Raw genomic sequence first — 461,373 nt, 5'->3', positions numbered from 1 at the left:
CATTTGAACCGCCGACAAGCATAAAGATGACGAGCACCGGATAAATCCAGCCGAAATCAAATGACAGCTCTGTTCCCGGAATGCGGATGTCAGTCGGCAGCCCTTGGAAGTGGTAGACGGCATAGAATACCAGAGCAATCACGATTTGGCCGATCAGTTTTTGTTTGGATGTGAGTCCAAGGTTGCGCTTCATCACGACTTTAATATAATCATCCAAAAAGCCGAGCAAGCCGTATCCAACCGTAACAAACAAGAGGAGGATCATGTTCATGCTGACTTCGGAAAATTTCATTGTCATGACAATGGTCGTCGCGATAATCGACAATATGATCATGACGCCGCCCATCGTCGGCGTTCCCGATTTTTTCTGATGGGATTTCGGACCTTCCTCACGGATGCTCTGCCCGAATTTCAGCCTTCTTAAAAACGGAATGAAAATCGGAGATAAAAGAACGCTGATTAAAAAGCCCATGATAATGGTAAATAAAATTACTTGTTCGAGCATCGTTCTTCTCTCCTTTCCGCGTGATATAAGTAGCAGCATACGCATTTATCATATTCACTGTTTTTTTTCATATGTTGATTTATTTCATCCATCATTTCAACAACTCTTTCCTGTAGTTCTTTTTCGGTTATTTCAGCTCAAGAATGGCTCTTTTGGCCACCTCAGCATCATCAAAATCAAAGGTTTGACCGCCGATCTGCTGATAGGTTTCATGGCCTTTGCCTGCGATCAGGACGACATCGCCTTTTTTGGCGTTTGCAATGGCAAAAAAGATCGCCTGCTCACGGTTGACGATGCTGTGATAGTAAGCCCCTTTTACGCCTTCCTCCATATCGTTTAAAATGGCGAGCGGGTCTTCGCTTCTCGGATTATCGGCTGTAAAGACCGGTTCATCGGCAAGGTCAACGGCAATTTTTGCCATTTTCGGACGCTTCGTCTTATCGCGGTCCCCTCCGCAGCCGACGACGACAAACAGCTTTCCTTCAGTTAAGCCTCTGCACGTGTTCAAGACATTTTCGAGGCTGTCAGGAGTATGGGCATAGTCGACGATTACCGGAAAGTCCTGGCCGGCGTCCACAAGCTCAAATCTTCCTCTGACGCCTTTCAGCCCTTCAATTCCTTCTGTGATCGTGGCAAACGGGATATCCGCTGCTAGTGCGATCCCCGCGGCCGTTAAAACATTGTAGACGTTAAAGAGGCCGACAAGCGGAATCGTTACTTGTGCAGTACCTTTGGGCGTCACCAGATCAAAGGTTGTCCCTTTCGGAGCCATTTTGATATTTTCAGCCATGACATCGGCATCGTTTTGAATTCCGTATGTCAAAAGGTGTGCTGACGTCACTTGGGCGAAATACGCTGAAGCAGGGTCATCCGCATTCAGCACGGCCCACTTCGGTGTATCGTGGTTAAAAGATCCGCCGAGCTGAGAGAAAAGCAGACTTTTCGCATGTTTATATTCTTCCATTGTCCGGTGGTAGTCAAGGTGGTCCTGAGTCAGGTTCGTAAATGCGGCGATATCGTAATCACACCCGTGGACCCGGCCCATGTGGAGAGCGTGTGAAGACACTTCCATGACGGCTGTATCCACATCCTGATCAACCATTTTTCTAAACGTTTTTTGAAGTGTGACGCTTTCCGGCGTCGTATTTTTTGCATCGAACGTTTCGTCATGGATTTTCGTGTACATCGTGCCGATCAGTCCTGTGCGGCTTCCGGCTTTTCTAAAGATCTCCTCCACCATGTGAGAAGTCGATGTCTTGCCGTTTGTGCCTGTAATGCCGATCAGCTTCAGCTGCTTCGTCGGCTGTCCGTAAAAGGCGTCCGACAGCACGGCTAGCGCTCTCTTCGTATGGCGGACGATGATCACCGGCACATCGGCGTCCACTTCCCTTTCCGCCACGATAGCGGCAGCCCCTTTTTCAGCGGCTTGCCGGGCATAGTCATGCCCGTCGACTGTATAGCCTTTTATACAAACAAAAAGACTCCCTGTCTTGACTTCCCTGGAGTCCATCTCAATTGAAGTTATATCAGGGTCTTCTTGGCCGGCATAGGAAGGTGCATTTTTTAAATATGTAAGAAGCTTTGTTAATTTCATCGTATCAAACCTCTCAAGTCTAATCATTCTTCATTCGTTGTCATATGTTCCTGCGTTGATTAACCGCACGAGCTGCATGCAGACATACAGTTCATATTTTAGCGTAAAAAAGAGGATACATCCAGCTAATCCTTTAAAATCTATATATTTTTTAGGAGGAACGGCCCCCGGTCATCAGCCGGTTGCCGCTCCTTATCATGATCCGAATTAATCAGAGGCTCCGTCTTTATTGTCAAGGTAAATGCGAATGGTCGATCCTTCTTTTACTTTTTCGCCCGGCTTAGGGGACTGCTGAACGACGACATCGCCTTTTCCGGAAGCTTTCAGCCTGAGGTTGATCAGCAATGGTTCAAGCTCTGTCACGGAAAGCCCTATAAGGTTCGGGACCTCGATCAGCTTTTTGTCCAGCCATTGATATTTGCGTTCAATCTGATCTTTCCGCTTCTTAACGCCGAGCTGCGGAAGGCTGTCTCTCATGATGTTTCCGACGATCGGCGCTGCAACTGTACCCCCGAATTGAATCGTGCCTTTCGGATTGTCGACGGCGACGTAAACGACGATGCTCGGATCATCTGAAGGAGCCGTTCCGATAAACGAGACGATGTGATTGTTTTTTAAATATTTCCCGTCCTTGACTTTTTGCGCCGTACCGGTTTTGCCGCCCACCCGGTAGCCGTCGACAAAAGCGTTCCGCCCCGTCCCCTGGGCGACAACGCTCTCCAGCGCGTAACGGATCTGTTTCGATGCCTCTTCAGAAATCACTTTTCTTTTGGCGATCGGCGTCTGTTTTTTCACTGTTTGTTTTGTTACGGGATCAATCCACTCTTTGGCAATATACGGCGTATACAGCGTTCCGCCGTTGACAGCTGCAGAAACAGCTGCGACCTGCTGGATCGGTGTCACCGATACCCCCTGGCCGAAAGCGGTTGTCGCCTGCTCTACAGGCCCGACGCGGTCAAGCGGGAATAAGATGCCCGTTCCTTCGCCTTGTAGATCGATCCCGGTTTTTTGTCCGAAGCCGAAATTTTTAATGTAGCTGAACAGTTTTTCTTTGCCGAGCCGCTGACCAAGCTCAACAAATCCCGGGTTGCACGAATTTTGGACGACTTCAAGAAACGATTGTGCGCCGTGTCCGCCGCGCTTCCAGCATTTCAGCCTTGCGCCGTCCACTTCAACGGAACCCTTATCATAGAAGTGATCTTTTTGGAGGTTGACTTTGTTCTCTTCCAAAGCTGCGGCAAGCGTGATGATTTTAAAAGTCGAACCGGGCTCATATGTGCTCCATACAGGCAAGTTCCGATTATAGACTTTAGGATCGATTGATTTGTAGTTTGCGGGGTCAAAGTCCGGCCGGCTGACCATCGCCAATATCTCCCCGTTTTTCGGGTTCATCGCAACACCGACCATTCCGTCCGGGTTATACTTCGCTTCTGCGATATCAAACTCCCGCTCCATAATCGTCTGCACCTTTGAATCGATCGTCAGCTTCATATCAAGCCCGTCTTTCGGCGGTGTATAGTCATCCGCCTCCCCCGGCATCCTCTTGCCTTTTGCATCAGAATAAAATTTCACATAGCCCTTTTCACCTTTCAACTCTTTGTCATAAAAAGCTTCGAGGCCAAGCAGACCCTGGTTGTCAATGCCCGCGAATCCGAGCACATGGGACAGATAGCTGCCGAACGGGTAATGGCGGATCGAATCTTCTGCAATGTATACGCCTTTCAAGTTGAGATCTCTGACTTCTTTTGCTTTCTCATGGGAAATTTTCCGGCCCTCGGGATTGATCCTTTCAATTGACGTTTTTTTCGTGACATGTTTGTACGCTTTTTCTTCCGACATATTCAACACGCTGGCCAGCAGTTTGCTCGTTTTGATCGGATTTTCAACCTGCTTCGGAACAACCAAAACCGATGGCGCGCTTTGGTTTGTCGCCAGCTTGACGCCGTTCCTGTCCAATATTTCGCCCCTTTCCGGCTCAAAAGGAAGGTTCCGGCTCCACGAATCTTTAGCTAATGTCGTCAGTTTATCCCCCAGAACGAACTGAACGTATCCGAGCCTTGTATCAATAATCAAAAAGATGATCACACCAAAAAGCAGAACGAATATTAAACGTTTTCTGACCGTTACATTGGAAACGCGCAAGAGACCGTTCACTCCTTATTTAGGCTTGTTTCATTTTATGCCTTGGAGCGTTTTGATAGAACGGCCCTTATTTTTATATGCTCAGGAGGCGGCCGCGCCCAAACGGAAGGCTATCGACTCTGAGCCGATAGCCTTTTAGACGGGATCTATTCGTTTTTCAATCTGACTTTTACGACCGAGTTGGCTTTTAATTCTTTGCCTGCTTTTACATTTTGGCTTTTCACATAACCCTGGCCGCTCGTTTCGATATGAATGCCTGCCATGGCGCCGAAGCGGAGAGCGTCACGCTTTGACCAGCCCGTCATATCAGGCAGTGTGATTTTCCCGTCGGCCTTCAGGAAGACCCTCTGATTCGGCAGGACGGCTTCTCCCGCTTTCGGGTACTGTTCTTTCACAGCCAAGCCATCGCCGATCGTAACCGGAACAAGGCTGCTGTTTTGCGCCTCTTTTTCGGCGGATTTGGCTCGTTTGCCGGTGAAATCAGGCATTTCCAGCTGTTTTTCTTCCTGCTTTTCTTCTTTTTTGGTCTCTGTCGGTGTGATATTTAAATAGTGAAGACTGTTTTTCATCACCGGATTGAAAATTTTTGATACCGGAGCAGAGCCTGTTTCCGTAGCCTTTAATTGCGGCTGCTGTACGGCTACATAAACGAGAAGCTGCGGATCGTCCTTCGGCGCCATGCCCATGAAGGAGAACACGTAGTTTTCGCGGCCGGTCAAATATCTGCCGTCTTCTCCGGCAATTTGCGCCGTACCGGTTTTTCCAGCGACATCAAATCCTTCGATCTTGTACGGCTTCCCCGTCCCTTTATCAGATGTGACGACTTTTCCCAACAGGTCGCGCACTTCTTTTGCCGTTTTGGCAGAGATCGGCTGTCCGACTTTTTCCGGTTTATTTTGGTAAATCGTTTTGTTTTTGTCAGAATCAACGACATGATCGATGACATAAGGCTTCATCATTTTTCCGTTATTCGCGATCGCTGTCGCGGCCTGAAGCTGCTGGATCGGCGTGACCGCTGAACTTTGTCCAAAGGCAGTTGATACTTTATCACGCAAATATTCAAAATTGATTTTGCTGTTCGCTTCTCCAGGCAGGTCGATGCCCGTTTTGTCGTAAAAATGGAATTTCCGCAAATATTGATTGAAGCGGTCTGTGCCGAGTTTATCATTGGCAAGGATCGCAAACGCAACGTTTGAGGAGCGTTCAACACCTTCATTAAATGTGATCGTTCCCCAGCCGTTTCCATCGTTATGGTCTTTGATCGGCTTATCTTTTTTAGAAACCGAATATGATCCAGACTTATATGGTTCTCCTCCATTATATACGCCTTCTTGGATGGCTGCCGCCAATGTGAAAATCTTCATCGTCGAGCCTGGCTCAAAGCTGTAGGAGACAAGGTCGTTGTAATAGTTCGTGACATCGCGCACGTTCGGGTTGAAGCTCGGCCTTTGCCCCATCGCGAGCACTTTGCCCGTTTTCGGATCAACGACCGCCGCCATAATCTTCTTCGGCTTGTATTCTTTTTGGACGGTCGTCATGCTGTCTTCCAAAAACGCCTGGATTTTTTGATCGATCGTCAAATACACGTTGTCTCCGTTGTTTGGCGCTTTAATATTTTCGTTGCTGTTCGGCAGGCGCCAGCCCGTTCTGTCGGTGTCGTACGTCATGTATCCGTCCGTTTCTTTCAAATAATTGTTGAGCGTTTTTTCAAGGCCCATCATGCCTTGCATTTCACCTGTTTTTGCGTTGATCTGCGAATAGCCGATGAGATTGGAAGCGAAGATTCCGTTTGGATAGTAGCGCTTCGTATCGCGGGTGAACACGATGCCAGGCAGCTTCAGCTTTTCGATTTTTTCTTTTTGGGCATATGTCAAATCCCGCCCCGCCGATCCGAATTCAACCTGAAACGCTCCTTTTTTATTGAGAATATCGAGCACTTTCCCCTCATCCATACCGAGAATCGGCGCAAGCTTCTCAGCCGTCAGCTGCTTGTTTTTCACGTATTGAGGTTCCATCTTTTTGCTCATAATCGCGACGAGCTTGTATGTCGAAGTGTCTTCGGCAAGCACTTTTCCGTTCCGGTCAAGGATCGATCCCCGGTGGGCTTCGATCGTCCGCTTTTTCTCATACTGTTCGTTCGCCTTCTGTGCAAGCACTTCGCCGTTCACTTTTCCCGTCGCTTGAATAAACGCAAATCGTCCTACGATAACAAAGAAAAAGAGGGCAAAACAAATACTGAGTATTGCCGCTCCTCTGTTCATGAATTTATTTTTTTTCGGCATTGTGCATCATTCCTGTATGTCTTTCACTTTTTTATCACCTAATTTAAGGCCTTTTTTCCGGGCGATGTCCATGATACGGTCCGGCTCTTTCAGCATATCGGCTTCTTTTTCGAGGTCACCAACTCTGCTGCTTTCCGTTTCAACCTTCTTTTCGAGCTTTTGAATTTCAATATTGGTCTGATACGCGGCAAAAGCCTTTGAAATCATAAAAAGTGAAGCGCTGAGTACAGCCAGGGCAAAAAGCACAATCAGTACCTTTTCCCCAAGCGTGATCGATGCTCTTCTCCGGATGATAACGGATTGTTCTGCACTGTTTGTCTGTCGTTGCTGTTTTTCTACTTTATAAGCCAAATTGCTCATAGACTGATGACCTCCTTTTAATTCGTACAGCTCACTCTCGTGCTTTTTCCGCGATGCGCAGCTTCGCTGAGCGCGCACGGTTATTGTGTTCAAGCTCCTCTTCAGAAGCTGTGATCGGCTTTCTGTTGACTAACTTTAATTTCGGTTCAAACTCCTTGGGGATCACGGGCAGTCCGTGAGGCAGTTCAGGAGGCGATGACATCTCTTTAAATGTCGATTTGCAGATCCGGTCTTCCAGCGAGTGGAACGTGATGACCGATACCCTTCCGCCCGGCTTCAGTACCTCAATCGCCTGTAAAAGCGCTTCTTCAAACACTCTCAATTCATCGTTTACGGCAATTCGAATCGCCTGGAAGATCCGTTTAGCCGGATGCCCGCCGCTTCTTCTTGCCGGTGCGGGAATCGCCTCTTTGATGATATCGACAAGCTGGCCTGTTGTTTCAATAGCCGATTGTTCTCTTGCTTTTTCGATTTTCCTGGCGATTTGCTTGCTGAACTTCTCTTCTCCGTATTTAAAGAAGATTTTCACGAGATCCTCATAAGGCCATTCATTGATGACTTCCTTTGCCGAAAGGCCCGCCGACAGGTCCATTCGCATATCAAGAGGTGCATCATGATGATAGCTGAAGCCCCTTTCAGGTGTATCCAGCTGAGGAGATGAGACGCCTAAATCAAATAAAACACCGTCCACTTTCGTGATGCCGATTTCGTTTAGACGGTCTTTTAAATACCGAAAATTGCTTTTTATGAAAACGACTTGTCCTTCATGATCCGCCAGTTTTTCCTTCGCGTGGCGGAGTGCGGTTTCATCCTGGTCAAAAGCGACCAGCTTTCCTTTTTCAGACAGCTGTGAAAGCAAGTATTCGCTGTGACCGGCACCGCCTAATGTACAGTCTACATATGTACCGTCTTCTTTTACATTTAAACCGTCAACTGTTTCTTTTAATAATACTGTTGTATGCTCAAACATTTCTTTACTAGTCCCACCTTTATTCAAATGAACTGATTGCAGAAGCGCCGCATGCGCAAAGATTCATTATATATCAAATCCGATCATGTTTTCAGCTATTTCGGCAAATGAATCTTCCTGCTCTTCTACGTATTGTTCCCAAATCTCTTTGCTCCACAATTCAATTCGATTTGAAACTCCGATGACCACGCATTCCTTCTCAAGCTTTGCATAATTTAAAAGCGGTGATGCAATGTTGATCCGGCCCTGCTTGTCCAATTCGCATTCGGTGGCTCCGGAGAAAAAAAAGCGGGTAAAAGCGCGTGCATCTTTCTTCGTAAGAGGAAGAGCCTTCAGTTTTTCTTCGATGAGTTTCCATTCGGACATCGGGTAGCCAAACAGGCACTGATCAAGCCCGCGCGTCAGAACGAACTGCTCGCCGAGGCCTTCTCTGAATTTCGCCGGAACGATCATGCGGCCTTTTGAATCAATCGTATGCTGGTATTCACCCATAAACATGATCTCGGCCCCCACTTTCGTTCCTCAACTCACCACTATCCACCACTTCTCTCCACAAATTTATTTTACACTGTTTTAGAACAAAAAAAAACCCTGAACTACTCAGGGTTTTTTAAAAAATTATTTCAAAGTTTGACAACTTGATGCATGTTTTGAAATGAATATGGCAAATCCTTGTATTTTTCCAAGAAATTCGGACCGTATTTGTTCAAATAATACACGATGTTCCAAATTCTCTCCTGCGGAGCGTCTAAAGGCTTGATGCTCGTTTGAATTTTGTCAAAATCACGCAAAATGTAGTTTTCTCTTTCTTCAATCCTTTTGATAACCGTTTTCTCCAAAAATTCGAGCTGGTCTTGAATGAAGCCTGAGTTTTTTTCTAAAAGGGGGCCGAGGCTCCCGTCGATTTCGAGGGCTTCAGCGCGAACAGCGGAATGGATGTTTTCGATTTTTTCTTTCGCCTGTTTGACCGAATCGGTAAAACCGCTCGGAACCTTATCTTCAAAATACTGCTCTTTTTTGGCGCGCGCTCCCTTTTCAATCGATTCACGGAGTTCGATTCCCCGCTCGCCCAGCTTTTTTTCGATGTGCCGCTCAAGGAATGTAACCTGAAGCCTCGGTATGACAGGCGGCATTTTATAGCCCATAACCTGAAAAGCGCCTTTCAGCTCGCCCCAATAATTGATCTCTCCGGGACCGGCGATGAACGCCAATGTCGGAAGAAGGTATTCCTGCATGAGCGGCCTTGTTACGACATTATTGCTGAACGCTTCCGGCTTTTGGCAGATCAAATCGCAAAGCTCTGCTTCAGACCACTGAAGGTGAAGCTCTTTTATAAAAAACGCCCCGTTTTCTTTTTCGATTAAAAAGCGCTCGCCGTCGTGCTCATAAAAAAGGTTCGCATGCTGTGCGGCTCCTTCAATAATCGGTGTGTAGCCTAGTTGTTGCATGAATTCCTGCTGCCGTTTGACAGAATCGGTCAGCTCGTCGTTTCTGTTCAGTAGCTGCCGGAAAAAACGCGCTTCAAGGGCTCTGATGCCCGGGTCGCCGGAATTCAGAAGGATCAGTCCGTCTTGTTCAAACATGCCGGCAACAAGATATTCGAAAAAATCGGTGAAGGAAAGAGACTGCCTTAAACATCGGCGCAAATGGCCGAGAAGATCATTCGTATACTCCGTTTCTTCAAATGAGGCAAAAATCCCGTCCAGCCACTTTTCAGCTTTTTCGGCATCGAGCGCCGTTTTTGACGCCTGGCTTTTTTTCCAGTGAGACTGCGGGAGCTTGTGCTTTTTCACCTTGCCCCCGTCAGAAATGTAGACGTGATTGATTTCTTCCAGATCGTGGTCTTCCCCCGCAACCCAGAATACCGAAATGACCGGAACGTTCAGCTCTTGTTCTTTTTGCTTTGCAAATACAAGGATCGATACGATTTTATGTATAGTGTAAAGAGGACCCGTTAAAAGGCCGGCCTGCTGCCCTCCGACAACGACGACGCTTTTCGGATCGCGAAGCCGCTCGATTGTTTCATTCATGCTTGCCGATTGAAATTTGCTGTGATAGTCGAGCAAATAGTCAGCTAAAGCATCGCGGTCATACGTCCGGGAGGAAAGGTCATCCAAACGGACACTCCAACTTTCATTGCTCAGGCCGTAATCGAAAAACGGCTCTATCTCCTTTTTTCCATTTATATAGTCTCGAACAAAAGGGTTTTGACTTTGTATGGAAAGTTCAGTAAGCTGCATCTTTAGAACTTCCTTTCTCCAGTAAATAGTTAGCTTTCCGAAACGAGTATAGCACGTTCCGCGATTCGGTCAAAAGATTTAGCTCCATTCGTTTTCAAGCGCCTTGATACTGTGATATAAAAAGGTAAGATGCGGAGCAGACTCCTCTGACTCTTTTGCCCGCTTCAGCAGATAGCCCATAATCGCATCGGCTTCCGTTTTTCTTCCGGCCAGCACATCGGCAAGCATCGAAGACGTGTTGCTTTTTGTCCGGCGGCAGACGGAAAGAACATGGTCCCATGCTGCTTGGCGTTCTTCAAGTTCCAAAATCCGGCTCGCTTCTTCAAAGACGAGCTTCATATAGGCCTCATACATCGGCTCTTCAAGCAGTGCGCCGTTTTCCACCCGCAAAAGAGCCGTCAGCGGATTGATGCACGCATTGACAATCAATTTTCCGGCGAGTGTCTTATACCAGTCTTCGCACCAAATAAAAGGGAACGCTTCATGAACTGAAGCGAGCTCTTTTTTCAGCCGGGAGGCGGATGGGCTTCGGAACGCGCTCCATTTTACGGCCCCTTTTCCCGTGTGCCGGAATGTGCGGTCATCCACCCTGACTGCGCCGTGTTCCACAGATCCCGTATAAATGCGGTGGCCCGTCTGCCATTTATCAAGCACGGGAATATGGGCCATTCCATTTTGCAGGAACATGATATCACGAGGCGCGGCCTGTTCCAGTTCCGGCAGAACGCCTCCGAGCTGATGCTCCTTTACGGCAACAAAAAGAAGATCGCAGTCAGGATCAAGTTCAGTCCTGCCTCTGACGTTCCTGATCATCTCTTGTTCGTCTTCAAGAAGGCGGATTCCCTTTTCTTCAATCGCTTCAGCCTGTTCCTTTCTCCGAGCGATCACCGTCACTTCATGGCCGAATGAAAAATAGTATGCAAAAAGGAGGCCGACCGAGCCTCCTCCGATGACTCCGATTTTCACATGCTCACACCCTGATTTTTTCATATACTGTATATCATAGCAGAAATTTTCGCCGTTGACTTGTAAGTTGTTTCAAATATTCAGAACCATTTCGCTTCATTATATTAGAAAATTTTTATCATTTGGATTTTTTGAAAAAAGCGTTTACAATAGAAGTAGACCACAAACAAGGGGGTAACATAATGGTCAAAGTCGAACGTTTGCTGATCAATTACAAAACGCTTGAAGAATTTAAAAAGTTCAGGGAGTACGGGATTCAAGAGCTTTCCATGCTGGAGGACCTTGAAAGCAACATGATTGAAAACGACAGCAATTCACCTTTTTACGGCATCTATTACGGGGATCGGCTCGTCGCAAGAATGAGCCTGTATAAAGCGGATGGAAAAACCAACCAATACTTTGAAGAAGGCCAGGATTACCTCGAACTCTGGAAGCTTGAAGTTTTGCCGGGGTATCAGCGCAACGGCTACGGTACGATGCTGGTGGAGTTCGCCAAATCATTCGGACTCCCGATTCGCACAAGCCCGCGTGTCAAATCATCCGATTTTTGGAGCAAGATGGGCTTTACACCGGTTAAATACGATATGGCCCGGGATAAAGGGGAAAATCCGCTCGTTTGGCATCCTGCGAGCGAACCAAATCAAAGTTCTGAATCAGCCTAAATGAAAAAAGCCGGCCGAAAGCGGATGGCCGGTTTTCTATTTTTCAAGTGGCTCGAGATTTTCATTCGACTCCGGCTGGAGCTTCACCTTTTTGTTTCGTTCGCCTTCCTGAAGAACGACCATTTTTCGGGCTCTCTCCATGATTTCAATCAAGGCTTTATAGTCCTCTTCCGTCAATTCAAGCCGTTTTTTCAGCGATTGATTTTCGCTTCGCAGCTTTTCAACTTCTTGTTTCAGCTCATTGATTTCTTCAGCGAGCTTTTTCTTCTCATCTATAAAGTCTTTTTGAACAGGGGCTTCTTTCAGCTTTTCAAGGTATTGAATAACATCATCGAGCGTCAGATTTTCCGCATTGCTCCCGGAAACCGTTTTGACAGATCCAGGAAGATTTGCAGAATGGACGCCTATTTTTTTGCGCAGCTCTTTACGCTGCTTTTTTGCCAGTTCAATACCTGATTGGTATTGCTTTCTGACAAAGGAATTCCAGCGGAATCCGCAGGCAGCGGCCGTTCTGCTTAAAGCCTTGCCCACTTCTTCAAAGGCTGAAAGCTGTGTGCCGCCTTCCCGAATGTGCCTTAAAACAACCTCAGCCAGCAATATATCTTCATCCTGTGTCCATGCATCCTGCCTTGTAATCGTCAAATGTTATCCCCCTCCATGACTTTATGAATTTACCTCATACATATGCGGCTGATAGAGTAGATAGACTATTTTCTTTACAGGAAATAAAAGGATGAAGGGAATAAAAAAACACAAGACCTGAAGTCTTGTGTTTTTCATTGTTGACGATTAGTTGCTTTTTACGTCTTTTCCTTTGTATGATCCACATGCTTTGCAGACGCGGTGTGAAAGTTTCATCTCACCACAGTTTGGGCATTCTACCATACCAGGCACTTGCAATTTAAAGTGTGTACGACGAAGTCTTTTTTTCGTTTTAGAAGTTCTTCTAAAAGGTACAGCCATTATTCCCACCTCCTTAAAGAGCGTTAAGATTCATCATCTTGTTTTAAGAGCTTCTCGAGTCCGGCAAGTCTCGGATCGATCCGGTCTTTCCGGTCATCTTCTGTAATGACCTGCCAATCCTTGCCCTCCTGCGGAGCACCTTCTTCTTTTTGAACAGACTCACAAAAGATTTGCATAGGGATCTCAAGAAGGATTTCTTCTTTCACGACCGGAGTCAAGTCGATGAGGTCATCCTCAACAATATGGACGTCTTCATCTTCCAATTCCTCGGTCTTATGAAATATAAACAGTTCTTTTGTAGAAATACTGAATGGATAACGAACATCAACAAGCGTTCTTGAGCAAGGCAAGATCATCTCGCCTGAAATGGTAAAATCAAATGCAGCCTGCTTTGAGCGGAATTCCGCGCGCCCTTTCACCCGCACCGGTGAAATGCTGCGTATTTCCGAGCTTTGAGAGAGTTCGCTTAAATCAACTGTTTCATCAAATTCAAAGTCTTTCTTCGGCATTTGATTCAACTGATGTATCGTCCATTTCATTGTATCACCTCTAAGTGAGCAACAAACATGATTATAGCTTTCATCATGTTTTTTGTCAATATTTTTTCTTTACAGATATGCGCCTGCGCTTTTCATTCGTTGACATTGTGAACAACAATTCATAAACTTAGAAAAAATGCTGTTTTTCGCTAGGCGTCTGGACATTCCATGTGTAAATGTATCATAACTATTTCAAGAGATGCAAGAGAGGTGAAAAAATGAAAGCGGTCGGCCTTGTTGTGGAATACAACCCTTTTCATAACGGACATTTATATCATATAAAGGAAGCAAAATCGGAAACCCGGAGCGAGGTGGCGGTTGCCGTTATGAGCGGCTCCTTTTTGCAGCGCGGCGAACCCGCCATCGTCTCAAAGTGGGCGCGAACGAAGATGGCGCTCGCATCTTTTGCCGATGTCGTCGTTGAACTTCCTTACATATTCGCTGTTCAAAAAGCGGAAACGTTTGCTGAAGGCGCCGTCGCGATTTTAAATGAGTTAGGGTGTGCTTCTTTGTTTTTCGGAAGCGAGCACGGCGATATTGAGGCGTTTCTCAATACAGCCGCACATACGATAGAGCACGAAGACGGGCTCAACGAAGAAGCAAAAAAACAAATAGCGTTTGGGCTGAGCTACCCGCAAGCGATGGCAAAGGCGTTCCGGGCTGTAACCGGAGACGGCAGAAACATTGTTGACCTTTCAAAGCCGAACAACATACTCGGATTCCATTATGTGAAAGCCATCGTTCAAAAGCAATTGAGCATGAAGCCTGAAACCGTCAAGCGCCGATCCTCGGGCTATCACGATTCAGCCTTCCCGGAAGCGGACCGAATCGCAAGCGCCACAAGCATACGCAAATCGATCTTTGAAACGGGAAGCCTCGCGAACAGCCGCTTCTACCTTCCAAAGCCATCGATCGACGAGCTTGATGAATACGCCCGGACTTTCGGCATGTGGCACTCGCCCGAAGATTATTTCCCCTTTTTGAAATACAGCCTCCATACAATGGATACAGAAGAGCTGAAAGGGATTTATGAAGTGGAAGAAGGACTTGAGCACCGCGCCAAAAAAGCGATCCGAAAAGCAGGCTCATTTAAGGAATACATGGAGCTTTTGAAAACGAAGCGCTATACGTGGACAAGGCTGCAGCGCATGAACACCCATATCCTCACAAAAACGAAGAAAGCCGACGTCAAGCGCATGTTAAGCGAACCGTATCCGGCATACATCAGACTTCTCGGCATGACAAAAAAAGGACAGGCCTATTTAGCGGAAAAGAAAAAAAGCTTGAGCGTACCCCTTATTACAAAGACGGGATCTTTTTCCCACCCTTCCCTTCAGCTCGACATAAAAGCGGGTCAAGTATACAGCGCCCCGCTCAAAGAGCCGGGGCGGACGATGCTGACTGAACAGGAATATTCCCTTTCGCCGATCAGGTATGACGAAGACAGCCGGATATTTTTGCGCAAATAAAACCGCCTGATGTTGCTCATCAGGCGGTTTTCACTTTATCTTCCAAATAATGAATCGCATCATCCATCGTGTCGACAGGGACGATTTTCATATCGGTTTTAATATCTTTTGCCGTTTTGACCGCTTCTTCGTAGTTAGATCCTTTTTTTCCGCCTTCGTTCGGAGCAAAAAAGATGTCGGCTCCCGCCTTATCTGCGGCAACGACTTTCTGGCTGATGCCGCCGATCGGACCGACTTTGCCTTCGTCATCGATCGTTCCGGTTCCCGCAATATGGTGTCCTTTCGTCTCGTCTTCTTTTGTCAGCTGATTATAGATCTCCATTGACATCATCAGCCCCGCCGAAGGACCGCCGATGTTTTCAATGTCCATATCGACCTCCGGCTTCACCTTGACATTGCGGTCTGTGATGAGGGATACGCCAAGCCCGGCTCTCTTCGGATCTTCTTTAAATGTTTTCAGCTTCATCTCATATGTTTTTTCTTCTTTATCCCGTTCAACTACGATTTTCACGGGGTCTCCGGCTTTTTTTGATTCGATGTAGCGGACGAAGCTCTCCGCTGAACGGAACGTTTTTCCGTCAGCTTTTTTAATTTTGTCTCCGACTTGTATTTTTCCTTCTGCAGGCATGCCGCTGACGACCGTCATGGCATATACGCCGTTAAACGTGTAGCTGACTTCTTTTCCGGCCCGCTTATAAGCGGCGATCATCGCATTTTCCTGGGAATCTCTCATCATTTGCAGCTGGCGCTTCATATATTCCTGATCAGATTCGCCTTCTTGTTTGAAATTTTCTTCCGGAAGAATTTCGTGATAAGGGCGCACTTTTGCCCACATGTATGTAAGCGGATTTGCAGGGCCGACTTTCACTGTCATTAAAGAAAAGCTCCCTTTTTCAGGATAGCCGTTATCAACTTTAATTAAAGGTTTCAGCTCAGTCGCTTCGCCGGGTTCTGTAATGTAATAAGGCAGCTTCACAAATGACAGCGCGGCCGTGATGATAACGATCAGTAATGCGATGCGTATAATTCTTTTTTTCAGCATGTATATGTAACCCTCCATCTTTATTTTCACCGGCTCACATCTTCGGTCCGGTTCCAAATTTTCAGCCTGCATGAATTCACAGATGTATGCCATACCTTCTATTGATGCTTATTAAGGAGAAGGGCTTCAGCAAGTCTCAAGCAGCTTCCGGTTCATTTGTATCGCCGATCTGCAATCTGGTGGTCTAAAATGAGGACCAGCCTTCGTATAATGATAAAGAAGTTTCACGGAGAAGGCTTCCGCACAAATCGGGCAAGCTTTTCGTTTATTTTATCATGATCCTGTTTCCAATGTGTATTCACAGCCGCAAAGGGGGTTAGAAATGGACATGTCAAAGGTAAAGACACTTATGATTGCCGTTTTGCTGCTTTCGTTTACAGCCGCCGTCATCACCCATCCGCAAGAATCATTTGACGCTTCTAAAAGTGGACTTGCCATGTGGTGGGAGGTCGTATTCCCTTCCCTTTTGCCTTTTTTTATTTTATCAGAGCTCTTGATCGGATTTGGTGTCGTCAGGTTTGTCGGGCTGCTGCTCGAGCCTTTCATGAGACCGGTGTTCCGCGTTCCCGGCGTCGGAGGGTTCGTGCTTGCGATGGGAATGGCATCAGGAAATCCGGCCGGTGCAAAACTGACTTCAAGGCTGAGACAAGAGCGGCAGATTTCACGGGTCGAAGCAGAGCGGCTCGCTTCGTTCACCAACTCATCTAACCCGCTGTTTATTTTCGGAGCCGTTGCGGTCGGCTTTTTCCATAATCCTTCTCTCGGCGTCGTGCTTGCGGCAGCCCATTATTTGGGCAATTTCGCAGTCGGGTTGACGATGCGTACTTACGGAAGAAAAGAAGAGAACCGCACCGCTGTGCGAAAGAAGCTTCCTTTGCCTTCTATTAAAGAAGCCTTAAAAGCGCTCCATCAGGCAAGACTTGAAGAAAAGCGGCCGCTCGGCAAACTTTTGAGCGATGCTGTCATCTCTTCTGTCCAAACGCTGTTAATGGTGGGCGGCTTCATCATTCTTTTTTCGGTTTTTAATAACATTCTTTCTGTGATGCACATCACCGACATTCTTTCGCACGCCACACGAATGATTTTGACTGCTCTTCAATTCCCCGGTGATTTTGATAAACCGTTATTATCGGGATTGTTTGAAATTACGCTCGGCAGCAAACTGGTCAGTGCCACGGATGCGGCGCTTCTCCAGCAAGCGGTGATTGTCAGCTTTATTTTGGGTTTCAGCGGCTTCTGCGTTCAGGCGCAGGTTGCAGGCATTCTTGCTGAAACCGATATTCGCTTTAAGCCGTTTTTTATCGCCCGCATCCTTCAGGGAATTTATGCAGCGATCTTTGTTCTTATTCTTTGGAAGCCTCTTTATACATCGTTCTATTCTCCGACGGAGCCGGCCTTCTCCTTTCTGACGGCCGGGAAAACGGAATCTTTCTTTCTGCAGATGTGGAACGCGTTGGCAGAGATTGGTCCGCTCCTTACGATCGGCACCCTTCTCATTTACAGCATTCTTTATGCCAAGTCTTTCACCCCTGCTAAAAAATGAGCAGCCGGTTACGGCCGCTCATTTTTTGCAAACTTTTTTTCAAGTGCAGCCTCGACCGCTTCCGGCACGAGTTCTGCGACTGAACCTTTATATTTTGCCACTTCTTTGACAATGCTTGAACTAAGGAATGAGTATTGGTTATTCGTCATCATAAAAAACGTTTCAATATTTTCATCAAGCACTTTGTTCATCGAGGTTCCCTGCATCTCGTATTCAAAGTCAGATACCGCTCTAAGCCCTCGCAGGATGACGTTCGCCTGCTTGCTCTTTGCATAATCAATCAATAGCCCCTGGAAAGATTCCACTTGCACATTCGGGATATCCTTCGTCACTTCGCGAAGCAGCCCACAGCGTTCTTCCACCGTAAACAGCGGCTTTTTCGAAGAATTGTTCAAGACGCATACATACACTTTGTCAAACACTTTCGCCCCGCGCCTGATGATATCCAAATGTCCAAAAGTCACCGGATCAAAACTTCCGGGACAAACGGCAATGCTAGCCATCCCCATTCCCTCTCTTTCTGTATATGGTCACGCCTGTTAAGCCGTATATTTCCTGACGGGCAAGCTGAAGTCCGCCCGCCTCGGTCGGAAGGATAACTTCCTTCCCATGCTCAGCTACAATAAAACCTCTGTCAGTCAGCATATCCGCTTCATCAATCTTCGATAAAAGCGCTTCCAGCTTTTGTTCTCGATATGGCGGGTCCAAAAAGACGGCGTCAAAGCTTGCGCCCCTTTTCACCAGCGCATGGAGAGCCCGTTCAGCGTCATTCCTGTATACCTCGGCCCGTTTTTCCAAGCCCAGTGTTTTCAAATTGCCTTTTACGGTTTGAATCGCTTTAAAATCACGGTCGACAAAAATGAAGCGGTCAAACCCCCGCGACAGCGCTTCAATCCCCAATCCGCCGCTTCCCGCGTACAGATCAAGACCCGTGCCGCCTTCAAAATACGGGCCGATCATATTAAAGATGGATTCCTTTACTTTATCAGTCGTCGGCCTTGTCGACGTGCCGGGAACCGCTTTTAAGGCACGTCCCTTATACGTCCCAGAAATCACTCTCATACTTCCACCACTTTTTCTTAAAACTCGAAAAAAATCATTCCTATCTTATCATAAAGTGTTTTCTGGCACAAACACCCAAAGTACAAATTCATATGTATAGCAAAAAGGCTCAGTGGTGATAATAATAGCAACAGCATCGATTGATGTTGTTGCCAACCGCGGAGAAGACTTACGTTTCCCCATAAGTTCTTCCTCCGGTTTCTCCTCTCCCTTTGCCTTCTCCTTGATTTTTAAGGAATAGAAGGACCCCGCAGAGGTATTTCTGCGGGGATTTTTTTAAAATAAAGCAAGTTAGAGCCCGGCTTTATAGTCGTATTCTTTCGCTTTATCCTGCTTGGATTCAAACTCCATTTTCAAGAACGGTTTGTATGAAAGATCCACCTGTTTGACAAAAGAGTACGAACGTATTTTAGCGATGATTCTTTCGGCATCTTCCATATTGCAATAAACCACTACATATTTCAGCCGCTTTGAAACGTAATGAACATTTCCGAATTTCCTGAGCATTTTCGCCTGCTTCAAGGAGTGCAGCCAAACGATTAAGCCTTGACGCCTGATTTCCAAATTGTTCACCTGCCTGTCGCTCTGTGCATGAAGTTCTAAAAAAAACGAGACTCGGGGCGACCGAGCCTCATCAGGAAACTTTACAGCCGCAGCTTCCGCCTGACCCGCAGCCGCCGCCGCAAGATGAAAGATTATCAAAATAAGGGTTTCCAGTCGGTACTTTGATATGTTTTGATACAGCCTGACCGATTTCCACGCTGACTTCATCTAGGATAGATTGCAGCTCGGTTTCCGCCTTTTTAAATTCGGCTACTGTATTGTGAAGGTCAAGCTCCCGTTTGATTTCCCTCATTTTCTTGGATATCTCTTTATAATCAGGATGATACTTGCCAAAGCGCTGCACATCCTCATACTGTTCTTTTATTTTCGTAAACGAAGCGATAATACGTCCGGCCTCTTCATCTTCGCGGAGACGCTTGTAGCATTTTCTGTAATGTTCAGCCGCCTCTGATTGAAGAATCATGTTGGCCAAATCATATGCTTCATTTTGAAGCCGCAACGATTCCATTGTGGCAAACATAGACATGCACCTCCAGCTATAGTGTATCACAAAACAGCCGTTTTCAAAAATGTCTGTGCCGCCTCCAAACTATTATTTTCCAAAAACTTCGCTTGCACAAGCTGCATCGCGCCATTCTGAAACGCCCTTGGGTTTTGGTTTATGGGTGGCGCAGCCGGCCAGCAAGAGGCACAACATGATTACAAGCCAGCACTTTTTCATCACAGATCAACTCCTTTACACCTAGCTTTGCCAGAATGACGCGATTTATCATCATAAAAAAAAGACTCAGGCTTTAAATTAATCCTGAGTGCGCATCGCATGAAACATTTGAAGCATCATCTGGGCCATCTGAATGCCGCCCGATAGCTGGTTGACCCTGTGAGGAATCGTTTTTTCATAAAAGTTCATCATATCGAGATGAAAGGCTGACAAGTCATTCGGATTCCGCGAAAGCTTGCGGTACCAGACCGGCTGCTCACGGATGAACCGGCGGCGCTCTTCATCAGCGAACACATACTCCTGCACTTCTTTACGCATGTCTGACTCCTTCCCTAATCTTTTCGGAAAGAAAACGGATGCTCGCCGCCGCTTTGATTCTGCTGTTTTTGGCTTCCGCCCGAAAACTGGCTGAGCAAGCTTTGCAGCGAAGAAATAGACTGGCTCATTTTATTGATCTGCTCATTCATTTGATTGGCATCCATCTTTCGGACGGCCGTCACCATTTTTGAAATGAAATCGTTTTTGCCGCCAGCAGAAGGCTCCTTTTCTGTCGAAGCTTCTTTTTCCTTGTACGGATCCCAAATCGAATCGTCTTCCCCGAGCAAAACCCAGTTTTCATATACTTCCTGCCAGCTTTTTTCTTGTTTCCGGACTTCGGAAATCAACTTAGGATGCCGTTTAATAAATTGCTTAAATTCATCAATGGATGATTGCGCGTTTTGATTTGCCAACGTCTACACCCCCTCCGAAAACATATGCCTGCTATAGTGTAATCCGCCCCGGCAAAATGTGTTCGCCTAAAAATTCCTCTTTTTATAGGAGTCCGTGCGGAAGAGTGAGCAGCAGACCAAACATTAAAAGTTTCATGGTTTTCTCTAAAAACTAAAAACCCGGGTATGATCCCGGGCTCTAGTGCCATTCTTTAATAAAGTTCTGCGTATAATATTTCTCGTCCACCCCGACTCCGAGATGAGTATAGTCGGCATTTAACAGCGCTTTTCTATGTCCTTCGCTGTTTAACCAGCCTTCAACCGCCGCAGGCCCGTCGACATAGTTGAGCGCGATATTTTCCCCCGCCTGCTCAAAGTTCACTTTCCCTTTTTCCAGCCTGTCTTTGAGCGTGCCTTCCGTTTCTGACACATGGGAGAAATAATGGTGCTCTTTCATGTCGCTGCTGTGGCCGTATGCCACTTTTGATACGCCTTCATCCCAAGAGAGCTGGGAAAGACCGTGTCTCGCGCGGATGACATTCGTCAAATCAAAGATCTGCTTCTCATTTGCTTTCTCGATTTTTTTCCAATCCGATTCTGTCAATGCTTGAGGTTCGATCAGGGTGCCTCTGTAGACAACTTCATACGGCCTTTGCTTGATGAAAGTCGGCGCATCAAATGCCCTGATGCTTGACAGCGTTCCCTCGAATTTATCCATATACAGCTGAACATAAATGTCTCCGACTTTCACCGTCGGCCTTGTATTCATGTCTTCCTCAGAAAATTCGAAACGGTATGAACTGCCTTTATATTGAACATTGACATAAGGGGCGATCTGGGCGGTTTTGAAGACTTCCCTTGACGGCCGTCCAATTTTAAACGGAGCGGTGTTCAACCCGTCGCCTGTCGCAAACAATGTCACGGCCTTGCCGCCAAGCAAGCCGATTTGAACGTACTGTTTTGCCCCTTGGCTATAGACCCACCATTCATAATCATATGCTGAAGGATCGACCCTGTCCGGTTTCCCCAGTTTCTTTTCGATCGTCTCAGCCGACTCTCCGATAAAAGAAAGCAAGCCGGAATCGGGAATGTTCAAGGATTTCTCTTTTTTCGCATCCTCGTTTGAGACTTGCGGCTTGTCTTCCTTCACAATTTTCTCAGGTGTTGAACCGTATTGAATAAACAGCGTGTATGAAGCCGCAACGATGAGAAGGATCACAATCGCTCTTAATATATTTTTCAAACTTTCACCTCCGACTGACGGATCAATCTATCCATAAAACGGCGCACCGCATCAAAAACTTGCCTTTAGTGTCATTTAAACAGAACTGACATGAATTTTCAATGATAATACAGCCTATTAAGATGTGCGACAAAATATGTTTTAATGAAGAAAATCTCCAGGCCTCTCTTCGTTTTCCGATATAAATGTCAGCGCGTCGCCAGCCTGCCGGTTTGATTTTTTGTGGGTTGAAACATCGCCTAGCGTAATGATGCCCGCAAGCGTCTTTCCCCGTGTAACCGGGACCCTCCTGATCTGATAATCTCCCATGAGATCAACCGCTTTTTCAATTGAATCGTCTTCACTTACCGTAATGAGATCCGTCGTCATGACATTTGTAATTTTTTGCGAATTTGGTTTTTTAACGGCGATCCCCCGCAGCACCAAATCCCGGTCAGTAACGATCCCAACCAGTTCCAAACCGTCATCAAGCACAACCGGAATCGCTCCGACATTTCCGTCTTTCATTTTCACGGCAGCCTCGTACACATTATCAAGAACTGTACAATATAATATTTCCTTTGTCATAATATCTTTCACACGTGTCAATCAGAAGACCTCCTCTTGTCTTTCGTTTGTTCATATTGTCGTCAAGCCGCCCGCGATTCATACTGTTCACAAAAATATTTATATATCGGCTAAAGCCAGGATTGAAAGTTTAACGCTTTCATACTATGATTGTCAGTAAAGGTAATTTTTTAAAGGGGGTTTTACGGGATGAAATTTGAAGAATCCGGTATCGAAGGCTTGACTGCTGACCTTAACCGGTTAGACGACATCATGGAAAACGAAGGGTTCGTAAGAGCTGGCCAATGGGATTATGAACGCGTCACATATGACCGCAAATTCGATATGGTGGAAGGCAGGTACTACCTCCGCGTGTTCGGATATGCCGTCGAAGGCGATGTGGGCGCCCGGCGCGCGGTCATCAAACTGATGACACCGCTTCTGGGCAAATATTATTATCCGCATGGAGTGGAATACGGGGAAAACGAACATTTCCCGCCGCAGCTCCTCAAAACAAGCAAGACGGTGCTGAATTCAATCAAAGAAAAAGTTTCAGCGCTTGAAGTGTAGCAGACGTACATAAAAAGGGTACAGCCCCTCTGATGAGGCTGTACCCTTTTTTCATCTTAATGAACCGTAGACGGCGAGTATCGTTCTTCTTCCAGTTCCTTTTCGTCTTTGGCTCTTTCCTTCCTCGCCCATCCGAAAAAGATAATCGCCAAAAATGTCCCGTACACGATTTCCTGTAAGATTTTCATGACGATCGCGCCAAGCTGCTGATCTTCCAGAACAGGCATGCTGCTGAACATTTCCGGACCTGTAAGCGTCATTCCGCTCAGCGTATCGAGAGGAACGCACAGTTTCATTGCCTCCGCCCATGCGGAAGGATCTGAATATGTCGAATACAGGGTCGTATCGCTGAACATGATCAGCGCGCACGCCGGTGTCAGCAAAATGCCGTCAGCCATAATGTAGCCGAGTTTCAAAAGTCCGTTCATTTGCGGAAGCTCCTCGACCTTGTGAACGAGCGGCCACCACATGAAAAACGCCGCAATGAAGATCAGCACCGTAATGACGGCATGATAAACGGCATCTGTCTTAATAAAATCAAACACCAAAGGAATGTGATACATCGAAAATAAACCGTTAAACACGATAATCGCGATCAATGGTTTTGAAAAAAACCGGAACAGCGGCTTGACGACCGGCAGAAAAATGACCTTTTTCCAAAACCAAGGCGGTATGCCAAGGATGATCAAAGGCGGTACGATCAAATACAAAACCGCCATTTGCGCCATATGCGCGCTGAACATAATATGTCCCAGCAAATCAATCGGACTGCCTTTAGACGCGTATAAAAGAAACATCGCCGTCACGAATAAACCGATTTCTTTCCTGGATGCCCGCTCTTCTTCTGATCCAAATCGTTTCATCAGAAAAAAGTAAAGGACGGTTATGAAAACGACAGCCCCTAGGAAATAGGGGCTCCACAGGGCGCGAAAACCGAATATTTCAAGGCTGCCCAACATGAGGCATCCTCCTTTCTGTATGTCGGTTCGATTACCACCAGATAAGCGTCACAAAAGCCAAAACGGTAACAAAAGCGACCAAAACGCCCGAATAAAGGAACAAAGTCGGCGCTTCATGCCCCCGCTGACTCATATGCATGAAGTAGTACAGCTGAAATGCAACCTGAATGACGGCCAGCAGCAGAATGAACGGCACCGTAAACCATACGCCTGCATCTGAGGCGACCGTTAAAAAAGCGACAAGGGTCAAGCCGATCATCAAACCGAATGAAATAACCTGATATCTCATGTCCTCCGCGTTTTTCTTTTTGCGGTAGGCAAGATCTGTTTTGGGATTCCCTCTGTTTTCGTTATTCACCATTTTTATCCCACCATCCCCATCAAGTATACAACGGTAAAGATAAACACCCAGACAACGTCGATAAAATGCCAATAGAGGCTTGCGACAAAAAACTTCGGCGCGTTGTAAAGGCTTAATCCGCGGCGCGCATTTCTGATCATCAAAGAAAGAATCCAGAGCAGCCCGAACGTAACGTGCGCACCGTGCGTGCCGACTAGCGTATAAAAAGCGGAGCCGAGAGCCGAGCTTTGAATGGTGAACCCATATTCGTGAATATAATGGGTGAATTCATATATTTCAAGCGCCAGGAAGCCTGCACCGAGCAGAACAGTGATTCCGAGCCAAACCTGCATCTTTTTAAAAGCAAAGTTCTTCATATGATACATGGCATATACGCTCGTTAAACTGCTCGTTAAAAGGAGCATTGTCGCCAGAAAGACCAGCCCCATGTCAAACATCTCAGTCGTTTTCGGCCCTCCTGCATTTGAATTCTTCAGCGCAAGGTATGTTGCGAAGAGAGACGCGAAAAGAACCGTCTCTCCTCCGAGAAATAGCCAAAAGCCGATAAACTTATTTTTTCCTTCTAATGTAGCTTTTTCAGGAGAAGCCGGGAAGGTTTCAGCCGTTAATTTCTCTTCTGTATGCATTATGCCTTCACCCCTTTGTCGTCATCATCCATCAGTTCTTCTTTATGAATATGATACCCGTGGTCATCAATTACAGACCGGAGAAGCATCATAAATAATGTGATTCCTAATCCAATCAGAATGACAGGCAGCCCCCAGGCAAATTCCGTCCGGTACATGAAGCCGAAAGCGGATATAAACAGCCCGAGTGACATGATGAACGGGAGAATCGATCCGTTTGGCATATGGACGTCCTGAAGCGGCTCCGCGGCGGTCATTGACTGCTTGCCGGCTCTTTTTTCGATCCATAAAGCATCAAGGCCTCTGACCAGAGGCAGCTGTTTAAAGTTGTATTCAGGAGGCGGTGAAGAAACGGCCCACTCAAGCGTTCTTCCGTCATGCCAAGGATCGCTGCCGACTTTTTCCCCTTTGGCAGTCGTCACGATAATATTGATCACGAGTATGATGACAGCAGCCGCCATAAACACAGCTCCGATTGAACTGATTAAGTTCGCCATGTCAAATCCCTGATTCGGCAAGTATGTGAACACGCGTCTCGGCATTCCCCACAACCCGAGCCAATGCTGGATGAAGAAAGTCAGATGGAACCCGATGAAAAAGAGCACAAATGTTATTTTGCCCAACGCTTCGCTCAGCATTTTCCCGAACATTTTCGGCCACCAGTAATGAGCGCCGGCGAGGATGGCAAACACCACTCCGCCGATGATGACGTAATGGAAGTGAGCCACGACAAAGTACGTGTCGTGGAACTGATAGTCAGCCGGTGCAGCAGCAAGCATGACACCTGTCACCCCGCCCATGACAAACGACGGGATAAAAGAAATCGCATAAAGCATCGGCGTTGTAAACTTAATGCTCCCGCCCCAAGCCGTGAGCAGCCAGTTGAAGATTTTAATTCCGGTCGGGACGGCAATGGCCATCGTCGCCACCGCAAAAATGGCGTTCGCCACAGGCCCGAGTCCCGTTGTAAACATATGGTGGGCCCAAACCATGAAGCCTAAAAAGCCGATCAATACGGTCGCAAATACCATTGAAGAATAACCGAACAGCCTTTTTCTCGCAAAAACCGGAATGATTTCCGAAAAGATTCCGAACGCCGGGAGTACGAGAATATAAACTTCAGGGTGTCCGAAGATCCAGAACAGATGCTCCCAAATGATCGTATTACCGCCTAATTCCGGATTGAAAAAGCTCGTTCCGAACAACCGGTCCAGCATCAAGAGCGCGATGCCTACGGTCAGCGGCGGGAACGCGAATAAAATCAAAGCCGAAGCGACGAATGTCGTCCATGTGAAAAGCGGCAGCCTCATGTATGTCATGCCCGGCGCCCTCATATTGATAATCGTCGCGAGAAAGTTAATTCCAGCAATCAGCGTACCGATCCCGGCAATTTGCAGACCGAGAACATAGAAATCGATCCCGTGCCCTTCGGAATGAAGGGAAAGCGACGCGTAAGACGTCCAGCCGGCATCGGGTGCCCCTCCCAAAAACCAGCTTAAATTCAGAAAGATGCCGCCGAAAAGGAACAGCCAGAAGCCGAGCGAGTTCAAAAATGGAAACGCAACATCCCTCGCGCCTATCTGCAGCGGAACGACGGCGTTCATCAGTGCGAACAAAAGCGGCATCGCTGCCAGGAAAATCATCGTTGTACCGTGCATCGTCATGATCTCATTGTAGACTCCGCCGCTCATGATGTCATTGTTCGGTATCATCAGCTGAACCCTGATCAGCATCGCTTCGATTCCGCCGAGCACAAAGAAGAACCCGCCGCCCAGCAAATAAAGGATGGCAATCTTTTTATGATCGACAGTCGTTAAATAGTCCCATAATACAGCCCCAAAACCTTGCTTTTTCTTAAGCGTACTCACAATGTAACCTCCCTCATTCTCCCTTTGAAGCGTTAGTCTTCCGTTTTTAACCCCTTTAAATATTCAGTCAGTGCATCAAGTTCCTTGTCGCTCAAATCAGGGTATGTGCCGGTCATTTTGTTGCCCGGTTTTATGCTTTCAGGATCCTTGAGCCACGCTCTCAAGTTTTCATTGCTGAATTCCTTCACGCCGGCGATCGTCGACCGGTCTCCAAAAGTCGCGAGGTTCGGAGCCGTTCTGGCCGCTTCCGCCCTTTGGTCTTTTGAATCGGTCGCATGACAGCTCAGGCAGTTTTTCTCTTTGAACACTTTTTCTCCTTCAACAGCGAGATCGGTTTTCGCCCCCGCTTTATAGTTTTCCATATCGCTCATCCATTCCTTGAACTCATCCTTCGAAACCGCTTTAACTTTAAAGTCCATTAAAGCATGGGAAGGTCCGCAGAGCTCGGCGCATTTCCCGTAGAAATAGTCTCCGGCTTTTTCAGCGCGTTTTGAATCGAACGTTAAGAAGAATTTGTTTTCATTGTCTGTGTTCGTATCAATCTTACCCCCGACTGAAGGAACCCAGAATGAATGTTTGACATCGGAAGCTTTCAGCTTAAAGTAAACGCGTTCATCGGTCGGCACGACCAGCTCCTGGCTCGTCACCACGCCGTAGTCAGGATATTCGAATTCCCACCAGTAAAGGTTCGCCCGGACATTGACGACCAGCGCCTTCTCCGGATCCCTGTTTTTCTTATCCATCGGTTTTGTATCAGCAAGATCAAAGGTCTGTGCGACAACAGGAACAACCAGGATAAGAAGGAGAAGAATTGGAATAACAGTCCATAAAATTTCTAAATTGCGGTTTCCTTCAACCTGTTTCGGGATGTGGTCATCACCGAGCTTAGATCTTCTGTACTTGACGATGACAAATACGAAAATGAAACTTACCACCACTACAACAACAACCATGATCAGCGTGCTGAGAATCATTAGGAAATACTGCTGATCAGCCACCTCGCCCGCCGGCTGCAGCGTTGATATGAACGGTTCTCCGCACCCTGCTAAAACGAGCGCCAAAATAGTGAACAGCGACATCAGACGCCATTTCTTTAACATTTCTTCCCAACCCCTTTTCAATCAATCCTTTTGAAACTTTCACTGTTCAAACGTTTATAGGACACCTATTCATTCATCTGACTCCCCACTTAAATTAAAGCACTTACATTTCCTCATTTCTTAAATAATGAGGTTTTTTACTCAAAATACCATCTATGTATGAACGTAAAGCCGCCTTGTTAAACATAATCGAAAAAAATCGATAAGGCGGCTTTTACATGATTGTTGTCTGTTTGAAGTGTTAAGTGACAGCCTTCAATGTGATGAATTATAGAGTTCTATCCAATTTTAAAAAGTGTGAATACGACCATGGCAACGAAGAATATGGTCAAGTAATTTAATGAATATACAAACATGAGCGTTGCCCACTTCATGATATTTTTGCTTCTGTAACCGACCAGACCGCAAACGAGCCAGCCGATATTGAGTACCGTTCCCAAAATGACGATCGGCAGTCCGAGTCCGCCCAGGAAAAACGGCAGCGGCATTAAGCAGGCAATCCAAATGATGATTTGCCTTTTCGTCACTTCAAAACCGTGTACAACAGGCAGCATCGGTATATTTGCAGCTCTGTATTCCTCCGTTTTCTTAATCGCAAGCGCCAGAAAGTGGGGAATCTGCCAAATAAACATGATTAAAAACAGCACCCATGCCTCAACTCCGATGGAGCCTTGGACAGCGGTCCATCCGATCAAAGGAGGAACAGCCCCTGACACACTTCCGATAATCGTATTAACGGTATAGCGGCGCTTTGACCACATCGTGTATAGAAACACGTACGTAAAGACGCCGACAAAGCCTACTGCGGCAGTTGTCAGATTGGTCATCAGCAGCATGATAAAACCGAGCGCAGTCAGCAGAATGCCGAACCACAATGCCTGTGAAGGCTGGATTTTACCAGTCACCGTCGGCCTTGTTCTCGTCCGCTGCATAAGCTGGTCAATATCACGGTCATAATAGTTGTTGATGACGCATGATCCTGCGATAATAAGCGAGGATCCCGCTAAAGTGAACAGCACGATATCAAGGTTTCCTAGAAAGCTCAGATTTGAAAAGTAAAAAGCGAGCCACAAGCCCGTAAAAGTTGTTATCAGGTTCGAGTAAACAATCCCGACTTTGATAAGGGCGAGGAAATCTTTCCATGCTGTCGTCTCTTCTATTTGTCCATTCATTGCTGTATCAGCTGTAATTCTTGTTTCAGCCATAATACTAACCCCCCTTACTCAAACCTTCATCACGTCAAGAGAAGCGGTATATTCATAAAAAACCTACAACTCTATCATACAAGATTACCGGTTGGAAAAAAACAGCCTATTAAATATTAATCGACAAACCGGTTTATATTTGTGAACTTTTTATGACTTTCTTTACAGATGAAGGAAAAGTTGTGAACAAGAGCGGAAAACCACTGTCATTCTAATATAGTTCTATCAAACGAAGCCACAATTATCAAGTCTTCAAAACCAATAAAAATGTGAACGCCTTCTATTGCATTTTTGTGAACAATAATCATTATGAATTGCAGCAGAACATCAATTCGCTTACACTTGAAGGTGGTAAATATCTTTTTATTAGTCAGTTTGCATTAAAAAAGGAGAATTGAATTTATGAATAAAGCATTAAAAGGCTTGGGAATTATCACAACTATCGCCATGCTTTTCGTGCTGATCGGCGGCGCCCTCGTCACAAAGACGGGTTCGGGAATGGGCTGCGGCAGATCTTGGCCGCTTTGCAACGGAAGCATATTCCCGGCTCTAACCCTTGAATCGATTATCGAATGGAGCCACAGGTTTGTCAGCGGCACATCCGGCGTCCTTGTGCTGGCTCTCGCCATTTGGACATGGAAAAAAATCGGCCATATCAGAGAAACGAAATTTCTTGCGGTGATGTCGGTCGTCTTCCTCATTCTTCAGGCGCTCCTGGGCGCTGCGGCGGTCGTCTTCGGGTCTTCGGCCCTGATCATGGCTTTGCACTTCGGAATCTCGCTTATTTCCTTTGCATCTGTTCTGCTGTTGACGCTCCTCGTGTTTGAAGCTGACAGCAAGCAGAAAGCCGAATCGTTTTATATAGGAAAAACCATGCAGTTTCATATGATAGGAATCATTATATACACATATGTCGTCGTTTATACAGGCGCATATGTCCGGCATACGAAGTCAAGCCTTGCGTGCCTTGACTTTCCGATGTGCAGCACACAAAACGGCTGGCTCCCAGGGAAGTTTCACGAATGGGTGCAGATGGGACACAGGGCTGCGGCGCTTCTTCTGTTCGCTTGGATCATTGCGGCAGCGATACATGCGGCCAAACAGTATAAAAATCAAAAACGCATTTATTGGGGCTGGATGATTTCCCTGATCCTGATTATCCTTCAGGCTGCCTCAGGAATTGCGGTTGTCTACAGCAGGCTGGATTTGGGATTTGCACTCGCCCACGCTTTCTTCATTTCCTGCCTGTTCGGAATCCTTTGCTACTTCCTGCTGCTTGTTGCGCGCTATCGCAGACAGGCGCAAAAATAACAATAAACGGTTGATCCCCCGCCTGTTGCGGGGGATTTTTTCATAAAAAAAGGCCGCCGACAAAAGTCAGCGGCCGCACTTTTATTTTTTCAGCTCAATGAGGAGGTCGCCGGTTTGAATGGCTTCTCCGTTTGTCACATGAATGTTTTCAACAGTTCCTGAAAACGGAGCCTGAACGGTCGTTTCCATTTTCATTGCTTCATTGATCATTAAATGATCGCCCTTCTTCACTTGGTCCCCTTTGCTTACAAGAAGCTTAATCACCGTTCCCGGCATGGACGCCGCGATATGATTCGGGTTTGAACGGTCGGCTTTCACCTTTTGATGAACGGACGATTTAATGCTTTCGTCTTTAATGACCACTTCGCGAGGCTGGCCGTTCAGTTCAAAGTAGACGACTCTCGTCGCATCAGGACGCGGTTCGCCGATAGAGACAAGTTTGACGATCAGCGTTTTCCCTCTTTCGATCTCGACTTCGATTTCTTCGCCAAGCGTCATGCCGTAGAAGAAGGTCGGTGTATCAAGCACTGAGATGTCCCCGTACAGTTCCGCTGTCTTAACATACTCGGTAAACACTTTCGGATAAAGCGCATATGCAACAGCATCCTGATCGGAAAGCTCCAGATCATGCGTTTCCTTAAACTCCGCTTTTATATCGTCAAACGAAACGGGTTCGAGAAGTTCTCCAGGGCGCACTGTAATCGGCTCCTGCCCTTTCAAAATCAGCTTTTGCAATTTCTCAGGGAATCCGCCGTGAGGCTGGCCGATATACCCTTTAAAAAGCTCGACTACTGAGTCAGGAAAATCGAGTGATTCTCCTCTTTCGTAAATATCATCTTCCGTCAGGTTATTTTGCACCATGTAAAGTGCCATATCCCCGACGACTTTAGATGACGGCGTAACCTTTACGATGTCCCCGAACAGGTGGTTGACCCGGCTGTACATTTCTTTCACTTCATTCCAGCGATCACCGAGGCCGACTCCCTTAGCCTGCTGCTGAAGGTTGCTGTATTGGCCGCCAGGCATTTCATGCTTGTAAATTTCGGTATGAGGCGCGTTCATGCCGCTCTCAAACTCGCTGTAGTATTTTCTGACAGACTCCCAATATTGAGACAGCGACTCTACCGCATCGACATTCAGCTGCGGACGGCGTTTATCGCCTTCAAGCGCATGATAAAGCGAGCTTGCGCTTGGCTGTGATGTCAGGCCCGCCATAGAGCTGACCGCTACGTCGACGATGTCGACGCCTGCTTCTATCGCCTTCGCGTACATAAAAATACCGTTGCCGCTCGTGTCGTGTGTATGCAAGTGGATCGGAATATCGATCGTCTCTTTCAAAGCTGACACCAGTTCGTATGCTGCTTGAGGTCTCAGCAGGCCGGCCATATCTTTAATGCCGAGAATATGCGCCCCCGCTGATTCAAGCTCTTTTGCCATTGACGTATAATATTCAAGGTTATATTTTGTTCTGTTCGGATCGAGAATGTCTCCGGTATAGCAGATCGCGGCTTCGGCAAGTTTGCCCGACTCGCGCACTGCATCAATGGCGAGCGTCATCCCTTTAACCCAGTTCAAGCTGTCAAAAATGCGGAATACATCGATTCCGGCCGCAGCGGATTCGCTGACAAACTTTTTAATCAGGTTGTCAGGGTAGTTTGTATACCCGACGGCATTCGAAGATCTCAACAGCATTTGAAACATCGTATTCGGAATTTCCTTCCGCAGCTTCTCAAGCCTTTTCCACGGGTCTTCTTTCAAGAAACGGTAAGCGACATCAAAAGTGGCGCCGCCCCACATTTCAAGGCTGAAAAGCTCAGGCCAGAGCGCAGCTGTCGGATTGGCGATTTTCTCCAAATCATGCGTTCTGAATCTTGTCGCAAGCAGTGACTGATGGGCATCGCGGAACGTCGTATCAGTGAGAAGCACTTCCTCTTGATCTTTCACCCATTTGACGAGCCCTTCAGCTCCGCGTTCATCAAGAATCTGTTTTGTTCCGCTCGCGATCGGCTGATCGACATCCGTTTTGACGATCTGGGGTTTGTCGAACTCCGGCTTCTTCTTTTTATCAATGCCCGGGAAGCCGTTGACCGTTACGTTCCCGATATACGTCAGCATTTTTGTTCCGCGGTCTCTCTGCTTAGGAAAGACAAAGAGTTCCGGCGTTGTATCAATAAAAGACGTGTCGTATTGCCCTGTGAGAAATTTTTCGTGTTTCGCCACGTTTTCAAGGAAAGGAATATTCGTTTTGATTCCCCTGATCCTGAATTCCTGTAGGTTGCGGACCATTTTGGCCGCCGCCTGTTCAAACGTCAGAGCCCAGGTTGAAAGCTTAACAAGCAGCGAGTCATAATAAGGCGTAATGACAGCGCCCTGAAAACTGTTTCCGGTATCAAGCCTCACCCCGAAACCGCCGCCTGAGCGATATGCCATGATTTTGCCTGTGTCAGGCATGAAATTGTTTGACGGGTCTTCAGTCGTAACCCTTGACTGGATCGCATATCCGTGCAGCGTGATGGCATCCTGGTTCGGAATGCTGATTTCGCTGCTGCCCAGACTGAGTCCGGCAGCAATCAGGATTTGTGTCTGAACGATATCGACACCCGTCACCATTTCCGTAATGGTGTGCTCCACCTGAACACGCGGGTTGACTTCAATAAAGAAAAACTCATCGTTCGCAACTAAAAATTCGACCGTACCGGCATTGACATAATCAACATTCTTCGCAAGCTTAACGGCAGCATCGCAAATCTTTTCCCGGAGGGACTCAGAAAGCGAAACGCTCGGCGCTATTTCGATAACCTTTTGATGACGCCTTTGCACAGAGCAGTCACGGTCGTAAAGGTGAACCACGTTACCTTCTTTGTCTCCGATGACTTGAACTTCAATGTGCTTCGGCTTTTCGATCAGCTTTTCGACATACACTTCATCATTACCAAAAGCGGCTTTCGCCTCTGATTTTGCCCTGTTATAGGATTCCTCCAGCTCCGATTCGTCTCTGACGATCCGCATGCCGCGGCCGCCGCCGCCAAGCGACGCTTTGATGATAAACGGATATCCGAACTCCTCCGCAAATTGTTTGACCTCCGCGATATCAGCCACTGGGCCGTCGCTCCCCGGTATGACGGGAATTCCTGCTTTTTCAGCTTGTTCACGGGCTTTTACTTTGTCTCCAAACATATCGAGGTGCTTGGAGGTCGGTCCGATAAAGATGATGCCTTCCTCTTCACACCGCTTGGCAAACTGAATGTTTTCAGACAGGAAGCCGTAGCCCGGATGGATGGCATCCACATGGTTGCGTTTCGCAATCTCGATGATCCCTTCAATATCAAGATAAGCATCAATCGGCTTTTTCCCTTCGCCGACCAAGTATGCTTCATCGGCTTTGTATCTGTGGTATGATCCGCTGTCTTCTTTAGAATAGATCGCTACCGTACGGATATTCAGTTCTGTGCAGGCGCGAAATACGCGGATAGCGATTTCCCCTCTGTTTGCAACAAGAACTTTTTGAATAGACTGTTGTGACATGTCGTTCCCCCTCATCCGCTGTTTTAAGTATGTATCTATTCTAAATGAATCGGATGGACATTGTACACGCTTAGTTTTTTAAAAATTTATACTTTTTTTATATTGATTTTCTTTGGTTTTTGTAGTATCGACAGGCTGTTTTCGTTTGAACCGGTCAAAGTATTCATTAAACATGCTGATGTTCACCAATATCCCCGCGCTTGCCATCAGCAGAATGAGCGATGACCCTCCATAGCTGATAAACGGAAGCGTCACCCCTGTCAAAGGAATCAAGCCGGATATGCCGCCCAGGTTCACGAAAGACTGGATGGCGATCATGCTTGATATCCCGATCGCAAGCAGGCTTCCAAACGGGTCGTCGCATTTTCTCGCAATATAAAACCCTTTTAAAACGATGAAAGCGAGCAGCAGCACGACAAAAAGGACGCCGAAAATGCCGAGCTCCTCGGCGATGACCGCCATAATGAAATCGGTGTGCGTTTCAGGCAGATATCCATACTTCTGCACGCTTTCGCCGAGACCCAGGCCGAACAGCCCTCCCGAACCGATCGCCAAGTAGGAGTTGACGACTTGAAAACCAGATTTCTGTGCGTCTTTAAACGGGTTTTGGTAGCTTTCAAACCGATTCATCCGTCCTTCTGTTAAAATGCTGTCCCAGTTGAAATAAATGAGCGGGCTGACGAGCACAAGGACAGCCCCGGCCAAAAGTACGAGCTTTAACAGCGTTTTGCCGCTGAATCCCGAGCACAAAATAATGCACAAAGCGATTAAAGCGATGATAAAGGCCGTTCCCACATCCGGCTGAGCAGCGACCAGGGCGCAAATGAAAAGCGTGATGATTGCGGGAGGGGCGATTCCGGCTCCCAAGTTGTCAATATAGCTTTGCTTTTTGGCATAGACGGAAGAAAGATACAAGATGACGGTCAGCTTGACAAACTCCCCCGGCTGGATGCCGTAATTCGAAACCCTGAACCAGCTTTGGGCATTCCCGGCCACGTGTCCGACAACGAACAGCCCGAACAAAGCGACAACGGAAATGAGCAGCAAAAACTTTTGGAATTTTTGATTGGCAAAAGCCTTATACGGAAAAAGCGCCGCGCATAAAAATATGACGGTTCCGAGCACCAAAAACATCAGCTGCCTGTCAAAAAAGTAGCTGCTGTCTTGTCCGTACCTTGTCACGGCTGTGATCATGCTTGAGCTGTACACCATGACGAGCCCGAACCCGCACAGCAGGAATACAGCGAAGATTAATGAATAATCATAGGATTTGAGCATTCTTTTTATCATATTATTATCCTCTTCCTTACTTGCCTTCAAAATGTGTTTGTGGTAACTCCTTCGTTATTTTACTACACTTTCTTAAAAAGCACGAAAGATACCCTTTTCATAAGACTTCGAATCTCGTCTGAAAGAAAAGTCCGTCTGTTCCAAGACAGCCGTTCTATTTTTTTATCGGCATACCATGCGTCTTCGTTTATTCGGCACGAACAGCATTCATTCCTTCATCAGCGGACGTTTTCTTTCTCATTCCATAACAAAAAAAGCCTGCCGGCAGTTTGTTTCTATCGAAACGTCGTCGACAAGCTGACTCAGACAGAAAGATTCTTCTGAGGTGTTCATTTATTTTTTTGTAAATGCATCATGTAATGCAGACAATTCACGTTCCAGCCTGTAAAGCAGTTCTTTACCCTCTTCTTCATCCACTAATCCAAGGCGGACAGCAAAATCAATTTCCCTAGAGAGTCCGAACATTTGTGTATCTAAAACCTCTTCATAAAGAGGACATTGAGGCATCGTTAAGTTGTCCATTTGCACTTGAATCAGCTTTAAGATTTTATCAGCATCACGTTTTAACAGGGCAAGTGCTTTTTCACGATGGTCGACTACAATCTCAGACGCCAAAAGTATCCCTCCGTTCCCCAGGCGAGTACCTAATTCTTCTATTTATGATAAAGCCTCAGCCGAAAAAAAGCAAGCTATTTCTGTCCTTTCGCCGTTTTTCAAAGACTCGCATTTTAAGCTTCCGCTCACGTTTTAAAAAATGCTTAAACTGTAGTTCGCCGATAACAGCTCTAAAAGCCGGATTCCGGCGATGCTGTTTCCCTTTTCATCAAGCGAGGGCCCGAAGATGCCGATGCCGAAACGGTATGGGGATAGACCCATGATTCCCCCTGAAACCCCGCTTTTGGCGGGTATGCCGATTTTGATTGCGAATTCGCCGCTGGCATTATACATTCCGCATGTCACCATAAATGTTTTGCAAATTCTCGCGATATCCTTCGGTATGATTTGTTCTCCCGTTTCGGGATGCTTGCCGTTCAAAGCAAAAACAGAACCGATTTTCGCCAAGTCTAAGCTGTTCATTTCAATGGCGCACTGCTTTGTATACACATCCATGACATCCTCAACCTCAGCCTGAAAAATACCGTGCTCTTTCATGTAGTAGCACATCGCCCTGTTGACCATCGAGGTTTCAAATTCAGATTCGGCGACCTTCTCACAAAAGGTAATATTCCGGTTATTTGCCAGTTTTTTAATAAAATCAAGAAGCCTGCCGATCTTATCGGCATTCGTCTCTCCTTTAATCATGCTTGTCACCACCAATGCTCCGGCATTTATCATCGGATTCAGCGGCTTCCCCGGGTTGACGGTTTCAAGTTTGATGATGGAGTTAAACGGATCACCAGTCGGCTCTTGTCCTACATAATGAAACACTGTTTCCGGGCCGTGATCGAGCAGGACGAGAGCAAGCGACAATACTTTTGAGATGCTTTGCAGAGTGAAGGCTTTTTCCACGTCTCCCGCTGATATACACGTCCCGTCCGTAAAGTAGACCGCCGCCGATAAATCGTCCTCCGATAATTCAGCCAAAGCCGGTATGTAAGATGCAACCTTTCCTTTGTCGGTCATTTTTTTCGCTTCCGTGACAAAATATTCAAGCTCCTCATTATCCCGGCAATTCAAGTTTTTCCCCTCCATCCGAGCGTCGTTGCTGTTATCTTTCCCGGAGAGGGCTTTTGTTATGAGAAGTGACAATTTGAAAGAAAGCGCTTATAATTTTTGTGAGGGAGTGGTAGAGACATGAGCATTGTAACGATCACAGGAAATGTAAAGTATCAGATTACGCTCGATCCGAGCGTTTGGATTTTTGATGACCGAAAATTCGATCTCGATCAGTTCTTTTCAGATTTCAGAGAGGTAAAAGATGACGACCTTGTGATTGACCGGGAACGGCAAATCAGGGAAGGTGCTGTATCGCCGCCGACACTGAAATCAGAGAAAAAATATGAAAAGGAGAAATTGCTTGACGGCACTTTCGGGATCAAGCTTGAACCTTTTTTGAAAAATGCGGAGGTGACAGGCTCCGCCGTCAAATGTCTCTTCAAAACAGAAGGTGAAGACGTTTCCGTTCCGATCGAAGAAGCGGGCGGCATGATTCTCTGCTTCAGCAACAATGGCAAGCCGCTTGGCGAAGACGGGCCTGTACACGTTTATTTTCCCGACGGTTCAAACAGGATGACTCCTGTGAAACGAGTAAAAGAAATTCACATTGTTTAAAGCTACAACACTGCAACGGGTGCGCCGGAGGCGATGAAAAACTCCGCCTCCTCTTTCCCGGCCGGGCTATCGGCTCTTGCCGGCAACCCGGCCCGCGGGCCATACAAGTTGCAACCCGGGTTAAACGCCCGGTTTTTTTTATTTACAGCAGATCGGCTGCAAGCCTGGCCAGCCGGGAGCGCTCTCCTTTTAAAAGCTTCACGTTTCCGGAAATTTTTTGATCCTTAAAGCGCTCGACAACATAGGCCAGGCCGTTGTTCATCGCATCTAAATAAGGATGGTCGATCTGTTCGGTGTCTCCCATCAATACGATTTTACTGCCTTCCCCGACGCGGGTCAGAAGCGTTTTGACTTCATGCTTGGTCAGATTTTGAGCCTCATCAATGATGATGAATTGGTCAGGAATGCTTCTGCCCCTTATATATGTGAGGGCTTCGACTTGAATGGAGCCCATCCCCGCTAAAATATCATCAAGCTCCCCCGGCTTTTTTGCATTGAACAAGTATTCCAGGTTATCAAAAATAGGCTGGACCCACGGACGAAGTTTTTCTTCTTTTTCACCCGGAAGATAGCCGAGATCTTTTCCGACAGGAACGATCGGCCTTGTGACAACAAGTTTTTTAAAATTCCCCAGGTCTTCTGTCTGCAGCAGCCCTGCTGCCAACGCAAGCAGGGTTTTTCCTGTGCCGGCTTTTCCAATCAGGGTGACAAGCGGAATATCTTGTCTTAAAAGAAGTTCCAAAGCCATCGTCTGCTGTACATTTCGCGAACGTATGCCCCAAACCTGTTCCTGATCGAAAACAAGCTTTTTAACGGCTTTTCCGCTTTGATCTACGATCCCTACGGCAGAGGATGATCCGCCGAGCGCGTCCTTCATAACGACAAACTGGTTCGGACGCAGCATCTCACTGCTGATTTCGTGAAGCGGCAAATCGTGATGTTCAAAAAAGGAATTCATCTGATCCGGGCGAATGTACACGTCCGTATAACCGCTGTATATATCATCATTGTCGACAACCCTGTCGTGCAAAAAATCCTCTGACATCAAGCCGATGGCATCGGCTTTGACACGGATCAGCATATCTTTGCTGACAAGGATAACCGGCCTGCCGTCTTCTTTCGTTTCCTCTTCCAGGCTGAGATTTTTCGCTACGGCTAAAATACGGTTGTCGCTTGTTTTTTCGATAAAAATTTCTTGAAGCTGCTGAAAAGAGCGATGGTTCAGCTCGATTCTCAAGCTTCCTCCGTTTGGTAGGGGAACATTTTCATACAGCCTTCCTTTTAAACGCAAATCATCTATCAATTTAGATACGCGCCTTGCATTCCTCCCAATTTCATCCATGTAGCGTTTCTTTGAGTCGACTTCCTCCAATACGACAGCCGGGATGACAACCTCGTTATCTTCAAAAGAAAAGATTGAATTCGGATCCTGCAATAACACATTCGTATCCAGCACATAAATTTTACTCAATCTTCCGCCTCCTGATCAGGATTTTTAGCCTTTTCTTTTCAATTGGGTTAAAAGCTGATGGAGCGCCCGCTAAAATATATGTTTTTGTGAATAAAGATAGAAGGTTAATTCAACAATAAAAATTAATGAAAGCATTTTTAAGGAGGCAACCTCAAGTGCGAATCTTTTTTTTGATCCTAATTCAAACCGTTATGCTGCTTTCAGCCTGCGGCATTCAAAATAATGCCCGAAATGAAGCGAACGAGCTTCCCGGCAACAAACCGATTCAAGTAAAAAACAGCTCCCAAGAGCCGGTGAACCGTAAAGACGGGCAAGCCATCTCGCGGCGCCTTGTGAAGATCACTGAAAGCGTTCCGGGTGTCAATGATGCGACCGCCGTCGTGCTCGGCAGGCTAGCCGTCGTCGGAATTGATGTGAAAGACAATTTGGAGCGCAGCAAAGTCGAATCTATTAAGTATTCCGTGGCTGAAGCGCTGCAGAATGACCCTTACGGAGCAAACGCCGCCGTTGTCGCAGATCCCGACACCGTCAACCGCCTGCGGGCAATGGGCAGGGAAATTCAAGCGGGACGTCCTGTCAAAGGGATTCTCGACGAGCTGGCAGCCATCGTCGGGCGCGTCCTTCCTGAAGTGCCGAACGACGCAACAGACAATCAGCAAACAAATCCTACAAAATCCAACAACGACCAGCTGAATGACAGAAACCAGAAACAGCTTGAAAAGGAGCAAAATAAGCAATCGAACAAGCATATGAAAAATCGGCAGCCATAACTTTTAAAAGCCTGTGCCACTGTTTTCTTGACGGCACAGGCTTTTTCCTTTTTTCTAAAGGAGAAAATTTATTTGTCCGATTGATTAAGGTATAATGAATCGTAAGCGAGGTGAATCAAGTGAGGGTAAAGTGTTCATTGTGTGACAAAATCGAAAAAATCGATGATGACACACTCATTGCCAAACGTCTCCGAAACCGGCCGATACATACTTATATGTGCCATGAATGCAGCGAACGAATTAAAATCAAAACCGAAAACCGGATGAAAACCGGCCGTTTTAAGTTATATCCGCACAGAAAAGATAAAGAGCAGATCAAGTCGTAAAGCATGGACAAGCTCCATGCTTTTTTATCGCCTTTTTTGTTACATCAGTAACAAAATTAAAGATTATAGTTGATAAACATTTTCATTTGTAGTATTTTAAAATTGTTTCATGAGTAACAAAAAAGGAGTGATTCATCATGGATTTTGATGTACTGATCGCAGGCGGCGGCCCCGTCGGTCTGCTGACGGCTTCCGAGCTGGCTTTGGCCGGTGTCCAGACCTGTATTGTCGAACGGCTGAAAGAGCCTTCTCCATTCTCAAAAGCGCTCACACTGCATCCGCGCTCAATCGAGATACTTGAAATGAGGGGGCTTGGAGAACAGTTTAAGGAAATTGGCAAACCGATTCCTTCGGGGCATTTTGCCGGTCTGAAGACTGGATTGGACTTTTCTGCGCTTGACACGCAAGCCAATTTTACATTGTTCATCCCCCAATACGAAACTGAGAAGCTGCTTGAGGAACATGCGCGAAATCTCGGTGTCTGCATCCTTCGCGGTCATGAAGTTCTCGCTGTCCGCGAGCATGAGGAAACCGCCGAGCTCGTCGTCCAGGGACCCGACGGCCTGTCCTTTCTAACCGCTTCCTATATCGTCGGTGCTGACGGAGCCGGAAGTATCATTCGCAAACAGGCGCGCATCGCTTTTTCCGGAACTGATGCAAATATCACGGCAATGCTTGGTGATGTGTCGCTTGAAAATCCGCCGGAATCTCATTTTTATACTTGCGAGAACCGTGAAGGTGCCGTTGTGATCGTGCCTTTAGACGGCGGCATTTTCCGCGTCCTCATAACGGCGCCGCACATGCCTCAAGCTTTGCTTCACGAGCCCGTCACACTGGAAGAATTAAAAACAGAACTCAAGCGCATCTGCGGCACGGACCTTGGAATGGACAGCCCGGTTTGGATGTCCCGCTTCGGAAATGCCAGCAAGTTGGCGGAGCATTACCGTTCCGGCAGAATTTTCTTGGCTGGAGATGCCGCGCATATTCATTTTCCCGCGGGAGGGCAAGGTTTAAATGTCGGGCTTCAGGACGCGATGAACCTTGGCTGGAAACTCGCGGCAAAGATCAACGGACGGTGCCCCGACTGGCTGCTTGACAGTTACCATAATGAAAGACACCCTGTCGGGGAAGCGCTGCTCGTCAATACACAAATCCAAACAAAGCTGTTTGATTTTACACGTGAAGGCCTGTACCTCCGCGAATTATTATCCGGCATTCTCGGATTTTCAGACGTCAATCGCTATCTGGCAGAACAAATTACGGCGCTCAGCGTGCAATACGAAGCAGATGAAAAGATGCCTGAACATGAGCTGAACGGAAAACGTCTCCCAGATATCGATCTGACCCTTTCAGATGGTACTGTCAAACGGCTCTACACTTTTCTCCGTGATGGACGCTTTTTATTAGCAACATTCGGGATAGAAACGAAGGAATTTTCCATCCTTCCTCACGTCCGGCGTATACAAGTGAAAGCAATTGACGGCAGGCCTGAATGGAATGGGGTAAAAGCAGCGCTGATCCGTCCCGACGGTCACGTGGCCTGGGCTGTCGACGAATCCATGGAAAACGCGGAGCAATTGATTGCCGATGGTATCCACCGCTGGTGCGGGAACTCTCACATTCAGTCTGTTTAATCATTTTGTTTCATGCGCAACAAAATGATATAATCAAAGCAGAAACATCGATTAAAGGAGCCGATTTTCTGCATGGAGCATTTAACACACGCAAAACAAGAAATATTCGATCTGTACATCAGGCTCATTCATCAGCAAGAGCAGCAAGAAACCGTCATGAAAGAGCGCATCTCCGCTGAAATGAAAAAGATGGAACGCGAATTCGGAGCTGAACTGAAACTCAACATGTCTGACATCCATACGATCAGCTGCATTGGCGACCACGAACCGATCAACGTCACCTCGATTTCCGAGAAGATGGGATTTTCAAAAGCGACGGTCTCAAGGATCACCGCAAAGCTGACCGAAAAAGGCCTCGTCAGCAAGACACAGCTCAGCGACAATAAAAAAGAAATCTACTTCCGCTTAAGCCATAAAGGGAGAAGTATTCATCACCTTCACCAGCGTGAGCACGAAAAAATCGAACAAAGGTTTAAACGATTTTTAAGCCGGTATTCAGCAGATGAGATTCTTTTTGCCAGGGCTTTGTTTCGGGACTTATTAACAGCGGATTTTCTGGCGGATACAGAAAAGACATAGCCTTCTTTGGCTATGTCTTTTCTACGTATTCGCCCCCGTCTGCTCTTTTTTCGAACGGTGCAGACGGATTTTGTAAATCGAAAGGATTAAAACGGCTACGATCAGCCCTTCTCCAACCGGCAGAAAAACGCCGAAAAAAGTTAAAAACGTACAGCCTAGCGCCAGAAAAAAGTAAATGATCGCCGTTTTCAACAGCGGCAGCCGTTTGGCGAACCCCAGTTTAAAGACGACCGCAGACAGGACGAAGATGGTGGCATAAAGCCACCACATTCCCGCCTCAGGATTCTGGTCCACTTTATAAAGAGCGGCAAAAAACGACAGCCGTTCACTTACATCAGTCAAAAAGATTCCCCTCCCCTTTGCTTAGTTGGGTTGCTCTTTTTTTAGGTTCTGCAAATGTTACGACAATCCTGCCAGCTTTTTCTTTTTCGCTGCTTTTTCGCGTTCGTTTTTGTCGAGAATTTTCTTTCTCAATCTGATGGATTCAGGCGTGACTTCGCAGTACTCATCCTCGTTCAAGTATTCAAGCGATTCTTCAAGCGACATGATACGCGGTTTTTTCATGCTGACCGTCTGATCTTTCGTCGCTGAGCGCACGTTTGTCTGCTGCTTCATTTTATTGATGTTGACGACAAGGTCGTTTTCACGGTTGTGCTCGCCGACGATCATACCTTCATATACTTCTGTGCCCGGCTCGACAAAAATCACGCCGCGTTCTTCAACGCCTTGAATGCCGTAAGCTGAAGCTTTCCCGGTATCCATTGAAACAAGCACACCTTGGCGGCGTCCGCCGACTTGCCCAGGCTCAACAGGCTGATAGCTGTCAAACGTATGGTTTAAAATCCCGAAACCGCGTGTAAGGGAAAGGAATTCGGTTGAGTAGCCGATTAATCCGCGTGAAGGAACGTTGAAAATCAGGCGGACCTGCCCGTTTCCGTTATTGATCATGTCGATCATTTCACCTTTGCGCGCGCCCATTGATTCCATTACAGATCCGGTATGCTCTTCAGGCACATCGATTTGCACACGTTCAACAGGCTCACAGCGAACGCCGTCGATTTCTTTAATGATGACTTCCGGCTTCGATACTTGCAGTTCAAAGCCTTCACGGCGCATGTTTTCGATTAAAATCGACAAATGCAGCTCACCGCGACCGGATACGACCCAGGCGTCAGGAGATGGCGTCGGATCGACTCGAAGGCTGACATCTGTCTGAAGTTGCTGTTCAAGGCGCTCTTCAATCTTCCTGGCCGTGACATATTTTCCTTCGCGACCGGCAAAAGGACTGTTGTTAACCGCGAACGTCATTTGAAGCGTCGGCTCGTCAATGCGCAGAACCGGAAGCGCCTCTTGATGCTCAATCGGGCAGACGGTCTCTCCGACATTGATGTCTTCCATTCCTGATACCGCGACAAGGTCGCCGGCTTTCGCTTCTTCAATTTCGACCCTTTTCAAGCCCTGGAAACCGAAGATTTTCGTTACGCGGAACGGCTTGATAGAACCGTCAAGCTTCATTAAAGCAACTTGCTGTCCGACCTTCATCGTTCCTCTGAACACGCGTCCGATTCCGATACGGCCGACATAATCATTGTAGTCAAGCAGAGCGACCTGGAACTGCAAAGGCTCCTCATGGTTATCGACAGGACAAGGAATATGGTTGACAATCGCTTCGAATAAAGCTTCCATATTTTCATCCTGCTGCTTCGGATCAGCTGAAGCGGTGCCGTTGATCGCAGAAGCGTAAACAACCGGGAATTCAAGCTGTTCTTCATTGGCATCAAGCTCGATAAACAAATCGAGCACTTCGTCAACGACCTCTTCAGGCCGGGCAAAATCGCGGTCGATCTTATTGACAACAACGATTGGCGTCAAGTTTTGCTCAAGTGCTTTTTTCAGCACAAAGCGGGTTTGCGGCATGCAGCCTTCATAAGCGTCAACAACAAGCAGAACGCCGTCGACCATTTTCATGATCCGCTCAACTTCCCCGCCGAAATCTGCGTGTCCCGGAGTATCCAAAATATTAATGCGTGTATCTTTATAGTTAATCGCTGTATTTTTCGCTAAAATCGTAATGCCGCGCTCTCTTTCCAAGTCATTGGAATCCATGGCGCGCTCCGCCACGTTTTCATTTGCACGGAATGTGCCAGCCTGATGGAGGAGCTGATCCACAAGCGTCGTTTTTCCATGGTCAACGTGGGCGATAATAGCGATATTGCGAAGATCTTCTCGAAGTTTCACATTTTCATCTCCTAAAAAATTTAGATAATCTTTCATATTATAACTGACGAACGAAGTTATTTCAATTTCTTTCAAATATCCAGCTTCGGTTGACCCTTTCTATTCAGCGCGATTTTCTGTAAACTAAGAGTAGACTTCATACTAAGGGGATGGGAAAACAGTGAAACAAATCAAATGGATATTCTTATTATTCGCACTTGCTGCAGTGATCAGCATCATGATGATCGGCGTTGCAGTCGCCGAAAAAAGCGCTGCCGGCGTCGCAATTGCCGTCGCAATTCTGATCGTCATTATGGGGAGCGGTTTTACTCTCAAAAAAAGAATGCGCGAAAAAGGCCTGCTTGAATAAAAAAGAGCCCCTTCCGGCTGAAGGGGCTTTTGATTATTAAATTCCAAAAAAACTGGCGGCAGGTTACCCGCCAGTTCTTATAAAAAGAATAAATAAATCAAAAGCATCAGCAAGTAGCCTCCGCCAAAAAGCGCTGCCCCTTTGAGAATCAGCCTTTGATAGTATTCTTTCCTGAATTTTTGTTCTTCCGCTTCTCCTGCTTCCGTTGGCAATCTGTCGTCATCATGAAAATTGACAGGTTCCCTCATCATGTCATACATTTCCCGGCAATCTGCACACGTTTTGATGTGCGCCATAACCAAATGTTCCGTTTTGCGGCTGCAATCGCCTTCTATGTATAGAGGCAGTAAATCTCTCACAAGATGACATTTCATATTGTTAAACCTCCCTGCCTTCCAAGCTTTTTTTCAGCTCAAGGCGAGCCCGGTGAAGATTGGTTTTTACCTTTGACAGTTTCCAATCGAGCACTTCCGCTATTTCCTCATAGGAAAGCTCCTGAAACTCTCTTAAAATAAGTACGGTCTGGTAATGTTCTTTCAGCCGGTCAATGTGATGTTTCAGCTCCTCCTGCCTTATGGCGTTTGCCAAATGGCGCTCAGGCATTTCAAACGTGTGCTGTTCCATGTCGCCGCAGGCCGTCACATCGGAAAACCGGATTTTTTTATCTTTTCTGTACCAGTTGATAAACGTATGATGCGCGATCGTATACAGCCATGTTTTGATCGAGGAATGGCCTCTGAAAGACTCCAGGCCCGCAAAAGCTTTCAGAAACGTATCCTGTGCCAGGTCTTTCGCCGTCTCAAGCTGATGGGTTCGCCTGTACAAATAGTACATAATGTCATGATAATATTCCCTGTACAGTTCTTCAATCGTCTGTTTTTTATTGGAAGCCATTTAGAAAAAAACCACACCGTCATCCAAATCGAAAGGAGCAGGAAAGCACCATACAACGAGTAAACAAAAACCATGATATGACGGAGCTGCTGACGATCATCTGCCTTTTGTATGCCGGGAAGCGTTCTATTCTCGACTGCTGCCTCTTCAGCCTGGCCTTGAAAAAGCTGCTCATGCTCTTTCATCCAGATCACGGTTTCCTCTTCCAGTTCACCTTCTTGATAGAGCTCATACAAATCAAGAAACACCGCTTTTTTTTCTTCACTTGTCATCAAATTGTTTCACCTCATTTGTTACGGCATCAACCAAGTATGCATCATGTTCGTTTGAGCCGAACGGCTGGATGATGACAAGCCACGCATACCGGCTCTTTTGATCCCCGTCTGAAACAATCACAAGCTTCGTCCGTTTATAATAAACCAACCCTTTTTGATAGTGTTCAGACACTTTCCGAAAAGCCTTTTCCCCGTCTGCATATGTGTAGGGGGGCTTTTCATCCGCTTTGCGAAAATATTTTCTCACAGTCAGATAAGCTCCCTCTTCATGCTTCGTCATGGTCCAGCTCGTATTTAATACAGCATCGCTTTCTTTTTTCTGAAATTCTATCAGATCCTTTTCTAACTCCACCCTTTTCAGCTGAGAAAGGTCTTGATCAAATAATGAAAGCAAGCGTTTTTCGAGCTCTTGTCCGCGATAAGGCAAGGCGCTTTCAGATTTGAACGTAATAGCCGTTAATGCACCTGTTACAGGATGGAACGCCATCTCCGTTCCGTCGCTTGTCTTCACGTTTATGGATGCCGAGTTGAGGCTGGATGGAAATAATAAATCAATATCTGTCAGCTGATAAGCTGAGACGGGTATACCCAGCTTACGATAGACCGCTTCAACACCCCGCTCGATATCCTGACCAGAAACGCGGGCTTGTTTCACGCTTTCTAAGTTGTAAACAGACGTGTCCTCGGAAAAACCTATCAGTGTTTCCTTCCTCCAAGTAAACCCCATTGTGCTTAATTCAGGATCCTGGCCTTCACGGTAAAATTCAACAGTAGCTTCGTCGTCATCACGGCTTACTTTTGCCTTGATTTGTTTGTCAAGTTCGCGGCCGTGTTCCCGCAGAAATTGCTTCGACCGCTTGATATACGCCTGATCGGACAGGATATTCCCGCTAGGCTCTTTTTGATTGTAATAATTGGTGATCACCCCCGTCCAACCGTCAACGTACGCCTCGTAATCCTTCGTTTTAAAATGATAAACGTTGTGAAAATCCTGGTTGGTGGCTGACAAATAGATCAAGCTGTCCGTCGGAAAAAACGAGCTGACAGTCTGCTTCGCTTCTTTAACCGAAACAGGTTGAAAATTGGCATCAACCACGTCTGAAACCTCAGGGTGTGAGATTGTAAAAGCGGCATCTGCCAAATTGTAAAAAGGGTTAAGAAGTAGTGTGAAAAATACGGCGGTGCCCGCGGCTAAAACACGCTTCACCATCAAAAAAGGCTTTCTCGAGCCATTCAGCAAGTGATATGTCATAAGAAAACCGAGCATGGTCAGAAATACGTTCAGCGGAAAAAATTCGTAGCCGAGCTTTTTGATGAAGAAACCGCCGATCGTCACAATGTAAAAAATCAAAAGGAGAACGTAACGGTTTCTTTTCCAATAAAGCTGAAAAAACAAGCAGATCATCAGCCCCGGAACCCCGATGAGCAGCACCAATACAAGCAGCAATTGTTCGAGATCAGCCCCGTTTTCCTTTAAATAGACAGCAGAGCCGAACAGCGATTGGAAAAACGGCATCGTCATCACCGCAATGTCAAATGCAAAAAACAGCCCCTTGCCCCCTTTTTCTGCGAGTGTCATCATATAATGAAATGAGACAAGCAAAATATAGCCGAACAGCAAAAACTGCATAAAAGGCAGGAGCGCATCTTGTTCTTCTATGTACAGGTTTGAAAACTCAGCGGCTTTCATTTGGTGAGCCAATTCAAACGAAAGGGCGCCTACCAAAATCAGCCTGAGCGCGATGCCTGCGTAAAAAAAGAGGCGCCGCCTGCTCACTTTCGGATGAAATGACACGACATACAGAAGGGCAAGGCCTGTCAAACACCACTGAATGACAAGCATGCTCTGCCTGCTTAAAATAAAATAACGTTCAAAATGGAGCACATAATCACTAAATAGTTCAATCAATTTCCACCACAATTCCTTTACATCAAATTAAGGCCTCATCATCATAAACAAACGAAGTAGCATTATGTTTCAAAAAATCATAAAAAAATGAGACCTGTTGTCAAACAAGTCTCATTGAAGCATCAAGCAAGGGGCAACACCATAATCAAATATCGTTTTCCCTCTTTATCTTTTTCCGTTTTCAGCTGTTCAAATCCCGAACGGGCGAGCATGTTCAGCCACGCGTCCTTTTCATATGGCACCGCCGCAAACAACGCTTTATGTCCCTTTTCTTTCAAACGTTTGCCGATCGTTTCAATCACTTCTTTTGCCCGGCCTTTTTGGCGGAAATCGGGATGGACAAGAAGCGTTCCGAGCCAAGGCTTGCCGTTAGAAGGCGCCCATTCGAGATGAAAGCTCAGAGCCGCCGGCAGGCCCCTGTCTTCCCACACGAGCCATTCACCGTTATACATCGCATAAGCACTCATATAGCGTTCCAGGCTGTTTCCGTCAAGCTCTTCCTTCGTCCACCCGGGGCTTGCTTCGGCCAGCTCCTCAAAAAAGGCGAAATCGGAAGAAGAGAAAGACCTGCTATTCATGCGGCAAATATTCGTTGAAAATCGCTCGATGAGCTGCCGGATTGCCGGCTACGATGCTGTGGTTTTCAAGAAAATTGAGCGGCTTCCCGTCAATTGTCGTATATGTTCCGCCGACTTCATCAAGCAGGATGCAGCCGGCGGCGTAATCCCAAGGGGCAAGTCTCATCGTCACATACACATCCATTCTGCCGGCTGCAACATAAGCAAGTTCCAAAGCCGCTGAACCGTATGACCGGGTCCCTCTGACGCGCTTGACAAGCGGAGATAATACGCTTGGATCGATCCGTCTGTTCTCGGTGATCCATGTCGCATTGATGGCCAGAATCGATTCTTCAAGCGGCACTTCTTTCATCTTGCCGAGCTTTGTATCATTCATGTAAGCACCTTCGCCTTGAAAAGCATGATAAAGCTCGTCGTGAGTCACATCATAAATCAAACCGATTTTGCCTTTTCCGTTTTCAAAAATGCCGATTGAAATCGCAAAATTGCGTTTTTGATGAATAAAGTTCATCGTGCCATCGATCGGATCGATGATCCAAACGATGCCATCCAAAGATGTAAGCTTGTCCCCCTGGCCTTCTTCGCCAAGAATATGATGATCCGGAAAAACCGATTGGATTTTTTCAATGAAAAAACGCTCTGTTTCCTTGTCAATGTTTGTGACAAGGTCATTTGGATTCGATTTCGTTTCGATTGTCATCTTTTCTTTCATTGACTGCTGAATTCTCTGACCAGCTTCTTTCACCCAGCTTTTCGCCAGGCGGTCGATTTCCTTCCAGTTTGTCATCACACTACCTCTTTTCTATGTATACCTGTTGATTTATTCATAGCATACTGATATTAGCCGGGAAAAATCAAGAAAAATGACAAATGATCAGGCGGCCCAGATAAAAACGAACCTCTCAAACGGTTCGTTTTTATTATGGTTTCAACCATATAATCTAATCCATTCTTTTCTGAGTCGTTCCAGTTTGCGCTTGCTCAACTCGATTTGGGTTTCATCCTTTTTTTCCATGGCTTCAAAAAGCGTTGCAAGTTCATAATCGACCTCAAGCCTCCAAACAGCGGCCCGATTGTCTTTTTCCTCTTTCAATCCTTGTTTCACAATTGGTTTCATGTGCCCTACGCCCCCTCCAGAGAAAATTGATGTCAAAGAGAATCCTTCTGGTTTTAGTCCTAAGCGTGATTTATATTAATTTCTTATTCATATCGTATGAAGTGCTCAAACATTCGCAACGTTATTCTAAAAATTGTGTGTTTACCTAACGATTCCCCAAAATCCGCGAAGCGAAACGTAATTTTTTGTTTGAAAAGCCGACTGTGATACAATATCTTTACTGATTGGACAAGGAGGAACACAATGAGCAGTCTGCGTTTTACTGAAGAGGATTTTCGTACATTTACAATAGAAGGTTTAGATGCGCGGATGAGCGTTCTGAAAGAAACCGTGCGCCCGAAACTTGAAGGGCTCGGCGATCATTTTGCGCCTGTACTGTCCGCATTGACAGGAGATGAAATGTTTGTCCACGTCGCAAAGCACGCGCGCCGCTCGGTCAATCCGCCGGACGACAGCTGGGTTGCTTTTGCAAACAATAAGCGCGGCTATAAAAAGCTGCCTCATTTCCAAATTGGTTTATGGGAAACCCACGTGTTCGTATGGTTTGCATTGATCTATGAGTCTCCTCTCAAGCAGGAATACGGCCAGCTGTTTAAAAAGCATCTGCCGGACATTGAAAGCAACATTCCAAGCCGTTTTGTCTGGTCGGCCGATCATACGAAACCGGGCGTCATAAGACAGTCTGAGATGGACGATAAAGAGCTGGAGAACCTGTTTGAACGTCTCGTCAACGTGAAGAAAGCAGAAGCACTTTGCGGTATTCAGCTTGCAAAAGACGAAGTGCTGCAAATGAGCGAAGAGGCGTTTCTATCCGAAATCGAAGCGGCTTTTGAAAAGCTCGCCTTCCTTTACCGCCTGACGCAGAAAGTATCGGTTTAAACAAAAAGGGATGGCCTGTTGTGCCCATCCCTTTTTGTTTTGGATTTTCTCATTACATTTTAATTTTCGTATTTTCCGTTTGTTCCTTTGCTTTTTTGACTGCCTGATACGGAGAGTAATCGCTCGCTTCTTCAAACTGGCTGCAGAGCTTTTTTTCCTCCGCTTTTCCCGGAACGATTTCTTTAAAGCGGCGGTAAGCACTCATTAGTACATCGCGCTCAACGCCTTTTTCATAAGCGAGCTCAACCGTCTGAAAAAACGATATAACGTCTATCGCTTCCTCTGTGCTCCAGTCTTCATTCATCGGATATTGGTATCCTTCTTCCATTTGGTTCATCTCCTTGTGCAGTTCGGCCTGACGGCTTGTTTGGCTTTAGTATTGGTTTTCTTTTTTGCGACTATCCAAAGGGACAGAGAAGCCTTAAAGATGATAAAATGTTCTTTACATTCTTTCAAGAACATAATATAATTCATTTGTTTTATGCCATCAAGCAAAAACGCAAAATAACTCAACGATTTTTGATAAAGAATAGTCTTTAAGGAAATAGCAGGTTTATCATGAAGGTGGGAAAACAATTGTTGCAGCACGAAACACCCCTATATACCGGATTAAAAAAACACGCCGGCAAAAACCCGATCCAGTTCCATATACCCGGGCACAAAAAAGGCTCCGGGATGGACCCTGAATTCAGGGCGTTTATCGGAGAAAACGCATTAAGCATAGATTTAATCAATATCGAGCCTCTCGACGATCTGCACGCACCGAAAGGAATCATCAAACAGGCGCAGGATCTGGCGGCTGAAGCATTCGGAGCCGACTACACGTTTTTTTTCCGTCCAGGGAACGAGCGGCGCCATCATGACGATGGTCATGGCCGTATGCGGCCCCGGAGACAAAATCATCGTGCCAAGAAATGTTCATAAATCGGTCATGTCAGCGATCGTCTTCTCAGGCGCAGTACCGATCTTCATCCATCCGGAAATTGACGATGAGTTGGGAATTTCACACGGAATCACCCCTGAATCAGCGAAAAAAGCGCTGCTTGAGCATCCTGACGCAAAGGGGCTTCTAGTCATCAACCCGACTTATTTCGGCATAGCTGCAGACTTAAGAAGCATCGTGGAGCTGGCTCATTCATTTCATATCCCTGTGCTTGTTGACGAAGCACACGGCGTTCACATCCATTTCCACGAAGATCTGCCTCTTTCTGCCATGCAGGCCGGAGCGGATATGGCGGCGACGAGCGTTCATAAGCTCGGAGGATCCCTTACACAGAGCTCGATTCTCAATATGAAAGAAGGTCTTGTTTCAAAAGAAAGAGTTCAATCGATTTTAAGCATGCTGACGACGACATCGACCTCCTATTTATTGCTCGCTTCACTTGATGTCGCAAGAAAACGCTTAGCCACAGAAGGACACGAACTGATCGAACAAACGATTAAGCTCGCTGATGAAACAAGGGATCGCATCAATGAAATCAACGGTATTTCATGCGTCGGGAGGGAAATCCTCGGCTCCAAAGCGGCTTTTAACTATGATCCGACCAAATTGATCATATCTGTGAAAGACCTCGGGCTGACCGGGCATGATGTGGAAAAATGGCTGCGCGAGTCATGTCAAATCGAAGTGGAGCTTTCTGACTTATACAACATCCTGTGCATTTTTACACCGGGAGACCGGAAAGAGGATGCGGATGCGCTGATCAAAGGCTTAGCCGACATCGCTCAGCAGGCCGCCTCTGCTGCGGAAAACAGACGCAAGCCTGAAGTGCTTCTGCCAAACATTCCAGCGCTTGCAATGACACCGCGTGACGCTTTTTATGCAAATACGGAAATCATTCCGTTTAAAAAAGCCGCCGGCAGAATCATTGCCGAATTTGTGATGGTTTATCCGCCAGGGATACCGATCTTCATTCCAGGCGAGATCATTACCGAGGATAATATCAACTACATCGAAAAGAACCTCGAAGCAGGGCTGCCTGTTCAGGGACCGGAAGATGACACCCTCCATATGATCCGCGTCATTAAAGAACAGCAAGCAATCCTGTAAAAAACAGAAAAGCATGCGGCACTGTAAATGGCCGCATGCTTTTTTCTATTCTTCCTCTCTAAGATGGCAGTTGCACTGTCCGCACGTTCCGTAAAGAATCGTCACTTTCTCATCTTCAAAATGCTGAATGGTTTCATTGCAGTCTTGACAAACGATCGTGCCCATCTTTCATTCCCCTTTTCTTTTCAAAATGGAAGCGTTTAAATTTGTTACCTTTATAATATTATGTCACATTAATATTGTCAATGGTTAATTGTATAACACATTTAAATCATTTTTGCTCTTTTTTCAAAAAAAAGGCCATTCATGTTATATATGTATTCCTGCTTAAAGCTTATGCAGAACGCTTCCCTGCTGATTCCGACTATGTACCCATCAAATCCGTTCAATCTGCAACGTCTCATAAATAAAACAGCAGTTATCAATTGTGTAACAAATGGGTAACAACGAAAGATTATTTCAATTATCATGATAAAATAGGAATTGTTTACTAATCGAACAGGAAAATCGGCTTGCATTATATAGAGAGGTGAGGAGACGTCATGTGGTTTCGAGCGATATTCACCGCCGCAATTTGTTTCCTTTTTTTGACGAGTGGATGTTCTTTATCTCACATCATGCCTGACCATGAGCAGCAGCAAAGCGCCAACCAACGCCACCTCAAGCTCATCTTTTTTTCCGATGACGAGCATATGGGGCAGGAAGTGGCTTACTATGATGCGCTTTTGGATTTAAAAAAAGAATTTCCCGAACAGGTTTCAAATATGGAAATTTCACATGAAAAAGGCCAGTGGAAAAAAGAGGTTAAAATCTTTCCAAGCTTGCTGCTTGTTCATGATAAAAAAGTACTGGTTAAAATTGAAGGAAAAATAAAAGATAAAGATAAAATTGTAAAGCTTCTTCAAAAAGAATTGAAGCATTAAAAATCCCCTGTGTATGTGCAAGGGGATTTTCTATCTTGAGCGATTAAAATACATAAAAAAAACCCCCTGCTGGGGGTTTTTCATTTAATTATTTTACAACGTGAATCGGCATGCCAATGGCAACTTCTGCAGCTTCCATTGTAATTTCTCCCAATGTAGGGTGAGCATGGATTGTCATGGCGATATCTTCAGCAGTCATGCCTGCTTCGATTGCCAAGCTCAGCTCAGAAATCATGTCAGAAGCACTTGCTCCGGCAATTTGTGCACCGATGACTAAACCGTCTTCTTTGCGTGTTACAAGTTTAAGGAAACCGTCAGTTTCGTTTAATGACAGCGCACGTCCGTTTGCAGCAAACGGGAATTTGGCTGCAGTCACTGCAAGACCTTCTTCTTTAGCCTGTGCTTCAGTGTAACCCACAGATGCAAGTTCAGGCTCAGAGAAGACGACCGCAGGAATTCCGAGATAGTCGATTTCCGCTGCTTCTCCGGCAATCGCTTCAGCAGCGATTTTACCTTCATAAGAAGCTTTATGTGCAAGCGGAGGACCTTCGATGATGTCACCGATCGCATAGATGTTCGGAATGTTTGTACGGCATTGTTTGTCCGTTTTGATGATGCCGCGGTCCGTCATTTCAACGCCTACTTGTTCAAGTCCAAGCTCGTCCGTGTTTGCAACGCGGCCGACAGTGACAAGTACGTAGTCCGCATCGATCGTTTGCTCTTCGCCTTTCACTTCGAACGTAACGGTTACGCCGTCAGCTTTTTCTTCTACGCCTTTAGCCATAGCTTTTGTATGGATTTCAACGTTGCCTTTTTTCTTCAGGTTACGTTTAACAAGAGAGCTCATTTGCTTCTCAAAGCCTGGAAGGATTTCTTCTCCGCCTTCAAGAATGACAACTTCAGTGCCGAAGTTTGCATATGCAGTACCGAGCTCAGTTCCGATGTAGCCGCCGCCGATGACAACGAGCTTCTTAGGAATTTCTTTCAGTGCAAGCGCGCCTGTTGAATTCAGTACGCGGTCGCTATATTTGAAGTTTGGCAATTCGATAGGGCGAGAACCCGTTGCAATGATCGCATTTTTGAACGTGTATGTCTGAGCTGAATTCTCATCCATCACGCGTACAGAATTGCTGTCTACAAAGTACGCTTCGCCTTTTACGATGTCGACTTTGTTGCCTTTCAGAAGGCCTTCAACACCGCCGGTAAGCTTATTAACGACAGAGGCTTTCCATTCTTGAACTTTTGTAAAGTCAACTTTTACGTTTTCAGCAGTGATCCCCATCTCTTCAGAATGCTTTGCATTCTCATAGCGGTGGCCTGCATTGATCAGCGCTTTTGAAGGGATACATCCGACATTCAGACATACGCCTCCAAGATTGCCTTTTTCAACGATTGTTACTTTTTGTCCAAGCTGAGCAGCGCGGATGGCAGCTACATAGCCGCCAGGTCCCGCACCAATGACAAGAGTATCTGTTTCAATAGGGAAATCTCCTACTACCATTACATTACGCCTCCATTAAAATTAATTGTGGATCGTTCAGCAAACGCTTGATGTGATTTAATGCGTTTTGTGCAGTTGCGCCGTCGATCATACGGTGGTCGAAGCTTAGAGAAAGAGCCAGAACAGGTGCAGCGACGATTTCGCCGTCACGAACGACAGCTTTCTCAGCGATGCGGCCGATTCCAAGGATCGCAACTTCCGGATGGTTGATAACCGGTGTGAACCATTGACCGCCGGCAGAGCCGATATTCGTAATTGTGCAAGAAGCGCCTTTCATTTCAGCAGGAGCAAGTTTGCCGTCGCGTGCTTTTGTCGCAAGTTCGTTGATTTCATTTGAAATCTCAAAAACAGCTTTGCGGTCCGCATTTTTAACGACCGGCACAAGCAGGCCTTTGTCAGTGTCTGCCGCAATACCGATGTTGTAGTAGTGCTTCTGAATCACTTCATCTGTATTGTCGTCAATTGATGTATTCAGGACTGGATATTTTTTCAGAGCTGATGTTAAAGCTTTTACCACGTAAGGCAGGTAAGTCAGCTTAATTCCTTGATCAGCCGCAACTTGTTTAAACTGCTTGCGGTGAGCGACAAGGTTTGTCACATCGACTTCGTCCATTAGTGTAACGTGTGGAGCGGTATGTTTTGAGTTGACCATAGCTTTTGCGATGGCTTTGCGGATTCCGCTCATTTTCTCGCGTGTTTCAGGGAATTCGCCTTCAGGCACTTGAACCGCCGCTGCAGGTTTTTGTGCAGCAGGCTCTGCTTTTTCTTCAGCTTGAGCAGCCTGAGCGTTTCCGGCAGTTCCTCCGTTTAAGAAGCTGTCGATATCTTCTTTCAGAACGCGGCCGTTTTTGCCCGAACCTGAAACATTCACGATATCAACGCCTTTTTCACGGGCATACTTGCGTACAGATGGCATTGCAATGACGCGCTTATTCGGATCTGCATCCGCTTGCTCGTTTGCTTCCGCTGCTTCTGCTGGTGCATCAGTTTCTTGTTTGTCAGCTTCTTCCGCTTTCACTTCGCCTGATTCGTCGCCTTTGAATTGAAGATCTTCGTAACCTGGTGCATCAAATGTGATGATTGTCTGCCCAACGGTTGCGACTGTTCCCTCTTCAACTTTTAATTCTAATACTTTTCCTTTAACAGGTGAAGGAATTTCTACAACTGCTTTATCGTTTTGGACCTCTGCCAAAACGTCATCTTCGTTTACCTCGTCGTTTGGCTTGACGAACCATTTTACGATTTCGCCTTCGTGGATTCCTTCCCCGATATCCGGAAGTTTAAATTCAAATGCCACAGTTTTCGACCTCCTAAGATTATTACGTAGTTGATATAATGGTCAGCCTGCTTATTTAGGCTGACTGTCAGTAGACGGCTACAGTTTCTCCGACTGACTGTGGAAATGCATGAAGGGAAAAAGGCTGGTATCAGCTTTTCCCTTATTGTTCAGATCTTATTAGAATTCCAATACTTTTTTCGCAGTTTCAAGCACGTCTTTATGGTTTGGAAGCCATACGCTTTCAGCTTGAGAGAATGCGAATACCGTATCAGGAGCAGTGACGCGAAGCACCGGAGCTTCGAGGCTCAAAATCGCGCGGTCGTTGATTTCGGCAACAACGTTTGCAGCCACTCCAGCCTGTTTTTGCGCCTCTTGAACGACGATCGCGCGGCCTGTTTTTTCCACAGATGCGATGATCGTGTCGATGTCAAGCGGGCTGACTGTGCGAAGGTCGACAACCTCAGCAGATACGCCTTCTTTTTCAAGCTCTTCCGCAGCTTTTAATGACTCGTGAACCATCGCTCCGTATGTGATGATGGAAAGGTCTGTTCCTTCGCGTTTCACATCGGCTTTGCCGATTTCAATTGTGTATTCCTCTTCAGGAACTTCCTGACGGAATGAACGGTAAAGTTTCATATGCTCAAGGAAGACAACCGGATCGTTATCGCGGATCGCGGAGATTAAAAGTCCTTTAGCATCGTACGGAGTTGAAGGAATGACGACTTTAAGTCCAGGCTGCTGTGCAACGAGTCCTTCCAAGCTGTCCGCGTGAAGTTCAGGCGTATGAACACCGCCGCCGAACGGAGAGCGGATTGTCACTGGTGAAGTCCAGCGGCCGCCGGAACGGTAGCGCATCCGTGCCATTTGTCCGGAAACTGAGTCCATCACTTCGTACACAAAGCCGAAAAATTGAATTTCCATTACAGGACGGAAGCCTTGTAAGCCTAAGCCGAGTGCAAGGCCGCCGATACCAGATTCAGCAAGAGGAGTGTCAAATACGCGATCCTCACCAAACTCTTTTTGCAATCCTTCAGTCGCACGGAACACGCCGCCGTTAACACCGACGTCTTCTCCGAAAACTAAGACATTTTCGTCATTTTTCAGTTCTGTGCGTAACGCATCAGTGATTGCTTGAATCATTGTCATTTGCGCCATGGCTTACTTCGACTCCTTCTCTTTATAAATTTCCTTTTGTTCTGCAAGGTTGTAAGGAAGCTCTTCATACATGATGTCGATCAGGTCGGTCACTTTTTGCTTCGGCTCTTCGTCAGCTTTTTTGATCGCCTGCTTGATTTCTTCTTTCGCTTCTTCAATTACCTTGCTTTCTTCTTCTTCAGACCAAAGGCCTTTGTTTTCCAAGAATTTGCGGAAACGGACAAGCGGATCTTTCTGCTCCCACTCATTCTCGATTTCTTTCGTACGGTATTTCGTCGGGTCGTCACCGGCCATAGTATGAGGACCGTAACGGAAGCAAAGCGTTTCGATCAGGGTAGGGCCTTCGCCGTTTACAGCGCGCTCGCGTGCTTCGCGTGTCGCAGCGTATACAGCAAGGGCATCCATGCCGTCTACTTGAACGCCGACGATACCTGCAGCCGCAGCTTTTTGTGCGATTGTTTGAGCTGCTGATTGCTTCTCAACAGGTGTAGAAATCGCATAGCGGTTGTTTTGAACAACGAAAATAGCTGGAGCTTTATACGCACCGGCAAAGTTGATGCCTTCGTAGAAGTCACCTTGGGAAGCACCGCCGTCTCCAGTATAAGTGATCGCCACAGCCTGTTTGCCGCGTTTTTTCAAGCCGAGTGCAACGCCAGCCGTCTGGATATATTGCGCACCGATAATAATTTGCGGTGACAGCGCATTGACATCATCCGGCATTTGGTTGCCGCGGAAATGTCCGCGAGAGAACAAGAATGCTTGATAAAGCGGAAGTCCGTGCCAGATCAGCTGCGGAACATCACGGTAGCCCGGAAGAACAAAGTCTTCTTTTTCAAGCGCGAAATGCGTAGCAATTTGAGACGCTTCCTGACCGGCAGTCGGCGCGTAGAAGCCAAGGCGGCCTTGTCTGTTCAAAGAAATAGAACGCTGATCCAAAATGCGTGTATACACCATGCGGCGCATTAATTCTTTTAATTGATCATCAGATAGATCGGGCATTGCCGCTTCATTAACGACTTCGCCTTCTTCATTCAAAATTTGAAACGTTTCGAACTGCTTTTTAATGGCATCGAATTGCTTTTTGCTATCAACGATTGCTTTTTTCGTTTTTGCAGCCATATAAAGTCACCTCTTCCTTTCTTTTGACAGTCATAGACGTGTATCCCTTATACATACAGAATTAGGGTGTCCTAAATTGACGGGCGCAACTCATATTTATTTCTTATTAGCCGCTTTGATGGTTGTCGAAACTTTTATGTAAGGACAGCACAACGCGTTCTAAAACTGTATCATTTATAGTTTATGACAAACTAATACAACAAGTTCCACCAAGGCTAAGTTTACACCAGTCGATCATACTCGTCAATCGATTTCATTCCTGAAATTCAATAAATGTATTCGCTTTACTGAATTTCTGTTTCAGCGCTGTTCAGACTGTTTCAAACTGTTCTAGTATAGACAGCATTCTGTATTACAATAGCAATACAGATTTTGTCGAAAAAAGAGGGCTGAATATTCAGCCCTCTTTCATCTCAAACCCCGCAGCCTTGTAAAAATCTTTTCTGGCTTTGTTGTAATCCTTTGTATACTCATTGAAATGTTTGCTTTCTTTCAGCACTTTGTCATACGATTGATTGATTTTTTTCAGCTGTGCCTCAAGGTCATCCAGTTTAAGACCTTTGTTTTTGATCAGCTTGTACAGCTCTTTGTCAAGGCCGATTGCTTTCTGATAAGCGTCATAAAGCGAGTCGTAGGCTTTGTAGCGCTTTTCCATAAAAGAAGCAGCGTTCTCAGCTTTTTTCCTGACCTTCTGATCTGCGATTTTTTCCGCCGACGCTTTATTCGCTTCAAACTCCTGCTTTGCTTCGTCTATGCTTTCTTTCTCAGAATTCAAGTGCTTCTCGCGGTTTCCGGCTTTCTTGAGCGCTTTGTCGGAGAGCGCAGCGATCCGGTCAAAATCATCCATATTGAGCCTGATCATTTCCTCGTAAAGCTTAGATTCAGCTTTTTCCAGACTTTTAAGGGAACCCTGCTCTTGTTTAAAAGGCTCTTCCAATTCCACGATCTTCTCCAGCGAGCCGTGAAAAGACTCGACAGGATCTTTCCAGAGACAGCCTGATAGTACAAATGCTGCCGTGAAAAGAACAACGATGCCTGCTGGCACCCGCATGTTTGAAAATTTCACTTCGAACTTCCCCCAATCTCGACAAATTCCACTATAAAATGAATTCGTTTGTTTGACAACAGAAGTCTAAAGCGTATGGACAAGCCGATATCAGATCGGTATGCCGCCGCCTTCGCTTTTAGACCAAAACATTCAGGGAAAATTCCTTGAAGTTGGGCATTCGACTATACAACCGTTGGACTTTTACATAATTTATATTAGACGCCCTGCCTACCAAAAAGAAAAGGCTGGCGTAAAATAACGGAGGAGGTCTTCATATGTACGGTTATTGCTGCCCTGGATACGGGTACGGCGGCGGTTATGGATACGGCTACGGCCGCACATTCGCTTTGATCGTCGTTCTCTTTATTTTGCTGATTATTGTAGGGGCCGCTTATTTAGGCTGCTAGCCCCTGATGAATCCGTCATGACCAGCCTCCTTCGGCTGGTCATTTTATCATGCACAGAGATTGCGCGAAAAGAGCAAGATCCGCTATACTTTACATAATGAATCGTTGGGAGTGAAGATGTTGATCACAATGGAAAACATTGTCCGCGACGGGCACCCCGCTTTAAGAACCGTCGCCGAAGAAGTTCAATTGCCAGCTAGCGAAGAAGAAATCAAACAGCTGAGCGACATGATCGAGTTTGTCAAAAACAGCCAGGACCCTGAAATCGCTCAAAAGTACAACCTTCGTCCTGGTGTCGGCCTAGCCGCTCCGCAAATTAATATCAATAAACGAATGATCGCAGTTCATGCCGAAAATGAAGACGGGACACTTTACAGCTATGCGCTTTTCAACCCGAAGATCGTCAGCCACTCTGTTCAAAAATGCTATTTGACAAGCGGCGAGGGCTGCCTGTCCGTCGACGAACCGATTCCCGGATATGTTCCGCGCTATGAACGGATCCGGGTCAAAGGAACGACACTTGATGGCGAAAACGTCGACATCCGCTTAAAAGGATTTCCGGCAATCGTATTCCAGCATGAAATCGATCATTTAAACGGCATTATGTTTTACGACCATATCGACAAAGAAAACCCGCTGAAACAACCCGAAAACGCAACGCCTGTCGGCAGATAATGCACATAAAAAAACGGATCAGACAAGATCCGTTTTTTTATGGTTTCAAAAGCCCGAGGGCTTCTACCGCGTATTGAATGCCGTCTTCATCGACGGGCTTTGTGACAAAGTCGGCTATTTTTTTCAGCTCAGGCACAGCGTTGCCCATCGCCACTCCGGTTCCCGCAAACTCGATCATCTGCAGGTCGTTCAGACCGTCTCCAAACGCGTAAGTATCCTCTCTGTCGAACGGAAGCTTTTCAATGACTTTTTTGATTCCTTCCGCTTTCGAACCGCCAGAAGGCAGCACATCTGTGGAGCGCTCGTGCCAGCGGACGAGATCAAACTCCTGAAACCGGCTGTACTGCTCTTCCTCGTCTTGCTTACAGAACAAGAGGACCTGAAAAATGTCCCTACCTTTAAAATAGGCGCGGTCCTCTTCCGGCGGATTGACTTTTAAGCTGCCGATTCCTTCGTGGACGAACGGATGGCCGGCAGATGTAGTGCGCATCCCCTCTTCTCCCATGAAGACGAGGGGATGGCCGCAGCTGTCCGAATGCGCAAGCAGCGCTTCCAGTGACTGTTCGGCAATGGGGTTTTTATAAATGACCTCTCCTTCAAAAACGACATATTGTCCGTTATAAGAGACAAAAGAATCGATGCCCAATTCTTCAAGCACAGGCCTGACCATAAACGGCGCCCGGCCTGATGCGATGAAAACATGATGGCCGTGCGCTTTTAAATCGGAGACAGCCTGTTTCGCGGTGTCGGGAATCCGTTTATCATGATCATAAATCGTTCCGTCGATATCAAAGAAAATCAGCTTTTTATCCATGGCAGTGAATCCTTCTCCCTTAGCTAGTATGATTGATGGTTCTCCTGTACCATCATACAAAAACTGCGTACGCGAGAAAACCTTTTCACTCCAAAATCAAAACAAAATCAACATGCCAATAATATCCATGTAACAATAGACGGATTCATCATATAATAGAACTAAAGAGATACGGTAGTGACCGGACAAGTCAGAGAAAGGAGGAATCCGTATGCTACGCCGACTGCGGAAAAAATTAAAAAAACAGCTGAATGGCATGATGCGCAGAAAGTCGATTGCCTAAAAGGACCTTCACTCATGTGGAAGAGTCCTTTTTTTCTCAAGCGCTTTTCTTATGAGGCAATTTCGAATATAATAGAAAGATGAGTCTAACAATCGGCAGTTAAGGAGAGATTTGGATGATCTATAAGGTATTTTATCAAGCAAGCAATGACGAAGTACCTGTTCGTGAAAAAACAGATTCAATTTTTGTGGAAGCTCAATCTGAACGTGAAGTCAGATCTAAATTAAAACAATACAACTACAATATTGAGTTTATACAGCAAGTTGAAGACGCTTTTTTAGAATATGAAAAGCAAAGCGAAAATTTTAAAGTATTGGAGTTATGAATGAATGAAATTTGTAAAAAATGATCAAACGGCTGTATTTGCCCTTGGAGGACTTGGGGAAATCGGCAAAAACACGTACGGGGTCCAGTTTCAGGACGAGATCGTGCTCATCGATGCGGGGATTAAGTTTCCGGAAGACGAGCTCCTCGGAATCGACTATGTCATCCCCGACTACACTTATTTAGTCAAAAACGAAGAAAAAATCAAAGGTCTTTTTATTACGCACGGCCACGAAGACCATATCGGCGGAATTCCGTACCTGCTCAAACAGGTGAACATTCCCGTTTACGGCGGACAGCTCGCCATCGGCCTTCTCAGAAAGAAGCTTGAAGAGCACGGTCTGCTGCGTCAAACAAAGCTTCATATCATTGAAGAAGACGATATCGTCAAATTCAGAAAAACGTCGGTTTCTTTTTTCAGGACGACCCACAGCATTCCGGACTCATACGGGATTGTCGTAAAAACACCGCAAGGAAACATCGTACATACCGGTGACTTTAAATTCGATTTTACACCGGTAGGCGAACCTGCCAACTTGACCAAGATGGCCGAAATCGGAAAAGAAGGCGTGCTTTGTCTGCTTTCTGACAGCACCAACAGTGAAATCCCTGATTTCACGATGTCAGAGCGCAAAGTCGGAGAAAGCATTGATGATATTTTCCGAAAAGTTGAAGGGCGGATCATCTTCGCAACCTTCGCGTCAAACATCCACCGCCTGCAGCAGGTGATCGAAGCAGCTGTTGCAAACGGACGGAAGGTTGCCGTATTTGGACGAAGCATGGAATCGGCGATTGAAATCGGCCAAACGCTCGGGTATATTAAGTGTCCGAAAAATACGTTTGTTGAAGCGAATGAAATCAACAGGCTTCCTGCCGGCAAAGTGACGATTCTTTGTACCGGAAGCCAAGGTGAACCGATGGCTGCGCTATCCCGAATTGCTAACGGCACACACCGGCAAATTTCCATCATTCCCGGGGATACGGTCGTATTTTCATCATCTCCGATCCCGGGCAATACAATCAGCGTCAGTCGCACAATTAACCAGCTTTACCGGGCGGGTGCTGATGTCATCCACGGAGCTGTGACTAACATTCATACATCAGGACATGGCGGACAGGAAGAGCAAAAGCTGATGCTCCGCCTCATCAAGCCAAAGTTTTTCATGCCGATTCACGGTGAATACAGAATGCAGAAAATGCACGTCAAACTTGCGACAGACTGCGGAATTCCTGAGGAAAACTGCTTTATTATGGACAACGGCGAAGTGCTTGCTTTGACAAGCGAAGAAGCCTCAGTCGCAGGTAAAATCCCGTCAGGCAATGTCTATATTGACGGAAGCGGCATCGGCGACATCGGGAACATCGTGCTTCGCGACCGCCGGATTCTTTCTGAAGAAGGGCTTGTCATTGTCGTTGTCAGCATCAACATGAAAGAGTTCAAAGTGTCCGCAGGACCTGACTTAATTTCCAGAGGATTTGTCTACATGAGAGAATCCGGTGATTTAATCAACGATGCCCAGGACCTGATTGCAGGACACCTTAAAAAAGTGATGGAACGCAAAACGACGCAGTGGTCTGAAATTAAGAACGAGATCACAGACACGCTCGCTCCGTTCCTCTACGAAAAAACAAAACGCCGCCCGATGATCCTTCCGATTATTATGGAAGTCTAATCGCGGCTTGAGCAAAAAAAACGGATGCACCGGTGTGCATCCGTTTTTTTATGGTTGAATCGGGATATGCCTGAACGCTTTAACATCAAACAAGCCTTCTGTCGTCATTTTAATGTCGGGGATAACAGGAAGCGCTAAAAAAGAAAGCGTCAGAAAAGGATTAAACGCTCCTGAAAATCCTGTCTCCGTTAATGCTGCATGAAGAGATTTTAAGCTTTCGTTTACCGTCTCAAGCGGTTTGTCCGACAAGAGGCCGGCAATCGGCAGAGCGACGGATTGAAGCTCCTTCCCTCCTTTTGCAATGGTGAGGCCTCCCCCGATTTCTCCGAGACGTTCAACCGCTTTTAAGATGTCTTGATCATTTGTACCGACAGCGATTAAATTGTGGGAATCATGAGAAATCGTTGTCGCGATGGCGCCTTCTTTTAGACCGAAGCCCCTGACAACGCCGAGTCCGATTCCTTTAACGCCGCGATGGCGCTCAATCACTGCAATTTTCAACAGATCGCTTTCCAGATCCGGCTGAAAAAAAGCGCCGCTTTTCGGCTTGGTCAGGGACAGCTTTGTTTCAAGCTGATTGGGGATAATGTCAATGATCCTGATTTCACTCCCTTGAACGATCGGAATTTCCAGATCATCCTCATGTAAATCAGGGAGATGGACAGATTTGAGCAGAGCAGGTGCCGCTTTGCCGTCCGTCCATTCGCTTTGTTCTGCCCCGCTCCAGATCACGCCGTTGATCATCGTCTTTGAAATGCTGACGTTCTCAAAATCGCTGATGAAAAGGAGGTCTGCGTCATAACCCGGGGCAACCGCTCCCTTCGTCTTTAACCCGAAGCATTCCGCTGCATTGAGGCTGCCCATTTGATATGCGAGAAACGGGTCAAGTCCCTCTTGAATTGCAAGCTTGACCTGATGGTTAATGCTTCCTTCATCGACCAGTTCATCCAAATGCTTATCATCCGTACAGAAAAAGAAGCGTCTCGCATTTTTCTCATTAACCGCAGGCAAAACATGACGTGTATTCTTTGCCGCAGAGCCTTCTCTCAGCATGACGTACATTCCTCTTCTGACCCGTTCAAGCGCCTCTTCAGGTGTCGTGACCTCATGGTCTGTCAGCACGCCCGCCGCTCTGTAGACATTGACGAACCCAGCTGACAAGCCGGCCAGATGTCCGTCGATCCGCTTGTCCGCTTTATGGGCATCCATGAGTTTTTGCACCATATCCGGCTCTCCCGCTTCAACGGCCACATAGTCCATCACTTCCGCAAGCCCGAGCACCTCTTCGCGGCTGTAAAAAGGATGTAAATCCGCAGCGTTCAAAACCGCACCCGATTTTTCAAATGGTGCCGCAGGCACACAAGAAGGGAGCATAAAACGAATGTTCAGCCTTGTCATCTTAGCCTGCTCCAACATGAACTCAAGACCCCTCACTCCTGAGACATTCGCGATTTCATGGGGATCGGTGACAACGGTTGTTACACCGTGGGGAATCACCGCTTTGGCAAATTCGGGCGGCGTCACCATTGAAGACTCAATGTGGACATGACCGTCGATAAAGCCGGGAACGATCATTTGTCCTTCTGCGTCAATGGTATTCTCCCCCTCATAATCGCCCAAACCGACGATGGCCCCGTCTGTGATAGCTATGTCTGTCTTCAACCATTCCTGATTAAAAACATCCATGATCTTTCCGTTTTTAATTACAGTATCCGCTTTTTTGCGATGACTGGCGGCGCCAAGCCGGTGAATGAACATCTCATTGTCCAAAGATATATGTCCCCTCTCATTTTTATATGGATATGGTTCAATATCGTAGCCGAATCGTTTGAAACAGTCAATGAAAAGATCAAAAAAACCGCGGGCTGTGGGGTTCCCGCGGCTGATCGATGGCATTTTAATGTTGAAAGACTTTTTTTTCAAATCTCTCAATGTCAGGATTTGAGCCGATGACGATTAAAATATCGTCTTTTTGAATCTCTTCGGTGGCAAGCGGAGATACGATGACTTCTTTCCCCCGCTTGATCGCGACAATATTAATTCCGTATCTGGCCCGGATATCAAGGTCAAGCAGCGTATTTCCGGCCAGTTTGCCGTTCGCTGCGATTTCGACAAGGCTATGTTCATCAGAAAGTTCAAGATAATCAAGCACATTGTTGGAGACGATGTTGTGGGCGATTCTTTTTCCCATTTCACGCTCCGGATGAACGATCCGGTCCGCTCCGATTTTGGATAATACTTTTTCGTGATAATCGTTTTGAGCTTTGACGGTAATCATTTTCACACCAAGCTCTTTCAAAATCAGCGTTGTCAAAATGCTCGCTTGAATGTTCTCCCCGATCGCTACAATGACGTGGTCAAAATTGCGCAGTCCAAGGTTTTTCAGCACTGATTCGTCTGTAGTGTCTCCTATCACAGCATGTGAGGCAATTTTGGCGTATTCGTTTACGCGATCTTCATCTCTGTCGATCGCCATTACCTCAAGCCCTTCTTCACTCAATGCTTTACAAATGCTGCCGCCGAACCGGCCGAGTCCAATTACTGCAAATTCTTTTTTCATCGGTAATTCCTCCATGGGTCAATCTGAACAAATTCTATCATATGAAGTGGAATTTTTCCTCTTTTATTTTATCGTTGCGCGGCTGCAGCATCCTTGCTGAATATCGTTCTCTTCGGATGCCGCCCCTTTGTCGATCGGAAGCAGGATGTGGAATGTGCTTCCCTCGCCCAATTCGCTGTCGATTTTCATTTCTCCGTTGTGAGCGCCGATAATATTCAGGCAAATCGTCAGCCCAAGACCCGTCCCTTCTTCTTTCGTTGAGAAGAAAGGCTCCCCGAGCTTTGCCAAATCGGCTTGGGAAATGCCGCCCCCTTCGTCTTTGATGCTGATTTTCACATAGTCACCTTCAACCTCCGAGGAGATCGTGATTTTTCCACCGTCAGGCATCGCTTCTATCCCGTTTTTTATTAAATTGATGAATACCTGTTTGATTTGATTTTCATCGCCGTTTATTTCCCACTCCTCCCCGTGCTGAAACGCTTTTTCGATCTTAATGTGGGAAAGCACGGCGTTGGTCTCAAGAAGCGTTGCCACCTGCTGAAGAACCGAATTGATGTTGATCTTTTTAAATTGAACCTGGTGCGGTTTGGCCAGTACAAGCAGTTCGCCGAGCACGGAATCGATTCGTTTAATCTCAGAGAAAATAATGTCAAAGTAATCTTTCCGGTCGGGATATTCCGCTTTCATCAGCTGCAAAAATCCGTTTACCGATGTCAGCGGGTTCCTGACTTCGTGAGCGATTCCCGCGGCGAGCTGCCCGGCCATCGCCAGCTTCTGAGACTGCATAGCCAGCCGCTGATTCGACTTGAACAATTCCATCTCCGCTTTTTTCCGTTCCGTCACATCAGTCAGCGTCCCCAAGCTGCTCGTAAATTGACCGTTTTTATAATAAAGTTTATAGTGAACTTCGCCCCAGAACTTGCTTCCGTCTTTGCGATGGTAGAGCACCTCGATCCTGCCTTCAGGCTCCTTGTTCTTCAGCTGGGCGATCAGGTGATTCGAGATCCGTTCTTCATGGTCAAAGTAATCGTTGTACATCGTTCCAAGACTCTCTTCAACACTGTATCCGGTCAACGTTGTCCACGCCTGATTCAAAAATGTAATGTATCCTATCCGGTCCGTCTGAAAGACGATTTCCTGAAGGTTATCCATGATGCGGTTGGTTTCTGAAGAAAGCTCTTTATATTTCTTTTCGCTCTCCTTCAGTTTATAGACAAGCTGATTGGACTCATCGATATAAAGCGTGAGCCACCAAACGCTGATTAATGTCACCAGTGTAAACAGCAGATCAACCGTCCAATTGATTTTATTTCCCAACACCCCATAGAATAAAAAATTCCAAAACATGATAAAAGTCATTGCCAGCACGGTTGCAATGATTCGTCCTTGATATCTTTTCATACCCCCACCTGCCACTTGTATTTCTCAGTCAATTGTAACATTCTTTACACCACATTTGAGAGGATTGTTCGAAGTATTTATCGTCTCTATGGCTGAATTTTTCAGTGACGGCGGTTTTATCTTCTGCCGACGCAAGAAAAAGCCCTTCTGATGAAGGGCTTCAAATCTTATGCTTTCACTTCGTTTAAGGCAGCTTTTATTTCTTCCAAAAGCAATTCGGCCCCCTCAGGACTCAGCGTAATTTTCCCGTTTCCGTACTCGCGGTTTTCAGAAGTGATTTCACCGGTCATCAGGCACACACCGTGCGGTTTATATTTTTTCAGGACAATTTTATCTTGGTCGACAAAGAATTCGATGCTGTCCTTGATCGAAATATCCAAAGCTCTTCTCAATTCAATCGGCATCACGATCCGGCCGAGTTCGTCTACTTTTCTCACAACTCCAATTGCTTTCAAAACTTTCGCCTACTTCCTCTTTTGTTTCTATTTTTCTAAGATATTGTCTTAGCATAACGATAGACGAACGAAGACTGAAAAAGGTTTCCCTTATTGAACGTTTCTTTGACAAAAATTCGGTCATAAAAATGAATATTTTTCTCATCATGTCAATATGAGGACAGCATTTTACAGATTGGTTTCAAACTCGTCACAAACCCCCAAAAATCGCCGATCATTTGAGAAAATTTAAATGAAATTCATTTTTTCAGCACGAAGAAAATTTCGTTTTTCGGAAAAATTTTAAATAGAGATTGGGTGAAAACATGTTTCAAACAACCGAGATCGGAATTGATCTAGGCACAGCTAACATATTGGTTTACAGCAAAAACAAAGGAATCATTTTAAATGAGCCTTCCGTTGTCGCCGTGGATACGGAAACAAAGAGCGTATTGGCGGTCGGAACAGAAGCCAAAAACATGATCGGAAAGACACCGGGAAAAATCGTCGCGGTCAGACCGATGAAAGACGGAGTCATCGCCGATTATGACATGACGACAGACCTCTTGAAGCAGATTATGAAAAAAGCCGGAAAGAACATCGGCTTTACTTTCAGAAAGCCGAGCGTCGTCGTCTGCACGCCATCCGGTTCAACCGCGGTTGAACGGCGTGCGATCAGCGATGCTGTCAAAAACTGCGGAGCCAAGCAAGTCCATTTGATTGAGGAGCCTGTCGCTGCCGCCATCGGCGCAGACCTGCCTGTCGATGAACCTGTCGCAAACGTTGTCGTCGATATCGGCGGCGGCACGACAGAAGTGGCGATCATTTCATTCGGAGGCGTAGTCTCATGCCACTCGATCCGGATCGGCGGCGACCAGCTTGATGAAGACATCGTGTCATTCGTCAGAAAAAAATACAACCTGCTGATCGGTGAACGGACGGCCGAAGAAGTCAAGATTGAGATCGGCTACGCATTGATTGACCATGAGACGAAAACGATGGAAGTCAGAGGGCGCGACCTTGTCACAGGCCTGCCGAAAACGATTACCCTGGAATCAATAGAGATTCAGAAGGCGATGCGCGAATCGCTCCTTCATATTATCGAAGCCATCAGAGCGACGCTTGAAGACTGTCCTCCCGAGCTGAGCGGAGACATTGTCGACCGGGGCGTGATTTTAACCGGAGGAGGCGCGCTATTGAACGGCATCAAAGAATGGCTATCACAGGAAATCGTTGTGCCCGTGCATGTTGCTGCAAATCCGCTCGAGTCTGTCGCCATCGGAACGGGCCGCTCTCTTGAAGTGATCGATAAATTGCAAAAAGCGGCTAAATAATTTTTGTTTTCGCGTCTTTTTTCCCTGCTTCTTTCATATCGTGAGGAATGGAGAAACGATAAGGAGGAAGAACATGCTTAGAGATATGGGAAGACGCCTGGCCATCACCGTTATTTTAAGCGGTATTATTCTCGGGGGGATGAGCATCTCCCTTGCAAACATGCCAAGCTCGCCCCCCGGCCAAACGGCCAAAATCAACCGTTAAAAAAGATGCAGCCTTACCGGGCTGCGTCTTTTTTTCTTTTCAATCAAATATTTGATATGATGTTATGGACAATAAAGGAGGTTTTGCCAATGAATTCGTTTACTGATAAACTGAGCAAATATGCGAAGCTTGTAGCCGAAGTCGGTGTAAACGTTCAAAAAGGACAGAAAGTCGTTATCAACGCGTCAACAGAAGTACGCGATTTTGCACGGCTCCTCGTCAAAAGCGCCTATCAAATAGGGGCAAAAAATGTAACGGTCCGCTGGCAGGATGATGAGGTGACAAGGCTGAAATATGAGCTGGCCCCAGCGGAAGCCTTTGAAGAATTCCCTGAGTGGGAAGCGAAAGGTCTGGAGACGCTCGCTAAGGAAGGCGCCGCTTTTATTTCCATTGTCTCTTCAAGCCCTGATCTTTTGAAAGGCATCGATTCCAAAAAAATCGCGACCCAGCAAAAAGCCGCCGGAAAGGCGATGCATACATACAGGCAAATGATTCAATCGGATAAAGTCAGCTGGACTGTCGTCGCAGCACCTTCACCGGCCTGGGCCAAAAAAGTATTCCCTGACGCAGATGAAAAGACAGCGATGCAAAAGCTGTGGAATGAGATCTTCAAAACGACCCGCGTCGACCGTGAAGATCCTGTCCAAGCGTGGAAAGACCACGATCAAACTTTGCGCGATAAAGTAAGCGTCTTAAACGACAAGCATTACCAAGCCCTTCATTACCAAGCAAAAGGAACAGATTTGACGATCGAGCTTCCTGAGAAGCACCTGTGGGTCGGCGCCGGAAGCACTAACGAAAACGGCATCGAGTTCATGGCCAATATGCCGACAGAAGAAGTATTCACCGCTCCGAAAAAAGACGGAGTGAACGGCACTGTTTCAAGCACAAAGCCGTTAAGCTACGGCGGCAATCTGATCGACGGCTTTCAGCTGACATTTGAAAACGGACGGATCACCGATGTCAAAGCTGAACAAGGTGAAGAGATTTTAAAAGAGCTGATCGAAACGGATGAGGGTTCACACTACTTAGGCGAAATTGCGCTCGTTGCCCACGATTCGCCGATTTCCAAGTCCAATATTCTGTTTTACAACACGCTGTTTGACGAAAACGCCTCAAACCACCTCGCAATCGGCAGTGCGTACGCATTCAACATCGAAGGCGGAAAGCAGATGTCGCGCGAAGAGCTGGCGAAAGAAGGATTAAACGAAAGCATTACACATGTTGACTTCATGATCGGTTCAGGAGAAATGAATATAGACGGAATCACAGCAGACGGAAAAAGAGAGCCGATTTTCAGAAACGGCAACTGGGCGATCTAAAGCCTTCCGCACAAAAGGACCTCAGAAGTTTTCTGAGGTCCTTTTATATCATTTCCGCATGCTGCCAGCCTTTCTAACTTCCGTACATAGATGGAGCTATAAAGCCGTCCAATGCCCCGCCTCCTCATGATTTGGGCAAACTGCTTAAATGTTCATGCTTCAGCTTCCAGCTTCCTGACTCGTCCTTTACAAATACGTTTGTCGCACGGCCTGCCCCTTGAACCGGTTCACCCCTAAAAAACCCTTTCCATTCGTATGTATAAAGACAGACGGCCTGTTCGTCCGTTTCCGTGATCCAACTGATATGACTGGCGCTGTATACTTCGTTTTCGATTTGCTTCCAGGCGTTTTCAAAATAACGCTGAATTTCCTTAACGCCCGAGCACGTTTCATCCGAGAACCAGTACACAGCGTCGGGATGAAGGAGCTTTTTGACATTCTCAAACTCATGTGTGTTTGTTGCTTGAATATATTTCTCAAGAGCCTTGCGGCATGACACGGCAACCATCTCCCTTTTTATAAAAAAACCCGCTTTTTAAGGCGGGTTTTCTATCATTACGCGTAAAGTTCAGCAAGCTTGTCCTGAACCGCTTTGTCTTCCAAAAATTCATCATAGCTCATCTGTTTATCGACGATTCCGTTTGGCGTGATTTCGATGATCCGGTTGGCAATTGTTTGGACAAACTGATGGTCATGAGATGTAAACAGCATAGCGCCTTTAAAGCTGATTAAACCGTTATTCAGCGCTGTAATGGATTCGAGATCCAAATGGTTGGTCGGCTCATCAAGCATCAGCACATTGGCGCCGGACAGCATCATTTTGGACAGCATGCAGCGGACTTTCTCTCCCCCTGACAAAACGCTTGCTTTTTTCAGCACTTCTTCCCCGGAGAACAGCATCCGGCCCAAAAATCCGCGCAGGAAGCTTTCGCTTTGGTCATGCGGCGAAAATTGGCGGAGCCAGTCGACAAGGTTTAAATCGCTGTTTTCAAAATACTCGCTGTTGTCTTTCGGGAAAAACGCCTGGGATGTTGTGACGCCCCATTTAAACGATCCGCTGTCAGGCTCCATTTCCCCGGCAAGGATTTTAAAGAGCACAGTAGCGGCAAGCTCATTCCGGCCTGTAAAGGCGATTTTATCTTCTTTATTCATCATAAAGCTGACCGAGTCAAGCACCTTGACACCGTCAATCGTTTTCGACAGGTCTGTGACAACAAGCACATCGTTTCCAATTTCGCGTTCAGGTGTGAAATGTACGTACGGATACTTGCGCGATGACGGCTTAATATCGTCAAGCGTAATTTTTTCAAGCAGTTTTTTTCTTGATGTCGCCTGCTTCGATTTTGAGGCGTTGGCGCTGAATCTGGCAACGAACTCCTGGAGCTGTTTGATCTGCTCTTCTTTTTTCTTATTGGCTTCCTGATTCATTTTAAGCGCAAGCTGGCTTGATTCATACCAGAAATCATAGTTTCCGACATAAATTTGAATTTTGTTAAAATCCAGGTCGGCGATATGCGTACATACTTTATTCAAAAAGTGGCGGTCATGCGATACGACGATAACCGTATTCTCAAAATTGATTAAAAACTCTTCAAGCCACTGGATCGCCTGAATATCCAAGTGGTTGGTCGGCTCATCGAGAAGAAGGACGTCAGGCTTTCCGAACAGGGCCTGTGCAAGGAGGACCTTCACCTTTTCGGAACCGCCCAAATCCGCCATTTTCTTCGTATGCAGTTCTTCAGCAATGCCGAGGCCTTTTAACAAAATCGCAGCTTCCCCTTCGGCTTCCCAGCCGTTCAGCTCGGCGAATTCGCCCTCAAGCTCTGCGGCGCGGATTCCGTCTTCATCTGAAAAATCGGGTTTCATGTAAATCGCGTCTTTTTCCTGCATGACTTCATAAAGGCGTTTATGCCCCATGATCACGACTTTCAGCACTTCATGCTCTTCATACTCAAAGTGGTTCTGCTTCAGGACGGCAAGGCGTTCGCCCGGGCTCATATGAACCTCGCCCGTCTGAGGCTCGATTTCACCTGATAATATTTTCAAAAAAGTGGACTTTCCGGCGCCGTTTGCTCCGATCAATCCGTAGCAGTTACCCGGCGTAAACTTAATATTTACATCTTCAAACAGCTTCCGGTCCGCAAACCGCAAGCTGACATTTTGAACAGCTATCATTTAAAATCCTCCATCTATACTTCATTAAAAAGAGTATAACACGAAAATTCCGCAAGAGAAATGCTTTGCTTTTTTACGATAAAGTTTTAAAGAAAAATATATCAAAAAAACACTTGTTCACACTTTCTTTGTGACAATATGTTACAATTATTGAAGAATGGGGGAAGGAATAATGAAATTAAAAGATGATCCTGATATCATCAGGTGGATCAATTCAAGGCCGCGCCAAGCGCTTTTCGTGTCAGTGGCCATGGTGATTTCTACGATGTCTATCGGGCTTTTCAAAGGGTTTGATATGTGGACCTCGGACTTTTTGATATTTTCCTGTCTGCTGATCGGCTTCGGCCTCCTTGTGGGATGGCTGCAAAAGATATATTATAAAAAGGTGATATTTGAAGAAAACTCGGATCGTTAGACGGAGGAAGACATGAAGCTTATCACTTTGACGGAATACTGCATGTTTATTTTTTTCGCAGGGGTTTATCTTGCCGTAACAGGCTTTACAGCACGGGATGTGGGCCTTTACATCGGGATTGCCATGATTTACGTGTTCGTTCATATCGCGGCGAAACGAATGCTGTCAAAAAGGGGAAAAGAAGCCGCGGAAATCAGAATCTTATACAGCGTTCTTCTGATTATGGCCTCTGTGTTCGTTACCGTACTGTTTATCGCAGTACTGGCATCATTATCCGCATAAATCAAGCAAAAATGCCTGATTGTCCAAATGGACATCAGGCATTTTTCAGTCTGTTTTTCGGATTTCGTTGAACGGGAAAAACACAAATTGTGAAGTCCCGGCCACTCGTTTTTTATCGATCAGTCCGAGTCCGTTCCGGCTGTCCATCGATCTCTGGCGATTGTCTCCCATCACGAAATACTTGCCTTCCGGAACCTTCACAGGGCCGAAATCGCCCGTCAGTTTGACGCCGACTGCTTCCGCCTCTTTTCTGTTTTCCGAAAGATACGGCTCAGACACCTTTTTCCCGTTTATGTACAGCGTGTCGTCTTTCATTTGCACGGTATCTCCCGGCAGGCCGATCAAGCGCTTCACATAATGGACATTTTTTTCATCGCCGTCGATAATGACGATATCTCCCCGCTTAAATTCGCCTACGTATTTAACCGTTTTATAGACGAACAGCCGCTCTCCGTCGTGCAGCGTCGGATCCATTGATGTACCTTCGACTAAATACGGTTCGAATAAAAATGCCCTGATCAATAACGCCAGAACGACTGCGATAATAATGGCTTTTACCCATTCAAAGAGAGAGTTTTTATTTTGGGTGGATTTTTCTTCAGTCAAAACGCTTCCTCCTAAAAACAGTCTGTCACAGCATACATGCAAAATAAAGCTTTCCTATACTTTATCACAAGTTCCTGCCGAATACATAATTCCCGCGTTCACTTCCGGCAAAAACGGTAAAAAAGAAAGTGCCACACAGGGATTACTGTGGCACTTTCAGCACTTATTTTTCAGTTGGAACCGGCTTTTTCAAGATGCCGAGAATGAGAGCCGTCACAACCGCACCAATCAAGATACTGAGGAGATACAGCAGCGCATGGTTCGTCGTAAAGAAGAGAACGAATATTCCGCCATGCGGCGCTTGCAGTGTGACATGGAAAAATTGAGACAAACCTCCGGCAACTGCTGATCCGATGATAGAAGCAGGAATGACGCGCGCCGGATCGGCTGCCGCAAAAGGAATCGCACCTTCAGTAATAAATGACAAGCCCATCACGTAGTTGGTAATTCCGGCTTCGCGATCCCGTTTTGAAAATTTATTTTTAAAGAAAGTCGTTGCAAGGGCAATTCCAAGCGGAGGCACCATACCGCCCGCCATGATCGCTGCGTGAGGTCCAAAGTTTCCAGCTTCAATCATCGCGATACCGAATGTGAAGGCCGCTTTGTTGATCGGACCGCCCATATCAATCGCCATCATACCGCCTAAAACAATACCCATTACAACAAGGTTTCCTGTTCCAAGACCTTCAAGCCAATGTGTCATGCCATCCATAATATACTTGACAGGCGTATTGACAACATAATGCATGATGATTCCGGTCAAGAATATTCCAAACAACGGATAAAGAAGGACAGGTTTTAATCCGTCAAGCACTTGCGGCAGACCAGCGAACACTTTTTTCAATAGGACAACAATATAACCAGCCAAGAAACCGGCAATCAGTCCGCCTAAGAAACCGGCGCCGGCTTGCGTCGCCATGAAACCTCCGACCATACCAGGCGCAAACCCCGGACGATCCGCGATGCTCATCGCGATAAATCCTGCCAATACAGCGACAATTAATCCAAGTGCTTGAGTTCCGCCTATAGTATTTAATACAGCTGCAAACTCATTATAAGTGGGATCTCCCGGTTTGGTCGCGTTAATTCCCCAGAAGAATGAAACCGCAACTAAGATCCCGCCCCCGACGACGAATGGCAGCATGTTGCTGACACCGCTCATCAAGTGTTTGTAGAAACCGCCGCCTTTTCCTTTGGCAGCTCCGTCTTCAGAAGCAGATGCACCGCCGCCTTTACCCTGATAGATAGGCGCGTCTTGTTTCAGCGCCTGCTCAATCAGCTCTTTCGGACGTCTGATTCCTGCTGTTACAGGTACTTCAATGACATGTTTGCCTTGAAAGCGATCCATTTCAACCTGCTTATCGGCGGCGACGATGATCGCAACCGCATCTTCGATTTCCTGCGCTGTCAGACCATTTTTAATACCGCTTGAACCGTTCGTTTCAACTTTGATATCAACGCCGAGCTCTTTCGCTTTTTCTTTCAAAGCATCGGCGGCCATGAACGTGTGGGCGATCCCTGTCGGACATGCTGTAACCGCAAGGATTTTTCCTTTTGCTGATGGTGCAGATGCTTCTTCGGCCTGCTCTTCTTCTTCATCATCTTTATCATGCTGATTGATGATGTCGATGATTTCGTCTTCGGATGAAGCTTCAAGCAGCTGTTTGCGAATCTCTTCCCTCATAAGCAAAGTCGACAGTCTTGACAATGCTTCCAAGTGAGTGTTATTCGCGCCGTCTGTAGCAGCGATCATGAAAACAAGATGGCTTGGCTGGCCGTCAAGGGATTCATAATCGACGCCGTCTTTTGAACGGCCGAACGCGATCGCAGGCTCTTTAACGCTTGCCGTTTTCGCATGAGGGATGGCGATGCCTTCGCCGATACCGGTGGAACTTTGTTTCTCACGGTTGATCACGGCTTCTTTGTAGCCTTCTTTATCATTCAACTTGCCCGCCTGATCCAAAACGCTGACGAGTTCTTCGATAACGTTTTCTTTCTGGCTGCTCTCAAGGTTTAACTTGATCGTATGCTTCGTTAGTAGCTCTGTTATTTTCATAACCTTTCCTCCTTTAAATCGCTTTGACTTGAACTTCCGGAAGCAGCTTGTGAACGAGCTCTTCCGTTCCCAGCTCCTCTGAAAAGGCGGTTGCGCTTCCTGACGCGACACCTAAGCGAAAAGCTTCTTTGATGTCGAGCTGTTTTTCAATGCCTGCGAGAAAGCCTGCAACCACTGAATCTCCGGCGCCGACTGAGTTCACGAGCTTTCCTTTAGGTACGTTGGCATGGTAGACGCCGTCTTTTGTAAATAAAAGTGCGCCTTCCCCAGCCATGGAAACGATCGCGTTTTCGGCCCCGCGTTCAACGAGTTTCTTACCGTAAGGCACCGCTTCTTCCGCTGAAGTGATGGTTGTTCCAAACATTTCACCGAGCTCGTGATGGTTCGGTTTCATTAAAAGCGGCTTCATTTCTGCTGCTTTTAGGAGTGCCTCACCCGAAATATCAACGACAACCCGGACATTTTGCTCTTCACACTTTTCTGCAATCTTTTCATAGGTGTCCTGCGGCAATGAAGAAGGAATGCTGCCAGCCAATACGACAATGTCCCCTTCTTTCATCGCTGAAAACTGGTCTAAAAAGGCCGCGAAATCTTCTTGGCTGATGACGGGCCCCTGCCCGTTGATTTCCGTCTCATCCCCGGTCTTCAATTTGACATTGATGCGCGTGTCTCCATTCACCTCATGAAAAGCCGTTTCAAGCTTTTCTTCTTCGAGAAATGATTTGATGTACCCCCCGGTAAAACCGCCGATAAAACCGAGAACTTTAGAAGGTACATGGTGTCTGTTCAGTACGCGTGAGACATTGATTCCTTTGCCTCCGGGATATTTCGTGTCATAGACTGAACGATTCAGCCCGCCTACGGAAAATTCTTCAACGTGAACAATATAGTCGACCGATGGGTTGAGAGTTACAGTGTATATCATGTTTTCACTACCTTTACGACAGTTTTTTCTTGATAGTTATCAAATGAATGTTTTGCAGATCCTGCTGTAATGATAGTTGCTTCGTCTAAACCGGCAAAGGCAGAAAATGAAATTTCCCCAAACTTGGAAACGTCAGCTAAAATAAATGCTTTTTTCGCCTGGTTGACAGCTTTTGTTTTCAAAAGCGCTTCTTCAGGATCCGGAGTCGTAAATCCCGCTTCTTTATGAATGCCATTGACGCCGATGAAGCTTTTGTCAAACCGGTATTGGCTGATGGCTGATAAAGCCGAACCGCCCACGATTGCTCCGGTTTTATACTTCACATACCCGCCTAATAAATAAAAAGTAATGCCTTTTTTACCTAATGCCTCAATGTGCATGACTCCATTTGTGACCACGATAATATCCATCTCCGGATCGATAAAATCGATCATTTGCAATGTGGTCGTTCCGGCATCAAGGTAGATACAATCGCCTTCTTCAAGAAGTGAGGCCGCTTCTTGAGCGATTTTTCTCTTTTCATGAAGGTTTTTGGATGATTTCTCTAGCATGTCAGGCTCTGTACGAATATCGGAAAGCCTCGATGCCCCTCCATGAACACGCTTTAAATATCCGCGGGCTTCCAGCGTCGACAAATCTCTTCTGATCGTTGACTCAGATGCGTTCGTTAAATTCATTAAGTACTGGATTTTCACGACATCATGCTTTTCAATCTCGTCAATAATCAGCTGATGCCGTTCGGGAGTCAACACATTATCACCCCTTTTGGAAACGCCTTCATTTAGCTTACAATTACATTGTAAACGCTTTTTCGACATAACTCAACAAAAATCTTTCAAATTCATTCAATAACCATCAAAATCTTTCACATTTTAACATATTATCGTGATATGTACCGTTTGTAAACTGTATAAACTATAAAAATCCGCAAAAATATGTGACATTATTATTATCTATTCCTTCAAACACCATTCAGAAAAACCTCATGCTCGCCGCATGAGGTTTTACAATAATGCATCAGCCTAATGAACGTTCTAAAAATACTTGCCATAAGCCTAATAAATAAGACAACATCAGCATCATAATAAATATGACGAAAACGCCGATCCAAGCCGCCCGCTTTGAAGCGCCCGCTGCTTTTTGCAGTCCTACCGCCACCAGCACATACGCCCAGATTGTAAAAACATCAAACATCTCCAGGACGCTCAGAAGAGGCTCTTCGGCCGGAATATATCCATCAAGAGATGAGAACGAAAACGCGATCTCAGAATTCGAAGCATAATACACCAAACCGATGATGACGTCTCTGATAACAGGTACAAATGTGGCAAAGACAGACAGAGACACCATGCAGGCAAAATTGGTGTTTCCGCCGCCTATTTTAGCAATCAGCCACAATACTAAAGCGCTGAGCACGAAGAATATGACAGACTGAAAAACATTACGGGCGGCTTCTAGTCCAGGATCTATATCCAAACCAAGAAACTCACTTAGTTCCCAACAAACAAGATAAACGGAAAAGGCGGATAACGCCAGCACGATGATCATCGGCAGCCAAATTGCGGGCCTTTCTCTCATTCTTTCAAACTGACGGACAGGGCTCGTGATGATACCGAACAGTGACGGTTTTTTTACTTGAGTTGCTGTTTCTATATTGGCTTCCACTCTAAAATTCCTCCTGTAATACCTCTTTCATAACATAATGATCAATTTTTCAGCACTTTTAAGTCTATCATTAATGTAAGAAAAGTATTTTTAAATTTAGTTTAATTTTCGCATACAAAAAAACCGCCTCTAAAGGCGGTTTCAGCGTGTCGACAAACTCTCGCATTCGTTGTCAGGCCTGCTAAGTCGATGCTCATGAGTAGGAGCGGGTGTTTCAAAGTGACGCTTATCGGCTGACGGCTATATGCCGCTTTACTCATACCTCAATGCATCAATCGGATGAAGGCGGGCCGCTTTATTGGCCGGGATGAGGCCAAAGATAACCCCGATCGCCATGCTGAACAGGACGCCTCCGAGGACCACCTGCCAGGAAACGAGCGGCGGCCAACCGGCAAAAAACGAAACTAGGGCGGCTCCGCCGTATCCGAGGCCGATGCCAAACACCCCGCCAATCAGCGTGATCAAAGACGATTCTATTAAAAATTGCATCAAAATCTGGCCTCTTGTTGCACCAAGCGATTTTCGAATCCCGATTTCCCTCGTCCGTTCCGTGACCGACACCAGCATAATATTCATGACGCCGATCCCGCCAACGAGTAAAGATATGCCTGCAATTGAGCCGATGAACATCGTCATAATTGTTGTAATCTGGCTGATTCCGGCCGCTATGGCCTCCATGTTCATCACTTCGTACGAGTCCGTGGTGCCGTGATTGTTGTTGACGGCCGCGGCAGCCTGCTTTCCGACGGCTTGCAGATGGTCGGCAGATTCAGCTTGAACGGAGACAGAGTCATAGTCGCTGATGCCGAAGGACGATTTTAACATTGAAAACGGAACATACATCTCATTCATCCCCAACGCAAGCAGCCCGGTTTCTTCTTTTAATACGCCGATGATTTCAACGGGCTGGCCATTGATCCATACGACGCGGCCGAGAGGCGACTGCTGAGAAAAAAGTTCCTCCGCAAGTTTCGGCGAAACGACGGCGACCCTGCTTCCGGCATTGTAATCCTCTTCTGAAAACTCTCTTCCCTTTTCGACTTCCATCGAGTTGATGCTGATATATCCGTCATTAATGCCGTTTACAGCGGCATCCGTTTTTTTCATCCCGGAAACGGACATTCATAGACTCGGTAGTTTTCGCAACGACATGCTTCACGCCTTCGAGTGACTTTAAACTTCTGATGTCTTCTTCGGTGAAGCCGGCGTCTAAATAGGCGTTGGGATTGGACGTCAATTCTTCATTGCTGGGCTGATAATAGATTTCGACCGTGTTGCCGGGCCCGCTGATCGTCTGCTTGAGCATTTGCTCTCCTCCTTGCCCCGCTGCAACAACGACAATAACAGAGCCTACACCGATAATGATTCCGAGCATTGTTAAAATCGAGCGCAGTTTATGGGAAAGGATGGAACTTAACGCCATTCTCAAGTTTTCGATGAGATTCATTGCACCGTCCCCCTCCGCTCTGTTTCCGGCGAGACGATCACACCGTCCCTCACCATGATGATCCGGCTTGTATAATCTGCAATCTCCGGTTCGTGGGTGACGAGCACCACCGTCGTTCCTTCCTCATTCAATTCGGTGAATTGCTCCATGATGTCCCGGCTTGTTTTCGTATCGAGCGCTCCGGTCGGTTCATCGGCCAATATCAGCTTCGGTTCATTGACGATCGCTCTTGCGATGGCTACACGCTGTTTTTGGCCGCCGGAAAGCTCGTTCGGCAAATGGCGCATTCTGTCCTTGAGCCCGACTTTTTCAAGCGCCCGTTCGGCCCGCTCCCGCCGCTCTTTTCTTGGAATGCCGGAGTAGATCATCGGAAGCTCCACATTCTTTATGGCATTCAGTCTCGGCAGAAGCTGAAACTGCTGAAAAACAAAACCGATTAAACGGTTTCTGACGCCGGCAAGCTCCCTTTCACCATATGATGAAATATCCTCGCCGTCCAGCCTGTAAATACCCGATGTCGGGCGGTCAAGACAGCCGATAATGTTCATGATTGTCGATTTTCCAGAACCGGAAGGCCCCATGATGGACAGATATTCACCCGGCTCAATTTTCATATTGATCTCCCTGAGAACATCAATGGTTTCCCCTCCGATTTGGTAGCTTTTTTTCACGCGGGAAAGCTCAATCATTGAAGCTTCACTTCCGTTCCGCTTTTCATGTCCTCGGCCGGGTTTGCGATAACCCGGTCCTTGTTCGTCAGACCGCCGGTAATTTCAACGACGCCATCTGCTTTCTCGCCGGTTTTGACATTGATCCGTTTCGCCTTTCCGTCTCTGACGGCATACACGTATGATTGATCATCATCCTGCTTGACGGCATCTTCAGGAAGAGCCTGAATGGTTCTTTTGTCCGTCTGGATTTTGAGAATCATATTGAAGCCGGGCTTTGCTTTAGGACGCTCCCCTTTTATTTTGACTTCAAACGGATATTGAACAGCTTGTTCCTTTCCTCCCGCAGCACCTGCAGACGCCTCTTCTTCGGGAACCAATCCGACTTGAGAGATTCTGCCCCGCCACTCTTTATTTTGGATGACATCCGACGTGATGGTCACGTTCTGTCCCTTTTTCACTTTCAATGTGTCATACTCTGACAACACGCCTTTAACGACAAGCTTGTCCTCGTTACCTATATGTATAACCGGCTTTTGAATATCCGATTGCTTTAAGGCGGCTTGTTTATCAGCGGTGATCACTGTCCCGTCAATGCCGCTTTTTACTTGCAGCGCTGCAGATTTTTTCGCGAGCGTTTCCTTTTGCAGGTCGGCTTGTTTCAGCTCAAGCTGAAGCGATTTTTCTTCCATTTCAAGCTGGGACCGTTCGTCATCCATTTGCCTTTTGGCTTTTTCCGCTCCCAGCTCAGCCTTCAGCTCGTCTTCCTTGCTTTTTAGACTGCTGATTTTTCGCTTTACCTGTTCAAGCTGGAGTTCCTTCGATTGAATGGATAAAGCATTCTGTTCTTTTTCCAGGCGAATTTCTTCGTTCGTATAGGTGAAAAGCACATCTCCTTTTTTCACCTTGTCGCCTTCTTTTACTTTGATGTCGGCAATTTTCCCTTTTTCGGGTTCAAAATATTCGTATTGTTCGTTGGCAAACTTTAGGGCGCCCGGAACCATGACTTCAGAAGAAATCTCTTTCTCTTCCAATTTGACGGTTTGGACCGCTGTTTCAGCCCCTCCGCCCGTTTGCACCGAGCGGTAGAGGTTGAGTCCGATAAAAAGCGCAGCAGCCCCAACAATGATAATGCCGATCCATATTTTTTTCATTTACATTGCTCCTTCAAATGTATCGAAGAAATTCCTCGCGATTCCGCCTGTTAAAGCGAGCAAAATGGAGATCACAAATAAAATGATCACACCGGTCCAAGCCGCTTTTTTGGAGATGCCCCCAACCTTTTGGAGACCCAGTGCAACCAGTGCGAGCGACCAGATGGTGAAAATATCAAATACACCCAATACCGATTTGAGCGGCTCGTCTGCCGGGATGATGCTGCTTAAAGACGTGATGGCGATCGTGGGATCAATATTTGAATAATAGATCACAAGCCCGCCTATGAATTGCCCGATAGCCGCAATAAAATATGTAAAAACAGACAGCGAAAACATGTGAACAAAATTGGTTGTTCCTCTTCCGATTTTGACAATCAGCCAATAGATTAAAGCGCTGATCAGCAAGGCAATCACAAAGCCGATGATCCCGCCGATGATCCCGCCGATGATCCCGATTCTCTTCATAGTGGCTTCAAATGTTTCATCATCTCCCGGCATTTCCGACAAATCGGTAGATAACACCGTTTTTTCGCTGAGCATATACGCGCCGGTAACCGACAATAATAAAACAATAACAAGCGGAAACCAGACAGCCGGCTTTTCTCTCATTCTCTCAAACTGTTCTCCGGGATGGGTAATCAATCCGAACAATGACGGATTTTTTACTTTTTCAGTTTCTAAATGCGTTTCCATATGTATCCCCCTTAAAAAATGAATTACCAGTTTATACGCAGAATCATCTAAAATGTTTCACCTCTGTTTTCTCAAAAAAACGCCCCGGCCGCATTTCAGAATATGCGGCCGCGGACGGTTTCAGTTTAGTTTCGCTGAAACATTTGATACTGCGCTTTCACCAGCTCATAATACATTCCACGTTTTTCGATTAATTCCTGGTGATTTCCTTCCTCTATTTTCCGGCCGTGGTCAAGAACCAGGATTTTATCCGCATCCCTTATCGTTGAAAGCCTGTGAGCGATCATAATAGCCGTTCTGCCATGGAGCAGGGTTTTCAATGCAGCCTGAATCTTGACTTCCGTTTCTGTGTCAATACTTGCGGTTGCTTCATCAAGGATCAGAATGCGAGGGTCTGCCAGGAGCGCCCTCGCGAATGAAATGAGCTGCCGCTCACCTGCCGATAATACATTGCCGCGTTCTTCCACTTCTGTGGCGTATCCATTCGGAAGCGCTGAAATAAACGAATCGGCCCCGACAGCTTTTGCTGCTTCGATCACTTCTTCATCGGCGGCATTCGGACGGCCAAAACGAATATTTTCCATAATCGTTCCGGAAAAAATAAACGTATCCTGCAGCACGATGCTGATTTGCGAACGAAGATCGGAAAGCGAGATATCGGTAATCGGTATTCCGTCCACTTTGACAGTCCCGCCTGTTGCATCGTAAAACCTGCTGATCAGATTCGCGATCGTCGTCTTCCCTGATCCTGTATGTCCGACAAGCGCGAGCGATGTTCCCGCCGGCACCTCAAATGAAATGCTGTGCAGCGCCTTGCGATTCCCGTCATAAGAAAATTCCACCTGTTCAAATTCGATCCGGCCTTTTAATTCTTTAATTTTGACCGCATCTTCCTTGTCTGCGACACTCGGTTTTTCATCCAGAAATTCAAATATCCTCTCTGACGAAGCCATCCCCATCAACAGCTGGTTGTAGACTTGGCCGAGCCTTGAAATCGGCTCCCAGAACATTCCGAGATAGAAGGCGAATGAGACAAATACACCGATCGTAATCGTTTCATTGATGATTAAGCTTGTGCCGTACCAGATTAAAATGGCCGTCCCGACGGCGTTTGTCATTTCTACAAGCGGGCGGAATGTCGCATTTTTTTTCGTCGCTTCCCGCCAGGCTTCAAAGTTCTCGCTGTTGACGCCTTCAAAATACATCATATTCTCTTTTTCCTGCGTAAATGCCTGAGTGACCCGGATGCCTTGAATGCTTTCATTCAAATGGGAATTCAGTTTGGACTGCTTTAAGCGCACCTTTTGCCAGGATCGTCGGATTTTCCTTCTGAGATTGGTTGAAATGAAGAACATAACAGGCAGCGTCACCATGATGGCGATGGTCAGCTCAGGACTGAGCGAAAACAGAATGACGATAATACCGAAGAGGAGCAGGATATCCATCAATAAATTGATGACTCCGCTCGTAAATAATTCCTGCAGAGAATTGATGTCATTCATGATCCGGACAAGGATAGAACCTGCCGAACGCTCATCGAAAAAGCGATGCGACAGCCGCTGAACATGCGTAAATAAATGCTGTCTGAGATCATAAATGACATGCTGGCCAAGCTTGTTCATCCAGCGGATTCTCAACACATTGCTAACATAATTGACAAGATATAATCCACTGATGACGGAGATCAGAATCGCAAGAAGATTCATATCCCGGCCTGCGATTGCTTTGTCGAGCGCATAGACGCCGATCAAAATCGGCACCGTCAGCCGGATCGCCGCCGAGATCATGACCGTTAAAAAGGAGAGCGGCAGCAGATTTTTTCGGTAAGGCTTTAAATATTTGAGCAGCCTCCACATCTGCGCCCAGTTAAAAGGCTTTTCAATGATTTGGTCTGAAGTATAAAAAAAACCGGTTCATCAATGTTTGTTTTTTCGCCTGATTTTCCATAGCAAGAGCCTCCTATCCTGCAAAATGCGGCTCATTCAACACATTTTGATCTTTATACTGCAAATCAAAAATCCGTTTGTATAAACCGTTTTCTTCCAATAATTGTTCGTGTGTTCCCCTTTCCTTAACAACACCTTTATCGAGCACAAGAATTTCGTCGGCATGCTTTAAGGATGAGATTCTGTGAGCGATGATGAACGTCGTCCGATCCCGCATCACTTCCCGCAATGCAAGCTGAATACGGTGCTCCGTTTCCATGTCAACGGCACTCGTCGAATCATCGAGGATGAGAATGCCCGGGTTCAGACAAATCGCCCTCGCAATCGCGATTCGCTGTTTTTGGCCACCGGACAGTCCGAGCCCCCTCTCGCCGAGCATCGTATCGTATTGGTTCGGAAGCTCCATGATAAAATCGTGCGCCTGAGCTCTTTTCGCGCTTTCGATGATCTCTTCCATTGATGCATCAGGATTTCCATAAGATATGTTTGATCTGATCGTTGATGAAAATAAAAACGATTCCTGCGGGACGACGCCGATATTGGAGCGCAGCATTTTTAATGAGTAGTGTTCAAGCGGCTTGCCGTCGATCATGATCCGGCCGGATGTCGGCTCATAAAAGCGGCTCAGCAGTTGAATGATACTGCTCTTTCCTGACCCCGTCGCACCGATTAACCCAATCGTTTTGCCGCGCTCGGCTTGAAAAGACACTCCATGCAGTGCTTCAGCGTTTTCTTTTGTATATTGAAGGGAAACATCGCTGAATACGACATCGCCGTTCAGTCTGCCGTTTTTCACCGCATGTCCGCTGTCGGTGATTTCCTCTTTGACATCAAGAATTTCCAGCAGCCGCTCTCCTGATGCTTTCGCTTGTGAAAACAGGTTGATGACATAACCGAGGTTCATGATCGGCCACATCAAGTAATTGACAAGACTGAAAAAAGCGACAAGCTCCCCCGGTTTTAAGCTGTTTTGCATCACGAGCCAGCCGCCGAACGACAACAGGGCAACGAGGCAAATATTGCCGATAAACTCCATCAGCGGAAAGAATTTAGACATGATAAACGAAGCGTTTAAGTTTTTATTTCGAAAATGGTCATTTGAATGAGTAAAGTTTTGAATCTCAAAATCTTCTTTTGATAAAGATTTAACGGTATTCATGCCGCTGATATTTTCCTGAACTTTCGTATTTAAACGGGCGAAAGATTTTCTTATGTTCCGAAAAGCCGGATGCACTTTTTTATCAAACCTGTAGACAACCGCTCCTAAAAACGGCAGAGAAGCAATCGTTACCAGAGTCAGCGGCACAGAATAAGAAAACATGACAGACAGACTGAAGGTGACAAGCAGGATAAAGCGAATCGCCTCAGCAAAACCGAAAGATAAAAAGAATCTGATGCCTTCGACGTCAGCCGTAAGCCTCGACATTAAATCTCCCGTTTTAGCGCTGTCATAATACTTGAACGGCAGACGCTGCAACTTCGCATACAGCTCTTTTCTTAACCGGTAGACCGAGCGGATTCCGAACATATCTCCAAGATACTGATGAAAAAAAGTAGCTGCGCCCTTCGCCGCCATGACAGCGATGAACCCGAGGCTGATCCATATGACCAAACCGTACCTTCCGCCGAGAATCACTTCATCAATTGTCATTTGCAGAATAATCGGGTAAACAACAGTGATCGCCGTCATCAGAAGCATCGACACAAGCGACCACAAGAACATTCTTTTATAAGGCCAATAAAAATCTTTTAGTTTTTTAAGGGACTCCATTTGCACCAGCACCTTTCCAATTCATGTAAAACAAGGACACATCATCTAATATATCGGTTTGCGAAATAAAATTCCACCGATTTTACAAAATTCAGACTTATTATGGAGTTTTCCTCCTTCTTCCGCTTGAAATAAATCCTTTTTAAAATGTGACAGTCAATAAAAAATAGTTTCTTGTTGGCAAAGGAAATTTTTTGATGAATGAAGGAAGATGATGTAAAATAATAGAAAATGTTATCAAATTATGAATGACGGAGTTGATTGCAATGGCGAAAAGAGAGGCTTTAAAAAAACAGCTTCTCCTCTTAGGTGAATTGGAACAAAAAATCTGGAAGGACTTCCGGAAAGAACGCGAAGGGATTTACGCAAGGTTAGGAGAACTTGACAGACAAATCCAGCGACATAGACGTTCCACTAAAGAGTATTATGCAGCACATTGCGTAGACATTATTAAACAGCAAAAAGGAAAAATTGTAACGACAAAAGAACTGAAAATGAAACTGAAAGAAAGAACCAATTTTAACGTTCACCGTATTAGTGAGCTTTATGACTTGATTCAAAAATTAGAACCAAACATTTCGAAAGAACGGCGCGGCTGTTTTATTTATCTGGAAAACGGTTCGAAAAAAAACGTCGGTCGGTAACAGGCTCTATGCCTGAACCGACCGACGTTCTCAACCTCCGCTGACCGGGGGAATAAGAGCAACCGTATCTCCAGACTTAACCTCACTGTTTCCTCTTCTGTACACTTCGTTGACAGCGATCATCGCTCGGTCCGTCCCCTGAAGATTGTAAGTTTCTTTTAAAAACTGTCTGATGTCGTCTGTTGTCGTTTTTTCTTCATCTATATCAACGCTCTGCGCACCCGCTTGTTCGGCAAGCTGGGCAAACAGTAAAATTTTAATCAAAGGTCAGCACCTCTTTTTCTGTCGGAAGCCGCTGCTTCCAAATCTGGTTTCCCTTCCGGGTATTCAGTTGTCTCAAGCTGGTCGCCGATCCAAGTCTCGCCGTCCTCCCAATGTTCTTTTTTCCAAATCGGCACGATTTGCTTTATCCTTTCGATCGCATATTCGTTCGCTTCATATGCCGCTTTCCGGTGAGGTGACGACACCGCGATCACCACGGCCGCGTCGGAGATGTCCAGCCTGCCGATGCGATGGGTAATCGCTGCAGCTGTGCCAGGCCATTTTTCATTGATTTCTTTCCCGATCTGAGCAAGCATGCTGACCGCCATTGGAACATATGCTTCATATTCGAGATAGAGTGTCTTTTTTCCATTTGTCCATTCTCTCACTGTTCCAATAAACGTCGTGATGGCACCGGCTTCCCTTTTTTCAACTTTTTTGACGATATCTTCGATGACAATCGGCTCTTTTGTTATAACAAATCGTTCAGACAAACGCCTTCCTCCTTTAGATGATTCAGAATAAAAGCCACGGCGCTCGGGTCTTCAATATGAAAGGATGGAACATCCGTTTTCGGCTCGCTCTTTTGATAAATGACGGCGATGATGCCGTCCAATTCCTCCAAGAGCTGACAGTCCGCTTCGTTTCTGACCATGACAACTTTTTGATATGGCGCATGTTTAAATCCCTCGATGAGAAGACACTGAACCGCTAAAACGCTATAAGCGGCAATCAGTTGATCAAGCGTCCACTCGCCGCGCGCCCTCAGCTGAAAAACGCCTGCTCCTTCGACGCCGGACGCAGCCGCTCCAGCCCGAAAAAAGCGGTCGGAATCCTTTCCCTCGGCGAAAACATCCGGTTCTCCTCCATGTCCGTGGTGTTTCAGGCAGCCAATCTTGACTCCGAGCTGACCGAGCTTTTCCGCCAGTTTTTCAACGAACGTCGTTTTGCCGCTGTTTTGGTACCCTACGATCTGGAGGATTGGAAAATGTGCGGCCACAGCTCTTCACTTCCGTTCTCATCCCGGTATAACAGAACATGCACTCTTGCCCCGGCCTCATAGCCTCTCGTTCCGCCCGGCAAAACCATCAGCGCATTGGCATCTGCCAGCGACGTGACGGCGCTCGATTTATCTAGGCCGACAGGCTCCGCATGAAGCGCCCCGTCTTTAATGGATACAAACGAGCGGACAAATCTTGTAAACGGATTAGGCTTTGGAAAATCCTTGCTTAAAACCGCTTCTGCACATAAAGAATACGGCTTTTGATGATGCAGCCAGGTGTGGAGGGACGGCTTGACAAACAGCTCAAATCCAACGAAGCAGGCTGACGGGTTCCCGGAGAGCCCAAACAGCAATTTGCCGTTTAATTGAGCAACAGTCGTTACACTTCCCGGACGCATGGCCACTTTATTAAACAGGACCTCGGCCCCGAGCTTTTCGTAAATTGCCGGCAGAAAATCAAAGTCCCCTACGGACACCCCTCCGGTCGTAATCAGAAAATCCACCTTGTCCAAAGCTTTTTCCACCGCTGCAAAGCTTTCGTCAAATCGATCAGAAATCTTCCCTAAATAAAGGGGGGTTCCGCCTGCTTCTTCAACCTGGGCGGCCACCATGCCTGCATTGCTGTTGCGGATTTTTCCGGGAACGAGGGGATCGCTGACATTCAGGAGCTCCGTTCCGGTGGCAATGATGCCTACCACAGGCTTTTTGACTGCAGGTACCACTGCATATCCGAATGTTGCAAGCAAAGCGACAACACCCGGCGTGATCCGGGTTCCTTTCTTCACAAGCACTGATCCTTTTCTCGCATCTTCTCCGGTTTTTGAAATATTTTCTCCCGGCTCCAATGAGCGTTTTAACACCATATAGTTTTTACCGTCTTCTGAGTAGGTTTTCGTCAGCTCAAGCATGACTACCGCATCAGCGCCCTCCGGAATCTGCGCTCCGGTCATAATTCTGACAGCTTGAAAAGGACCGAGCGTTTTACCTGACACGGCTCCGGCTCCAATGTGATCAACCACCTCGAATTGCAGCGGATTTTCCCGTGAAGCACCGGCGGTATCGCAAGCTCGGACAGCAAAGCCGTCGTACGGCGAACGGTCAAAAGCGGGTACGTCGTGATCAGCCTTTACATCTTCGGCTAAAAATCTATGGAGACTCTCCTCAAGATGGATCCACTCTGTATCTCCCTGCTTCCAGTGCCGAGAGACACGCGCAGCGGCTTCAAAAACTGGAATGGGCGTTCTTTTTTCAATCATTAAAAAAACCTCCTGTTGTTACATTCCGATGACTCTCGCCAATATGGAGTTGGCTTCTTTTATATCATTTGTGCCGTGAACAAGGGCTCTTCCATCGTTAAATATGACGATTCTGAATGTCTCGTATTGTACATGCAGCAAATAATCATTCGCATCCACTTTTCCGATGCCCGAAAGTTTTTTCATGAGTTCCTCTTTAGGCAGCCGTTTTAACATATCGCTGCGAATTTGGACGGTCTCTCTTCCGCACAGAACGTCGGCTTTTTTTTGGCTCATGTTGCTGAGGAAAGGAAAAACCGGCGTTTCTCCGCACGAAGGACATGTCTCATTGCGGCCGATCTCCATTCGAAAGTGGGTGTTCGCCCATAAATCAAACGTGACAAAAGCGGTTTCAAGCGCATCTTGGTTGTCCGTTAAGATTTTTAGAATTTCAGCTTGCTGATAAGCCGACACCATTTGAACGGCCGGCGAAATAATCCCCGACGTGTCGCATGTAGCCCCGCCAATCGGAACATCTTCAAACAGGCAGGCAAGGCACGGCGTTTTTTTAGGAATAATCGTCATATACATGCCCTGACTGCTGACACAAGCGCCGTAAACCCACGGAGTGCCCGTCTCTTGGGCAAGGTCATTGATGATCATGCGGGTCTCAAAGTTATCCGTTGCATCGATGACAGCATCCGCTTCTTTGATCAGCGGTCTGAGTGTTTCCACGGTGCCGTCGGCAACATATGTACGAAGCTCAACATCGCGATTGATCTGGGAAAGACGTTCTTTTGCGGCTGCCGCTTTCGGAAGCCTTTCCTCCGCGTCTTTCTCTGTATAGAGCTGCTGCCTTTGCAGGTTGCTCCATTCCACATAATCGCGGTCTATAATAGACAGTGTACCGATGCCTGCGCGTACAAGCCCCTCGGCAGCCGACGTGCCGAGCGCCCCGGCTCCGACGATCAAAACATGGCTCTGCCTGATTCTGTCCTGACCCGCCTGTCCGATGTTTTGATATCTGATTTGTCTTGAATACCGTTCATGCATCAGGATGATCCCCTTTACTTCCTTTTCTATATCATATCATTTTTCCGTCCGCTGTTTTTTGAAAAACACTTTCCGAAAAACCCTTGCAATCTATAATAAAATATTTCATCCCGGAAAGAACGGTTCTATTTTATCTAAATCCGACTTTTTATTGACATTTATAAATTCCCACGGCTCTGCCCCGACCCTATCAGCTTCAATATACTTGACGCGGATGCGGTCGAGGAAACTGCTGATCTTCAGCTCGTTCTGCTGAAGCTGTTCGAGGAGGACGGATTTCACCCTTCTGCTGTAGACAGCAACAAGCGGCTGCGCCCTTCCGTCTGCGACCGGCACGACGGCGTCATCCGCCGGGGTCATCTGCCGTTTTAAAGCCGATATGGTCTCCTGCCGGACAAGCGGGGTATCACAGGCCGAAAAAATATAGCATTCCCCTTCCGCCCGAACCATGGCTGTGTACATACCTGCAAGCGGCCCTCTCCCACTGAACGGTTCGATATCTTCCAGCACCGCTTTTTCCCCGAGTTCTTTAAACCGCTCCGTCAGCCCCGGACGGCTCAATATCAGGACATCGCCTCCCAGCGCATGTTTGCACCATTGATAAAGCGGCTTGCCTTGCCAGCGGGCAAACGCTTTCGGTTCCCCAAAACGGCGTGAAAGGCCCCCCGATAATATGACATGTATTTCTTTCATGCAGCTCAACCTTCCTTCGCGTGTTTCTGCCTGCGAACATCATAGCAAAATTTTAGAAATCCGAACAAGTCTGTAAAATCTCTTTTTCAAAAGGCATGCCGTGTTTCATTTATGCATATTGTAGTTGTAACATTAATAGGGGGCTGGTCACCATGAAAAAAACAACGGGTTCGCTGCCTTATTTTCATGATTTATCACAGGAAAACCTTTTTTTAAAAGCGGAGCTGGCAAGGTCACATCAATTGATCCACGAGCTTGAAGCAAGCTATTTTCATCAAAAAAATCATAAGCTCAGCCAGGAAAACGCAGCGCTGAAGCAGCAGCTTCAGCAGCTGTCAATCGAACTGGAGCGGATTTCGGCAAACAAGGAAGACGAGTCGGCCGAAACGCTCAACCGGATAAAAAGCGAACTGCTGGGTAAAATCGTTGTTCTTCAGGAGCTCCTTCAAAAAGAAACCTATGCAAGAAAACAAGAGATAGAAGAAAAGCACCGCCTTCATTTAACAAATGTAAAAGCCGAAGAAGAGAAAAAAAGCTTACATAGCCAAATAGAATATGAAAAGCTTCATGCGGAAAAAGAAAAAACGCTGAGGGAAAAAAAGGAGCATGAGCTCGAAAACGCTGCACACGAAAATGCCCGCCTGAAAGACGAACTTCATGCTAAAGGTCTTCAGCTCAAACAAATCGAAACAGATGTTGCGGTATTAAAAGAGCGGGTGACAGAAACGAAAAACCGCCTTTTGGAGGCTGAAAAAACAAAAGAAGCGCTGTTTTACGAAACGATTTTATCCTATAAAAGGCAGCTCGATGAAAGTGATAAGTGGATCGCTTCTCATTTTGCCGATATTGATACATCTCAGCAGACGGAGAAGGCGCTTGAACAAAACGAAGAGCTTTTTGAACGGTCAGAGCAGATCGAGGCGGTACTTCAAACAGTTACGGAGCAAGTCGATCAGCTCCAACAGCAATTGAGCGTCATCAAACAAAATGACACGAAAATGGATCAGAAAATAACTGAATGGAAAAAGCAGACGAAAGAAGAAACAACCCCGCAAAAATGGGTCTATCAAATTAAACGCAAAGACAAAGAAACAAAACCTTTAAATTGAATACCACTTTAAGGAATAATTTGGATTTTATAAAAAAACCGCTTGAGTCGATTGTCTCAAGCAGTTGATTAGGGCGGCGGCGTATATAGCGGCCGCCTTGGTGTTCCTCAAAATGGAAACGCTATCTGGAAAAGCAAGGGTTTGACTATTGCTGCTCTGTCTCGGTAGAAATCTCACCCTCTAATATATATTGACCGCGGTATGGTTTTTTGACTTCCGGGTACATTTTAATCAGGCTTTGCATAAAGGTTGTCATATTAGGGATCTCAAGTCCGCTCTCTTTTTCGATTTCTTTTTGAAGTTCGGAGCTTTTGATGGCCGCATTATGGCGTTTTAATGTTTTAATCGCCGCTTCACGCAGTTTTGCAGCTTTTGAGCCTGGACGTGCTGTACCCCTTCTGCGCCTTGTCGTTCCATCTGGAATTCCGGCAGGCAGTGAGGAGGTTTGCGGAGAAGTCTGCTGCTGGTTCTTTTGAGATGCTTGCGGCTGCTGCTGTTGTTGCTGATAGCTCTTCATCTCCTGCGCAGCTAATTCAGCTAAAACAGGGAGAGATTCCGTTTTACGCTCCGGGCGAAAATCTTTTTTTGTATCATTAAAGCTGGATGGACGATCCAATTCACGCAGCTTTGCATATATATTATCCCGCTCAATTTGATACTCCCTAATCACCTTAACCTCAGCCTCATTCAGCTGCTCCAATCTTAAACGCAATGCTTCCCTCTCGTTAAACATACCGTTTATACCCTCCTATCAGAATAAATAAACCTTCCAATAAAAATATTAGATTACCAAACTAATTTTATCAACTATTTTTTCGCTTTTCTACTGTTGCTTTCCGTTAAGAAAATAGAACTAAATTTCCGGAAAACTTGAAGCCTGAGGAGTTTTCGAAGCATTTCGGCCTACTCTAAACCCATTGTCGAAAAATGGTAAATAATGAAGGAACATAGAAAATTACTTTTCAACGAAACATAATTTAGGAATAGACTCTACTGTTTAATCGTGATGGAAAGTGTGAAATATCAATGATTAATCCGGCTTATAAATCCAGAATATTCAAAATTGCCAGATTTCACTTGTCGAATTCGCAGTTTGTTGTGTACAGGGAAAGTCAGAAATACTCCTGAAACAAAAACAGGACATAAGACTCATCAAGTAAAATAAACAGTGTCTAATGATCCATTTGTCGAAAGGGGCGGATAGAGGAAATTTTTTTGCTTTTTTTGCAATGAGGAGCCGAATAAACAAAAAACCCCATGAAAACGGGGCTTTTCATCTTTATTCAGCAGACTGTTCTGTTTCGGCAAGAACACGGTTTACACGTTTTTCGAGCATTTTCATCCCGCTTCCTCCAGCTTGAAAATGGCGAAGCTGGCCTGTTTTATCAAAAACGTAATAAGCCGGAACATATTCATTTTCGAAAGCGTCAGTCAGCTTATGGTCGCTGTCAACAAAAACAGGCTGAGTAATATCATGTTCAGCGGCAACCTCTTTGATTTTATTCAAGTCTAAATCGTCTTCTGAACGCGGCATATGCACGGCCACCACGTTTAGTTTATCGCTGTAGCGGTCGCGGAACTCATTGACTTGCGGCATCGCCTCTTTGCACAAGTGGCAGCTGATCGACCAAAAATGAATTAATGTCGGCTTTTCTCCGATAAGCTGCTCTTTTGTCACTTCTCCGTTTAACCACTCTTTTGCGCCGGTCAGTTCCGGCATCGGCTGGCGTAATTTCATGATTTTTCCTCCATTGTCATTTTTGTCGATTAAAAAGGTCTAACAAATGTTAGACCTTTCCAATCTGATTTCTAATTTGAGAATAAAAATTAAAGAGTTGCTTGACCCGGTTTCCAGTTTGCAGGGCAAAGACCGCCTGTTTGCAGCGCTTGAAGCACGCGCAATGTTTCGTCTACATCACGGCCGATGTTGTTATGGAACACTGTTTGATATTGAAGTTCGCCTTCCGGATTAATGATGAACAATCCGCGAAGCGCCACACCTTCTTCTTCAATCAGTACGCCGTATTCACGGGATACTTCATGGTTTGTGTCGGCAGCAAGCGGGTATTTCAGCTGGCCGAGACCATTTTCTTTGCGGTCTGTGTTAATCCATGCCAAGTGAGTGTGGATGGTGTCAGTTGAAACGCCGATTACTTCTGCATCAAGGTCTTCAAACTCGTCATAGCGGTCAGACATTGCTGTAATTTCTGTCGGGCACACGAAAGTAAAGTCCATAGGATAGAAGAATAGAACCGTCCACTTATCATTCTTCATGTTTTCTTCAAGGCTTACTTTTCCAAATTCTTTGTTTGCAAGAACCGCTTCCATTTCAAAGCGCGGCGCTTGTTTACCTACCATGCGTTCTGCCATTTTATGTATCCCTCCAATTGTGATTTTTGGGTTCTGCTACCCATATCAAAATGAGAATTTAAATATTAAATTCTCATTTAGTTAATAACATCACATACATAATTCATTATAATACTTACCATATTTTTAGTCAATATTAATTGATAATAAATTTAAATTAGCGGTTGTTCTTTTTTTAAGCCTTTAAAAAAAGTGTAACATGCCTCCGGATGATGAAACAACCATTTAACAACCGACAGCCGTTTTTTGGAAAAACAAGTTAAAACCGAAGCTGGAACTTCGGTTTTATGTTTATTACTGAAGTTTTTGCTCAACCTGCTGACAGATTTCATCGGCAGTTAAACCAGTCGCCTGAATGACAGATGCTCCGGTCATCGTATCTGAAATCCCGAGCATGTCAGTGTCCAGACCAGTGACAACACAGCAGTCGCAGCCTTTTGCATCGTCTTCGGTTTTCATCGTTACAACCTCATACCCTTTTTCCTTCAAAGCAGCCTCGACATCAGAAAGAGATTGTTCGATTCCGATTTTTTTCGACATGAAGAAACACCTCCACCAATTAAGATGCCACGTTTGCTGATTTTTTATACCAGCCGCTTGTTCTAATTGGCTTTGGAAGAGAAATAAGCCGTCATAACGCGGACTGCCGTCTCAAGCGCTTCCTCTTTCGGCTGCAGTTTGGCATGGTGGAGTCCGTAAGGTGAATCGACGCCGAGCCAAAACATGAAGCCCGGATACTTTTTCAGCATATAGCCGAAGTCCTCTCCTGTCATCGCTTCTTTTGAACGGATGACCTCTGCAAGGCCGCTTTCAGAAACGAACTGCATAAAGTCTTCAACTAAACCGCTTGAATTATAGACCTGATAATATGCTGCCGGATAGCTGACTTTACCGTTGCATTGATAAGCCGTTTCCAGGCCGCTCACCATCGCCTCGATCCTTTTCTTCACCTGTTCCATTGACGCTGGGGACAGCGTCCTGATCGTCCCTTCAAGCCTTGCTTGCTGAGCGATAATGTTTTGTGCCGATCCGCCTGTAATCGTCCCTATGGTAATGACAGCACTGTCCAGCGGATCGACATTCCTGGCTACGATCGACTGCATTTGCGTAACGAGCGAACTGGCGGCGACCACCATATCTTCTGCAAGGTGGGGATATGCGGCATGCCCGCCCTTTCCTTCAAGTTCGATTACAAGCTCTGACGTATTGGCAAAGAGCAGCCCGCTTTTCGTTCCGATCGTTCCGACCGGGAGCTCAGGCGCGATGTGCAGCGCTGTGATCATGCTCGGCTCCCACTTTTTAAACAAATCGCTTTCAAGCATCGGTTCAGCGCCGCCCGGCCCTTCTTCAGCAGGCTGGAACAAAAACAACAGATCTTGTTTAACCGGGTTGCGGACGAAATGATCGATGATGCCGAGGGCAATCGTCATATGGAAATCATGCCCGCACGCATGCATCCTGTTCTGATGTACGGAAGAAAAAGAATATCCGGTATCTTCCCGAATCGAGAGCCCGTCCATATCCGCCCTGTAAGCCAAAATCTGTTCAGGGGCTGTCCCTTTAACCTTTACAAACAGTCCGGTTCTCCACTTTTCGATTTCAATCCGGTCTTCCGGATGCTTTAGTAAGTGGTTCAAAAGATAAGCCTGTGTCTTATATTCCTGAAAACCGAGTTCAGGAATTTGGTGCAGATCTCTGCGAATCGCTGCTAATTCGTCCAATTTCATCTTTCTAACCTCCCCGGCGATACGAAAATGCGTGGATTGTCACATCCACGCACTTTTCGCCGCCGCTTCTTAAAGCTGACGCAATTCCTGTTTGATTTCTGTTTTGCCTTTTGTTTTTTCATCGATGTCTTTGATTTTTTTCGCAGGCGTTCCGGCAACTACTGTGTAAGGTGCCACATCTTCCACAACGATTGCGCCGGCAGCAACGACGGCTCCTTTTCCGACAGTCACGCCTTCAAGTACGACGGCGTTTGCACCGATGACGACATCGTCTTCAATAACGACAGGTTTTGCTGAAGGGGGCTCAATGACACCGGCAAGCACGGAACCCGCTCCAATGTGGCAGTTTTTGCCGACGGTAGCTCGTCCGCCCAGCACGACATTCATATCGATCATCGTTCCTTCGCCGATTACAGAGCCGATGTTGATGGAAGCTCCCATCATGATGACGGCGTTGTCGCCGATTTCCACTTGATCGCGGATGATCGCACCCGGCTCAATTCGCGCTTTAATATTTTTCAAATCGAGCGTTGGGATCGCCGAATTGCGGCGGTCGTTTTCGACAACATAGTCTTCAATTTTACCTTTGTTTGCTTCGAGCGCAGCTTGAATCTCCGCCCATTCACCGAATACTACCCCAGTATGCCCTGTAATAAAAGGCTTGGCTGAAGCGCCGAAGTCAATTCCTTCAAGGTCGCCTTTCACATACACTTTAACAGGTGTTGATTTCTTACTATTTTGAATAAATGAGATAATCTCATTTGCATCCATCATTTTCATTATGTAAGTCCTCCTTCTCTTTTTCTCCTCATTACTGTATCAAAGGAAAGATTTAAAAACAAGAAAAAAAGGAAAGGGGGCGTCCCGTTTCCTTTTTTAGCAAATGTCATGCCGGCACTTCACATTTCTTTGCAAAATCCCTGCCGAATTGAAGCAGCATGTCTTCTTCTTCATCTTCCGGATTCATTTCGATTTTGACGGACGGAAGCACCGTGTCTCCGCCAAGCTCTTTGATTTTGTCCTCAAGTATGTCGACGGCACCGCAAAAATGCTCGTAAGAAGTATCTCCGGACCCGAAAACGGCAAACATCTTATCTGTGAAATCCATCCCTTCCATATCATCGTAAATATCCAAAAACTCATCCGGGAGATCCCCGTCGCCCCATGTATAAGCGCCAAATATCATATACTGATAATCGTTAAAGAGCGCCGCATCTACATCCATCGCTTCATGGCGGTCAACTTCGGCCCCGCCCTCAAGAAGGCCTTTCTCGATTAAATCGGCCATTGCTTCTGTATTTCCAGACATGCTTGCATAAACCAGCAAAACTTTCCCCATCGTTATTCCTCCTATAAAACGCTATAAAATCAGTGGGCTGCAGCAGGCTGTTCATAAGGCCTGACAAATTTGCATTCATAAAGACCCGCGCAAAAGAAGTTCTCCTTTTGATTGGCGACTCTGAATCCATGCCCTTTAATCGTGTCAAACCATTTCAGCTCTCTTTCAAAGAAATCAAGCCGGTAGATTCTTGAAAATCCGTCTCGGTCTTGAGCCGATGTGACATAGATGATTCCGTTGTCTTCGGACACATCCAGGAATGATTCTTCATTTTCAACAAGGCCCTGCCTGATTTGTATTTCATCATTCGTGTGGATGTTGACCAAATTGACGGCACCGTGATTTCCTTTTTTGGATCCCATCGCACAAACCAGCCATTCGCCTTCAAATGCGATCATCGAGGCGGTCATGCGGCCGGTTTCTTTTTTGATCAAAAAAGCCGATTCTGCTGCCAAATCGTATGCCCAAACACCACCGTGCACTTCATGAATCTGCGTTCCGATGTAAAGGCGCTCCTCATGGAGGCACAGAGAGCGGATAACGGGCGGATGACTCAAACCGGAAAACGGCTTGACGATTTTCCATGAGACGCCGAAATCCTCTGATATGTAAATGCAATGCTTCCCATGGGCACAAACAAAGCCGTCCGTTCTCCCTGTGATCGACCAAATCGTAGCGTTTGTCGGAAAGCTTGAGATTGACCAGGTTGCTCCTTGGTCAGACGATCTGATAATCGTTCCCCTCTCCCCTGCGCCGAATAAATAATCGCCGATATAGGTGATGGAACATATTTTGCTTTTTAATTGAAAGAGCTTTGTCCAGCCTTGCTCAAGTGAGTAGTGAAAAATCCCTTCCCGCTTGATGGCGACAAAGTAACCGGAATGCTTTGCCGAAGCGACGGCCGTCGCACCTTTATGAAACATGGGTCTCAGCCTGCCGCTTTTCGTGTTCTGCCCATCTTATAAAACCTTCGGCAAATTCCTTGCAGCACTCGGCATCTTCATCCGTTTCGGGGGCAAGTTCTATTTTCAAGGTCTCTCGATAAAGGTCGGCGCCGGTTCGTTCTAGCATGCTGTAAAACGTGTTGACCGCTTCGCAAAAGCGGGGGTATGCATAGTCGCCGGATCCGAAGCATGCCGCTTTCTTTCCTTTAAGGTCAAGCGAAGAGACCTCGTCGTAAAACGATTCCGCTTCATAAGGAAGATCCCCGTCTCCCCATGTGTAGGTGCCGATTAAAAGAAGATCGTATTCAGCCAATGAATCGGCATCGACATCATCCATTTCCTGAATTGCGACATCAAAACCGTTCTCCTTCAATGTATCTTTGATGATCATCGCGATATCCTCCGTGTTGCCGGACATGCTGGCATATGCAATTAATGCTTTAGACAACAGAATCACCTCTGAAATTGATAATGATTTTCATTATTATATAGATACACTTTAAATGATAATGATTATCAATGTCAATAAATCGCACAAAAAAAGCAGCCCTCTTTTTTGAGTCCTGCCTTTCTGATGTTTATTCAGTTGCCGTACATTCTTTCACAACCTCTACAAACGCCTGTACTTGCTTCAGTTGGAAAGCCGGCTCATAACCGAGCAGCCACGTATCTCTGCCGATTGCTTTTCCTTTAGCGTCAAGCAGCGGGATTTGATGAACATGGCTCCCGCTTCCGTGAAGCGTCACAGATGGAAGGATCGCATAGCCGATTCCGTGGAAAGCCATCTGTTTGCATGTTTCAATTTGGTCGACAATAATGGTCTGCTTTGGCGACGTTTTAAACTTTTGATGCCACCAGTGCTGAATTTCCTGATAGTACGTGCTGTCGCTTTTGAACTGGATGAACGGCCGTTCCGTTTTGGCAATGTCCTCAATGTTACGGATCTCTGTATCGACAAGGTACAATTCGTCCCGCATCAAGTAATGCTTCGGTCCTTTCCATTCCGGGTTTCCTCTGATAATGCCGACATGAACATGGTCTTCGTAGAGGCTTTTCAGCATTTCGCTGCTCCATCCGGTCACGAGCGAAATTTTCACGTTTGGATATTGTTTGACATAGGTTTTCAGAACGTTGGGAAGCCAATGCTGCCCAATGATCGAAGCGGCCGCCAATTTGAGCGTACCGTGAATCTCGCCCTCCAACTCATCGATATTCTCTCTCACTTTTTCCTGTTCCAATGTCACATCTTTTGCGAACTGGATGATTTTTTCTCCGGCAGACGTAACCGTCAGCCCTTTTTGCGATCTCAAAAAAATTTTCGTTCCCCATGATTTCTCAATGGTCTGCAGGCGTTGGGACAAAGCCGGCTGGGAAACAAACAGGCGTTCAGCCGCTTTCCGCATATTTAATTCTTCCGCCAGAACGACAAGCATGTGGAGCTCTTGAAGCTGCATGGACATTCCTCATTCCAATAAGTTTTTCTTATCATACATTTAATCAAACGGCTGTTTTTTAATCAAGCGGAAAGTCAGGCTTCGGAGAATGTGCGGAGGGTTTGGTGGAGCGCTGCAAATAAAAAATAGGCCGCTGCCGCGCCTATTTATTCAACGTTCTCAAATGCTTATTCAGCTGTTTTAACACGACACGCCTTGTAAAAATGCCTTCGAAAACCTGCTCTTCATTTTCGACACATACAAACGCGTTGTTGATGACCAGTCCGAATCCTTTTAAGATCGGGTCGTCAATTTTCAAGCGTGGGATGTCTGTCAGCATGACTTCTTCAACATGAATCTTGTCAAGCTTCTCAAATTCGATTCGTTCCAAGCCGAAGATTTTATCCATGATCATATTCGTTCCGATTAATCCGTGCAAACGGAAAGAAGCATCAAGTACAGGGATCGCGGTATATCCGGTTTTCGTCAACACGAGAAGGGCATGTTCCAGATTATTTCCGACTTGAACATGGGCTACTTTATCAGCATCGATCATAAACTGACCTACTGTCGTTTCAAGAAGTTCATCTGATTGCATACTAATCATGATTTTTCGACTCCTTTTCAGCTTTAATCCATCAACGCATATTTTCCCTATACTACAATAATATAAACGATATCAATATTTGTCGAAAACTTTCCTTTCTTCCAAGGTCAGTTTATCATTCCATATCCTTTTAGGAAACAAAAAAGATACTCTAATGAGTATCAATTGATATAATCTGACCTAATTTTCAGACCGGACACGGTCGTATAAGGTAACCAGTTTTTTATATGTCAGGCTATCCACATTTTTTGTACCCGTTTCTATATCATTGATCTCACTGCTTAGTAGCTCTACGGCATACTCATGGTCCAAAAGTACGTTCAGCAACAGTTTTCTCTCTTCTTCTGAAAAGCGTTCCATTCTTAACCAGCCCCCTAATTGATTTAGCTAGAGTCAGAAACAATATGTTCTCTCTAGTTTCTATAGGGCTAGAATATGAAATTGCAATTCAAACGTCAACCGCACATTTCGACATCTGTTCGATTTTCTTTCAAACAATTATTTTGTGTACCGGTTTGCATAGCTTGAAGCTGTATAGGAGTCAGGTTTAATTTTGGCACAGATTCCCATGGAGGTGATCCGGCCCGTCATTTCCTGGATTAAATCCTTTGTCATTCCTTTTTTTCCGATATCCAAATGAACTTCAAGGGTTAAATCTGCTCCCTCGTCTGTAAACGGAAGAAGCAGATCCATAATTTCATTAAAGTAATCATTTAAAAGATATGCGGCAATCTCTTGGCTGTAAGCTGTTTCAAGCGATATTTTCTCCCTGAGGCTATGTATCGGTCTGTTGACAACCGTGTTTTTCAGACAGCCCCACGCTCCTTTGCCCTTGCGGTGCAAATGGATAGCCGTGATAAACTTTGTGCAGTTCTGATGGATTTGCGAGTCTGTTCCGACGGACAGCAGATAGCTTGCCCGCGGATCTTGGCGTATGAACGCCTTCAGTCTCCCGATCACTTCAGGAAATGTCATTTGATCTTCAGAAAGATTATAAAAAAGAAAAGAATCAGCCATTGGAATGCCCCTTTTCATTTTTGATCTGCACCGAAGATGGAACGATTCGTCTGTCTGCTATCCTTTTTTGGTCGGTATATTTTTCAAGCTGAACCCGCAGCTGTCACATCTGTAAATTACATTCTGATTGGACTGGGCTGTCAGCACTTGATCCATATGCTCGGTTGTTTTGCAATTCGGACAAATAACGCTTGGAAAAGCTTTCATGCCATATCCTCCTATTGCTGAAGCAGTTCAAAGATTTCGATTGAAATCATATCGATGTTGTCAAACGGAAATGTGGTAGGCTTATCGCCTTTTTGATAAACTGTCAGCTCAAATGTTTGGTTTTTTTCAAAATATTTTACGCTGCAAATTTTTTCTCCGTTTACTTCAAAATTGCGCTGCGTCGGTTCTCCGGCAGCCTCCGCAGTCTCCTGCAGGCTCTGCAGTCTCGTGATGATACCCATTAATTGTGACATTCTAAAAAAGACTCCTTTCAAAAAAACAACTTCAGGATCAACAAGTATTAATTATAATACAAGTTCTACACGCATCATACCACAAAGTATCAGCCGATGACATTTTTCGTTTCTGATCATGAAAAAGAAAAACCGCTTTTCATAGTTTGAGTTTTCTTTTTTCATGTCATACATGAAAAATATTTTTTTGACTGCAGAGGAGCCTATTTTAACCACCAATTTAGATTTATGGGGCAACAGGATTGTCTTATTCCTGTCCCACACCTAAAGCCCAAAAATCCCGCAGCCATTTGCAATGCGGAATTCCACGCAAATAAAAAACTTGGCGGGGGCAGCGCCAAGTTTTTTAAAACCTTGATCTGATAGAGGGGTTGGGGAACAGAGAGGTTCATCTCTCTATAATTAAATGATAATGATTATCAGTATCATTGTCAATGAATTTTTTAAAAATTCTTTTTCTAGCTGAATAGTTCGGCCAATGTCCAGTTAACATCGATGACAAACAGCGGGAATACAGCGTGATCTTCTTCCTTGTTATCCGCAAAATTCGAGTTTGTTTCTTTCTCGTCCGGTTGTTCGGCCATCATGTCTTCTCCAGCCGGTTTTGTATCAGATTGGCCGATAGCCGTTACTTTGAAGCTGCCGCCGATATTCTTTAGCGTCACCGTCTGATAATTTTTTTGATATGAAACAGGACCGCGGTCTTGATCTCCAACACATTCGTATACGATATAGCTTCCGTCTTTCACCGCCACTTTTGTGTTTTCATCATAGCTGAAGAAAGGGATTGCCACTTCAGGCGCGTCTGTCCCGTAAAAAATCCACCCCGCTTGTTCGGGAAAGGCGTTCGCCTCCACGTACTTCGCTGCCATGGCGTGTTCCATATAAGGTTCCAAGAGGGATATCATGTCTTTTTTCGTTCTTTCCTTTTCGGTCAGCTGAAAATGGACGTCGGATACGGATTGAAGGGTCTCAAATAACGACGCTCTTGTCGGTTTTTCTCCGGCTTCGGCAAAATCCGCACAGAGGAATACAAAAGCCGCAGTCAATAGTCCGCACAGTAAGGATGACCAAACGTTCTTCATATGATCCGCCCCTTTTTTAGCATATATATTCACATTTTCCTTTATATACGCAAAACAAACCTCTCGGGATTCATTTTTTCGAAAAGAAAAAGCGGCGAAAGGCCGCCGCTTAAATTAATCCGTCTTGTTCGTATAAATATGAGTAGGACAGGTCAATGAACAGATACAATTCTTCATCCATCGGATAGGAAAATGTTCTGATCATTTCCCCCGTTTCGATATCGCTGTACAAATCGCTGAAAAACCCTTTTCTCATCGTTCTCATCCTCATGATATTCTCGAGAAAATAAGGGCGCCAGCTCCAGTTTTTGCCGATGTACTCAGGCTGAAATATCCATGCTCCGTCATGTTTAAACACGTTTTTCGTCAGCTGAATCCCGTCTTCATCGCACATGTAAATTCTAAAGCTGCAATCGGTCAGTTCTTTTCCGAGATTGAAGAGAAACTCATCGTCTGACTGAGCTGTTTTCTTTAGCGATGTGACAAGCTGATGAATCCGTTTGTAAAACTGCTCAGAGTGGTCGTACAAAATGGTTAGCTTCTTCTTCTCATGTGTGATAAATTGGTGAAACTCGGCATGCAGCCGGTCCTTTAATACATTCCGTTCGATAAATTCATCCTTCGGCACTTCAAGATACTGCCCCTGAAAATACCGGCCTCCGTTTCTCCATGCGTATTGCAGCTGAAAGCTCGCCTCAATATCCTCGTAAAGCAATGCGGCGCCGATTTTTCTGGCAAGGAGTGATATGCTGTAAAGCACATATTCATAGGATGGCGAAGGAGAAGACAGCTTGAGCGGCTGAAGGTCGATCTTTAACAGATCAGGGGAAAGAAGAGCGATTCTGTCGAGGTTGCTGCTTTCCTTTCCGATATTATCAACAGCGACTTTAATTCCGTATGTACGGTAATAGGTCAGCAAATGATGCAGCTGTTCAATATCCCCTTCAAACTTTTGCTCCGTGATTTCGATAACGAAACGGTTGAGCTCGAGCCCTTTATCCTGATATTCCATCAACAGGTCGAGGAACGATTCACCGTGATCCATCATCAGCATATTTGCATCTTGATTGACGAAGATGAGCAGGTCGCGCCCGCTCTCCAAAAAATGATCAAGCGCCTGGCGAATCACCTTGAGATCAACCTCTTTCTTGTATTCTTCAGGAATTGTCGGATCAGAAAAAAACGGCCCGAGACTCTTCACTTCAGATTCTACCTTGATACGCCCCAGCACTTCATAGCCGATCACCTTTTGTTCTTCAGCACTGAAGATCGGCTGATAGTATGGAATAACATCTTCAATGTTCGTTAAAATATCGAGTGGATCCAACATGGCATATCACCTGCTTCTAATCTTTGTCTGATTATACCATACTGGCCCGCACCTTTGAATTTGAAATCTTAAAACGGACGGGGATTCAGCCATTGGCCGCCGTCCATCGTCACACACTCCCCGTTGACATATCCCGCCTGTTCAGAAAGCAAAAATGCGGCGAGTCCCGCGATTTCTTCAGGGGTTCCCAGCCTGTTGAGCGGAACGCTTTTGATTGTCGCGTGCGCGGCTTCTTCCGATTCAAACAATTTTTCGGCACCGCCCGTCCTCTCGATCGGACCGGGCGCGATGGCATTGCACCTGATCCCGTATGCACTTCCCCACTCGACTGCAAGCGTCCTCGTCAGCGACAGGACACCTGCTTTTGCCGCCGCGGAATGAACGACACCGGCACCCGCGCCCCATGCATATGTCGCGACCATATTTAAAATCTGGCCGCGTTTTTTTTCCTTGATCCAATAGCGGCCGGCTGCCTGGCTGCAATAAAATGTGCCGTTCAGCACGATATCGATGACCGCCTTCCAGCCGTTGACCGACAGTTTTTCAGCAGGGCAGATAAAGTTCCCTGCGGCATTGTTAACCAAAGCGTCGATCGTACCAAAGCGTCCTGCCGTCTCTGTGATCATCTGTTCCACATCTTCAACAGACCTGACATCCATCCGGCATATAGCCACCTGCCCCGCAAATGTTTCAATTTCTTCTTTGGCCGCTTCAAGCGTTTCTTGCGTTCTGCCTGTAATCATCACATTCCAGCCTTCTTCGGCTTGCTTTTTGGCGATCGCTTTTCCCATTCCGCTCGACCCGCCGGTCACGATTACAACTTTTCTGTCCATATCCATCCCCCTTGTTATGAATGAGTATTCATTCATAGTTTATCATATAAGTTAAAAAAAATTAACAAAACACGCGGACTGTCCTAAAATGGCTTTTCTGGATGATATAATGTAGAGATTCTATTAAAGGTTGGTTGCTTATGAAAAATCCGTCCAGAAGACAATTTTTAAAAGGCTTCTTAGGCCTTGCTGCAGCAGGGCTCTTTACCGCTGCCGGCGGCTTGGGCTATGCGCGCTATCTCGAGCCGCACATGCTTGAAACAAACTTGATTCCCATTCGGCATCGTCTCATTCCTAAAGGGTTTGACCAGTTTCGGATCGTTCAGTTCAGCGACACCCACTTAAGCGAATACTTTACAGCAGACGAGCTTTCAAATGTTGTCAGCCAAGTGAACGCCCTTTCCCCGGACCTTATCGTATTCAGCGGGGATTTAATAGATAAACCGCATCGCTACCGGGAACACGAGCATGCTGTCAACGCCTTAAAAAAGCTTTCAGCCCCCTATGGAAAGCTTGCCATATTCGGAAACCATGATCACGGCGGCTATGGAACAAAAGTCTATCAGACGCTCATGGCATCAGCCGGTTTTCAGGTGCTGCGAAACGACTTCATGAAGCTTGAATTGATAGACGGAAGCGTAATAGAGATCGCGTCACTCGATGATTTGATGCTCGGCAGCCCCGACTATGAAGGCATCCTGTCAAAACTGAGTAAAAAAGCCTTCTCGATTTTGCTCGTCCATGAGCCAGACGCTGCTTTAACGGCAAAACAATACCCCGTCAATTTGCAAATATCCGGACACACCCACGGCGGACAAATTCAGATTCCCGTATTTGGTCCTTTAATCACGCCTCCGTACGGAGAAATTTATACGGAAGGGATGTATGAAACAGCTGGAATGAAAATCTATGTCAATCGAGGAATCGGCACGACCAGGCTGCCGCTCCGCTTTTTATCAAAGCCTGAAATCACCGTGTTTCAGCTTGAATCCACTTAATCCTTAACCGGCCTTTTGGCTCAAAATGAAAGGCATCTGCATACATTAAGTAAAAGCATTCCCGCTCATTTTATCCAATCCTCATTAAAAAAACGAAACTTCCCTAGCCTCTTTCCGTCTATATATTAGCAGCGGAAAAGGCTCTCTTTTCGTTTTGAAAAGGAGATGTGCAGATTATTGCTGATGTACCAAGTAAAACCTGGAGAAACTCTGGAAAGCATTGCCGCCGATTTCAGAATGACCCGGCAGTCATTGCTGCAGGCGAATCCGGGCTTAAACGGCGGCCAAGTGTCCGCAGGCCAATCGATTATCATTCCCGGCATTAGAAACCCGGACACAATCCCTTACCGGATTGTCGTGTCTCTCAGCGGGAGAACGCTCAGATTATATGAGCAAAACAGACTTGTAAAAACATATCCGATTGCCGTCGGAAAAATCCTCACACAGACGCCGAGAGGCGAATTTGTCATTGTCAACCGGCAGCCAAATCCGGGCGGCCCGTTCGGCGCCTACTGGCTGAGCCTCTCAAAACAGCACTACGGCATCCATGGCACGAATAACCCGGCGTCAATTGGCAAAGCTGTTTCAAGGGGATGTATCCGCATGCACAATCAGGATGTTCTGGAACTTGCTTCAATCGTACCCAACGGAACCCGAGTGTCCATTACACCTTAGACCAGTACATTTCCAGACAAATGCAATTTGAACAATACAACATCTTGTATTAAGATATAATGGGACCTTTAGGGTAAGGAGCGTATATATGGATCTTTTTAAAAATCGTAATTTCGTCCGACTTTTTTTCGCAGCTTTCGCTTCTCAAATGGGAACGACAGTCGGAAACATGGCTTTCGCTTTTTTCTTGCTCGACCGGTTCAGCAGCCAGCCGGCCTACACGACAATCGCCGAGCTGATGTATTCCTTGCCGACGGTTTTTGTATTCTTTATCGTCGGGGTGGTCGCTGACCGTTTTGACCGCAAGAAAGTCGCGGAAAACTGTGATTGGATCAGAGCGGGATTGACTGTCGTTCTTTTCTTTGTACTGTATCTTCAGATCATACCGCTTGTGTTTTTAGTTCTATTTATCAGAAGCGCGGTTACAAAATTTTTCTACCCGGCCGAAGCAAGTTTGGTCCAGGCCATTTTAAGAAAGGATCAGTATGCAAAGGCAGCCGGACTGAACCAGATGCTTTTCAGCCTGTTTCTATTGTTCGGCGTAGGAATTGGAGCTTTTATGTACAAGACGATCGGCCTGCATGGTGCTATCGCTCTTGATTTAGTGAGCTTTATCGTATCCGGCTTTTTAATCCGTTCCTGCGATATTCCGCTTGAAGCGCGGCAGCCGAACGGGCAAAAAGGCTGGAAAAACATGACCGTCAAAGATTCGATGCACGATTTTAAGGAAGGCATCGTTTATATATTAAAAAATAAATTGCTTGCCTCTCTCGTATTCGGATATTTTATCTTCGGACTTGTCAGCGGGGGACTTTCGGTTCTGCCGATGTTTAAAATGAAGTATGAGCTGTCCCCTGACAGTTATGAGTGGCACACATCCCTCTTTACAATCGTACTAGGTATCGGACTTTTGACAGGGATTGCCGTCGCCGCTCTGCTTGAAAAAAAAGTGAAGCCGGCATACATGATGTCAGTCCCGATTTTTATTGCGGGTGCCTTTATCATTCTGCTTGGCTTTACAGATCAATTGCCCGTATATTACTCGGCTGCGTTTCTTGCCGGGATATGCATCGGACCGATCAACACAGCGCTTGGCGGCTGGATTCCCAAAATCGTCCACCCAAGGCTGATGGGAAGAGTCAGCGGATGGACCGATCCGCTGACAATGATGGCGCAATCCTCAGCGCTTGGCGTGATCGCTGTTCTATTCCCGGGAATCATCGCCGATGTGGATTATATATATTACGGTTTGGCGGGAATTATTCTGCTGGCGGCGATGTACTATTTTATCGTCCTGCCTAAATTAAGCGCCGAGAACGCGGAAATCGACGTTCAAGCGGCGCTGAAGAGACAAAAAAATACAAAAGCGAAAATGAACTCTGTTTTATAAAGATGAAAACGCGCGATTCCTTAAAAAATCGCGCGTTTTTTCTATGAGATATTTGCATTTTCTGTTCTATTTCGTATAATTTAGACATAAGCCTTGCAACTTTAGGAGGTGATCTAGAAACGAATGGATAGGAGAGAAAAAATGGACGACCATAATCATACGAAAGAATTAAAACCGACAGTTGAAAACCTTTCAAAAGCGATTTATACAGTTAATCGCCATGCAAAAACCGCGACTAATCCCAAATACCTGTATCTTCTGAAAAAGAAAGCTTTGCAAAAGCTGCTTAATGAAGGAAAGGGTAAAAAGGTAGGCCTTCACTTTTCGAAAAATCCAAGATTCAGCCAGCAGCAGTCAGATGTGCTGATTTCTCTCGGAGACTACTTTTTTCACATGCCTCCAACAAAAGAAGACTTCGCAAGCCTTCCACACTTAGGTACATTAAATCATTCGTATCGGAACCCTAAAGCTCATATGTCCTTGAATATAGCGAAACAGCTTCTTCAAAACTACACGGGAATTAAGGAAAAACCGCTCGTCACAAACCGGAAGCGCCCTGCCTCAAAGCCCGTCTTCAAGAAGCTTGGCGAAAGCTATTTTTAATAAAAAAAGCCTCAAAAAGAGGCTTTTTTTAGTTCTTGAAAATATATTTATCAAGCTTTTCGATCAGTTCGTTGAGCTCTGGCTTGCTGATTTGTTCGTCAGCTCCGACTTGTTCCCCTTTATGGCGAAGATCGTCTGTAATCAAAGAAGAGAAAATCAAGATCGGCAGCTCCGAACTCAGCGGGTTATCTTTTAACAGCTTTGTGAGCCGGTGTCCATCCATCTGCGGCATTTCAATATCCGTGATCATGAGATCGACTTTTTCGTGAAGGGCTGTGCCGTCTTCCATCAATTGAAGCACATGTTCGTAAGCCTCTTTTCCGTTTTCAAAAGACACGATGTTGTTATACCCTGCTTCATTCAGCTTTTCCACCAAAAGCCGCAAGAGGAGCGGAGAGTCTTCGACAATCATCAGCTTTTTGTCAGTCCGTCTCTGATCAAATTTTTCATCTTTCATTTGATAAGGGTCCGTACCTGACTCAGACTCAAGATCAAAAATGATTTTTTCGTAATCAGGCAGGAAAATCATTGTGCCGTCGAGCTTAATGATGCCGGTAAGGTGACGGTCCATTCCTTGATTTAAAGCGGTCGGCTTCTCGATTTCTTCCCACGACACCCGGTGAATCTGCGAAACCGATCCAGTGTGAAAGACGATTTTCCGCTTGTTGAATTCCGTCACAATGTATTTTTCTTGATGCTCGTCCTCACCGTGTTCGACGCCGAAGAAAGAGAATAAATCAATGACGGGAAGAATTTCCCCGCGCAATGTGATCATGCCCTCCATATGCTTGTGCGAATGAGGCACTTTCGTAATGTCAACCGGCTGAATGATTTCTCTGACTTTCATGACATTTATGCCGAAAATGTTGAGACCAACTTCGAACTTCACGATTTCTAATTCATTGGTTCCCGAACTTAATAAAATTTCCTGTTGGTTTGAAGACACTGATATCCCTCTCTATCCTACTTTGTGTTTACTTTTTATATCGGCGTCTTTTGTTAAAAGTTGATGCTCTGGGTTAAGCTTTTGCCTTAACATTTTGATGAATGATCAGGCCGATCGCTGCCAATAACACTAAAGATCCGAAAGCCATTCTGCTGGCCATGTTCCCTAAATCCCTGAACAGCAAAGTAATCGATCCGTACAGGACCGGACCGAAAATGGAAGAGATTTTCCCCGACAAAGCAAACAATCCGAAAAATTCGCCTCTTTTATGCTCGGGCGTCAGTTCGATAATCAGTGTCCTTGATGCGACCCATGTGCCTCCAAGCGAGATACCGAAAAGGCTTCCCGCAATCCAAAACAAGACTGTTGACGTCGTGCATGCTCCAATCGTCAAAGCGGTGATCATAATGGCGGCGACAAGACTGACTGCGTGTTTAGCGCCGATCTTTTTTGTTACAAAGCCGAGCAAAAATGAACCGATGATGCTTGAGACCGTTGAAACAAGGTAAAGTAATACAAATTGACCGGTCGTAAAACCGATGACCGTTTTTGAATAAACCGCCATCATGGCTATTGCTGTAGCAAGCGCATCATTCAGGAAAAAGTAGGCGATCATGAACAAGAAGACCGGTTTGTACAGGCGAATGTCCTTGAACGTCTGCACGATTTCCCTGTATCCGCTGAAAAACGATTTTTTTTCTTTCGGTTCCGGTTTTCTTTTCTCTTTCGTGAAGAGCAAATACGGAAGTGAAAAAAGTAAAAACAAGAGAGCCGACGGGATGAAAGCACGGTGAAAATCCTGGTTCCCGACCAGAAGGTAAACCGTTAAGCCGGCCAAAGTACCGATATATCCGATCGCAATCCCGAATCCTGATAAGAGAGGAATTTCTTCTTTTGTACCCAAATCAGCCAAAATCGTATCATAAAACACCAAGCTTGAATGATAGAAAAACTTTGCGGTCACAAACATGACAACAACAAGGATCAAAGATAACGGAAGCCCGTATATGTCCTTCTGAAACGAAGCGCCCGCAAAAACCCCCATTAAGATGGTGCACAAAACACAAATCATCGTAAACAGACCGATGTATTTTTTCTTTCTGCCCGTCCGGTCAATCAACACCCCGAATAAAGGCGTGAAAATGACGAGCAGGAAGCTTGCGGCTGCGTTCGAATAGGAGATAAAAGTGCTTGCCACCTGATTCATGCTGGCGTTTTCGCCGACTGCCTCCTGCAAATAAAAAGGAAAAAAGATCGTCACAATGTTTGATGAAAAAATCGTGTTTGCAAAATCGTATAACGCCCAAGATAGAATCGGCAACGTCAAAAAGAGCTTGATTCCCGTTCTTTGCGCCCGCTTTACAGCTTGTTCACGTTCCGGCTGAGTATCCATCTGGATTGATGCCTCCTTATTTTTATTCCTGCCGTGAAACATTTTCCTGAACAAGACAGCACGCATTCATGCTGAAAGCGTGCTGTCTTTTACCCGTTATTTTTTTACGACAATGGTTCCTGCCAACATATCATGAAGCGCCTGGCGCCTTTCTGTGAAAAAGGCCATAATGTAGCCGACCAACAAAATCGGAGAAAGAAAGCTTTTGGCCAGAAACCTTCCGGCCGCACGGCCGAAAGAGATTCTTCCGCCTTCTGCTTTCGCCACCTGAACGTTCATGATTTTCTTGCCGAGCGTCCCTTGCCATTTGGATGATTCCATCAGCGTGTAATAAAGAAAATAAACAATAAAAGTAATACTTCCAACGATCGCTATGGTTTTGAACATGCTGATGATAAACGTAAAGATTTCCTGATCGCTCAAATACTCGGGATCAGTCTCCATCATGAGCATGATATCCGAATTTCCCAACATCAACGCCGCTGTTAAAACGTACGTGAAAATATATGCGGGAATCCCGAGAATCAATCCGTCGAGCAGGGAAGCTACAAAACGCGCGCCGATTCCGGCATACTCGCTCCTTTCAGGAGCAGTTTCGTGTTTGTCTAATTCCAATTCCAATGTGCTTTTCCTCCTAACATCTTGACTTCTATATACTACTAAGATTCGCTGAATATTATCAATACGTATCACGTTTTTTTAAAGTTAAATTAATGTACGGCTCACAAGTTTTTCATTGACTTTGACATTTATCGTGTTACAATGGTCAAGGATTTTTCAGGAAAGGTGTTTATGATGGGAACAATTGTAACGATTAAAAATCATGAAATGACCATTTTAGAAGGGGTCAGCCGTGCCGTTTACACAGAAATGCTCAAGGATGCTTCAGACAGTGAAGAACAAATATATATTTCGTGGAAAGAAGATGTTGACTTCGATTACGGCTACTAAACGAAATATAACGTAAGACAATCGTTTGATTGTCTTATTTTTCTATCTGCTGCCATCCGCATGTCCGCATACCTTGCATTGTTTTGCATATACTTGTTACGAGTTTTTATAAAATTGATTGATTAAAAGATGACAATTGGTCTGATGATGGTAAAATAAGATAAACCATAACATTTTTAAGGTGATGCTAAATGGAACATTTGCTTAATCCAAATGTAAAAGAAATCGAAATCTCAGGGATCCGCAAGTTCTCAAACCTTGTATCCCAGTACGAAAACGTAATCTCTTTAACAATCGGCCAGCCTGATTTCTTCACCCCCCACCATGTCAAACAGGCCGCCAAAAAAGCGATAGATGAGAATCAAACATCTTACACTCACAACGCCGGATATCCCGAACTGAGGCAGGCTGTACAGCTTTATATGAAGAAAAAAGCCGATTTAAATTATGAAGCGGAAAGCGAGATCATTGTGACGACCGGAGCCAGCCAGGCCATCGATTCGGCATTCCGCACGATTTTATCACCTGGCGATGAAGTCATTCTTCCGGGGCCGGTATACCCCGGATACGAGCCGATCATCAAAATGTGCGGAGCGTCTCCATTGATCATTGACACCACGTCTCACGGCTTTAAGCTGACAGCAAAATTGATCGAGGAAGCGCTGACGCCGAAGACAAAATGTGTTGTTCTTCCTTATCCGTCAAATCCGACGGGAATGACGCTGTCTGAAGAAGAGCTGAAGGACATCGCCTCCCTTTTAAAAGGTCGAAACGTCTTTGTGCTTTCGGATGAAATATACAGCGAACTCACTTTTGACAGACCGCACCACTCCATCGCGTCTGTGTTAAGGGACCAGACGATCGTCATCGGCGGACTTTCCAAATCCCACAGCATGACAGGCTGGAGAATCGGATTTTTGTTCGCGCCGAAGGAAATCGCCAAACATATTTTAAAAGTCCATCAATACAACGTATCATGCGCTTCATCGATCTCTCAAAAAGCAGCTCTGGAAGCCGTCACCAACGGGTTTGATGATGCGCTGATCATGCGCGAGCAATATAAAAAACGGCTTGACTACGTGTACGACAGACTTGTGACAATGGGCCTCGATGTGATTAAACCGTCGGGAGCATTCTACATTTTCCCGTCCATCAAATCGTTTGGAATGTCTTCCTTTGATTTCTGCATGTCGCTTCTTGAGGAAGAGGGGCTTGCGATCGTGCCGGGCAGCTCGTTTTCTGAATACGGGGAAGGCTATGTGAGGATCTCTTACGCATATTCTCCTGATACGCTAAGGGAAGGTCTTGACCGGCTGGAGTCCTTTGTTTTCAATAAGAGGCAGTCGATACAGACTACGTAAACAACGGCTTTTACGCCGTTGTTTTTTATTTTGGAAATGAAATCTTAAATGTCGTGCCTTTTTCTGCTTTGCTGTCGACTTCGATTGTTCCGTTGTGATTTTCGATGATATTGAAGGTGACCATCAAACCGAGGCCTGTTCCTTTTTCCTTCGTCGTCAAAAACGGCTCGCCGATTCGCTTCATGACATGTTCAGGTATTCCTTCTCCTTCGTCCTCCACCTCGACGATGACCGAATCTTCGGTTTCTCTGACGGTCAAATGGACCGTACCGCCGTTCGGCATGGATTCGACGGCGTTTTTGATCAGGTTGATAAACACTTGCTTTAATTGATTTTGATCCCCTTTAATATAGATATTGTCCGGGAGGATCGTATTGATCAAAATGCCGTTTAAGTTGGCCTGCGTTTCTAAAAGGGCCGTCACTTCGCGGATCAGCCTGATCAGATCTAGCTTTTCTTTCAATGCGTTTTGCTGCGGCTTTGCCAGCATGAGAAGCTCGCTCAAGATCAGTTCGATTCTGCTTAATTCGGAAAAGATAATATTAAAATAATGTTCATTTTCTTCCATCGTGGGCTTCATCAGCTGTAAAAACCCTTTAATCGCGGTGAGCGGATTGCGGATTTCGTGGGCGATCCCTGCTGCAAGCTGTCCGGCGATCGACAGTTTTTCCGAACGGACCATCAGCTCTTCGGTCTGCTTGCGTTCAGAAATATCCCTTAAAATCACCTGAACGGCCGTTTCCCCGAAAAATGTCGTAGGGATGCAAACCATTTCTGTATAGATGAGCCTTTTTTCAAATGTATACCACGTCTGCTTTATGATTTCAGATTCGGATTTTCGGTCTGTAATCCGTTTCAGCCTCGCTTTGACATCTTCGTGGTCGCACGGGTGCAGATGTTCATAAATATCTTTGCCGATTAAATCCTCATACGTTTTTGCTTCAAACAGACGAATGCCTGATTCATTCATAAAGACCCATCTACCTTTATGAATAACGGCTATCGTATCGATTGAGTTTTGAATCAAGAGCTGATAGCGCTCCCTGCTTTTTTGCAAAATGGTCTGGAATTTCTTCCTCGATGAAATGTCAATGAGCAGGAGCAGCTCCGCTTTCTGGTTTTGATAAATGGTCGGCGCCGCCTTGACTTCGAGGTGAATCTGCGTGCCGTCGAGCTTATGCCAAGTTTGCTCGATCATTCCGACATCAAGTCCCTGCTGCATCCGCTTGATACGGTTTTTGACGATGTCATGGTACTCTTTCTCGATAAAATCGTAGGAATACTTTCCGATAATTTGCCGTTTGTGCTCGGCTCCGAGCAGGTTGACCATGGCGTCATTGACGTAGACTATTTCCCCTTGAACGCTGATGCACAGAGGGTTTGGCAAGCCTTCCACCATGGCTTCGAATTCCTCTTTTGCCGGCAGCCTGGCAGCTTCTTCCGGTGTGTCTTCCTCTTTTATGGAGCTGCTTTTCTTAGAGGGACGGTCTTCAAACACTTTCATTTTGAGTACAATCTCGCGTTCTTTTTCTCCAACATGGGTCGTCACGAAATCGATCGATGCTTCGATCCAGATCATCGTGTAGTCTTTTTTCACAAATCTGAAGGTGCAAGGCAGCAAATGATGCTCATTGTAAAAATAGCTTTCTACCAGAAAAAGATCGTCTTCGTGTAAATAGTCCTTCAAATACGTACCGATCAGTTCATTCTGCTGGTAGCTTAAGAGTTCTTTGCAATTTGCAGATATGTATATAAAACGGCCGTTAGCTGACAGGACTGCCTGTAAATTCATATGGGGCTTATATTGCTCAAAACGTTTTGTTTTTTGTTCCATCATATCCCTCCTTTATACCCTATTCATGACCAGCATTCATTAAAACTATTTTGCTTAAAAGGATTCGCTAAAATACGAGAAATCTCCTTCAAAACTTCTAGCATTCGTCAAATTTTGATAACAAAAAAAGAACCCGGAAAAAATCCGTGTTCTTTTTTGTCTAATCCTTGCTGTATTTTTTTTGCAGATCGACATAGGCTTTGACGATTTTGGCGGCGATGTTTTTGTTCATCTTCGTTTTGTCGTCAACAGACGGGACGACAACGCTGAAGGCGACCTGCGGATTTTCTGACGGATAATAGCCGGCAAAGGTGATATTATAAGTACCTCTCCCCCACCAGTTTCGGTTTGTGCCGTAGTAGTGCGTCTGTGCCGTTCCGGTTTTGCCTGATACGTCAAGCGAACCGAATGCGCCGGCTGCAGTTCCCGTCTGGGTTACTCTTTTAAATCCTTGCTTGACGATAGCGATGTCGCTTTGGGAATTGTTGATACGATTCAAAACGTTGGCAGAGCGCTCTTCAACGACTGAACCGAGTTTTTCACTTTCAGGCTGGTGAATGCTTTTCACGACTCTCGGCTGTAACCTGTATCCGCCGTTGGCAATCGTTGAAACATATTGGGCGAGCTGCAAAGGCGTATACGTGTCAAACTGGCCGATCGCTTCATCAAGAAGAAGACCCCCGACTATTTTTGGGTTTGTCTGCATCCCGGCCGACTCTTGCGGCAAGTCGATGCCTGTTTTTACCCCAAGGCCAAATTGATTGAAATAATACCTCATTTTATTTAAGTCTTCGAGGTTTGCCGGAAGGGAGCCGCCAGGTTTATACGTGATCCCTGCCATTCTCATTGCCACATAAAACATATAAACGTTTGAACTTTTTTCCAACGCTCTAACCTCATCAGCCCAGCCGATGGTGTTTCCTCTGTAGGAGCCTTTTTTAACAGGCCCCGCGAAGCTCAGCTCATGATCTAAATATCTCTGCCCATGTGGCATGCCGTCCTGATAGCCGGCCAGCACGGTCGCGCCTTTGACGGCTGATCCCATTTCATACTGGGTCGTAAACGCGCCGATTGAATAGTCGGTGATTTTGCCGTCGATGATTCGCTTTCCGGCCATGGACAGGATGTCTCCGTTATTCGGATCCATCATGACGACGAACGCTCTGTCCAGCATGTAGTTTGAGCCGCGGAATTTATTAAGCTCCTCTTCGATAGCTTCTTCGACTTTCTTTTGGAGCTCCATGTCGAATGTCAGCTGCAGATCGTAGCCGCGTCTTCCTTCATCAACCGTTTCCTGGCTGATGACCTTGCCTGAGCGGTTTTCTGTATATTGCACTTTCGCTTTTTTCGGATTTAAATATTCTTCATATTGATACTCGAGATAGCTTTTTCCCACTCTGTCATTCCGGGCATATCCCCTTGTCAGGTAGAAGTCTTCCCGGTCCTTGATAAGCCCTTGCTCAGGCGTTGTGACGCCTCCGAAAATGGAGTAGAGCGTTTTTTCATAAGGATATTTCCTGGTCCAGTCCATGATGACGTCAACGCCGGGAAGCTCTTCAAGATGCTCGGAAACGCGTGAGACTTCCTCATACGTTAAATCGTTGGCCGGCATCTGTTTTGAAGCCTTCTCATCAAGGAGCTGCGCATCGTTTTTCCCCTCGGTTTTCGGGCTCATCGCTTTGACGATCTGCGGCTCATACGCATAGCCGCCTGAAAACCTTCTGAAAATCGCGGCGATTTTAAGCTCGTCTTTGTCCTTTTCCAGCGCTTTGATCTCTTCCGCCGGAACGCGGTCCACCTGCAGCTTGTATGTTTGATCAGACTTGAGGGTTTTCTCGCCGTCTTTCAGAAGTGCAGCAGCTTTTTTCGGATGTCTGGCAAGCCAGTAATCTTTCAAATCTCTTTCTTTCAGAAACGAAGTATCGATATCGATCAATTCTGCGAGTTTTTTGGCTGTGCTGATTTTTTCCTCCGTTTTTGTGCTTGTCATCATCGTATATGTGATCGCGGGAACGCTTTGGTTGTCGACAACCACCCGCCCGTATCTGTCATACATTTTACCCCGCGGCGCCGGGTATGACGCAATTTTCGCCTCGGTTTTCGAAGCTTCCTGCTCATACGCTTCTCCATTGACGATTTGCACGAGGCCCAGCTTGACAATCAGCGCAGCGAACAAAGTGAACACCGCAAAGAAGTACAGGTTGATCCGCCATAAACGCGAACGCCTGCTCTTTTTGATTTCAGCCGGATCATGTTGAGATTCTGTCACTGAAACTCTCTCTCCTCTCACAATATTCAATTTTTACATTAATTAACTGAGATATATTGTAACACTTTTGTAATGGTTGTTACAATCTAAAGTTTTTAAAAAAGCTGTCAATCTCTTTTTATATTAAAATTTAGCTAACACATTTAAATTTTACCACGTTTATGACAAGACGTGTAAAAGAGCGATCTGGTTGCATATTGGCAGCAAAGGGTTTTTCTTTTTTTATGTCAAAATTAACAATAATACCTTGTCAAAGGGAATATATGGATCTATTATTTCAAAAAAGCCGTGTTATGATTCTAGTGTACGAAACAACAACAACTACAACATTTAGGAGGATTACTGTTTATGAAAAAAGCTTTTCTTTTATCAGCAGCAGCTGCAGCAACGCTCTTCACATTCAGCGGCGTTCAACACGCTGACGCTAAAGAGCAGCAGCAAGTACAAGTCAAAACCGTTCATTCCATAAATGTAACTGATCTCAAAGGCAAACTGAATATCCAAAACATGAACCAGCTTTCTAAAGCTGACCAGGAAAAAATTCAGTCCCTGCTTCATTCTTATAAGAAACAAGCCACTCAACAGCCTAAAGCTTCTGCACCGAAGTCTTCTGCGCCTAAAGCTTCAAAGCCTGAAAGCACGCAGACTCAAAAACAGGAAGCTTCAAAGCCTGCGGCTTCAAAAGAGCAGACTTCACAGCAAAAGCAAAATACAGCGCCTTCATCTTCTTCTGTAAGCGCGTATGAAAAAGAAGTTGTTGAGCTGACGAATGCGGAAAGAAAGAAACAAGGGCTAAAACCTCTTACTTTGGATGAAAAACTGAGCAAGGTTGCCCGCACGAAATCTCAAGATATGAAAGATAACAATTACTTTGATCACAACAGCCCGACTTACGGTTCTCCATTTGACATGATGAAGAAATTCGGCATCACATACCGCACTGCCGGAGAAAACATCGCGAAAGGCCAAAAAACGCCTCAGGAAGTTGTCAAAGCTTGGATGAACAGTGAAGGTCACAGAAAAAACATTATGAACCCTAACTTCACGCATATCGGTGTTGGATATGTGAAAGACGGCAACTACTGGACTCAGCAGTTCATCGGAAAATAAGAACCAGCAAAAAACCACTTGCATTGAGCAAGTGGTTTTTTTTTCGTTATTTATATTCTGTCCAAAGCTTGTACACACTTTGGGTGCCGCTGTTTTCTTCGCCTTTTTCCACAAGGGTGTCGTAAAGGCTTTTCGCAAGCTCGAGCCCCGGCATTTTCTCGCCCATCAACTCCGCTTCTTCTAGCGCGATGCCCATGTCTTTAACAAAGTGTTTGACGTAAAAGCCCGGTTCAAAGTCGCCTTTCAGCATTCTAGGCGCGAGATTTGAGAGGGACCAGCTTCCCGCAGCGCCGGTCGTAATGCTTTTTAACACATTGTCGGGATCGAGTCCGGATTTTTTGGCGTAGGCCATCGCTTCTGCGACACCGATCATACCTGCAGCAATCGCAATCTGGTTGCACATTTTCGTATGCTGGCCGCTTCCGGCCGGCCCCTGATATTGGATGTTTTCACCCATGATCGAAAAGATCGGGTAGCATTCATCAAAGGCTTTCCGTTCTCCTCCGACCATAATGGCGAGCGTGCCGTTTCTCGCGCCGACGTCCCCGCCTGAAACCGGAGCATCTAAAGCGTAAAGTCCTCTCTCTTTTGCAGCATCCTCGATTTGTTTGGCGAGAGAAGGCTTGGAAGTCGTCATATCGATGAGGTAAGAACCTGTTTTGGCATTTTCAATAATGCCTTCGCTTCCAAAGTAAACTTCTTTAACGTCTTTTGGGTAGCCGACCATTGTGATGATCACATCAGACGACTGCGCCAGTGCTTTGACGGATGATTTCCATTCCGCCCCTTTTTCCACGAGGCTGTCCGCTTTCTGTTTTGTTCTCGTATATGCGCTGACGGGATAGCCTGCAGCTAAAATATGCGAAGCCATGCTGTTTCCCATTACTCCGAGTCCGATAAATCCGATCGTTTTTTTCATGATGTCATCCCCCTTAAATTGCTTTTACCATTCCGCCGTCTATCAGCAGAGTCTGTCCAGTCATATATGTATTGCATTCTGATAAAAGAAAGCTTGCATATTGTGCAAAGTCGTCAGGTTTTCCGTAGGAGCCGAGCGGAATCTCTTTCTCATAGCTTTCCTTCACCTGCTGCTCGGAAAGGCCTGTTTTCTCGGCTTTGAGCCGGTCAAGCTCTGCCACGCGATCTGTCGCGATTCTCCCAGGTGCGAGCGTGTTGATCAAAATGCGGTGTTCGGCCAACTCTTCCGCAATGGATTTTGTCAGACCGACGATTCCCATTCGAAACGTGTTGGAAAGCAGCAACCCCGGAATCGGTTGCTTAACTGATGAAGAAGCGATATTAACAATGCGGCCTCCATCCTTTTTTAGATATGGAAAAGCTTCGCGGATTAAACGGACATAGCTGAGCAGATGCAATTCAAATGACGAAGTCCAGTCAGCGTCTGTCAGATCCAACAGGCTGCCGCCCTTCGGTCCTCCGACATTGTTGACGAGCATATCGATCGTTCCAAATGTGTCAGCGGTCTTTTGAACGAGCGCTTTGATCCCGTCAGCATCTGCAAGATCGCATACTTGATATGAGATGGATCCGCCGCCGAGTCCATTCAGCTCTTCCGCAGCTTTTTTCAAGTCCGCTTCGTGTCTCCCGGACAACATGACATTTGCCCCTTCTTTCGCAAGGGCTTTTGCAATCGCATTGCCTAGTCCTTTGCTGCTTGCTGCCACAAGCGCCGTTTTGCCATTCATCTTTAAGTCCACAATCATCACTCCCTTCATATTTATAGTGTAACATGTATATTCTGAAAATTGGGATTGTGAGCGTTGAAAAAGTCCCTCTTTCAAAAAGAGGGACTTCTTTATTACACGTTAAACTTATTGATCGCATTTAATAATTCTTGATTGGCCTCACTCAGCGCTTCAGCCGATTTGGCGATGCTTTCCAGCGCTGTCAGCTGCTCGTTTGTCGAAGCGCTGACCTCTTCCGCAGCCGCTGCTGACTGCTGGGAAATAGCTGAAATGCTTTGGATCGAATCAGACATTTTTTGCTGTTCTCCGCTCATACCAGAGATTTCAGAGTAAATGTGGTCAATTGAATTGACGAGCGCCTGCATTTCTGCAGTAATTTTGCTGAGCGCTTCTCCTGTCTCATGAATCATTCCATTTTGCTCTTCATTCATCTTGCTTGCTTCCGTCATCGCTGAAACGGCTTCTTTCGTTTCCAGCTGAATCTGCTTGACCGTTTCGCTGATATGCTGTGAAGAGACCGCCGATTGTTCGGCAAGCTTTCTCACCTCATCTGCAACTACCGCAAAACCGCGTCCGCTTTCGCCGGCACGGGCTGCTTCAATGCTGGCGTTCAGAGCAAGCAGGTTTGTTTGATCAGAGATCGCCGAGATGGCTGTAACAACCTCTTCAATGTTTTTTGTTTTTTCTTCAAGCTGCAAAAGCATATGTTCCACTTTCTTCGTCTCCGAGTTGGCTTCATTTGATTTTGCAAGCAGCTGCCCGAGGGCATCGATTCCTGTATAGCTTGCATCTTCTGATGTTCTCGAAAGCTTCTTGATGCTGTCGGCATGATGTTCAATTTCTTTAATTTTGACAGATAGCCGTTCGGATTGTTCATTTACATTTTCGATCTCTGCCGCTTGTTCTGTCGCACCTGTCGCCACTTCTTCGATTGCTTTGGCAATCTCATCGCTCGCAGAAACCGTTTCTTTTGAAACAGCGCTTAATTGATCGGTCGTTTTCGATACTTTTCCGGACGAGGTTCCGACTTGCACAATCATTTCTTTCATGTTTTCGACCATCTTGTTGAAGTCTTTTGTTAACATACCGATTTCGTCTTTTGAGGCAGCTGCTGTCTGGACCGTCAAATCACCGCCCGCGACAGCCTTTGTTTTGGCAATCAGCTGCTTAATCGGGCCTGTGATCGTTTTGGCAAGGAAATAGCTTAAAATGATCGCCGCTGCCAAAGCAATGATTGAAACGATCATGACCATTTTGTTCATTTCCTGTGCGACCCACATCAGCTTCGCCGTGTCGAATTGCGTACCGACTTTCCAGCCCGTACCACCGACGGTCTGATAAGCGATCACAGTATCTTTGCCTACTTTGATTCCGTCTTTGGATGACGGGATGTCCCGATATGTTTTGTCTTTCGATATATCGTCACCTTGTTTTGACGGGTGGGCAAGCATTGTCCCGTTTTGGTCCAAAATAAATGCGTAGCCGTCATATGGCATCTTTTGATTTTCGATAATTTTGTTTAATGAATTCAGTGAAATATCTAAGCTGATGACGCCTAATACTTTATTGTCGACAACGACTGCTTTAGCCGCTGCGACCATCATCTCTCCAGACACGACATCTTGATACGGCTCTGTCCAGATCACTTGATCAGGCGTTTTGGCAGCCGATGTGTACCAGGGCCGGGTCGTCGGGTCAAAATCTTTATCAAATTCGGCTTTCGGGTATATCCATATATCTTTTTTTGAAGTCGCTATATACGCATTGGTGACAAATTCGTTTTTATCCTTGATTTGCTTTAATTCGTCGTTGATCAGTCTGCCCAATAATTTATTTTGATCATCTTCTAAAAATGACTGCGCCATTCGACTGTCGCTCATACGATTTAAAGCGATTTCATAGTTTTCTAATTGAAGCTCGATATTACCTTTGATCGAGTTAAGCAGACTTGAAGTCGATTCTTTTGCTTGATCTTCAAGCATTGATTTCAACAAATGTGTTGTGGAAAACTGTAGGACGATAACCGTCAAAATCAGCAGGATGGCAACAAATCCGGCAATTTTGACATGCAGTTTTTTAAACAAATGAAACCCTCCTTTACATGCACCTTCATATTCTTTTTATCGGCCAAAATTTCGCAAAATTAAGATAGCCTGCTAAAATAACGGTATAATGAAGGAAATATCAAAAGGAGTGATGGGCGATCTATAAACAGTTTTACGTCGATAACGGCATTTCTTATCAGCAGGTGGACATCCGCAATTACAACAACAAAGATATTCCCGATTTGATTGCACTCCAAAGAGAATGCTTTCCGCCTCCGTTTCCGGAAGACCTTTTGTGGAATGAAAAGCAGCTCCATTCCCATATTGAACGATTTCCCGATGGTGCACTTTGCGCGGTTTCCGAAGGCCGAATCATCGGTTCGATGACGGCGCTCATGACTGATTTTGATCCGCATCATCCTCACCACAGCTGGGACGAAGTGACAGACAACGGGTATATCGGCACACATCAAAACGATGGAAACTCCCTTTATGTCGTCGATATTTCCGTGTCCCCTCACTATCGAAAACTCGGCATCGGAAAGCGGCTGATGCAGTCCATGTATGAACTGACGGTCTTTAAAGGGCTCAAGCGGCTCATTGGCGGCGGACGGATTCCCCATTATCACAAGTCGGCTGAAGAAATGACGCCCGAACAGTATGTTCAAGCTGTATTGGACGGGGAAAAGCGCGATCCCGTGCTCTCATTCCTGCTCCAGTGCGGACGATCGCCGGTTTGCGTGATTCCCGGCTACATTGAAGATGAGGAATCGCTTCATTATGCGGTCTTAATGGAGTGGAAAAACCCTTTTTTAACATCTCAAAACAAAAAACAGAGCTTTTCCGGCTAAAGCTCTGTTATGTGAAATATTCGATTTTTGCTTCGGGAAAATAGTTATCAATATACGTTTCAAGGGCGCTGCGAAGCTCTGCTTCTTCATCCTTCTGGTATATATATTTGCCAATCCCGTATCTGCCCCATTTATAGCGCCGTTTTTCTTCATCCAGTTCGAGCTTTGTCTTTGGATAGTTTTTTTCAATGACTCTTTTTGCCGGCTTCGTGAATCTGTGCTGGATCATTTCAAAGGTAATGTCGCGCCTTGCATGCTGCGGCAGCGCACGATCGAGCTTTTCGAGTAGCACTCTGTAGCCTTCCTGCCAGCCGTCATGAATATAAATCGGAGCGATGATAAAACCAAGCGGATAGCCTGCTTCCGCTACTTTCACGGCGGCTTCGATCCGTTTATCCAAAGGGGATGTGCCGGGTTCAAAACTTTTGATGACATAATCGGCATTTACGCTGAAGCGGAAACGCGTTTTTCCGTTGTGCTTGGCATCAAGCAAATGGTCGACATGATGGAATTTTGTCACGAAACGCAATTTACCGTGGTCGGATTGACCGAAATGCTCAATTGCACGCTTTAATGTGTGTGTCAAATGGTCAATCCCGACAATATCAGATGTGCAAGAAGCTTCAAACCGCGTATCCTCGGGAGCGCGTTCTTTCATATACTGGTCCGCCTGATCAAGTATTTCCTCCACATTGACGTACGTTCTGATATACGGCTTGCTGCCCATTGTCGTCTGCAGATAGCAGTAATGGCAGTGACCCATACACCCTGTTGCAAACGGAATCGCGTATTCTGCGGACGGTTTTGATGAATCGAATTTCAATGTTTTTCTGACGCCGATGACCAAAGTGGATTTCGCATTTCTGTATTTTTGCAGGTGGCCTTCCCCCGGGATATTCCTCACCTGATTGTGTGAAGTCGTTTCCCTGATCTCAAGCCCCATGTTTGAAAATTTATCCCTCAGCTCTTTTCCCAGCGGGTATTCCAGCGCTCTCGGTTCAATATAGACGAGCTGGGGAACAAACGGTTTTACCATTGGAAACAGACACATCCTTTGCTTATTTCCGTTACTTTTTGCATTTAGAGGATGTGATATACCGGTAATATTTTCATACCCCGTCAAATAACTCACGGTAAAGCCGTTCCGCCTCTTCATATGAAGAAAAAACTGCATCATCTTCGGCAAAGGCGTGATATGTATCATACATAAACAATGCCAGTTCACCTTCGTGAAGCGGGTGATCAACGACTTCAGCTTCCTTTATATGCGCGACATTGGCGGCATGCGGGTTCCGGTAAATGACATAGACCTCATCACCCGGTTTGAATGGCTGCCTGGGCATATCAAAATCCCCCTTTCTAACTATTGGTCACATGTATTATTTCCGCCGCAGCCGAGATCATTCAGATCAACAAAAAAACCCGGACGGGCATTGGTTATGCCTGTCCGGATTTTCAATCGCTTATGCCATATTGAAGGTTTCTTTTACGAATTGTACAACCTCTTCTGTTGTGCTCATGGACAGAATTTGCTCTTTGAACGATTCCGTCTCTTTTTTAGAAAGCTTGCTGATTTGCGTTCTTGCCGGCAGGATTGACGTCGCGCTCATTGAGAACTCGTCCAGTCCAAGACCGAGCAGGATTGGGATCGCAATTTCATCTCCCGCCATTTCGCCGCACATGCCGACCCATTTTCCTTCTTTATGGGCCGCTTCAATGACAAGCGTGATCAGGCGGAGAATCGCAGGATTGTACGGCTGGTAAAGGTAAGATACCCGCTCATTCATCCGGTCAGCAGCCATCGTATATTGAATCAGGTCATTCGTTCCGATGCTGAAGAAATCCACTTCTTTAGCGAATTGATCAGCGATCACAGCTGTTGAAGGGATTTCAACCATCATACCGACTTCAATGTCTTCGGAAACTTGTTGACCTTCAGCTTTCAGCTTTTCTTTTTCTTCTAAAAGAATTGCTTTCGCTTCTTTAAATTCGTTTACAGTCGCGATCATAGGGAACATAATTTTTAAGTTTCCATATGTACTTGCCCGAAGCAGCGCACGAAGCTGCGTTCTGAAAATCTCTTGCTCATCAAGGCAAAGACGGATCGCTCTGTATCCCAAGAAAGGGTTCATTTCTTTTGGCAGTTCTAAATATGGAAGCTCTTTGTCTCCGCCGATATCAAGAGTACGAACGACAACTGATTTGCCTTCCATACGCTCAAGAACGGTTTTATAGGCATCAAATTGCTCCTCTTCAGTCGGAAGCTGGTCTCTGCCCATGTAAAGGAATTCAGTCCGGTAAAGGCCGACTGCTTCTCCTCCATTTTCCAGAACGCCTTTTACATCATCAGGTGTACCGATATTAGCGGCAAGTTCCACATGATGTCCATCATTCGTTACAGTCGGTTCATTGACAAGCTTCGCCCATTCGGCTTTTTGCGCCAGGAAGGCTTGATGCTTTTCTTCGTATTCGCTGATTGTTTCCTGGGCAGGATCAACGATGACATCGCCATTGATACCGTCAACGATCACAGTTACGCCGTTTTGAATGCCTTTTGTTGCCGCTTTTGTGCCGACAACGGCCGGAATTTCAAGCGAGCGCGCCATGATGGCTGAGTGGGACGTCCGTCCGCCGATATCTGTTGTAAACCCTTTAACAAAGTTGCGGTTTAGTTGCGCTGTATCAGACGGTGTCAAGTCTTCGGCTACGATGATGACCTCTTCGGAAATCAGACTCGGGTTCGGAATTTCAACGCCGAGAAGATGCCCTGTGACACGCTTGGTGACATCGCGGATGTCTGCGGCGCGTTCTTTCATATATTCGTTATCCATCGACTCGAACATTGTGACGAACATGTCGGCCGTTTCTTTTAAAGCGAATTCCGCGTTGACGGAGTCCGATTTGATTTTGTCTTTAATCGGGTTTAACAGTTCCGGATCGCTTAATACTAACAAATGTGCAGAAAAGATTTCCGCTTTATCTTCTCCAAGCTCTTTCAATGCATGGTTTTTAATGATTTCAAGCTCTTTTTTAGAACGCTCGATGGCGTCTTCAAAACGATTTACTTCCGCATCAGAATCAGAGATGTTTTTCTTTTCAACCGTTAGATCAGGCTCCTCAAGCCGATATGCTTTTGCGATCGCAATACCGGCTGAAGCGCCTATTCCTTTTAGTTCAAGCATTATTCGCCTAAACCTTCGCTTTTCATTGTTTCTTCAAGTGCGGAAAGAGCATCATTTTCATCAGCGCCGGAAGCAGAAATCGTAATTTCAGCACCTTTAGCAATACCTAGTGACATAACACCCATAATTGATTTAAGGTTGACGGTTTTTCCGTTATATTCCAAATTGATATCTGCATCATATTTGCTTGCTGTTTGTACAAGAACAGTCGCTGGACGAGCGTGGATTCCAGAATCTGCAGTTACTTTAAACGTTTTTTGTGCCATTTTTTATCAATCTCCTTTTAATTTAAAGCTTTTAGTACATTCACAATATTATATCATACAGCCGTACATGTCATCTGACAAGTACGGCCATTTTGTGAATTTATTTTTCAACGCGGACGATATCGTCCTGTGTCAGGCTGACATTGCCTTCTGCCTTTAAGCTCACGCTTTCGCCTTCTTGAAGGTTCGTGAACACGATCGGCGTCATCAGGGAAGGTACGCTGTCCTTCACTTTTTCAATGTCGACTTCAAGCAGTTTCTGGCCCGGCTCAACCCGGTCACCTTCAGAAACAAATGCAGTGAAGCCTTCACCTTTCAGGCTGACCGTATCGATTCCAAAGTGGATCAGAATTTCTCTGCCGCCGTCAGACTGCAGACCGATCGCATGCTTTGTCGGGAACACGTTCAGCACTTTCCCTCTTACAGGTGACACAACTGTGCCTTCTGCAGGAAGAATCGCGAATCCGTCGCCCATCATTTTTCCGGAGAATACTTGATCCGGAACATCTGTAATCGGATGAAGCTCACCAGCAAGCGGTGAAACGAATACTTCTTCACCTGATTCATTTTGAAGAGGCTCGACCATGACTTCTTCGATTTGCTGCTCTACTTCCTCGGCAGCGTTTGGTGCTTTTTCAGGACGCGGCGTGCGGCCTGACATAATGTCTTGCATTTGCGATTTTAAATTGTCGGATCTTGGTCCGAAAATCGCTTGGATGTTATTGCCGACTTCCAGCACGCCAGATGCGCCGAGTTTTTTCAAGCGCTCTTTGTCAACTTTCTTCTGATCGTTGACTGTGACGCGAAGTCTTGTGATACAAGCGTCAAGGTGTTTGATGTTTTCTTGGTCACCCATCGCCTCTAGAATTTGATAAGGAAGATCTCCTGCTGCTTCTTTGCCTTCATCAGCGGATTCTGCAGCTGCATCTTCGCGTCCAGGCGTTTTCAAGTTGAACTTGCGGATGGCAAATCTGAATCCGAAGTAGTAGACGACAGCCAGGACTAAACCGACAGGAATGACAAGCCACCAAGCTGTGCGGTTCGGCAGAATTCCGAACAGGAAGTAGTCGATCAAACCGCCGGAGAATGTCATCCCGATCTTAACATTTAAAATGTCCATCATCATGAATGACAGGCCGGCAAACACACAGTGAATCGCAAACAGAATCGGAGCGACGAACAAGAATGAGAATTCGATCGGCTCAGTGATCCCTGTTAAGAATGATGTCAATGCTGCTGAACCCATAATACCGGCAACAAGCTTTTTGTTCTGCGGTTTTGCCTCATGATAAATAGCGAGCGCTGCCGCAGGAAGACCGAACATCATGAACGGATACTTACCGGTCATAAATGTACCCGCTGTCAAATCGACGCCGTCTTTGATTTGCGCCATGAAAATTCTTTGGTCACCGCGGACAATTTCTCCCGCCTGATTCGTATAGCTGAAGAACTCGTACCAGAACGGCGAGTAGAAAATATGGTGCAGACCGAACGGGATCAGGGCCCGCTCAATCATTCCGAAAATGAGAGCTGCGACCGCTTCATTTGCTGCAAGCAAGTTTGTCGAAAAGCTGTTCAGCGCGCCTTGGATCGGCGGCCAGATAAACAGCATGACGAGTCCCAGCAGCAATGCACAAATCGATGTAATGATCGGAACAAAGCGCTTTCCGGCAAAGAATCCTAAATACTGCGGAAGCTCGATTGTGTAGAATCGGTTGTACATGGCAGCGGCCAGGACACCGACAATAATACCCCCGAATACCCCCGTTGCCAATGTCGGTATGCCGAGCATTGTCGTGTATTCCGGATGGTTTTGAGTAAAGAACTGTGCTCTTTCAACTGCGTCGCTTGGAATCGAACCGTTTTGAAGAAGCACTGCACTCATCGTGACATTCATAACAAGATATCCGATAATAGCGGCGATTCCGGCAACACCGTCGCCGTTAGCCAAACCGATGGCAACCCCGACTGCGAAAAGGAGCGCCAAGTTGGTGAACACGACGTCACCTGAACTTTCCATCACTTTCGCAACAAGCTGAACGGTGCTGTTCGTTAAGAATGGTGCGACTTTTGTCATCTGCGGATTTTGCATGGCATTACCAAGCGCGAGCAGAATCCCTGCAGCCGGCAGGATCGCAACAGGAAGCATCAGCGCCCGTCCAATTTTTTGCAGAACGCCAAATAGCGATTTAAACATGTTTTAACCCCCTCTAAGGATAGTTTGACCTTACAGCAAAAATTCATGACAACTTCGTTCAAAAGACTGCTTTTTCATCCAAATAAACCGTTTACATTTCGCCTTTAGAACGACAAAAAAGGCATGGGTGAAAGCGGGTACACTAAGAAACAAAAGACAGCGTCTTCATTTCTTCCCTTTTTTCACTCATGCCTGATCGAATCAGTAACACGTTATAAAGGCGTTATGAAATTTTATTAGTTAAACGGTACAAATGCAATGTCAAATAAACGGCTTCTGCCTCATGAACCGGTTTCTTGAGCGCTTGCTGCAAGATCTTGATCATCTTCCAAGCAGTATTGTAACACAGCGGATATTCCGTTTTCAACAATAACATTAATTTTTCCGGCTCCTGAATCGGCTCGTCCCGTTTAATCCTGTCGATCGTAAAGCGCAAGTGCCTGATCAGCCGCAAATAGTTCACACTTTCCCTGTTGACCTGCATCTGGAACGAATCCTCGATGACCTGGACAAGCCTGGAGATCAGTTGGGAATGCTGATTGACTTCAGAAAGCGGGCGGTTCGTCATCGCACTGTGGATATGAAGTGCGATAAACCCGATTTCGCCTTCAGGCAGCTGAATGTCTGATTTTTCATTTATCATATCGACGGCTTCTTTGGCGACTTCGTATTCCTTCGGATAAAGCGATTCCGTCTCAAGCAAAAACGGATTCTTCATATCAAATCCCTTTTCTAAGCGCTTAACCGCAAATGCGATATGGTCCGTCAACGCGACATGAATGTGTTCGTTCAGCGGCTGGCCGATTTTTTGCGCGATATGGTAGATAACATCATTGGCGATATCAACCATTTTTTCATCGACATAAGTGAGGAGCTTCTTATACTGCGATTGTTCCTTATCATTTTCCAAGATAAACATTTTTTCATAGTTCTCATGTTCGATAAGATCTCCGCGCTTTTTGCCAAAACCGATTCCTTTGCCAATCAAGACAACTTCTCTGTAATCATCATGGAGAGCGATTAAAACGTTGTTGTTGAGTACCTTTTCAACGGTAAAGGATCTGTTCACGATCCTCAGCTCCTTTTTGTCATCAATCTCTCATATCGTACAAAACTCATGAAAGCGCGTCAATTTATTTTGACCTTTTTGATGAAAAATGTCGAAATTTGATCACTGTCTGGAAAATGATTGATGTTTTGATTACATTACACAGTCGCCCTTTTGATCAGCTTGTATGGAACGGTCTGTTTTTCCGGGCCGGCACCGCCGATTCTTTTTCGCAAAAGGCGAAACGCATGCTTCCCCATTTCCTTTATATTAATTTTGATCGTTGAAATGCCCAGCACTTCACTGATTGGCTGGTTGTCACAGCTTAAAATGGCGAGGCTTCCGGGAATATCCACCTGATGACGTTGCGCTTCAAGAAACATACCGGCTGTTACTTGGTCGTTGGCGATAAAAACAGCTGTCGGCTTCTCCTCCATCTCTCTCCATTCAGAGAACAGCTTTTGCCCGTCGGTTATCGTCAGCGACCGCTCGAATACCCATTCTTCCCGGTAAGGCTCCCCGATCGCGGCCAAAGCTTCCTTGTATGCCTCAAGGCGAAAATGGCTGTTCATGCCATTTTTCCTTGCCAAACCAATGGCGATTTTTGTGTGCCCCTTTTCAATCAAAAAATCCAGTCCTAACCGGAAAGCATCTTTGTGCGGAATGCTGACCGTTGAAAAATACCGTTCGCTTGAGTCCTGGCACAGAATGAACGGACCGGTCTCATGCCAGTCCAAAAGCGCTTCATCAGACATCGCTTTTGAACAGAAAATCAGGCCGTCCACCTGTCTTTGTTTCAGCTGCTCCAATGCAAAAATTTCTTTTTCCAATTGATAATTTGTTTGATAAAGCGAAAAGTGAACGCCTTCCTTTGCAGCTTCTTCAGCGATTCCTTCCAGCAGCTCGCCGAAATAAGGGAGGCCGATGGTCGGCAGCACAACACCTATCATATTTGAAAAGCCTTTGGATAAATGAACGGCATGCATATTCCTTGCATATTCGAGCCGTTCAATCGTCTCAAGAACTTTTTGACGTTTTTCTTCTTTGACATACGGGTGGCCGTTGAGAACCCTTGAAACAGTCGTGATGGAAACCCCTGCGGCTTCAGCTATTTCCCTGATATTTGCCATTCGTTTCCCTTCTTTCTTTCAAATCTTTTCATACATGCCGGATCATTTCGCGTCATAAAGAAATTATATCGCTTGGAGACGTGGATTTTGATCGTTTTCGGAATTTTTTTCGGGGTTCTATAAATATGAAGAAAACAGTGAAGAAGATGTACGGAGAAAAAAACCGGCTGATATAAAAATATTTCACAATCAGCCGATACACGAAATATTTTTATCTAAACCATGCTTTTCCAAGGTTATTCATGAAATTGTGATCATTGAAAGGAACGTTTGCGCTTCCGAAATCCGTCGTGTTCAATGCGTTTCTTGCGGCAGGCGTCAAATCTTCCCATCCGATGAGAGGCTGGGTTCCGCCCTTTGCGTTGTCCACATATAAACTGTGGTTAATCGGTGCTTGAGGAGCATCATAGCGGATTTTCGGATGATCACCTTCCATGATCTTGTTGTTTGGAGCTGTTTTTTGAAATTTACCGTGCTGAGAATAAGCGATGGAAAACACTTTTGGATTTTGATTTGCCGGGTTATCGATCCATACGACGATTCCTTCCCAGTCATGTCGATGGCCGAATGCTTTAAAAGGCAGAGGTGAATCTTTAGGAAAATACCATGCGTACATAATCGCCCATACTCCATTGTACCATGCAGAGCGGGAGTACACTTGTCCCACGCTTTTGCTGCAGTGTCCTTCGGGCGCTCCGGTAGGCTCCAGGCCTCCGCTTGTATTGCCTTGTGCGTCAACTGCGGGAAAAGGCACGCAGCCGCTTCCGACCTTTAAATAAGGCTGAAAACGTTTGGCCGCTTTTTGAGAAACCGTCACAGGGGTTACTTCACTGAAGCCTTGCACTTTGTCATGATCAATCACTTTCGCGTCAGCTGCCGGTACGATACTGACAAAAGCAAATATCGACAAAAACAGTACATATCCTAATGTTTTCACTCTTTGCTAGCTTCCTTTCATAAATAATGGACTTCAAATCATTAGAGAAGTTTTTTAACGCTTATTTGTGTGGGGGTGAATCCGCAATCATTGCGGGGACTGAAATATCTGGATGAGAGATGAAATTGTCTGCGGCAGATTTAATTTGTCAGCGTTTGTCCCATTTAATCCCTCCCTTCTTTTGAGCTTAGTATACAAATTTTTAACATGAGAATAATGATGCAATCCGATTATCTTTTGATCAATCTAAATCCCCATAATAAAAACAAAAAGGCGCTGTAGATTCATTCTTCAAACGATCATCACAAGACTTTTTCAACGTCAATCATATTAAGCGGCTCGGCAAAATTCCTGAAAACCCTGACATCAGGGTTTTTTATTAATTTAGGGCTTGATATGGAAAGCGTTTCATAATTTAGAATGAAGTCAGCACCGGTGCTGAACACGTTTTCATTCCAGAAAGGGGAAGAAAAATGGGTATCTTCATTCTGATTCTATTATGTATCGTTATCGTACTGTCTTCAAAAGCAGCGATGAAACCGCTTAAAGAAAAACACGAGATCAAACCATTCCGTTCCTTTGACGATTTTTTCATTTCAAAGGATTGACGCGGGTAATAAGACAAACGATTCACGTCAGCATAAAAAAGAACCCGCGCGCGGGCGCGGGTTCCGTTTTTTAAGAAATGACAGTCAGCTCTTTTGGATACTTTGTCAGCGCTTCTGCTCCATCGGCAGTGACAAGTACATCATCCTCGATGCGCACCCCTCCGATTTCCGGCACATAGATGCCGGGTTCAATCGTGTATACCATACCTTGTTTTAAAAGCTCATCATTGTTATGGCTCATGGACGGATATTCATGAGGCGAAATCCCGAGCCCGTGCCCGAGACGGTGAGGAAAGTAATCGCCATAGCCCGCTTTTTCGATGATGCCGCGCGCTTTTAAATCAAGATCACCGATTCTGACACCGGGTTTGCTCATCTTAAGCGCCTCCGTTTCGGCCTGAAGCACCGTATCATATATTTCTTTTTGTTTTTCACTCACATTTTGATACACGAGCGTTCTTGTAATATCAGAGCAGTAACCGTCAATGATCACGCCTAAATCAAAGAGGACGAAATCGCCCGGCTTAAGCGTGCGGCTACCCGGGTTTCCGTGCGGCTGTCCTGACTTTTCTCCGAAAAGGACCATTGTGGAAAACGACATCCCCTGGACTCCTTTTTTCTTCAGCTCATACTCGATTTTAGCGACGACATCAATTTCCGCTATCCCCTCTTTTAATGCGGCGGCTCCTGCTTCGACTCCGTAATCGGCAAGCTTGGCCGCTTCACGGAGGATGCTGATTTCTTTTTCGTCTTTGATGACGCGGATTTGGTTCAGCCTTTCTTCTGCAGAGACAAGCTCCGCACCGTTTGTGACCGCCTGCAGCATTTCGGCGCGCGACAGAGCAAGCGTTTCTTTTTCAACCGCCACTTTTGAACATTGGCTGTTTCGCTTTTGAAGCGCTGAGGATATGAGTTCCCAAGGGTTTTGATGATCCCCGTATCCGATGATCTCATACGCCCAGCCGGCTGCTCTCGCCTGACCAGCCTCCATTTGCGGACAAACAAAAAACGGCTCTTCATCTTGAAAAATAAAAACGCCCATCAGCCGTTCGTGCGGTTCTGTATAAAAGCCGGTAAGATAAAATACGTTTTCTTTTGAATGAATAAAAGCCGAAGATATGTTTTTTTCTTTCAGCCAGGAAGAGATTTGTTCAATTCTTTCCATGCTCCTTTTCACTCCTTGAGACAGTTTCCGTACCATACATTTAACATGTAAAAGCATCACATCCATTGTATCAGTTTTTCCCGTCTCTTGCTCACCGCTTATGTATTGTGAGGATGCCGCCCGCTTCTATTATTGCCGCCTCTTCCTCAAACAGCCCTCTGATGTGAAAAAACGGCTGCCGTTAGCATGCAGCCGTTTCTTTATTTAGGATTTCAGCAGCCTGAGACCGTTTAAAATAACAAGCAGCGTGCTGCCTTCATGTCCGATGACACCGAGTGGCAGATCAAGAATTTGAAGAAAGTTGCTGCAGATTAAAAGACAGATCACACCAAGAGAGAAAATCACGTTTTGTTTAATGATCGTATTCATTTTCCGGGAGAGCCGAATCATTTTGGTCAGTCCTGTCAATTCGTTTTTCATTAAAACAACATCCGCTGTTTCCAGTGCGACATCTGTGCCTCCCCCCATTGCGATCCCCACATCAGCGGCGGCAAGGGCCGGTGCATCATTGATTCCGTCTCCCACCATAACGATTGTTCCGTATGTTTTTTTCAGTTTTTGCGCTTCCTCTACTTTTCTGTCAGGAAGGCATTCTGAAACGACGATTTTCAAGCCCGCTTCTCGTGCGATGGCCGCTGCGGTTTCAGGCTGGTCCCCGGTCAGCATCGCCGTCTGAACACCAAGCGCATTCAGCTCTTCGATCACCGCTTTAGCTTCCGGTCTGATTTGGTCTTTTAATGCAAAACACCCCGCGATTTTTTCGCCTTTTTTCACGAACACAATTGTTTTTCCCTGCTTGGCAAGCTCCTGAACAGCCGCCGTGAGAAATTGCCCGGCTGCCTCTTCCCCGACAAATCCAGCTTTGCCGATCAGCCATGTCTCTCCATTGTATCGAGCCTGAACGCCAAACCCTGACGTCTCCTCGATTGACACATTCGCGGGAGGCTCGATGCCTTTTGCTTCTGCATACTCGACAATCGCTTTGGCAAGCGGATGGCCTGACTGCTTCTCAATCGCAGCAGCAGCCTCCAAGCATTCGCGCTCCTCGATATCAGCAGCTAAAAGCATATCCTCCACGCCGGGCTTTCCGTTCGTAATCGTTCCCGTTTTATCCAATGCAACGATTTTGCTGTTGCCAAGTTTTTCAAGAAAAACACTGCCTTTGACAAGCAGGCCGTTTCTTGCGCCATTCGAGATTAAAGACAGCGCGGCAGGCATGATTGAAGCGACAAGGGCACACGGCGAAGCGACGACCATGAACACCATCGCTCTGTAAAATGTCTCGCTCCAGCTCCAGCCAAGCAGAAAATGTGGCAGAAAGAGCAGCAGTCCGACAGCAAGCAAAACCCCTTTAACGTAAATATTTTCAAACCGCTCAATAAACGCCTGTGACGGCGAAACACTGTTTTGTGCAGACTCAACGAGCCGAATGATCTTTTTGAACAACGAATCTTCATTTGTCTTTGTGACACGGACGGTGAGCGATCCGCTCAAATTGACTGTACCCGCAAAAACCGCGTCTCCGAGGGTTTTTTCCGCGGGGATTGATTCACCCGTTAGTGCCGATTCGTCGATACTCGTTCTTCCCGATTCGATCTCCCCGTCTGCCGCAATGCGTTCCCCGGGTTTAATAAGAATGAGGTCGCCCGCTTGAAGATCGGCCGCCGCCACGGTTCTTGTTCTTTCTTCTTCGAGCAAAACGGCTTCCTCCGGCTCCAATTTCATCAGCGATGTCAAATCGCGTTTGCTTTTATTTAATGTATACGTTTCAAGCGCCCCGCTGAGAGAAAAGATAAAAATTAACACTGCCCCTTCAGCCCAGTAGCCGATCAGCGCTGACCCGACCGCCGCAAAAATCATCAGAAGTTCAACATTCAGCGTTTTTTCCGCCAGCGTTTCTTGTATACCTTCTTTCGCTTTGGCAAAGCCGCCGATACAAAAAGCTAAAATAAACAGAACAACGGACAATGTTTTATTGCCGGACAACAGCCAGCCTGCAAGAATCAACAAACCCGACAAAAGCGCAGCAATCAATTCCCCGTGCTGCCTCCAATTTTCAAAATGAAACGTGTGACGGTTCTGCTGCGATTGTTTCCCGATCTTTAATTGCATCTCCAATATCCTCCCTAATTGAGAATGTAATTCATCGTCAATTTCCTTCTTAAAAAACAAATTGCCGCCTCATCGGCAGCATAAACATGGAGTATTTTATTTATATAAAGGGTATGACTGCTTCTTGTCCATTGAACACACCCTTTTCTATTTCCCATTATAGCACGGCTTTCTACGTTTTCAAATAATAATTATTATAATTTCTTCATGATATTAATTATCATTTAGATTTCAAAAAAAAAGCTGAACCCCCGGCTCAGCTTTTCCCGGCTCAGCTTTTCCCTGCCCATTCTTTCATTTGTTCCACAGTAATGGGTCCGACAACCGATTTCTCCAGCTCTCCTTTTTCGTTAAAGAAAAATGTTGTTGGAATCGTCATGACATTGTAGGCTTTCATCATTTCGCCCTTTTTGTCAAAAACGATCGGAAATGTCAGCTTGTTTGCTTTAATAAACTGTTTCACCTTCTGTTCGTCTTTTTCGGCATTCAGCAGATTCACGGTCACGAGCTTTACTCCGGATTGCTTGCTTTCATAGTAGGATTGGAATCGCGGAAGCTCTTCACGGCACGGCGGACACCAGGTCGTCCAAAAATGAACGATGGTCTTTTGGCCTTCGGCGGGAATGACGACGCGCTGCCCCTCCACCGTGTTCATCTGCATGACTGCCGGAGAAGCATATTTTGCAGAGGCCTGCGGCTGAAATACGAAGGCTCCGAAAAAAAGCAACAGGATGAGCGGATAAATAAGACTGATTCTTCGCATATGAACTCCCCTTCTTTTTAGTATTAGCTTCCCCGCAAAAACCAAAACTATGAAGAGGGTCAATCAGCGGCTTTCAATTCTCGGAGATCGGGATTTGTTTGTCAAAAAAAGCGTGACGCCCAGCTCTTTGCAAATCGTCACATAATGCAGCGCCGTCAGCAAAATCATTCCGGTATTCATCGCTAGGATGATCCCCGTCATCTGCAATGTCTGCATGGATCCGAGAACATACATCATCAAAAACGACAAAACACTGGCCCATACATTATGATAAAAGGCATCTTTGGCCAACCCCATTCCGATTAAACAGGCCTGAAACGGCATGGCAAAAAAGTGAAATAAAAAATACGGCCACAGCATTTTCAGGTAAAACGACGCCTTAACCGAATCGAAAAATAAGTGGGTCAGCGGATCTGCAAAGTGATACATCACCATAACGGACGGTATGCCGTAAAACAGCGTGATGAAGATCGCTTGTTTAATCCGTTTGATCACTCTTTCGTATTGTCCGTAAGCGTAGCTTTCGGAAATGCTCGGGATCATGACGACCATCAGTGAATGGGCGATGAAAGCCGGAAAAAAGCCGATTGTCATCGCCACCCCCGAAAGCATGCCGAACTGGTCGATGGCCGATGTTCTCGATACGCCAGCGGCAAGCAGCGTCCCCTTCACCAAAAAAGGTTCAACTGCGTTTGTCACAGCGTGAAAAACGCGCAGCCCCGTCGTCGGGATCGAAACAGTGAGCAGGCGCTTTAAAACATCGTTTCTCCGCAGGTGGATCTGCTGCCCTTTTTGAGCGGCGCGCCTGACCAAAACAAACTGAGAAAACAGATAAACAAACACGACCACTTCACTTGCAACAAGGACAAACAACGAGATCAGAAGAGAAGTATCCAATTCAAAGGAATACCATTGAAAAAATAAAAACAAGCCGATGAGCTGAAAGATTTTTTTCAGGGCATTCGCCGTTGCGATTTTACCCATTTGCTGAACGCCCATGAAGTAGCCTCTCGCGATCGACGTAAAGGCAACCGTAGGGATCATCCCGATCACAAGCCCTCTGATCAGAGGGTGGTAAGAATCAAAAACCGGAATAAATGGAAGAATGATCACTGCAGCTGCCGTGGAAAAAACCGTGCAGACCGCAGTCATCCGCAATGCATGTTTCAGCATGCTTTCGTGCAGCTTCGGGGTGGACTCGGCGATAAACTTCGATATCGATACAGGCAGCTCAAGGCTCGCAATCACCACAACTAAAAAAATGGAAGGCAAAACACTCATGTAGAGCCCCATGCCATGCTCGCCAAGCTCCCGTGCAAGAATCATGTTGATGACAAATTCAAGACATTCTGCAAAAAAAGCAGCTAGCGAAAGAAGAACGATTCCTTTTACAAAACGGTTCATGAGGTCTCTCCTTGTCTCACGGGTTTATCCCATCATATGAGACAAGTCTAAAAATTATTTTCTTTTTCATTGAAAATTGATTTTCATAAAGTATCAAAAACAAATTTTTTCTTGGGGGGTGAAAAGTGAGAAAGAATTGCATATAAAAAGCAGTCAAGGCGGATGGCCCTGACTGCTTTTTAGATCGCAAAGACATGATTGCCGATGCGCTTCACGACTTTTCTTGTTTTAATCCAGTCATCAGAAGCGATGTCGGGATTATAGAAAAATAAAGCGTCTGTTTCTTTTTTATTTTGATCTACCGCTTCTTCCACAGCTTCAACTGATTCGCGGTCTGCTTTTTTCTCGATGCTGCCGTTTAGAACGGGCTCAAAAGCGTTTCTTTGATAGATCACGCTTTTTACGCTGTCAGGAAATCGGCCGTCTTCCACCCGGTTCAGGACGACATTGGCAACAGCCACTTTTCCTTCAAATGACTCGCCTTTCGCTTCGGCATGTACAAGCCTTGATAAAAGATCTTTTTCTTTATGTGAAAGATCCGTCGTCTCTTCATCAGCTTCTTCTTTTTCCTGCTCCTCTTCAGCCGGCAGATGCGCGGCTTCAATGAAGCTTTTTTCATCTGTTAATTGAAAAGCAGGATTTTCTTCCTGTTTAAGGCTTTCCATCAGCCGTTCCATTTCCTGTTTATCTTTTTTCGAGAACAACATGACAGCTTGAGCATGTTCGATTCTTGCTGCCGGCAGCATGCAGATTAAAAACGCAGCTAGCGCAGCAAATTTCGATTTCATTTCCTTCCTCCTTGTCAAATCTTCATCGAAAAAAACATATGTTTTACACTAACAAGACGAATCGCTGATTTCATTGCCAAAATGTTGGCATGCCTTCCATCAAACTGTCCGGTTGTCACATTATTGCAGACGGCCGGACGATTTCATGCAGAAAACACCAAAATCTCCAGAAACATATGGCTTCACACAAATAAAAAAGCTTTCTCAGCCGGTCTGAGAAAGCCTTTTTCAGCTTCTTGCCTCTTTCATATATTGAAATATAATATCTCCGCCATGCTGGGCAATGCCGCGAAAATGCTTAAAATCTTCCTGCTTTGTTAAGATGGCTCTGAAAGAAAGAAAATCTTCTTTTTTTACGTGGAGTTCATGAATGCTCCCTGACCTTAATTGCTCGATCTGATCGATGGCATTTTGCTCTGTCACCTGTTCTCTCCCCTTTTCTCTCATCATCTTTAACTAATTAACTATAACATTAAGTCACACCGGGTACAACAATAGTGATGCCGCTTCCCAAATTGCTTTACTTCTCCAAGAAAATATTGCAAAATACTTTCAATAGGTTAATTTACTTTAAAGGAGAGGAAGTCACTTGAAAATTGCAAAAGTCGGGAACGTCATCGAATTTAAAAACGGACTCACCGGAATCGTAGAGAAAGTAAACGAAAACTCTGTGATCGTCGATGTTACGATTATGGAAAACTACAGAGACTTGGAACTGGACTCCTTAACCGTCGTCAATCATAAAAACTATAAAATTATTAAAGATTCCCTGCATTAATCAGCCGCCCTTTACAGCACATATTCACGATTTCCACGCAGCTTTATTTCCACAAGTTTTTCTGCAAAAGAAAAAACCGCCTGCCACCCGGGTCCGGCGGTTTTTTTCCTCTGTTCCCTGCATCGTCCCGAAGAAGTTTGCTATTTGAAGCATCGCGCCGCGCCGTAATCGATGCCGCTTTTTGATTGAACAGCTGAAAAAACCGGCGACCGTGCGGAATGAAATGAAATACCTGACCGCTTTCCGGCTCCTTAAAACATTATTTTAAAATAGATCTCCGTATCAGTACATTTTCAATTTCATGATCCGTTTAGGAAGACATTATCGTCCAAGCGTGCTTTTTCTTGGATTAAATCCTAAGTTTTTATCGATTCTATTGTCATTCAAGTAAATGCTGTAAGTCCCTGGTGCCAGCTCTTCCATGTCTTCAATATCCTGCACCACTTGATTATAAATGCGTTCACTTGGCCTTGTATGTGCTTTTTTCATATATAAATTTATATTGATATCACATGATTTTGGGGTGATTTCTTCATCTTCTAATTTTTCCTGCCAGTCTTGTTTGTTTCTTTTCGGGTTTTCTAAATATGCTGAATAAAGGTCATCCTTCCAATCAGCAGTTAAAGAAACAGCATAATAAGGCGTCTGATATCCCTTACCGCTTGTGTTATCAACGGCTGCCTGCGTTTTGCCTACAATCGGCTCTTCTTCTGTTAGCTTCTCTAAATAGTAATCTAGCGCGGCAAATTCGTCTTCAAAAGCCAATGCGTATATCGCGCTTGTAATTGAGTCTTTCACGTCCAACTCCGATGAACGGATCGCGTCAGTCTGCACCTCTTTCTTGTCCAAATCAATTTTAATTTTTGCGCTTGTGTAGAAATGCAATTTTCCGACCGATTCAGCATACACAGTAACAAATCCATGCCCTCCGACAATGTTATGGACTTTTACCTTTGTTCTATATTGATCCAAGAAATAATCTTTTACGGTTTTTTCAACCTCATCTCGATGCGCTTCTGCGATCTCAGCGGTTTCTTTCTGATAACCCCTGCTCTGAATATGAAAATCTTGTCCTGTGTAATCTTGGACGCTAATGTCAGACTCCTCTCTGTTCTGACATCCGCCTATAAATAAAAGTAAACCAATTCCAAGCGCTGCTGCTTTTTTATATTTCAAAACTGTATCCTCCAGTTCATACTGCAATAACCTTATACGTTTTTATTGAATCACGTTCCATGTTTGCTAATTATTAGGCACGCTTCATTATAAATCATTTGAAGTGTATTTTTGGTATTATGTATAAAAAATAAGACAATAGAACTAATAAAATTTGTGTCATTCTCGCTTTTTGAGTTCTTTAGTTCTAGGTAAAAGTTCTTTCCAAAAAGAATAGACATGCAATGATGCACGCCTAATCAACATGAATATCTTTTTATTATTGTGAACTTGTGCGTTTTTGAAAGTGGTTTCCCGATAACCAACTATGCATATTAAAGCTTTAATCCCTATAATCTTAAAATGAATTCACCTTTCGTTTATTACACTTCACACCAAACTCCGTAACAAATTATAATAAAGTGTTTTACAGCTTATCCTATTTCATCATGCTCGTTGTCTTCCCATCTTAAAAATGCCCAAAACTGTAATTTATCCATTTTTAAAGGAAACTTATGATTGATATACTCTTCTTCACAGTCCTTAATATGTGGAAAGTCAGCAAGTACCTCTGTACAAGCTACGCTCAGCATTTCTATTTCATCGTCTGTCGGTTCCCCGTTAAAATAGCCTTTCCAGTATAACGTTTCATTTTCTAACTTGACTGCGAGTCCCCTTAATTTGTATGGAATTGCCCCCAATAAAGCGTAATGGCAACTGATGATTAAATTATTCAATGCCGAATCCATATTTTCAATATTCACCTCAGTATAATAAGCTTTTTCTAAAGTATACCCTTCCTCACAAGATTGAGCTGAGCTAAATCGTTCCGGCTATTCATGGGAACGTTGTAGAAGTAAGGAAAAAGGTTCACTCATTTTAAAAGGGTTTTTTAATATCCGCAATCTTTTCTTTTATGGCGTACCCAAAACATTTATGACGGACTAATATCGACATCCTCATTAGGGAAATATCACGACAGGTTCATCAAAAATTAATATAGATTTCTCAGGGATCTGAGTTTAACGGGCACCGTTTATTTGGCTCCTCAGTCATTCGCTAACTTTCTCGTAATTCTCTTCGAAAATCTCTTTTTCCACCGGGTAAAGCTCACCCTTCATGCGTGTAACGATGTAATGCTTTACGGTAGGTTTAAAACAAATACTAGAAATGATATCACAACATTATTTATTATCAGGGGTAATAAAACTGATTAGTTAAACAAACGTGAGATAAAAATAGAAAAAAGCCCGCTCAATCGAGTCGGACCTTTTATTAATAATCGCAAATTTTATCTTTACATTCGGGCTTTCTTTCAGCATCGACTGTGAAGGACCCTACTTCGTCATTTGACTTATCATAAATACCCCATATTTTCTTTTGCTTATCACCATTTAGATACCCTTTAATATCAATTCCGCCCATTGGGTTCACTTCGTAGTCATCAGAATAATCAATTGACTTAATGTCCTCATAAGCGATATTCCTAATTTAACAGATAAGGATTATTATTTTCTTAGCCAAAACACATATAGTAGCAATAAAATGAAAGAAGCTTTCAAGGATAGAACACCTATAGAGAGTAAATCAAATAAGGCTTATTACGTTGATAAAATTAAAAGGGACTCTGACACCGGACTCGACGCGTATGTATTTGTTCAAGCGAAGAAAAAGGACGGTAAATGGGTTAAACCTGACACACCAAAAAACGTCGTCGTAGCCTTCGCGGGAACAGATCCTAAGAACCAATTCTTCCAAGATGTTATTGACGCTGACGGCGGGAACGTTGTAATGGGAATTGACCCGAAAAAGAAGGAACACTACATAGTCGAAAAAGATGCGAAAGATACTTCTAAAACACTCGGAAAATATAACGGAACTCCGACACAAGACTCGATGCTTAGCACCGGTAACTACAAGTTAATTACGAAAACGTCCCAAATCGGGCAAGCTGACAATCTGGTGCGGGAAGTTAAACAAAAGTATAAAGGCACCTCGACGGTCATTTCAACAACCGGACATTCTCTCGGCGGCGCAGAGGCTGAATACAGTGCGGTCAACAATAATGTCTATGCCGTAGCGTTTAACAGCCCTTCAATCGTCCACCTACACTCTGCGGAGCAGCAAAAAAAAATTAATAACGGTGAATATGACCGATCCATAAAATCGATTATCAACCCGGATGATATGGTCGGGGCCGGCTGGTGGAACGAGTATGACCGGCACAACGGTACGACAATTTATACAAAGGACCCTGAATTATCAAATGCGGTGCGCGAGGCGAGAATGCAGGGCGATGTATTCCAACAAATCGGGCAAAACGCTGGGTATTTCTTTCAGACCGCAATCTTAGGAATGCCTGATACGCATTGGGTCGGAAGTAATAACTTCACCTTCGACGAAAACGGCAACGTTCAAAATATAGAGGGCGATGAGCTCGTTTATGACAAAAATTTAAAAGCGATGCTCCCACCGGAAGTTGCATCCGGAAGTGGCGCAATTAAAGTAACACCCGCAGTTGCCAAACAGCTCGCGCAAAAAGTAAATGTGATGATCAACGATCTGCGGACGATGAAACGCGAAGCCGAAAACGCTTATCAGGAAGACGACGCTGCGATCAACGACCTGAAACACGATACCTACCGTCAAGTCGGCCACGGTCTATACGACAAGCTGACACTCGAAGATGTAAACAATACGCTGAAAAACCTGGCGCAGTCGTTTGACAAAAAAGGCAATCCGCTCTTTTACGATGTTCATGCCGAAAAAGCGTACATCGCCTCATTACAAAATACGATTTCAGATTTAGAAGACATCAGCAGGTACCTTGCTCAGATCGCAAAAGATTTTAAATCAAAAGATAAAATGCTGGCAAACTGGCTTAAGCTTTAGGAGATGACATAATGGAAAATTTCAATAAACTAGCCTCACTCAACAACTTAAACGGTGATCAAGAAGATACGCTCCTCATACGGCGCAATCAGCTTCAAATGCTGAAAACGGGCATGAGGGTATCAGCCGCAACGAAGCTTGAAGGCATTAAAACGACACTAAGACCGAAGCTTAAGATAGACGATATACAAAAAGAAATGAACAGCGTCTATTCATCGCTTCTCTACAGCTTTGAAGGAAAAGCGCAAGAGGCGCTTGCTCAACGAATCAGCCAAAGCGCCCAGCAGCTTATTAACACGGAGCAGGACGGAGAAAGTTTTGTGAATGGATTTAAGACGAGATGAAGGCGCCTTAATTGGCGTCTTATTTTTATTTAAATCTAACAACATTCTCTTTTCTGTTTTCACCACACTAATCGTCTTCGGTCTTCACCTCAAATAACTCCTCGACTTCAACCCGAGTCTTCACGTTATGGGCAAAGACATGCCAATCGGAAGCTGTTTTATTGTCTCCTTGTTGACACATATTCCTTTATGGTACGTTTGAGCTTTTTCACCCTAGGATTTATTTGACGATATGGTTCTGCTGAGTTCCGGTTAACTATCGCATAACCAGCGTTTTTCAATCCATTGACTGTCTCGAACCTGCGTTCATATAAGCTATCGTTCGAAAGACGCTTTAAGCTTGATCTTTTCGTTTGGCGGAAGCCGCAAAGGTCCAAAAGAGGTGATGTATACTCCGCTGACGTATTTCTTTGCATAGCTTTATAAACGCTTGTCTAAAATCAAAAAGATATCATACCATAACAACAATAAAATCACCTTTATCAATAATTTTTTATTGTAAAACAATAAATAATGTGTTAAATTCAAATCGACAAAATAAGTGAGGTGCTCTTTATGAAACGTGGATCAACACTCTTTTTAAAGATAGCTGTTATTCTTATTGGAATCCCAGTTCTTGCTTTGTGCATATTTTTCGTGCCGAAGATAGCGAATTTTGCAGCTGATTTGTATCCAGATATTTCTTATCTGAAATATCTCGTTTATATCGATTTGTATGCAGCGGCGATACCTTTTTACTTTGCTCTGTATCAAGCCTTTAAACTTTTAAGCTATATTGACCACAATAAAGCTTTCTCGAAATTGTCTGTACGGGCTTTAAAGAATATAAAATACTGTGCAATCACCATCAGTATTTTATTAGCGGCAGGCATGCCGCTCTTCTATCTCATCGCGGAAATGGACGACGCTCCTGGTATCATACTAATCGGACTGGTCCTTATTTTTGCTTCAATGGTTATCGCCGTCTTTGCTGCTGTTCTCCAAAGGCTATTGCAAGAAGCGATTGATATAAAATCAGAAAATGATTTAACAGTCTGAGGTGAAAACAATGGCAATTATTATCAATATTGACGTGATGCTTGCTAAAAGAAAAATGAGCGTAACGGAACTTTCTGAGAGGGTTGGAATCACAATGGCGAATCTTTCTATATTAAAAAACGGAAAGGCAAAGGCTATTCGATTATCAACTTTAGAGGCGATTTGCAAGGCTTTAGAATGTCAACCCGGAGATATTTTGGAATACCGAAGTGATGAAGACACTCATGATTAAAAATTTAGCCTATTCGGCGGTGATCTTATGCGCATACCCGTAAATCTGTTTAGCTGCAATACTAAGCTGGCCTCGCATATATTCAGAAAAAAACTTTGGAGGCACACATGATGAGAGCACTAAATCAACTCGTTCGTTTTGGTTGGGAGCAGTCCTTGTCATGTTTATTTCCTGTCGTTATTTTTGCCTCTTTGGCAATTACACAAATCATTCCTCTTCCCTTCCTGCCGCGGTATGACTGGCTGCTCATCATCTGCCTTCTCATGCAGTGGTGGATGGTGTATTCCGGGCTTGAAACACGGGATGAACTAAAGGTGATCACATTGTTCCACCTTATTGGACTAGCTCTTGAACTTTTCAAGGTGCAAATGGGCTCCTGGTCTTATCCAGAGGAAGGTTATTCCAAAATCTTTGGAGTGCCTTTATATAGCGGCTTTATGTATGCAAGTGTCGCCAGTTATCTTTGCCAGGCGTGGAGGAGGCTTAAGGTTGAACTGGTTAAGTGGCCGCCGTTTTTCGTCGTTGTACCTCTTGCCGCTGCGATTTATTTGAATTTTTTCCTCCATCATTATTGGATTGACGTCCGCTTTTGGTTATCTGGACTTGTAGTAATTGTCTTTTGGAAATCATGGGTCATATACGAGGTTAATGGAATTCGTTACCGTATGCCGCTCGCACTTTCTTTTGTGCTCATCGGATTTTTTATATGGATAGCCGAAAATATCGCAACGTTTTTTGGAGCCTGGACATATCCAAACCAAACCAGCGCGTGGAGTCTCGTTCATCTAGGAAAAGTGAGTTCATGGCTCTTACTAGTGATTGTCAGCTTTCTAATCGTGGCCACGTTAAAACTGGTTAAGGAGAAAGATTCCACTAGAGTTGATGCCGGTCAATTTTTATAACTCTTTATTTTAAAGGGTATCAAGGAGCTTATGACGCCATAGTTGGCGTCTATTTTTAGTATTCGCAATCTTGGTCTCTGCATTCTTTTTGCATAACTGCAACAAGCTCATTATCTTATTATTTGTCGGGATGTATATACCGTCATGTTTTCTTCAATGATTTTCCATATGTATTTTCGCAGTTTTAAACTCTTCAATTTCTTCATTTTATCGGTCGCACTTGGCTATGTATCATTATTATGTATCTTTTCCCCCTCAAAATAGAGCGCCTTGATTTGCCTGCATTAAAGTTCGATTAAATCAAGCATTTAATGATGGTACACCTCTGTGTATAATTAGAAGAATATTTTGATATTTATTGTTTTTAAGGGGTGGGATAGTGATGGAAAAACACGAATATGATTGGGTGAAACAAACAAGACAGATTTTACTAGACCAGTGTAAAGTATTGAATAAAAATGATTTTACAAAAGAGTTTGGATTTGGTTTTCAAAGTATAAGAGATTCTTTAGTTCATGTGGCTGGTTGTTATCATGCTTGGCTGGGTTCTTTTGTGCTTTCAAAAACAACTTCACCACTCATAACAAAGGAAGCACTCCATAATATGCAGATAGAAGATATTCAACGTTATTTTCAACAGGCTGATATATATGTGGATACTGTGTTTGAACAATTCACTGAGAAATTTGATGATTTTATCGAAAAAGAGCCTTCTTGGAAAGCGGGCAGTGGAATCGTAAAAAAAACACCACACCAATTACTAGTCCATTCTATTACGCATGAGTTTCATCATAAGGGGCAAATTGTAGCAATGTTACGGTTGCTTGGTTATATTCCTAATAATACAGATATTTTGGGACTGCCTGAAAAAGAATTTTCTATAGATCAATAATAGATAACAACTGCGTATCTGTTACGTTCAGGCCACTGTGTGGACTAAAAGATATGCTGGACGGCCTGAAAATAGATCACGCCTTATCTCAATTTGTCAAACAACAAGAGGAATTCAATAAAATGATGCTGGAACGCATTGAACTTTTTGAGAAACGGCAGAAGGAAAGAGACGAAATGCTGATGAAATCCCTTCGTGCATCCCAGGAAACACAAAAAATGCTGGCCGCCGTCCGCAAGAAAAAGTGGTGGCAATTCTGGAAATGATCTTCCTTGTTTATTGAATGAACTAGTGAAAATATGGGGTGAAACTTTAAAACAAAAAAGTGATAATAAGAGAAAAACTCTCATAATGGAAGGATAACTATCTGAATGAAATTAAAGAAGTTAACAAATTTACCTCGGATATCTATAATAATTCCTTTCACACTCGTGATAACAGCGTCTTTAATTTTTTCTAAAAGCTTTTTCAATAATAAAGAAATACAAACTCTCTCTCAAAATTGCTTTAATTCAGGAGGGAATCCCACTGTAGAATTAGGGACTCTTAATTTAGATTATTCATTCGAATGTATAAAATAAAAGTTAAAACACGCGACAAGGGATTGCGCAAGGAAGACAATGCGCTGCTTCTTTCGTACATGGACGGCCAGTATGCCGGCGTTATGGAATTTATGCCTTAGGATGCGCGGCGGAAGCTACACGCTGAGAGAAAAGACGTCGAAGAAACGGAGAAGTACGTTTATATTGAGCCGATTGGGTGCCGCGTCAAACACCGGGTCAAGACTGAAAACGGATTACTGCGGATTCCTTCGTTCCATGAATGGCGTTGAATTGAACGCACTATTGCCGCATTCTAATAGTAGGAGGTTGAGGCCGAATTTACGAAACAAGAGGCTATGATACGACGATTGTTTACGATTATAAAGAGTATTCTGACGTCCATTACGGGGGCTGCGATAACTGCGACTATACGATGTTTAAATTTCGGTGAAGGACGGCGTTTTCCTACGCGAGTGCCGTCAGTTCGGTATGAAAAAAAGCATATAAAATCTCTAAGACACTGGTTTTCCGGTGTCTTTTTTATTTACAAGACATCATCCCATTCACATCACACTAACTTTTCCCTATTTTATAACATTATGTAAGCCTCATGAAAGTCTTTTCCTTATATTGGTACAATTAATCTATCAACTACATATTCAAACAAATGAAAGGGAGATGCGAAGATGAAAAAACTCGTCATAACAACGACCGTTGCTTGTATGTTCGGCACATGTTTAGCGCCTTTTTCTTCCGAAGCGCAAGCTAAGACAGACTCACAAATTCAACTAGACACGTTGACAATTGAGGAAGAAATGGAAACGCAACAAATAGCCGAGGACTTAAAGTTCATTTTTGGGGAAGCCTCCTCAGAAGTTGACGGAAAGTTCGTCATTAATAAGGATATGGTCGCGGAAAAATTCGGTCAATCGTCCGTTGCTACAGTGGAAGCATTTGTTAAACTTGTTAATGGAGAGGGGCTAACTGCGGAGGATTTAAAAGGCGTTCCCGATCCCCAAGCTAATTCTAGTCAATTTCAAACGGCTTCATGGTGGGGATGTCTTAAAGAAAAAATCATTGATTTTACCGGCTTAGGATTTATTGGCGGCGGCCTGGAAAAGATGCTTAAAAAGAAACTTTGGAAAAAAGCCGCGACTGAGATAATCAAGATTGTCGGGAAAAATGCAATCCGCGGTGGCGTCCTTGGATTAGCCGGAAGTCTTGCATGGTTTAGTGTGCGGTGCATCGGAAAATAAAGAGAACAAAGGGGATGTTATCACATGAATATGGCTAAATACGGGTCATTCTTTATAATTACTTTGGTGCTGCAATTGATTTTGTTTTTTGTTATAAAAAAAGACACAGGCGTGACTATTATCGATATGGTGGTAATGTCCTTACTGTTAGCGCTCTTCTCATTTATCTTAGACAAAGTCCTTAGAAAAGAAAAATCAGCATGAAAATAAAAGACAGGCGCCAATTACGGCGCCCTTTTTCGTTTATACGAACGATAAAGGTTGCGTAGTTAGAGGCGAACTAGCGAACGAAGACGTTAACGAGGCGAGCCGAGATTACATCTTTTTCACAATATGAATTGCGTGTCATATTATGCCCACGCCGTTAAAAGTGATAAATCAACTTCTAAAAAAATAACCCCGTCTATAAAGACGAGGTCACTCCAGTCACACATCGATCACAAACCCTCACTTCTCCTGCACCTCTTACCGATTATCAATCGTCTCCGGATACAGATCATGATTCATCATCCGATACTCGGCCATTTTTTCATACTTTGTACCGGGCTTGCCGTAGTTTGTGTACGGGTCGATCGAGATTCCGCCTCTCGGGGTGAATTTGCCCCAGACTTCGATGTAGCGCGGGTCCATCAGCTCAATTAAATCGTTCATGATGATGTTCATGCAGTCTTCGTGAAAATCGCCGTGATTTCGGAAACTGAAGAGATACAGTTTCAAAGACTTGCTTTCTACCATTTTTTTATCAGGGATGTAGCTGATATAGATCGTGGCAAAATCGGGCTGTCCGGTTTTCGGGCACAGGGATGTGAATTCAGGGCAGTTGAATTTCACGAAATAGTCCCTGTTTTCGTGTTTATTCGGGAAAGACTCAAGCACTTCCGGAGAATAGTCAAACAAATAATTGGTGCCTTGATTTCCAAGAAGGGTTACGCCTTCGAGTTCTGAATCTTTTCTTGTGGTCATCATTCATCTTCCTTTCTTCAATCAAACGCCTCGTTTGTTACCCCAGATCAGGGTGTGGAGCTGCGGGAGAACGCGGACGCGGTTCAATTCAGGGTCGCGCGTGACCGCTTCTACCAGCTGTTCATACTTTTGAAGCAGCCGTTCGACGAGCCGCTCTTGGTCTTCTGTATGAACGTCGTCATTTCCGACTTGGAGAAAGAACGGGACATCAGGATAACGCTGGTGAACTTGCTTTGCAAATTGAAGGTCTTCCGCCGTGAATATGACGACCTTCAAACTTGCCGCTTCCGCCCGGCCGTGCTCTTTCAGTTTTTCAACAATATGATCAAGCTTGTTAAAATCGGTTTTCATATTGGAGCTCGGCGGCTTTGGCGAAATTGTTAAATCATCGATTCCGGCAAACCAGTCTTGATAAAACGTCCCTTGCGTCTCAAGCGCTGTCCGTATACCGTTTTCTTTTAAAAGGGAAATCAGTCCGTCCAGCTGTTTTAAAAGCGCCGGGTTGCCTCCTGAAATCGTAACGTGCGAGAAGGCGTTTCCGCCGATGTCTTTAAGAGATTCGTATACTTCTTCAGCGGTCATCCATTTGATGTCTTTTTTCGCCGAACCGTCCCAGGTAAAAGCTGAATCGCACCAGCTGCACGAATAGTCGCAGCCGGCTGTTCTGACAAACATCGTTTTTTGCCCGATGACCATCCCCTCTCCCTGAACCGTCGGACCGAAAATTTCAAGTACGGGAATCGGCTTAGCCATTGTGAACACCCGGTTTCGGACGGTAGACGACATAGCTTGTCGGCGTTTCCCTGACAAACACCTGAACGCAATGCGGACGGTTTTTGAGATCTTTCAAATAAGCCTCTGTTTTATCGTAAATCGTTTTCGCCACCACTTCTGTCGAAGGGATCCGATCCGCGCTTTCACCCGAAAATTCCTGATGGTCATTTAAAAGCGTATGATCGTATTCCCCGTGGATCAATTTTTTAATGGTGCTGAAGTTGACAAGGAATCCTGATTCATTCAATTCATCCCCGGCAATCGTGATATTGATTGTATACGTATGGCCGTGGACTCTGCTGCATGCGCCCGCATCCTCTCTCGGAATAAAATGCGCGGCTGACATCTGCATATCTTTATTTAGTTCAAAAGAGTAAGGATGGCTTGGTTGCGGGTAAATTTGTGTAAGCACTGTTAAGCTCGCTCCTTTTTCATTTTCATATATTCATTGTAGCCATTCGCCCGAAGCTTGCAGGCCGGGCATTCGCCGCAGCCGTCGGCAATGATTCCGTTGTAGCACGTCAGCGTCTCGTTTTTCACGAAATCAAGCGCATCAAGCTCATCGGCGAGCTCCCACGTTTCCGCCTTGTTCAGCCACATCAGCGGCGTGTGGATGACAAACGGGCGCTCCATCGCCAAGTTGACAGTGACATTGCAGGATTTGACGAACTCATCCCGGCAATCCGGATAGCCGCTGAAATCCGTCTCGCATACACCTGTTATGATGTGCCGCGCGCCGACCTGGTAGGCGAGGATCGAAGCGAACGATAAAAACACGAGGTTGCGTCCCGGAACAAAAGTGGACGGAAGTTCGCCTTCTTTCGCCTCAATCTCGATATCATCCCTTGTCAAAGCATTCGGCGCGAGCTGATTTAACAGTTCCATATCAAGAAGGTGATGCTTGACGCCAAGCTTTTCAGCGATCTTTTTCGCGACTTCGATTTCCTCTCGGTGCCGCTGATTATATTGGAAGGTGACCGCTTCCACCTCCTGAAATTGCCGAAGCGCCCACAAAAGGCAAGTCGTACTGTCCTGACCGCCGCTGAATACGACGATCGCTTTTTCCTGTTTCATAATTCCTCCTTCTCCGCTTTCCGTCAGTATTTCATAAAAGAAGAGATTCACTGATATCTAAACGAAAAAACACCTTTCTCTGTGAGAAAAGTGTTCTAGCAAAAAAACAATAAAAAAGGCCATACCCCAAGGATACAGCTTTCCTTAGTTTTTTATAGAGGGTTTTGCTAGAACCTCTCCCGCAGTTTCAAGCGGATTTTGTTTCAATTTTCCTTCGCCATCTTATCACAAATCGCATGTTTCGCCAAGTGCAATGCCTGCCATTCAACGCTCAGGCACCCTTTTGACGATCAAAAAGAATATAAAGACGAGGCTCAGCTGGCCGAACAAAGGATAAATGGTCGATATCAGTTTTCCGTAGCCGATTTGTCCCGTCAAGTAGATTGTCAGCAGGATGAACATAAATACATACAGGCTTTTCATATGAAGATATTCATTAATCTGCTTTTCAAGACCATATAAATTGCCGATGACCGATGTGAAGACTTCCCCGAAAATGATAAACAGATAGATGATATGGACAGAATGTTGGACAATGAATACAACCTGTGCCATCGGAACTTCGTATAACAGGACATCAGGCAATGTTGAAAGAGACAGAAAGCTCGCGATCAACACAAGGGTAAGCAGACACCCTCCGATTAATGCTCCTTTTATAATGAGCCGTTCAGATTTCAGTTCAGAAGCGATCGGCACGAGAACCGCCTGTGCGAGCGACAAATTAAAAGCGCCGTACGAAACAGCGGATAAAATCCAATCGGGTTTTGCCGCCGAGAATGCCGCCAAATTGTGGATCTCCGGCCCTCTGAAAATAAACGAATCGAACAGGACGATGACTGTGAACAGAAGCAGCAGCGGAACGACAATGACATTGACGCCGAATATCCCTTTAACGCCCTTCATCATGACAAACAGACTCAAGGCAATCGTCGCAATCATCCCCGCTTGGTTTGAAAAGCCGAGCTGTTCCTCAAATATCGCCCCCGCTCCGGACAGCATAACAGACGTCACGCCGAGCAAAATCACGAGCATGAAGACATTGACAAATTTCCCGAGCGTATGGCCGAATAAATATTGATTCAGCTCCTGATAAGATTTGGCATTGATTCTGACCGCAATCAGCATCATTTTTGCGCCGAGAAATGTAAACATCAGTCCGCTGATCAAAATTCCGGCTAACCCCGGCCAGCCGAATCTTAAAAAAAACTCGACGATTTCTCTTCCAGTTGCAAATCCGGCTCCGACGACCGTTCCTACATAAACAAATGCCAGCTGAAAGGCTGATCCATGTGATTGACTCATACGACTCCTCCGTAAACGAATTCCCTTTCTACACCATATGAGCCATGTCCTTTAAAAAGAAGGACAACTTCTCATTCAGGAACAAAAAGAAAAAAGCATAGAACTTGAAAGTCAAAGAAGGTCAATGTATACTAATAGTCAGAAATGGTCAAACTACAGACCATTTTTTCAAAGTCAATTGGTCAAAAAAAGGTCAAATTCAATAAAGGGGGTTTTGGCAAATGCGTTGTCAACATTGTCAAAAAAATGAGGCGACGATTCGCCTGAACATGCAAATCAACTTTACAAAAAAGCAAATGGATTTATGTGAAGACTGCTATAAAGAGCTGACTCAGCCTTCTATGTTTTCAGGAAATCATTTTTTTGGCGGAGGAGGTTCTTTCTTCAGCCAGCCATCACAAGCGCAGACGCAAACCGCTGCCAAAAAAGGCTTGCTCGATGAACTTGCCGTCAACTTAACGAATGCCGCAAAGACAGGCTTGCTCGATCCGGTGATCGGCCGCGATGATGAAGTGGCCCGTGTAATCGAGATCTTAAACCGCAGAAATAAAAACAACCCTGTCTTAATCGGTGAACCGGGCGTTGGTAAAACAGCCGTTGCTGAAGGACTTGCTCTCAAAATCGCCGAAGGCGATGTTCCAAATAAATTGAAAAACAAAGAACTCTACCTGCTTGATGTCGCTTCCCTCGTAGCAAACACCGGCATCAGAGGACAATTTGAAGAAAGAATGAAACAGCTGATGAAAGAGCTGAAAGAACGCAAAAACGCGGTCTTGTTTATTGACGAAATTCACCTTCTTGTCGGAGCAGGCTCTGCCGAAGGCTCCATGGACGCCGGCAACATTTTAAAACCTGCGCTTGCCAGAGGCGAACTGCAAGTCATCGGCGCGACGACGTTGAAAGAATATCGCCAAATCGAAAAAGATGCAGCATTAGAGCGGCGCTTCCAGCCGATCATGGTGCATGAACCGACAATTGAGCAGACCGCGGCGATTTTAAACGGGCTGAAAGAAAAATACGAAGCGTATCATGATGTAACTTACACGGATGAAGCGATCAAAGCCTGCGTCGTTCTGTCTAGCCGCTATATTCAGGACCGTCATCTTCCCGATAAGGCGATCGACCTTTTGGATGAAGCCGGTTCAAAAGCGAACTTGAAAATCGACACGGTCAGCGGTGAACAAGCTTCCCAACGCCTGAAAGAAATCGAAGCGGAAAAAGCTAAAGCGCTGCAGGAAGAAAACTATGAGCTTGCAGCAAAGCTCCGCGATGAAGAAGAAGCACTGCACAAAAAAATGGAAAACCATGCGGAAGAAAAACGGGCAACCGTTAAAGCTGAAGACATTCAAGCGATCATCGAACAAAAAACCGGCATTCCGGTCGGCAAGCTTCAGCACGACGATCAGAAGAAAATGAAAGAGCTTGAAGCAAACCTTTCAAGCCGCGTGATCGGTCAAAAAGAAGCGGTAAAAAAAGTGGCAAAAGCCGTCAAAAGAAGCCGCGCCGGCCTGAAATCAAAAAACAGGCCAGTCGGTTCATTCCTGTTCGTCGGCCCGACAGGTGTCGGTAAAACAGAACTTTCTAAAAGGCTTGCGGAAGAACTGTTCGGCTCGAAGGATGCCGTCATCCGCCTCGATATGAGCGAATACATGGAAAAACACGCCGTATCGAAGCTGATCGGTTCACCTCCTGGATATGTCGGCCACGAAGAAGCCGGACAGCTCACCGAAAAAGTCCGGAGGAACCCGTACAGCATCGTTTTGCTTGATGAAATCGAAAAAGCCCATCCCGATGTTCAGCACATGTTCCTGCAAATCATGGAAGACGGACGTCTGACAGACAGCCAGGGACGGACGGTCAGCTTTAAAGATACCGTCATCATTATGACAAGCAATGCCGGAGTATCTGAAAAGCGGACAACCGTCGGTTTTAACCGGGAAGAACAAGTAATGGGCGAACAATCAATGATCGATTCCCTAAGCAGCTACTTTAAGCCGGAATTCCTGAACAGATTTGACAGCATCATCGAGTTCCAGCCGCTCGAAAAAGAAGATCTGGTCAAGATCGTCACTCTCTTGCTGGAAGAGCTTGAAGAAACGTTAAAAGAGCAAAACATGACGCTTGAAGTTTCAGATGAAGCAAAAGAAAAAATTGCTGAAATCGGATACCATCCGGCCTTCGGCGCCCGCCCATTAAGACGAACCATTCAAACAGCAGTCGAAGATCAAATGACCGATCTGCTGCTTGAAGAAGAACATATCAACGGTTTTGCGGTTATCGTTGAAAACGATGAAATCTTGGTGAAACCAACCGCATAACACACATAACGGCCTCCAATTGCGGAGGCCGCTTTACATACAACGTAAGAATCACAAAAATTCTATTTTTTAACATTAAATAACCCTAAAGTCCCTTTTCACCATGATTTTGAAACAATTTAAGAAACACCCTAAAGTTCCTATCACGCAACACCGATATTAACGATAGAAAAGTTAGTTAAAGGAATTGGTGAAAAAATGGACAAAACATCGTTAATTGGAATCATCTTAGCTATCATCGGAGTAGGTGTCGGCATGGTCATGAAAGGTGTCAGCCCTTCCGTTCTCGTCAATCCCGCGGCATGGCTGATCATCCTTGTCGGTACAATCGCAGCAGTTGTGATCGCTTTTCCAATCCGCGAGATCAAAAAGGTTCCCAAACTCTTCGGCATCTTGTTCAAAGAGAAGAAGATGATCGAAATCAACGAATTGATCCCGATGTTTTCCGAGTGGGCACAAATCGCAAGACGTGAAGGACTTCTCGCTTTGGAAGCAAATTTGAATGAGATCGATGATGAATTTTTGAAAAACGGCATGAGCATGGCAGTAGACGGCCAAAGTGCCGAATTTATCAGGGACGTTTTAACTGAAGAAGTTGAAGCAATGGAAGAAAGACATCAAGTCGGAGCGGGCATTTTTACCCAGGCGGGCACATACGCGCCGACACTCGGCGTTTTGGGCGCTGTTGTCGGACTGATCGCAGCGCTTGCGGATATGAGCGACACTGAAGCGCTTGGACATGCGATCAGCGCCGCTTTTGTCGCGACCCTTCTCGGGATCTTCACCGGATATGTACTATGGCATCCTTTTGCCAATAAATTAAAGCGGAAATCCAAACAGGAAGTCAAAGTCCGCGAAGTCATGATTGAAGGCATCCTTTCGATCTTGGAAGGCCAAGCGCCAAAAGTCATTGAACAAAAGCTTTTGATGTATGTCTCTCCAAGCGAACGCTCCAGCATCGTCATCCCAGAAGGAGACAAAGGAGACAGCAACAATGGCTAGAAAAAAGAAGCACAAAAAAGACCATGAAGAACACGTGGATGAGTCTTGGCTCATCCCATATGCCGACCTGCTGACACTGCTTTTGGCCTTGTTCATCGTACTGTTTGCCATGAGCTCGATCGACGCCAAGAAGTTCGATATGCTGTCTAAATCATTCAATGCCGTATTTACCGGCGGAACAGGAATGATGGATTATTCCAGCTTCACCGAGCCGAAAACGAGCACAACCGAAGATGGAAAAAGCCCTGACCAAGCAAAAGATCTCTCTCAAGATCAAAAAGAAAAAGACAAGCAGTCGCTGAAAAAAATTCAGGAGCAGGTCAACCGGTTTATTAAAGAGAAAAGTCTTGAAAAACAGGTCAATACGAAGCTGACAGACGAAGGCCTCCTCCTTTCCATCGAGGATAATATCTTTTTTGATTCCGGAAAAGCGGAGATCCGCCAGCAGGACATTCCGCTGGCCAAGGAAGTATCCGACCTTCTCGTCTTGAATCCGCCCCGCAATATCGTAATCAGCGGACATACGGACAATGTGCCGATTCGAAATTCTCAATTTAAATCAAATTGGCATTTAAGCGTGATGCGGGCAGTCAATTTCATGGGGCTTTTAATCGAAAATCCCAAGCTTGACGCCAAGATATTCAGCGCGAAAGGCTACGGAGAATTTAAACCGATCGCTTCAAATGACACCGAAGAAGGAAGAAGGAAAAACAGACGCGTTGAAATCCTCATCCTGCCGATCGGCCAGGAAAACTTGAATAAAAAAGAATAGGAAGCTGCCTTTTGGCAGCTTCCTTATTCTTTGCCCTTATAAATATTTCTTGCGTTCAGTCCGACTTTTTTCAGCATTTCGATGCAGGCTTCTTTCTCCTCATCGCTTAACACGCTGATCATGTGGTGAAGCTCTTCTGCATGACCCGGAAAAATCTTCTCCAGGAGCTTGGTGCCTTTATCTGTAATTTGCGCATAGGTCACCCTGCGGTCGGTCGCACAGGCTCTTCTCGCAATCAGCTCCTTTTGCTCAAGCTTGTCAACCACATATGTAATACTCCCGCTCGCCAGTAGAATCTTATCCCCTATTTGCTGAAGGGGCTGATCCCCTTTATGATAGAGGAGTTCTAAAACGGCAAACTCGGTTGGATTCAGACCATGATGATGAATATGTTTATTCATATGATCATTAATGGATCTGTACGCTCGAGATAATACAATAAATAATTTCAAGGACTGTTCCTGTTCTCTATTACTCATATCTCTCATCTCCAAAGAAACAACTACAGGAAAACATTAATAAACTATGAGGAAAATGTCAACTGTTAACATTCAAACCATGTTATGATGAGTAGGAATCGAACATCAAATAGATATATCCGGAAATTCCCCGGTATTGTGTCCTATTTTCACGGTATTGGTTATCTTTTCTATAAATCGGCTCTCACTAGTGATATAATACCCCTATTCCTGTATCGATTGGGAGAGAGTAAAAATATGCGCAATTTGAAAAATCTATGGAAGAAAGTCAGGCTTTATTTGATCTTGGTAATGATCCCCGCCTTCATTATAAGCTTTTTTGTATACGAACAAGAACGAGAAAATATCACTGAAAAGCACCGTCAGACTGCGACTCTCATGCTCAATATTCACCGCAACCAAATCAACTACCTGATCGGCGAAACAGAAGCAAGGCTCAGCTCCCTTGCCACGGCCCTCAACCACCCTGTTAATGAGCAGCATATCAAACGAATCCTGACGGAAACGTATAAAAAAGAACCGCGTTTTTCGGCTTTATACCTTTTAAATAAAGACGGCGATGTCATGGTGAGCACGTCTCCCGTCAAAGAAAAAAAGAAGGTTTCATACAAGAACATTCTGCAAAAAGCGGAAAAATCAAAGAAATCCGTGATCACAGACGATATACATACAGTGTCGGACAGGCTGGAGCTGAATATTTTTACTCCTGTCTATGACAGCGAAGGCAGAACGACAAATTTTCTGCTGGCTTCGATCCGCGTCGATTATCTGAAAAATATCATGAACGTCCTGAGCCCTGAGCTTTATATCAAAATTCTCAACCAGAAGAATCAGATTGTCTTTACAGCAGGCCATTCTCCTCCTGAGAAGCCGGACGGCGGCACCGTCGATGCTTTTTTGGATCAGATCGACTGGAAGCTTGAAGTTTATCCGGAACCGGTCCAGCTTGATGAAATCGTTCACAGTCTTCTGCTGTCATTTTTAAGTATTTTCATTCTGCTGAATATTATGTTCCTCATGCTCCAGTATGTGCTGCTGAAGCGGCGGACCAAGCAGGAGCGCGCCCAAAATGAAGCCCAGAAGCTCGAATTAATCGGCACCCTGGCAGCGAGCACCGCTCATGAAATCAGAAACCCGCTGACAGGTATCAGCGGCTTTATCCAGCTCCTGCAAAAAAAATATCAATCAAAAGAAGATCAAATGTATTTCTCAATCATCGACCAGGAAATCCGGAGGATCAACCAGATTGTCAGCGAGTTTCTCGTGCTCGGAAAGCCGACGGCAGAGCAGTGGCAGCTTAACGCCATGAATGAAATGATTGACGAAATCATGCCGATTATTCATTCTGAGGCAAATTTATATAATGTGGAAGTGGAATTTCAAGACTATGGAGAAGACCCGGCTTATGTGTATTGTAAAAAAGATCATATTAAGCAGGTTGTCTTGAACGTCGCCAAAAATGCTCTTGAATCGATGAAAAACGGCGGAAAGCTGCTCATTCAAATCGAACATCATCAAGAGAAGGCGCAAATTATTGTGAAGGATATCGGAGAAGGCATTCCAAAAGAAATGATGGAGAGTATTTTCCAGCCTTTTGTCACGTCAAAGGAAAAGGGAACCGGACTCGGCCTTGTCGTGTGCAAGCGCATCATTTCCATGTACGGGGGAACCATTCAGATCGAAAGCGAACAGCATAAAGGAACGACTGTAACGATTACGCTGCCGACTTCAAAGGAACAGGTTGACTGAGGCTTCCCCGTTCCTGCAAAGAGCCTGCCTTTCACGGCAGCTCTTTTTCGTTCAGTCACTATGCCGTATATTTTTCAACGGTCAGACAGTCGATGCAGCCTAAAAAATCCTGCAGCAGATGGTCCGACGCATTTTCATTCATAGACAGTTTTTGATATTCATAAATTAATTGATCCAGCTCCTGGCTCCGCCTGATCGTTTCATCCCCTGTAAATCCATAGATTTCAGCGGCTTCAACCATCATTTGCCGCTTCTTGCTGATGGAAACGAGCAATGCTTCTTTTTCAACATAATTTTGCATACGCTTCACCCCTTACCGACATATCGTTTCTTAGAACCATCCAGATTTTGCGTACTTGAGCATTATTACAGATTATACTTATTTTGTAAACCTATTTCTCAAAAAATTATTTTGAAATCGAGTATAATAGAATTGTGGAATTAAAGGTGTAATACCCATCGATGAAATACGGCAAACACCTTTAAAAGAGTTCATGAGGATAGAAGGAGGTCTAAATGATGAAAAAACCAGTGTCAAGGCTCCGAACCATCTTTGCCGTGAAAGAAGCGTATTCAGGCCTCTTATTGTTTTTTAAGGCATTTAGAGCCTGGAGAAAGGGAGACTTCCCCTTATTCCCGAAAAAAACGATTTTACTGGCCGCGCTGGCATTGATTTATGTGCTGTCTCCGATCGATTTGATTCCCGATGTTCTCGCAGGTGTCGGCTGGCTTGATGACGCGGCTGTGCTCGCTTTTCTATTCAGGCAAATCACCAAAGAGCTGGACGGATTTGAAATACATCTAACGGGAGGAATAAACGGCAATGGCAAACAATAATATTCTCGGTATCAATCATCTCTTGTTTTCAGTCTCTGACCTGTCCGTCTCTATTTCATTCTATGAAAAGGTGTTTGATGCCAAGTGGCTCGTAAAGGCCGAGAAAACCGCTTATTTTGACCTGAACGGCATCTGGCTCGCATTAAACGAAGAGAAAGACATTAAGAGACAGGAAATCCATGACTCTTACACCCATATCGCCTTTTCGATTCAACAGGAAAATTTGCCGTTCTGGGAAAAGAAATTACGCGATTTAGGTGTAAACGTGCTAAAGGGCAGAAAACGGCATGAAGGCGACAAAGATTCAATTTATTTCTCAGATCCGGACGGCCATAAGTTCGAGCTTCACACCGGCTCTGTATTTGACCGTCTTCAATACTATCAAAATGAAAAACAGCATCTCTCCTTTCATGAAGGCCACATCAAGGCCCTTTATGACAGAAACAAATAAAAAAGCGTCCACACGGACGCTTTTTCATTATTGGCTCACACTCTCTTTCTCATAAATCGGCACCCAGCCCTCTGCCGTCACAAAGATTCTGACAGCCACGACTTTTCGGTCTTCCTGAAGCGTGAAATAATGGCGGGTGTTTTCAGGAACGGAGATCAAATCTCCCGGATTTAAGAGGACATCAAAAAATGTGCCGTCTTTTCCTTCTATCGCAAAGATGCCGTGGCCGCTGACGATAAATCTGACTTCATCGTCTGTATGATGATGTTCCTGTTTGAAATTTTTCAAGAGCTCATCGAGTTTCGGATTTTGGTCGGAAAGCGAGATGACATCGCTCGCTTTATAGCCGCGGCGTTCTGAAATGTCTTTGATTTCAGCGGCAAAGACGTCTAAAATCTCCTGTTTCTCTTCATCGGTCAAATCGTATTTTTCTTTTAAGCCGGCCGGCAGCTTTGTGATATCCCATTTTTCATAAATGACCTCCTGCCCCTTTAGAAATTGTTCTACTTCTTCCTGCTTTTCAATGGTCGTGTTTTGTTCATCATGGATTCGAATTGTTGCCATGCTTTCTCCCCCTTTTTAATTAACGTGGTAAGCCTGCAAAGCTTTCAGTTTTAAATGCCAGCTGAACAGGAATTCATACGCTTCAAGCATCCGCTTTGTCTCAAATGCCGTTTTTCCCCAGACGGTAATGCCGTGGCTGCGAATCAGCACTGCCCCTGAATCGCCTGAAAGGTGTCCGGCAAAATCCGCCGCCAAATCCGGAATATGAGCGCTGTTTTCGATAATCGGGATCGCAACCTCCGCATTTTCCTCCCAAAGACCGAGCGCCTTTATGATTTCCTGGCCTCTGAATGTCGCTTGCTTTTCTTTTGCGTAAAGCTCTGAGATGACATTGTTGTCAATCGTATGGACGTGAAGACAGCAGCCCGCGTTTGTATTTTGATAGACACGGGTGTGCAGCAGCGTCTCCGCCGACGGTTTCAGCGTATGTCCGGTCTCAGCCGGTCTCCCCTCTTCGTCCGCCAGCAGAAAATCCTCCGCGGATGCTTTTCGCTTATCTTTTCCGCTTGCTGTGATGAGAAATCGCAGCGGGTCTTCTGATACTTTGATTGACAGATTGCCGCTTGTCGCAGGGAACCAATCCCTTTCCGCAAGCTCTTTTTTTACCTCGGCAAGTTCGTGCCATTTTTGCTCAGGGTCCATTCTTTCACCTCCGCGGTCTCTTCAAGTATTCGCTTTACATCACGGAAATCACCGAATCCCGCATGCTTCAGGCCGAGCCCCTCACATTCCCGCAGCAAATAATCGCGCGCGATGCACAAGTCGGAACATTTGGCAGCTTCAACATCTGTAACAGAGTCCCCGATCATGACAACAAAATCGTCCCGGCCTTTCAGCCGGCGGATGATAGAAGGCTTGCAGCAGCCGCATTCATTTCCGCAGCTGCCGTCACACGGATACGGCCAGCGGATCTCGATATTGCGTCCTGAAAAGCCGGCCTCATTGCAGTAAATGCGTTCCTTTTCGACAATGCCTTCAAGCAGAGGATAGACGAAAAAGTCCATCCCTCCGCTCACGACGTAAAACGGAAGACCCTGCTCATCCAGGAAAGAGACAAACTCTGTAAACCCGGGGCGGATCTCGGCTTGTTTCATTACATATTCCATAATGTCTTCTTTCAGGCTTGACGGCAGCAATTGAAACATTCTGCCGACCCCGTCCTTAATCGATATGTCCCTGGACAGAACCCCGTCTTTTAAAGCGAGCCACTCTTCTGGAGCAAATTGTTTCATAATGCTGATGATGTTGTCGTTCGTTGTAATGGTTCCGTCAAAATCGCAAATGATAAGCGACTGCCTCATACGGAAACCTCAACCCTTCCCCATTTTTCAAGGGCGAGCTTTAAATCGGGAGAACGCTTTGCTTTTTCTTCGACTGGCTCCGCTTCCAGGACGGCATCAATGATCGCCCGAAACGCCCTTCCTCCGCCTGCCGCTCCGTTTGGATGACCGTGAATCCCCCCGCCTGCGTTGATGATATGGTCAATGCCGAAGTCTTTCATCAAGAGCGGCACCATGCCGGGGTGAATACCGGCCGACGGGACGGCGAATGTCGGTTTAAAAACGTCTTCCTTCGTGCATTCATCATATATGGCAAGCGCATCCCGCTTCGGCAGAGCAACGCTTCCGTACGGTGAAGGGAACAGGCTGAAATCAGCACCCGCATACCGGTTGAGCTTGCCGAGCAAGAGCGAATGGGAAAAACCGTAATGCGGCGACGAAGTGAGTGCGCCGCTTACTGCCGGGTGCGCCATGATCGGCAGCGGGATGTCGTCGTCTTCCGCAAGGCTTTGCAAAACATCGAGCCCGTAGGCAAACACATTCAGCAGCAACACATCGGCTCCGAGCTCGGCTGCTTTTCTCGCCTTCGATTTCAGCTCCATTGTCCTGCCCGTCAGGTTGACGGCATACAGCGTTTTGCGCCCTGTTTCTTCAAAAGCTGCCTCAAGCACTTTTTTTCCTTCCGTGATTCGTTTTTCAAAGGGGGCACTGCCTGTTTCGAATAAGATTTCATCGTCCTTGATCAAATCCACTCCGCCGAGCGCCTGCTGTCTGAGCTGTTCCTTCAAGTCTTCCATATCGCGGCCGATGACGCCTTTAAAAATGCTCATCAACAGAGGCCTTTCAAATTCGCCGATTTTTTTCCGGATCCCGTATACGCCGAATTTCGGGCCCGGCAATGATCGTTTAAAAGACTGCGAAAACTCCAAATCCGCCAATTTGATTTTTCCGTCGAGAGACAGCTTTCCAAAAACGGTCGTCAGCACAGCGGGAACGTCGCTTGTAAAATTGGCTTCCGGATAAGCGATGGTGACCGTTGCCTGTTTTTCCCCCAGCGCGCTTTCTGTTTCTTCGACCTTGACGACGCGTCCTTTATGCTTTTTCAGCTGTTCCTGCTTTAAGAGCGGCAGATCTGTCCACGACCCGACCGTCAGTCCGATCGCGATTTGCTCGGCCCGCTTTTCTGCGTCACATCCTTGATCTGTCAAAACATATGTTGCCAAAAGTTCACTCATTCTGTAGCTCCTTCCTGCTTCATGCATATAAAAAACCTCTTTTGCTGCTTTAGCTAAAAGAGGTTTCGCATTTCAGGTTCGAATCCTTATCTCTCAGCGTCAGCTGCAAGAATTAGCACCGTGCTTAAAAAGTCGGTTGCCGGGCTTCATCGGGCTTGTCCCTCTGCCTGCTCTTGATAAGAATATTGATTTTATAAATTATTTTGAATTATCCCATCGTTTTTCCCGGTTGTCAATGACTGTGGCCGGTCTTTTTGAATATATTCAGCTTGGCAATGCGCGAAGCCGCTTCCCGGAGCCGCTCTTCGCTTGTCAAGAGGCCGACTCTCACATAGCCTTCTCCGTATTTGCCGAAGCCGATGCCGGGCGCTGTGACGACATTCGCTTTTTCGAGAAGCAGATCGGAAAAAGCCTCAGATGTATACCCGTCAGGGACAGGCATCCAGGCGAAAAAAGAACCTTGCGGAGCATCCGCGTGCCAACCGATTTCGCGGACCGCACGAATCCATACATCCCGCCTTTTTTCGTAGCGCTCATTTTGCTCCTTGACACACGCTTGGTCTGATAGAAGCGCGGCTGCCGCGGCGTCTTGGACCGCTTTAAAAAGGCTGACATACATATGGTCCTGATAAAGGTTCAGCGCTTCGATCACAGATGCGTTGCCAACTGCAAACCCGACCCGCCATCCAGCCATATTATACGTTTTGGAAAGCGTGTAAATTTCGATTCCTGTGTCTTTTGCCCCCTCCGTTTCGAGAAAGCTGACAGGCCTCTTGCCGTCGTAGCCGATCGCACCGTAGGCAAAATCGTGGACGACGCAAATTCCGTTCGACTTGGCAAACCGGACAGTCTCTTCGAAAAAAACAGGCGTGGCTTGGGCACCGGTTGGATTGTTTGGATAATTTAAATACATGAGCTTCGCATTTTCTTTCACTTCCTTCGGAATCCGGCTGTAGTCAGGCAGAAACTGATTGCCCGCTGTAAGCGGCATCGTTTCCATGTTCGCTCTTGCCAGCTCAACGCCCGACCAGTAGTCGGGATAGCCGGGATCGGGAACGAGCACGGCATCCCCCGGATTTAACAAACATTGCGGAAGCTCGACAAGACCGGCTTTTCCGCCGAACAATACAGCGACTTCGCGTTCGGGATCGAGCTCTACGCCGTATTCCCTTCGATAGAACGCGGCTGCCGCCTCCTTGAGTGAACGGCTGCCGCGAAAGGAGGAATACTGATGGTTTTTAGGGTTGCGAACGGCTTGCGCCATTGTATCAACGATGTGATCAGGTGTCGGCTGATCGGGATTCCCCTGGCCGAGATTAATCACATCATGGCCGGCGGCGATTTTTTCATTCACCTTTTTCACCAAGGAAGCGAAAAACTGCTCAGGCAGCTGTTTCAGCACATCTGAAAGCTCAAATTTCATATGATTCACCCGCTTTTGAAAAATTCTTGAAATGATAGTCCATCATCATATATTGTTAAATGTAAAATGTAAAGAAAAAAATGAGGTGATCCAGATTGAAGCTGACAATTTCATGTCTGCAATTCGATATCGCATACGGCAATCCTTCTGAAAATTTTAAAAAAGCGGAGCAGCTGATCGAACAGGAAAGCCGGAAAGCGGATGTTCTTCTCCTTCCCGAGCTGTGGACGACGGGTTATGATTTAAAAAATCTCGGCTCCATCGCAGATGAAGAAGGCAGGCAAACGAAGAGATGGCTGCAGGAAACGGCAAAAGCAAACCGTGTCCATATCATATGCGGCTCTGTCGCCGTTAAGAAAAAAAGCGGTGTGTACAATATCATGTACATCGCAGACAAAAACGGACATTTGATCAAAGAATACAGCAAAGCTCACCTTTTCCAGCTGATGGACGAACACCTTTATTTGTCAGCGGGCTCAGGCGACGGGAGCTTCGAGCTTGAAGGGATCCCGGCTGCGGGGTTTATCTGCTACGACATCCGTTTCCCGGAATGGATCAGAAAACATACGAAGGAAGGTGCGGGCATCATCTTTGTATCGGCGGAATGGCCGCTCGCCCGCCTCGATCACTGGCAAAGCCTTTTAAAAGCCAGAGCGATTGAAAATCAGTGCTTTGTCGCAGCCTGCAACCGAGCGGGAAGTGACCCGGCAAACGAATTTGCGGGCCACAGCATCATCATTGATCCGCTCGGCCGCACCCTCGCTGAAGCAGGGAGCGGTGAAGCCGTCATCAGGACCGAAATCAACCTCGGGGACATTGAAAAAGCGCGGGGGCAAATTCCGGTTTTTGAGGACATTCGCAGAGATTTATATTAAAAAAGTGTTGACAAGAAAACTGAGATGCTGGTAACATTTTCAGCAACTGACCGAACTGAAATTTCAAAATTTTATATTGATTTCTCTTATCGAGAGTTGGGTGAAGGACTGGCCTAATGACCCCAACAGCAACCGACCGTAATACCATTGTGAAATGGGGCGCGAAATTCTGCGCCGCTAGGGCACGGTGCTAATTCCATCAGACTTTGAATTCTGAGAGATAAGAGAGGCGAACGCGACAAATCAGCCTCTTTCTCTCGATGAGAAAGAGGCTTTTTTATTGTTAACGACATTTAGGGGGAATCACACATGACCGTAACGAAAACCGCAGCATACGAAACTTTGACCGAAAGCTCCGCGGCCGCGCTGGCCGTCCGCCTCGGGCTTTTTCCAAGCAAAAGCACCCTGACATGCCGGGAGATCGGGGACGGAAACTTGAATTTGGTCTTCCGCGTGTATGACAAAGAGCAGCAAAAAGGGCTGATCATCAAACAGGCGGTGCCTTATGCGAAAGTCGTCGGCGAAAGCTGGCCGCTGTCGCTTGACAGGGCGAGAATCGAAAGCAGTGCGCTGATCCGCCAAGCCGAGCATGTCCCGCACCTTGTCCCGAACGTGTACTATTCTGACACCGAGCTTGCCGTTACCGTATTGGAAGACCTTTCTCACTTGGAAATCGCCAGAAAAGGACTGATTGACGGGAAGGATTATCCCCACCTGTCGGAAGACATCGGAGAATTCCTTGGAAAAACACATTTTTACTCGTCTGAATATGCACTTGACCCAACAGTTAAAGGGCGGCTTGTGAAGCAGTTTACGAATCCGGATCTGTGCGATATTACAGAAAGCCTTGTGTTCACAGACCCTTTCTTTGATCATGAGACAAACGATTTCGAAGAAGAGCTTCGCGATGAAGCGGAAGATCTTTGGCGCAATGAAGCATTAAAAATTGAAGCGGCAAAACTGAAACAGCGCTTTTTGTCTGCAGAGGAAACGCTGATCCACGGCGACCTTCATACAGGCAGCATTTTCGCAAGTGAAGAAGCCGAAACGAAAATCATCGACCCTGAATTTGCGTTTTTCGGCCCGATCGGGTTTGACATTGGACAGTTTATCGCCAACCTGCTGCTGCACGCGCTTTCCCGCGAAGAAAACAGGCGGGCTCCTTTATACCGCCATGTCGAGACCGTCTGGCATACGTTCAGCCGGACATTCAGCGAAGCATGGGAAAACGATGCTCTTGACGCTTGCAAAAATGAGAAAGGACGCCTTGAATCAGTTCTGAAGCAGGCGTTTGAAGACGCAGCAGGCTTTGCCGGCTGCGAAATGATCCGCCGGACGATCGGCCTTGCCCATGTGGCGGACCTTGAAACAATCGTTCCGTTTTCCCGGAGAATCAGCCAAAAAAAGCTCGCCCTTAAAATAGGCGCAGCATTCATAGAAAAACGCAGTGGTTTCCGGACGCCAAAAGACTTGATTGAAGCGTTTCGGAACGCACTTAAGGAGTGAATGACATGCCTGAACAATTTGCGGTGCCCCGCTCTGTCGAATGGGAAGAAGCATCGGTAAAAATTCTGAACCAGCAAAAGCTTCCCGAAAAGACGGAATACCTGCACCTCACAACAAAAGAAGACGTCTATGATGCGATTCAAACGCTGAAAGTGAGGGGTGCACCTGCCATCGGCATTACAGCCGCCTTCGGACTCGCCCTTTGCGCACAAAGCATCAATACATCTGAGGTTTCCGCGTTTCTGGTGGAACTCGGAAAAATCAAAGATGAACTCAATCAGGCAAGGCCGACAGCCGTCAATTTATCCTGGGCTCTCAATCGGCTGGTAATAAGTGCGGAGGACGCAAAATCGGTCAATGAAGCAAAAACAAATCTGATCCATGAAGCCATTCAGATCCAGGTTGAAGACGAAGAAACGTGCCGGCAAATCGGACAGAATGCACTGCATTTGTTCAAATCGGGTGACAGCATCATGACCATCTGCAACGCCGGCTCGATTGCGACAAGCAGGTACGGTACGGCCCTTTCCCCGTTTTATCTTGCCAAAACAAAGGACCTCGACCTTCATATTTATGCCTGTGAAACGAGGCCTGTCCTGCAAGGGGCGCGCCTGACGGCGTGGGAGCTTATGCAGGGGGGAATTGACGTGACGCTGATTACAGACAGCATGGCTGCCCATACGATGAAAGAAAAAAACATTTCAGCCGTCATTGTCGGAGCGGACAGGATCGCGAGAAACGGAGATACAGCCAATAAAATCGGAACATACGGCTTGGCAATCCTCGCCAAAGCCTTTCAAATCCCGTTTTTTATCGCCGCTCCCCTGTCAACTTTTGATGTTTCGATTTCATGTGGCGACAACATTCCGATTGAAGAACGCGATCCGGATGAAGTCAGGCTGATAAACGGAACGCAAATAGCTCCGCAAGAGGTGCCAGTGTTCAACCCTGCTTTTGATATCACGCCGCACGATTTAATCTCTGGCATCATTACGGAAAAAGGGATTATCACAGACAGGTTTGAAGAAGAAATTGAAGCGCTGTTTTCCGCTGAAGCCCTTACTTAGGCCGCTTTAGCGGATTTTAATCGATTTGATGATGTCTTTCTTCTGCTCTTCGGTCAACACGTGCAGCTTGACGAACAATTCCGCGTATCCTGCTATTTTGTTCGGGCGGTTCGTTTTCACTTATTCGTCCTCCTTTTTTACCAAGACCAACATTTTTAACTTAATAAAATTATATGTCGCTGACGAAAAAAAGAAACGGCGTGCTCGTATATTATTTTCCCTTATACGCAATATTTTCGATGTCGAGCAGCACCGCTTTTTTATCCGTTTCATTTCCGGAGTACCCCGTTAAAGAACGATTTTTGCCGATGACACGGTGGCACGGGATCAAAATCGGCAGCGCATTTCTTTTATTGGCCTGGCCGATTGCGCGAACCGCTTTCGGATTCCCGACGGCGCACGCGATATCTAAATAGCTCCGTGATTCACCGTACGGGATCAACTGCAGCGCCTCCCACACTTTTTTCTGAAACGGGGTTCCATCCTGGCGGAGAGGAAGGGTGAACGTCTTCCGCTCCCCCCTGAAATATTCTTCGAGCTGGCGCTTTGCCTCCTTCAACAATTCCGTTTCGGTCCGGCGAAGCTCCAAGCCGTCTTGCTGGAGCTGTTTTAGTTCATCTTTTTCAAATAGCAAATGCGTAATGTGGTGATTTTCCTCGACAATGTAAGCTTGTCCAAAAGGCGAGGTCATTTCAATATAAAAGCCCACGATGCGATTAAGCCTCCTCCTCATGATGCTGTCTGATCGGGAGAGTCAGATGGAATGTCGTGCCTCTCCCTTCTTCACTTTCAACTTCGATTTTTCCATTATGCTCTTCAATAATTTTATAACTGACCATGAGCCCGAGTCCAGTGCCCCGTTCTTTTGTCGTGTAAAAAGGTTCGCCGAGCCTCTTCAATTTGTCTTCTGTCATGCCGATTCCTTCGTCAGCAAGCGAGATAATGATATGGTCGTCTCCTTTCGGTTTGATCGACACATATACGTTGCCTCCGTCAGGCATCACTTCAATCGCATTTTTCAAAATGTTGATAAATACCTGTTTCAGCTGATTCGGCTCGCAATAAATCAGCGGAATGCCGCCTTCGCACTTCAGATGCATCTGAACGTTGTCAAGGTTTGCCTGTGCGTGCAGCAAATCCATTGTGTCCTGCATGATTTTGACGATATTTTTTTCTTCATACATAATCGCCTGCGGTTTTGCAAGGATGAGAAACTCCGTAATAATCGATTCAATCCTTTTGAGTTCTGATGTGATGACATTAAAGTAAAGCGCGTGATCCTCATTTTGGATGCTGCCTTTCAGCAGTTGGATAAATCCTTTTAGCGCCGTCATCGGGTTGCGGATTTCATGGGCAATTCCGGCTGCGAGTTCGCCGACGACGTGAAGGGTATCAGACTTGCGGAGCCGCTCTTCAAGCTCTTTTCGTTCTGTCACGTCTCTGAGCATCGCCAAGTTCATATTTTGAATGATATTTCTTTTAAATGAAAATTCAAGAATCCGTTTTTGGTCGCTCAGCAGGAATGGGATGTCATTGTCCATTTCTTCTAAGGAAATCGTTTTAGCGGGAGAAGCTGCGTTTTCTATATGATAGCCGGAGATGACATCAAGTAGATTGGACGTTTTCAGCTGTTCAAGAGGGGTGCTGAGAATTTTTCCGGCAAGGGGGTTCGCATCGATAATGTCGTACTGGTTGTTGAAAAGAACGATTCCGTCCATTGATCCGTTGAATACTTTTCTGAACTTCAATTCGCTTTCCCGCAATTCTTGTTCCATTCGTTTTCTGTCGCTGACATTTCTTAAAATGGTTAGGTCCTGGCTGTCGAACATGATCCGTTTTGACGTGAACTCAAGCTCTTTATATTGTCCGTTTGCCATACGAAACAGCAGTTCCGCCCGGATTTCCCCTTTTTGATCATACTGCTTTTGAATGGCATGGTACCTCTGATCGGTTTGATCAATAAAATCGGTCATCTTCTTGTTGAGAAGCTGTTCCATCGGCAGTTCGAAGATTTTGCAGGCCGACTGGTTCGCTTTGACGATGCGGCCGTCGTTATTCATCAGTATAATGGCATCCATCGCATTTTCAAAGACTTCTCTAAAGCGTTCTTCGCTTTTAAACAGCTGTTTTTCCATCGAGCGCTTCTCGGTAATATCCCTCATAATCGACATGTAAAAGCCGTTTAAAATGTTCGAGGTTATCGTAAGCTCAAACAGCCGGTCTTCTCCTGATCTGAGCCGGACAGGAAGCTCCCCTTTTGCTTTCCCTCTTCTGAAAAGAGCATTCCAGATTTTATCGAGCCGCCCCTTGTTTTCAGGGGATACGAATTGAGACAGCTTCAGTTTTGAAAGCTCTGTTTTTTCAATTTCGAAGCTCTGGCAAAACGAATGGTTCGCATCGATGAAACAGCCTTGTTTATCAAAGATGACGATTCCTTCAACCGCGCGGTGAAACAAATCTTTAAACAGCTTTTCATTAATGGTGCGCTCCCGCTCCAATATTTTTTTCGATGAAATGTCCCTCATGACGACAAAATAGCAGTCTTCACCGATTCCTTTGCTTGCAGTAAACTCGATATATTTGACAGATCCGTTGTCAAGCCTGATGGCCACTTCTTTTTTCGCATATCCCCGCTCCAAAAAGCGTTGAATGCTCTGGTTCAGTTCATCCGGCGGGACGGCGTGCAGGAAGTCGAGCGCCGACCGGTCCAGCAAATTCTTTTTTTGGCTTTGCAGAATTTTGCAGGCGGCATCATTCGCCTGGATGATGTTCATCTGTTTATCCAATATAAAAATAGCGTCCAGCGTCCCGTTAAACAGCAGCTCATACTGATACAAATCCGCTTTCAGCTTGGCGTTCTCTTTCTTCAGTCTGTTCAGCTGGTTTTGCAGATTTAAGGATTCATTCAAATCAAGAGTTTCCTCCATTTATTACACTCCTTCTTGAAAACCTGTCCTCCAATTATTCTACAAACCGGAAAATCTTCCTTCATTTGTTTCGAACTTTTACAACCTTTCCGCCTATTTTACAGGAAGATGACGATATAAAAGTTCCTTACTGTTCAATTACATCGACCTAACAATAAGACTTAATGCATAGGAAAACACATGCTTTCTATTTTAAAATTTTAAAATGAGGCCAGACTGGTGGAAGACGTCATTCCGGAAAGAATGTTCCGGGGTTCAGACGCTTCCCGCACCGGCGTCTCCTGAAAATGTTTGTGAAAGGGTGATGTTATGGCGACTTCGCGCGACAGCTATTTCGACAATGCAAAATTCCTATTAATTTTTCTCGTCGTATTCGGACATATAATCAGGTCCTATATTCATGATAATGATGCTCTGCTTCATATTTATAAATTTATTTACACGTTTCATATGCCTGCTTTTATTCTCATATCAGGCTATTTTGCAAAAGGGTTCAACCGCCCCGGCTATGTCAAAAAAATCGCCTGGAAGCTGATTGTTCCTTATTTGATTTTCCAGGGAATCTATACGCTGTTTTATTCCTTTATCGATGATCAAAGCTTAACGGCCGCAAATCCGATTGAACCGCAATGGTCGCTTTGGTTTTTGCTGAGCCTGTTCTTTTGGAATATCCTGTTGTTTCCATTCACAAAACTGCCGGCGAAATGGGCGTTTGCCGCAAGCTTTGCGATCGCCGTTCTTGTCGGATATATCGACTTGATCAGCAACACGCTCAGCCTGTCCCGCACGTTTGTTTTCTTCCCGGTCTTTTTGGCGGGCTATTATTTGCAAAAAGACCATTTTAAAATACTGAGAGGCTGGAAAGGCAAGCAGGCCGCTCTAGCCGTTTTAGCAGCAACGTTCGTTTTCTACTTTTTTGTAGACTTCGATTACTCCTGGCTGTTCGGGTCCAAACCCTATTCGGAATTCGGCGATGTCGGGATAAAAAGCGGGTTAAACCGAGTGGCGCTCCTCGTCATCACGTTCGCTTCAACCTTCGCGTTCATGGCGCTTGTGCCTGAAAGGCGGTATTTCTTTACCCTGTGGGGAACGCGCACATTTTATGTCTATCTGCTGCACGGCTTTATCATCAAGTCGTTCAGAAAAACGGGAGCGGAAGAATGGCTTGCCGATTATCAAAGTCTGACACTATTAATCATCGCCACGGCGATTTTAACTTTCTGCTTATCAAGCGGATTTGTGAAAACGGTCGCCCAGCCATTCATCGAATTGAAAATGACGAATTTAATGAGGATGTTGAAAAAAGACAACGGATATAACCCTTATTTAAAATAAATGAAGGTCCAAATCGTTTCCGATTTGGACCTTTCTCGTTTGATCCGCAGTTTTAATCTTTATCCCGCTGCTGTCCGTCCGCCTTTTTGTTCTTCTTTTTATTGTTCTCGATCACATCAATCAATTTAAAGGCGTTGACATCGCCCAGTTCGTTTGAAAATTCCTCTTGAAGCACATCTGGATTCATCGGTTTTTTATGGTTTTGCATATCCTTGCTTTTTTGATGTTTTTTCATTGGCGTGATTCTCCCTGCTTCCCTTGTTTCGAGTTGCGGTTGGCGCCCCTGTCTCCGTTTTCGGCATCATATTGGGTCATGTATTGATGATCATGCATGCTTTCAGCAGGCGTTTTATTGTTAAGAGCCGCTTCATTTCTGGCAACTTTTCTTTTCATGATGACATTCCTTTCTTTTGTCGTTTCATCCATATCCTTTCCGTTTCCGTACATTCCACACATCCAGTTTTCGGCAAAAAAATAAGCACCCTTCAGGGTGCTTATTTAAACACTTTTTTCACTTTATTGACGACATATGAGCTGCCGCCGCGATCTGACACATCCTCGATCATCATCGTGATTAAAAGGTTTTTGTTTTTGTAATCATAAGCGGTGAACCAGCCGTTTTCTTTACCTTTTTCGTCTTTCTTCGTTTTCAGCTCGGCCGTTCCCGTTTTCCCTGCGATCGTGAGCCCTTTGACAACCGGCTTGTAAGCCGAGCCGCGAGGGTCTTCTACAACGCCTTTCAATCCTTTTGTAATCGCTTCTGCTCCGCCTGTGGGCAGTACGTTTTTATGCCATATTTCTTTCTCTTCGCCGTCCTTTTTGATCAGGTGCGGCTTGATCAGATTACCATCGTTCAAGAAAGGCGTATAGCTTGCCGCGAGGTGTATCGGCGACATCAGCATTTGCCCCTGTCCGTATCCTGAATCGGCAAGGAGAATATCCGAGTCGATTCCTTCGTTTGATATGGAGGAAGACTTCGTCGGGAATTCATAATCAAGTTTTTCCTCGAAGCCGAATGATTTCAGGCCTTCGACAAATTGATCCTTCCCTGTGTCAAGGGCGGTCTGCGCGAAATAAATGTTGTCGGAAGTGATCAGCGCGTTTTCCAGGTTGACATCGCTTAATCGATCGGAAACCCGTGTGACTTTATATCCGCCCCATGACGAATCTTTCTGCCATTCCTTCCCTTCGATCTTCTTAGGTTCATCCGCTTTGATCGCGTCATTTTTCAGACCGATTGAAGCCGTGATCGGTTTGATCGTTGAACCCGGAGCATAGGTTTTATTAAATTTAGAGGTGAATGGCGCAGACGCATCTTTGTTGAGTTTTTCCCATTCTCCTTTTTTCCAGCCAAACAAAAACCCGTTCGGATCGTATGAAGGCGCGCTGACAAGCGCCAACGTTTCTCCAGTCTGCGGCTCTAACGCAACGGCAGCACCGGAGTCATCTTTTAACTGGTTGTACAGTTCTTCCTGTTTGTTGATATCGATCGTGGTATGGATGTCTTTTCCGTCTTTTGCATCCTTTGAGGCAACCGTCGCGTTTGATTCAGGAATCGAAATCGTCCAGCCGATTTCTCCTCTGAGTTCTTTTTCATAAATGTGTTCGAGACCGACGATTCCGAGCAGTGAATGCTCGCTGTAGCCTTCTTTATTCTGCTTTAATTCCTCTTCGGTAATCGGCCGTATGTAACCGGTAAGATGTGCGGCTTTTTCACCGTAAGGATAGTATCTTGATTGCGTGTCTTGTTTCAAAACCCCGGGAAGAGAGGTCGCTTTTTTAAGAAGCTCTGTGCTACCAGGCTTCACTTTTTTCAAGGGAACGAATGATTCGTCCGTCACCCAGCTTGCGGACAGCTGTTTTTCGATGTCTTCTTTTTCCATGTCAAGCATGTTCGCGAGCTTTTTGATGACACCATCTTTATCATCTCCGAGCTGCCCCGGAACGACGCCGATTTCAGGCACTGTCGCATTCGTAGCGAGTTTCTTTCCGTTTCTGTCATAAATGATGCCTCTCGCTGGTTCCTTGGCGGTAATCCGGATGGTCTCCCCTTCCTTCAGCTGTGAAAAAATAAAGGATGGGTTCCAGTTGACTTTCCATGACGTGTCACCGTCTTTTTTTTCTTTGACAAGCTTTGCCTTCCCTTCAAAAGAAACGGGGCCGGCCAATGTATTCATGCTGACTTTATACGGTATTGTCACTGCATCTTTTTTCTCTTTATTTTTTTCATCTTCATCGTTATCGACGGCTGAAACCTTCAAATCGGAAACTCCGATCTGTTCATAAATGGATTGATTGCGCTTGATGAAATCGTCTTTTGAAATCGATTTTTGCGCTTCAGCCGACAGCTGTTCATACATTTCTTCAAATTTTTGATCGTTCCATTTGTTTACATATTGATCCATGCTTTCTTTTGCTGTCGGCTCGTTAGAACAGGCTCCGGCGAGCAATAGAAATCCGGCGGCTATAAACAAATGGATGACTCTCATTTTCATCGTTGCTTCCCCCTTTTTTTCAATCCGCCATTTAAGCATTATATCATACAAATAAATACAGCGACCGACTTTATGATCATAAAAAAAGACAGTTTAACTAAACTGTCTTTCTTATCCGATAATTATTCTTTCCTTTGGATAATGGTAGTTCGCTTCGATTTCTTTTCTGCCGAATAAATAAAGCAGCGTGACAATGCCGATTCGGCCGATGAACATCAGAAGGATGATGACACTTTTGCCGATCGTGCTCAAATCTGAAGTAATGCCCATCGACAAGCCGGTCGTACCGAAGGCGGAACACACTTCAAACAGCAGTTCAAGCAAAGAATGTTTTTCCGTCATTGTCAAAATGAGTGTCGAGCCGAAAACGAGAATAACCGCCATCAGCGTCACAATCAATGACTTCATTAAGTCCGCCTGGTGCAGTTCACGTTTGAAAATCTTCACCGATTTATTTCCCCGCGCGAAGTGATACAGCGCCAACAGGTTTAAGGCAAAGGTCGTTGTCCGGATGCCCCCGCCGACAGAGCTTGGCGAAGCGCCGATGAACATGAGCATGCACATAAACAAAATGGTCGTATGCGTGAATTGGCTGATGTCGATCGTCGCGAGTCCGCCGCTCCTGGTCGTCGTCGACTGGAACAGCGAATAGAATATGACTTCGTGCCACGATTTTCCTGAAAAGGCAAAGCGCGCTTCCGTGGCGAATATGCCGATCGCACCTCCAATCACTAAAAGGAAAAAAGTGACTGATGTCAGTTTGGTAAACAGGCTGAAAGTGAATTTGCGCTCTTTGCTGAGCAGAAAATCCTTTACCTCAATCAGCACCGGGAAGCCGATCGCACCCAAAATCAACAGCATGATGACGATAAACTGGACAAAATAATCGTGCTGAAACGGAATCAGCGAGTTGCCGGTAATATCAAAACCGGCATTGGTCGTTGCGCTGATACTCGTAAAAAATCCGTGTATAAAGGCTTCCCCAGGTGTATCAAAATACTTTAAAAAGTAAGTGCCGAGAATCAGCCCGCCAAACAGCTCGATCAGCAGGATCAAGCCGAGCACGTGCTTCATCAGCTTGACAAGGCCCGATAAGTTGGATTGATTTTGATCGGTCATAATCAGCCGGCGCTCTTTCAAACCGATCCGCTTGCCAAAAATCAGCCAGACGAATGTTCCGAGCGCCATCACACCGATCCCGCCAAACTGCAGAACAAACGCCAAAATCCATATTCCGGCCGTGCTGAATGTATCAGCTGTATCAACAACCGTCAAACCGGTTACGCTCACTGCGCTCACCGCAGTAAAAAGGGCATCGATAAATGACCATTCCACATCATTCTTGTGTGCAACGGGCAGACTTAATAATATAACGGAAACCGTCACCGCCAAAAAATAATAGAGCGCGATCAGCTGTACAGGAGACAGCACGCGCAGTAGTTTTTTCAATAAAACCTTCATAATCGTTCCTTCTTTTCAATATTCAAAAGTTGCGCTTCTTGTGTATAACGTGTTCCATTTTAAAGGAAACATGCTCTTATGTACAGCCGATTTTCGATTTTTAAATTTAAAAAGCAAACCCCCTTGAAAAAGGGGGTTTGCATATTGATTATTTTGCTTCCAGACGGCGGATTCTGTCGCTTAAATCAGGGTGTGTTGAGAAAAGCGATGTGTGCTTTTTCCCGTTGATTTTCAAAGTGGCAACAGATGCCTGCTCTTCTTTGACTCTTGAAGTGTACTGCTCAAGCGAGCGGAGCGCGTGAATCATCTTATCCTTGCCTGCAAGGTCTGCTCCTCCTCTATCCGCATGATATTCGCGGTGGCGGGAGTACGCAAACACGACAAGGCTTCCGAGAATGGAAAACACGATTTGGAATACGATGACCGCGATAAAGTGAACGATCGGCGCCAGCTCTTCACGGACAACGCGTGAAACAGCCCATGCCGCAATCCGGGCGAAGAAAACAACAAACGTGTTGACGATTCCCTGAAGGAGCGTCATCGTCACCATATCGCCGTTTGCAATATGCGCGACTTCGTGAGCAAGAACGCCTTCCACTGCGTCGTCATCCATTTCCTGAAGAAGACCCGTCGATACAGCGACAAGCGAGCGGTTTTTGGACGGCCCGGTCGCAAAGGCATTCACTTCGCGTGAATTGTAGATGCCGACTTCAGGCATCTTTGTCAGTCCGGCAGCGCGGGACAGCTTATATACCCGGTCAACGAGCTGCTGCTCTTCGTAGCTGAGCGTTTGCTTATCAGGATTCAGCACCTGAACGCCCATCGCCATTTTCGCCATCCATCTTGACATCAAAAGCGACATAAAGGAGCCGACAAAGCCGACAACCGCACTGAATACGAGAAGCGCAACAATATTGATGCCGCCGCCAGCCGTGAAATACGTGCCTACGCCTGTCAGCGAACCGATAATGGACAGCACGATACCGATCGTCGTAATAACTAAAATGTTCGATAAAAGAAAGAGAAAGATTCTTTTTCCCATGATTACCTCCATGTTATAATAAGATCAAATGAACTCGTATAATAAAATTATACGGCATAGAATTGAAAATGCAAGTGATAAGACGTAAGATAATGTTTATATTGTTTGCTATTTCATTTTAATACATAATGAGGTGGAATGATGAAACCTTTTAAACTGACTCGCCTGGAAATGGCCAAACTGATGTACGCTTTAAAAGGGCAGCTGGATGTCAGTCCGCTTGCGATTCTTTTGAGATCGGCCGATTTGGCGCCCGATGAGCCGGAAGACAATTTGGACATCCCCGAATTCATTGTCCGGTACGAACGAAAAAAACCAAAAACGGAACACGGGCTTTCCACAAATGAAATTGTTGAACTTGGAAATTTGTGCGAACTGACATCCTTAAAATCGACAGCCATCCAAAACTGGATCAAACGCGATATAAAAGATTTGATGGGACATCCGGAACTGGGCAAAAAATATTCCATCGACCAAGCCGTCATCCTTCTCATTGTACGAGACTTAAAATCGGTTTATGACTTCGAAACGATCCGTCCAATCTTAACAACGGTTTTTAATACGATTACAGACCGCTCAGATGATGTGGTGAGTCCGCTGCGCTTTTATGAAGGGTATGCGCGGGTTCTCGATTATGTGTACCGGATCAAAGACTATACGCTGAATGAATCGGCGCTCGAAAAAATCGTCATCGAGCAGACTGGACAGCTCCGCGGTTTTTATCAAGATCTGGCCGATCCCGAATGGAACAAAGCGAGAGATATCACCGCTGTCACTGTGCTATCCGTTATCGCTTCGCACATACAGGCGACCGCCCATTCCATGATTGACAGCGTCTTCTTAAAATATGGTATGAAGTAATCGCCGCTGACCGGTGCGCCTGGCTATTGAGCCAGGCGTTTTTTTACACCTTCAACAATTGCCAGCATAAAAAGCCTCAGTCCATTTCAAACTAAACAAGCAGTACCAATTGAAAAAGGAGTTGAGAATCATGGCAAGAACGAATAAACTCGTCGTTCCCGGGGCGGAGCAGGTTTTAGACCAGTTCAAATATGAAATCGCCCAGGAGTTCGGCGTCCAGCTCGGCTCGGACTCGGTCGCTCGCTCAAACGGGTCTGTAGGCGGGGAAATGACAAAACGACTTGTACAGCAGGCACAAGCTCAAATGAATGGGCATACTGACAAATAAATACCCTATGGTTTATTCGCCGGGCCCGCTCGGCGGATATTCTTGTTGATTTGTTTGGTCAGAAGGTTTTTTCTCCTTTTGATAAGGAGTTTTAGGGCTCTCTTGATTTGTGCCGGAACCGCTTCTCTGCGTTCCTTCCTCCGACTGCTGACCGTCTTTGTCATTATGGTTATGTTCTTGAGGGTTTTCGGTATTAGGGGATTTTGACTCCTTTTCTTTTTCCATTTCTTGATCAGATTGAGAGTGATCTTGATCTGAAGGTTTTTCGCCGTCCGGATGATCTTCCGTGTCTGATTCTTCATCATCCATATGTTGTTCCGGCTGATCTTCTTCTTTCACAGCTTTCTCTTTTTCTCCTGTATCTTCTCCCTGATTTTGATCATCTTTGTTATCTTCATTGTCATCATCTTTGTTTTTGTCTTCTAATTCATCTTTGTGGGAACGGATATAACGGCCTGTTGAGATGCCTTCTTTTTGTGCTTTTGCACGCGTATCCAGGTCTGATTCCACCGCTTCCATCTTATAGTTCTGCTGCTCGTATTTTTTCGCTACATGATCGATTTCGCTTTTTACCGTCGCCTTATATGTGTCATCTTTATTGTTTTCATATACGGTGGCGATAAGCACTTCTTTTGATTCGGTGACATAACCGCTCTTATCGCTGTCTTCGACAATTTCACTGATCACTTCTTTAAAGTCAGACTTTTCCCAATTTTCTATACTGCTCATTAAGTCCTTCCCATCCTCGTTCAGCGGCACCAAATCGATAACTTCACAGTTTTTGTTGAGTGTCAATTCAAAGCTTGGATTGATATCGATCGTCATATAGGCGTATGCTTTATTGTTTAAAACATCAGGGATGATCATGAAAGCGAGCAGCATGATCGCCGCGATTGAAAAAACGCCTGCTTTCAGCGGACGGAGCGAAAGCAGATCAAAAAAGCCCGCACGCTTCCTCGACATTCTCGTCTCCGCGGGAAAAGCAATTTCCTGACCGATTTCATAATCTTCCTCTGTGCTCTTTGCTTTTAAAAATTGTCCGTCAGGGGTTAGCAATGTGACGAATTTTTTATTTTTTTCTACAATAATTCCTCTTCTCATGAATTGAGCACCCCTTTTAGATAATCTTTAAGGTAAACATAATCGCCCGTTATAATGATCGCCATAGCAATGATATATTTGCGGTTTCTCTCTACGGTTTTTCTGCTGACAGCCACCAGCTTTTCAAGCTGTTTGACGGGAAGCTGCTTTTTTTCAAACAAGATCTTTTTTAACTCTTCATGTTCGACTAGCGTATATGCCACTTTGATGGCGTTTTGCCTTGCATCCGTATGTTTCGGGGAATGCTCCAGCAAATCGGAAAAAGACAGGCCAAAACTTTTAAGCCTTTCTTTAAAATGGAAAATCTCCTCCCGCCTCTGCTCCTGTTCGAGCATGCGGTTGAATTCATAAATGGAAAGCTCCGCTTCAATCATGCTTTGAGAGGATTCCTGTTCTTCTCCTTCTTGCATGTCCATATTGATATTCTGGGCATTTCTCGCTTCTTTTCTGATATAATCAATGACTTTGCGCTTAATGATCAGCTCTGCAAATGCCAGCAGAGAATTTCCTTTATCTGAAGAATATTTTTCAATGGCTTCATTGAATGCAATCAAGCCGATGCTGAATTCATCATCTTTTTCATCTATATATCGTTTGCACACGGATGAAACCGTTTTAGCCACAAAAGGCTTATACTGATGGATAAGCTCGTTTTGCAACTGCTGATTTCCTTTTTGTATGCTTATTACAGACTCTTCTAATGATTGTTGTTTCTTTTTTCCTGTCTTAAACAAAAGGCTAAGCACTGGTTTCACCTCAGTTCCTCCCTATACTACTCATTAATGATAGCTAATTTGATAGGGATTCGCAAAGGAGAAAACGCGGTATTCATTTCTAATTTTTCAATTGTGACAATGATTTGTTTGATCTCCTAGAACAATTCGTGATCTGTTTGACGATTAAGGGGGTTTTCCCGCCGTTTTTGTAACACGCCTGTTAATAAAATGAAATCTTATTTCGGTTGGACTAGGGCAATCATCCCTGGTGCTTCCCAGTGCGGGCAAACAAAAAAGACCGCCGGTGAAAGACCGGCAGTCTGGCGAAAGCTGTTTACTCCTCTGCAGCTTTATTCTCGTGTTTGTTCGGATTTGTCATAAACCATCCCCCGAGCGCAATAGCGATCAGCACCGCCCAGAAGATGAACTTCCAAGTACCTGAATGAATAAAATGTTCAGAGACGATGTTGATTTGCGGGTGTGCGAGCGTATAGAGCGTCAGTTTCACACCAACCCAGCCGACAATCAGAAAAGCAGCCGTTTCCAGGCTCGGACGTTTCTTTAACAAGTTCACAAATTGACTTGCAGCAAAACGCATAATAATCAGTCCGATAATCCCGCCGGCTAAAATCACCATGAACTGTCCGCCGTCAAGTCCGCCGATTTGCGGCAGGTTCGTTGCCGGAAGTGTGACAGCCAGCGCAACCGCCGCCAAAATCGAGTCGACGGCAAACGCGATGTCCGCCAGCTCAACTTTGATAACCGTCGGCCAAAAACCGCTTTGCTTCGACTCTTTCACCTTTTCGTCCTTTTTGAAAACATGGGTTTTCAAAATATGGTGAATGGAGATGTAAAGCAGATAGACGGCGCCGATCGCCTGCACCTGCCAGACGTTGACAAGAAAAGAGATCGCAAACAAAGCGCCGAACCTCATCACAAACGCGCCGGCCAACCCGTAGAAGAGCGCTTTTTTTCTGTCTTTTTCAGGCAAGTGTTTAACCATGACCGCCATGACGAGGGCATTGTCCGCGGCCAAAATACCTTCCAGCCCGACTAGGATGAGAAGAACCCAACCATATTCAAGTAATAATGCTGCATCCATTTTATAATTCCTCCTAAGTGATTGTCTCTTTCTCTTATTCCCGCTAATGCAGCAGGGTATTTTCAGAAAACAAAAAAGACCTCTGCCAACATTAGGCAAAGGTCTTGCTAGACATGGTTATCATTGATTAAATCATGCCAACAAAGCCGATGGATGAACATCCATGAACTGACGACTTTGTTTCCGGTTTTAACATCCGGACGCTACTCCCCTTTGGGATAAAAGAAAATATTGAATTATAAGATAATATTAACCTCATATGCGCCCGGCTGTCAATCCTTATTTTTATTTAAAAAAGTTGAAACGCTTTGCGATTTGACTTTCTTCCGCCTGCCTTTCACCCAAAGGTAAAGAACGAACAAAACGATGAATCCGATGCCGACCGGAAGAAGGTATCCGTCCAATAGGCTGCCGACTTTGCTCCAGTTTTCGCCGAGGTAAAAGCCTAAATAGACATAGACGAACGTAATCGGCGTGATCGCAAGGAATGTATAAATACAAAACACCCACACGTTCATTCTAGCGAGTCCGCACGGAATGGAAATCAGCGTTCTGATGCCCGGTATAAACCGGCCGCTGAATGCGACAAACCCCCCGTGCTTTTCAAAAAACCTGTCCGATTTTTCGAGCGCTTCAGGCTTAATGAAGAAGTATTTGCCGTAGCGCTCCAAAAACGGCCGCCCCCCGTACCTCCCGAGCCAGTAAAGCGTCAGCGGACCTGCGACACCTCCCAGTGAACCTGCGGCAACGACCCCGATCAGCAACATATCGCCTTGATACACCCAGTAGCCGGCAAGCGGCAGAACGATTTCAGCCGGCACGAATTCGATGCACAGCGCCAGAAAAATCCCTAAATACGAGAGGCTCTTAAACGCCTCAGCCAATGATAAAATAAACTCCTCGATATCGACCACAACCTTTGACGATTGATAATTTCAAGTTCCAAAGAACGTACAAAAACGATTTTAACACAATTCAGGAAAATTGAAGAGCAAAATGGGAAGTCCTCCTTAGAAAGAGCAGAAGGATATCATTTTTTATTGGCGAATTTCATTATATATAGTATAATTCACGAATTATACCGGATGTAGCGCTATTGCCGCTTTTTTTATGTCAACGGTTAAGAGTACGGCAGTCTGGCCTTTCATAATACAGTATAGAAATTCAGATTTTTCATCATAGTACAAAAAGGCGGAGAAGAAAGTGACAGAAGTTTTTGGTGAATATAATGGATGGTTCGTTCTTTTATCCTATATCACTGCGGTTTTGGCAGCATACACAGCCCTTGATTTATCGGAACGGGTCGTCCATACAAAGGGCAGGAAAAATATCGGATGGCTTTTGGCCGGATCCCTCACGATGGGGCTTGGTATCTGGTCTATGCACTTTATCGGGATGCTGTCATTTCAGACAGCCGAAGAAATGAAATACGATTTGAGATTCGTCTTGCTTTCGATTGTTGCCGCTTTCGCAGGCTCGCTCATTTCATTTTATGTTGTGAATGGAAAAGAACCGACGAATGCAAGACTGGCGGCGGGCTCCCTTGCAATGGGAAGCGCGATCGCCTCCATGCATTTTCTCGGGATGGAGGCGATGGAGAATATGACAATCGTCTATCATCCCGTTCTTTATGCCGCCTCTTTTGCAATCGCCATTTTCGCCTCCTTCGCTGCCTTAAAACTGTCAGTGGTATTCGCCAAAAAAACCGGCTCCTTTCGGATCTTGTTCATTAAAATCGGAAGCGCGCTTTTAATGGGCGGCGCCATTTCCGGCATGCACTATACAGGAATGGCAGCAGCTACGCTTTTCATGACTGACGGCCGTGATACAGGCCGCGAAGGAATCGATACAATTGAACTGGGCATTATGATCGTACTTGTCAGCCTGATGCTTCAATGCTTCTTGATTTTCGGCGCCTTCACTGACAAGCGTCTGCTGTTTCATATCGAGAAAATCAAAGATAATGAGGAACGGTTCCAGTCCTTAATTAACCACAACATTGATCCGATCTACGTGTTTTCGCTTGAAGGCAAGATGCTTTCCGCCAATTCATCGGGATACAGCCTTCTTGAAAAAATGGGAGTTGAGCCTGAGCGTCTGTCTTCGTTTTTTCGAGGGGAGGATCATGACAGACTGCTCAACTGGTTTCTTCAAGTCCAAAATGAAAAACAGGCCCTTAACCGCGATACGGAAATCGAAATAGCTGAAAAGCGTTTTGATGTAAATGTGACGCTGATACCGGTGTACGTCAGAAAGCAGCTTGACAGCATTTATGTCATTTGTAAAGATATGACAAACCAGCGTGAAGCAGAACGCAAAATCCATAGAATGGCTCACTATGACGCGTTGACAGATTTGCCAAACAGACGGTATGCAGTCGACCATCTCGCAAATGCTCTGGAGCGGCAGAAGACGGGGACGGCCGTATTGTTTTTGGATTTAAACCGTTTCAAAGTGTTTAATGACGCCCTTGGCCACGACGTCGGAGATCTGCTGCTGGTGGCAGCAGCACAGCGTTTGGCGCATTGTGTGTCTGATGAAGGCTTCATCGCCCGGTTAGGCGGTGACGAATTTATCATTGTCGCCCCTTTACATGGAACCGATCAGCTGACCAGGCAATTGATCAGTCAGTTTGAAACGCCTTTTCACATTAAAGAGCACCGTCTCAAAACATCCGTCAGCATCGGAATCGCCGTTTCCCCGGCCGATGGAACAGACGGTGATGAGCTGATGAGAAAAGCCGACATGGCCATGTACGCCGCGAAGCACAAAAGCAAAAGCAGATATCAATATTTTTCTTCTTCTCTCGCCAGAAAGAACAGACCGTCTTTGCAGGAGGAAACCGAGCCGAACTAAGCGCTTTCCCCAAGCAAATCACTGTATCGCCGCAAGCATCCGGGCCGAAGCCTGGATGCTTTTTTTTCGCGCTGTTATCCATAAGTTGCTATTCATGAAACAATCTGCAGAGAGGCATCAATAAAAGAAAAGGAGTTGAACCGAACCGATGCATACGATGTGGAAAGGCTCAATCAGCTTCGGCCTTGTCAATATCCCCATTAAACTGTTCGCAGCGACAGAGGATAAGGATATTAAATTAAGGTCGCTTCATAAAGAATGCCGCGCCCCGATTCAGTATGAGAAAAAGTGCACAAACTGCCACCAGGAAATCGCGCCCGACGACATCGTCAAAGGCTACGAATATGTTAAAGGCAAATACGTCGTCTTATCGGACGATGAGCTGAAACAGCTCAAAGAAGAGCAGGAAGACAAAGCTGTCGAAATTGTTGATTTTGTCCAGCTAAAGGAAATCGACCCCATCTATTTCAACCGTTCATATTTCGTCGGACCGGGAGATAACGGTGTAAAAGCGTACTCACTTTTGCGCGAAGCGCTCAGAAAAACAGAAAAGATCGGAATCGCCCATATGACCATCCGCTCCAAAAAACAGCTCGCCATTCTTCGCGTCTACGAGAACTGCATTTTAATGGAGTCTATCCACTACCCTGATGAAGTCCGAAACGCGGCCCACGTACCCGGTGTTCCGGAGGAAACCGCGGTCAACGAAAAAGAGCTGCAAACCGCGATTTCACTAATAGACGAGCTGACGACGACATTTGCGCCTGAACAATATGAAGATACGTACAGACTTGCGCTGATGGATAAAATCAAAGAGAAAATCGATCATAATGAGGGTGTCACACCAAATGCCGGAGCCGCCGCTCCGCGCGAGGATGTCATCGATCTCGTGAGCGCTCTCCAAGCCAGCATCGAACGGACAAAAGCGCCTGACCGGGAAGCGGCAAAAACGCCTGTTGCAAAAGGAACCGGGGAAAAAAAGAAAAAAACGTCGCGCAAAAAAGCATCAGAGGCAAAATAAAAAATGGGAATTACGATGCAGCCCGTGTTGACCACATCCGCTCCTTCAGGCGGCAATTGGCGGTATGAAGCCAAGTATGACGGGTATCGGGGGCTTTTAAAAATTTCTGCGGCCGGCGACGTTTCGCTCATCAGCAGAAACGCGCAGCCGCTCGAAAACACATTTCCGGAAATTACGGAATTTGCAAAAAGCATGATCGAAAATCTCAAAGAACACTTGCCGATCACGATTGACGGGGAAATTGTGTCGTTGACAAACCGTTTTCGTTCCCGATTTGAATACGTCCAAAAAAGAGGGTTAAGCAAAAAGGCCGAGTTGATTGAACAAGCTGCCGCGAAGAAACCGTGTCAGTACCTCGCTTTTGATTTACTGGTCTTTAAAGGAGAAAGTTTAACCTCACTCCCCTATACCGAACGAAAACGCGCGCTTTCCGACCTGATGAAAGAACTCGGCTTGCCGATGGCTCCCGATCCGATGGCTCACGCACGAATTCAATACATCCCTGACACTTCAGATTTCCATGCTCTATGGAATGCTGTTAAAAGGTTTGACGGCGAGGGAATTGTTGCGAAGAAAAAAGACAGCCGCTGGGCTGAAAATAAAAAAACAGCCGAATGGCTCAAGCTCAAAAACTACAAAAAAGCAGCTGTATTTATGACAGGCTACAACATGGCAAACCGTTATTTGACAATCGCCGTCTATGACCGCGGTCAAATCAAAGAAGTCGGTTCGGTTTCCCACGGACTCGGAGAACAGGAAAGAAACGCCATTCTTTCAATCGTCAAGCAGTACGGAACCGAAACAAAGCCCGGCGAATATACCATAGATCCGTCGATTTGCATGACGGTCCATTATTTAACGATTCATTACGGGACATTGCGCGAGGTGTCGTTTGTTTCTTTTGAATTTGACATGGCTTGGGAAGATTGTACTTACAAGCGCCTGCTGCTTCATTCAAGAAACGTCCACCCCGATTTGCAGCTGACAAGCCTTGATAAAGTCATCTTTCCTAAAAGCAATAAAACAAAAGCGGATTACATCGGATATCTGAATGAAATCGGCGATTTTCTGCTTCCGTTTCTCGACAATCGGGCGCTTACCGTTATCCGTTATCCGCACGGTTCCGGCGGAGAATCTTTTTTTCAAAAAAACAAGCCCGACTACGCACCCGAATTTATCACGACCATTCGGGTTGACGAGCACGAGCATATCATCTGCAGTGATTATTCAGTTCTGCTGTGGCTTGCCAATCAGCTTGCGCTGGAGTTCCATATCCCTTTTCAAACAGCGGATACGACCCGTCCGACCGAAATCGTTTTCGATCTCGATCCGCCTTCAAGGTCGGAGTTTCCACAGGCCGTCAGAGCCGCGAATGAATTGCACCGTTTATTTGAACAGCTTGGCCTCTTGTCTTTTCCAAAGCTGTCGGGAAATAAAGGGATACAAATCTATATTCCGATTTCAAAAAACGCCTTTACTTATGAAGAAACCCGCCTTTTCACAAGCTTTGCGGCTTCTTATTGCGTCTCACTTTTTCCCGATCTGTTCACAACCGAACGCCTGATTAAAAACAGGGGCGGAAAACTCTATATTGATTATGTGCAGCACGCTCCGGGAAAAACGATCATCTGCCCGTATTCCACAAGAGGCAATGAGATTGGCACAGTGGCCGCACCACTGTTTTGGGATGAAGTCCATTCAGACTTGGCACCCTCAAATTTTACGATGGAGGCTGTCATCAAACGCACAAAGGAGCTCGGATGCCCTTTCGAAAGCTTCTTCAGACAGCCCCAAGACAAACAGATCAAAGCTATTCTCGATCACTTAAAAGAAATTGACCGTTCGGAAAATTGACTTTTTCAGCGAAACAATAGGTGCTGGCTGTGGATTCCGGCTTTTTTTAAAAGGGCCATCAGCTGCTCCTGTTCCTCTTTTGTCAAGCCTGAAAAAGCCCGCGCAATTCTCAGGGAGTGGATCGGATAAATCTCATCGAGATATGCCTTTCCCTTCTCTGTCAAATTCGCATAGACAGACCGTTTATCTTTCGGGTCCTGCTCTCGTTTGATGAAACCGTTTTTTTCCAATTTGTCGATCACATAGGTTACGTTTCCGCTTACAAGGAGCAGCCTCGAGCCGATTTGCTGCAGCTTTTGGGCTCCCCTCGTATACAAAAGCTCCAATACAGCAAATTCTGTAGGATTAAAGCCGTGTTCCTTGCTGTCCCGAATACTATGTTCTGAAACGCTTTTAAAAGCCCTGGCAAAAACCTTGTACAGCGACATAGCACGGTGAACTTCTTCCTCATTAAACGAAAGTCTCATATCATCTACCTCTTATACTATTTTCTTAAAATGAACCCGGGAAATGAAAACCCTTACAAATGTAGAAAAAGAAAGGGTCATGCTTTTCCCATATTCTATAAGTATATATTTTCGTTATTCGAAAGAAAACTCCTGCTTATTTTTTTTAAGATATTAAAAAGAAGCCCGTTTTTTCAAAATGGCCGATTTTGAACACGGGCTTTATTTTTCCGGAAAAAATAAAAATATTCTTTTCTGAGCTCCGTAATCGTCATCCTCTGCAAAACATCCTGATTATACTCACCGAGTGAGCTCAGTTTTTTTGAGTAATGGTTTCTTTCCTTTTCCAAAGCGTTTTTTAACAACCTGCTCATGATCTTCTCCTTTCATTTTCGTGTGTTGTAATATAAGAATAGACCTTATTTATTAACCAGGCTTTAAGGCCGTGTAAAGTTTGCTTTCACTCCCACTTCCGGATTTAAGAGGACTTTTGATAAAAGCCGTTCTGCACTGCCCTCAGCAGCGGAAACGCATCCTTTCCGGCAAGATTCATTAATGTCTCGAGCAATTCGTCTCTTTTAATGTCTAAAGCAACGATTTCTTTGGCGAGTGAGACCGCTTTGTGTTCCTTCATCCAATGATTCCCCCTCATCAGTCTGTATCTACAGCATACAAAACACTTTTACCCCTTGCATGGTTCCTGTAAACTTTTCTTCCGCGATTTTTTTAAAAGTTTTTCAACAATGTTAGATTTTCTAACAAACGTCAGGTTTTTTCGCGCGTTTTCTTATATAATACAAAAAAAGTCATCTTAGGGGTGGGAAAATGACAGTCGAAGATCTTTCTTATAAAGATAAAAAAGTGATTTCTATTGGCATTGTCAGCGAGCTGACGGGTTTGTCGGTCAGGCAGATCCGCTATTACGAAGAACGCAAGCTGATCTATCCGCAGCGCTCTTCAAGAGGCACGCGCAAGTATTCCTTTGCTGACGTCGAACGGCTGATGGAAATCGCAAACAAGCGGGAAGACGGTGTTCAGACGGCAGAAATCCTCAAAGATATGCGCAAAAAAGAACAGAGACTGAAAAACGACCAGCAGCTCAGAAAGAAAATGCTCGAAGGACAGCTTAACGCTCATTTTAAATACAAAAACCGCTAAAAAAACGAATCATACCCTCCGGATGATTCGTCACCTGTTTTCCTGCTGTTTCGTTTCCTTTATGTATCCGATGAAATCAATCATAACGCCTTTATCTGGATCATTGCGTATCCGAAACGCGATCGTTCCGGGCTGACCGGTATTTTCCATCTTGTAAGCGGCATGAAACACATGGATGCTCGCTTCAGAAATTTGAAAATCATCAGCACGAAGCCCGGAAATTCCCCATTTCTGTTTGTTTTCCAGGATTGTTTCCGGAGAGGGGGTTGCGCCCTCCACGTACAACCGCTTCATCTTTGACACATCATCGTTCAATATCGCCTCAAGCATACCCTCGACTGCGACGAGCCGCCTGTCTTTTCCTTCATCTTCATTCTGACAGCCGGCAGCAACCATTGCAACGGCTAAACAAATCAGCACAGCTGCAAATCTTCTCATACCAATCCCCCCTGATCTCTGCCTAAAATATATAGGCTTTTACGGATTCTGGCAAGCAAAAAACCCTCCCTAAAAAAGGAGGGCTGCTGTCTTACAGTGAATGAATGAATGCAGTTGCAATACCGAAGTAGATCAGCAGTGACAAAATGTCATTTAAAGTTGTGATAAGCGGACCCGATGCAATCGCAGGGTCGACGTTGCACTTGTGAAGGATGATCGGGACGATCGTTCCCGCCATCGTTCCGATGATCAGTGTGGCAAAGAGCGAAGTCCCTACCACAAATCCGAGCAGCAGATTCCCCTGCCATACAATCGCGATTCCTGTAATCACGACCGCACAAACAACGCCGATAATAATGCCGGCCTTGAGCTCCCGGAAAATCAAGCGGAAAATCGTTTTTTTATTGAGTTCTTCTTTTGACAGCCCTCTGATGACGACAGCGAGAGACTGCGTCCCGGTGTTACCCGTCATTCCTGCGATCATCGGCATAAAAAAGGCCAATGCGACAACCTGCTGCAGTGTGTCTTCAAAATAGCTCATGATGCTGCCTGAGATCAAACCGATGAACAGAAGCAAGATCAGCCACGGCAGACGTCGATATGCAGCGACATACGATTTTGTATCAAACGTGATTGCTTTACCTGATGCAGCAAATTTTTCGTAGTCTTCATTCGCTTCTTGGATGACGATGTCAATAATGTCATCGACCGTTACGATCCCGACAAGCTCATGGTTTTTTTCTACAACGGGAATCGCCAGAAAGTCGTACCGCTCAATGAGCCTTGCGACTTCTTCCTGATCTTGAAGAGCGTCCGCTGAGATGACCCTTGTAAACATTAATTCCTGAACCTTCTCATCGGGTTCTGCCAAAATGAGATCCCGGTATGAGATAACCCCGACAAGCTGCTTTTGTTCATTGATAACGTATAAATAGTTGATCGACTCCGCGATTTCCGCAAAGCTTTTCAGCTTGACAACCGCTTCTTTTACCGTGTAATGCTGCGGAATCCAGACATAGCGGTTTGTCATGATTCTTCCCGCTGTTTCAGGCGGGTAGTTCATCAGAACGCGGACCGCTTCAGATTCTTCCGCTTCCATACTGGAAAGAAGCTGGTCTTTCAGCTCTGAGTCCATTTCCTCGAAGAGCGCGGCAAGGTCGTCGTTGTCCATTTTATTCATCACATGGATCGCCTTTTCCTTGCCGACCTTGTTCAGAACGACAAGCTGCTCTTCTCTGTCCAGTTCGCCCATGAGATCGGTAATGTCTTCAACCGTTAAAAAAGACAGATACCGGCCGCGGTGCTTTTCGGGCATTTCCTTAAACAGAATCGCCATATCATAAGGCTGCAGTTCCTCTAAAACGTTTTGAAACTCTTTTCGTTTTCCGTCTCTCAGTAAAATAATAATGCGTAAAATCAGTTCATCATATGTCATGTTTTTTACCATGGCAATCTGTACCTCCCTTTTCAGGAGATCCTTATATCACCATAGCAAAAGGGGTGAAGTATAAGGATCTCCTCATCAATCAATGTGTGATGCTGTAAAATATTTCTCGTATGATTAAACCGCCTCGAATGGGGAGAATCCATACTTCCACCTCCTTGTTTAATACGGAAAGTTCACTTTCCTCAAAAAATAAAAAAACACCTATTTCATTGAAATGAAGGTGTTAAAAGCCATACAAAATAAAACCCTAACGCCTTCCATCGTAGAGCTTTAGCACTGTATGGCATAGGCAGCATGCCAGCTGCATTAAAAATCACCTTAGATCGATGATTTCTGTTGACCCATTGGCGTCTTTGGACATTTTTGGGCAGCAGCGTATCTCCATACAGGAGCCTCACCTAACGAAGAGCTGTATTTACCGGACACAATGAGATTACAGAAAAAAAGGATAACTGTCAATAAGAAAAGCAAACTTAATGCTCTCTATTATGGTTGATTCCCTTTTTCGTCAAAATTAAACCAGCTCTTTCGCCGAGATGCCGAGCTCCGTTCTTACTTTTCGCTATCCTGTTCAAGGTCGTCCTTTGACAGCAGGTGATAGTTTTCGTGCAGCAAAAGCGCGTATTCTCCTTCATATTTTGGATGCGGCACAAACTCCGCCTGCTCGATTGACAATTCGTCTCTTTTTTCGTTTTCTTGTTCTTTCACCCTGTATCAACTCCTTTTTTTAATAGGATATCCTTTTGCCGGGATAATATGATGAAGCGAAATCTCATATATATAGTGATTCTCTCGCCCTTTCGTCGATTTCACAGGTCTTTTCGCTTACAATTCCAGCATTGTTCGCAGTTATTCGACTTTTCTCCTCTATTATCTATATTTTTTAACTTTTCATAAAATTCATACAAATGAACCTTTTTTTAACAAAGTGAATGTTTTACAATAAAATCACGCACCTTGTAACCCATCTAAAGCAGCATATAACAGGGAGGGCTTTGAAATGCAAATGCGATTAATTCCTTATGTCACTGACACAAAGCTGATGGACGTGAACGAATTGCCGGAAGGAATCGATGCGATTAAGGCACCGGAGCTGTGGTCACAAGGTTTTAAAGGAAAAGATATCACTGTCGCAGTGCTTGATACAGGCTGTGACGCAACCCATCCCGATTTGGCAGACCGAATCATCGGAGGCAGAAACTTTACTGATGATGACAATGGAAAAGAAGATCAATTTCATGATTATAATGGACATGGCACCCATGTGGCGGGTACGATTGCCGCAAACGATCAAAACGGCGGCATCTCCGGCGTGGCACCTGAAGCGAACCTATTAATCGTCAAGGTGCTCGGCGGTGAAGACGGCAGCGGCGATTATGAATGGATCATCAACGGGATCAACTACGCCGTCGAACAAAAAGCCGATATCATTTCAATGTCGCTCGGCGGACCTGCCGACGTTCCGGAATTGAAAGAAGCGGTGACAAACGCCGTGAAAAACGGAGTGCTCGTCGTCTGCGCCGCCGGAAACGAAGGCGACGGCAATGACCGTACAGAGGAGTACTCATACCCTGCTGCATACAACGAAGTCATCGCTGTCGGGTCTGTGTCATTGACGCGGGAGTCTTCCGAATTCTCAAATGCGAACAAAGAAATTGACCTCGTTGCACCAGGAGAAGAAATCCTCTCTACATTGCCCGATCATCAATATGGAAAGCTGACGGGAACATCGATGGCCACACCGCACGTCAGCGGCGCGCTCGCTCTCATCAAGTCAGCTGAAGAAGAGGCGTTTAAACGGAAGCTGACAGAACCGGAACTGTATGCTCAGTTAATCCGCCGCACGCTTCCTCTTGATTACTCAAAAGCGCTGATCGGCAACGGATTCTTATATTTGTCGGCGCCGGAGGTACTGGCGGAAAAAGCCGGCGAAGCAAAACTTCTTTCCCTTTAACAGCCTAAGGAGGCTGCCGACAATGTCGGCGGCCTTTTTCATGGCTATTGATAAGGCTGAATCTTTTTAATTGCAAGAATTCAAAAATTATTTTGACTAAAAGATCGTGACGGTATATAATCTACTAAACAATTTCATCGCCGGGAACATGGTAATCTAACGAGGTTAGATTTTAAAAGGGAAGTTTGGTGAAAATCCGACGCGGTCCCGCCACTGTGAATGAGGAGGTTATTTCATAAAACCCACTGTTTCTATACGGGAAGGGGGAAATAACCGTCGATTCATGAGCCAGGAGACCTGCCTGTTCTGACGCACCATCAACCTACGGTCGATAGGAGGTGTTCGAGTTGACGTAACAATCGCTACGTTTATTTCTCGTTCGCAAAATGCTGTTTTCAGGCATTCACCTTCTCATTGTCCGAAGTGTGAGTGTCTTTTTTTATTGAACACTAAAAGGAGGAGACCAGAATGACAAATGTAAAAACGAGTAGCTTGGGATTTCCAAGAATCGGCTTGAACAGAGAATGGAAAAAATCGCTTGAGGCTTATTGGAAAGGAAACACAGACCGTGAGACCTTTTTAAAAGAAATGGACGAACAATTTTTAGCAGCCCTCCAGACCCAGCTTGATCAGCAAATCGATATCATACCGGTTTCCGACTTTACCCTGTACGACCACGTTCTTGACACGGCGGTGATGTTCAACTGGATTCCAAAAAGATTCAAGGATGTACATGATCCGTTAGATACTTATTTCGCAATGGCGAGAGGCACGAAAGATGCTGTATCGTGTGAAATGACAAAATGGTTTAACACAAACTACCATTATATTGTGCCTGAATTTGAAAAAGGCGCACAATACCGCGTGACGAGAAACAAACCGCTTGAAGATTATAAAAGAGCAAAAGCAGCATTGGGAACAGAAACGAAGCCCGTCATACTCGGCCTTTACACTTTCGTAGCCCTTGCAAAAGGCTATGAACAACAAGATATCAAAGATATTTATAGCCAAATGACGCCTCTTTACATCCAAGTTCTGAAAGAGCTTGAGCAGGAAGGCGGCAAATGGGTGCAAATCGACGAGCCTGCTCTAGTGACGGCTTCACATGAAGAAGCGGCTGCAGTCAAAGAAATCTATCAGACGATTACAGAGGAAGTCCCTGGAGTGAATATCCTTCTGCAAACCTACTTTGATTCGGTTGACGCTTATGAAGAGCTGATATCGTTTCCTGTCGCCGGGATTGGTCTTGATTTTGTTCATGATAAAGGGAAAAACTTCGAGCATTTAAAAGCGCACGGTTTTCCTAAAGACAAAGTCCTTGCCGCCGGTATTTTAGACGGGCGCAACATTTGGAAAGCCAATCTCGAAGAACGCCTGGACCTGACGCTTGAGCTGATCCAGAGTGCGGGTGTTGACGAAGTCTGGATTCAGCCTGCAAACAGCCTGCTTCACGTCCCTGTCGCAAAACACCCGGACGAGCAGCTTGCCGATGATCTCTTGAACGGTTTATCTTTTGCAAAAGAAAAGCTTCTGGAGCTTACACTGCTGAAGAACGGACTTGTTTCCGGAAAAGCGGCCATCCAAACGGAAATCGATGAAGCGCACGGGCACCTTCAAGCTCTCAAACAATACGGTGCAGCGACAAATTCGGCCTTTGCCGAAGAAATAGACAAGCTGACCGAGGAAGACTTTAAACGCCCGACAGCTTTTGAAGAAAGACTGCGGATCCAAAATGAATCTCTCGGACTTCCTCTATTGCCGACAACGACGATCGGCAGCTTCCCGCAGACAGCGGAAGTGCGGAGCGCGCGGCAAAAATGGCGGAAAAAAGAATGGTCTGACGAGCAGTATGAAGTATTTATTCAGAAAGAAACAAAGAAATGGATTGACATTCAGGAAGACCTCGGACTTGACGTTCTCGTTCACGGAGAATTCGAACGGACAGACATGGTTGAATATTTCGGTGAAAAGCTCGGAGGATTCGCCTTTACCAAATACGCCTGGGTTCAGTCATACGGTTCCCGCTGCGTCCGTCCGCCGGTCATCTACGGAGATGTCGAGTTTAAAGAGCCGATGACGGTAAAAGAAACAGTTTACGCCCAATCCTTGACCTCGAAGAAAGTCAAGGGCATGCTGACAGGTCCTGTTACGATTTTAAACTGGTCCTTTGCCCGCTATGATCTGCCGAGAAAAGAGATTGCCTTCCAAATCGCCCAAGCTCTCCGCAAAGAGGTTGAAGCGCTCGAAAAAGCAGGCATTCAAATCATCCAGGTCGATGAACCCGCCTTGAGAGAAGGCCTGCCGCTTAAAGAACGGGATTGGGACGAGTACCTTAAATGGGCTGCCGAAGCGTTCAGACTGTCCACTTCATCAGTAGAAGATACGACGCAAATCCATACGCATATGTGCTACAGCAACTTTGAAGATATTGTAGACACGATCGAAGATCTTGACGCAGACGTCATTACGATCGAGCACAGCAGAAGCCACGGCGGATTCCTTGATTATCTGGAACAGCATCCTTACCTGAAAGGACTCGGGCTTGGCGTCTATGATATTCACAGTCCCCGCGTCCCTTCCAGCGATGAAATGCTCACGATTATAGAAGATGCGCTGAAAGTCTGCCCGGCTGACCGCTTCTGGGTAAACCCTGACTGCGGTTTAAAAACGAGACAGCCTGAAGAAACGATCGCAGCGCTTAAACATATGGTTGAAGCAGCCAAACAAGCAAGAGGCAAACTCGCTCAGACTGTTTAATTCCACAAAAAATCCAACACAAACGCCGCCTGTTCACACGGGCGGCTCTTTTCATGTCCTCAGCCCTTTTTAGGCCGAAAGAACCGTTATATAAGGTACGTCCGCCCAAAAATCATTAAGACTTTTGATTCATTCGTACGATTTCCTTCCGTATCCTTTTCTTTTAACATATTTGTAGTAGATGATGGAAGGGAAGGAAAATATGTAGTGATTGACGATGGAATAGCGTTAGAACGAAAAATCAAACGAAAAATATATCAGGAAGACATTCACTCTCTTCAGCTATACGTAAAAGAAGTGACTGCCGCCATTGACGAGCTGAGGCAGGAAAGTTCTTCTATTTTAAAAGCACACCAAATGTATATCAACGGATGGCGCGGACAGGCGCGCGAAATGTATGACGCACTTTTGGACGATCTTGACCGGGCGGAATCGCGCGTGTATGACAGGCTGAGGGCCATTAAGGAGCAGGCGTCCGAAGAAATTGAGCGGCTTCAGCTGAAAGCCGAGGAGCTGACATGACGATCCGGCTGAACATCAATGATCTGCACGCGCTCGCCCGCCAATTTCGCTATTCCCACCAGCGAATCAGCGATTTAATAAACCTTTTGAACCGCCATTTTCATGTTCTTTTCTCCAGCGTGAAAGCAGCAAGGACATACGGGATCGATCAGGCGCAATCCGAAATGGAACATGAACTCAATGGATTTTTACACACGCTCGATGATTTGCAGCATCTTCTGCACTTTACAGAAATCCGCATGAAAAAGACCGATCAAATGCTTGCAGAGAAGCTCTTCCAGAGCGGCGGGCGTCTGGCAGGCTACCTGCCGATCATGTCTTTTTTGGCTGCGGCAAAATGTTCCCCTGACAGCTACAGACTGACCGCGCCGCCGCTGTCTGAACCGCTCGCTCTCATGAAGCAGATCAAACAAAACGGCCTGTCAGGACTCTTTACGAAAAAACGAGCCGCAGCATATATTCAGTTAGATGAAGAAGGACAGCAGCAGCTGTGGTCAGCACGCCGCATGATCAGCCGCACAATCGCCGACAACCTTTGCCTTCTGGCGTATCAGCAAATCGCAAAAGGCCCGCTTTCTCTTACGGTCTTCCTTTTCGGAAAAAAAGCGGAAGCAGATGCGGCAGATGTCAAAACCGTTTGTCTTTCAAAAAACAAAACGATTTCCGCTGCCACGCTCCACAGCTTCAGTGCCAAAATGTATTCCGGCTAAGAGGCTCGGAGCGGACTTTCACAGGATATGATGACAGCGGCGTTCAGGCAGGACGCCTGGATGGTTTGCCGCCGATCCTGTGAGCACCGCCTTTGCAGGCCTGCAAGGGTTTGTCGACACGCTAAAAGCCTGATTGTTGAAATCAGGCTTTTTGGCATGCCTACCAGGTGGCATTCTTTGCTTCTACTCTATGTTCCCCGTCTCCTTCTCTTTCGATTGTGACCTTTCCATCATCAGAAACTGTTACAACTGCAAGAGCTGTGTCATGAACATAGCTCGAGTTCCATAGTTCACTGACCGGCCTCTTTTTTAACAGATTCAAAAGCACCAAAATAAACACGGAATGGCTGACAATGAGGACATTGCCTTCCCGATGGCGGTGGAGAATGAATTCATACACCCGGCTGACCCGTCTTTCAAAATCGTAAAAGCTCTCCCCTTCATCAGGCATGTATGTTTCAGGCGCATTAAAATACGCTTCCAGCAAGTCAGGATCGCTTTGTTTGATCTCATCATACGTTTTTCCTTCCCAGCGGCCGATCGAGATTTCTTTTAATCTGTCGTCTGTTATAAAGGGAACACTGCGGTTCTGCAGCATAGCCCGCGCAGAATCAACAGCCCGGCCGCTTGGACTGGAATATGCGGCTTGGAATTGAACAGCTTTCAGCCGTTCGCCGAGGGCGTTTGCATTTGCCAGCCCCAAAGCCGTTAAATTGGAGTCTTCCCAGCCTTGCATTCTTTTTTCAATATTCCATTCCGTCTGACCGTGTCTTGCAATATACAATGTAAGCAAAACATCATCCTCCGTTCATCATTCTAGCATTCATTGTATGCGATGGTCCGTTCGAAATCAAACATACTGAATATTCTGATGCGCGTTTATTTTACAAGATTCATCAGCTATAATAAGAAGGCAAGACAACCAAGGAGGATACAGAAATGAATCATGAAACATTTTTGCAGCGCGCAATCGACCTTGCGGTGGAGAGCGTGAAAAGCGGCACGGGCGGACCTTTTGGCGCTGTGATTGTCAAAGACGGCCAAATTATTGCCGAGGGAAAAAACAATGTCACAACAAGCAATGATCCCACCGCGCATGCTGAGGTAACGGCTATTCGGCTCGCCTGTGAAGCACTTGGAGATTATCAGCTGAACGACTGCATTCTTTATACAAGCTGCGAACCGTGTCCAATGTGCCTGGGAGCCATCTACTGGGCGAGACCGAAGGAAGTTTACTTCGCCGCTCAGCATTCAGATGCCGCATCGGCCGGTTTTGACGATTCTTTTATTTATGAAGAAATCACAAAAACGCAAAGCGAACGGACAATTCCTTTTTATAAAATGGACCTTCAAGCAAAGCTTGAACCCTTTCTCACGTGGGAAACGACCGATCAAAAAGTGGAATATTAAAATAAAGAAAGCTTCCTGATGAAGGAAGCTTTTTCATTTTGAAGCTGACGGCTCATACCATTCAAGCTTTTGATCTTCAGATTCCAAATCAAGGCTTTCCGCCTTTCCATCCTTTTCAATTTCAAGCCTGACGATTTTCCCTTTCAGTTTTTCAGGTGCTTCGGCGACATCCCTCTCAAAATCGGCTGTTTTCTGATAAGTTTTTTCCCCAGCTTTTGTTTTGATTGTAATGTTTTGTTCCGATTCGCTGACAAACGCGGCAATGATTTTTCGGCTGCCGTCATTCTCCTGTTCATATACGCCGTTTTGGTCGGCTTTTGACTGCGGCATGAGCTCAGCTTCTTCGGCTTCTTGCGTTTTTCCGTCCACCTCTACCTTCACAAGCTTCCCGATTAAGTCATCATGGTCTTCTTCGCTGTGAAAACGGCTGCTTTTCGGGACAATCAGTTCCTTATCCTTTATTTCGAGCGTGATTTGGTCGTCTTCGGCATGAACATACTTGCCTATCAAATCAAAATCTTCTTCAGACCGGATATTTTTGTCAAGAGAATATGTTTTCAAATCAGGCGCTTTCTGTTTGGCCGTATCAGCCGAGGGTTGATTTCCGTTGTTCTCCTTCGCTCCGGTTCCGCATCCTGCAAGGACGAAGGCGGCAGAGAGCACGGCGAATACAAGCGCTTTTTTAAGATATGCCATTTGCTGCTCCTTTCTAAAAAAGAAAGCAAACAAGCTTTGTTTGCTTTCTCGTTTTCATCTTTCCCGTTTGTTTATTTTACTTCAAGGCTGACGTCGATATTTCCTCTCGTCGCTTTTGAATAAGGGCAAAAGTCATGAGCGGCTTCGACCAGCTCTTTCGCTTTTTCTTTGTCTACCCCGCCTGAGGTGACGATCAGCTTGACGCCGATTTTAAAACCGCCGTCACTCTCATCCTTCAGCAAGCTCACATGGCCCTCAACCTCAGAATCGATGTTAATGCCTTTTTGTTTTGCGACATGCTCCAATGCGCCGCCGAAGCACGCCGCGTATCCCGCCGCAAAGAGCTGTTCAGGATTTGTCCCTGATTCGCCTTCTTTTTTTTCATTTGGCATGACAATGTTGTGATCCAAAACCCCGTCATCTGATGTGACATGTCCTGATCTTCCGCCTTTTGCCGTGACTTTTGCTGTAAATAATGCAGTCATCCTGATTCCTCCTTACGTTTTTTTCCTCTACTCTTTATATTTCACAAAATGAGTTTTTTAAACATCCGTTTTTGTTTTTTCGGGTTTTCTGCAGAACAATGGGAAAAAAACGAAAAATCTTATACAATAAAAAGGAACATAAAAAAGAGTTGGTGAAACGATGACAAACGAATTTGAACATATGAGGCTTGACAGACAGCTTTGTTTTCTCCTTTATGCCAGTTCGCGTGAAATGACGAAGCTTTACAAGCCGCTGCTTGATAAACTCAATATTACGTATCCGCAGTACCTCGCACTCCTTTTATTATGGGAGCACGGGGAATTAAACGTCAAAACAATGGGCAAGCTCCTTTATCTCGATTCCGGCACACTGACGCCGATGCTGAAGAGGATGGAGCAGCACGGGCTTTTAACAAGGGAGCGGTCACCTGAAGATGAACGGTCTGTGGTCGTCAGACTGACAGCAGGCGGCCAGGCACTTCAGGAAAAAGCGAGCAGCATTCCGCAACACATGATCGCCCAGACCGATCTGTCGGCTGGCGAACTGAAGAACTTGAAACAAACGCTTGAATCCCTTCTGGCTTCATTGACGAAAAAAACAGATGCGCTGTAAAGACAGCAAAAAGGCGCCTTCATATCGAAGGCGCCTTTTTTTAAGAAATGACTTCAAGGCTGACATCAACATTTCCGGAAATCGCTTTTGAATACGGACAAACGGTATGAGCTTGATGAACGAGTTTTTCGAGCTCCGACTGTTCAACGCCGGTTCCTTTTACTTGCAGCGTGACACTGAGCTTATAGCCTCCATCTGCTTCATCTTTCAGAAGGCTGACGTTTGCCGTCACCTCTGTCTCCATTCGAAGACGCGCTTTTTGGGCGGTCAATTGCAATGCACTGTCAAAGCATGCCGCATATCCGGCAGCAAACAGCTGCTCCGGATTGGTGGCATTTTCGTTCTTCTTGGCTTTTGGCGTTCCCGGCATGGCCAGCTCCAGTTCAAGGACGCGGTCAGATGAGGTGACTTGTCCGTCTCTGCCGCCTTTGGCAGTAGCTTGCGAGGTAAATATAGGTTTCATGATTTATCGTCTCCTTTAATTTATATTGTGCACAATTAAATTTTATAAAATTAAATACGAAAACGCAACAAAAAAACATCCTGTCTGCATGTCAAGACAGGATGTTTCACTTTCATATCCGGATTTGCCCGTTTCCTTTAATGATATATTTAGAAGAAGTCAGCGCTTTAAGGCCCATCGGCCCCCTTGCATGAAGCTTTTGCGTGCTGATGCCGATTTCGGCGCCATAGCCGAATTCAAAGCCGTCCGTAAAACGCGTGGAAGCATTGTGGTAAACCGCTGCAGCGTCAACAGACGTTAAGAAAAACCGGGCGTTTTCCTGATTTTCAGTCAGAATCGCTTCCGAATGACGCGTGCCGTACTGCCTGATGTGCCGGATGGCTTCATCGATTCCGGCGACAATTTTGATGCTGACAACCGGCGCAAGAAACTCGGTTTCCCAGTCGGTCTCGCGAGCAGGAACCGCAGATGGCAGCAGCGCACATACAGCTTCGTCTCCCCTGATTTCAACGCCTGCTTCTTCAAGCTTTTGAAGCAGCGCTGTCGTATGCTTCTTCGCCCAGTCTTTATGGATAAGCACCGTTTCAATCGCATTGCAGACAGAAGGACGCTGCGTTTTGGCATTGATTACAACCTGCTCGGCCATGTCGGACCGAGCCGATTCATCAATGAATATGTGACAGTTTCCCGCGCCTGTTTCAAGGACAGGCACTGTGGATTCCCGCACCACCATATCAATGAGGTCTTTCCCTCCTCGCGGAATCAGGACATCCAAGCCGTCGTTTAAAGTGAACAGCTGTTTTGCCGCTTCCCTGCTTGTATCTTCAATGAGCTGAACGGCATCCTGCGGAAGCGCAGATTGTTCGAGCGCTTCTCTGATCACGCGGACGAGCGCTTGATTGCTGTTGATGGCTGATGAACTGCCCCGCAGGATGACGGCATTTCCCGTTTTCAAACAGAGGGTCGCGGCGTCGACCGTTACATTCGGCCGGGCCTCGTAGATCATGCCGACGACTCCGAGCGGAACCCTGACATTTTCAATGAAAAGCCCGTTGTCTTTGCGGATCGTTTCAAGCGTTTCCCCCACAGGATCTTCAAGCTTGATGAGCAGCATGACGGCGTCTGCCATATCATTCAGTCTCTCCGGCGTTAAGGCAAGGCGGTCAAGCAGCGCAGGTGAAAAGCCTTTTTCTTTGCCGCGAACGATATCTTTCTCGTTTTCTGCCAATATCTCATCTTGCTTAAAGCGGAGCGCCTCGGCGATGAAGGAAAGCGCCTCATTTTTCTTTGCAGTCGGCTGATGAACCAGTTCTTCTTTTGCGACTTTAGCCTTTTTTGCTTTTTCAATCACTTCGCTCATTCTTTCATCCCCTTATTCTTTAATACTTACCCAATCATTTCGATGGATGACTTCTATCCCTTCTTCATGATGGAACTCATCGCTTCGTTTCCCTTTCACCTCTTCAAGCTCTGCTGCGGAGTACAGCGTTTGGCCTTTTCCGGCCAAGCCGTTCGGTCCGTAAACTTCGACAACCGCCCCTTTCGGAAAATCCCCGGATATTGCTGTTACGCCGGCCGGCAGCAAGCTGCCGCCATTTTCGATAATCGCCAGCTCAGCCCCCTCATCAACGGTAATCTTCCCTGAGACAGGAGAGTGAAAAGCGATCCACTGTCTATGATTGTTGACGGAAGACAGGTCGGATTGGCCGATATAGGTGCCGTCCCCGTTTCCTTTTAAAATCTGAATCAGCTTATCATCTCCCTCTCCGGCGCCTATGAAAACATTGACGCCGAGTGAAAGAGCGGTTTTTGCCGCCAAAAGCTTCGACTTCATTCCGCCCGTCCCGACTTTTGAACCGGCGGATGCAGCGCAGCCCAAAAGTTCGTCCGTAATTTCGGGAATGTAATCAAAACGGCGGGCATCAGGATGTTCATTCGGATTCGAATCATAGAGGCCGTTAATATCCGTTAAAATGATGAGTTTGTCGGCATGAATCAGTCCGCTCACCAGGGCGGATAGCATGTCATTGTCCCCAAACGTCAATTCTTCAACAGATACCGAATCATTTTCATTAATAATCGGGACAAGCCCCCGTTCAATCAGTTCCATAATGGTCGCATATGCATTTCGATACCGTTCCCGTTTGGCAAAATCGTTTCTTGTCAATAAAATTTGCGCAGGCTTGATATCGCGGTCTGCAAAATGCTTGATGTATGTCTGCATTAACAAGCTCTGGCCGACGGCCGCTGCAGCCTGTTTCCCCTTTAGCGTGACAGGCCTCGCGGGATAGCCGAGCTGTAAAAATCCCGCAGCGACAGCGCCGGACGAAATAAAGATGACGTCGTGGCCTTCTTTTTTCAGAGCAGCTATCGCCCGAACATGGTCATTGATCTTCGCCTCATCGATGCTGCCTTTCGAATTGGTTAATGAACTGCTTCCGATTTTAATGACAATCCGTTGTTTTTTCACGTTTTTTCCCTCCGAGATGATCTGGCAGAAGCCAACAAAAAAAGCCCTTTTCGTCCAAATAAAAGGACGAAAAGAGCTTTCCGCGGTACCACCTTCATTGAATGCGCGAGAAAAAAGCGCACTCCTCTTTCCCCTTTAACGCCAGGGTATGCGCCCAGGTTTTCCCCCTGAGACTCCGAGGCAGGTTCAGCAGGTTTCATGTGGTGAAATGTTTCAGCATGCCATTTCACTCTCTTTCACAGAAAGAACTGCTTACTGGCCCTCTTCAACGCTCGTGATTTTTTATTATTATGCCTAGGAAAAACGCCTCTGTCAAGAGGGAGATCAAACAATTTAATTAAAGACGATCGTCTTGTTTCCATGCACGATAATCCGGTCTTCCAAGTGCCATTTGACCGCTCTTGCCAAAACGCTTCTCTCAATCGTGCGGCCGATGTTTTTCAATGCTTCCACATTGTCTCTGTGGTCGACCCGTTCGATATCCTGTTCGATGATCGGTCCTTCATCCAATTCGTTTGTCACATAATGCGATGTTGCTCCAATCAGTTTAACGCCTCTTTCATATGCCCGTTTATACGGATTCGCTCCGATAAAAGCCGGCAGGAATGAGTGGTGAATATTAATGATTTTGTTTGGATGAGCCGAGACAAAATCAGGCGTTAAAATCTGCATGTAGCGGGCGAGAACGATGACATCCGCACGGTACTCTTCAAGCCATTTCAGCTGCTGTTTTTCCACTTCTTCACGGATGTCTTTGTTCGCTTTCATGTAAAGGAACGGAATATTCAGCGATTCAACGGTTTCTCTTGCATCTTCATGATTGCTGATAACCGCTGCAATTTCCGCCATCAAATTGCCGCTCTGCCACTCCCACAGCAGTTCATGCAAGCAGTGAAGATCTTTTGAAACGAAGATAGCGACGCGTTTCAGCTCGCTCGCCAAATTCATGCTCCACGTCATTTGGAAGGACTCCGCCACAGTGGCGAATGTCGCTTTCATCTGTTCGATCTTTTTGCGGATGCCTTCGGCTTCAAACTCAATCCGCAGAAAGAACCGGCCTCCTTCAGGGTCTGTCGTATACTGGCTCGATTCAATAATATTCGCGCCATTTTCAAATAAAAAGGAAGAAACGGCGGCGACGATTCCAGGCTGATCCGGACAGCTGACCAGAAGGCGGGCCTTATCGTTATTGATTTCCTGATATTGCGATAACTGCTGTTTCATATATGCATTCATTTTCGTAAAACCCTCTTTGCTTGTAATTCGTAAACTATCTTTTCATTATACTGGAGTTTATTGAAAAATCAATTTACGGACGCCCATTTGCCATAAAGTGCACGGGCCGGACGCTAGCTTATCAGTTTCAGTCCGACGGCTGATCCCAAAATGAGCGCGATGAAAAAGATGCGTTTTCCGTCTTTCGGCTCTCCGTAAAACAGGATGCCGACAAGCGCACCTCCAACCGTGCCGATCCCTGTCCAAACTGCATACGCCGTTCCCATCGGCAGCGTCTCCATCGCAAGGGATAGCAAGAAAAACGAAGCGGCAAAACCGATGATCAACAATAAGATCCATCTCAGCCGCTTGTCTTTATGAAACTGGTTCATCATCGTCACGCCGAGCATTTCCAGTATACCGGCAGCGATGAGGCAGATCCATTCCATTATGACGCCTCCCCTTTCTCTTCATTTGTTACAAGCTTCAAGCCGATCACGCCGCATAGCAAAACACCGATCAGAGCAAGCTTGGCGATATTTGCCGGCTCATGAAACAAGACGATTTCGCAGACGACCGTTCCCGCTGTGCCGAGACCGGTAAATACGGCATACACGGTTCCGACCGGCAGCTTCTCTCCCGCCTTCACCAGTATATAAAAGCTCATCACGACGGCCGCCGCCGTGCCGATCCATTCAAGAGCCGAATCAGCGTGTTTCAGCCCCATGACCCAGCCAATTTCAAACAAGGCTGCAAGTATGACACTGCCCCATCTCATCAAAATCCCTCCAATTCATTTTCAGCAAAAGAAAAAACCCGGGTTATCGATGAAAACGATACTCCCGGGCTTTTATCCCTCCGTGTGCATATGAACAAATCATATGTGTTTTCTCTCGGACCAGACCACATCCGAATGTGCGGAACCCTAGAAAACTTTAACGCTATGAAGTTTGCTAATTAGCATCATACCAAATCATTCGAAAAAATCAACTGTTTTGCTTGCGGTACTCCCCTAAGCAGGCCTGGATATGCGCTTGGTGATAGCGGTTATGATCAGACATATGCCAGATTCCCCAGCGGATGGTCGAAAACCCTCCCTCATACGGAACCTTCTTCAACAAGTCTGTTTCCGAGAAGCCTTTAACGGTGCGTTTCAACATCTCCAGCACCTCGTCATACCACTCGATTAACACGGATAAGGGTAAGCCTTTTACCTCCGGCAAACGTCCGTTTTCATCTGTCATCGGCCCGTATTTCTCTTCCAGCTCTCTGGGAAATTCGCTTCCCTTCAGCCTGTATACCCAGCGAATATCGACATTGATTAAATGATAGATCAGCTGGGCGATGCTGTTTTTGTCGCCATGCTCCCCCTTATATTCCAGCTCCTCCCGGCTGATGCCGGAGACGATTGATTTCAGCCGTTCGATGTTTTCATTGACCGCCGAAAAAAGCACCCCGACTGTCGGCGCCATCTCTTCAACTGGAGATAAATCCTTTAAAAACGGCATAACTTCACTCCTCTTGTTTAAAGATATTTTTCAGCAGCCCTTCATTTTCAGGAGCGAGGAAACTGAAACCGTAGTAGGCAGCGACAGCCGACACCGCTGTCCATACCGTGAGACTCCCCGTCATCCAGAGCGCCGTTTGCCTTCGCTTGGCCCCGAAGCCCATGCACATAAACGCGGTTAAGTGGGAGCCGATAAAGAAAGGTCCGACGAAAGAAAGGCCAGGGATGCCGTAGGTCAGCCATATTTTTTTCGCTCTGCTTTTCCTTTTTGAGAGCTTATCGGTCTCCGTTCCCCGCTCCCCGCGTTTTCTTTCAAGCCACGCCTTCACTTTGTCAATTAAAAAAATAAGCAGCAGTACGGTTAACAGATTTCCGAATAGTGCGATAATAGCGGACGGAACCGGTTTAAGCCCGGCAACGATCGCTAGCGGCACGACACCGATCACTTCAAACCACGGAATCGCAGCCAAAATAAAGACGAGTACATAGCCCCACATCATATCCATATATCGGCCACCTTTCATGCTCTGATCATAAACATTGTGATCGCCAAAAGGCAAGAGTCTTTACCTTAAAAAATATCATGCTCTTCCGTATTTCATTCATATTGAGCCGTATTTTTGGCACGCTTTGTCTCAATGAACATGACGAGCAGCAGCCCGATGTAGGGAATATAAGTCTCTGCCATCATAGCTCCAGCTGAATCCCACTTCATATACTGAAACAAAAAATGCGTTCCGGCTAAAAGCAGCGGCAATATGGACAAGGCTGCAGCTTTCAACCTGAAAGACAAAAGTACGATCACGAGAAACGACAGAGCCATAATCAGCCAGCGGCTTCCCCCGTCAAACGAAAGAACAGGTGTCCCGAATTGCCGATCAATAAAAATAATCGCGAAAATCGGAAAAAACGTCAAAGCGGTGTACATCACCGTATACATGAAGGCCGTTTTCTTCCCTTTAAACGCTGAAACGCGGCCCAACAGCGGTAACATAGCCGCTGCCAGCAAAATATAAAGCGGATAGCCTGCCAGTACATAGACCGAATAATTGAGGCTGTCGTTCACGGCGTCACTGAATATAAAATAGGATATCGCGCCGATCAAAATGGCAAAGAACAACTTGGCGATCTCCCCAGGCCTTGATGAAAGCTCTTTTGACAGTGCTTGAACATATGACTTGGGAGAATCCCCAAAAATTTGCCGGACGGTTTTTCCTTCCTTTTCCCCTTCCAAGGCATGAACAGTCAGCTCATTCATGATCCCTTCGATTTCTTTGTCGCTTTTTCCTACAGACATTAAATACAATCTCATGTCGTCCAATACGTTTTGCATGTCTTTTGATAGCACGATTTCACTTCTCCTTCAGTTTTTTTTCGAGCAGCGCATTGACGTTCCCGGATAATGCCTTCCAACGCCCGATGAACGATCGAAGCTCCGCTTCGCCAAGGGGCGTCAGTCTGTAATATTTTCTCTTCGGGCCGCTCGCCGACCGTTTTAGTTCGGTCTCCACCCATTTTTCCTTTTGCATGCGCAGGAGAATCGGATAGATGCTTCCTTCGCTGATATCCGAAAAACCGTATCCCGCAAGCACCTTTGTCATTTCATAGCCGTATATCTCCCCTTCGGATATGACAGCAAGCAGACATCCTTCTAAAATCCCTTTCAGCATTTGCGTTGAACTCATAAGCCACCTCTTTTATGTATCTTGCAATACAAGATAGATGAATCATAACATATGGTATTTTGTATTGCAAGATACCCGAACAAAAAAAGCGGACACCATGTCCGCTTTGCGTATATTACTTCAGTTTTCCTGCGCCTGCCTGCGCTTCAACGATTGTCGGCACATCTTCTGCGTCGTCGATTTTTTCAAACAGCGTCGGCTTCCAGCCGGCCGATTTTTTGACAGACGCATGGTTTGCTTTGTTGTATGTGCTGACAACATCGATTTTTGCGACGCTTTTTTGGTTGTTTACGACCGTATCTTTTTCATATAAAGCGTCACCTTTAAAGACCTTCATCAATTTTTGAGGCTTCGTTCCTTCCGGCAGGTCGAAGTAGTTGTCCTCAGCATAAATTTTTGAAGAATAGCCTACACCCCATGAATAATTGTAGCTGTCTTTCGTGCTTTTAAAATAGTTGTTGTAAATGTGCACTTTTCCGTAGCGGACGCGCGGTGCCCGCTCTTTTATATTTTCGTAGAGATTGTGGTGGAATGTCACCCTTAAATGACCGTTGTCTGCTTTGTAGCTGTCGCTTGATCCGATAATCGTGTTTTTAGAATGTCCTGAAAATATGCTGTAGGATACCGTAATAAAATCCGACTGCTTTTTGATATCCAGCAGTCCGTCGTGATGCTGGAATTCACGCCCGAAATACGTTTCGTTCAGCTCATCAGGCTGATCTCCGTCATTGAATGAGCAGTGGTCGATCCAAATATTTTTGGACATTTCAATCAGCAGGTTGTCATATTCTGAATTCCAGTTTCCGCTGCTCCCATCCGTCGGATCCCAGCCAGGGAAGAAATCGTACGCGTTTTCGAATTCGATATTGCGGATAATGATGTTTTCCGCGTTTTTGACATAAAGGCCTCCGCCGACGATTTTCGCATCATCTCCGAGCCCGATTATCGTCGTGTTTGAACCGACTCTGATCAAGACACGCTCCCTCTGATTGTCTTTGGAGCGAAGCCTTGCCTCTTCAAGCTTTCCTGACGGCTCCTTTTTCCCCCATTTCTTCGGATCATAAGCTTTGAGATACGCTTCGATCGAATATTCAGGGTCTTTATAATCTTCATAGCCTAAAGGATTGTTGTCATCATCAACACTAAGATTGATTGTTCCCTTCACATAGATGATCTTCGGCGTATCATTTTCGCTGTTCTTTTTATTGTCTCCCCCTAATGCCTCAACAAGCTGCTTGCGGTTTTTGACCGTATATACCTGATCAGAAGAAGCGTCAGCGCCTCCGGTCGTTCCTTCTCCATAAGCGCCCCAGCCGTCTTTTGAGCCGAGGACGTCGCGTCCGTAGTCTGCCGCTTCGATTGGCACAGAAGTGCCGAGCAGCAGCAGGGCACCCAAAATCATTACACTAAAAAACCTTTTCATCAATTGCACCTACCATCAAAATTTTTTCACAAAAACTAATATATGCTATAAAAATACAGAAAACAACATATTTTCCTCCTATTTTTTGTGACACCATTTTCAACTTTCGTGACAAATGCCCTGTTTCATTTTACGGATGAAGAAAAGAACAGACTCTTAATATTTTTCTGAAATAGTACAAAATAAAAAAATCGCCTATTCGGCGAAAATTAATGGTCTTGCCCCGGTTTATAAAGATATGGATCATCAGTTAACGGGCTGCCGGGATCTTCCCTATCAATCATAATTTCATTTTTTTCGTTCAGGGTGCCGAGCGTAATGGTTGGCAGCATCGCTTGCTCAATCCCTTTATCCTCTAATTTTTGAAACAGCCATTCTTTCGTTTTTTTCAAGTATTTTAAATTGTGTTCGATGATTTCGCCGTCTAAAATAAGCGGAATCGGCACGAAATTCCGCTTCGTCTCCAAGCTGAGGTCCCGCGGCTGTACAGGCCTCGCTTCCGATTTGGGAATCACGCTGATCTGGCCCGATTCTTCAATCAGGGCGATGTCGATATCTTTCGGATCGGCATAGCCTTTTTCGCGCAATTTGCCGAGCAGTTCATTGACGGTCAGCCGCTCTCTTTTTAATCCCCCTTCATCAATATTGCCGTTTCGGATCAGCACGGTCGGGCTGACGACAAGAAACCAGCGCCATTTATTGTGTAATGACAGCTTTTCAATCAACAAATAGAAGATCAGAAAGGTAAGTGCATAATAAATGGACATTGAAATTTTAGAAGTAAGAATCGGTTCGCTGATGATCGTTCCAATCGCAAATGTCAGCAAAAGGTCGAAGTTCGTCATTTGCGAAACGGCTTTCTTCCCTGCGATTCGGAAAAGAATATAAGCTATAGAGAACACTAAAGCAGGCTTGGCTAAAAAAGTCCATACAAATTCAAGCATTTCACCCAAAACTTCTTTCCGTTTTTTGTCATTTATTTTGAACAAATATTGGGTTGTGTATTCATTGCACAGCAAAACCCCGGCAAACTGATGCTGAGCCGGGGTTTTGTTCGTATGTTTACCAAGGTTTGTCAACAGCCAGCGCCTGGGCCAGCGCTTTGCTGTGTTTGCGATGGTTTTTCCGTTCTTCGGCGCGCTGCCGGGCGGTCTGGTGCAGCATGATTTCTTCTTCAGACTGCGGTACAACTTGGGGAACGGCCTGAGGATTGCCGTCCTGATCAAGCGCCACGAAGGTTAAAAAGGATGTCGCCGCAAGCTTTCGTTCGCCTGTCAGCAAATGCTCTTTAATGACTTTGACGAATACCTCCATTGACGTTCTGCCGACCCATGTCACATAAGATTCAAGGCAGACTGAATCCTCCTGGCGGATCGGTTCGAGAAAATCGACGGAATCCATGGAAGCTGTCACGGTTTCACACCTCGAGTGTCTCGCTGCCGAAATCGAAGCGATATCGTCGATATAGCTCATCAGCTTGCCGCCGAACAAGGTGTTGTGATTGTTCGTATCAAGCGGAAATACCCTGCTTGTTTTGACAACTTTTGATTCTTTGCAGTATCTCTTTTCAGGTCCATTCATCATCCATTACTCCTTTGATGTCTACTAAGATGCGTTTGTAAAGTGGATTTTTTCTATATTAAACACTATTAGAATTCATTTGTCTAAACTTTTTTATCCGGCTGACTGTCAGATTTTCTGGCTAAAAGGTTTATTTCTCGCTGCGGGAAGGGAATAATGAAATGACTAAAGAGAGGACGGGGGAATCAAAATGGACTCAGCATTATCGAAAAAAAACCGCGGGGCGGGCTGTACAAGCGAATACGACGTCTTAAAAAAAGTGGTGTTATGCAGACCGGAATATATGGAGATTGCAGAAGTGATCAATGAAACACAAAAGTATTTTCAAAAAGATAATATCGATAAAACGCTGGCCGTCCGCCAGCATCATACATTGATAAAAGAATTGGAGAGCCGGGGTATTGAAGTCGTGATTCTGCCTGCTTTAAGCCAATTTCCGGAACAGGTTTTCACGCGCGATATCGGGTTTACGATCGGAGACACTGTGTTTTCCGCACAGCTATCAGCCGACATCCGCCAGGGCGAAGAAAACGTCCTGCAGGAATGGCTGGCAAAAGAACAGATCTCCTGGGCCGCATTTAATGAAGGCTATCAAATCGAAGGCGGCGACATCCTCGTCGACCAAAATACCATATATGCCGGCATCAGCCACAGAACGACGTTCTCGGCCGTCCAAGAGCTGAAGCGCAGGCTTCCCTCTTATGAAGTCATACCGGTTCCGTTTGAAGAAACGTTCCTTCATCTGGATTGCGTCTTCAACATTCTTTCGCCGACAGAAGCGCTTGTCTATCCAAAAGCCTTAGGAGAAAGAGAATACGGCGTCTTGAAAAAACGCTATGAGATGATCGAAATTACGGATGATGAACAGTTCCAACTCGGTACAAACGTTCTGTCCATCGGCAATAAAACCGTGATCAGCCTGCCTGTTAACCGCCACGTGAATCAGGAGCTCAGAAAAAGGGGCTATACGGTCATCGAAATCGACTTATCCGAGATCATAAAATCCGGCGGGTCTTTCAGATGCTGTACATTGCCGATTGAGCGTAGCTGTACGTAAAAGAGCCTCAGAATGAAGGCTCTTTTTTACGCTTTTCTTTTTAACTTTTGCATACTGCCAAAGTATAAGAAGAGCTTATCAAACACTAGAAGGTACATATTCACAAAGATAAATCCCGTTAAAGCGATCAATACCGCAGGAACAATTTTAAACAAAATTTTGATTGCAGGGTTTCTGAGTCGACCGGTATATATTGCTTTTAAAAGAAGTACATACAAAATTGGCAAAATGAAAAGCACTGTTGGCAAGGATATATTAGAAGGAATCTCGATGTTAGGCATAAGCATAATTCCTATAAATACCGCAACTAAAATGCCGATATTCCCCAGACCTCTGTTTATTCTAAAAGGTTTAAACAACGTTTTGCTTGAAGCTGTTAAAAGCCTTTTATAATATGGATGAATCTCTTCTGCCGTAAGCCAGCTATCTATTTCGAAAAAGCGGTAATTCTTTGGTTTTATAGGAGACTTCGCGGCAAGATCCTTTATTTGGGATCGCTTAAACTCGTACTCGCTCATTTTGTACCCGTCAAGCATTAATGAGTAGGCTTCGACTTCAGAAAAAGAGTCAAGATCTGTCCGGACTTTTGAAAGCAGGTTTTGAACTTCTTCGTTGACACCGTATGTGTGGTAAGGCCCTTTAAACGAGCAGCCTTGTCTTTCTTGATTTTTGATCGGGATCGAGTCAATTGACAGCCGCTTTTTCAAGTGCAACAATGCTGTCGTGCGATGGTATTTTTTCATATGGCCTGAAATCTGTTTTTCCCTCACCAGATCGGCGAGAATGCTGGCGCTTCGCCCCACAACTCCAGGGATATGCGTGGACGGTTCTTTTTCGCTTTCCATTTGCTTAGACGCGTCACTAATAATAAAATGAGTGCACTTAGGTCTCTCACTCAACAGAGTACTAATCCCTTGGTTATCATGAACACCCCCATCAGCAAGCTGCACCCGAATGCCTTCCTCATAAAGATCACTGATGGCAAGGGGGACAAAGACTCCAGGGACGCTTGCTGAAGCAGCAACAGCATGGCCCAGCCTGAAACAACTATGCTTGCATGGTCCGCGTTTCCGTTTATTTTGTTCTTCACACCGTGAATGACAGTTACTTTTACATAAGTCTTGATAGGATTTGACACGTTCCAATTTGAAATTTCCATCAACAAACAAAAGACTTTTATCCCTATCGATTTCCCCCATTCCCGAATTGGTAAATACCCAATTATGGCCGTTATTTAAAACAGTGGCATTCATCAATAGCTTGGGAATTTTCGCATTTTTTATAGTCGTGTTTATTGTTAAATCGTGCATGTAGATACATCGCTTGCATTCGCAAAACGCACCCACTGGTTTGAACATGAATTTTTCAAAAAGTTCGCCTGCATAGTCGCTGCGCGAGTAGTTTGGCAAACACATTTTCAAGTTTTTCAAAGGGTTAGTAAAGGTGCGAAGTCTGATGTTGCACTGGACTGCTCTGAGAAAATCGTTTTGTATCTCGACCATCATATTTTGATAATCTTCATCTTTTACTTCAGCTCCTTTTTTACTTTCATACAGCTTTTTTAAACGCAGGTAGTACAGTGTACCGATGATTGACCCTCCTGAAACTGCTGAAATCAAGTCAACGTGACGAAGCAGGCCTATATCAGCCATCCTTGACAAAACTCCAATATGAAAAAATCCGGCGCGAAATCCGCCGCCGGAGAGAGCCAAACCCAGTTTATACGTCTTATCTTCCAGCATCTTCATGTCTCCTTTTTGATTGTTATTATTCTTATAGAGAGCACGAATTATGCTGGGATTTGCTTCACCTCGCCTGCAGCGTCACCTTCAGGCCGTCGTCCTCTTTTCTCGCTTCGCCGTCATACAGATGGCAGGCGACAAAATGACCGTCATCGGCTTCTTTTAAGAGCGGTTTTTTGGCGGTGCAAATGTCCGTCGCGGCGGGACATCTCGTTCTGAAAACGCAGCCGCTCGGCGGATCGATCGGACTTGGCAGCTCGCCTTTCAGTATGATTCGTTTCCGCTTATCTTCCACATCCGGATCGGGAATCGGGATAGCCGATAAAAGCGCCTGGGTGTAAGGATGCAGCGGTTCTTGATAAAGCCGGCCGCTGTCGGTGATCTCGACCATGTGCCCGAGATACATGACGCCGATCCGGTCGCTGATGTGCTTCACCATGGAAAGATCGTGGGCGATAAATAAAAACGTGAGCCCTTTTTCCTTTTGCAGCTTTTTCAAAAGGTTGACGACTTGCGCCTGGACGGAGACATCAAGTGCGGATATCGGCTCATCAGCAACGATAAATTCAGGCTCAAGCGCAAGCGCCCTGGCGATGCCGATTCTTTGCCTCTGTCCGCCGCTGAACTCATGGGGATAGCGATTGGCAAAGCTTTTGTGCAGGCCGACTGCTTCCAGAAGCTCGTCCGCTTTTTCAAGACGCGCCTTTTTCCCTCCGTACAGGCCGTGGATTTCCATGGGCTCTGTCATAATCTCCCTGACCGTTAGCCTCGGATTTAGTGAAGCATAGGGGTCTTGAAAAATCATTTGAATTTTGCGGTTGTACTGGAATGATTCATCATCGCTCAAATTGTGGATGTTTTTCCCCCGATATGTAACCTCGCCCTCTGTCGGCTGATAAAGGCGCATCAGCACCCTTCCGGAAGTCGACTTGCCGCAGCCCGATTCTCCGACGAGTCCGAACGTCTCTCCTTCTTTAATATCAAATGAAATGCCGTCGACCGCTTTGACCGTTTTGCCCCTTCCGGCGTCAAAGTGCATTTTGAGACGGCTGACTTTCAATAAAGCGCCGGTTTGCATGCCAATCCCCCCGTTTTAATTAAAAATAGCGCCTGATGGCACACAGCTCTTTTTCATAAATTGTGCCTTTAAGAGGTATGACCTCAATCGATTTTCCCGTTTTTGGAGAGTGCAGCATCTCTCCGTTTCCGCAGTAAATGCCGACATGGTGAACCCGCCCTTTGCCTTCTTCATATGCGAAAAACAGTAGATCGCCCCGCTTCGGGCTGCTGAAGGACACATCTTTTCCGCTGTTCGCCTGATCGCCGGCATCGCGCGGCGCTGAGCAGCCGTTCGCCTTCAGCATATTGAAGACAAATCCTGAGCAATCGTAGCCAAAACCGCTCATTCCTCCCCAAAGATAGGGCAGGTTCAAAAACGCCTCACCGGTTTGAACGATGTCGTCTCCACTGCCTTTTACAGGTGTTTCGATATCCGCATCTTCTTTTTTCAGCCATCTGCGTCCGAGCGGTGTATCAACCTCAAACCAAATGCCGTCTGAAGACAAAACGGGCAGCTTAGTGAGAAAGCTCAGCTCAAGAACTTTCATTTTCTTGTCATCATATAGAAAAGCCGTCGGTTTTTGAATGACGGCGCTTGTCTCAGACTTCGCCGGGCTTTTTTCGGCCAGGCATTCCTTTGGTATCCAGCCCGGGTAGCCGCGTTCGTCTTTTGCAGACGGCTGCCCGGGAATGATGACGAAAGCCCAGCCTTCCCGCTCTTTTATAAGCTGCACATCTTCTCCGAAAAGCACCTGTGTTTGAACAAGGTTTGCCGTACACAGCTCAAGACGCTCATCGAAGGACATTGCGTCAATCCAGCTTCTTACATGTACGGGATTTGCCAGCATCAACCGGTCAATGCGGCGCGGTGCTTCCGGACTGGTCCAGACGTTGGCGACCGAGACGGTTGTCGTATAAAGGCTCATTCGTCTTCCCCCTCTCAATGGTTGACTTTCGTGATACCGAGTCCGGGAGCATCCGGTATCGTGATCGTTCCTCCATGATAGCGGATGCCGCCTTCAACAATATCCTTCTTCAGCATGAGCGGCGCATCAAAATCGAATTTTGTCACATTTTTCTGGCTTGCTGCGAAGTGGACGGCTGCTGTGATGCCGACCCTTGTTTCGATCATGCTTCCGGCCATGCATTCCACTCCGCACGCTTCTGCCATGGCGTTGATTTTCAACGCCTGGCGGATGCCGCCCGCTTTCATCAGTTTAATATTGATGAGATCGGCGCTTCTCGTTTTCAGCACGTGAAAAGCATCCCTTGGGGTAAACACGCTTTCGTCCGCCATAATCGGCGTATCGACAGCATCTGTCACCTGTTTCAAGCCTTCGAGATCGCACCGGTGGACCGGCTGTTCGACAAGCTCGATCGAAAGCCCCTCATCCTCCATTTTCCGAATGGCTTTAACAGCCTGTTTCGCCGTCCAGCCTTGATTGGCGTCCACACGGATCCGGACAGCGGCCCCCGCTTGTTTGCGGATTTCCCTGATCCGTTCGAGGTCTGTTGCCATATCGTTTTTTCCTACTTTAATTTTGAGCGTACGAAACCCATCTTTTACATAACAGGCCGCGTCTTTCCCCATTTCTTCCGGGTCATTGACGCTGACAGTAAAATCCGTCTCGATCTCCCGCCTGTATCCGCCCAGCAATTGATACAGGGGAAGACCGCAAAGCTGCGCCAAGCAATCGTAGACGGCTGTTTCTACAGCGGCCTTTGCGCTTGTATTTCCAACAATCAGCTTGTCGATGTCATGAAATATCGCCTCCGCCATTCGCAAGTTGCGCCCGGAGAGCGCCGGTGCGAATATCGTGTTGACTGCCCCCTCAATACTGTCAAGCGTCTCACCGGTAATGACGGCAGTCGGAGGCGCTTCGCCCCAGCCTGTCATCCCGTTCTCAGCCGTTAATTTGACAATGACGGCTTCCGCTGTGCGGACGGTTCGAAGCGCTGTTTTAAACGGTTTTTTCAGCGGCACGGCGATACGGTTTGTCGTCATTTCGGCAATCTTCATAGCAGCCTCCTTTTTCCATCAAGAAATTCCCGGATCGATCGTAAGCTGTTTTTTGTCGGCGTCAAGGACGGCTTGCGCCCCCACCGGAACGGCGATATTCGGTGAACAATGGCCGATGTTAAAGCCTGACAGCGCCGGTTTTCCTGCAGCGGCGATATAATCTTGGAAAACTTCTTTTAATGTAAGTGACTCACCGCGTTTTTTCGGGGAGCAGTTATGAAAATCGCACAGCAGGATGCCGACGGCGTCCGATAATTTCCCGGCCATTTTCAATTGATTCAGCATCCGGTCAATTCGGTAAGGCTCTTCATCGACATCCTCGATAAATAAAAGCTTTCCTTTCGTATCAATTTCATAAGGCGTACCGAGCGTCGTCACCAGAAGAGCGAGGTTTCCGCCGACGAGCTCCCCTTTCGCCGCACCGTTTCCGAGCGTTTCCAAAGGCGACAGCTCCTCTGTATAGGTGAGCGTCATTTTTTGAAACAGCTGCCGGAAGGAGCGCCGGGTGAGCGGATGCACGTCTTCTTTGCCGATGTCCGAACTGAGCATCGGACCGTGAAATGTAATAAGTCCGGTGTTTTGCCTGATCGCTGTATGTAAAAAAGTGATGTCTGAATAGCCCCAAAAAATTTTCGGGCGGCTTTTGATGAGTCGGTAGTCAATGTTCTCGGCAATCCTCGCCGTGCCGTAACCTCCGCAGGCACAGATGACAGCTTTGACCGAACGGTCTTCAAACATGTCGTGCAGATCCTCCAAGCGCTCTTCATCGTTCCCCGCCAAATAGCCGTGTCTTTCAATGGCTGAACGTCCCACTTTGACTTCAAGCCCGAGTTCTTTTAAAAATCGGACGGCGCGGTCAAGCTTTTCGGGGACGGGCGGACTGGCCGGCGCAATCACACCGACTGTATCTCCCTGCATTAATCTTTGAGGCGCAATATTCAACTGAGACATCCCCCTTTATGAAAAGTCCGCCCGCCTCTGTGCGGTGGCGTGCACAAAGAAAGTGGCAGACGGACAAGTTTGATCATGACGTTTTTTCGGCCCATTTCAGTTCAATGTAGCCGACCGGATGACGGACGATGCCTTTCACATTCTCCTTTTCCAAATGGACTTGATTATAGAAGTGGATCGGTATGATCGGCATCCCTTCAAACAGCAGTTCTTCAGCCTGATGCAGCAGCTCTGTGCGTTTTTCTTCATCAGCTTCATTTTTCGCCGCCTTGATCAGTTCGTCATACTCTGAATTGCTCCAGCCGGTTCTGTTCATTGCGTTACCCGTTTGAAAGCTTTCCAGGAAGTTGATCGGATCCGCATAATCAGCCAGAAAAGAGCTTTGGGAAAATTGAAATTTGAGCGCCTTCTGTTCTTCAAGGAATGTATTCCATTCCATATTGGCGAGCTTCACATCGACGCCGAGCGTACTTTTCAGCTTCTGCTGAATCGCTTCCGCCATTTTTTTATGCTCCGGTTTTGTGCTGTATGTCAGCGTAACGGCGGGCAGCTTTTCGTAGTTTTCTTCCTTCATGCCTTTTTCGAGCAGCTGTTTCGCTTCATCGGCGTCATATTTGAGCAAATCGCCGCCTTCCTCGCGAAAATCCTTGCCGTTCGGCCCTTTGATTCCCAAAGACACAAACCCGCGGGCCGGTTTTTCACCGTTTTTTGTGACATAATCGACAATTTCCTGCTGATCGACGGCCATCGCAAACGCTTTTCTGATCTTTTCATTCTGGAACGGTTCTTTATTGACATTGAATCTGTAATAGTAAAGACCTGCCTGATCGAACACCTTCACTTCGTCAGAACCTATCAGCTTCTCGCTCATTTCAGCCGGGACATAAGCCGTATCGAGCTCATTCGACTCGAACATTTGGTAGTCGGTATTTCTGTCATCGACCATCGACCATGTTACTTTATCAAGCTTTACAGTATCCCGGTCCCAATACGTATCGCTCTTTACCATCGTAAAGCTTTCATCATGCTTCCATTCTGTCAGTTTAAACGGACCGTTGCCGACAAATGTAGCAGCTTCTTCATGCCATTTTGGATTTTGTTCGGCGATTTTCTGAGGAACCGGGAAAAAAGCCGGATTGGCTACAATGCTTAAAAACGACTGCTGCGGACTTTCGAGTGTCACCTTAAGCGTTTTTTCATCCTCCGCTTTGACTTTGACATCATCCTTCGCACCTTTTCCGCTGTTAAAGGCCTCGCCGCCTTCGATAAAGTAGCCTAAAAACGCGGCGGAAGAGCCCGTTTTCGGATCGAGCAGACGCTTCCACGCATATTCAAAATCCCCAGCGGTTACAGGGTCTCCGTTCGACCATTTGGCATCATCACGGATTGTAAAAGTATATGTCTTCCCATCGTCGGAAATGTTCCACTTTTCGGCGGACGCCGCTTCCGGTTCATGGTCTGCGCCAAGCCTAGTCAAACCTTCCATCAGATTGTTCAGCGCCTGCCATGAGACATTATTAAAGCCGATCGGCGGATCGAAAGATGTCGGTTCATTTTCATTGTTCAGCCTCAGGACTTGTTCTCCAGCCGTTTCTTTCGCTTTCTTCTTCGTTTCCTGCCCAGCCTGTTCATTTGCCGTACATCCGAACAGCAGAATGACCGCAACTGCGGCAGCCAATACGCTCGCTAGCCTTTTCATCAAATCCCCCCATTGAAAATCGATTTCATGATTATGTTGTCAGCAGAGCCCGTTTTGCTCTTTCATCCTGAAGCCAGCAGCACACACGATGCCCCGCCGAGACTTCTGCAACGGCAGGATGGACCTTGCCGCACACTTCCATTGCATAGGAACAGCGCGCCGTAAACGGACACCCTTCAGGCGGAGAAAACAAATCTGGCGGCGTCCCGTCAATCGGAACGAGGTCTCCACCTTCAAGGTCAAGCCTCGGAACGGAATGCAGCAAGCCTTTTGTATACGGATGCTGCGGTTGGTAAAAAATATCCCTCCTCGCTCCCGTTTCCGCTATTTTCCCGGCGTACATCACGGCGATTCTGTCCGCCGTCTGTGCGACTACGCCTAAATCATGGGTGATTAAAATGATGGATACACCGGTTTTCCGCTGAATGTCTTTAAACAGCTCAAGAATTTGCGCCTGAATGGTAACATCAAGCGCGGTCGTCGGTTCATCCGCAATCAGAATCTCCGGTTCACAGATGAGCGCCATGGCGATCACGATCCGTTGCCTCATCCCGCCGCTGAATTGATGCGGATACTGCCTCAAACGCTCTTTCGGATTCGGAATCCCGACGAGCTCAAGCATCGAAATGACCGCTTTTCGAGCGTCTGTTTTAGACACGGGCCGATGTTCCAAAAGCGCTTCTGTCAACTGGTCTCCGACGGTCAAGGTCGGATTCAGGGCTGTCATCGGATCCTGGAAGATCATTGAGATTTCGGCCCCTCTGATCTTTCTCATCTCTTTTTCGGACAGATGGCGCAAGTCTTTTCCCTTAAAGCGGACCGCACCGTCTGTGATCGTTGCCGAAAACTTCGGCAAAAGCTGCATGATGCTTTGCGATGTCACGCTTTTTCCGCATCCCGACTCACCGACAATCGCAAACGTCTCCCCCTCATATAACTCAAAGCTCACGCCGCGGACGGCTTTGACCGTGCCGCCGTATGTCGTAAATGAAACATGCAGATTCTCGACTTCCAATACTTTTTTCCGCAAAAACACATTACCTCCTCAGCTTCGGATCTAACGCATCCTGCAGTCCGTCTCCAACGACATTAAAAGCGAACATTGTTAATGAAATAAAGAAAGCAGGAAAAAACAGCCGCCACCAGTGTCCCGATAAGATCACCGGAAGGCCGTCATTCGCCATGACACCCCAGCTTGCAAACGGGGCTTGAATGCCCAAACCGAGGAAACTGAGAAACGCTTCGGCAAAAATGGCCGACGGCACCGTCAAGGTCATCTGGACGATGATCGCTCCCATCATGTTCGGAAGGAGATTCCGCCTGATGATCCTTACCGTTTTCGCTCCGAAGGTTTTGGATGCGAGAACATGCTCATCATGCTTCACCTTCAAAACCTGACCCCTGACGATCCGCGCCATGCCGACCCAGCCGGTGACAGTCAGCGCAACGATGATCGTCCCGAGTCCAGGCCCCATCATGACCATGAGAAGAATGACGACCAATAAATAAGGCAGTCCATGCAGCACTTCGATGACCCGCATCATGACATGGTCTGTTTTGCCGCCCTTATAGCCGGAGATACCGCCATAGATGACGCCGATTGCAAAATCGATCAAAGCCGCCATCACGCCGACAAACAGTGAAATCCTCGCTCCATACCACGTTCTTGTAAACACATCGCGGCCGAGCTCATCGGTTCCGAACCAATGCTCCATCGACGGAGGCAGGTTTTGCTCGGAAAGCGTCTGCTGGGTGACGCTGTGCGGAGAAAGAACCGGTCCGAGAACAGCCATGATGAACAGGAAGATTAACACGCCCAATCCCGCCATCGCCAGCTTGTTTTTCCTTAAAATCCGCCAGGCGTTCTGCCAGTATGACAGGCTCGGCCTTGCAACGGATTCACGCTCATCCTGCTTTTGTTTCAGCGGGGCAAACCATTCAACAGGGATATCACTGCCTGAAGACGCTTCGTTTTCTGTGCGGACTGGAAGGCTCATATGCTCACCCTTTCTTATGCAGTTTAATACGCGGATCCAGGATTCCGTAGGCCATGTCGACAAGAAACAACATGATGATGAGGATAATGCTGTAAAAAACGGTGGTACCCATAATCACGGGGTAATCGCGGGAGTTGATGCTTTCAACAAAATATTTTCCCATGCCCGGAATCGCAAAGATTTTTTCGATGACGAAGCTTCCCGTTAAAATCGCAGCAGTAAGCGTCCCGAGAATCGTTACGACTGGCATAAGGGCGTTTTTCAGGGCGTGCTTCATGACAATTTTAAAAGGGGAAAGCCCTTTAGCCCGGGCCGTTCGGATATAATCCTGTGTCAGCACTTCAATCATGCTGGAACGGGTCAGCCTGGCGATAATCGCCAGCGGCCCCATTGCCAAAGCCGCAGTCGGAAGCACCATATGAAGCGGGCTCGTCCATGTCGATGGAGGGAATATATTCCAATTGACGGCGAATTGCTGTATCAGCAAGGTCGCCATAATAAAGTTGGGAACCGAAATGCCGAGAACGGCAATGGTCATTGCTATATAGTCGATGACGCCGTTTTGCCGCAGCGCGGCAAAGATTCCGAGTACGATCCCGGAAATGACCGCCATAATCAGCGCCGTCATCCCCAGCTCAAATGAAACAGGGAACCCTCTTGACAGCAAATCGTTCACGCTTTGTGAAGGCTGCTTGATCGATGGCCCGAAATCAAAGGTAACGATCGACTTGACATAATACAAATATTGAACAAAGAGAGGCTCATCAAGCTGATAGTAAGCCTCAAGGTTGCGCTGAACCGCTTCATTCGTGTTTCTTTCTTCATTGAAGGGAGAGCCCGGAATCACTTTCATCATCACAAAGGTCAATGTCGTGATCACCAAAATGGTCGCCAGCATCGACAGAAGCCGCTTCATGATGTAACCCCCCATTTTCATCCCACCTTCCTAGGAGAATGTTGTTCTCATCGCAAGCTCGGTCATGACAAGCATCGCTTGATAGGCTTCAAGAATGTCTTTCGCTTGATAGCGGACAGTCGTCGTTTGCGGTTCGATTTCAGCACCCGGCATTAGACTCGCCCACTCGGCTTGCCCGTAATTGGCAAACTCAATCCGCAGCACCGGCCTGTCCGGAGGCGTGAGCGGCTTGACTTGATCGCGGTTTTGAATCGCATATGCCGTCCGCTCTCTTAATAGCTGCCCCGCTTTCTCCGGCGTCAGGCATTTGACCGCCGAACGGGATATCGTTTCCTTGACGGCCGCTGTCGTTACGTTCGGAATCAGTTCCTCCGCCTCAGCTGCCGCCTCGCTGTCACCGGCAACCATGATAACCGGGACGCCGTAATAACCGGCAACATAAGCGTTGAACCCCAGCTCGCCCACCGCCTGATCGTTTATGTAAAAATGTCTGACGCCGAAAATCATGCTGTGAGACATCACGCCTCTCATCGATGCTCTCGCATGGTAGCCGACGAACACGGCACCATCGCATGTATCGTCAAGTCCCTGGACCATCGAAAACGGTTTGACATCTCCCGAAATGAGCAGCGCTTCAGGATGGAGCCGCTCAATTAACAGATTGTTCATTTTAGAGTGGCTGTCATTGACAAGCACCTCTCTGCATCCGCTTTTGAACGCTTCGTCAATCACATGATTGGCCTCGTCCGTCATGATCTTCCGGCCTCTCTCATAGTTCAGCTTGCTTGAATCGACGAACGTATCATCCGGAAGTCCGGAAATCCCCTCCATATCAACAGACATATACAGCTTCACAAAAAACCACCCCTTATGAAAAACGTCTCAAATTTTTTATTATTTTGGGAATATTCTAACAAATTATATTAGAATTTTAATAGAAATGCAATAACCATTGGTAATTTTAGAAATTTAATATAAAATTGGAATTTTGATGAATGTTGTCGAATGCAAATAAAAAAGCTGCCTGATCAGGCAGCTTTGGGATGTCCGGATATGTCGATAAATGCCGCAGCTCACTGCCGGCGGACAGCGTCTTTAATGTCTTCATACTTCTTCATCGTTCTGGCAAACAGCTCCTCAAAGACTTCCGGCATGGCATTTTGAATGACCTCCGCCCCTTCTCCGGTTATGCCGCCTTTTGTCGCCACCCGATCAAGCGTTTGTGCAAACGTCATGTCTTTTTCCATTAACAGCTTGCCCGTTCCCAGCAATGAATGAATCAGAAATTGAAACGCGTCTTCTTTCGTAAGACTGCTGTTTCTGACGGCAGCTTGAGCAAATTCTTCAAAGATCGAAGCGATGAACCCTGGTGAAGAGCTTGTTAAATTACTCGCAGCGTCAATATCTCTCTCATGTATCTGTTTGACTGTGCTGAAAACGGAAAGATATTCTTCCAGCCGGCTTTTGTCCGCCTCAGCAACCCGCTCGCCGTGGACAACAAGCGAAACACCGATCCCGGCTTCAGATGTGAGGGTCGGAATGTATCTCGTCACCTGTCCGCTTGTCCAGTCGTGAAGCCGGTCAAGCTCGACCCCCGCGGCAATCGAAACAATGTGGACATCATCCTGAAGAAACGGCTGTATGTTCTCAAGCGTTTCCTTTACCGCCATCGGCGGTACACAGATGAAGATCAGGCCGCACTGTTTGGCGAGCTCTTCGGCTGATTGACAGGCGACATTCGGGTAAAGTTTTCTCAGCTCCCCTGTTTTCCCATCATTCCTTGAGCTGACGACCACCATGTCATCGCTGATTTTCTCCTGATCAAGCAGTTTCACCGCAATCATCTGTGCCATACTTCCGTATCCGATAAATCCAATCTTTTTCAACGTTTAGAACACCTCTGACATGTCATATTATAAATAGCACCCTATTTATTCTATCCTTTTTCTTTGACAATTTCCCACAATGTTTTCATGTTTATCCCACAGTCTTTGATTATGATTGAGGCATCAAAGGATATGATAACAATAGGAGCGTGAAAATGATGGAATATAATAGAGAAGATCAGCTTGAAACGAAAAACGAACTCATCGTCTCCGATCAAAAGCCCGACCAGGCGATAAAAAAAGCAGAACAGCAAAAGCGGAGACTCTCATGGATGACGCCAATCCTCAGCGGCATCATCGGGGGAAGCCTCGTTCTCGGTGTCACGACATACCAGCATAGCAAAGACGAAACGGCCAATACATCTGTCCAAACACAAACTAATGAGACTGCGAACTCATCGGCTTCTTCCAATAAAGCGAATACCGAAAAATTGTCCAGCACTAATTCGTCTGACATTTCAACAATGGTGGAAAATGTATCTCCCGCCATCGTCGGTATTTCAAACTATCAAAAACAAACGGAGAGCGGTATGTTTGGGTTTGAAAGCAACAGCAACAACAGCAGTTCAAGCGAACAAGAAACAGGCACAGGCTCAGGTGTCATTTATAAAAAAGCAAACGGCAAAGCATACATTATTACAAATAACCACGTTGTCGAAGGCGCATCTAAATTGACGGTTTCCCTGTCAAACGGCAAAGAAGTGGAAGGAAAATTGCTAGGCAGCGATTCCTTGACAGACCTTGCCGTTGTTGAAATTTCCGCTGAACACGTCGAAAAAGTCGCATCTTTCGGCGATTCTTCAAGCTTGAAAGCGGGTGAATCGGTCATTGCAATCGGAAATCCGCTCGGCAAAGATCTGTCCCGAACGGTGACGCAAGGCATCATCAGCGGTGTTGATCGGACCGTTTCCGTTGATACGTCCGCAGGCCAAACCGAGATGAACGTCATTCAAACAGACGCGGCCATCAATCCCGGCAACAGCGGAGGCGCCCTTTTGAATACAAAGGGAGAAGTGATCGGCATCAACAGTATGAAAATCAGTGAAAGCGGAGTGGAAGGCATCGGATTTGCGATTCCAAGCAATGATGTCAAACCGATTGCAGAAGAGCTGATGTCTAAAGGAAAAATTGAGCGTCCGTTTATCGGAATCGGCATGATGGATCTTGAGCAGGTGCCGGAAAACTATCAAACAGGCACCCTCGGATTAAGCGGCAGCCAGTTAAACAAAGGCGTCTACATCCGCCAGGTCGCTTCAGGCTCCCCTGCTGATAAAGCGGGCCTTAAAGAGAACGATGTCATCATCAGCTTTAACGGAAAAGAAACCGATACGGGAAGCGCGCTGCGCAACCTTCTTTACAACGATGCAAAAATCGGGGATACGGTAAAGGTTACCCTCATTCGAAACGGCAAAACAATGACAAAACAAATGACGCTTGACCAAAAAGAATCCGCATCATCTTAACAGCATGCCCCCCTTTTAGGCTGTCGGCTGCGCCGGATGCCTTTTATATAAAAAAACGAGGTCCTTTTCAGGACCTCGTTTTCTATTGAATCGGTTTCAGCCGCGCTTCAATCTCTTTCCGCCGATGTTCCAGGTACGGCGGCAGCGCAAGGCTTCGGCCGAGCTCATCGATAGATTCATCAACGGCAAAGCCCGGCCCGTCAGTCGACAGCTCAAAAAGTATGCCGTTCGGTTCTCTGAAATACAGCGCCTTAAAATAATAGCGCTCCACAATCCCCGAATTCGTAAAGCCGTTCTCGTTGATTTTCTCATGCCACTGTTTAAGTTCTTCTTCATCTTTGACACGGAATGCGACATGATGGACGCTTCCTCTCCCGGGACGCTCTCTTCTGCCGTCATCTGACTCTTTCACATACACCTCCGCGCCTGCTCCTCCTTCACCCGATTCAAAAATGTGAAGCGTACGGCCGGTTTCATCAGCCTGTTCCTCACCGATTTTATGAAAGCCGAGAATATCGGTCAGCACCGCAGCTGTCGGACCGGCGTCCTTGACAGTCAATTCGACCGGGCCGAGCCCCCTGATCGCGACCTCCTCAGGAATGACGCCGTTTTTCACAGGCACTCCATGATCTTTTCCCTTTTCATCAGCCACAAGCATCATGTTCTGTCCTTCATGGTCTAAAAAGCGGAGAACGCTCCGCCCCGCACGCGTCTCGATGTCGTAAGTCTCTGCGCCGAGCTCATGAAGCCGCTTCTTCCAAAATTCGAGTGCTTGTTCGCCGGGAACCCGAAGTGATACGGACGAAATGCAGTTCGTCCCTTCCCGTCTCCTGGCAAGCATCGGAATTTCGAAAAATGTCAAATCTGAACCCGGAGACGCGACTTCATCACCGTAAAACAAATGATACATCGTCGGCTCATCCTGATTGACCGATTTTTTTATCAGTTTCATGCCAAGCCCTTTGACATAGAAATCCAGATTATGTTGAGCGTTGGCAGTTAAAGCGGATACGTGGTGGATGCCATTTACGTTCATTCTATCATCTCCTCATTAAATATCTCGAATTCGAGATTTCTTCTTTCTCAAAAATAGGCGATTTGATTTGAAAAGTCAACCAAACCGTCTTACAGGACCTTCTTTCCTGTTGCCCCTAAAAAACTAACAATAACTCCGAAATTACTTAAAAAGGTTCGGTTATTCCTGTCCCCTTCGGGTTTTACGACCTTAAAATGTTTAACATACACAAAAAATGCGAAAATCTGAAAATTTATTTAATTTTTCTTTTTTAAAAAAGGTATTACAATATAAAAATAGTTTTCTATAAAAGAGATTACATCAATGGGAGGCATCGCAATGAATGCAGAAGCAAACGGACTAAAAAAAGAGATAGGCTTGTTATTTGCGCTATCTCTTGTGATTGGAACGATCATCGGTTCCGGCGTGTTTATGAAACCCGGCAGCGTGCTTTCCTATTCCGGAAACGCACAAATTGCTCTTTTCGCCTGGCTCCTTGGCGGAATTTTGACGCTAGCAGGCGGGCTGACAATCGCCGAACTGGGCGCTCAAATTCCGAAAACGGGCGGGCTTTACACATATCTTGAAGAAATTTACGGCGAGTTCTGGGGGTTCTTATGCGGCTGGGTGCAGATTATCATCTACGGACCGGCCATCATCGGCGCACTCGGATTATATTTCGGCTCGCTAGTGGCCAACTTGTTTTCCTGGGATAAATCATGGACTGCACTCATCGGCATTATCACCGTCGCCTTTTTATGCATCGTCAACATCGTCGGAACAAAATACGGCGGAGCGGTACAGACGGTCACAACGATCGGAAAGCTGATTCCCATTGTATGTATCATTGTGTTCGGTCTATGGCATGGCGATGAACATATTTTCAGTACAGTTACGGAGAGCATCGCCAGCCAAAACTTCGGAGCGGCGGTATTGGCGACGCTCTTCGCGTATGACGGCTGGATCCTTCTTGCGGCACTCGGCGGAGAAATGAAGAACCCGGAAAAAGTGCTCCCGAAAGCGATGACAGGCGGGATACTGATCGTCACAGCCTGCTACCTGTTCATTAACTTGGCGCTGCTTCACATTCTTCCTGCCGATCAGATTGTCAAGCTTGGCGAAAATGCGACAAGCACAGCCGCGACAATGCTGTTCGGGCCGATCGGCGGCAAGCTGATCTCCATCGGAATTATCGTCAGCATCTTCGGCTGCTTAAACGGAAAAGTTCTGTCTTTTCCGCGCGTGATCTTTGCGATGGCTGAGAAAAAACAGCTTCCGTTCTCCCGCTGGATCTCGCATGTTCATCCGGCATTCCATACGCCTTGGATCGCGGTCATCGTCCAGATGATGTTCGCTGTCATCTTAATGATCATCAGCAATCCGGAAAAGCTGTCAGAGGTTTCGATTTTTATGATTTACATCTTCTATGTCATGGCGTTTTTCGCGGTGTTTATTTTGCGGAGACGGAAGAACGGCCAAGGGAGAGCTTACAGCGTGCCGCTCTACCCTTACCTGCCTGTTGCGGCTATTCTCGGGTCATTGTTTGTTCTTGTCAGCACGCTTATCACTGACTTTTACAGCTGCCTGTGGTCGATTTTGATCGGCCTCGTCGGTCTCCCGGTTTATTTTTGGATGAAAAAAAGAAATAAAAACGGCTCAGCCGCCTGAGCCGTAAGCCGCCGGCTCATGAGCCAGGCGGTTTTTTTATCCCTTCACAGACCCGATCAGAATGCCTTTGGCAAAATGCTTCTGCAAAAACGGGTACACGGCTAAAATCGGCAGCGTCGCAATGACGATAACGGCCAGTTTAATCGATTGTTCAGGCGGCACCGCTTCCATCATATCATTCGTCGTCCCTGTCAGATCCGAAAGAATCGTCACTTGGCGCAGCACCATTTGCAGCGGCCATTTCGCGCTGTCATTGATGTACAGCAAAGCATGGAAAAAGTCGTTCCAAATCCCGACCGCATAAAACAGCGCAAAAGTTGCAATAATCGGCTTTGACAGCGGCAGCGCGATCCTTAAGAACACGCCGATTTCTGAACAGCCGTCAATCTTTGCCGACTCCTCAAGTTCTTTCGGAAGCTGCTGAAAAAAGTTTTTAATAATAATAAGATTGAACGGATTAATCGCCATCGGCAATATTAGCGCCCAGTACGAATCGAGCAGTCCCAGTGATTTGACGACAATATACGTCGGAATCATTCCTCCGCTGAAAAGCATCGCAAAAATAACGAGATTCAAAAGCAGGTTTCTTCCCTTAATGTGCCGTTTCGCAAGAGGATAGGCCATCGTAAATGTAAAAAAGAGCTGGACGATCGTTCCCACAACCGTAATGAACACAGACACCCCCATGCTCCTGATAAATGTCGGCGTTGAAAAAATATAGCGGTACGCGTCAAGCGAGAATGTCTCAGGAAAGATAAAGAAGCTCTTTTCCGCCAGCTCGGCCTCCGTTGCAAAAGATCCCGCGATAATATACAGAAAAGGCAAGACGGTTATCAGCCCGCAGCAGCCGAGAAAGAGCACATTAAACCAATCGAATACCCGCCCCGCTTTTGTGTTATGGATCGTTTCCGCACCGGACATCCTTTTCACCTCCATTCATTAAAACAGACCGTCCTGGTCAAACTTTTTCGCGATATAATTGGCGCCGAATATCAGAATGATTCCGACAACCGATTTAAAAAGCCCGACTGCCGTACTATAGCTGTATGCACCTTGCGTAATTCCGACAACATAGACATACGTGTCAAAAATTTCAGCCACGCTCCGGTTTAAAGAGTTGGTCATTAAAAAAATCTGTTCAAAGCCGATGTTTAAAAAACTGCCGATTCTTAAGATGAGAAGCACGACGATCGTGCTTCTGATGGCCGGAAGGGTAATGTGCCACATTCTCCTTAATCTGCCTGCCCCGTCCATCACTGCCGCTTCATACTGCTCCTGGTCAACCGAAGCGAGCGCCGCCAGAAACAGGATCGTTCCCCAGCCCGTCTCCTTCCATATGCTTTGCAGCACAATCATCGGCCTGAACCATTCGGGATCCGAGAGAAATGCAATCTCTTTGCCCGTTATGCTTTGCAGCATTTTATTCATCACGCCCGTATCAACTGTAAAAAAGACAAATGTCATGCTGACGACGATCGTCCATGAGACGAAATGCGGAACATATATAAACGTCTGAATGCACCGTTTATAGATGGCATGTCGCAGTTCATTCAGCATGAGTGCGACAATCAGCGGAGCCGGAAATGCAAAAATCAAATCGAGAGCGGCGAGCATGAGCGTGTTACGGAGCAGGCGGAAAAAGTCAGGGTTCATAAAGAAATCTTTAAAATACTCGAACCCGACCCATTCGCTCTGCCAAAATCCGAGATAAGGCGAATAATCTTTAAAAGCAATGAACACGCCCCACATCGGCCAATATTTAAATATGAGAAAATATAAAACACCGGGAACAAGCAGAAGATAAAGCCATTTATCCCGTTTTACGGCTTGCAGCCCAGTCGGTTTCTTTTCTGTCTCAACAGCGGTTTTCCCTGTTTTAGCGGTGATTTCCACGTGCTGCATCCCCCCTTTCGTATACTGGTTGAAGATCTGAGCTATTTCGTCTCCTTGTAGCGTTTGTTCAGTTCTTTCATCAAATCTTCACCACCGCTTTTATACCAAAGCTGCACGGCATCTTGAAAGCCTTTTTCATCGATGTCACCGATGATAAACTGCGTTTTGGCATCGAGAATGATGTTGTCAAGCTGTGCCCCTTTTTGGGTGTAAACATCTGAAACGAGCGATTCAGCCGGATTGAATACGGCGATTTTTTCCCCTTCTTTGAGAATCTGTTCACGGTGTTTGAACAGCTTTGATTCTTGTTTTTCCACATGGTATCTTTGTTCGGGAATGCCCATGCTGAACTGCGCAAGACCTTCGTGCTCATAAAGCAGTTTTTTATTATTTTTTTCAAGGGACGTGTACGTTCCGTTCTCAAGCTTATAGTTGCGCCCTTTTATACCGTTGTTGGCAATAATTTGTGCCTCTTCATCGTTCATTTTATCCAGGAAGCTGAGCACTTCTTTCAATTCTTTTTCCGTTTTGACGCTCGCTTTCGGAATGGCAATCATTCCGGCGTATCCCGATGTCGGGAATGTATACGTTCCTTTCGGGCCTTTGACCGTTCCGGTGACGTCGATCACATCCTTGTTAGCGGGATCTGCTTCTTCCATTGCGCTTTGAATTTGTGAGGCCCGCGAACCTGTATCGACGATCACACCCGCTTTTCCTTTGACGATTGGATCGTTCCACTTCGCTGAATCCATGACGGCGAAGTCTTTATTGATCAGTCCCTCATCATACAGCTTTTTGAAAAACCGCAGCGCTTCCATATACTCTTCTGTCGTGAAGTCCGGAATGAGTTCACCTTTTTCGTCTATTCCGTAGCGGTTTGGTGCGCCGAACCACGTCTGCATAATATCCCACGGGCTCCCGTTTCCAAGCCCCATCCATTTCGGCACCACCATGCCGTACGTATCGTCTTTCCCGTTTCCGTCGGGGTCTTTTTCTTTAAACGCTTTCAGCACGTCGTAAAATTCGTCGATTGTTTTCGGCATCTCCAGACCGACATTTTCGAGCCAGTCCGTTCTGATGATGATCGAAGCGCGGATCAGGTCCCTCGCCCTGTAAATACCGTAAATCTCGCCATTGATGGAACTGTTCTTCATCACTTTTTTATCGGCCTTTCCGAGGTTCGGGTAGTCTTTTAAATAAGGTGAAAGCTCCCAAAACGCACCTGATTTGACAGACTTGATAAACCCCGGGGACTTGTCCGTGACGACGATGGCTTGCGGCAAATCTCCCGAGGCCATGACGATGTTGAATTTATCATTATAGGAAGAGTTCGGAACCCATGTCACTTTGATTTGTTTTTTCGTGTATGTTTCGAGCGCTTTTAAAGACGGGCTGTTTTCTCCCGGACTTTCCGGCGACAAGAGCGGAGCCATAATATGAATGGCATCCTTTTCTTTTCCTTTCCCGTCTTGATTGGCCGTCTCATTTGCGCTGCACCCCATCAAGAGCAAAAAAACAGCGGGTGCAGCGAGCCATTTGTTTCCCTTCAGCTTCAGTCTTGCCATTGTACAATTCCCCCTTTTGATCGTCTCAATTGTTCCACTTAAATTTAAAGCGCTTACATTTTTCCGGCAACCTTCATTTTTTGCCTTCATGCGCGAGCGGGATGTTCTTTCATTGCCTTGATGATCTTTTCTTGCATGTCCAGATCAGGCGGCATATCTTTAAGCAGCTCGAGCACGGCTATCAAGTTTAGGCACCATTGTGAGACGCAGTTTGTTGTAACCCAGGGAATTTCCGTGATCGTTTTCCAGGCATGGATTTGTTTTGGAGTGATCGGCAGCGGTGTATGGCTTTGTTTTTCATCGAGCAACAGGCGCCACACTTGTTCGGCGAGCTTCCGGTCTTGGCGGAGCCGGGCAGCGTAAGCGGCCATGGCAGCGGAGAAAATCGGCCAGTGAAATAAATCATCGTGAAGCTTCCCGCCGCTCCTTTTGCGCTTTTCTTCATCAGTCAGCAAATAAAATTCGCCGAATTCCCCTAGCATCTCCTTCCATTCGACATCCTCAAGCAGTTCTGCAAGCTCCATCCATGTTTGCGGGGCACCGAAGGCGATGACCATATGATAGCCGCCATGATTCCCGTCTCCCATATGAAGCAGATCTGAAGCTTCAGGATCGTATCCGAAAGTCGGTCCGGACAACAGACGAAGCGGCAGCGCTTTAAGCCGGCCGATCCCCCGTTTGATTTTATTAAGGTACGCTTCATCGCCTGTCCGCTCCCATTCCGTCAGCCAGTTGGAACAGAACGCCGCCCAGTCGGGGCCTACTCTTGCGTGGGCGGGAAACTCTTTTTCCGGATAATAAGCTCTCATCGGATCAAGCGTCTCAAGCGCTCGATCGGCATCTTTTACTTCAGATAACACGTCTCCCGTTCTCTCGTCCGCCGTCAAAAAGTAATAAGGCTTATGAAGGCCGGCCATGCTGATTCTCGCTTCCTTGCACCCGCAGCCCCAATGGAGGACATTGTGCCTTGAACCGAGGCCTTTATACTCCCCGAAATGATAGCAGTCGACTTCGCTAGTGTGACGGGTCATCGCTTCCGCCATTCTGAAGATGTCTTCCGTACCGGATCTGAAAAAAGACTGCCAAAGCCAGAGGTTCGGAACGAGTTCCGTATTTTGCCATGCATAGCCGCCAAGGTCGTACCGCCATACATGCCGGACGGCATCGTACGTATGCATCACATCACCGTAATGCCAATAGCCGTACCAGCTCCGCTGATCGACTTCGTTCATGTAAAACTTGAGAGCCTCGTCAAGCTGATCTTCAAGCACAGCCGAGAGCGGGTGCCGTTTATCTTTCAGGCTCCAAACGCCCAGCGCGCGGGTGTGATAATAATAGTCAGGCTCACAAATAAGCAGCGGGGGATTTTGCCATTCGTCCGCCGCTCTATTCAGCCCTTCATCGCTCGGCGGATTTGCAAAACAGGCGAGGCTGACTTCGCTCGTATTGGCAATGCCGACGGCCGTTGACCTCATTTCGGCAAACCCTTCATATGCGCTTTCAACATGAGTGTCTTTTGAATAATGACGGAAATCCATCGCTTCAGCTTCAGGAGGCCAAAACCATACCGCCAATTTCGTTTCCCCGCCGGCAAGACCTTTCGCTTCAAGCGATGACGGATATTTTTCAAAGAAGTTCCTGAGCCCGAGTGCGATGCCGCCGTTTTCCCCGCCTGCATACATCAGCCCTTTCGCTCTCTCCCCATGAATCGCGTCCACCCAGGCGCAGCCTTTGCCGGTTCGCTTTTTTAAGCGCCAGTGAACAGGGGAATCCTGGATGAGCTTGAAATCGTTCCAGACGGCGTTTCTCTCGGCATCGCGCACGACTGCCGACTTTTCCGGTACAGGCTGTCCCGCAATCTGTCGTTCATAGAGTCCGTTTGTTTCATTGAATCTTCTCGTCACAAGCAGCTGAGAAGCCTCTCCGTAAATCCCTCCGTCGGCCGCATAGCGGATATGCCTGTTTCTCGGCGCTCCGCTCAAAACCGCGCTCATCTCGAAACCGAGTCCTTTGATCCATTCTGTTTCTGCTTCACAGTCGATGAAGATCGTGTGCACGATCCGGATGGACGGATCACCGGCATAGAAAGACAGCCTGACGGTAAAAGGGAGCCAAACATCGATGCCTCCGCCGCGGTGGACGCCTTCAATCTTGACGACTGTCTTAACCGGACCGTTTTGTTCGATTGCCGTACGTTTGATCATGCTCTCAAACCGTTCAATATGATACATGCATTGTGAATCTGAGCCGGTTCTTTTTTCTTTTAAAGCGATGAGCCGCCCTTCTTTCGCCATCATTTCCCCGGAAATGGAAATCGAACGGATGAGTTCCGTCCCCGATTTTCCAAGCCTGCAGACTATCGCGCCCGTATTCACCGTGATTTCATCTTTCTGCTCACTGACATTCATGACGGTTTTAGGGACGCATGCCCCCCTTTTTTTCAATGTAAATCGGCTGCCGCTTTCTTTAGGGAAGACTGCGGCATGCCCCGTCCATTTAAGCGAGCCGTCAGGCCAATACGCGAGCGGCCATGTTTGCAAACACGGGGCGTTTTTCGAAGCAATGGCGACCGTCTCTCCTTTTTGCAGCACTCCTTTTGCCCAAGGAACTCCCCAGGTCACCCCGCCGAACGCGGCAGGCGCCCTATTCAGCCATTTTAGTTCAGTCTGTGCTTTCATAAGTGTTCCTCCTTTCTGTTTAACCGATTGGTCAGTGAATATTTTCCTGTTTAGCCTTTTGACCGTCAATATTCCTTTTTTGCTTATATTGGAGAGGTGTCTGCTCCTTTTTTGCAGGAATCATCCCTTTTTTAGCAAAACGAAACAAAAAAGCCGCGGGCAAGCGCCTGCGGCGATTCATTTATTCTCTGAAAACAAAACCACGCGGTATTCGTGCGGGCCGAGTGTCACACGTCCGGATACGGGCCTGTCGGACAATAAATCGGTTCCGTTTCCGTCAAGTGTCACTGCGCCTCCTTTGCCGTCCATATTGATCACGACCCAGACAAGACCGTCTGCTCCTTTCCGGGGCGCGACGACTGTTCCGGGAGTGGCATCGGTTTTCTGTGTAACACCCGCTTCTTCTGCGTAATGACTGATCAGCTTTTTCATCATGATGTCACCCGCTTCGCCTGCCGGCATCGACCCGAGCATGACGATTTTTCCTTTTCCGCATTTATGCTCTGTGATGAACGCTTTTCCTGACGCCGGGCCTTTTTCAATTATCCCGACAGCCTCGGTGCCGCCGGCTTCAAAAACAGCGCTCCACAGACTCAGCGGCGCCTTTACGCCAAACGCCGCTCCACTCGAGTTCCGCTCATCCATCGGAAATGTATAAAGCGTTTTGACTCCGGAACTTTTTTCCAATTCCCCTAATCCGCAATCAGTGTGAACCGTATGATTTTCTGTTCTTCCGCCCGTCAGCGGACCCGCAATCCAAATGCCGCCACTTTGTGCAAAGGCTTCGGCTTTTTTGATAAACGCAGGCGGAAGATAGTGAATAAACGGCGTAAACAGCAGTTTATAGCCGTCAAGCGGGCTCCCTTCAAGAATGACATCTCTGTGAATGCCCATCTTTAACAATCGGTCATAAAACTCGGTGATCAGTGTTCTGTAGTGAAGACCCCGATGTGGCTCCGTTTTCAAAAACACCTTTGCACGATCCGAATAGACGACTGCTGTTTCAGCCTGCAAAGGGGCCGTCGCCAGCATGATGTGCTCAACCTCCCGTCTCGCCTGCTCGACTTCGAGCACATGATCATATCCCACATCAGGCTCCCCCCATGCGCTGATCACTGATCCATGCGGCTGTTCAGATCCGGCTCTCTGCTGACGCCACAGCCAATAGCAGAACGCGGCTCCGCCAAGAGCATAAGAAGAGACCGCTTCAGCCTTCAAATAGCCGTTTTGATGAGGCACGGCATAGCTTTCAAGCGAAGCGCTGTAGGAAGGGCTCGTTTCCATTATCCAGAACGGCCGTCCTTTTTTAATGTTTCTCCATAAATCACAATTAAACAAAAAGGCGGCACTGTTTTCCTGGCTGGCGTACGTATCAAACGAGGCGAAATCAAGGCTCTTGAAAAGATCTTCATGATCAACGCCGAACATGACACTGCTGTTATGGGTGATCGGGGCGTTGGAATATGTTCTGATCACCTCAGCCTGCTCACGCGCAAATTCAGAGATCTTGTCCATCGAAAACAGCTGATACATCGTCCTTAAAGAAGAATTGTGCAAAAACGGGGTCGGTCCGGGCTGCGGAACTTGCTCGAAGCGCTGATACGTTTCGCTCCATACGCCCGTACCCCAAGCCTCATTCAGACGGTCAATCGTCTGATAGCGGTCTTCCAGCCATTTGTGCCATAATGTGCGGCACGTTTCACACATGCATTCTGCGACATGGCATTTGAACTCATTGTCAAGCTGCCATCCGATCAATCCCGGCAGTTCTCCGAGCTCTTTGGCGATATGTTTGATGATCAGGCGGGCCCGCTCTCTGAAATACGGATGGTTTGTGCAGGCATGCTGCCTCGAACCGTGTCCCATCGTCTCTCCTTTTTCATTCACATGCATTCTTTCCGGGTGCCCGTGGGTCAGCCAGATCGGCGGTGTCGCAGTCGGTGTGCACATGACCGTTTCAATTTTGTTGTCGTGGAGCTTTCGGATGACGCCGACAAAAAATCCGACATCGATCCTTCCTTCTTCCGGCTCCATCCTTGACCAGGCAAACTCCCCGATTCTGACGACATTGATCCCGGCTCGCTTCATCATCCTGATATCTTCATCCAGCACGTCCTCATCCCATAATTCGGGATAAAAGCAAGCGCCGTGATACAGTTTTCCGTTCATCTTCATAACGTCTCTTTAACAAACGGCAGACCGAGCTCTCGAATGCCGATAGAGACAAGCTTCGCCATTTCCCGGGCCCCTTTTTTCGTAAAATGTGTGTAGTCGTTGACATTTTCCGAGATCATAAAATATTTAAATACCTCGCTGTACCCTTTTTCCGCAAAATGCTGCAGGCTTTTGTCCATTAAATCGATCAAGCGGACGTTTTCTTCACTTGCCACCTGCTTCATCGCGATGCAGTAGTCCGAGAAATCGTTCAAAAAGACGCCGTCCTTGTAATGGAGCCTTGCGACAGGCGTGATGAGAAGCGGCGAAGCTCCTTTTTGACGCGCGCCGTCAACGTACATTTTCAAGTATTGTTTATACGTTGTATACGGCTCAGTATAGCGTTCTGGTTTGTCTTTCGACGCGTCATTGTGCCCCATCTGAACGAACAGCCAATCGTTCTGTTTGATCACATCTAAAATCGATGCAAGCCTTCCTTCTTCAACGAACGTTTTTGAACTTCGGCCCCCGATGGCCCGGTTGATCACCTGTACATTTCCGGATACATAAGACTGGAGAAATTCGCCCCAGCCTCCTTGAGGCGAATCCACCTTATAATTCTGCACGGTCGAATCGCCGGCCAGATAGATGCTGATTGTCATCACGACCACTCCTTTTTATGAAAGAATTTTATCAATTGTGTCGAGCTCTTCAGCTGAGAATCGAGCGGACTTAAGAGCAGCGGCATTTTCTTCGATCTGTTCGGTTTTGCTTGCACCGATCAGCACCGAGGTGACGCGCGGATTTTTTAAAAGCCAGGCTATCGCCATTTGCGGCAGGGATTGGCCGCGTTCGACTGCCACTTGATTCAGCTTGCGGACTTTGCCGAGCACGTCTTCTGTGATGCTCTCGGCCTGCAAAAACGGACTGTTAACATCTGCGGCTCTTGACCCGGCGGGAATCCCATTCAAATATTTCGTTGATAAAAGCCCTTGAGCAAGAGGTGTAAACGCGATCGCCCCGGCTCCTTTTTTCTGCAGCACTTGCAGCAGGCCGTTTTCCGGTTCTCTGTGGAACATTGAATATTTGGGCTGATGGATGAGGAGCGGAACCCCGTATTCTTGCAAAATATCGGCCGCTTTTTCGGTCTGTTCGGCGCTGTAGTTCGACAGACCGACATATAAAGCTTTTCCTTGCCTGATGATATGGGCGAGCGCTCCCATCGTCTCTTCCAGCGGTGTATGGGGATCAGGGCGGTGCGAATAAAATATATCGACATAATCTATGCCCATTCGTATTAAACTTTGATCAAGGCTTGCGACGAGGTACTTTTTTGACCCCCAATCGCCGTATGGTCCGGGCCACATCGTATAGCCGGCTTTCGTGCTGATGACCATTTCATCACGGTAGCGGGCAAAATCGGTTTTCAGCGCTTTTCCGAAAGTTTCTTCGGCAGAACCGGGGGGCGGACCGTAATTATTCGCCAAGTCAAAGTGGGTGATTCCCAGATCGAATGCTTTTCTTAACAGTGCTTTGGCATTTTGAAACGAATTGGCTTCTCCGAAATGATGCCAAAGCCCTAAAGACAAAGCAGGCAGTTTTAAACCTGAATGCCCGCAGCGGTTGTATTTCATATTTTCATAGCGTGTATCACTCGCCTGATACTCCATATGAATCCCTCTTTTCATTTTGAAATGAAATCGCTTACCATTCATTTTATGGGAACAGGCTGTGAGATTACAATCATACTTTTTTGTTTTGTATATTGAATAAACCTGAATGAACCGGCGATCTCTGTCACTCTTCATGTTTCTTACAGGGAGCGGTATAAATATTCGGCCGGGGCGGCTTGTCCATTCCGGTTCCCAAATAAAATCCGGGGTGAGGCGGCTGATTGTAAGCGACATTTTGCCAGGCTACCCCCAAGCGGTAGACGGGATCGTGCATGAACGTATAGAAACGATGTTCAGTCAGCTCGGTCGTTGTGTATATTCGCAGAGCATCGCTTCGCGCGGTGCGGAATACGACATCTTCGCGCCAATCGCCGAATAGATTGGCCTGAAGCACGGGCGTCCCTTTCGTCCAATTGTTAGACAGCGTTCCGTCAGCAGTGAGCAGATTGACCAGCCTGCCGCTGTGATAGTCCCATTTATCAATTTTCGGGATGCCGGCGGGTTCTTTCCAATCGTGGTCAAGCAGCTCGCGGAGAAGATCGCCGTCCCACCAAATCGCAAAATTGGCCGAAGCCGGAGCGGCGTCGCTGAGCTTTTCTCCCTTACTCGTATAGAGGCCGTATGATTTCCCTTCATTACCCGGGGGATCGATCGCCCAGACAAGCGAGCCTTTATAGCGGGGATCGATATGCGCGGCCATTCCCCGCCCAACATCTGTATCGGCCGGCACTCCCCAGAGGATCTCCCCTGTACCCGCATCGCGAAATGAGAGACCGTACGGAAGGCGCGGGTCTTCATGCACTTGGAAGACTTCCAGCCCGGGTCGATCCGGGTCAAGATCGCTCACATGCATGGCGTCACCGTGCCCAAGCCCTGTCGTATAAAGCCCTGTTCCATCATGATCCACGGCCATCGCACCGTAGACGATCTCATCTTTCCCGTCATCGTCGACATCCGCGACGCTCAGACTATGGTTTCCCTGCCCTGCATAACCTTCGTTTCCGGGCTTGTCGCTGTCAAATGTCCATAGCTTGGTCAGCTTGCCGTCCCGGAAGTTGTAAGCGGCAAGCACCGTTCTTGTGTAATAGCCGCGCGCCATAACAAGACTCGGCCTTTCACCGTCCAAATAGGCGATGCCTGCCAAAAATCGATCCATGCGGTTGCCGTATCTGTCTCCCCAATCCTCAAGCCTGCCCCGCGGCGGATCGTAATTCACGGTTGCCAATTCCCTTCCCGTTTCCCCGTGAAAAATCGACAAATATTCAGGCCCGTCCAAAATTCGTCCATTTTCATTTCTGTAATCGGCAGCAGGATTGCCAATCACCCGACCGGTTCCGTCAACCGTTCCGTCAGCTGTCTTCATGGCGATTTCCGCTTTCCCGTCGCCGTCAAGATCATAGACCATCAATTGCGTATAATGGGCGCCCGCACGGATGTTTTTCCCGAGATGAATCCTCCACATGAATGTCCCGTCAAGCTTATATGCATCGATAATGACTTCTCCGGTATAGCCGTTGTGTGCATTATCTTTCGAATTGGACGGGTCCCATTTGAGCACAATTTCGTATTCTCCGTCGCCGTCGAGATCTCCGATGCTCGCGTCATTGGCGCTGTACGTATACTGTACGCCGTCAGGAGTTGTCCCGCCGTCAGGCTTGTTTAACGGAACATCCAAGTACGGCTTCTGCCAGACAGCTGTTTTGTGCGACTGCTCGACTTCCTGATCTCCGAGAACCTTTGTCACATAATAGACAGATTCTCCGTTTCCGTGTTTATCAAGAAAGTTGGTCGATGATGAAACGGGTGTTGAGTTGATTCTGTGACCGTTGCGATATAGGTTGAAAGCCGTTTCTTCCGGATCTGTTCCTAAGAGCCGCCAGCTGAGAAAAACCCCTTTTTTTGTTTTTACGGCCACAAGTCCGCGGTTCAAGCGTTCCATTTGCCTCGGTTTTGCCATCGATTTCACCGGCCGAACGCGTTCAGCTGCTGCATGTACGTCTTTTTCTCCCATCGTCCTCTCTCCCCTTTACGGTTTGGAATGGCAAACGGGAGAACCGGAGACCGGCTCTCCCGACACCTTATTTCTTGAGCGAATGTTTCAGCGGATACATGTTCATATCGGCGATTTCTTCTGTCACGAGCCTTGCCAATTGGTTGGCGCCGAACTCGTGAACATGCACCCTGTCCTGGATTCCGTCTGGATAATTCGGGCTTTCTCCCGGCTCTAAAAACATAAATACGTTTTTAGTCGCTTCAACGCCGATCTCGTTGTAATAATCAATGCTCTTTTTATTTAAATCGAGCACCGGAACGTTCATTTCCCGTCCGAGCTGTCTCATTGCGTTCGGATATTCTCCGATGCTGTTGTAAAAAACGCCCTTTTCATCATAGGTTCGTTTACTTTGAGAAGTGACGAGCACAGGCCGTCCTCCTTTTTCGCGGGCTTTGTTAATGTAGGTTCTCAAGTATTCCTGAAATGTCGTATACGGATCTGTATGACGGGCCGGATCTTGCCCGGCGTCATTGATGCCGAACTGAATCAACAAATAATCGCCCCGTTTCATCCGGTTTAAAATCGTATCCAGCGACCGTTCATCCACAAAACTTTTCGCGCTTCTCGCGCGTTTCGCCTGGTTGTCGATGACAATTTCATCCGAGAAATAGCCGCCTAAAAATTGCCCCCAGCCTGCCATCGGCGCATAACCTGGTTCATAATCGGAAACCGTGGAATCTCCCGCCAGAAAAACCGTCGTCTTGTCATCCGTTACATGATAAGCCGTCTTCGTCAAGACCAGCGCATTGAGGCGCGGCGCTGTTCTCGCTGCTAAGGCTTGAATGGAAAGGCGGCCGCCGGAAATATGAATCGGAAACGTTTTTTCGTTGTATCCGCCCGCTTCCGCTCCAAATGAATACAGCTGAAGCATGCCATTTGCCCGTACGTCCATGTTCGTTTTTGCCCGGGCATCTCCGGTTATCAGCCGGACATGATATTGACCGTCAGGCAAATCGACCGTAAACGCCGTTCCATCCGGTATGCAAAAGTCTGAACGAAGCGGATCGGCCGTACCGCGGTCCGTACAAGTCACCTTTGTTGTGTCGTCAAATCCGTAGCCTTTTAAAGGGGTATAAGCCGATTGCGCGTCTATCGGAAGAAAGCCCGAAGCAAGAGGCCCGTCACCGAAATCAAACCGATACACCTTCGAAATTTCGACGGCATACACTTTTGGCTGAGGTCCTTTCCACTCCAAATCGAGACGCCCGTCTTCCACCGTAACGGTGAACGCTTTTTCGGCTGAACTTCCCTTTGCTCCGGCCGGGATCGTTCCCATTTCCTCTCCTTCGGCATAAAGCTTCAATTCACCGCGGGATGAGGCAAATACGGTTACGCGGTATTCGCCAGGAGAAAGAACCGCCAGAAAAGCCGTCCGGTTCACGACACAATAGTCTTTCTTGAGCGCTTCTTTTTTTTGCGTCTTTTTGCACACAGCGTTCCCTGCCCGTGAAAACCCGTAGCCTTTACCATTTTGAAACGCGGAGGCCTCGTTCACTTTCACATAATCCTTCTCAGCGGGACCTTTTCCAAAATCGAACAGAAAAAGATCCTGACTGTGATGTGCGGCAGCGGCTTTCGGCTGCGCAGGTCCCTCAATCCCCGTGCTGAAGAAGAAAAGGAGAAGGATGGCCCATACGCAACGAACATATCGCTTCATTATGCAGCTCCCCTTTTCCATCAGCGTGTATAAATGTTCGGCTTCTCAGGTGTCTGCATGCCTTCGCCTAAATAAAAGCCGGTGTGCGGCGGCTGGTTGTAGCCGACATTCTGCCAGGCGATTCCGAGGCGATAGACGGCATCATGCATCAGCGTATACAGGCGGTGTTCCGTCATATCTGTCGTCGTGTAGATGCGCAGTTCGCTGCTGTCATCTGCTCGCCAGATCACTTCTTCGCGCCAGTCTCCGAGAATGTCAGCCTGCAGGGACGGCGTCGCTTTTGTTCCGTTATTTGCCGAAGCTCCAGATGCTGTCAGCAAGTTAACGGTTCGCGAATTTCGATAATCCCATTTATCAATTCTGTTGCTGTCCAGAAGCTCTCTTTGGAGATCGCCGTCCCACCAGATGCCGAAGTTCGTTGATGAAGGCAATGTGCTCCCGATTTTTACGCCTTTTGCCGTATAAAGACCGCCGTTCGCCCATACTTCCGCTCCTTCGTAGCGCGGATCGATATCAGCAGCCATCCCGCGTCCGACATCCTTGCCTGCGTGCACTCCCCAGATGATCTTTCCCGTTTTCGCGTCCCGGAAAGACAATCCATAGGGAGAATTGCTGTTTTCATGCACTTGAAAGACTTCGAGTCCCGGTCTTGAGGGGTCCAGGTTTCCTGTATGCATGGCATCCCCATGTCCCCATCCGGTTGAATAAAGGCCTTTACCGTCATGATCGACAGCCATCGCTCCGTATATGATTTCGTCCTTTCCATCTCCGTCAACATCAGCGACGCTCAAACTGTGGTTACCTTGACCGGCATAGGCGCCATTTCCGGGAGCGTCCGAATCGAACGTCCACAGTTTGGTCAGCTTTCCGCCTCTAAAGTTGTAAGCGACAAGCACTGTTCTCGTGTAATAACCGCGTGCCATGACAAAACTCGGCCGCTCCCCGTCAAGGTATGCGACACCGGCCAGAAAGCGGTCAACCCTGTTGCCGTAGCTGTCTCCCCAATCGGCTACATTTCCCCGGGCAGGTTCGTAGTTGACCGTTGTAAGCTCAGCGCCTGTATCGCCTTTAAAAACCGTCAAATACTCAGGCCCTGACAAAATTCGGCCTTGGGCATTGCGATAATCGGCGTTTGCATTTCCGATCACCTTTCCCTTGCCGTCTTTCGTCCCGTCGGCTGTCTTCATGGCGATTTCCGCTTTTCCGTCGCCGTCAAAGTCATAGACGAGAAACTGTGTATAATGGGCGCCGGCGCGAATGTTTTTGCCAAGGTTGATTCTCCACATCATGGTCCCGTCAAGCTTGTATGCGTCAATCAGCACGTCTCCCGTGTATCCGTCCTGTGAATTATCCTTTGAATTGGAAGGATCCCACTTGAGAATGATTTCATATTCGCCGTCTCCATCAAGATCGCCGACGCTCGCATCATTGGCGCTGTATGTGAATGACACCCCATCAGGCGTTTTTCCCCCGGCCGGTTTTTGCAGCGGAACAGATTTGTATGGTTTATTCCAAACTCCGGCGGTTTCAGAAGGAGACTGCTCCACGCCGTTCAAAACGGCGCGCACCTGGTAAACGGCATTCGAATCCCCGCCTGCATCCTGATAATTTGTACTCGATGTAATCGGGGAACCGTTCAGCTTCTTTCCGTTTCGATACACATTAAATGAAACAGAAGCGGACTCGGTTCCGAGCAGCCGCCAGCTCACAAAGACACCGTTCCCCGTTTTAACAGCGACAAGCCCCCGGTTCAGCGACTCCATTTGCCTTGCCTGCGCAGCCGTCCGCCCGTCTGCTTCCGCTTGTTCCGAGAAGCCGGTCACAAGCGTGATGAATAATAGAGATGACATGGCCAACAGTTTCTTCCACCTTTTCTTTCCTTTTTTCATCATCTTCTCCCTTCGCCTTTTTGTAAGCGCTTACTTAAAAGGGATTCTATTACGGCTTCCATTTTTATTCAATTGCACTTTTTTGCCGAAGGGAAAAGATGTGTTCAAGTCCGATTTAAAGCGGTTCTCCTTTTTCAATTGATACTTTTTTGCTCACTTTTCTCATTTTTGCACGGTTCAGCTAGCCTTCCAGGCGCAAAAAACAGCGATGTGCGATGAACATTAATACAAGAGCAAACAAACTGACACCATAAAATGGAATCAGTCCCGGAACCGTCAACAGCACATAAACGACAAAGCCTCCAGCAGCAGCCATTCCGGCCGTCGTCAAAGGACGAACGAGACCGATCAGTGCAGCCTGTGAAAAATAGCGGGCAAACGGCAACTGAACGTGAACGTAAAGCGGAAAAATATACACGAAAACTACGACATACATGAGTCCGGCCATCAGTGTGGCATAGCTGATGATGATTGAAAATAAATCCTCACGGACGCGGAAAAATTGATAGTTTACTAATAAAATTGTGCCGGCGGCGAGGAGGATGAGGCCAAGTCCGTTTGTTTTGAAAAACTCTTTTTTATACGTTTGATAAAACGTTTTGAATACCGGTGCGTCCGTCCGGCCGAGCAGCCACTTGCGCACGACCGTGAACATCGCGGCAGTGCTCGGAGCCCAGCCGAAAACAACGCCTCCTCCCAGCGTGAATAAAACCCAGAGCGCGTTCAGCCAGGCGATTTTCATGATCGCTTCACAAGCGCCGTACATCATCGCCATCACGCCTTTTTCCCGCATGTCCGATCCCCCTTTCAGTCGCGCAGCAGCCTGCGCACTTCAAAGTTGGCGTAGGCTGCTTTCAGCGGAGCCATTTGCCTGAAGCCGATTTTTCCTCCTCCGTAAACCGGGCCGAAACGCCTGCCGTCATCCTCCCATTCCAAAATGGACAGCCCGTTGATTGAAAAATGAACGGATGCCCCGTCTTTTATGAGCTTCATTCGGTAGGGAGGCAAAGCGTCATTAGCGGGCGGAAGCGGGTCGGCTCCCTCACAGACGAGGTGAAACCCGCGGCTTTTCCTGAGGTTGCATGTTCGGAATGCTCTTTCATCAGCATGCTTATGTCTGAAATACGACAGGTGCAATGTGTTGATGTCCCCTGAATGATATTGCGGATATTTCCCTGTTCTCTCCGCCAGCCGCCCGTCAAATAAATCTTCCCCATTGATCCCGGTGGCTGCAAAAAATATCATGCATAAGCCGGGCTCCCGCACAGGATAGAAATCCCACTTCACAACTATTCCATCAGGGAATGTCTCTGGACACCAGTAAACAAAATGGGCATCGTCTCCATATTGCTCAGCATCGAGTTCATTCTCCATATGCAGGCGGCCGTTCGGAAAACGAACGATTCCTTTCCCTTCCATCACCCAGCCGCGGAGATCTTCAGGAGACGATAAAGGGTTTTGATAAATCAGGCTTCCTTCTCTTGCATTACACTTCGGCACGGAAGTCGCTCCTTTCACAATGAAGATAAGCCGCTAGAGGCAGGCCGAGCTCTCTGATTCCTTCTGTTACCAGCCAGGCGACTTGACGGGCCCCCGCCTCGGAAAAATGAGTATTGTCTTTAATTCCATTTGGATAATGAGGATGTTCATGCGGCTGAAAGTGGACGAACAGCCGTTTTGAGCCTTCCGTTCCGAGAGATTCATAGAGCGCTTTTGTTTTGGACCATAAATCGATGAGCGGAACTTCGAAGCGGTCAGCGAGCGCCTTCATCGCTTTCGGAAAATCTCCGAGTGTGTCGGCAGGCTTTCCGTTTTGATCAAAGCGTCTGCGCTCTGCGGAAGTGATCAAAACCGGAGTCGCCTGTTTTTCGCGAACCGCTTCAACATAGCGGACAAGATGCTCCTGATAGGTTGTATACGGGTCTGTTCCGTACGGTTTTTGATCGTTGTGGCCGAACTGGATCAACACATAATCACCAGGCCCAAGCCGCTCCGTAATGTCATCGAGCCGGCCTTCATCAATGAAGCTGTTCGAACTGGCCCCGCCTTTTGCCATATTCACGACCGCAGCCTCATCTGAGAAAAACAGCGGAAGCATCTGTCCCCAGCCGGCCATCGGCGCTTCATGCGGAGGACAGTCTGCGACGGTCGAATCCCCGGCCAAATATACTGACACTTTTGGCTTTTCGTCTGTTCGTTTCATAACACTCTCCCTTTCACGAAGATTCCTGATGAATCTGCCTGTAGCGGCTCGGCGGAATGCCGACCTGCTTCTTGAAAATCCGGTTGAAATAGCTGTGTCTGTAGCCGACCTCTTCAGAAACGTCATGGATTTTTTTATTCGTTTCAAGAAGAAGCTCTTTCGCTTTTTCGATTCTGAGACGGGTAACATAGTCGATAAAATTGATGCCGGTTACTTGTTTGAAAGCTTTGCTCAGCGTATACGAATTCGTCCCGGCTTGATCGGCGCAGCTTTCAAGCGAGATATCGTTCATATAATGCTGATGAATCATCTCAAGCACCTGTTCGACAAGCCGTTTTTGCTGTCTGTTTTTCCTGCCTTCCATTTCTTTTAGATACGGGCTTACGACACGATCTATCATCCAGCCGACGGCCCTTTCCGGCTCCCTCAGCTCTGAAAGCTCCTGCAGCAGATTTTTTCGGCTGAACAATTCATAAGGGTGAAGGCCGGAATGAAAGATCTCTTCCTGGATCTTTGCCAACAGCTGCATCATGCCCGGCTGGATGCGGATTTCCGTCTTTCCTTTTTCGGACAGCTCCCGGATGAACAGCCTGATCCGCCTTTCGACTTCATCCCTTTCTTCAAGCCGTAACGCCCTGACGACCTCTTTTTCAAGGGTGAACGGATAGTATGATTCAACGGGAGGCATGTCTTCCTTCCGGCTTAAATCGATCACCTGGCTGGCGTTTTCGAACTGTCTGTAATGCCTGCCTTCTTTCACCTCTTCATACATGCCGGGAATGTCTTTTAACATGTGAGCGGTTTTTGATACCGTCACTGTGACGTGGAGTCTTGATATGCCGCAGATCACATCCGTCAGCTCACGCACAAATTGGGCGGTTTCTTCCTTGAAGGCTGTTTTCCTGCCGCTCATCAGCAGCACAGCAAGCGATAACGAACGGACATCGGTCATATAAATATGTTTGAAAGTCCTACCAGCCAGTTCGCGCGTAATGTTGCCCAGCAAAAAACCCGCCAGACTTTCATCCTTTTTTGTAAAAGCTCCGTTCCCTTCGTAAAGTCCCGTCAGCTGGATATCGATGATGGTAAACACATTGTCTTTCGCTTCCCAGCCCCACCTTTTCAGACGATCTCTCAAATTCCTCTCTGATTCATCTGCAAAGTATCCGCCGAGAAGGCGCTGAAAAAAAACGTTTGCAGCCTGGGGCATTTCCTTTTTCAGTCTGCCGCTTTCCTCAGTCAGGTCTTCCCAGCGCTTCTCGAGCCAATGAAATTCATCCGGAAAATGAGCGGCCTTACCCTCTCCTGAACAGAGCTTGATCAGCCTTGCGACAGGTGAATAAATTTTGTGTGACGCATACCATGACAGAATGAAAGCAAGAACGATCCCGGCGATGCTGACCGACGCGACGAGCTTCGATAAAAACAACACCGGAGCCGTAATCGCCGACATCGGTGAAGCCGAGACATAGGTCCATTCCTGGTTTAATCTGTCCATTCGTCCGTATGAAACGGAATACGCCCCTCCGCCCCAATCCATCACAAAGGAGCCCTGTTGATTTTTTTGTTTCTCAAGCCTCCCTTTTAAAACGCTTTCAAAATTGGCTTTGCCGCGTTTGCTCCCGGAAAAAACAGGCTTTTGATTATGATGAAAAAGAAGCGCTGTTCCCTTTGAATACGGTGAAAGGCTTTCCAGCAAATGCCCCATTTCTTTTTCGTCAAGCGTTAAAATCAGCGCGCCGAACGGCTCTGAGATGCCTCCCGGAATTTTGTGGACAAGCGCCATTCCGTAAGGAGCGGCGCTCATGTCTTTCCAATAAACGTTTTGACCGCCTTCAAGCAACGAATGATAGGCCTTTAAGATGTTCCGGTCGGTCATTCCGCTGTATTCCGGATTTAAAAGAATCGGCTCTTTCCCTTGAATAAACAGTTCAACCTTGTGAATGAGCGGATTTTGATCCTGAAGCACAAACAGCGATTTTGAGAGCCTGTACGTCGTTTGAAAATCCGTTTGCAGATCGGCATCGGCCAGACCGTTCATCAGGCGCGGATCATATGCAAGCTGGGAGAGCATGATCTCAAGCCCTTCCAGCTTGTCATCGATTTGGCTGATTTGGCGTTTCACCTGGTTCTCGTGCATTTGTTGGAGCTCTTTTTCAATTTTTGCAGCAGAAAACAAATAGATTCCTGCACCCGTAAATAAGCCAGGAATACACGCAATCAGCAGAATCAGCACAAAGCTTTTTTTAAAAAAACTTCCTTTTCGCCGTGAAACATATCTTTGATGCAGCTTTTTCATCCCTCTCCCCCCACTGCAATGAAAAGAATGTTTCTTTTTCAATTTCTATTGGAACGCGCGCGACTTGGAGCGGACGACGTCTGCCAAAAACGTCAGGGCAAGCCCCTGTCCCCAACCTTGAATCCGTTTATACGGAACGTCTTTGTATCCCTGTGCATCCCGCATCACTGCTGTGCCCGCTGAAACGCGTTCCACCCTTCCGTCAGGCGCGACCGCATCTGTTATGGCTGTGAGCGCCTTCTGAACGGATTTGTGGTATAGCGAGCCTCTGGACAGCAGGCCTGAAGCAATCCCCGCAGATCCCGACACTTCAAGATATGAATCAGGATCCGTCAGTACGGTGTGCCATAAACCAGAAGGATGCTGAAGCCTGACAAGCGCGCTCAACAAGTCTCGAAGTGAACCGTCAATGATCATATATGAAGGATGCGTAACATCGATCAAAGGGAGCGCTTTTGCCATTGTCAAAGCGGCCCATCCGTTTCCCCTTCCCCAAAATATGCCTGACAGATTGTTTTTGGCCACATGGTCCCATCCGTGATAATAGAGATTGGTCTCCATGTCCTGCAAAAATTCCTCATGGCCGTGATACTGGCGCAGCCCGTCTTCAAAATATGCCTCGCTGCCGACAGTTTTGCCGATTCGGAGAAGGAACAAGCCCGCCATCATCATCGTATCGACCCATGCCTGTTCAGGGAATACATGTTTCTCTGAGTTGACGGTGTGCTGCAAAATCCCGTCTGCGAACCGGGGCGCTTCGCGGAGCACATAGTCCGCCATTTGCCGGGCGGTGTCAAGATAACGGTCATCTCCTGTCGCCTGGTAAAGCGATAGAAGGGTATGGCCGATGGATACCCCGTTGATCGACAGCTTAGGCAAGCCGTCTTCAAGCTTTTCATCCGTCCAGTTTTTCAAAAGTTCGAGGTATTCGTCATTTTCGGTTGCTTCATACGCCTCAGCGACGCCGTAAAACGCGACACCGCCCGGCCAATCCCATTCGAAATCCATCTGAAATGTCCGCTTGACGATTCTGTCGATCACTTCATTCAGTTTTTCTTCATCAAAAACAAGCTTTGTCATGCACTCTTCTCCCCCTTTGTTATTTTAATCCGCTCATGCTGATTCCTTGGACGATCGATTTTTGAAAAACGAAAAATACGAGAATCACCGGGACGAGTGAGACGACTGACATCGCAAACATCGCCCCCCAGTTAGACGCCGTTTCCGTATCTAAAAACAGCTTTAATGCCAGAGAAACCGGGTAGAGCTCCGGCTTGTTCAAGTAAAGAAGCGGATTAATCAGCTCCTCCCACTTCCAGTAAAACGAGAAGATGGCGGACGTCGCGAGCGCCGGCGCGATCAATGGCAAAATGATTCTGAAAAAGATGCCGAGACGGCTGCAGCCATCAATTTTTGCCGCTTCATCGAGTTCTACCGGGATCGTCCTGATGAACTGAATCATCAAAAAGATAAAAAACGCGTGCCCGAAAAATTGGGGAACAACGATCGGCTTGAATGAATTCAGCCATTCCAGTTTTGCAAAAATGATGTATTGCGGAATCATCAGCACCTCGTGCGGCAGCATCATCGTCACCATCATGCAGCTAAACCAAAATGCCTTTCCTTTAAACGGAATCCGCGCGAATCCGTAAGCGATGAACGCTGAGGACAAAACCGCACCAACCGTCGAGAGGCCGACGATGATAAGCGAATTTTTAATAAATGTGATGAACGGCTGTCCGGCGATCCCTTTCCAGCCCTCCGTGTAATTGGACAGGATCAAAGGGTCCGGGATGAGCGAATGGGATGTGGCGAATATGCTCGCACTTTCTTTAAACGAGCTTGCGATCAGCCAGATAACGGGATACAAAAGGATGATCGCAAGACCGGCAGTCGCGATATGGAACACGAGCTGCCCGGCTCTTTTCTTTCCCGTTCCTGCGGGAAGCGGGGCAGGCGCCGCCCGCCCCGAAATGTCTTTTACCGGCTCCACCAGCTACCCCTCCTTCGATTCGTAATGCACCCATAAGGATGAAGTTTTGAACAATATGAATGTGACAAGGCCGATCAGGATGAGCATCACCCATGCCATCGCCGATGCGTAGCCCATTTGGAAAAAGTTGAAGGCCCGCTGGAACAAATAGAGGGAATATAGAAGCGTCCCGTCAAGCGGACCGCCTTCCCCTTTTGAAATAATATAGGCCGGCGTAAAGGTCATGAAGGCTGAAATGGTCTGCATCACCAGGTTAAAAAAGATGATCGGACTGAGAAGCGGGAGCGTAATGAGAAAAAAACGCTGAAATCTGTTTGCACCGTCGACGCTTGCCGCTTCCTGATACATCGGCGGAATATTTTTCAATCCGGCAAGAAAGATCAGCATGGAAGAGCCGAACTGCCACACCGACAAAAGAATCAAGGTCCACAATGCGCTTGTCGGATCCTGATACCAAAGAATCTTCTTGTCAAATCCGAGGAAGAACAAAAGCGCATTGATAACACCGTCATTGCCAAATACATTTCGCCACATAATCGCGACCGCCACGCTGCCGCCGATAATGGACGGGAGATAAAAGAGCGTCCGGTAAATGCCGACACCTTTTTCGGCTCTGTTCAAAATCACCGCAATGAAAAGCGCAAACGCGAGGCGCAGCGGAACACCCGCGAGCACGTAATAAAACGTCACTTTCAGCGAGCCCCAGTACTTTTCATCATCTGTCAGCATCGCCTTATAGTTGTCAAGGCCGACCCATTTGGGCGGGGTGAACAGATCGTAGCTTGTAAAAGACAGAAACAGCGAGGCTCCCATCGGAATGACGGTAAAGCATAAAAATCCGATAATAAACGGGGAAATAAAGGCGTAACCCGCCAAATTGTCAATTCTATTTTTTCGCTTCACGTTCACTTCCTCCTGCATTTGATGAGCGGCCTTCCTCCACTTGCCCCGCTTATCATTGTTGATTTCTTTTCAGTATCGCGTCCGCTTCTTTTCTGAACTTCGTGGCTCCTTCTTCAGGCGTGATCTTTTTAAACAAAATCTGGTCTGATGTATCTTTTAGCAGTTTGATAACTTCGGCGCTGCCGATCGGTTCAGGCGGTTCCGCTTCCCCCGCGGACTCCGAAGCCCGTTCGACATATTCGAAAATCTTTTTCTCCTCTTCACTCAGTTCTTTCTTCACCGTTTCCGCAATTTTGGAGGAAACCGGCACGCCTCTTTCTCCTTTGATCAGGGCATTGGCTTTTTCATTGTTAATAAAGAAGTCGATGAATGCAGCCGCTTCTTTTTTTTGCTCGGAGCTTTTCGGGATTGAAAACAGCATGCTCGGCCTTAAAAACAGCGCCTTTTCTTTCGCCTGTTCAGGAGGCAGTTTTAATGACAGAGGTGCATCGGTCAGCTGTGCGAATGCCGAAAACTGATTTGAATAATTCCATGTTGCAGCCGTTCGGCCTTTAACGATAAAATCGTCCTCCATTCCCTTCACTTGCGCGCTTTCATCAGGTGTCGGCGATGCTTTTTCATCAACGAGCTTCACCTGACGCTTGAAGTAATCGACAAACAGCTTGTCTTCTGAATAAGCAAGGCCTGTGCCGTCCTCTTTATAAAAACGCTCGCCCTTCGTCCTCAAGTAATAAGGGAAAAAGACATCAGGCGGATGCATGCCGTTTGAACCGTATTGCCCCGTCTTCTCCTCGACCTCTAGCGCCAGGTTTTCAAAATCGGTCCACGTCCAGCTGCCGTCGTCAATTTCAACGCCCGCTTCTTTTAGCATGTCATCATTTGTAATCACCGACAGCACATTCACACCGAGCGGGAAGCCGTATAACTGATCACCGATTTTGCCGCCTTTGATCGTCTTTTCATCAATCGATTCGGTATTGATGGTCCCGTCCTTGACGTACGAAGTCAGGTCTTCAAGCTGGCCTTTCTTGCCGTACTGGGATAAATACGCCATATCCATCTGAATCACATCTGGCAGCTGACCCGCCGCAGACATCGGGGCAAGCTTTTTCCAATAATCGTCCCAATTCGCAAACTCCGCTTCGATTTTGACATGCGGGTGTACCTTTTCATACAGCTCGATGATTTTTGATGTATAATCATGCCGAGGCTGTCCGCCCCACCACGCGACCCTCAAGGTAACCTTCTTTTTGCCGTCCGCACCGGCCGCCTCTTCAGTGTTTGAACTGCATCCGAACAGGCCGAGCGTCAGCAAAACGCAAAATGAGAAAAACACAAATTTTCTCATCAACATTTCCCCTCCTTATTTTGTAAGTGCTTACATTTCATTTTAAATTCAACTTTTTGTCCTAGAAACTCAAAAAACAGAGAAGAATGTTAAAAAAACAGAGATTCCGTCAATACGCAAAAAACCGCCGAATATACCGGCGGCATTAAAACGTGTTTTCTTCTTTTTTTCGAAATTCTGACGGGGTGAATCCTGTGTATTTTTTAAAAACAAGGCTGAAGTATTTCGGATTGTGGCCAAACCCCAGCTCCTCTGCCAGTGCGCCGATGGCCGTGTTTTTAGACTTCTTCATCTTCGCGATCGCTTTTTCGATGCGCACCTTTGCAACATAGCTTGAAAACCTTTCACCGGTTTCCTGTTTAAACAGCTTGCCGAGATAATCCGGATTCATGTACAGCATGTTGCGGGCTGCCCATTTCAGCGAAAGCTTCGGATTTGAGGCCTCCTTTTCGATGAGATCGAGCATCCTCCCGATTAAAACCGATCTCTCTCCTTCATGTTGGACGATCTGTGCGTATGCCTTTTCGTACATAGCGGAGGCTTCGCTGATACTGCCGCTTTCGCTGAGTGATGCTTCAGGTTCAAATTGAAGCAGATGGCGTGAAAGTTCTTGGACGCTTTTCATTTTTTCCTCAAGTACGGCAGGAGCGACTTTTCCGTCAACTGCACAAACAAGCACTTGTTGAACGCAGGCCGAAGCGATGACAGAACCGTTCAGCACCTCATCCGCAATGGACTCAACACCTTGGGCATAGTCTTTGTCATCCCCGTCCCGGACGGAAAACAGGATCAGTCTGATGACCTTTTGCTCTGAAAAAAAGCGCAGGCACGTTTCATCCTCGATGCGGCTGCCCGTGACCAGCTCTTTTAACATTTGCTTCATAAGATGCGGCTTCATCATCTCCAGATCATTTTTTACTTTTTGCGCCGATTCCTCTTTTTTCAGCTCGCCGATCACGCTTTGAAGCGAATCTGTAATGTGGTTTTCATTGCAGGGTTTGAGCAAATAATGTCTGACTCCGTATGACATCGCTTTTTTCGCATATTCAAACTGGCCGAAGCCCGTCAGCAAAATAAACCGGATTGACGGGTAGTCGCGGGACACTTTCTCGATCAGTTCGAGTCCTCCCATCCCGGGCATTTTAATATCGCTGATCACAATGTCCGGCCGCTCTTCCATAATCAGGCGGTAAGCGTCAATCCCGTTTTGTGCGGCTCCGATCAAAGACGTTTCGAACGAACTCCACTCGATCATGCTGGAGATGCCGTCGAGAATAATCCGTTCATCGTCCGCCAACAGCACTTTATACATCATCACACCCCGCTTTGAAATGGTATTTTAATTAACATTTCGGTTCCCTTGTTCTTTTCGCTTGAAATCGTCAAGCCGTACCCTTTGCCAAACATCAGCTGAATGCGCTCATCGATATTTTGCAGTCCGATTCCTCTGCCTCTTGTCCGGACAAGCTCTTTTCTCGCTTTTTCCAAAAAGTCTTCATCCATGCCCGGTCCGTTGTCGGTAACCGTTAAATATACAAACCCGCCTTTTTTATATGCTTTAATGTGAATATGGCAAGGTTCAATGAAGGGCTCGAGACAGTATGTAATCGCATTTTCAGCCAAAGGCTGGAGGACAAGCTTTGGCACGCGGCATTTTTTCACCGCCGGCTCAATGTCGAGTTCAAAAACGAGCCGCTCCTCAAAGCGAAAACGCTGAATGGTAAAATAGTGGAGCACAATTTCAGCTTCTTCCTCGATCGTCACCACGTCGTTTTTCATATTGATGGCATTCCTGAGCAAAAACCCGAGGGATTCCGTCATCTTTGAAATTTGCGGCTGACGGTTCGTTTTTGCCAGCCAGTTGATCGACTCGAGCGTGTTGTATAAAAAGTGGGGGTTAATTTGCGCTTGGAGCGCTCTGAATTCCGTCTCTTTCAGCATCAGCTGCTTCTCGTAGTTCTCGGCAATCAGTTCATTGATCCGTTCAACCATTTTAAAAAAGTTGCGGTTTAAGACGCTGACTTCATCCTGCCGGTCTGAAGGAGCACGAGTGAGCGGCGCCAGTTTAAAATCGCCGGTTTGGACATTTTTCATGGCTGCCACCAGCTTCTCAATCGGACTCGTAATGCCCCTGGCCATTTTTCTTCCAAAAAGAACCGCAATCAAAAAGAAGAGGATAAAAAGGGAAATCAGGATCGTCTTCATCGCAGAGATTTTCGAAAACATCGCGTCAAAAGGGATCAGGCTCCAATACGTCCAATTCTTATACGCTGATTTGACATATGAAACGAAAAAGCGCTGGCCGTTTTCCTCCACAATGTCATATCCGTTTTCTGCGTGAGAAGATAAACGTAGTCCATCGGTTTGGCTGAAAGGCATTTCAGAAAAAAACAGCTCCTGCCCGTCCGACATCGCAATCTTGCCTGCGCCTTCCCCCCAGTCTTTCGGAAGATCGCCGATCACCCGTTTTAAATCGGCGACAATCACCACTGTTCCCAGATGGTCAAGGTTTAAACGCTCATAGGAGCGAATTTCCCGGACGGATAACAGCTCGCCGGTTTCACCCGGCATGGGCTCCCACGTGTTGCTGCCTTTTTGGCGCGACGCTTTTTCGATCAGCGCATTCTTTTGCTCCCGCAATGCTTCGGTTAAATTCGCACCTGCGGAATACTCGGTTCCGGAAGCATCAAACAAATGAATCGATTTAATGTACCGCTTAGAGCCGGTATATTCGGCAAGCTTATCCCAGATTTTGCTTTTCATTCGGTAGGTCACGTATTTGTTTTGGCCGCGGCCGGCTTTCAGAAGGTTTGCTTGGATGGCGGCGTCAGTGGTCAGTTGATATGACACATCCTCAATCTTTTTCAATTCATCTTCAATGCTTTTTGATGATAACATCAGCACCTGTGACGACTTCCTGTAAATCTGCTGGTCATAGACACGGAACGCGTATTGAACGCCACTCAAGATCAAGATGAGCGAAACAGCCATGATCAATGAAATCAAGATAAACAATTGATCTTTAATTTTTAAATGCTGATACCGGTTCACCGAACGAACACCTTCATTTCAAGCGTGTGACGGCAGCCTGTTTATCTGTCCGGCGCCCGTCTATTGCGCGGAACGCCTGAAACGAGAGCTTCGTCAAAATGAAGCTTAAAGCGCTGCCGCTGAAGAATAGAAGAAATGTGACATGAAATAAAGCGAGCAGAATCATGCCAAACGCGCTGATCAGCATGAAAAACGAGGTGAGCGGACGGGAAAAGCCGATGATAAAGCTGTATTTCAGCACTGCAATCCGTTTTAAATCGTAGTGGACATCAATTGGAAAAGCGTAAAAGAGGATGATGGCGTAAATGATAAACAAACTGATGAACAGACTTAAGACAACCGGCTGATCGTGAAAATAGACGGCCGCAATTTGAAAATCAACAATCAGCAATAAACCGACCAGACCCAATATCAAACCGAGAACGCTTGCTTTGGCCCATTTCTTTTTAAACGCCTGATAAAACGTCTGAAACACCGGGATATCCATCTTTCCCAGCGCCCACTGTCTTGTCACAGCGAACATCGCGGCAGTCGCCGGCGCTAAACCGAAGATGACCGCTCCCGCCAGCGTGAAGCCGATCCACAACAGATTCAAATAGGCGAGCCGCATCACCCACTCGCAAAAGCGGTAAAATCCATTTGCCAACGTGTGAATCATGGTCTCCCTCCTTCGCAACTTAGTAAACGCTTACAAAAAATATATTTCTCTTCTTTCGAAAAAAATCCTCTTTTCCCCGCTGACAGACGGAAGAAGGCTTGATCTAAAAGCCTTAGACCAAGCCCTTGCTTCCGCTATTTAGCCGATGTCTTAATGTTGACGCCGACCGCCGTCCCGTTTCTGCTTGAATCTGCAACCCCCATAAACGTTCTGTTCTCCCGGTCAATGAAAATGCTTTGGACATTGCCGATATCAACCGGATTCGCACCGAATCTGTGGCCGAAGTCATTGAGCTTCAGTCTGACATCCTCCGGCATTCCCGATTCATAGCGGTAAGAAGTCAGGCTGTTCGTATAGATTCTCGGCTCTTCAATCGCATCCTGAAGGCTCATGCCGTACTCAAAATAATTCAAGATCGTCTGGAAAACGGAAGCAATGATCGTCGTTCCTCCCGGGGAACCGACAGTCAGCACCGGTTTTTCGTCTTTAAAAACGATCGTCGGCGTCATGCTTGAAAGCGGCCTTTTATTCGGCTGAACTTCGTTCGCTCCGCCTGGAACCGCATCAAAATCGGTCAGTTCATTGTTTAAAAACAGTCCGTACCCGGGCACTAAAATCCCCGTTCCAAAAAGCTGTTCAATCGTAGTCGTATAAGAGACAACATTGCCCCACTGGTCCGTGACGGTAAAATGCGTCGTCTCCCCGATCGTCTTATCTTCAGGCTGAGGCACGATCTCATAATTCGGCTCTCCCGCCTCGTATTTCCACGGATCGCCTGCTTTCACATCGCGGTTCATCGAATCAAGGCTGATCAGCTGCTGCCGCTCCTTAATATAATCGGGATCGAGCAGCCCTGAGAGCGGAACATCGACAAATTCCGGATCGCCCGCATATGCCGCCCTGTCCGCATAGGCGAGGTGCATCGTTTCCGCGAGCAGATGATATTTTTCAAATGATTTTGGATCGTATTGCGATAAATGAAAATCATCAATCAATTTCAGCATCTGCAGCATGAACACTCCGCCTGAGCTTGGAGGAGGCATGCTTGCGATATCATAGCCGTGGTACTCGCCCCAGATCGGCTTATCTGTTGTGACCTCATAGCGGGACAGGTCATCAGGTGTCATCGCCCCCCCGAAATCTTGCACGACATCTGCAATCGCCCGGCCGATTTCTCCATCATAAAAGGCTTTTGACCCTTCTTTCCGTATTAATTTAAACGTCTTGGCCAAATCCTTTTGTACGAGGATATCACCTTCTTTCAAAGGTTCACCGTCGGGAAGGAAAATATCCTTTGCGGCCGTTTTGCTGAGCTTGTCCTGATGGTCCTTTATTGCATCGGCCAAAACCGAATCGATCGGGAACCCTTCTTCTGCAAGCTTAACGGAAGGCGATATCAAGTCTTCCATTTTCTTCGTTCCCCACTTTTTATGCGCTGCTTCGAGCCCTTTCAGCGTTCCCGGCACACCGACCGCATTTCCGTGTCTCGACCTTTCTGAAAAAGGAATCACCTTTCCGTCTTCATCCAAAAACATGTCAGGTTCGGCACCCTGTGGAGCACGCTCCCTGCTGTTGACGATCGACGTTTCCTTCGTCTCGCCATCGTAGACCATCATGAATCCACCGCCGCCGATTCCCGACATCATCGGCTCCGTTACATTCAGAGCATACTGAATCGCAATTGCTGCATCAATGGCATTCCCGCCCTTTTTCAACACTTCGGCTCCGATTTTTGATGCAAGCGGATGGGCCGTAGCCACCATACCGTCTTTCCCGACGGCGACTTTATCACCATCTCCGCCGCTCATAACCCCTTCTGCTTTTGACACCGGACTGAAAAAGCAACCAACCGCCAAGCAAATCGCAACAACTAAGAAAGCTAACCGTCTCATCAGATCACCTTCCTTTCCAGTTTATTACTACTATAACAGGAAAGTGAACTGAAAATAAGGAAAACTCCCAATTTTCTATTTTTTTGAACCCAAACTCCCAAATTCCTCAAAAAAATCCTATCATTCGTTCTTTTGACACAATGAGCTGAAAGGAGAAAACGCCTATTATCATCATAAAATCCCGGATGGCAGCTGGTGCTTGCGCCCACCTAAAAGATGTGAATATCTAAAAATTAAATGGTTTTTTTTCGACTGCACCTGTTTTTTTTCGACAAAAAGTTATATAATATTTTGATGTGTGCATTGTCTCATTTAAACAATGGAGGGTTACAAATGTTGAAAAGAAAAAAAGACAAGTTTTCCGTGCTTTTGACGGAAATTGCAAAAAATTTAGACGAAACAGCTGAGTATTTTGTTAACTATAAAGTGACGAATCAGACAACCCTTAAAGAATTCGCGGATACCTTAAAAGAGTATGAGACAAAAGGAGATAATTATGTACATACGATGATTAAGGAGCTGAACAAAGCATTTATCACGCCGATCGAACGCGAAGACATCCTTCAGCTTACAAACAGCCTCGATGATGTACTCGACGGTATCGAACACTTTTCAGCCATGATGGAAATCTTCTCGATCACATCTTCAGATGAGCATATTGATAAATTCAGCGGCTATATCAGAGAATGCGCAAAAGAAATTCTGTTGACAATTGAATTGCTGGCGGAAAATCGCCTGACAGAAATTCAGCCGCACGCCATTAAAATTAAAGAATACGAACATAACTGCGATAACCTGCACCGCAAATCGCTGAAGAATCTTTTCGGGAAAGAGACCGATCCGATTAAAGTGATCCAGTACAGGGAAATCTATGAGACGCTAGAAGAAATCGCAGATTCATGCCAAAGTGTAGCAAACAATTTAGAAACCATCATAATGAAAAATGCGTAACGAGGGATTATAATGGATCTTTTATTTGTATTAACCATACTGATTGTCATCTTTGCTTTGGCATTTGACTTTATCAACGGTTTTCATGATACGGCAAATGCGATCGCCACCTCGGTATCGACAAAAGCGTTAAAACCAAGGCACGCCATTATAATGGCGGCAGTTATGAACTTCGCCGGCGCCATGACGTTCACAGGCGTAGCGAAAACCATTACGAGCGACATCGCCGACCCTTTCAAACTGGAAAACGGATCGGTCGTGATCCTTGCAGCTCTTATCGCAGGCATTACATGGAACCTGGTGACTTGGTATTTCGGCATTCCCAGCAGCTCATCCCACGCGATCATCGGAGCGATTGCCGGAGCTGTCATCGCATCGGAAGGATTCGCCGCGATTAAATACCACGGATTTATTAAAATTATCGAAGCACTTATATTATCGCCCATTTTGGCGTTTGTTTTAGGATATTTGATCTACAGCATCGTCAAAGTCATTTTTAAGAACAGCAATCTGGCCAAAACGAATAAGCGGTTCCGGCGCGTTCAAATCGCGACAGCTGCCATACAGTCCTATACACACGGCACGAACGATGCACAGAAAGCGATGGGTATCATTACGATGGCTTTAATTGCGGGTAACTTGCACAGTACAACTGACATCCCGTTCTGGGTGCAGCTTGCATGCGCCACAGCCATGGGACTCGGAACATCTGTCGGCGGCTGGAAAATCATCAAAACCGTCGGCGGAAAAATCATGAAGATCCGTCCCGTCAACGGTGTCTCTGCAGATTTGACGGGAGCCCTCATCATCTTTGGTGCGACGATCGTCCATTTGCCTGTCAGCACGACACACGTCATTTCTTCATCCATTTTAGGCGTAGGCGCTTCCCACCGGGTGAAAGGCGTAAACTGGGGCACCGCAAAACGGATGTTGATCACATGGGTCATTACCCTTCCCATTTCGGCAACCATCGGTGCATTTGCCTATTTCATACTAGATTTATTCTTTTAATCAGCACACTCCCGTCCGAATCCAGGACGGGAGTTTTCATGTTTAAAAGAAAGCCGGCATAACAATAGAATAGGAACTGCACTATTTCTCGGGAAGAGGGAAACCAGTTATGCTGCTATTTTATCAATTCCTTGTTTGGCTCATTGTATTGGCGCTGGCTCTGTATGTGGCTGCCGTGTGGCGTTTTGAAAAAAAGCTCACCGAAAAAACGGTCGCGATCCGAAAAACGTGGTACCTGCTTTATGTTATCGGCGCCGTGATTTATTGGACGCACGATCCGCAGTCGATTTTCACAAACCCGCTTCATTACCTGATCGTTGCCGTTTTTTTCACGCTGACAGACGCTTTTATTTTCTTAAACGCTTACTTTAAAAAGCTCGGCAGCTCCGAACTCGCGACAGACACAAGAATGCTTCTCGAAGAAAACAACGACCTCCTCCACACATATCAAAACAGGCTGAAAACGTTTCAATACCTATTGAAAAACGAACCGATCCACATCTATTATGGAAATATAGAAGCATATGCAGAAGGGATCGAAAAGCTCATCAAACGATTTGCCGAAAAAATGAATATATCCGCTGCACTTTGCGAATATAATTCAGAAGAAAGCAAGGATCATTTGCTTGAGCATATGGAAAACCGCTTCGATGTTCAAGAAAAGCTTGAGCGCAAAGACGTTTATTATGAAGAAAATGGAAAAATGGTCCTCATTCCTTTTTCCATCCACGATTTTGACTATGTCATGAAGTTAACCTCAGAAGACCTTGTCACAGAATTTGACTACCTCCTGTTTACTTCTTTAACAAGCATCTATGATCTTCTGCTACCAAACGAAGAGGACGGTGACGACTGATGGAGCCTGCTTTTCAGCAAGACCATGAAAGCGCAAAAAAGCGCCTCGCCTTTAAAATGTTTAAAAAGCAATCCAAAACCAATATCGCGAAATACGAAGTCAGCCCCCATACCGAACGGATTTTCCGGCAAAACGAACGGCTGATCGGCGAGTATAAAAGAAAAAAAGCTTAACGAGGACGGGAAAATTCTCCCGTCCTTATTCCGTTTTCCCGTTTCATACATACAATAAACCAATCAACTAAAAGCGCTGAATTAGGTGATGCTGTGAAAAAACTGAAAAAACAAGTCAAACACGTCGATTTCGCAAAATTTGGCCTGTCAGACTATACCTCTCTTCTCAGAAGAAGAAGCGAGAAAATCATTAAAACGCTGAACAAAAGAAAAAACAAACCGTGAAGCCTGAACTTTCAACCTCCTTCCCTGCTGAGAAGGGGGTTTTTTATGCCTTCAGCAGTATGTGCATCATAAAGGATGCCCCTGTCCGCCTTCTGCAACAGATTGAGGCAGCTTCTCAGAACGTATCGGTTTCACAAACAAAGCGACGCAAATAGAACCTGCCACCGCCAGCCCTCCCGCAAGCAAAAAAGCGCTTGTGAAAGCCCCGGTATACTCGACGATGTACCCTGTAACGGTCGGACCGATAATACCGGACGTATTGGCAAGAAAGTGCATGAATCCGCTCACACCCCCGACCCTGTCCGGATGAACGATATCCTGTATAATCGCCCAGTATGTGATGCCGGTCAAATACAAAAAGAAAACCGATAGTGCGACAAGGGCAACAGCTCCAAACGCAGTCGTGACAAGCCCGGCAAATCCAATGCATACCGCCGCAGCCAAAAGGCAGCACACAAGCACGGCTTTTCTCGAAAACATCTGTTTGCCCGTCAGCTTGAACAGATAATCCGATATAAATCCCCCAAGCGCGAGACCGAGAAATCCGACAACCCACGGTATCATCGTTGCAACGCTCATATCGTGTATGCTCAGCCCCCGGGCTGACGTTAAATAGCTCGGAAACCACGTTAAGAAAAAGAATAAAATATAGTTGTAAGAAAAGAATGCGAACGCCGTAAACAGCACGGTCGGCTGCTTCAAATAAAAAGACAGCGGGATGCCGGTATCCTTTTTCGGACGCGCTTCTTTTTCAGGGAACAAACTGCGGGAGTCGTCCGGCTTATCTTTCATGAATTTCATCCAGAACCAAGTCCAGATAAGCCCGATGATCATGATCAACACAAAGGAAGCCTTCCACCCCCAATGGATCGCGATCAATCCGACGATCGGTCCTGAAATGGCTCCGCCGAGCGGCGTTCCGCACATCGTCATGCCAAGCGCCCTTGCTCTTTCTTTTTGCGGAAACCAATTGTTGACCGACTTGCTCGTTGCAGCTGACAGCGGACCTTCCCCCATGCCGAAAATGACGCGGATGATAAACAGTGAGACGAAATTATATGTCAGTGCAATGGCCCCGCTGAAAACCGACCATACGACCATTGCAGCCGACAGCGTATGTTTCGCTCCATACTTATCTGATGCCCAGCCGCCGATAAAATTAAAGATGGCATATCCGATGAAAAAACTGCTGAACAGCATGCCCATCTGCGCCGGACGTATGTTCAAATCTTCCTGAATAAAAGGAGCGGCGACAGACAATGCTGAACGATCCAAATAATTAATCACTCCCGCCAGAAAAAGCATCACGATGACAAACCCGCGGCCGTTTGAAAACATGGGCAACCCCCTCTTTCTGGAATTTAGAAAACGCTTTCATTTTATGTGGTATTACAGATGGATCAACACTTTCACAGGATTGGTTTCCGGAGCAAGTGCTGATTGAAATCCGTCAACAACATCGCGGAACGCAATCTGTCCGGTAACAAACCGGTTCGCATCCGCTCCGCCATCCCTGATGGCTTTTATCACCGTCTCAAAATCGCTTCTTAATGCGTTGCGGCTGGATAAAATGGTCAGCTCCCGCTTGTGGATTTCAGGATCGGGCATGACCAGATGGCCGTGAACCAGCCCAACATAGATCAGCCGGCCCCCGTGTGCGGCGTACTGATAAGCGCTGTTCATCGATCCAAGGTGCCCTGTCGCGTCAAAGACAGCCGCCGGATAGTCGCCGTTCGTCAACCGTTTGATCTCATCCGCCACATGTTCTCCCGCTAATACAACTTCATCGGCTTCAGCCCATTCACGGCTAAATGTGAGGCGCTCATTCCTGACATCCATCGCGATGACTTTCGCCCCCTTCAATTTTGCGAATCTCATCACGCTGAGCCCGATGGGACCCGCTCCAACGACAAGCACCGCTTCCCCTTTTTTGATATTTGCCCTTTCTGCAGCGTGGGCGCCGATGCTCAAACATTCAATGACAGCAGCTTCGCTGAGCGTCAATCCTTCTGTTTTTAACAGGTGGTCTGCCGGGATGTTTATGTATTCCCGCATGCCCCCGTCTGTATGAACACCGAGGACGTTCAGATTCACGCAGCAGTTGGGCCGGCCGTGCCGGCAGGCGATGCATGTTCCGCATTCCAAATAAGGAATAATTGACACTTGATCGCCAGGCTTAAGCGTTCCGCCGGTATCATCGATGCTGACAATTTCACCGGACAGCTCGTGTCCGAGCACCCTTGGATAAGAGAAAAACGGCTGTTTTCCGCAATAAGCGTGAAAATCGGTCCCGCAAATTCCGATCCGTTTGATGCGGACCAATGCTTCCCCATCCTTAAGTTCCGGTATTTTCACATCCGTCATTTTAAAATGATAAGGCTTTTCACACACAATCTGCTTCATGTATCGGCCTCCTTTATCGCATCGTTTAGACACCGGCATAAGCCGTAAACCCGCCATCCACCGGCACTGTTATACCGGTAACAAATCCGGACATATTCTCATCCGCCAGCCAAAGCAGCGTCCCCAGCAAATCTTCCGGGCTGCCGAAACGCTTCATCGGGGTGTGAGAGATGATCTTCTTTGCCCTGTCGGTAAATTCGCCGTTTTGATCAAGAAGAAGCCGTTCATTTTGATTGGTTAGGAAAAATCCCGGGGCAATGGAGTTGACCCTGATCCCCGTTTCGGCCAGATAGACGGCCAGCCATTTCGTGAAATTGTCGATGCCCGCTTTCGCAGCACTGTAAGCAGGCACTTTCGTCATCGGAGTTTGAGCGCTCATTGAAGAAATATTGATCACGGATGCCCCTTTTTGGTTCAGCATCATTTTTGCAAATTGCTGTGTTGGAATGAAAGAACCGAGGAAGTTTAAATTGAAAACAGAACCGACATCATCGCAGTTCAGATCAAATAATGTCTTGATGTTATCCTGGAAGAGGTGCTCGGAGTTGAATGTTTCATCTGATGTCGTGCCATTGGGGTGATTGCCGCCGGCCCCGTTCACCAATAGATCACAGCCGCCGAATCGGTCGGCCACAACGCGCTTCGCCCGTTCAACGCTTCGTTGATTGATGACATCACACTCAACGGTAATCGCTGCGCCGCCGGCTTTTCGAATAGCTTCGGCCACGAGTTCTCCTTTTTCAACGGTTCGATTAAGAATGGCAACATTCATACCCTGCCGGCCGAGCTCTCTCGCCATCGCGCCGCAAAGCACCCCGCTGCCGCCTGTGATGACCGCAGTTTTTCCCGCTAAATTTTCATGGATTTCAAGCATTGTGAAGCCCCCTGTTCTTCTCTATTAAGCGAATCCCATATGCCCCATAAATACATGATACCGAGCGCCCTGTCATACAGTCCGTAGCCGGGCCTGCACTTTTCATCCCAGATGTGGCGGCCGTGATCCGGACGTACATAGCCTGAAAAACCTGTTTCATGGTAGGCTTTTACAATCCCGCAAATGTCAACGGTGCCATCTTTTGTTCTGTGCGATGTTTCGATAAAATCGCCGTTTTCGTAGACTTTGACGTTGCGGATATGGGCAAAGGGAATCCGGTCGGCATACGCACGGATCATGGCGGTAAGATCATTTTCGGGATTTGCGCCCAATGAACCGCTGCACAGTGTCACACCATTAGCCGGATGATCGACAAGCTGGAGAAGCCGACCGATGCTTTCTCCTGAGGTCATGATGCGCGGGAGTCCGAAAACCGGCCACGGCGGATCATCGGGATGGATCGCCATTGTGATTCCGCAGCGTGCGGCGGTTGGAATGATGTGTTCAAGAAAATAGTGAAGATGGCTCCACAGATCCTCCTCCGTCACATTTTGATAGGCTTCAAACAGCCTTGTCAGATGCTCCAGCCGCTCCGGTTCCCAGCCCGGCATCGTGAATTCGGGATGCTTGGCGATTTGATCGACAAGCGCAAAAGGATCGATTGTGTGCACCTTTGCGTGCTCATAAAACAGAGCGGTGGAACCGTCTGGAGCCTTTTTGTATAAATCGGTCCGCAGCCAGTCAAATACAGGCATAAAATTGTAGCAGATCACTTTTACGCCGGCTTTGGCCAAATTTTCAATCGTTCGCTTGTATTTTTCAATATACAGATCTCTCGTCGGCAGCCCGAGCTTAATATCCTCATGAATGTTAACGCTTTCAACAACTTCAATGTGAAAACCGTGCTGTTCACACTGCCGCTTCACTTCTAACATTTCTTCCAATGGCCACTCTTCACCTGGCGGCTGATGATGAAGCGCCCAAACGATCCCCTCTACACCGGGAATTTGCCTGATCTGCTCAAGGGTGACAGAGTCGTTTCCTTCTCCATACCATCTGAAAACCATTTTCATCACACTTCCTCCTCACCGATTCAATAAGATAAAATGATCTTTGTGACCTGATGGGGACAGTTTTTCGCTTTTTTCAATGCCTCTTCTATTTCTGTAAAAGGCATGATCTCAGTGACAAAAGATCGGGCTATTTCGGGGTTTTCATTCAAAAATTGAATGACGTCGGGAAATTGATTGACACTGTGTTTTGTTCCGTAAATTTCAATATCTTTCTTTGTGAGAAGAAGACCCGGAATCGTCACATTTTCCCCCGTTAAGCCGACAATGACAATGCGCCCGGCGGCAGCTGCCAAATGGACGGATTGCTCAATCGTCGCGGGAATCCCGGCCGCTTCGAACACAATCCCCGCTCCTTCTCCGTCTGTCAGCTTCAGAATCATTTGCTCGGCATCCTCTTCACCAGGCTGTATAACGGCATCCGCACCGAATGCTTCGGCAAGCTCAAGCCTTTCCCGTACGGGATCGACAGCGATTACACGGGAGTCAAAGCGCTTTTTAAGCTGTGCCAAAATCGTTAACCCGATCGGACCCATTCCCAATATGACAATCGTTTCGCCTGTTTGAATAGCTGCCCGCCGAACCGCCTGCGCTCCGATGGAAAACGGCTCGCACAATGCTGCGGCTGCAAAATCCATTTGCTCAGGAATCGGATGGACATGCGTTTCCGGGACAATGATAAAATCAGCGAAGCCTCCTCTGCGAACCGATCCGATCATATCGATGTTCACACAGGCGTTTGTCCTCCCTTTCCGACAAGGGTAGCAGCCTCCGCACGGAATAGCCGGTTCAATTACGACCCGTTCGCCCGCGGATCGCTCCCTCACCCCGGCCCCCGTTTTTTCAATGATGCCTGCGAGCTCATGACCAAAAATCTGAGGGTACTGTGCATATGGATTTGAACCGTCGTAAAAATGCACATCACTGCCGCAAATCCCGGCGGCTTTTACCTTGACAAGGACTTCGCCGCTGGCCGGTTCGGGACGCGGAACGTCGCGAAATTCAATTGAAAATGGCTTCGTCATCACCGCAGCTTTCACATCACCACTCCTTTAAAAGCGCTTACTTTTGAAATAACCGGGAAACTCATTTATGAGCATCTGTTTATCAACGATGACCAGCTGCAAATGCTCTTCGGCAATTTTCTTAGCTTTCGCCTTCTGTTTTGTTCGAATCGCTTCTGTTAATGCCCCGTGCTGCTGATGAATGGTATTCCAGTTAAAATCGGCGGCAAGCCTTAATAAACGGATTCTTTGGAAGGGAACGTTCATCTGCTGAATCGCAGCCCAAACATTCGCTTTTCCGCAGCCTTCAAAAATCGCCTGATGAAAAGCTTCATCCAATTCAAACAAACTTTCATAGTTTTTCTGTGCAATCGATAATTCCTGCATCTTCACATTCTGCTCCAACTTAAACATAGCTTCCTCCGGAAAGTCTTCACACGCCAGTTCAGCCACAGCCTTTTCCAGGTTTTCCCGCATAAACCTCGCTTCCTCCACCAGATCAAGATCAATTAGCGATACGCGGGTTCCTTTCTGCGGATAGACTTCGAGAAGCCCTTCTCTCGACAGCTGCAAAAAAGCCTCTCTGACCGGAGTGCGGCTGACTTCATACCGTTCTGAAATCTCTTTTTCCGATATCAGCTCACCCGGCACAAGCCGAAACTTCATGATTTCTTCCTTCAGCATCTGATAGATTTGGTCTCTGACAGACCGCGGGTTTAACTGTTTCATTGTCATGACTCTCACCTCCTCTCTGCCATACTACCATACAAGTATGGTTGTGAATATATATTTTTGAAAATTTTAAAAATATAAAGGAACTTTAAAAGTTCCTTTATTTCAAGAGAGCAAGGATTTTCGCTTTTGTCTTCGGTCCGTATATTCCGTCCGCCCCCAAACCGTACATCAACTGAAAACGTTTCACCGCGTTTGCCGTCTTCACTCCGTAGTATCCGTCGATCCCGTGGTTTTTGGCCCCTTTATCAGGGTAATAATAAAGAGCCGCAAGGGCTGTCTGAATTTGTGTGACGGCCGTTCCTTTCATCAGCGGGCTTTTCACCTTATAAATGCCGGCGGGAAGAGTCCATGTCTTGCTCTTACCGCCCGCTGACGCTTCAGCGGCTGTGAGGGCTTTTTCAGTTGCCGGGCCGTAAATGCCATCGGCTTTAATTCCCGCTTTCTTTTGTAAAGAAGCAACCGCTTGCACCGTCTCGTTTCCGTAGCTTCCGTCCGCCCCGTATTTGGGCAGCGAAAAACCGGCCGCGATCAAGCGCGTTTGCAGCTTTTTCACATGAGCGCCTGACATTCCTTTTTTGAGTATAATGCCCGACGATGAGCTTGTTTTGCTGGTGGAGGCAGCCGACACGGATACGGTTTTCGTTCCCAAAAGGGCGTCTACTCTTTTACGGAAAGCTGACAATTGGCCGGCATCTTTCACCCACGGGGTTGGACAGCTTTTGTTGGTGACATCGTAATGGCGGACAATCCGATCTGTGGACAAACCGTATGTCTTGCACAAATCCGCTACAAGCTCCGCCGCATTGCGAATCGTCTCCTCATGGATGGTACCGTCTTTTTCCACGCACATTTCGACCCCGAGCGCCATGGTATTGGCATTCGGCTTCAGGAAGCTGACATAGCAGCGGTTTTGATCATGCGCATGATAAGCGACTTCCTGATCGGGAATAACATGCTGTGCCTCATGGCGGTCGACAAAATAGTGAGCCGAGGCATAACGCTTGTCAATAATGCAAGTGCCATTGAAATAATTGCGCTCATTTAAAGCGGAAGCCCCGGGCGTCGCCGTCCAATGCATGACAATTCCATTGACTGCCGCAAGCTTCAGCCCGGGACGGGTGTATTGATTGACTTTTACAAAGTTCTTGATGACTTTGACCAAACTTCATCATTCCTTTTCACATTCAATTCAGAAAGCCGCCTCAAAGACGGCTTCATTTCGTTAAACCTTTTTTCTGTAAAACCTCTTGTTGCATTTTCCCTTTGCTCGTCACATAGTTGTTCTTATACCAGGCAACCAGTGATGCAACGATCGTAAAAGCCGCAGACCCTGCCGAATACAGGGCATCCGCCAATGTATGAATCTGATCTTCGGCGACCGGTAAAACCGGCTTTCCAAACATGATCAACGTCTGATTGACCAGCGCAATAAAAAGAAGCACCGTCCTGACGACCGTGCCTTTGTCAATATGTTTCATCATCTTGTCCTCCCTTATCTCTGCAATAAATTATAAAAAACAGCGATCGCTCCGCCGATGATGCCGGTGCTGACCGCTGTAATGATCGCGCCTGTGATGCTGCGCTTGATCCAAGTTGTATTCTCTTCGATTTTGTTCAGCTTTTCGTTAATCGAGATGATTTGCTGATCGTGGCGGTCTGATGTTCGTTCGAGTGTGCTGACGCGCTGTTCGAGTGATTTTTGATCAGCTTTCATTTCCTGAACTTCTTTTTGGAAGATATCCAGTTCTGGTGCTTCCAGCATTTTAATTCCCTCTCTCATATTGTTTAAATGATTTTTTAAAAATCTATGTGGCTTTAAAACTAAATCCAAAACTGATATATTCATTTGGATTTACTGTATTCGAGCAGTTTTCGATCACGACATTACCATCAACACTCACCTGTAAGCGATGATACTGCGGAGTATTGGACATGCCCAGTTGAGATGCTACACCTACAAATTGAAAGGCGCCTGACGGCCGATAACCTTTCGGCAACACGAATGCAGGAATATTAAAACCAATCTTTCCTTTTGCAATTGCACCTTCTACAAATACCGTGCCGGTTGCATCTTTTGTATAACGGGCTTTCGTGCTATCCGCATAGTTAACCCATTCATTTAAAAGCGTTGGAAAGTGCCAAGTTAAGTTCGTCAGCTTTGCCTCAAGACTCTCAACGGAGACTAATTCTGTCCACTCAGTCCAGTTGCCACCGGATATTGTTTTCCGATAGGTTCTGTTTGCATTGTCAAACGCGATCACTTGACCATAGTTACCTAAAGCGTTGCAAGTCCAAATTCCTCGAACGGCCGCGCCTGGTCCGTTTGATGCTCCTGAAGCTGCCGTAAAATGTACCAGCCCGGTATAATGTGGGAGAACCGTTTGAAAGTCATCTTCAGCGCTTATATATACCTTTGCTTGTCCATCGTCCCCGGTAATATTAAAAATCTGGCTTCCGTTCCATTTATCTCTTTCATCCTCAGTAACATGCCGTGTTTGATCGTTATGATGCAAGTCAAATTCATCTTTTGTAGCCTGCCTTTTATTGATCACTTCCCCCAGACCGACCTGGGTTTTTGTTACACCATGCGGGTTATCCTTTTTCGAAGTGTGCCTGTCTGTATAGGCAGTTGAACGTTGTTCAGCTTCGGCGGCAAACTGTGCAATCGACTCATCATTTGTATTCAGCTGATCGATAACCTGATTAAACAAATCAGCGTGGGCTTTGTCCGTCGTCCGAAAAGGCTTCGGTTTTTGGATATCCAATTTATATTGCCCCCCCTCTTTGAAAAAGTAATCTATTGATTTTACTGTGCAGCCCTGAACTTAAATCCGAAAGTAATAAACTCGTTTGGATTTACGGTATTTGAACTGGATTGAATGCATACCCTTCCGTCAGTATCGATCAGTGTGCGGTGATATTGGGGTGTTGACCCCGTACCTACACTTGATGCAACACCAACAAAGTGCATCATTTGAATTGGACGGAACCCCTCAGGCAGCGTAAACGCAGGAACATCAAAACCAATCGTCCCGCCCGTTATTGATCCGATGATTTCGACTTCACCAAGAACATTTTTACAAAACCGGACTTTGTGTGACCCATACTGTTTCCATCCATTTGTCAACGTTGGGGTCTGCCAAGCAACGTTTGAGTCATCATCTGTCACTACTCTCTTCCATCCTCGGAACAGACCGTCTGTATGAACCATCCCAAACCACATGATCGAGTGATAGCTTGCAGTCACAACAATTGTTTTCCTTCCCGATTCCCCTTCGAAAACATCATAATTAAACCAGCCTGTATTACTGGGGTTTGGCACATTAATGAGCGAACTGTTGACGCCGTAATAAAATCCCGTGGGCAACGCAAGCACATCTGTTCCGGCATCCAATTTTAAGCGTTTTCCGTTATCATTTGTCATTTTATATAGTTGTGCATTGTTCCATTTTTCCCGCTCATCTTCATTCACATGGAGATTTGTATTTCGTTCATGAGCATCAACCTTGGCTTGCGCACCATTAGTCGTTTCATGGGTCTGCCATGGCGTCCACGTTGTTGAATCGGATTTTCTAAATCTAAAATACGACTGTTTCCCTTCGTACGATTCATAGGCAGCCTGAACTAAAGTATTGCCGAAGCTCATGACAAGCAAAAATATCCGATTTGATGAAGGTGGTGAGTTGATTCCTTCATTATAGATGAGATACATGCCTGTCTCTGTTAAAGTGTTAAAATCTGTTGTTTCTGAACTGCCTCTGTAAAAGATTTTTCCATTATTTTCGGTTAATTTATATAACTGGCCTGCGCTCCATTTTTCCCGTTCTTTGTCAGTGATGTGAATCGAATGGTCGCTGGCATGTGCATCAGTATACGTTTTAGCCTTTTCTTCAGCTTCCTCAGCCCGCTTTGCAATCCGTTCATCGTTCACATTCAGCTGATCTATCGCTTCGTTAAACAAATCGGCATGGGCACGGTCTGTCGTTTCAAAGCGTCTCGGTTTTTGGATGTCCACCTTGTTTCAGCTCCTTTAATAAATGTCGTCGATTTCGAAGACGAACTCGATGTCGCCGTCTTTTTGCTTGTCTGTCATCGTTCTGACCGCTGTGAATTTTCCGGCTTCATCGACAAGGGCAAGCTCGTTGATCGTCTCTCCTGCCAGTTCGCTTTCTCCCAAAGTGCATGTATAGCGGACTTTCGCCGGTTCCATGAAGACAAAGCCGTCGATTTCCTTTTGCAAGAGTTCGTTTTTCAGCGCCTGTTCGTTGCCCTGTAAAGCAACGGGTTCACCTTTATCGTTTGTACCTCCGTTTCCGAAAGCCATTTTTGTGATTTTGGTGAGCTTGCCCCCCTCAGCCCGTGCTTTTGCCATTTGCTGTCTCGCATAAAGCGTTGTCACTGTTAATTGTTGTGCCATTTTGATTTCTCCTTTACAATGCGATTTTTTGCGCCGCTGCTGCCAGCTGCTTCGTTCCGTTGAGCAAAAATGCGCCGTTTAACGTCCACCACTTCTCCCTCATTTCTAGCGCGCCTGCTTGCTTAAATTCATGCTCGCATTTGCAGCTGATTTTGAAGGACTGGATGTGTTTGTTTTGATTGGTAATGCCGGTTTTCATGCCTGCTTTTGTTTGCTGTTTCCGCCGGTTTTCAGCGGTCGCCTTTATCGTCAAGCTCGAGGCGGACCGGATGTATTGCCGCTTCTTGTGGCGCAGTGTGAGCTGCTGTTTAAACCTGCGGGGCAGACCGTCGATTTCTCGAAAACCGTTCAAGTAGAATGAATCATCAAGCAGATACTGTCCGTCCAAATAAACCGGTATCGTACCGAAAAATCCGTTTTTGCTTCTTAAAACAAGTCTGTTATGAATGCTTTTCGGCGGCCGATATTCATAATGAAACCCGCCCCGGAATGTATAAGCCAAATGGGCGGGCTTCATATGATTGACGGTTTGAATGATCGAAGGTATAAACTGCAGATCCTCACCGTTTACGCTCAGCAAAAAATGATACCGTCCGGCCGTCAGTCTGACGGATGCGGACGGCTGTTTTAAAAAGGCATTGACCGCGCGCTCGATCGAGCGCGCAGTAATCGGCGGAATATTGGACATCTTGGTTAACAGTCGTGCCCTTCGAATATTAACGCCGTCTGAAGCCTCGCGTCTGACATTCAAAATCTTTTCCCACCTGTCCAGCCCCCATGTGGCCGTCGTGACGAAAAGCTGGTCTGTTATATCGAAAATCTCTTGATTTTGCTTCTCAAATTCTGGCGCCTCGGCCGCTAAAATGTCTTGGATCTCCCGGATTTCCGTCAAGTATGGCGGCAGATGAAAAGCCATTTCATCAATCTTGCTCAATGATGGTCACCTGCCCCAGCTTTGGAATTTCCGTTTCTGTCAACTGCAGATTTTTCGCTTCCCCGTTGATGAAGACTTCCGAATAGTCACTGACAGAGGACGATTCATAGATCATGTTGTTGATCTGCGAGAGACGGATGACGCTTTCTTTAAAGGCCATTTCTTTAAACAACGCTGTGATTTTTTCTACAATTTCCTGTTTGGCTTCATCGATCGTCCGGCCTGATTCAGGAATGATTTTTGCAGATATGCTGACGTCTTTCCAGACCGCACTTTCAACCGCAGTATAAGCTCCGATCGGCGCCATACCTTCCCCTTTTCCCGGATCGGGATCGATATATTGCTTGACTCTTTCGATTAATGCATCAGAGGCAGGTTCCATTTTCGCGTTTGTAATGACAACCTTTACGGTTCCCTCGCCATTCCACAGCGGAAAGACCTTCGCTTTGCCCACGCCGTCCACTTCTTCGGCCCATTGTATGTAATGCATCTGATTCGCGCTGACCGCTTCGCGGCGGACGCGGATCAAATACCTTTCATACAGCGATTCATCCGTCTCCTCATCACGGCCGGGAATTTCAAGACTTCCCATAACCGCCTTTTCAAGCCCTGGAATGGTATCGAGCGGAAGTAAAGGCCGCCCCGACAGATTGGCGTTTCCTTTTGTCCCGGCCGTTTCACATTCAAGCTTGCCGTCTTCGAGCATGGTAAAATATAAGTCTTCCAGAAAGAAGCGGGTTCCGGTGGGAACTGATACTCCATCCGTAAAGGCTGCTGACCAAATAGCTTTGGACGCTTGATAGCGCTCAAGACCGGCCTCAGCCGCCCTTCTGTCCAAATATTCGCCCTCAGCCGTATCCGCATAAACCAAATTCAGCACTTGATCAAGCCAAATATAAGAAAGCGCCAGCTCGGCAGCTGCCGGGGCAAGCGCATTCCAAATAACGCTGTTTTCACGCTTGTCAATCTCATCCGAAACCCGCTCAAGCATGCGTTCCATAATCTCTTCAAATGTCTGGTTTTCAAACATCTTCCCCTATCACCTCCTCGATTTCCAATGTCCCTTCATCGGTTTCAACCGAAAAAGACACATGGAAGGCATCACCTTGACGCTCAATCTCGAAATCGGTTACCGCAGAAATTCGGTCGTCATATATGAGGGCTTCCTCGATCAGTCTCGGTATCTCCATTTCTTTATAAGCGTCGGTCGTTTCATGATCTGAAAGAACCTCCTGCAGTTCATTTCCGATATTATGGCTGTAAACGGCATATGTGTAGCGCTCAGTTCTCAGCGCCATGTAAACCATTTGTTCCATCGCTGCGAGTCCTGAAATCATATCACCCGTCATCCTGCCTGTTTCAAAATCAATTTTGTACGTTTTTGAAGTCTCAATCACTTCGCTGTCATCCTCGATATCTTCAAAAGATACTTCCGGTGAAAGAGCCATCCGAGCCACCTCCTACTCCTACACTCTGTCTATCACGAAAAACGACTGCCCTCCAGGCATGGCGGCAATCATCACGTGGTCGCCGGCATGCAATTGGCTGTAAAAGCGAATCGTTTTGTCTTCTCCGTCAATCCGGATCTGTTCCGTATGTTCTGTCAAATGCCTGGCGACCACCAGTAAGTCGGAGGGGATCACCAATTTATCATGATTGCGGAGCTTCAGCTTGAGCGGAGAAGCGGACACGACTTCAGCCGGCATGACATCGACAGGCGATTCAGCGTTTACGGCTCCTAGAGCAAGCTCTTTTATCACATCGCTTAATTTCATGAAGTCGCTCCTTCAGGTATTGTATTTTTCGCGACGACATCAATCGTCATCACATGCTTTGTCCCTGCAAAATCGTGTTTATCTTTATCAACCCAATAGGTTTCTTTAATACCCGCTTCCGGAATCGATATATAAACCGGCAGTCCGCTTTGGACTTCCGGTATACCGAGCGCCTGTACGCTTTTCAGCTCTTTTTTGACGCCTTTCTTTTCAGCCTGTATCTTCTTCGCCCGGTCGCGCAGCTGCGCCTCGTTAATATCATCCGAAACCGTTTCTGTGTACTGGAGAATGCCGTATCTTTTCATACCGGCTTCATCACTGGCTGATGCAGTATAGGTTTTGTTATCTTTCTGCTTTCTCAGCTTCACCCGGGTTGCCGTTTCATCGATTGACGTACTGTAAGCGTAGTCCGTAATGTTCACACCTGTTTCCAAAACCCAGATATCCTCCGGCTCGGGCCATGCTCTTAAACACAGCTTTCCCTTTTCGGCATACAGCTGATAGTTTTTTCCGGTTTGCTTTTTTGTTTCCCGCAGCGCTTTTAAGATGATGTCATACAGGCTCGTATTGTCTTTAAAGACGAGTGATTTAATCGTATGTCCGGTGCTTGTGATCGCGCCTTTGGGAATTTGAAAATCGTTCGCAATTCGTTTGACAATGTCAGCGGCTGTTTTGTTCGAGAATACATAGACATCCTGGTTTTTCACCAAGTACTGAAGCATGTCGTACGCTTTAAACGTAAGCGTATATTCTTTCGGCACCCTGCTGAACACAATTCCGCGAAACAGTTCTTTTCCTTTCCATTTAAATAAAACGGTATCGCCTTCCTGCACGCTGTAATATTTATGGCTTCCCTGCTTGATCACAATCGACGCTTCGATCGAACGAGGCGCCTGGTACCTTTCTCCTTCCAATGTGACGCTTTCGGTGACAAGTTCATACCATTCGCTTTCTTTTATGACAAATAATTCGATCATCGCTATCCCCTGCTTTTGATTTAACAGAAAAACGCCGGTTCACCCGGCGCATCGTTTTATGGTATTTTCAGCTTTTGCCCCGGAAAAATCCAGTGCCCCGGCTGTTTGATGTTTCGCTTGCTTCGTTTGATCATCGCCTGTTTGTTCGCGTTCCAAATTTTCCGCCATTCCTGGCTGTTTCCGTAAAAACGGCCTGCGATGTGCCAGAGCGTATCGCCTTTTTTGACGGTGTACATTTTTGGAGCCGGTTTGGACGGCCGTTTTTTCTTCGTTTTCTTTTTTTGCTTGATCTTCCGAGGTGATGCTGTTTGATACTCTTTTAATGTGAGATCAAAATCCCGGTCACCGATATCCTTTTCACCCTCACGATGCGAAAAGTTTTCGATGCTGCATGTGAAATTGATCTTCGTGCCCGTGACGAGAAATTGAACCGTTTTTTTTGCTTTCATCCACTTCTCGATTTTGAGAATCGCGTTCTCCGGCGAAAGAAACCCTTTATATTCCGCAAGCGGAGAATACTTTTTCGGAAAATGAGACGAAAATGAAATCGTCTTTGCTCCCGGTTCATTGATAAATGTAACCTCGCCGAACTTTGACACCTTTACAGACTCGTTCGCAAGATTATTGCTGACGTCAAGCTGCTCGGGAAGCACAGGGAGGCGCAGCTTTTCCTTTCCTTGCGTCAGCCAAAATTCGTACACGGATTTAGTCATAAGCTACGCTTCCTTTCGTCCCAATATGAATATCCCGTTCAAGCTCATCGACAAGAGCGCGCTTGATTTTCGCAATCAATGTTTCCTGGTCGCGCTCACTGTGATAATGATTGTCGCCGGTAATATAGATGTTGACTTCTTTGGCGCCGTTTCCAGCCGGCTGCCGGGATCGGGCCCCGCCTGCGGTGGCTGCAGCCGCCTGACCGCTTGAAATGGAACCGTATCCTTCAGCGGGGTTATGCACTTCCATTCCGAGCGCGCCTGCAGCCCGTTGAAGCAAATATCTGCCGCGGATGCCGCGTTCTTCGGGAATGATCCATTCGCGCTTGCCGCCTTCACCCACGCGGGCGATCTGCTCGCTGGTGATCAGGCCGCCGTTGGCATAGCCTTTATAAGCTCCACCTCTTGCCATGCTTTTAATCCCCGGCGTGTTAAATGGCGACCCGTATCGCGATTTGATGTAATTGATGGCCGCTACCGCGTTGTGAACAGGATTGAAAATATCATTCATTCCTTTTCCTTTGTACGCATTAAACGTTTGGCCGATCGTCTGCATCAAACCTCTGCTCGGGTCTCCCCGCTTGGCGTTAATGTCCCAGCCGTTAGAGGCGCGCGGATTTCCGCCGGATTCCTTTTGAGCAATGACAGAAAGCGGCTGCAGCCACGACGCCGGTGAACCGGTAGCCATGATCGCCTGCATCAGCCACGACTTTACATTTCCGCCGACGGCGCCGATTCCGGAAAACGCAGCAGCCAGTGAGCCCGCTTGTTTTTCCGCAAAACTTTTGACATCGACAGAACTTAAACCTTTGACAATCCCGACCGACGCAAAACGCCCGAGATTCATCATGACCCGGGACGGAGAATGAATATCCAGCTCTTCGCGGAACGCTTTTTCCACTTTTTTCGCTAAGTTTTTTGCAGCTTGAGAAACTTCGCTGCCTTTTCCATTCATGCCGCTGATAAAGTGTCCGACCATGCCTGATCCCCAGCCTGCAGCCGACTGTTTCGAATCAAGGAACGGCTTGTTGATATTTCTATCAACATACTGCGATGTCCCGGTCGGTGTTGCATTTTGCCCGGAAGCGAAGTTTTTGACTGTATTTGCGCCCCAGGAAGATGACGTCTTCACCGTTGTTTGATAAGGCGTATTTACTTTTGCTTGAAGAAAACCACCCGTTCCGGTCGCGGTAGCATTTTGCCCGGAAGCGAACCCGGCGACCGCCTGTTTTCCGTAATTAGACGATTCTGCCGGCAGGCTGCTAAACGGCTTGCTGATGTTTTTTTGCTTCCATTGATCAAGGGAAGGAGCGTTTGAGCCAATCCCTTTGTCAAAGCCGCCGGTGAATTCCCGACCGAAAGCCTGCGCCTCTGCCGTTATATTCCCGACGCCGACAGCAGGCGACACAGAAGCCGAATATGAAGCGGTGCTTGAAACCGGAGAAGAAGCTCCCCCGTCTCCCGCCGCGGCCCCCATGTCGTCAACAACGCGCATGCCGAGCTTAGTCGCGGCCTGGGCAAGCAGCATCTTCCCGCGTCCCCGGTTGTTTTCCGTCGGGATGACAAATTCGTTTCCGGCTTCACCGATCCAGGAGATGGTCGGTTTTGTGATGTAGCCGCCTGTTGCATTTTTATCAGGATTATCTCCTGTCATGAAGTTGATGACAGCATCAATACCGCCGCCAACCTTATCCCATATTTTGCCTACCCATCCAAATGCTTTCTCAAAACCGTCGCTGATCAATCCGGCAATCTTTACAATTGGCTTTTGAATATTTTTCTCAAACCAGCCGGCGACACCTTCCCAAATGTCTGTTACCGTTTTTTTGGCCGCTTGGAATTTTTCTCCAATGGCTTCTTTTACGGTTGAAAACGTATTTTTTATCGGATTCCAAACCGTATTCATAAACCATGTGGAAACCGCGCCCCAAACTCTTTTGATCATGTTCCAAGTAAATTGAAAACGATTCCAAATTCCAGTTGCCACTTCAATGACTTTTGAAACTACGGGATTCCAAACGTTTTCCGCAAACCAGCCGGCGACCGCCGTGAATGTCTCTTGTATCATCGTCCAGGCCGTTGTCAGCTGATTCCAGATCCCTGTCGCTACTTCAATGACTTTGCCGACAACCGGATCCCAGACATTCTCTGCGAACCAGCTGGCGACAACCATGAATGTTTCCTGAATCATCGTCCAGGCTGTTGTCAGCTGATTCCAGATCCCTGTCGCTACTTCGATCACCTTGCCGACAACCGGATTCCAGACATTTTCCGCAAACCAGCCCGCAACTGTCATGAATGTTTCCTGAATCATCGTCCAAGCTGTTGTCAGCTGATTCCAAATCCCTGTCGCTACTTCAACAACCTTTCCGACAATCGGATTCCAAACGTTATCTGTAAACCATCCTGCTATCATCGACCAGTTTTCTTGAACGGCTCCGAGTGCCTCAGCCGATTTATCTTTTATCGTATTCCACGCTTTCACGACACCGCCATTGTCATCGAACATCTTCCCGAAATATTCACCAATGCTTGAGCCGCCCAAGCTTCCGACCATACCTCCAATGGCACCGCCGATTGCCGTTCCCCCCACAGGGAGAATCGCTGTGCCAATTGCAGCTCCTGCTGCTGCGCCAGCTAAACCGCCGCCAATTCCTCCGCCTGCCGAACCGACTTTTTCACCTGCGTTTTCTTTGTTCATATCCATTAACTCAGTCGCTGATAAAAGCGCTCCAGCATATGGGAGGGCTTTGCCTCCAACTTTCCCCACTTTTCGAAGACCTTTCATAAACTTGCCGCCGGATCTGTTTCTTCCCGATCCTGTTTCTCCATTAGTAGTGGTTTCTTCACTTCCTGGCCTGCTGCTTGTTGCAGGTTCATTGATTATAGAACCTCCGCCTCCCCCACAGCAGCAACAACCGCCTCCACTTTCTTCACCTTTAAACAGCTTACCGAGGATGGCATCAAATGATTTGTCCCAAATCTTCTCCGGCAGCCCCTTCACCCAGTCAACAAATTTTTCTTTACCCCACTTTAGAATTTTAGTCCATACGGCCTCAGCTTTCCCATCCGAATCTTTGCTGTCTTCTTTTTGTTCCGTTTTTACAATTGCGTCAATTTTAAGGATACGTTTGGCCTCGATGCTGTTAAGCTTTTTTTGCAAGGCATTCATTTTCGCGGTGGCCTGGTCGTTAATCGTAAGGGTGGCTTGATATTCCCTTGCTAAATGATTATTCAAATAGGAGGAAATCCTGCTGGCTGTCTGGGTGATTTTATCAATGACATAGAGCGTTGCAGAGTATCCTTTTTGCAATACACCCTTCATGTAGCCGGAAATTTTTTGAACAGCCGGGGTGACTCGGTCGTTAACGGCTGCAGTTAAGAAGTATTCAGCTGATGACAAATCAGACATGATGCTTCTGATCTTTTGAATGCCCGGTGTTGCCTGATCATTTATTACAATTGAAAATTGATAATTGCCAGGCAGCTTTTGCTTAAGCTGATTTGAAATATTGTCAATCGTTTTGCCGGCTTTATCAACTGCTGAAATTTCAAGCTGCCATGATTTCAAGTTGGCTTTTAAGAAAACATTAAGTTTTTTCAATGTTTTCTCTGCTGTTTTCGTTTTTATTTTCATTGCGAACGGGCGGCTGAGTTTTTTTCGTCTTTTTTCCAGGTCTTTAAACCCCTTCTGAATCCTTCGCAGCTTCTTAGATACCCGGTCTTCAAGGTCAAAACGTGCCGTCAGTTTTGCCATGGGTTATGTACCTCCTTTCCTCGCTTCTTTTTCCAAGATTTGAAGTTTGTAGCTGATGAGTCCGTATAAAAACGCCTTAAACGGTTTTGGGGCTTCGTACAGCTCCCGGAGCTGGGATGGAGAATAGTGAAGTTCGTGCATCGCAAAATAGAGATACACCGCTTCTTTATTCCCATCCTGGATTAGTTTTTTGCTTCTTCTTCCAGATCTTCAAGATCGTCTTCAAAGCCGTTGATTTCAATCGCTTTGTTGAGCCAGTTCGCATATTCCCCTCCGACTGACAGAACGCGTTTGGCTACTTCGACCGGGTCGGCCGTTTGATAGGCTTCTCTTAATTCCTTTGAACGGAAATCAGGATAGATCGTCGATTCAATGGCGATTCGGGCGTAAAAGCGCTGGGTGTCGAGATCCTTGACGCGGCCCCTGCCTTTGATGTTTTTATAAGTCGTATTTTCTTTTTCAAGCTCGTCAATGCGCTCGGTTGTAATCGGCTTAAACACAAACGGAATGACATTGCCCTTTTTATCGACGAACCGCTTTGAGATCGGCACTTTGATTTCCTCGGCTTCAACGGTTTGTCCCGGCATAAAAAAGGATAAATCATATACTTTTTCTTCTTGTTTTTCGCTCATGTCTGCTTGCTCCTTTAACATTCAATTTTTAAATTGGCAATGAAAAAGCACCCTCGGCTTGGCGAGAGTGCTTGGTGTTATATGTCCTGACTACTGAATCGGCTTCCTTCTTTAAGACCAGCCTTTGCGATCTAGGTTTAAAAAGCGGGATACGGGGCTCTTTTTTAAAACGTATCTTTCAGTTTTTCAGGAACGTCAAAATCTTCAAATGTGAACGGCACTTCTTCTTCCAGCGCTTCTGAGTCGACGTCAAGGCCTGCGATTTTGGCTGAGTCAAAATTCACGTCATACAGTGTGACACGTTCCGTTCCGCGGCCTGATGACTGGTCGTCAAGGACGGCCTGGAGCGTGAAATACGGATCATCGCCTTTTTTCACATAGTTCATCATTAATGTGACAAATTGAGACGTGACTTTATAAAATGTCGCCGTTCCCGTGCCGTTTGCACCTGTTGTCTTGTGGCCCGTCATGCGGCGGCCCATAATATTGACTTCGGCTTTATTCTTTTCGACGTTTGCCTCAAATGTTTTGATATGAGCCATCTCTTGTCCGTCGAGAAAAAGACGGCCTTCTTTTCCGGAAATCGTGTTTTGCGCTTTTAATGCCATATTATTTTACCTCCACATTAAAGTAGAATTTTTCTGCTGCATCAACCGGCTGAACGGCCAAATCGATTAAAAACCCGTCGCGGTCTTCATTCAGTGTAATGGCAATATCGCTTTCAGAATCAAAGCCGGTAATGCCGCCGGCTTCCTGAAGCGCCGTCATATACTGAATGATCAGCGTTTTGACGTACTGCAAACCATCGTCGGACGCAGGAATGTCGCTGCCGCTTGCTTTTCGCGCTTTGATTAAAGCCTTTAATTCGCGGGTCAAATCATTGTTAACTCCGTCAAGGACGCGGATGATTTTATTTTTCGAGAATTTTTTGTTTTTGTCGGCAGTGAAACTCGTTAAAGAGTTGATGTCTTTTTCGACACTGACCGATTGATCGCGTGCATCAAACGTAAATAAAAACTCGCCTTTTTTCAGACGTTCGATGACCTGATCTTCATCCAGACGGTTCAGAACATCAACTGCTCCTTCGTATTCGACAAATGTCAGCGACTGGTTAAAAGTCGCGCCTGCGCTTGCTCCGGCGACCCATGCTGTCGCTTTTTCAGGCGTGATTTCTGTGCCGTCTTCCAGCACAACGCCTCCCGTTACATTAATGATGCCTTCATCGTCTCCGGCATAATCGGCGACTACGCCTTGGACTTTCTGCCCCTGCTTGTCGCGAAGGCGTTTGATGAAAGCGGCAAAAGTGGCTTTCAGCTGTTCATTGTCTGCAACCGGAAGTGCGATCGTATTGAAGTATTCCGTTTCGGCAGCATCTAAAAACTCGGTGTAATCGGCAACACTTGCCGATCCGTTCTCTCCGCCTGAAAGCTTTGTGCCCGCTGTCAGCTCAAGCGTGCCTTCCCCTTGAAACGTGACGTACGCATTTACGGTAAGCTCTTCTGCCGTTTTGACGGTTTGCCGGTCAGCCTCATCTGTTCCGACAAAGGTTGTGACATCAAACTTTTTAGAATCGAGCACATTTTCGGAAATGCGGATTGAAATGTCGTTCCCTTTCTCGCCCCCGTATTTTGCCTTTACACTCAGCGTTTCGCCGATTTGGGCTTTCGCCGGCGCTCCTGTGTTCAGACGGTACAGCAAAACGGTCTGTGCGTTTTTCTTCGCTTCGCGGAAAAGCAGAAGAGACGGATCATCGATGTTCAATCCCACTTTTTTATTTAAATCTTCAATGCTGGAAATCGATACGAATGATTTCGGCTCCCCCCAGCTCATGACGACAGGAAGGGCAACTGTGCCGCGGTCCCCGACGGAAACCCGCTCCTCTGCTGTCGTTTTAAAATTAAAATAAATGCCGGCACGATCTTTTTCTTTGCCTGGTGTAAATGTTCCGCCGTTCATTAATTCATGACCTCCTTGGCTAAAAATGTTTGAATAAGCTGACTTGCCTCAAGCTTTGAAATCTGCTCTTCTTTCACATGAAAAAGAGCACCGTCGAGAACTTCCGGTTTAATGCCGAAAAGCTCTTTCGCGTGCTCCCTCAGATCCTCGATGTAGAACAGCGCTTCTCGTTCCTCAAGAGGCGCCTTTTTTGCTTCGGTCTTTGTTTTTTTGCTGACTGTCAATTATTTCACCCCGTTTGTAAAATCGATTGTTTCTAGAGAAAGTTCGTTTTCCCGTTTGTACCAGTAGCGGCTGTTCCATTGAATAATAATGGACGCGGTGCCGGAATCCCCTATCCTCGTCTCGATCCGGCTGATCCTCAAGCTATCTCCTGTGTCTTTACCCAACCGGTCAATGAGCGGGATGATGTGCCGCGCTTCCCTTACGGTGTCTGCAATGCGCTCGGCATGATCGTGGGCCTGCTGTGAATCATGGTGAAACAGTTTCACATTCAGGGTGAAGACTTTTTTAAATGTTGAAACCGTATCATTTTCATCAAAAACAGAAGGGGGAGGAAAATATAGCGACGGTATTTGAAAATGGTCGGGTATTTCCTTTTCATAACAGACGACAGGAAAGACTTGATAAAAAAAATTCATAACAGATCCCGTTTCGTCGTTCAAAGCTTCACCTCCTTAAAGGGAATTCAGCCATGTTTGCAGCCTTTCATTCAGGCGTTTTTCAAATAAACGCTCAAATATGTAAAGCGCATGCTCCCAATAGCCTGTTCCCTTTACCCATTGCCGTTTTAAAGCCATGCCGGACGAAGAACCGGGATCGTATTGAAATCGGCCGCTGTGCCATTGTCCCGGAATCCACCTGACTTCCTCTTTTCCGCCTGTCCAATGGCCGTCATTTACGAATGAGGCGTACTCTAACTCCGTCCCGACTTCAAGCGTGAGTCCGCCTTTTTCGATTTCCCATATGTTCCCTTCAGCCCCTCGCTTGAAAGAGCGCATAAGGCTGCCGGTATCAATCGATCCGGCGCGTACGATTTCGTCGCGGACCAGATCTAAAAAATCGGTTCCCGCCTGTTCAAGCCACTTGGCAGCTTCAGTTCGAAAGCCGCTCTGCCCCGCTTTTTCCAGCGTCCGCGATAGCTGTTTCAATCCTTTAATTTTCATAGTTTTTCATCCCTGACCGCTAAGACTTCCAGGTGATGGCCTTTGATTTTGCGCGGCTGCTGGATCGTGTAGCTGACACCGTTCCAGACCGCAAGATCGTGAAGGCGCACATCTGCATCCGCCGGAAAATGGGCCAAATATGAATGATAAATGACCTGTTCGGGATCTTGCTGGACGATCGACTGATTTTTTTCCGTAAAATAGCAGGGAACGTTTTGAAGATCGGGTGTTTCCCCGTATGTGCGAATCGGCTGCAGGTTTGGCGCGGGAATGCCGTACCTTGCTTCCTCTGCATGATCTTCCTTTAAATGATAGATATCGCAACGGTCGCTTAATAGACTTTTGTAGCTCATAGCGGCCGCACCTTGAATCGGACAGATTCATAATCAAGAATAAATTCTTCGAGCAGTTTATAGACGTCGGGCTTCGCCAGGCCACCGCTTCTTGAGAGCGTATAGGAGTAGTCACCCAATTTCTCAGATTTGTAGCCTTTCAAAAGCGATTCATCACCGTTTTTCAATGCAAAGTACTGTGCCAGCTGCAGCAAAGCGAGCCTTGCCTTTTCCGGCAGCGGATCATATTTTTCATCTGTAAAACGATGCCCCGTGATCTGCTCGGCTTCCGCTTCGGCTTCAAGGATATCCTGCCGCAGCAATTCCTGCGGCCGGTTTTTCACGGCTTCAATAACGGAATATTGAATGATATCGTCGGGCGTGATCAGCATGTTCATCACATCCTTCCAGAGCTTTTAGCTGTTGTCCGGGGCGCTTTCGCTTGTGCTCGGACTCGTTTCCCGCCGATTGGCGATGCTTTCAGTGAAAACGTTCGGACTCAGGCATTTACTCTTTTACATTGACGATTTTTGCAACCGCGTCTTCTTCTTCGAATTTGCTGTCCAGTTTTGCCGTCAGGACAATGATAAATTTGCGCGCGCGAATGTCTTTATCGACTTCAATTCTGATATTGCGCGAGAAACCGAGAATAATATTTTTCGGATGCGTCAAAATAATGTCTGATGCTTCGGCGGCTGCATCTCCTTCTCCGTACGCATACGGCTGAATATTTGAGACCCCTTTAACAGGCACGCCAAAAGCGGTTGAAAGCCCGCCCTGTACAGCCGCATCCCCGAGAGTGGTTTGACGGTCTGCGACGCGGTCTTTCCATTCGATCTCCTGACCGAGCGATGTGTAGAATCTGAATTCCTGCGGAACGCGCATATATTTTGCCGGAACAGCTTTCAGTCCCTGTTTGAAAAGCTGTCGGCTGATTTGCTCCCCGCCTGCATCGACGATGTGAGAGACGGACTGCTTCCGGATTCCGTCAAGTTGAGCAAGGTATGGATCTGAAGACGCAACATCACCGTTGACGATCAGTTCTTCAATATCCACAGCGGCCCGTTCCGCCAGCATTTGCATCAGCGTCTGTTGAAGGCCGTCTTTTTCAATGTTATTTTCGAGCGTGTCATAAGTAATGTTGACTTCGGCAATGACTTCTTTCGCATTCAGTTCAACCGTGCTGGTCACCGGTGCGGTTAATTGGTCCTTCGCCAATGCTTTACCTTCATCAGCCGCTCTTAAAATCCGCTGGCCAAAACCGATTTTTTCAAATTTTTGCGAGTCGTTTTCCATTTGAATCACACGTGATTCGCTGAAAATTGTCGGCGTGTTTTGCACCATGCGAATAAATGCAGAAGCCTGCGCCGGATTCATTAATCCTCCGCTTTTCAACGTCGCAAGCGACATCTCGGCTTTACGAATAATCTCTTGATTTCTCATGTTCTTCCTCCTCCAAATTAAAGCAATCCGCTCCAAATCGATTTTTTAACTTCTTCTTCTCCTTCTTTTTCAGCCGCTGCCTGCTTTGAGGCACCTCTCATCTTTTCGAGTGCTTCGATGCGCGCAATCAGAGGGGCGAGCATGTCCTCGACGATTTCCTTCACATGTGCATCCTGGTCTGTCTGCTGCTCTTTTTCGTCCGCCGCTTTATCCCCTTCCAAATCGTCAAGACGTTTGAGAAGCGGAGCCAAGACGGCTTCAATCGTTCCTTGAACTTCTGATCGTTTCATCTTTTTTTCTTCCTCTCCCGTTTTTTGTTTGTCGCCGGCAAAAAACTGCTTAAACAGCTGAAAGAAACTGCCGGTCTCATCGGTTTTAGAGCCGGCGCGGGGCGGGTGTTCGACCGTTTCGGCAGTGCCCGCCATGCTGTAGCCGGTGATGCTTCCTTTTTTAATCTGTTCCCAGATCTCATCGCCGGCTTTTGTCACCAGCACCCAAGAGCCTTTCACAATCGTTTCGCCGTTCACTTCAAAATCAGCCGGCGCAACATAGGACTCCACGACTTCTCCGACGCCTCCCTGGAAATTGTGATCCTTGTCGATCTTCCGGGCATTTTTCAGAAAACCGTGGGCGGCTTTTTGGATTTCGTCAGCCGACATAAAATCGCCGTGGGCATCCTGAATGTCCGGCTCGTAGACCACGCCGTAGACGAGCTTCTTTTCATCCTCGGCTTTCGCAATCAGCTTGACTTCCTTTTCAAATGTCGGCGATTCACTCGATTTCGTCATAAAGAATTTCTTTTTGTTCGCCGCTTTGTCGACATAACTGACGAAATTGATCTTGGCATTTTTAAGCTCTCTCGGCACGAAGTGTTCACCTCCTTTCAGTGATCTGTTTCAATGTCTCGACGACTTCCTGCAGTTCGGGCAGCAGCGCTCCGGCTTCCGCTTCAGCACGCTTTGCGCTTTGCTGGTAACCGAGCGGCCTGCTGAATTCTTCCTCCGGCCATTCATCAAGCGTCTTGCCGAGCACTCTGCCGGCCAGGTCGCGCAGATCATTTGCAGATACCGCTCCCGCTTGAATAAAAGGACCGAGCACTTTTGCAATCTCAAGCGGATCGCGAAAGTCCGGTCCTTTCAATTGGAGCCTCGCATGGAAAATGTTTAAATCACGGAGAAACAGCGTATTCAGCTTGCCGATCAATATTTTCCGCTCCGGTTCAAAAACCTGTTCTTCGGTGATTTTGCGGGCGGTATCTGCTGTCGCCCTGTTATATTCATGGGCATCACCGGTGTAGAGCGGCGGGAGCCTGAAGGAAGAGCGGATTTTATTCCGGGTTTTCTCGTCATATTCAAGAAACAGCGCATCTTCCTGCAAAATTTCGGCGAGTGATTTGATGTCCACTTTCACCGGCGTAATGTCCTGGCTGCCGTGAATGTCTTTTTCCTGTGCGATCCCCTCCGCTTCGATGAGCAAAAATTTGTGGGCATTTTCAACGCCTTCCAAGTCGTTCATATATTCCTGCAGCTCTCTGTACGAAGCCTCTGAGAGCATGCCGTTTTCAACCGTAATAACGGCGGGGACGTGCCGGCCTTGTCTGAAGTACATATAATTCAGCTCTTCCGCTTTCCTCGCTCCGTACAGGTTGACGATATTTCCGATCCAGCGCGGAACGCCGTAGACGCCGCTGCCGATTTTAAAATGGATCGCTTCATTCGCGCTTCGTTCAGGTGGAGTCTGTCTGTCAAACGCTCCGGTGGTCATATCCATGACGCGCGGATCGCCGTACTCTTTAAAGTACACTTTTCTGCCATCAATCATCTGAACGTATTTGCGGAACCTTTTTTCCCTTTTGATGTTTTTTAGCGATCCGTTTTCCATGTAGGCAAATTCCACTTCGATCGGTTCTGTCAATCCGCAGACGCGCATATTTTTGACATCGAGATATTCAATTCCGGCCGGCTGCCCCGTGCCGTTTCTGAGCACCTCCAAAAACCCGTTCCCCGTTTTTTCGCGGTCCTCTATCATATGGCTTAAAATCGTTTCAGCCGATTCATCGAAATGAAGATGGCGGCAAAAATCTTCAAGCCTTGTCCAATCGGTCTCAGCAGCCTTTTTCTTATCGGGCGTCACATCCGCACCATTAAAATCAAAAGCGTACTCGACATCAAGCCCGAACCCTGCAATATTCGTTTTATAGGCGTCAATGCATTGCTGGAGAATTGAAGAATATTCGGCAATGGCTTTCAGTTCTTTCAAATTGTACGGCGGTGCGATAATCTCATCTCCGTAGATCTCCGAAAATTGATCTTCATATATTTGTTTTGTTACAGGCTCGTGAAAACGGGATTTCATGACTTTTGCTCTTACCGTTTGCTGAGTGGACATACACTATCTCCCCCTTTTCCTGTTCGGCCGTTTTCTCACTTCCGACTCAGCCTTCAAATCGGTGACTTCATAATCATCAAGCGCGTACCATAGCGCGGAAAGTGTGTGCGGATCAATTGTAAACTGATCCTCTTTCAGATTGCCGTCTTTATCCGTCGCATAGGTCAGCGGCTGCAATTCGTAGATCGTATTGGCACATCGGTCAGAACACAATATTTTTTTAAACCGCTTGATTTTTTTCGTATATTGCAGGCGCGAGCCTTGGAACTTGCGGGCTGCGGTCATGTTGAAACCGTTCTGCCTGAAAAACTGGATGCTTTTCGGTTCGGCCGGATCGGCTTTGATCAGCTCCTTCGTAACCGCGAATTCGTTAAGCTCCTCGGCCGTCTTGTCGTCTGTCATTTTATTTTTGTAGTACTCCCAATAAATATAGAGATATTTTTTGTCGGGATCGACGGCCGCCCGGACGACGGCATTGTATGATGCCTCAAATCCGAAATCCATTCCGGTTCTCTTCAGCGGGTTGGAAATGGCGGAGATCCGCCTCATGACCTCCTCATGCTCCATCACTTCAAATTGCGGCAGAACCCTGGTGCCGTTTACCCCGAACCGTCCTTTTCTGGCAATCCGGTACAGGTCAGGGTCATATGCTTTCATATCATCAAGCTGTTTGAGGTAGCTTTTCGGCAAAAACAGGTTGTCATCAGCTGTGGAATGGTGGTAATACGTATCACCGACGACAGCGACCCGCTTTTCATACAAAACCTCATCATCCAAAATAAACCGCTTGTTCCGCTCATCCTTGAAAAAGTGTCTGTACGTCCAGTTTGACTGGCTGACGGGGTTTGTCGTCAATATCATATACAGCCTGTGATCAGGATGCCTCAGCCGGCCGATCAGTTCCTTAAAGCCTTCATACTTCACTTCCGAACATTCTTCGATCCAAATCAGCGAGATGTTGTTGACGGATTTCAATTTCGCCGGGTTGTCCATCCCTTTAAAAATAATCCGGCTGCCGTTTGCAAACCTGATGTGCATCGGAGAAGAAACGGCCTCGGCCGCCGTTTGAACACCCAGCTCATCGATAATGGTTGCGAATAAAGAAAAAGTCGAATCCCTGTGTGTTTCAAACACTTCCCTTACAACGAGAGCGGTGCGCTTTTCCTGCAGCAGCTTTAATACGACTTTTAAAGCGGTATGATAGCTTTTTGACGAACCGTATCCGCCGACAAGAAATTGAAACGTCTGATCCCAGTTAAACAAATAATCTTCAAAATGCGGATTGACTTCTTTTATAATCAAGCCGAATCACCTTTTCTGGTGATGACCACTTCAACGGGTCCTGATTCCGCATCTTTGTCGGCTTTTTGTTTGGCGAGCTTCAGCTTCTCATTTTCAATTTTCCGCTTAAATGAATCAGGGAAAAGGTCGAAATACTGTGAGAGCTTCTCGAGCGCCTTCATTTTATCGGCCAGCTTGATTGCGATTCCTTCTTTCCCGAGTTTCGCTTCTGTGATGACTGTACCATCGACGAGGTCGGAATGTTTCACATCGACAAAGCTGACCTCTTTCATAACCGGATTGTTTTCTTCATCAAACAGCGGTCCTGACTTTCCGACAGCCTGTACCTCTTTTTTGCCGAAAGTTACATAGTCGGTCATATCGGCAAATGCGATTTTCACATAGACTTGGAGAACATCCATCGCCTCAACGAATATCTCCCCTACCATCTCTTTTTTGATCCGCCTGATCTCATCGGCCACCTTTTCGTTTTTCAGAAGCCGGCAGCCTGTCACATGAGCGCTGGCAGGGGAGTAGCCTGCTTTTATCGCTGCTTGGGTAGCATTGAAGCTTTTCACATAATAGATGCAAAACAGACGCTGCCGTTCATTCAGCCCTTCATTGCGGATGTCTGCTTTTCCTCTGCTCGTATCCTCCCCGTTTACAGCCTCTTTCCAGCGGTCACGGGTTTTCCAAACGCTGACTTTTTGATTTGAAACGCCGAGTTCTCTTGCGATTGCGAGATTCGTAATGTTTCCCCCGTATTGTTGATAGAGACGAAAAGCTTCATCCCTTTTTGGATCCCTTTTCCTTGGCATTGTTCATCTTCACCGCCTCTCATTCCCGGAAACAGTAATATTTCATCGCTATATGAATCTTCCATTTAAGAACAGTATGTTTTATTATATTTTTTCTCTTTTCACTTATAGGTGGCAAACGTATGACAAAAGACAGATATATCGTTATGCCATACAATCGAGAGGCTTTTCGATTTGTTTCGCGATTTTCAGCTGCGCCCGTTTCACATTGGTTTGAACAGTAGACTTTTTGATGCCGAGCATGGCGGCAATCCGCTCATAGGAAAACTGTTCGACCTTATGTAAAATGAAGATTTCTTTTTCGCGTGCCGTAAGGGCAGACAGCGCGGTTTCAATCCGGGCTTTATCGTACGCCGACACTTCTTGAGCCGGTTCAAATGAAATCTGTTCTGAGAACGTGTCGATGATCAGCGGATCTTTCAGTAGCATCCGTTTATAAGCGTCTCGCCTGTCAATCGCCCTTCTGATTCCCGGCTCCCTTCCGTTTTCAAGCCAGTCGATCACATATTCTAAGTCGGTCATCATGTTTCTGATCAGTTTTTTATCTTTCAGTTGTTCAGCCGTCAGCCCTTGTTCATCCTGATAGGCCCGATACAGTTTTTTCGTGTTTTTCAGCGCTCTTTTATATTCGAAAAGCAAATCTTCCATTTTGGTGTACCTCCGTTTTTTTGTAATAAAAAAGGACACCAATCAGCCACACAGTAAGATGTGCATCTGATCAGCGTCCGCAGGCTTTCCGTCTTGGACAAATATTCAAGTTGTAGAGCTATAGCTTATAGCCGATTTCAAATTCGACCCTTGCGAGGTCTCCCTTTCTCGTTTCAATAACGGTTTTGCCGTGTTCAGGCGCCTCGGCCTGCCATGCTGTGCCGTTCATTCCGTCAAGGACGATTACCATCACCTTTCCTTTTTTGATGCGGCTTGCAAGCGTTGTAGCGTGGATATCTGTTAACTTTGCCGGATGGTTCATCTTTTTTCCTCCTCTTCAAATTCCGCGTTTGTGACGACTTTTTCTAAAATATTTATCAATTGATTCTCAACTGAATTAGAGCGAGCGGGCCGTTTTCGCTTCAAATAGGCAAGCGTGAGCTTCGCTGCGGTCAAAAGTTCGGGAGCCGCGGCGATTAAGCAGGCATTTTTTTCCTTGGAATATGCGCTGTAGTCGGCGACTTTGGCAATCACCCGCCCGCTGGAATAAGGAAACCGTTTCTTTTCGGCTTTACTGTAAGCTGAATAAATGTACAGGTCGCTATTTGTTCTGACAACGCGCCATGGTGACGGGCTGTACGTCGCACTTTCGTTCTTCACGTTTGTCTTCCTCACTTTCCGTCTTCTTCGTGCCATCGTTTCATTTGTGCGTCTCTTTTTGCCGCTGTCCAGATGATGAGAATCATCGCTTTTAAACATTTAAGCACCTTGTTTCACCCTTGTTTTCATTTTTGCAATCAGCACTTCCAGATGTTTGATCACATCCGTCAAATCGCCGCTTTCAGAGCGGCAGTTTGGACAAGCGCAGAACATCGTTCCGATCCTTGCGTCCTGGTGGACTGATTTTCTCCCGTTACATAGCGGGCACATCAAACCATCCCCTCCAGTCTATGATTGATGCCGAAAGAGCTCCCGTTCAGGACGACGAGAAAGTCCTGGCACATTTCAACCAGCCTCGTTCCGAGCGCTTCGTCTATGCTGACAATTTCTTCAACGCTTAGCTCGCTGGACAGCATGATCGGCTTATGGTTCAAATACCTGTAATTGACGACAGCATATGTCTGTTCGATCTGCCATTCCGTCGCCCGCGGCCTGCCTCCCACCGGTTTAAACAGGTCATCGAGAAACAGCACCTCGACTCGCTTCATCCGGTTCAGCTTATCCTCAAGCAATGAGAAATCCTGTTTTAAATCGTTGAATCCTTCGACAAAAGGAAAATAAAGGACGGGTACGAAATGCTTCCTCATCAGCTCATTGGCGGCGGCCGTCAGCAAATGCGTCTTCCCTGAACCGGGTCGTCCCAAGAACGCGATGCTGTTTTTGCGGCTTTCCCGGATGTCCCGGTAAGCTTGTACATATTCAACGGCGCATTCATACGCCTCTTTTACAGATTGGTGTTTTCCTTTCGTCTTGAACTGAGCAAAATTTAAGTTTTTAAATTGTTCGGTGATTTCGCTCGATTTCAACAGCTTTTGCGCTTTCCGCCATTCGCGGCAGGCGCATGATACCCATACTTCCATCGTTCCGCGCCGTTCGATAAATCCGAGTTCATCTTTGCATTTCGGACAGTCATACTGTTTTGCGGCGGATTCTTCCGGTTTGTCCCCCTGTGATAGACAGCTCCTGTTTCTCAGTTCGTCCATGATCTCTTCGATTGTTCTTTTGGACATTGTTCTCCCTCCTGACAGTTATTTTCTCTTCCGCTTCAGCCAGCCGGCCGATTATATATTTTTCACAGTAGCTGAAGACCTTGATCGTTTCATTGCGGCTTCGGCGCCGCGCCTCATACTCTTCAAAGCATTGTTCAAGCCATTTGATTGTTTGCGGAAGAGACACTCCGCGGGCGACAATCCGGGCGATGGCCTTGTAGTCTTTTGACGAGGGATGGACAGGCTTTCCTTCCTGCAAAGACCTAAGGGCGGCAAATCGGTCTGCTATTGTTTTTATGGAAGTCATATTATGTTTTGTGTTGATTTGTGTGATATCTTTATTGGATTGGACAAGGATGTCCGCACGGCCAGTCTCTTCTGTCCGAACAGAACTGCCTGACCGGACATGGCTGCCATAGGCAAATTTCTTTGAATGTCTGACTGACAAAATCATTCCGTAAGGCGCTCTTGTGACTGCAATGTAGCCGTTTCGTTCGAGAAGAGCGAGCCATCTTCTAACCGTTTTTTCGTTGACGCCGAATTGAAGAGCCATTTCTGCGGCTTTCAGCGGTTTGTTGCCGAGCACGATGCCCCATGTCATCCCATCGCGTTCGATTTCCTTAGTTGTTGAACTGATGCACCATAAAAACAGCCAAATGGCATGGCCTATTTTCTCGTAGTGCACAGGTGTTAAAATCCCTGAGTAAACGGAAAAGGGATAGCTTTGATCAAGCGGACGGGACATTCATCTTCCCCCTTCCTTGTGCCTTCTGCGGTTCAGTCTGAGATACCGTTCGTATTGGCCTTTACAATCGAATTGGAATACAGGCTTGCCGTCTTTCGTAAAAGCGATGAATCCTCCGGCTTCGCCGAGCCGCCATTGATCAAAACGGTCTGAGCTGTAGGAAATCACAATTTTACCCATACTGCCTCCTTGTGGATATCCGGCGGGTCCGCCATGTCTTCGCATTTGCTCTCTGTCGGCTTCCTTTGGATAGCCGTGCGTTCGAATGTGTGTGACCATCGGATGTTCAAGATTCATGACATCGCCTTCTTTCATACAGAGTTCCATTGATACAATATGTATCCAAACAGACCTGAAAAAGATCGGGAAACAGCAATCGATCAGGCACTGAGTAAAGCGTTTCGAATTTCAGCATCGTTTCTCTGCCGGGATTGCGTGTTCCCCTTTCGATTTTGCGAACATAAACCTCGGAGAGTCCAAGCCTTTCCGACACTTGCTTTTGGGTCCATCCCCTCTTACAACGCTCTTCGATCAACCGTTTTCGCACATGTTCTCACTCCCTGTTTTTGATACAATACGTATCTGATGATTTGATTATATATGATACACTTCTTATCATCAATACTTTTTTGATACTTTTTTTATCATATGTTTATTTCGATACATTTTGTATCTATAATAGAGATAAACATGCCGAATTGAGGAAGAGAGGTCATTCTATGTTAGGCGGCAGACTGAAGAGCCTGAGAGGAAAACGGACACAGGAAGAAGTTGCAAAGCAGATCGGTGTATCGCGGGCCCGCTACTCCCATTACGAAAACGGAAGAAGCGAGCCGGACTATGAAACATTAAAAAAACTCGCCGATTACTATAAAGTGACGATTGACTATCTGTTGACAGGAACGGAAAAGAAAAAAACGATTGAAGACGAAATCGCAGATCCGGATCTGCAAATTGCATACCGAGACATGCAGGAATTTTCCCCCGAAAGCAGACAGCAGGCCATCGAGTTCATTCAATACTTAAAAGAAAAAGAGAAAAAACGAAAGCCCGGAGATAAACAAAACGGATAAAAAAGGAATTTCTATTAAACGTTACCTGGTGAGCGCCGATTTAATAGTTAAGACGATAAAAAAGGGAAAGATTTGCTAAAGAAGCTGCTCATCGTATATGATAGATCTGCATGAAAACATGACAGCCCCTTTGACGGGCTTTTCTTTCCCGCTAAAAACAGAACATTTGTTCGAAAGGGTGTCTCGTATTGAAGTTTTACTTATCTCACCTAGAAGAATACGTCAAAAATATGTATCAAAAGTTTGGTTTTTTTGAACCCCACCACATTGATATGAATCGCATAGCCGCTCATTTTAACATTTGGATTCACTATGAAAATGTCAACAGCATGATGATTAAGCATGACGGCATGTACAGCATCATTCTCAACAGCAGCCTTTCAAAGGAAAAGCAGTGGGAGGATTTTGCCCATGAGTTATGCCACGTATTAAAGCACGCGGGAAACCAGCTTTATATGAATCAGATGTTCAGGGAGCTGCAGGAATTCCAGGCCAATCAATTTATGTACCATTTTTGCGTCCCTACTTTTATGCTTTTAAAAATGGATTTTCCCCAGCTGCGATGCCAAGCCGCTAAAATGATCGCCGACCTCTTTAAAGTCACGGAATCGTTCGCTGTCAAACGGATCGAGCTCTTTGAAAAACGGCAAGCCGGGATCCAGTTTCATGAGGCATGGATGGCGAGCCTTTCCCAAGAGAGCGAATCAGCGAATGCTGCTCGCTTTAAAGAAGAAGACGAACTTGCACGCTACCGCCGGGAAACCCGCCGCCCGTACACAACGGCAAACGGCGTCGGCAAAATGGTCGCGGCAGAAAGCCGGCCGGCGTATATGCTGAGAAAATAAAAAACAGCCGGCTCAGCTCCCGGCTGCACTCGGCCCATATGCGATGCGGGCTCCTGCCTTCAAAGCTTTGACATAGCGGGAAAACACCTCATTTTGAGACGTTCGCCTGCCCTTTAATGTGAATTGCTCAAACATCGCCTTCCGCTGGGCAGTGCTGATTTCAAATTGCACGCTTAACCCTGTTTGGCAGCGATTGTTGATGCTTGCAGGGTTTGTACCTGAAAGATATCCCCTTTCAGCCGCCAGCTCCGCAGAAAATCCGTGCTTCTCCAATGTCTCCGCAAACAACAAGGCGCGCCTTCGATCTGTCCCCCCGATGAGCGTATGCCGGCGGAAAGGCTCGTCATATCCGTGGAACGCCAGTATGTATCGATGTCCTGCAGCCATTCGCACGGCAAGCGGGCAGTCAAAATGGGCGCTTGTCACATGAAGACTCTTATTGCCGCGCCTTTTCAATCCTTCCAATAAATAAACCGAAGAACCCGCTGCAAAAGCCCTGACAATTTCACTGATGCCCGGTTCGATCCCGCCCCCGTGGGGAGCCATCACAAGCAGTGCGCTCCCTGCATCCCGCGCAGCCACCGAATAATCGGTTCCTTCTATTTCATTTTCTGCCATCTCTGTAAAGCTGCCGTATTGGTCAGTTAAAGCCTGCTTCATCTCTTGATTTTTTGCACCTGCCTGTCCTGTTTTTATGTAGTGTACCGGGAGTCGCAGCGGTTGTAAATATGTTCCCTCTAGGAAAATAAAAATCTCTTTATGAGATTTAAAAGATTAAAGCAATTGAACCAAAATCGAAAATCACCTAAGGCACGAAAATAATTCTTCTAGTAAACACGTCGGTTTTAGAACAAGCAAATACGAAATATGATTAACAAAGTAAGGTTGCCGGCTGACAGCCTTTTTCATTTGGGATCCTATCCTCTTTGCAGCCCTAATGAAAACGCTCCAAATATGATATATGGTAATTAATTAGGTCTCGAAAAACCCATAAGGAATTTTTCAGAACGCTCTCTCCACTCCCCCCTTCCACACAAACTTTAACCCCAAAATCTCATTAATAACTCACAACCGGATATTTTTCTGATATCATGAATATACACTGCATGATTAGGAATGAATGTTTAATGATTAAAAAAACTCTCGGTACCATGCTCGCAGTGACTCTGATCTTTCTGTTGATCCTCACTGTGTTTACGCTCTTATTCGGGTCTTATTATTTCGGCGTCGCCGGTTTTTTCGCGATTTTCGGCGTGACATACGAATCGCCCTGGTCGCTCTTCTGGTATATCCTTTTATCCTTTGGCCTCGGCGCGCTGTTTGAAATCCCGGAAAAGATTTTGAGCTTTATGATCGGTCATAAAGCTGTGACCTTTATGATCGAATGTTTTTTTACGTGGCTTGCCATCCATCTCGCTGATGAATTGATGGACAGCATCACCATCCCGCTGGATGTGGAAATCATCGCCTGTCTGTTTTTATTCGTCATTCAGCTGGCATTTGAAGACAACAAAGAAAGAAACCGGACATACGAGGATTGAGAAACATTCGCGAAGGGAGAATAGAACTGTGACGTTTATCATTTTAATGGCCGGATTGTTTCTTTTTATTCAACTCAAAAAACCGTTCCGCAAGAAAATCTTCGGCTACGTTTTTTTGGCCGTTTATTTAACGGTGCTCGCACTCTATACCATCAATTCCACTTTTGTTCACCTCATATCTGACAGCCTTTTGTCGATCTTGGCAGTGATCGCTGTGGCGCCGCTGCTTGCCGGCTTTCTGAAGCCTTCAGCGGATTCCCGGTGAACCGAATATGGACAAATCGTCCTTTTTCTAAAATAGGCCTTCAAAAAAGGTCTTTTTTTTTGTTAAAATTATATAGACCGATCAGTATAAAATCATAAGGGAATGATAGGATGGCAGAAAAAATGAGCAGCCGCGATAAAATATTGCGGGCGGCTTCACGATTGTTCCGCAAACAAGGCTACCATGCCACAGGTCTGAGCCAAATCACAGCCGAAAGCGGAGCGCCGCGGGGATCGCTTTATTATTATTTTCCCGGCGGCAAAGAAGAACTGGCGCAAGAGGCGATTCAATTAACCGGGGAAAGAATCAAAGCGTATATATTGTCAGCGATCAGCCGAGAAGCTGATCCTGTCAAGGCGTTTCAATCTTATATCCAGATGATGGCTGACGGAATCGAGGAATACATCATGGAAGAAAACGATGATATTCCAATCGTATCCGTCGCCGCAGAAACGTGGTCGTTCAGCGAAAGGCTCCGCCAAACTTGTGAACAGGTTTATCAAGACTGGCAGCTTGTCTATCAGGATAAACTGCTCCAGTCAGGCTACGCGCCGGAAACGGCCGAGACGCTGAGCGTCGCGATACAGGCGATGATTGAGGGTGCGTATGTGCTCTCAGTGACGAAAAAAAACGGTCGGCCCCTCAGTGCAGCCGCCGAACAAATTCCTTTTTTACTAAAACGATCATAAAGGGTGGGAAATGCAAATGGAACATGCTAAAAAAGGCTCCTTCATGATTATCGCCATTTTAATCGTCGGAAATTTTCTCGCTCTGATTAATGAGACGGTCATGAATGTGGCTTTGCCGAAGATCATCGACGATTTCGGCATTTCAGCGAATACGGCCCAGTGGCTGTCAACCGGATATATGCTCATGATCGGCATCGCCGTGCCGATTACTGCGTTTTTAATGCAGCGCTTTACGACAAGGCAGTTGTTTCTGTCTGCGATGACATTATTTACGGCGGGAACCTTTCTGGCCGGAATCGCTCCGGTCTTCCCGCTCGTTCTCGCCGGACGGATCATCCAAGGCTCAGGTACAGGTTTGATACTGCCGCTTGTGATGAATGTGATATTGACTTTGATTCCGCCGCAAAAACGCGGAACGATGACCGGAATCCTAACGCTCGTTATTTTATTTGCCCCGGCGATCGGTCCGGTCATCTCAGGCTATATTGTCGAGCATTATTCATGGCGCGTTGTTTTCTTCATGATGCTGCCAGTATCGGTTTTCATGATTTTTTATGCGGCGTTCCGCCTGAAAAATGTAACCGAACTGACGTATCCGAAAATTGACATATTATCTATTCTTTTATCGACTGTCGGGTTTGGCGGAATCGTTTTCGGCTTCAGCAACGCCGGGGAAGCTGCAGGCTGGAGCAGTCCGAAAGTGATCATCGGACTGGCAGCCGGTGTCATCGGATTAATATTGTTCGTCATGCGCCAGCTCAAATTGAAAGTGCCGATGCTTGATATGAGGCCGTTTCAGTCAAAAATATTTTCCGTCTCGGTTATCCTGATGTGGATCGTGATGATGCTGCAGTTTTCGATGATGCTGATTTTGCCGCTTTACTTCCAGATGGCGCTTGAGCTGTCACCGCTTTATACAGGCATTCTTATGCTGCCGGGCGGCCTTGTCCTGGCGATGACATCTCTTGTTGCAGGACGCCTGTTTGATAAGCTTGGCTTTAAACCGCTGTTGATCACCGGGTTGATCATTGTGATTGCCGTCCTTTCGCTGTTTACGAATATTTCAAGCGATACGCCGATGGCGGCGGGAATGATGCTGTACGCCGGCTTCACACTCGGCGTCGGGTTAACGATGGCTCCGATCATGACGCTCGGTTTAAACCAGGTGCCCAAACCGCTGTACCCGCATGGCTCGGCGATTATGAATACGGTCAATCAAGTGTCAGGGGCCATCGGTCCGGCATTGTACACGACAATTCTGACGACCGTTTCGAATCGCTTTATCGCGCATTCTTCAGGAGCCAGCCGTCAGGAGCTGCACATGCAAGGTATGACAGAAGGCGTTCATATGGTTTATTTCGTAGCCATCGTCTTTGCAGCAGCTGCTCTTGTGATTTCGGTTTTTGTGAAAAGCAGTCGCGGGGAACATCATCCAGCATAAACATCGATCCATCAAAAAAATGCAGGAGGCATGAAGCGCCTCCTGCATTTTTTGATATTAGTTTAAAATTTTGACCTTTACGGTTTTGACGCCCCAATTGAAAGCGTCTTTTTTATCTGGAATAAATACGTCTATTTTATGGCCTTTAATGGCGCCTCCGGTGTCTTCAGCCGTCGCTTCGCCGTAGCCTTCCACATATACTTTCGTACCGAGCGGAATCACGCTTGGATCAACCGCGATGACTTTTGCATCACGGTTCGCATTCAGGTCGACTCCCGTTTTTGTGATGCCTGAAATGCCCCCGTCATTTGCCGTATACGCAGTTGCTGTCACTGTGATTTCCTTTTGCACGTTGACAGGCTGATCGTTTTGTTTTTGCGCGGACTCTTGTTTCACAGGCGCTGCAGCAGCAGCCTCTCCTGCTTCTCCATTTATCGCAATCGTTTGCCCTGCAATAATCAGGTCCGACTTCAGATTGTTCCGTTTTTGAAGATCGCTTACAGTTACACCGAACTCTTTTGCGATTTTTGAGAGCGTGTCCCCTAGCTGAACGGTGTACTGCTTTTCTTCAGATTTTTCTTCTTGAGAAGAAATGTTCAGCTTTTGACCCGGTAAAATCAGATCTGATGAAAGCTGATTCCATTTTTTTAAGTCCTTGAGGTTCATTCCGTAGTTTTGAGAAATCCCCCAGAGCGTGTCTCCTTTTTGAACTTCGATTTCTTTTGCTGAGGCAGTCGCTCCGAATGCAGTCGCCGACATAGCTGCGGCTGCAGCCAAGGACATGATTGTCTTCTTCATAAGTTAAATCCTCCCTTGTTAGCCCTTTTGAAACTAACAGGGAAAATCGTAACACAGCAAAATGTCACCGCTATGACAGATTGATGCGAATTTCGTTACAGTTTTTTTACTGATAAAGTTTGATTTTATGTAAAATTCTGATTTTCAACAACATGATTCCTTTATGTTTCAGACGTCCTCTTTCCTGCTCTTGACGCTGGTTCAAGCTGGAATTCTTTTTCAGTATAAGATGTTTTTTCAACATGAAGCTTTTGTGTTTATGAGAAGAGAAATTCGGGAAAACGAATCAATAGACGTAAATTATTTTCCTAAACATATAACCCCAGTCGCTTTTATGTCGTCATATATTAGAAAACAGCGGAGGAAAATTTTTCTCGCAAATCTCTTGTAATCCATCTGTAATTATTGTAACATTTGTAACATAAGAGATATATTTAAGGAGAGAGGAACATGAAAAAGTTAATCGTTTGTTTATTAGCTGTTTTACTCATCTTACCTGCCGGAGCATCTCTCGCAGCGAAAAACCAAACATCAGGGAATTTAACAAATAAACAAGTCATGCAAATGACTTTGCAGGCACGGGAGCACTTTTGGAATACGATGAGCGGCCACAATCCAAAAGCGAAAAACTCAACTTGCCAAACCAAAACATTTGAATACCGCGGTCTTCCATATACGTATATGTGCAGTGAATTCAGCACAAAAGCAAAGTTAACAGATTACTTGGCACCGGTTTTCACAAAAGACGCCATTAAAAAAGGATTTGAAAAATACAACATTATGTCTTATAAAGGAAAAATGGCCGTTCCTGTCGGCGATGGGGACAACCTCTTAGGATGGGACAAAGCAACAATCAAACTGATTTCTCAAAAAAACAATACCCGCACCTATGAATTTTCCGTACCGGCATTGGATGGATCGGTGACTGCGAAAAGAAAGATCACGTTTGTGAAAGAAGACAACAAATGGAAAATCAATCAGCTCGATGCTGCCATCTAAACGAAAAAAGCTAATGTCTAAAAACGGACATTAGCTTTTTTCCGTCAAACGGTCAGCTCAACGATGTTGCCGTCAGGATCCAGGATGACGCTTTCATAATACCCGTCACCCGTGACGCGCGGCTTTCCGGCAACCTGGTATCCTTCCTTTTCAAAGCGGCTCGTCATCTCGTCAACCTCTTGCCGCGACCCTAAGGAAAACGCCATATGTGCATAGCCGGAAGCGTTTTCCTCTCCTTTTGCAAGGTCGGGACGTCTCATCAGCTCAAGCCGTGTTCCCGATTCAAACTGAATGAAATAGGATTCGAAATGCTTTTTCGGATTGACGTATTTTTCATTCGCCTTTCCGTGAAAAAACCGGGTATAAAAGTCTTTCATTTCCTCTAAATTGTTCGTCCATATAGCGATGTGTTCGATTTTCATAAAATCTCCCTCCCATTTCATCATACCATATAGACCCTCTGCCTTTTTTTACACCTTTTTAAATTGATAAGTATTCATAAAAATCCCGATGCAGATCATGAAGGCGCCGATCAGGATGCTGATTGTGACCGGTTCATGCAGCTGCAGCCAGCCGAATAAAAGGCCTAATACGGGAACAAACATTAAAGCCATCGATGCTTTTGACGCTTCGATTTGATTCAGGATCCAAAACCAAATGACGAACGTCAAAGCCGTAGAGAATAAACCGTTAAATAAAAGAGATAAGATCGCTTCATTTGACCAGTGAATCGGCCGGGACGGTTCCAGTATAAAAGAGAAGATCAGTAACATCACCGCCCCTGTTAGAAGCTGCCATGCATTCATATGAATCATATCTGTATCTTTAAATTTCAGTTTGCTGTATACATTGGCGATGCCCCAGCTGAGCGCTGCGATTAAAACACAAAGCTCTCCAAATATGACATTTTGATCAACATGCAGAATCCCTCCTCCTAATATAAACAAAAGACCGATCAACCCGGAAAATAAACCGAGCATTTTATACACATTGATTTTCTCGTTTAATTTAAAATGACTGATGACAGTGACAAAAATCGGCATGGTATACACCAATACAGACGTTTTTCCCGAATCGACAAACTGCATGCCGTAAGTTAACACCCCCATATAACCTAAACCCATCAATAAACTCATCACCAGATAATGCTTGATATTCTCCTTTCCTATTGAACGCTTCCTTCCTTTGATCAAGAGAATTACAAACAAAGGAACGGCTCCAATGAACAGCCGCAGTGCCGAAAATAAAACAGGGGGAATGTCAGTGATTGCGATTTTCATCGTCACCCAGGTATACCCCCAAATAAGCGTTACAGAGATGATCCCCAACAGTACTTTAAACATAAACCGTCACCTTTCTTCTTTGTTTCATGTACAGCATATGCTATATTGGATGATAACTGAAATACATTTTTATTATCGGAGGTATAACCATTTGGTTATGAACATGAACAGCCTTCACATCTTTGTGAAAGTCGCGGAGACACTAAATATGACAGAAGCCGCCAACGAGCTGTATATTTCACAGCCGGCCGTGAGCAAAGCCATAAAAACCATGGAAACGTCGCTCGGGGTCAAATTGTTGATTCGGGATAAACAGAACAAGTTAAAGCTTACTGACGCGGGAAAGGAAATCGCCGTACTGGCCAGACAGATGATTGTGATTGAAAACAAAATATACCAAGTGGCCGATCAAGAAAATCATCTGCTCAGGGGGAAAGTCAAAGTTGGCTCGTTCCCCGCCGTCTCAGCGAATATTTTGCCGCAGGCTATCGCCTCCTTCAAGTCAAAGTATCCGCTCGTACAAATCGAGCTGGTCGAAGGAACCTCCGACCAAATCAAGCAATGGGTCGAAACACGCCTGGTTGATTTAGGCATCGTCGCCTCTCCCTTTGACGGTTTCGAAAGTCAAGTATTGTTTCAAGACCGGATGGCGGCCGTCATCCCTGAGCAATATCATCACTTAAAAGACGCACCTTTCATTGATCTGAAAAAACATCAAAATGAATTGATCTTTTGCAAGGGCGGGCACGAAGTCGCGGTATCTCAAATCTTTCAAAAACACCGCCTCGAATTAAAAGAAAATCTGACTGTGCAAAACGCGGAAACATTGGTCAATATGGTCAATAACAACTTGGGGATCGGCTTGATTTCTAACTTTTCGCTTTCCTCCGTATCCCATCGGTTGATCAAAAAAGACATCTCTCCTCAAATTATCCGCGAGGTCGGCATGATTACACCCTCATTTGAAGAAGCAACACCGGCGGCTGCCGAGTTTATGAAAATGATCATCGAGTCGGAAACGGTTCGATCATTTTCGTAAACAGAAAACGCCTCAGCACCGATCAAAGGGCTGAGGCGTTTTTTAAAAAATGCTCATCAATCATGGAAATTCGTTCCGTCCGTCGTTTCTTTAACAATTCCGGCGCGGATGACGAAATCTCCGAAATGTTCTCCTTCATTGCGTTCTTTCGCATAGCGCGGAAGAATGTCGCGAAGTTCTTTTAATATTTCTTCTTCACCGATGTTTTCCCGGTACATTTTGCTCAGACGGCTGCCGTCAAAAGCGGCGCCGAGGTACATGTTGTACTTGCCAGGGGCTTTTCCGATGAAGCCGATTTCGCCGAGCGCATGGCGGGCGCAGCCGTTCGGGCATCCCGTCATGCGGATGGTAATCTCTTCATTCTTCAAGCCGGTTTCTTCAATGATTTCATCAATTTTGTCAATCAGCTTTGGCAAATATCGTTCCGCTTCGGCCATCGCCAATCCGCACGTCGGCAGTGCGACGCATGCGATCGAGCTGCGGCGGAGCGCTGTATAATGCCTGCCGTCAGTCAAACCAAACTGTTCGATCAGTTCGCTGATCTTTTTCTTCTTTTGGCTTGTGACATTGGCAATGATCAAGTTTTGATTGGCTGTGAGGCGGATATCGCCGGTATGAACTTTGGCGATCTCCCTTAAGCCGGTCATCAGCTTGTAATCATCATAATCAGTGACGCGGCCGCCCTCAACAAACATTGTAAAGTGCCATCTTCCGTTTACACCCTTTACCCAGCCGTAGCGGTCGCCGTTATGCTCGAAATGATACGGCTTTGCTTCAGCGAGGCTCCAGTCGAGGCGGTTTTCCAGCTCGTTTTTGACCGTTTCCAAGCCGAGGCGGTCAATTGTGTACTTGAAGCGGGCATTTTTGCGAACCGAGCGGTTTCCGTAGTCCCGCTGAATCGTAATCGTTTTTTCGGCGACATCATATAACTGATCAGGCTTACAGAAGCCAATGACTTTGGCAAGCTGCGGATACGTTGCTTTGTCTCCATGGGTCATGCCCATACCGCCGCCGATCGCGACGTTGAAGCCGATGAGTTTGTCATCCTCCACAATCGCGATAAACCCAAGATCCTGGGAAAATACGTCGATATCATTTGACGGCGGAACGGCGATGCCGATTTTGAATTTCCGCGGCAGATACAGCGGTCCGTACATCGGTTCGACTTCTTCCGCATCAGGCGTGCCGGCCACTTTTTCTTCATCAAGCCAGATTTCATGATACGCACGTGTGCGCGGCAGGAGGTCATCACTCAGCTTTTTCGACCATTCATACACTTCTCTGTGGATTTCTGATTGATACGGATTGGAAGCGCACATGACGTTCCGGTTAACATCCCCGCATGCTGCAATCGTATCCAGCATGGCTGAATGGATCGATTGAATCGTTTTTTTCATGTTCCATTTTAAAATGCCGTGCATTTGGAAGGTTTCCCGGGTTGTCAGCTTCAATGTGCCATTTCCGTATTTCCGGGCAAGCTCATCCATGACAAGCCACTGCTCAGGCGTTGCGACACCGCCCGGCATCCGGACGCGCAGCATGAACTGATACGCCGGCTCAAGCTTTTGCTTTTGACGCTCATTGCGGAGATCGCGGTCATCCTGCAAATAGCTGCCATGATGCTTCATCAGACGGTTGTCGTCATCGGAAATTCCGGCTGAAAGCGGCTCAAGCATCGATTCCTTCAGGGTGCCGCGCAAATAGTTGCTTTCTTTCTTAATGCGTTCTACATCACTCGGCGGGCCTTCAGGCGCTTTTAATATTTCGTTCCCCATGTTGAAAAAGTCCCCTTTCAATCAAAATCAGTATACATCGCGCTGATAACGTTTTTGCTTTTTCATTTCTGCCAGATAGGCTTCAGCTTCCTCGCGGCTTTTGCCGCCTTCTTTTTCGATAATTTCAAGCAATGCGTTCTGAACATCTTTGGCCATGTTGTTCTTGTCGCCGCAAACGTAGAAAGCCGCTCCTTCTTCAAGCCACTCAAACAGTTCTTTGCTGTGCTCAAGCATGCGGTGCTGTACATATACTTTTTCTTCCGTATCCCGCGAGAACGCGACATCCATTTTTGTCAGCACGCCGTCACTCAGCCACTTTTGCCATTCTGTCTGATATAAGAAATCGGTGACGAAGTGCTGGTCGCCGAAGAACATCCACGATTTCCCCGGTGCTCCGGTTTCTTCGCGCTCCTGCATAAATGACCTAAACGGCGCAACACCTGTGCCCGGACCGACCATGATAATCGGAGCCTCCGGATTTTCCGGCAGCTTAAAGTTTTTATTCGGCTGAATAAAAACAGGCAGCGTGTCGCCAGGCTGAAGGCGTTCAGCACATAAAACCGAGCAGACCCCTTTTCGGTCTCTGCCGTGCGTATTGTAGCGGACAGCGCCGATCGTCAAATGCACCTCATCCGGATTTGCAGCGAAGCTTGATGCGATCGAATAAAGACGCGGCGGAATTTTTCGAAGAATCGAAACAAAATCCTGCGGAGCTGCTGCGATCGGACCGAAATCCTGAACGAAATCAATCAGGTCGCGGCCTGCGATATATGCTTTTAATTGATCCGCGTTTTCCTGAGCGGCAAGCTCGCGCAGCTTTTCATTTGCAATGAGTTCTGCCGCCTGCTGAATAAATTTTTTTGTCAGCACCGTAATTTCATAGTAAGAAGTCAACGCTTCTTTCAGGGAAAGGTTTTCCCCTTGATCAACCGTGACGGTAGCATTCGGATCCCATTTCAGCTCGGCCAGCAGCATGTCGACGAGTTCCGGGTCATTTTCCGGAAAAATGCCGAGCGCATCGCCAGGTTCGTAAGTCAGGCCTGAGCCTTCGAGCGATAATTCAAGGTGGCGCGTTTCTTTATTTGATCCGCGGCCGTTTAAATTCAAATTTTCCAGCACTTCCGCTCTGAACGGATTTTTTCTCGAATATACCGTTTCTCCTCCTGCTGCTTGCGGTGCTGCCGTTTGAGCAGGTGCTGAGCTTGCGCCCTGTTCCTGTCCTTCGTTTAAGCTTGAGATGACACCCTCAAGCCATGCTGCAGCCGGTTCATCATAATCGAGATCGCAATCGACGCGCGGATGGAGCCTTGTGCCCCCCAGCTCACCAAGCCGCTGATCAAACTCTTTTCCGGTCTGGCAGAAAAATTCATACGACGTGTCGCCAAGAGCCAGCACAGAATAACGGAAATCATCGAGCTTCGGAGCCCGTCTGCCATGGAGAAATTCATGGAATGACAGCGCGTTGTCCGGCGGATCCCCTTCTCCGTGCGTGCTGACGACGATGAGAAGGTTTTTTAATTTTTTCAATTGGTTCGGCTTAAAATCGCTCATTGCAGAGACGGTGACTTGAAAGCCCCGTTCTGTAAGCGTCTTAGCCGCGTTTTCAGCAAGTCCCTGTGCATTTCCTGTCTGCGACCCGAATAAAATGGTCACTTCTTTGGAAACAGGCTGGGCCGGACTTGCAGCCGGAGCTTCCGCCGGCAATGTTTCAAGCGCCGCCGCGGCATCGGCGGTTTGCACAGCCGCCAGATAACCGCTCAGCCAGGCTTTTTGTGATGCCGTCAAAGTTGGCAGAAGGCGGTTGAGGAGCTCTGCCTGCTCCTGGTTAAAAGGACTGTTCATTACCTGAAGTTGCAACGATATCCACCTCACTAAGGAATAAAAAAATTATGACTTGTTTGAAACGGAAAAGGATTACATTCATCATATATCCACTATTCCTATAAATCAAATCGGTTTTATTGACGCAAAACATCTGTCGATCACGGCTTTGCTGCAAAGAAATATTGTAAGCGCTCACTCACCACGTCCCCTTTGCCGCTCGGCGTCAGCCTGCTTCAAACCAAACATTCCTAAAAAAGATTCTAATTTAAAGTTTACTGGAATACTCAACATTAGTAAAATATATATTAATTATCACAGCTATTAAAATTTTTAATAAAGGAGAGATTCGTGTGCATTATGATGCGCTGAAGACATTCGTTACCCTTGCAGAAGTCAAAAATTTCACAAAAACGGCCGAGCTTCTTCTCATGTCACAGCCGAGCGTGAGCATGCACATTAAAAATCTTGAAAAAGAGTTCCAGACGAAATTATTTGAACGCTCTCCGAAATATTTGAAAATCACGCCGACCGGTGAAATTTTATACGACCGCGCCAAACAAATGATCACCATATATGAACAAACGCGGCAGGACATTCTCGATCACCACAACTCGATCAAAGGCGAGCTGAAAATCGGTGCGAGCTTCACAATCGGCGAATACATTTTGCCATCGCTCTTGTTCGACCTTCAAAAAGAATATCCTGAGCTCGAACTCAAGGCGGTCATTGGAAACACGGAAGAAATCGTGCAGTCCGTCCGCCTGTACAAAGTGGACATCGGCTTGATCGAAGGCCAGACAAATGAAAAAGAGCTTTCTGTCCACGCCTTTATGCAGGACGAATTGTTTATCACCGCTTCAAGTAATCACCCGCTTGCCGCCAAACAGGACGTGACAATGGCCGATCTGCAAAATCAAACATGGGTAACACGCGAAGTCGGCTCAGGTACACGCGAATACTTAAACCATGTCATCCGTTCAAACGGTTTGAAAGTCAAGTCGTTTCTGACGATCAGCAGCAACCAGGGGATCAAAGAAACGCTCATGACAGGCATCGGCCTGTCACTCCTGTCTGAAAGCGTCATTGAAAGAGACGTGCAGCATGGAAACCTTTCCGTGATCCGGCTGAAAAATCAAACCTTTACCAGGACGCTTTCATATATATATTCACCCGTCATGCAAGACAAAAAAAATGTAAAAACCTTTATTAACGCTTTAAACCAAAGAACAGCTTCGGAATGATGATCCGTTCTTCCTGCCCGCTTCACGAAATGTTTGTTTTCGTTTGTCCAATGTGTGAATCATCACTGGAAACGATTGACTGCCGGCTGGAGATGCCATATCCTGGAACTATCACATAGGAAAAGAGATGATGGTTATGAAGTGGTTAAGTAAAAGTTTAGTTGCTTCATCATTACTGGCAGGTATGCTTGCTGTTTCGGGAAGTCCCATGCATGTACAAGCCCAGGAACTCTCTAAAACTGAAAGTCTCTCTTCTCACGCATCTGCACAAGGAATCTTCGCCCCTCAGGCGATCGTCATCAACAGGCCGATGAAAGTCGGACAGGAAGATCAATACGTCGGCATTTCAAACGTGTCCTACAGCGGCAGCGCCATTACCGTCAGCGTCACCTCGGACCGCGTGTACGTAAAAGCCGTCAGCCCAGGCAAAGCGACATTTTCGTATCTCAATTCATTGGGACAGCTGGTCATCAACAATATTACGGTCACCCGATAACACTTAAATCCGCGGGAGAAATCTGCTTCCCGCGGATGTTTGATCAGCTCCAACATTCACCGCGTCTATATAAAAACACCAATCACATAGAATTGGTGTTTTTGCTATCAACGTATTTGATGATCTTTGCCGGATTTCCGCCGACGATGGCATTGTCCGGGACATCTTTTGTCACGACGGCTCCGGAAGCTATCACTGCATTGTCGCCGACCTTGACGCCGGGATTGATGACCGCTCTGCCGCCAATCCAGACGTTACGTCCGATGATGACAGGTATCCCGTACTCCGCACCGCTTATCCTTTCGAACGGATCAAGCGGATGGGTCGCCGTATAAATATGAACGCCCGGTCCGAGCATACAATGATCGCCTATCCGGATTTCGCATACATCGAGGAAAACACAGTCAAAATTGGCGAAGAAATTTTCCCCGACATGTATATTAAAACCGTAATCACAGCGAAACACCGGTTCGATGTGGAGCGTTTCCCCTGTTGAACCAAACAGCTCTTTGATCAGCTTGGTCCTTTTATTGTCGTCGATTTCGTTCGAATGGTTGAATTCATTCGTAATGTTGCGCGCCTTGAGTCTGTCATGGCACAGCACCGGATCAGAAGCAAGATAAAGCTCTCCGTCCAGCATTTTTTGCTTTTCTGTTTTCATTGGTTTTTTAGTCTCCTTAACTGCATTTTGATATTGGCTACATCAATTGCAACACGAGATTGAACACTTTTACAATAAAGTAGACATTGATGAGCAGCAAAAGCAAGATAACAGCCTTCCGCTTCTCATGTTTAATTTCATAAACGAATTTCCACATAAAAAAGATTGCTAAAAATACGATTAAAATACTATCAACACTTTTAAGTATCAGATCCATCCAATTCCTGCTCCCTTTTGACTTCTATATAAGACAATATTTTCATAATGCGCGGCGTACTGCAAGACTCTTTCCCAGTTCTCAAAAAAAAATCAAAAAACTGTTGACGAACCCATCTAATCTGCATATAATAGAACTTGTCAGCAAAACAAATACCCAGTGTTACATATCATGATTCCGTAGCTCAGCTGGGAGAGCGCTACCTTGACAGGGTAGAGGTCGCTGGTTCGAGCCCAGTCGGAATCATACCGAATCGAAACGGCAGGAAAACGTTGATTTTCAACGGAGTTCCTGCCGTTTTTGCGTTTGATTTTTTTCAATTCCCACCTCTCGACACTCTGTCTTCATTCCACAAAAAACAGCCTCTATTTGAAAGAGTTATGGTAAAATATTCTTTGTACAAAGTTCGGGCTCACTCAAGGGAAGTTGGCTCATCCCCTATGAAAGGGGGTGATGCTTATGACAGCATACGAAACAATCTCGTTAATGATTGCTTTCGGCATGTTAATTGCCGTGTTGTCGAAGAAAGAAAAATAGACTTCCCTTGAGCCCTGGTAAAGTTCAAAGGGAAGTCTATATTTAAAATGACTGAGCCAAGCCCTTGTTGGGCCGCTTTGTACACTCGACTCGACTGTTGGCGCAGTCGGGTCTTTTTTATTTTATGCATTTCTTTTAAAAAAATACACCTGAACGTTTGAGCGATACGTTGATGACGCACCTGTGGTCTTTTTATGATTTTGACAGTCTATCATCAAATTCATATTACCAATTTCAACCCACTAAATCAACTAATAGTGTCATTCACCTCTCGGGATAAATGAAAATATTCGAGGGTAAACCGTGCTTCTTCTTCCAACGCTTTTGAACAACCACATTATTTTTTCATAATTCACAACATCCAAAATAATCCAAAATAAGTCGAATTAATCACCTCCAACTCTTTAACATTCAGACGAAAAAATGACTTTTGTTTGATTGTTTTTTAAATATGGATATTTTCTGGGTTTTCCACTTTATTTCAGGACTACAAAACAAGTCCTTTGTCTGATTGAGAGAGACCGAACCCCTGCTAAAATAAAGTTCGTGTTGTTGGGAAATATTTCTCAAAGGGAGGACCGATTGTTAAAGGATATCGAGATTTGAAAGGAGAACAACTGTGGCTAAGACGATTATTTCTGGTTTCATTTTATTTTTTCTGCTTATTTTTTCGGGAGCTGAGCCAACATCAGCGGCTTTTTGGGATACAAAAGGAGACAACGTTATTCATGATCCTTCCATGATTAAAGAAGGAAATACATGGTATACATTCGGTACTGGTATCGGCAATGGAATCCGCGTCATCAAATCGACAGACGGAAAAACGTGGAGCCCAGCTCCAAGTATTTTTACAACTCCATTATCATGGTGGAAAAAGTTCGTGCCAAACCATGAAAAAAACCAATGGGCGCCTGATATCAGCTATTACAATGGTCGCTATTGGCTTTATTATGCGGTATCCGCGTTCGGCTCCAATACTTCGGCGATCGGACTGGCTTCAACAGACCGGATCTCTTCCGGAAATTGGCGCGACGACGGGCTTGTCACCCGGACGACGACCTCGAACAATTATAATGCGATCGACCCTGAGTTAGTCATTGATAAAGAAGGAAATCCGTGGCTGTCCTTCGGCTCGTTTTGGAGCGGCATCAAGCTGACAAAGCTTGATAAAAAAACGATGAAACCTACAGGGAAGGTTTATTCGATCGCATCAAGGCCGAGCCATGGCGGAGCGGTTGAAGCGCCGTCTATCACATATAAAAACGGCTACTATTATTTATTCGTTTCGTTCGATAAATGCTGTCAAGGTGTGAACAGCACGTATAAAATCGCTTACGGCCGCTCGACAAAAATCACGGGACCTTACTATGACAAAAGCGGCAAGAAAATGACGGAAGGCGGAGGCACAATCCTCGACTCCGGAAACAACCAGTGGAAGGGCCCAGGCGGCGCAGATATCGTGAACGGCAACATCATCGTCAGACATGGTTATGATGCGCTTGACAATGGAGCGCCTAAGCTGCTGATTAATGATTTATACTGGGATTCCAAAGGATGGCCGAGGTATTAGTTTTTAAACCGAGCAGATATTTTTCTGCTCGGTTTTTTCTGTTGTTTTAGCAGTCCAGCTTTGCAAGAACTCCATCCAAAAAATGTTTGATTTTCCATATCTTCAAAGTATCGATCATTTTGATCAACTTTTTTGATAAATCCCTCTATAGAGTCAGCTATTTTTTTATCAAAAAAGAATACCGATGACTTATCGGTATCATTTAAATCAAGCGTTAAATATACACCTTCATTTACCTCATAAAAAACAAGCCTGTCTTCATCTTCATATATATCATCTAAATCAGGGGCAAATTCGTAAATATCTTCCCTTAAAGTGATATCTGCGATAGTAGCGGGATCTAAAAATCTGTTTATTGCACTTTTATTCCCTCTTATAAACCCGTACCCAATTTCTAAATAAAATTCTCTGAGTTCTTTAGGAAATCGGAAACCAAGTCTATCTTCCGCTTTTATTAGATCGTTTTCTTTTAGCTCATAAAACTCATGATGACTATTTTTTATAAAATTAAATTTGTACAGCCTCATGAAACCTCCTTATAAATAGCCTCAGAAATTCAGCCAGGCTGATATCCCCACAACCTCGAACGATTAATTTTCTTCCTGACAAACAACGTTCATACCTTGCTGTTTGATTTCACAATCCGCACCGCTTCTTCCTCTGCGCCATTTTGATAAATAATCAAGCGGGTGACCACACCATCCTCCAAAATAAATTCCACTTCAACAGACAATGACCTGAGGAAAAAGCGCGTTTCCGAGGCTGGAAATAATTCAAAACGGATCTGTCCGGTGATTTGCATATAAAGCCGTTCTTTATCAACTGTCACATCAGCGGCGGTGCCATCCTGAAGTGAATAACTTCCGACATATCTTTTGTAAATGGCCGGATCGATCTCTTTTTTCTTTTTATCGGCAGGGCGATCAGGGATTTTGTAGGCCTTGTCAAACAGGATATTTTCAACGGCTTCAAAGATGGCCTGTTCATATTCATCATCCTGTTCCACATTGCTCAAATAAATGAAGGTTTTTCGTTGATCGATATATCGGATCATTACGGTTGAATAGCCTGGCCAGCCGCCGCTGTGACCGACAATTCGCCCTGTTTCAGGACTGTCCCGAAGCACCCATCCACACCCGTAATCTACAGACTCTCCGTTTTTCAGAGACGCGGGAGTAAAAGCAAGCTCTTTTGAGACTTGATTGATCAAACAATCTGTATATAAGGCCTGGTCAAACAAATATAAGTCATGAATGGTTGAGTTTACGGTTCCGTCCCCCTGAATCCCGTCAAGATAGCAGACATATTTTGTTTCTTCAAGGTCATCAGGCAGAACGTACTGTTCTGTATGCACGTCATACACATATCCATACGCATAGTTCTCAATGGTTTCAGGTTGAAGCCTTCTGTTATACACCCTTGAGTTCCGCATTTCCACCGGTTCAAAGATATTTTTTTTCATATATTCGGCAAAACTCAGACCGGATGCCTTTTCAATGATAACCGCAAGCAGCACATATCCCGTATTGCTGTACAGCCAACCTTCACCCGGGGCAAAATAGCGTTGCGGCTGATGATTCATCAGCATATCAACGATATCTTGATTAACAGCAATCTTGTTATGATCCCAATGTTGTAAAAACCACTCCATATAATCGGGCAGACCCGACGTATGTGTCAACAAATCGTGAATCGTTATGCCCTGATAAGGAAATCCGGTTATCCACCGTTCTACGGGATCCTCAATATTCAATACCCCTTGCTGTGCTAATTGAAGGATGCCCAAAGCAGTGAACGGCTTGGATAGCGATGCTAATTCAAATAAGGAATCCTCCTGCAATAAACGCTTATCTGCCAAGTTTGCATAACCGAAGGCGCCTTGAAAAAGAATGTCTCCGTCTTCAGCGACTAATACCGCCGCGTTGATCTGCTTTTTTTCATTTAACACACTAAACAGGTTAACAAGTTGTTCTCTTTTTTTCTGTTTCACTTTTCCACCTCCCTTTCTTTATACGCATATGGAAATAAGAGGTTTCAACAAAAAAAGACAAGAATGCTTCTTGTCTTTGAAATCGCTAGTCTACAATTCTAATAAGTTTCAACATCCTTTTCGCAAGTCATTCATTGATCTACGATGCGAGCCACTAGATCCTGCGCAAACGAATGTCAAATCGATTTTTGATTTCGGCGAAAAAATGTTGCAAACAGCAATAAAACGTTGCTCAAAAGACTTGCCGCCCCTAACCAGACGAGCCATTCCGCCTTTGTCCCCCAGGAATAACCAATGATGATCAGAGCAATGCAGCTTGAGAAAAAGGGTCCTGTCCTGTCTAATTTTGTGCCGCGGCGAATGGTTTCCTTTGTCTGCAGGAATTTATCTTTTGCATGATAGAGCTTCTCCTTTCCTTTGATTTTAAAAGTTGTTGCTTTTACATAAAGATTATTTTTCATCATTTTCTCCTCCGTAGCGGCGTTTCTCAAATTCTCCGAGAATCTTTTCTGTATCTAATGAATTTCCTACGCCAAGCTGAATGTTTGCATTCTCCTCAAAACCGTCTTGTTCTTCACCGTCAAAACGGTAAAGCTTTTGCAGCAGCCGCCAAAATGTCGCAACCTCTTCGGCAGTAAACTGCTGAAACAAGTCAGCCAAGAAATAGACGGACCTTTCGGAACAATCCACCAGCACTTTCTTTCCTTCAGCGGTCATTTCAATATTAATAGAGCGTTTGTCTTTTTGATTTGGCACTGATTTAACATAACCTTTTTTGATCAGACCTGTCATCAGCTTGTTGGCGGTCTGTTTGGTTGTGCCAAGCTTTTTGGAGATATTCGTAAGCGTGGCAGTTTCAGTCGGCAAATGCGCGATGGCGATGAGTGCCATGTGTTGCCTCGAAGTTAATATTTCCATGTATTCGTCACCTCGGGTTTGCACCTTATTGACAACCGAAAACAATGTCGCATAGCTTTGCTGCATCAAATGTAATTCGTTGATTAAGCTGTTGGTATCCATTTGTTCTCTCCTTTGAATATAGTCAACATGCTGACTAATATACAATACTATTTCTCGTTAATTTTGTCAACATGGTGACTATTTTTTCGTGATTGATCAATTGGACATTCCGTTTTACACTATTTAATTATCTGATAATTAAAAATATAGGATGAGAATAGGGGGAATATAATGAATTCTTCACTCATTTCAGCGGATGATGCATGGATGCTTTGGGGGTTTATTGCGGTGTGGGCGGCGGTGAGTATTTATTTGGAGCAGCGGTATCGCTGGGCTGCGGCAGTATCGGGGGCTGTACTGGCGCTGGGCGGATCGATGCTGTTTACGAATGCGGGGATTCTACCGGCCGAGTCCCCCGTCTATGATGCGGTGTGGTCCTATGTTGTTCCGCTTGCGATACCTTTGCTGCTTTTTCAAATCAATGTGCGGAAGATCCTGAAAGAAAGCGGCAGGCTTTTGATGATCTTTTGCATCAGCGCCCTGGGCACTGCTGCCGGAAGCGTGATTGCTTTTTTTCTGTTTAAGCAGCAGATTCCGCACCTTGACCAAATCGGCGGGATGATCAGTGCCTCTTATATCGGCGGAGGCGTGAATTTTGCGGCGATGGCCGCGAAGTTCTCAACTCCCGGTGAATATGTATCATCGACGGTGGTTGCGGATAATTTTATGATGGCTCTTCTTTTTTTCATTTTAATGGGGATACCGGCGCTTAAATGGTTTCAAAGGCGCTTTGGCGTTCATGAAGAGACGGCCGGCAGTAAAAATCAGGCGGAAGCCTATTGGAAAAGAAAAGAGATGTCCTTGCAGGACATTGCTTTAAACATCGGAACCGCCTTCGCGATCGTTGCTGTGTCTGTAAAAACAGCGGCCTTTTTCAAAGAGCGTTTTTCTTCTGACGGCGGGTTTCAGTTTCTTGCCTTTATCTTGGGTGACCAGTTCCTGCTGCTGACGACGCTGACAATTTTGCTGACGATCGCCTTTCCCCGCTATTTTGAACGGCTGCGCGGCACACAGGAAATCGGGACTTATTTGATTTACTTATTCTTTGTGGTGATCGGCATTCCGGCAGACTTGCGGATCATTCTCATGAACGCACCGCTCCTTTTGGCATTTGTGTTTGTGGTTGCCATGTCCAACCTGCTCGTAACGCTTGCCGCAGGAAAGCTGTTGCGTTTTCGGCTCGAGGAAATTCTCTTGGCCTGCAACGCATCTGTCGGCGGTCCGACAACAGCGGCGGCGATGGCGATCGCCAAAGGCTGGCAGAGCCTCGTCGCTCCGGTTATGCTGGTCGGGACGTTCGGATATCTGATCGGCAATTATGTCGGCACCCTCTTGGGCACATGGTTTTCTACCCTGGTTTAAACGCAAAAAAAGCCGCAGATTCCCTGAAGAGTCTGCGGTTTCTTTTATGATCGGGCGAACGCTCCGGATACGGCTTCCAATGCACGGGCAAAATCGGCCTGCAAATCATCGGCATGTTCCACACCGACGCTCAGCCGCAGAAGGCCGTCGGTAATCCCCCGTTTTTCCCGCTCTTCTTTCGGCATAGCGGCGTGTGACATTTTTGCCGGATAGGAAAGGATCGACTCCACAGCGCCGAGACTGACGGCAAAGACCGGAAGAGAAACGCGTTCCACAATCTTTTTCACGGCTTCTGCATTCTCCAGCTCGAACGAAAGGACGGCGCCGGCGCCATATGACTGGTGCCTGTGAACTGACGCACCCGGATGCGAAGACAGCCCCGGATAATACACTTGTTTGACGGCCGGATGCTTTTCAAAAAATTCAGCGAGCTGCTGAGCTGTTCGAGATGCTTTTTCAAGCCGGACCTGCAGTGTTTTCAGCCCTCTCAGCACAAGCCAGCAGTCTTGGACGCCGAGAACAGCGCCGAACGAATTTTGCAGCTTATAAAGTTCTTCCCCGAGCTTTTTGTCTTTCACAACGGCAAGTCCTGATAATACGTCGCTGTGTCCGCTTAAAAACTTCGTCGCGCTGTGTAGCACAACATCGACGCCGAGCTCGAGCGGCCGCTGCAGCGCCGGAGTCATAAACGTGTTGTCAAGAAACGTCAGACAGCCGTGCGCCTTGGCAAGCTTGACGACGCCTCTGATATCCGTAATGCCGAGCGTCGGATTTGACGGTGTTTCAAGGTAGATGACTTTTGTATTTTCCTTTATGTTTAAAGCAATTTCATTTAAATCCGTCATATCGACGAAAGTATGTTCAATCCCGAAGCGGCTCAGCACTTCCGTAATCATCCGGTAAGTGCCGCCGTACACATCTTTTGTGACAAGCACGTGATCGCCCTTTGACAAAAGCAGAAAGGAGGTGGAAATCGCGGCCATTCCGGATGAAAAAGCAAATCCCCTCGTCCCTCCCTCAAGCTCGGCTATCGTGTCTTCAAGCGCCGTTCTTGTCGGTGTTCCTGACCGGCTGTAGTCATATTCGCCGAATTTGTCAAAAGAACCTTGATGAAAGGTTGAGGCGTGCTGGATCGGCACGCTGACGGCTCCGGTTGCTCCGTCCGTTTTATTTTGGTTATGAACAAGCCTTGTTTCAAGCGTCCAGTTTTCATGACTCATGCGGAACCGCCTCCCCTTTTACTTTTTCCAGCGCAGCTTTTAGATCCTGCTTTAAATCGGAGACGTGTTCGATTCCGACTGAAAAGCGCAGAAGTCTGTTGCAGACGCCGTTTGCAATTCGGATGTCTTCCGGGATATCCATATGGGTCTGTGTCGCCGGATAGGTGATGAAGCTTTCGACTCCGCCGAGGCTTTCGGCGAAACAGATCGTCTTGAGATTTTTCAGCAACGGATTAACCCATTCTTCTTTTTGAACGCGGAATGACAGCATGCCGCCTTTTCCCGGATAAAGAACATCTGCAATTTCCTCCTGCTCTTCCAAAAAGGCCGCAAGTTCCCGCGCGTTTTCCTGATGCTGTCTCATCCTGAGAGCGAGCGTCTTCATCCCTCTCATTAAGAGCCATGAATCGAACGGCGATAAAACCGCTCCGATGGCGTTTTGGTGCTGGAACATTTCCTCAGACAGCTCTTCGCCTTTTGCAACGACAAGCCCCGCCAAAAGATCGTTATGACCGCCCAAATACTTCGTCGCGCTGTGAATGACAAGATCAGCGCCGAGCTCAATCGGCTTTTGCAGAACCGGTGTATAGAACGTATTGTCAACAATGAGCAGCAAGTCGTGCTCTTTAGCGATTTGCGTGATTTTTTGAATATCAGCTTCCTGCATGAGCGGATTTGTCGGCGTTTCTACAAACAGTGCCTTTGTATTGTTCGTGATTTTCGACTTGATACAGTCTTCGTCTGAAAAATCGTCGTAGAAAAAGCGAAGTCCGTATTTCTTCCATTCGTTTTCAAAAAGGCGGTACGTTCCCCCATATAAATCGGACGAAACGATGAGCTCATCCCCGCTTTGAAACAGAGCCATGATCGTCTGAATGGCAGCCATACCGGAACTGAACGCAAAGCCGCGCGTTCCCCCTTCGAGTTTCGCGATTGCATCTTCAACAAGCTGTCTTGTCGGATTTTTTGTGCGAATGTAATCAAACCCTGTGGATTCCCCGATCCCTTTGTGCCTGTACGCAGAAGAGAAATAAACGGGAGGATTGACAGTTCCCGTTATTTCATCACTGCGGTTGCCGATTTGCGCCAGCGTTGTTTGTACATGTTCAGTCATATGACACCATCCTTTTAAAAATAAAAAACCCCTTCTTCATAAGAAGAAGGGGGATTATGCGCTTCTTCTTATCTTCCAAGCATCTGCTTGCTGGATTTAGCACCTTGGTACACTGACATCGTCAGTGCAGACCGGTTGCTGAGGTTTCAAAGGGCCAGTCCCTCCACCTCTCGTGATAAGAATCTCTTCAATTTTCTGATTGTTCTTTACTTTAACCTAAGTCAAGACATTTTTCAAGGGTCATTTTTAAATCTTTCCTCATATTGAACATGGTATGATGAAACCAAACGACGGAACCGGAGGAATCAGATGCCAAAAACAGAGCGATTAATCGAATTGATGATGACCGTTCATACAAAACGAAAATTTACGGCCGGGGAGCTCGCAGCAGAATTCGGGGTTTCCTACCGCACGATTCTCCGCGATCTGGACGAGCTGAGCGCGCTCGGCGTCCCGATCTATTCTGAAACAGGCGCGAACGGAGGCTATTATTTGCTGAATGAACCTGTGCTTCCGCCGCTCTTTTTTACACAATCAGAGGCGGCGGCTATGTTTTTCGCGTATCAATCTCTGCAGTTTTTCGGATCGCTTCCCTTTGATGCGGAAACGCGGATGGTTTTAAAAAAGTTCTACCGCCACCTTCCCGTGGAAACACAGGAGCGGATTGATGCGATGAAAGACAGAATCGTGTTCTGGAATCCGCATCGTCCAAAAGCCGCCGAACATTTAGAAACGCTTCTTGATGCAGCCATCAATCAATCCGTTTTGACGGTCGTTTATGACGGAACAGACGATTGCGCGGAGAGATCCATCCAGCCCATCGGTTTGTTCAGCTGGAACGGCTTCTGGTACTGTCCGGCCTATTGCTTTAAAAGGCAGGCGTTCAGACTGTTCCGCGCCGACCGCATCCTTCGGGCGGAAAAAGCGGCCAGCCCGCTGGCCCGCCAGCTTCCCTATCCATCGGTTCTCAGCTGGATCAAACATTCGGAGAGCGAGTGCCCTGAACCGGTGCGGCTGCAAGCGGAACTGACACGCAGAGGAGCCAGGCGGGCTGCGGCTGATGTGGACTTATTCAAGATCCTCACCATGCGGGATGACGGGACGGGGGCGATCGATGCAAACCTCCCCAGACCAGAACTTGAGTATTTCGGGGAACTTTTGTGGAACCTCGGCACTGAGGCAACTGTCAAAGAACCCGCAGAAATCAAGCTTCAGCTGAAACGGAAGGCTGCTGACATTTTAGCAAGGTACGACTGACTTTTTTTAGAATCGTGACAAAGCCTGTCAGGATTAGGTGATACTTTTAGAATAAAGCAAAATGGAAAGGATGAAGCAAATGAAGCAAGTTCAAGCCCTGCGGAGCGATTTGTTCCACGAGATGGAGACGGGCATCCGCTCCACGTGTCATCTTCTGAAAAAAGTGAAGGAATCTGACTGGTCTTACCGGCCCGCCGACCGCATGCGAAGCCTGAAAGAACTGGCAAGCCATCTGACGGCCATCCCAGAAGCCGACATGGCTATCATGCAGGAAAAGGAAGAGGCCGCCATCTCCCGAATTGAAAAGAAGTATAGTGCATTGCAGTCGGCTGACCAAATGGCTGAAGCTATGCAGAAAGGATTCGCTGCTTTTCAAACGTATATGACTTCCCTCTCCGACGAGGAATTTTTGACGAAAAAAACAAAGCCGTTTTACCTTGATGAAGGGATGACCCAAAGCCGCTGGCTGACGGAAACGCTCACCCACGTCTTCCATCACAGGGCCCAGCTGTTTAATTATTTAAAACAGCTCGGCTATGACGTCAACATGTTCGATCTGTATCTTTAAAAGGTGTTCATATGAAGCTGCCTCTGACAAAAAAAGAACGGTCAAACTTAAGGACAGCCAAGGTAAAAATAAAAAACACGGCATATATGGATCTGTCCGTCCTTGCACATACGCTCGGTTCGTCTTTGGAGCGCGCCGCATACATCAAGGCGCTCGCCCAGTTTCAAACCGCTCCTTCCATCGGGCCGAAAATGGCGCAGTGCGCCGTTGACCTGGGCTACTATTCCCTTGGCGACATCAAGCATGAATCAGGTGCGGATTTGATCATCCGCCTCGAAAAACTGAAAGGCTACTGGGAAGATCCTTGTGCAGAAGATGCGCTGCGATGCATCGTCCATTACGCCAACGATCCCGAAAGCGCTAAAAGCTGGTGGGATTTCACAGAGGAAAGAAAAATGTACCGCGAACGCTGCGGATACCCTCCGGATAGACCGTCAACGCCCTGGTACGAAAAAAAACGGACATAAAAAATCACGGCTGCCGAACAGTTCGGCAGCCCTTTTCGCTTCTTTCACAAGAGAATTTCGTGTTAAAATGAATGGAAACGTTCACAAACATTATTTCTGGAGGAATTCATCTTGGCTATGAAAACAGGAGTCATTCAGGAGAAGAAGCTTTTTTCGGAAGAGCTCGGCGAGGAAATGGAGCTTCTCGTCTATTTGCCGTCATCCTTCTCGCCGCTTTACAAATATCATGTGATCATCGCACAGGATGGACATGACTATTTCCGCCTCGGGCGCATCAGCAGACAGGTGGAAGAACTGCTGGCGAACGGCGAAATCGAAAGAAGCATCATCATCGGCATTCCGTACAAAAACGTACAGGAAAGAAGGCTTACATACCATCCGGAAGGGTCAAAATTCGAAGCGTATAAACGTTTTTTGGCAAATGAACTCGTCCCTTTCGCCGACAGTGAGTACCCGACATACCAAGTCGGATCAGGCAGGACGCTGATCGGAGACTCGCTCGGAGGAACGGTTTCCCTCATGACGGCGCTTGACTATCCGAATATGTTCGGAAACGTCATTATGCAGTCACCTTATGTCGACCGCCATGTTCTCGATAAAGTGAAACAGTCCGATTCCCTGCAGCTTATTTCAATTTGCCACCAAATCGGAGAGAAAGAAACCGCCGTCAAAACGACTGATGATCAAATTTTGGATTTCACCGGTCCAAATGAGCAATTAAAAGAATTGCTTGAAGAAAAGCAGACAAACTACGATTTCAAAGCTTTCGACGGGGATCACAAGTGGACATACTGGCAGCCGCTCATCACCCCCGCTTTAAAAAAAATGCTGTAGCTCTCTGTATATCGGCCCATCTTTGATATACTAAACCATATCAATTGTTTAAGGAGGGAACAAAATGAAATACGGTATTGTGCTATTTCCATCAAAAAAACTTCAGGACATTGCAAATTCCTACCGAAAACGCTATGACCCGAATTACGCTTTAATTCCGCCCCACCTTACATTAAGAACACCTTTTGAAGTGTCCGAAGACGAGATCGCGAGCGTCGTAGGACACCTGAGGGAACTTTCAAAAGAGCTGAAACCGGTCACGCTGAAGATTACAAAATTCAGTTCCTTTGCCCCTGTCAATAATGTCATCTATATGAAAGCCGAACCGACAGAAGAATTGACGCAGCTTCATGAAAAAATGTACAGCGGCGTTTTGGAAGACAAACCCGAATATGCGTTTGTTCCCCATGTCACAGTCGCACAAAAGCTGTCAGATGATGAGCATTCCGACGTCCTCGGCACGCTGAAAATGAGAGACGCGTCGCACGAAGAAGTCATCGACCGCTTTCACCTGCTTTACCAATTGGACAACGGATCTTGGACCGTCTATGAAACTTTTATTTTAGGAGCGTGAAGAAAGCCAGTGGAAGCCGTCATTGTGAAGAATCAACAACAGCTTGAAGACGCCTTCTTTGTTAGAAAGGAAGTCTTTATCAAGGAGCAGCACGTATCACCGGAAGAAGAAATGGATCATCTCGATCAGGAATCTTCACATCTCGTCATCTATGACGGAAAAGAGCCGATCGGCGCTGGCCGGCTACGGCTTGTCGACGGCTATGGCAAACTTGAACGAATCTGTGTACTGAAAAGCCACCGCTCCCTCGGCATCGGCAACCTGATCATTCAGGCGCTTGAAGAGGAAGCCGCCAAGCAAGGCGCGGTTCAATTCATGCTGAACGCGCAGACACAGGCTGTTCCCTTTTACGAAAAACACGGCTATAAAGTCGTGTCTGAAGAATTTTTAGATGCGAATATCCCCCATGTCAAAATGGTCAAAAAGTAACCGTTCCGCTTTTTAAGCGGAACGGTTTTTCTTTTCCTCAGAAAACATTTCATAGTTTGTTCATCTTTTGTTTATCGTTTATTCAACATTGTCTATTAAAGTTGTTTCTAAGCTTTTACGAAGCCCTACACAAAATAGACGGGAGGTAAACAGCCGAATGCCGTTATGAACAAAAAAAACATCACCACACTCGCCCGTTTCGGGATAGTCGGAGCCGGAAACACACTCGTTGATTTCGCCGTGTTTTTCATCCTTACGTCCCTCCGCGTACCCTATCTGGCCGCACAGCTGTTTTCCTATTCGGCAGGCGTAGCAAACAGCTATATCTGGAATCGGACATGGACGTTTCAAGTAAAGGAAAAAGCACATGGCGCGGAAATCGTCCGGTTTATCATAATCAATCTTGCAGCAGCGGGCGCTACATTTGTCCTTCTGTATATTTTTCAAAAAGCCGGCCTTTCCCTTTTTGTCAGCAAAATGTCCGCAACAGTCGCAGGAATGGCGATCAACTTTATCGGAAACAGGCTTTGGGTGTTTCAAAAACCCGGAACAGATTCATAAAAAAGACCAGGAGTGAATAACCATGAAAGTAAAAAAAGCAGTCATCCCAGCAGCCGGTTTGGGTACAAGGTTTTTGCCGGCAACAAAAGCGCAGCCGAAAGAAATGCTGCCGATTGTCGATAAACCGGCTATACAATATATCGTGGAAGAAGCTGTTCAATCAGGAATAGAAGACATCCTTATCATTACAGGAAGAAATAAGCGTTCGATTGAAGACCATTTTGACCGCTCTGTTGAACTGGAGCAAAACCTGTTCGCCAAAGGAAAAAATGATGTGTTAAAAGAGATACGCGACATCGCCGATATGGCGAATATTCATTATATCCGGCAAAAGGAGCCCCTCGGTCTCGGACATGCGGTGTTATCGGCCAAGCATTTCATCGGTGATGAGCCGTTTGCCGTCCTTCTCGGCGACGACATCATGGTGTCAGAAACGCCGGCGCTTCGGCAGCTGCTCGAAGTATTTGAAGAATATCAGACAGAAGTAATCGGCGTTCAGCCAGTCGATCCGGCGGACGTGAGCAAATACGGCATTATTCAGACGTCCGCGCAAAAGAACAAAATATATCAAATTGACGATCTTGTGGAAAAGCCGTCTGTCAAAGAAGCCCCTTCAAATATCGCGGTTATGGGCCGCTATGTGCTGAGGCCTTCGATTTTCCCTGTGCTCGAACAAACGAAGCGCGGTACGGGAAATGAAATTCAGCTGACTGACGCACTAAGGGAAATCTGCCGGGAACAAAGCATGTATGCGCGCAAATTGGAAGGAAGCCGCTTTGATATCGGCGACAAGCTGGGCAGTTTTAAAGCGAGTACGGAAATCGCTCTTATGCGGGACGAGATGCGGCCAAAACTGCTCGCCTACCTGGAAAGCGTCCTAAAAAAAGAAGCGCAGAAAGGAGCATGGCAATGACATCCGTACTCGTTACAGGAGGAGCCGGATACATCGGCAGCCACACCGTACTCGAATTAACAAAGCAAAACCGCTCCGTCGTCGTGCTTGACAATTTATCTACCGGACACAGGGAAGCCGTCAGCGGGATCAGCTTTTACGAAGGCGACATCGGTGATGCGGCACTTGTCAAAGCCATCATCAAACATCATGATGTCGATGCTGTCATCCATTTCGCCGCCAAAAACCTTGTGTCCGAATCGATCGAAAAGCCTGAGCTCTACTTTAGGGAAAACACGCTCAAGTCTTGTGCATTCTTCGAAACGGTCATCAAGGAAGGCGTCAAAAACATCGTCTTTTCGTCGACCGCCGCCGTATATGGCATCCCGGAGAACGTCCCGATCAAAGAGACAGCCCCCCTCTCCCCTGTCAATCCTTACGGGGAATCGAAGCTGATGATCGAAAAATACTTGCACTGGGTCGGGAAAACGCACGGTGTCAATTGGGCAGCCCTCCGCTACTTCAACGCGGCCGGCGCCGCTTTAAACGGAGCGATCGGCGAGGATCACGATCCTGAAAGCCATCTCATTCCCCTCGTCCTGCAGACGGCTTTGGGACAGCGAAAGCAGCTATCCATTTTCGGAGATGATTACCCGACGCCGGACGGAACATGCATCAGGGATTATATTCACGTCCTCGATCTGGCTTCCGCCCACCTGGCGGCTCTTGACAGGTTATATGAAGACAGACTGAAGCAAAATGTTTATAATGTAGGGACAGGAGCCGGACATTCCGTAAAAGAAATCATTGAAACCGCGGAAAACATGACAGAGCGAAGCATTGCAGCAAAAACGGACGAGCGCAGAGCGGGGGATCCGCCAGTGCTTGTGGCGGACAGCCGGACACTGATGGAAGATACCGGATGGAAGCCGCAATACAGCGATTTACAAACCATCATTCAAAGCGCGTGGCAATGGCACAGGGCGCATCCGGACGGTTTTTGAGATTCGCTTGTTTCCCGCGCGGGCGGCAGGGAATCATCCCGGCGGCTGCTCCAACGTTCGGCTGATGAAATCAAAAGCAGGGAGAAAAAACGAAAATGGGAAGCATAGTGAATGATATTTTAATGTGGCTGACCGATCTTGGCTATTTCGGCATTGCAATCGGTTTAATGATCGAAATCATCCCGAGTGAAATCGTACTGGCCTACGGCGGATACTTGGTGTCAAGCGGCTCCATTACGATGACAGGGGCCGTGATCGCCGGCGTCATCGGGGGAACGATTGCTCAATTGTTTTTATACTGGATCGGCTATTACGGCGGAAGGCCGTTTTTATACAAATACGGAAAGTACTTATTGATCCAAAAGCATCACATTCAAACGGCCGAAAAATGGTTTGAGAAATACGGCGGAGGCGTTGTCTTTTCCGCCCGCTTCATTCCCGTGGTCAGGCACGCCATCTCCATTCCGGCAGGAATTGCGAAAATGCCGATTTTAAAATTCACAGGTCTGACCGTGCTGGCCATCATACCGTGGTCGATATTATTCGTCTACCTCGGCATACAGCTCGGCAGCCGGTGGGACCATGTTGAAAATGTGGCGAGAACGTACACGACTCCGATTATGATCGGAGCGGCCGCTATGATTATTCTGTATTTCGGACTCAAAAAACTGCGCAAAAAATAACGAAAACCCCGGTATAAAAGCCGGGGTTTGTTTCATCTTTCAAACGGACTCGTTAACGTAGCGTCCGCTTTCCGCCTTTTCCGTAACACGGCGGTTCAGCGTTTTTTTTCGCTTCTTTTCCAAGACCCGCCTAAAAGCCGCAGTCTGGTTTTCCTCTCTTTTTTCGACTTCGCGGTAGGCGCGCTCGCTTGGGATATTGGCGGTTTTTTGTATATGCGCATAGTTCGATTTTTGGCTGATGCTGCGATTGGCGTACTGTGTATATTGATCATGATGGACAGGCGGCAAATATCCCATTCGATCTCCTCCTCATCAGCTTTAATTCCCAAAAATCTACTGTTTTAAACGGTTTTCATTTGATATGATAGACGTTGTCTCATAACACTAGACGATTACCCATTAATTGGAGGACCTCTTTTTGAAATGCGCCCGATTCAATAACCGAGACATTCATATACATACATATTCGAGAGAACACCTGCAATTCCTCTTTGATGAAGCAAGAAAAGACAGAATCACGTGTAAACATTGCGGCTTGCCTCTCAGACTGAAATTGTCGATTCATGAAGAACCACATTTTTTCCACCGGGAAAACGGGGATTTTTCTCAATGTGAAGCAGCTTGCTTAAACGAGAAGACAGAGCAAACCAGACAGAACGACTATACAGAAAGCGGCGTGTTCCGTCTCCCGAAAGGCAAAGCGATCGGAGAGGAAAAGAAGACGGATGCGGACTTCTGGACGCCGCCTCGCGAAGCTTCCATCCATTCTCCTTTCTCCCCAGCGGAAGAAACGGCCCCGGAACCGGTCTTTCCGAATGTGCCGCTGAATGAGAAACAGCTTGCCGCCGTGACGGCCCCCGAAGAACCCCTTCTCGTTCTGGCCGGCGCGGGAAGCGGAAAAACACGGGTATTAACCGCGCGAGCGGCTTATATGATATCCCGGCTCGATATCCCGCCTTCCGCCATTTTGCTCGTCACATTCACGACAAAAGCCGTGAAAGAAATGAAAGAGCGGATGGCCTCGCAATACGGATTGCCGATGCAGACTGTGAACCGCCTCGTGACAGGCACCTTCCACAGCTTTTTCTACAAAATTCTTTATCACCATGATCCGGCAAGATGGAATGGCGAGCACCTGCTGAAATGGGAATGGCAAAAAGAACAATACATCAAAATGGCCCTTGCCGAAGAAGGGCTTGATGAAAAAGATTTTCCGGTTGATCAGGCGATCCAGCAGATCGGCTACTGGAAGAACGCTTATCTTCCGGGCGAACAGATTCCGCTGGAAGACGAATGGGAAAAGCGGGTTCACCGGCTGTACCGTCAATATGAAGAACAAAAAGCTGCGCGGCGCCAATTCGATTTCGACGATATGGCATCTGCATGCTGGCAGCTGTTTCAAGAACAGCCAGACATTTTAAAACGATATCAGACGCGCTTTCACGCGATTTTGATCGACGAATTTCAGGACATTAACCCTGTTCAGTATGCCATCATCAAGCTGTTGGCGAGCCCGGAAAACAACCTGACCTGTGTCGGGGATGATGACCAGTCAATCTACGCGTTCAGAGGCAGCAGCCCTTCTTTTATACTCGATTTTGAAAAAGATTATCCGAAGGCGAAAACGGTCCGCCTCACGACGAATTACAGATCGAGCCATCCGATTGTGGCAAGCGCTGATATGGTCGTGAGGAAAAATAAAAAGCGTTTTCCGAAAACATTAAGTGCCGCGAGAGATGACCGCCAAAAACCGCTTATATTTTATCCTTATGATGAAGAGGAAGAAGCGATTATGATCGTCTCTGATATCCAAGAAAAAATTGAAATGGGCGCTAAGCCTGATGACTTCGCCATCCTATACCGGACAAACAGCAGCGGGCGCGCAATCTTTGAACGTCTGCACCAGTCAGCTATTCCGTACACGGCTGAACAAGGCGTCCGGTCGTTTTACAGCAGGAGAATCGTCCGGCAGATCCTGGCTTATCTCTACTTAAGCCAAAATCAGGATGACGCGGAAGCCGTCAAACAGATTTTACCCGCCCTCTTTCTCAAGCAGTCCGCATTAAATACGCTTAAAGCGCTCTCGATTACCGAAGATTGCACGATGGTTCACGCGCTTGAAAAACTAACCGACATCAAACCGTTTCAGCTTGATAAAATAAAGAAAATCGTTCCTTTTTTCACAGGCTTAAAAACGATGAAACCAGTTGAAGCGATCTCTTTCGCAGAGGAAAAAATGGGATTTTCCGATTACTTAAAAAAGCGCGGTAACGAAGGAAACAAGCTCGAAAAAGGGTCTGACGATCTGCGGGATCTCAAAACAGCGGCAAAAAAATTCAAAACGATCCCCGAATTTCTTGAGCATGTCGATCATATGAGAGCAGCGGAAAAGCAAACAGCTGACGGATACGGTGTTCAGCTTTTAACAATCCACCGTGCGAAAGGGCTTGAATTCAAAACGGTCTATATCCTGGGGGTGCAGGACGGCTCGATTCCGCATGACTTTGCCCTTGAGACAGCGAGAAAAGGCGACGATACCGCTCTTGAAGAAGAGCGGAGGCTGCTGTATGTCGCCATGACCCGGGCCGAGGATCGTCTGTATATCAGCGTCCCTTCCGTCAGAAGGGGCAGAACGGCATACCGCTCAAGGTTTTTGCAGCCTGTTTTACGCCCGAATCCCCAGGTCCAGCTGCAATAAAAGACACCGTGCCCTCCTTTTATCGGAAGGCGCGGTGTTTATTTTTTGCTGTTCATCATTTTCGCGATCGTGTTGAAATCCATTTTTTCCTTGCCGCTTACAATGGATTCAACAATCTTATCTTCCATTTCCTGCGGAACCCGTTTGTTCGCCAATTTAGCGACGCGCTTAATCACGCTGCGGACCGTTTTTTCATCCTTGAAGTTGGCATTTTGCAGCGAATTCGCAAGCTGCATGACCTCATTCATGCTGACGCCCGTTTTCTTTTCGATGTTTTTGAAAAATTGATTGTCCATACCTATGCCTCCTTTTTGGGAGTGATACGCTATCTTATGCATCTTTGAAAAGCCTTGTGCTTTTCCCGTTCAAAAAGAAGAGGGCCCGGCACACATGCCGCCGCCCTCTTCGCTTCAACTCAAAAACTAATATTTAAAAGAAGCGCCGACAATAATGAGAAGAATAAACAAGACAACGATCAATACAAACGTTGAACCATAGCCGCCGCCATAGCCTCCGCTGTAGCCGCCGCCGTAGCCTCCGCCACAAAAGCCCATCTAAAGCACCTCCTTTTCTCCCTACACGATATGACAGTTGATAGGATTCGCTTGGATTGATGCATAGGGCTTCCGTGGATTATTTATAGATGCCCGGCAGACTCACGTCCTCTCCCAGCCATTTTTCAGCATTCTCTGCAAACGCTTCGACCTGCCTGCCGAACTGTTCGGCAGAACGGTCAAATGTCTCCAGTTCCTTCTGCTGCTCAAAGATCACCCGGTCATGGCCGGCTTGCGTTTGATCGTGCTTGCGGCATATTGATTCAACCAGCTGTTCAAATACATTCATCGCTTTTCCCCCTTATGATGGTGTATGCATCAGAAGAAAAATTGGCAACAAAAAAACCGGACTGTATCCGGCTTTTTTTGATATTAATAGGTTCTCTTCTTTTTGCCGCATCCGCAGCCTTTTTTCTTCACTTTTTTTGAGAAAGTGGACTGATGATTGCTGGAAGCGTTCGTTAATCGGCCTTGCTGCCTTCTTTTCACTTGTCTCATTGCATTCCTTCCTTTCTCATGCTTATACGCCATTATATGAGTCTTCTTTTCATAAGTTGCCAATGATAAATCCCCATTCAATCGAGCCATTTGGACACGATCGTTTCCAGTACCCCAGCAAGGCCTGCTATGGCAAGCAGAAGAATCAGCCATTCGGCAATGGTCGGAACAAAGGCGTAAAGAACAAGCAAAAACGCGGTACACCACACACCCGTGCACCAATAACAGCTCAACAGCTCGCCGATCCACGCTCTCACGCCTTTTCCTTTCATGACAAGATACGTCTCGGTCTCTCCCGTTTTTTCGTTTTTTTCTTCAACCTCTTCGTGAAACAGGCTTCTAAACGGCGCCATGATCGTATCAAACACGACCAGCCGTGTCAGCCGAAATACCGCGATAGAAAATAGAATATATAAAAGCCAGCTTTGTATCACAGGGCTCCCCCTTTCCTGCTTCCAAATATATGCCGGAACCGCCTTCCCTAAAACAGCAAATTTGGGTGCTGAAATGTATGTTTTCCTCATTCCGCTAAGTTACCGGTCTGCATTTAATAAAGTGTGGATAAGAAAGGAGTGAAAGTTATGTCGTTTCATGAAAAAGCCGAAGCGCTGTACGCAAAAACATTTGACGAATTATACCGGGAATATGACCAGCTCATTGAAGTGATTGATTCCGAACATGTCACTGTAAACACGGCAAACATAACAGCAGCTCTCTCTTTACAAGCCACTGTGATCTCTTTGACGATTTTATCGGCTCAGCTTGCGATCGAAGACGAGGATACAGCAGACATCGTAACAGAACATGTTTTAGCCGTACACAGGCTGCAAAGCAGGAGAAGAGTCATCATCAAAGTCATCGGCAGCCGCAATGTCACCATTACGCTTTCCTCGCTGGAGATCCTGCTTTCCGTCCAAGTTTTAACCGAAGTGCTGATCGCGCTTATCACAGAGCTTGACATACTTTAAGCCTTCCTTTCTTTCTAATATTTTTTGAGAAATTGAGGTGAAAAACAATTGGCAGATCGCGAAAAGCTTAAAGCGGAAGTAAATCCGCTGACAAATACGCTTGTGCAAAATATCCTTAGAAAACACGGCGTTTCAAAAGACAATGTGCGAACGCTGTCTGAGGAAGAAAAAGAAAACATCTTAAAAATACTCGAAGATTTAAAGGCGCAGTCCGAGGCTCTCATCCAGCGGCAGCAGGAAAAGAAGAAAGAAGCGAACAATGAATCATCATCACAATCCGAAGAACGCCCGAGACGAAGAAGAGAACGTTCAGGTAAAAATAAATTAAGAGAAAAGCTGAGACAAAGAAGGCAGCAGGAGAACACCGCCCAAACCGAAGAAAAAAATGGGGATTTGGAGTAGGGTATCTGCCATATACAAGTTCGAGCCTTCAAACATTTAATAATAGTAAATGGAAGGAGGAAAACAAATGGAAACTAGACCATATTCTTGGGTTGCGCTAGATCCAGAATGCGAGCATCCGGGAACTGAGTATTATCCGAGACACCCTAAGAAACACGTTTGTGACGATTACAACTGCAAGTGCGGTAAACACGATGCATTTATCAATCAGGAGCTCGACCAGCTCAACCTGAACAAACAGCTGTCAGATGAGACAATCATCATCAAGGATTCTTGCGATATCCGAGTCTCTACAGAGGATACTCAAGTTGTCGCATCTGTTATGACTGCGGTGCAGACGGCAATTGTTACAATCGTTCTGGCAATCATTGACGATGCTGATCTTGCCGAGCTTGTATCACAAGACTTGCTGCAGGTAACAGCAAACAAGCAAACAAACCGTCAAAAATTAATTATCGACAATTCACGCGATGTCACAGTTACAACAGAAGATACCGATGTCGCCGTCTTGGTCTCTACAGCTGTCCAAACGCTTACCGTTGTTATCGCAACACTTATCGTCGGACTCCTTTAATACAAAAAAGCAGAGCCATCAAGCTCTGCTTTTCTTCATTTTTATAGACGATTACCCACACCAACAAGGGCACGGGTACATATGTTGTTAAAGACTAAAGTCAAATATCCCTATAAAAAGGAGCTGAAATCCATGAGCTGCGGAAAACATCATGGCCGGCATGAAAATTGTGTATGCGATGCAGTAGAACAAATTATAAAAGAACAGGATGCAGTTGAAGAAACATGTCCGACGAGCTGCTTCGGCAATCTGCTGAGTCCGACGGTTTCCGGTAAAGACACCATTCCGTTCCTTTTGTACGACAAAAAAGGCGGTTTATTTTCAACATTTGGAAATGTCGGCGGATTTTCAGATGATATGCAGTGCTTCGAATCGATTTTCTTCCGGGCAGAAAGTCTAAAAGATTGCTGTGCAACGCTTTCAATCCTGAGGCCTGTGGACATAAACGGCGACACATTAAGCGTCTGCCATCCTTGTGACCCTGACTTTTTCGGGCTTGAGAAAACGGACTTTTGCATCGAGGTTGACTTGACTTGTTTCTGCGCGATTCAATGTCTGTCACCTGAACTAGTTGATCGCGCAGCAGACAAAAAACACAATCAGCACCACGGTTAAAAGGTGTCGGACTGCATCAAGCCGGCCGTTATAATCGGCTTGATGCCAGTCTTTTCACGAAAGCTGCCGGCTTTCGGCAGCTCCTTTTACCAATAGAAAAGCCAGGCCGAAAAATGAATTTTTAAATCCTGAACTAGGAGGGATCATAACATGACGAAATGTTCAGCCGAAAACTGCGTGTGCGAAGCCGTTGAAAACATTCACGATCTGCAAAACGCCATTGAGGAAGAAGGCTGCCCGACAAGCTGTTTCAGCAACCTGCTTTCCCCTTCGAGACACTTAGGCGACACCATTCCGTTTATTTTATACACTTCAAAGTCTAAGCCGTTCGTAGCCTTTGGAAATGTCGGAGAGCTTCAGGCAGGCCCTTGCTTCAGCACCGTGTTTTTCAGAGTTGAAAAAATTGACGACTGCTGCGCTACATTGAGACTGTTGATTGCCTTTGATGAAAATCGCCGCGTTCTCGATTTCACAGAAGATAAAGACAAAATTTGCGATGTGTTCCGCTTGGAAAAAACAAATTTCTGCATTGAAGTGGATCTGGAATGCTTCTGTGCGATCGAATGCTTAAATCCGCAACTGATCAATCGTTCAAATTAAAAAGTCCCTGAATCGGGACTTTTTTTATCGTGTAATTTAAAAGCCGAGCGGGTGCAGGGAAGTAATACTCTCGATCGGCAGTTCCGCCGGAGCCCCTTTGCTCGACGTTTTGACAAATACGGAACCGCCTTTCTTTCCGGCGATCGTTCCTCTGTATGTCTTCCCGTCTGCTTCAATGAGGCAAAGAGTTTTCGGCATATTGCCGGGAAGGCTTGCCAAAAAGTCGATTTTCTCGGCGATGGTCATCTTGCTGAGCGGCTTTTTAATCGGTTTGACTCCTTTTTCGGACCGATTCGTCTCATCGCTAAGCACCGCTTCGGCGCCGTCCTTTTCGTCTGGCCGGACGGCTTCATCCTGCTGTTCCTTTCGCCGGGCTTTTTGTTCGGAAGCGTCGGGCTTTGCTTTCTTCTTTCTTTTAATCAGAATATCCTGCATGTTCGCTTCTGCCTTATCATAGTCCGGCTGCACAATATACATGAGCGGCTTTTGCTCCGCATCGTTTTTTCTGCTAGACATCTTGATCCCTCCGATCTGTTCATGGTATATCTATATGCAAAAAAGGAGAAATCAGAAGAAAAGAAAAAGCAATCCTTTAACGGATTGCTTTTTAGCGTTATGTTATCGCGCGATGATATGATAGCCTGAATCAACATGCAGATTTTCGCCGGTCATGCCGCGGGAAAGGTCGCTGAACAGGAAAGCAGCCGTGTCGCCGACTTCTTCCGGAGTCGTCGTGCGGCGAAGCGGTGCGCGTTCTTCGATTTCTTTTAAAATCGAGTTGAAGTCGCTGATTCCTTTTGCGGACAATGTCCGGATCGGCCCTGCGGAAATGCTGTTGACGCGGATTCCGTCTTTTCCGAGATCGCTCGCCAAGTATTTGACGCTGGCATCAAGCGATGCTTTCGCAACACCCATGACATTGTAGTTGGATACAACGCGCTCGCCGCCAAGGTATGTCAGCGTGACGATGCTTCCGCCTTCAGTCATAATGCCGCGCGCCGCTTTAGCGACCGCTGTCAGTGAGTAAGAGCTGATATTGTGTGCGAGCAGAAAACCGTCGCGGGTGGTATTTAAGTATTCTCCAGCCAAGTCTTCTTTGTTTGCGAAAGCGATGCAGTGTGCAATGCCGTGGATGACTCCGACTTCTTTTTTGATGTCGGCGAAGCACGCTTCAATTTCCTGGTCATTTGTGACATCACAAGGAAGTACGATTGAATCGTTCCGCTCCAAAGAATCGGCCAGCTCCTTGACCGATTTTTCAAGCCGCTCACCCGCATACGTAAAAATCAGTCTTGCGCCTGCATTGTGAAGCGAGCGGGCGATTCCCCAAGCGATGCTTCGTTTATTTGCTACACCCATGACGACGATATTCCGGCCTTCCAGTGATAAATTCATATGTATGAAATCCTCCTAATGATTAACATTTTATTAGTACCTGATCATAATATATAGTATCACAATTAATAGCAGGCTGACAATTTCAGAATATAAAAAGCGGCAGAGACCGTTTTTGATGTCTGCCGCGATATTAATTCATTTTTATTGCGGGACTACAGTTCCAACCCTGCATTGGATATCTTTTGATATGCAAAATGGTTGGTCGGTCCGTGGCCGGCTCCGAAATCAAGGCTGTGTGCAACCGCTTCGTGGACGAAAGCCTCAGCGATGCGGAAAGCTCCTTGAATGCCGTTTCCTTTCGCTGTTTCCGCGGTAAGAGCGGCGGCAAATGTGCAGCCTGTTCCATGGGTATTTTTCGTCTTAATATAGGTGTTCGTTTTTTCCGTGAACACCTCTCCATCGAAGAGGAGATCGGTTACTTTGCCATCTTCGGGCTGATGCCCTCCCTTGATGATAATGTTGCGGACGCCCATTTCATGCAATTCACGAGCCGCTTTTTTGCGGTCTTCCATTGTTTGAATGCTTCTCCCTGTCAGCACTTCGGCTTCGGGTATGTTCGGCGTTACCGCATAAGCAAGCGGAAGCAAGTGCCGTTTCAATGTTTCAACTGCTTCCTCATTCAATAGTGAAGCGCCGCCTTTGGCGATCATGACAGGATCGACAATCACACGTTTAAGCTCGTATGTTGCAATTTTTTCAGCAATGACCTCAATCATCTCCGCGCTCCACAGCATCCCTGTTTTCACGGCGTCAGGTTTTAAATCTTCCGCCACTGCATCAATCTGCGTGCCGAGTGCTTCCGGAGATAGCGGGTAGACGCCGTGAACCCCTGTTGTATTTTGCGCAGTGACCGCTGTCAAAGCCGTCATGCCGAAGACGCCAAGCTCCTGAAATGTTTTAATGTCGGCTTGAATGCCGGCGCCGCCTCCTGAATCCGACCCGGCGATTGTTAATGCTTTGTATATGCTCATGATGTTTGCACTCCCTTCGGCCTTTAGCCAATCCACCTGTGATATATCGTTTTCGCGCGATTGATATCGTTCGTTCCGTGAATCAAAGCGCGTCCGTCCCGAAAAATCACGAACTTAAAATCCTCCGTACGGCAAGATAATAAATAAGGATTTCCCGTCACATCCAAACCGGCTTTTTTTAATCTGGCGGCAAGCGGCTCCAGCTCCGGCGGCTGTTCCGCGGCCGGCCTGATCTGAACCGTTTGTCTGCCGCAAAGAACGGCTGCTTTTGTTTCGTTTTCAGCTGAAAGAAACGGAAACTCGCCTTTTCCGCACGTCGGACACGAGCCATGTTTAAGCGCGTCAGCCCGGACTTCAGAGCGCTCATTTGTCCAAATATCAAATGAGCGAAGCATTCCTGACGGTTCATGCCCTGTCAGCAGCTTCAGGGCATCTGTTACCTGGTATGCGGCAACCTGCTGAACAACCGGACCGATCACCCCTGCTGTGTCGCACGTCATGGTATTCGCGGGCAAATGCCCCAAAAGACAGTGAAGGCACGGCGTTTTCCCCGGAATGACGGTATATGTGATGCCATAGCTTGCGACACACGCGCCGTACAGAAAAGGGATGCCTAACTTGACCGCCGCATCGTTCATGATCAGCCGCGTTTCAAAATTATCGGTCGCATCGACGATCAGGGACGCTTTCTCCGCAAGCTCGAGCGCTTTTTCCGCGGTAACATCTGCTACAATGCCGGTCACTTGAACAGAGCTGTTGATCAGGCGCAGCCTTTTTTCGGCAGCGGCTGCCTTTGGCATATGATCAACCACATCCTGTTCCGTATAGAGCTGCTGGCGCTGGAGATTGCTCCATTCCACATAATCCCTGTCGGCAATCGTCAGCGAACCGACTCCGGCCCTCACCAGCATTTCTGCGCTGGCCGCGCCCAATGCCCCCGCACCGATCACCAGGACGCGGGCGCGACTTAATTTTTCCTGGCCGTCCGGTCCGATCGGGTGAAAAAGCTCCTGTCTTGAATACCTGCCGGTCAAATCGTCAACTTCCCTTCTTCAGGACTGCTGGCGATGCCGTAGTTCTTTTCCGGAATTCGTCCGGCAAGGTATCCGAGTCTGCCCGCTTCAACGGCGAGCTTCATAGCCTTCGCCATTTGGACCGGATCTTTCGCCCCGCTCACTGCCGTGTTCAAAAGCACTCCGTCAGCGCCGAGTTCCATTGCGTATGCCGCATCTTTCGGAGAACCGATTCCGGCATCCACGATTACGGGAACCTTAGCCTGTTCAATGATGAACGACAGGTTAAGCGGGTTGACGATTCCCTGTCCCGAACCGATTGGAGAGGCCCCGGGCATAATGGCGTGTACGCCGAGCTCTTCAAGCTTTCTCGCAAGGACGACATCGTCCGATGTATACGGCAGCACAATGAAGCCTTCTTCAAGCAAGGCTTCTGACGCCTTCAGCGTTTCTACCGGGTCAGGCAGAAGCGAACGGTCACAGCCGATCACTTCGACTTTGATCATGTCGCAAAGACCGCTCGCTTTAGCAAGCTTGGCGATCCGGACGGCTTCCTCAGCCGTTTTTGCTCCGGCCGTATTCGGCAAAAGCGTATAACGGCTTAAATCAAGCTGCTCCAAAAAATTAGGCTGAGACTCTTCAAAAATATTCATCCGTCTGACGGCAAAGGTCAGGATCTCCGATTCAGATGCACTGACAGCCTCTTTTTGAATTTCAAATGACGGATACTTCCCTGTGCCGAGCAATAATCTTGATGAGAATTGACGATCTGCGATTTTTAACATAACGGTTTATCCCCCTCCGACAAAATGAACGATTTCGATGACATCGTGTTCTTCCAGTTTGACTGTTTGATATTGGTCTTTTCCGATAATCTGCCTGTTTCTTTCAACAACGACAACACGATTTTCCAAACTGTAGGATGCGAGCAAATCGTAAATCGTGCCGCCATCATCTCTCCACTCTATTTTCCGGCCGTTGAGCTGAATGTTCACCTGTGCACAGCCTCCTTTCGATCCGCTTTAAACGCCTCGGCCCACTCTGTTTTGACCGGATTGCCGAGGATCATGTCAGCTATCATCTCACCGGTTGCAGGTGCCAGGAGGATGCCGTTTCTGAAATGTCCGGCAGCAAACAATATCCGGTCATTTTCAGGGTGTCTGCCGATATATGGATTGCCATCCCCTGTTTCCGGGCGCAATCCGGCCCAGCATTGGTCGATGTTCATGGATTCAATGTCAGGGAGCATCGACTTGGCCTTTCGGATCAACTCCTCGATTCCGCCAAGTTCCGGCTGTTCATTCCAATCCCCGGGCTTCATTGTCGCGCCGACGACAAGCTTTCCGCTATGGCGCGGAACGATGTAGCAATGATCATGGTAAAGCGTCCTCGTCAAAGGGATGCCGTCATTCCACACAGACAGGCACTCCCCTTTGACAGGATAAAAGCTTTTGTCTATGCCGATCTGTTTAAAGAAAGCACCGCTCCACACACCGCTTGCAATGACAACGTGCTCCGCCTCCGCGGTGCATGAAGCAGCAGTGACGCGGACGGTCCCCGCTTCAGATTCGATCGATAAAACGGGGGTAAACTCGAAGACCTCGGCACCGAGAATCCGGGCCCCCCTGGCAAATGCCCTGCACACTGCGGCCGGTTCGACATGGATGTCGTCCCGAATGAAATTAGCGCCGAGAATCCCTTTTCCGGCATGCGGTTCCAGCTCATATACTTCAGCGGCTTCAAGCCATTCCACTGAATCCAGTGCAGCCATTTGCATCAGGTGTTCGCGGTCGCTTTCTGAAAATGCCAGCTTTAATATCCCTCCGTCATGCTTTCTGATATCGATGCCGCTTATGTCTTTCAATTCGCCCGTCAGCCGCTGATAGGCTTTTTGGCTGGCTCTGGCAAATTCGAAAAAGGTACCGGGTTTATCGCATTCCGCATGGGCGCCGAGCATGCCCGCCGCCGCGCTCGTCGCTTTTTTGCCGACTTCTCCGCTTTCAAACACGGCCGTTTTTTTCCCCGCTTTCGCAAGATGGTAAGCGATGGATGTCCCGATGATGCCTCCGCCGATCACGATCGTATCATAGCGCTTTCTCATATGAATCTCCCTTCGCGAGACAGGCAAGCCGCGCGGCCGCCTCATCCGGTCTGTCATGAGAAAAGATCCCCGACATCACGGCGATGCCGTCTGCCATTTTGACTTCCGCCAGTCGTTGTTCGGTAATACCCCCGATCGCAATGACCGGAATGCGGACAGCCGCCTTCACTTCAGCCAGACTGAGAGCTCCTCTTCCTTTCCGGCCCTTTTTACAGTCCGTTTCAAAAATGTGGCCGAACAGCACATAATCTGCACCTTCAGTTTCAGCCTGAACCGCTTCTTCTGGCGAATGGACGGACTTTCCGATTTTCAAATGCGGAAAACGGCTCCTCACACTTTTGACGGAAAAGCCGTGTGAAGGCAGCTGAACCCGGTGAATGTGATGAAACAAAGCGATATCAACCCTGTCGTTGATGATCAGTTTCCGCTTATCAACCCCTTCTTCCGCAAGGCGGTCGATTAAACTTGATATTTCACTTACTTTTTTTGATCTTTCCCTGATATGGATAAAGTCAACGGCATTTTGAATCGAGATGATTTTTGCAGCAAGCTCTTCCACAGAGTGCTTGTCATCGGTGATCGCGTGCAGATGCAAGCTGATCCACCCCGCTTTTTGACCAGCTTTCTTTTTGGTAGGCCATATCCCAGAAGCTGTATTCGTAGAAGCTAGAGATGACGAAGTTCTCCTTCATCTTCGCGCGCGTTTTCTCATCGGCGTTTTCAGCCAGCTCATCGAAGCGGTTGATCTGTTCTGTCACAAGTTCTTTAAACCAGTCGCCTCCGTATGTCGCGATCCATTCCTGATAAACCGCGCTGTCAGGCCTGCACGTTTTTAACGTCTCACCGACGTCATAATAGAGCCAATAGCAAGGAAGCAAAGCGGCCAGTATTTCCGCAAAACTGCCGCTCACGACAGAACGGTACATATGCGATGTGTACGCATACGCTGTCGGCGACGGCTGAAACGACTCCAGTTCTTCCTTTGTGATTCCCAATAGATCGGTGAATTTCCTATGGAGCGACATCTCGGCTTCATATGTGCCTTTCGCGTGTTCAGCCATCCGGCTTGTCGTATATAAATCGCGAGCATATGCCGCACCAAAGGATTGGACTTTGGCAAAGTGGGTCAAATAGTAGGAATCCTGCATGACATAGTATTTAAATCGATCAACCGGAAGTGTGCCGTCTCCAATCCCTTGAATAAACGGATGGGCAAAACTGCCTTCCCACCATTTTGCAGCGCTGTTTCGGCATTCTTCTGAAAACTTCATTTCGAGGCTCCTCCTTCGATTCTGAACATAAAAAAACCACTTTCCCGCAAGGAAAGTGGTTTGGAATTTGCATAAATACATACTCAAATACCGTGCCACTTCCCTACGCAGGTTTGAACCTGTTCAGGTTATGAGGGTCTAAAAGTCACACTTTTATCTCAGCCCTTATCAAGGACTCCCCTAGTGGAAAACATTTCTTGTTCATTCAGTTTATACTTTTATCTTATCACGAATTGCAAAATGGTCAAGCATCAGTCTCCAAGCGTTTTTCTCAATTCCGCAATATATTCGCGCGAACCGGTGGCGATCAGCCTGTCACCCAATTGCAGCCTTGTATCCCCGTGGGGCACGATGCTGTCCACCCCGCGGAAAATTCGGACGAAGATAACATCTCCCGTAAACGGAAACTCCCTTAACAGAACACCGTCAAATCGCTCATTGCTCATATTGATCTGATACAGCGACGCATCCTGGTTCGTCAGGAGTTTCATAACGCCAGGCGCCTCGATAAGCGCGCGCAGCAGCGTTTTTGTAGAAAGCAGAATGGAGAATGTATCAATTCCGTTATCTTTCAGTCTGGATTCGGCGTCTGGAGAATCTGCGCTGGCGATAATTCTCGCGACTTTCTGCTCCTTCGCAAAAAGCGCGATCCCTGTATTGCGCTCTTCGCTGCCAGTGGCCACGACGAGTATATCCGTTTGGAAAACGCCGAATGATTGAAGCGTCTCGTATTCATAATCAGGCAAAACTTCAACATCAAACACCGGGTCCGCCAGATTTTCTTCCTTTTTTTCCTGCCGGACATGCAGGATTCTGACGTGATAATCTTCCGGAGAAAGTTCGAGCGTGACTGGCAGCGTCATTTGATTTGCGCCGATAAAGGTGATCGTCTTTTTCTCTTTTTCGCTTTCCGTTTTCGGCATTAATTTTTTAAAGCCGGTCGGTGTGATGATGCATGTAATGACAGCGACCAGAATCAGCGCGCCGGACATCTGCGCATCAATGACGCCGATGCGCTCGCCGATCGTTGTCGCCGCGATCACCAAAGAAAGCGTGGAAGTCAGGAGAAAACCGGAAGCCAGCACGGTTTTCATGTCATACCACTTTTTCAAAAACAGCACCGGAACGACTTTGCTGATTAACAGAGCCACAAACAGAAGCGGGATCATCACTAAAATTTTCGGATTGCCAAACAGTGACCAAATGTCCAATTTGACGCCTGTCATCACAAAGAAGATCGGGATGAGGAATCCGTAGCCGAATGAATCGAGCTGCTGAACGAGCTCCTTGTTCGGCGAAAGCAGCGAAACAAGCACCCCGGCCAAAAACGCGCCAAGTATGTTTTCTGCACCGAGCGACTCGGACAGCGCCACAAGTACGATGATCAGCGTAAATATCGCCCTTGTGCCGATCTGGATCGTTCCTTTTGACAGCACTTCGACAAAAGGCCGCTTTTTAAATATCCTTCCGAACAGGTATAAAACGACGCCGGCGGCAAATAAGATCATCAGCAGCCACATATTGCTGTTTTCGTCCCCGTAGATTGAGGCGAACACTGCAAGCAGAATCATCGTGACAAGATCCGCAATGACGGCGACAAGCAAAATAATCTGGCCGATATTCGTCTTCATAAGACGCTCTTCTTTCAGCGTCGGAACGACAACCCCGAGCGAAATTGTCGAAATGATCAGCGTCATTAAAAAGGCGTTGTCAATAAATCCTGCCATGACAAAGCTGTAAGAAAGGCCGAGCGATAAAATAAAGACGGCAATAAAGATGACCGAAGCCGTTTTAAATGTATTCGGCGCTTCCTTTCCGCTCGGAAGCAGCTGCTTTTTCTTTCCTTTTTCAAATGCGGAAAAATCGATTTCAAGCCCGCTTAAAAACATTAAAAAGATAAATCCGAGCATCGATAAAGTTTCGAGCCATGTATCGTGCTGGGCGACCAGATCGAACCCGCTTTTTCCGATAATAAGACCCATGATAATTTCAGCGACAACCACCGGTATGCTTAACCTGAAACGGTGCAGCAGGATGGGCGTTAAAAATGCGATAATCAGTACGACAACTAAAGATGAGACAGATGTGTGCTCCATAAACTGGTACCTCCTCTAAAACCGGTTTCCGGGTATGATTAGCGTTCCCTTTTTTAAAAATAAAAGGGACATCTTTTTAGACATTTTCATGTGGGAAAAGAACCGTCTGAACTCTTTTCTCACAGGTGTAAAAATCGATTTTAACAATGCTCGCTCAGAAAAAAAAGTAATATGCCTGATTTTCTCCGGCGAAAGTCGCTGAAGCTTTATTTATATATGGACTGGGCAATGTATATACATACGCAGACAGGAGGCAGAAAACGCATGAAATATGATGTAATCGGCGATATTCACGGGTGCTATGACGAAATGATTGCGCTGATTGAAAAGCTCGGTTACTCGCTGTCATCGGGGTTTCCCGTTCATCCGGAAAACAGAACACTTGTCTTTCTCGGGGATTTAACAGACAGAGGGCCAAAATCGCTGGAGGTCGTTGAATTTGTAGGACGGGCCGTTGAAGAAGGAGCTGTGCGATATGTGCCCGGCAATCACTGCAATAAGCTGTACCGTTTTTTCAAAGGCAATCCGGTGAAGCTGCAGCACGGGCTGGAGACGACGGCGGCGGAATACAGAAACCTTCCGAAACATAAACAGAAGGATATCAGAGACCTTTTCATGCGCCTTTATGAAAACGCCCCGCTTTATGAGATCCTGCATAACGGCGAACTTGTCGTCGCACATGCCGGCATCAAAGCGGAAGACATCGGCAAAAAGCCTGTCGGAAAAGTAAAACAGTTTGTGCTATACGGAGATATTACAGGAGAAACGCTGCCTGACGGACGGCCGGTCAGGCGGGACTGGGCCGCTCATTACAAAGGCGATCCGTGGGTGGTGTACGGCCACACTCCTGTCAAACGTCCGCGAATGATACATCATACGATCAATATCGATACCGGTTGTGTATTCGGCAACAGGCTGACCGCTTTCAGATACCCCGAACTGACAACCGAATCTGTCCCCTCTTCATTGCCTTATGATGAGTCAAGATTCCGTATGGAGCCATAAAAAAAGAGAGCTTAATTCAGCTCTCTATCAACTGACTCATATCATGCGGAACCGGCGCTTGAAACGTCAGCTCTTCCATTGTGAAGGGATGAAAAAACGTCAGCGTCTCACTGTGGAGCGCCTGCCGATTGATGAAGCCGCGGGTTCCTCCGTACAGCGTATCACCGCACAAAGGATATCCGATATGACTCATGTGAACTCGGATCTGATGGGTTCTCCCGGTTTCCAGACGGATGGAGACATCCGTCATACCGCTGAAGCGCCTGTTCACCCAAAAATGCGTCACCGCTTTTTGCCCGTCGGGGATCACCGCACGCTCGATGATGCTCGATGATTTTCTGCCGATTGGCGCATCGATCGTTCCCTGCTCTTCTGCGATCAAACCGTGGACGACCGCCCGATATTGCCGTTTGACGGCTCCCTTTTTTTGCAGTCCCGATAAAAGCGAGTGGGCGAAGCGGTGCTTGGCTACAAGCATGACACCCGATGTGTCGCGGTCAAGCCTGCTCACCAGGTGAACGGTCGCGCGGACGCCCGTCCGCTGGTAATAATGAATCAGACCGTTCGCCAAGCTGCCTGATGGATGCTCGCGCGAGGGAATCGACGACAGGCATGGCTGTTTATTTAATACGAGGACATGGTCATCTTCGAACAAAATATCAAGCGGGATTTCTTCCGGGCGCAAAGATTCGCTCATTTTTTCCGGAGGGAACTGTATGACGAGCTCGTCCCCTTTTTGAAGAACGTATCTGACCGTTACATGCCCGCCGTTTACCAAAAGATCCCCGCCGCCGAATTTGATGTCCGTCAGCATCCTTTTTGAAATGCCCAGCCGCTGGACGTATTCTTTCAAAAGAACCCCGCTGTCCTCTTCTGTTATGATCTGTTTCATCAAAAAATCGCTCACAGCAAACCTTCCTATTCTCCTTTTCCGATAAAGGAATCCTGGACCCTTTTCCAAAACGGAAACGGCCGAAAGCGGGCAAACCTGATATTTTCGTTTGCGACGCGGCATTGAATTGACTTGACGTCTTTATGCAGCAATGTCAAATGGTCAATCGCGACTTGAAACGTCACATCATTAATCGGTTTAATTAAACAAGTGTGGTGCTCAGGCAGAATGAGCGGCGATCCGACCGTGCGAAACACCCGGTTGTTGATCGACGCCATTTCAGCCAGCTGGACCGCTCTGATGGACGGATGAATAATCGCACCGCCGAGCGCCTTGTTATATGCCGTGCTTCCCGATGGGGTCGATAAGCAAAGGCCGTCGCCGCGGAACGTTTCGAAAAGTTCCCCTTTAATTTCGACATCTGTTACAAGCGTCCCTTCGATGCTCTTGATCGTACATTCGTTCAGCGCCAAATATCTCGCTTCATCGCTGCCGTCATTGTAGCGGACGATAACTTCCAAAACCGGATATTCAACAATTTGATACGGCGTTTTCGCAATCGCGATTACGAGTTTTTCAATCTCGGTCGGCACCCAGTCGGCATAAAAGCCGAGATGTCCTGTATGAACCCCGACAAAAGCCGTTTTGTCGAGGCGGCCGCTGTATTTGTGAAATGCGTATAAAAGCGTTCCGTCACCGCCGACGGAAATGACGATATCCGGCTCTTCTTCATCGCATTCAAGACCGAAGTCGAGCAGATATGTTTGAATTTTGCTTTTTAATGAATCGGAAACATCATTTCCTTTGGACGATACCGCAAACTTCATCATTCCATCTCCTTTCCCCTAACCGTCATCCTCATCCTTTTTCTTGCGTGAAAATGCCACGTGAGCCTCCTGAATCTCGCCCCTGATCTCGGACATTTCCATATCGAGCCTTGATGCTGCTTCAGAAGCTCTTTGAAGCCTTAATTTTACTTTTTCCGGAATGTTGCCGCTGTATTTATAATTTAAAGAATGTTCGATTGTCGCCCAAAAATTCATCGCCAGCGTCCGGATTTGAATTTCAACCAAAATCTGTTTTTCCCCGTTGATTGTCTGCAAAGGGTACAGCACGACGAGGTGGTAGGAGCGGTAGCCGCTCTCTTTATGTTCCGCGATATAGTCGCGCTTATCCACGACCGTGAAGTCCTTTCTCGCCAGAAGCATATCGACGACAATGCGAATATCCTCAAAAAATTGGCACATGATTCTGAGCCCGGCAATATCTTGCATGCTTTCAATGTTGTGCAGAGGAATGTTTTTCCGCTTGGCCTTCTCAAGAATACTCGGAACAGGCTTCACCCGCCCTGTCACGAATTCGATCGGCGAATGTTCCTCCTCGTATTCGTAAAGGGTCCGGATCCCTTTCAGCTTCACTTTCAGCTCTTCAACAGCCTGCCGGTACGGCGCTAAAAATTGCTCCCATTGTTTTTCGTCCATAAACCTTCCCCCAATTTCATCGCCTTTTTTTCTAGAGGAATATCCGTTTCACTCTCTCTTCCATTTCTTCGCCATAATTTGCATTATCTTTAATATTCTCTATTAAATATCCGAGCTCATCATGGAACCCGTTAAGCTCCAGCTCCGTGTTTCCGATATGTAAAAACACAGGAAGATTGGCGTCGAGGGCCGCTTTAAGATCGGACCAGATGCCTTCGTTTAAAATGACGTATTCAAAGGAATCGTCCTGTTCAAGTATGTATACAAATGCAAAATGATCGGAGTCTGTCAGCATGCGTCCGGCCGGTTTCCGCTCCGCTCCGTCATTGATTTCGCTGGTCAACACCAGCCGGTCGTTTCGCAGATTGGCTTCTGTAATCTCAATTCTGTTCTGCATAATGCTCTCCTTTACAATAAAAGTACAGATTCATTTTATCATATCAGCTTCAATATTGATAAACGTTCCTTCTCAAGAGATAATAAGGAAAATGCAATTTTACCAGCTGAGAGGATGAAAAAATTAAAGAATGAGCCAGGAACTTGAAATCGAATTTAAAAATATGCTGACAAAAAAAGAATTTGAGAAAATCAAATCATATTATCAATTTACTTCCGAGCAATTTGTTATACAAAAAAACCATTATTACGATACGTCCTCCTTTTCTTTAAAAGAAAAAGGAGCGGCTTTAAGAATTCGCGAAAAACAGCAGCGATATGTACTGACATTAAAAGAGCCGGCACCTGTAGGTCTGATGGAAACCCACCAGGAGCTGACCGGGAATCCCGAATTTGAAACGTTCACGATTCCGCATGGACCGGTATACGATCGCCTGAAGCGCCTCGGCATTCAACCGGACGAGCTCATCCTTTTCGGAACGCTTGCAACAAGCCGTGCAGAAAAAAAATTGCCGCAGGGCTTAATTGTTTTGGATCACAGCCGATACTTAATGGTAGAAGACTTTGAAGTTGAATTCGAAGTGACAGACTATGAACGCGGAAAACGGGATTTCTCTGAACTGCTGAAATCGTTCGGCATCCCTGAGCGTGAAACCAAAAATAAAATCGTCCGATTTTATGAACAAAAACTTAAAGATCAATAAGGTGGGGAAACAATGAACGTCAACCATTTGGCCGCCCTCTTGGAACTCCAGGCGATACGGTCGTTTTATCCGGCTTCAGACAGCGGTCCCGAAGATGCTGGTTTTGATTTCAGCTCGATTTTAAACCAATATTTAAGCAATGTCGGCGGTTTGGAGTCTTCACAGCCCGCGGTTGTTCCGGCCGTGTCGACAGGGTCTCAGCTCCAGGCGCCGCTGACAGCCGAAAAGCCTGCGGCAATTGCGGCCGTCCCATCTGCCGCAGCGAAACCCGTCTCTTTCGGCGGCCAAAATCAGAGCATTGACCAGATCATCAAAAACGCCGCAGAAAAATACGGAGTCGATGAGAAGCTGATTCATGCCGTCGTCAAGCAGGAATCGCGCTACCAGGAAAAAGCGGTCAGCCCGGCCGGCGCCATGGGCCTGATGCAGCTCATGCCGTCAACGGCGAAAGCGCTTGGCGTGAATAACGCTTTTGACCCCGTACAAAATATAGAAGGCGGAACAAAATACTTAAAGCAGATGCTCGATAAATACAGCGGGAATGTGAACCTCGCATTAGCGGCCTACAATGCCGGACCGGGAAATGTCCAAAAATACGGAGGCATTCCCCCTTTTAAAGAAACGCAAAATTATGTAAAAAGAATCACCTCAAATTACTATGCTTAAGCCGGAAAGGATGCTTTCCGGCTCAGATTGTTGACAAAATCCCAAAACGACTTTTAGTTTTGGGATTTTGTCATCCTTTCAGCGTGATTGAAAACCCTTGCAGTCTAGGAAGGCCGAGCATCGGAGCGGAGCGAATGTTGGAATTCGTGAGCACCGACGCGCGGGCCTGACAACGAATGCGAGGGTTTGTCGACACGCTGAGCTGGAAAGGATGCTTTCCGGCTTTTTTTGTCCGCATTTACTTCCTCTTTGATCCTCCCGGTATTAAAAATACACATTTAAGAAGCGAATATGATATGATATTTGAAACAAAATCAGCGATTTTCGCCCGCAGGCAGAAGTCGGTTTGTTTGTAGAAATGGAACGAGGTTGCTAAAATAAGTATATACAATCGTGAAATAATAAATGATGCACAAGATAAATATTTTTTTGCGATAGGAATCGGTATATTTTCCTATTAGCCATATTAAAAGGAGTAGTCAACATGGGACAATCGTTTAACGCACCTTATGAAGCGATTGGAGAAGAGCTTCTATCGCAACTTGTTGATACTTTTTATGAGCGTGTAAAGCGGCATCCGCTGCTCTACCCGATTTTTCCGGACGACTTAACGGAAACGGCAAGAAAACAGAAGCAATTTTTAACGCAATATTTAGGCGGTCCGCCGCTTTATACAGAAGAACACGGACACCCGATGCTGAGGGCGCGGCACCTGCCGTTTCCAATCACACCGGAACGGGCGGACGCATGGCTTTCGTGTATGAAAGAGGCAATGGATCATGTCGGTTTAAAGGGCGAAATAAGGGAATTTCTTTTTGAAAGGCTGACATTGACAGCCAGACATATGGTAAATCAGCCTAAAATGGAGGATGGTTCACATTGACACTAAATCAGCGTGACCAATTTTTCTCCCATTGCCATGGACATCCGCAAAAACCGATGGAAATTTATATGTTTGTCGACCCTTTGTCTCCTGAATGCTGGGCTTTGGAGCCGGCGATCAAAAAGTTGAAAATCCGCTACGGCCGTTTTTTCACACTAAGGATCATCGCCGCATGCAGCATCACAGCGCTGAACGTTCAGAAACGTAAAAAGCACCGCCTCGCAGAGGCATGGGAAAAGATCGCATGCAGATCAGGCATGTCTTGTGACGGGACGCTCCTGCATGACAAAGCGCTCTCCGCACCATACCTCGCTTCACTCGCTTTAAAAGCGGCGGAACTGCAAGGCAGAAAAGCAGGGCTGCAGTTTTTGAGATGCATGCAGGAAAGCCTGTTTCTCAATCGGCAGGATATCACCGAAGAACAGGTGCTGCTGGCGATCGCAGAGCATACACAGCTCGATCTGGAGGAATTTAAAAGGGATCTTCATTCGCAGAGCGCCGTGAAAGCCCTGCAATGCGATTTGAAAATCGCTGCCGAAATGGAAGTGGCATCTGTCCCGACTCTTACGTTTTTTAACAGTCTCCGCGAAGGAGAAGGCTTAAAAGTAACCGGAAATTATTCATACGAGATTTACGAAGAAGTATTGTTTGAGATGCTCGGCGATGAGCCGAAGCCTTCGCAAACACCTCCGCTCGAACTTTTTATCGAATACTTTCAATTTGTAGCCGACAAAGAAATTGCCGTCGTTTACGACTGGACGCTGGAAGAGGTGGAACGGGAAATGAAAAAGCTCGCGTTCGCCCGCAAAGTCGAAAGAGTGGAAGCGAAACACGGCATGTTCTGGCGCTATATAAACGGACATCATGATGCTGGACCGCTTTATCAATGCGAAAAATAGCACGGGTTTCTCCCGTGTTTTTTTTCGCGCTAAAACGAACGCACGTTCCTTTTTGAAGCAGTAAGAAACCGCGCCGGGATAAGCGCGGTTTCTAATTATGTCTTAACGACAACAAAGGGGATGGGAGAAATTTTTCACGGTCAAACAAAGGGGTAAATGTTTGTTTGTGATCAATTTCACATCTTTATAATATCAAATCATGTCGAGTTTTGACAACTGATTTCATTAGTTTTCACATTTTTGTCACAAAAACATAAAAAATAGATGTCCATCATATGATCAAAGTAACAAAGAAAACGAGCCCGCCGCACGTTGCCATACCGCGATTTATGCGAACTGGCGCCCGGTTTTGCTGCCTTTTTGCGCCTCGTCTCCCCCTGTGAAATTTTATCAGTCCTTAGGAGGGTTTTTATGCTTCAGATCATTTTAGGACTTGCATCAATATTATTTTTTTTCGTCTTGAATATTTTAGGTTTGATGAATATGTTTCCCCTTTATATTACGTCCCCTCTCTTATTTATATCAATCCTTTTTACGCTCAGCCGCCTCAACCACCGCAAAACATTTAAAGGTTTTTGACCTCATCGCGAACAAGGCTGCCGGTATGACCGGCAGCCTCTTCTATATACTCGCCTATTATGAATGATTGACTTTTTGCAAAAGTTCTTCCATTTCGTTCAGCTGCTCTTCAAACTTTTTGCACGCAGCTTCGATCGGCTCCGAAGATGTCATATCAACACCGGCTTTTTTCAGCACTTCAATCGGATAATCCGAGCTACCCGCTTTCAAGAACTCAATATAGCGGTCAACAGCCGATTTGCCTTCTTTTAAAATCTGCTGACTGAGTGCCTGAGCTGCACTGAAGCCTGTCGCATACTGATACACATAATAATTGTAATAGAAATGCGGTATTCTTGACCACTCAAGACCGATTTCCTTATCAATCTCAATATTGTCACCGAAATATTTCTTATTCAAATCATAGTAGATGCTCGTTAACAGCTCAGGTGTCAGCGGTTCCCCTTCCTGGGCTTTGCTATGGATCTCATGTTCAAATTCGGCAAACATCGTTTGTCTGAAAACCGTTCCTTTGAAGCCTTCAAGCATATGATTCAAAATGTAGAGCCGCTGTTTTTCATCGTCGATTGTATTCAGCAAGTATTCTCCCAAAAGTGCTTCATTCGTCGTAGAAGCTACTTCGGCTACGAAAATGCTGTAGTTTCCGTACGGGTAAGGCTGATATTTTCTCGTATAGTAGCTGTGCACGGAATGGCCGAATTCATGGACGAGCGTAAACAAATTATTGACGTTGTCCTGCCAGTTCATCAAAATATACGGATTGGTTCCGTAAGTTCCTGAAGAATAAGCGCCGCTGCGTTTTCCTTTGTTTTCATACACATCGACCCAGCGGTTGTTCAATCCTTCTTTCAGGATGGATGAATATTCTTCCCCTAAAGGCGTCAAACCTTTTAGCATATAGTCCTTGGCCTGCTCGTAGGTAACTTTCATTCCAGAGTCCTTTACCAGCGGAGTATACAGGTCATACATGTGTACTTCATCAAGCTCAAGCACTTTTTTTCTAAGCTCAACATAGCGGTGAAGAAGCGGGAGATGCTTGTTGATCGTGCTGACAAGATTGTCATAGACTTCTTCAGGAATGCTGTTTCGCGACAAAGCAGCTTCCCGCGCCGATTTATAATGTTTAACCTTCGCATAAAAGTTGTCTTTTTTCACAGCTCCGCTGAGCGTGGAAGCGAGCGTGTTTTTAAAGCGGCCGTATGTTTCGTAAACCGCCTTGAATGCCGCGCGGCGGACATCGCGGTTCTCGCTTTCCAAAAAGGTGACATAATTGCCGTGTGTGAGCTGTACCTTTTCTCCATTTTCGTCGGTGATCTCCGGAAATTCCATATCAGCGTTATTCAGCATGCCGAACGTGTTGGAAGAAGATGAAAGAACATCAGACGCTTCGGCCAAAATTCCTTCCTCCTCCTCGCTCAGTACGTGAGGACGCTCTTTATTGATTTCTTCGAGAGCATGCGAGTAAAGCTTTAACTCCTCTTTTTCCAGCAGGAACTGCTGAAGCTTTTCTTCCTGAATCGATAGTATTTCCGGCACCATGTAGGCCGTTGCGCTCGCTGCCTGGGTATAGAGGTTGGCCGCTTTATCATTGAGACCTTGGTAAAAAGAATTTCCAGTATCCTGATCATAGCGCATGTGAGCGTAAGTATACAGCTTCCCGAGACGCTCCATCACCTTATCCTGATAAGTCAGCGCTTCATATAGATCATCGGCGGAATGGCCGAGCCTGCCCTTGAATTCGGAAAGCTTGGGCAGCAGTTCTTTAACGGCTTGAAATTCCTCGCTCCAAGCATCATCTGACGGGAAGATATCCTCAAGTCTCCACGTGTCTTCTTGCTCCACCTCTTCTCTTGAAGGCAGTTTCTTCGATTTTTTTTCTTCAGCCACTGTCAATCCCCTCGCTTTCTTTACTCCAAGTCCATTGTTGTCCAATAAACTTGTATTGTGTTTATCTTCTGTTTTTTCACCGTCTTTTGTCAAATCATATGCGAAAAAAAAGACGCAAAATCCCGCCGTTAAAAAATAAAATACATATCTTTTGATCTGAAACAGTCCGGACACCACCTTCCTTTCTTTAGGTTGAACGAAAGGCTTGATAATCATTCGGAAAAATAATGTTCGTCCCTTTTTAACAGCGCCTCCAGCCGCGGCTCCTGAGCAACAGGACCCGCGGAATAATAAAATTCCTCTTTCCTCTCCAAAAATCCTTTTTTATGCAAAAAACAAATGTATTCACAAACGGCATCAGCAGCCGTTTGCTGCCCGCTCCATCTGAGCTTCAGCCTTTTGCCCTTGACGAGCCAGTCCATATAATGAACCGCAGACTGCAGGCGAAACGTATCATGCTTCGTTATAAATAAGAAAAGGTACCCTTGCCACACATAAACCGGGTGGGCAAAAATATAGCCTGACGGCACCGGGAGAAAGACTTCTGAGGGGAAAAACGGGAGCGGGAGCCGGTACTTTTCATAAAAGAGCGCGGCCATCTGCTTCGCTTCTTTTGATAAAAAACGCACGGTCGACATTCGAAAGCTGCGGATGTTTTCTTTCCAACCTTTAAGCTGGAGAGGCGAACAGTTTTCCCATGCGGTTAAATCATGCCAGCCTGCTTCAGCAAGTGGGAGAAAACGCAAGGATGCGGATGTTTTGTTTGTTTGAAAGGGAATCAAGTGTTCGAGGATGATGAAAGCCTTTTGTTCGGGGCAAAAAAACAGGAGCTTAGGAGGCTTATCCCTTTTCTGAGCGAACTGCCAGTGAAACCCTGAAAGCTGAAAAAAACTCCTCGTCAAGCGTCTTACCCGGTTACCGCCCAGAATCCACAACGGCTCGATTCCCAGTTTGAGAAAGCCGTCCGTTCTTTTTCGGTACGCTGCCGCATCGAGATTCGCACATTGAAATTCAACTGCAACCTGGCGGGTTCCGTATTCCAGAAGCAAATCGGGCCTTTGTCTGATCTCTTGCAAATACGGTTCAAGCACTGGGCGGAAGCCTTGTCTGCCGAGCCATTCGTACAACAGCCGTTTTCCTTTCAGGTGATAGGAGCTCTCCGGTTCATGTTGCACCGGACATGCTGCACCCGGCTTATTAGCGAAGTGCGGGAGCTTGACGGCACCGACTTTCAGGTCGAGTTCACACCGGCAAACCGGACAGTAAAATAAATGTCGTTTTCTCAATCGCTTGAGATCTTCGGTTTTGTATCCGTCGGCAAGACAGATGATCTCTTCTTGATCGATCATTGCACTGAACATATTGTCTCTCTCCTTCCTGTTTGATCAAGTATTCAACATGCGCGGAAGCTTTCCTTTTTTTGAAAACGCTTCAAAATCAGGCCGATTTTATATAAAGTAGTATTATAGAACTCGAAATTTTTAGAAAAGGAGTTTTTGACATCAAACGGAAGCTGACCACCAAGCTTACATTGCTGATTCTCACCCTGCTATTCATCTTGCTTTCTGTTATGAGCGGCCTCTATTTAATCATTTTAGAAAATTCGTTAAAAACACAAATTCAAGCCAGAGCGCTCGATATGGCGAAAACGCTCGCCCAGATGCCTTCCGTCCAGGAAGCCTTTGAAACGGACGATCCGTCCCGAATCCTTCAGCCAATTGCAGAAAACGCGAGAAAGCAGTCCGGTGCGCAATACATTGTGATCGGCTCGGCGGATGCGATTCGCTATGCGCATCCGCACCCGGGAAAAATCGGCAAACCGATGGTCGGCGGAGACAATCAGCGCGCTCTTGAAAAAGGGGAAGCATATATTTCGGAAGCCGTCGGCACGCTTGGCCCGGCCATCAGGGGCAAAGCCCCGATCCTTAATGAAAACGGCAAAATCGTCGGAATCATCTCAGTCGGTTTTTTAAAAGAAAATATTCAGGATACCGTCTCTCAATATCAGACAAAATTAATATTTTTATTAGGATTTGTCGTGCTGATGGGGGTTTTGGGAGCCGTCTATATTTCCCGCAATGTCAAAAAGTCTATTTTCGGTCTTGAACCTTATGAAATTAATCAATTATATACTGAAAAACAGGCGATTACAGAATCTGTGCACGAGGCCTTGATCGCCATCAACAAACATGAAGAAATCACGCTCTTGAATAGAAAAGCGTGTGAGCTCCTTCGCGTCGAAAGCGAAGATCAGTGGCTCGGCAAACCGATTTCCGAACTTCTTCCAGATACGCTGCTCCCCGAAGTACTGAAAACGAAAACGGCGCAAAAAGATCAGGAATTAACGATCGGAAATGAAGAATTAATCGTCAACAGAGTGCCGATTTTCGAAAACGAAAAAATCCGCGGGGCCGTTGCAAGCTTCAGGAGAAAGACGGACATTGACGAACTCTCCAAAAAGCTGGCGCAAACTTCGCAATACGCGGAAGGTCTGAGAGCCCAGACCCACGAATATTCAAACAAGCTGAACACGATCGCGGGACTGATCCAGCTGGAAAGCTATTCTGAAGCGCTCGAATTGATCCAAAAAGAGAACAAAAGCCATCAGGAAATGCTGCGATTTCTCATCCATTCGATTCCTGATCCGCTTCTTTCCGGGTTGCTGCTGGGAAAGGTCAACCGTGCAAAAGAGCTGCACATCAACCTGGAAATCGATGAAAGCTCAAAATTGGACGCTTTGCCGGACGAAATGGACAAAGGCAAATTCATTACGATTTTAGGAAATTTGATTGAGAATGCTTTTGACGCCGTTTCCCACAAAAAAGACCGCAGCATCCTTGTCTTCTTGTCAGACGGGGGAGATCACATCTTAATTGAAATCGAAGACTCGGGAGACGGTATTCCCGAGGGGGAACAGGAGCGGATCTTTCAAAAATTTTATTCGACAAAAGCGGCTAATCACCGCGGTCTCGGCCTCTTTTTAGTCAAAGAAGCCGTCAATGCGTTAAACGGACAAATCAAAGCGGATAAAAGCGACCTTGGCGGAGCATTGTTTACTGTCGTGATACCAAAATAGAGAAACGCTGGGGGACTGACCTATGAAAGCATTACAAGTGTTTATCGTGGAGGATGACATCAGGAACGCTGACATACATCAAAAACTGATCAGCAAAATTGAAGGATTTTCTGTTATTGGAATCGCAGAAAATTTTCAAGATGCAAAGGATTTGCTTCCGGACGTGAAGCCCGACCTTGTCCTGCTCGACATTTTTCTGCCGGACGGCTTAGGCATGGAGCTTCTCTGGCTGATCAGACAAAAGCTCAGACATACAGACGTCATGATGATTACGGCGGCGAAAGAAGTTGAGTATGTCGAACAGGCGATTCGCGCGGGAGCCGTCGATTATTTGATCAAGCCGATTATGTTTTCCAGGCTGAAAGAAACGCTGTTAAACTATCGGTCCTACCGGCTCAAGGTAAATGAAATGTCTTCAATCGATCAGACAGACGTTGACAGCTTGATGGCAAAAAGGCGAAGCATCATGAAAGAAAAACAAACCGCTGAAGCCGATTATCCGAAAGGAATCGACGGCCTGACGCTGAAAAAAGTAGCCGGCGTTTTAAACAAAAGCGAAAACAGCGATGGCATCACCGCCGAAAATCTCGGGCGCACCATCGGTGTCAGCCGGACGACCGCAAGGCGCTATTTAGAATTTTTAGCTGCGGAAAAGCATGTAAAAACAGAACTTTTCTATGGAACCGTCGGACGTCCCGAACGCCGCTACAAGCCTGTGAAAAATGAAAGTCCGGAAACGTAGCGTTCCGGACATCAAAAGCTCAGCCTTCCAAATCGATCGACTTTTTATTTTTGTTCTTCATTGCCCGGGAAATCGGTGGTACGATGAGCGACAAAAGAGCCGTAATCAATAAACCGATTGTGACGGGACTTTCAAAAAACACGGACAGGCTTCCTGATGACAGCGTCATCGCTTGTCTAAACGATTCTTCCATCAAACTTCCGAGAATAAAAGCTAAAATAAACGGAGCCGCCGGAAAAGACAGCACTCTCATAAAATACCCGAGGATTCCGAAGAACACCAGAATATAAAGATGTACGACATTAAATGTCACAGCATAGACGCCGATCAGGCAGAAAACAAATATGAGCGAAATTAAAAGCTGCTTCGGAATCAGAAGAATTTTTGACAAGAAAGGAATTAACGGCAAATTTAAAATCAGCAGAAATAAATTGCCGATATACATGCTTGCGATCACGCCCCAGAACACGTCGGGATGATCCGTCAGCATGAGCGGTCCCGGCTGAACGCCGACGACCAAAAGGGCGCCGAGCAGGACGGCCGTTGTCCCTGATCCGGGAATCCCGAGTGTCAGAAGGGGCACGAATGCGCCGCTCGTTGCCGCATTGTTCGAAGTCTCAGGTGCTGCGACCCCTTTAATATTTCCCTTGCCAAACGTTTCAGGATGTTTTGAGATTCTCTTCTCTGTAATATAAGAAATAAATGATGCAATTGTCGCCCCTGCACCGGGCAGGATGCCGAGCAAAAATCCGATGACCGAATGCCTTGCGATCGGTCCCGAAATCTCTTTCATTTCGCTTTTCGTCACCTTCAGGCTGCCGACCTGAGACGCTCCTTCCGTCATCGGCTTGTTCCGCGTCTTGATCAAGAACGCAACTTCAGCAAGTGCAAACAAACCGAGAGCCACGATCAGAAAATCGATGCCTTCCAGAAGGCTTGCCGCACCGAATGTAAACCGTTCGGTCCCCGTCTGCGGATCAATCCCGATGGTAGCGGTCATAAAGCCCAATGTCGCAGAAATCAGCGCCTTGACTGTCGATCCTTCGGAAAGGCTTGAAATTGCCACCAAGCCGAGCATCATCAATGCAAAATATTCTGTCGGCCCAAATGTCACCGCAATGTTTGCCATTGTCGGTGCGACGAGCATCAGCGCAACTACGGTGATCGTTCCGCCTGCGAAAGAGCAAATTGCAGCGATGGCAAGGGCTTTTCCCGCTTTCCCCTGCTTTGCCATCGGATAGCCGTCAAACGATGTCGCGACAGTGCCCGCTACTCCGGGGGCATTTAACAGAATCGATGACGTCGAACCGCCAAAGACCGCTCCGTAATAGACACCCGCCATCAAAATTAACGCGGAGGCCGGGTCCATTCCGTAACTTAACGGGATCATAATGGCAATCGCGGTGATCGGCCCGAGCCCAGGCAGCATCCCGATAACCGTCCCGATCAGCACCCCGATAAAAGCGAACATGATATTCTGCGGAGTCAGCGCCACCTGAAATCCGTATAATATACTATCTAACATGCACTTTCCTCCTTATGTTCGATTAAAAAGGCATAACCCCCTGCGGAAGCATGATGTTGAGCACATAGTTGAATGAAAAATAAATTGTGCCGCTGAAAATCAGTGAAACGAGCGCAGCCGTTGTCCAATTTCGATATCCCAACACCGCGGGCAAAACGATCAGCAGCATTACCGTAGAAAGCAAAAATCCGATGAATTCCAAAATCGAAATGTAGATCAACAGAGAAGCAACACAGAGCATCATGACCTTGACGTCTTTTTTCTTCAGCTGAAACAGCTTTTTCACCGTTGTATCTTTTTGATCTTTTTCAAAAAACAGAAATACACCCAAAATGAGAAGCAATATGCCTAAACTTTTCGGCAGCACGTCCGCATCGATCACCGCGTACGGATAGCTGTCTAAATTAAAGCTGAGCGCCAGGTAAATGGCTGCCACAGCCAAAATGATGACAGAAACGGCCCGGTTTGTGATTCTCATGGTTTACACCAGCCTTTCTCGATTTCAGCTTGCCGGTCGCCGGCTGTGCCGGGCAAAGCTTTTAAGGCTTTCCCGTGCCGGCAACCGCGCGGAGACCATTTTATTTGCCACCCAATCCGATATCATCAAGGAGCGCTTCCATTTCTTTATATTGAGCGTCAAGATAGTCTTTGAATTCTTGATGGCCCATAAACTTATCCGTCCATCCATAGCTGTCCCGAATCGATTTCCAGCTGACTTTTTCCATCATCTCTTTGATTTTTTCTTCATAATATTTTACGGCGGACTCGCTCATCCCCGGAGGTCCCATAAATCCTCTCCAGACCGTAAATTCATCATCGATTCCCTGCTCTTTTAAGGTCGGAAAATCTTTGACCGTATCTCCTTTCATGCGTTCGGGAGCGGTGATGGCCAGCACTCTGACTTTTCCGGCTCGCGCCTGTTCGGCCGCTTCACCGACACCCGTCGAGTAGACGTCGGCTTTTTTACCGAGCAGCATGCTCATCCCGGCGCCGTCTTGCGCCGTAATGTATTTCAGCTCTTTCGCATCAACGCCAGCCTTTTGAACAGCGCTGACAAATTGCATGTGGTCCATGCTTCCCGGAGAAGACGTCCCTACAATAGAGGCTTTTTTCGGATCTTTTTTCAGCGCATCCACAAGATCTGTCATCGACTGATAAGGCGAATCTTTATGAACAACAAACGCTCCGTAGTCGGCAATCACGCTTGCGATCGGCGTAAAATCATTGTGACCGTACTGGGATTGTCCGTTTAAAGGCACGAACAAAATCGGCGGAGATGTAACAAACAACGTATGGTTATCACCTTTTTTGCGGTGGACATACGACCATCCCGACCCTCCCCCGCCGCCCGGTTTATTGACGACAGCCATCTTTTCAATCAATTTTTCTTCACCCATAATTTTCGAGATCGTTCTGGCCGTTGTATCCCATCCCCCGCCGGCTCCGGCAGGCGCAACGACCTCAATTGCTTTCGAAGGTTTAAAGTCTTTTTCGTTCGCGGCTTTATTTGAAGCCGTGTTTCCGCCGCATCCTCCCAAAATCAGCGCAAACACAAGCAAAATTGTAAAGCCGTAACATCTACCCCTCTTTGTCATGTTGTGCTCCCCCTTCATTGTAATCGCTTTCATTATAGCTTCCTCGACTTTTCGTGCACAGTTTAACTGCATAATATTCTTTTTGTTCATAAAGTTCACAAAAATCTTCCTCAAATAGAGATGTAATTTTTGTTAAAGGATAATTATGGGATCAACTTCTGACCAATTAAAAACCCCTCTCCGCAGAGAAGGGTCAGTCTTTCAATTTGATATTACATTTTTTAAGGAAGGTACATCGCAAATTTGCCGTTTGCCACAAGGCTGTTTAGCATGTAAAGACATGATCCGTAATAATCTTCTGGAATATATGTGCTGTTAAACGCATTGGCAAATCCCGTCCTTAATGATGCATCGCTTGCTGCAGTCGCGCCGCCCGCATTGGCGGCGATCAGGCCAACCGGGCTTCCTTTTTTGACGGCCGTCCCATTCAGCGTATATTCATGGGCCGTTCTCCCGTAGTTTTCCCGTTTCATAAACGTCAAGAACTTGTTAACCGCTTTTTGCTCGCTGGCGCGATATGCGTTATCTGCCGAGGACCAAAGTGTATGATCCATAGCGATATGAGACACCGTCCGCCAAGCATCATAGCTGAAATTTCGGTCTGTTTCCGTTGAGGAATGAGCCGCATCGCTTACGCCGTCAAAGCCGGCTTCATCGGGAAACAGCCCTGTGGCCGCATTGGTGACGGTTGATCCGTTATTTAACACGCTTTTAAACGTTGTTTCTGACAAGTATGTTCGAGATTTGTTTGCTGCATCTTTCCAAAAATACTGCTGGCTGCTTCTGGCGCTTTTAGCGAACAACTCGAAAAAAGCAGGAACGTGGTAGGATGGGTCCGTCCAATTGACATAAGGGCCGAATCGAACCATCGCATAGCGCTGATCCTTGCTGTTTTTAATAAACACTCGCGATTCCTTACCTGTGTTGGCGTATTCTCCATCACCGGCCAAAGCGTCAAGCATGTCTTGAGCCCGCTCTTTGTAATCGTACGGGTATTTTTTATCTCCCCAGCGGCCAGATGCCATCATGAGCGCTGCCGCAAACCAGACCTCGCCGTCAGATGCAACATTCTGATCAATGGTTTGCACGTCTGAGCCGTTCGTTTTCATATGCCAGCTATGGTAGCCGTACAAACTGTCGCTTCTGTCGGAATGGCGCATATATTTACGGACGAAATCCCACAGCTTTTGGAACTTATACTCATCATTCATTTGCAGCGTAATCATCATCCCGTAACTCATACCCTCTGTTTTGACGCTGTAGTAGCCATTGCCCAGGTTATCGTCCGTCGTCGAAGCGATGTAAGCTGAACCGTCCTTCATATAATGAAACAGCGATCCGCCTTTACCATCGCCTTTTGTATCAAAGTATTTTTTATAGGCCTGATTCAAATTGTTTTTACCCGTTGTTCCGAGAATATCCGGAGTCTTGGAATGTACGGCTGCCATGGCTGTTTGAGAATAAGCGGCACAAAAACATGTTAAACCAATAAAGACAGCCATGATCCATTTTAAACTTTTTCGCATCAAATCAATCTCACCTTTCAAAATTTGTCATAACACCAATCCATCTTAATCAATGAAACTGGAAGTGTATAGATCAGATTGACCCTATTTGGTTTGGTCCGAAATGATCGTTTTCTTTTGAAAGTGGTGAGCCGTTTGAAAGATGTAGAACGGGAGGAGGGAAGTTGTGGAGAATTGAAGCTCTTTGTTATATTTGTTCCAGAAAGTTAAAGCCGGCTTCAAAAGAAACCGGCTTTTTTATGCGAAGTGCTTTTTTATTGTATGAAGAGCATGATCCGCTGCAATCAGTGTTCCATACTCTTTCAGCATATGAATCGTCGTCTTTGATTCTGAGGCATACTCCAGCAGAATGCTCAGCTGGTTTTCCACCTCTTCATCAGGCAGTTCACTGAAATCCACGAATAAATAATAGCGGTTCTCGTGAGAGTACAATGTCGTTTGGCAGCCGCTGATAGACATTTTTGACAGTGAGATTAAATCCTCAAAATCGTCAAACTTTAAAACAAACTGCAGTTTCTGCTCTTCTGCCTGCTCTTCTTTTTGAAAGTCGTCAAGCAAAGCATCAAGGCTTTCTTCTGCTACATGCTGTTTTTTATCTTCAGGAATCGGCAGTTCCAGCTTTTGTCCGTCTTTGGACAGCTGAGCTCTTGTCACAATGATTTCCAATCCCTTATCAAGGGCCTGCACTTGAATCCAAAGGGGGCCTTCAACGGCAAACTCTTCTTCTTCGTGCACTTCGTCCATCATTTCCCAAAAAAGCTCTTCACTGCGTTCTCGATTGTACCAAATTTCTTCTCTGTCAAACCCGCGGTCTTCGATATCACCGTAGGAAATATAAAACTTAACCGTATGTTCGTTTATTCTTTCGATTTCCATTTGCCAACCTTCCCTTCTTTGTAAGATGTTGAAGGGATAACTAAGCTCCCAATTAATTGTACTTTACTACACTTTACCCATTACGTCCACTTCTTAACCTTATCCATGATCAATCTTTATTTTCTATTTTATGATAAAAAAGGCGGAAAAGAAATAAAAACGCCTCCAAGGCCAAGCTAACATATTTTCCGGCCTGCTTCATATATTAGTTGTACAAGCAGCAGCTGTAGAAGCGGGTGCCTTTTAGGCAAGTCCCGATGCAAAGGCAAAGCGAGGTGCCAGTTGATGGAACACGATGTACTGATGTCGTTCCTTGTGATCATCGGAATCGATCTCATACTTGGCGGCGACAACGCTGTTGTGATTGCAATGGCAAGCCGTCATTTGCCTCCACGGCAAAGACAAAAAGCGATCATCATCGGCACATTGATCGCCATCATGATGAGAATCGCGCTAACAATGGCAGCAGTGTACCTGCTCGCGGTTCCTTATCTGCAATTTATCGGAGGAATCTTCCTGTTGTACTTAGGATATCAGCTTTTGATTGAGAAAAAAGATGCCCAGCATGTCAAAGGCGGGACATCTTTATTTAAGGCGATCCGTATCATCGTGATTGCCGATTTGTTCATGTCGCTCGATAATGTGATTGCGGTCGCTGGAGCTTCGCACGGACGCCTGATGCTAGTCGTTGTCGGCTTGATGGTCTCCGTCCCGGTCATCATTTGGGGCAGCAGGCTGATTCAAGCGGCCCTTGCAAAGTTTCCGCTCTTCATATACGCGGGAAGCGGACTGCTCGCTTATACCGGCGGCGAAATGATCGTCAGGGAGCAGGAGTTGTCTTCCTTTATGGCGCAGCATAGCACCCTCGAAATGCTGCTGCCCGTCCTGACGGTGATTTTTGTGATTCTAGCCAGTATTTATTATGAACAGACGAGTGAAAAGCATTAAAAAAAGAAGGCTGAAAAATTCAGCCTTCTTTTAGTTTGCGAGACGCTGCGCTTCACGAAGCTGGAATGTGCGCACTTTGCGCGGCAGGAAGCGGCGGATTTCGTCTTCGTTGTATCCAACCTGCAGGCGCTTTTCGTCAATGATGATCGGACGGCGCAAAAGGCCCGGATGTTCATTGATGAGCTGGTACAGCTCTTGAAGCGGCATTGTTTCAAGGTTGACGTTCAATTTTTGGAACACTTTGGAACGGGTTGAAATAATTTCGTCTGTTCCGTCCTCCGTCATTCGTAAAATCTCTTTTATTTCATCAATTGATAAAGGCTCTGAAAAAATATTTCTTTCCGTATACGGAATATCATGTTCTTCTAACCATGCGCGCGCCTTTCTGCAAGACGTGCAGCTTGGGGATGTATATAATGTAACCATATTGCTTCACTCCTTAAAAAGTAGAATGAAATTAGCGTATTCTTAAATTGAAATAAATCTAAAAAAGTAATCTTTATTGAGTATTATACTATAAAAAAGTAAGTGTGAACAGTCTGTAACAGAAATTTTTTGACAATCCAGCGACTTTTGCTTTTTTATGCCATCTGTTATTCTCATTTAGCTCAATTCATCGAAAATGTTTTTTTGTTTATGATCGTCAACAATCGTAAGGACGTCATCCACATCTTCATAAGATTCTCCATACCACTTCTCATCTTTGTATGTATGGATTTTTTCGTACGTTTCTTTCATCGCGTCAAACACTTCTTTCTCTGTGTTTGATTTTGGAGACCAATACAAAATCTCCATTTTGTTCACTTTGCCGGTTGCGAGTGACCGGCGACGGTAACCAATCGACTCAGCGTGTTTAAAGTTTTCCTTTTGATAAAATTTAAGACGTTTCGCCGTATCGGCATCATCTTCATCCACGGGCTCGACTTCGAGGAGGATCGGTTTGTTTTTCTTTTTCAGCTTCTCAATCAGCTTGGAACCAAGTCCCTGTCCTCGCGCGTCTTTAGAAACGAATAAATAGTCGATGAAAATAAAAGAGTCGAATTCGGCGTACATCAACACATGATGACGGCCTTCTTCTTTATGGTAAATATCGTTTTGTTCCTTTAACAATGCTTCCATGTGCTCTTTTGATTTCATTTCTTCAATTGGGAAATACTCGCTAAGCTTCTCATACCAGTTCATTGATTTGCTCCTTATGGATGTTCTAATTTCACACTTTAGATATACCCGCTTTCTTTTTAGTTTAAACAAAATCTTTTTAGAAAGGAGCTTCAGTGAAGCTGAGCATGTTACCTACATATACTAAGACGGTTGTCTCCCGCGAAGGTTTCAAATTTTTTCTCAAAAAATTGCCGGCGGTTGTTCGGCATAAAAAAAAGACAGCCTTGTGACGGCTGTCTTCCTGCTTCGTTTATTTGGTTTGATAGGCTTTAAATTCTTCCTCTGTACACATGACGAAATGGCCGGGCTTTACTTCACGAAGCTCCATCTGTTCGTCGCCTTTCAGCTGGTGGACGCTTGGATCATACGTCTTCCGCACGCGCGTACGCTCATAATCCGGATCAGGGAGCGGAATGGCGGAAAGCAATGATTGTGTATACGGATGAAGCGGATTTTCATACAGTTCATCTGCCGGCGCCAATTCAACAAGCTTCCCAAAATACATGACGCCGATCCTGTCGCTGATATATTTGACCATCGACAGATCGTGAGCGATGAAAAGGTATGTAAGCCCTCTTTCCTTTTGCAAATCCTTCATTAAATTGACGACTTGCGCCTGAATGGACACGTCTAGAGCGGAGATCGGTTCATCGGCAATGATGAATTCCGGCTCGACAGCAAGCGCCCTTGCGATTCCGATCCGCTGGCGCTGTCCGCCGGAAAATTCGTGCGGATAGCGGTTCGCGTGCTCTTTATTTAAGCCGACGAGTTTGAGGAGTTCATGAACGCGCTCAAGCCGCTCTTTTTTCGTTTTGGCCAAACCGTGGATGTCAATTCCTTCTGCGATGATGTCGGCAACCGTCATCCGCGGATTCAAGGAAGCATACGGGTCCTGAAAAATCATCTGCATCTTCCGGTTGAATTCGAGAAGGTCCTTGGCAGACTTTTTGTCGTGGACATTCTTTCCCTTAAACAAGACTTCTCCGGAAGTCGCTTGATACAAACGAATGATCGAACGGCCAGTCGTCGACTTTCCGCAGCCGGATTCACCGACAAGACCGAGCGTCTCTCCTTTGAAAATGTCAAAAGAGATTCCGTCAACAGCTTTCACAATCCCTTTCGGCGTTGAAAAGTGCTGTTTTAAATTCTTGATTTCGAGCAGTTTTTCTGCCACATCATTCACCTTCTTTCACTTCAACCGGTTTTTCATACTGATTTTTAAACTCCTTCATCTTGCTTTTGACAGCGGCCGGCGGCTCAACTTTTGGAGCGTCCGGGTGCAAAAGCCATGACTTCACATAGTGTGTATCAGATATTTTAAACATCGGCGGTTCTTGTTCAAAATCGATTTTCATTGCGTAAGGGCTTCTTAATGCAAAGGCATCGCCCTTCGGCGGATTGGTCAAATCAGGCGGAGAGCCCGGTATCGCCATTAATTCTTCATCACCGTCGTTGTCAAGGCTCGGCATTGATGCCAACAACCCCCATGTATACGGATGCTTCGGGTTGTAGAAAATCTCGTCGACCGTACCGATCTCCACAATTTGTCCCGCGTACATGACGGCGACTCTGTCTGCGACATTCGCGACAACGCCGAGATCGTGCGTAATAAAAATGATGGATGTCTCGATCTTTTTCTGCAATTCTTTCATCAGCTCTAAAATCTGCGCCTGAATCGTCACATCAAGAGCTGTCGTCGGTTCGTCCGCGATTAAAAGCTTTGGATTGGCCGCAAGCGCCATCGCGATAACGACGCGCTGCCGCATCCCACCGCTGAATTCGTGCGGATACTGGTTGACGCGGCGTTCAGGCATCGGAATTCCGACCAGGCTGAGAAGCTCTACCGCCCGCTTATTGGCCTCTTCTTTTGAGATCTTTTCATGCTTAAACAGCACTTCTGTGATTTGACGGCCGACTTTCATCGTCGGGTTCAAAGAAGTCATCGGATCCTGAAAGATCATGCCGATCTCTTTTCCCCTGATTGACTGCATTTGTTTTTCCGTTTTCGGAACCAGGTCTTGTCCGTCAAATAAAATTTGTCCGTTTTTAAAATAGCCCGGCGGCATCGGAATCAGTTTCATAATCGCCTGCGAAGTGACGCTTTTGCCTGATCCGGATTCTCCGACGATCGCAAGCGTCTCTCCTTTGTCAACATGAAAGTTGACTCCGCGGATCGCCTGTACTTCTCCGGCGTATGTTTTAAAAGAAATGGCTAAATCTTTCACTTCAAGTAAGTGTTTCATCTTTCTCACTCCTTTATTTACGCAGCTTCGGATCTAAAGCGTCGCGCAGTCCGTCGCCGATAACGTTGAATGCAAACATGGTCAGACAGATAAAAGTAGCCGGGAAGAACAGGCGCCACGGGTAATACTCCAATCCCTGCACACCGTCTGTAGCCATCGTTCCCCAGCTTGCAAGCGGCTGCGGAACCCCGAGGCCGAGGTAGCTTAAAAACGCTTCATAGAAAATAGCCGTAGGCACGGTTAATGTCATGGTGACCAAGATCGGGCTCATAATGTTGGGCAGCAAGTGCTTTCTGATGATGCGCGAGTTTTTCGCTCCCAAAGTTCTTGAGGCGAGCACAAACTCCTGATTTTTGAGCTGGAGTACTTGTCCACGGACGATTCTTGCCATGTTGATCCATCCCGTAATAACCATCGCGACGATCATCGTGATCAAGCCTTTTCCCATCACTACGAGCAGCAGGATCGTCATTAATAAGGAAGGAATCGCCCATAAAACATCTGCAATTCTCATCATAATTTCGTCAGTACGTCCGCCTCTGATGCCTGATATCGCACCCCATATCACACCGATCAAAACGTCGATCAGCGCGGCAGCCAGTCCGATTGTCAGCGAGATGCGTGCGCCGACCCATGTACGGACGAATACGTCCCTTCCAAGGTCATCTGTTCCAAACCAGTGCTCGCCGCTCGGCGGCTGGTTCGCATTCGTTAAATCCGTTTCTTCATATTGAAAGCTTGAGAATACCGGCGCGAAAATAGCCATCAGAGCGATCAGGATCAGAACCACCAGTCCAAACAGCGCCAGCTTGTTTTCTTTAAATCTCAAGAATACGTCTGTCCAAAATGAAAGGTTTTTCTTTGAGATCTTTTCGGCTTCGCTATGGTCAACAGCTGCAGGTTCAAACATGTCTTTTGGTATTTGCTGCATCCTCTTACTCCCCTTTCTTAGCGCCAAACAGTTTAATGCGCGGATCAATTAAGCCGTATAAAAGATCGACAATCAAGACGCAAAGCAGCAAGATTGCCCCGAAGAAGACGGTAACACCCATGATCACCGTGTAGTCTCGGTTCGTAATGCTGGTGACAAAGTGCATGCCGAGTCCCGGTATACCGAATACTTTTTCGACGACAAACGTTCCTGTCAAAATGGACGCCGCCATTGGCCCCATATATGTAACAACCGGCATGATGGCATTTCGTATCGCATGCTTAAACGTAACGGCCGGTGTGCTCAAACCTTTTGCACGTGCCGTGCGGATATAGTCGCTGCTCAACACTTCAAGCATGCTCGAACGCGTCAAACGGGCGATAAACGCCATCGGCATCGAGGCGACTGCGATGGCAGGAAGCACAGTATGTCCCCATGACTCCCATTGTGCGACAGGGAACATGCCCAGCTTCATTGCCAGCACGTATTGAAGAAGTGCAGCCATGATGAAGTTCGGAACAGAGATCCCAACAACCGCAATGATCATCGCTGTGTAGTCCTGCCACTTGTTTCGCTTCAGCGCGGCGATCACGCCGAACAATACGCCGAAAGCGAGCGCAAGGCAAATCGCTTCCAATCCAAGTGTAAAAGAAATCGGAAAACCTGAGCTGATCAAGTCGTTCACAGTTTGTCCCTTATATTTAAATGACGGCCCGAAATCCCACTTTGCTACCGATACTAAATAATCGAGATATTGTTTAAAAAGAGGCTGGTCTAAACCATAGTAGGAATTGAGACTGGCTTCAATTGCAGGGGGAAGTTTCCTCTCGCCTGAAAAGGGTCCGCCCGGTATCGCTCTCATCAGGAAGAAGGTAGCTGTGACGATAACCCAGAGAGAAATTAACATATAAACAAGACGACGGCCTAAAAATTTAATCAATTTTACACACCTCCGAATATTCAGTCTATTAACTTCTTTTCATAAATAAAAGTATATGGGGGGAAAGTCTAAGCCCCATATACTTTCATGCAATTTTATTCAAAATGCGCGGTTTTGAAATAGATCTCACCAGTACCAGTTAGAACAAAGTCTTTTAAGCTTTCATCATGAAGATACGGCATTGTGTAGAAGTAGATCGGTGCGACCGGCAGCTCATCCATGATGATGCTTTCTGCTTCTTTCATCAGCTCGATGCGTTTCGCTGAATCAGTTTCTCTCGATGCTTTATTCAGCAGCTCTTTATACTTTGCGTTTTCCCAGTTCGTATCATTGTTTCCGCCTTCTTTGTCGCGGTATGTTTCAAGGAAGTTCATTCCGTCGTTAAAGTCGGCGGTCCAGCCTAAACGGCCGATTTGATAGTTTCCTGCATGGAGCTTATCGATGTATACGTTCCATTCTTCATTGCCTAGTTCCACATCTAAGCCCAGTTCCTTGTTCCACATTTCCTGAACGGCTTGAGCGATTTTTTGGTGTGCTTCATCCGTGTTGAAGGAAAGCGTGATTTTCGGAAGGTCTGACGCTTTTTTCAAACCGAGCTCTTTCAAGCCTTTTTCCAAGTATTCTTTCGCCTTATCAACATCATGGTCTTTGAAATAGCCTTTATTGGACTCAAAACCGTGAACTGCCGGCGGCACTAATCCCATCGCAGGCAGCTGTTCCGCTTGCGTGATGTTTTTGACGATCGCTTCGCGGTTGATCGCGTATGTCAGCGCCTTACGGATGTTGACATTGTTCAGCGGAGCCGCTTCAGTGTTGAATTTGTACAGGTAAACCGATGCGAACGGATCAATGTTCAGGCCTTCTTTTTTCAGGCTTGGAATCGCATCCGTTGAAATCTGGTCAAGCGGCTGTCCTACAAAGTCTAGCTCGCCTTTTTTGTACATGTTCAGACCAGTGTTCGGATCGTTGACCATCGCCATATTGATTTTCTTCAGCTTAACAGCGTCTTTATCCCAGTACTGGTCGTTTTTCTCCAGCACGATGTTTCCGCCGTGCTTCCATTTCGCCATTTTGAAAGGTCCGTTAGATACGTAGTTCTCATCTGCGTTTGTGTACCATTTCGCATTCTTCTCTGCTACCTTTTTATTGACTGGCATATATGTGTAGAATGCTGTCAGTTCAGTAAAATACGGTGTCGGTTTTTCAAGCTCGACTTTTAAAGTCTTATCATTAACAGCTTTAACGCCGACATCTTCAATTTTCCCTTTGCCGGTGTTCGCTGCTTCCCCGCCTTTTAAGTAGTAAAGCTGATACGCATATTGCGATTCGTTTTTAGGGTCGAGCGCCCATTTCCATGCGTATTCAAAATCCTCTGCTGTTACAGGATCTCCATTTGACCATTTCGCGTCGCGGAGCGTGAATGTGTATGATTTTTGGTCGTCGCTGACTTCGATTTTTTCGGCTGCCGCTTCAACCGGCTTTCCATCTTTACCGATTGTCGTCAATCCTTCAAAAGTCTGACGAAGCACGTTTGCAGACACCGAATCGTTTGCGAGTCCCGGATGTAGTGAAAACGGTTCTGTTTTAATGTTGACATTTAATGTGTCTTTCCCTTTGCTGTCTTTTTTACCGCCGTCACCGGAGCTTGAGCCGAAGCCGCAGGCGCTGAGGACGAGTGTGAAAATGAGCATTAAACTGATAAATGACAAACGCTTCTTCAAAGAGAAACCCCCCAATTTCTTGTTTTTTAGTTCCTTACTCCTGAACATTCAGATTTATCATAAAAAAGTAATAGGCCCACTTGCCATACTTTTTCCTCTGTTTTGTCTTTTCTGAATATTTGTTATGTAAGAAACCTGTAACACCGAGGTGAACAAATTCATTATAATTAATAGAATAATTTATTGCAATATTAATTTTCAATTATTTTTTTATTCAAACTATTTATGATTGTCAGGTTTTCTGCCAAATGTACAAATACACTTCTCTGTTTTAAAGCGTAACCACTTTAATACGAAAGTTTATGTTTTACAGGTTAAAACGTTTTACACGTATAACATTAACCATTCTTTATATCGAACCAGATGCCGCCGCGCCAACTTTATTCAGCCCGGTATTCGTTTTCTTTTCCCCAAGGCTGTCGACTTTCATTTAAAATTTATATATAATAAAATTATGAATAACATGCGATGAAGAAGAAGAGTACACATTTTTCCCCATTTAAAGAGAGTCCGAGGTGCTGGGAGCGGATAATGGCGAATGTGGAATGGGCTTCGGAGCAGCTGACCGAACACGGATAAGTAGGCTCAGCCGGAGAAGACTCCGTTACAAACGTCTAGAGCGATTTCATTTTGACCATAATGAAATAATCAGGGTGGCACCACGGTTCATTCGTCCCTTTTCTTTTAAGGGAAGAATGGGCCTTTTTATTTTGAAATGGAAAGAGGGATTCACATGAAAAAAACGATTTTTTCCGGTATCCAGCCGAGCGGCTCTGTCACCCTCGGCAACTATATCGGAGCGATGAAGCAGTTTGTCGACTTGCAGGATGACTACAACTGTTACTTCTGCATCGTCGATCAGCACGCGATCACAGTCCCGCAGGACCGGCTCGCGCTGAGAAAGAACATCCGGAACCTTGCCGCGCTGTATTTGGCGATCGGCCTCGATCCGAAAAAAGCGACGCTGTTTATCCAATCGGAAGTGCCTGCACACGCCCAGGCGGGATGGATGCTCCAGTGTGTCGCCTACATCGGCGAGCTTGAGCGCATGACGCAGTACAAAGATAAATCAGCCGGAAAAGAAGCCGTCGTCTCCGGGCTTTTGACATATCCTCCATTAATGGCGGCGGACATTCTGCTTTATGGAACAGACGTCGTCCCTGTCGGAGAAGATCAGAAGCAGCATCTTGAATTAACCCGGAACTTGGCGGAGCGTTTCAATAAGAAATATAATGACATTTTTACGGTTCCGGAGGTTAAAATACCGAAGGTCGGCGCCCGCATTATGTCACTTGCCGACCCGCTCAAAAAGATGAGCAAATCCGATCCGAACCAAAAAGCGTTCATCACCCTGCTCGACGAACCAAAACAGCTTGAGAAAAAAATCAAAAGCGCTGTCACGGACTCCGACGGAATCGTCAAATATGATAAAGAAAACAAACCCGGTGTATCCAACCTTCTGACGATCTATTCGATTCTCGGACAAGTCTCAATCGAAGAGCTTGAAGCAAAATACGAAGGCAAAGGCTACGGCGAATTTAAATCAGACCTTGCCGAAGTCGTCATCGGCGCGCTGAAACCGATTCAAGACCGTTACCACGAATTGATCGAATCTGAAGAGCTGGACCGGATTTTGGACGAAGGCGCCGAACGCGCAAATCAAACAGCAAACAAGATGCTGAAAAAAATGGAAAACGCGATGGGACTCGGCCGAAAAAGACGCTGATCCAAAAACACCTTCCGATTGTACGATAATCGGAAGGTGTTTTTCATAGAGAACAGCCGCAGCTCCGCATTCACTTGCCTCCGGATCACGATATTTCTATAATAAATGATTCAAAACACATGTCTCCAGTCCTTCATTGACCGCTTTGTCAGAAAGACAGCTCATATTTTTTATTTTTCAATATAGAATTTTCGCTTTTACAAATAAAAAGACCGCCGCACTTCCGGCAGTCTTGATTCTTAATTTAGTTGACTTTAGACTCATTCTCAATTTCCCAAAGCTTTTCAAAAAACGGCTGTCCTTTAATCAAATTTTCACAAAAGTCCCTGTGTTTGTCTGACCATCCGTCGATCGTCTCATTGAAAAGCATGTCCCAGATTTCTTCAAATGTCATGCGCTTGATCTGTTCATACATATACGGATTCCATTCGGTGTACCAATAAGCGATCTCGGCCCGGTTTTGGAGCCCTTTGAGCTGATCGAGCGCCATGAACAGCAGCTGTTTGAGCTGGCGTTCTTTTCTCGTTAATCCTCTGACATGCTCCGGTGATAAAGATAAAATATGGTATTCTTTGGAAGATTGCAGCTTCTCTGGTGCAAACTCGTAAGTTTCCGCTTCAACGTCCTTCACCATTTCATAAACGAGCTGCTCCTGTCTCGGAATGAGGCGGCTTTTTCTTACCGGTATTGTGTAACCGGCCGTATCGACCGCGAGAATACCAATGCCATCCGTTACGACAAAACAATGATCAAGCTGTGTCCGCTCATGATTTTTACGAATATACGCTTTTTGATGAACCTCGTTCAATAATTCGGCCGGAAGCTCTGACAAATCATTTTCTATGTAGTGAAACAAAACGGACGACACCCTTAACAAAGGCACCTGGTCAAGCAATTCAACACTGTCTTCCTTCCGCCATTCATGAAAGTGGCAGACGTTGTAGCCATTTTCTTCTCCCTCAAACCAATTCACCCACACATCATGAAGAAACAACATTTCTAACCCCTCACTTTTAATAAAAACTGTTGTCCACAGTATAGGCAAGGGGGAAGGAATTTATTCCAAGCGGATGAGATTATGGCAATCGCTATCAAAAAAAGCCAAGGGCTTACATCCCTCAGCTTTTTATTTAATATTCTTCGGATCAAGCGCATCGCGGAGTCCAGACAATGGGCAAAATCATGATGACTGAATGAAGCAATTCACACATTATTTATTCAACACGTTTGTAAAAAAGCTGTATTCTTTAGCGTTTATTTTTTCTGATGAAGGAATTGATCTTAAAGAAGACTGAAACACCCAATAAACAGATACAAACAGCATGGCAATTCCTCCTATAAAGAAAACCTTATCGCTGCCGATCAATGACGCGGTAAACCCTCCCAGCAAAGATCCAAAAGGAGCTGCTATGCTTGTCAAACTTGCGATAAAAGAAAAAACTCTCCCTATAAACTCTTCCGGCAGTATGCTTTGCAAAATGGACATGAAAATGACGTTTGTCACGCCGATGGATATTTGAGACAAACCAAATAAAATAATCGATATGTATGAAGAGGTGGCGATCGCCGAAATACTCCATAAAACCCCTGAAATGAAAAATCCGTATATCGTAAGTGATCCTATCGAGAATCGGCCAAACACTGTTGCGAATATTGAACCTAACAGTAAACCGCATGACATGGAAGCCAAATAATATCCATAGTATTCTTCTCCTCCTCTAATCGAAGAGAAGCTTGGCAAAATCACAATCGTCGCACTAAGCATGAAATTGGAAATCATCGAGCCCAAGAGGATTTTTGGAATGAGGGAATGACGAATGAGTGTAAATCCCTCTTTTATATCCGTTGTATAATTGTGTATGACTTTTTTGAAGTGGAATCGGGGCTTATGTTCTATCTCATTTTTTTGTTCTAATTTTACGCACTTAAAAAACAGCGCCGCTAACAAAAAAGTGAAAGAGTCAACTAAGTATATGCTTATAGCTCCTGCCGAAGCAATCACAATACCTGCAATACCAGTAAATATAATATCTGTACCCTGATATGAAAATGACATAATTGAGTTTGCTTTAACCAGATCTTGTCTTTTGATGATTTTAGGCAGTGCGGCAGATTGCGCAGGATAAGTAAATTGCTCAATGAATACGATAAGAGGCATAATCATCATGATGATCCAAATGTTCAAATATCCACTGAAATAAAAAAACGGAATAATCAACACCAGAATAGCTTGAATGAGTTGACTCCAAACCAAAACTTTATTTAATCTGACTTTATCAACAATCGGACCTGTTAAAAGTTGCAAAACAGTTGGGAACATCGTCAAAAAACCAGCTAATCCGGAATAAAATGTACTTTTTGATAAATCAAACACAAGCCACATTGCCGCAACTGTATACATACTGTCCCCAATATTGGTTACCAAACGCCCTAATATCAAAAATAAAAAGTTTTTATTTTTCAATACGCTTAACATCGTTAAAACCTCTATTCATTTAACAAAGCGATTTATTTTTTTGCTACAGCGCCCATTTGTTCATCTAACAGTTCCAAAAGATCTTCAGGAGTTGGAAGACCTGCTTCTGTTTGAACAAAGTGAGATACCAAAGATTTACGAATGATATTCCCTTTGGTACCTCATTTATGAAAGTGTTCTTTATCGACTAACAGGAAACATTCGTTCAATGTCCACTACATACATTCATTGAAACTAAATCTATTGACCTTCCATTTTGTTAAAATATTTCCTCTGTAATACACTGCATAAATCATTTAATATTCTTCGGATCAAGCGCATCGCGGAGTCCGTCGCCTAAGAAGTTAAAGCACAGCACAGTGAGCAGGATCATCAGGCCCGGGAACAGCGGATACCACCACGCCTGGATCATGATCGTAAAGTTCTGTGCATCCTGAAGCATGTTGCCCCAGCTTGCCATCGGCGGCTGAACCCCGAATCCAAGATAGCTTAATGCCGATTCCGCAAGGATTACGGTACCGACGGAAAGCGTCGCGGCAACGATAATCGGCCCCATCGCATTCGGAAGGATATGAGAAAAAATGATTTTGTAATTTCTTGTACCGATCGTTTTCGCCGCCAAGACGAACTCCCTCGACCTCAAGGACAAAAACTCGCTCCGGACAAGGCGCGCTGTCGTCGTCCATCTCGTCAAGGCGAATATTAAAATCAGTTTATCTATGCCCGGCTGGAAGATGGTGACCAGCGTGATTAACAGAAAGATGTCGGGTATGGATAATACAATATCCACCAGTCTCATCATAATAGCGTCGATTATTCCGCCAAAGTAGCCGGCGATTGCGCCGACCACCGTACCTATCGTAATCGATCCAAGTACAGAGGCAAAGCCTACAAGTAAAGAAACCCGAGCCCCATAAAGTAAACGGCTGAAAATATCTCGGCCAAACTTGTCTGTTCCCATTAGATGTTCACCACTTGGCGGTTTTAGCTTATTCAGAAGGTTTTGCTGTTCCGGCGGGTATGGAGCGATCACCGGAGCAAAAATCGCTGATAGGATAATAATAAATAATAAAACTCCTCCAATTACCGCCAGCTTGTTTTTATAAAACTTTTCAAAAAAGATTTTTGTCATTGTCTCGGGCTTTGGTGCGACATTTTCCTGCAATGTGATCTCCGGCGAAGGTGTCGATGGATTTGTCTGTGTCATGAATCAATTCCCTCCTTCATTAATACTCAATCCGCGGATCGACCATTGCATAAAGAATATCCGCAACTAAATTCCCAATGACAACAAGTGTGGCTGAAATAACCGTCATTGCCATAATGACAGGATAGTCCCTCTGGAAAGCAGAGTCGACAAACAGCTTTCCAAGTCCTGGCCAACTGAAAATCTGTTCAGTAACGACAGCTCCGCCGATGAAAGAAGGAATCATCAGACCAAAGATCGTAATAACCGGAAGCAAACCATTTCGAAGCCCATGCTTGTACACGACACGATTTTCTTTAAAACCCTTTGCTCTCGCTGTCCGCATGTAGTCTTGCCTGAGCACATCAAGCATGCTCGATCTCGTGTAGCGGGTGAGTCCCGCCATATCTGCGGTCGCCAGGACGAATGCAGGCAAAATTAGATGATGAATGCGATCCCATAAACTAAAATCGGCATTCAGAGTCATAACGCCCCCGGTTGGAAACCATCCTAAATTAACAGCAAGAAACATGATTAGAATCAGTCCAAGCCAAAAATTTGGGACAGCAAGACCGATAAATGATGTGAATGTGATGCCATAATCCAATTTAGAATATGGCCGCCTAGCTGAAAGCACTCCAAGCGGGATCGATATGAGGAGAGCCAAAATGGTTGAAACGAGCATTAACAATAACGTATTCGGCAGCCTCGCCATAATCAAATCAGTCACTGGCGTTCCTTTTCTAACGATTGAAGTACCGAAGTCACCTTGAACCATATTTCCGAGCCACTTTAAATATTGAACGTGTTCAGGTTCATCCAACCCGTATTTTTCAATGAATTTTTCACGGTCTCCCGCGCTGATGGTCGGATCCATCATCAATGCCATTGGATCTCCCGGCGCTGCTTTCATAATCGCAAATGACAAAATTGTAATACCAAATAATATTGGAATCGACATGAGCGTCCTTCGAATGATATATGTAATCATTTTTTATCCCCTTTTTTAAAAGTCATTAAGAAGGAAGGGAAGGAAGCTGCAAGCTACACTTCCCTCAAGGGATTCTCGTTATTTTTGATCCAGCCACCAGTCTTCGGCTTTATAGAAATCTTCTTTCGGATGGAATACGTAGCCTTTCATATTTTTAGGCATCGCTCTATGGTAATTCGTATAATACAAGAATGTATACGGCTGATCTTCCGCCAGAATTTCGTAAATATCTTCATACGCCTTTTTATATTCTTCACGGTCCTTCAACGTTTTAGCTTCATCCAGCAGTTTATCAAGCTTTTCATTTTGATACCAAACATAGTTTAGTCCTTTTTCAGCTTCTTTCGAATGGAAAATGTTGCTCTGATCAGGGAACGTAGCAAGGCTCCAGCCCATGATCATCGCATCAAAATCCCAATTCGGCGGGTTCATTTGTTCAATTAAAGCACTCCATTCAACAATCTGCGGTTTTGCTTGAATCCCAATTTCTTTTAATTGCTGCTGAACAACAACCGCGAGGTCTTCCCGTGTTTTGTTTCCTTGGTTCGTTTTAATAACGAAAGAAAACTTTTTGCCGTCCTTATCTAAAATCCCATCACCATCTGAGTCTGTCCATCCTGCTTCTTTGAGCAGTTTTTTTGCTTTCTCTGGATCGTATTCAAACGTTTTAAACTTATCTTTGTTATCCGGGTAGTTCCATGAAAGCGGGCTTTCCGGGATGTTCGCGATTTCCCCATCTCCATCTAGAACTTGGTCAACGAGCGCCTGGCGGTCAAGCGCATGTGTCAGCGCTTGGCGAACCTTTTTATCCTTAAACAGCTCATTTCTTTCGTTCCAGCCGATATACGTATAATTCAAACCTAAATCGGTTTCCATCTTCACATTGTTAAATTTCTCGGCCGTTTTATAGTCTGGTCCTGGTGTAACGACCAAGTAATCGACATCTCCAGCTTGCAGCTGTGACAGCGCTGCATTTGAATCCGGAATAATTTTATACGTGATCGAATCTAAATGAGGACGCCCGGCATAATAATCATCAAAAGCCTCAACCTTTACATATTGTCCTTCTTTCCATTCTTTAAATTTAAACGGTCCTGTTCCAATCGGATTCTTTCGATTGAATTCGTGTTCACCGAGTTTGCTGATTGGGACATCTTTTAAAATGTGCTTAGGCAGAATACCGTAACTGGCAAGTGTAACATTGTAAAAATACGGATCCTGCTTCTTTAATTTAAACTGCACTTCATATTTACCTTTTTTCGTGACAGACTCTATCATTTTAAAGTTTGAGCCGCGTTCTCCAACGTATTCATCACTCATCGGAATGCTGTAAGTAAAAACGACATCGTCGGCTGTCATTTCTTCACCGTCGTGAAACTTGACACCTTCTTTTAGCTTCACATCGAATGTTAACCCATCCTCCGATTCCTTTACTTCATCAGCGAGTTGGTTTTCCACTTCAAGTTTCTCATTAACGTCTAACAAAGTGTTGTAGATCAGTCTTTCAATATCTGAACTTGCTGTATCAGTTGAATACAGTGAATTAAACAGCGTCGGTTCACCTGTGGATCCAGCAATCAGATCTCCGCCCTGCTGCGGCTTCCCGTCAGATTTGCCTTCTTTTTCATCCCCTCCGACTTCGCCGCTGTTGCAGGCCGTTAGAAAAATCGATAAGATCAGCAGCAAGCTTAAAATTGAAAATCCTGTTTTGCGTTTATTCATTTTATGAATTCCCCCTTATTAAACTGTTGTCCTTCTTTCCACCCGATTGACCCCCGTTTTTTAAAGAAGACATTCCCCCTCTCAAGGATTTAATATGTGACAGCCTTCCCCTTTATTCGTAAAGGTGACATGCCACGAAATGGTTTGTTTTCACTTCCTTGAAAGCAGGTTCGGCTTCCGCGCAAATCGCTTTTGCGGCCGGACACCTCGTATGAAAGACACAGCCTTTCGGAGGGTTGGCGGGACTCGGCAGCTCGCCTTTTAAAACGATTCGCTCCCGCTTTGTTCCGCCTTTCTTCCTAGTGACGGGAACGGCGGACAGAAGCGCCTGCGTGTATGGATGAAGCGGGTTGCCGTACAGCTCATGCTTGTCTGTCAGCTCCATCATTTTGCCGAGATACATGACGCCGACCCTGTCGCTGATATGGCGGACGACGCTCAAGTCATGGGAAATGAACAAATATGTCAGATTGAATTCTTCCTGAAGCTCTTCCATCAGGTTGATCACTTGAGCCTGGATTGACACGTCCAATGCGGATACCGGTTCATCGGCGATAATAAGCTCCGGATTTAAAGCCAGCGCCCGCGCGATTCCGATCCGCTGGCGCTGCCCTCCGGAAAATTCGTGGGGATAGCGGTTCGCAAACGACGGGTGCAGCCCGACCTTAGCCAAAAGCTCTTCGGCTTTTTCGTTGCGCTCTTTGAAATTGTACATATGATGCGTGTTGAAGGGTTCTTTGATGATGGAACGCAGCGTTTTTCTCGGGTTCAGTGAGGCAAACGGATCTTGGAAAACCATCTGGATGTTTTTGCGGACGCTCTTTCTCAATGCTTCTTCCGACAAACTTGAAATGTCGCGGCCTTTGTAAAAGATCTGTCCTGCCGTCGGTTTATAAAGGCGGATCATCGTCCGGCCGGCGGTCGACTTTCCGCAGCCCGATTCACCGACAATGCCGAGCGTTTCGCCGCGTTTAAGCGAAAAGCTGATGCCGTCCACCGCTTTGACGTCGCCGATTTTTTTCTGAAATATCCCTGAGCGGATCGGAAAGTACTTTTTGACATCTTTCAGCTCCAGAAGGGATTCTTGCGGGTTCATTTCCTCTCCGGGCTGTAATCGTTCAGCTGATGAAGTCATCCCTTATTCTCCCTCCTCATATAAAAAACATCTGACAGACCGGCCGTCCGGACGCGTCTTCAAGTCCGGCTGCGCGCCCCAGCATTTGTCGCCCGCACTCGGACACCTTGGAGCAAACCGGCAGCCGGCCGGAAGGTTGTCAGGTGTCGGCACATTTCCTTTAATGGCTGTTAATTTTTCAATGGAGCCTTCAATAACAGGGATGGAGTTTAACAGTCCTTTTGTGTAGGGATGCAGGGGTTCATCGAATAGTTCATCTACTGTGGCATTTTCAACAACTTGTCCGCAATACATGACGATCACGCGGTCCGCAATTTCGGACACAACGCCGAGATCGTGGGTAATGAGAAGTATGGAGGTATCGAATTTGTCGCATAGGTCTTTCATCAGTTCCAGCACTTGCGCTTGAATGGTGACGTCAAGCGCTGTAGTCGGTTCATCCGCGATGAGCAGCTTCGGATTGCAGCTTAAGGCAATGGCGATCATCACCCTCTGCCTCATGCCGCCCGACAGGCGGTGCGGATATTCTTTCATCAGCTCGCCTGCCCTCGAAAATCCGACAAGCTTTAATAATTCTACCGCTTTTTTGGCAGCTTCTTTTTTCGATAGCTTTTTATGATAGATCAGCACCTCTGTGATTTGTTCGCCGATCGTCAAAACCGGATTGAGCGAGGTCATCGGCTCCTGAAAAATCATCGAGATTTCATTTCCGCGGATCTTGCATAAATCTTGTTCTTTGTATGTAACGAGATCCCGTCCTTCGAGCTTGATGGAACCGTTCATGATCTTTCCGCCCGAGCCCTCGACGAGTCCCATGATTGACAGAGACGTGATGCTTTTACCGGATCCCGATTCACCGACCAGCGCCACGGTTTCTCCTTTTTTGATTGAAAAATCGACGCCGTCCACTGCGGGTATCGGCTGTTTTTTTCTGAAAAAATAAGTTTTTAAGTCATTGACTTCCAGCAATGCGCTCATCCAGATTCCCCTTCCATAGACCAGAAGTTAAATATTACGAAAAACTAATATATTACTTTTTTAGAATTTTCTTAATATGACTGAATTATCTTAAAATTTTATAGTTGTATATTATTACATAATCATTACAAAAGCAAGGAGTTTTTTTATTTTTTGTAATAATATTAATTTAATCCCATAATTTTAGTATTTTAAAGCGATAGCTTTATAAAGTCTTCTGACGGGAAGGATAAAATGTCGGCAACCTTCAAATTTCGAGCCGATAAATATTTTTTTACAATACTGTAACCGACAGCATATCCGAGCATGTCGGGGTAATGCCCTTTTCCAAATAAAATATTGGAGAATAGTCGGCTATCATGTCGGCGCAGCTCGAAATGAGGCTTTACGAACCGATCCTGAAAATGACGAAGCTGTTTTTCGGAGTAATATGACGTCCATGCAGCTGTTTCGGCTTCCCCCAACCGTTCGAAAACGGCATATTCCGCGATGCCTTCGAGAATGATTGTATCAAGCAGCGTCATCTTTTTTTCTTCTTTCGGCATATTTTCTAACCGGCAAACGTGATTATATTCGTGTGTCATGATCGCAGAAATCGATGAACGGGGAAGATCGGCCGATAAAAACAAAAATAATTTGTCGCTGAACGCAAGGCCTGATTTCGAGCCGAATTCGACGCGGATTTTGCGGTTTCTTTCATCGACCGGCAGGATGAAAATCGGAACATCCGGCCCATTCCATCTCATTTGCAAAATCCTTTCTTCCTGCTCTACCGCTTGAAATATATCGTTTTTTTCAAGTGACGCCATGGTCTGCAGAGCATCCGGCCAAAAGCGAAACATTCCATGTGCTTGAAGGTGTTCGATCAATGATCTACTTGCTGATTTGGAAGATCCTTTGAAATAGTGCAGGAGGCGCTCGGCTAACTCTTTCATTGATGAAGCCTTCTTCATCCATTCATTTGTTTTTTCGATACTCACCATAATCACTCCTTTTCAAACGTATTTTATGCAAACACCAAAAAGCGGCTACCATCTAAAATGATAGCCGCCGTTTAAATAATGACTTATGGTGATTTCAGGATTGTTTGAACAGGGTGATAAAGTCACTAAAAGTTAGACCCAAAAAAAGCTTGTCGTTGAAACAGGTTTTCCGACTTGGGCCACAAGATGTTACTCTTAAGTAAATTTAATTGGCTATTGATTTTGCTTCTTCGGGGAAAAGCGTTTTAATGACATCTGACGTCTCGTGTGTATATTTAGACTGTTGAATGACATTCATATTATGTTGCAAAGCAGCTGTAATTAACTCTCTTGCCGAATTAGAAACCGAATTATACAGTGAATTGAAATCATTGTTTTCTAATGCTTCTACAGCCTTTTCTTCTGCGTTAACATATGTTAAATGATCGATGCATTGTATGACATTTTGAATTCCACGAACTCTTATTCTAAAGATTTCCTTCATTTCTTTCTCATCATACATGATCTCTTCATATTTTGTTTCAAATTTTTTAGTATTGTGAGGATGCATTTCAAGTTCTCTGTGTTGAACATCAACTAGAAGGTATCTTGCGTGTTTTAATTTTTTAAAACCTTCTTTAATTGCAGCAATGGCCTTCACTTTGTCACCTGCAAAATAATATTCACCTGCTCTATCAAACTCAATTGCCCCCAGATAAACTTCTACCAGAGATTCTTGCGCCCTAACTGCCAATGCCTCAGCCTTTGATTTCATTGCAGGAACTTTTGAAGTCCTGCAATTATTTGCAACAACTCCCATAAAATCACTCCTATGTTATTTTTTTACTTACATTAAATATATTACATAAAATGGTCATTTTTTTCAACTCAATATCTGTAAATTAAAATTTTTTACTGAAGATACCTTGGTTAAAAATCGCCCCCTGGTTCCTATCTGAACGCCCATATTTTCAAATTATGAAAAACTATAAACATCTTAGTCTTTTTAGACTGCAAATACTTTTAAGTCTGCGGAAAGAGGATGACAAAATAAAAACGGCCACCATCTAAAATGGCAGCCGTTTATATTGCGGTTATTCATATTTTTTGAAAATCAGCGTTGCGTTGTGTCCGCCGAAACCGAGCGAGTTGCTGAGCACAACATTTACGTCCTTGCGGCGGGCTTGATCCGGTACATAGTCCAGATCGCAATCTTCATCAGGCGTTTCGATATTGATTGTCGGAGGAATGATGCCTTCCTTAATGGCAAGGACGGAGAAAATCGCTTCGATGCCTCCGGCAGCCCCGAGCAAGTGCCCTGTCATCGATTTTGTCGAGCTGACGGCAAGCTTGTAGGCATGCTCTCCGAACACTTCTTTAATGGCGATCGTTTCAAATTTATCATTGTACGGCGTGCTTGTTCCGTGCGCATTGATATAATCAATGCTATCAGGAGACAGACCCGCATCTTTGATCGCTTCTTTCATGGCTCTGACGCCGCCTTCCCCATTTGGCGCAGGAGCCGTGATATGATAGGCGTCTCCCGTTGATCCGTAGCCGACCACTTCCGCGTAGATTGTCGCTCCGCGGTTTAACGCGTGCTCAAGCTCCTCAAGAACGACGATTCCCGCTCCTTCTCCCATGACGAAGCCGTCGCGGTTTTTGTCAAACGGGCGGCTTGCCGTTTTCGGATCCGGATTAGTGGAGAGCGCTTTATTGGCGGAAAAGCCGGCAAACGACATTCTTGTAAGCGGGGCTTCCGTTCCGCCGGAGATCATGACATCTGCATCGCCGCGCTGAATGACTTTAAAGGCGTCGCCGATTGAGTTCGTACCCGTCGCGCAAGCCGTCACCGTACAAGAGTTGACCCCTTTTGCACCGAGAGAAATCGAAATCTGGCCGGTCGCCATGTCAGGAATCATCATCGGTACAAAGAACGGGCTGACGCGCCGCGGTCCTTTTGTTAAAAATGTTTCGAACTGCTGTTCAAGCGTTTCAAGGCCGCCGATCCCAGAACCGACCCAGACGCCGACCCGGTCTGCGTTGCTCTCATTAATGTCGAGCCCCGCGTCTTCCACGGCCATTTTCGCCGACACAACGGCATATTGTGTGAAGCGGTCCATTTTTCTTGCGTCTTTTTTATCCATGTAATCTTCTATCTTAAAATCTTTCAGTTCCGCAGCTACTTTAGCTGGATACTCGTCCGCGTTCACCCTTGTAATCGGGCCGATTCCGGAAACCCCGTTAACCGCGTTATTCCAGCTCGTTTTGACGTCATTACCAAGAGGTGATAAAGCTCCTAATCCGGTAATGACTACTCTTTTACTATTCATAAGTTGCACCTCACCTTTCTTTTAGCGGCCCCAGCGCATGGCGATGGCTCCCCATGTCAAACCTCCGCCGAAGCCGACCATCACAATGACGTCACCGTCTTTTATTTTACCAGCTTCAAGCTCTTCCACAAGAGAAATCGGAATAGAAGCAGCTGATGTGTTTCCGTATTTATGAACCGTTTTAGACATTTTTTCGACTGGCAGCTCCAAACGTTCGCGCGCCGCTTCCATGATCCGGATGTTGGCTTGATGCGGCACCAAAAAGTCGACATCCTCTTTGGATAATCCGGCTTTTTCAATGACATTCACACTGGATTCACCCATTTGGCGGACGGCAAACTTGAACACTTCTCTGCCATTCATGATTGTATGATCTTTTTCATCCAAGTACAAGTGCTTTCCGCCTCTGCCGTCTGCACCGAGCTCAAAAGACAAAATCCCTTTATCGTCGCTGACAGGCCCGACAACTGCGGCGCCCGCTCCGTCTCCGAACAGAACAGCGGTATTGCGGTCATCCCAGTCCGTAATGCCTGAAAGCTTTTCAACTCCGATGACAAGCACATGCTTATACGTTCCGGCTTCGATAAACTGTTTTCCAGTGACTAAACCGTACATAAAACCGGCGCACGCTGCGCTGATATCCATTGCACAGGCATTGAATGCACCGAGCTTTTCTTGAATCATGCAGGACACTGTCGGGAATGCCTGGTCAGGAGTAACGGTGGCGACGAGAATCATATCAAGATCTTCCGCCTCGATGTTTGCGTCTTCCATCGCTCTTCTAGCGGCGGCCACAGCCATGTCGGATGTTTTCTCATCTTCAGCTGCGATTCTTCTTTCTTCTATGCCTGTTCTTGTACGAATCCACTCGTCAGAAGTTTCAACCATTTTTTCCAAGTCGAAATTGGTCAGCACCTTTTCAGGGATGTACCGGCCGATTCCAATAATTCCAGCTTTCATAGGAAAGACTCCTTTATTCATGATTTTTTCCAACTAATGTTATGAGTTATTATTAGTATCTGGTACTAATCCTACCCTATTTTTTTTTAGTTGGCAATATATTCGTCTAATCTAGCAGACCAAAACATTCATATAGTAGTGATATATATGAAAAAGGAGGGATGAAGAGTGGCGAACGACGATTTTTTCACAAAAATGATGTTTGGCGCAAACGCACCCGGCAGGCATGAAGAGACGGAGACGGATGCGGAAGCGGAAACCGCCGAAGACGCTGAAGTATCCCAGGAAGCCGATTATATGCACGTGTTGAATCAGGTTGGAGAAATTATGGATTCGCTCGATGAGCTGAAGCCTGTGTTTAAAGAAATCGGCTCAATGGTCAGCGCTTTGAAAAATAAGATTTCCATATAAAAAAGCCACTTCTTCTGAAAAGTGGCTTTTTAAGCGTTTGCGGGCGTTTAAGTCAGGCGCCTGAACCGGCTTCCGCTTTACCGAGCTCGTAAGCCTCGGCCATCACTTTCGTAAACAAGTTCATGAATGGCTCAAGCATTTCCGGGGAAAGTTCGATTCCCGCTTTCTCCATCTCTGCTTTCGCTTCCGGAACGTATTTCATGGCAATTTGCAAAAATTCCATTGATTTTTCGTGCATCTTGATCACCTCAATGTTCGTTTGGCAGTTTGTTTGTTTTTTTGTATTCGTCAATCAGCCGATTCATCTTTTCTTGAAATGACTGATCGACAACAGGGCTGAATTCTCCCATTTCGATGACGCCGTCTTGAATGTCAAATGAGCGCTTGCCGCCTTTAAGCGTTCCTTTATTAAACTCGTCGGCGGTGAGTTCATAAGCGTCGTCTACATGCTGTATGGTGCTTGTCAAAACGACATTCTCACCCAATTCCGACTGGTCGCTTACATAGCCGATAGCGTACAGCCCGTCCTTTTTGATTTGTTCAATGACAGGGACATTATACCCGTCTCCGGCCGGATACACAACATCCGCGCCTGCCTTCTTCATTTTTTCATACAGTTTGACGGCATTTTCGCTGTCGTCCCACTGGCCGACATATTCTGTCATCACCTCAATGTCCGGATCGAGGTATTTAGCCCCTTCGGAAAATCCTTCTACTTCAGGCTGCCATTTATACGTTGCGAGCACGCCGATTTTCTTTGTTTTTGACTGATGGGCCGCCGTCATTCCGCCGAAGAACCCCATCGCTTCTCCTTCAAGCGATATGCTTGTCACATTTGGGTGATCGGCTTTCGAGTTCATTAAAACAAAATGAATATCAGGATAATCTTTGCATATCTCATTAAAGGCTTTTTCATATTCGCTTCCGTGCCCGTAGATGAGGTTGACGCCTTTTTTGTGAAAATCTTCTACAGCCATTTTAATGGCAGCGTCATTATCGATTCCCTCTTTATAATAGACGTCGACATTGTAGACGGATTGTATTCTTAATAATCCTTTATATCCTTTGGTTCCCCATACTTGGTCATTTATCGTATCAGGGACAAGCAAACCGACTTTTTCAATTTTCCCTTTCAGCGGCGATTGTCCGCAGCCGCTTAGCGCCAGGAGAATGAAAAAAATCGCGACAAGCCTGTACACCATGCCATGTTCAACTCCCTTTCGAAAAAACAGCAATTCAAATCTATCTTTATTGTATCCTTTCAAGTGTAAATTAGGAAGATCTTTCTTATTTTTTGTCGAAAAATGTAGACATTTGTCTGATCCATTCTTCAATGATCTCATCGGCTTTATCGTATGGCGTCTTCTGTACAAACTGCAAATCTGAAAAATCTTTTTCAACAGCACAGGCAGCGGCTTGTGCTGCCGCGTCGTTCACAAAAAGCGCTCCGTCCCTGTTTTGTTTATCCTCTGCCCTGACGTCCCACGGACCGAACAGATCCGGAAGCACGATCAGTTCAACACCCTTTTCCTCCATGCCGGCGCGTAAATCCTCTTCGAATTGTTCCTGGTAGACAAACAGAATAACAGGCTTGTTTTCAACGCCTGCAGCCAGCGCTTCTTCCGGCACTGAGCCTGTGTATTGGATGAAGACTTGTTCGTACGGGGCTTCAAGCTCTTTTTCGATGAGACGGAAATGCTCGTTTCTTCCCAGCCACATCAGCCGCTCTTCGAGATACATCAGCTTTTTTTCGTCGCTTGTCTGTTCCAGCTTTACATCTATGTCAACACCCTCTTCAAGTAGATGTTCACAAAATGAAAGGCCAAAGAACTCATCTGCTCCATATACAAGTGCCGGCTTCATTCGATGGACCACCTTTCGTTTCAGCTTTTTTAACCAAGCAAAAAACAGCCCTTTCATCATTTTCGGGCTGCTATTATTCTATTCTCTATAAGACTTTTTCATGCGTTTTGAAAAAGTTCGCGATTGCTGAATGAATGCGCTGAGGATGTTCGGTCAGGTGCAGGGTAAGCCCTACGCTGTGACGGCCTTTAAGCTGGCGCTCCTCAAACGTTTTGGCATGGATCATATACGGATACGGTGAGCCGTTCAGTCTTTGCCAAATATGAACGGGTACGAGATTGTGATAAGGGGATATGCTTTTGAACGGATAATCGGCTGCCTCCCGCTCCGTAATTCCGTAGCTTTCGGCAATTTCTTTAATAAACTGTTTGTAGAAAAACTTGTTTTCTTTTTCTCGTTTATGATGAGCCTGAAGATCGAGGCAAGGATTAACCATCGCTGCAGAACGTATTTGGTTCGGGATCGAGCGAAGGAGCTCATCTGCAATGAGGGCCCCTGTGCCTTCCGCCAATAGATGAATTTTTTCATTTAAAATCTCTTGTTTGAACACGTAATGAATCAGCTGTTTGGCGTATGCAACCGCTTTTTCGGAGCCCCAGTGCCTGCCGAACAAATTGCTGTTTACCAGGGTATAGCCTTTGTTTCTCAGGCTCGTTAGAAGCTGATTTCTTCCGTAATGCTGAAGCCAGAAGCTCGAATCTTCCCCGACAAAATGGTTCCGGTCGCCGAAAATGAACACCAGAAAACCGTTCGGCTTGTACGGAAGATGAACCACGTTCCATTCTGAATCCATTTGAAAAAAACGTTCGGTTATTTTCATCACTTGCCTGCCTCCTTCCTGCCGTAATCTGCTCATTATTTTATGTCGTACGTGCAGCAAACGAATAAGGAAAAGTCCCAGTCTTCATGATGAAAAGTAAACTTTAATGAAATACCCTTTCTGATATTTCTGAAAACAGAGTTGAAAGCCCTGTCTTGTTCACTAAAATGTCTTTTCCAGCTGGCTATGTATATGGTATGATAAGTTTTAGAATTGAATGAGAAGGACGAGGTGGGAAACGTGCGATTTGTGGTCGCTTTTTTCTGGACATTTCTTTTGACGCAGATGGCCTGCTATATTGTCGGCGCCATGAACGGTGCTGGGTATGACCTTCAAACCAGTGTCATTATGGGCTTTATCATCACCGCAGCCGTTATTGTTCTTGGAGAAATTATGCCTGTTAAACAGGATGCAAGTCAACATTAAAACCCCGGCTTTTGAAAGCGGGGTTTTTTGCTTTAGACAGACAGCCGTCCGACGGCTGTTTTTTTAAGGCTTTCTTTTATATGTCCAGAGCCGGTTATGGTTGGAGGTTTCAGGGAAGAACTCGCCGGCGCTCAATTTGATTTGTTGAGGGTTCTGAACCATGCTTCCCGTTTCGCCGATCTCCACATACACTCCATTATTGGGCGCTTTTTGGCCCGGCCGGAATTGACGCTGCTGTCCCATTTGCTTCACTCCCTTTTATTATTAGATTGCCCCACTCTCCCAAAAAACATGTCGATTTTATCTTTACATCTGTTTGCTTTGTATAGTTTAATGAGAAAAGTGTTCCGAAAATTAAAACGAACCGCCCGTTCATTCCGTCTTTTAAAAGGGCGTCACAACTTGTGGGAAACGGAGGAGTATCATGGATTTTTTAATGTTGATCAAGTATATCCTTTTAGGGTTGCTTCAGGGATTCACAGAGCCGATTCCTGTTTCTTCAAGCGGCCACTTGGTGCTGGCACAGCACTTTTTAGGCTTAAACATTGAAGGCTTCAGTTTTGAGCTTTTGATGAATGCCGGTTCTTTAATTGCCGTATTGCTCGTCTATAAAAACGATATTTTCAGGCTGGCGGTAAACGGACTGTCTTATGTCACATCAAAAAATGAAAAAGGAAAAGCGGACTTCAGGTTTATCATCTATCTGATCATCGCCACGATTCCTGCCGGTGTCATCGGTGTTTTATTTGATGATGAGATTTCGGCTTTCTTTAAAGACGGCGTCCGGATCACCGCGGTTACTTTGCTGATCACGGGTCTGGCATTGTTTCTCATTCGCAATTTGCGCGGCCGCAAAAACGACGGCGAAATCAGACTGAGAGACGCCGTGATCATCGGCTTGTCGCAAATGGTTGCACTTGTTCCCGGCATCAGCCGTTCGGGAGCGACGATCGTCCCTGCGATGGCGCTCGGCCTCAAATCTGAAACCGCGCTCAGGTTTTCATTTTTACTGTACATACCGGTCAGTCTTGGCGGGACCATTTTAAGTATTACCGATATTTTTCATGATCCGCGTTTAGGGGAGCTTTTCCTTCCTTATTTGTTTGCGTTCATTGCATCGATTATCGCTACATACTTTTCATTGCGCTGGTTCATGAATATTATGGCGAAAGGAAACTTGGTTTATTTCTCGATTTACTGCTTTGTCATCGGCATCGCCGTTTTGATATTCGCCTAAAAAAACAGCTGATCAATTGTGATCAGCTGTTTTTTATTTAAGATAACAGTGCTTTTAATAAAGCTTTTTGGACGTGCAGGCGGTTTTCAGCCTGCTGGAATACCGCTGAATTCGGGCCGTCGATGATCTCTGCGGTGACCTCTTCTTCCCTGTGGGCAGGAAGGCAGTGCAGAAAGACGTAATCCGGTTTGGCATGGGAGACAAGCGCTCTGTTGACCTGATAAGGAGCAAAGATATTCATCCGTTCTTCGGCTTCTTTCTCCTGGCCCATGCTTGTAAACACATCAGAATAGATGACATCCGCTTGTTGAACGGCTGACACGGGGTCATTTGAGATTGTGACGGCCGCTCCGGACTCTTCGGCGAATCCCTCGGCCAGTCTTACCACTTCCTGATTCGGCTCATACCCTTCAGGCGAAGCGACCGTGATGTCGCATCCCACTTTCGCACAGCCGATTAACAGCGAATGCGCGACATTGTTTCCGTCTCCAACATAAACGGCTTTCAGCCCTTTTAATGTTCCTTTCGTCTCTTGAATCGTCAAGAGGTCACTAAGCGCCTGACACGGATGGAAAAGATCGGTCAATCCGTTGATCACGGGAATCTCGGCGTGCTTGGCAAGCTCTTCGACTTTTTCGTGTTCGAATGTGCGGATCATAATCGCGTCGACATAACCCGAAAGCACTTTCGCGGTATCTGCGATCGTTTCCCCTCTGCCCAACTGCATGTCTTTACTGCTTAAAAACAGGGCGTTTCCGCCGAGCTGCGCCATTCCGGCTTCAAACGATACGCGCGTTCTCGTCGACGACTTTTCAAAGATCATCGCCAATGTTTTTCCTTTAAAGATGTCTTGAATTTTATTTTGCTTCATCGCTGCTGCCTCTTTCAGCAAATAAACGATCTCTTCTTTTGAAAAGTCTTTCAGGCTTAAAAAATCCTTACCCGTCAGATTGATTTCCCGGGTCGCCCCGATGTTTACAGTAGACATGTCTCCACTTCCTTTTTATATAAATCTTTAAGCGACACGGCTTTAGTCGTTCCATGCCCGCTCGTCAAAAATGCCCGCACCGTCTCTTCCTCTGTCATCACCGCCACACCGTGGGTGACGGCTTCCATTCGCTGCTTGCTCGCCTCTTTTGATTCGGCTAAATGGATGTGCAGCGCTTTGTCTTTCCGTTTGATCCAGCCTGGAAAATCGTCCGACTGTACGGTGAAACCCGCCTGTTCTGCGACAGAACGAAGCTCGCCGGCCCCTTCCATGTAAATGCAGCCTTTCGTTTGCCAGATTCCCGCAAAGATTTTCTTCAGGGCGCTTTCCGGATTGAAGCCGACATACATGCCTTCTCCGGTCGATTTCATTTCCGGTCCAAGCTTCAAATCGACATCCTGGATAGCGTGCGATGAAAAGACCGGAAACTTCACGGCAACGCCGCGTGAGTTTTTGGCGGCGGGCTTCAACTCTTTGAGTGACGAACCGGCCAACAGCTGCGCCGCAAGCGGGATCATCGGAACCCCCATCACCTTGCTGACAACCGGAACCGTCCGGCTCGCCCTCGGATTGACTTCAAGGATGAGCAGTTCATCCGCGTCCGCTATAAATTGAATGTTCATAATACCTTTAAATCCGAGCTTGCGGACGATTTTTGCGGCAGCATCCCGCGCGGCGCTTTTCATCTCCGGAGTGACCGAAGGCCCCGGCAAAATCGCGTAGCTGTCACCTGAATGCACGCCCGCTTTTTCAATATGCTCGATATAAGTCGGGATGTAGAGATCGTCGCCATCGCTGACAAGGTCGATTTCAAACTCTTTTCCCGATACGTATTGATCGATCAGAATCGGGTAAGGCATTTGCGACGCTCCGCCCAGCAGCTCTCTGAGCTCTGCTTCGGAGTGAACGATCATCATGCCCATGCCGCCGATCACATATGACGGCCTGATCAGCACAGGATAGCCGATTTCGTTTGCTTTCTGCACCGCTTCCGCTTTTGATGAAGCCGTTTCTCCTTTAGCATGAGAAATGCCGAGCTCGTCAAGAAGCTGATAAAATTGATCACGGTCTTCAAGTATGTCAAGGGTTTCCGATGATGTCCCAAGCAGGGTGATGCCCGCTTTTTCAATCGCTTCAGCCACATTGATGGCGGATTGGCCGCCGAATTGAACAATCGCAAAATCGATATCTTCCGCTTCAGCGACATTGAGAATATGCTCGGGTGTAATCGGTTCAAAGTACAGGCGGTCTGCCATTTCATAATCCGTGCTGACGGTTTCCGGGTTGTTGTTCAGCATGATCGTTTCAAACCCGAGGTTTTTCAGCGTCATGACGCCGTGCACGGCGCTGTAGTCAAACTCGACTCCCTGGCCGATCCGTATCGGGCCGGAACCGATGATCAGGGCGCGCTTTTTCGTTTTTTGAGAGATGTCTCCGTCGCTTTTCCCAAAATACGTCGAGTAAAAATAGTTTGTCTTCGCATCAAATTCAGCTGCGCATGTATCGACGATTTTAAAGGATGCGGCAATGCCCATTTTCTTGCGGAACGCGCGCACTTCTTCTTCCGTCTTTCCGGTGAGGGAAGCGATCGTAAAGTCGGTAAATCCCTTTTCTTTTACCTTTTTCAAAAGGCTGACGGACAGCGCGTCTCCCTGTTCCATCAACATGTTTTCCAGTTGAATGATATTAGAAAACACATGAAGGAAATAGTTATCGATTTTCGTTTTCTCGTGTATCTCGCTGATGGAAGCCCCCCTGCTCAGCAGCTCCATGACCGCAAAGAAACGGCGGTCATCAGGAGTCTCAAGCAGCTTCCACAACACTTCTGAAGATGCGCCGCCAAGTTCGGGCAAATGGGTTCCTGACGTTTTCAGCTCAAGGGATGCGACCGCTTTTTGCAGGGCCGCTTCAAGATTGCGGTCAATCGCCATGACTTCTCCCGTCGCTTTCATTTTCGTGCCGAGCTTACGGTCGGCTTGTTTGAATTTGTCGAACGGCCAGCGCGGAAATTTGACGACGACATAGTCAAGAGCAGGCTCGAAGCTGGCGTATGTCGAATCTGTGAGGGGATTTTTCAGCTCGGCAAGCGTGTAGCCGACAGCCAGTTTAGCCGCCATTTTTGCGATCGGATAGCCGGTCGCTTTTGAGGCGAGCGCCGATGAACGGCTTACTCTCGGATTCACCTCGATGACATAATAATTTTTGCTTTCCGGGTCCAGGGCGAATTGAATGTTGCAGCCGCCGACGACATCGAGCGCGGAAATGATCTTTAAGCTGGCAGAACGAAGCATTTGATAATCCGCATCCGTTAATGTCTGCGACGGGGCGACAACGATCGAATCCCCCGTATGGACGCCGACCGGATCGATGTTTTCCATATTGCAGACGGTAATGCATGTATTGTTTCTGTCACGCATGACTTCGTATTCGATTTCTTTAAAACCGGCAATGCTTTTTTCGACAAGACATTGGTGAATCGGGCTTGCGAGGAGGGCGCTTTCGATTAAAGGCAGGAACTCCTCTTTCGTCGCCGCGATGCCGCCTCCTTTTCCGCCCAATGTATAGGCCGGCCGCACGATAATCGGAAAACCGATTGAGAGCGCAAAACGAAGCGCATCATCTTGATTGTCAACAATTTCTGAATCCGGCACAGGCTCGTTCAGCTCCTTCATCAAGGCGCGGAACTTTTCCCTGTCTTCGCCCTTTTCGATCGTATCAACAGATGTTCCAAGCAGCTTTACCCCGTATGTTTTAAGAATACCGGCCTTTTCGAGCTCAACCGCCAAATTCAGCGCTGTCTGTCCACCCAGATTGGCGAGCAGTCCGTCCGGTTTTTCGCGCTTGATGATTTGTGTGAGGCTTTCCACTGTCAAGGGCTCAAAATAGATTTCATCTGCAAAAGATTCATCGGTCATGATGGTCGCCGGGTTGCTGTTGACGAGAATCACCCGGTAGCCTTCGCTTTTCAGCGCCATGCAGCCCTGGGTTCCGGAATAGTCGAATTCAGCGGCCTGCCCGATGATAATCGGCCCCGACCCGATAACGAGAATGCTTTTGATGGTTTGATCTTTAGGCATGGGCGATCTCTCTCCTTGCTTCGTTCAATTTCTGCAAATATTCGCCGAATATCCACTCGCTTTCAGCCGGTCCCGGATGGGCTTCCGGATGAAACTGAACGGATATGACAGGCAGTGTTTTATGCATGAGCCCTTCTACTGAACCGTCGTTGACATGATAAAATCTGACGGAAAATTCATTTTCGCTGATGGTGTCCCGATCGACGACATAGCTGTGGTTTTGGCTTGTCATGAACACGCGTCCGGTCTCTTTGTCCATGACCGGATGATTGGCTCCCCTGTGGCCGAACGGAAGCTTATACGTGTCGCTTCCGAATGCGAGCGCGATCAGCTGGTGCCCGAGACAGATGCCGAGAGTCGGATAGGAAGAGATGATATCCCGGAGTGCATCCATATATGGAAGGATCGCTTTCGGATCGCCCGGTCCGTTTGAAAGGACGATCCCGTCCGGATTCAGCTTTGAAATGCCGTCCATCTCTTGATAGGGAACAACCGTTACTTTGCAGCCCCGGTTTGCAAGCGATGAAGCGATCGACTTTTTATAGCCGAAATCGATCACCGCAATATGCGTATTGCCTTCCCTAAAGGCGCCGTTTTCGTTTTGTCCGGCAACCTGTGCCGCATAGTTTTCCAGCTGGCGCGGAGCCGGAATGCCGTCCTTTTGTTTCGTCAGTCTGGCATTCAGCGTCCCCTTTGCCCTGATATGCTGAACAACCGCTCTTGTGTCCACGTGCGATAAAAGCGGAACATCCCACTTCGCCAAGTATTCCCGAAGGCTTTCTGTCGCCTGATGATGGGAAAACCTGTCGCACGCTTCATAGACGACAACCCCTTTCACCTGAGGCCGTTTGCTTTCATCATCGCTTTCGTTTATTCCGTAGTTGCCAATCAGCGGGTACGTAAAGACAATAATCTGGCCTTTATAAGAAGGGTCTGTCAAAACCTCCTGATAGCCGGTCATGCCCGTAAAAAAGACGACTTCACCGGTGCAGCCGTCAAGACCGTCCAGTTCACCGCTGAAGGATGTACCATCTTCAAGAACTAAATATCCTTCCATCTTATGCCCACCTTTGATGAATAAATAATGATATTCATGAATTTTTATACTTACATATCGAAAAAAAATTACTGTTTTACAGCTGAATGATCTGCCATGACAGCTTTCAGTTTTTCCACGGCCGCTTTGATTTCACTTTTCGCAACCGTCAATGGCGGCAGAAGTCTGATGACGTTCGGACCCGCGGGAAGAACGAGCAAACCTTCCTTTTGAAGCGCTTCGATCAGCGGCTGTACAGGTTCCTTGCACTCGATTCCGGCGATCAGCCCTTTCCCGCGGATATCTTTTACAAGCGGAAATTGAAGCTTTTCTTTCAGCTGTTGATGCAAAAATGCTCCTTTGGCGCTCACTTCTTCAAGAAAGCTGCTTTCAAAAATGGTCTCCAACGTGGCGTTTGCCGCAGCCATCGCCAGCATGTTCCCTCCGAATGTCGAGCCGTGGGAACCCGGAGAGAACGCTTCTGAAAGCTCTTTTTTCCCGATCACGGCTCCGACCGGAAAACCGCTGCCCAGTCCTTTCGCGACGGTGATGATATCAGGTGACAGCCCTTCGTGTTCATATCCGAAAGCTTTACCGGTGCGTCCAATTCCTGTTTGAACTTCGTCGACGATAAGGAGAGCCTGCTTATCGCGGCAAAAATCTTGAACGCTCTGCAGAAATTCCCTGCTCGCAGGGATGACGCCGCCTTCGCCTTGAATCGGCTCGAGCATCACTGCCGCGATATCTTTTTCATCCTGCAATTCGGCAAATGCTTTCGGCTCGTTGTAAGGTAAGTAGTGGAATCCTTCAAGCATCGGTCCGAATCCGAGCTTGATCTTTTCCTGTCCGGTTGCGGCCATTCCCGCATACGTGCGTCCGTGGAACGATTGCTGAAACGTTATGATTTTTGTTTTTTGCGTATGTTTTCGTGCGAGCTTCACCGCCCCTTCATTCGCTTCTGCCCCGCTGTTGCAAAAGAAGACGAGATCGCCTGCACTGTTTTTGGCAAGAAGCTGTGCAACCTTTTCTTGAAGCTCATTTTGAAACAGATTGGAAACATGCCAGACATCATCAAGCTGTTTTTTGACAGCAGCTGTCACTGAATCGGGGCAATGCCCGAGATTGCAGACCGCGATTCCCTGGACGAAATCAAGATAAGCGTTCCCCTTCTCATCCTGAACGATCGTGCCTTTCGCTTTTTTAATATTGATATTCCAGCGGCTGTACGTCTGAAATAAATGACTCACGATACGGCCTCCTTTTGTTTAATGATTTTCGTGCCGATGAAATCGTCTTTCGTGAGGAAAGATCCTTTTCCGCTCACGATCATCACTTCATCCACTTCATCTGTGAGGGCTTCTTTTGCAGAATGCACTTTTGGTATCATGCCTCCCGAGATCACGCCTTCAACAATCAGGCTTTCGATGTCTGCCGGCGTCAGCTCTTTCAGCATTTCTTCGTTTTTCATAATCCCTTTAACGTCTGTCACAAACATTAATTTGTCAGCGTGCAAGGCTGCCGCAACAGCCGACGCCGCCAAATCGGCGTTCACATTCAAAGTCTCACAGCCATCCGTCATCGAGAGGGGGGCGATAACCGGAATAAAGCCTTTTTCCATGAGCGCTTCGGCCATTCGGCCGTTTACTTTTTTAATGCGCCCGACCTGACCGTATTCTTTTTCATTTAAATAGTCGGCAAGGAGCAGTCCCCCGTCTTTTCCTGATACTCCGACAGCCGGAAGGCCGTGCTTTGTCAGCTCGGCAACGAAAAATTTGTTGATCGAACCGGATAAGACCATTTCAGCGACTTCAAGAACCGCTTTTGTCGTCTTGCGCTGTCCGTTGACGAATTCGCTTCGAATATTGAGTTTCTTCAGCATCTTTGTAATATCAGGCCCGCCCCCGTGGACGAGTGCGATTTTCCAGCCGCTTTCGGTCAGCTCTTTCAGATTTTGAAAAAATTCGTCCGATAGTTCGCGGATGACGCTTCCGCCGCATTTAAAAACGATTGTTTTATCCATTGTGATCCCCTTTTTACGTCCGATAGCTCGCATTGATTTTGACGTATTCATAAGTTAAATCGCAGCCCCAAGCCGTACCCTTTCCGTCACCTTCCTGCAAGCGAACCTCGATTTTCACTTCGCTGTTTTCTAAATATGTTTTGGCCAGCTCTTCTGAAAACGGCTGCGGTTCGTTATTTTTAAAAAGGCATTGGCTGCCCAGGTAGATTTCTACCTTCTCCGGTGTCACAGCAGCCATGCTGTCTCCGATCGCGACAATGATTCTGCCCCAGTTCGCATCCGTTCCGTAAACCGCGGTTTTTACAAGGTTTGAGCCGACGATTTTTTTGGCGATGATTTGCGCTTCAAGATTGCTTTTCGCACCGTTCACTTCAACCTCGATCAGCTTTGTCGCCCCTTCCCCGTCTCTCGCGATTTGTTTGGCGAGGTCTGTGCAGGCAAGCTGCAGGCCTTTTTTGAAAACCGGCCAATCTTCGTGTTCTTCATGGAGGCGCTCATTTCCGGCGCATCCGTTCGCCATGACGAGCACCATATCGTTAGTCGATGTGTCGCCGTCGACTGTGATCTGGTTGAATGAAACGTCCGTAATTTCCCTTAATGCCCTTTGCAGCGCGCTTTCTTCGATGCATGCATCTGTTGTGACAAAGCCGAGCATCGTCGCCATATTCGGGTGGATCATCCCCGACCCTTTGGCTGCTCCGCCAATCGTCACTCTTTGACCGCCGATCATCAGTTCATAGCACGTTTGTTTGATCACCGTGTCTGTCGTTAAGATCGCTTCTTCGAAATCGCCTTCGGCAGGCTCAGTCTCGGCGAGAAGGCTGATGCCTTTTGTAATGCTCTCCATATTGAGGTATTCGCCGATGACGCCGGTTGAGGACACGGCCACCAGTTCCGGCTCGATCCCAAGCATATCAGCGCTTTGGCGGCGCATCTCATATGCATCTTTTAAGCCCTGCTCTCCCGTACATGCGTTGGCATTTGCGCTGTTGACGATGACGGCTTGCAGATGCGCGCTTTTTTTGAGACTTTCCTGCGTCACCTTGATCGGCGCAGCCTGAAAGTGGCTTTGCGTATAAACGGCGGCGCTCACCGCCGGTCTTGAGCTGATGATAATTCCAAGATCCTTTTTTGAATAGCGGAGGCCGCAGTGAACCCCTTTTGCCAAATAGCCTTTAGGCGAAGCGACATTTCCGTCTGTTTTTTTTATGCTGTCTTGACTCACCTGAAACATAAGTTTGTTCTCTCCCGTCTTATGGATAAATTGGCGTAAATTCAAGCCCGGCGGTTTCGCTCCAGCCATTCATAATGTTGAAGTTTTGAACAGCCTGACCCGCGGCTCCCTTCATCAAGTTATCGATCACTGACACAATTGTCACTCTGTTCGTCCGTTCATCAACGGTAACGCCGATATCGCAAAAATTGCTGCCGTACACCTCTTTAGTTGCAGGGAACGAACCGGGTTCTCTCACTCTGACAAAGTATGAATCTTTATAAAATTTCGAAAAAATAAGTTGGAGCTGTTCGGCATCCATGCTGTCTTTCAGTTCTGTGTAGATGGTCGCCATAATGCCCCTTGTCATCGGAACTAAATGCGTGCTGAATGTGATCGGTTTAAATGCGGAGTCCCATTGTTTAACAATCTGCTCGATTTCAGGCGTATGCTGGTGTTCGTTTACCTTATATATTTTGAAATTGTCATTGATCTCTGAAAAGTGAGTGCCCATCGACGCCTTTCTGCCTGCTCCCGATACCCCTGTTTTCGCATCGATGATGACAAAAGATTCGTTGATGCTGCCGCTTTTGACGAGCGGCGCCAAGCCGAGAAGAACCGCTGTCGGGAAACAACCTGGATTGGCTATGTACTGCGCCGTTTTAATGTCTTCCCGATTCAGCTCAGACAGTCCGTATACCGCTTTTTGAAGCACGTGTTCAGGCGCGGCTTCCCTTTTATACCACTTTTCATAGACGCTCGGGTTCTGCAGCCTGAGATCGCCGGACAGGTCAATGATCGGTATGTCATATGCATCAAACTGTGGCGTCAGCCGGCTGGATACCCCCGGAGGCGCAGCCATAAATAAAAAATCGATTTCGTTCGCAATTTTCTTTACTTCGATCGGTTGCAGGTGTTGATCTGTCAGTTTCATAAGGTGCGGGTATGCGGCATCATAGCGGGCTCCCTCATCACTCGATGAATACAATATGCATTCATCTGCATAAGGGTGCAACTTCATAATCCTCATAATCTCTGCCCCTCCATAGCCAGTAGCACCTATAATACCTATTTTCAAAACAAGTTCACCTTCTTGGTCTTTGTGAAATTATTTAACATTATAACATGAATAAAAATTAATTCAATTGTATATTTAATATTTTTTGTTCATCTTTCATATTGGTTCTTTCCTCCCGCCGGCGGTCCTTTTTCAGCGGCTTGGTCGTGCTCCGTTCCCATCTTCCCGGATTCTCCGCTTTTCAAACCGGAGAATGTGCCGGCTGGCGTTTTTGCAATAAAAAAAGAACGCTTGTACAAGCGTTCTTTTTATAACGGGAGTAGCGATCTGCCTGGATACGCCCGTGTTATCTATTACGGCGGCTCCCTTTTCAAAACAGAAAGAGCCTGTCAACGGTTGAGCAGGCTCTGGAAACGTTTATTGGATGCCAAGTGCGATTTTCGCATATCGCGACATTTTGTCCCGTGTCCAAGGCGGATTCCAGACGATATGAACGTCAACTTCCTTGACTTCGGGAATATCTGCGAGCGCTTTTTTGACTTCATCCACAATGATCGGCGCCAGCGGACAGCCCATTGAAGTCAAAGTCATAGTCACGTCAGTTTTGCCGTTTTCATCCATATCCACGTCATATACAAGGCCGAGATTGACGATATCGACGCCCAGTTCAGGGTCAACGACCTGTTCAAGGGCACCCATGATGTTCTCTTTTAATGCTTCATCCACTCTTCCTCACTCCTTTTTTCATCAGTATAACGCACTTCTTTCATTTTCTAAACCGATAGCACTTAAAGGTGCGCATCAAACCATTCGACTGTTTTCAAAAGGCCTTCCCTTGATACTTTATGCCCGGCCCGCTCATCTTCGATAAAATGCAGCAAATCAGGCCGAGTTTCATACAGCGGAATCGTCGATTCATAGAAGCGGCGCGCCAAAGCAAACGGAACGGTGCCATCCTGTTTGCCGTGCCAAAATAAAAGCGGCCTCATCTTCAATTTGTCCGGCTGCAGACTCAAGTCAAAACGCTTCAGTTTATCGCGCTGCTGTTCGATTTGTCCTTCTGTGAAAGGAAGTTCAATTTTCTTTTCACGCATAAAAGCGAGCTGTTGATCAAAAAATTCTACATAGGCGGGACTGCCCATTAAACTGACGGCAGTTGTAATCCATTCGTATTGGGTCAAAGCGCCGAGCGTGACAATACCGCCCATCGAAGTTCCGGCGGCGCCGATACGGCCCTTTTCAATCAGGTTTTCCTGTTCAAAGTGGTTTTTCAGCACTTCGAGCTCTTTGATTTCATTCGTGACGATCTCCCAAAACCTCGGGGCGATCTCTTCCTGAGTGAGCTGCTCTTCCCTCTCCCCGTGATAAAGAGCCTCAGGCAGGATCACGCGCATTCCTTTTTCGGCAAGCAGATATGCGAAGTGAAGGTTATGCTCTTTTGCGCTTGTAAAACCATGTATGAAGAAAACAAGAGGAAGAGCTTTCTCTTTTTTCTCCTCTTTTACAATATGCAAAAGAGGAATGTTTGAAATATGTTGCTTCTCGATTATGATCACGACTGTTTCTTCCTCCTTTTAGGATGTCCATCATCATAAGTTTAACATGTAGACAATAAAGAAGGTAAAAAGATACACTATAGGTAAGTCAGAACTTTCAAATTCACAACAAAGGAGCATTTATGGAGACAAAACCATATTTAATTGCATTGGACTTAGACGGTACATTATTAAAAGACGACAAGACCATCTCGGAAAGCTCCAGCGACGTCATCCGCAAGCTGCGGGAAGATGGACATTACGTGTGCATTTCTACGGGAAGACCGTTCCGAGCAAGCTCCGTGTATTATGATCAGCTCCAGCTCGATACGCCGATCGTCAATTTCAACGGGGCGTTTGTCCATCATCCTAAAGATCAAAGCTGGGGACGCTTCCATACATCTCTTGATCTCGAGGTGGTCAAACAGATCATTGAAGTCAGCGAGACATACAACGTACATAATATCCTTGCTGAAATTGTCGATGATGTTTATTTTCATTATCATGACGAAAAACTGATTGATGTCTTTACTATGGGCAGCCCGAATATTACAGTCGGAGATTTAAGGACAAACCTCGGCCAGGATGTGACAAGCGTACTGATCCACGCAAAAGAAGAGGATGTTCCGGCGATCCGCTCCTACCTGTCAGACGTTCACGCGGAGATGGTCGATCATCGAAGATGGGCGGCTCCGTGGCATGTGATCGAACTGATTAAAAGCGGCATCAATAAAGCGGTCGGCTTAGAGAAAATCACGGACTATTACGGGATACCGCCTGAGCGGGTCATTGCCTTCGGCGATGAAGACAACGACCTTGAAATGCTTGAGTTCGCGGGCTGCGGCGTGGCGATGGGCAACGGCATCGAAGGGGTAAAAAGCATTGCAAACAAGGTTACAAAATCAAACGAAGAAGACGGAATCGCAGTCTTTTTGAAGGACTACTTCGCTTTATAATATTATAATTTGCCATTCATAAACGGCTTTTCAAAACGGCAATACTATGAGAAGACGGCCGCACCGGACCGTCACTCGTGTTAAGGGGGAATTTCAAGATGGGTAAACGCAGCAAATCAAAACGGTTTATTCAGCAAGGCAAGGATTCGCTTAAACAGCATGCCGCCAGGTTCCCTTACCGCTCCACATTAGAAGAGGCTGAACAAAAGAGCGGCCCGACGGAATGCGGAGGGCTGTAACATGAGAAACGAACTGTTTCAAATGGCCAAAGCAGCCGTTCATGAAGCTGAAGCTTCGACGGATTCAGGCGAAAAGGCGAAAGCCGTTGCAAGAGCCAAAAACGCCCTTTCCTCGGCATACGCCAATTCAACTGATGCCGAACGGCGCCAGCTTCACGATCTTCAGGAGCAGCTAGATCAACGATCATAACAACACGCCGGCTTTTTGACAGCCGGAGAGGAGTCTGTGCCATCGGCACGGCTCCTTTTTTATGTTCAAATTTCAAAACATAAAAATTTGACATCGGAAGCAAAAGGAAGTACATTATAAAAGGCGAACATTTTATATAACAAACAAATAAATATTCGTTTTTGGGGGTTTTTATATTGGAAAACGTGTTTGATTACGAGGATATTCAACTAATTCCTGCAAAGTGCATCGTCAAGAGCCGCTCTGAATGTGATCCGTCCGTGCAGTTCGGCGGAAGAACATTTAAACTGCCTGTGGTGCCCGCCAATATGCAGACCATTATAGATGAAAAGCTGGCTGTTTCATTAGCGGAAAACGGTTACTTTTATGTGATGCACCGCTTTGAGCCGGAAACACGGATCGATTTTGTAAAAGACATGAAGGCGCGCGGTTTGTTTTCTTCAATCAGCGTCGGAGTCAAAGATGACGAATACGCGTTTATCGAAGAGCTGGTGAAAGAGAATCTCACGCCTGATTACATCACGATCGATATCGCTCACGGTCACTCGAACGCCGTCATCAATATGATTCAGCACATTAAAAAACATCTTCCGGACAGCTTCGTGATCGCAGGAAATGTCGGAACACCCGAAGCTGTGAGAGAACTTGAAAACGCCGGCGCCGACGCTACAAAAGTCGGCATCGGTCCCGGAAAAGTCTGCATTACAAAAATTAAAACCGGTTTTGGAACGGGCGGCTGGCAGCTGGCTGCGCTGCGCTGGTGTGCAAAAGCGGCGAGCAAGCCGATCATTGCAGACGGCGGCATCCGCACTCACGGGGACATCGCCAAATCGGTCAGATTCGGGGCGACAATGGTCATGATCGGTTCGCTGTTTGCCGGACACGAAGAATCGCCGGGGGCAACGATCGAAAAAGACGGCAAGCTTTACAAAGAATATTTCGGTTCGGCTTCTGAGTACCAAAAAGGTGAAAAGAAAAATGTCGAAGGCAAAAAAATGTACGTGGAGCATAAAGGCGCGATCATGGATACGCTGACAGAAATGGAACAGGATCTGCAGTCATCCATTTCTTACGCGGGAGGAAACAAGCTCGATGCGATCCGCAACGTAGACTACGTTATCGTTAAAAATTCTATTTTCAACGGGGATCAATATTAACGGTCACAGGGCGGTGTTCAGGCAGCCGCCTTCCCTTCTGCCTGACAGCATACAAAAAGGCATCCTTCCCGGGATGCCTTTTTTGACGGCTATTTCACTTCAAACGATTTGCCGGCCCTCAAAGTTGCAAACTGTTCCGATCTTCCCAAAAATGTCACGTTTACTTCATATGTGCCGGGTTCAGGCACCTCTTTCCATACATCAGTAAAATCGTAAGACTCTTTCGGTTTGAGCGTCATCGTCTGGAACGCCTGCGTAAACATTTTTCCTTTCGAATAGCGGTACCTTTCATTCCCTTCTTTGTCGCTGACGATCAGTTCAAATTTCTGTCCGCTGCTGAATTCAAACTCTGCCACATCATCCGTATGGTTGACAACCGACATCCGAAATTCGATTTCTCCCTGCTTCTGAACGGGTTCAACCGTTAATGTTACACTCCCGTTATTCACTTCCCCTGATACCTCCTTATCGGGGACTTGATCCCCGTTTTGCCCGCATCCACCGACAAACAGCAACATTACAATCATGGAAATCAGCCGCATTCATTCACCCTTTCATTAATCTTTGCGGAAAAACCCTAAAACCTGCGTTGTCTGCACGACGTTTGTGAAAGCATTTGGATCCACTTCATTAATGATTTTTTCCAAGTCGTATAATTCGTATCTTGTAATCACAATGATCATCATTTCTTTCTGTTCATTCGTAAAGGCGCCTTTCGCCGGAACGGTTGTAATGCCGCGGACCATCTTTCCGTAAATCGCTTCTTTGATCTCCTCCGCTTTCTTTGTGACAATCATAACGGTGAGCTTGGCGTGACGGGTGTGGATGGCATCGATCACCCTGGTTGTCACATATAGTGTAACGAGCGTATATAATGCTTTCTCCCACCCGTTCAATAATCCTGCTGTTAAAATGATCGCACCGTTTAAAATAAAGAAATAGGTGCCGACCGGTTTGTCTTTCCACTTCGCCAGGATCATCGCGATAATATCCAAACCGCCCGTTGAAGCCCCGTATTTAAGGGTCAGGCCGATTCCGACCGCGGCGATCACCCCGCCGAACACGGCGTTCAGCAAAATATCGTTTGACAGGCTCGCCTCAGGGAGCATTCCTAAAAAGACCGTCGTCAAGGCTACGCTCAAAATGCTGTAAACCGTAAATGAGCGCCCGACCTTCAGCCAGCCCAGAATCCCGACGGGAATGTTTAAAATAAACAATAGCGTCCCCGTTGAAAAGTAAATCGGGCTGTACTGGTCAAGCGCACTCGATAAAAGCTGCGCCACCCCCGTAAAGCCGCTGGCGTAAACATCGGCGGGAATCAGAAACAGATTCAATCCGATGGCATTTAACAAGGCGCCGATGATGACAATGAACAATTTTTTTGCTTCAGCTATGACCATATTTAGTTCCTCCGCTACTTTCGTATATATTTGGTTTACCCTTAAAACAATATTTTGAAAACGTCAATGTGAAAATATATGATATAGTTGACCTAAAAAACGAAGTATACCGAAGGACAGTTTGGCGTCCTTTTCAACCATTTTTTAGAAAGAAGGGGTTCAAATGAACGTTCACCTTTTAGCAGACAGTGCGGCAGATTTGCCGAAATCTTTTTATGATGAACATCACATCTCATTTATTCCGTTAAAGGTGCTGCTTGATGAAAAAGAGTACGATGACCTTCTGACGATTCAGCCTCTGGACGTTTATGAAGCGATGCGCGAAGGCAAAGCGCCGAAAACGTCCCAGCCGTCCATGATGCGGTTCAAGAATGCATTCAGCGAGCTGGCCGGCGAAAACAAACCCGCTCTCTATATCGCCTTTTCTTCAGAGCTTTCCGGAACATACCAGACGGCTGTGATGGCAGCAAACGAAGTCAAGGAAGAGTTCCCTGATTTCGATCTGCGGATCATCGACTCAAAATGCGCTTCATTAGGCTATGGGCTCGCGGTTAAGCACGCCCTTAAACTCGCAACTAACGGCAATACAATACAAGAAATTGAATCGTCTGTAAAGGACTTTTGCGAACATCTTGAACATATTTTTACCGTAGATGACCTGACTTATTTGGCAAGAGGCGGAAGAATCAGCAAAGCATCGGCTTTTGTCGGCGGTTTGCTGAATATTAAACCGCTCCTGCATGTTGAAGACGGCAAGCTTGTCCCCTTGGAAAAAATCCGGGGCAAAAAGAAGCTGCTCAAACGGATGATCGAATTGATGAAAGAAAGAAGCGTCGATTTGAGCGGACAGACGGTCGGCATCAGCCACGGAGATGACGAAGAGACGGCCGAAGAGGTCAAACGGATGATCGAAGCCGAATTTCAGCCGGGGGAAATCGTCGTCAACATGGTCGGTTCAGCGGTCGGCGCCCATTCCGGCCCCGGAACATTGGCGGTCTTTTTTCCGGGGAAAGACAAAAGATAAGGTAAAACAGAGGCCTGCTTGATAAAAGCAGGCCTTCTTCGTCAGCTGTCTTCGGTGACTGTTCCTTCAGCGGCGGCCGGTGTAAGCGCTCCATCAAGAAAACCGGCAGCCGCTGTCGCGACATCAGGACCTCCAGACCCCTCGACCACTTTTTCCATTGTGATCGGACAAATTTTGAAAGCACCGCCAAAATTGACGACTCCTCCTGCCGAAACACTTTGAATGTAAACTGAGCAGCAATGTTTCATACCAAGTCTCCTTTTTTTGGGTCTTATGATATGTGTATGCTGGCGGTACAAGGAGGCATAAACTTCCCGGCAAAAAACATCGCGGTTGGGAGAGTACATAGTTTCGCCGGCAGTGTGCAAGCTAAAAGCGACATTTTGACAGGAGGTGCTTCCTCATGAAAGATGATGATAAAAAGCCAGTTGACAACAACGCCGTCAACCAGCAGAAAAACCGGCTCGCTGAAAAGAACAGACAAGCCGGTAAACACCAGGAATCAAAGAAGCCTGATCACTTGTAAAAAACCGGCGGCGTCCTCATCGGACGCCGCCTCATATTTATTTTTTCTCGTATGTCCAGCCCTCTTCCTGATAGATTTTATCCTGTTTCATCAGATGGCCGAGCGCCCTTTTAAATGCTGCTTTGCTCATGTTGAAGCGCTCTTTGATATCCTCAGGGTCGCTTTTATCCCAGAACGGCATCGCGCCGTTTCTCGTTCTCATATAAGTCAAGATTTGTTCTGCATCAACCGACAAGGCATCCTGCTTTCTTGGCAGAAGCGACAGATTAACAGAACCGTCTTCTTTTACTTTGATCACCCTTGCGGTCAGCTTTTCCCCAAGCCTCGGCTCTTCCTTTCGCTCAGAAGAATGGATAAAGCCTCTGATGCCGGTTTCGGAAATCATAAAAGAGCCTGATGCGATCAAGCGGTAGATCGTTCCGGTGAGCTCTTTATTCATCAGACCGGGTGAAGCTTCACTAAACAGCTCGCTGATCTTATCCTCCGGCGCCGGTTTGGCAAACATCCTTCCGTGCCCCGTGATTTTCAGCATACAGTACAGCCTGTCCCCTTTTTGCGGCCATACTGATTCATACGGCGGGAGATGCTCTGTCGCAACGAGGGCGTCCTTCGAGAGCCCGACATCGACGAAAACCCCCATGCCGCTGACGGCATCAACGACTTCCACCCAGCCGTACTGTTCAGCGCTGATCATCGGCTTTCTCATCGTAGCCGCCAAGCGATCTTCATGATCGGCATATAAAAAGACATCGACCTCTTCTCTGTCTTCAATATCCTCCGTGATCTCGCTCTGATGCAGAAGGACCGCCGTTTCGCCGTCCGTCAAAAAGTAACCGTAATCGGCTTTATGATCTATTTTCAATGTTAGCTGCTGTCCTGGTTTCATACTGTTTCTTCCTTTCTTATCGGCCTGTTTTTCTTTTTCTTATTATTCCTCCAATGTTAAAATTATTGCCGGATCGCGGCCAGGCAAACCGCTCGATATTGGAAGTTTCACCTTATTCTACTATAATTGACTCATAAGTAAAATGGATGGAGGTTTTCACATGGCGAAAGAAAGCTCATTTGATATCGTCTCAAAGGTTGAACTACCTGAAGTTCAAAACGCAATTCAGACCGCTCTCAAGGAAATCGGCACACGCTATGATTTCAAAGGGTCAAAAAGCAGCATCACACTCGAAGGAGACGAGCTCGTTCTCGTATCGGACGACGAATTTAAAATGAACCAGCTGAAAGACGTGCTTGTCGGCAAACTGATCAAGCGGAACGTCCCGACGAAAAACATCGAATACTCAAAGCTTGAGAACGCTTCAGGCGGCACGGTCAGACAGCGCGGAAAACTAGTTCAGGGCATCGACAAAGAAAACGCGAAAAAAATCAATAACCTGATAAAAAAATCGGGTCTGAAAGTTAAATCGCAAGTGCAGGATGATCAAGTCCGCGTAACCGGAAAAAATAAAGACGACCTTCAGCAAATCATCGCGATGGTGAGGGAAGCCGACCTGCCGATTGATGTCCAATTTATAAATTTTCGATAAATTCTTAATTTACTGTTGATTATTCTCCCGATTTTCGGTAAATTGAGTAAAAGTAATCAATAGAAACTAAATAGCTGTTCTTATCAAGAGAGGCAGAGGGACTGGCCCGATGAAGCCTCAGCAACCGGTGAATGAATATTCATGACCAAGGTGCTAAATCCAGCAAGCAGTCTGCTTGGAAGATAAGAAGACGGACAACTGTCGATGAAAAGTCTTCTGCTTCACAGAAGACTTTTTTGTTTATCAAAAATGCTTAAGGGGGAAAACGATGGGTTTTTTGGAGGATATAAAAAGCAAAACGTTAATCGCGGACGGCGCAATGGGCACACTTCTGTATTCCTACGGGATCGACAGGTGTTTTGAGGAACTGAACATCTCCAAGCCCGAAGAAGTGAGACGCGTCCACGAAGCGTATGTACAGGCCGGCGCCGATATTATTCAAACGAACACGTACGGCGCAAACTTCATCAAGCTGTCCAGATACGGGCTCGAAGACGAAACAAAACAAATCAACGAAAAAGCGGTCCGTCTCGCCCGCTCCGCCGCCGGTTCTGCTTATGTTCTCGGTACGCTCGGCGGAATCCGGACGTTCAACAAAAACTCGTATTCTCTCGAGGACATTAAAAGAAGCTTCCGCGAACAGCTCTATCTTCTGTTAAATGAGCAGCCGGACGGACTTCTGCTCGAAACCTATTATGATTTAGAAGAAGCGCGCGAAGTTTTAAAGATTGCCAGAAAGGAAACAGAGCTGCCGATCATTTTGAATGTCTCAATGCACGAAGAGGGCGTTCTTCAGGACGGAACCCCGCTTGCGGACGGTCTGAAGCAGCTGGCATCCCTCGGCGCAGACGTCGTTGGCATCAACTGCCGCCTCGGCCCTTATCATATGATCAGAGCGCTTGAAGAAGTCCCGCTTTTAGAAGACGCCTATCTTTCCGTCTATCCGAACAGCAGCCTCCCGTCCCTTGTCGAAGGCAGGCTTGTTTATGAGACAGATGATGAATATTTCAGGGAAAGCGCGGAGGAATTCCGCAATCAAGGCGCACGGATCATCGGCGGCTGCTGCGGAACCACGCCGAACCACATCAGGGCGATGGCTGAGGCAGTCAAAGGGCTTCCTCCAGTCACCGAAAAGCACGTGAAAATCAGAAAGAAAGCGGCGCTTGCTGTTCAAAACGAAAGGACAGAGCCCGTTCTCGACGATCTGGCCAAGCAAAAACGGTCCATTATCGTCGAACTCGATCCTCCAAAACAATTAAACTTTGAGAAATTTTTGCACGCCGCTAAAGAGCTTCAATCAGCCGGAATCGATGCACTGACATTGGCGGACAACTCGCTTGCCACACCGAGGATCAGCAATGTCGCCTGCGGCGCGCTCTTAAAACAGCGCCTCGATATGAGGTCGCTGATCCATATTACATGCAGAGACCGCAACCTGATCGGCCTGCAGTCCCATCTAATGGGGCTCGATACACTGGGGCTGTCAGACGTGCTGGCAATTACCGGCGATCCGTCGAAAATCGGCGACTTTCCGGGAGCGACTTCCGTCTATGATCTGACATCGTTCGATTTGATCAGCCTGATCAAACAGTTTAACGAAGGCTTGTCATATTCGGGTAAACCGCTCGGCAAGAAAACAAATTTCTCAGTGGCGGCCGCCTTCAATCCGAATGTCAGACACATTGACAAAGCGGTGAAACGGCTTGAGAAAAAAATCGCCTGCGGCGCAGACTATTTCATTTCCCAGCCTGTCTATTCAGAGGAGCAGCTCATCAAAATCCACGAAGAAACAAAGCATCTTGAAACACCGATCTATATCGGCGTCATGCCGCTGACCAGCAGCCGCAACGCGGAATTCATCCACAACGAAATCCCCGGCATCAAACTGTCCGATTCAATCCGCGAAAAGATGGCGCTGGCGGGAAATGACAAACAAAAACAGGCCGAGGAAGGGCTCGCGATCGCCCGCTCCCTGCTTGATGCGGCGTGCGACCTGTTCAACGGCATTTATCTGATCACACCGTTTTTGCGGTCTGATTTAACCGCCGAACTGACGGCATATATCCACCAGAAAGAAAAGGAGAAAACAAATGTCTAACATCAATGACCAGCTGAAGAAAAAAATCCTCGTCCTTGACGGTGCGATGGGAACGATGATCCAGAATGCCGGTTTGTCCGCCGCTGACTTCGGCGGCGAGGCCTATGAAGGGTGCAATGAATTTCTAAGCATCACGGCACCTCATATCATTCAGGGCATCCACGAAGCCTATCTGGCCGCTAAAGCCGATATCATCGAAACCAATACATTCGGAGCCACACGGCTCGTTCTGGACGAGTACGACCTCGGGCAGCGCGCCTATGAAGTCAACCTCGCTTCAGTCAACCTCGCCAAAGCCGCCGCCGAAAAGTTTTCCACACCTGAATGGCCAAGGTTTGTCGCCGGCGCGATGGGTCCGACGACAAAAACCCTTTCCGTCACCGGCGGCACGACCTTTGACGAGCTGATCGATAATTACGAGGAACAGGCAAGAGCGCTGATCACAGGGGGAGCCGACCTCTTGCTGCTCGAAACGAGCCAGGATATGCTGAACGTTAAAGCGGGCTTTATCGGTATCAGACAAGCCTTCGAAAAAACCGGCAAAACCCTTCCCCTCATGGTATCAGGCACGATCGAACCGATGGGCACGACACTGGCCGGCCAGGATATCGAATCGTTCTATATCTCACTCGAGCATATGAAGCCGGTCAGCGTCGGTTTAAATTGCGCGACGGGCCCGGAATTTATGACAGATCACATCAGAACCCTTTCTTCCCTTGCGAGGACGGCCGTCAGCTGCTATCCGAATGCCGGCCTCCCCGATGAGGAGGGACAATACCATGAATCACCGCAATCGCTCGCGAAAAAAATCAAGGCGTTTGCAGAAGAAGGCTGGCTGAACATTGTCGGCGGCTGCTGCGGAACGACGCCCGCCCATATTGAAGCGCTGGCCGATGAAGTAGCCTCGCTGCCGCCGCGGACGGTCCCTTCGGAAAAAAAGCCGCACACCGTCTCAGGGATCGACGGACTAATTTATGAAGAAACGATGCGTCCCCTTTTTGTCGGGGAGCGGACAAATGTCATCGGATCGAGAAAATTCAAGCGGCTGATCGCTGAACAGAAATTTGAGGAAGCATCCGAAATCGCGAGAGCCCAAGTGAAAAACGGCGCCCATGTCATCGACATCTGCCTTGCAGACCCGGACCGCGATGAAGCGGAAGATATGGAAGGCTTCTTAAAAGAAGCGATGAAAAAAGTAAAAGCCCCGTTTGTCATCGACTCGACGGACAAAACGGTGATTGAAAAGGCGCTGAAATACTCACAGGGAAAAGCGATCATCAATTCGATCAACCTTGAAGACGGCGAAGAACGGTTCGCTGACATCCTCCCGCTCGTCAAACAGTTCGGAGGGGCACTCGTCGTCGGCACGATCGATGAAGAGGGAATGGCGGTCACCGCGGAAAAAAAGCTGGCCGTCGCCGTCAGGTCGCATCAGCTGCTCACCGAAAAGTACGGAATACCGGCCAGCGATATCATCTTCGATCCGCTCGTCTTCCCTGTCGGAACAGGTGATGAACAATACATCGGCTCAGCTAAAGAAACGATCGAAGGCATCCGCCTCATCAAAGAGCGGCTCCCTGAATGTTTAACGATTCTCGGCGTCAGCAACGTCTCATTCGGTCTTCCGCCCGTCGGCCGGGAAATCTTAAATGCTGTATTCTTGTACCACGCAACACAGGCCGGGCTTGATTACGCGATCGTCAATACGGAAAAGCTTGAGCGGTTCGCTTCCATTCCTAAAGAAGAAGTCGAAATGGCTGAAAAACTTCTGTTTCACACTGATGACAAAACGCTCGCATCCTTCACTGACTTCTACCGCGGAAAGAAAAAAACGGACAAACAGCCGAAAACATCTCTTTCCCTGGAAGAGCGCTTGGCTGAGTACGTCATCGAGGGTACAAAAGAAGGCTTGATTCCCGATCTCGAACAAGCGTTGAAAAAATTTGCCGCCCCGCTCGACGTGATCAACGGTCCGCTTATGGACGGCATGGCGGAGGTCGGACGGCTGTTTAACAACAATGAGCTGATTGTCGCTGAAGTGCTGCAGTCGGCAGAAGTCATGAAAGCTGCCGTTTCCTTTCTCGAACAGTATATGGAAAAGAAAGACGACAGCGGCAAAGGAAAGATCGTTTTGGCAACCGTTAAAGGCGATGTCCATGATATCGGCAAAAACTTAGTCGACATCATTTTAAGCAACAACGGCTACAAGGTTGTCGATCTTGGGATTAAAGTGACACCGCAGGAATTAATTGAAGCGGTCCGCAAAGAGAATCCCGATATCATCGGTCTGTCCGGCCTGCTCGTCAAATCGGCGCAGCAAATGGTCGTTACAGCGCAGGACCTCGACAAAGCGGATATTTCCATCCCGATTATGGTCGGCGGAGCCGCGCTTTCAAGAAAGTTCACGAACATGAAAATTTCGCCTGAATATAAAGGGCCGGTTTTATACGCGAAGGACGCCATGGACGGCTTATCGCTCGCCAATCAGCTGCGGACGGACCCGTCGCAGTTTCTCGAGAAAAAAGAAGCCGCTGCACCCGCCGCCGTCGCGGAAAAAAAGCAGACGAAAGCCGTGATTGAAATGCTTGAAAAACGGGCGCACGTTCCGCAGGCGCCGGTCTTTCAGCCGGAAGACTTGAAGCGGCACTATTTGAAAAATATCGACCTTTCCTATATCGTGCCGTATGTCAATGAACAAATGCTGCTCGGCCATCACCTCGGCTTGAAAGGAAAAGTCAAAAAACTCCTGGCTGAACAGCATCCGAAAGCACTGGAGCTGAAAGAGCTGATTGACGAGTTGCTGAGAGACGGGAAAGAGCACGGCTGGTTCGACCCCGCCGTCGTCTATCAATTTTTCCCCGCGTACAGCGACGGGGATTCGCTCCATATTTTAGACCCCGGGAACAAAGACAGCATCCTTGAAACGTTTGTTTTTCCTAGGCAGGAAAAGCTTCCGTACCGCTGTATTTCCGATTATGTCCGACCGAAAGGAGAGCTCGATTATGTCTCGTTCTTTGCCGTGACAGCGGGCAGACATGTAAGAGCAGCCGCAAACCGCTTTAAGGAGGAAGGCGACTACTTGAAAAGTCATGCGGTACAAGCGCTTGCTCTTGAGCTGGCCGAAGGACTCGCCGAACGGACGCACCAAGTTATCCGCGACCGCTGGGGCTTCCCTGATGCACCAGACTTCACGATGGAACAGCGTTTTCAGGCGAAATACCAGGGACAGCGCTACTCCTTCGGATATCCGGCCTGTCCGAATCTCGAAGATCAGGAAAAACTCTTCAGACTCATCCAGCCCGAAGGAATCGGCGTTCATTTAACAGATGGCTTTATGATGGAGCCCGAAGCTTCCGTATCAGCGATCGTTGTCTCCCATCCGGAAGCCAGATATTTCAATGTTCATTAACCCGAAGACCCTGCTTGCCGTTTGCGGCCTGCAGGGTTCATTTTGTATGGACGTAACATATGCCGCGAATACTTCAGGATTTATAATGAGCAACAATGGATTCAGCCATGTTGAGTATCTTCCCGTGCAGTTCTTTAGGTTCAATAATCCTTATGTGCTCTGCGAACCCGAGTATATACCTTTTCGCTTCTTCTTCCGTATCAAAAGATAATGTAACGGGGATCCACCCCTCCTGATCGACCTCATTTGTTTCGATGATCCGCACAAAATAATTGGTAAACGACAGCCTCGGCAAGATGTCCTGCGCCGCCTTCACCCGCACTTCATACGTCGGCAGCCTTTCGATAAATTCCTTTATTGAAGACTGCCATACGTGAGCAATATCAAAGTTTTCGGGCCTTTCAAATGTTTCGCAGACAGGAGTGGCAGAATGAATCCGTGAAGCCCTGTAATTTCGAATCTCCCCATTTTCTTTAGATGCAATCAGATACCAGTTTGACCCTTTAGCTACCAGTCCAAGCGGTGCTACAATTCGATCAGCTGTTTGTCCATCTGCCCGCTGATAAACGATTTTTAATTTTTGATCTTTCCATATGGCATCTTTCAGCACTTCAAAGGATGCTGCTTTTTCTTTCTTATGGCGCCATGCACGGGTATCAATATATATTCGGTTCCACACGTCTTTTGCGTTTTGACGATATACCGAAGGCAGCGAGGCTATCAGTTTATTTCGGGCTTCTTCGGATATGCGGGTTAATCCGAGATCGTCCAGCAATTGTTCAGAAAGCGGGACAAATAATGCGCGTATTTCAGATTCTTTTAAACCGGTTAAAGTGGTTTGGTAATCATCAAGCAATGACCAGCCTCCGTTAATCCCGCGCTCGGCCACAACGGGAATTCCAGCTCCGCTTAACGCTTCCATATCTCTGTAAATCGTCCGCTCCGAGACTTCCAGCCTTTCCGCTAATTCTTTCGCCGTCATTTGTCCCTGCGCCTGAAGCATTAAAAGAATAGATATCAGTCGATCTCCTCTCATATGACCACCTTTTTTTATCAATGGATGAACTTATTTAATAAAATATGACAATGGTTGTCAAGATTCAGCTTTTATAATGAGCATATCTTTTATAATGAAAGGAATGGGATGAATGAAACCGCTGAAAGGAAAAACCGCTCTCGTAACAGGTGGCAGCAGAGGCGCCGGCCGCGCCATCGCTGTCGAACTTGGAAAAGCCGGTGCAACCGTGTATATGACAGGCCGCAGTATCAGGGGGGCTTCCACGAATCAATGGCCCGGTACAATTGATGACACCGTGTCACAAATTGAAGCTTCCGGCGGAAAGGGTATTGCTGTAAGATGTGATCATACGAACGATTCAGAAACAGAGGCTGTCATCGCTAAAATTCGCGAAGAACAAGGAAAACTGGATATCTTGATCAACAATGTATGGGGTGCGCACGATCTGGGTGTCGAGGCAAAGCCTTTTTGGGAATTGTCATTAAAAAATTGGGATACGATGTTCACCGCAGGGGTGCGCGCCCAGCTGGCGACGAACCACTTCGCCGTGCCGCTCCTTCGCGAAAATAAACAAGCTCTTATCATTCATACGACCTTTTGGGATGAGAACAAATACACCGGACAGTTTTATTACGATTTGGCCAAGAACGCCATCGTCCGGATGGCGTACGGTCTTTCATTGGAATTAAAACGGGACAACATTGCCGTTCTTGCCGTTTCGCCGGGATTTATGAGAACCGAACTTGTGCTGAAGTACCATGAATCAGATGAGGCGGATTGGCAGGAGTCAGAAGATTTAAGGAAAACCGAAACGCCTTATTATGTCGGACGCGGAATCACAGCATTGGCCAAAGATCCGGATGTGATGGAGAAAAGCGGACGTGCGTTAAGAGTTGGTGATTTAGCCAAAGAATATCAGTTTACAGATGTGGACGGACGGTATATTCCGCCATTTACGATATAGGGATTAGGGATCGCCTCTCGGGGGAAATGATTCTTTAAAGGCAGATCAGGTGAAGGTGTTTATCCTGCTTTGATCGTTTCCGCCAACGTTATATAATGGAATGACAGTCATGGTTTCAACAGCACGCGGAATTTCGTTCGCCCAATCTGAACTGCAACTGAAGGAGGAATCATATGATTGAAGTCAAACCTATAAACGCGGAAGATACGTATGAGATCAGGCACCGCATTCTCCGGCCGAATCAGCCGCTGGAAGCATGCAAGTATGAAACCGATTTGCTCGGGGGCACGTTTCACCTCGGCGGATATTATCGGGACAGGCTGATCAGCATCGCCTCCTTTCATCAAGCCGAACATTCAGAGCTTGAAGGCCAAAAACAGTATCAGCTGAGAGGGATGGCGACACTTGAAGGGTACCGCGAGCAAAAAGCGGGCAGTACGCTTATCCGCCATGCCGAAGAGCTTCTTCGGAAAAAAGGCGCAGACCTTTTATGGTGCAACGCCAGGACATCTGTGAGCGGGTACTATAAAAAGCTCGGCTTCAGCGAACAAGGCGGGGTCTACGATATACCGCCGATCGGACCTCATATTTTGATGTATAAGAAATTGACATAAAAAACCCCCGCCGGAAGCGGGGCATTCTCTGCCGCATGAGCATTAAAGCTTTGCGGCCTCTTTTTTAAATTGCGCAAGCGCGTTTGTCACTTTTCCGAATTCGGAGGCATGCGGGCGGTCATCTCCGTCCTTATAGCCGTAGTCGACCATCCGGTTTCTGTTGAGGCAGAGCTTCGTCAATTCCGGCTTGAATAAGTCGAACAATTCGAAGCGCTCATGCAGTTCAGGGAATCTCTGCTGATATTCCAAAATCGCATCAGCCAAAGCTTTCCACAGGCGCTTTTCAGGAAGCAGACCGTCATTTTCCAAAATGTTGGCCACATAGCGCAAATGGCAAATGAAAAGCCCTGTAAAGATAAACTGCACAAGCCCTTCCGGCGGCTCGCTTCTGAGAATGACTTTTAAATCTTCTGTCAAACCGCTCAGTTCAGGCAGCGGCTGGTCGCTGATATTGACGTCATCTACAAAATCTTTAATCGCCAGCCTGTGCGGCTGATAATCTTTTAAGACGAGAATCGTATTTTGTCCGTGCGGCGAAAATACGGTTCCGTAGCGGTACATGAAATGCAGAAGCGGCGGCATCACGGTGTTAAACAGCTTTCCGATCCACTCCTCCGCTGACAGCTCCGACTTTTCGATCAGGCGCCTGATAAACGGCACGCCGCCTTGATCAATGTATGTTAAAGAAGCGAGCGTAACAGGCTGCTCTCCATCTTCCAAATACGTATAAATGCTTTCTCTGAAAATAGCGCCGAGCATTTCCAAATATTGATACGGGGCTTTTTCAAGAGCATGATAGTATTGGTGATCAACGTTCAGACTGGCATTTTCGCCCGGCAGGATCACCCTGCATTCATCTTTTAGAAATGCGTCGTTTTCGGCGATCCCTTTAATATGCTCAGTAATTCTCGGCGCGATCACCGTCCGCTCCGACGGCAGTCCTCTGTATACAAGCGTATTTAAAATGCTCATCGGCAGTTTAATATGATGCTTGTGTTTGTTTGTGATGTTTGTAAAGGTCCTGATCGACTGCTGCGGCAGGTACTCGTCTCCGCCTTCCCCTAAAGGAATGATCGCTTTTGAAGCAATTTCTTCCGGAAACTGCTGAATGATCGTATTTGTCCACTGCCATTTGTGGACGGGCAGATAATAATAGTCTTCACTGGCTGCGTCCTGCTTTTCTATCACTTTAGCGAACTGCCTTAAAGTCAGCTCATCAAGCTCTTTATGAATCAGCGTTTCATAATCGAGTCCTTCAACTGAGTGGAATGACGCGGTCTCTTTGTGTACAGCGATCCACAGCAGCCGTTCGGCTCTCTGATTTTCCGGTGCAAACCGGAGGTAGTCATCATAGCCAAAACCGATTCTTCCTTTGTTGTAGACGATCCACGGATGGCCTGTCATCTCGCCTTCAATGACGGCATAATCGGCTTCGGTCAGCTCGTCAGCCGTAAGCGCATCCTTTGCCAAAAGATGAGCATCCGCCAGCATCGTATGGTTGAACTCTTTGATCAAATGCCCCGCTGTTTCCGGACTCATCGGGATATGCGGCTGGATATCGAGGAGAAATTCAATCGCGCTCACTTGTTTTGTCCATTGTCCGCTCTTGAAGACTTCAATCGTCTCCGGCATCGCGTCAAAACTGTCAAACATGCGGGGTTTGGCGGTAAACCGGTACACCTTATCCTCCGCCGTTCTCAGCTCATACCGGTTGATGCCGTCTTCAGTTTCAATGAAATCGGGCTTGATGATATCCTCATACATATACTCAGAAAGCATCTTCGCCAGTAATCGCCGATTGACTTCTGTCCACCTGTCCGGATTGAGGACCCTCTTTAATTCATCTTGAAACAACATGAAAATGCCTCCTTTATTAGCCGTTTGGCACCGCGGTTTTTTCGGTGATTCCTGTTCCGAATGTCTGGAAAACCGTTTTGTGGCTGACGTTGTATACTTCTCTCCCGGCTAGCTGATTGATGATCACCGAGTTCCGGTAAGCGCCGAGTCCCAGGTCAGGCGCTCCGACGCCGTGCGTGTGCAGCTCTCCGTTTTGAACGAAAATATGGTTTTTTGATGTTGCAGCTGTCACCAGTCTATAGTCGCGCGTAATGACATAGCGGCCGCCCGCGTCCTTTTCAATCAGGCTGTCAACAGGTGCCAGACACTCCGGCAGCCTCTCTTTATAGCCCGTCGCCAGGACGACCACATCTGCCTGCCGCTCAAACCGTTCTTCATTCACCCGGTTTGCGCAGTGCAGAATCAGCGTTTCTCCATGCTGTTCGATCTGCTTGACTTCTGTCATGGACTGAAGATCAAAAGCCGCTTCCCGCCCTCCGCAGGTCCGCTCATACAGAAGATGATAAATATCGCTGATCGTCTTCGCGCTGATTCCTTTATAAAGGAGATCCTGCTGCGTTAGCAATTCATCTTTTTTCCACTGTGGAAGCTGATAGAAAAAATCGATATAATCAGGCGAAAAATATTCGAGCCCGAGGTTCGAATATTCCATCGGGAAGAAGCCTTTTGAGCGGGTGAGCCAGCTGACATGCTCCGCTTCATCTTCACCGACGAGGTCATAAAACACCTCGGCTGCGCTTTGACCGGAGCCGACGACGGCCACCCTTTTCCCTTTAAATCCGTCGGGCTTTCTCATTAAATACTCAGCTGAATGGAACACCGAGCCTCCCAAAGCGTCTGAGAGCGTTTCGGGAACGTGCGGGCCCGTCCCAATGCCAAGCGCAACATGCCTCGTGTAATAAACGGCTTCCCCGCCGTTTTCCCGATTCACGACCCGCACTTTAAAAAGCGCCTCCGGATTCGATTCAATGAGCGATATGCTTTCAACATTCATCCCGAAGCGGCACGAGTCAAGCTGTTCTGCCACCCAGCGGCAGTAGTGGTTGTATTCCTTTCTCGGAATATGAAAGTCTTCCAGAAAATAAAAAGAATACAGACGGTTATGCTGCTGGAGATAGTTTAAAAAGCTGTATTCGCTTGTCACATCGGCCATGCTCACCAAGTCGGCCAAAAACGGCACCTGCAGTGTCGTCCCTTCAATCAGCATGCCGGGATGCCAGTTAAAGCTTTCATTTCGTTCAAAAAACAGCGCATTAATCTCAGGCACGGAATCGGCTAATGCGGCAAGACCGAGGTTAAACGGCCCGATGCCGACGCCGATGACATCATATACATCAGTGGCTCTCTTTGTAGAGTTCATCTTTTTTCCCCTTTTCAAAAAAACGTTCTCGTTCGCAAAACATCAATAATCCGGTTTTATCAGGGAGATTCACAGGTTTAATCGGGCGAAACCCGCATTTTTCAAAAACATGAATCATTTTTTTGTTGCGGATATCCGGCTCTGCGATGACCTTTTTTGTGTTAGGCTCGGCAAATTGCATACAGACCATCGCTTTTAAAAGCGGAAGGGCCAGCCCTTTTCCCAAGTACTCTTTTTCTCCGATCAACAGGTGGATGCCCTGGTCAAAAGGTTCATTGTCAAAGTGGTGTTCAATGACGTCCCCCTTGACCCAGTACGACTCCCAGTAGCTCATGGGCACACCGTCGATAGAGCCGATGTACAGCGTTTGGTGGGGGTCTGTGATGGCCTTGTGAAAATGGTCTTCAAATTTTGCAAACGGCATGTTTAAATGCCAAAACGGGATGACGTGCTCCTCCTGCATCCAGCGATAGACGAGCGATACGTCTCTTGCATAGTCCGCTTTTTGAAATGTGATCCGGTCATTCATTGGACGGCCGCCGCCTCCTTTAACAGCGGATTGCCGACAGACGTATAGCGAGACTGGGTTTCAAGCGAGCCCGTCAGCTCATCCATGTCGTAAAATCTCGTCAGCAGATTGGCCTTGCACGGAAGCTCCGAAAACCGAAGCAGGCTGTCCGTCAACTCAGTGATGCCGTAAATGTGTTCCGCTTTTTCAAGCCGCTCTCTGATCATGGACAGGAGCGTTTCTTCCCGGATCAGCCCTTCGCAGCCAAACCCGTTCACCAGCCCAAACAGATGGTTGAAGAAGAAATAATAGCGCAGTCTCTCAACAGCCACGCCGTCCGTGCAGATCGTCTCGCTCCTTTCGCTCAAGTCTTCGATCAGCTTGGAAAGAATCCCGGCTTTTGATTCGCTGTAGTAATAGCCTTGATTATCCCTGTAGTAAAACGTCTCCGGATAGCCGTTTTTTAAGCGGATAACGGCGTTTTGCTGGTGCGCTTCAATCGCCAGCCCGTATGTTTCAAACAGCCATAAAACAGGCTCTAGCGAAATGGATAAATATTTGTCAAACCAATCAATGCTCACTTCTTCCGTTGTCCGCCCTTCTTTTAACGCCAGCCCGCGGATCACAGAGGACAGCCGTGACTCTTTCCCGAAGGCGTGATCTTGGCAAAGCCCGGCGACCAGACATGCAGAACGGTCGTCTTCATAAAACGGATTCTCCCTGATCACGACTTCAAAGCCGGACTCCCCGTTCTCCCCCCGAATCGAGATGTAGGCAGGATCTGTGATAACGCGAAAGCCCGGAAACTCCTGTTTTAACCTTTGACCGAGTTCTGTCTGAAGCAGCCGGGCCATTTCAACACCTCTGTCCAATTCTTTCTGCTTGTTCACACGAAGCGAATTCGTGATTTTGATCGGGACTGAGAATTTGTACATATAGCGCGAGTGCTTGCTGTAAACCGTGCGGACGGAGGATGTCGCCGTGAACGTCCTGCCCTTTGCACCGAGATATGTAAGGAGACCTTGATCGATCAATTTTTGAACATACGGCTCCTCCAGCAAAGCTCTCGCCTGGAGCGGGTGTGCGGGAAGAAGCGCAAAATCCGGATCGGCCGTTTGCTCGTCTAGCCACGCATTATCAATCATCGGGTCGTTTCTCAATTCCTCTTGTATGACTAGCGGCGCTTTTGTTCCTGTACTTGAATCGTGCAGAACGAGCGAGGCATGCGCCTTAAAGTAATGAAGCTGAAACTCCCCTTTCAATTCAGGTGAGAAAATGTTTTCCTCTTCAGGTTTCATGCCCTGCCTGCTTTTTGGCGTCGGGTGCATCAGATGACCGAGCAAGAGCGACTGCTCCGCTTCGATAAACGTAAAATCAGCGCGGCTAAGCTCATTTTGATCACCGGCCCGTTCTTCCACATAACGGCTGATATTGCGGCAGCTCAAAATGACTCTGAGCAAGAATTCATCCTCGGCACCCCCGCGGTTTTGCTGAAGAAGCAATTCTTTTGAAGCGAGGGAGACGAGCGTGACATAGTCGAGCGGAAGCGGCTTGTTTTGGGTTGTTTGATAGTAAAGCGGAAAAGAGAAAAGGTGCCTTCCCGTCTTCGACCAGTACTTGATCGGAACGATCAGCTCGATTTGCTGGCGTTTTAGCGGAACAATCAGCGTTTTTTGAGAGCCGTCCGCGATCTCACGGGTTTTGATGCCGGTTTCACGCAAATAGCAATTTAAAAAACTTTGAATCGTAGCGTTTTCTGCTATTTCTTTAAATGAACTCATCTTGTTATCCTCCTGCTATTCGTATAAAGACTTGCCAGCTCTTGAATCCTGCCGAGAATGTCGTCAAGATCCGAAAGCGTCGTCCGCGGATTCAGCAGCGTGAATTTTAAATACGTTTTCCCGGCTGCTGCCGTCTTGGCGATCACCGCCTGTCCCGTTCTGAACAATTCTCTGTGGATACATTTATTCAAACGGTCGTTCTCTGCGTCGTCTTCTGAGGCGAGGTAGCGGAAGACGACAGCGTTCAGTTCAGGGTGCGGATTTAGCAGTTCGAACCGATCGCTTGCTGAGATTTTTTCCGCTGTCGCTTCGGCCAATGCGAATGTCCAGTCAATCATCTCTGCGAATGTATCTTCTCCAAGCACACGCAGCGAGACAAACAGCTTTAAAGCGTCAAAGCGCCTCGTCGTCTGAATCGATTTATTGACGAGATGAACGATTCCCTCCGCTTCATCCTCTTCAGGATTTAAATAATCGGCATGATAACCAATCAAGCGGAAATGCCTTCTGTCTTTGACAAGAAAAGCGCCGCAGCTGACCGGCTGATAAAACTGCTTGTGGAAGTCGACGCTGATGGAGTCGGCCCTGTCGATACCGGCCAATTTATAGCGGCGGGTTCTGCTCAAAATCAACGCCCCTCCATACGCGGCATCAACGTGAAGCCAAAGCCCGCCGGCATGCGCGGCATCCGCAAGCTCGGAAAGCGGATCGATGCTTCCGAAGTCCGTCGTACCGCATGTGGCAACAATCGCAAATGGATGTAAGCCCGATTCCTCAAGCAGCGTTGTTTTTCGCTTTAAATCGTAAAGGCTCATCCGCTTTTCATCATCTGTATCGACGAGTACGACGGCGCGCTCTCCAAGTCCGAGCTGGGAAGCCGACTTTTTCACGGTAAAATGAGCATCCTTTGAACAGAGGATCCGCAGCCTGTCCGCTTCCGGCGGCAGTCCGTCCTTCTGTACGTTCCAGTTCCACTGCTTTTCACAGAAAGCATCGCGGGCCAACAGAAGTCCCATGTAATTAGACTGTGTGCCTCCGCTCGTAAATGTTCCGTCAGCATCCTTTCCGTACTCGAACTTTCGGCAAAGCCACTGCACCATTTCTTCCTCGATCAATGAAGCCGCTCCGCTTTGATCAAACGAATCCATCGACTGATTCAGCACACTGATCAGCATCTCTGCAGCGAGTGCCGGGATGAGCGGCGGACAGTGCAAGTGTGCGGCGCATTTTGGATCTTCAACATGAATCCGGTGCGGCAAATAGGCTTCTTTTAGATCAGCGAGAACATCCGCAAGCGGTTCTCCCGCTTCCTTAAACGAAAACAAGTTTTTAATTTCGTGCTTTAATTCATTCGGCATCTTCCCGCTGTAGGGCTTCATTTTATTTTTCCAATCGGCCCACAGCGTCTCTACAGCGGCCTCGGCCGCGTCACGGTATGCTTTGATCCCCTGTTCGCCGTTGTACATAAACAGGGAATCAAAGTTTTTCTGTTTACTTGACTGCTTCATAGACGGCCTCTCTGAAGATCGTGATGATATCGTCGATTTGCGCCTCTGTTACGATGAGCGGCGGCAAGAAGCGGATCACGCTTCCATGGCGTCCTCCCGTTTCAACGATCAGTCCTTTTTCAAAGCATTTTCTTTGAATCACGCTTGCAAGCTCCGCATCAGCCGGATAGCTGCCGTTTGCGTTTTGTTTTTTATGCGGTGCGACAATTTCGGCGCCGATCATCAGCCCCCGTCCCCGGACATCACCGATTTCAGGAACGTGTTCCTGAATGTCTTGCAATTCCTGCATGAGCTTCGCGCCGACTTTTTCTACATGTGACAGTACATCGTGCTCTTTTATATATTTTAACGTTGCACTTCCGGCCGCCATCGCCATCTGGTTCCCTCTGAATGTGCCGATATGCGCCCCCGGTCCCCACTGATCAAGGTCTTGATCATAGATGACGACAGACAGAGGGAGGCTTCCGCCGATCGCTTTTGAAAGGACGATGACATCCGGTATAATGCCGGCATGCTCGAACGCAAACATTTTTCCGGTTCTGCCGATGCCGGTCTGCACTTCATCAATGATTAGAGGGATTCCGCGTTCTTTTGTGATCCTTCTCATTTCTTTTATCCATTCAGCCCGAGCCGGAACTGAGCCTCCTTCTCCTTGTACGGCTTCAAAGATCATCCCGGCCGGCTGTAAAATTCCGCTTTCCGGATCATCCAGCATATTTTCGATATATGCGCTCGACAGCTTGTGGCTCGCCTCTCCTCCTCTTCCAAACGGGCAGCGGTATTCATACGGATATGGCAGGAAATGCACATCAGGCATAAGTCCCTGGACATTTTCCTTTGGAGATAAATTACCGCTCAGCGCCATCGTTCCATGAGTTGCACCATGATAGGCACCGTGAAACGACAAGATGGTTCTTCTCCCCGTTGCCGTTTTGACAAGCTTGAGAGCGGCTTCGATCGCATCGCCGCCGGTCGGACCGCAAAACTGAATCTTCGCCCGTTTGGCAAACGCCTCAGGAAGGCTTGCAAATACTTCGCTGACAAACTCTTCTTTGATTTCCGAAGTGATATCAAGCGTGTGCAGCGGGCGTTTTTCATCAAGCATTTTTTGAATCGCTTCAATCACAACTGGATGATTATGACCAAGCGCAAGCGTCCCCGCTCCTGCCAGGCAGTCATAATATTGCTTTCCATCCGCATCAGTCACCAAGACACCTTCCGCGGTTTGCATGGCGAGCGGAAATCTTCTCGGATATGAACGCGCATTAGACTCTCTTCTATTTTGCTGCTCCAAAAACACTTGATTTTTAGAACTCGTTTGTACAGGCATAGAAAGCATTCCTCCAATTGATAAAGATTATCATTTTCAATGACAAAAAAAGTGTATATTTTGTGACACCGGCATGTCAATAAGATTCAGAAAAATAGGGCGTTTCTCACAATGAGGAAACATGAAGATTTCCTCTACTGCAAATCCAGCTGCTAATATGAATCAATAGTTCCTTGAATGATATGTTAATGGGATTTTTTGGACTGTTTTTAAATAACCCGAGGCCTGAAATAAAAAGGGGCGGCTGCTGAACGTCGATTTTTCAGCAGCCGGTACAGCCGGGACTCACATGAGCTTCCCGGCGAGTTCTGCGATCGTTTGAATGCCGTAGCGAAGCTCTGGCAAAGAGGCGTACGAATAGGACAATCTGATGCTGTATTTAGCTTCTTTATCGTAGAGAGTGCCGGGATTGATGAGGATGTTTTTCTGTAATGCTTGTTCGAACAAAGCGCTGAGCGAGAGCGGCTTTAGAAATGTGACCCAAATGTAAAACCCGCCTGAAGGCTTTTCCCAGCGGGCGATTCCTCTGCAATAGGTCTCAAGACACCGGAGCGCCTCATCCCGCCTTCGTCTCAGTTCACCTTTGATCCAGCTGAGATTTTCATCATAAAGTCCGCTTGAAAGCCACTTTGCAGCCACCCATTGCGACAATGAACTTGAGCCGTAGTCAGTCTGCATTTTAATATCGGCCAGCCTCTCGATGACGGGCTCCGGGCCTGCGACCCAGCCGATGCGAAGGCCGGGGCTGACTGTTTTCGATAGTGTACTGACATAAAGAATGCTGCCTTCTCTGTCCATGGCCTTCAGCGGCGATGACGGCGGACCGTCAAGCCGCAAGTCGCCGTATGCGTCATCTTCAATAACCGGGAGCGACAGCCGTTTTCTCATTTGAATCAGCTCGCGCTTCCGGTTTTCCGACATCAGTTTGCCCGTCGGATTGTGAAATGACGGAATCGTGTACAGTAAATCGGCGCCATGCCGTTTTTTTACCGCCGGAATGACGGACGGGTCTAATCCCCCGCCATCCATTGGAAGCCCGCAAAGCCGCATGTCCATCGATTGAAAAACGTGCAGCGAGTATAGGTATGACGGCTTTTCCGCCAACACGACGGCTCTCCGCTTCAAAAGGCCGATCGATATGAGCTGCAGCGCTTGGAGCGCTCCGGAGACAATCAGAATCGAGTCGGCCGATACACGCACACCCTTCCGGCCCAGATGCTCCGCCAGCACCTCTCTTGTATAGCGGCTTCCTTTCGCTTCTTCATACCCGAGCATCAGCCTATCAGACGGTGCGCGGCGAAGAATCTCTTCCATCTGTTGATAGGGCAGCAGTTCAGGCGCTAATTCACCTGTGCCGAGCCTGATGATCCCTTCTGTAAACTCCTGCCTGTTGATTTCCTGAACCGTCATTGAATTGGGACGGTGAATTCCCGAACGTACATAACTCGTCCAGTCAAGCGGCGGCCCCGCCGTCAATTGTGACCATGTTTGATTGGCCACCTTTGTGCCTCCGCCCCGGTTGCCTTCAAGAAATCCTTGGGCTGTCAGCTCGTCCAGAGCCGCGGTAACCGTGCTTCTATTCACTTGAAAGATAGATGCCAGCTTGCGTTGTGAAGGGATTTTCGTCCCGGCCGGCCATTCGCCCTGTAAAATCTTCTCTTTTATGATCTGTTCGATTTGCTGGTATAACGGAATGTCTGAATGTCTGTTCAGCTGTCTGTTCACTTCATGTTCAGCTCCTTTTTTAAAAGATAGCATTTGGCTGGGCAATTAGACCAGCCAAATGGCCGGAGACATTCCCCGCTTCTTACTCTACAATAAAACGGATGTTTTGAATGAAAGGGGTTTTTACAGTCATGAACGCAGTTATTCACGGAATGATTCTCGCTTTTGGACTGATCTTGCCGCTCGGCGCGCAAAATGTCCTGATTTTTCAGCAAGGGGCCGCATCATCGAGCATTTGGCGTGTCTTGCCGCTTGTGATCTCCGCATCGTTGTGCGATTCCCTCCTGATTATACTGGCAGTCACAGGTATTTCCGCGGCTGTCGCCGGCCTTCCTGAAGTTAAATTTGTCCTTTTGACCGGAGGATTTTTGTTTCTCATTTATATGGGATGGATCACATGGAGGAGCAAACCGGCGGTAGGAAACGCGTCCGAAGCTATGCCGCCCAAAAAGCAAATCGCTTTTGCTGCGGCCGTATCGCTCTTAAATCCGCACGCCTTGCTCGATATCGTCGGCGTGATCGGCACCAACTCTTTAGCGTATGAAGGTGCGGATCTTTGGCTGTTCACCTGTGCATGTATGATCGTTTCGTGGCTATGGTTCCTTGGACTTGCCGCAACGGGAAGACTTCTCAAACAGCTCGATTCACAGGGGATCGTCATGACCTTGTTCAATAAAGGATCTGCGGCTGTCATGTGGGGGCTTGCCGCCTACCTCGGCGCCTCGCTGTTTACCTGATCCTGCGGGAACGCGGCTTCTGTCCGCATAAACCTGAGAAGCAGCGAGCACAATAAAGACAATCCGGTAACCCGGCAATGATCAATCGCTGATGAGGGATGTCCATGTTTCGAAAATATAAAAGAAAGGGAGCCGGATTGCGGAGCGCTCCCATTACGAAAGATGCCCTTCTTGACGCCACCGCCGGTATGGCTGATGCGGTGATCGAAGAGCATGAAACAAAAGGCGGACAAAAAGCAGTATTTTACTATTTACATACCATCATTGATCGGGTCATGCTGCAACAGTCGATCATCAGGCCTCTGATCATGAGCGCCGAAGAAGAGTCAATATATCGCTGTTTAAAAACCTTTGTTTTGCACGTTGAACCGATCGTATCTTTAGAAACCGCAAAGGAGTGGCTGATGTCCGGTTCGATCATCATCCATGATCCGGACAGGCAGCAGTGGTTTGCCATTCCCATTGAAAATCGGGTCGGCCGGCAGATCGAACCGTCTCAAACCGAAACGGTGATGTACGGTCCGAAAGACAGTTTTACCGAGCAGCTCGACGTCAATCTTTCTTTGCTGCGGCGCAGGCTGCCTTTAACCAATTTAAAAGCGGAAAGGCTGACGGTCTGTTCGCTCAGCAAAACATCTGTTGTTATCGTTTATATTGCCGGATTAACCAATCCGGAATTGATTGAGGAAGCCAGAAAAAAAATCGCGGAAACCGATTTTGACATGATCTTCGATTCCGCACAGCTCACTGAATTGATTGAAGATCATCATCATTCGATTTTTCCGCAGTTCCAGCAGACCGAGCGTCCCGACATTTCCGCATACAATTTAAGCATTGGCAAAGTCGCCATTTTGGTCGATCAGACGCCGTTTGTATTACATGCACCGATCACGTTTTTTCACCTTTTTCACTCCGCTGAAGATTATACGACGCGCTGGCCGGTTGCCAGCTTTTTTAGAATGCTGCGCTACGCCAGTTTTTTTCTGTCTATTTTGCTCATCCCTTTTTATGTGGCTTTGTCGACTCATCATTATCATATGTTTCCGCTCCAGATCCTTTATGTGCTGATCGAATCAAGGAGCAAAGTGCCGTTCACCCCGTTTTGGGAAGCGGTTCTTATGCTGCTCGTCATTGAAATTATTAAGGAAGCCAGCGTGCGGATGCCGACAAAATCAAGTTCAACATTGGGGGTTATCTCGGGGATTGTGATTGGAGAAGCAGCGGTGCAGGCGGGCTTCGTCAGCAAAGTGCTAATCGTTTTGGTCGGCATCTCAACGGTCGCGTCATTTTTGGTGCCTAACTACATCGTAGCTAAAGGGCACACTTTGATTCATTTTACGATGCTCGTGTTCTCCGCCTGCCTCGGTTTTTTCGGATTGATCTTCGGAATGATCGGACTGTTTGTTCATTTGAACGGGCTTACTTCTCTCAAGCAGCCTTATTTTGCGCCGATTACTCCGTTATATTGGCGCGATTGGCTCGATCTTTTTATACGAAGTCCTTTGATCTGGCTGAAAAAGCGCCCCGAATATCTGCATACCTTGCAAAAATGGCGGTACGTTAAAAGGAGATGAAGCGGCTTGAGTTCTTTTCAATTATTTCACAAGACACGGCCTCTCGGCGGAATTTACATCGCCCTCATCGCCAACCGTATGCAAGTTCTTTTTTTCATCTTGGTTCTGCCGATGTATCTGGTTCACCCTTACATGATGTTCGTTATGCTCGCTGTCGGAATGCTGTCACAGTTCAACTTGTACCTGTTGTCCAAATGGCTGTCTTCTCCAGCGGCCGCAAAAGGCTATGAAGGCTTTGCCGCTCTCTTCGGCGAACGCAAGCTGCGCTTTTTTATCCTGATCGGCTTAATTCAGCTCGCGTTAAAGATCGCGATCATGATCACAAGCTACGCCGAAACGGTGAGACACTTCATCTTTCCCGCCATCAATATCAACTGGCTTGTGATCTTGATTCTGGTGATCAGCGGATATGCGGCCTCCCACGGCATGGAAAATACGATGCGATTTGTCATCATTGCCTTTATGTCATCATTTTGGATCGTGTTCATTTTTATCAGGTTTTATATCCCCCCGATCGCTTCCTTGACCGATTTATATCCGTTGATTCCTTTTGACTGGACTGAACATTCTTGGAAGGCGCTGCTCGTCATGTGGTCTTCTTTTTCCAGTCCCGAGTATTTGATTTGTCTGGCTCCATGGTTCAGCAAGGAAGCTAATGTGCTGAAATGTTTATCGGTCGGTAATGCGATTTCACTCTTCGAATATTTGTTTTTGTTTATCGGTGCATTATTTTTCTACGGCTCCTCTTATTTGCTGGAAACCATTTTTCCGGTGATAAACATGCTCCGCTATTTGCAGTCGCCGATTTTGGAGCGGATCGATACGTTTCTACTGTCTGCCCATATGTTTCATTTTGCGTTTGTAATCGCGATTTTTTTACTCTGCTTTTACGGAGGCCTCCGCATTTTGTTTAAAAGAATGGCCAAGCCTGTGACGCGAAGAGGATTTCTGTTCAGCTTCCTATTGCTCATGGGATGTTCGCTCGTGTTAAGCACTTGGTTTTGGCAATCCGGAAAGCAGCAAGATATGTGGTTTTTGATCGAAGTATCCATCGGAGCCGTCACTTACGCATTGACTCCGGCTATTCTTGTCATCGCCGGAAAACGAAAGGGGCGCATGCAATGATCAACGGGAAACGTCCCATATTAAACGGCTGTATCGCACTTGTGATTTTCATGACGATTGAGGGCTGCTCTCCATTTGTTGAAAACAATGAGATTGAAGAAATCTCACCGGTTACCTTTTGGTATATCAAAGAAGGAAAAAAAGGAAAGATCTCAATGAGCACCACCGTCCCTCCGGTGGGCCTTGAAAAGAAGCGGCTATTCAGCACCGAAGTCAATATGATCAAACAAGTCGGCAAGCGATTTAATTTAAATTATTACAACGAGCTGAAAAACGGGCAGCTGAGAATGGTGATGATCGAAGAAAATCTCGCCGACAAAGGCATACTTCCGATTATCAACACGCTTCTGTCAGACCCGAAAATCGGCCCTCGCCTTTATCTCATCGTCGTCAACGGCGATTTTGACAAATATATACTGAACGAATTGAAGCAAAGCGAGAATTTTGACTTTTATCTTTATCAGACGTTAAGGCATTTTGAAAGAGCCAACCAGGGTGAAATGAGCATCGTTAACCTGCATCAATTCAAAAACCAGCTGTACACCCACTATTCAGATCCTTACGTGCCTGTTTTCAGAACCGATGGTAACCAGTTCACATATGAAGGAACAGGACTTTTCCGAAACGACAAATTCGTGAAGACACTGACCGGCATAGACGATCAAATTTTTCAGCTGCTCAACAATAACAGGTATCTGAAGTTCCTCACGATTCCCAACTTGTCAATCATAATCGGCCAAGCCCGCTCAACCGTCACATTTGACTTAAATCAAAACAATACAGCTTTATCAATGAAAGTCAGCATAAACGCGGGCATTGAAGAATACACAGGCGACAAAAACCTGCAGGATCAAAGCGAGTTCAGCGCACTTGTTCATGATGTGGAATCCGAATTGGAAAAGAAAACAACGGACATGATAAAGGACATGCAAAACATTCGGGTTGATCCGCTTGAAGTCGGCGGTGAAGCGCTGTTTCCGTTTACGAAGCCGATGAGCGACAAAGCGTGGCTGCATCGTTGGGAGAAGATGGATGTCGAGGTGGACTATCAGGTGAATCTGAGACCGAATCTGAATGTGCAATAAGGGGCTTGCAGTTGATTGAAAACGCTGAGAGAAAGGGCGGCATCGGGCGGAGAAATGCTTTCTTCCGCCCTTCTTTCTGTTGATCCTATTGACCGCAGGATGATCTCCGGCATACTTTATCTTTATCACAGCCCGTTTATGAGCCCCGTTTCATACCGTAAGCTGTTTCGTCTGATACTGAATCTTGACGGTCTTGCCTGTTGACCAGGATTCTGTGGCCGCAAGCGCGATTTCCAGATTGACTGCCGCATCCACTTCAGTCACAATCGGTTTCGTTTTGTTGCGAACACACTTGGCAAAGTGCTGCATCTCTAAGCAGTACGCTTCATGGAACCTCGCCTGGAAATCCGGAATGATATTATAGCTGCTCCCCTGCCCGGTCCGCACGGTAACCGCCGGGTTCCGCAGCGTCCCGATGAAGATGCTGCCGTCCGTCCCGATAATTTCGGCGCGTATATCGTGGCCGTAAGACGAATTGCGGCTTGCTTCCGCATCACCCGCCGCCCCCGAATCAAACTCCATATAGGTGAGCGCTTGATCGACATCATGGCATCCCGGCATGAACGCGTGCTTCAAAACCCTTCCGTGGCCGGAAACCGAAGTAATTTCAGCCCCCATTAAATAACGCGCGATATCATAATCGTGAATCGAACAATCGACGAAAATACCGCCGCTTTTTTTAATGAATTCGGCCGGAGGAGAGCCAAAATCGCGCGTGAACCCTTTATAATAGATCGGTTTGCCGATTTCTCCGGCATCGATCCTCCTTTTGGCATCCGCATAAGCAGGATCAAACCGCCTCATAAACCCCACCTGGCAAATCACGCCCGTTTCTTTGACTTTAGAAATGACTTCAATCGATTCTTCAAGATTTAATGTCAGCGGCTTCTCGACGAAAATCTGTTTGCCGCATTCGGCCGCCTGTTTGATCACTTCGGCATGGGTAGATGTCGGTGTAACGATGACGACGGCATCAATTTCTGGATCGTGGAGACATTCAAACGGGTCTTCAAACCACTTTTCAACACCCAGTTCGGCGGCAATCTCCCTCGCCCTCCCCTCTGCCGGATCGGCCACAGCGGCGAGCAGGACCCCGGGCACCTCGGTTTTGAGGTTTTTCGCATGGTAATAGCCGAGCCTTCCGAGCCCTAATACGGCGCATCTCACTCGTTCTGTCATTTTCTTCTCTCCCTTCTCACATATTGAAAGCGCTTTATTAATCAGAGAAAGCGCTTGCTCATTTCAATTCTGATTTTACCCTGTATTTATTTTATCCGCAATCCTTTTTAGGATTTAATGAGAGCAAGCGCTTGCTCTTATTTTTTAAAAAAAGAGCGTTTTTTTCTATCAAAACCCGCTCTTTTCAGCATGTGCATCTTTTTTAAATGGAGGTGCCGTCGACTGTCTGACGACAAGTTCAGGCATGAGAATGATTTTGTTTTTCGAACTTTTCTCGCCGCTGATTTCTTCGGCCAGCAGCTCGGCCGCACGGCGGCCCATTTCTTCAATCGGCTGCGACACTGTCGTAAGCGGCGGATCGGTCATTTCGGCTAAAAACGTATTATCAAAGCCGATGACAGATAAATCCGTTGGAACTTGGAGCCCCCATTCCCTTGCAGTCTGAATGACTCCGCACGCAAGCACATCATTCATGGCGAAAACGGCGGTCGGAATGTTGCTTTCGAAAATCTGAGCGGCTGCTTTTTTGCCGCATTCCAGGGAAAAACCGGTACCGGCGATGAGCGATTCATTCACTTTGATGCCGGCTTCATCCATCGCTTTTTGGAAGCCTTTCAGCCTGTCTTTTTCTCCGGTTGTCGATCCGTCGCCGGCGATGCAGGCGATTGTCTTATGGCCGAGTGAAATTAAATGCCGCGTCGCTAAGTATCCGCCCATAAAATCGTCGATGACCACGACATCCAGGGGAACAAGGGCGCGGTCCTGAGAAATCATCACGAGCGGTATGCCCTCTTTTGCAATATCCTCGAGCGCATCCATGCTCTCCTGATTTTCGATGCCGGTCGCAAAAATGATGCCGTCGACGCTTTTTTGCTTGAGCACCGAGAAATACGTTGCCTCCTTTTTCGGATCGCGGTCGGTACTGCATATCATCATGCTGAATCCAAGCTCGCCCGCCCGCTCTTCAACGCTTTTGGCAAGCTCTCCGAAAAAAGGGTTTGCAATATCGGGCGTCAACAGGCCGATAATGTTCGTGCGCTTTCCGGTAAGCGCAGAAGCGTGAACATTCGGCTGATAATCGAGTTCTTTCATGACGGCATGCACTCTTTGCCTTGTCGACCTGCTGATTCTCCCGGTATTGTTGATCACCCGGGAAACCGTGGAAATCGAAACGCCTGCCGCTTCCGCTACATCATAAATGGTTTTTTTCATTTTGGTCCCCTCTAGTCCGCTGATGAAAGATATCTAATATTACATTATAGAGCGTGTCAGCTACCGCCGCAAATCAGCTCCCACTCCTCCCGCAATATTCCGTATCTGATTGAATCATAATAGACTCCGTCATAATATCTGACTTTGCGAATCCGGCCTTCCATCTTAAACCCCGCTTTTTCGGCGCACCTCATCATCCGCCTGTTGCCGGACCACGTCGTCATTCCGATTCTCGGCACATCGACGTTTTCAAATAGGAAGCCGACCCATAATTCTACGGCTTCCGTGCCGTAACCTCCGTTCCAGAACCGCGGATCATAGATGCCGATCCCGCATTCCAGCCAGCGTGTCGGCCGGCACTCCCAATAGTAAGAAACGGTTCCTTTCAGCTCTCCTTCGATCTCAATCGCCAAATAGCGCGGCGGTTTTTCTTTTAAAGCCGGCACAAAAGAGTCGAGAAAATATTGAAACGGTTCGGGCTGAAGCGGAAAATAAGGGGCATCCCATTTTTTCCATTCAGGGTTTCGGGTTCCGTAAATCATTCTCCATAATCCGGGCAGGTCATCCATTGTGATCGTGCGCAGCTTTACTTTTTCACCATTGATGGATGCCAAACTTTTCTCCTCCTATGCTTTGAAAATATCACTCAATATTTCTCTTCATCATCTTTCTGTATTCAACAGGCGAAATCCCTTCTATTTGTTTAAACAGCTTTGAGAAATAAGTCGGATCATCGATTCCGACTTGTTCGGCAATCGATGACATTTTGTCGTTTGTCGAAGAAAGGAGCCGCTTCGCTTCAAAAACCTTCGCCTTATTGGCGTATTGGCCCGGTGTGATGCCGAACGCCTTTTGCATGCAGCGGGTAATGTAGTCCTGGTGATAGTGAAGGGCAGCCGAGAGCTGCTCCATGCTGAGCTTCTCCTTATAGTGGCGGTCGATGTAATGCTGCGCTTCAGATGCCACACGCTCACTCGCCGAAGGAATGTGGAACGCCTCCTTCTGCAGGTGAATCAGCAGCTCTTCGAACAAGAGCTGCTTCCGAAGAGGCAGGTCGGAATTTTGGGCGGAATCGTCAATCAAACGTCTAAACTGCTGTTCAATAAACGCTTTTTGGTCGATCTTTCCCTTTCTCGGAATCTTTAAATGATATAATGTCGGCGTTTCAAACGTCCCCTTCTTCAGCTTGAGCTCGGTCCAGTTCTCACCTCCCTGCTGTGCAAAGCCATAAGACGGCTCCTGAAAGTGCAGCCAAAAATAGCGGGTATCGTCTTGACAGCCTTGGTGTCCATAATGCTCAAGCCCCGGTACAAGGATGATATATTCCCCTTCCCGGATCTGATGGGAGTCGCCGTCCTCAGTCAAAAATAGTTCCCCCTGTATTACATATAAGAGATCAAACACGGAATATTCACGCCTCACATGCTTTTCCCCTTTTTTGAACAGTCCTTCTCCGCCGGTAATCAACACAGGGAGCGGCGGAATTGTAAAGATGATATGTTCCATGTTCTCTCCCCTTTTCATCAAGTCGTATTTCTCCAAGAAGTATCGGTTTCGTCTCTTCTTATTATAAGAAAATGGCGTTACACTATAAAACGGATTTTTTAAAAGAAAGGGGTCAAACGCCATGAAAAAAACAGCACCTCAAAACCTCTCTTTATTCGCATTGACCTGGCCTATATTTATCGAGGTTTCATTATATATGTTAATGGGCAACGCAGATACCCTGATGCTCAGCCAATATTCCGACGACAGCGTGGCAGCCGTCGGCGTCAGCAACCAAATGCTGAACTTGATCATTGTGATGTTCGGTTTTATCGCCACAGGAACAACCGTTATTATTTCTCAATTTTTAGGAGCGCGGCAAAAAGCCGAAGCGATGGAAGTCGGCTATGTTTCCATCAGCGCCAATTTTATCATCAGTCTATTCATCAGCGCGGTGATTTATATATTTGCCAAACCGCTTTTATTGATGATGGGCCTGTCCGCCAACCTGCTGGCCGAGGCCGGCATCTTTCTCCAGATCGTCGGCGGACTGTCCTTTATTCAAGCGCTCATTATGACCTTCAGCGCCATTTTGAAAAGCTACGGGCATACAAAGGACACAATGGTGGTAACCATCGGCATGAATATCCTGAACATCGCCGGCAACTATCTTGTCATATTCGGGCCGTTCGGCTTTCCGGTTTTAGGCGTGGCCGGCGTAGCAATGTCCACTTCCATCGCGCGCATCATCGGCCTGTTCGCGATCGCTCTGCTCGTCAAAAAGCGCGTCGGCATGCCATTGTTGTCCAAACGGCTGTTTGTCTTAAAGAAAAGCCATCTGAAAAAACTGCTGAAAATCGGGATACCTTCAGCAGGGGAGCAGCTTTCGTATAACGCGTCACAGATGATTGTCACCTATTTTATCACGCTGATGGGCGCGCAGGCGCTGACAACAAAGGTCTATACCCAAAATTTGATGATGTTCATCATGCTTTTCGGCACAGCGATCAGCCAGGGAACGCAAATCTTAATCGGACGCCATATCGGCGCGAAACAATTTGATGAAGCGTACAGCCGCTGTCTGAAGAGCCTCTGGTGGGCTCTGGCCATTACAACATTTACTTCCGTTCTCTTCGCTGTGTTTTCCAAACAGCTGATCGGCATTTTCAGCAGCAATCCCGATATTATCGCAACGGCCAGTATACTGATCCTTTTGACGATTATCCTGGAGCCGGGCCGCTCGTTTAACGTGGTCATCATTAATTCTCTCAGAGCTGCTGGAGACGCGAAATATCCGGTTTATATGGCGATTGTCTCAATGTGGGGAATCGGCCTTCCGATCGCTTATATTTTCGGCATTCAGCTCGGATTCGGCCTGGCGGGAATATGGTTTTCCTTCATCGCCGACGAGTGGGTCAGGGGAATTTTGATGTACAGAAGATGGAGATCTAAAATGTGGCTACAAAAAGGCTTTGCGGCATAACCTGCTTTCAACTGAAAGCAGGTTTTTTCATGTCATAAAACATCACAAGGATTTCATTCTGTGAATACAGACCTCTCTGATAATAGGTCTAATAGATTAATTTTTTTGAAAATTCGTATTGATTTTCAATTTGATATTACGTATGATAATAAACATAACAATACACGTAATAAAACCTTACATCAAAAGGAGGATTTACATTGTGAAAAAAATCGAAACGATTATACGCCCTGAACAGTTTCCCCGCCTCCGCAAAAAGCTTGAAGAGGTTGGCATAAACGGATTAACGGTCTCAGAGGTTGCCGGCTGCGGGCAACAGCGCGGGAAACAGGCTTTGTTTCGCGGCACCTCCTACGAAATCAAGCTGCTGCCTAAAGTGAAAGTCGAAATGGTGATTGAATCGGAGAGCGTTGATGAAATTATCCAAATCATCGAAAGCACATGTTCGACAAATACGGTTGGCGACGGAAAAATCTTTGTGCTCCCGATTGAAAATGCGGTTCGAATCCGGACAGGGGAATCCGGAAAGGAAGCGATTGTGTAAAACGACCGGCTCCATCCCGCCTCTTTTTGCCGATACTTTAAGAAAGGATGATTCTTATGAAAACCAAGGTATCTTTCGTCCTGTTCCTCAGTTTTTTCCTCGCAGCATCAGCTCTGGCCGCCGAACCGACGGCGCAATCGGTCAATGATTCGGTCAACATGACATGGGTGGCCATCGGCACTCTGCTCGTCTTTTTTATGCACGCCGGTTTCGCGATGGTTGAATCTGGCTTTACGAGAGCTAAAAACACGTTAAACATTTTAATGAAAAACTTTCTGACGGTCTCTATCGGCTCCATCCTTTATTTCTTCGCCGGATACGCATTGATGTTCGGGGACAGCGCTGGCGGGTTCATCGGCACAAGCGGTTTTGCTTTAGCAGGTGATCAGGATGTCGGATTTTTCGTCTTTCAGGCCGTGTTTGCCGCTACGTGCGCGACCATTATTTCCGGCGCTGTCGCTGAACGGATGAAGCTTGGCAGCTATATGATTTTGACGCTGTTTATGACCGGTCTCATCTACCCGGTTGTCGGCCATTGGACTTGGGGGGAAGGCTGGCTGTATGACCTCGGATTTGTTGATTTTGCCGGATCTGCGATCGTTCACATGACAGGTGCTGCGGGCGCGGTTGCGGCTGTCATCTTTCTCGGGCCGCGGATTGGAAAATATGCAAACGGAAAGGTCAATGCCATTCCAGGACACAGCATTCCGCTGGGCGCACTCGGCGTCTTTATCCTGTGGTTCGGCTGGTTTGGGTTCAACGGCGGAAGCACGCTTGCGGCTGATCCCGCCGCCGTCCCGCATGTCATCACCACAACCCTTTTAGCCGCGTCGGGCGGAGTCGTCAGCTCGGCGCTGTTCACTTATTTCCGCTACGGCAGGATCGACCCTTCCCTGACGCTGAACGGCGCGCTTGGCGGCCTTGTCGGAATTACCGCGGGCGCGGACGGCGTTTCATTTACAGGCGCGATATTAATCGGATGCATCGCAGGTGTCATTTTAGTTGTCGGCGTTCAGTTTATCGATCAGGTGCTGAAACTTGACGATCCCGTCGGCGCCATTGCCGTTCACGGTGTTTGCGGTGTTTGGGGGACGCTTGCAGTCGGGCTTTTCAATACATCGAGCGGTCTCTTTTACGGAGGAGGAGCCGCACAGCTCGGCATTCAAGCCGTCGGCATTTTGGCGATCGCAGCCTGGACCCTCGCTGCTACATCGGCTGTCACTGCAGTAATGAAAGCTTTCACTCCGATCCGGGTATCAAAAGAAGAGGAAATATCCGGACTCGATTATGCCGAACACGGTTCTTCGGCGTACGAGTATAAAGAAAGCTACATCGAACAGGGCGATGTTGACGTCAGCTCCGCTTTCGGAACCGATCTTGTCTCACGGCTCAACAATTTAAAGCCGGGACCGTCTTCCAAAACAGAACAGGTTTGACTCTCTTCCATCCAGTCTGCCGATCATTGAAATCAGCGGCGGTGTTCAAATAACGCCGCCGTTTCTTTTGCCAAAACGCAGAACACCCGGCTTATGCCGGGTGTTTTATGTTATTCCTCAATATCAATTCGATAATTCTCAAACCAAGTATGGATTTGGGCAAGGTGTGCGATCAACTGCGGTCCCTTCATCAATTGTCCGTACCAGGGAACTTGAAATGATGCGCCCTCCGTCTCAATCAGCCGCTCCAGTTTTTTCTTGTCTAAGAAAACATAAAGCGCCGAGTCTTTTTGCTCCAGCAATGACTCCAGCCAACGAATGACGGCTTTCGTATAAGCGGGGTGGTGCGTTTTCGGATATGGACTTTTTTTGCGATACAGCACTTCATCAGGCAAAATGCCTTCAAGAGCCTTGCGGAAGATGCCTTTTTCACGGCTGCCATGCATTTTGACATCCCACGGAATATTCCAGACATACTCGACAAGCCTGTGGTCCGCAAACGGAACCCTGACTTCGAGGCTCGCCCCCATGCTCATTCTGTCTTTTCGATCCAAGAGCGTTGTCATAAACCAGAGCATATTTAAGTAAAACAGCTCTCTCCTTCGTTTCTCCGCACCCGTTTCTCCTTCAAGCAGCGGTGTTTCTTTAACCGTTTCCTCGTATTTCGCCTTCACATATTCGCCGAGGTTCAGTTTTTTCTGCCAGCCGTCCTGCAGAAGTGCGATCCGTTCTTCCATTGATCTCATCCATGGGAAACCTTTCACATCTTCTGCCGAATGGAACCAAGGGTAGCCGCCGAAAATTTCGTCCGCGCATTCCCCGGAAAGACTCACGACAAAGTCCTTTTTAATCTCGCGGCAAAACCACAGCAAAGAAGAATCGACATCAGCCATCCCCGGCAAATCACGGACCAGTACGGCTTCTTCCAAATAAGCGGCCAGCTCCTCTTGGGAAATCACGCAGTTGTGGTGAACCGTTGCGAATGCATCGGACATTTTTTTAATCCACGGGCCGTCGGCGTTTGGCTGAAATGAACTTGACGTAAAATATTGTTCATTGTCTTCATAATCGATCGAAAACGTATGAAGCGGCCCCTTCCCTTCTTCCTCAAAATGCTTGGCGGCCGTTGCGGTAATGGCGCTCGAATCAACCCCTCCTGATAAAAACGTGCAAACCGGCACATCAGACACAAGCTGCCTTGTGACGGCGTCCTGAAACAGCGACCGCACATTTTCCACCGTTTCGTCAAAGCTGTCGGTATGCTTCTCGCTTTTCACATTCCAGTAGCGCCAAACCGTTAAACCGTCTTTTGAGAAAATCATCGCATGCCCCGGGCGGATCTCTTTTATTCCTTTAAAAACACCGCTCCCCGGCGATCGCGACGGCCCGAGGCCGAAAATTTCGGCCAGCCCTGAACGGTCGACCTTTGCTTTCACTTCCGGGTGAGCGAGAATCGCTTTGATTTCAGATCCGAACAGAAATGATGAGCCCTGTTCGGTGTAAAAGAACGGTTTAACGCCGAGCCTGTCGCGTGCCGCAAAAAGAAGATCGCGCTTTTCATCCCATACCGTAAATGCAAAAATTCCGTTCAGCCTGTCGATGCATTCCTCTTTCCATTCCATGTATGAATGAAGCAAAACCTCTGTATCTGAGTGGCTCTTGAATTGATGCCCCCGCTGCCTAAGCTCTTTCCGCAAATCCTCCGTATTATAGAGTTCGCCGTTATAGCAAATCGTATAATCGTATCCTTGGTGTGTGCGGGTCATCGGCTGTCTGCCGCCTTCCAGATCCACAACTGCCAAGCGTTTATGTCCGAATAAAACATGGTGCTTTCCCCAAATATTCGTATCATCAGGTCCTCTGTTCGAAAGCGTATCAGTCATTTTCGCTATGACAGACTGCTCCTGAACAAGCGGCTTCTTAAAATCGACCCACCCCGTTATTCCACACATTGTCGATCAGCTCCAATTCTAATGTTCTTCCTCTGCTTTAGGCTTCACTTCCTTTGTCACTTTACCTATTTTATGCACCTTAAAATAATAGTTGAATTGTCCAACAGAGTCTTGTATGAGACAAGCCCGTTTTGGAAAAAACGAAATAAGAAAGGAGACCGCCCATGGACACCGAACGCCAAAAACGAATTTACGCCGAAAAGCGCAAATGGATTTACGGCAAAATTTTAATGGAAGACGGGATCTGCCTGATTGAAAACGAAGAAGGAGATCTATTTTTGGTTGAAAGCCTGAACAGTCCCGGAGTTTTCATCAGCATAGACGGAGAATGGCAAAAAGCCGAACTGTTTGATCAATTCGCCGTCACGGAAAAGCCGGAGACCGTGAAGCTGACAGGCGGAGAATCGATCCGTTATCTGAAAACGGTAAAACAGGCATTTCTCGAATTTTTGAACGATCTGGAAGACGGACAGTTCTATTCTTTTTTGGATCAGCTGAACAACCTCGGCTTTTCCATCTTTGACTGCGTCTTCGCCTATAACGGCTTGAGCTTTTGGCCCGGGAAAAAGGATGTGAAGGGCGTTTCGTTTTATCAATTTTCTCATGATATGAAACAATGCGCCCTGCAGCATCATTACGAACGAAAAGAGGAATGGAAGGACAGATTCGAATGGACCGCTTCAGACGGGGAACGAATCGTGATGATTTCAACCTTCAAGCCGCCGACATAAAAAGACACCAGTTCTCATAAAGAACCGATGTCTTTTAATTAAAACACTTTAAAGCCGAGTGGAAGACGGAGCCCAAGCACAACCGTCAAGAGCAGAACGACAATAAAGCCGATCCAGATCCCGGTGGCCGCTTTTCCGTTTTTCCTGCGAATTAAAAGCATTTCCATGAATCCGATGGTGATGAGGCCGAGCAAGGCCTTCGCTATGTATTCTCCGTTCCATGCCGTGAACTTTAAAAAGAGCTGCGCCCCGGTAATGATAACGATAATATAGAATAAGCGGAGAATCATATGTGTAATTTTTGCGCCTTTGCTGTTTCCAGATGAGTAAAGTCCGTAAGCAACGAACACTAAAATGAGCGCGATCACCCAAGACGTGATATGCATATGCGTCATATTCATTTTTCCCCCTATCAAATCAGGTATCGTTCTTATCTTATCATGAACCGGTCCATTAAACAAAACAATGTGAACGCTGTCATTTCCGCAGCAAAAAAGACGCTGAGATCATTCATCAGCGCCTTTTTCATTTATTTGCGTTTGTTCTTTTTCATGCTTTTCGTTATCTGTTTCCACCGCTTTTTTTCCTGCTGCGCCGCCCGTTTATCCGTTTTTCTTTCGAGGTATTCGAGCTCTTTTTTTAATTTCAGGTAGCTTTGGAACCGGCCGGCATCGAGTCTGCCGTCAGCCAGCGCCTCCTGCACGGAGCAGCCGGGTTCTGTTTGATGCATGCAGTCTGAAAATCGGCAGTTTTTTGCAAGCTGGTCAATATCGCTGAAGCTCTGTCTGAATCCTTCTTCCGATTCCCAAAGCTCCAATGCCCGCATCCCCGGCGTATCGATTAAAAGTCCGCCTTCAGGCAGCAAGAACATTTCCCTGTGTGTCGTCGTATGCCGCCCTTTGTCGTCATCTTCACGGACGGATTGGACCACCTGCCTGTCTTCATTCAGAAAAAAGTTGATGATCGTTGATTTGCCAACGCCTGACGACCCTAAAAGGGCGACGGTTTCTCCTTGTTTCACATACGCTTTCAACTCATCCATCCCATTGCCTTCATGAGCGCTGATGACATGAATCGGCACCCCGAATGCCACGGATTCCGCCTGGCGCACCTTTTCTTCAATCCGGTCAGCGATGTCGGCTTTGCTCAAGACAATGACGGGATTGGCTCCGCTTTCCCAAGCCAGCAGCAAATAGCGTTCGATTCTTCTCACATTAAAATCCAGACCGAGCGCATTGACGAGAAAGATCGTGTTGACGTTTGCTGCGGTGATCTGTTCCTCTGCCGGCTCCCCCGCCGCTTTGCGCGAAAATTTGCTGAACCGGGGAACGACCTCCGTGATCATCCCTTTCTTTTCGCCACCGCGTGGGCGCATATACACCCAATCGCCGACAGCGGGGTAGTCTCCGCGGCTCTCCGCTTCAAACCTCAGCCTGCCTGAGATTTCGGCCAGCCATTCTCCCTCTTCCGTCCATACCCGGTACAACCTTTTATGCTCAAGGGCGATCCTCCCTAAAATCAGACCTTCCTCGTCCTTTAAAGCTTCCATGATATATTTGATGCCTAATGCAGATAAATTCAATGTGGTTTCCTCCTAAAGATCTGATGATTTTTCAAACAAAAAAAGAGCCGCAAATACACGGCTCTCTCAACATATAAACACTCCATGAGCCGCTTCGACAGCCCATGGAAATATCACCAGATCCATTTGAAGAATACCAGTCGAAATATTACATGGGCTGTGCAATGATCGTTTGTTGGGCAAAAAAGACAATATCCATTCTCATCACACATCCCTCATTTCTAAAAAGTTTGACAGCTTCATTATATGCTAAAGCCAATCTTTTGACAATCCTTTATTTCACTGGATTGGAAAGCGTTTCAGCCAAAACTCTGCCTGAACCTTCCTTCGAGATCCTCCTTTATCAGGCAGGGATAACATTTCACCCAGTGTCTCAAACATGCCGTCCTTTGCAATCATTTTACAGATCGGCTGAGCGGATTGTCTGTCTTCCCTTTCATTTTAGCCAGTGATTTTATTGAATATGAAATCACTGGTAAAAAATACGATTAAACCAACCATTAAAATCAAAAATGAAATATTAAATCCTGATTCTATAAAAAATGAATATGCGGAACTTACCGATAAAGCAATCATATAAAAAACAAATCCTACTTTTGTCGCTTTTTCAGTACTTTTCTTTTCCTTTTCCGTCATTTTTCTAAAGAACAATTTCTTTCCTCCCAAACATCAATCATTATTGATAAACAATCTGCGAGCAGCCATAACACATGTCGAAAACAGGCTGTGTACTTGCCGTTGATTCGAAAAATAGCCCCCTGGCAATCTCGCATATTTTTATAAAAGTTTTTTATTTCACTGGATTGGAAAGCGTTCCGATCGGTTCGATCGTAATGTCGACTTGATCGCCTTTTCGGAGGAACTTTGGCGGATTAAAGCCTTTGCCGACTCCTGACGGCGTACCGGTTGCGATAATATCCCCCGCTTCAAGCGTCATTCCTTTAGACAGCGTTTCGATCATGTCCGCAATCGGAAAAATCATGTCCTCTGTGCTGCCCGACTGGCGGAGTTCGCCGTTCACTCTCGTCTCCACCCTCAAGTCGCCTGCGTCTTCAATCATTGATTTATGTACAAGAAACGGCCCCATCGGGCAAGTCGTATCAAGGCTTTTGCCGATAAAAAACTGCTTGTGCCTCTTTTGCAGATCGCGCGCCGTCACATCATTGATGATCGTATAGCCGAACACATAGTCGAGGGCTTCAGCTTTCGGGATGTTCTTTCCCGTTTTGCCGATGACAACCGCGAGCTCGCCTTCATAATCGAGCGCCTCTGTCACGCCTTCGTGGGCATCAATCCCTTCCATGTGGCCGATAACCGAAGTCGGCGCTTTTGTAAACACCATGATATGTTCGGGAATATCTGCTTCACTTCCCATTTCAATCGCATGATCCCGATAATTTTTTCCGATGCAGATCACGTTTTTCCGCGGTTCGGGAATCGGCGCAAGCAAATCAACGTCTGACAGCGGATAAATATACGAACCGCTCTCTTCGCTGTTTTTCTTTTTTGACCATTCCACTAGCTGTTCGACATGGCGGACAAACTTCTCTCCCTCGCTTACGCATTCGATAAGCGTTTCAGGTATCGTTTCAAGCTCAAACAGCTTTTTTTCCGCCTTTTGCAAATCCATTATCTTCTCATCCATGACAAGCCCTACAAATGTACGGCTGTGTAGCTTTGCTGTCGCAAACTTCATAAATATTCCCCCGCAGTATGATTTAAAACTATTCTACATATTCTCTAAAAAAACGAAAATTCCTTTTCGCTTTCTGCAAACAGCTTCGAAAGTCCCGGGCGTTCCTTCCCGGAAAAGAAAATGGCGGCTCACCATGCAGTAAGCCGCTTCTCTTATTTTTTTCGGTAGATGACTTCGGTCAGATTTCCGTCAGACCATTTTGTAATGGTTTCATAGCCGCCTCGTTTATGATGGTGAGTCTTCTTGCAGCGATGATGATCGGGGCGTTTACTTCTGCATTTATCCCGTTTTTTGCAATCGTGAGGCTTTTTGCTTTTATCCGGTTTTTTACAGTCGTCAGGTTTCTTGCTTTTGTCAGGCTTTTTGCAGTCATCAGGTTTCTTGCTTTTGTCGGGTTTCTTGCAGTCATCAGGTTTCTTGCTTTTGTCGGGTTTCTTGCTTTTGTCGTGCTTGCTTTTATCCGGTTTTTCATGGTCGTCATGCTTCTTGCTTTTATGATGTTTTTTGCTTCTGTCCGGCTTGATCCCCCACCAAAGATCCCAAATGTTATGCGGACGCCGCTCTTTTCCCGAGCCGGCGGATTCTTCGGGTTCCCGGTCTAAATAATGGTCTCTGCCTTCGCTCTTCAGCTGATCTACCGCCTCTTTAATGTCATGATCATGGACACCACTCATCTTGTAACCTCCTGTTCTTCCTTTTTTATGTCCTGATTTATCATACGCACCGTAAAGACAAGTGTACTGAGGCAAATGACTGTTTTTGTTCAAACTTAGGCGGTCCGCTTCCGGGACTGGCTGTTTTCACATATGATATGTCAGCTGAAAAAGGAGGAAATGATGATGAGTGCCACTGCCTTGCCGGCCTTCAGGCTGCACATTCATCCGAAGCATCTGCTTGAGTTGAAAAAAGACGTCTGGAGTGATGAAGCCGTTCCGGGCATGCTCTTGACCGGTTCAGCAAAGACGCCTGTCGCAGTGTCATACAGAGGGGCCCATACCCGCAAACTGACAAAGAAGTCCTATTTCATTCAATATCCGGACAGAAAAGAAAAGGCTGAAGAAGCTGCGTTTCATTTGAACGCCGAATATCACGATCCGTCTTTCATCAGAAACAGGCTATCCTTTCATTTTTTTGAACAAATCGGCGTTCTTGCGCCGGCAGCATCGCACGCTTTCCTTTATCTCAACGAAAAAAAAGAAGGCATCTATTTAAAAATCGAATCTGTTGACGATCATTTCTTAAAGAGGAGAAATTTAGAAAGGGGGGCCATTTATTATGCCGTTGATGACGATGCTAATTTTTCTCTGCTGAGCTCCTTCGATAAAAAGGCTAAGCAAAATCTCATGCAGGGATATGAAAGAAAAACGGGGTCAAGCCGCCACGATGATTACCTCCAGGAATTTATCTACTTTATTAATACCGCAAAAGACGACATATTTGAAAAGGAAATCAAACGCTATCTCGATGTCAAACAATATTTGCTATGGCTCATCGGCGCCGTCTGCACCCAAAACTTCGACGGCTTCGTCCATAACTATGCGCTTTATTTAAACGATCGCACAAAAACGTTTCAAATTATTCCATGGGATTATGACGCGACATGGGGACGGAATATTCACGGGGAAGAAATGGAACATAACAGGATTCCGGCGAAAGGCTATAATACACTGTCTGCGAGACTGCTCGACATCCCGGCTTTTCAGTCCCAATACTTCAATTTAATGAAAAACGTCTTGCACCGCCAATTTACAATCAGCCGGCTTTCGCGGTTTGCGGTAGACTGGCATGAGACAATCGCGCCTTTTCTTGAATATGATCCTTATACAACCGTCACATACAGCCGACTCGAAGATGAGCAAAAACAAATTTTCCATTTTATCGAACAGAGGAAGCGGTTTCTGCTTTTCGAGCTTTCCCGATTATAAACGGGCGCTCTCCTTCAAAAAAAATGTCACATTTTTTGTCATATTGGCGAAAAAAATCCCTTTAACACAAAATAAGGTATACTAGCAATATCAAGGAACATCATTGCTGAATACCTGAAATCACCGACTCAAAATACAAATCGAAAGTTGGAGACTGCCATGATGAACAATAAAATTGAAGCAAAAAGACTGGCCTTATTTGAAGCTGCCGAAAAATTCGGCATCAACTCCAAAGAGGCCATTCAATGCAGTCAGGAATTGGACAACTTGCTGAACCAACGAATGCAAAAGGATGAGAACTGCGTGATACATGCGGAAGAAAGAAAAGGCCGCCATACGTCATGACCTCCGACTGCAAGCTGCGCCTGATGCCCGGCCTTCCCTCTCCTCCGTTTCCTCATCCAATGATTTCAGGTCGCAGCTTTGGCTATTCGGCCATTGTTTTTTGAACATAAATCACCGTGCACACACCGTAGGCAAGAATGACCGAAGGTGTAAAGGACTCTTGATACGGAATATAAACAAACCCGTTCAAGAATAACAAAAATCCGCTGTTCAAAAAGAAATACCCTGCGATTTTGGCCAGCTTATCCTGATCCCTTACTCTTTCCCGGCGAAATCCCCGCAATATCCAAGTTTGTTTTTTTATTCCGACTGCATAGGCTGCTGAAAAGAACAGCAGGGCTGCAGCGATTGACACCGTATTCAATTGAAAATACATGTCTCCTCCCCCTTCCCTTATCGCACCGTTTTTCTTATTCATACGTTTTCCAATCTGATAAGTTTCACCCGCATGTGATCAGCACTCACGGCAAAACCTCTTTTTTTATCACAAAAGCGCCTAATCAACATAGGATATGGTGTATAGCCCATAAAAAACGTGTGATTACTTAAAGGGTGTGCCATCATGCCAGCTATTGTCGGAGCTTTTAAAGTAAATGCCGTCGGTACGAGCGGCGTTGTTCATGTCGGAGACTGCATCACGATTTCTCCTTATGCAGAAGTTAAAACATTCGCAGGCGCCGGCAGTTTCAATACCGGAGACGGACTCAGCGTATATAACCAGAACAGCATCACCAACACATATGACAACGATTTGATTGATCAGCCGCTCGCAGGCAACCTGTAAGGAGGTAGGGGCATGAATTTTTATATCAACCAATCGATTCAAATCAACTATTTAAGAGTCGAAGGCATCAGCAACTCTTCCGTCTTGCAGATCGGGAGCGCGGGCTCCATTAAAACACTTTCCAACCTTTATAATACAGGGAGCTACACGGAAGCAGCCCCGCCTGTCGCCGGCGGCGAAGTTTTTGACGACGCTTTTGAAGACGGGACTCAACCAACTCTCGTTCCTCTTCATGCTCCTTCTGTTACAGTACCATAGGATACACGGGGGTGTAATCTCATGAAACAAAGCAATCCACAGAACTGGTATGGGTATTTGCAGCAGCAGGATGCGCAAATCCAGCGCCTCGAAAGGCAGATTGCCGCATTGCAGTCGGAATTGAACCAGCTGAAAGAAAATCCCGGTACCCGGATTGACCGGATCGAATACAAATTTGATCAATTAAAAATTGAACGCTTGGACGGAACGCTCAACATCGGGCTTAATCCGACAGATCCTGACCAGGTGGAAAACTTTGAAATCAGCCAGCAGCCGCCGGGTATCGGAATGCTGCAGCAGGAACTCGACGGCCAGCTGATGCAGCAAACGAGACAGCTCGTCGATGCCTACTTAAACGAAGAAACCCCTCGTTTGCTGGAACAGCTGGAAGACCGGTATGACAGTAAACTGGACGATACAAACCGCCACCATATCATCGAAGACATCAGAAAGCAAATCGACAGCCGCATCCGCTATTACGTCAAACATGTGCAGCCTGACGAAAACATCCAGCCCCGCGAGCATGCAGAACGGCTGGCCGATTATGTGAAACGTGATATCGCACGGGCAATCGAACACTTTCTCAAATCGATTCCTGACGAAATGAAAGGAAATGAAAACACATGAATTTTACCGTTGTGAACCGCTGTTTGGATGTAGGTAATATTAACATTACCGGGGTTTCAAGCTCATCTGTTTTTTTAATCGGAGATACAGAATGCATTTCCCTGTCATCAATTTTTGATACACCGCCTGAATCTCTCATTGTCGGGCCGTTTGTCCCGCTGGCGCCGGAATCAAGATGATCAGAACGTCAAAAGTAAAGTTTTTGAAAGTTCATTCAGTAGGGATCACCAGCACGCTGCAAATCGGGGATGTCGAAGAGATTATTCCTAAAGTGAAAATTCTCGCTGTTCAGCGCTACCTTTCACTTTTTTTCGGAAATGAAGGCTCATTTAATCAGGAAGATTTCCCTCTCTTTCAGCAGCCGATACCACATTTATTACCGGAAACCGGCGTCTCATCAGCTTTTTTCCATGAGGTTCCCGTCATTCGAGTCAGAGCTGTAAAAATTGCCGGGGTATCTTCTTCTTCAGTTTTTCAGGTTGGTTCGACGCGCCGCATGATTTCCGAGGCGAGAGTCAAACATATCAGAAAGCTTCCTCCTGCAAGGAACTCACAATAACCGCCCGGCCGACATATACTGGTTCAGAGACTTCTATAAAGGATGTCGATCAATCATGCCAGCCATTGTCGGACCCATTAAAATCAATGAAATCTCAGGAGGAGTAGTGAATTTCGGCGATTCTTTTTATCTATCTCCAAAAAGCTCTTCAAAGTCTGCACTCGGTTCTGGTGCTGGTAATACTGGAGATTTCCTTATCGTCAACAATGGTATAAACGCGACAAATTATATAGACCCGGATGTAAGCGACCAGAATGTTGTCGGAAATGCATAAAGCAGCCTCTTCCACTAGAAGAAGGCTGCTTTTTGGTTATCAGGTTAAATCATTTCAAGCGATACAGCTGTGCCTTTGCCGCTCGGTTCAGCCGGATGGACAATCAGCTTCTTCGGCAGCCTGGCCCGAAGTTCCTGAACGTGGCTGATCACACCGACCGACAGATTGTCAGACTGAAGCTTCTCCAATGCGGTCACGACCGTATCCAGCAAATCCTGATCAAGCGTGCCAAACCCTTCGTCCAAAAAGAAGAATTGGAGCGGATACTCTCCGCGAAGCTGGATCTGTGCCGAAAGTGCAAGCGCAAGCGCCAGTGAAGTCAGAAACGTCTCCCCGCCTGACAGACTCGTAACAGGACGCTTGACTCCGCCGTTGGCATCGTCCCTCATCACAAAACCGCCTTCTGAGTCGACTTCAATCGCATACCTCTGTCTTGTCAGTTCGCCGAGTCTTGCAGATGCGTCTCTTGTGACGCTTTCAAGCTGCTCTTCTGCCAAGTATTCAACAAAGCTGTTTCCTTTAAAGACGGCTTGGAGTTTATCAAGACGGTCGATGTATGTCTGCCATTCAGCCAATGATGCTTCAAGTTCCTTAAACCTTTTATGGTTCTCGCGGATGACGGCGAGAGCTTTGCCGGCCGCGCCCCTTTCTTCCAAGGCTTTGCTGAATGCCTCCTCAGCTTTGTCCTTCGTGACGGCGGCTTTTTCCCAACTCTCCTCAGAAACCGATCTCCCATCAAGCTTTTCCGTAATCCGCTTGATATTGGACTCGCACTGTTTTGTCTGATCCCAATGCATTTGAATGTCTTCTTTCAGCCGGGCAAGATCATCGCGGTCTAAAATGCTCGCTTTCACTTCAGAGGCCTTTTCAAACGGTGTACCTCCGGATTTTTCCTGCCAGATGTCCGACGCTTTCGCAAGCCTTGCTTCCGCTTCACGCAAAGCGAGCTCACACCCTTTTGTCTGTCCTCTTAAACGGCTGACTTCGGATTCGGTCTCTTTGAGCCGTCCGTAAAGCGTCTGTTCCTGCTCATGCAGCTTGGCCAATTGCGTTTTCACGTCTTGAAGCTTTTTGTCGATCGCAGCTGTATCGGGATAGCCCATCAGCTCTTTTTGATAATCGTTTATTTCTTTATTAAGGCTTTCAACTGCATAGCGGAGGTCGAGCTTTTCTTTATCAAGCGCAAACAAGCGCTCGGTGAGCTTCTCTTTTTGCTGTTCATGTTTTGTGAGAAAGCCGACGCTCATTTCGATACGCTTTTCGAATTCCTCTGCGGCCAGATCTTTTTCTTCAATCGTTTTTTGCCATTTTTCAGCCTGTTCATAAGAGAGGCCGTCGAATTGTTCGCCGAAGCTTTTTCCGCGTTCATTTAACTGGTCATTTAATTCGCGGACGCGGTTTTGAAGCCTGTTACGCTCCTTTTCTTCATGGCTGAGTCGCTCGCTGATTTGGTCGCGTTTCTTGCAGAGCTCTTTATATGTGTGAAGGAGCTTGGACATCCTGCTTTTTGTCTCTGCGAGATCCTGTCTGATTCCTTTCCATTCAAAGCTGATGCGGTTGTACCGTTCGGGAATGGTGCCTTCTTCTATCGATGCAGCGGTTTCAGGCAGTTCATGTTTGCTCTTGACTAAAAACGGGCATTCGCTCACCAGGTGGTCGGATTGCTGTTCGAGTGCCACTTTGGCCGAGAAAAACTCCTGAGCCAGCGCACCGGCTTCAGCGATGATGGCTTCCGTTTTCTCCAGTTCGGAATCCGCCTCTTTAAAGGACAGGCTTTCTATGCCGACGCGGGCGGGCATTTCATGATGTACAGATCCGCAGACCGGACAAGGCTCTCCGTCTTTGAGCTGCTTTGCCAGTTCGATTGCCAGCTGATCACGGTTTGCCTGTTCCCGTTTTGCCGCAATCTCTTCTTTTTTTTGAGATGCCACACGGATGGTCTCAGAGAGCGATCTGTCTGTTTCGCAAACGAGCGCGTACGCTCGTTCGACAGCGGCAAACAATGCCTCGATGCGTTCGGTTTCAGCTTTTACCTTTTGATCCACCGCTTGCTGTTCTTGCTGGAGCTCTTTAATCAGCGTCTCCTGCTGACCAAGCCGTTCCTTTTCTAAAGCGGCATCGTTGTTAAGCTGTTGAATGTGAAAAGCAAGCTGATTGGCATTTCGGCAGTTTTTACGCTCTTCGCTAGATACCTGGACAGATTTCAGCTCCGCTTTCAGCTGATTCTGCTTGGCTGTCCCGCGTTCAAGCAGACTTTTCACCTTGGCCAGCTCGTCTGCCGCATGCTTGATTTCCTCTTCTTTCAAACGCTGTTCGCGCTGCTTCTTCTCGGCCTCGGCCTGTGCGGCTAGCCGCTTGTTTTCAATTTCCTTCAAAGCGGTGAGCTGTTCTTCTTGCTTGAGAAGCTCCGGTTCCTTTTCATTTTTAAGACGCCTGAAATCCTCGTACTCGCGCTCTGTTTTTTTATGAAGCTCTTCATATTGTTCTAATTGTTCCCGCGCTTGTTTTTCTTCCCGGTGTGCGCGTTCGGCATCTTCCCGCGCTGCCAGCAAGGCGTCTGCATAAGGCTTGAGCGTATTTGCCGTTTCGGCGAGGTGCAGGCGGCTTTCTTTTTCCCGAATCTGTTCCTGTTTCTTTAAAAGCTCCGCCTCTTTTTTCAGATAGCTTTCTTTTTCCTGCTGCAGATTCCAAATCTCCTGATACTCCGCAAAGCGCTGCGCTTCTGCGTCTCGTTCGCGCTTCTTGCTTTGCAAAAGGCTTTCAGCTTCTTCGAGATGCTGTTCCGCCTGTTTCAGCGCCTCTTCCCCCGCATCGCCCAATCCAGCCTGCTCGGCAAGCATCTCATTTTTTCTAGCCTGCGCTGTTTGCGCCTGTTTCTTCAGTTTTTTGACGAGCCTGTCCCCGTATTGTTCGAGGTTGAACAGGCGCTGAAGCATCTGCCGCCGCTCCGCTCCTTTTAAGGAAAGAAATTCAGCGAATTTACCTTGCGGCAGGACGACTGCCCTTGTAAAATCGTCGATCGTCAAGCCCAACAGCTCTTCGATTTTCCGGTTTACTTCATTCGCTTTATCGGCCAGAACGATTTGTTCCTCTTTCATTTCAATGAAGCGGCAGATCGATGTTTTGACCTTGACGGCATCTGTCCGCTTAAAGACCCGTTCCACTTTATAAGCCGTCTCATGGCCTGTCTGCAGCTTAAACGTAAACGATACGGCAAGCTCATCTTCGGCATGATTCAAAATACCGTGCGTATTATTGGCGGCCCGCTCCACCTTCCCGTACAAAGCGAGAGTCATCGCGTCAAGAATCGACGACTTGCCGCTTCCGGTCGGCCCGAAGATACCGAATACACCGGCATCGCACAGGCGCTCAAAATCGATCACCTGCTCCTGCCTGAAACTGTGCAGCCCCTTAATAGACAAAGAAATCGGCTTCATGTTTCATCACCCTCTTCCTGTTCCGATCCTGCGGCGAGCTCCAGAAACAGTTTGACGGTTTCCTCATCGGGAACCGCTCCACCGGTTTGTCTTTCATAAAACGCTATAAACCGTTCTTCAATCGGAACGTTTCTGGACCGGATCTTCTCTTCATCCGGGGCGGCTTCCTCAAAAACCGGACGAATATGGATGATGCCTTGATGCGCTTTTCTCAAACGGTGAATTTCTTCAATCGACAGCTGGTCTGTCAGATGGATTTCAAGGTCGATCCACGCGTTTTTGTCCCGCTCTTCCTCCAGCCAGCTGTATACTTGGGACATCCCTTTTTCCGCCTTCCATTTAACGAGCGGTTTTCCACTCGTCAAATGGACCTCTTCCCATGATGCCGTTTGACCGGGTGCGGCTTCGACAATGGTGACCGATTTTGCGTATCCCGCTTCAGAAAAGCTGTAGGCAAGCGGTGAACCTGAATATCTGGCAAGCGTGCGGGCCCGTTTGATCGTCTGCGGGCGATGAAGATGCCCGAGCGCCACATAGGCGGCGTTTTCCGGCAGGCTTTCCGCAGCCACCGTATATGCGCCTCCGACTTCGATCGGCCGCTCAGAATCCGTCTGGCTGCCGCCCGCCACATAAATATGGCTTGCCGCAATCTGCACCGCATCCTTTCTCGCCTTGCCGCACATACGCTGGAAGGTCTGCTTGATTTTCTCATCATACTGGTCGCGCAGCAGTTTTTCGTCAAATGTTTCCGACAGCACTTCATTCAGTCTGGACTCGGAAGGATAGGCGAGCGCTGCGACTGACAGGATCTCCCCACTAGAAGCGACTTCTATATCAACTGGCTCAGTCTTCGGGTACCCGATCAAGTGGATGCCATGGTCTGTCGTTAACGGAGAGGCCGCGGAAAGGCGGTCCGGATTATCATGGTTGCCGGCAATCACGACGACCGGACGGTTTCCTTTGTCAGACAAGGCGGAGAGGCTTTCATAAAAAAGCTGTTCAGCCAGTGCAGGCGGATTCACTGTGTCAAATGCGTCTCCGGCCATGATAACGGCGTCGATCTTTTCATCTTTTACGATCCTTGTGAGCTCTTCAAGAAAGTCCGCCTGTTCTTTCAGGCGGCTTCTCCCTTCAAGCGTTTTTCCCAAATGCCAGTCCGCTGTATGTAAAATTCGCATGTGTGCCTCACCTCTCTTTTCATTAAAGCTCCCCCCGAAATCGTCAGGGGGACGCCGGTTTCATATTAAAATAAGAGCACATGTCCTCCGTCAAAAAAGTACAGTGCACGCCCTTTGAGCGGCATTTTAATCATCGTTTCAACGGCTCGTGCATAAAGCTGAATTTGTGTTTCGTAACGCTTCCTTAAAATCGGTTCAGCCCCTTCGAATCCGTTTCGGTACTTTCCGTGTATCCGGTCGGTTTTGTAATCAAGAAGGTAAAAACCGTCCTCCGTCTCGAATAAACAATCGATAATTCCCTGTATCAATACAGGTTCGTCGGCTGACTCAAGACCAGGATAAACCTCTTTGGCAGACAGCGTCATGTTAAAGGGAACTTCCCGTTCGACGCGGCGGGCGCCGAGAAGCTTTTGTCCGATTTCCGTATCAAAGAATGCGAGAATATCGTCTTCCTCAATCGCTGCCCGCTGGTCTTCTGTTAATAGCTCTTTCTCAACAAGCCTGTCTAGGAGGCGGCTGAGCTCATTCATTTCAAGCGCACGGGTCAGCGGAATATGCTGCATGACGGTGTGCATCGCCGTCCCTCGTTCGGCCGCGGTCAGGCCTTTTGCCATCATAAAGGACGGCCGTTTAAACAGGAGAGCATCCTTGGTTGGTCGAATCAGCGAGCGGTCGCCGTACTCATCCTCATACTCCTTCTGCCTTTTCATTTCTGAGACAGACTGTTTTGTTCGGACTTTGGCGGCGTCTTTGTATGGATATGACCATGTCAGCCTTTCTCTGACTTGTTGCTCATACTCAAACGAACCATCGATCGGAAGCCCCATTTGAATTTGGGAGAGCCGGCCGTGTCTTTCTTCACCGGCCTGATCAATATCTTCTGCTTGAAGATCCGCGGCCGACAGCCAGCTGACCTGAAAGCGCGCCGGATGTTCACGGATCTCATCAATCACCAGCGGCGCGCCGGATTCATCCATATCTCTGTGTCTCATCAAAGCAGGTCCGATGAAATCCAGGTAAGATTTCGCCTGAAACCGTTCATAATCCGGAAGCAGCCACTCAGACCCCGCCGCTTGTGACCGCCAGTCGGCAAGCAGCTTTTCTTTATCCTTCGCCGTCCCGACCAGGTACAACTTTTCCTTGGCCCGGGTAAGAGCGACATACAAGACGCGCAGCTCCTCTGATAAAAGCTCGCGGCGGAGCTTTTTCTTCATCGCGATCAGCGGCAGCGTCGGATAGCTGATCCGCCACTTCGGATGAATAAACTTCGTTCCGAAACCGAGTTCTTTATCCAGCAGATAAGACTTGTTCAAGTCCATCATATTAAAATTCCGTCCGAGACCGGCGGTAAATACGACAGGAAATTCAAGCCCTTTGCTTGAGTGGATCGTCATCAGCCGAACAACGTCTTCCTGTTCGCTCAGAGCTCTTGCCGTTCCGAGATCATCACCCCGCTCCTGCATCCGCTCAATAAACCTTAAAAAGCGGAACAAACCGCGGAACGATGTCGCTTCATAGGATCTTGCCCTGTCGTAAAGCGCGCGCAAATTGGCCTGCCGCTGTTTTCCGCCCGGCATTCCGCCGACATAATCCAAATACTTCGTATCCCGGTAGATTTCCCAGATCAGCTCTGCCACAGAGTGGTTTTTCGCATACGCTCTCCACTTTTTGAGCAGGGCGTCAAAGCGGCGAAGCTTTTCGCTGAGCCTCTCATCGCCATCTGCTGCAGCAAGGTATGCTTTCATCGCTTCGTAAAACGGCGCTTTTTTATCCTTGATTCTGATCAAGGAAAGCTCATTTTCGTCAAGACCTACAACAGGCGATCTGAGAACGGACGCAAGCGGGATGTCCTGATAAGCATTATCGATGATTTTTAATAAAGACAGTGTGACCGATACTTCTGTCGCTTCAAAATAACCCGTTGAGAGGTTCGCGTATACCGGGATCCCCTGCTGTTTAAACTCGTCCATAATTTGCGGCGCCCAAGGCATCGACCGCAAAAGCACCACGATATCACGGTACTGGATGTTCCGTGACGCTTTCGCTTTGGCATCATATACTTGAAATTTTTCTGTTATCAGCCTGCGGATTTGTCCGGCCATCGCTCTTGCTTCAAGCTGGACCGCCTCAAGCTCTTCAGCCTCTTCATCCTGCGCGCCGCTCTGGTTTTCGATGAGCAGAAGCTCCGTTTTTGTCGCTTCGTTCGACGGATAAGACGCGCCAAGCTTCAATTCGGCCTGTTCGTCATATTCGACTTCCCCGACCTTTTCTCCCATGAGCTGCTTGAATAAAAAGTTCGTGCTGTCCAAAATATCTGAACGGCTTCTGAAGTTTTTATTTAAATCGATTTTTTGACCGGAACCCGAGCCATCGTCTGTAAAGCGTTTATATTTCGAAAGGAACAAAAGCGGTTCTGCCAGGCGGAACCGGTAAATCGACTGCTTGACATCGCCCACCATAAACAGGTTCCCCTCATGCTCCTCTTTGGCGACGAGCTTTAAAATCGCTTCCTGGACCAAGTTCGTATCCTGATATTCATCAACAAGCACTTCATGGAACTGATGGCGGTAAAACTTCGCCGCTTCGCTCGGCACGGCTTCGCCGGCTTGGTTTTTCCCGGATAAAATCGCAAGGCAGTCGTGTTCAAGGTCTGAGAAATCGACGATCGCTTTTTCCTTTTTCGCGACCGCAAACCGCTTGCCATACTCCAACACGAGCTGGACGAGCGTCTGAATGACCGGCTTCATTTCCCTCAAGCTCTCAAGGTGCTGCTCGGGAGTTCGCGTAAAATAATCGCTTTTCAGCTTTTCAAGTTGCTTTTTCGCGCTGTTGCGGAGATCTGCGGCCTCATCAACCAATCGAGGATCGTACGCATCTCCTTTGCACGGCTTCAATCTTTGAAACGAAACGGCCGGTACAAGCTCGTACAGAGCCGAAAAATCATTCTGCTGCTGAATCAGCCTGTCAATCTGCGCTAAATCATCGAGGAAATTTTCGGCGCGCGGCGCAGGCCCCCCTGGCTGCTTTGTCAAATCAAGCGCACGCGTCAGCTTTTGCCGCATCCCCTCCAGAACGAGTGCGATGTCTTCTTTAATGTAAGAATAAAACGGCAGAGCCTCAACTTTCGTATCCGAAGCCGCGTCATACAGATCAACAAACGTGTGAAGCCAGCCTTCCGGATCGGGATGCGAACGGGAAAACTCGTAGACCCGCTTGACGAGATGCTGCAAATCGAGGTCATGACGGTCTGTCGTATATCTGTCCACAAGTTCAAAAAAAGCCGGATCTTGCTTTTTGTATTCTTCTTCAAACAGCTCGTCCAGCACCTCATCGCCAAGCAGCTCGCCTTCCGTCTGATCGGCGATCCGGAAAGCCGGATCAACATCGATCAAATAATAGTATTTGCGGATGACTTGAAGACAGAATGAGTGCAATGTTGATATGCTCGCTTTGTTTAATAAAGCAAGCTGTCTGCGCAAATGAAGCGATCCCGGATTTTCGGCAAGCTCTTTTTCGAGCGCTTCGCCGATCCTGTGCTTCATTTCAGCCGCAGATGCATTCGTAAAGGTGACGACAAGCAGCCTGTCGACATCTACGGGATGTTCCTGATCCGTTATTTTCCGAATGATCCGCTCAACCAGCACGGCCGTTTTTCCGGAGCCGGCCGCTGCCGCAACTAAAATGTCCCGGCCGGATGAGACGATCGCCTTCCATTGGTCATCAGTCCAATTGCTGCCCTTCGGTTTAGAAATCTCCATCTGTCTCATCCTCCTTTTTCAGCCGCTCCAAAATCACGTTGTCTTTTTCGGGTTTTAATATCCGGTATTCGTTTTCCTCAAGCGATTCGTCAAACTGGCAGAATGACCGGTACGAACAATATGTGCACGGTGTCCGGTCTTTTAGCTTGTAAGGCTCGATCGACACTTTACCGTCTGTGATCTCCTCACCGGCCTTCTGAAATGTCCGGCGGATATGGCGCCTTAATACATGAAAATCCTCTTCTGCAATAACGTCAGAATCCGAACGGAGCGAGCCGTCTTTTTTTAAGCCTGCGCTGATCATGTTCGACCTGCCTTGTTCCAGCGTGGTATCCATCAGCTTGACCGCTTCCTGGTCTCCCAAGAGCAGCCCTTTCATCTTGAACTTTTTGAAAATCTCTTTTTCTATTTCATCAAGGCCGAGCGGCACCGAAGCCTGGATCATCGGATCGTGCACATGAAAATAAAGCACGCCTGCAGGAGATGCCTTCATGCCGAGCCAATCGGTTGAATGTGTGATCGACAAATCGAGATATGTCAGCATTTGCAGGGCGAGGCCGTAATACACCTCGGCCAAATCGAGGCCTTTATCGCTTGATTTATAGTCGACAATCCTAAGCAGCAGCCCTTTTGAGCTCTCCGCTTTATCCACTCTGTCGATCCGGCCGACAAGCTCCATTGTGCAGCCGTTCTTCAAGGTAAAACGCATTGGAGGAAGCGGACCTTTCCCCCCGAATCCGAGCTCGATGCCGACGGGGGCAAACCCGCTTGCTTTTGCATGCTCGCTTAAAATGCCCGATACCCTGGCAATGATTTTTTGCAGCTTCTGCTTCACGTAATGATGACGGTTCGAACTGAGCAAAATCTCTTTTTGCAGCTTTGGCGCGAGCCGTTCAACTGCATCGCTTGACAAAGTCTCGCATTGGGCTTTCGTTAAGTCGCGCCAATCCAGTTTAAGCTCGTGAAGCCGATCTGAAATCAGCTTCAGCGCCGAGTGGAACAGCTGACCGATATCCGGAGCTTCAAGCTTGAAAAATTGACGTTCCTTCAGCTTTAAACCGTGCGAAGCAAAATGGGAAAACGGACAGGCTTTGAACGTCTCCATCCGCGACACGCTTCCCTGAATGTGCTCCCCATATAAATCGCGGCTCACATGCCGGTTCAAGTTTTCGACCTTGTTTCTGAAAAACAGGCTGGACAGGATATTTTGAGAAAAGATGCGGTCAGGCTCATTCATTAAAAAGTTGTATGTACTCCACCATACATCGCTGATCGCATACTGCCTCGTCCAAATGCCGAGCTGTCCTGCCAAATGGCTCAAGGCGGCGCCTTTATTCACGAGAAATTCAAGCTGGGCTTCGTCGTCCAGCTGCTCGGGTTCATGAATCAGCATCTTCTCTTCGCCGTCCGGGAACAGCTCATTCAGCCGTTTCACTACTGTTGAAGGAAGCAGCGTCTTCCCTTCCGAATCTGCGATCGGATAGGAGACATAGAGCTTTTCAGACGGGCTGGAAAGCGTCATGTAGATCAGAAAATTCTCATCCAAGAGCTGCTCTCGACCCGTCGCAGCCAGCTGTGCGCCGTTTCGTTTCAGCCACTCCCGGTCATCGTCTGAAAGCACGCCGTCGTCCGCAGGCCTCGCCGGAAGTATACCGTCGTTTACACCGATGAGAAATGTGCATTTCGTGCCGTACATCCTTGAAAGGTCCATATTGCCGATAAACACTTGATCAAGAGCGGGCGGAATCAGCGCGAATTTCAAAGACTCCAAGCCGGTTTCAATCATTTGCTGAAATAAAGCAAACGATATCCGCTCTGTGCCCATCATTTCAACAAACTCGTCCAACAGTTGAATAACGGCATCCCATACTTGCTCATGCTGGCGCGACTCTGCAATCCTACCGCTTTCTTCGGCCAGCCGCCTTTCCTGTTCAAGCTTCATCGGAACATCGGCTTCTTCAAGATAAAGGTAAACGGCTTCGGCCATTTCCCTGACGGTTTCAGCTTTTTTCAAGCGCTTCTGCAGCCTGTGGATCGGTGGAACGATCCAGCCCTTTAGTTCATTGAGCATATTTTCCGTTTCAATCTCTTTGTCTGTCTTGGCAAAATCCTCATCCAGTGAAGCGTACCTTCTGTAAACAAACGGATCTTTGCTTGTCCATCTGTCTCCTTTAATGCCATACGCAATACAGTAGTTTTCAAGCTGGTCAATCTGTTCGCGCAGCCGTTCCTTCGGCTGTCCTTCCGGGAATAAAAGTTCCGTTTTGACACAGCGGAACACCGCTTCATACCGCCAGTTTCCTTTAATGATATCAAGCGTCGAACGGATCAGCTCAATGAGCGGATGATTTTGCATCGATTCCTTGCCGTCTATGAAAAAAGGAAGTTCACAGTCTTTAAAAACTTCTTTTATCGTATCTTTATAATCTTCAACATTGCGGGCAATAACGGCGATATCCCTAAGCCTGAAGCGGCCCTGGCGAATTAAAGAATGAATCTCGCGCGCAATTCCTTCAATCTCGGTTCTTCTGTTCGACGCCTGCATGATGCGGAGCGATTCCGTCCGTCCGCGATACGGTTTTGCAGAGCGCTCGTCAAAATAGCGTTCAAGGTGCCGGAGCTCCGAATGTTGCTGGTGCCGTTTCGTTTCTTCCAGCCGCACTTCTGACGGATCAAGGCCAAGTTCCTTCGCCTTCTGGTAAAGGTCATAGTACGCCTTCCCGGTCATTCTGAACAGATGGAGCTCATTCGGGCTGTTGGCCGTAAACGGCTGATCCGCCGTCAGCGAAAAAGTGATCTCCTCCGCATGTACCATCAGCTGTTCCAGCACGTTCATCTCCTGTGGCGTAAATTGGTGAAATCCGTCCACGTAAACGGCAGCGTTTCTAATCTCATCCGCATACGGAATCTGCTCGGCCAAAAGCGTCAAATAATCCTCAGATTGAACATATTGATTCTCCAGATTTTCCTCAAGCTTGCTGTATAAAATATATAAGTCGTGCAATTTATCGGAAAGGATCCGTTCATCTTCGTATTCCGATTTGCCCGTCCCCTCTATCATGTCCCGGATGCTTTCAGGCTGCAGACAATGCCGTTTAAATTCGGTCAGCATCCGTTCCACCTGCTCCGTAAATCCGCTTTTATCGCTTGCGTTTTGATAGACTTTAAACTCGCCCTTATGCTCTTCAATCAGTCTCCGCAGCAGCATCTGAATGCCCGTCCCCGTCAAAAACGGCCGATTCATGCCTCCGGTATGCTGGAGCACTCGCCAGGCAAGCCTTGAAAAACTGTACACTTGGGCGCGGATAGTTCCGCCCAAATCGGGTGTTTTGCTAAGCTCGTATTCCATTAAAAACGTCATTTGATCCGGGACTAGAAAAATGATCGGTTTTCCGAGCGGTTCATCGCGAAGTTTTTCTCTGATTTCATTCAGGATAAAGGTCGTTTTCCCACTCCCGGATCTGCCTGATAAAAATACTGCTCCCACTAAGCTCGTCTCCTTTCTGTTTCTTACTCTTTATTCTATCGAAACATCTGCAAAATAACCATTCTCCAAAACTGGGAAAAAACCGTATGGGCACTTGCACCCCATACGGCTATTTTTGCTTGAACTGCACAAAAAACAGCATCAAAAACGAGATGATCGCGATAGAGGCGACCCACATCCATGCCAGCGTCATATTTCCCGAATCGATCGCCAAGTATATCGCCGTAGGCACCGTCTGCGTCACCCCCGGGATGATACCCGCAAACATCAGCGTTGCGCCAAACTCGCCAAGCGCCCTCGCAAAGCTGAGCACAATCCCCGTCATGATTCCATTTGATGCGAGGGGAACGGTGACAAAGAGGAACACCCTCCACTCGCTTGCTCCATCAACCCTCGCGGCATCCTCGATATCGCGGTCGACACCCGAAAATCCTGATTTTGCTGACTGATACATTAACGGGAACGCGACAACCGCAGCAGCGATCACGGCTGCCCACCAGGTAAAAATAACCGGTGCTTGAAATACGTTTTCTATCAAGCGTCCGATCACGCTCTGCCTTCCGAAGATCACGATTAAAAAGAATCCGACAACGGTCGGCGGCAGAACGAGCGGTAGCATCATTACCGTCTCGATAACGGACTTGCCTTTAAAGTTTCTGTTCGCCAGGAGCCTCGCCGCAGCAGTTCCAAGCAAAACTGCGATGATGCCCGCTGCGACTGATACTTGAATTGAAATTTCAATCGGGGAAAAGAATTCCTCAAGCATAACGGCGGTCAGCCCTTCTTAAATCCGTACTTTTCCATTGCCTTAACGGCTTGGTCGCTTTGCAGGAATTGATAAAATTCCTCAGACTGTTCCCTGTGCTTTGTATTTTTTACAATTCCGAGCGGGTAGACAATCGGTGTATGCAGATCGCTTTTCGCCGTCTCGACAGTCTCGACCTGATCTGATGAAAGGGCGTCCGTCCGGTAAACGATTCCGGCATCCGCGTTGCCTGTTTCGATATAAGAAAGGACCTGCCTTACATCTTTGCAGTAGACGATTTTAGATTGCACTTTAGACCATACGTCAAGGTTCGTCAACGTTTCTTTTGCGTATTTTCCGGCTGGCACTGATTCGGGTTTGCCGACCGCAAGTTTTTCAATTTTGCCCTCCGCCAAATCTTTGAAGCTGTTGACATGCTGATTTTTCCCTTTCGGAACGATCAGCACCAGACTGTTTTCGACCAGCTTGACAGAGTCTTTTTTGTCAATTAACCCCTGATTAACTACTCTATTAAATTTGTCCTCGGCGGCAGAAAAAAACAAGTCAGCCGGAGCGCCCTGTTCGATCTGCTGCTGCAATGCACCCGATGAACCAAAATTAAACTTTATGGAGACATTCGGATGATCTTTCTCATATACGGAGGAAAGTTCCGCTAATACATCTTTGAGACTCGCAGCCGCGGAAACCGTAATTTGAACTTTTTCAGACTTCCCCTTGGCTGATCCCCCTTTTTCCGCCTGGCAGCCGGCGAACAAAACAACCGACATCAATAAAGCCACGGCCGTCAATATTACCTTTTTCAATAGTCTCACTCCATTTTGATATGTATGTCATTAATTCGGCACTAACAACCATTTTACGTCAAACTTCATTTTTTTAAAATAGATTGTGCTCACCGCACATCATTTTGACACATGTTCGAGGCTCAACCTTCCATAGGCACATGCATGCAAGCACATACATATAATGACAGGACGTCAAATATAAAGTGTTGAGGTGAAAAAAATGTGGTATGTTCAGCCGTATCTTCCCGCCTATCCCGCCAGGCAAAACGACAGGCTGATCAAGGATCTTGAAAAAGCGGTAAACGGAGAGCACAGCGCGGTCGTCTGCTATCAAAAAATCGCCCAAAAGGCGCCGGATTCCGAAACAAAAAAGCGGATTTTAGAAATCAGACAAGATGAAATTCGCCACTTTAATGCGTTCCTAACATTTTATACGTCTCTTACCGGCCGAAAGCCTGACATTTCCATAACTGAGCCTTGTCCGGAACAGTATCGAAACGCGCTGGAGTTCGCATTTAAAGACGAACAGGAAACGGTTGATTTTTATTTGGACATCGCAGACTATGTGAAAGACCGGGCGATACGGGAGGCGTTCAAGCGGGCGGCAGCTGACGAACAAAACCATGCAGTCTGGTTTTTATACTTCTTAACAAAGAGATGATCCGCCTTGATCAATATACCCTTATAGGGTATATTTTTAAAATAGCGGACTTTTATTTTGACTAAAGAGGTGCTAAAACATTGAACGTGCTGCTTGTCGATGATGAAATCCGGATGCTCGATCTGCTGGAGCTTTATTTAGAACATTATTCGTGCACAAAAGCCGCCACCGGAAAAGAAGCCCTGGATTTAATAAAAATGAACAATTTTGATCTTGTTATTCTCGATATTATGATGCCTGAGATGGACGGATGGATGGTGTGCCAAGAGATCCGCAGATTGACAAGCGTTCCGATTATCATGCTCACCGCCAAAAATGGGCAGGATGACATTGTGCGCGGATTGAATTGCGGCGCAGACGATTATTTAACAAAACCGTTCAGCGAAAAAGTGCTGCTTGCCAGAATAGAAGCTGTCCTGCGCAGGACCCGTCGGTTTCATGAAATCCGGTTCCGCGGTTTAATCTGGAATAAACAGCATCATACCCTGCATGTCAATCAACGGGAAATCGGCATTACGCCAAGTGAATTCGATCTGCTCGGGACGCTCTTAAACCACACGGATCAAGCGCTTTCGAGAGACCAATTGATTGAGAACATCTGGGGGTTCAACTCTGATATCGAGCCCCGCACCATCGATTCACACATGAGAAATTTGCGAAACCGATTGAAAAAAGCTGGCTTTCCGGTTGAAGATCATCTCCGGACCGTCTACGGCGTCGGCTACAAATGGACAAGCAAAGGAACCGGAGCATGAAAAAGATTTCATTTAAGCTCGCAGGTTCATTTTTCATTTTAATCCTTTTCATCGAAACCATCCTTTTTGCGGCGCTGTATACAACGATTATCAACACAAGAATAAACGAAGAAATCCGCGCGCTCCAACTAAGGGGCAACAGCCACAGAGACGTCCTCGAAAAACATTTTGACAAAAGGACGATAGACCACGTCACCCTGATGGAAACCGAAGCCCGGACAAACGTAATCATAACGGACCAAAATAGACGCGTATTGGCGCAGTCTGCCCGGGGAGACATGACGGAACACCTTCATTTCGAAGAAAAACACATCCCGAGGAAAGGGACCGCTTTATCGTCCCATTGGAATACATCAAAGTA

The 461,373-nt window shown here is 46.7% G+C and carries 480 protein-coding genes, 1 tRNA gene, 9 pseudogenes, 9 riboswitches and 2 other annotated features (2 of these 501 running past the window's edge); of the genes and pseudogenes, 148 read left to right on the top strand and 342 right to left on the bottom strand.

Going from position 1 to position 461,373, the window contains the following annotated elements:
• The 9 genes from mraY to M1D59_RS08345 all read right to left on the bottom strand — a co-directional run.
• On the bottom strand, positions 1–505 hold the 5' portion of the coding sequence (mraY, locus tag M1D59_RS08385) for a phospho-N-acetylmuramoyl-pentapeptide-transferase (protein WP_020451299.1). Its footprint begins 470 nt before the window's first position; only the first 505 of its 975 coding nucleotides appear in the window; the start codon lies at positions 503–505; the stop codon falls past the left edge of the window.
• Between the two features lie 127 nt (positions 506–632).
• Positions 633–2,099, bottom strand: coding sequence for a UDP-N-acetylmuramoyl-L-alanyl-D-glutamate--2,6-diaminopimelate ligase (locus tag M1D59_RS08380; protein WP_020451298.1), 1,467 nt, complete (start codon positions 2,097–2,099; stop codon positions 633–635).
• Positions 2,100–2,306: 207 nt separating this feature from the next.
• Positions 2,307–4,241, bottom strand: coding sequence for a stage V sporulation protein D (locus tag M1D59_RS08375; protein ID WP_035338833.1), 1,935 nt, complete (start codon positions 4,239–4,241; stop codon positions 2,307–2,309).
• A 146-nt stretch (positions 4,242–4,387) separates the two neighbouring features.
• Positions 4,388–6,523: a penicillin-binding protein gene (locus M1D59_RS08370; RefSeq protein WP_212110516.1), complete on the bottom strand. Its 2,136-nt coding sequence runs from the start codon at positions 6,521–6,523 to the stop codon at positions 4,388–4,390.
• A 6-nt stretch (positions 6,524–6,529) separates the two neighbouring features.
• A complete protein-coding gene (gene ftsL, locus M1D59_RS08365; protein WP_020451295.1) occupies positions 6,530–6,883 on the bottom strand; it encodes a cell division protein FtsL in 354 nt (117 codons plus the stop codon).
• A 31-nt stretch (positions 6,884–6,914) separates the two neighbouring features.
• Complete coding sequence (rsmH, locus tag M1D59_RS08360) at positions 6,915–7,853, bottom strand: 16S rRNA (cytosine(1402)-N(4))-methyltransferase RsmH (protein WP_020451294.1); 939 nt, start codon at positions 7,851–7,853, stop codon at positions 6,915–6,917.
• A gap of 66 nt (positions 7,854–7,919) precedes the next feature.
• Positions 7,920–8,351: a division/cell wall cluster transcriptional repressor MraZ gene (gene mraZ / locus M1D59_RS08355; RefSeq protein ID WP_009328555.1), complete on the bottom strand. Its 432-nt coding sequence runs from the start codon at positions 8,349–8,351 to the stop codon at positions 7,920–7,922.
• Between the two features lie 125 nt (positions 8,352–8,476).
• Complete coding sequence (gene bshC / locus M1D59_RS08350) at positions 8,477–10,093, bottom strand: bacillithiol biosynthesis cysteine-adding enzyme BshC (protein WP_458117934.1); 1,617 nt, start codon at positions 10,091–10,093, stop codon at positions 8,477–8,479.
• Positions 10,094–10,171: 78 nt separating this feature from the next.
• A complete protein-coding gene (locus M1D59_RS08345; protein WP_318602061.1) occupies positions 10,172–11,059 on the bottom strand; it encodes a 2-dehydropantoate 2-reductase in 888 nt (295 codons plus the stop codon).
• Positions 11,060–11,241: 182 nt separating this feature from the next.
• Between M1D59_RS08345 and M1D59_RS08340 the strand changes: the two genes are divergently transcribed.
• Complete coding sequence (locus M1D59_RS08340) at positions 11,242–11,721, top strand: N-acetyltransferase (RefSeq protein ID WP_020451291.1); 480 nt, start codon at positions 11,242–11,244, stop codon at positions 11,719–11,721.
• A gap of 36 nt (positions 11,722–11,757) precedes the next feature.
• Here the strand turns inward: M1D59_RS08340 and gerR are convergent, their stop codons facing one another.
• The 3 genes from gerR to M1D59_RS08325 all read right to left on the bottom strand — a co-directional run bounded on the left by gerR (position 11,758) and on the right by M1D59_RS08325 (position 13,223).
• Entirely contained in the window at positions 11,758–12,363 is a 606-nt protein-coding gene (gerR, locus tag M1D59_RS08335; protein WP_023857254.1) for a sporulation-specific transcriptional regulator GerR, read from the bottom strand.
• Positions 12,364–12,510: 147 nt separating this feature from the next.
• Positions 12,511–12,684: a 50S ribosomal protein L32 gene (gene rpmF / locus M1D59_RS08330; RefSeq protein WP_003181522.1), complete on the bottom strand. Its 174-nt coding sequence runs from the start codon at positions 12,682–12,684 to the stop codon at positions 12,511–12,513.
• A 23-nt stretch (positions 12,685–12,707) separates the two neighbouring features.
• The gene (locus M1D59_RS08325) at positions 12,708–13,223 is read right to left on the bottom strand and encodes a YceD family protein (protein ID WP_023857255.1); all 516 of its coding nucleotides are present in this window, start codon (positions 13,221–13,223) and stop codon (positions 12,708–12,710) included.
• Between the two features lie 218 nt (positions 13,224–13,441).
• On the opposite strand from M1D59_RS08325, the gene M1D59_RS08320 reads away from it, so the two are divergent.
• On the top strand, positions 13,442–14,692 hold the full coding sequence (locus M1D59_RS08320; protein ID WP_105980923.1) for a nucleotidyltransferase: 1,251 nt from the start codon (positions 13,442–13,444) through the stop codon (positions 14,690–14,692).
• Between the two features lie 19 nt (positions 14,693–14,711).
• Here the strand turns inward: M1D59_RS08320 and M1D59_RS08315 are convergent, their stop codons facing one another.
• Positions 14,712–15,734: a SepM family pheromone-processing serine protease gene (locus M1D59_RS08315; RefSeq protein WP_020451287.1), complete on the bottom strand. Its 1,023-nt coding sequence runs from the start codon at positions 15,732–15,734 to the stop codon at positions 14,712–14,714.
• A 322-nt stretch (positions 15,735–16,056) separates the two neighbouring features.
• Here M1D59_RS08315 and ylbJ point away from each other — a divergent pair, with 322 nt between their 5' ends.
• Positions 16,057–17,277, top strand: coding sequence for a sporulation integral membrane protein YlbJ (gene ylbJ / locus M1D59_RS08310; RefSeq protein WP_095290419.1), 1,221 nt, complete (start codon positions 16,057–16,059; stop codon positions 17,275–17,277).
• Positions 17,278–17,285: 8 nt separating this feature from the next.
• On the opposite strand, the gene coaD is transcribed toward ylbJ, so the two are convergent.
• The 10 genes from coaD to M1D59_RS08260 all read right to left on the bottom strand — a co-directional run bounded on the left by coaD (position 17,286) and on the right by M1D59_RS08260 (position 22,165).
• The gene (gene coaD / locus M1D59_RS08305) at positions 17,286–17,780 is read right to left on the bottom strand and encodes a pantetheine-phosphate adenylyltransferase (protein ID WP_020451285.1); all 495 of its coding nucleotides are present in this window, start codon (positions 17,778–17,780) and stop codon (positions 17,286–17,288) included.
• Positions 17,773–18,339, bottom strand: coding sequence for a 16S rRNA (guanine(966)-N(2))-methyltransferase RsmD (rsmD, locus tag M1D59_RS08300; protein ID WP_020451284.1), 567 nt, complete (start codon positions 18,337–18,339; stop codon positions 17,773–17,775). The genes coaD and rsmD overlap by 8 nt, the downstream gene beginning before the upstream one ends.
• Before the next feature lie 48 nt (positions 18,340–18,387).
• Positions 18,388–18,522 (bottom strand): hypothetical protein, encoded by a 135-nt coding sequence (locus M1D59_RS08295; RefSeq protein ID WP_256163752.1) that lies wholly within the window; start codon positions 18,520–18,522, stop codon positions 18,388–18,390.
• 108 nt (positions 18,523–18,630) lie between these two features.
• Positions 18,631–18,903, bottom strand: a complete 273-nt coding sequence (locus M1D59_RS08290) for a YlbG family protein (RefSeq protein ID WP_009328559.1) — start codon at positions 18,901–18,903, stop codon at positions 18,631–18,633.
• 70 nt (positions 18,904–18,973) lie between these two features.
• Entirely contained in the window at positions 18,974–19,423 is a 450-nt protein-coding gene (locus M1D59_RS08285; RefSeq protein ID WP_095290416.1) for a YlbF family regulator, read from the bottom strand.
• A 72-nt stretch (positions 19,424–19,495) separates the two neighbouring features.
• Complete coding sequence (locus M1D59_RS08280; RefSeq protein ID WP_256163750.1) at positions 19,496–19,624, bottom strand: hypothetical protein; 129 nt, start codon at positions 19,622–19,624, stop codon at positions 19,496–19,498.
• Between the two features lie 78 nt (positions 19,625–19,702).
• The gene (locus M1D59_RS08275) at positions 19,703–19,942 is read right to left on the bottom strand and encodes a YlbE-like family protein (protein ID WP_020451282.1); all 240 of its coding nucleotides are present in this window, start codon (positions 19,940–19,942) and stop codon (positions 19,703–19,705) included.
• Between the two features lie 14 nt (positions 19,943–19,956).
• The gene (locus M1D59_RS08270) at positions 19,957–20,355 is read right to left on the bottom strand and encodes a YlbD family protein (RefSeq protein ID WP_212110512.1); all 399 of its coding nucleotides are present in this window, start codon (positions 20,353–20,355) and stop codon (positions 19,957–19,959) included.
• A gap of 178 nt (positions 20,356–20,533) precedes the next feature.
• Positions 20,534–21,577: a CAP domain-containing protein gene (locus tag M1D59_RS08265; protein WP_020451280.1), complete on the bottom strand. Its 1,044-nt coding sequence runs from the start codon at positions 21,575–21,577 to the stop codon at positions 20,534–20,536.
• Positions 21,578–21,718: 141 nt separating this feature from the next.
• Complete coding sequence (locus tag M1D59_RS08260; RefSeq protein ID WP_023857262.1) at positions 21,719–22,165, bottom strand: CBS domain-containing protein; 447 nt, start codon at positions 22,163–22,165, stop codon at positions 21,719–21,721.
• Positions 22,166–22,333: 168 nt separating this feature from the next.
• Between M1D59_RS08260 and M1D59_RS08255 the strand changes: the two genes are divergently transcribed.
• Complete coding sequence (locus M1D59_RS08255; RefSeq protein ID WP_020451278.1) at positions 22,334–22,693, top strand: YugN family protein; 360 nt, start codon at positions 22,334–22,336, stop codon at positions 22,691–22,693.
• Between the two features lie 56 nt (positions 22,694–22,749).
• Here the strand turns inward: M1D59_RS08255 and ctaG are convergent, their stop codons facing one another.
• From ctaG to cyoE, 6 genes are all read right to left on the bottom strand, one after another.
• Positions 22,750–23,649, bottom strand: coding sequence for a cytochrome c oxidase assembly factor CtaG (ctaG, locus tag M1D59_RS08250; protein WP_025811368.1), 900 nt, complete (start codon positions 23,647–23,649; stop codon positions 22,750–22,752).
• 34 nt (positions 23,650–23,683) lie between these two features.
• Positions 23,684–24,013: a cytochrome c oxidase subunit IVB gene (gene ctaF, locus M1D59_RS08245; RefSeq protein ID WP_020451276.1), complete on the bottom strand. Its 330-nt coding sequence runs from the start codon at positions 24,011–24,013 to the stop codon at positions 23,684–23,686.
• A gap of 2 nt (positions 24,014–24,015) precedes the next feature.
• The gene (gene ctaE, locus M1D59_RS08240) at positions 24,016–24,639 is read right to left on the bottom strand and encodes a cytochrome c oxidase subunit III (RefSeq protein ID WP_020451275.1); all 624 of its coding nucleotides are present in this window, start codon (positions 24,637–24,639) and stop codon (positions 24,016–24,018) included.
• On the bottom strand, positions 24,639–26,507 hold the full coding sequence (gene ctaD, locus M1D59_RS08235; protein ID WP_020451274.1) for a cytochrome c oxidase subunit I: 1,869 nt from the start codon (positions 26,505–26,507) through the stop codon (positions 24,639–24,641). The genes ctaE and ctaD overlap by 1 nt, the downstream gene beginning before the upstream one ends.
• 32 nt (positions 26,508–26,539) lie before the next feature.
• A complete protein-coding gene (gene coxB / locus M1D59_RS08230; RefSeq protein ID WP_458117933.1) occupies positions 26,540–27,607 on the bottom strand; it encodes a cytochrome c oxidase subunit II in 1,068 nt (355 codons plus the stop codon).
• 278 nt (positions 27,608–27,885) lie between these two features.
• Positions 27,886–28,812 (bottom strand): heme o synthase, encoded by a 927-nt coding sequence (gene cyoE, locus M1D59_RS08225; protein WP_020451272.1) that lies wholly within the window; start codon positions 28,810–28,812, stop codon positions 27,886–27,888.
• A 402-nt stretch (positions 28,813–29,214) separates the two neighbouring features.
• Here cyoE and M1D59_RS08220 point away from each other — a divergent pair, with 402 nt between their 5' ends.
• Positions 29,215–30,123 carry a COX15/CtaA family protein gene (locus M1D59_RS08220; RefSeq protein WP_020451271.1) on the top strand — a complete coding sequence of 303 codons (909 nt, stop codon included), beginning with the start codon at positions 29,215–29,217 and terminating at the stop codon, positions 30,121–30,123.
• Positions 30,124–30,204: 81 nt separating this feature from the next.
• On the opposite strand, the gene pyc is transcribed toward M1D59_RS08220, so the two are convergent.
• The 4 genes from pyc to glsA form a co-directional block, all read right to left on the bottom strand.
• A complete protein-coding gene (gene pyc, locus M1D59_RS08215) occupies positions 30,205–33,648 on the bottom strand; it encodes a pyruvate carboxylase (RefSeq protein WP_020451270.1) in 3,444 nt (1,147 codons plus the stop codon).
• A gap of 78 nt (positions 33,649–33,726) precedes the next feature.
• A complete protein-coding gene (locus M1D59_RS08210) occupies positions 33,727–34,938 on the bottom strand; it encodes an FtsW/RodA/SpoVE family cell cycle protein (RefSeq protein WP_020451269.1) in 1,212 nt (403 codons plus the stop codon).
• Positions 34,939–35,271: 333 nt separating this feature from the next.
• Positions 35,272–35,553, bottom strand: coding sequence for a YlaN family protein (locus tag M1D59_RS08205; RefSeq protein ID WP_003181465.1), 282 nt, complete (start codon positions 35,551–35,553; stop codon positions 35,272–35,274).
• A gap of 132 nt (positions 35,554–35,685) precedes the next feature.
• Entirely contained in the window at positions 35,686–36,630 is a 945-nt protein-coding gene (glsA, locus tag M1D59_RS08200) for a glutaminase A (RefSeq protein WP_458117932.1), read from the bottom strand.
• Between the two features lie 102 nt (positions 36,631–36,732).
• Here glsA and M1D59_RS08195 point away from each other — a divergent pair, with 102 nt between their 5' ends.
• A complete protein-coding gene (locus M1D59_RS08195; protein ID WP_458117931.1) occupies positions 36,733–37,209 on the top strand; it encodes a peptidyl-prolyl cis-trans isomerase in 477 nt (158 codons plus the stop codon).
• A 142-nt stretch (positions 37,210–37,351) separates the two neighbouring features.
• Here M1D59_RS08195 and M1D59_RS08190 read toward each other — a convergent pair whose 3' ends face one another.
• Complete coding sequence (locus M1D59_RS08190) at positions 37,352–38,680, bottom strand: PhoH family protein (protein WP_020451266.1); 1,329 nt, start codon at positions 38,678–38,680, stop codon at positions 37,352–37,354.
• Between the two features lie 155 nt (positions 38,681–38,835).
• Between M1D59_RS08190 and M1D59_RS08185 the strand changes: the two genes are divergently transcribed.
• From M1D59_RS08185 to M1D59_RS08170, 4 genes are all read left to right on the top strand, one after another.
• The gene (locus M1D59_RS08185) at positions 38,836–39,450 is read left to right on the top strand and encodes a YhcN/YlaJ family sporulation lipoprotein (RefSeq protein ID WP_020451265.1); all 615 of its coding nucleotides are present in this window, start codon (positions 38,836–38,838) and stop codon (positions 39,448–39,450) included.
• Positions 39,451–39,569: 119 nt separating this feature from the next.
• On the top strand, positions 39,570–39,776 hold the full coding sequence (locus tag M1D59_RS08180; protein ID WP_003181456.1) for a YlaI family protein: 207 nt from the start codon (positions 39,570–39,572) through the stop codon (positions 39,774–39,776).
• Between the two features lie 137 nt (positions 39,777–39,913).
• Positions 39,914–41,410 carry a monooxygenase gene (locus tag M1D59_RS08175; RefSeq protein WP_216920504.1) on the top strand — a complete coding sequence of 499 codons (1,497 nt, stop codon included), beginning with the start codon at positions 39,914–39,916 and terminating at the stop codon, positions 41,408–41,410.
• A gap of 72 nt (positions 41,411–41,482) precedes the next feature.
• Positions 41,483–41,989, top strand: coding sequence for a MarR family transcriptional regulator (locus M1D59_RS08170; RefSeq protein ID WP_020451263.1), 507 nt, complete (start codon positions 41,483–41,485; stop codon positions 41,987–41,989).
• Positions 41,990–42,010: 21 nt separating this feature from the next.
• Here M1D59_RS08170 and M1D59_RS08165 read toward each other — a convergent pair whose 3' ends face one another.
• Both M1D59_RS08165 and typA read right to left on the bottom strand, forming a co-directional pair.
• Positions 42,011–42,331: a YlaH-like family protein gene (locus M1D59_RS08165; protein ID WP_003181448.1), complete on the bottom strand. Its 321-nt coding sequence runs from the start codon at positions 42,329–42,331 to the stop codon at positions 42,011–42,013.
• 57 nt (positions 42,332–42,388) lie between these two features.
• Positions 42,389–44,227, bottom strand: coding sequence for a translational GTPase TypA (typA, locus tag M1D59_RS08160; RefSeq protein ID WP_020451262.1), 1,839 nt, complete (start codon positions 44,225–44,227; stop codon positions 42,389–42,391).
• 160 nt (positions 44,228–44,387) lie between these two features.
• Between typA and M1D59_RS08155 the strand changes: the two genes are divergently transcribed.
• Positions 44,388–44,576 carry a YlaF family protein gene (locus M1D59_RS08155; protein WP_020451261.1) on the top strand — a complete coding sequence of 63 codons (189 nt, stop codon included), beginning with the start codon at positions 44,388–44,390 and terminating at the stop codon, positions 44,574–44,576.
• A 77-nt stretch (positions 44,577–44,653) separates the two neighbouring features.
• Here M1D59_RS08155 and M1D59_RS08150 read toward each other — a convergent pair whose 3' ends face one another.
• The 6 genes from M1D59_RS08150 to M1D59_RS08125 all read right to left on the bottom strand — a co-directional run bounded on the left by M1D59_RS08150 (position 44,654) and on the right by M1D59_RS08125 (position 49,349).
• Positions 44,654–44,950: an anti-sigma factor family protein gene (locus M1D59_RS08150; protein WP_458117930.1), complete on the bottom strand. Its 297-nt coding sequence runs from the start codon at positions 44,948–44,950 to the stop codon at positions 44,654–44,656.
• A 4-nt stretch (positions 44,951–44,954) separates the two neighbouring features.
• Positions 44,955–45,470, bottom strand: coding sequence for a sigma-70 family RNA polymerase sigma factor (locus M1D59_RS08145; protein WP_020451258.1), 516 nt, complete (start codon positions 45,468–45,470; stop codon positions 44,955–44,957).
• Positions 45,471–45,731: 261 nt separating this feature from the next.
• Positions 45,732–47,654 (bottom strand): hypothetical protein, encoded by a 1,923-nt coding sequence (locus M1D59_RS08140; RefSeq protein WP_149169441.1) that lies wholly within the window; start codon positions 47,652–47,654, stop codon positions 45,732–45,734.
• Between the two features lie 122 nt (positions 47,655–47,776).
• Complete coding sequence (locus M1D59_RS08135; protein ID WP_105978948.1) at positions 47,777–48,232, bottom strand: GNAT family N-acetyltransferase; 456 nt, start codon at positions 48,230–48,232, stop codon at positions 47,777–47,779.
• On the bottom strand, positions 48,225–49,019 hold the full coding sequence (locus tag M1D59_RS08130) for an inositol monophosphatase family protein (protein WP_020451254.1): 795 nt from the start codon (positions 49,017–49,019) through the stop codon (positions 48,225–48,227). Before M1D59_RS08130 ends, M1D59_RS08135 begins: the two co-directional genes overlap by 8 nt.
• 141 nt (positions 49,020–49,160) lie before the next feature.
• On the bottom strand, positions 49,161–49,349 hold the full coding sequence (locus M1D59_RS08125; RefSeq protein WP_020451253.1) for a hypothetical protein: 189 nt from the start codon (positions 49,347–49,349) through the stop codon (positions 49,161–49,163).
• Positions 49,350–49,592: 243 nt separating this feature from the next.
• Between M1D59_RS08125 and M1D59_RS08120 the strand changes: the two genes are divergently transcribed.
• Positions 49,593–50,228: a YktB family protein gene (locus M1D59_RS08120; RefSeq protein ID WP_050820754.1), complete on the top strand. Its 636-nt coding sequence runs from the start codon at positions 49,593–49,595 to the stop codon at positions 50,226–50,228.
• A gap of 52 nt (positions 50,229–50,280) precedes the next feature.
• Here the strand turns inward: M1D59_RS08120 and M1D59_RS08115 are convergent, their stop codons facing one another.
• The gene (locus tag M1D59_RS08115) at positions 50,281–50,556 is read right to left on the bottom strand and encodes a UPF0223 family protein (protein WP_020451251.1); all 276 of its coding nucleotides are present in this window, start codon (positions 50,554–50,556) and stop codon (positions 50,281–50,283) included.
• Positions 50,557–50,804: 248 nt separating this feature from the next.
• On the opposite strand from M1D59_RS08115, the pseudogene M1D59_RS08110 reads away from it, so the two are divergent.
• A pseudogene (locus M1D59_RS08110) lies at positions 50,805–52,278 on the top strand (aminotransferase class I/II-fold pyridoxal phosphate-dependent enzyme).
• Positions 52,279–52,323: 45 nt separating this feature from the next.
• Here M1D59_RS08110 and M1D59_RS08105 read toward each other — a convergent pair.
• On the bottom strand, positions 52,324–52,443 hold the full coding sequence (locus tag M1D59_RS08105) for a GapA-binding peptide SR1P (RefSeq protein WP_020451249.1): 120 nt from the start codon (positions 52,441–52,443) through the stop codon (positions 52,324–52,326).
• A gap of 377 nt (positions 52,444–52,820) precedes the next feature.
• Between M1D59_RS08105 and M1D59_RS08100 the strand changes: the two genes are divergently transcribed.
• Positions 52,821–53,201, top strand: a complete 381-nt coding sequence (locus M1D59_RS08100) for a hypothetical protein (RefSeq protein ID WP_020451248.1) — start codon at positions 52,821–52,823, stop codon at positions 53,199–53,201.
• An 88-nt stretch (positions 53,202–53,289) separates the two neighbouring features.
• Here M1D59_RS08100 and lpdA read toward each other — a convergent pair whose 3' ends face one another.
• The 5 genes from lpdA to M1D59_RS08075 all read right to left on the bottom strand — a co-directional run bounded on the left by lpdA (position 53,290) and on the right by M1D59_RS08075 (position 59,321).
• Positions 53,290–54,702 (bottom strand): dihydrolipoyl dehydrogenase, encoded by a 1,413-nt coding sequence (gene lpdA, locus M1D59_RS08095; RefSeq protein WP_020451247.1) that lies wholly within the window; start codon positions 54,700–54,702, stop codon positions 53,290–53,292.
• Between the two features lie 4 nt (positions 54,703–54,706).
• Positions 54,707–55,999, bottom strand: coding sequence for a dihydrolipoamide acetyltransferase family protein (locus M1D59_RS08090; RefSeq protein WP_458117929.1), 1,293 nt, complete (start codon positions 55,997–55,999; stop codon positions 54,707–54,709).
• A 159-nt stretch (positions 56,000–56,158) separates the two neighbouring features.
• On the bottom strand, positions 56,159–57,136 hold the full coding sequence (gene pdhB / locus M1D59_RS08085) for a pyruvate dehydrogenase complex E1 component subunit beta (RefSeq protein WP_020451245.1): 978 nt from the start codon (positions 57,134–57,136) through the stop codon (positions 56,159–56,161).
• Positions 57,137–57,139: 3 nt separating this feature from the next.
• Positions 57,140–58,255, bottom strand: coding sequence for a pyruvate dehydrogenase (acetyl-transferring) E1 component subunit alpha (gene pdhA / locus M1D59_RS08080; RefSeq protein ID WP_020451244.1), 1,116 nt, complete (start codon positions 58,253–58,255; stop codon positions 57,140–57,142).
• 397 nt (positions 58,256–58,652) lie between these two features.
• Positions 58,653–59,321, bottom strand: a complete 669-nt coding sequence (locus M1D59_RS08075; protein ID WP_458117928.1) for a YkyA family protein — start codon at positions 59,319–59,321, stop codon at positions 58,653–58,655.
• 257 nt (positions 59,322–59,578) lie between these two features.
• On the opposite strand from M1D59_RS08075, the gene M1D59_RS08070 reads away from it, so the two are divergent.
• Positions 59,579–59,710 carry a YjcZ family sporulation protein gene (locus M1D59_RS08070; RefSeq protein WP_003181399.1) on the top strand — a complete coding sequence of 44 codons (132 nt, stop codon included), beginning with the start codon at positions 59,579–59,581 and terminating at the stop codon, positions 59,708–59,710.
• Between the two features lie 120 nt (positions 59,711–59,830).
• The gene (gene def / locus M1D59_RS08065; RefSeq protein ID WP_023857276.1) at positions 59,831–60,385 is read left to right on the top strand and encodes a peptide deformylase; all 555 of its coding nucleotides are present in this window, start codon (positions 59,831–59,833) and stop codon (positions 60,383–60,385) included.
• Between the two features lie 37 nt (positions 60,386–60,422).
• Here def and M1D59_RS08060 read toward each other — a convergent pair whose 3' ends face one another.
• Positions 60,423–61,199: a Cof-type HAD-IIB family hydrolase gene (locus tag M1D59_RS08060; RefSeq protein ID WP_096748081.1), complete on the bottom strand. Its 777-nt coding sequence runs from the start codon at positions 61,197–61,199 to the stop codon at positions 60,423–60,425.
• A 398-nt stretch (positions 61,200–61,597) separates the two neighbouring features.
• Between M1D59_RS08060 and M1D59_RS08055 the strand changes: the two genes are divergently transcribed.
• Positions 61,598–61,807 carry a DNA-dependent RNA polymerase subunit epsilon gene (locus M1D59_RS08055; protein ID WP_020451240.1) on the top strand — a complete coding sequence of 70 codons (210 nt, stop codon included), beginning with the start codon at positions 61,598–61,600 and terminating at the stop codon, positions 61,805–61,807.
• A gap of 4 nt (positions 61,808–61,811) precedes the next feature.
• The gene (gene rnjA, locus M1D59_RS08050) at positions 61,812–63,479 is read left to right on the top strand and encodes a ribonuclease J1 (protein ID WP_020451239.1); all 1,668 of its coding nucleotides are present in this window, start codon (positions 61,812–61,814) and stop codon (positions 63,477–63,479) included.
• A 48-nt stretch (positions 63,480–63,527) separates the two neighbouring features.
• On the opposite strand, the gene ade is transcribed toward rnjA, so the two are convergent.
• From ade to M1D59_RS08030, 4 genes are all read right to left on the bottom strand, one after another.
• Positions 63,528–65,249 (bottom strand): adenine deaminase, encoded by a 1,722-nt coding sequence (ade, locus tag M1D59_RS08045; RefSeq protein WP_458117927.1) that lies wholly within the window; start codon positions 65,247–65,249, stop codon positions 63,528–63,530.
• 127 nt (positions 65,250–65,376) lie between these two features.
• Entirely contained in the window at positions 65,377–66,039 is a 663-nt protein-coding gene (locus M1D59_RS08040) for a potassium channel family protein (protein ID WP_020451237.1), read from the bottom strand.
• Positions 66,040–66,102: 63 nt separating this feature from the next.
• Positions 66,103–67,440 (bottom strand): ATP-binding protein, encoded by a 1,338-nt coding sequence (locus M1D59_RS08035; RefSeq protein ID WP_020451236.1) that lies wholly within the window; start codon positions 67,438–67,440, stop codon positions 66,103–66,105.
• 167 nt (positions 67,441–67,607) lie between these two features.
• Positions 67,608–67,895 carry an AbrB/MazE/SpoVT family DNA-binding domain-containing protein gene (locus M1D59_RS08030; RefSeq protein ID WP_020451235.1) on the bottom strand — a complete coding sequence of 96 codons (288 nt, stop codon included), beginning with the start codon at positions 67,893–67,895 and terminating at the stop codon, positions 67,608–67,610.
• Between the two features lie 305 nt (positions 67,896–68,200).
• Here M1D59_RS08030 and mreBH point away from each other — a divergent pair, with 305 nt between their 5' ends.
• The 3 genes from mreBH to M1D59_RS08015 all read left to right on the top strand — a co-directional run bounded on the left by mreBH (position 68,201) and on the right by M1D59_RS08015 (position 70,735).
• A complete protein-coding gene (gene mreBH, locus M1D59_RS08025; protein ID WP_020451234.1) occupies positions 68,201–69,208 on the top strand; it encodes a rod-share determining protein MreBH in 1,008 nt (335 codons plus the stop codon).
• A gap of 73 nt (positions 69,209–69,281) precedes the next feature.
• Positions 69,282–69,413 carry a protein YkpC gene (locus tag M1D59_RS08020; RefSeq protein WP_003181378.1) on the top strand — a complete coding sequence of 44 codons (132 nt, stop codon included), beginning with the start codon at positions 69,282–69,284 and terminating at the stop codon, positions 69,411–69,413.
• 89 nt (positions 69,414–69,502) lie between these two features.
• Positions 69,503–70,735, top strand: a complete 1,233-nt coding sequence (locus M1D59_RS08015; RefSeq protein ID WP_023857280.1) for an aminopeptidase — start codon at positions 69,503–69,505, stop codon at positions 70,733–70,735.
• A 124-nt stretch (positions 70,736–70,859) separates the two neighbouring features.
• On the opposite strand, the gene M1D59_RS08010 is transcribed toward M1D59_RS08015, so the two are convergent.
• Positions 70,860–71,234, bottom strand: a complete 375-nt coding sequence (locus M1D59_RS08010; protein WP_458117926.1) for a YybH family protein — start codon at positions 71,232–71,234, stop codon at positions 70,860–70,862.
• A 56-nt stretch (positions 71,235–71,290) separates the two neighbouring features.
• Complete coding sequence (locus tag M1D59_RS08005) at positions 71,291–72,910, bottom strand: ABC-F family ATP-binding cassette domain-containing protein (RefSeq protein ID WP_020451231.1); 1,620 nt, start codon at positions 72,908–72,910, stop codon at positions 71,291–71,293.
• 172 nt (positions 72,911–73,082) lie between these two features.
• Between M1D59_RS08005 and M1D59_RS08000 the strand changes: the two genes are divergently transcribed.
• Positions 73,083–73,325: a hypothetical protein gene (locus M1D59_RS08000; RefSeq protein ID WP_020451230.1), complete on the top strand. Its 243-nt coding sequence runs from the start codon at positions 73,083–73,085 to the stop codon at positions 73,323–73,325.
• A 12-nt stretch (positions 73,326–73,337) separates the two neighbouring features.
• Positions 73,338–73,607: a hypothetical protein gene (locus tag M1D59_RS07995; RefSeq protein WP_020451229.1), complete on the top strand. Its 270-nt coding sequence runs from the start codon at positions 73,338–73,340 to the stop codon at positions 73,605–73,607.
• A gap of 45 nt (positions 73,608–73,652) precedes the next feature.
• Here the strand turns inward: M1D59_RS07995 and lepB are convergent, their stop codons facing one another.
• The 11 genes and pseudogenes from lepB to M1D59_RS07940 form a co-directional block, all read right to left on the bottom strand.
• A complete protein-coding gene (gene lepB, locus M1D59_RS07990) occupies positions 73,653–74,213 on the bottom strand; it encodes a signal peptidase I (RefSeq protein ID WP_020451228.1) in 561 nt (186 codons plus the stop codon).
• A 163-nt stretch (positions 74,214–74,376) separates the two neighbouring features.
• Positions 74,377–76,269 carry a PTS fructose transporter subunit IIABC gene (locus tag M1D59_RS07985; RefSeq protein WP_075213221.1) on the bottom strand — a complete coding sequence of 631 codons (1,893 nt, stop codon included), beginning with the start codon at positions 76,267–76,269 and terminating at the stop codon, positions 74,377–74,379.
• A 13-nt stretch (positions 76,270–76,282) separates the two neighbouring features.
• Positions 76,283–77,194, bottom strand: coding sequence for a 1-phosphofructokinase (pfkB, locus tag M1D59_RS07980; protein WP_020451226.1), 912 nt, complete (start codon positions 77,192–77,194; stop codon positions 76,283–76,285).
• Entirely contained in the window at positions 77,191–77,946 is a 756-nt protein-coding gene (locus M1D59_RS07975) for a DeoR/GlpR family DNA-binding transcription regulator (protein WP_020451225.1), read from the bottom strand. Before M1D59_RS07975 ends, pfkB begins: the two co-directional genes overlap by 4 nt.
• A gap of 265 nt (positions 77,947–78,211) precedes the next feature.
• Positions 78,212–78,859 (bottom strand): Yip1 family protein, encoded by a 648-nt coding sequence (locus M1D59_RS07970; RefSeq protein ID WP_020451224.1) that lies wholly within the window; start codon positions 78,857–78,859, stop codon positions 78,212–78,214.
• A 252-nt stretch (positions 78,860–79,111) separates the two neighbouring features.
• Positions 79,112–80,306, bottom strand: a pseudogene (locus M1D59_RS07965) (ABC transporter permease).
• Entirely contained in the window at positions 80,303–80,995 is a 693-nt protein-coding gene (locus tag M1D59_RS07960; protein WP_020451222.1) for an ABC transporter ATP-binding protein, read from the bottom strand. The pseudogene M1D59_RS07965 and the gene M1D59_RS07960 overlap by 4 nt, the downstream one beginning before the upstream one ends.
• On the bottom strand, positions 80,992–82,128 hold the full coding sequence (locus M1D59_RS07955) for an efflux RND transporter periplasmic adaptor subunit (protein ID WP_020451221.1): 1,137 nt from the start codon (positions 82,126–82,128) through the stop codon (positions 80,992–80,994). Before M1D59_RS07955 ends, M1D59_RS07960 begins: the two co-directional genes overlap by 4 nt.
• Positions 82,129–82,824: a Yip1 family protein gene (locus M1D59_RS07950; RefSeq protein WP_020451220.1), complete on the bottom strand. Its 696-nt coding sequence runs from the start codon at positions 82,822–82,824 to the stop codon at positions 82,129–82,131.
• Positions 82,825–82,949: 125 nt separating this feature from the next.
• Positions 82,950–84,771: pseudogene (locus tag M1D59_RS07945) on the bottom strand (ABC transporter ATP-binding protein).
• Positions 84,772–84,783: 12 nt separating this feature from the next.
• Positions 84,784–86,541, bottom strand: a complete 1,758-nt coding sequence (locus M1D59_RS07940) for an ABC transporter ATP-binding protein (RefSeq protein WP_411202479.1) — start codon at positions 86,539–86,541, stop codon at positions 84,784–84,786.
• A 266-nt stretch (positions 86,542–86,807) separates the two neighbouring features.
• Here M1D59_RS07940 and M1D59_RS07935 point away from each other — a divergent pair, with 266 nt between their 5' ends.
• Positions 86,808–87,185 (top strand): Rok-like winged helix domain-containing protein, encoded by a 378-nt coding sequence (locus M1D59_RS07935; RefSeq protein ID WP_020451217.1) that lies wholly within the window; start codon positions 86,808–86,810, stop codon positions 87,183–87,185.
• A gap of 30 nt (positions 87,186–87,215) precedes the next feature.
• Here M1D59_RS07935 and moaD read toward each other — a convergent pair whose 3' ends face one another.
• The 6 genes from moaD to mobA form a co-directional block, all read right to left on the bottom strand.
• Positions 87,216–87,449, bottom strand: coding sequence for a molybdopterin converting factor subunit 1 (gene moaD / locus M1D59_RS07930; RefSeq protein WP_023857283.1), 234 nt, complete (start codon positions 87,447–87,449; stop codon positions 87,216–87,218).
• The gene (locus M1D59_RS07925; RefSeq protein ID WP_020451215.1) at positions 87,446–87,940 is read right to left on the bottom strand and encodes a molybdenum cofactor biosynthesis protein MoaE; all 495 of its coding nucleotides are present in this window, start codon (positions 87,938–87,940) and stop codon (positions 87,446–87,448) included. Before M1D59_RS07925 ends, moaD begins: the two co-directional genes overlap by 4 nt.
• The gene (gene mobB / locus M1D59_RS07920) at positions 87,919–88,446 is read right to left on the bottom strand and encodes a molybdopterin-guanine dinucleotide biosynthesis protein B (protein ID WP_128822362.1); all 528 of its coding nucleotides are present in this window, start codon (positions 88,444–88,446) and stop codon (positions 87,919–87,921) included. Before mobB ends, M1D59_RS07925 begins: the two co-directional genes overlap by 22 nt.
• Positions 88,413–89,705 carry a molybdopterin molybdotransferase MoeA gene (locus tag M1D59_RS07915; RefSeq protein ID WP_035338847.1) on the bottom strand — a complete coding sequence of 431 codons (1,293 nt, stop codon included), beginning with the start codon at positions 89,703–89,705 and terminating at the stop codon, positions 88,413–88,415. Before M1D59_RS07915 ends, mobB begins: the two co-directional genes overlap by 34 nt.
• Before the next feature lie 18 nt (positions 89,706–89,723).
• Positions 89,724–90,737 (bottom strand): molybdopterin-synthase adenylyltransferase MoeB, encoded by a 1,014-nt coding sequence (locus M1D59_RS07910; RefSeq protein WP_026579783.1) that lies wholly within the window; start codon positions 90,735–90,737, stop codon positions 89,724–89,726.
• A gap of 105 nt (positions 90,738–90,842) precedes the next feature.
• Positions 90,843–91,430 carry a molybdenum cofactor guanylyltransferase gene (gene mobA / locus M1D59_RS07905; protein WP_023857285.1) on the bottom strand — a complete coding sequence of 196 codons (588 nt, stop codon included), beginning with the start codon at positions 91,428–91,430 and terminating at the stop codon, positions 90,843–90,845.
• A gap of 152 nt (positions 91,431–91,582) precedes the next feature.
• Here mobA and M1D59_RS07900 point away from each other — a divergent pair, with 152 nt between their 5' ends.
• Positions 91,583–92,539: a coiled-coil domain-containing protein gene (locus M1D59_RS07900; protein ID WP_023857286.1), complete on the top strand. Its 957-nt coding sequence runs from the start codon at positions 91,583–91,585 to the stop codon at positions 92,537–92,539.
• Between the two features lie 145 nt (positions 92,540–92,684).
• Here M1D59_RS07900 and rok read toward each other — a convergent pair whose 3' ends face one another.
• From rok to fadH, 18 genes are all read right to left on the bottom strand, one after another.
• A complete protein-coding gene (gene rok, locus M1D59_RS07895; RefSeq protein WP_020451209.1) occupies positions 92,685–93,272 on the bottom strand; it encodes a transcriptional regulator Rok in 588 nt (195 codons plus the stop codon).
• 546 nt (positions 93,273–93,818) lie between these two features.
• Positions 93,819–94,277: a redoxin domain-containing protein gene (locus M1D59_RS07890; protein ID WP_020451208.1), complete on the bottom strand. Its 459-nt coding sequence runs from the start codon at positions 94,275–94,277 to the stop codon at positions 93,819–93,821.
• An 89-nt stretch (positions 94,278–94,366) separates the two neighbouring features.
• Positions 94,367–94,909, bottom strand: coding sequence for a biofilm-specific peroxidase AhpA (ahpA, locus tag M1D59_RS07885; protein WP_020451207.1), 543 nt, complete (start codon positions 94,907–94,909; stop codon positions 94,367–94,369).
• A gap of 294 nt (positions 94,910–95,203) precedes the next feature.
• Entirely contained in the window at positions 95,204–95,449 is a 246-nt protein-coding gene (locus M1D59_RS07880; protein WP_003181323.1) for a YkuS family protein, read from the bottom strand.
• 62 nt (positions 95,450–95,511) lie between these two features.
• Positions 95,512–96,636 (bottom strand): N-acetyldiaminopimelate deacetylase, encoded by a 1,125-nt coding sequence (locus M1D59_RS07875; RefSeq protein ID WP_065644040.1) that lies wholly within the window; start codon positions 96,634–96,636, stop codon positions 95,512–95,514.
• Between the two features lie 69 nt (positions 96,637–96,705).
• The gene (gene dapD, locus M1D59_RS07870; protein ID WP_065644039.1) at positions 96,706–97,416 is read right to left on the bottom strand and encodes a 2,3,4,5-tetrahydropyridine-2,6-dicarboxylate N-acetyltransferase; all 711 of its coding nucleotides are present in this window, start codon (positions 97,414–97,416) and stop codon (positions 96,706–96,708) included.
• 106 nt (positions 97,417–97,522) lie between these two features.
• Complete coding sequence (locus tag M1D59_RS07865) at positions 97,523–97,975, bottom strand: flavodoxin (RefSeq protein ID WP_020451204.1); 453 nt, start codon at positions 97,973–97,975, stop codon at positions 97,523–97,525.
• A 29-nt stretch (positions 97,976–98,004) separates the two neighbouring features.
• A complete protein-coding gene (locus M1D59_RS07860; RefSeq protein WP_212110497.1) occupies positions 98,005–98,898 on the bottom strand; it encodes a WD40/YVTN/BNR-like repeat-containing protein in 894 nt (297 codons plus the stop codon).
• Positions 98,888–99,367, bottom strand: coding sequence for a flavodoxin (locus M1D59_RS07855; RefSeq protein ID WP_020451202.1), 480 nt, complete (start codon positions 99,365–99,367; stop codon positions 98,888–98,890). The genes M1D59_RS07860 and M1D59_RS07855 overlap by 11 nt, the downstream gene beginning before the upstream one ends.
• Before the next feature lie 130 nt (positions 99,368–99,497).
• Positions 99,498–100,373: a LysR family transcriptional regulator gene (locus M1D59_RS07850; protein WP_023857289.1), complete on the bottom strand. Its 876-nt coding sequence runs from the start codon at positions 100,371–100,373 to the stop codon at positions 99,498–99,500.
• A gap of 142 nt (positions 100,374–100,515) precedes the next feature.
• Positions 100,516–100,959: a cyclic-di-AMP-binding protein CbpB gene (cbpB, locus tag M1D59_RS07845; RefSeq protein WP_020451200.1), complete on the bottom strand. Its 444-nt coding sequence runs from the start codon at positions 100,957–100,959 to the stop codon at positions 100,516–100,518.
• Between the two features lie 180 nt (positions 100,960–101,139).
• Positions 101,140–101,319 (bottom strand): antirepressor AbbA, encoded by a 180-nt coding sequence (gene abbA / locus M1D59_RS07840; protein WP_003181305.1) that lies wholly within the window; start codon positions 101,317–101,319, stop codon positions 101,140–101,142.
• A 138-nt stretch (positions 101,320–101,457) separates the two neighbouring features.
• Positions 101,458–101,976 carry a ribonuclease H-like YkuK family protein gene (locus tag M1D59_RS07835; RefSeq protein WP_020451199.1) on the bottom strand — a complete coding sequence of 173 codons (519 nt, stop codon included), beginning with the start codon at positions 101,974–101,976 and terminating at the stop codon, positions 101,458–101,460.
• Between the two features lie 57 nt (positions 101,977–102,033).
• Positions 102,034–102,183, bottom strand: coding sequence for a hypothetical protein (locus tag M1D59_RS07830; RefSeq protein ID WP_020451198.1), 150 nt, complete (start codon positions 102,181–102,183; stop codon positions 102,034–102,036).
• An 11-nt stretch (positions 102,184–102,194) separates the two neighbouring features.
• Complete coding sequence (locus M1D59_RS07825; protein ID WP_003181299.1) at positions 102,195–102,437, bottom strand: YkuJ family protein; 243 nt, start codon at positions 102,435–102,437, stop codon at positions 102,195–102,197.
• A 458-nt stretch (positions 102,438–102,895) separates the two neighbouring features.
• A complete protein-coding gene (locus M1D59_RS07820) occupies positions 102,896–103,522 on the bottom strand; it encodes a DUF3993 domain-containing protein (protein ID WP_205802237.1) in 627 nt (208 codons plus the stop codon).
• Positions 103,523–103,631: 109 nt separating this feature from the next.
• Complete coding sequence (locus M1D59_RS07815) at positions 103,632–104,852, bottom strand: EAL domain-containing protein (RefSeq protein ID WP_458117925.1); 1,221 nt, start codon at positions 104,850–104,852, stop codon at positions 103,632–103,634.
• 68 nt (positions 104,853–104,920) lie between these two features.
• Entirely contained in the window at positions 104,921–105,685 is a 765-nt protein-coding gene (gene fadH, locus M1D59_RS07810) for a 2,4-dienoyl-CoA reductase (RefSeq protein WP_075753081.1), read from the bottom strand.
• Positions 105,686–105,825: 140 nt separating this feature from the next.
• Here fadH and M1D59_RS07805 point away from each other — a divergent pair, with 140 nt between their 5' ends.
• The 4 genes from M1D59_RS07805 to M1D59_RS07790 all read left to right on the top strand — a co-directional run bounded on the left by M1D59_RS07805 (position 105,826) and on the right by M1D59_RS07790 (position 109,351).
• A complete protein-coding gene (locus tag M1D59_RS07805) occupies positions 105,826–106,683 on the top strand; it encodes a metallophosphoesterase (RefSeq protein WP_023857290.1) in 858 nt (285 codons plus the stop codon).
• A 177-nt stretch (positions 106,684–106,860) separates the two neighbouring features.
• Positions 106,861–107,358, top strand: a complete 498-nt coding sequence (locus M1D59_RS07800) for a L,D-transpeptidase family protein (RefSeq protein WP_224066986.1) — start codon at positions 106,861–106,863, stop codon at positions 107,356–107,358.
• 88 nt (positions 107,359–107,446) lie between these two features.
• Positions 107,447–108,748, top strand: a complete 1,302-nt coding sequence (locus M1D59_RS07795) for an MFS transporter (protein WP_096748073.1) — start codon at positions 107,447–107,449, stop codon at positions 108,746–108,748.
• A gap of 141 nt (positions 108,749–108,889) precedes the next feature.
• Positions 108,890–109,351 carry a YkyB family protein gene (locus M1D59_RS07790; RefSeq protein WP_020451191.1) on the top strand — a complete coding sequence of 154 codons (462 nt, stop codon included), beginning with the start codon at positions 108,890–108,892 and terminating at the stop codon, positions 109,349–109,351.
• 28 nt (positions 109,352–109,379) lie between these two features.
• On the opposite strand, the gene M1D59_RS07785 is transcribed toward M1D59_RS07790, so the two are convergent.
• The 3 genes from M1D59_RS07785 to M1D59_RS07775 all read right to left on the bottom strand — a co-directional run bounded on the left by M1D59_RS07785 (position 109,380) and on the right by M1D59_RS07775 (position 112,311).
• Entirely contained in the window at positions 109,380–110,297 is a 918-nt protein-coding gene (locus tag M1D59_RS07785; protein WP_020451190.1) for a chemotaxis protein, read from the bottom strand.
• Positions 110,298–110,370: 73 nt separating this feature from the next.
• Entirely contained in the window at positions 110,371–111,690 is a 1,320-nt protein-coding gene (locus tag M1D59_RS07780; protein WP_020451189.1) for an MFS transporter, read from the bottom strand.
• A gap of 96 nt (positions 111,691–111,786) precedes the next feature.
• On the bottom strand, positions 111,787–112,311 hold the full coding sequence (locus tag M1D59_RS07775) for an RDD family protein (RefSeq protein ID WP_020451188.1): 525 nt from the start codon (positions 112,309–112,311) through the stop codon (positions 111,787–111,789).
• 171 nt (positions 112,312–112,482) lie between these two features.
• Here M1D59_RS07775 and M1D59_RS07770 point away from each other — a divergent pair, with 171 nt between their 5' ends.
• On the top strand, positions 112,483–112,641 hold the full coding sequence (locus tag M1D59_RS07770) for a hypothetical protein (RefSeq protein WP_165583461.1): 159 nt from the start codon (positions 112,483–112,485) through the stop codon (positions 112,639–112,641).
• A 191-nt stretch (positions 112,642–112,832) separates the two neighbouring features.
• Positions 112,833–114,013 (top strand): annotated as a pseudogene (locus M1D59_RS07765) (aminotransferase A); the annotation flags it as partial.
• 14 nt (positions 114,014–114,027) lie between these two features.
• On the opposite strand, the gene M1D59_RS07760 reads toward M1D59_RS07765, so the two are convergent.
• The gene (locus tag M1D59_RS07760) at positions 114,028–115,836 is read right to left on the bottom strand and encodes a PAS domain-containing protein (protein WP_026579795.1); all 1,809 of its coding nucleotides are present in this window, start codon (positions 115,834–115,836) and stop codon (positions 114,028–114,030) included.
• Between the two features lie 160 nt (positions 115,837–115,996).
• Positions 115,997–118,105: a peptidoglycan D,D-transpeptidase FtsI family protein gene (locus M1D59_RS07755; protein WP_458117924.1), complete on the bottom strand. Its 2,109-nt coding sequence runs from the start codon at positions 118,103–118,105 to the stop codon at positions 115,997–115,999.
• A 348-nt stretch (positions 118,106–118,453) separates the two neighbouring features.
• Between M1D59_RS07755 and M1D59_RS07750 the strand changes: the two genes are divergently transcribed.
• Positions 118,454–119,215, top strand: coding sequence for a CAP domain-containing protein (locus M1D59_RS07750; RefSeq protein ID WP_050820756.1), 762 nt, complete (start codon positions 118,454–118,456; stop codon positions 119,213–119,215).
• A 46-nt stretch (positions 119,216–119,261) separates the two neighbouring features.
• Here M1D59_RS07750 and M1D59_RS07745 read toward each other — a convergent pair whose 3' ends face one another.
• From M1D59_RS07745 to M1D59_RS07730, 4 genes and pseudogenes are all read right to left on the bottom strand, one after another.
• Positions 119,262–120,134, bottom strand: coding sequence for an NAD(P)-dependent oxidoreductase (locus tag M1D59_RS07745; protein WP_458117923.1), 873 nt, complete (start codon positions 120,132–120,134; stop codon positions 119,262–119,264).
• Between the two features lie 13 nt (positions 120,135–120,147).
• The gene (locus tag M1D59_RS07740) at positions 120,148–120,933 is read right to left on the bottom strand and encodes an SDR family oxidoreductase (RefSeq protein ID WP_023857294.1); all 786 of its coding nucleotides are present in this window, start codon (positions 120,931–120,933) and stop codon (positions 120,148–120,150) included.
• 101 nt (positions 120,934–121,034) lie between these two features.
• Positions 121,035–121,961 carry a methyl-accepting chemotaxis protein gene (locus M1D59_RS07735; RefSeq protein ID WP_373367297.1) on the bottom strand — a complete coding sequence of 309 codons (927 nt, stop codon included), beginning with the start codon at positions 121,959–121,961 and terminating at the stop codon, positions 121,035–121,037.
• Between the two features lie 15 nt (positions 121,962–121,976).
• Positions 121,977–122,903, bottom strand: a pseudogene (locus M1D59_RS07730) (HAMP domain-containing protein); the annotation flags it as partial.
• Positions 122,904–123,124: 221 nt separating this feature from the next.
• Here M1D59_RS07730 and M1D59_RS07725 point away from each other — a divergent pair.
• A complete protein-coding gene (locus tag M1D59_RS07725) occupies positions 123,125–123,817 on the top strand; it encodes a GNAT family N-acetyltransferase (RefSeq protein WP_023857296.1) in 693 nt (230 codons plus the stop codon).
• Between the two features lie 7 nt (positions 123,818–123,824).
• Here the strand turns inward: M1D59_RS07725 and splB are convergent, their stop codons facing one another.
• The 8 genes from splB to M1D59_RS07685 form a co-directional block, all read right to left on the bottom strand.
• Positions 123,825–124,853, bottom strand: a complete 1,029-nt coding sequence (gene splB, locus M1D59_RS07720; protein ID WP_023857297.1) for a spore photoproduct lyase — start codon at positions 124,851–124,853, stop codon at positions 123,825–123,827.
• Between the two features lie 73 nt (positions 124,854–124,926).
• Positions 124,927–125,160, bottom strand: coding sequence for a transcriptional regulator SplA domain-containing protein (locus tag M1D59_RS07715; RefSeq protein ID WP_023857298.1), 234 nt, complete (start codon positions 125,158–125,160; stop codon positions 124,927–124,929).
• Positions 125,161–125,280: 120 nt separating this feature from the next.
• The gene (ptsP, locus tag M1D59_RS07710) at positions 125,281–126,999 is read right to left on the bottom strand and encodes a phosphoenolpyruvate--protein phosphotransferase (protein ID WP_020451177.1); all 1,719 of its coding nucleotides are present in this window, start codon (positions 126,997–126,999) and stop codon (positions 125,281–125,283) included.
• Positions 126,999–127,265: a phosphocarrier protein HPr gene (locus tag M1D59_RS07705; protein ID WP_003181247.1), complete on the bottom strand. Its 267-nt coding sequence runs from the start codon at positions 127,263–127,265 to the stop codon at positions 126,999–127,001. The genes ptsP and M1D59_RS07705 overlap by 1 nt, the downstream gene beginning before the upstream one ends.
• Before the next feature lie 100 nt (positions 127,266–127,365).
• Entirely contained in the window at positions 127,366–129,462 is a 2,097-nt protein-coding gene (ptsG, locus tag M1D59_RS07700) for a glucose-specific PTS transporter subunit IIBC (protein ID WP_020451176.1), read from the bottom strand.
• Between the two features lie 223 nt (positions 129,463–129,685).
• Positions 129,686–130,531, bottom strand: a complete 846-nt coding sequence (glcT, locus tag M1D59_RS07695) for a glucose PTS transporter transcription antiterminator GlcT (RefSeq protein ID WP_003181243.1) — start codon at positions 130,529–130,531, stop codon at positions 129,686–129,688.
• Between the two features lie 137 nt (positions 130,532–130,668).
• Entirely contained in the window at positions 130,669–131,640 is a 972-nt protein-coding gene (locus M1D59_RS07690; RefSeq protein WP_128822342.1) for a LacI family DNA-binding transcriptional regulator, read from the bottom strand.
• Positions 131,641–131,851: 211 nt separating this feature from the next.
• Positions 131,852–132,577: an NPP1 family protein gene (locus tag M1D59_RS07685; RefSeq protein WP_145624700.1), complete on the bottom strand. Its 726-nt coding sequence runs from the start codon at positions 132,575–132,577 to the stop codon at positions 131,852–131,854.
• A 473-nt stretch (positions 132,578–133,050) separates the two neighbouring features.
• Here M1D59_RS07685 and M1D59_RS07680 point away from each other — a divergent pair, with 473 nt between their 5' ends.
• Positions 133,051–133,185 carry a hypothetical protein gene (locus tag M1D59_RS07680; RefSeq protein ID WP_003181237.1) on the top strand — a complete coding sequence of 45 codons (135 nt, stop codon included), beginning with the start codon at positions 133,051–133,053 and terminating at the stop codon, positions 133,183–133,185.
• Positions 133,186–133,255: 70 nt separating this feature from the next.
• Here the strand turns inward: M1D59_RS07680 and M1D59_RS07675 are convergent, their stop codons facing one another.
• The 6 genes from M1D59_RS07675 to M1D59_RS07650 all read right to left on the bottom strand — a co-directional run bounded on the left by M1D59_RS07675 (position 133,256) and on the right by M1D59_RS07650 (position 139,864).
• Positions 133,256–134,350 carry a M24 family metallopeptidase gene (locus M1D59_RS07675; RefSeq protein WP_128822338.1) on the bottom strand — a complete coding sequence of 365 codons (1,095 nt, stop codon included), beginning with the start codon at positions 134,348–134,350 and terminating at the stop codon, positions 133,256–133,258.
• A 204-nt stretch (positions 134,351–134,554) separates the two neighbouring features.
• Positions 134,555–136,462: a heavy metal translocating P-type ATPase gene (locus M1D59_RS07670; protein ID WP_458117922.1), complete on the bottom strand. Its 1,908-nt coding sequence runs from the start codon at positions 136,460–136,462 to the stop codon at positions 134,555–134,557.
• Positions 136,463–136,733: 271 nt separating this feature from the next.
• On the bottom strand, positions 136,734–137,225 hold the full coding sequence (gene stoA / locus M1D59_RS07665; protein WP_458117921.1) for an endospore biogenesis thiol-disulfide oxidoreductase StoA: 492 nt from the start codon (positions 137,223–137,225) through the stop codon (positions 136,734–136,736).
• Positions 137,226–137,288: 63 nt separating this feature from the next.
• Positions 137,289–138,629: a polysaccharide biosynthesis protein gene (locus M1D59_RS07660; protein ID WP_023857303.1), complete on the bottom strand. Its 1,341-nt coding sequence runs from the start codon at positions 138,627–138,629 to the stop codon at positions 137,289–137,291.
• A 179-nt stretch (positions 138,630–138,808) separates the two neighbouring features.
• Positions 138,809–139,417: a cell wall hydrolase gene (locus tag M1D59_RS07655; protein ID WP_020451169.1), complete on the bottom strand. Its 609-nt coding sequence runs from the start codon at positions 139,415–139,417 to the stop codon at positions 138,809–138,811.
• A gap of 228 nt (positions 139,418–139,645) precedes the next feature.
• Positions 139,646–139,864 carry a hypothetical protein gene (locus M1D59_RS07650; RefSeq protein ID WP_371268714.1) on the bottom strand — a complete coding sequence of 73 codons (219 nt, stop codon included), beginning with the start codon at positions 139,862–139,864 and terminating at the stop codon, positions 139,646–139,648.
• Between the two features lie 142 nt (positions 139,865–140,006).
• On the opposite strand from M1D59_RS07650, the gene M1D59_RS07645 reads away from it, so the two are divergent.
• Positions 140,007–140,195 carry a YkvS family protein gene (locus M1D59_RS07645; RefSeq protein WP_003181225.1) on the top strand — a complete coding sequence of 63 codons (189 nt, stop codon included), beginning with the start codon at positions 140,007–140,009 and terminating at the stop codon, positions 140,193–140,195.
• A 321-nt stretch (positions 140,196–140,516) separates the two neighbouring features.
• Here the strand turns inward: M1D59_RS07645 and M1D59_RS07640 are convergent, their stop codons facing one another.
• From M1D59_RS07640 to M1D59_RS07630, 3 genes and pseudogenes are all read right to left on the bottom strand, one after another.
• Positions 140,517–141,371, bottom strand: coding sequence for a DUF1672 family protein (locus M1D59_RS07640; RefSeq protein WP_458117920.1), 855 nt, complete (start codon positions 141,369–141,371; stop codon positions 140,517–140,519).
• 413 nt (positions 141,372–141,784) lie between these two features.
• Positions 141,785–142,099: a hypothetical protein gene (locus M1D59_RS07635; protein WP_075213209.1), complete on the bottom strand. Its 315-nt coding sequence runs from the start codon at positions 142,097–142,099 to the stop codon at positions 141,785–141,787.
• Positions 142,100–142,625: 526 nt separating this feature from the next.
• Positions 142,626–142,826: pseudogene (locus M1D59_RS07630) on the bottom strand (DUF1433 domain-containing protein); the annotation flags it as partial.
• On the opposite strand from M1D59_RS07630, the gene M1D59_RS07625 reads away from it, so the two are divergent.
• From M1D59_RS07625 to M1D59_RS07580, 10 genes and pseudogenes are all read left to right on the top strand, one after another.
• A complete protein-coding gene (locus M1D59_RS07625) occupies positions 142,824–144,242 on the top strand; it encodes a lipase (RefSeq protein ID WP_458118046.1) in 1,419 nt (472 codons plus the stop codon). The pseudogene M1D59_RS07630 and the gene M1D59_RS07625 sit on opposite strands and share 3 nt — an antisense overlap.
• Positions 144,243–144,253: 11 nt before the next feature.
• On the top strand, positions 144,254–144,586 hold the full coding sequence (locus M1D59_RS07620) for a hypothetical protein (RefSeq protein ID WP_318602071.1): 333 nt from the start codon (positions 144,254–144,256) through the stop codon (positions 144,584–144,586).
• Between the two features lie 555 nt (positions 144,587–145,141).
• The gene (locus M1D59_RS07615) at positions 145,142–145,624 is read left to right on the top strand and encodes a DUF2975 domain-containing protein (RefSeq protein WP_026579803.1); all 483 of its coding nucleotides are present in this window, start codon (positions 145,142–145,144) and stop codon (positions 145,622–145,624) included.
• Between the two features lie 10 nt (positions 145,625–145,634).
• Positions 145,635–145,856 (top strand): helix-turn-helix domain-containing protein, encoded by a 222-nt coding sequence (locus M1D59_RS07610; RefSeq protein WP_020451161.1) that lies wholly within the window; start codon positions 145,635–145,637, stop codon positions 145,854–145,856.
• A gap of 110 nt (positions 145,857–145,966) precedes the next feature.
• Positions 145,967–146,758: a DUF817 domain-containing protein gene (locus M1D59_RS07605; RefSeq protein ID WP_023857306.1), complete on the top strand. Its 792-nt coding sequence runs from the start codon at positions 145,967–145,969 to the stop codon at positions 146,756–146,758.
• 382 nt (positions 146,759–147,140) lie between these two features.
• Positions 147,141–147,650: a DinB family protein gene (locus tag M1D59_RS07600; RefSeq protein ID WP_095290342.1), complete on the top strand. Its 510-nt coding sequence runs from the start codon at positions 147,141–147,143 to the stop codon at positions 147,648–147,650.
• Positions 147,651–147,772: 122 nt separating this feature from the next.
• Positions 147,773–147,916, top strand: coding sequence for a DUF3967 domain-containing protein (locus tag M1D59_RS07595; RefSeq protein WP_232513523.1), 144 nt, complete (start codon positions 147,773–147,775; stop codon positions 147,914–147,916).
• 613 nt (positions 147,917–148,529) lie between these two features.
• Positions 148,530–148,699, top strand: a pseudogene (locus tag M1D59_RS07590) (hypothetical protein).
• Positions 148,700–148,878: 179 nt separating this feature from the next.
• Positions 148,879–149,448 carry a hypothetical protein gene (locus M1D59_RS07585; RefSeq protein ID WP_095290340.1) on the top strand — a complete coding sequence of 190 codons (570 nt, stop codon included), beginning with the start codon at positions 148,879–148,881 and terminating at the stop codon, positions 149,446–149,448.
• 24 nt (positions 149,449–149,472) lie between these two features.
• Positions 149,473–149,652, top strand: a complete 180-nt coding sequence (locus tag M1D59_RS07580; protein ID WP_095290338.1) for a hypothetical protein — start codon at positions 149,473–149,475, stop codon at positions 149,650–149,652.
• 261 nt (positions 149,653–149,913) lie between these two features.
• Here M1D59_RS07580 and queF read toward each other — a convergent pair whose 3' ends face one another.
• The 5 genes from queF to M1D59_RS07555 all read right to left on the bottom strand — a co-directional run bounded on the left by queF (position 149,914) and on the right by M1D59_RS07555 (position 153,561).
• Complete coding sequence (gene queF, locus M1D59_RS07575) at positions 149,914–150,411, bottom strand: preQ(1) synthase (RefSeq protein WP_009328607.1); 498 nt, start codon at positions 150,409–150,411, stop codon at positions 149,914–149,916.
• Between the two features lie 21 nt (positions 150,412–150,432).
• The gene (gene queE, locus M1D59_RS07570) at positions 150,433–151,164 is read right to left on the bottom strand and encodes a 7-carboxy-7-deazaguanine synthase QueE (protein WP_035338861.1); all 732 of its coding nucleotides are present in this window, start codon (positions 151,162–151,164) and stop codon (positions 150,433–150,435) included.
• On the bottom strand, positions 151,157–151,597 hold the full coding sequence (gene queD, locus M1D59_RS07565; RefSeq protein WP_023857309.1) for a 6-carboxytetrahydropterin synthase QueD: 441 nt from the start codon (positions 151,595–151,597) through the stop codon (positions 151,157–151,159). Before queD ends, queE begins: the two co-directional genes overlap by 8 nt.
• A gap of 2 nt (positions 151,598–151,599) precedes the next feature.
• A complete protein-coding gene (queC, locus tag M1D59_RS07560) occupies positions 151,600–152,259 on the bottom strand; it encodes a 7-cyano-7-deazaguanine synthase QueC (RefSeq protein WP_020451152.1) in 660 nt (219 codons plus the stop codon).
• Positions 152,260–152,397: 138 nt separating this feature from the next.
• A riboswitch (PreQ1 riboswitch) is annotated at positions 152,398–152,442 on the bottom strand.
• Positions 152,443–152,523: 81 nt separating this feature from the next.
• On the bottom strand, positions 152,524–153,561 hold the full coding sequence (locus M1D59_RS07555; RefSeq protein WP_020451151.1) for a YkvI family membrane protein: 1,038 nt from the start codon (positions 153,559–153,561) through the stop codon (positions 152,524–152,526).
• Between the two features lie 221 nt (positions 153,562–153,782).
• On the opposite strand from M1D59_RS07555, the gene M1D59_RS07550 reads away from it, so the two are divergent.
• The 3 genes from M1D59_RS07550 to motB all read left to right on the top strand — a co-directional run bounded on the left by M1D59_RS07550 (position 153,783) and on the right by motB (position 157,653).
• Positions 153,783–155,879 (top strand): ATP-dependent Clp protease ATP-binding subunit, encoded by a 2,097-nt coding sequence (locus tag M1D59_RS07550; RefSeq protein WP_212110491.1) that lies wholly within the window; start codon positions 153,783–153,785, stop codon positions 155,877–155,879.
• Positions 155,880–156,077: 198 nt separating this feature from the next.
• Entirely contained in the window at positions 156,078–156,881 is an 804-nt protein-coding gene (motA, locus tag M1D59_RS07545; RefSeq protein WP_065644013.1) for a flagellar motor stator protein MotA, read from the top strand.
• Complete coding sequence (gene motB, locus M1D59_RS07540; RefSeq protein WP_020451148.1) at positions 156,874–157,653, top strand: flagellar motor protein MotB; 780 nt, start codon at positions 156,874–156,876, stop codon at positions 157,651–157,653. Before motA ends, motB begins: the two co-directional genes overlap by 8 nt.
• Before the next feature lie 23 nt (positions 157,654–157,676).
• Here the strand turns inward: motB and M1D59_RS07535 are convergent, their stop codons facing one another.
• Positions 157,677–158,132: a MarR family winged helix-turn-helix transcriptional regulator gene (locus M1D59_RS07535; RefSeq protein ID WP_020451147.1), complete on the bottom strand. Its 456-nt coding sequence runs from the start codon at positions 158,130–158,132 to the stop codon at positions 157,677–157,679.
• 237 nt (positions 158,133–158,369) lie between these two features.
• On the opposite strand from M1D59_RS07535, the gene M1D59_RS07530 reads away from it, so the two are divergent.
• Positions 158,370–159,881, top strand: a complete 1,512-nt coding sequence (locus M1D59_RS07530) for a PAS domain-containing sensor histidine kinase (RefSeq protein WP_023857312.1) — start codon at positions 158,370–158,372, stop codon at positions 159,879–159,881.
• A 58-nt stretch (positions 159,882–159,939) separates the two neighbouring features.
• On the opposite strand, the gene M1D59_RS07525 is transcribed toward M1D59_RS07530, so the two are convergent.
• On the bottom strand, positions 159,940–160,182 hold the full coding sequence (locus M1D59_RS07525; protein ID WP_020451145.1) for an aspartyl-phosphate phosphatase Spo0E family protein: 243 nt from the start codon (positions 160,180–160,182) through the stop codon (positions 159,940–159,942).
• A gap of 218 nt (positions 160,183–160,400) precedes the next feature.
• On the opposite strand from M1D59_RS07525, the gene M1D59_RS07520 reads away from it, so the two are divergent.
• Together M1D59_RS07520 and fosB are read left to right on the top strand one after the other, a co-directional pair.
• Positions 160,401–160,718 carry a YkvA family protein gene (locus M1D59_RS07520; protein ID WP_023857313.1) on the top strand — a complete coding sequence of 106 codons (318 nt, stop codon included), beginning with the start codon at positions 160,401–160,403 and terminating at the stop codon, positions 160,716–160,718.
• On the top strand, positions 160,705–161,169 hold the full coding sequence (fosB, locus tag M1D59_RS07515) for a metallothiol transferase FosB (protein ID WP_145624523.1): 465 nt from the start codon (positions 160,705–160,707) through the stop codon (positions 161,167–161,169). The genes M1D59_RS07520 and fosB overlap by 14 nt, the downstream gene beginning before the upstream one ends.
• Before the next feature lie 27 nt (positions 161,170–161,196).
• On the opposite strand, the gene M1D59_RS07510 is transcribed toward fosB, so the two are convergent.
• The 5 genes from M1D59_RS07510 to M1D59_RS07490 form a co-directional block, all read right to left on the bottom strand.
• Positions 161,197–161,733 carry a 1,2-dihydroxy-3-keto-5-methylthiopentene dioxygenase gene (locus M1D59_RS07510; protein ID WP_458117919.1) on the bottom strand — a complete coding sequence of 179 codons (537 nt, stop codon included), beginning with the start codon at positions 161,731–161,733 and terminating at the stop codon, positions 161,197–161,199.
• 15 nt (positions 161,734–161,748) lie between these two features.
• A complete protein-coding gene (locus M1D59_RS07505; RefSeq protein WP_023857315.1) occupies positions 161,749–162,375 on the bottom strand; it encodes a methylthioribulose 1-phosphate dehydratase in 627 nt (208 codons plus the stop codon).
• A complete protein-coding gene (gene mtnX, locus M1D59_RS07500) occupies positions 162,336–163,034 on the bottom strand; it encodes a 2-hydroxy-3-keto-5-methylthiopentenyl-1-phosphate phosphatase (protein ID WP_458117918.1) in 699 nt (232 codons plus the stop codon). The genes M1D59_RS07505 and mtnX overlap by 40 nt, the downstream gene beginning before the upstream one ends.
• Positions 163,031–164,248: a 2,3-diketo-5-methylthiopentyl-1-phosphate enolase gene (gene mtnW / locus M1D59_RS07495; protein ID WP_429716877.1), complete on the bottom strand. Its 1,218-nt coding sequence runs from the start codon at positions 164,246–164,248 to the stop codon at positions 163,031–163,033. Before mtnW ends, mtnX begins: the two co-directional genes overlap by 4 nt.
• 83 nt (positions 164,249–164,331) lie before the next feature.
• Positions 164,332–164,431: riboswitch (SAM riboswitch) on the bottom strand.
• 49 nt (positions 164,432–164,480) lie between these two features.
• Positions 164,481–165,671: a pyridoxal phosphate-dependent aminotransferase gene (locus tag M1D59_RS07490; RefSeq protein ID WP_212110484.1), complete on the bottom strand. Its 1,191-nt coding sequence runs from the start codon at positions 165,669–165,671 to the stop codon at positions 164,481–164,483.
• A gap of 95 nt (positions 165,672–165,766) precedes the next feature.
• On the opposite strand from M1D59_RS07490, the gene M1D59_RS07485 reads away from it, so the two are divergent.
• The 3 genes from M1D59_RS07485 (at position 165,767) to mtnA (ending at position 169,119) form a co-directional block, all read left to right on the top strand.
• Positions 165,767–166,546 (top strand): carbon-nitrogen family hydrolase, encoded by a 780-nt coding sequence (locus M1D59_RS07485; protein ID WP_020451137.1) that lies wholly within the window; start codon positions 165,767–165,769, stop codon positions 166,544–166,546.
• Between the two features lie 83 nt (positions 166,547–166,629).
• A riboswitch (SAM riboswitch) is annotated at positions 166,630–166,773 on the top strand.
• An 82-nt stretch (positions 166,774–166,855) separates the two neighbouring features.
• Positions 166,856–168,052, top strand: a complete 1,197-nt coding sequence (gene mtnK, locus M1D59_RS07480; RefSeq protein ID WP_020451136.1) for an S-methyl-5-thioribose kinase — start codon at positions 166,856–166,858, stop codon at positions 168,050–168,052.
• A gap of 5 nt (positions 168,053–168,057) precedes the next feature.
• Positions 168,058–169,119 carry an S-methyl-5-thioribose-1-phosphate isomerase gene (mtnA, locus tag M1D59_RS07475; protein ID WP_458117917.1) on the top strand — a complete coding sequence of 354 codons (1,062 nt, stop codon included), beginning with the start codon at positions 168,058–168,060 and terminating at the stop codon, positions 169,117–169,119.
• A gap of 6 nt (positions 169,120–169,125) precedes the next feature.
• Here the strand turns inward: mtnA and M1D59_RS07470 are convergent, their stop codons facing one another.
• The 3 genes from M1D59_RS07470 to M1D59_RS07460 form a co-directional block, all read right to left on the bottom strand.
• Positions 169,126–169,239 carry a hypothetical protein gene (locus M1D59_RS07470; RefSeq protein ID WP_023857319.1) on the bottom strand — a complete coding sequence of 38 codons (114 nt, stop codon included), beginning with the start codon at positions 169,237–169,239 and terminating at the stop codon, positions 169,126–169,128.
• 91 nt (positions 169,240–169,330) lie between these two features.
• A complete protein-coding gene (locus tag M1D59_RS07465; protein ID WP_020451134.1) occupies positions 169,331–169,828 on the bottom strand; it encodes a methylated-DNA--[protein]-cysteine S-methyltransferase in 498 nt (165 codons plus the stop codon).
• Between the two features lie 7 nt (positions 169,829–169,835).
• The gene (locus tag M1D59_RS07460; RefSeq protein ID WP_020451133.1) at positions 169,836–172,046 is read right to left on the bottom strand and encodes a PAS domain-containing sensor histidine kinase; all 2,211 of its coding nucleotides are present in this window, start codon (positions 172,044–172,046) and stop codon (positions 169,836–169,838) included.
• A gap of 309 nt (positions 172,047–172,355) precedes the next feature.
• Here M1D59_RS07460 and M1D59_RS07455 point away from each other — a divergent pair, with 309 nt between their 5' ends.
• On the top strand, positions 172,356–173,381 hold the full coding sequence (locus M1D59_RS07455; RefSeq protein WP_020451132.1) for an acyltransferase family protein: 1,026 nt from the start codon (positions 172,356–172,358) through the stop codon (positions 173,379–173,381).
• A 52-nt stretch (positions 173,382–173,433) separates the two neighbouring features.
• On the opposite strand, the gene M1D59_RS07450 is transcribed toward M1D59_RS07455, so the two are convergent.
• From M1D59_RS07450 to htpX, 5 genes are all read right to left on the bottom strand, one after another.
• Complete coding sequence (locus M1D59_RS07450) at positions 173,434–173,616, bottom strand: hypothetical protein (protein ID WP_020451131.1); 183 nt, start codon at positions 173,614–173,616, stop codon at positions 173,434–173,436.
• The gene (locus M1D59_RS07445) at positions 173,613–173,828 is read right to left on the bottom strand and encodes a hypothetical protein (RefSeq protein ID WP_023856450.1); all 216 of its coding nucleotides are present in this window, start codon (positions 173,826–173,828) and stop codon (positions 173,613–173,615) included. Before M1D59_RS07445 ends, M1D59_RS07450 begins: the two co-directional genes overlap by 4 nt.
• Before the next feature lie 47 nt (positions 173,829–173,875).
• On the bottom strand, positions 173,876–175,876 hold the full coding sequence (locus M1D59_RS07440) for a penicillin-binding transpeptidase domain-containing protein (protein WP_020451129.1): 2,001 nt from the start codon (positions 175,874–175,876) through the stop codon (positions 173,876–173,878).
• Between the two features lie 111 nt (positions 175,877–175,987).
• On the bottom strand, positions 175,988–177,337 hold the full coding sequence (locus M1D59_RS07435; RefSeq protein WP_025811989.1) for a TrkH family potassium uptake protein: 1,350 nt from the start codon (positions 177,335–177,337) through the stop codon (positions 175,988–175,990).
• A 148-nt stretch (positions 177,338–177,485) separates the two neighbouring features.
• Positions 177,486–178,379, bottom strand: a complete 894-nt coding sequence (htpX, locus tag M1D59_RS07430; RefSeq protein ID WP_025811991.1) for a protease HtpX — start codon at positions 178,377–178,379, stop codon at positions 177,486–177,488.
• A 141-nt stretch (positions 178,380–178,520) separates the two neighbouring features.
• On the opposite strand from htpX, the gene M1D59_RS07425 reads away from it, so the two are divergent.
• Both M1D59_RS07425 and M1D59_RS07420 read left to right on the top strand, forming a co-directional pair.
• Complete coding sequence (locus tag M1D59_RS07425; RefSeq protein ID WP_145624509.1) at positions 178,521–179,240, top strand: DUF1836 domain-containing protein; 720 nt, start codon at positions 178,521–178,523, stop codon at positions 179,238–179,240.
• A 130-nt stretch (positions 179,241–179,370) separates the two neighbouring features.
• On the top strand, positions 179,371–179,568 hold the full coding sequence (locus M1D59_RS07420) for an alpha/beta-type small acid-soluble spore protein (protein WP_020451125.1): 198 nt from the start codon (positions 179,371–179,373) through the stop codon (positions 179,566–179,568).
• A 12-nt stretch (positions 179,569–179,580) separates the two neighbouring features.
• Here the strand turns inward: M1D59_RS07420 and M1D59_RS07415 are convergent, their stop codons facing one another.
• The 4 genes from M1D59_RS07415 to M1D59_RS07400 form a co-directional block, all read right to left on the bottom strand.
• Entirely contained in the window at positions 179,581–180,669 is a 1,089-nt protein-coding gene (locus tag M1D59_RS07415) for an anti-sigma factor domain-containing protein (protein WP_065643306.1), read from the bottom strand.
• The gene (gene sigI / locus M1D59_RS07410; protein WP_020451123.1) at positions 180,666–181,424 is read right to left on the bottom strand and encodes an RNA polymerase sigma factor SigI; all 759 of its coding nucleotides are present in this window, start codon (positions 181,422–181,424) and stop codon (positions 180,666–180,668) included. Before sigI ends, M1D59_RS07415 begins: the two co-directional genes overlap by 4 nt.
• 295 nt (positions 181,425–181,719) lie before the next feature.
• Entirely contained in the window at positions 181,720–182,487 is a 768-nt protein-coding gene (locus tag M1D59_RS07405) for a TerC family protein (RefSeq protein ID WP_020451122.1), read from the bottom strand.
• Between the two features lie 272 nt (positions 182,488–182,759).
• Positions 182,760–183,401, bottom strand: a complete 642-nt coding sequence (locus tag M1D59_RS07400; RefSeq protein ID WP_026579816.1) for a DedA family protein — start codon at positions 183,399–183,401, stop codon at positions 182,760–182,762.
• A 289-nt stretch (positions 183,402–183,690) separates the two neighbouring features.
• Here M1D59_RS07400 and M1D59_RS07395 point away from each other — a divergent pair, with 289 nt between their 5' ends.
• From M1D59_RS07395 to M1D59_RS07385, 3 genes are all read left to right on the top strand, one after another.
• Entirely contained in the window at positions 183,691–185,343 is a 1,653-nt protein-coding gene (locus M1D59_RS07395; RefSeq protein WP_458117916.1) for a diguanylate cyclase domain-containing protein, read from the top strand.
• 148 nt (positions 185,344–185,491) lie between these two features.
• Positions 185,492–186,364: a non-homologous end joining protein Ku gene (gene ku, locus M1D59_RS07390; RefSeq protein ID WP_026579818.1), complete on the top strand. Its 873-nt coding sequence runs from the start codon at positions 185,492–185,494 to the stop codon at positions 186,362–186,364.
• Positions 186,365–186,367: 3 nt separating this feature from the next.
• Positions 186,368–188,218: a DNA ligase D gene (locus M1D59_RS07385; RefSeq protein ID WP_458117915.1), complete on the top strand. Its 1,851-nt coding sequence runs from the start codon at positions 186,368–186,370 to the stop codon at positions 188,216–188,218.
• Between the two features lie 5 nt (positions 188,219–188,223).
• On the opposite strand, the gene M1D59_RS07380 is transcribed toward M1D59_RS07385, so the two are convergent.
• The 3 genes from M1D59_RS07380 to M1D59_RS07370 all read right to left on the bottom strand — a co-directional run bounded on the left by M1D59_RS07380 (position 188,224) and on the right by M1D59_RS07370 (position 189,298).
• On the bottom strand, positions 188,224–188,685 hold the full coding sequence (locus M1D59_RS07380; RefSeq protein ID WP_020451117.1) for a MarR family winged helix-turn-helix transcriptional regulator: 462 nt from the start codon (positions 188,683–188,685) through the stop codon (positions 188,224–188,226).
• 173 nt (positions 188,686–188,858) lie between these two features.
• Positions 188,859–189,038 (bottom strand): hypothetical protein, encoded by a 180-nt coding sequence (locus tag M1D59_RS07375; protein ID WP_020451116.1) that lies wholly within the window; start codon positions 189,036–189,038, stop codon positions 188,859–188,861.
• Positions 189,039–189,142: 104 nt separating this feature from the next.
• Complete coding sequence (locus M1D59_RS07370; protein ID WP_020451115.1) at positions 189,143–189,298, bottom strand: hypothetical protein; 156 nt, start codon at positions 189,296–189,298, stop codon at positions 189,143–189,145.
• Between the two features lie 191 nt (positions 189,299–189,489).
• Here M1D59_RS07370 and M1D59_RS07365 point away from each other — a divergent pair, with 191 nt between their 5' ends.
• Complete coding sequence (locus M1D59_RS07365) at positions 189,490–189,822, top strand: MerR family transcriptional regulator (protein WP_020451114.1); 333 nt, start codon at positions 189,490–189,492, stop codon at positions 189,820–189,822.
• Between the two features lie 30 nt (positions 189,823–189,852).
• Here the strand turns inward: M1D59_RS07365 and M1D59_RS07360 are convergent, their stop codons facing one another.
• The 3 genes from M1D59_RS07360 to M1D59_RS07350 all read right to left on the bottom strand — a co-directional run bounded on the left by M1D59_RS07360 (position 189,853) and on the right by M1D59_RS07350 (position 192,415).
• On the bottom strand, positions 189,853–190,260 hold the full coding sequence (locus tag M1D59_RS07360; protein ID WP_020451113.1) for a hypothetical protein: 408 nt from the start codon (positions 190,258–190,260) through the stop codon (positions 189,853–189,855).
• Between the two features lie 91 nt (positions 190,261–190,351).
• Positions 190,352–191,707, bottom strand: coding sequence for a magnesium transporter (gene mgtE, locus M1D59_RS07355; protein ID WP_020451112.1), 1,356 nt, complete (start codon positions 191,705–191,707; stop codon positions 190,352–190,354).
• Positions 191,708–191,955: 248 nt separating this feature from the next.
• Positions 191,956–192,120, bottom strand: a riboswitch (M-box (ykoK) riboswitch).
• A gap of 139 nt (positions 192,121–192,259) precedes the next feature.
• Positions 192,260–192,415, bottom strand: coding sequence for a transcriptional regulator SplA domain-containing protein (locus M1D59_RS07350; RefSeq protein ID WP_020451111.1), 156 nt, complete (start codon positions 192,413–192,415; stop codon positions 192,260–192,262).
• Between the two features lie 292 nt (positions 192,416–192,707).
• On the opposite strand from M1D59_RS07350, the gene M1D59_RS07345 reads away from it, so the two are divergent.
• From M1D59_RS07345 to M1D59_RS07330, 4 genes are all read left to right on the top strand, one after another.
• A complete protein-coding gene (locus tag M1D59_RS07345; protein ID WP_023856779.1) occupies positions 192,708–193,661 on the top strand; it encodes a S8 family peptidase in 954 nt (317 codons plus the stop codon).
• 130 nt (positions 193,662–193,791) lie between these two features.
• Positions 193,792–193,980: riboswitch (cobalamin riboswitch) on the top strand.
• Positions 193,981–194,129: 149 nt separating this feature from the next.
• Complete coding sequence (gene metE / locus M1D59_RS07340) at positions 194,130–196,418, top strand: 5-methyltetrahydropteroyltriglutamate--homocysteine S-methyltransferase (protein ID WP_458117914.1); 2,289 nt, start codon at positions 194,130–194,132, stop codon at positions 196,416–196,418.
• 207 nt (positions 196,419–196,625) lie between these two features.
• The gene (locus M1D59_RS07335) at positions 196,626–196,940 is read left to right on the top strand and encodes a hypothetical protein (protein WP_020451108.1); all 315 of its coding nucleotides are present in this window, start codon (positions 196,626–196,628) and stop codon (positions 196,938–196,940) included.
• Positions 196,937–197,650: a hypothetical protein gene (locus tag M1D59_RS07330; protein WP_025812013.1), complete on the top strand. Its 714-nt coding sequence runs from the start codon at positions 196,937–196,939 to the stop codon at positions 197,648–197,650. Before M1D59_RS07335 ends, M1D59_RS07330 begins: the two co-directional genes overlap by 4 nt.
• 160 nt (positions 197,651–197,810) lie before the next feature.
• Here M1D59_RS07330 and M1D59_RS07325 read toward each other — a convergent pair whose 3' ends face one another.
• A complete protein-coding gene (locus M1D59_RS07325) occupies positions 197,811–198,443 on the bottom strand; it encodes a histidine phosphatase family protein (RefSeq protein ID WP_025812015.1) in 633 nt (210 codons plus the stop codon).
• A 146-nt stretch (positions 198,444–198,589) separates the two neighbouring features.
• On the opposite strand from M1D59_RS07325, the gene M1D59_RS07320 reads away from it, so the two are divergent.
• Entirely contained in the window at positions 198,590–199,060 is a 471-nt protein-coding gene (locus tag M1D59_RS07320) for a nucleoside deaminase (protein WP_020451105.1), read from the top strand.
• A 33-nt stretch (positions 199,061–199,093) separates the two neighbouring features.
• Here M1D59_RS07320 and M1D59_RS07315 read toward each other — a convergent pair whose 3' ends face one another.
• Together M1D59_RS07315 and M1D59_RS07310 are read right to left on the bottom strand one after the other, a co-directional pair.
• A complete protein-coding gene (locus M1D59_RS07315) occupies positions 199,094–199,756 on the bottom strand; it encodes a hypothetical protein (RefSeq protein WP_020451104.1) in 663 nt (220 codons plus the stop codon).
• Between the two features lie 71 nt (positions 199,757–199,827).
• Complete coding sequence (locus M1D59_RS07310) at positions 199,828–200,241, bottom strand: organic hydroperoxide resistance protein (protein ID WP_020451103.1); 414 nt, start codon at positions 200,239–200,241, stop codon at positions 199,828–199,830.
• Between the two features lie 160 nt (positions 200,242–200,401).
• Between M1D59_RS07310 and M1D59_RS07305 the strand changes: the two genes are divergently transcribed.
• The gene (locus M1D59_RS07305) at positions 200,402–200,854 is read left to right on the top strand and encodes a MarR family winged helix-turn-helix transcriptional regulator (protein ID WP_020451102.1); all 453 of its coding nucleotides are present in this window, start codon (positions 200,402–200,404) and stop codon (positions 200,852–200,854) included.
• Between the two features lie 40 nt (positions 200,855–200,894).
• Here M1D59_RS07305 and M1D59_RS07300 read toward each other — a convergent pair whose 3' ends face one another.
• The 13 genes from M1D59_RS07300 to M1D59_RS07240 form a co-directional block, all read right to left on the bottom strand.
• Positions 200,895–201,317 (bottom strand): organic hydroperoxide resistance protein, encoded by a 423-nt coding sequence (locus tag M1D59_RS07300; protein WP_020451101.1) that lies wholly within the window; start codon positions 201,315–201,317, stop codon positions 200,895–200,897.
• Positions 201,318–201,429: 112 nt separating this feature from the next.
• Complete coding sequence (locus M1D59_RS07295) at positions 201,430–202,677, bottom strand: glutamate-5-semialdehyde dehydrogenase (protein ID WP_020451100.1); 1,248 nt, start codon at positions 202,675–202,677, stop codon at positions 201,430–201,432.
• 12 nt (positions 202,678–202,689) lie between these two features.
• The gene (gene proB / locus M1D59_RS07290) at positions 202,690–203,787 is read right to left on the bottom strand and encodes a glutamate 5-kinase (protein ID WP_025812022.1); all 1,098 of its coding nucleotides are present in this window, start codon (positions 203,785–203,787) and stop codon (positions 202,690–202,692) included.
• Positions 203,788–203,846: 59 nt separating this feature from the next.
• Positions 203,847–204,065, bottom strand: a binding site (T-box leader).
• A gap of 55 nt (positions 204,066–204,120) precedes the next feature.
• On the bottom strand, positions 204,121–205,023 hold the full coding sequence (gene purU / locus M1D59_RS07285) for a formyltetrahydrofolate deformylase (RefSeq protein WP_026579827.1): 903 nt from the start codon (positions 205,021–205,023) through the stop codon (positions 204,121–204,123).
• 113 nt (positions 205,024–205,136) lie between these two features.
• The gene (locus M1D59_RS07280) at positions 205,137–205,451 is read right to left on the bottom strand and encodes a DMT family transporter (protein ID WP_020451096.1); all 315 of its coding nucleotides are present in this window, start codon (positions 205,449–205,451) and stop codon (positions 205,137–205,139) included.
• Positions 205,451–205,780: a DMT family transporter gene (locus M1D59_RS07275; RefSeq protein WP_073425569.1), complete on the bottom strand. Its 330-nt coding sequence runs from the start codon at positions 205,778–205,780 to the stop codon at positions 205,451–205,453. The genes M1D59_RS07280 and M1D59_RS07275 overlap by 1 nt, the downstream gene beginning before the upstream one ends.
• 59 nt (positions 205,781–205,839) lie before the next feature.
• A riboswitch (guanidine-I (ykkC/yxkD leader) is annotated at positions 205,840–205,942 on the bottom strand.
• 46 nt (positions 205,943–205,988) lie between these two features.
• Positions 205,989–206,510, bottom strand: a complete 522-nt coding sequence (locus M1D59_RS07270) for a DinB family protein (RefSeq protein ID WP_020451094.1) — start codon at positions 206,508–206,510, stop codon at positions 205,989–205,991.
• Positions 206,511–206,514: 4 nt separating this feature from the next.
• Positions 206,515–207,015, bottom strand: a complete 501-nt coding sequence (locus tag M1D59_RS07265) for a small multi-drug export protein (protein ID WP_026579828.1) — start codon at positions 207,013–207,015, stop codon at positions 206,515–206,517.
• A 92-nt stretch (positions 207,016–207,107) separates the two neighbouring features.
• The gene (locus M1D59_RS07260) at positions 207,108–207,857 is read right to left on the bottom strand and encodes a DUF1129 domain-containing protein (RefSeq protein WP_128822307.1); all 750 of its coding nucleotides are present in this window, start codon (positions 207,855–207,857) and stop codon (positions 207,108–207,110) included.
• A 4-nt stretch (positions 207,858–207,861) separates the two neighbouring features.
• Positions 207,862–208,194, bottom strand: coding sequence for a PadR family transcriptional regulator (locus tag M1D59_RS07255; RefSeq protein ID WP_020451091.1), 333 nt, complete (start codon positions 208,192–208,194; stop codon positions 207,862–207,864).
• A gap of 115 nt (positions 208,195–208,309) precedes the next feature.
• A complete protein-coding gene (locus tag M1D59_RS07250) occupies positions 208,310–209,617 on the bottom strand; it encodes a pectate lyase family protein (RefSeq protein ID WP_128822305.1) in 1,308 nt (435 codons plus the stop codon).
• A 209-nt stretch (positions 209,618–209,826) separates the two neighbouring features.
• Entirely contained in the window at positions 209,827–210,561 is a 735-nt protein-coding gene (locus M1D59_RS07245; protein ID WP_003180966.1) for a DUF421 domain-containing protein, read from the bottom strand.
• A gap of 118 nt (positions 210,562–210,679) precedes the next feature.
• A complete protein-coding gene (locus M1D59_RS07240; RefSeq protein ID WP_023856769.1) occupies positions 210,680–211,198 on the bottom strand; it encodes an acyl-CoA thioesterase in 519 nt (172 codons plus the stop codon).
• A 190-nt stretch (positions 211,199–211,388) separates the two neighbouring features.
• On the opposite strand from M1D59_RS07240, the gene M1D59_RS07235 reads away from it, so the two are divergent.
• A complete protein-coding gene (locus tag M1D59_RS07235; protein WP_095290168.1) occupies positions 211,389–212,255 on the top strand; it encodes a dimethylarginine dimethylaminohydrolase family protein in 867 nt (288 codons plus the stop codon).
• A gap of 26 nt (positions 212,256–212,281) precedes the next feature.
• Here M1D59_RS07235 and M1D59_RS07230 read toward each other — a convergent pair whose 3' ends face one another.
• The 11 genes from M1D59_RS07230 to proG form a co-directional block, all read right to left on the bottom strand.
• Positions 212,282–213,997 carry a patatin-like phospholipase family protein gene (locus M1D59_RS07230; protein ID WP_025812033.1) on the bottom strand — a complete coding sequence of 572 codons (1,716 nt, stop codon included), beginning with the start codon at positions 213,995–213,997 and terminating at the stop codon, positions 212,282–212,284.
• A gap of 64 nt (positions 213,998–214,061) precedes the next feature.
• On the bottom strand, positions 214,062–215,075 hold the full coding sequence (locus tag M1D59_RS07225; protein ID WP_458117913.1) for an ABC transporter ATP-binding protein: 1,014 nt from the start codon (positions 215,073–215,075) through the stop codon (positions 214,062–214,064).
• A 19-nt stretch (positions 215,076–215,094) separates the two neighbouring features.
• A complete protein-coding gene (locus M1D59_RS07220) occupies positions 215,095–215,982 on the bottom strand; it encodes a C40 family peptidase (protein WP_458117912.1) in 888 nt (295 codons plus the stop codon).
• Between the two features lie 14 nt (positions 215,983–215,996).
• A complete protein-coding gene (locus M1D59_RS07215; protein WP_216920407.1) occupies positions 215,997–217,076 on the bottom strand; it encodes a mandelate racemase/muconate lactonizing enzyme family protein in 1,080 nt (359 codons plus the stop codon).
• 18 nt (positions 217,077–217,094) lie between these two features.
• Positions 217,095–218,027: a S66 peptidase family protein gene (locus M1D59_RS07210; protein ID WP_229105316.1), complete on the bottom strand. Its 933-nt coding sequence runs from the start codon at positions 218,025–218,027 to the stop codon at positions 217,095–217,097.
• A 73-nt stretch (positions 218,028–218,100) separates the two neighbouring features.
• Positions 218,101–219,726 carry a peptide ABC transporter substrate-binding protein gene (locus M1D59_RS07205; RefSeq protein ID WP_458117911.1) on the bottom strand — a complete coding sequence of 542 codons (1,626 nt, stop codon included), beginning with the start codon at positions 219,724–219,726 and terminating at the stop codon, positions 218,101–218,103.
• Positions 219,727–219,757: 31 nt separating this feature from the next.
• Positions 219,758–220,756, bottom strand: a complete 999-nt coding sequence (locus tag M1D59_RS07200) for an ABC transporter ATP-binding protein (protein ID WP_095290320.1) — start codon at positions 220,754–220,756, stop codon at positions 219,758–219,760.
• 7 nt (positions 220,757–220,763) lie between these two features.
• Positions 220,764–221,723: an ABC transporter permease gene (locus M1D59_RS07195; protein ID WP_003180946.1), complete on the bottom strand. Its 960-nt coding sequence runs from the start codon at positions 221,721–221,723 to the stop codon at positions 220,764–220,766.
• A 4-nt stretch (positions 221,724–221,727) separates the two neighbouring features.
• A complete protein-coding gene (locus tag M1D59_RS07190) occupies positions 221,728–222,654 on the bottom strand; it encodes an ABC transporter permease (RefSeq protein ID WP_003180945.1) in 927 nt (308 codons plus the stop codon).
• Positions 222,655–222,669: 15 nt separating this feature from the next.
• A complete protein-coding gene (locus M1D59_RS07185) occupies positions 222,670–223,494 on the bottom strand; it encodes a M55 family metallopeptidase (protein WP_023856762.1) in 825 nt (274 codons plus the stop codon).
• A gap of 218 nt (positions 223,495–223,712) precedes the next feature.
• The gene (gene proG / locus M1D59_RS07180) at positions 223,713–224,525 is read right to left on the bottom strand and encodes a pyrroline-5-carboxylate reductase ProG (RefSeq protein ID WP_458117910.1); all 813 of its coding nucleotides are present in this window, start codon (positions 224,523–224,525) and stop codon (positions 223,713–223,715) included.
• 158 nt (positions 224,526–224,683) lie between these two features.
• Between proG and M1D59_RS07175 the strand changes: the two genes are divergently transcribed.
• Positions 224,684–225,988: a S1C family serine protease gene (locus M1D59_RS07175; RefSeq protein ID WP_025812040.1), complete on the top strand. Its 1,305-nt coding sequence runs from the start codon at positions 224,684–224,686 to the stop codon at positions 225,986–225,988.
• 82 nt (positions 225,989–226,070) lie between these two features.
• Here M1D59_RS07175 and M1D59_RS07170 read toward each other — a convergent pair whose 3' ends face one another.
• Entirely contained in the window at positions 226,071–227,024 is a 954-nt protein-coding gene (locus tag M1D59_RS07170; protein ID WP_458117909.1) for a ring-cleaving dioxygenase, read from the bottom strand.
• A 318-nt stretch (positions 227,025–227,342) separates the two neighbouring features.
• Between M1D59_RS07170 and M1D59_RS07165 the strand changes: the two genes are divergently transcribed.
• Positions 227,343–228,671, top strand: a complete 1,329-nt coding sequence (locus M1D59_RS07165) for an APC family permease (RefSeq protein ID WP_429716592.1) — start codon at positions 227,343–227,345, stop codon at positions 228,669–228,671.
• A gap of 36 nt (positions 228,672–228,707) precedes the next feature.
• Here the strand turns inward: M1D59_RS07165 and M1D59_RS07160 are convergent, their stop codons facing one another.
• From M1D59_RS07160 to ggt, 22 genes are all read right to left on the bottom strand, one after another.
• Entirely contained in the window at positions 228,708–229,592 is an 885-nt protein-coding gene (locus M1D59_RS07160) for a carbohydrate ABC transporter permease (RefSeq protein WP_023856757.1), read from the bottom strand.
• Positions 229,593–229,610: 18 nt separating this feature from the next.
• Positions 229,611–230,564, bottom strand: a complete 954-nt coding sequence (locus M1D59_RS07155) for an ABC transporter permease (protein WP_020451071.1) — start codon at positions 230,562–230,564, stop codon at positions 229,611–229,613.
• Between the two features lie 41 nt (positions 230,565–230,605).
• A complete protein-coding gene (locus M1D59_RS07150; protein WP_020451070.1) occupies positions 230,606–232,129 on the bottom strand; it encodes an extracellular solute-binding protein in 1,524 nt (507 codons plus the stop codon).
• An 86-nt stretch (positions 232,130–232,215) separates the two neighbouring features.
• A complete protein-coding gene (locus M1D59_RS07145; protein WP_458117908.1) occupies positions 232,216–234,807 on the bottom strand; it encodes an exo-rhamnogalacturonan lyase family protein in 2,592 nt (863 codons plus the stop codon).
• 177 nt (positions 234,808–234,984) lie between these two features.
• Positions 234,985–236,982, bottom strand: coding sequence for a beta-galactosidase (locus M1D59_RS07140; RefSeq protein WP_458117907.1), 1,998 nt, complete (start codon positions 236,980–236,982; stop codon positions 234,985–234,987).
• Positions 236,979–237,623: a rhamnogalacturonan acetylesterase gene (locus tag M1D59_RS07135; protein WP_458117906.1), complete on the bottom strand. Its 645-nt coding sequence runs from the start codon at positions 237,621–237,623 to the stop codon at positions 236,979–236,981. Before M1D59_RS07135 ends, M1D59_RS07140 begins: the two co-directional genes overlap by 4 nt.
• A 15-nt stretch (positions 237,624–237,638) precedes the next feature.
• On the bottom strand, positions 237,639–238,631 hold the full coding sequence (mgrA, locus tag M1D59_RS07130; protein WP_283931649.1) for an L-glyceraldehyde 3-phosphate reductase: 993 nt from the start codon (positions 238,629–238,631) through the stop codon (positions 237,639–237,641).
• 127 nt (positions 238,632–238,758) lie between these two features.
• On the bottom strand, positions 238,759–240,591 hold the full coding sequence (locus M1D59_RS07125; RefSeq protein WP_458118045.1) for a rhamnogalacturonan lyase: 1,833 nt from the start codon (positions 240,589–240,591) through the stop codon (positions 238,759–238,761).
• Between the two features lie 121 nt (positions 240,592–240,712).
• Positions 240,713–242,344 carry a rhamnogalacturonan acetylesterase gene (locus M1D59_RS07120; protein ID WP_458117905.1) on the bottom strand — a complete coding sequence of 544 codons (1,632 nt, stop codon included), beginning with the start codon at positions 242,342–242,344 and terminating at the stop codon, positions 240,713–240,715.
• 20 nt (positions 242,345–242,364) lie between these two features.
• Positions 242,365–244,233 carry a rhamnogalacturonan lyase gene (locus tag M1D59_RS07115; protein ID WP_144498136.1) on the bottom strand — a complete coding sequence of 623 codons (1,869 nt, stop codon included), beginning with the start codon at positions 244,231–244,233 and terminating at the stop codon, positions 242,365–242,367.
• Positions 244,234–244,414: 181 nt separating this feature from the next.
• Positions 244,415–245,026, bottom strand: coding sequence for a YesL family protein (locus tag M1D59_RS07110; RefSeq protein WP_020451062.1), 612 nt, complete (start codon positions 245,024–245,026; stop codon positions 244,415–244,417).
• 14 nt (positions 245,027–245,040) lie between these two features.
• Positions 245,041–245,733 (bottom strand): YesU family protein, encoded by a 693-nt coding sequence (locus tag M1D59_RS07105; RefSeq protein ID WP_458117904.1) that lies wholly within the window; start codon positions 245,731–245,733, stop codon positions 245,041–245,043.
• Positions 245,720–246,436, bottom strand: a complete 717-nt coding sequence (locus tag M1D59_RS07100; protein WP_105979012.1) for a rhamnogalacturonan acetylesterase — start codon at positions 246,434–246,436, stop codon at positions 245,720–245,722. The genes M1D59_RS07105 and M1D59_RS07100 overlap by 14 nt, the downstream gene beginning before the upstream one ends.
• 13 nt (positions 246,437–246,449) lie before the next feature.
• Positions 246,450–248,735 carry an AraC family transcriptional regulator gene (locus M1D59_RS07095; protein ID WP_458117903.1) on the bottom strand — a complete coding sequence of 762 codons (2,286 nt, stop codon included), beginning with the start codon at positions 248,733–248,735 and terminating at the stop codon, positions 246,450–246,452.
• A 45-nt stretch (positions 248,736–248,780) separates the two neighbouring features.
• Positions 248,781–249,815, bottom strand: a complete 1,035-nt coding sequence (locus M1D59_RS07090; protein WP_023856745.1) for a glycoside hydrolase family 88/105 protein — start codon at positions 249,813–249,815, stop codon at positions 248,781–248,783.
• A 19-nt stretch (positions 249,816–249,834) separates the two neighbouring features.
• Positions 249,835–250,644, bottom strand: coding sequence for a carbohydrate ABC transporter permease (locus tag M1D59_RS07085; RefSeq protein WP_458118044.1), 810 nt, complete (start codon positions 250,642–250,644; stop codon positions 249,835–249,837).
• Positions 250,645–250,731: 87 nt separating this feature from the next.
• Positions 250,732–251,649: a carbohydrate ABC transporter permease gene (locus M1D59_RS07080; RefSeq protein WP_031305097.1), complete on the bottom strand. Its 918-nt coding sequence runs from the start codon at positions 251,647–251,649 to the stop codon at positions 250,732–250,734.
• Positions 251,650–251,683: 34 nt separating this feature from the next.
• Positions 251,684–252,979, bottom strand: a complete 1,296-nt coding sequence (locus M1D59_RS07075) for an ABC transporter substrate-binding protein (protein WP_458117902.1) — start codon at positions 252,977–252,979, stop codon at positions 251,684–251,686.
• Between the two features lie 145 nt (positions 252,980–253,124).
• Positions 253,125–254,294 (bottom strand): response regulator transcription factor, encoded by a 1,170-nt coding sequence (locus M1D59_RS07070; protein ID WP_095290119.1) that lies wholly within the window; start codon positions 254,292–254,294, stop codon positions 253,125–253,127.
• A complete protein-coding gene (locus M1D59_RS07065) occupies positions 254,294–256,030 on the bottom strand; it encodes a histidine kinase (protein ID WP_458110487.1) in 1,737 nt (578 codons plus the stop codon). Before M1D59_RS07065 ends, M1D59_RS07070 begins: the two co-directional genes overlap by 1 nt.
• Positions 256,031–256,043: 13 nt before the next feature.
• Positions 256,044–256,688: a YesL family protein gene (locus M1D59_RS07060; protein ID WP_003180888.1), complete on the bottom strand. Its 645-nt coding sequence runs from the start codon at positions 256,686–256,688 to the stop codon at positions 256,044–256,046.
• Between the two features lie 134 nt (positions 256,689–256,822).
• Entirely contained in the window at positions 256,823–258,580 is a 1,758-nt protein-coding gene (ggt, locus tag M1D59_RS07055) for a gamma-glutamyltransferase (protein ID WP_095290114.1), read from the bottom strand.
• Positions 258,581–258,913: 333 nt separating this feature from the next.
• On the opposite strand from ggt, the gene M1D59_RS07050 reads away from it, so the two are divergent.
• From M1D59_RS07050 to M1D59_RS07030, 5 genes are all read left to right on the top strand, one after another.
• Positions 258,914–259,531: a DUF47 domain-containing protein gene (locus tag M1D59_RS07050; protein ID WP_023856737.1), complete on the top strand. Its 618-nt coding sequence runs from the start codon at positions 258,914–258,916 to the stop codon at positions 259,529–259,531.
• Between the two features lie 12 nt (positions 259,532–259,543).
• Positions 259,544–260,542: an inorganic phosphate transporter gene (locus M1D59_RS07045; RefSeq protein WP_075212749.1), complete on the top strand. Its 999-nt coding sequence runs from the start codon at positions 259,544–259,546 to the stop codon at positions 260,540–260,542.
• A gap of 109 nt (positions 260,543–260,651) precedes the next feature.
• Complete coding sequence (locus M1D59_RS07040) at positions 260,652–261,398, top strand: type II toxin-antitoxin system SpoIISA family toxin (protein WP_023856735.1); 747 nt, start codon at positions 260,652–260,654, stop codon at positions 261,396–261,398.
• A complete protein-coding gene (locus tag M1D59_RS07035) occupies positions 261,398–261,571 on the top strand; it encodes a type II toxin-antitoxin system SpoIISB family antitoxin (RefSeq protein WP_023856734.1) in 174 nt (57 codons plus the stop codon). Before M1D59_RS07040 ends, M1D59_RS07035 begins: the two co-directional genes overlap by 1 nt.
• Positions 261,572–261,664: 93 nt before the next feature.
• On the top strand, positions 261,665–261,796 hold the full coding sequence (locus tag M1D59_RS07030; RefSeq protein ID WP_023856733.1) for a hypothetical protein: 132 nt from the start codon (positions 261,665–261,667) through the stop codon (positions 261,794–261,796).
• Between the two features lie 66 nt (positions 261,797–261,862).
• Here the strand turns inward: M1D59_RS07030 and M1D59_RS07025 are convergent, their stop codons facing one another.
• The 41 genes from M1D59_RS07025 to M1D59_RS06825 form a co-directional block, all read right to left on the bottom strand.
• Positions 261,863–263,134 (bottom strand): MFS transporter, encoded by a 1,272-nt coding sequence (locus tag M1D59_RS07025; RefSeq protein WP_035338913.1) that lies wholly within the window; start codon positions 263,132–263,134, stop codon positions 261,863–261,865.
• Positions 263,135–263,185: 51 nt separating this feature from the next.
• Positions 263,186–264,199 (bottom strand): zinc-binding alcohol dehydrogenase family protein, encoded by a 1,014-nt coding sequence (locus M1D59_RS07020; RefSeq protein ID WP_268509256.1) that lies wholly within the window; start codon positions 264,197–264,199, stop codon positions 263,186–263,188.
• Between the two features lie 25 nt (positions 264,200–264,224).
• Complete coding sequence (locus tag M1D59_RS07015; protein WP_224145965.1) at positions 264,225–265,073, bottom strand: SDR family oxidoreductase; 849 nt, start codon at positions 265,071–265,073, stop codon at positions 264,225–264,227.
• Positions 265,049–266,146, bottom strand: coding sequence for a mannonate dehydratase (uxuA, locus tag M1D59_RS07010; RefSeq protein WP_035338920.1), 1,098 nt, complete (start codon positions 266,144–266,146; stop codon positions 265,049–265,051). The genes M1D59_RS07015 and uxuA overlap by 25 nt, the downstream gene beginning before the upstream one ends.
• A gap of 20 nt (positions 266,147–266,166) precedes the next feature.
• Positions 266,167–267,183 carry a zinc-binding alcohol dehydrogenase family protein gene (locus M1D59_RS07005; protein ID WP_023856729.1) on the bottom strand — a complete coding sequence of 339 codons (1,017 nt, stop codon included), beginning with the start codon at positions 267,181–267,183 and terminating at the stop codon, positions 266,167–266,169.
• A gap of 12 nt (positions 267,184–267,195) precedes the next feature.
• Positions 267,196–267,882 carry a GntR family transcriptional regulator gene (locus tag M1D59_RS07000; RefSeq protein ID WP_023856728.1) on the bottom strand — a complete coding sequence of 229 codons (687 nt, stop codon included), beginning with the start codon at positions 267,880–267,882 and terminating at the stop codon, positions 267,196–267,198.
• Positions 267,883–267,979: 97 nt separating this feature from the next.
• Complete coding sequence (locus M1D59_RS06995) at positions 267,980–269,044, bottom strand: peptidoglycan recognition protein family protein (RefSeq protein ID WP_035338923.1); 1,065 nt, start codon at positions 269,042–269,044, stop codon at positions 267,980–267,982.
• Positions 269,045–269,096: 52 nt separating this feature from the next.
• Positions 269,097–269,360 (bottom strand): phage holin, encoded by a 264-nt coding sequence (locus M1D59_RS06990; RefSeq protein ID WP_026579849.1) that lies wholly within the window; start codon positions 269,358–269,360, stop codon positions 269,097–269,099.
• A gap of 14 nt (positions 269,361–269,374) precedes the next feature.
• On the bottom strand, positions 269,375–269,644 hold the full coding sequence (locus M1D59_RS06985; protein WP_035338928.1) for a hemolysin XhlA family protein: 270 nt from the start codon (positions 269,642–269,644) through the stop codon (positions 269,375–269,377).
• A gap of 43 nt (positions 269,645–269,687) precedes the next feature.
• Positions 269,688–270,647 (bottom strand): hypothetical protein, encoded by a 960-nt coding sequence (locus M1D59_RS06980; protein ID WP_035338931.1) that lies wholly within the window; start codon positions 270,645–270,647, stop codon positions 269,688–269,690.
• 41 nt (positions 270,648–270,688) lie between these two features.
• A complete protein-coding gene (locus M1D59_RS06975; RefSeq protein WP_035338933.1) occupies positions 270,689–271,897 on the bottom strand; it encodes a pyocin knob domain-containing protein in 1,209 nt (402 codons plus the stop codon).
• A 15-nt stretch (positions 271,898–271,912) separates the two neighbouring features.
• Entirely contained in the window at positions 271,913–272,299 is a 387-nt protein-coding gene (locus M1D59_RS06970; RefSeq protein ID WP_020451034.1) for a phage tail-collar fiber domain-containing protein, read from the bottom strand.
• Positions 272,300–272,312: 13 nt separating this feature from the next.
• Positions 272,313–273,233, bottom strand: a complete 921-nt coding sequence (locus tag M1D59_RS06965) for a YmfQ family protein (protein ID WP_256163643.1) — start codon at positions 273,231–273,233, stop codon at positions 272,313–272,315.
• A complete protein-coding gene (locus M1D59_RS06960) occupies positions 273,220–274,263 on the bottom strand; it encodes a baseplate J/gp47 family protein (RefSeq protein WP_458117901.1) in 1,044 nt (347 codons plus the stop codon). Before M1D59_RS06960 ends, M1D59_RS06965 begins: the two co-directional genes overlap by 14 nt.
• The gene (locus tag M1D59_RS06955; protein WP_026579855.1) at positions 274,256–274,681 is read right to left on the bottom strand and encodes a DUF2634 domain-containing protein; all 426 of its coding nucleotides are present in this window, start codon (positions 274,679–274,681) and stop codon (positions 274,256–274,258) included. Before M1D59_RS06955 ends, M1D59_RS06960 begins: the two co-directional genes overlap by 8 nt.
• An 18-nt stretch (positions 274,682–274,699) precedes the next feature.
• Positions 274,700–275,008 (bottom strand): DUF2577 domain-containing protein, encoded by a 309-nt coding sequence (locus M1D59_RS06950; RefSeq protein ID WP_026579856.1) that lies wholly within the window; start codon positions 275,006–275,008, stop codon positions 274,700–274,702.
• A complete protein-coding gene (locus M1D59_RS06945) occupies positions 275,005–275,985 on the bottom strand; it encodes an XkdQ/YqbQ family protein (RefSeq protein WP_106070984.1) in 981 nt (326 codons plus the stop codon). The genes M1D59_RS06950 and M1D59_RS06945 overlap by 4 nt, the downstream gene beginning before the upstream one ends.
• A 56-nt stretch (positions 275,986–276,041) precedes the next feature.
• The gene (locus tag M1D59_RS06940) at positions 276,042–276,698 is read right to left on the bottom strand and encodes a LysM peptidoglycan-binding domain-containing protein (RefSeq protein ID WP_026579858.1); all 657 of its coding nucleotides are present in this window, start codon (positions 276,696–276,698) and stop codon (positions 276,042–276,044) included.
• Positions 276,691–280,455, bottom strand: coding sequence for a transglycosylase SLT domain-containing protein (locus tag M1D59_RS06935; protein ID WP_458117900.1), 3,765 nt, complete (start codon positions 280,453–280,455; stop codon positions 276,691–276,693). Before M1D59_RS06935 ends, M1D59_RS06940 begins: the two co-directional genes overlap by 8 nt.
• 3 nt (positions 280,456–280,458) lie before the next feature.
• The gene (locus tag M1D59_RS06930) at positions 280,459–280,596 is read right to left on the bottom strand and encodes a hypothetical protein (protein ID WP_095290311.1); all 138 of its coding nucleotides are present in this window, start codon (positions 280,594–280,596) and stop codon (positions 280,459–280,461) included.
• A 41-nt stretch (positions 280,597–280,637) separates the two neighbouring features.
• The gene (locus tag M1D59_RS06925; protein ID WP_023856720.1) at positions 280,638–281,087 is read right to left on the bottom strand and encodes a phage tail assembly chaperone; all 450 of its coding nucleotides are present in this window, start codon (positions 281,085–281,087) and stop codon (positions 280,638–280,640) included.
• 164 nt (positions 281,088–281,251) lie between these two features.
• Complete coding sequence (locus M1D59_RS06920) at positions 281,252–281,695, bottom strand: phage tail tube protein (protein ID WP_003180830.1); 444 nt, start codon at positions 281,693–281,695, stop codon at positions 281,252–281,254.
• 1 nt (position 281,696) lies between these two features.
• Positions 281,697–283,043: a phage tail sheath family protein gene (locus M1D59_RS06915; protein ID WP_458117899.1), complete on the bottom strand. Its 1,347-nt coding sequence runs from the start codon at positions 283,041–283,043 to the stop codon at positions 281,697–281,699.
• Positions 283,043–283,267 carry a hypothetical protein gene (locus M1D59_RS06910; RefSeq protein WP_020451022.1) on the bottom strand — a complete coding sequence of 75 codons (225 nt, stop codon included), beginning with the start codon at positions 283,265–283,267 and terminating at the stop codon, positions 283,043–283,045. Before M1D59_RS06910 ends, M1D59_RS06915 begins: the two co-directional genes overlap by 1 nt.
• Positions 283,268–283,708, bottom strand: coding sequence for a phage portal protein (locus M1D59_RS06905; RefSeq protein WP_224145962.1), 441 nt, complete (start codon positions 283,706–283,708; stop codon positions 283,268–283,270). It lies immediately after the preceding gene.
• A 12-nt stretch (positions 283,709–283,720) separates the two neighbouring features.
• Complete coding sequence (locus M1D59_RS06900; RefSeq protein WP_224145961.1) at positions 283,721–284,209, bottom strand: HK97 gp10 family phage protein; 489 nt, start codon at positions 284,207–284,209, stop codon at positions 283,721–283,723.
• Positions 284,206–284,562, bottom strand: a complete 357-nt coding sequence (locus tag M1D59_RS06895; RefSeq protein WP_224145960.1) for a YqbH/XkdH family protein — start codon at positions 284,560–284,562, stop codon at positions 284,206–284,208. The genes M1D59_RS06900 and M1D59_RS06895 overlap by 4 nt, the downstream gene beginning before the upstream one ends.
• The gene (yqbG, locus tag M1D59_RS06890) at positions 284,559–284,933 is read right to left on the bottom strand and encodes a protein YqbG (protein WP_023856716.1); all 375 of its coding nucleotides are present in this window, start codon (positions 284,931–284,933) and stop codon (positions 284,559–284,561) included. Before yqbG ends, M1D59_RS06895 begins: the two co-directional genes overlap by 4 nt.
• Before the next feature lie 115 nt (positions 284,934–285,048).
• Positions 285,049–285,984, bottom strand: coding sequence for a phage major capsid family protein (locus tag M1D59_RS06885; protein WP_020451017.1), 936 nt, complete (start codon positions 285,982–285,984; stop codon positions 285,049–285,051).
• A gap of 17 nt (positions 285,985–286,001) precedes the next feature.
• Positions 286,002–286,850: an XkdF-like putative serine protease domain-containing protein gene (locus tag M1D59_RS06880; protein WP_020451016.1), complete on the bottom strand. Its 849-nt coding sequence runs from the start codon at positions 286,848–286,850 to the stop codon at positions 286,002–286,004.
• A 7-nt stretch (positions 286,851–286,857) separates the two neighbouring features.
• The gene (locus tag M1D59_RS06875; RefSeq protein WP_197407246.1) at positions 286,858–288,372 is read right to left on the bottom strand and encodes a phage portal protein; all 1,515 of its coding nucleotides are present in this window, start codon (positions 288,370–288,372) and stop codon (positions 286,858–286,860) included.
• A gap of 3 nt (positions 288,373–288,375) precedes the next feature.
• Positions 288,376–289,674, bottom strand: coding sequence for a PBSX family phage terminase large subunit (locus M1D59_RS06870; RefSeq protein WP_224145958.1), 1,299 nt, complete (start codon positions 289,672–289,674; stop codon positions 288,376–288,378).
• Positions 289,671–290,471: a terminase small subunit gene (locus tag M1D59_RS06865; RefSeq protein WP_095290081.1), complete on the bottom strand. Its 801-nt coding sequence runs from the start codon at positions 290,469–290,471 to the stop codon at positions 289,671–289,673. The genes M1D59_RS06870 and M1D59_RS06865 overlap by 4 nt, the downstream gene beginning before the upstream one ends.
• A 144-nt stretch (positions 290,472–290,615) precedes the next feature.
• Positions 290,616–291,119: a sigma-70 family RNA polymerase sigma factor gene (locus M1D59_RS06860; protein WP_080131330.1), complete on the bottom strand. Its 504-nt coding sequence runs from the start codon at positions 291,117–291,119 to the stop codon at positions 290,616–290,618.
• Positions 291,120–291,237: 118 nt separating this feature from the next.
• Positions 291,238–291,441 carry an XtrA/YqaO family protein gene (locus M1D59_RS06855; protein WP_219192172.1) on the bottom strand — a complete coding sequence of 68 codons (204 nt, stop codon included), beginning with the start codon at positions 291,439–291,441 and terminating at the stop codon, positions 291,238–291,240.
• A complete protein-coding gene (locus tag M1D59_RS06850) occupies positions 291,438–291,779 on the bottom strand; it encodes a hypothetical protein (protein WP_411239180.1) in 342 nt (113 codons plus the stop codon). The genes M1D59_RS06855 and M1D59_RS06850 overlap by 4 nt, the downstream gene beginning before the upstream one ends.
• 99 nt (positions 291,780–291,878) lie before the next feature.
• Positions 291,879–292,049 carry a hypothetical protein gene (locus M1D59_RS06845; RefSeq protein ID WP_256163622.1) on the bottom strand — a complete coding sequence of 57 codons (171 nt, stop codon included), beginning with the start codon at positions 292,047–292,049 and terminating at the stop codon, positions 291,879–291,881.
• Complete coding sequence (locus tag M1D59_RS06840) at positions 292,049–292,849, bottom strand: ATP-binding protein (RefSeq protein WP_149169398.1); 801 nt, start codon at positions 292,847–292,849, stop codon at positions 292,049–292,051. The genes M1D59_RS06845 and M1D59_RS06840 overlap by 1 nt, the downstream gene beginning before the upstream one ends.
• Positions 292,749–293,573 (bottom strand): phage portal protein, encoded by an 825-nt coding sequence (locus M1D59_RS06835; protein ID WP_458117898.1) that lies wholly within the window; start codon positions 293,571–293,573, stop codon positions 292,749–292,751. Before M1D59_RS06835 ends, M1D59_RS06840 begins: the two co-directional genes overlap by 101 nt.
• Positions 293,574–293,870, bottom strand: coding sequence for a hypothetical protein (locus M1D59_RS06830; protein WP_149169396.1), 297 nt, complete (start codon positions 293,868–293,870; stop codon positions 293,574–293,576).
• Positions 293,860–294,120 carry a helix-turn-helix transcriptional regulator gene (locus M1D59_RS06825; RefSeq protein WP_026579871.1) on the bottom strand — a complete coding sequence of 87 codons (261 nt, stop codon included), beginning with the start codon at positions 294,118–294,120 and terminating at the stop codon, positions 293,860–293,862. Before M1D59_RS06825 ends, M1D59_RS06830 begins: the two co-directional genes overlap by 11 nt.
• Before the next feature lie 172 nt (positions 294,121–294,292).
• On the opposite strand from M1D59_RS06825, the gene xre reads away from it, so the two are divergent.
• Both xre and M1D59_RS06815 read left to right on the top strand, forming a co-directional pair.
• Positions 294,293–294,646, top strand: a complete 354-nt coding sequence (xre, locus tag M1D59_RS06820) for an HTH-type transcriptional regulator Xre (protein ID WP_020451005.1) — start codon at positions 294,293–294,295, stop codon at positions 294,644–294,646.
• 230 nt (positions 294,647–294,876) lie between these two features.
• Complete coding sequence (locus tag M1D59_RS06815; protein ID WP_458118043.1) at positions 294,877–295,491, top strand: ImmA/IrrE family metallo-endopeptidase; 615 nt, start codon at positions 294,877–294,879, stop codon at positions 295,489–295,491.
• 12 nt (positions 295,492–295,503) lie between these two features.
• On the opposite strand, the gene M1D59_RS06810 is transcribed toward M1D59_RS06815, so the two are convergent.
• Positions 295,504–296,151, bottom strand: a complete 648-nt coding sequence (locus M1D59_RS06810; protein WP_020451003.1) for a poly-gamma-glutamate hydrolase family protein — start codon at positions 296,149–296,151, stop codon at positions 295,504–295,506.
• A gap of 467 nt (positions 296,152–296,618) precedes the next feature.
• Here M1D59_RS06810 and M1D59_RS06805 point away from each other — a divergent pair, with 467 nt between their 5' ends.
• The 4 genes from M1D59_RS06805 (at position 296,619) to M1D59_RS06790 (ending at position 299,427) form a co-directional block, all read left to right on the top strand.
• A complete protein-coding gene (locus M1D59_RS06805) occupies positions 296,619–297,032 on the top strand; it encodes a regulatory YrvL family protein (RefSeq protein WP_023856707.1) in 414 nt (137 codons plus the stop codon).
• Between the two features lie 28 nt (positions 297,033–297,060).
• Entirely contained in the window at positions 297,061–297,297 is a 237-nt protein-coding gene (locus tag M1D59_RS06800) for a hypothetical protein (protein WP_020451001.1), read from the top strand.
• 110 nt (positions 297,298–297,407) lie between these two features.
• Positions 297,408–297,986: a TetR/AcrR family transcriptional regulator gene (locus M1D59_RS06795; RefSeq protein WP_026579874.1), complete on the top strand. Its 579-nt coding sequence runs from the start codon at positions 297,408–297,410 to the stop codon at positions 297,984–297,986.
• Positions 297,987–298,002: 16 nt separating this feature from the next.
• Positions 298,003–299,427 (top strand): DHA2 family efflux MFS transporter permease subunit, encoded by a 1,425-nt coding sequence (locus M1D59_RS06790; RefSeq protein WP_026579875.1) that lies wholly within the window; start codon positions 298,003–298,005, stop codon positions 299,425–299,427.
• Between the two features lie 57 nt (positions 299,428–299,484).
• On the opposite strand, the gene M1D59_RS06785 is transcribed toward M1D59_RS06790, so the two are convergent.
• Positions 299,485–300,225, bottom strand: coding sequence for a 3D domain-containing protein (locus M1D59_RS06785; RefSeq protein WP_025811608.1), 741 nt, complete (start codon positions 300,223–300,225; stop codon positions 299,485–299,487).
• 450 nt (positions 300,226–300,675) lie between these two features.
• On the opposite strand from M1D59_RS06785, the gene M1D59_RS06780 reads away from it, so the two are divergent.
• Positions 300,676–301,224, top strand: a complete 549-nt coding sequence (locus tag M1D59_RS06780; protein WP_023856702.1) for an IseA DL-endopeptidase inhibitor family protein — start codon at positions 300,676–300,678, stop codon at positions 301,222–301,224.
• Positions 301,225–301,268: 44 nt separating this feature from the next.
• Here the strand turns inward: M1D59_RS06780 and M1D59_RS06775 are convergent, their stop codons facing one another.
• Positions 301,269–301,646, bottom strand: coding sequence for a VOC family protein (locus tag M1D59_RS06775; protein ID WP_023856701.1), 378 nt, complete (start codon positions 301,644–301,646; stop codon positions 301,269–301,271).
• Between the two features lie 48 nt (positions 301,647–301,694).
• Positions 301,695–302,567, bottom strand: a complete 873-nt coding sequence (locus M1D59_RS06770; protein ID WP_023856700.1) for a DMT family transporter — start codon at positions 302,565–302,567, stop codon at positions 301,695–301,697.
• A gap of 91 nt (positions 302,568–302,658) precedes the next feature.
• Between M1D59_RS06770 and M1D59_RS06765 the strand changes: the two genes are divergently transcribed.
• Positions 302,659–303,546, top strand: a complete 888-nt coding sequence (locus tag M1D59_RS06765) for a LysR family transcriptional regulator (protein WP_101560734.1) — start codon at positions 302,659–302,661, stop codon at positions 303,544–303,546.
• A 56-nt stretch (positions 303,547–303,602) separates the two neighbouring features.
• On the opposite strand, the gene cysI is transcribed toward M1D59_RS06765, so the two are convergent.
• A complete protein-coding gene (gene cysI / locus M1D59_RS06760) occupies positions 303,603–305,321 on the bottom strand; it encodes an assimilatory sulfite reductase (NADPH) hemoprotein subunit (RefSeq protein ID WP_144498449.1) in 1,719 nt (572 codons plus the stop codon).
• Between the two features lie 27 nt (positions 305,322–305,348).
• A complete protein-coding gene (locus M1D59_RS06755) occupies positions 305,349–307,178 on the bottom strand; it encodes an assimilatory sulfite reductase (NADPH) flavoprotein subunit (protein ID WP_023856698.1) in 1,830 nt (609 codons plus the stop codon).
• A gap of 317 nt (positions 307,179–307,495) precedes the next feature.
• On the opposite strand from M1D59_RS06755, the gene M1D59_RS06750 reads away from it, so the two are divergent.
• On the top strand, positions 307,496–308,386 hold the full coding sequence (locus tag M1D59_RS06750; protein WP_020450991.1) for a LysR family transcriptional regulator: 891 nt from the start codon (positions 307,496–307,498) through the stop codon (positions 308,384–308,386).
• Between the two features lie 136 nt (positions 308,387–308,522).
• Entirely contained in the window at positions 308,523–308,882 is a 360-nt protein-coding gene (locus M1D59_RS06745) for a hypothetical protein (RefSeq protein ID WP_023856697.1), read from the top strand.
• Between the two features lie 82 nt (positions 308,883–308,964).
• Here M1D59_RS06745 and M1D59_RS06740 read toward each other — a convergent pair whose 3' ends face one another.
• Positions 308,965–309,543, bottom strand: coding sequence for a maltose acetyltransferase domain-containing protein (locus M1D59_RS06740; RefSeq protein ID WP_023856696.1), 579 nt, complete (start codon positions 309,541–309,543; stop codon positions 308,965–308,967).
• A 37-nt stretch (positions 309,544–309,580) separates the two neighbouring features.
• On the bottom strand, positions 309,581–309,760 hold the full coding sequence (locus M1D59_RS06735) for a hypothetical protein (protein ID WP_011197793.1): 180 nt from the start codon (positions 309,758–309,760) through the stop codon (positions 309,581–309,583).
• A 173-nt stretch (positions 309,761–309,933) separates the two neighbouring features.
• Here M1D59_RS06735 and M1D59_RS06730 point away from each other — a divergent pair.
• The 3 genes from M1D59_RS06730 (at position 309,934) to M1D59_RS06720 (ending at position 311,867) form a co-directional block, all read left to right on the top strand.
• Positions 309,934–310,006: transfer RNA gene (locus M1D59_RS06730), tRNA-Val, on the top strand.
• A gap of 207 nt (positions 310,007–310,213) precedes the next feature.
• Entirely contained in the window at positions 310,214–310,297 is an 84-nt protein-coding gene (locus tag M1D59_RS06725) for a putative holin-like toxin (RefSeq protein ID WP_033155145.1), read from the top strand.
• Between the two features lie 619 nt (positions 310,298–310,916).
• Entirely contained in the window at positions 310,917–311,867 is a 951-nt protein-coding gene (locus tag M1D59_RS06720) for a glycoside hydrolase family 43 protein (protein ID WP_105979031.1), read from the top strand.
• 89 nt (positions 311,868–311,956) lie between these two features.
• On the opposite strand, the pseudogene M1D59_RS06715 reads toward M1D59_RS06720, so the two are convergent.
• From M1D59_RS06715 to M1D59_RS06700, 4 genes and pseudogenes are all read right to left on the bottom strand, one after another.
• Positions 311,957–312,388, bottom strand: a pseudogene (locus M1D59_RS06715) (SMI1/KNR4 family protein); the annotation flags it as partial.
• 95 nt (positions 312,389–312,483) lie between these two features.
• Positions 312,484–313,857, bottom strand: a complete 1,374-nt coding sequence (locus M1D59_RS06710) for a serine hydrolase (protein WP_458117897.1) — start codon at positions 313,855–313,857, stop codon at positions 312,484–312,486.
• A gap of 176 nt (positions 313,858–314,033) precedes the next feature.
• Positions 314,034–314,318 carry a hypothetical protein gene (locus M1D59_RS06705; RefSeq protein ID WP_003180743.1) on the bottom strand — a complete coding sequence of 95 codons (285 nt, stop codon included), beginning with the start codon at positions 314,316–314,318 and terminating at the stop codon, positions 314,034–314,036.
• Positions 314,308–314,877 carry a MarR family winged helix-turn-helix transcriptional regulator gene (locus M1D59_RS06700; RefSeq protein ID WP_101560726.1) on the bottom strand — a complete coding sequence of 190 codons (570 nt, stop codon included), beginning with the start codon at positions 314,875–314,877 and terminating at the stop codon, positions 314,308–314,310. The genes M1D59_RS06705 and M1D59_RS06700 overlap by 11 nt, the downstream gene beginning before the upstream one ends.
• 171 nt (positions 314,878–315,048) lie before the next feature.
• Between M1D59_RS06700 and M1D59_RS06695 the strand changes: the two genes are divergently transcribed.
• Complete coding sequence (locus tag M1D59_RS06695) at positions 315,049–316,239, top strand: DUF819 family protein (RefSeq protein WP_146873581.1); 1,191 nt, start codon at positions 315,049–315,051, stop codon at positions 316,237–316,239.
• A gap of 44 nt (positions 316,240–316,283) precedes the next feature.
• Here M1D59_RS06695 and metC read toward each other — a convergent pair whose 3' ends face one another.
• Both metC and M1D59_RS06685 read right to left on the bottom strand, forming a co-directional pair.
• Positions 316,284–317,459: a cystathionine beta-lyase gene (gene metC, locus M1D59_RS06690; RefSeq protein WP_101560724.1), complete on the bottom strand. Its 1,176-nt coding sequence runs from the start codon at positions 317,457–317,459 to the stop codon at positions 316,284–316,286.
• The gene (locus tag M1D59_RS06685; RefSeq protein ID WP_458117896.1) at positions 317,449–318,573 is read right to left on the bottom strand and encodes a methionine biosynthesis PLP-dependent protein; all 1,125 of its coding nucleotides are present in this window, start codon (positions 318,571–318,573) and stop codon (positions 317,449–317,451) included. Before M1D59_RS06685 ends, metC begins: the two co-directional genes overlap by 11 nt.
• Positions 318,574–318,638: 65 nt before the next feature.
• Positions 318,639–318,755, bottom strand: a riboswitch (SAM riboswitch).
• 127 nt (positions 318,756–318,882) lie between these two features.
• On the opposite strand from M1D59_RS06685, the gene M1D59_RS06680 reads away from it, so the two are divergent.
• The 10 genes from M1D59_RS06680 (at position 318,883) to M1D59_RS06635 (ending at position 325,842) form a co-directional block, all read left to right on the top strand.
• A complete protein-coding gene (locus tag M1D59_RS06680) occupies positions 318,883–319,830 on the top strand; it encodes a helix-turn-helix transcriptional regulator (protein WP_003180735.1) in 948 nt (315 codons plus the stop codon).
• Positions 319,831–319,909: 79 nt separating this feature from the next.
• Complete coding sequence (locus M1D59_RS06675) at positions 319,910–320,398, top strand: DinB family protein (protein ID WP_003180734.1); 489 nt, start codon at positions 319,910–319,912, stop codon at positions 320,396–320,398.
• Between the two features lie 11 nt (positions 320,399–320,409).
• Positions 320,410–320,865: a helix-hairpin-helix domain-containing protein gene (locus M1D59_RS06670; protein ID WP_003180732.1), complete on the top strand. Its 456-nt coding sequence runs from the start codon at positions 320,410–320,412 to the stop codon at positions 320,863–320,865.
• Between the two features lie 111 nt (positions 320,866–320,976).
• Positions 320,977–321,699, top strand: coding sequence for an esterase family protein (locus M1D59_RS06665; RefSeq protein WP_003180731.1), 723 nt, complete (start codon positions 320,977–320,979; stop codon positions 321,697–321,699).
• 64 nt (positions 321,700–321,763) lie between these two features.
• Positions 321,764–322,273 carry a YjcG family protein gene (locus tag M1D59_RS06660; protein WP_003180728.1) on the top strand — a complete coding sequence of 170 codons (510 nt, stop codon included), beginning with the start codon at positions 321,764–321,766 and terminating at the stop codon, positions 322,271–322,273.
• Between the two features lie 9 nt (positions 322,274–322,282).
• The gene (locus M1D59_RS06655; RefSeq protein WP_003180726.1) at positions 322,283–322,702 is read left to right on the top strand and encodes a GNAT family N-acetyltransferase; all 420 of its coding nucleotides are present in this window, start codon (positions 322,283–322,285) and stop codon (positions 322,700–322,702) included.
• A gap of 165 nt (positions 322,703–322,867) precedes the next feature.
• The gene (locus M1D59_RS06650; protein ID WP_020450971.1) at positions 322,868–323,263 is read left to right on the top strand and encodes a GtrA family protein; all 396 of its coding nucleotides are present in this window, start codon (positions 322,868–322,870) and stop codon (positions 323,261–323,263) included.
• A gap of 16 nt (positions 323,264–323,279) precedes the next feature.
• Positions 323,280–324,176, top strand: coding sequence for a UTP--glucose-1-phosphate uridylyltransferase GalU (gene galU, locus M1D59_RS06645; RefSeq protein ID WP_458118042.1), 897 nt, complete (start codon positions 323,280–323,282; stop codon positions 324,174–324,176).
• A complete protein-coding gene (gene galE / locus M1D59_RS06640; RefSeq protein WP_458117895.1) occupies positions 324,173–325,159 on the top strand; it encodes a UDP-glucose 4-epimerase GalE in 987 nt (328 codons plus the stop codon). The genes galU and galE overlap by 4 nt, the downstream gene beginning before the upstream one ends.
• A 95-nt stretch (positions 325,160–325,254) precedes the next feature.
• The gene (locus M1D59_RS06635; protein ID WP_020450968.1) at positions 325,255–325,842 is read left to right on the top strand and encodes a DedA family protein; all 588 of its coding nucleotides are present in this window, start codon (positions 325,255–325,257) and stop codon (positions 325,840–325,842) included.
• Between the two features lie 39 nt (positions 325,843–325,881).
• On the opposite strand, the gene M1D59_RS06630 is transcribed toward M1D59_RS06635, so the two are convergent.
• Positions 325,882–326,139, bottom strand: coding sequence for a hypothetical protein (locus M1D59_RS06630; RefSeq protein ID WP_095290059.1), 258 nt, complete (start codon positions 326,137–326,139; stop codon positions 325,882–325,884).
• Positions 326,140–326,260: 121 nt separating this feature from the next.
• On the opposite strand from M1D59_RS06630, the gene M1D59_RS06625 reads away from it, so the two are divergent.
• Entirely contained in the window at positions 326,261–328,540 is a 2,280-nt protein-coding gene (locus M1D59_RS06625) for an ATP-dependent helicase (protein ID WP_458117894.1), read from the top strand.
• Between the two features lie 38 nt (positions 328,541–328,578).
• On the opposite strand, the gene M1D59_RS06620 is transcribed toward M1D59_RS06625, so the two are convergent.
• The 5 genes from M1D59_RS06620 to M1D59_RS06600 all read right to left on the bottom strand — a co-directional run bounded on the left by M1D59_RS06620 (position 328,579) and on the right by M1D59_RS06600 (position 330,026).
• On the bottom strand, positions 328,579–328,836 hold the full coding sequence (locus tag M1D59_RS06620; RefSeq protein WP_458117893.1) for a stage VI sporulation protein F: 258 nt from the start codon (positions 328,834–328,836) through the stop codon (positions 328,579–328,581).
• Between the two features lie 126 nt (positions 328,837–328,962).
• On the bottom strand, positions 328,963–329,094 hold the full coding sequence (locus tag M1D59_RS06615; RefSeq protein ID WP_020450965.1) for a YjcZ family sporulation protein: 132 nt from the start codon (positions 329,092–329,094) through the stop codon (positions 328,963–328,965).
• 79 nt (positions 329,095–329,173) lie between these two features.
• Entirely contained in the window at positions 329,174–329,383 is a 210-nt protein-coding gene (locus tag M1D59_RS06610) for a hypothetical protein (RefSeq protein ID WP_020450964.1), read from the bottom strand.
• 83 nt (positions 329,384–329,466) lie between these two features.
• Entirely contained in the window at positions 329,467–329,592 is a 126-nt protein-coding gene (locus tag M1D59_RS06605; RefSeq protein WP_254926386.1) for a hypothetical protein, read from the bottom strand.
• A 77-nt stretch (positions 329,593–329,669) separates the two neighbouring features.
• On the bottom strand, positions 329,670–330,026 hold the full coding sequence (locus tag M1D59_RS06600) for a DUF1360 domain-containing protein (protein ID WP_003180704.1): 357 nt from the start codon (positions 330,024–330,026) through the stop codon (positions 329,670–329,672).
• Between the two features lie 147 nt (positions 330,027–330,173).
• Between M1D59_RS06600 and M1D59_RS06595 the strand changes: the two genes are divergently transcribed.
• From M1D59_RS06595 to M1D59_RS06575, 5 genes are all read left to right on the top strand, one after another.
• Positions 330,174–330,560: a spore coat protein gene (locus M1D59_RS06595; RefSeq protein WP_020450962.1), complete on the top strand. Its 387-nt coding sequence runs from the start codon at positions 330,174–330,176 to the stop codon at positions 330,558–330,560.
• A gap of 48 nt (positions 330,561–330,608) precedes the next feature.
• Positions 330,609–330,962 (top strand): hypothetical protein, encoded by a 354-nt coding sequence (locus tag M1D59_RS06590; RefSeq protein ID WP_003180698.1) that lies wholly within the window; start codon positions 330,609–330,611, stop codon positions 330,960–330,962.
• A 67-nt stretch (positions 330,963–331,029) separates the two neighbouring features.
• Positions 331,030–331,536 (top strand): spore coat protein, encoded by a 507-nt coding sequence (locus tag M1D59_RS06585; RefSeq protein ID WP_003180696.1) that lies wholly within the window; start codon positions 331,030–331,032, stop codon positions 331,534–331,536.
• 132 nt (positions 331,537–331,668) lie between these two features.
• Positions 331,669–332,151 carry a CotY/CotZ family spore coat protein gene (locus tag M1D59_RS06580; RefSeq protein WP_003180694.1) on the top strand — a complete coding sequence of 161 codons (483 nt, stop codon included), beginning with the start codon at positions 331,669–331,671 and terminating at the stop codon, positions 332,149–332,151.
• Positions 332,152–332,301: 150 nt separating this feature from the next.
• The gene (locus M1D59_RS06575; RefSeq protein ID WP_023856676.1) at positions 332,302–332,751 is read left to right on the top strand and encodes a CotY/CotZ family spore coat protein; all 450 of its coding nucleotides are present in this window, start codon (positions 332,302–332,304) and stop codon (positions 332,749–332,751) included.
• Between the two features lie 36 nt (positions 332,752–332,787).
• Here the strand turns inward: M1D59_RS06575 and M1D59_RS06570 are convergent, their stop codons facing one another.
• The 10 genes from M1D59_RS06570 to M1D59_RS06525 all read right to left on the bottom strand — a co-directional run bounded on the left by M1D59_RS06570 (position 332,788) and on the right by M1D59_RS06525 (position 341,601).
• Positions 332,788–333,267 carry a CotO family spore coat protein gene (locus M1D59_RS06570; protein ID WP_080131326.1) on the bottom strand — a complete coding sequence of 160 codons (480 nt, stop codon included), beginning with the start codon at positions 333,265–333,267 and terminating at the stop codon, positions 332,788–332,790.
• 102 nt (positions 333,268–333,369) lie between these two features.
• Positions 333,370–334,146 (bottom strand): enoyl-ACP reductase FabI, encoded by a 777-nt coding sequence (gene fabI, locus M1D59_RS06565; RefSeq protein WP_003180687.1) that lies wholly within the window; start codon positions 334,144–334,146, stop codon positions 333,370–333,372.
• Between the two features lie 155 nt (positions 334,147–334,301).
• Positions 334,302–335,120: a bifunctional hydroxymethylpyrimidine kinase/phosphomethylpyrimidine kinase gene (thiD, locus tag M1D59_RS06560; protein WP_105979038.1), complete on the bottom strand. Its 819-nt coding sequence runs from the start codon at positions 335,118–335,120 to the stop codon at positions 334,302–334,304.
• Between the two features lie 23 nt (positions 335,121–335,143).
• Positions 335,144–336,154: a thiazole biosynthesis adenylyltransferase ThiF gene (locus M1D59_RS06555; RefSeq protein WP_020450958.1), complete on the bottom strand. Its 1,011-nt coding sequence runs from the start codon at positions 336,152–336,154 to the stop codon at positions 335,144–335,146.
• Positions 336,151–336,918: a thiazole synthase gene (locus tag M1D59_RS06550; RefSeq protein WP_020450957.1), complete on the bottom strand. Its 768-nt coding sequence runs from the start codon at positions 336,916–336,918 to the stop codon at positions 336,151–336,153. Before M1D59_RS06550 ends, M1D59_RS06555 begins: the two co-directional genes overlap by 4 nt.
• 6 nt (positions 336,919–336,924) lie before the next feature.
• The gene (gene thiS / locus M1D59_RS06545) at positions 336,925–337,128 is read right to left on the bottom strand and encodes a sulfur carrier protein ThiS (RefSeq protein WP_020450956.1); all 204 of its coding nucleotides are present in this window, start codon (positions 337,126–337,128) and stop codon (positions 336,925–336,927) included.
• Positions 337,125–338,234 carry a glycine oxidase ThiO gene (thiO, locus tag M1D59_RS06540; RefSeq protein ID WP_458117892.1) on the bottom strand — a complete coding sequence of 370 codons (1,110 nt, stop codon included), beginning with the start codon at positions 338,232–338,234 and terminating at the stop codon, positions 337,125–337,127. Before thiO ends, thiS begins: the two co-directional genes overlap by 4 nt.
• Positions 338,218–338,829 carry a thiazole tautomerase TenI gene (gene tenI / locus M1D59_RS06535; RefSeq protein WP_023856672.1) on the bottom strand — a complete coding sequence of 204 codons (612 nt, stop codon included), beginning with the start codon at positions 338,827–338,829 and terminating at the stop codon, positions 338,218–338,220. Before tenI ends, thiO begins: the two co-directional genes overlap by 17 nt.
• Positions 338,804–339,505, bottom strand: coding sequence for a thiaminase II (gene tenA, locus M1D59_RS06530; protein ID WP_224145945.1), 702 nt, complete (start codon positions 339,503–339,505; stop codon positions 338,804–338,806). The genes tenI and tenA overlap by 26 nt, the downstream gene beginning before the upstream one ends.
• Before the next feature lie 83 nt (positions 339,506–339,588).
• Positions 339,589–339,697: riboswitch (TPP riboswitch) on the bottom strand.
• A gap of 59 nt (positions 339,698–339,756) precedes the next feature.
• Positions 339,757–341,601: a monovalent cation:proton antiporter family protein gene (locus M1D59_RS06525; protein WP_020450952.1), complete on the bottom strand. Its 1,845-nt coding sequence runs from the start codon at positions 341,599–341,601 to the stop codon at positions 339,757–339,759.
• Positions 341,602–341,865: 264 nt separating this feature from the next.
• On the opposite strand from M1D59_RS06525, the gene prpE reads away from it, so the two are divergent.
• Positions 341,866–342,606, top strand: coding sequence for a bis(5'-nucleosyl)-tetraphosphatase PrpE (gene prpE / locus M1D59_RS06520; RefSeq protein ID WP_020450951.1), 741 nt, complete (start codon positions 341,866–341,868; stop codon positions 342,604–342,606).
• Positions 342,607–342,622: 16 nt separating this feature from the next.
• On the opposite strand, the gene M1D59_RS06515 is transcribed toward prpE, so the two are convergent.
• From M1D59_RS06515 to M1D59_RS06500, 4 genes are read right to left on the bottom strand one after another with little or no spacing between them, the layout of a single operon-like run.
• Positions 342,623–343,498, bottom strand: coding sequence for an RluA family pseudouridine synthase (locus tag M1D59_RS06515; protein WP_020450950.1), 876 nt, complete (start codon positions 343,496–343,498; stop codon positions 342,623–342,625).
• Between the two features lie 26 nt (positions 343,499–343,524).
• Positions 343,525–344,325 carry an NAD kinase gene (locus M1D59_RS06510; RefSeq protein WP_023856668.1) on the bottom strand — a complete coding sequence of 267 codons (801 nt, stop codon included), beginning with the start codon at positions 344,323–344,325 and terminating at the stop codon, positions 343,525–343,527.
• A gap of 18 nt (positions 344,326–344,343) precedes the next feature.
• Positions 344,344–344,979 (bottom strand): GTP pyrophosphokinase, encoded by a 636-nt coding sequence (locus M1D59_RS06505; RefSeq protein WP_003180661.1) that lies wholly within the window; start codon positions 344,977–344,979, stop codon positions 344,344–344,346.
• A 31-nt stretch (positions 344,980–345,010) separates the two neighbouring features.
• Positions 345,011–345,376 carry a UPF0738 family protein gene (locus M1D59_RS06500; protein ID WP_003180659.1) on the bottom strand — a complete coding sequence of 122 codons (366 nt, stop codon included), beginning with the start codon at positions 345,374–345,376 and terminating at the stop codon, positions 345,011–345,013.
• Positions 345,377–345,506: 130 nt separating this feature from the next.
• On the opposite strand from M1D59_RS06500, the gene M1D59_RS06495 reads away from it, so the two are divergent.
• Both M1D59_RS06495 and M1D59_RS06490 read left to right on the top strand, forming a co-directional pair.
• Positions 345,507–346,079: a CYTH domain-containing protein gene (locus tag M1D59_RS06495; protein ID WP_020450948.1), complete on the top strand. Its 573-nt coding sequence runs from the start codon at positions 345,507–345,509 to the stop codon at positions 346,077–346,079.
• Between the two features lie 12 nt (positions 346,080–346,091).
• On the top strand, positions 346,092–346,745 hold the full coding sequence (locus tag M1D59_RS06490) for a lytic transglycosylase domain-containing protein (protein ID WP_020450947.1): 654 nt from the start codon (positions 346,092–346,094) through the stop codon (positions 346,743–346,745).
• A gap of 70 nt (positions 346,746–346,815) precedes the next feature.
• Here M1D59_RS06490 and M1D59_RS06485 read toward each other — a convergent pair whose 3' ends face one another.
• Complete coding sequence (locus M1D59_RS06485) at positions 346,816–346,983, bottom strand: hypothetical protein (protein WP_155121653.1); 168 nt, start codon at positions 346,981–346,983, stop codon at positions 346,816–346,818.
• 246 nt (positions 346,984–347,229) lie between these two features.
• On the opposite strand from M1D59_RS06485, the gene M1D59_RS06480 reads away from it, so the two are divergent.
• The 3 genes from M1D59_RS06480 (at position 347,230) to M1D59_RS06470 (ending at position 349,106) form a co-directional block, all read left to right on the top strand.
• The gene (locus tag M1D59_RS06480) at positions 347,230–347,628 is read left to right on the top strand and encodes a globin domain-containing protein (protein WP_003180652.1); all 399 of its coding nucleotides are present in this window, start codon (positions 347,230–347,232) and stop codon (positions 347,626–347,628) included.
• Positions 347,625–348,527: a protease adaptor protein SpxH gene (spxH, locus tag M1D59_RS06475; RefSeq protein ID WP_003180650.1), complete on the top strand. Its 903-nt coding sequence runs from the start codon at positions 347,625–347,627 to the stop codon at positions 348,525–348,527. The genes M1D59_RS06480 and spxH overlap by 4 nt, the downstream gene beginning before the upstream one ends.
• 411 nt (positions 348,528–348,938) lie before the next feature.
• Complete coding sequence (locus M1D59_RS06470) at positions 348,939–349,106, top strand: hypothetical protein (protein WP_023856663.1); 168 nt, start codon at positions 348,939–348,941, stop codon at positions 349,104–349,106.
• Positions 349,107–349,163: 57 nt separating this feature from the next.
• Here M1D59_RS06470 and pepF read toward each other — a convergent pair whose 3' ends face one another.
• Together pepF and M1D59_RS06460 are read right to left on the bottom strand one after the other, a co-directional pair.
• Positions 349,164–350,993, bottom strand: coding sequence for an oligoendopeptidase F (gene pepF, locus M1D59_RS06465; protein WP_458117891.1), 1,830 nt, complete (start codon positions 350,991–350,993; stop codon positions 349,164–349,166).
• 212 nt (positions 350,994–351,205) lie between these two features.
• Complete coding sequence (locus tag M1D59_RS06460; protein WP_458117890.1) at positions 351,206–352,354, bottom strand: competence protein CoiA family protein; 1,149 nt, start codon at positions 352,352–352,354, stop codon at positions 351,206–351,208.
• 170 nt (positions 352,355–352,524) lie between these two features.
• Between M1D59_RS06460 and M1D59_RS06455 the strand changes: the two genes are divergently transcribed.
• Both M1D59_RS06455 and M1D59_RS06450 read left to right on the top strand, forming a co-directional pair.
• The gene (locus M1D59_RS06455; RefSeq protein WP_193743917.1) at positions 352,525–354,069 is read left to right on the top strand and encodes an ATP-binding protein; all 1,545 of its coding nucleotides are present in this window, start codon (positions 352,525–352,527) and stop codon (positions 354,067–354,069) included.
• Between the two features lie 22 nt (positions 354,070–354,091).
• Positions 354,092–354,811 (top strand): response regulator, encoded by a 720-nt coding sequence (locus M1D59_RS06450; RefSeq protein WP_458117889.1) that lies wholly within the window; start codon positions 354,092–354,094, stop codon positions 354,809–354,811.
• A gap of 19 nt (positions 354,812–354,830) precedes the next feature.
• Here M1D59_RS06450 and M1D59_RS06445 read toward each other — a convergent pair whose 3' ends face one another.
• From M1D59_RS06445 to M1D59_RS06420, 6 genes and pseudogenes are all read right to left on the bottom strand, one after another.
• Entirely contained in the window at positions 354,831–356,336 is a 1,506-nt protein-coding gene (locus M1D59_RS06445; RefSeq protein ID WP_003180636.1) for a tripartite tricarboxylate transporter permease, read from the bottom strand.
• A 22-nt stretch (positions 356,337–356,358) separates the two neighbouring features.
• Positions 356,359–356,814, bottom strand: coding sequence for a tripartite tricarboxylate transporter TctB family protein (locus M1D59_RS06440; protein WP_003180634.1), 456 nt, complete (start codon positions 356,812–356,814; stop codon positions 356,359–356,361).
• A gap of 100 nt (positions 356,815–356,914) precedes the next feature.
• Entirely contained in the window at positions 356,915–357,931 is a 1,017-nt protein-coding gene (locus M1D59_RS06435; RefSeq protein ID WP_458117888.1) for a tripartite tricarboxylate transporter substrate binding protein, read from the bottom strand.
• A 221-nt stretch (positions 357,932–358,152) separates the two neighbouring features.
• Entirely contained in the window at positions 358,153–359,457 is a 1,305-nt protein-coding gene (locus M1D59_RS06430; protein WP_095290031.1) for a glycosyl hydrolase family 8, read from the bottom strand.
• Positions 359,458–359,694: 237 nt separating this feature from the next.
• A complete protein-coding gene (mecA, locus tag M1D59_RS06425; RefSeq protein ID WP_003180627.1) occupies positions 359,695–360,333 on the bottom strand; it encodes an adaptor protein MecA in 639 nt (212 codons plus the stop codon).
• Positions 360,315–360,440: pseudogene (locus M1D59_RS06420) on the bottom strand (hypothetical protein). Before M1D59_RS06420 ends, mecA begins: the two are co-directional and overlap by 19 nt.
• 178 nt (positions 360,441–360,618) lie before the next feature.
• On the opposite strand from M1D59_RS06420, the gene M1D59_RS06415 reads away from it, so the two are divergent.
• A complete protein-coding gene (locus tag M1D59_RS06415) occupies positions 360,619–361,281 on the top strand; it encodes a TerC family protein (protein WP_020450936.1) in 663 nt (220 codons plus the stop codon).
• 30 nt (positions 361,282–361,311) lie between these two features.
• On the opposite strand, the gene spxA is transcribed toward M1D59_RS06415, so the two are convergent.
• From spxA to M1D59_RS06380, 7 genes are all read right to left on the bottom strand, one after another.
• The gene (gene spxA, locus M1D59_RS06410; RefSeq protein ID WP_003180621.1) at positions 361,312–361,707 is read right to left on the bottom strand and encodes a transcriptional regulator SpxA; all 396 of its coding nucleotides are present in this window, start codon (positions 361,705–361,707) and stop codon (positions 361,312–361,314) included.
• Between the two features lie 177 nt (positions 361,708–361,884).
• A complete protein-coding gene (locus M1D59_RS06405) occupies positions 361,885–362,463 on the bottom strand; it encodes a GNAT family N-acetyltransferase (RefSeq protein WP_003180619.1) in 579 nt (192 codons plus the stop codon).
• A gap of 229 nt (positions 362,464–362,692) precedes the next feature.
• Positions 362,693–363,616, bottom strand: coding sequence for an ABC transporter ATP-binding protein (locus tag M1D59_RS06400; protein ID WP_023856654.1), 924 nt, complete (start codon positions 363,614–363,616; stop codon positions 362,693–362,695).
• Position 363,617: 1 nt separating this feature from the next.
• Complete coding sequence (locus tag M1D59_RS06395; protein WP_020450934.1) at positions 363,618–364,685, bottom strand: ABC transporter ATP-binding protein; 1,068 nt, start codon at positions 364,683–364,685, stop codon at positions 363,618–363,620.
• Between the two features lie 13 nt (positions 364,686–364,698).
• Positions 364,699–365,616, bottom strand: coding sequence for an ABC transporter permease (locus M1D59_RS06390; RefSeq protein WP_020450933.1), 918 nt, complete (start codon positions 365,614–365,616; stop codon positions 364,699–364,701).
• Between the two features lie 4 nt (positions 365,617–365,620).
• Positions 365,621–366,556: an ABC transporter permease gene (locus tag M1D59_RS06385; protein WP_020450932.1), complete on the bottom strand. Its 936-nt coding sequence runs from the start codon at positions 366,554–366,556 to the stop codon at positions 365,621–365,623.
• Between the two features lie 95 nt (positions 366,557–366,651).
• The gene (locus M1D59_RS06380; RefSeq protein ID WP_458110495.1) at positions 366,652–368,277 is read right to left on the bottom strand and encodes a peptide ABC transporter substrate-binding protein; all 1,626 of its coding nucleotides are present in this window, start codon (positions 368,275–368,277) and stop codon (positions 366,652–366,654) included.
• Positions 368,278–368,736: 459 nt separating this feature from the next.
• Positions 368,737–368,958 (top strand) — a binding site (T-box leader).
• Between the two features lie 52 nt (positions 368,959–369,010).
• Here M1D59_RS06380 and trpS point away from each other — a divergent pair.
• Entirely contained in the window at positions 369,011–370,003 is a 993-nt protein-coding gene (trpS, locus tag M1D59_RS06375) for a tryptophan--tRNA ligase (protein ID WP_023856651.1), read from the top strand.
• A gap of 244 nt (positions 370,004–370,247) precedes the next feature.
• Here the strand turns inward: trpS and M1D59_RS06370 are convergent, their stop codons facing one another.
• The 11 genes from M1D59_RS06370 to M1D59_RS06320 all read right to left on the bottom strand — a co-directional run bounded on the left by M1D59_RS06370 (position 370,248) and on the right by M1D59_RS06320 (position 382,746).
• Entirely contained in the window at positions 370,248–371,000 is a 753-nt protein-coding gene (locus M1D59_RS06370) for a YjbA family protein (protein ID WP_003180605.1), read from the bottom strand.
• A gap of 213 nt (positions 371,001–371,213) precedes the next feature.
• Entirely contained in the window at positions 371,214–372,479 is a 1,266-nt protein-coding gene (locus tag M1D59_RS06365) for an MFS transporter (RefSeq protein WP_458117887.1), read from the bottom strand.
• Positions 372,480–372,771: 292 nt separating this feature from the next.
• Positions 372,772–373,686 (bottom strand): oligopeptide ABC transporter permease, encoded by a 915-nt coding sequence (gene opp4C / locus M1D59_RS06360; protein WP_003180601.1) that lies wholly within the window; start codon positions 373,684–373,686, stop codon positions 372,772–372,774.
• 19 nt (positions 373,687–373,705) lie between these two features.
• Positions 373,706–374,656: an ABC transporter permease gene (locus M1D59_RS06355; RefSeq protein WP_011197765.1), complete on the bottom strand. Its 951-nt coding sequence runs from the start codon at positions 374,654–374,656 to the stop codon at positions 373,706–373,708.
• A 78-nt stretch (positions 374,657–374,734) separates the two neighbouring features.
• A complete protein-coding gene (locus M1D59_RS06350; RefSeq protein WP_003180598.1) occupies positions 374,735–376,378 on the bottom strand; it encodes a peptide-binding protein in 1,644 nt (547 codons plus the stop codon).
• Positions 376,379–376,490: 112 nt separating this feature from the next.
• Positions 376,491–377,474: an ABC transporter ATP-binding protein gene (locus M1D59_RS06345; RefSeq protein ID WP_035339430.1), complete on the bottom strand. Its 984-nt coding sequence runs from the start codon at positions 377,472–377,474 to the stop codon at positions 376,491–376,493.
• 42 nt (positions 377,475–377,516) lie between these two features.
• Complete coding sequence (locus M1D59_RS06340; protein ID WP_003180594.1) at positions 377,517–378,491, bottom strand: ABC transporter ATP-binding protein; 975 nt, start codon at positions 378,489–378,491, stop codon at positions 377,517–377,519.
• Between the two features lie 191 nt (positions 378,492–378,682).
• Positions 378,683–379,471 carry a DUF2268 domain-containing protein gene (locus tag M1D59_RS06335; RefSeq protein ID WP_025808298.1) on the bottom strand — a complete coding sequence of 263 codons (789 nt, stop codon included), beginning with the start codon at positions 379,469–379,471 and terminating at the stop codon, positions 378,683–378,685.
• Between the two features lie 208 nt (positions 379,472–379,679).
• Positions 379,680–380,273, bottom strand: coding sequence for a hypothetical protein (locus tag M1D59_RS06330; RefSeq protein ID WP_229118231.1), 594 nt, complete (start codon positions 380,271–380,273; stop codon positions 379,680–379,682).
• A 274-nt stretch (positions 380,274–380,547) separates the two neighbouring features.
• Positions 380,548–381,786 carry a beta-ketoacyl-ACP synthase II gene (gene fabF / locus M1D59_RS06325; RefSeq protein WP_458117886.1) on the bottom strand — a complete coding sequence of 413 codons (1,239 nt, stop codon included), beginning with the start codon at positions 381,784–381,786 and terminating at the stop codon, positions 380,548–380,550.
• A 21-nt stretch (positions 381,787–381,807) separates the two neighbouring features.
• Positions 381,808–382,746, bottom strand: coding sequence for a beta-ketoacyl-ACP synthase III (locus tag M1D59_RS06320; RefSeq protein WP_003180588.1), 939 nt, complete (start codon positions 382,744–382,746; stop codon positions 381,808–381,810).
• Positions 382,747–382,914: 168 nt separating this feature from the next.
• Between M1D59_RS06320 and M1D59_RS06315 the strand changes: the two genes are divergently transcribed.
• Positions 382,915–383,157, top strand: a complete 243-nt coding sequence (locus tag M1D59_RS06315; RefSeq protein ID WP_003180586.1) for a hypothetical protein — start codon at positions 382,915–382,917, stop codon at positions 383,155–383,157.
• Positions 383,158–383,209: 52 nt separating this feature from the next.
• Here M1D59_RS06315 and M1D59_RS06310 read toward each other — a convergent pair whose 3' ends face one another.
• The 4 genes from M1D59_RS06310 to M1D59_RS06295 all read right to left on the bottom strand — a co-directional run bounded on the left by M1D59_RS06310 (position 383,210) and on the right by M1D59_RS06295 (position 385,840).
• Complete coding sequence (locus M1D59_RS06310; RefSeq protein WP_458117885.1) at positions 383,210–383,395, bottom strand: ComZ family protein; 186 nt, start codon at positions 383,393–383,395, stop codon at positions 383,210–383,212.
• Positions 383,396–383,405: 10 nt separating this feature from the next.
• Entirely contained in the window at positions 383,406–384,359 is a 954-nt protein-coding gene (locus M1D59_RS06305) for a BMP family ABC transporter substrate-binding protein (protein ID WP_020450927.1), read from the bottom strand.
• A gap of 85 nt (positions 384,360–384,444) precedes the next feature.
• On the bottom strand, positions 384,445–385,020 hold the full coding sequence (locus tag M1D59_RS06300) for a hypothetical protein (RefSeq protein WP_003180580.1): 576 nt from the start codon (positions 385,018–385,020) through the stop codon (positions 384,445–384,447).
• An 85-nt stretch (positions 385,021–385,105) separates the two neighbouring features.
• Positions 385,106–385,840: a hypothetical protein gene (locus tag M1D59_RS06295; RefSeq protein ID WP_328031202.1), complete on the bottom strand. Its 735-nt coding sequence runs from the start codon at positions 385,838–385,840 to the stop codon at positions 385,106–385,108.
• Positions 385,841–386,071: 231 nt separating this feature from the next.
• Here M1D59_RS06295 and M1D59_RS06290 point away from each other — a divergent pair, with 231 nt between their 5' ends.
• Positions 386,072–386,266, top strand: coding sequence for a YjzD family protein (locus M1D59_RS06290; RefSeq protein ID WP_009328851.1), 195 nt, complete (start codon positions 386,072–386,074; stop codon positions 386,264–386,266).
• 63 nt (positions 386,267–386,329) lie between these two features.
• On the opposite strand, the gene M1D59_RS06285 is transcribed toward M1D59_RS06290, so the two are convergent.
• Positions 386,330–386,509, bottom strand: a complete 180-nt coding sequence (locus tag M1D59_RS06285) for a YjzC family protein (RefSeq protein WP_003180573.1) — start codon at positions 386,507–386,509, stop codon at positions 386,330–386,332.
• A gap of 181 nt (positions 386,510–386,690) precedes the next feature.
• Between M1D59_RS06285 and M1D59_RS06280 the strand changes: the two genes are divergently transcribed.
• Entirely contained in the window at positions 386,691–387,503 is an 813-nt protein-coding gene (locus M1D59_RS06280) for an undecaprenyl-diphosphate phosphatase (RefSeq protein ID WP_065643386.1), read from the top strand.
• Between the two features lie 37 nt (positions 387,504–387,540).
• On the opposite strand, the gene argF is transcribed toward M1D59_RS06280, so the two are convergent.
• The 9 genes from argF to M1D59_RS06235 form a co-directional block, all read right to left on the bottom strand.
• Entirely contained in the window at positions 387,541–388,491 is a 951-nt protein-coding gene (gene argF / locus M1D59_RS06275) for an ornithine carbamoyltransferase (protein ID WP_035338970.1), read from the bottom strand.
• Positions 388,479–391,568, bottom strand: a complete 3,090-nt coding sequence (locus tag M1D59_RS06270; protein ID WP_458117884.1) for a carbamoyl phosphate synthase large subunit — start codon at positions 391,566–391,568, stop codon at positions 388,479–388,481. The genes argF and M1D59_RS06270 overlap by 13 nt, the downstream gene beginning before the upstream one ends.
• Complete coding sequence (locus M1D59_RS06265; protein ID WP_020450922.1) at positions 391,561–392,625, bottom strand: carbamoyl phosphate synthase small subunit; 1,065 nt, start codon at positions 392,623–392,625, stop codon at positions 391,561–391,563. Before M1D59_RS06265 ends, M1D59_RS06270 begins: the two co-directional genes overlap by 8 nt.
• Positions 392,626–392,693: 68 nt before the next feature.
• Positions 392,694–393,851, bottom strand: coding sequence for an acetylornithine transaminase (locus M1D59_RS06260; protein WP_095290020.1), 1,158 nt, complete (start codon positions 393,849–393,851; stop codon positions 392,694–392,696).
• Entirely contained in the window at positions 393,848–394,624 is a 777-nt protein-coding gene (gene argB / locus M1D59_RS06255; RefSeq protein WP_458117883.1) for an acetylglutamate kinase, read from the bottom strand. The genes M1D59_RS06260 and argB overlap by 4 nt, the downstream gene beginning before the upstream one ends.
• A gap of 13 nt (positions 394,625–394,637) precedes the next feature.
• On the bottom strand, positions 394,638–395,858 hold the full coding sequence (gene argJ / locus M1D59_RS06250) for a bifunctional ornithine acetyltransferase/N-acetylglutamate synthase (protein ID WP_458117882.1): 1,221 nt from the start codon (positions 395,856–395,858) through the stop codon (positions 394,638–394,640).
• A 19-nt stretch (positions 395,859–395,877) separates the two neighbouring features.
• Entirely contained in the window at positions 395,878–396,915 is a 1,038-nt protein-coding gene (gene argC / locus M1D59_RS06245) for an N-acetyl-gamma-glutamyl-phosphate reductase (protein ID WP_023856640.1), read from the bottom strand.
• 357 nt (positions 396,916–397,272) lie between these two features.
• Positions 397,273–397,581 (bottom strand): metal-sulfur cluster assembly factor, encoded by a 309-nt coding sequence (locus M1D59_RS06240; RefSeq protein WP_003180552.1) that lies wholly within the window; start codon positions 397,579–397,581, stop codon positions 397,273–397,275.
• Positions 397,582–397,643: 62 nt separating this feature from the next.
• Positions 397,644–398,411, bottom strand: a complete 768-nt coding sequence (locus M1D59_RS06235; protein ID WP_101560712.1) for a prolyl oligopeptidase family serine peptidase — start codon at positions 398,409–398,411, stop codon at positions 397,644–397,646.
• 122 nt (positions 398,412–398,533) lie between these two features.
• Here M1D59_RS06235 and M1D59_RS06230 point away from each other — a divergent pair, with 122 nt between their 5' ends.
• From M1D59_RS06230 to guaC, 4 genes are all read left to right on the top strand, one after another.
• A complete protein-coding gene (locus tag M1D59_RS06230; RefSeq protein ID WP_458117881.1) occupies positions 398,534–399,346 on the top strand; it encodes a Cof-type HAD-IIB family hydrolase in 813 nt (270 codons plus the stop codon).
• Positions 399,347–399,444: 98 nt separating this feature from the next.
• Positions 399,445–399,585, top strand: coding sequence for a hypothetical protein (locus tag M1D59_RS06225; protein ID WP_003180548.1), 141 nt, complete (start codon positions 399,445–399,447; stop codon positions 399,583–399,585).
• Between the two features lies 1 nt (position 399,586).
• A complete protein-coding gene (locus tag M1D59_RS06220) occupies positions 399,587–399,775 on the top strand; it encodes a DUF3813 domain-containing protein (RefSeq protein WP_020450915.1) in 189 nt (62 codons plus the stop codon).
• Between the two features lie 176 nt (positions 399,776–399,951).
• Positions 399,952–400,932 carry a GMP reductase gene (gene guaC, locus M1D59_RS06215; RefSeq protein ID WP_020450914.1) on the top strand — a complete coding sequence of 327 codons (981 nt, stop codon included), beginning with the start codon at positions 399,952–399,954 and terminating at the stop codon, positions 400,930–400,932.
• A gap of 89 nt (positions 400,933–401,021) precedes the next feature.
• Here guaC and M1D59_RS06210 read toward each other — a convergent pair whose 3' ends face one another.
• Together M1D59_RS06210 and M1D59_RS06205 are read right to left on the bottom strand one after the other, a co-directional pair.
• On the bottom strand, positions 401,022–401,474 hold the full coding sequence (locus M1D59_RS06210; protein WP_020450913.1) for a BsuPI-related putative proteinase inhibitor: 453 nt from the start codon (positions 401,472–401,474) through the stop codon (positions 401,022–401,024).
• A 15-nt stretch (positions 401,475–401,489) separates the two neighbouring features.
• The gene (locus M1D59_RS06205) at positions 401,490–402,332 is read right to left on the bottom strand and encodes a YitT family protein (protein WP_020450912.1); all 843 of its coding nucleotides are present in this window, start codon (positions 402,330–402,332) and stop codon (positions 401,490–401,492) included.
• A 163-nt stretch (positions 402,333–402,495) separates the two neighbouring features.
• On the opposite strand from M1D59_RS06205, the gene M1D59_RS06200 reads away from it, so the two are divergent.
• A complete protein-coding gene (locus M1D59_RS06200) occupies positions 402,496–403,356 on the top strand; it encodes a DegV family protein (RefSeq protein ID WP_039072668.1) in 861 nt (286 codons plus the stop codon).
• A gap of 41 nt (positions 403,357–403,397) precedes the next feature.
• Here the strand turns inward: M1D59_RS06200 and M1D59_RS06195 are convergent, their stop codons facing one another.
• Complete coding sequence (locus tag M1D59_RS06195; RefSeq protein WP_020450910.1) at positions 403,398–403,604, bottom strand: spore germination protein; 207 nt, start codon at positions 403,602–403,604, stop codon at positions 403,398–403,400.
• Positions 403,605–403,759: 155 nt separating this feature from the next.
• Between M1D59_RS06195 and M1D59_RS06190 the strand changes: the two genes are divergently transcribed.
• Entirely contained in the window at positions 403,760–403,882 is a 123-nt protein-coding gene (locus M1D59_RS06190) for a DUF3941 domain-containing protein (protein WP_023856637.1), read from the top strand.
• A 37-nt stretch (positions 403,883–403,919) separates the two neighbouring features.
• Here M1D59_RS06190 and M1D59_RS06185 read toward each other — a convergent pair whose 3' ends face one another.
• On the bottom strand, positions 403,920–404,768 hold the full coding sequence (locus tag M1D59_RS06185; RefSeq protein WP_458117880.1) for a CvfB family protein: 849 nt from the start codon (positions 404,766–404,768) through the stop codon (positions 403,920–403,922).
• Positions 404,769–404,928: 160 nt separating this feature from the next.
• Between M1D59_RS06185 and M1D59_RS06180 the strand changes: the two genes are divergently transcribed.
• The 3 genes from M1D59_RS06180 (at position 404,929) to metH (ending at position 410,927) form a co-directional block, all read left to right on the top strand.
• A complete protein-coding gene (locus M1D59_RS06180) occupies positions 404,929–405,420 on the top strand; it encodes a YajQ family cyclic di-GMP-binding protein (RefSeq protein WP_003180528.1) in 492 nt (163 codons plus the stop codon).
• Positions 405,421–405,497: 77 nt separating this feature from the next.
• Positions 405,498–405,609, top strand: a riboswitch (SAM riboswitch).
• A 79-nt stretch (positions 405,610–405,688) separates the two neighbouring features.
• Entirely contained in the window at positions 405,689–407,518 is a 1,830-nt protein-coding gene (locus M1D59_RS06175; protein ID WP_035338980.1) for a bifunctional homocysteine S-methyltransferase/methylenetetrahydrofolate reductase, read from the top strand.
• Complete coding sequence (gene metH / locus M1D59_RS06170) at positions 407,511–410,927, top strand: methionine synthase (protein WP_458117879.1); 3,417 nt, start codon at positions 407,511–407,513, stop codon at positions 410,925–410,927. Before M1D59_RS06175 ends, metH begins: the two co-directional genes overlap by 8 nt.
• 73 nt (positions 410,928–411,000) lie before the next feature.
• Here the strand turns inward: metH and M1D59_RS06165 are convergent, their stop codons facing one another.
• Positions 411,001–411,963 (bottom strand): helix-turn-helix transcriptional regulator, encoded by a 963-nt coding sequence (locus M1D59_RS06165; protein ID WP_328032885.1) that lies wholly within the window; start codon positions 411,961–411,963, stop codon positions 411,001–411,003.
• A gap of 112 nt (positions 411,964–412,075) precedes the next feature.
• On the opposite strand from M1D59_RS06165, the gene M1D59_RS06160 reads away from it, so the two are divergent.
• Both M1D59_RS06160 and M1D59_RS06155 read left to right on the top strand, forming a co-directional pair.
• On the top strand, positions 412,076–412,909 hold the full coding sequence (locus M1D59_RS06160) for a dehydrogenase/reductase SDR family member 1 (RefSeq protein WP_095290001.1): 834 nt from the start codon (positions 412,076–412,078) through the stop codon (positions 412,907–412,909).
• 173 nt (positions 412,910–413,082) lie between these two features.
• Complete coding sequence (locus tag M1D59_RS06155) at positions 413,083–413,523, top strand: GNAT family N-acetyltransferase (RefSeq protein ID WP_020450903.1); 441 nt, start codon at positions 413,083–413,085, stop codon at positions 413,521–413,523.
• A gap of 42 nt (positions 413,524–413,565) precedes the next feature.
• Here M1D59_RS06155 and M1D59_RS06150 read toward each other — a convergent pair whose 3' ends face one another.
• The 7 genes from M1D59_RS06150 to M1D59_RS06120 form a co-directional block, all read right to left on the bottom strand.
• Complete coding sequence (locus tag M1D59_RS06150; RefSeq protein ID WP_458117878.1) at positions 413,566–415,380, bottom strand: IucA/IucC family protein; 1,815 nt, start codon at positions 415,378–415,380, stop codon at positions 413,566–413,568.
• A gap of 16 nt (positions 415,381–415,396) precedes the next feature.
• The gene (locus M1D59_RS06145) at positions 415,397–416,740 is read right to left on the bottom strand and encodes a lysine N(6)-hydroxylase/L-ornithine N(5)-oxygenase family protein (protein WP_020450901.1); all 1,344 of its coding nucleotides are present in this window, start codon (positions 416,738–416,740) and stop codon (positions 415,397–415,399) included.
• On the bottom strand, positions 416,715–417,269 hold the full coding sequence (locus tag M1D59_RS06140; RefSeq protein ID WP_144497771.1) for a GNAT family N-acetyltransferase: 555 nt from the start codon (positions 417,267–417,269) through the stop codon (positions 416,715–416,717). The genes M1D59_RS06145 and M1D59_RS06140 overlap by 26 nt, the downstream gene beginning before the upstream one ends.
• On the bottom strand, positions 417,266–419,029 hold the full coding sequence (locus tag M1D59_RS06135; RefSeq protein ID WP_144497770.1) for an IucA/IucC family protein: 1,764 nt from the start codon (positions 419,027–419,029) through the stop codon (positions 417,266–417,268). The genes M1D59_RS06140 and M1D59_RS06135 overlap by 4 nt, the downstream gene beginning before the upstream one ends.
• A complete protein-coding gene (locus tag M1D59_RS06130) occupies positions 419,026–420,537 on the bottom strand; it encodes a pyridoxal phosphate-dependent decarboxylase family protein (protein ID WP_268489636.1) in 1,512 nt (503 codons plus the stop codon). The genes M1D59_RS06135 and M1D59_RS06130 overlap by 4 nt, the downstream gene beginning before the upstream one ends.
• Positions 420,521–421,867, bottom strand: a complete 1,347-nt coding sequence (locus tag M1D59_RS06125) for an aspartate aminotransferase family protein (RefSeq protein WP_035338991.1) — start codon at positions 421,865–421,867, stop codon at positions 420,521–420,523. The genes M1D59_RS06130 and M1D59_RS06125 overlap by 17 nt, the downstream gene beginning before the upstream one ends.
• A 285-nt stretch (positions 421,868–422,152) precedes the next feature.
• Complete coding sequence (locus tag M1D59_RS06120; RefSeq protein ID WP_458118041.1) at positions 422,153–423,625, bottom strand: aminotransferase-like domain-containing protein; 1,473 nt, start codon at positions 423,623–423,625, stop codon at positions 422,153–422,155.
• Positions 423,626–423,723: 98 nt separating this feature from the next.
• On the opposite strand from M1D59_RS06120, the gene M1D59_RS06115 reads away from it, so the two are divergent.
• From M1D59_RS06115 to M1D59_RS06100, 4 genes are all read left to right on the top strand, one after another.
• Positions 423,724–424,329: a LysE/ArgO family amino acid transporter gene (locus M1D59_RS06115; protein ID WP_224066925.1), complete on the top strand. Its 606-nt coding sequence runs from the start codon at positions 423,724–423,726 to the stop codon at positions 424,327–424,329.
• A 104-nt stretch (positions 424,330–424,433) separates the two neighbouring features.
• Positions 424,434–425,903: a spore germination protein gene (locus tag M1D59_RS06110; RefSeq protein ID WP_023856625.1), complete on the top strand. Its 1,470-nt coding sequence runs from the start codon at positions 424,434–424,436 to the stop codon at positions 425,901–425,903.
• Positions 425,904–425,909: 6 nt separating this feature from the next.
• Positions 425,910–427,028, top strand: a complete 1,119-nt coding sequence (locus M1D59_RS06105; protein WP_026579920.1) for a GerAB/ArcD/ProY family transporter — start codon at positions 425,910–425,912, stop codon at positions 427,026–427,028.
• Entirely contained in the window at positions 427,025–428,113 is a 1,089-nt protein-coding gene (locus M1D59_RS06100) for a Ger(x)C family spore germination protein (RefSeq protein ID WP_144497767.1), read from the top strand. Before M1D59_RS06105 ends, M1D59_RS06100 begins: the two co-directional genes overlap by 4 nt.
• A gap of 150 nt (positions 428,114–428,263) precedes the next feature.
• Here the strand turns inward: M1D59_RS06100 and M1D59_RS06095 are convergent, their stop codons facing one another.
• The 4 genes from M1D59_RS06095 to M1D59_RS06080 form a co-directional block, all read right to left on the bottom strand.
• Positions 428,264–429,292: a Gfo/Idh/MocA family oxidoreductase gene (locus M1D59_RS06095; protein WP_023856622.1), complete on the bottom strand. Its 1,029-nt coding sequence runs from the start codon at positions 429,290–429,292 to the stop codon at positions 428,264–428,266.
• Between the two features lie 168 nt (positions 429,293–429,460).
• Positions 429,461–430,504 carry a LacI family DNA-binding transcriptional regulator gene (locus M1D59_RS06090; protein ID WP_048350081.1) on the bottom strand — a complete coding sequence of 348 codons (1,044 nt, stop codon included), beginning with the start codon at positions 430,502–430,504 and terminating at the stop codon, positions 429,461–429,463.
• Between the two features lie 56 nt (positions 430,505–430,560).
• Entirely contained in the window at positions 430,561–431,118 is a 558-nt protein-coding gene (locus M1D59_RS06085) for a GNAT family N-acetyltransferase (RefSeq protein WP_020450889.1), read from the bottom strand.
• Positions 431,119–431,146: 28 nt separating this feature from the next.
• The gene (locus tag M1D59_RS06080) at positions 431,147–432,010 is read right to left on the bottom strand and encodes a helix-turn-helix transcriptional regulator (RefSeq protein WP_145624396.1); all 864 of its coding nucleotides are present in this window, start codon (positions 432,008–432,010) and stop codon (positions 431,147–431,149) included.
• Positions 432,011–432,131: 121 nt separating this feature from the next.
• Here M1D59_RS06080 and M1D59_RS06075 point away from each other — a divergent pair, with 121 nt between their 5' ends.
• The 3 genes from M1D59_RS06075 (at position 432,132) to M1D59_RS06065 (ending at position 435,452) form a co-directional block, all read left to right on the top strand.
• Positions 432,132–433,472: an MATE family efflux transporter gene (locus tag M1D59_RS06075; protein WP_145608622.1), complete on the top strand. Its 1,341-nt coding sequence runs from the start codon at positions 432,132–432,134 to the stop codon at positions 433,470–433,472.
• Positions 433,473–433,674: 202 nt separating this feature from the next.
• On the top strand, positions 433,675–434,016 hold the full coding sequence (locus M1D59_RS06070) for a P-II family nitrogen regulator (RefSeq protein ID WP_020450886.1): 342 nt from the start codon (positions 433,675–433,677) through the stop codon (positions 434,014–434,016).
• A 56-nt stretch (positions 434,017–434,072) separates the two neighbouring features.
• Positions 434,073–435,452 carry an ammonium transporter gene (locus tag M1D59_RS06065; RefSeq protein ID WP_020450885.1) on the top strand — a complete coding sequence of 460 codons (1,380 nt, stop codon included), beginning with the start codon at positions 434,073–434,075 and terminating at the stop codon, positions 435,450–435,452.
• A 110-nt stretch (positions 435,453–435,562) separates the two neighbouring features.
• Here M1D59_RS06065 and asnB read toward each other — a convergent pair whose 3' ends face one another.
• Positions 435,563–437,404 (bottom strand): asparagine synthase (glutamine-hydrolyzing), encoded by a 1,842-nt coding sequence (asnB, locus tag M1D59_RS06060; RefSeq protein ID WP_458117877.1) that lies wholly within the window; start codon positions 437,402–437,404, stop codon positions 435,563–435,565.
• A gap of 164 nt (positions 437,405–437,568) precedes the next feature.
• Between asnB and M1D59_RS06055 the strand changes: the two genes are divergently transcribed.
• The gene (locus M1D59_RS06055) at positions 437,569–438,135 is read left to right on the top strand and encodes a DUF2777 domain-containing protein (RefSeq protein WP_458117876.1); all 567 of its coding nucleotides are present in this window, start codon (positions 437,569–437,571) and stop codon (positions 438,133–438,135) included.
• Positions 438,136–438,173: 38 nt separating this feature from the next.
• Here the strand turns inward: M1D59_RS06055 and M1D59_RS06050 are convergent, their stop codons facing one another.
• The 5 genes from M1D59_RS06050 to cotG all read right to left on the bottom strand — a co-directional run bounded on the left by M1D59_RS06050 (position 438,174) and on the right by cotG (position 442,087).
• Positions 438,174–438,530 (bottom strand): YisL family protein, encoded by a 357-nt coding sequence (locus M1D59_RS06050; protein WP_011197750.1) that lies wholly within the window; start codon positions 438,528–438,530, stop codon positions 438,174–438,176.
• 134 nt (positions 438,531–438,664) lie between these two features.
• Positions 438,665–439,717 carry a ribosome small subunit-dependent GTPase A gene (rsgA, locus tag M1D59_RS06045; protein WP_020450882.1) on the bottom strand — a complete coding sequence of 351 codons (1,053 nt, stop codon included), beginning with the start codon at positions 439,715–439,717 and terminating at the stop codon, positions 438,665–438,667.
• Positions 439,718–440,158: 441 nt separating this feature from the next.
• Positions 440,159–440,368: a hypothetical protein gene (locus M1D59_RS06040; RefSeq protein WP_023856615.1), complete on the bottom strand. Its 210-nt coding sequence runs from the start codon at positions 440,366–440,368 to the stop codon at positions 440,159–440,161.
• A gap of 139 nt (positions 440,369–440,507) precedes the next feature.
• Positions 440,508–441,413 (bottom strand): fumarylacetoacetate hydrolase family protein, encoded by a 906-nt coding sequence (locus M1D59_RS06035; RefSeq protein ID WP_020450879.1) that lies wholly within the window; start codon positions 441,411–441,413, stop codon positions 440,508–440,510.
• 152 nt (positions 441,414–441,565) lie between these two features.
• Entirely contained in the window at positions 441,566–442,087 is a 522-nt protein-coding gene (gene cotG, locus M1D59_RS06030; RefSeq protein ID WP_245117979.1) for a spore coat protein CotG, read from the bottom strand.
• 165 nt (positions 442,088–442,252) lie between these two features.
• Between cotG and M1D59_RS06025 the strand changes: the two genes are divergently transcribed.
• Together M1D59_RS06025 and M1D59_RS06020 are read left to right on the top strand one after the other, a co-directional pair.
• The gene (locus tag M1D59_RS06025; protein ID WP_025811689.1) at positions 442,253–443,338 is read left to right on the top strand and encodes a CotH kinase family protein; all 1,086 of its coding nucleotides are present in this window, start codon (positions 442,253–442,255) and stop codon (positions 443,336–443,338) included.
• Between the two features lie 162 nt (positions 443,339–443,500).
• The gene (locus tag M1D59_RS06020) at positions 443,501–443,683 is read left to right on the top strand and encodes an aspartyl-phosphate phosphatase Spo0E family protein (protein WP_020450876.1); all 183 of its coding nucleotides are present in this window, start codon (positions 443,501–443,503) and stop codon (positions 443,681–443,683) included.
• An 82-nt stretch (positions 443,684–443,765) separates the two neighbouring features.
• On the opposite strand, the gene M1D59_RS06015 is transcribed toward M1D59_RS06020, so the two are convergent.
• Complete coding sequence (locus M1D59_RS06015; RefSeq protein ID WP_105979077.1) at positions 443,766–444,059, bottom strand: DUF3784 domain-containing protein; 294 nt, start codon at positions 444,057–444,059, stop codon at positions 443,766–443,768.
• A 186-nt stretch (positions 444,060–444,245) separates the two neighbouring features.
• Between M1D59_RS06015 and M1D59_RS06010 the strand changes: the two genes are divergently transcribed.
• Genes M1D59_RS06010 through M1D59_RS05985 form a run of 6 tightly spaced genes read left to right on the top strand, consistent with a single transcriptional unit; the run spans position 444,246 to position 446,185 of the window.
• The gene (locus M1D59_RS06010; protein WP_458117875.1) at positions 444,246–444,467 is read left to right on the top strand and encodes a spore germination protein; all 222 of its coding nucleotides are present in this window, start codon (positions 444,246–444,248) and stop codon (positions 444,465–444,467) included.
• A gap of 12 nt (positions 444,468–444,479) precedes the next feature.
• The gene (locus M1D59_RS06005; protein WP_039072656.1) at positions 444,480–444,725 is read left to right on the top strand and encodes a spore germination protein GerPB; all 246 of its coding nucleotides are present in this window, start codon (positions 444,480–444,482) and stop codon (positions 444,723–444,725) included.
• A 21-nt stretch (positions 444,726–444,746) separates the two neighbouring features.
• Entirely contained in the window at positions 444,747–445,352 is a 606-nt protein-coding gene (gene gerPC, locus M1D59_RS06000; protein ID WP_039072655.1) for a spore germination protein GerPC, read from the top strand.
• Positions 445,349–445,531: a spore gernimation protein GerPD gene (locus M1D59_RS05995; RefSeq protein ID WP_105979078.1), complete on the top strand. Its 183-nt coding sequence runs from the start codon at positions 445,349–445,351 to the stop codon at positions 445,529–445,531. Before gerPC ends, M1D59_RS05995 begins: the two co-directional genes overlap by 4 nt.
• Entirely contained in the window at positions 445,528–445,911 is a 384-nt protein-coding gene (locus M1D59_RS05990; protein ID WP_105979079.1) for a spore germination protein GerPE, read from the top strand. The genes M1D59_RS05995 and M1D59_RS05990 overlap by 4 nt, the downstream gene beginning before the upstream one ends.
• A 55-nt stretch (positions 445,912–445,966) precedes the next feature.
• A complete protein-coding gene (locus tag M1D59_RS05985; RefSeq protein WP_016885923.1) occupies positions 445,967–446,185 on the top strand; it encodes a spore germination protein in 219 nt (72 codons plus the stop codon).
• Between the two features lie 44 nt (positions 446,186–446,229).
• Here M1D59_RS05985 and sbcC read toward each other — a convergent pair whose 3' ends face one another.
• The 6 genes from sbcC to modA form a co-directional block, all read right to left on the bottom strand.
• Positions 446,230–449,622, bottom strand: coding sequence for an exonuclease subunit SbcC (gene sbcC / locus M1D59_RS05980; protein ID WP_145624383.1), 3,393 nt, complete (start codon positions 449,620–449,622; stop codon positions 446,230–446,232).
• The gene (sbcD, locus tag M1D59_RS05975) at positions 449,619–450,800 is read right to left on the bottom strand and encodes an exonuclease subunit SbcD (protein WP_458117874.1); all 1,182 of its coding nucleotides are present in this window, start codon (positions 450,798–450,800) and stop codon (positions 449,619–449,621) included. Before sbcD ends, sbcC begins: the two co-directional genes overlap by 4 nt.
• 65 nt (positions 450,801–450,865) lie before the next feature.
• Positions 450,866–454,558, bottom strand: a complete 3,693-nt coding sequence (addA, locus tag M1D59_RS05970) for a helicase-exonuclease AddAB subunit AddA (RefSeq protein ID WP_458117873.1) — start codon at positions 454,556–454,558, stop codon at positions 450,866–450,868.
• Complete coding sequence (gene addB, locus M1D59_RS05965; protein WP_458117872.1) at positions 454,545–458,045, bottom strand: helicase-exonuclease AddAB subunit AddB; 3,501 nt, start codon at positions 458,043–458,045, stop codon at positions 454,545–454,547. Before addB ends, addA begins: the two co-directional genes overlap by 14 nt.
• 109 nt (positions 458,046–458,154) lie before the next feature.
• A complete protein-coding gene (gene modB, locus M1D59_RS05960) occupies positions 458,155–458,811 on the bottom strand; it encodes a molybdate ABC transporter permease subunit (RefSeq protein WP_025811698.1) in 657 nt (218 codons plus the stop codon).
• Between the two features lie 8 nt (positions 458,812–458,819).
• Positions 458,820–459,578, bottom strand: a complete 759-nt coding sequence (gene modA / locus M1D59_RS05955) for a molybdate ABC transporter substrate-binding protein (protein WP_043054577.1) — start codon at positions 459,576–459,578, stop codon at positions 458,820–458,822.
• 238 nt (positions 459,579–459,816) lie between these two features.
• Between modA and M1D59_RS05950 the strand changes: the two genes are divergently transcribed.
• The 3 genes from M1D59_RS05950 to M1D59_RS05940 form a co-directional block, all read left to right on the top strand.
• Entirely contained in the window at positions 459,817–460,257 is a 441-nt protein-coding gene (locus tag M1D59_RS05950) for a ferritin-like domain-containing protein (protein WP_025811702.1), read from the top strand.
• A 113-nt stretch (positions 460,258–460,370) separates the two neighbouring features.
• Positions 460,371–461,012: a response regulator transcription factor gene (locus M1D59_RS05945; RefSeq protein WP_043054576.1), complete on the top strand. Its 642-nt coding sequence runs from the start codon at positions 460,371–460,373 to the stop codon at positions 461,010–461,012.
• Positions 461,009–461,373 carry the 5' portion of a sensor histidine kinase gene (locus tag M1D59_RS05940; RefSeq protein ID WP_224145926.1) on the top strand. It continues 1,003 nt past the right edge of the window, so only the first 365 of its 1,368 coding nucleotides appear in the window; the start codon lies at positions 461,009–461,011; its stop codon lies beyond the right edge, outside the window. The genes M1D59_RS05945 and M1D59_RS05940 overlap by 4 nt, the downstream gene beginning before the upstream one ends.

This window comes from Bacillus sp. PK6-026, assembly GCF_054161455.1.
Note: the sequence above shows the minus strand (reverse complement) of the source record. Positions and strands in the feature narration are given on the sequence as shown.

Bases quoted from the DNA above. Each gene is read 5' to 3' on its own strand.
- M1D59_RS08115 (WP_020451251.1), bottom strand. From the start codon at position 50,556: ATGGAAGAAGGATACCAATATCCGATGAATGAAGACTGGAGCACAGAG.
- M1D59_RS06010 (WP_458117875.1), top strand. From the start codon at position 444,246: ATGCCAGCTATTGTCGGAGCTTTTAAAGTAAATGCCGTCGGTACGAGC.
- M1D59_RS06725 (WP_033155145.1), top strand. From the start codon at position 310,214: ATGCTTATGACAGCATACGAAACAATCTCGTTAATGATTGCTTTCGGC.
- M1D59_RS06685 (WP_458117896.1), bottom strand. From the start codon at position 318,573: ATGACTGAACATGTACAAACAACGCTGGCGCAAATCGGCAACCGCAGT.
- M1D59_RS06365 (WP_458117887.1), bottom strand. From the start codon at position 372,479: ATGTTAAGCGTATTGAAAAATAAAAACTTTTTATTTTTGATATTAGGG.
- M1D59_RS07415 (WP_065643306.1), bottom strand. From the start codon at position 180,669: ATGAGAAGAGGAATTATTGTAGAAAAAAATAAAAAATTCGTCACATTG.
- M1D59_RS06460 (WP_458117890.1), bottom strand. From the start codon at position 352,354: ATGTTCAGTGCAATGATCGATCAAGAAGAGATCATCTGTCTTGCCGAC.
- pfkB (WP_020451226.1), bottom strand. From the start codon at position 77,194: ATGATATACACTGTAACTCTCAACCCATCGGTCGACTATATTGTTCAC.
- M1D59_RS06845 (WP_256163622.1), bottom strand. From the start codon at position 292,049: ATGTGCCCGCTATGTAACGGGAGAAAATCAGTCCACCAGGACGCAAGG.
- M1D59_RS07140 (WP_458117907.1), bottom strand. From the start codon at position 236,982: ATGAAGATGAACGGAAAACTGTATCACGGCGCTTGCTTTTATCCCGAA.
- M1D59_RS06415 (WP_020450936.1), top strand. From the start codon at position 360,619: ATGGAACACGATGTACTGATGTCGTTCCTTGTGATCATCGGAATCGAT.
- M1D59_RS07090 (WP_023856745.1), bottom strand. From the start codon at position 249,815: ATGACAAAGCTTGTTTTTGATGAAGAAAAACTGAATGAAGTGATCGAC.
- M1D59_RS06025 (WP_025811689.1), top strand. From the start codon at position 442,253: ATGAGTGCCACTGCCTTGCCGGCCTTCAGGCTGCACATTCATCCGAAG.
- M1D59_RS06610 (WP_020450964.1), bottom strand. From the start codon at position 329,383: ATGAATGTATTTGAACAGCTGGTTGAATCAATATGCCGCAAGCACGAT.
- M1D59_RS08210 (WP_020451269.1), bottom strand. From the start codon at position 34,938: ATGATAAAAAGAATGCTCAAATCCTATGATTATTCATTAATCTTCGCT.
- cyoE (WP_020451272.1), bottom strand. From the start codon at position 28,812: ATGGCTGAAACAAGAATTACAGCTGATACAGCAATGAATGGACAAATA.
- M1D59_RS07680 (WP_003181237.1), top strand. From the start codon at position 133,051: ATGGGTATCTTCATTCTGATTCTATTATGTATCGTTATCGTACTGTCT.
- M1D59_RS06785 (WP_025811608.1), bottom strand. From the start codon at position 300,225: ATGAAGAAGACAATCATGTCCTTGGCTGCAGCCGCAGCTATGTCGGCG.
- M1D59_RS06895 (WP_224145960.1), bottom strand. From the start codon at position 284,562: ATGAGCTACAAAAGTCTATTAAGCGACCGTTGCGATATCTATCATTTA.
- M1D59_RS06345 (WP_035339430.1), bottom strand. From the start codon at position 377,474: ATGAACCCGCAAGAATCCCTTCTGGAGCTGAAAGATGTCAAAAAGTAC.
- M1D59_RS06340 (WP_003180594.1), bottom strand. From the start codon at position 378,491: ATGAGCGCATTGCTGGAAGTCAATGACTTAAAAACTTATTTTTTCAGA.
- M1D59_RS07195 (WP_003180946.1), bottom strand. From the start codon at position 221,723: ATGAGCCTTCCAGTCCGCACAGAAAACGAAGCGTCTTCAGGCAGTGAT.
- argJ (WP_458117882.1), bottom strand. From the start codon at position 395,858: ATGTTTCAGGTGAGTCAAGACAGCATAAAAAAAACAGACGGAAATGTC.
- rnjA (WP_020451239.1), top strand. From the start codon at position 61,812: ATGAAATTTGTAAAAAATGATCAAACGGCTGTATTTGCCCTTGGAGGA.
- M1D59_RS08295 (WP_256163752.1), bottom strand. From the start codon at position 18,522: ATGGGGAAACGTAAGTCTTCTCCGCGGTTGGCAACAACATCAATCGAT.
- mgtE (WP_020451112.1), bottom strand. From the start codon at position 191,707: ATGGTAAAAAACATGACATATGATGAACTGATTTTACGCATTATTATT.
- ku (WP_026579818.1), top strand. From the start codon at position 185,492: ATGCATACGATGTGGAAAGGCTCAATCAGCTTCGGCCTTGTCAATATC.
- M1D59_RS06310 (WP_458117885.1), bottom strand. From the start codon at position 383,395: ATGCACGAAAAATCAATGGAATTTTTGCAAATTGCCATGAAATACGTT.
- M1D59_RS06925 (WP_023856720.1), bottom strand. From the start codon at position 281,087: ATGAGCGAAAAACAAGAAGAAAAAGTATATGATTTATCCTTTTTTATG.
- M1D59_RS06305 (WP_020450927.1), bottom strand. From the start codon at position 384,359: ATGGTGTACAGGCTTGTCGCGATTTTTTTCATTCTCCTGGCGCTAAGC.
- M1D59_RS07535 (WP_020451147.1), bottom strand. From the start codon at position 158,132: ATGAGTAATAGAGAACAGGAACAGTCCTTGAAATTATTTATTGTATTA.
- M1D59_RS08280 (WP_256163750.1), bottom strand. From the start codon at position 19,624: ATGAAAAAGTGCTGGCTTGTAATCATGTTGTGCCTCTTGCTGGCCGGC.
- M1D59_RS06135 (WP_144497770.1), bottom strand. From the start codon at position 419,029: ATGAGTTCATTTAAAGAAATAGCAGAAAACGCTACGATTCAAAGTTTT.
- M1D59_RS07170 (WP_458117909.1), bottom strand. From the start codon at position 227,024: ATGAACGTAAATGGCATCCACCACGTATCCGCTTTAACTGCCAACGCT.
- stoA (WP_458117921.1), bottom strand. From the start codon at position 137,225: ATGCGAAGAATCAGTCTTATTTATCCGCTCATCCTGTTGCTTTTTTTC.
- M1D59_RS07735 (WP_373367297.1), bottom strand. From the start codon at position 121,961: ATGATTGTGCAAGTCGGAACCTCGTCCGGAAAAGTATCGAAAACGACC.
- M1D59_RS07270 (WP_020451094.1), bottom strand. From the start codon at position 206,510: ATGCCGTTTTTAAAGGATTTATCTCCAGTTGAAGAGATGGCGCCGACA.
- M1D59_RS07110 (WP_020451062.1), bottom strand. From the start codon at position 245,026: ATGCGGGAAAAAGGCGTGATGGCGATGATGTACGGCGCTTGTGAAGCG.
- M1D59_RS06195 (WP_020450910.1), bottom strand. From the start codon at position 403,604: ATGAAACATTGCTGCTCAGTTTACATTCAAAGTGTTTCGGCAGGAGGA.
- ylbJ (WP_095290419.1), top strand. From the start codon at position 16,057: ATGGACATGTCAAAGGTAAAGACACTTATGATTGCCGTTTTGCTGCTT.
- M1D59_RS06055 (WP_458117876.1), top strand. From the start codon at position 437,569: ATGGACACCGAACGCCAAAAACGAATTTACGCCGAAAAGCGCAAATGG.
- M1D59_RS07240 (WP_023856769.1), bottom strand. From the start codon at position 211,198: ATGAATGGACCTGAAAAGAGATACTGCAAAGAATCAAAAGTTGTCAAA.
- ptsG (WP_020451176.1), bottom strand. From the start codon at position 129,462: ATGTTTAAATCGCTATTTGGCGTTCTGCAAAAAATTGGACGGGCGCTG.
- yqbG (WP_023856716.1), bottom strand. From the start codon at position 284,933: ATGCTGATCACGCCCGACGATATCATTCAATATTCCGTTATTGAAGCC.
- M1D59_RS07795 (WP_096748073.1), top strand. From the start codon at position 107,447: ATGGATCTTTTTAAAAATCGTAATTTCGTCCGACTTTTTTTCGCAGCT.
- M1D59_RS06160 (WP_095290001.1), top strand. From the start codon at position 412,076: ATGAAACCGCTGAAAGGAAAAACCGCTCTCGTAACAGGTGGCAGCAGA.
- M1D59_RS07745 (WP_458117923.1), bottom strand. From the start codon at position 120,134: ATGAAAAAAACGATCGGATTTATCGGACTCGGAGTAATGGGAAACAGC.
- fabI (WP_003180687.1), bottom strand. From the start codon at position 334,146: ATGAATTTATCACTGGAAGGCCGGAATATCGTCGTCATGGGTGTAGCA.
- M1D59_RS06220 (WP_020450915.1), top strand. From the start codon at position 399,587: ATGAGAAACGAACTGTTTCAAATGGCCAAAGCAGCCGTTCATGAAGCT.
- M1D59_RS06575 (WP_023856676.1), top strand. From the start codon at position 332,302: ATGACGAAATGTTCAGCCGAAAACTGCGTGTGCGAAGCCGTTGAAAAC.
- M1D59_RS08120 (WP_050820754.1), top strand. From the start codon at position 49,593: ATGAGCAGTCTGCGTTTTACTGAAGAGGATTTTCGTACATTTACAATA.
- M1D59_RS07255 (WP_020451091.1), bottom strand. From the start codon at position 208,194: ATGAGTTCAACGCAAATGCTGAAAGGGATTTTAGAAGGATGTCTGCTT.
- M1D59_RS07160 (WP_023856757.1), bottom strand. From the start codon at position 229,592: ATGTCCGGTGCGGAAACGATCCATAACACAAAAGCGGGGCGGGTATTC.
- coxB (WP_458117933.1), bottom strand. From the start codon at position 27,607: ATGTTAAAGAAATGGCGTCTGATGTCGCTGTTCACTATTTTGGCGCTC.
- M1D59_RS07530 (WP_023857312.1), top strand. From the start codon at position 158,370: ATGCGCAATTTGAAAAATCTATGGAAGAAAGTCAGGCTTTATTTGATC.
- M1D59_RS06065 (WP_020450885.1), top strand. From the start codon at position 434,073: ATGAAAACCAAGGTATCTTTCGTCCTGTTCCTCAGTTTTTTCCTCGCA.
- M1D59_RS07655 (WP_020451169.1), bottom strand. From the start codon at position 139,417: ATGAAATCGAAATTTGCTGCGCTAGCTGCGTTTTTAATCTGCATGCTG.
- M1D59_RS08380 (WP_020451298.1), bottom strand. From the start codon at position 2,099: ATGAAATTAACAAAGCTTCTTACATATTTAAAAAATGCACCTTCCTAT.
- queE (WP_035338861.1), bottom strand. From the start codon at position 151,164: ATGGCTAAGCCGATTCCCGTACTTGAAATTTTCGGTCCGACGGTTCAG.
- M1D59_RS07150 (WP_020451070.1), bottom strand. From the start codon at position 232,129: ATGGCAAGACTGAAGCTGAAGGGAAACAAATGGCTCGCTGCACCCGCT.
- htpX (WP_025811991.1), bottom strand. From the start codon at position 178,379: ATGGGAAAAAGAATCTTTCTCTTTCTTTTATCGAACATTTTAGTTATT.
- M1D59_RS06125 (WP_035338991.1), bottom strand. From the start codon at position 421,867: ATGCCTGTACAAACGAGTTCTAAAAATCAAGTGTTTTTGGAGCAGCAA.
- M1D59_RS07790 (WP_020451191.1), top strand. From the start codon at position 108,890: ATGGACGACCATAATCATACGAAAGAATTAAAACCGACAGTTGAAAAC.
- ahpA (WP_020451207.1), bottom strand. From the start codon at position 94,909: ATGGCAGAACGCATGGTAGGTAAACAAGCGCCGCGCTTTGAAATGGAA.
- M1D59_RS07675 (WP_128822338.1), bottom strand. From the start codon at position 134,350: ATGGAAAGAATTGAACAAATCTCTTCCTGGCTGAAAGAAAAAAACATA.
- M1D59_RS06500 (WP_003180659.1), bottom strand. From the start codon at position 345,376: ATGCAGAACAGAATTGAGATTACAGAAGCCAATCTGCGAAACGACCGG.
- M1D59_RS06080 (WP_145624396.1), bottom strand. From the start codon at position 432,010: ATGGAACATATCATCTTTACAATTCCGCCGCTCCCTGTGTTGATTACC.
- mobA (WP_023857285.1), bottom strand. From the start codon at position 91,430: ATGAAAGAAATACATGTCATATTATCGGGGGGCCTTTCACGCCGTTTT.
- M1D59_RS06790 (WP_026579875.1), top strand. From the start codon at position 298,003: ATGGAACATGCTAAAAAAGGCTCCTTCATGATTATCGCCATTTTAATC.
- queF (WP_009328607.1), bottom strand. From the start codon at position 150,411: ATGACCACAAGAAAAGATTCAGAACTCGAAGGCGTAACCCTTCTTGGA.
- M1D59_RS08055 (WP_020451240.1), top strand. From the start codon at position 61,598: ATGATCTATAAGGTATTTTATCAAGCAAGCAATGACGAAGTACCTGTT.
- M1D59_RS06740 (WP_023856696.1), bottom strand. From the start codon at position 309,543: ATGAAAACAGAAAAGCAAAAAATGCTGGACGGAGAGCTTTATCTTGCT.
- M1D59_RS08220 (WP_020451271.1), top strand. From the start codon at position 29,215: ATGAATAAAGCATTAAAAGGCTTGGGAATTATCACAACTATCGCCATG.
- M1D59_RS08060 (WP_096748081.1), bottom strand. From the start codon at position 61,199: ATGGATAAAAAGCTGATTTTCTTTGATATCGACGGAACGATTTATGAT.
- bshC (WP_458117934.1), bottom strand. From the start codon at position 10,093: ATGCAGCTTACTGAACTTTCCATACAAAGTCAAAACCCTTTTGTTCGA.
- M1D59_RS07780 (WP_020451189.1), bottom strand. From the start codon at position 111,690: ATGGATACTCAGCCGGAACGTGAACAAGCTGTAAAGCGGGCGCAAAGA.
- M1D59_RS07615 (WP_026579803.1), top strand. From the start codon at position 145,142: ATGAAACGTGGATCAACACTCTTTTTAAAGATAGCTGTTATTCTTATT.
- M1D59_RS06835 (WP_458117898.1), bottom strand. From the start codon at position 293,573: ATGTCCCGTCCGCTTGATCAAAGCTATCCCTTTTCCGTTTACTCAGGG.
- M1D59_RS08325 (WP_023857255.1), bottom strand. From the start codon at position 13,223: ATGAAATGGACGATACATCAGTTGAATCAAATGCCGAAGAAAGACTTT.
- M1D59_RS07620 (WP_318602071.1), top strand. From the start codon at position 144,254: ATGGAAAATTTCAATAAACTAGCCTCACTCAACAACTTAAACGGTGAT.
- M1D59_RS08135 (WP_105978948.1), bottom strand. From the start codon at position 48,232: ATGAATAGCAGGTCTTTCTCTTCTTCCGATTTCGCCTTTTTTGAGGAG.
- M1D59_RS06680 (WP_003180735.1), top strand. From the start codon at position 318,883: ATGCCAAAAACAGAGCGATTAATCGAATTGATGATGACCGTTCATACA.
- M1D59_RS07890 (WP_020451208.1), bottom strand. From the start codon at position 94,277: ATGAAATTACGCCAGCCGATGCCGGAACTGACCGGCGCAAAAGAGTGG.
- M1D59_RS07915 (WP_035338847.1), bottom strand. From the start codon at position 89,705: ATGATTGAAAAAAGAACGCCCATTCCAGTTTTTGAAGCCGCTGCGCGT.
- mecA (WP_003180627.1), bottom strand. From the start codon at position 360,333: ATGGAAATCGAAAGAATAAACGAACATACGGTTAAGTTTTATATTTCC.
- M1D59_RS07860 (WP_212110497.1), bottom strand. From the start codon at position 98,898: ATGTTTCATAAAGGTGCGACGGCCGTCGCTTCGGCAAAGCATTCCGGT.
- M1D59_RS07510 (WP_458117919.1), bottom strand. From the start codon at position 161,733: ATGGCAACAATTCGAATCCATGATGAACAAAACACGACCATTGAAAAG.
- M1D59_RS07035 (WP_023856734.1), top strand. From the start codon at position 261,398: ATGGAGCCTGCTTTTCAGCAAGACCATGAAAGCGCAAAAAAGCGCCTC.
- M1D59_RS08340 (WP_020451291.1), top strand. From the start codon at position 11,242: ATGGTCAAAGTCGAACGTTTGCTGATCAATTACAAAACGCTTGAAGAA.
- ftsL (WP_020451295.1), bottom strand. From the start codon at position 6,883: ATGAGCAATTTGGCTTATAAAGTAGAAAAACAGCAACGACAGACAAAC.
- M1D59_RS07385 (WP_458117915.1), top strand. From the start codon at position 186,368: ATGGGAATTACGATGCAGCCCGTGTTGACCACATCCGCTCCTTCAGGC.
- M1D59_RS06810 (WP_020451003.1), bottom strand. From the start codon at position 296,151: ATGAAGCAGGCTTTAACTGACCAATACGGCAGCTTTACAGAGATGGCA.
- purU (WP_026579827.1), bottom strand. From the start codon at position 205,023: ATGAATGCATATATGAAACAGCAGTTATCGCAATATCAGGAAATCAAT.
- tenA (WP_224145945.1), bottom strand. From the start codon at position 339,505: ATGAAGTTTTCAGAAGAATGCCGAAACAGCGCTGCAAAATGGTGGGAA.
- sbcC (WP_145624383.1), bottom strand. From the start codon at position 449,622: ATGAAGCCGATTTCTTTGTCTATTAAGGGGCTGCACAGTTTCAGGCAG.
- opp4C (WP_003180601.1), bottom strand. From the start codon at position 373,686: ATGACACAGACAAATCCATCGACACCTTCGCCGGAGATCACATTGCAG.
- M1D59_RS07100 (WP_105979012.1), bottom strand. From the start codon at position 246,436: ATGAAACGAACAGACGAAAAGCCAAAAGTGTCAGTATATTTGGCCGGG.
- M1D59_RS06860 (WP_080131330.1), bottom strand. From the start codon at position 291,119: ATGGAAGATTTGCTTTTCGAATATAAAAGAGCGCTGAAAAACACGAAA.
- M1D59_RS07045 (WP_075212749.1), top strand. From the start codon at position 259,544: ATGGATCTTTTATTTGTATTAACCATACTGATTGTCATCTTTGCTTTG.
- M1D59_RS08150 (WP_458117930.1), bottom strand. From the start codon at position 44,950: ATGAAATGTCATCTTGTGAGAGATTTACTGCCTCTATACATAGAAGGC.
- mtnW (WP_429716877.1), bottom strand. From the start codon at position 164,248: ATGAGTGAACTTTTGGCAACATATGTTTTGACAGATCAAGGATGTGAC.
- M1D59_RS07580 (WP_095290338.1), top strand. From the start codon at position 149,473: ATGAATATGGCTAAATACGGGTCATTCTTTATAATTACTTTGGTGCTG.
- M1D59_RS06280 (WP_065643386.1), top strand. From the start codon at position 386,691: ATGGATTTTTTAATGTTGATCAAGTATATCCTTTTAGGGTTGCTTCAG.
- M1D59_RS06875 (WP_197407246.1), bottom strand. From the start codon at position 288,372: ATGTCCACTCAGCAAACGGTAAGAGCAAAAGTCATGAAATCCCGTTTT.
- M1D59_RS06595 (WP_020450962.1), top strand. From the start codon at position 330,174: ATGTCGTTTCATGAAAAAGCCGAAGCGCTGTACGCAAAAACATTTGAC.
- M1D59_RS06265 (WP_020450922.1), bottom strand. From the start codon at position 392,625: ATGGAAGGATATTTAGTTCTTGAAGATGGTACATCCTTCAGCGGTGAA.
- M1D59_RS07455 (WP_020451132.1), top strand. From the start codon at position 172,356: ATGGCGACTTCGCGCGACAGCTATTTCGACAATGCAAAATTCCTATTA.
- metH (WP_458117879.1), top strand. From the start codon at position 407,511: ATGTCTAACATCAATGACCAGCTGAAGAAAAAAATCCTCGTCCTTGAC.
- M1D59_RS08000 (WP_020451230.1), top strand. From the start codon at position 73,083: ATGAAATTAAAAGATGATCCTGATATCATCAGGTGGATCAATTCAAGG.
- M1D59_RS07450 (WP_020451131.1), bottom strand. From the start codon at position 173,616: ATGAAAAAACATCAAAAAAGCAAGGATATGCAAAACCATAAAAAACCG.
- M1D59_RS07245 (WP_003180966.1), bottom strand. From the start codon at position 210,561: ATGCTTGAATTTGTATGGACTTTTTTAGCCAAGCCTGCTTTAGTGTTC.
- xre (WP_020451005.1), top strand. From the start codon at position 294,293: ATGTTAGGCGGCAGACTGAAGAGCCTGAGAGGAAAACGGACACAGGAA.
- M1D59_RS07050 (WP_023856737.1), top strand. From the start codon at position 258,914: ATGTTGAAAAGAAAAAAAGACAAGTTTTCCGTGCTTTTGACGGAAATT.
- M1D59_RS07205 (WP_458117911.1), bottom strand. From the start codon at position 219,726: ATGAAAAGGCTAGCGAGCGTATTGGCTGCCGCAGTTGCGGTCATTCTG.
- M1D59_RS06230 (WP_458117881.1), top strand. From the start codon at position 398,534: ATGGAGACAAAACCATATTTAATTGCATTGGACTTAGACGGTACATTA.
- M1D59_RS06660 (WP_003180728.1), top strand. From the start codon at position 321,764: ATGAAATACGGTATTGTGCTATTTCCATCAAAAAAACTTCAGGACATT.
- M1D59_RS06950 (WP_026579856.1), bottom strand. From the start codon at position 275,008: ATGAAATTAAGCGATGTGATAAAAGAGCTTGCTCTAGGAGCCGTAAAC.
- M1D59_RS07025 (WP_035338913.1), bottom strand. From the start codon at position 263,134: ATGTTTTCAAACGGCCGCGGGTTTGTCATCGTGATGCTTTTTCTGGCG.
- M1D59_RS08315 (WP_020451287.1), bottom strand. From the start codon at position 15,734: ATGCTGAAAAAAAGAATTATACGCATCGCATTACTGATCGTTATCATC.
- M1D59_RS08275 (WP_020451282.1), bottom strand. From the start codon at position 19,942: ATGCGTAAAGAAGTGCAGGAGTATGTGTTCGCTGATGAAGAGCGCCGC.
- M1D59_RS07115 (WP_144498136.1), bottom strand. From the start codon at position 244,233: ATGAAAAAAGGAAAGAAAAGGTGGAAGAAACTGTTGGCCATGTCATCT.
- M1D59_RS08040 (WP_020451237.1), bottom strand. From the start codon at position 66,039: ATGAAAAAAGAATTTGCAGTAATTGGACTCGGCCGGTTCGGCGGCAGC.
- mgrA (WP_283931649.1), bottom strand. From the start codon at position 238,631: ATGGAGTATCAGGCGAGTGATACACGCTATGAAAATATGAAATACAAC.
- M1D59_RS06075 (WP_145608622.1), top strand. From the start codon at position 432,132: ATGAAAAAAACAGCACCTCAAAACCTCTCTTTATTCGCATTGACCTGG.
- motA (WP_065644013.1), top strand. From the start codon at position 156,078: ATGGACAAAACATCGTTAATTGGAATCATCTTAGCTATCATCGGAGTA.
- M1D59_RS07265 (WP_026579828.1), bottom strand. From the start codon at position 207,015: ATGGATATGATGTGGGGCTATGTACTCGTCTTTATTTTGGCTGCGATT.
- M1D59_RS07820 (WP_205802237.1), bottom strand. From the start codon at position 103,522: ATGAAGAACGTTTGGTCATCCTTACTGTGCGGACTATTGACTGCGGCT.
- motB (WP_020451148.1), top strand. From the start codon at position 156,874: ATGGCTAGAAAAAAGAAGCACAAAAAAGACCATGAAGAACACGTGGAT.
- M1D59_RS07020 (WP_268509256.1), bottom strand. From the start codon at position 264,199: ATGAAGCAGATTGTGTGTGAAAAGCCTTATCATTTTAAAATGACGGAT.
- M1D59_RS06550 (WP_020450957.1), bottom strand. From the start codon at position 336,918: ATGTTAAAAATCGCAGATCGTCAATTCTCATCAAGATTATTGCTCGGC.
- M1D59_RS08020 (WP_003181378.1), top strand. From the start codon at position 69,282: ATGCTTAGAGATATGGGAAGACGCCTGGCCATCACCGTTATTTTAAGC.
- thiO (WP_458117892.1), bottom strand. From the start codon at position 338,234: ATGAGAAAGCGCTATGATACGATCGTGATCGGCGGAGGCATCATCGGG.
- M1D59_RS06815 (WP_458118043.1), top strand. From the start codon at position 294,877: ATGTATCAAAAGTTTGGTTTTTTTGAACCCCACCACATTGATATGAAT.
- M1D59_RS06210 (WP_020450913.1), bottom strand. From the start codon at position 401,474: ATGCGGCTGATTTCCATGATTGTAATGTTGCTGTTTGTCGGTGGATGC.
- M1D59_RS06200 (WP_039072668.1), top strand. From the start codon at position 402,496: ATGAACGTTCACCTTTTAGCAGACAGTGCGGCAGATTTGCCGAAATCT.
- M1D59_RS07770 (WP_165583461.1), top strand. From the start codon at position 112,483: ATGATGGGAACAATTGTAACGATTAAAAATCATGAAATGACCATTTTA.
- M1D59_RS07815 (WP_458117925.1), bottom strand. From the start codon at position 104,852: ATGTTGGATCCACTCGATATTTTAACGAACATTGAAGATGTTATTCCA.
- M1D59_RS07235 (WP_095290168.1), top strand. From the start codon at position 211,389: ATGGACTCAGCATTATCGAAAAAAAACCGCGGGGCGGGCTGTACAAGC.
- M1D59_RS06960 (WP_458117901.1), bottom strand. From the start codon at position 274,263: ATGTTTGAAAACCAGACATTTGAAGAGATTATGGAACGCATGCTTGAG.
- M1D59_RS07315 (WP_020451104.1), bottom strand. From the start codon at position 199,756: ATGGCATATCTTAAAAAAGCGCTTGTATTCGCCGTGCTCTCTGCCGCC.
- M1D59_RS06150 (WP_458117878.1), bottom strand. From the start codon at position 415,380: ATGTTGTTTCAAGATGAATTAAAGAGGGTCCTCAATCCGGACAGGTGG.
- M1D59_RS06650 (WP_020450971.1), top strand. From the start codon at position 322,868: ATGAACAAAAAAAACATCACCACACTCGCCCGTTTCGGGATAGTCGGA.
- mtnA (WP_458117917.1), top strand. From the start codon at position 168,058: ATGCCTGAACAATTTGCGGTGCCCCGCTCTGTCGAATGGGAAGAAGCA.
- M1D59_RS05995 (WP_105979078.1), top strand. From the start codon at position 445,349: ATGAATTTTACCGTTGTGAACCGCTGTTTGGATGTAGGTAATATTAAC.
- M1D59_RS07825 (WP_003181299.1), bottom strand. From the start codon at position 102,437: ATGTCACAATTAATGGGTATCATCACGAGACTGCAGAGCCTGCAGGAG.
- M1D59_RS06510 (WP_023856668.1), bottom strand. From the start codon at position 344,325: ATGAAGTTTGCGGTATCGTCCAAAGGAAATGATGTTTCCGATTCATTA.
- M1D59_RS07080 (WP_031305097.1), bottom strand. From the start codon at position 251,649: ATGCAGGAGGAAGTGAACGTGAAGCGAAAAAATAGAATTGACAATTTG.
- mraZ (WP_009328555.1), bottom strand. From the start codon at position 8,351: ATGTTTATGGGTGAATACCAGCATACGATTGATTCAAAAGGCCGCATG.
- rsmH (WP_020451294.1), bottom strand. From the start codon at position 7,853: ATGTTTGAGCATACAACAGTATTATTAAAAGAAACAGTTGACGGTTTA.
- M1D59_RS06515 (WP_020450950.1), bottom strand. From the start codon at position 343,498: ATGAAACAGATCATAACAGAAGAGGACAGCGGGGTTCTTTTGAAAGAA.
- M1D59_RS07690 (WP_128822342.1), bottom strand. From the start codon at position 131,640: ATGGCAAATATCAGGGAAATAGCTGAAGCCGCAGGGGTTTCCATCACG.
- M1D59_RS07760 (WP_026579795.1), bottom strand. From the start codon at position 115,836: ATGGAACAAAAAACAAAACGTTTTGAGCAATATAAGCCCCATATGAAT.
- M1D59_RS07835 (WP_020451199.1), bottom strand. From the start codon at position 101,976: ATGGCTGATTCTTTTCTTTTTTATAATCTTTCTGAAGATCAAATGACA.
- M1D59_RS06935 (WP_458117900.1), bottom strand. From the start codon at position 280,455: ATGGCAAAACTGACGGCACGTTTTGACCTTGAAGACCGGGTATCTAAG.
- M1D59_RS06205 (WP_020450912.1), bottom strand. From the start codon at position 402,332: ATGGTCATAGCTGAAGCAAAAAAATTGTTCATTGTCATCATCGGCGCC.
- M1D59_RS07000 (WP_023856728.1), bottom strand. From the start codon at position 267,882: ATGACAATGAAACAGTTAAACCCGCGGTCTGTCAGAGACCAAATCTAT.
- M1D59_RS07435 (WP_025811989.1), bottom strand. From the start codon at position 177,337: ATGAAGGTTTTATTGAAAAAACTACTGCGCGTGCTGTCTCCTGTACAG.
- M1D59_RS07375 (WP_020451116.1), bottom strand. From the start codon at position 189,038: ATGAGCAGGTTGTTAAAAAACGCTTTGGAAAAGGAAAGAAACCATTAC.
- M1D59_RS06630 (WP_095290059.1), bottom strand. From the start codon at position 326,139: ATGGGATATTTGCCGCCTGTCCATCATGATCAATATACACAGTACGCC.
- M1D59_RS08195 (WP_458117931.1), top strand. From the start codon at position 36,733: ATGAGCATTGTAACGATCACAGGAAATGTAAAGTATCAGATTACGCTC.
- M1D59_RS06470 (WP_023856663.1), top strand. From the start codon at position 348,939: ATGCTTCAGATCATTTTAGGACTTGCATCAATATTATTTTTTTTCGTC.
- prpE (WP_020450951.1), top strand. From the start codon at position 341,866: ATGAAATATGATGTAATCGGCGATATTCACGGGTGCTATGACGAAATG.
- M1D59_RS07015 (WP_224145965.1), bottom strand. From the start codon at position 265,073: ATGCTTGAAATCCATGAAAATTTAGCGGGAAAAACTGCGGTCATCACA.
- M1D59_RS06885 (WP_020451017.1), bottom strand. From the start codon at position 285,984: ATGAGAAATCAAGAGATTATTCGTAAAGCCGAGATGTCGCTTGCGACG.
- M1D59_RS06990 (WP_026579849.1), bottom strand. From the start codon at position 269,360: ATGAAACATATTGACAAAGGCACGGTCGTCAGGACGGTGCTTCTTTTT.
- M1D59_RS07955 (WP_020451221.1), bottom strand. From the start codon at position 82,128: ATGAAAAAAATATGGATCGGCATTATCATTGTTGGGGCTGCTGCGCTT.
- M1D59_RS06770 (WP_023856700.1), bottom strand. From the start codon at position 302,567: ATGTTTAAAGTACTGTTGGGGATCATCTCTGTAACGCTTATTTGGGGG.
- modB (WP_025811698.1), bottom strand. From the start codon at position 458,811: ATGCTTGAGGAATTCTTTTCCCCGATTGAAATTTCAATTCAAGTATCA.
- fabF (WP_458117886.1), bottom strand. From the start codon at position 381,786: ATGAATAGTAAAAGAGTAGTCATTACCGGATTAGGAGCTTTATCACCT.
- M1D59_RS08255 (WP_020451278.1), top strand. From the start codon at position 22,334: ATGAAATTTGAAGAATCCGGTATCGAAGGCTTGACTGCTGACCTTAAC.
- M1D59_RS06635 (WP_020450968.1), top strand. From the start codon at position 325,255: ATGGGAAGCATAGTGAATGATATTTTAATGTGGCTGACCGATCTTGGC.
- M1D59_RS08130 (WP_020451254.1), bottom strand. From the start codon at position 49,019: ATGACAAACTGGAAGGAAATCGACCGCCTGGCGAAAAGCTGGGTGAAA.
- M1D59_RS07310 (WP_020451103.1), bottom strand. From the start codon at position 200,241: ATGACTGCATTATTTACAGCAAAAGTCACGGCAAAAGGCGGAAGATCA.
- M1D59_RS07880 (WP_003181323.1), bottom strand. From the start codon at position 95,449: ATGTCGAAAAAAATCGGAATCGAACAATCTCTTTCTGATGTCGAGGCT.
- M1D59_RS06035 (WP_020450879.1), bottom strand. From the start codon at position 441,413: ATGAAGTTTGCGACAGCAAAGCTACACAGCCGTACATTTGTAGGGCTT.
- M1D59_RS06295 (WP_328031202.1), bottom strand. From the start codon at position 385,840: ATGAAAATAACCGAACGTTTTTTTCAAATGGATTCAGAATGGAACGTG.
- M1D59_RS07370 (WP_020451115.1), bottom strand. From the start codon at position 189,298: ATGAAGGAACACAAAGCGGTCTCACTCGCCAAAGAAATCGTTGCTTTA.
- M1D59_RS07660 (WP_023857303.1), bottom strand. From the start codon at position 138,629: ATGAACCGTTTTGTAAAAGGAATCGTTCTTCTTTCGCTAGCTGCTTTT.
- M1D59_RS07220 (WP_458117912.1), bottom strand. From the start codon at position 215,982: ATGAGCCTTTATACGACAACCGTCTCGGTCGCCAACGTCTGGACCAGT.
- metE (WP_458117914.1), top strand. From the start codon at position 194,130: ATGACAAATGTAAAAACGAGTAGCTTGGGATTTCCAAGAATCGGCTTG.
- M1D59_RS07095 (WP_458117903.1), bottom strand. From the start codon at position 248,735: ATGAAAAAGCTGCATCAAAGATATGTTTCACGGCGAAAAGGAAGTTTT.
- M1D59_RS06015 (WP_105979077.1), bottom strand. From the start codon at position 444,059: ATGTATTTTCAATTGAATACGGTGTCAATCGCTGCAGCCCTGCTGTTC.
- M1D59_RS07635 (WP_075213209.1), bottom strand. From the start codon at position 142,099: ATGGATTCGGCATTGAATAATTTAATCATCAGTTGCCATTACGCTTTA.
- M1D59_RS05990 (WP_105979079.1), top strand. From the start codon at position 445,528: ATGATCAGAACGTCAAAAGTAAAGTTTTTGAAAGTTCATTCAGTAGGG.
- M1D59_RS06580 (WP_003180694.1), top strand. From the start codon at position 331,669: ATGAGCTGCGGAAAACATCATGGCCGGCATGAAAATTGTGTATGCGAT.
- M1D59_RS08170 (WP_020451263.1), top strand. From the start codon at position 41,483: ATGGAGCATTTAACACACGCAAAACAAGAAATATTCGATCTGTACATC.
- spxA (WP_003180621.1), bottom strand. From the start codon at position 361,707: ATGGTTACATTATATACATCCCCAAGCTGCACGTCTTGCAGAAAGGCG.
- M1D59_RS06320 (WP_003180588.1), bottom strand. From the start codon at position 382,746: ATGAAAGCTGGAATTATTGGAATCGGCCGGTACATCCCTGAAAAGGTG.
- M1D59_RS08145 (WP_020451258.1), bottom strand. From the start codon at position 45,470: ATGGCTTCCAATAAAAAACAGACGATTGAAGAACTGTACAGGGAATAT.
- M1D59_RS07165 (WP_429716592.1), top strand. From the start codon at position 227,343: ATGAATGCAGAAGCAAACGGACTAAAAAAAGAGATAGGCTTGTTATTT.
- M1D59_RS06175 (WP_035338980.1), top strand. From the start codon at position 405,689: ATGGGTTTTTTGGAGGATATAAAAAGCAAAACGTTAATCGCGGACGGC.
- M1D59_RS06780 (WP_023856702.1), top strand. From the start codon at position 300,676: ATGAAAAAGTTAATCGTTTGTTTATTAGCTGTTTTACTCATCTTACCT.
- M1D59_RS07875 (WP_065644040.1), bottom strand. From the start codon at position 96,636: ATGAAATTGGACGAATTAGCAGCGATTCGCAGAGATCTGCACCAAATT.
- M1D59_RS06285 (WP_003180573.1), bottom strand. From the start codon at position 386,509: ATGGGACAGCAGCGTCAATTCCGGCCGGGCCAAAAAGCGCCCAATAAT.
- M1D59_RS06865 (WP_095290081.1), bottom strand. From the start codon at position 290,471: ATGCCAAGGAAAAGGGATCCAAAAAGGGATGAAGCTTTTCGTCTCTAT.
- M1D59_RS07865 (WP_020451204.1), bottom strand. From the start codon at position 97,975: ATGGGGAAAGTTTTGCTGGTTTATGCAAGCATGTCTGGAAATACAGAA.
- M1D59_RS06775 (WP_023856701.1), bottom strand. From the start codon at position 301,646: ATGAAAATCGAACACATCGCTATATGGACGAACAATTTAGAGGAAATG.
- sbcD (WP_458117874.1), bottom strand. From the start codon at position 450,800: ATGCGAATTTTACATACAGCGGACTGGCATTTGGGAAAAACGCTTGAA.
- M1D59_RS06300 (WP_003180580.1), bottom strand. From the start codon at position 385,020: ATGAAGCCGGCACTTGTATATGGAGCAGATGAGTTCTTTGGCCTTTCA.
- addA (WP_458117873.1), bottom strand. From the start codon at position 454,558: ATGGAGATTTCTAAACCGAAGGGCAGCAATTGGACTGATGACCAATGG.
- M1D59_RS06570 (WP_080131326.1), bottom strand. From the start codon at position 333,267: ATGTCTAGCAGAAAAAACGATGCGGAGCAAAAGCCGCTCATGTATATT.
- M1D59_RS06395 (WP_020450934.1), bottom strand. From the start codon at position 364,685: ATGAAACACTTACTTGAAGTGAAAGATTTAGCCATTTCTTTTAAAACA.
- M1D59_RS07320 (WP_020451105.1), top strand. From the start codon at position 198,590: ATGAATCATGAAACATTTTTGCAGCGCGCAATCGACCTTGCGGTGGAG.
- dapD (WP_065644039.1), bottom strand. From the start codon at position 97,416: ATGAAAATGATGGATGCAAATGAGATTATCTCATTTATTCAAAATAGT.
- M1D59_RS07595 (WP_232513523.1), top strand. From the start codon at position 147,773: ATGATGCTGGAACGCATTGAACTTTTTGAGAAACGGCAGAAGGAAAGA.
- M1D59_RS06940 (WP_026579858.1), bottom strand. From the start codon at position 276,698: ATGACTAAATCCGTGTACGAATTTTGGCTGACGCAAGGAAAGGAAAAG.
- M1D59_RS07505 (WP_023857315.1), bottom strand. From the start codon at position 162,375: ATGGACCCTGAGCAAAAATGGCACGAACTTGCCGAGGTAAAAAAAGAG.
- M1D59_RS07950 (WP_020451220.1), bottom strand. From the start codon at position 82,824: ATGGAAACGCATTTAGAAACTGAAAAAGTAAAAAATCCGTCATTGTTC.
- M1D59_RS07995 (WP_020451229.1), top strand. From the start codon at position 73,338: ATGAAGCTTATCACTTTGACGGAATACTGCATGTTTATTTTTTTCGCA.
- M1D59_RS06490 (WP_020450947.1), top strand. From the start codon at position 346,092: ATGAACGTCAACCATTTGGCCGCCCTCTTGGAACTCCAGGCGATACGG.
- M1D59_RS06405 (WP_003180619.1), bottom strand. From the start codon at position 362,463: ATGAACTGGTATGAGAAGCTTAGCGAGTATTTCCCAATTGAAGAAATG.
- M1D59_RS06745 (WP_023856697.1), top strand. From the start codon at position 308,523: ATGAAGTGGTTAAGTAAAAGTTTAGTTGCTTCATCATTACTGGCAGGT.
- M1D59_RS05945 (WP_043054576.1), top strand. From the start codon at position 460,371: ATGCTCGATCTGCTGGAGCTTTATTTAGAACATTATTCGTGCACAAAA.
- M1D59_RS06620 (WP_458117893.1), bottom strand. From the start codon at position 328,836: ATGGACAATCAATTTTTCAAAAACATCGAAAAGAAAACGGGCGTCAGC.
- lpdA (WP_020451247.1), bottom strand. From the start codon at position 54,702: ATGGTAGTAGGAGATTTCCCTATTGAAACAGATACTCTTGTCATTGGT.
- M1D59_RS06855 (WP_219192172.1), bottom strand. From the start codon at position 291,441: ATGAACCATCCGGCAAAGTTAACAGATATCCACGCTACAACGCTTGCA.
- M1D59_RS07750 (WP_050820756.1), top strand. From the start codon at position 118,454: ATGAAAAAAGCTTTTCTTTTATCAGCAGCAGCTGCAGCAACGCTCTTC.
- M1D59_RS06120 (WP_458118041.1), bottom strand. From the start codon at position 423,625: ATGCTATCTTTTAAAAAAGGAGCTGAACATGAAGTGAACAGACAGCTG.
- M1D59_RS06270 (WP_458117884.1), bottom strand. From the start codon at position 391,568: ATGCCTAAAGATCAAACCATCAAAAGCATTCTCGTTATCGGGTCGGGG.
- M1D59_RS07525 (WP_020451145.1), bottom strand. From the start codon at position 160,182: ATGCAAAATTATGTTGAAAAAGAAGCATTGCTCGTTTCCATCAGCAAG.
- M1D59_RS07145 (WP_458117908.1), bottom strand. From the start codon at position 234,807: ATGAAAGCACAGACTGAACTAAAATGGCTGAATAGGGCGCCTGCCGCG.
- M1D59_RS06900 (WP_224145961.1), bottom strand. From the start codon at position 284,209: ATGAAAATTAAAGGATTGAAACAGCTATCGCGGACGCTGGAAAAAGCG.
- M1D59_RS06115 (WP_224066925.1), top strand. From the start codon at position 423,724: ATGAACGCAGTTATTCACGGAATGATTCTCGCTTTTGGACTGATCTTG.
- M1D59_RS07850 (WP_023857289.1), bottom strand. From the start codon at position 100,373: ATGCAGCTTCAAGAGCTCCACATGCTTGTCGTTCTGGCGGAAGAATTA.
- M1D59_RS06525 (WP_020450952.1), bottom strand. From the start codon at position 341,601: ATGGAGCACACATCTGTCTCATCTTTAGTTGTCGTACTGATTATCGCA.
- M1D59_RS07910 (WP_026579783.1), bottom strand. From the start codon at position 90,737: ATGCATGAACGGTATTCAAGACAAATCAGATATCAAAACATCGGACAG.
- M1D59_RS07960 (WP_020451222.1), bottom strand. From the start codon at position 80,995: ATGATTGAGCTTTCCCGCGTGAAAAAAAGCTACCAAATCGGAGGGGAA.
- M1D59_RS06355 (WP_011197765.1), bottom strand. From the start codon at position 374,656: ATGATTACATATATCATTCGAAGGACGCTCATGTCGATTCCAATATTA.
- asnB (WP_458117877.1), bottom strand. From the start codon at position 437,404: ATGTGTGGAATAACGGGGTGGGTCGATTTTAAGAAGCCGCTTGTTCAG.
- M1D59_RS07250 (WP_128822305.1), bottom strand. From the start codon at position 209,617: ATGAAAAGGTTTTTTAGTGTAATGATTTTGGGTGCCCTGCTGCTGCTC.
- abbA (WP_003181305.1), bottom strand. From the start codon at position 101,319: ATGGAACGCTTTTCAGAAGAAGAGAGAAAACTGTTGCTGAACGTACTT.
- M1D59_RS07120 (WP_458117905.1), bottom strand. From the start codon at position 242,344: ATGAAGCGATATGTTCGTTGCGTATGGGCCATCCTTCTCCTTTTCTTC.
- M1D59_RS07600 (WP_095290342.1), top strand. From the start codon at position 147,141: ATGGAAAAACACGAATATGATTGGGTGAAACAAACAAGACAGATTTTA.
- splB (WP_023857297.1), bottom strand. From the start codon at position 124,853: ATGGTAAAACCGTTTGTTCCCCAGCTCGTCTATATTGAACCGAGAGCG.
- M1D59_RS06495 (WP_020450948.1), top strand. From the start codon at position 345,507: ATGAGCCAGGAACTTGAAATCGAATTTAAAAATATGCTGACAAAAAAA.
- M1D59_RS06920 (WP_003180830.1), bottom strand. From the start codon at position 281,695: ATGGCATTAAAAGCGCAAAACACGATTTCCGGAAAAGAAGGCCGTCTT.
- M1D59_RS08015 (WP_023857280.1), top strand. From the start codon at position 69,503: ATGAATTCGTTTACTGATAAACTGAGCAAATATGCGAAGCTTGTAGCC.
- M1D59_RS06945 (WP_106070984.1), bottom strand. From the start codon at position 275,985: ATGATCGAATTATTTGTCATAAAAGAAAGCGAATGGTATGAACTTGTC.
- M1D59_RS07610 (WP_020451161.1), top strand. From the start codon at position 145,635: ATGGCAATTATTATCAATATTGACGTGATGCTTGCTAAAAGAAAAATG.
- pyc (WP_020451270.1), bottom strand. From the start codon at position 33,648: ATGTCACAACAGTCTATTCAAAAAGTTCTTGTTGCAAACAGAGGGGAA.
- M1D59_RS06435 (WP_458117888.1), bottom strand. From the start codon at position 357,931: ATGACAAAGAGGGGTAGATGTTACGGCTTTACAATTTTGCTTGTGTTT.
- ctaE (WP_020451275.1), bottom strand. From the start codon at position 24,639: ATGCATACAGAAGAGAAATTAACGGCTGAAACCTTCCCGGCTTCTCCT.
- M1D59_RS07300 (WP_020451101.1), bottom strand. From the start codon at position 201,317: ATGAAACCTATATTTACCTCGCAAGCTACTGCCAAAGGCGGCAGAGAC.
- M1D59_RS08175 (WP_216920504.1), top strand. From the start codon at position 39,914: ATGGATTTTGATGTACTGATCGCAGGCGGCGGCCCCGTCGGTCTGCTG.
- M1D59_RS07405 (WP_020451122.1), bottom strand. From the start codon at position 182,487: ATGGATGCAGCATTATTACTTGAATATGGTTGGGTTCTTCTCATCCTA.
- M1D59_RS07935 (WP_020451217.1), top strand. From the start codon at position 86,808: ATGGCGAAAAGAGAGGCTTTAAAAAAACAGCTTCTCCTCTTAGGTGAA.
- M1D59_RS06140 (WP_144497771.1), bottom strand. From the start codon at position 417,269: ATGAATGACCGGATCACATTTCAAAAAGCGGACTATGCAAGAGACGTA.
- M1D59_RS07425 (WP_145624509.1), top strand. From the start codon at position 178,521: ATGAAACCTTTTAAACTGACTCGCCTGGAAATGGCCAAACTGATGTAC.
- M1D59_RS06450 (WP_458117889.1), top strand. From the start codon at position 354,092: ATGAAAGCATTACAAGTGTTTATCGTGGAGGATGACATCAGGAACGCT.
- M1D59_RS06050 (WP_011197750.1), bottom strand. From the start codon at position 438,530: ATGACGCATATGCATATCACGTCTTGGGTGATCGCGCTCATTTTAGTG.
- M1D59_RS07345 (WP_023856779.1), top strand. From the start codon at position 192,708: ATGCAAATGCGATTAATTCCTTATGTCACTGACACAAAGCTGATGGAC.
- M1D59_RS07555 (WP_020451151.1), bottom strand. From the start codon at position 153,561: ATGAGTCAATCACATGGATCAGCCTTTCAGCTGGCATTTGTTTATGTA.
- M1D59_RS06795 (WP_026579874.1), top strand. From the start codon at position 297,408: ATGGCAGAAAAAATGAGCAGCCGCGATAAAATATTGCGGGCGGCTTCA.
- M1D59_RS06185 (WP_458117880.1), bottom strand. From the start codon at position 404,768: ATGAAACCAGGACAGCAGCTAACATTGAAAATAGATCATAAAGCCGAT.
- M1D59_RS07360 (WP_020451113.1), bottom strand. From the start codon at position 190,260: ATGAGAAGATTTGCAGCTGTGCTGATTTGTTTAGCCGTTGCAATGGTT.
- M1D59_RS07295 (WP_020451100.1), bottom strand. From the start codon at position 202,677: ATGAGCGAAGTGATTGAAAAAGCAAAAAAGGCTAAAGTCGCAAAAGAA.
- metC (WP_101560724.1), bottom strand. From the start codon at position 317,459: ATGAGTCATGAAAACTGGACGCTTGAAACAAGGCTTGTTCATAACCAA.
- M1D59_RS07670 (WP_458117922.1), bottom strand. From the start codon at position 136,462: ATGCAATTAAAGATCGGGAAACAATCGCAGCAGAACCGTCACACGTTT.
- M1D59_RS06100 (WP_144497767.1), top strand. From the start codon at position 427,025: ATGATCAACGGGAAACGTCCCATATTAAACGGCTGTATCGCACTTGTG.
- M1D59_RS06485 (WP_155121653.1), bottom strand. From the start codon at position 346,983: ATGCGGACAAAAAAAGCCGGAAAGCATCCTTTCCAGCTCAGCGTGTCG.
- argF (WP_035338970.1), bottom strand. From the start codon at position 388,491: ATGTCTACTGTAAACATCGGGGCGACCCGGGAAATCAATCTGACGGGT.
- M1D59_RS06830 (WP_149169396.1), bottom strand. From the start codon at position 293,870: ATGAATCTTGAACATCCGATGGTCACACACATTCGAACGCACGGCTAT.
- M1D59_RS06670 (WP_003180732.1), top strand. From the start codon at position 320,410: ATGAAGCTGCCTCTGACAAAAAAAGAACGGTCAAACTTAAGGACAGCC.
- M1D59_RS06145 (WP_020450901.1), bottom strand. From the start codon at position 416,740: ATGAACTCTACAAAGAGAGCCACTGATGTATATGATGTCATCGGCGTC.
- M1D59_RS06155 (WP_020450903.1), top strand. From the start codon at position 413,083: ATGATTGAAGTCAAACCTATAAACGCGGAAGATACGTATGAGATCAGG.
- M1D59_RS06735 (WP_011197793.1), bottom strand. From the start codon at position 309,760: ATGGATCTGATACTTAAAAGTGTTGATAGTATTTTAATCGTATTTTTA.
- M1D59_RS07900 (WP_023857286.1), top strand. From the start codon at position 91,583: ATGAAAAAAACAACGGGTTCGCTGCCTTATTTTCATGATTTATCACAG.
- cbpB (WP_020451200.1), bottom strand. From the start codon at position 100,959: ATGATTAGTATGCAATCAGATGAACTTCTTGAAACGACAGTAGGTCAG.
- M1D59_RS07805 (WP_023857290.1), top strand. From the start codon at position 105,826: ATGAAAAATCCGTCCAGAAGACAATTTTTAAAAGGCTTCTTAGGCCTT.
- M1D59_RS06505 (WP_003180661.1), bottom strand. From the start codon at position 344,979: ATGGACGAAAAACAATGGGAGCAATTTTTAGCGCCGTACCGGCAGGCT.
- M1D59_RS07380 (WP_020451117.1), bottom strand. From the start codon at position 188,685: ATGAGACTTTCGTTTAATGAGGAAGAAGTTCACCGTGCTATGTCGCTG.
- M1D59_RS07230 (WP_025812033.1), bottom strand. From the start codon at position 213,997: ATGCTGGAAGATAAGACGTATAAACTGGGTTTGGCTCTCTCCGGCGGC.
- fadH (WP_075753081.1), bottom strand. From the start codon at position 105,685: ATGGACAGAAAAGTTGTAATCGTGACCGGCGGGTCGAGCGGAATGGGA.
- M1D59_RS06480 (WP_003180652.1), top strand. From the start codon at position 347,230: ATGGGACAATCGTTTAACGCACCTTATGAAGCGATTGGAGAAGAGCTT.
- M1D59_RS06930 (WP_095290311.1), bottom strand. From the start codon at position 280,596: ATGCACGAACTTCACTATTCTCCATCCCAGCTCCGGGAGCTGTACGAA.
- M1D59_RS07275 (WP_073425569.1), bottom strand. From the start codon at position 205,780: ATGAGATGGGGCAGTGTCATACTTGCAGCCTTGTTTGAAATTGGCTGG.
- M1D59_RS07830 (WP_020451198.1), bottom strand. From the start codon at position 102,183: ATGAAAGCTTTTCCAAGCGTTATTTGTCCGAATTGCAAAACAACCGAG.
- mtnX (WP_458117918.1), bottom strand. From the start codon at position 163,034: ATGAGGCAGTCGCTTATCATTTGCGATTTTGACGGAACCATTACAACG.
- M1D59_RS07190 (WP_003180945.1), bottom strand. From the start codon at position 222,654: ATGGGGGGTTACATCATGAAGCGGCTTCTGTCGATGCTGGCGACCATT.
- M1D59_RS07940 (WP_411202479.1), bottom strand. From the start codon at position 86,541: ATGGAGTCCCTTAAAAAACTAAAAGATTTTTATTGGCCTTATAAAAGA.
- M1D59_RS07040 (WP_023856735.1), top strand. From the start codon at position 260,652: ATGCTGCTATTTTATCAATTCCTTGTTTGGCTCATTGTATTGGCGCTG.
- M1D59_RS07330 (WP_025812013.1), top strand. From the start codon at position 196,937: ATGACGATCCGGCTGAACATCAATGATCTGCACGCGCTCGCCCGCCAA.
- M1D59_RS06330 (WP_229118231.1), bottom strand. From the start codon at position 380,273: ATGGGAGTTGTTGCAAATAATTGCAGGACTTCAAAAGTTCCTGCAATG.
- M1D59_RS07440 (WP_020451129.1), bottom strand. From the start codon at position 175,876: ATGAAAATGAGAGTCATCCATTTGTTTATAGCCGCCGGATTTCTATTG.
- M1D59_RS07460 (WP_020451133.1), bottom strand. From the start codon at position 172,046: ATGGAGGAAACTCTTGATTTGAATGAATCCTTAAATCTGCAAAACCAG.
- M1D59_RS06190 (WP_023856637.1), top strand. From the start codon at position 403,760: ATGAAAGATGATGATAAAAAGCCAGTTGACAACAACGCCGTCAACCAG.
- M1D59_RS07225 (WP_458117913.1), bottom strand. From the start codon at position 215,075: ATGCAAACCGGCGCTTTATTGAAAGTCAGCCGTCTCAAAATGCACTTT.
- M1D59_RS06615 (WP_020450965.1), bottom strand. From the start codon at position 329,094: ATGGGCTTTTGTGGCGGAGGCTACGGCGGCGGCTACAGCGGAGGCTAT.
- mtnK (WP_020451136.1), top strand. From the start codon at position 166,856: ATGACCGTAACGAAAACCGCAGCATACGAAACTTTGACCGAAAGCTCC.
- M1D59_RS06700 (WP_101560726.1), bottom strand. From the start codon at position 314,877: ATGGATACCAACAGCTTAATCAACGAATTACATTTGATGCAGCAAAGC.
- M1D59_RS07550 (WP_212110491.1), top strand. From the start codon at position 153,783: ATGCGTTGTCAACATTGTCAAAAAAATGAGGCGACGATTCGCCTGAAC.
- M1D59_RS08370 (WP_212110516.1), bottom strand. From the start codon at position 6,523: ATGCCGAAAAAAAATAAATTCATGAACAGAGGAGCGGCAATACTCAGT.
- M1D59_RS06350 (WP_003180598.1), bottom strand. From the start codon at position 376,378: ATGAATAAACGCAAAACAGGATTTTCAATTTTAAGCTTGCTGCTGATC.
- M1D59_RS07365 (WP_020451114.1), top strand. From the start codon at position 189,490: ATGACAGTCGAAGATCTTTCTTATAAAGATAAAAAAGTGATTTCTATT.
- M1D59_RS05985 (WP_016885923.1), top strand. From the start codon at position 445,967: ATGCCAGCCATTGTCGGACCCATTAAAATCAATGAAATCTCAGGAGGA.
- M1D59_RS06985 (WP_035338928.1), bottom strand. From the start codon at position 269,644: ATGCTGGAAGCACCAGAACTGGATATCTTCCAAAAAGAAGTTCAGGAA.
- pdhB (WP_020451245.1), bottom strand. From the start codon at position 57,136: ATGGCGCAAATGACAATGATTCAAGCAATCACTGATGCGTTACGCACA.
- M1D59_RS07985 (WP_075213221.1), bottom strand. From the start codon at position 76,269: ATGAAAATAACAGAGCTACTAACGAAGCATACGATCAAGTTAAACCTT.
- M1D59_RS08105 (WP_020451249.1), bottom strand. From the start codon at position 52,443: ATGGGCACGATCGTTTGTCAAGACTGCAATGAAACCATTCAGCATTTT.
- M1D59_RS07520 (WP_023857313.1), top strand. From the start codon at position 160,401: ATGAAAAAACCAGTGTCAAGGCTCCGAACCATCTTTGCCGTGAAAGAA.
- rok (WP_020451209.1), bottom strand. From the start codon at position 93,272: ATGTTTAACGAGAGGGAAGCATTGCGTTTAAGATTGGAGCAGCTGAAT.
- M1D59_RS07060 (WP_003180888.1), bottom strand. From the start codon at position 256,688: ATGATTCACACGTTGGCAAATGGATTTTACCGCTTTTGCGAGTGGGTG.
- M1D59_RS07305 (WP_020451102.1), top strand. From the start codon at position 200,402: ATGACAAACGAATTTGAACATATGAGGCTTGACAGACAGCTTTGTTTT.
- M1D59_RS06180 (WP_003180528.1), top strand. From the start codon at position 404,929: ATGGCGAAAGAAAGCTCATTTGATATCGTCTCAAAGGTTGAACTACCT.
- M1D59_RS06110 (WP_023856625.1), top strand. From the start codon at position 424,434: ATGTTTCGAAAATATAAAAGAAAGGGAGCCGGATTGCGGAGCGCTCCC.
- M1D59_RS06695 (WP_146873581.1), top strand. From the start codon at position 315,049: ATGAATTCTTCACTCATTTCAGCGGATGATGCATGGATGCTTTGGGGG.
- M1D59_RS06090 (WP_048350081.1), bottom strand. From the start codon at position 430,504: ATGAAAAAAACCATTTATGATGTAGCGGAAGCGGCAGGCGTTTCGATT.
- M1D59_RS06840 (WP_149169398.1), bottom strand. From the start codon at position 292,849: ATGTCCAAAAGAACAATCGAAGAGATCATGGACGAACTGAGAAACAGG.
- M1D59_RS08005 (WP_020451231.1), bottom strand. From the start codon at position 72,910: ATGATAGCTGTTCAAAATGTCAGCTTGCGGTTTGCGGACCGGAAGCTG.
- M1D59_RS06970 (WP_020451034.1), bottom strand. From the start codon at position 272,299: ATGGCACAACAATTAACAGTGACAACGCTTTATGCGAGACAGCAAATG.
- M1D59_RS07420 (WP_020451125.1), top strand. From the start codon at position 179,371: ATGGCAAGAACGAATAAACTCGTCGTTCCCGGGGCGGAGCAGGTTTTA.
- M1D59_RS07705 (WP_003181247.1), bottom strand. From the start codon at position 127,265: ATGGCACAAAAAACGTTTAAAGTAACTGCAGATTCTGGAATCCACGCT.
- M1D59_RS06440 (WP_003180634.1), bottom strand. From the start codon at position 356,814: ATGAGAATCACAAACCGGGCCGTTTCTGTCATCATTTTGGCTGTGGCA.
- thiD (WP_105979038.1), bottom strand. From the start codon at position 335,120: ATGAGCATATACAAAGCATTAACAATCGCCGGGTCGGATTCAGGAGGC.
- M1D59_RS06130 (WP_268489636.1), bottom strand. From the start codon at position 420,537: ATGAAGCAGTCAAGTAAACAGAAAAACTTTGATTCCCTGTTTATGTAC.
- M1D59_RS08285 (WP_095290416.1), bottom strand. From the start codon at position 19,423: ATGTTTGCCACAATGGAATCGTTGCGGCTTCAAAATGAAGCATATGAT.
- cysI (WP_144498449.1), bottom strand. From the start codon at position 305,321: ATGGGGAACGAAATATTAAAAGCGCCTGAAGGCCCGCCGAGTGATGTA.
- ggt (WP_095290114.1), bottom strand. From the start codon at position 258,580: ATGAGACGGTTAGCTTTCTTAGTTGTTGCGATTTGCTTGGCGGTTGGT.
- M1D59_RS07280 (WP_020451096.1), bottom strand. From the start codon at position 205,451: ATGGAATGGATCTGCCTCATCGCTGCCGGTATACTGGAAATGCTCGGC.
- M1D59_RS06805 (WP_023856707.1), top strand. From the start codon at position 296,619: ATGATTAAAAAAACTCTCGGTACCATGCTCGCAGTGACTCTGATCTTT.
- M1D59_RS06915 (WP_458117899.1), bottom strand. From the start codon at position 283,043: ATGAACGGCGGAACATTTACACCAGGCAAAGAAAAAGATCGTGCCGGC.
- rsmD (WP_020451284.1), bottom strand. From the start codon at position 18,339: ATGAGAGTGATTTCTGGGACGTATAAGGGACGTGCCTTAAAAGCGGTT.
- M1D59_RS06020 (WP_020450876.1), top strand. From the start codon at position 443,501: ATGAACAATAAAATTGAAGCAAAAAGACTGGCCTTATTTGAAGCTGCC.
- M1D59_RS07070 (WP_095290119.1), bottom strand. From the start codon at position 254,294: ATGATGTATAAAGTGCTGTTGGCGGACGATGAACGGATTATTCTCGAC.
- M1D59_RS07585 (WP_095290340.1), top strand. From the start codon at position 148,879: ATGAAAAAACTCGTCATAACAACGACCGTTGCTTGTATGTTCGGCACA.
- M1D59_RS06370 (WP_003180605.1), bottom strand. From the start codon at position 371,000: ATGTTGTTTCTTCATGATGTGTGGGTGAATTGGTTTGAGGGAGAAGAA.
- M1D59_RS07135 (WP_458117906.1), bottom strand. From the start codon at position 237,623: ATGACAATCAGCATCTATCTGGCCGGCGATTCGACCGTGCAGAATTAT.
- fosB (WP_145624523.1), top strand. From the start codon at position 160,705: ATGGCAAACAATAATATTCTCGGTATCAATCATCTCTTGTTTTCAGTC.
- trpS (WP_023856651.1), top strand. From the start codon at position 369,011: ATGAAAAAAACGATTTTTTCCGGTATCCAGCCGAGCGGCTCTGTCACC.
- M1D59_RS07215 (WP_216920407.1), bottom strand. From the start codon at position 217,076: ATGAAGATTGCCGAAATGACGACAAACCGTATCGCCGTGCCGCTGAAA.
- modA (WP_043054577.1), bottom strand. From the start codon at position 459,578: ATGTCGGTTGTTTTGTTCGCCGGCTGCCAGGCGGAAAAAGGGGGATCA.
- M1D59_RS06390 (WP_020450933.1), bottom strand. From the start codon at position 365,616: ATGCAGCAAATACCAAAAGACATGTTTGAACCTGCAGCTGTTGACCAT.
- coaD (WP_020451285.1), bottom strand. From the start codon at position 17,780: ATGGCTAGCATTGCCGTTTGTCCCGGAAGTTTTGATCCGGTGACTTTT.
- ctaF (WP_020451276.1), bottom strand. From the start codon at position 24,013: ATGGTGAATAACGAAAACAGAGGGAATCCCAAAACAGATCTTGCCTAC.
- M1D59_RS06445 (WP_003180636.1), bottom strand. From the start codon at position 356,336: ATGTTAGATAGTATATTATACGGATTTCAGGTGGCGCTGACTCCGCAG.
- M1D59_RS08100 (WP_020451248.1), top strand. From the start codon at position 52,821: ATGTGGTTTCGAGCGATATTCACCGCCGCAATTTGTTTCCTTTTTTTG.
- M1D59_RS07210 (WP_229105316.1), bottom strand. From the start codon at position 218,027: ATGTCTCAGTTGAATATTGCGCCTCAAAGATTAATGCAGGGAGATACA.
- M1D59_RS06095 (WP_023856622.1), bottom strand. From the start codon at position 429,292: ATGACAGAACGAGTGAGATGCGCCGTATTAGGGCTCGGAAGGCTCGGC.
- uxuA (WP_035338920.1), bottom strand. From the start codon at position 266,146: ATGAAAATGGTTTTCAGATGGTATGGAGAAGGAAACGACTCTGTCACC.
- M1D59_RS06430 (WP_095290031.1), bottom strand. From the start codon at position 359,457: ATGCGAAAAAGTTTAAAATGGATCATGGCTGTCTTTATTGGTTTAACA.
- mreBH (WP_020451234.1), top strand. From the start codon at position 68,201: ATGTTTCAAACAACCGAGATCGGAATTGATCTAGGCACAGCTAACATA.
- M1D59_RS07445 (WP_023856450.1), bottom strand. From the start codon at position 173,828: ATGTACGGAAACGGAAAGGATATGGATGAAACGACAAAAGAAAGGAAT.
- M1D59_RS07125 (WP_458118045.1), bottom strand. From the start codon at position 240,591: ATGGCAAAACCGAGGCAAATGGAACGCTTGAACCGCGGACTTGTGGCC.
- galE (WP_458117895.1), top strand. From the start codon at position 324,173: ATGACATCCGTACTCGTTACAGGAGGAGCCGGATACATCGGCAGCCAC.
- M1D59_RS07175 (WP_025812040.1), top strand. From the start codon at position 224,684: ATGGAATATAATAGAGAAGATCAGCTTGAAACGAAAAACGAACTCATC.
- pdhA (WP_020451244.1), bottom strand. From the start codon at position 58,255: ATGGCTGCAAAAACGAAAAAAGCAATCGTTGATAGCAAAAAGCAATTC.
- M1D59_RS06005 (WP_039072656.1), top strand. From the start codon at position 444,480: ATGAATTTTTATATCAACCAATCGATTCAAATCAACTATTTAAGAGTC.
- M1D59_RS06165 (WP_328032885.1), bottom strand. From the start codon at position 411,963: ATGAGAGGAGATCGACTGATATCTATTCTTTTAATGCTTCAGGCGCAG.
- argB (WP_458117883.1), bottom strand. From the start codon at position 394,624: ATGGATAAAACAATCGTTTTTAAATGCGGCGGAAGCGTCATCCGCGAA.
- M1D59_RS05950 (WP_025811702.1), top strand. From the start codon at position 459,817: ATGTGGTATGTTCAGCCGTATCTTCCCGCCTATCCCGCCAGGCAAAAC.
- M1D59_RS06675 (WP_003180734.1), top strand. From the start codon at position 319,910: ATGAAGCAAGTTCAAGCCCTGCGGAGCGATTTGTTCCACGAGATGGAG.
- M1D59_RS07715 (WP_023857298.1), bottom strand. From the start codon at position 125,160: ATGCCCAGGCAGCCATTCAAACCGGGTGATGAGGTCTATGTCATTTAC.
- glsA (WP_458117932.1), bottom strand. From the start codon at position 36,630: ATGGAGGGGAAAAACTTGAATTGCCGGGATAATGAGGAGCTTGAATAT.
- M1D59_RS06705 (WP_003180743.1), bottom strand. From the start codon at position 314,318: ATGAAAAATAATCTTTATGTAAAAGCAACAACTTTTAAAATCAAAGGA.
- M1D59_RS06955 (WP_026579855.1), bottom strand. From the start codon at position 274,681: ATGGCTCTTTCACCGGAAGTATCTTTTGAAGATATCGAGGATGACAGC.
- queC (WP_020451152.1), bottom strand. From the start codon at position 152,259: ATGAAACAGGAAAAAGCGATCGTCGTATTCAGCGGCGGTCAGGACAGT.
- M1D59_RS08035 (WP_020451236.1), bottom strand. From the start codon at position 67,440: ATGAAAAGATATCAAGGACGAATCATTGCAACCGTGCTGGCAATGACT.
- M1D59_RS06585 (WP_003180696.1), top strand. From the start codon at position 331,030: ATGGAAACTAGACCATATTCTTGGGTTGCGCTAGATCCAGAATGCGAG.
- M1D59_RS07605 (WP_023857306.1), top strand. From the start codon at position 145,967: ATGAGAGCACTAAATCAACTCGTTCGTTTTGGTTGGGAGCAGTCCTTG.
- M1D59_RS06225 (WP_003180548.1), top strand. From the start codon at position 399,445: ATGGGTAAACGCAGCAAATCAAAACGGTTTATTCAGCAAGGCAAGGAT.
- M1D59_RS07650 (WP_371268714.1), bottom strand. From the start codon at position 139,864: ATGAGAGAAAAGGGGAGAGAACAGGTGACAGAGCAAAATGCCATCGAT.
- M1D59_RS07490 (WP_212110484.1), bottom strand. From the start codon at position 165,671: ATGAAATTTGAGCTTTCAGATGTGCTGAAACAGCTGCCTGAGCAGTTT.
- M1D59_RS06605 (WP_254926386.1), bottom strand. From the start codon at position 329,592: ATGAGACAAGTGAAAAGAAGGCAGCAAGGCCGATTAACGAACGCTTCC.
- rpmF (WP_003181522.1), bottom strand. From the start codon at position 12,684: ATGGCTGTACCTTTTAGAAGAACTTCTAAAACGAAAAAAAGACTTCGT.
- cotG (WP_245117979.1), bottom strand. From the start codon at position 442,087: ATGAGTGGTGTCCATGATCATGACATTAAAGAGGCGGTAGATCAGCTG.
- M1D59_RS08125 (WP_020451253.1), bottom strand. From the start codon at position 49,349: ATGAAACCAATTGTGAAACAAGGATTGAAAGAGGAAAAAGACAATCGG.
- M1D59_RS08320 (WP_105980923.1), top strand. From the start codon at position 13,442: ATGAAAGCGGTCGGCCTTGTTGTGGAATACAACCCTTTTCATAACGGA.
- M1D59_RS08070 (WP_003181399.1), top strand. From the start codon at position 59,579: ATGTACGGTTATTGCTGCCCTGGATACGGGTACGGCGGCGGTTATGGA.
- M1D59_RS07075 (WP_458117902.1), bottom strand. From the start codon at position 252,979: ATGAGAAAATTTGTGTTTTTCTCATTTTGCGTTTTGCTGACGCTCGGC.
- ptsP (WP_020451177.1), bottom strand. From the start codon at position 126,999: ATGCTTGAACTAAAAGGAATAGGCGCTTCAGCCGGTATTGCGATCGCA.
- gerPC (WP_039072655.1), top strand. From the start codon at position 444,747: ATGAAACAAAGCAATCCACAGAACTGGTATGGGTATTTGCAGCAGCAG.